Genomic DNA, 461373 nt, shown 5'->3' with positions numbered 1-461373 from the left:
GTCCGAACCGTAGCGTACGGCCAGCTCGTTCAGGCTGGGGCGGCGGTGCGAGAGTCCTCCGAGGACGGAGTCGACGGCGCGCTGAACGGATCCCATCAGCTCGTGGTCCGAGATGCCGTAGGCGGCCGTCAGGCGGGGCCATGCGGCAAGCAGCAGTTCGCTGCGGTGCACGCCGGCGGACCGTTCCCGGGGCACCCCGTACACCAGGGTGACCAGCTCGGCCAGGTCGAACTCCAGGCGCACGCAGGCGTCTTCCGGTGCCTCCTCCGACGAGGTCACCGGCTCGCCGTCGGCGAGGCGGAGCACGTGGACGGCCTTCTCGGTGCCGTGCACCAGGTCGATCCGGACGGGTACGGCATGCCTGTTGCGCGGCGGTTCGCAGCGGAAGACCAGCTCGTCGATCACGATCGAGCCGGTGCGGGCGACGCCGAGTTCCTTGATCGCCCCGGTGACGCCGTGGCTGCCGGCGGCCGTGATCAGTCGCTCGATGTGCTCCGTGGTGATGTCGGTCTGCACCGCTTCCCCTCCCATCGTTCGGCATCCTGCCGGCCCACGGTGCCCCCCGCCGCTGGGACCGTGCTCGAAACGGCGTCCACCCTCGTCGCGGTCCCGCTCCCGGGGCTTTGCATAGATGCTCGGCAACTAGTAATGTGGCGACTATGGAAAGCGCCAATCGTCGGTCAACACTGGCCCTGGCCGTTCTCTCCCTGCTCGGCGAAGCCGAACAGAACGGTGAGAGCGCGATGCACCCCTACCGCATGCAGCAGCTGATCAAGGCACGCGGGAAGGACCAGGTGGTCAACGTCGGACAGCGGGCCAGCCTGTACCGGACGATCGACCGGCTGCGCAAAGCCGGCCTGATCGTGGTGCACGAGGTCTCCCGCGAGGGCGCCCGGCCGGAGCGGACGACCTACTCGCTGACCCCGCGGGGCCGTGCCACATGGCGGGAGTGGATGCTCGACGCCCTGGCGACGCCCACGAGGGAGTACCCGGCCTTCCCGGCGGCGATCGCGTTCATCCCCATGCTCCCGCCACAGGAGGTGCTCCGGCAGCTCGAGCGGCGCCACGAGCTGCTCGGCGCGGAACTCGCGGGGATCGAGGCGGAGTTGAGCGCCGACGGCGTACCCAGGCTGTTCATGCTGGAGATGGAGTTCCTCAGGGCGACGACCGGCGCCGAGCTGGCGTGGGTCACGTCGGTGATCGAGGACCTGCGGACCGGCGTGATCGCCTGGAGCGAGGACCAGTTGCGGGCGCTCGCCACGCAGGTGAACGACGGCCGGGAACCGGCCGGACAGCACGGCACACTTTCACATATCGGGGAGTAGCACTATGTCCACCTCGGCCTTACACGTCATCGTGATCGGAGGCGGCACGGGCGGCCTGTGCCTCGCCCAGGGGCTCAAGCGCGCGGGCGTCGGCGTCGCCGTCTACGAGCGCGACCGGACCCGCAGCGACGGTCTGCAGGGCTACCGCGTCGGCATCGACCCCGACGGCAAGCGGGCCCTGCGCGCCTGCCTCTCGCCGCAGCTCTACGACACCTTCGTCGCCACGTGCGCGAAGCGGCCCGTCTACTTCAACCAGTACACGGAGCAGCTGTCGCAGCTGTTCTCGTCCGGCCCGGAGATCTTCAAGGAGCCGCCCAACTTCGACGAGCTCGACCTGGACGAGTCCGTCAGCCGCATGACACTGCGTCAGCTGCTGCTCACCGGACTCGAGGACATCGTGCACTTCGAGAAGCGCTACACCCACTACGAACAGCGCCCGGACGGCAAGGTCACCGCGTTCTTCGACGACGGCACCTCGGCCACCGGCGACGTGCTCGTCGCCGCGGACGGCAGCAACTCAAAGGTGCGCGCGCAGTACTTGCCGCAGGCGAAGCTGCTCGACGCCGGGCTGATCGGCATCACCGGCAAGACGCTCCTGACCGACGAGACGCGCAAGCTGCTGCCCCGGCGGATCCTCGACGGCGTGACGATGCTGCAGGGCCCCAAGGGCTTCATGTGCATCATCCACGTCATGCAGTTCCCGTGGGACACCAACGGCGAACTCAAGGACGGCATCGGCCGCACCGAGGCCGAGCTGATCAGGCAGTGGCCCGGGCTGCTCTACGACAACTCGCGCGACTACATCATGTGGGGCTTCGCGGCCGCCGACCACTGGCTTCCGGCGGACGTCATGCAGCGCAAGGGCGGGGAGGCCCAGCAACTGGCGCAGCAACTCACCGCGGACTGGCACCCGGACCTGCGCAAGCTCTTCGCGCTCGGCGACCCGAACAGCTGCTTCCCGCTCAAGATCCGCACGTCCGAGCCGGTCGAGCAGTGGAAGACCACCAACGTCACGCTGATCGGCGACGCCATCCACACGATGACGCCCGGCCGGGGCGTCGGGGCCAACACGGCGCTGCGCGACGCCGCGTTGCTGTGCAAGAACCTGGTGTCCGTGCAGGAGGGAAGGACCGGTCTCCTCGACGCGGTGCGCGACTACGAGACCAAGATGATCAAATACGGTTTCGAGGCCGTGGTCAAGTCCCGCCAGAACATGGACGGTCACTCGGCCGCCCACAAGGGCGGTCTGACGGGCTCGCTGGTCCGCGGTCTGATGCGCACCAGCATGCGCACGATGAATCAGATGACCTTCGTCAAGCGGAAGATGGCGATGGCCGAGGCGGAGTTCCGCGGTGCCGGGCGACAGACCGAGGACTGACGGTCCGGACGGTCCCGCCCACGACGTTCCCCGTGGGCGGGACCACCGGCGGCCTCAGTACGCGGCCGTGACGCGGTAGACGGCGAAGGGCCGGCCCCGGCGATGGTCCCGGTACGGGCGGAGCGCGGCGGTGCTGTCCCGGTGCCCCTCGCCGCGTTCCCACCGCTCGAAGGCGGCCAGGTCCTGCCACTTGCTGACGACCACGAACCCTTCGGTGTCGTGGACGTCGTGCAGCAGCTCGTTGCCGAGCATCCCCGGCACGCCTGCCAGCTGCCGGCTCACCTCGTGGTAGGCGGACTCGACGGCTTCGGCGCCCCGGGCCGTGTGGTAGACGAGCACGCGGACCTCACCGGTCATGCCACCCGCTCCCACTCGGCGTGCGTGGCGGCGGTGGCGCTGCGCGGCAGGTGCGCGACGACCTGCATCGTCGTCATGGAACCGGTCTCGCGGAAGGGATGCAGCTTCCGGCGGTGCTCGACGTGCCGTTCGCTGGCCTCGAACTCCCGGAACCGCTGCTCGTCCGCCCAGTCGCTGACGATGTAGTAGACGCCCGGTTCGTCCAGGCTCCGGGACAGCCACTGGCCGAGGTTGGCCGGGTGCGAGGTCACCGAGTCGCCGACCTCCTGCCAGGTCCGCTCGAACTGCTCCTCCAGGCCGGGCGTGATCTGCATGCGCAGCATGACACGGAACGGAGTTCCCATCAGGAGATCCCCCCGTCGACGTGGACGGTCGCGCCGGTCACGTAGGAGGACAGGCTGCTGGCCAGCCACAGCACCGCGCCCGCGACCTCGTCGGGCCTGCCCAGCCTGCCAAGCGCAGTCTTCTCGCTGTAGCGCTTGCGCATCACGGCGGCCTGCTCGGCCGGCATGGCCTCCAGCGCCTCGGTCTCGATCACGCCGAGCGCCAGCACGTTGAACCGGATGCCCTGGGGCCCGAACTCCTTGGCCAGGGACCGGGTCAGGCCGCGCAGCGCCGCCTTGGTCGCCGTGTAGTGCGCCCGCAGCGGGATGCCGACCTCGGAGGACTTCGATCCGATGCTGATCACGGAGGAGCCCTCGCCGAGCAGGGGCAGAGCCTGCTGGATCACCAGGTGCGCAGCGGTCAGGTTGACGTCCAGGATCCGCTGCCACTCCGCGAGCGGCAGCTCCCCGTAGGGCACATGGCTGATGACACCGGCGTTGTTGACCACGACGTCCAGCCGGCCGTAGTGGGTGCGACACCGCTCGATCAGCCCGGTGACCTGAGCGGGATCGGCCAGGTCGGCCCGGACGACGTGGTGGTCGCCCCCGGTCTCCTTCAGTTCGCGCACCAGGGTGGAGACGGCCTCGCCCTCCTGCCGGTAGCACGTGATCACGTCCACCCCGGCGCGTGCCAGGGCGAGCACGATGCCGCGACCGACGCCTCGTGTCCCTCCGGTCACCAGTGCCTTGGCCCCGTCGAGCTTCAGATCCATGCGTCATGCCTCCTCAAGATGGTGCCCGGCCTCACAACAGCAGTGCGAGCGCCGTGCAGTTGGCGAGCAGCGCGAGCGCGGTGAGCGCGGCGCGCCTGCGGTTCCATGCCCCCCACCTCGGCCGGGGGTCCATGCGGTCGAAGTCCGCGGGCAGGTTGTCCGGGTCCAGCGTGCGGACCCACTTGTTGACGGGAACGTTGGCGGTGACCGAGACGACGACGGCCGCAAGAGCCAGCACGCCGCCCGCGAGGAAGAGAGCCCGCGGGGCGGCATCGGTGCGGGCGGCCGTCAGCGCTCCGTCGCCGAGGACGGTCGTGATCATGCAGGCCGGCATGAAGGGGTCGTAGCGGGTCGCGAAGAAGGCGTGGGCGTGCACGTAGCGGTCCGGCGGGAGCGCCGCCAGCAGCGGCCAGCCGCCGAGCAGCGTGCCCGTCAGGACCCCGGCGGCCAGCCCGTTGGCCAGGACCACGAGAGGGACGACGACGGGGAACACGTGGGGTGCCCCCGCCCACCCGCTCACCCGCTCACCCCGCCGAGGCCGCCCGGCACGCGGCGGCCTCGACCTTCTCCTTGATCAGCCGCATCTGCACGGCCGAGTTGGCATCGATCCGTCCCGTCATCGCCGCGTCGTCCATCGGCAGGCCCGGCTTGAGCTCGAAGTCCTGCACCCAGCGCATCCGCACGCCGCCGGCCTCCTGGGTGTACTCCCAGAACAGCCACATGTACTTGAAGTTGCCGGTCTCCACGCGCTGGGAGCGCACGGTGCGGGTCTCCGGGTCCGGCGCGCGGTCGGACACCCAGCTCCACGCCCTGCCCTCGGCGTCCGGGTGCAGCGTGAGCCGGAACCTGATCACGCCGTCGCGGTGGTGCAGCACGGTCGCCTCGGCGTACTCGCTGAACAGCTGCGGCCACGACGCGATGTCGTTGGTCATGTCCCAGACCAGCTGCATCGGCGCGTCGATGACGACGGAGTTGTCGGTGTGCCCGGCCATGGTCAGACCTCCGCCGCGGTCAGCTGCTGGTTGATGATCTCGATGGTCCGGGCCGGGGTCGTCATCCGGGCCACGCAACTGTCGTGGATCTCCACGCCGTAGCGGTGCTGCACGTCGGCCAGCAGGTCCAGCACGGCGAGCGAGTCGTAGCCGAGCAGGGCGAACTCGACGTCGGCGATGTCGCCGTCGAGGTCGACGCCCTCGTCCACCCCGCTGTTCGTGCTCATGATCTCGCGCAGATCGTCGATGGTGAATGTGCTCATGCCGTCCTCCTGCGGTGTCTGTCCGCCCTCGCCACGACGAGGGCGGAGGTGAACCCGCCGTGTCCCCGCGCCAGCACGAGGGCCGTGTCCAGCGGGCGGTACCTGGGGCCGTCCAGCACCAGATCGATGGCGCAGCCGCCGGCGACCCGGGTCGGCCCGACGGTGTGCGGGATAACGCCGTCGCGCAGGGCCAGCAGAGCGGTGGCGACGTCCAGTGCGGCGCCGCCGCCGTAGAGCCGGCCCGTCAGCGTCTTGGGTGCCGTCACCGGCACGGCGCGCGGTCCGAAGACGGCGCTGATCGCCTCGGCCTCGGCGCGGTCCCGTTCCGCCACCCCGGACGCGTCCGCGAACACGACGTCCACGTCCGACGGCCCGAGGTCCGCGTCGGCCAGCGCCCGTTCGACGGTCCTGCGGAGCGCGGGCTCGCGTTCCGAGCCCGGCGGCGGGTCGAATCCGGCCGCGTGGCCGAGGATCGTGCCGTACCCCTCGCCGGCGCCGCGCTCCGCGGCTGCGGCCGCGGACTCGACGACGAGGACGGCGCCGCCCTCGCCGGGCAGGTAGCCGCAGGCCGCCTCGTCGAAGGGGAGGTAGGCGCGGGCCGCGTCGTCCACCGTGGACAGCTGCCCGGTGGCCAGCTGAGCGGTCAGGCCGTACGGACACAGCGGGGCGTCGGTGCCGCCGGTGACGGCCAGCCGCACGTCGCCGCGGACCAGGGTGCGCGCCTGCGCGATCACGTCCAGTCCGCCCGCCTGTTCGCAGCACAGCACGCCGCAGGGCCCGCGCATACCGTGCCGGATGGAGATCTGGCCCGTGGAGGCCGCGTAGAACCAGGCGATGGACTGGTAGGCGCCGACCCAGGACGGCCCCCGGGTGTACAGCCGGGTCATCTCGTGCTGGCCGAACTCCGTGCCGCCGGACGAGCTGGCCGTCACCACCGCCATCTCGAACTCGGGGACGGCGGCGGGGTCCACACCGGCGTCGTCGAGGGCGGCCGCGGCGGCGGCCAGCCCCAGGTGGGTCCACCTGTCGGTCTGCTTGACCAGGCGGTTGGGCACCTGCTCGGCCGCCTCGAACCCGGGCACCTCGCCGGCCAGCCGCACCGGGTAGCCGTCCGGGTCGAACCGGGTGATGCGGGTGATGCCGGACTTGCCGAGCAGGACCGACCGCCAGTGCGCCTCCGCCCCGATGCCCGTCGGGGCGACGATGCCGATCCCGGTCACGACGGCTCCGGGAGGCGATGCGTTCATCTGAAGACCTTCCTCGCTGCGGGCACGGGCCCGGACCGCTCACCGGTTCCCGCGGGTGAGCACCATCGCGGTCTGGAAACCGCCGAATCCGCTCCCGACGCTGAGCACCGTGTCCATCGGGTGTTCGCGGGCCACGAGCGGCACGTAGTCCAGATCGCATGCGGGCTCGGGGTGGTGCAGGTTGGCCGTGGGCGGTACCACCTGCCGGTCGAGCGCCAGGGCGCAGGCGGCGACCTCCAGCGAACCGATGGCGCCCAGCGAGTGGCCGATCATCGATTTGATGGAGCTGACCGGGACGCGGTAGGCCCGCTCGCCGAGGCTGCGCTTGAAGGCCGCCGTCTCGTGCCTGTCGTTCTGCTGGGTGCCGGAGCCGTGCGCGTTGACGTAGTCCACCTCGGACGGGTCGAGCCGGGCCCGGTCGAGGGCCACGGTGATGGCCCTGGCCATCTCCCGGCCGTCGGGCCGGAGTCCCGTCATGTGGAAGGCGTTGCTGAAGCTGGCGGACCCGGCCAGCTCCGCGTAGATCCGTGCGCCACGCGCCCGGGCGGCCTCCGCCTCCTCGACCACCATCACCGCGCACCCCTCCCCCAGCACGAAGCCGTCGCGTTCGGCGTCGAAGGGCCGGGAGGCGTGCTCCGGATCGTCGTTGTTCGCCGACGTGGCCTTGATCGCGTCGAAGCAGGCGGAGGTGATCGGCGAGAGCGGTGCGTCGGTCGCCCCGGCCAGCACGACGTCCGCACTGTTGTCGGCGATCAGCTGCATCGCACGGCCGACGGCGTCCAGCCCGGAGGTGCAGCCGGTGGAGACCAGCGCCACCGGCCCCTGCGCGGCGACCCGCCAGGCGACCTCGACGGCGAGCGTGCTGGGCACCATGTGCCCGTACAGGTGCGGCACTCCGTAGGCGTGGTCGACCAGCCAGCGCCGCCCGTCGTCGGAGAGCACCCGGTACTCCTGCTCCAGGCTCGTCGTGCAGCCGACGGCGCTGCCGAGGCTGACGCCGATGCGTTCCGGGTCCAGGGCGCCCGGCTCGATGCCGCTGTCCGCCACGGCCTCGTCCACGGCGACCACCGCGAACTGCGCGGCCCGGTCCATCCGGCGGATCTCCTGGTAGGAGAGCCCGGCGGCCCTGGGGTCGAAGTCCACCTCGGCGGCGATCCGGGAACGGAAGCCGGACGCGTCGAACAGCGAGATGGCCCTGGTGGCCGTGCGGCCCGCCGAGAGGAGGTCCCAGAAGGCCTCTCTGCCGACCCCGCCGGGGGCGACCACGCCGATGCCGGTGATGACCGCTTTGCGCGTCACCGGGCGTGCCCCACGTCCGGGGCGGGCTGCGACGGCTCGGAGACCTGCTCCGTGTCGACGTGGCCGAGTTCGGGCCGCGGCGCCAGCGGCGAGAGGTGGAAGACGACGTGCGCCTCCTGCCCGCCCGCGTTGGACAGGCGGTGCCGGACCCCGGTCGGCACGAGCAGCGAGTCGCCGGCGACCAGCCGTACGGGCTCGCCGTCCAGCGTCATGACCAGTTCTCCGGAGACCACGTGCAGGAATTCCTCGGAGTACGGGTGGTAGTGCTCCGTGACGAACTCGCCCGCGGCCAGCCGGAGTACACCTCCGAAGCCGGAGGAGGCGCCCACGTTCCGCGGGCTGAGCGTGACCCGGATGTCGCCGCCACGCCGCCGGTTGGGGACCACCTCGTCCGCGTTGACCCGCAGCGGGGCGCTCACAGCTGCCGTCCGTCCTGTGCGGTCCACACGTAGAACGGGGAGGCCATCGCGTCCTTGGGCTCCCGCCAGCCCGGGTCGTAGGGCGAGACGAACGCGGTGAGCTGCTGGTTGATGTCGGCGTACAGCGGATGACTGCGGGCCCGGTAGAGCCGGGGGCTGACGTCCTCGTCGGCCTCGACGAGATGGAAGTACAGGTCGTGAAAGGTGAACAGGGTGCGCCGCGATACGCCGATCATGTGCGGCAGTTCGGTCTCGTCGGACCGTCCGAAGACATCCGCGATGCCGCTGGGATCGTCCGTCTTCAGCTTTGCGACGATCAGATTCCGATGCACCGTCGGCCTCCTGGAGGAGAGGGGGGACTCTCCGGCCGAAGGTCCCAGATCCTCCTGGAAGCGGACTCGAAATGCTTTCCAACTCCACTGAATTCGGTGGGCACTTCGACCTCCGCGATATTGATCGGCCCGACAGGAGAGGCGAGTTGTATAGTGCTCGTACGACTAGTGCTCCGGCTACTATGCGGATTCCGCAACGCCGTTCATCACTTCGAAGGAGCTGTTGGTGGATCTGGGACTGAAGGACAAGCGGGTCGTCATCACGGGTGGTACGCGCGGCATCGGCAGGGCGGCCGCCCGCCTCTTCGCCCAGGAGGGCGCCCGTGTCGCGATCACCTACAACTCGTCGGCCGACGAGGCCGGCAAGGCGGTCGAGGAGCTCGGCGGCCCGGACCGCGCCATGGCCGTGCCGTACGAGCTGCGCGACCCCGCGTCCATAGAGGCGGCGCTGCGGGCCGTGGAGGAGCAATTCGGCGGCGTCGACGTGCTCGTGGCCAATGCGCTGTGGTTCACCTGGGGCGCTTCGGACGAGAACGGGCTGTTCGAGGATCTGCCGGCAGACAAGTGGATGACCCGGTTCCGCGCCAATACCGAGGGCCACATGCTGACGGCGCAGCTCGTGGTCAAGGGCATGCGGGAACGCGGGTGGGGCCGGATCGTACTGCTGTCCTCGATCACCGCGGACTACGGCATGGCGGGCTCGGAGATCTACAGCAGCTCCAAGACCGCCCTGCACGGTTTCGCCAGGGGGCTCATGTGGAGCCGCAACGGCGTGCTCGCCAACGTGGTGGCCCCGGGGGCGACGCTGACCGAGCACATGGCCACGATCATGAAGGATCCGGCCACCCGGGAACTGGTCGAGAAGGAGATCGAGAAGACGCCGAGCGGCCGGCTGAGCAACCCCGACGACGTGGCCCGGCTGATCCTCTTCCTCGGGTCGGAGGCGAACGGGAACATCAACGGCGAAGTGATCCACACAGCCGGAGGTCGATGAAACGGCCGGGCGGGAACGCCCGCGCGCGGCGCGGGCGTTCCCGCCCGGCACGGTGTGCCGGACGCCGTGTCAGGAGAAGAGCTTCAGACAGGCGATCAGGGTCCGCGCCTGCACGTTCACGTAGTCGGTGCGCAGGAGCAGCTCCGAGAGCTCGCCGAGGGTGACCCACCGGAAGTCCGGCGGCTGTTCGTCCGGCACCTCCGGGCCGGCCTCCACCACGACGTACCGGGTCTCCGACCGGTGGAAGCGGCCGCCCTCCTCGGAGTGCACGGCGCAGTACCGCACCGCGGACGGATCGGCGCCGAGCACCGCGTCGACATAGCGCGGCGGCACGTCGTGGTTCGCCGGCACGCACTGCACGGTGGGACCGATGGCGACCCCGCCGGCGATGCCCGCCTCGGCCCTCGCGTGCGCGAGCACATGCGGCACGCCGCGGAACCGGCGCACGAGGAAGGCCGCGAGCCCGAGCCCGGTGGTGGCGAACAACGGCTGCGTCCAGCAGGCGGTCTCGCGGCGGTCGGCCTGCACGTCCACGGCGATGACCGTGAAGAACCGCCGGTCCTCGCGGGCGATCTCCGAGTCGGTCGCGTACCAGCCGGACAGCCCTGCCAGGGGGACGCGGTGCGGCCTGACCGGCCGCCGTCGCCGGATCGCGGCGATCCAGGCCGCCGGCCCGGCGGCGCCGTGCACGTCCCCCCGGTCGGCGAACGACCGCAGCAGCCCGGCGCGGAAGCCGTCACCGCGGGCGCCGGACGTGGTGACGGGCAGGCAGGACAGCACCGTCCGCGCATCCATGTTGACCGCGTTGTCCTCGCGCAGCAGCCCGGCCAGCTGCTCGATCCGTACCCAGCGGAAGTCCTCGTGCTCGGGAACGGGGCCGGCCGCCTCGACGACCATGTTGCGGTTCTTCTTGCCGAGGAACCAGGCCCCGTGCTCGGGCTGTTCCACGTCGACGACGACCCGGCCGCGGTCCGGGCCGGTGAAGTACTGCAGATACGGCACGGCCGCGCCGCGGTGCACGCGGCTGTAGTTGCTCAGCGTCGCCTGCACGGTCGGCGACAGCTGCACCAGACCGGGGTTCCCGGGCTCCATCTTGGCCTGCATCAGGCAGTGCAGCGTCCCGCCGAAGTCCTTGACCAGGATGCCGAGGATCCCGACCTCGGGCTGGTCGATGATGGGCTGCGCCCATGCCCGGTGCGGCCGGAACGCCTCGTGCACGCACAGCCCCTCGACGCTGAAGAACCGTCCGCTGTCGTGCCGGAGGGCTCCGGTGCCCGGCTCGAAGCTCCACGAGCGCAGCTCGGCGAACGGGATCCGGCGCACCACGGAACGGTCGGCTGCCCTGCGCTCCCGCAACCATGCGCGCAGGTCCTGGTCCGCGGCCCCGGCGGCCGGTCCGGCGGCCGCCGCCGAGGGCTCGGCGAGCCGGATGCCGCTGCTGGTCAGCTCAATCATGATGACTCCGTACGCGGCACCCGAGGACCGGCTTCCCCGTCGCCGCCAGTCGCTCCAGCAGTGCTGCGGCATTGCGGCCGGCGTCCTGGCGGGCGAAGTCCCGTTGGATGCGCCGGGCGTTGTTCCGGTAGGCGGGGTCGTCCAGCACCCGCGCGACGGCGGCCGCGATCCGGTCGGGGCGCGACTGCCTGAGCCAGACGCCCACGCCGCTCCACTCGATGCGGGCACAGATCTCCCGGTGGTCGCCCTGGGTACCGGCCGCGACCATCGGGACTCCGTTGGCCAACGCCAGGTGCACCCCGCTGTATCCGGCGTTGGTGACCATCACGTCGACATGGGGCAGCAGCGCCTGGTAGGGGATGTAGCGCGAGAAGCGGACGTTGTCCGGCAGGCCGGGCGGCGGTTCGGCCCCCGCGACCGTCACCACGACGAGGCCGTCGTGACCGGCCAGGGCCTCGATGGCCGGGCCGACGAGGTCGGAGGTGCGGGTCGCGGTGGTGCCCTGGGTGACGTGCACGACCGAGGGCGCCTGGCGGAGTTCGTGCCACCATGCCGGCGGCCGGAAGCCCGGTGGCTGCGGAGGGACCATGGGTCCGATCAAGTGGATCTGCGGGGGCAGGTGCCGTCTGGGGTACTCGAACGCCGGGCTGGTCGGCTGGAGGTGCAGGAACGGGGAGCGCAGCGCGTCGAACGCGGTGCCGCCGCCCTCCGACAGCCCGACGCCGCGCCGGAGTTCCCGGTACGCCTTCGACAGCGGGTGCAGCATGACGCGGCGCATGGTCCAGTTGACGGCGCGGTTGCGCATCCGTTCCGCCACGCGGGTCGGCACCCTGCCGGTGGCGAAGGGCGGATCGTCGGGGCAGGCCCCGACGAGCGCGCTCTCGTTGAGCACGGCCCACGGCGGCCCGCCCAGTTCGTGCAGCAGCCGGGCGCCGAGACAGTGGCCGTCCGAGATCACCACATCGGCCGGGAACCGCGCGAGGATCCTGCGGTAGTCGGCGAGCTGGCCGGCCGCCCGGTCGACGACCAGGCGGCGCATCATCGTGTTCACCGCCGTGAACCCCCGCTCGCCGGCGTCGGCGACGGGCGGGAGGTCCTCGTACGAGGCGGCCTCCCGGAACGGCTCGAACCGGGCCCCCACCGAGGCGACCAGCTCGGCGCGCTCGCCGCCCGTGTGCCACACCACCTCGTGGCCCCGGGAGACGAGAGCGGCAGCGAGCACCTGGGCGTGCGCCACACAGCCCGCCGCAGGCAACGTGCTGAGCAGGAAACGGGCCACGGAACCCCTCCTTACCGACTTACCGACCGACGCTTGACATCGACTCCATCACTCACCCGCCCGGTCCGGGGTCCGCACGGCCCGCGTGCGGACCCCGGACGGCCGTCACACCCCGGTGCGCCGCCAGAACGCCCCCGTGCCGTCGATGTCCTCGATCGGTTCGCGGATGCCGTGCTCCTCGCGGTAGTTGTGCACCGCTTCCCGGCAGGCGGGGATCACATAGTCGTCGACGATGACGAACCCGCCCGGGGAGAGCTTCGGGTACAGGTGCACCAGGGCGTCCGTGGTGGACTCGTACAGGTCGCCGTCGAGGCGGATCACGGCGAGCCGCTCGATCGGCGCGGTCGGCAGGGTGTCCTTGAACCAGCCGGGCAGGAAGGCGACCTGGTCGTCGAGCAGGTCGTAGCGGCGGAAGTTGTCGCGCACCGTCTCGAGCGGCACGGCGAGCACGTCGTTGGCCTCGTGCAGCTTCAGCGAGCGGTCGGCGGGGTGGCCGGCCGGGCCCACTTCCGGCATGCCCCGGAAGGAGTCGGCGACCCAGACCGTGCGGTCGGTCACCAGACGGGCCTTGAGGACCGAGCGCATGAAGATCGACGCGCCGCCCCGCCACACGCCCGTCTCGATGAGGTCGCCGGGCACACCGTCGTCGAGCACGCCCTGCACGCACCGCTGGAGGTTGTCCAGCCGCCGCAGCCCCACCATGGTGTGCGCCAGCGAGGGCCAGTCCCTGCCGTCGTGGCGGGGGTTGGACGTGAACTCGTGCTCGCTGTACTCGTCGTAGGAGTAGACCATGACGGGCGGGTCCTCGTAGATGAGGTTGGTCAGCACCTTCTTCATCAGGTCCAGGTACAGTTCGGCGCCGTTCCGGTTCATGTCACTTCTCCTCCGTGCTCAGAGCGGACGGGTCGGCCATCCACACCGCCGGGTCGACGTCCCGCCGGATCCAGGCCGGTGCCGGCCGGTCGCTGTTGATGCCCTTCTCCACGAAGGCCACGCCCGGGTAGAGATGGATCGCGGTGACCGTCCGGTCCGTCGCGCTCGGTTCGCCGGGCCGTTCCATGTGGTGCAGTCCGTCGACGACGGTCTTCAGGTGGCCGACCGACGTCCCCGCGTCGTCGGGGTGGGTGCGGCCGCCGTTCCAGCCCGGCCAGTACGACGTCTGGAGGTCCTCGATCACGTAGAGGCCGCCGGGGCGCAGGTGCGGGAACAGGGTGCGGAACGAAGTGATCACATCGGAACTGCGGTGGCTCCCGTCGTCGATCACGATGTCCAGCGGGCCGATGCGCTTCGCCAGTGCGTTCAGGAACTCCGGGTCCGACTGGTCCCCGCGGACGGTCAGTTTGCGCGGCTCGTCCAGCGCCGACTTGTCGAACACGTCCAGTCCGTAGACCAGGCCGCGCCGGAAGTAGTGCTTCCACATCAGCAGCGAGGCCCCGCCGACGTCCGGGGCGTGATAGCCGCCGACGCCGATCTCCAGGAGTTTCACCCGCTGGTCCCGGCGGGCACCGAAGTGCCGTTCGTAGTGCGGCGTGTACCAGTGGCCGCCCCACTTGTCGGAGCGGAAGCGGACCGCGAGCAGGTCCAGGTCCACCGGCCGGGCCGAGCACGCCTTGGTCAGCTGGTGGGCGGCCCGCACGGCCTGGTGCCTGTCCTCGTACCCGAATTCGCCCGTGCTGCCCGGCGGGTCCTCGTCCCGTACGGTCACCTCCAGGGTGCCGCCCTGCACGGCGCCGGCCGGTCCGTACACCGAGCGCAGCAGATCGGTCAGGTCCTGGCGCACCAGGACCCAAGGTTCCCGCAGCCGGCCGCGCTCGCACCTCGCCGGGCCGTCGCCCACGGTGACCAGGTAGTCCAGCCGGCCGTCGGGCGTGCCGACGTCGAACTGGACGGTGACCGGTGCGGTGGCGCCCTCGAACAGGGCGGCCCGTGCGGCGATTTCGCCGAGTACGGCGCGGGCGACCACGTCACCGTCGAGGTCGCCGAGTACGGCGGCCGTCTCGTCCTCGGTCCCGTCCGCGGCCGACAGCAGCCGTTCGACGACGCCGTTGAAGCCGTCCGAGTCCATCCGAGCCCTCCCGCGTTCGGCGATGTGCCAGGTGAGGCAAGGATGGACGGCCGGGCTGGTGCCGATGTCCAGACATGCTGGACGGAGCGCGGGCACACGGGAGCGGGGAGGCCGCCGCACCGGCCGCCTCCCCTCGGTCACGGTCCGCCGTCAGCCGATGCCGGGCCCCTGGTACACCCCGATGTTCGGGGGGCAGGTCGGGGACACGGGGTGGCCGAAGTAGTCGCGGCCGCCGTTGCCCGCGACGACCGCCCCGCGCTTGAGCGCCTGCGAGTCCGTGCCCAGACGGTAGCCGTCCGCGGTGCCGAGGCTCGTCGCGGTGCCGGGCGAGAGGAGCCCGGGGTCGCCCGTGACGGCGCCCTTGTCACCGGAGGGCACGGTGCTGACCCCGGTGTAGGCGTTGTGCGTAAAGGTGCTGTGGGTGTCGTTGATGGCCGCGTTCTTCCCGACGAAGATGTTGTCGCTGAACGTCGCGCCGAACTCGCCCATGTTGTTGACGAGTGTGGTGGCCCCCGGCGCATAGACGACGTTGTTGTAGATGCGGGTGTTCGTCTGCGGGGTGCAGGCGACGACCATCACGCCCGAGGACACCGCCCGGTCGTTCTGGCTGATGTTGTAGCGGACCGTCTGCCCGTCGGACACGAGGCCCGGCACCGCGCAGACCAGCATCATGCCGCTGTTGTCGTGGCTGAAGTTGTACTGGTAGAGGCTGTCCTTGTTGCCTCCGTCGATGTCGAATGCGAAGGCGCCGTGCGAGCCCGCGTCCCCGCCGGACACGTCGTTGAACTGCACGACCGTGTAGTCGGAGTTCCATGCCCACACACCGGCATGGTCCGTCGTGGCCCGCAGCCCGAAGCCCTTGACCACGTTCTTCTGCAGCAGGGCGTGCGAGCCGTTCTGCATGGTGATCCCGTCGCCGCCCAGGTCGGTCAGCTCGTTGTTCTCGACCACCACCCCGGTCATCGGCACGAACGAGGTGCCGGGGCCGCCCGGATAGACGGGCCGCCGCGCCCACATCGACGAGGTGCCGATGCCGATGCCTTCGACGTGGTTCACCTTGTTGTTGCTGACCTTGATGCCGTCGAAGCCCGACGGCGTCGCGGAGCCCGTGGCGTTGAAGACGATGCCGCCGCTGGGTTCGCCCGGTGCCGTGCAGTCGCAGCCGTTCACGTCGTGCACCACGACGTTGTCGATCACATAGTGCCGGCCGGTGCCGAAGTCGCTGAGCTCGACGTAGATTCCGGTGCGGGTCGCCCCGGCGTCCCCGCCGGGGTCGGACACGTCGAGGTCGTGGATCTCCCATCCCTGTACGTTGCGCAGGTGGATCGCGGCGCGCGCACCATTGCCGACGATCTTCGGACGCTCCGTGCCGGAGCCGTAGGACCGTACGACGACCGGTGCGGTGTCGGTGCCCGATCCGCTGGGCGCCAGCGTGCCGGAACAGGTGCTTCCCTTGCGGAAGTTGATCGTGTCGCCCGGCTTGAAAGTGGTCTTGTCGAGCCGGTCGAGCGTCTTCCAGGCGGTGTTCGGCGACGTGCCCGGTGCGCTGTCGCTTCCCTCCGAGCAGTCCACGTAGTACTCGATGCCCTTGACCCGCTTGCTCTGGGTGTCGGCGTAGGCCGATACGGAGCAGCCGAGTGCCGCCGTCGCGGCAGCCAGGCACACAAAGGTCTTCTTCATCTGTGGCGCCAACATGCTTCCCCCGTGCGCGTGCGTTCTGACCCTGAAAGCCGATACAGGCCGACTGCGCAAATAGCTGACAGACAGTCACCTGTCTTTCGGCGTCCACACCATAACAGCATCACGCCACACTGAGGTCACTTCAGTAACACAACTCCGTTTTGACAGCGCAGAGTTACCGGCAGTCTGCGCACGGCACACCGGAGGGCCCGGCGCCTGCGCCGGGCCCTCTCGCTCCAGGTGTCGGGCAGCCGCGGATCAGGCGGGCGAGCGGCGCGCGATCAGCAGGACATCGTCATTGACGAGCGGCACCGACTCGACGGTGTCGAAGCCGGCCTCGGTGAACCACGTGCCACCCTCGGCCGGGGTGTACTCGCTGCCTCCGGGGGTGCACAGCATCATGTTCAGGCTGATCAACAGGGAGTTGGGGCGGGACCGCAGCTCCGCGTCGATCATCGTGTCGTACACCAGCGCGACGCCGCCGGGCTCCAGGGCCTGGAACGCCTTGCGCGCCAGGATCCTGCGTTCCTCCACGCCCCAGTCGTGGAGGACGTGGCCGAACACGACGGCATCGGACGCAGGCAGCGGGTCGGTGAAGAAGTCCCCGGCCCGGAAACCCACCCGGCCCTCCAGCCCCAGCTCCACCATGTGCTCGTCGAAGACCGCCTGCACCGGCGGCAGGTCGAACACGGTGGCCTGCAAGTGCGGGTGCGCGCGGACCAGTTCGGCGCACACGTTGCCCCGGGCACCGCCGACGTCGGTGACGCGCTTGACGGAACTCCAGTCGAAGACCTGCGCGAGCGCCGCCCCGCTGGGCCCGTTGAGCGCGTCCATGCCGCCGTAGTAGGCACGCCAGGCCGCCTGGTCGCGGTGCTGGCCGGTGAACAGGCCGGACGTGGCCCGGGCCCCGTTCTGCGGGGCTCCCGAGCGCAGCCCCTCGCCGATCCGGGCCCACCGGGCGTCCGCCTGGCCGAGGAACCTGCCGAGGTGGGACGCCGTACGGCTGTCCAGGAAGCGGGCCGCCAGGGGCGTCGGGGCGTACCGGCCGTCGGTACGGTCGAGCAGGCCCGAGGACACCAGCGCGTCGAGGAAGTGGCGAGTCCCCCGTTCGTCCAGGCCGAACCGCTGCCGCACGGCGGGTTCCGTCGCCGGTTCGGCACCGAGCACGGTGAACAGGTCGAGCTCGATCGCAAAGAGGACGGTGCGCCACCGGTAGAAGTCCGCCGCCATCTGCAGCAGTGGCTCCGCAGTGACCGACGCATCGATGCCGTCTCGCATCTGTTGCTCCCTCCGGGCGGCTGGGCCTTGGATACGCGAGGGACCGTAGCCGCAGCGACTTGAGAACCGCTCAACGACGGTCAGTTGAGCGAACTGATCTGCCTCCACAGCTCCTGTTCCTGCGGCGTGAGCCGCACCTGCGCCTCCAGCCGCTCAGGGTGTCCCGGCGCCGGGCCGGTCAGCAGTACCTGCTGTTCCTCGGGGGCGTCGGCGGCGGCGTCGGCGGCGTCGGCAGCAGTCGCGTACGCAAAGCCGATCGGTGCGAAATAGAAGAAGCCCATCCACGCCATGCCCCGGGCGACGGTGCACAGGAGGGACCTCACGAGTGGACTCCGGTGGCCGGCCGGAGCGGCCGGGCCTCTGGGCTTGTCGGTCATGTCACTCCTCCATGTCACTCCTCGGAGCGGAGGCGGTGCCGACCGATACTTCACCCGGGAACTGGAGCCCTCCTCGAAAAGGCCTGGCGTGCCGGGGAAGCCGCCACGACGAAAGGGCTGAACGGGCTGAACGGGCTGAACGGGTTGTCAGACCCCCTCCCTAGCATGGCGGGCATGAGCGGATCGCAAAACAGTTCGGCCACCCACGTGGTGCGCACCATCCTGGCCGCGTCGCAGACGGAGGAGCCCCGGGCCGTGGGGGACGACGCGCTCCGGGCGCTGGAGGCCGCCCGCCCGGCGCGCACCGCTGCGGCGCGCATCGCCGCAGCGGGCGGAGTCGACGAGCAGACGGCACGACGCCTCCGCGAGCTCGTGGAGCAGCATCTCGGCGACCGCGCCGAGCGGTGGCTCGGCGTGCACGACGCCCTCGCCGGCCATCGCGGCACCGTGCCCGCGCTGCTCGCCGCCGCGCCGCCTCCGGCGCCGCCCCTGGCTCCGGGCGAGGTCCGCTCGCCCGCGCCCGGGAGCGCGCACGACACGCTCGCCCTCCTGCTGGAACAGGCCCGGCCCGAGCACGCGGCCGCCGCTCTGGCCGCGCTGCCCGACCGGACGGTGGAAGGACTGCTGGCGGGCGGAGCGCTGCCCGGCCCGGCTCTGGTCACCGCCGTCACCGACCACGGCGACTCCCGCACCCGCACCGCCCTCGCCCGCCACCCGAGAATCGACCCGCGAGTGCTGGCCCGGCTGTTGACGTCCGCGGACGCCCGGGTCGGGGCCGCCGTCTACCGCAACCCGCGCGCCACGCCGTCCCTGCGCCGTACCCTTGCGCACGGGCTCGACGCGGTGCCGATGGACGCGGCGCTGCGCGCCGAGCTGACCGCCCCGAGCAGCGAGGTACCGCGCACCTGGCTCGCGCCGCTGCTCGGCTCGGGTGATCCGCAGCTCGTGACCAGGGCGTTGAGCATCGGCGTACGGGGCGTGGCCCAGCAGTACGCACTGGTCCGGGTCTGGGAGCGCACCGGACCCGCGGCGGTGCGCGGCCTGCTCGACGATCCCGCCGTCACCCGGCATCTGAACCTGCCCGTGATCGCCGCCGTCACCGACGCCCTGGCCGGGGAGGACGGGTCGGGCGACGCGCTGCGCCGGCTGGGCAAACGGTGCGAACCCTACGAGGACCCCGCACGGCTGCCGGGCCTCCTGGCCGTCACCCGGGGCACCAGCAGCCTGCGCGACCTGCTGTCCGAGCCGTACGTCCACGATCTGCAGGCACTGTCCGAGGCCCACGCGGAGAGCCCGTTCATGCCCGCGGCCTGCGCGGAACTGGCCCGTCACGAGGAGGCGAGCGACGCCCAGCGCCTGGCGTTCAGGCTGAGCGTCCTCAACGAGCCCTGGCGCGTGGGCGGTCGACGGGCCGGGAACATCACTCCGCCCCGGCAGCGCCTGGCCGAAGAGGCGCTCGACGACGCCGCCGCGTGGTGGGCGGACGGCATGGTCGGGGCCGGACTGCTCGATCCGGTCGAGCTGATCCGCACGGCCCGGCCGGCCGCCCATGCCCTGACCGCGCTCGCCGTGGTCGCCGAGCAGGGCCTGCTCACCGGCACCACCGCCGTGGCCGAGCTGCAGTCGCTGACCGACGCCCATCTCGGCGACCGCCCGGAGGCCTGGGCCGCGCTCGATCACGCGCTGCCGGCCCACCGGGGGAACCTGCGGGAACTGCTCCTCGAAGCAGGCAGGACCGCCCCGGTGCCCGACGGCCCGGAGACCGCCGCCCCCGCCGCAGCGGGGCTCCCGGAGCAGACCGCACCGCCCCGTACTCCGCGCAACGCCCACGAACGGGCCGCCCTCGCCGCCCTCGACCTCCTCCGTTCCTTCGCGCCCGCCGACGCCCCGCTTCCTGCCGCCCCCGGCGTCCTGACGTTCCTCGCCCACCACAGCCGATCCGAGGCTCCCGGCCTCGCCACCCCGCAGTGGCTCGTCCGGGCCTGCGCGTCCCAGGGCGTCGAAGGCTCCTGGCACACCGCGCCCTCTCTCGCGGAAGTGCGGGCCGAACCTCCGCAGACCTGGGGTTCCAGCGCCACCCTCACCGAACACGCCTACACCCAGGGCATCCTGCCCGCAGACGAACTGCTCACCTTCCTGCCGGCCCGCCACATGCTCCTCCTCCCCCACGACTGGCGCCGGCTCGCATTCCCCGGCGCGTGGCGGACCGCGCTCGCCCGCCGGCTGCGCACCGAGCTCGGCACCGACCCCGACGCCTGGCTCCGGTTGGCCGAGAGGGCCCGGGCAGCAGCCGGCGAGGGCGCGTCCAACAGCAGCCCGGGCGGGCCCAGTTGGACGGACCTGCTGTCCGAGGAGGCGGACACCGCCGGGTACCGGCCGCTGGAGGAACCGGCATCGGCCATGCACACGCCCCGCCCACGCACCCCCGACGAGGCGATCGCGCTGCTGGAGCGCGGCAACCACCTGTGGGCCTGGCCGATGGGCACCCTGCTGTGCCTGGCCGACGCCGAGGTCCTCGACGCGGTCCTGCCCCGGCTCGGCCCCGACGGCCCCTGGCTGCTCGCCGCCTACCTGTTGCGCCACGACCACACCCCGCGCCGCGTCCTCGACCGGCTGCTCGCGGACCGGGACCCCCACGCACTGCGAATCCTCGCGTCCCAGTCCCGGTGGCTGGAGAAGGGCCTGGTGGAGCGGCTCGCCGATCTCGACGATCCGGGGACGGACCTGGCCCTGCTGCGGCACGCCGGCGCGCCGCACATCACCCGCCGCATCGTGGCCCGCTCCCGACGTTCCGGGACGGGGGCCGACCCGGTCGCGGCACAGGTGCTGGCCGAGTTGCGGGCCGATCCGGCCGCACGGCCCCTCGGAGGCCGGCTCTGGCTGGGCTCGGCCGAACCGGATCTGATCGAGGAGATATTCGTCCGCCAGGGCACCGATCTGGGCCTCGTCGACCAACTCCTCGGCTGCCTGCACCTGTTCGAGCACGGCGGAGCGGGACGGCTGGCGGGGCTCGTCGGCCGCGGCCTGCTCGGCCAGGCCGCCGCCAAACTGTGCGTCAAGGCGCTGGCCGCCGACGACCCGGCCGCCGTGATCCGCACCCGGCTCGACCGCGAACTGGCCCCGGCCAAGCTCGTCAAGAAGCTGCGCCGGTCCCGGGACCACTGGCAGACGACGAGTGCCGTGGCAGCGCTGCCGGTCGGCGCCGACTGGCGGGCGCTGGAAGCCGCGCACGAGGAGGAGCCGCTGCCGTACTGGGACCGGCTGGTCAATCTGCCGGACACCCCAGCGGAACTCCGCTTGCGGTACGCAGCGTTGATACGGGAGCCGGGGCCGAACGGCCTGGCCGAGGGCGCGGAACCGACCCGGGCGCGGGCTCGTCACGGCCTGGGCGGCCTGTACCACTGCGCGACCGTCACACAGCTCGACGGCCTGCTCGACTCGGACATCCTGTCCGGAGCCGACCTGCTGCATCTGGCGGCCCCGGCGGCACTGATGCTCGCCTACCTCGGCAGCGCCGCTCACCGCACGGACGCTCCGACCGGGGCGCACACCGCGTTGACGGACCTCTCGGACCTCGTCCGTTCCCGTCTCGGGACCGACGCGGAGGCATGGACACGGGTGACCGACCGGCTGACGGGGCGCGATCCCGAGTGGGAACCGATGTCCACGGTGGCGGCGTTGCTGTCCTGAGCCCGTTCCGCGGTCGGCGCGGTGCGTGTCCGCTGGTCCGGTCGACGCCTGGTGAGGGCGCCAACCGGACCTCGCGGGACGTCAGTGCGGGACGTCAGTGCGTGATGATCCCCGGGTCGCTCACCCCCGGCTCGCCGTTCTCCACGTGGCCGGCGAGGCGGCGCAGGAAGCCGGGGTCGGTGTCGCAGGACACCGACAGGTCGTACCACCGCTTGCTGTGGCCCAGGTCGACGGTGTGCACCGAGCGGCCTCCGGGACGCAGCGTGAACGTCTCGTGCTTGCCGCCGTAGGCACTGGTGACCGTCAGCCGGCAGGTGGTGCTGCCCGCGTTGGTGAGGGTCAGCTCCAGCCCCTTCTTCTTGTGGCGTGCGGTCACCTCGGGCCCCTGCGCCTTCCCGGAGCCCTTGAAGGTGCGCAGGAAGCCGTTGGGGCCGAAGACCGACAGGTCGTAACTCCCGTGGGAGTAGGCGGTGTTCCAGGTGTCGGAGATCTTCTTGCCCGCCGAGGCGGTGTAGCTCCAGGGGCCGTCGGTGCGGTTGGCCGAGGTGACGGTGAAGCACGCCCCGGCGGCGTCGCCGCCGGCGAAGGTGAGGGTGATGCGGCCGGTCGCCGCGGTCACCGCGGCGTCCACCAGCGGAGCATAGGGCAGCGGCCGGGTGGGCCGGGAGCCGGCCTCCTGCTTGGGCAGCGACGGGCTGGCGGGCGGCTTGGGCACGTAACTGCCGTGCCGGTCGTGGTCCCTGGGGACGTAGCCGGAGGTGTCCGGCAGCTCCGGGTGCCCGGTGCGCCGCAGCCGGAAGTCGAAGGCCGAGGTGAGATCACCGCAGATGGCGCGGCGCCAGGGCGAGATGTTGGACTCGTGCACGCCGAAGCGGCGCTCCATGAACCGGATGACGGAGGTGTGGTCGAAGACCTCGGAACAGACGAAGCCGCCGGTGCTCCACGGCGAGACGACCAGCATGGGCACCCGCTGCCCCAGCCCGTAGGGGCCCTCGGCGTAGTGGGCGTTGCCCCGGAACCAGTCCAGCGAGGCGTCCACGGTGGAGGCGCCCCTGTCTGCATTCGCGGGCGGGAACGGCGGCAGGACGTGGTCGAAGTAGCCGTCGTTCTCGTCGTAGGTGATGAACAGGGCCGTCCTGCTCCACACCTCCGGGTCGGAGGTGAGCGCGTCCAGCACCTGGGAGACGTACCAGGCGCCGTAGTTGGCGGGCCAGTTGGGGTGCTCGCTGAACGCCTCGGGTGCGGCGATCCAGGAGATCTGCGGCAGCTTGCCGGACTTCACGTCCGCCTTGAGGATGTCGAAGAATCCCTGGCCGTTCTTGGCGTCGGTGCCGGTGCGGGCCTTGTCGTAGAGCGGGTCGCCGGGCTTGGCGTTGCGGTAGTTGTTGAAGTAGAGCAGGGAGTTGTCGCCGTAGTTGCCCCGGTATGCATCGTTGATCCAGCCCCAGGAGCCGTGCGCGTCGAGCCCGTCGCCCGCGTCCTGGTAGATCTTCCAGGAGACGCCGGCCTTCTCCAGGCGCTCGGGGTACGTGGTCCAGTCGTACCCGGCCTCCTGGTTGCCCAGGACGGGGCCGCCGCCCTTGCCGTCGTTGCCGACGTGGCCCGTCCACATGTAGTAGCGGTTGGGGTCCGTGGCACCCATGAAGGAGCAGTGGTAGGCGTCGCAGACGGTGAAGGCGTCGGCGAGCGCGTAGTGGAACGGGATGTCCTCGCGGGTCAGGTACGCCATGGTGCCGGTGCCCTTGGCGGGTATCCACCGGTCGTACTTGCCGTGGTTCCAGGCCTGGTGGCCACCGGCCCAGTCGTGGTCCAGACCCTCGATGAACTGCATGCCGAGGTCCTTGGCGTCCGGGTGGTACGGCAGGACCTCCTTGGTGCCGTCCGACTGATACCAGACCGGCTTGCCGCTGGGAAGCGTCACGGGGCGCGGGTCGCCGAAGCCCCGGACGCCGCGCAGGGTGCCGAAGTAGTGGTCGAAGGAGCGGTTCTCCTGCATCAGCACCACGATGTGCTCGACATCCTTGAGGGTGCCGGTGCGGCGGCTGGCCGGGATGGCTGCGGCCCGCTCGATGCTTCCGGAGAGCGCGGCGAACCCGGCGGTGGCACCGGCGATCTGCAGGAAGCGGCGTCGGTTGAGTTCAGGCATGGGTGTGGGGAACCTCGTGGAGTCGAGGGACGACCGACCGTTGGTCGCGGACGCGGACAGAGTGCGCCAGAAGAGGCGGCAGGGGAAGACGTGAGAATGTCCGGCAGATGAATTACAGGTGCCGTTTCCGGCAGCAGGGTTGTTCGCTCCGCATCGGGACGGGCGAACTGCACTTCAGTCGCCGTACCGAGCAATCGGCCGCCTTCACACACGCCCGACGCAGAGCGGACACGAAGGGAGCATCATCGTGATCGTTGTCACTGGTGCGACTGGCACGCTGAACGGCGCCGCCGTTGAGCAGCTCCTCAAGCGCGTCCCTGCGGAGCGGATCGGTGTCAGCGTCCGTGACGTCGCCAAGGCGCACGCCAGGCTGTGACATTCGGCGACATCGCCGCCATGGTGTCCAAGGTCAGTGGCCGTGAGGTCAAGCGCATCGTGATGGACGACGAGGAGTGGGTCGCGGACAAGGTCGCAGCCGGCGTGCCGGAGCCGATGGCTCGGATGACGCTCACCATATTCCAGGCAGCCCGCGAAGGCCGCTTCGCCGGAGTCGACCCTCTGCTCTCTGCTGACCGAACTGCTCGGTCGCGAGCCTCGAAGCGTCGCCGGCCAGCTCGCGGATAGCATCGCCGCCTAGTGGGGTGTCCGATGGGTCGGTGCGGTTCCTGCGGTGTCTGGTGCTGGGGCGCCTTCCAGCGGTAGCTGGGGAGCGCCGAAGGGCCTGTGCCGACCCATCGGCCACCCTCTGGCTAGGGCGTGGTCGGCGGGGCACTTGCCCCGGGTGCTCCCGCGGGTAGTGGTTCGACGCCGACCACTCGGCGTACCCGTGACGGCTCGACCAGCACGATGACCCGCTCTTCGCCGGGGATGCGCCACTCGAACCGCTCGGTGCCCAGGTATGTGTGCGCGAGCATGTCCATGTTCCGGTCCGCCTCCGGACCCTCCACGAATCCGACGGCCCTGCCGCGGATCTGGACCCGGTCGTAGGGATCGGCCGGGGCCGCATGGGACAGGCACACCCGTGGGTCACGGCGCAGATTGCGTTCCTTGACCCGGCCGACTGCAGTGTTGAACAGGAGCAGATCCCCGTCGAGGCCCACCCACATCGGGCTCACATGCGGCGAGCCGTCCCGGTTGGTCGTTCCGACGTACCAGATGTGCGGTGCTTCGATCCTCAGGCGAATGTCGTTCGGCAGCTCAACCATGACGCAACTACTGCCCGGCTACGACTCGTCGGACACACCCTGGACGCCGTGGTCGTCACTCAACTCCAGGGCAGAGTGCGGTGTTTCCCGATGCCGGGCGGGGATGGGTGCATCGGGCTCTGGGCGGGTGGGATCGCCAGGGAGGTGCCGGACCAGGGGATTGACGAGGACTGTTGCCGTCAGTGCGGTGAAGAGCTGGTTGTCGATGAGGCCGGCATCGCGGCCGAGAGTGAGCATGATGATTTCGCTGAGCCCTTTGGTGTTGATCAGGGTGCCCAGGGTTGCCGCATCCTGGCGGTCTGTCCCGCGTACTGCCTCTTCGGGGGGCTCGTTCCCGGATGTCGGCATTTCGGTGGCCCGCTGCCACCGGGGGCGTGGGGATTGTGCGCCGCCAGCGTGGTGTCGGCCCGCGGGGTCAGGTGAGGGCGTCGATCAACAGGGCGAAGGCGGCGATGATGACGGCGACGCGGACGTAGTGGAAGCGGTTCCAGCGGTTTATCTGCTCCTTCCAGTCCTCGGGTCGGTTCTCAGGGGTCCATGTCTTGTTCCGGTTGTTGATCGGGACGAGCAGCAGGAGCGACATGATCACGCTGAGGATCAGCAGCGCGCCGGCGGTGACGACGAGGCCGGTGCCGTGGTGGTGCCATCCGGCGATGGCCCAGACCGCGACGAGGACGAGCGAGCCGATGTACCAGACCGGCATCACGGCGCCGAGCATCCGGCCCCCGTGGGCGTGGCCGAGTTGGCCACTGTCCTCGGGGAGGGCGTTGAGGATCCCGAAGCCGTGCATCGTGGCGGCGAGGACAGGCAGCAGCAGGCCGCCCGAGGCGAAGTCCGGCAACAGCCCCGCGTGCAGCAGCCACGGCGCCCACAACAGATCCCTCTCGTCGCCGCGGAGGCACCGCGGCAGTACGAGCGGGCGCTGGTGACGGTGGCACGGAGCCAGGCCCCGGAGCCAGAGAACCGCTCCCGACCTCGACGGCGGCGCTGGCTGCTGGAAGTCGTCCGCGGCCGGCCAGGCCGCCGCCGGACGCGGAGGGGAACCCTCAGCCCGCCACGGCAACGTTCCGGCCTCATCTGCTCACCTGTGGAACCGTGTGGTCTCGCCAAGTGGCGCGCGGGGCACGTGCGGCATGGCAGCCACGGCCCCCGGCGCGGGGTAGCCGAAGGAGATACCGAACAGAAGTTTTTCGGTCGACGGGCCGAGGACGGAGCGTACTGCGTCGGCATAGAGTCCGAGCACGCCCTGCGGGCAGCTGGCGACACCGTGGGCCGTCATGGCGAGCATGAGGGTCTGGGCGTAGATACCGAGGTCGGCCGTCATGCGCTCGTCCGCGTCCATGGGGACCGAGAGCAGCGCGACATGTGGCGCGCCGTAGAAGCGCAGCCCCGCGAGGAAGGCCCGGCGCCGTCCGGCGCGATCGCCCCGCGCGACCCCCAGCGCCTCGTACTTGACCGCCGCGGCCTCGGCACAGCGTTCCGCGGCCGCGCCCTCGTACGGACGCACCGGGAAATCAGGGGTCAGCTTCCCCTCCTCGGCGGCCTGGACCAGTGCCTCGCCGAGCCGTTCACGGGCTCCGGCGCTGACGACGTCGACCGACCAGGGCTGGGTGTTGCCGTTCGACGGGGCGGCGGTTGCCAGGTCGAAGATCGCGGTGAGCACCGTGTCCGGTACGGGGTCGGGCCGGTAGGCACGGACCGCGCGCCGGCCACGGATGAGCCGCTCGGCTACCAGTGACGGCTCCAGAGAAGTCACCGCCCTCTCCTTTCCGCGGCTGCCCGCGGGTGCGTTCCCCAGGTCGTGCTCGACAGCGATCCGGGACGGTGCGACGGGGGCACGGTCCGTCTCTCCCGCGGCGACAAGGGAAGCCGAACCGCCGTCACCACGGCAGGTCGCACGAACCATGAAGGCGCCGTGCCTCGATCCCCCGGGTGCGGCAGGCCGCCACAAACCGTTCGGCTGCCCGCACCGGTACCGCAGTCTCGCTGAAGGTCGTCGTCGTCAAGTACCAGACCCACGGCTCGTGTCCCATGGCGTACACGTAGGCCCGGCCGCACCCCATTGCCTCGGCGAGTGCCACCGCACCGAGGTCGTCGTTGCCGTTCAAACGTCGGCGCGCGGCGATCTCCCGGTCGGGCGCGGAGGTGAACAGGGGCCCGTAGAGCCAGGTCAGCGGGGCTCCTTCGCATTCCATCCCGAGGAAGAGCACATCGACCTCGCCGATGGCCCGCCGCACGTGCGCATACGCCTCGGGGTCCACCGTGGAGGTGTCGGCGGCGAAGAGCACGACTTTCCCGTCGGCCTCCAGCCGCCACGCCGACTTCGCCGAGATGGCGAGGTCGCCGTGCTCGCCGAAGAAGGGCACGGCCGTGATCCGGCCCACGGGCGTCTCGATCTCCTGGAGCTCCCCGAGCTCGATCACCCGGGGAAATCCCGCTGCCTCCAGTGCCAGCCGCAACGACGGATCCTGCAGCGACCCCGAGTCCGACCGGGGCACGACGACCGTCCCGATCCGGGTGCGCAGGCGCAGGAGCGTCTCCAGCACCAGGTGGTCCTGGTGTCCGTGGGTGATCAGGACGTGGTCGATGTGGTCGGGCAGATCGCTGTCGGCCAGGCGGGGGCCGGCGCCCGGAAACGCCGGTGGAAGCAGCGGATCCACCAGGACCGAGCCCTGGTCGGTCTCCACCAGGACACAGGCGTGTCCGAGGTAGCGGATGCCCGGCTTCTTCCGGACGGACTCCCTCGGTGTGGCCGTTGCGGGGGCGGCGGTGAAGTACGGCGCCAGCAGTGTCGCGGCGTCGGGTGTGAGCTCCAGGGCATCCGCAATCTCGCCGAACGGCCTCGGTGAGCGCGTCGTCGAGAACATGACGTCGACGCCGGGGTGGTGGAAGGCCACGGGCAGCACGATCCGGTCGTCGGTGTCGAGACGGGGGGTGGAGAGGACGAAGGGGCGGCGGTCGGCGCGAAGGGGCGACAGCGCGAGGGCCTGACCGTCGGGCGCCGCGTAGTCGCTGCGGTACAACAGCCCCTCGATCAGCCGGAACGAGGCGTTGTCCCGCAGGTCGTAGACCAGTTCCACGTAGCCTTTCAGCGGCTCCGGCACAAGGGGGTAGAGCTGCTCGAGCGGCGCACCAGGGTCGGCATCGGCGAGCAAGTCCTGCAATGCGTCGACCGCGGCGTCGAGTTGGAGCAGCCGTGCGGCTCGTCGCCGGGTGGCCTCGACCAGGGCCTCGACGTCCGCCGAGCGGTCCCCGTCGAGTTCCATGAACGGACCGCCGGCCAGGGCCGGGGTCCGGGCCGACCGTTGGTGGACCGCCGGCGCCGCCAGGTAGGACGTCATGATCGGCAAGTGGCGACGGGCGATGTTGCGCGCCGCCGTGGCGGGCGAGAGCAGGTGCGACCACGCGTACCAGCGGTCGACCAGTGGCTCGACCACGACGTCGGGGCGCAGCGAGACGGGCCGGCGGGAGTCCGGGGGCGCGCTCATCGTTCACGCCTTCGCTGTCCCGACCGGACACGGTCGAGGGTGTACGGGGTGAGACCGCCGGCGTCGACGATGCCCTGCAGGGCCCCGAGGTCGGCGAACTCCATTCGGCGGTCCGCGCAGGTGACGACCCGGCGGGTGAGGTCCACGCTGACCGGTTCGCCGGTGACCGACTCGTCGAAGCCGTGGTCTCCGACAACGGGGAACAGCAGGCCCATGTTGACGCAGTTGCGGAAGAAGATGTTGCCGAAGGACTTGGCGACCACCACGCGGGCTCCGGCGTGGTAGAGCGCCTGTGGTGCGGTCTCCCGGCTCGAACCACAGCCGAATTCCGTCCCGGCGAAGATCACCGTGTAGGGCGAACGGCCCGTCCGCGGGTCGACGAACGGGATGTGGGCCGGGTAGTCGACCAGGGCGATCCGGGCGAGCTGCTCCGGTCCTTCGTAGGGTTCGAAGCGGCCCGGACTCATCACGTCGGTGTCCACGAAGTCCCCCACCCCGTAGGCGAGGCCGCTGAGCATCACGACGGGATCCCTCCGTCCTCGGCCGACGAGCCGGCGCGGCGCCTCCACGCCATCCCCGACAGCACCTCCAGTACGATCCGGTTCGCAAGGAAGGCCGTGATCTCCCCCGGTCCGTCGTAGGGCGGCGAGAGTTCGACGATCTCCGCGCCGACGAGGTCGGTGCGCTGGGCGCAGGTCCGTGCCGCGTCGAGGAGTTCGCGGCTGGTCAGCCCGCCCGGTTCGGGCGTCCCGGTCCCCGGGGCCATGCCCGGGTCGACGACGTCGATGTCGATCGTCAGGTACACGGGACCGCACCCGAGCTGTCCGAGGACCTCGTCCAGGCAGGCGTCGAGGCCGCGGGAGCGCAGCTCGTACATGGTGACCGACCGCACTCCCAGGTCGGCCGCCCAGGCGAGGGTGCGCGGTCCGGGCCAGTAGCCGCGCAGTCCGATCTGGACGAATCGGTCTCCCGGCACGGTGCCGGACTCCAGTACCCGTCGCATGACGGTGCCGTGTCCGTACTTGGAGCCGAAGTCGCTGGTGTCCCCGATGTCGGCATGGGCGTCGAAGTGGATCACCGAGAACGTCCCGGCGCCGCGGCGGCTCGCGATCCCCCGCATCGTCGGCCAGGCGATGCTGTGGTCGCCGCCCAGCGTGAAGGGGACGGCCCCCGCGTCCACGACCTCTCCCACCGCGCGTTCGAGGAGCTGGTGCGCGCGCTCGGTCTCGCCCGGCGGGGTGGGCACGTCCCCTGCGTCGACGACGGTGAGTTCGGTGAACGGGTCGATCCCGAGGCCCAGGTGGGGCCGGTACGGAACGTGGGGCAAGTAGTCGGTCCGGCGGATGGCCTGGGGGCCGAAGCGCGTTCCCGGCCGGTGGGAGGTGGTTCCGTCGAAGGGCGCTCCGAGGATCACGACGTCGGCGCCCACGTAGCCTGCGGGGCTCTGTTCACGTCGCGGCAGCCCGAGAAACGAGGTCTCCGGGCCGAACACCCCGCGGTAGTCGGCCTCACGGACCGCGTCGTCGTAGTCCTGCGGGGCATCGGCTGCTCCGCCCGGCCTGCCGGGCGTGGCGGGGATCGTCACGGAGTTGCCTCCTCGGCCACCAGGGTGTCGAACGCTTCACGGACTGCGGCGCCCATCTCCTCGGTGGTGCACGGTTTGTCCTCCGGGCCGGCGATGTCGGGGGTGCGCCACGACTCGACTGCCCGCGCGACGGCGGCGGCCAGGAGGTCCGCCCAGCGCGGGGCGTCGAAGGTATGGCGCAGCATCAGCTCCACGGAGCCGATGGTCCCGAGCGGATTGGCGCGCCCGGTGCCCGCGATGTCAGGGGCCGTGCCGCCGACCGGCTCGTAGAGTGCGAACCCGGTGGGGCTCAGGGTCGCCGAGGGAAGGAGTCCCAGTGATCCCAGCACCGCGCCGGTGATCTCGGAGAGCAGGTCGCCGAACAGGTTGCTGGTGACGATGACGTCGAAGTCCGCAGGGCGCAGGACGAGTTCCATCGCCATGGTGTCGGCGAACATCTCCTGGACCTCGACGTGCGGGTGGGCCGGGCGCTCCTCGGCGAGGACGTCCAGCCAGAGTCCGAAGACGTCGGGGATGGCGTTCGCCTTGTGCACCAGGGTGAGGTGGCGCCGCCGGGCCTCGGCGTGCTGGAAGGCGCACCGCAGGATGCGGCGGATTTCGTCCTCCCGGTAGTACATCTCCTGCCCGGCCCAGCGTCGTCCGGCGTCGGTGCCCGTGCGACGGCGCCCGTAGTAGACGTCCGACACGAGTTCGCGCACGATCAACAGGTCGACGCCTTCCAGGCGTTCCGGCCGCAGGGGCGAGACGGCGCGCAGCGCAGGAAGCGGTCGGGCGGGCCGGAGGTTGGCGAACAGGTCGTAGCGGCTGCGCAGTTCGCCGATCGGTTCATCCGCTGTGGCGCCGAACAGGACGGCGCCGCACGGCGTCGCCGCAGCCTTGTCGAGTTTGTCGCGCACCGGGTCGGGCAGCCACTGTCCGGTGCGCTCGTACGCCGGGCGGCCCACGGCGTGCTCGCTGATCGCCGCGTCCAGTCCGGCGCGGTCGAGGACGTGTTCGAGTATGTCGCGTGCCACGTGCACGACTTCGGGTCCGATCCCCTCGCCGGGGAGGATGAGCACGGTGGGTCCTTCGGCCGGCATCCTCGGCTACTCCGTGATCCAGCCGGCGAGCGCGCTCCGCGCGGCGACGATGGGCGAGGCCAGGTAGACGGACGACTTCGGGTTGCCCATGCGGCCCCGGAAGTTGCGGTTGGTGGTGGACAGGCAGACTTCGCCGTCGCCGACGACGCCGCCGTGCGCGCCGTAGCAGGCCTTGCAGCCGGGCGACTCGATCACGGCTCCGACGGCCAGCAGTTTCGTCATCACGCCGGTCAGGATCAGTCGGCGGTAGATGCCCATGGTGGCGGGCACGATCATGAGCCGGACCCCGGGCGCCACGTGCCTGCCGGCCAGTTCGGCGGCGGCCACCTCGATGTCGTCGTACTTCGCGCCGGTGCAGGACCCGATGTAGACCTGGTCCACCCGGATACGGTCGGCCATCGCCTCGTCGATCGAGTGCACGTTGTCCGGCCGGTGCGGGTAGGCGACGGCGGGGCGCAGGTTCTCGGCGCGGTAGGCGAGGCGGCGCGCGACCGGGGCTCCGGGGTCGCTGGTCACCGGCTCGTGGTCGACGGTCCGTGGCCGTGCGGCCAGGTAGTCCGCGGCGGCGGGCGACAGGGTCATGATGCCGTTGACCGCTCCGGCCTCCACGACCATGTTGCACAGCGTCATGCGCTCCTCGACGGACATGGCGTCGACCGTGGAGCCGCAGAACTCGATCGACCGGCCCGAGGCGCCTCCCATGCCGAGGTCGCCGATCAGGGTCAGGATCACGTCCTTCGCCAGCACGCCCGGGGCGAGTTCGCCCTCGATCCGGACCTCGATGGTCTCGGGGACGCGGAACCACAGGTCGCCGGTGTAGAAGGCGTTCACCATGTCGATCATGCCGACGCCGGAGCCGAAGGCGTTGAACGCCCCGTAGGTCACCGAGTGCGAGTCCGTGCCGAGCACCACCGTCCCGGGCTGAACGAGCCCTTCCTCGCACATCATCACGTGGCAGATGCCGTAGTTCTCGCCGTACGGGTAGTGGTGCGTGATGCCCTGCTCGGCGGCGAACCGCGCCATGCTCACGGCGAGCCGCCGCGACTCGGCGTCCTTGGCCGGCACGAGGTGGTCCTCGAAGAGGGCGATCCGGTCGGGGTCCCACACCGTCGCGTCCGCGCCGAACGCGTCGTGGAATTCGCTGCGGAGGCCTTCGCACACCGGGTCGTGGGTGAACGCCATGTCGATCCCGACCTCGACGATCTCCCCGGCGACCACGTGGTCCCGGCCGGCGGCCCGGGCGAGGATCTTGTGGGTCATGGTCTGCGGGATCATGCCGGCGCACCCCCGGCGTCGAACAGGGCGCGGATCTCGGACGGTTCGAGCCATCGGTCCCGTGACCGTGCCCGCGTCAGCACCGCGTCGACGTTCTTCTCGTCGGCCGGGGCCCCGATCGAGGCGAGCGCCTCGCGGGCGGCGGCCCGGCCGCTCGTCGGCCCGACCATGATCGACTGCTGTCGTCCGAGCACGGCGGCGGGCACGCTGGAGAACACCAGGTCCTCCGTCTCGCGCCCCCAGCAGCGGGCCTTGAGCAGGGCCGCGACGTGGGTCCCCGTGCAGGTGGCGAACGCCTGGTCCCCGATCAGGGGGGCGTTCCGCCGTACGGGGGTGCCCGTCGCCTCCGCGAGCCGGCGGCAGTGACCGAGCACCCGGTCCGGCCGGTAGCCCTGGTGTCCGGCCTGGTAGAGGTACATCACGACCAGTTCGAGCGCGGTGTTGCCCGCGCGCTCCCCCAGGCCGAGGAACGCGCCGCTGATCGTGTCCGCTCCGGCCTCCGCGGCGGCGAGGGCGTTCGCCAGCGCGAGCCCCCGGTCGTCGTGGCCGTGCCACCAGATCTGCACCTCGGCGGCACCGCCGTGCGCCGGAGGGCGATCGGCCAGCGCGTGCTGCGTGGCTGCCCGCACCGCCCGCACGATGCGCGCAGCGCCCTCGGGCGTCGACTCCCCCACCGTGTCGCAGACGGTGAGGACTTCCGCCCCCACGGCGACCGCCGCGTGGACCATCTGCTCGAGTTCCCCGGGCGGTGTGCGTGTGGCGTCCTCGAAACTGACGCCGAACCTCGTGCCTCCGTCACGGGCCGCCGATCCCGCGGCCGTGATGCGGTCGAGAACACTGTCGAGGGTCCAGTCCTCGACCTGCCGCCGCAGTGGGCTGCACCCGACGAAGAAGTCGGCCCACACATCCCGGTCGGTGCCCCGGTTGAGCTCGGCGATCGGTGCGATGCTCGCCGGGTCGGCCAGCGCCAGGAAGCGCGGGACCATCGGGATGCCACAGCGGTCGAGGTGTTCGACGAGATGTCCCGCCTCCGCGCGGGCGCCCGGCGAGCTGGAGGGGAACCCGAGCATGGCCGCCTCGATCCCGATCGCCGCGGAGGACTCCACGAGCGCCTTCTTCTCCTCGAGGTCGGGGTGGCGCACGAAGGCACCCTGCAATCCGTCCCGCAGGCTGTCGTCCTCGATCCCTACATGATCGACGCGACCCGGGCGCGGATTCCAGGTGAACACTTCTCCGGTACTCCCAGACACCGCTCCACCCCTCTATCCAGAGCAGCCGGACGGCCCGGCTCGAATCAGCCCGGCCGGATCGGATAAAAGCAACCGACCAAAACGGTGTACCAGACCGGAGCCTTGGCACACCAGAGGCCCCAAAGAGAATCCGACGCAGCGTCTAAAAGAGGGCTAAACAACGCCTGAAGGATCCCTGGCAGCCGCCTCAAAAGAGCCTGATACACCGTCTGAAGAATAATTTGGCATGGTTGAACGGCCGTCGGAACCGTGTCTATCGTTGAAACTCGGTTCGTCCGGATTCAGCCGGAGGTTGCAGATGGCGATCGGTGTGCAGAACGGAGCGAGTGCTCGTCATCCCCGGTGGGCGGACGTGCCCGAGGCCGAGTGGAGCGACCCCCGGTGGCAGATGACACACCGGCTGCGGAGCGCCTCGCAGTTGCGCGAGGTCATGAAGCTCACCGAGGAGGAGGAGGGCGCGCTCGGCGCGGACGGCCTGTTCCGCGTGGACGTCACCCCGTACTTCCTCAGCCTCATCGACGGGAGCGATCCGCAGTGCCCGTTGCGGCGTCAGGTCATCCCCACCTCACGGGAAATGGAGGCTTTCGACGGAAGGCTTCCCGACGCCAACTCGGAGATCGAGAACGAGCCGGTACGCGGAGTTATTCACAAATACCCCGACCGGCTCGTGATGCTGGTCACCAGTTCCTGCGCGGCGTACTGCCGGTACTGCACGCGAAGCCGGTTCGTCGGTGACGGGCAGCAGAATTACGGCCACGCGGACTGGCAGGAGCAGATCCGCTACGTCCGTGAATCACCACAGGTGCGCGACGTCCTGATCAGCGGCGGCGATCCTTTGACGATGGCACGGAAACGCCTGGCCGAGATCGTCGCCGAAATCCGGGAGATTCCGCACGTCGAGATCATCCGCCTGGGCACCCGCGCCCCGGTGTTCAACCCGTTCGTCGTGGACGACGAACTGTGCGAAATCATCGAGGCGAATCACCCGATGTGGGTGAACATCCATGTGAACCACCCGTACGAGATCACCCCCGAGCTCGGCCGGGCCTGCGACCGTCTCCTCCGCGCCGGCGCGCCCGTCGGCTCGCAGGCGGTCCTGCTCAAGGGGATCAACGACAGCGTCGAGGTGCAGCGCCGGCTGTGCACCGAGCTCGTCCGCATCCGCGTACGCCCCTACTACCTGTACCAGTGCGACTCGGTGCGGGGCGCGGGGCACTTCAGGACGAGCGTCACCAAGGGCATCGAGATCATCGAAGGCCTGCGGGGCCACATCACCGGCTTCGCGGTCCCGACCTACGTGATCGACAGCCCCGGCGGCGGCGGGAAGATCCCGGTCGCCCCGAACTACCTGCTCAGCCTGTCACCGGAGCGGGCGGTGCTGCGCAACTGGGCGGGAGAGATCTCCGAGTACAAGGGACCGTCGGGGTACCGGTCGGGCACGACACCTCCGCTGCGGGGGACGAAGCCGCCCGCCCCGCGGACGGCCCCCGACGTGACCACCGTTTCCGACCGGCTGTCCGCCCCGCAGCCGTCCGATGACGACGAGGGCGCCGACGCATGAGCCCGGCACACTCCCGGGCCCAGGACTCCGACGGGCCCCGCCACTCCGTCGACGACGTGCTCGCGGCCGCCGCGGTCGTGCTCCAGCGGTACGAGGACCGGGACCGGCTCGTCCTCGACGTCACGATCAGGCCACACGGCACAGCGGCCGGGACCGGCACGGCACACCGCGTCGTCGTGGACTGTCCTCCTTCCGTCACGTTCGCGTGCCTGCGCTCCTCGATCTCCGACCGGCTCCCCGGTCCCCGGCCCGCGGGCCACTGGAGCGTTCTGGTCGCGGACTCCAACGTCGTCGGCCCGAGCACCGGCCCCCGCCCCGCGGCGCGAGGCGAACTCACCCTGCGGCGCGGCGCCGAGCCGACGATCACCCTCGAACACCCGCACGCATCCGGCCGCGGGCTCCAGGAGGCGGTCGCCCGCGTCCTCGCCGCCGGCACCGCCCACCCGGAGCGGGAATTGGCCGGGCTCCCGGTGCTCGCCCCCGCAGAGACCGGCTTCCAGCAACACCAGCTCGCGGGCCGGCAGTCTCCGGCCGCCGCGGAGACGACCATCCACGAGCTCGTCCGGGCCGCGGCCGCTCGCCACCCCGAGCGGACCGCGGCGGCCTGCGAGGCGGAAACCCTCACGTACCGGGAACTCGTCGAGCGCTCCGAGCGCGTGGCCCGGGCCCTGCTGGCCCACGGCGTCACGCGGGGGGAGATCGTGGCCGTCGTCGCCGAACGATCGTGCGCGGTGCTCACCGCGGCCCTCGGCGTACTCACCGCCGGAGGCGCGTTCTTCCTGCTCGACCCCACGCTGCCCGAGGCCCGGCGCACCCAGCTCCTGGCCGAGGCCGGGGTCCGGCTGATCGTCACCACCCGGGCCGCGCGCACTGCGCTCTCAGCCGACCGCCCCACCATCGTCCTCGAAGGCCTCGGACGGGCCGACACCCGCCGCTCCCTCCCGCGGCTGCACGGCGACGACCTCGCCTACGTCATGTTCACCTCCGGCTCCCGGGGCAGGCCGAAGGGCGTCCTGGTACGCCACCGCTCGTTCGTCAACCGCCAGTTGTGGCTCATCGACCACCTCGGCCTCGGTCCCGACGACGTCTCCCTCGGGCGGACGGCGCTGTCGTTCGACCCCTCCATCTGCGAGATGTTCCGTCTGCTGCCGGTCGGCGGCCGCGTGTGGTTCCTGCCGACCGGTCACGAGCGCGACCCGGCGCGGGTGCTCGACGCCATCGAGCGCGAACGGGTCACCGTCGTGGACCTGGTGCCCTCTCCCTTGCGCAGCCTGCTCGAGCATGTGGCCGCGCTCGGCTTCCGCTCCGCGCTCTCGTCGCTGCGATGGATCCTGGCCGGCGCTGAGACCCTGCACCCCTGGCTGGTCGAGCTCTTCGAGGAGGTCGTCGGCCGCGGCGGGGGTGCTCGCCTGCTCAACGGATGGGGCGCGACCGAGGTCTGCGTCGACGTCACCTCCTTCGACTGCTCGGCCGGACCGGTGGGCGAGTCCGTGCCCGTCGGGCGTCCGATCCCGGGGACCGGGGTCGCCGTGCTCGACCGGCACGGCCGCTTCACGCCGCTCGGGGTGCCGGGCGAGCTTTTCGTCCGCGGGCAGTGCCTCGCCGCCGGCTACCTGAACGACGAGGAGCTCACCGGCGAACGCTTCGTGCGGCGCCCGGTCGCCGGACCGGAGCTGCTCTACCGCAGCGGGGACCGGGTCCGGTGGCGCGCCGACGGGAACCTGGAGTTCCTGGGGCGGCTCGACGACGAACTGTCGGTCCGCGGGCTGCGGATCGCTCCCGCCGAGATCGAGGCCGTGCTGCGCCGCCACCCCGCAGTGGACGACGCCCTCGTCCGCACCACAGGCGGCGGAACGTCGGAACAGGCGGACAGCGAGCGGCTCATCGCCTGGGTGACCCACGACGCCTCGTGCGCACCGCCTGCCCCCGACGCCGTCCGCGCGCACCTCCGCCGGTTCCTGCCGGCCGCCATGGTCCCCGAGGTGATCCACGTGCTGGACGCCTTCCCCCGGACCGTGCACGACAAGATCGACATCGAGGCCCTGCCGACAGGACGTCCGGGCGGCCCGACGGCAGGCCCGCTCCCCTCCCCCACCACGCCGGTCGAAGACGCCCTCGTCGCCCTGTGGCGCGAGGTCCTGGACGGCACGGCGGTCGGCCCGGACGACGACGTCATCGCCCGGGGCGCCACCTCGCTGGACGCCGCCCGGATGGCCACGCGCGCGGCAGCGGGCGTGTGCGGACTCCTGGACGTCGTCACGATCTTCGCCCACCCCACGGTCCGCGCACAGGCACGCGTGGTGCAGGACTGTGACCACACCTCGTGCCGGGTCGCCCGGCTGGAACCCACGCCGCCGGCCGGGACGGCCCCGGCATCCCACAGCCAGCTCCGCCACTGGATCGCGAGCCGCTTCGACGCCACCTCCTCCGCCTACAACATCGCCATCGGCGTCGAGCTGTCCGAGGTCCCCCACCCCACCGTGCTGCGCACTGCCGTGGACGAAGTCACCGCCCGGCACGAGATCCTGCGCACGGCCTTCTCCCTGGTGGACGGCGAACTCGTGCAGCGCATCCTGCCCCCGGAACCGGGCTGGGTACCCGTGGAGACCAGCACGGCCGCCGACCCGTCCCGTCACCTGCGCACGATGGGCGAGCGGCCCTTCGCCACCGCGGACGGTCCCCTGCTGCGACTGGGCCTGATCACCCCGGCGGGTCCGGCGACGACGTCCGGACGGGGAAGCGTGCTGTATCTCGTCATCCACCATCTGATCAGCGACACCTGGTCGTTGACCCTCCTGCTCACCGAACTGGCCGCACGGTGCCGGGCCCTGGCCACCGAGGACGGCCCGGCCGAGCTGCCACCCGTCCGCCTCCAATACCGCGACTACGCCGCGTGGGAGCGCGCCCGGCTCGCCGGTCCGGCGGGCCGGCGGCTGCAGCGCTTCTGGATGGACCAGTTGGCCGGACCGCTGCCCGTCCTCGACCTCCCGCTGGACGCCCCGCGAGGCGCCACGAAGGCTCCCGGGGCCGACGTCAAACGCTTCACGCTCGGCCCGGAGGTGACCGGAGCACTGCGGTCGTGGGCCGCGAACCGCCGGGCCACGCTGTTCATGGCCCTCCTCACTGCAACCTCCGTGTGGCTGCACCGGCTGACCGGACAGCGCGACCTGATCGTCGGCACCCCGGTGGCCGGCCGCCCGCACGTCGATCTCGAAGACGTCCTCGGCTCCTTCGTCAACAGCGTGGCCCTACGGACCCGTGTGGACCCGGAGGCGTCGCTCGACGCACTCCTCGCCCACGTCCGGTCGACCGCCCTGGACGCCTTCGCCCACGAGGAGTACCCGCTCGACCTCGTCGTCCGCGACCTCGGCCCGGTGCGCGACCCCGGGCACTCGGCCCTGTTCGACGTGATGCTGGTTCTGCAGAACGCTCCCGGCGCCCGGACCGAGTCCGTATGGGGAGAACCCCACGCCCGCCGGGTCGACGTCGACCGCGGCGTCGGCAAGCTCGACATGATCGTCACGTTCGTCGAGGACGAGGACGGACTGCGCGGTGAACTCGAATACGACTCCCACCTCTTCGCGAGCACGACGATCGACCGCTGGCTCGCCGGGCTCTCCCGCACGATCGGCGCCCTCCCGCACTCCGACGGCACCACCGTCGCCGCCCTGGCCTCCTCGGCACTGGACGCCCCGACGGCCCCTGTCCTGTTGCACACGGCGGTGGAGCGCCAGGCCCGGCTCACCCCCGAGCGCCCCGCCGTGGTGTGCGAGGACCGGGTCCTCACCTACGGCGAGCTCAACCGCAGGGCGAACCGGCTCGCCCACCGGCTGCGCAGCGAGTTCGGGGTGGGCCCCGGGCGGATCGTCGGCTACGCGGTCGAGCGCACCGAGCGCGTGCCCGTCACCCGGCTCGCGATCCTCAAGGCGGGCGGCGCCTTCCTCGGGATCGACCCCACCCATCCCGAGGCACGGCGCCGGGCCGTGCTCGAAGATGCCCGACCGGTCCTCCTGGTGGTCGACGGTCACGACCGCGGCCTCCTCCCGGAAGGGCTGGAGTGGCTTCCCGTGCTCGCCCTCGACGAGGAACCCGGTCCTTCCGACGACGACGGGCAGGCGGCCGACCTCACCCCGGTCACCGGCGCGGACGACCCTGCGTACGTCATCTACACCTCCGGCAGCACCGGCACGCCCAAGGGCGTGGTGCTGGAGCATGCGAACGCCGTCGCGCTCCTGTGGGCGGGCGGCTGGCCGTTCGAGTTCCGTGACGACGACGTCTGGACGTCGACGCACTCGATCGCCTTCGACTTCTCCGTCTGGGAGATCCACCTCCCGCTCTCCCGCGGAGCCCGCGTCGTGATCGTGCCCGAGACCACCCGCCGTGACCCACGACAACTGCTCCCGGCTCTCGTGCGGGAACGGGTGACGGTGCTCTCCCAGGTCCCGACCACCTTCGAGCGGCTGGTGGACGAACTGCACCGCGGCCCCGGGCCGGCACCGGATTCCCTGCGCTACGTGGTGCTCGGCGGAGAACCCGTCAACCCGGGAACCGTCCGCCGCTTCGCCGAGCGCGTCCCCGGCGTGGACGTCGTCAACGGCTACGGCATCACCGAGACCACCGTCTTCACGACGTTCAAACGACTCGACCCCTACCAGGCCCCCGGGTCGCCGTCCGACGTGCAGAACATCGGCCGCCCGATCGGGACGGTCGGCGTGGACCTGCTGGACCCGGACGGGAAACCGGTTCCCGACGGCAGCGTCGGGGAGATCGTCATCAGCGGGCCCACCGTGGCCCGGGGTTACCTCGGCCGCCCCGAGGAGACCGCCCGGGCCTTCGGAGCGGGCGACGACCACGACGGGCGCAGGTCCCGGCGGTGGTACCGATCCGGAGACTTCGCCCGGCGTCTCCCCTCCGGCGATCTGGTGTTCGTGGGGCGGCGGGACCGCCAAGTCAAGATCCGCGGATACCGGGTGGAGCTGGAGGAGGTCCGCGCCGCGATCCTGAGCACCGGGCTGCTGACCGGGGACGCCGTGACCGACGTCAGGACGGAGTCCGACGACGCCCGGACGGGATCCGTCCGGGCCCCGACGCTGGTGGCCTACGTCGACGACCGCGACCGGGAGCGGATTCCCGCCCTGCGCCGGCGGCTGCGGGAGCTCCTGCTCGCGCCCATGGTCCCCAGCCGGTTCGTCACCGTCGACGACTGGCCGATCACGGCCAACGGGAAGGTGGACCTGGACGCGCTCCGCACCCGGTACGCCGACCTTGCGCAGCCCCCGGCCGAGCAGAACCCCGAGGCCCCCGGGCCTGCCGAGGGTGGCGCACCCGACACGAGGGCCGTGCTGCAGTCGCTGTGGAGCGAGCTGCTGGACCGTCCCCGTCTCGGCCCCGACACCAACTTCTTCTCCGTAGGCGGCCATTCCCTGCTGGCCGTGGTCCTGGTGACCCGGGTCGAGGAGGAACTGGGCGTGACCCTCGCCCTGGAGGACGTCCTCACGCACTCCACGCTCGCCCGCCAGGCGGAGCTGATCGACGCCCGCCGCACACCGACGACGGAGCAGCCCGTCACCTGCCCGGCCACGATTCCCCCGGCCCCACAGGCCGACAACTACCCGTTGTCGCCCGCGCAGTCGGAGTTCTGGCTGCTCGATCAGTTCCGCGCCCCGGAGACGCCCGCTGCGCTCCCCGAGATCCTGGACCTCGGCACCCCATGGGACCCGGAGGCCGACCGTGCGGCGTTCGCCCGGCTCGTCACGTCCTTCGCGATCCTGCGCACCGAGTTCCCCCTGGTCGGTGACCACCCCCGGCAACGGATCCGTCAGCAGGGCGACAAGGACGCGCTCCGGCTGACCGACCTGTCCCGCTCCCCCACCGCCGAAGACCTGCACAAGCTCGTCGAAGAGGAGACGGCCCGGCCACTGGACCTCGCCGAAGGGCCCTTGTTCCGGCTCCACTTGGTCCGCCGTCCAGGCGCGTCGTCCCTCGCCCTGGTCACCGCCCACCACATCGTGTGGGACGGCATGTCCTTCGACGTCCTCGCCCGCTGGTGGCAGCAGGACCGGCGGGCGCGGCGTGACGGGCGCAGCGCGCACCGGCCGCCGGCGCGTCAGTTCCACGACATCGCCGCCCACCATCTCGCCTACCTCGAAAGCCCCGACGGGCGCGCCGAACTCGACTGGTGGACCGAGCGGATGACCGGGATCGACCGGACCCGCCCCGACCTCACGCCGCTGGGCATCGGCCGCCAGGACGGACCCCGGGACTTCGTCGGACGCCGCCACTGGGTGAGCCTGGACACCCGCCGTACCCGCGCGCTGCGGGTGCTGTGCGCGGACACCGGCGCGACGCTCTTCACCGGACTGCACGCCCTGGTCAAGGCGTTCCTGTTCGCCATGACCGGGCAGACCGACATCGTCGTGATGTCGCCGGTGTCGCTGCGGGACGGGCCGGTCCTCGACGAGCAGCTCGGACCGTTGATCAACACCCTCGGCATCCGCGACCGCGTCGAGCCGCACGCCCCCTTCACCACGCTCCTGGGCTCCGTACGCCGGTCGGCTCTCGACGCTCTCGCCCACCGATGGGTCCCGCCGGTGAACATCGGCCGGGCGCTGGGGCTGGATGCCGACACACCGCTCGCCGACGTCGGCCTGACCCTCCAGCCCCGGACACTCCTGACCGGTACCGAAGACGCCCCCCGGCCGGACTTCGTCTTCGGCGCCCACACGGCACTGTGGTTCGACATCACCGAACGGGCGGACACGCTGGACATCGAGATCGTGGCACCCCGCGCCCGCACCGACGACGACACGCTCACCGAACTCGGGCGGGCCTTCCTCGGGATCGTGGAGACACTCCTCGATCACGCCGACGACCCGCTGGACCGGACCGTGGGCGCCGCGTCGGCGCCGGCCCCGGCCCCCCTGACCATCGAGCTGCGGTACTGAACGCGCGCCCCGGGGCCGGTACGGAGCCGGCCCGCCGAAAGGAGCAGAAGTGGACACCCAGGCAGTACCGCCCGTCAAGGAGCACTACGAGCCGGTCGACCAGGAAGTCTGGCAGCACCTGTACCACCAGCAGGCGGATCTCGTGCCGTCGGCCGCGCCGTCCGTCTACCTGGAGGGGCTCGCCCTGCTCGGCCTCCCGGCCGAGCACGTGCCCGACCTCGAGCAGGTGAACAAGCGCATGAGCGCGATCAGCGGCTGGACGTTCGTGGCGGTGAACGGCCTCGTGAAGGGGCCCGAGTTCTTCGACATGCTCTGGAACCGGCGGTTCCCCGTGACCAGCCGGATGCGCACACCCGAGGAGATGCGCTTCTCCCAGCTGCCCGACCTGTTCCACGACCTGTTCGGTCACGGTCCCTACCTGGCCCACACGCGCACGGCGCGCCTGTATCAGGAGTTCGGCCGCATCGGAGTCCGGTGCGTCGCGCGGCCCGACGACTTCGCGTTGTTGCAGAGCATCCTGTGGAGCACTCTGGAGACCGGCTTGATCCGGACGCCCGACGGGCTCCGGGCGTTGGGAGGCGCCATCCTCTCCTCTGCCGACGAGATCCGGCAGTGCCTCGGCCCCGCCTCGCCGGTCGAGCCCTTCGACCCGGAGGTGGTGCGGTTCGCGACGTACGACATCCTCCGGCTCCAGAACCGGTACTTCGTCGTCGAGAACCTGGAGGAGATCGAGTCGGCCCTGGCGGACCTGGACACGCCGGCCACCGACGGAGACCACCCGTGACCGGGGCGGGAACGGGCGCAGGGTGCTTCCTCCGCGGCGACGTCGAGGTCGAGCCCCTGGTCGACCGCTGGTACGCGTGGGTGCACCTCGTCTCGCCCGCGACGGCGGCCTTCGTGGTCGTCGAACGCCATCTGCGGATGATGGAGTCCTACGTCCGCTCCCCGGCGATGCACGCGGCCGCGGCGGCCAACCCCGCCACGCGCAGCGGCCCGTTCCTCGACCTCGGCGGCACCCGGGTCGCCGAGGTCGCGGCACTGCTGGACGCGACGCGCGCCATGGCACGGCGTCGGCAGGAGTTCGTATCGGCGTTCGCCGAACTCGACAAGCTCCTGGAGAACACGACCGGCAATGCCCTGGAGCCCCTGTACCCCGATGTCCCCGCCGCGCTGCGGGGCCTGGTCGAGTTGGAATACGACCGGCACAACCGGGCGCGCTGCCGGCTCTACGAACGGCTGCTGTATGCCGACGCGTTGGCCGACCCGTCGGGGCAGTGTCTGCGCCTGGCGCGCTCGGACCGCGACGGCGACCGTCCCTTCGCCTTCTCCACCCCCCGCCTGCCCACGGCCGAGGGCGAGCCCGGAGAAGCCGCTGTGGAAGTCACCGTCCCCTTCGCCACACCGGCGCTCGACACGCTGTTCCGCGCCCGCACCGAACCCGTCGATCCGAGCGCGCTCGCCGAGGAGTTGGGCCTGGACGCCGACACCCGTCCACGTTTCCATGAGCTGTTCACTTCCACGCCTCCGCGGACACCGGCCGACGGCAAGGGCTCACCGGCCGGACGGGGAACGATCCGGGTGACCTACTTCGGGCATGCCTGCGTCCTGTTCGAGGACGACGTCAGCATCCTCGTCGATCCCGTCATCGCCTACGACCACGCGTCCGACGTGCCGCGCTTCTCCTTCGCAGACCTGCCCGACAGGATCGACTACGTCCTGATCACCCACGCCCACCACGATCACGTGCTGCCCGAGACACTGCTGCAGATCCGGCACAAGGTGGGAACGGTCATCGTGCCGGGCAACGACGGCGGCGGCCTCATGGACCCGTCCCTGCGTCTCGTCGTCGAGCACCTGGGCTTCCCCGATGTCCGGGAGGTGCGCGAGCTCGACGTCGTTCCGCTTCCCCACGGGGCCATCACCGCCGTGCCGTTCGTCGGCGAGCACCACGACCTGGCGATCCGGTCGAAGTCCACCTACCACATCCGCCTCGGCGGCCGGACGGTGCTGATCGGGGCCGACACCGCCAACGTCAACCCGGCCCTGTACGACCGCGTGCACGACCTGCTCGGCGACATCGACCTGTTGTTCCTGGGCATGGAGTGCGAAGGCGCACCGGCGAGCTGGGTCTACGGCCCGTACTTCGCCCACCCGCTGGACCGGGACCACGACCGCAGCCGGAGGGGGCGGGCGTCCACGTCCGCCGAAGCCCTCGACGTCGTCGAACGCTTCGGCGGCTCGGAGGTCTATGTGTACGCGATGGGCGAAGAGCCGTGGCTCTACCCCCTGTTGGGCATCCCCTACACCACCGAGTCCCTCGCCCTCCAAGAGGCCGAACGCCTGGTCAAGACCTGCCACGCGCAGGGCCGCCACGCCGAACGGCTCTACGGTGCGAAGCGTTGGAGCTGGTCGTGACCGTCTCACGCATGGAGGCCCTGCGGGGCCCGGCACATCAACGGCAGCGCGCCGACTGGCTGGCGGCCAGGCCGTCCTCCGAGGACGCCCTGCACTGGGCCGACTCCGTCGTCACCACCATGACCGCCGCCCCGGGAACGCGGCACCGCGCCCCCATCGGCCCGGAAGCCCGTCGCCGGGTCACCACCGTGAGCGGCGGACAGGCCCTCGGCGACTTCGTCGTCCTCCTCGCCGCCCTCGTGGTCGTCATCCAGCGCACCTCGGCACGCGACGTGGTCTGGCTGTCGACCCCCCTGCTCCGTGGGGTGGACACCCGTTACGCGCACGACGACCGGGTGCCGCTGGTCTTCCGCCCGGAGCGGCGGGGCAGCTTCCGGTCGCTGATCGAGCACGTGCGCGACCGGGTCGCCACCTCCTACGCGACGCAGGGCTTCCCTGTCCGCGACCTGTGGGCACAGACGGACGGACCGGGGGACACCGGCCTGGTGGTCGCCGAGACCGGCCTGCACGAGGCCGTACCGGTCGACGACGCGGCCGAGTTGGTGATCAGGATCGACGCGGCCGAGTGCGCCCTCGAGGTCGAGGACCGGTACGGCCGGTACCCGGTCTGGTTCGCCGATCACGTCGCCGGGCTGGTCGGACGCGTGCTGGAGCACCTCGCCGACACCGACGTGGCGGTGGCCGATCTGGATCTGCTCGACAACGACGAGATCCGCCATCAGCTGGACACCCTCAATGCCACGGACGTCCCCGCCCACACCCCGGACGACTCGCTCGCGACCCGGTTCCGCACGGTGGCCACCACAACTCCCGGCGCCCCTGCCGTCCTTGCGGGCGGCAGGACCGTGAGCTACGGCGAACTGCGCTCCCGCGCCGAGCGGTTCGCCCGCCACCTGCGCGACGACCTGGGCCTCGCCGCCGGAGAAGCCGTGGCCGTCCTGGTCACGCGCACCGAGGACACCCTCGTGGCGCTGTGGGGGTGCATGGCCGCCGGGACCGTGTACGTACCGATCGACCCGCACGCCCCGGCCGACCGCATCGCACGGATCGCCGAGACCGCGAAGGCGAAGGCCCTGGCGGTGCACTCCAGCCTGCTCGACCGCCTCACCGACCTTCCCGCACTCGCCGTGTGCTGCCCGGACCTGCAATTCCCCGCGGGTACGGGGCCCGAACCACCGTGGGAGACGGCCTGGCCGGACCCGCGAGGCGGCGACGCCGCCGCAATGATCACGACCTCGGGCTCGGGCGGGACCCCGCGTACGATCGTCCTCGACCACGCCGGCCTGGTGAACGTCGGCCTCGACCACGTGACCGAGCTCTCCCTCGGCCCGCACGACCGCTACCTCCAGTTCATGGCGCTCTCCTTCGACGGCGCCCTGCTCGACATCGTCATGACGCACCTCGCCGGCGCGGCGCTGGTACTCCCCGGCGAACAGGATCTCGCCGACCCACGCCGCCTCGAGGACCTGATGGCCGGGCACGCCGTCACGGCGACCACCATCACCCCCTCCTACCTCACCGGCCTCGACCCGGCGCGGCTGACGGAACTCCGGGTGGTCATCTCGGCGGCGGAGCCCGCGAACGCGGCGGACCTGATGGCGTACGCGGCCCGCGGTGTCGCGGCGTACAACGGCTACGGACCGACCGAGGCGTGCGTGAACACGACGCTGCACCGGGTGGACCCGCAACGGGCCTACCGCAGCGTGCCGATCGGCCGGCCGCGCGCGAACAAGCAGGTCTACATCCTGGACCGGGACCGGCGCCTGCTCCCCCGCCACGTCATCGGCGAGATCGCGATCGCCGGGCGCGGTGTGGCATCGGGATACGTCGGTGACCCGGAACAGAGCACCCGCCGGTTCGTCCCGCACCCCTTCCGCCCGGACGGGGGCACCCTGCACCTCACCGGCGACCTCGGTGCCTGGGACGAGAACGGGGAACTCGTCTTCGCCGGCCGACGGGACCAGCAGGTGAAGATCCGCGGCTTCCGGGTGGAACCCACCGAGATCGCCGATGCGCTGCGCACGCACGACCTCGTCGACGACGCCGTCGTCGTCGCGGACCCCGCCCGCGGGGTTCTCGTGGCCTTCGTCCGCGGGCCGGGCGCCCACGGGGCGAAGCACGACGAGGTACTGGCGCACGAGCTCTCCGGCCACCTCGCCCGTATCCTCCCTGCGTACATGGTCCCGAGCGCCGTGCACGGCGTCGACGTCCTCCCCACCACCGAGCACGGGAAAGTGGACCGCCGCGCCCTGATGGAGGTGCACACGGGGCGGATGGCCGAGCGTCCGGTCAGCGAGCCCGCGGATCCGCTCGAATCGCGCCTGGCCGAGGCGTGGGCGGAGGTACTCGGTCTGCCCGTGGTCGGCGCCGAGGACGACTTCTTCCGGCTCGGCGGCGACTCGATCCGGCTGATCCAGGCCGTGCACACCGCGCAACGCATGGGGATCGCCCTGCGCACCAGCGACCTCATCGAGCACCGGACCGTACGCGCGCTCGCGCGCATGGTGTCCCAACAGGCCGACGACGCCGCCCCCGTGGCGCCGTCCGTGAGCCCGGCGATGGCCCTCACCGACGAGGAGGCCCGGCACCTGCCTGCCCGGTGCGAGGACGCCTACCCGCTGACGCACCTTCAGGAGCGCATGGTCGCGTGGTCCGCCGAGCCGGACCTGCGGGCCCTGCACGCCTACCACTGCGTCGCCGGATGGCGGCTGCGCGACAACGACCTGGACGTCGACGTGTTGCGGCGAGCGCTGTGCGGGCTGGTCGAGCGGCACCGGTCGCTGCGCACGACCGTGATCCGGGCACCTGGTTCGGAACGTCTGCTGCAGTACGTGCTGCCTCCGGACAGCACCCGGGTCGACACCGTCGTGACCTGTCCGGAGGACGACGCCGAGCAGGTGCTCAACGCCGTTGTCGAGGCCGACCTCGTCGAGCCGTTCACCACCGATGGCGCCACTCCGTGGACCCGCTTCCGCATCGTCGTACGCTCCGCGACCGAGGCCGACGTCGTGATGTCCGCGCACCACGCGATGACGGACGGGTGGAGCGGGGTCCAGCTGCGGAACGAACTGCTCGAGGACTATGCAGAACTCCGTGACGGCGGCCGCCCGGACACCGCGGCGCCGGCGGTGGACTCGTACCGGGAGTTCGTCGCGCTCGAACGGGCCCTCGCCGACGACCCACGGGCGCAAGGCTTCTGGGCCGAGGCTCTCGCCACGCTCCCGGACGGCTCAACGGCCCCGCGACGGCGAAAGATCCGGCGCGTGGGCAGCACGGAGACCGTCGTGCCCCCGGAGCGGACCGAGGCGCTCCTCGCGAGCGCCCGGTCCGAGGGCATCTCCCCCAAGGCCTGCTGTCTCGCCGCGTTCGTCTCCGCGCTCCACCGACGCACCGGCGCGCCGTCGTTGACCGTGGGCGTCGTCGCCAACGGCCGGTCGGAGCGGCTCACCGACCCGCTCCGCACCACCGGCCTGTTCTGGAACATCCTGCCCTTCACCTCCCGGTGGGGCACCGACGCGCCGCCTCCTCCGTCCGCGGTCCAGACCGGGCTCGAGGCGCTGGAGCCCTACGCGGGCTTCCCCTTGGCCGCCCGTGTCGCGGACGACCGGGCGGTCGCGGGGTGGTTCAACTTCGTGCACTTCCATCACGCCCGTGGTGCCGCCGGCCGGCTGACCATGGTCGAGGAGTGCGTCGCCCTCGGGCAGCTCCACCACCCGCTCGTGCTCGGGGTGTCGCTCGAGCCGTCGGCTCCCGGCGGCTCCCACCGGCTCGTCGCCACCCTCGAACACGACCTCGACCGGCTCGACGAGACCGAAGCCGCACAGCTGTTGGCCCTGTGGTCCGAGGCGTTGACCCGGCAGACGGCCGGCACCCCGGGCAACGGCACCGTACCCGGCAATCCGGAGGACTCCCGTGACACTGTTCAGCGCTGAGCGCTCCGAGGCCTGCGACGGCATCCCCTGGTACGACGTCGTGGTCTGCGGCGGCGGACTCGCGGGCGCCACCTTCTCCCGCCACCTGCGCCGCAAGCAGCCCGACGCCTCGGTCCTGACGATCGACGGACAGACCTACCCGGTGCCGCCGGCGGCTCACAAGGTGGGCGAGTCGACGGTGGACGTTGCGGGCTTCTACTTCTCCTCGGTCCTCGGGCTCTCCGAGTACATGGCGGAGAAGCACCTCCCCAAGCTGGGCCTGCGCTACTTCTTCGGACGGGCCGGCGAGCCGTTCGCGAACGCTCCCGAGATCGGACTGTCGGCCTTCCCCGGGCGCTCCACCTACCAGATCGACCGCGGGGTCCTCGAGAACGACCTCTACGAGATGAACCTCAAGGCCGGTGTCGAGATCGCCGCCGGCAGCAAGGTCCGCGACATCGACCTGGGCTCCGGCACGGCCTCGCACCTGGTGACGTACGTCGACGGGACAGGGGTGACCCGGAGCGCACGCTGCCGGTGGGTGGTCGACGCCATGGGACGGGCCCGGTTCCTCCAGCGCAAACTGGGGCTGCAGCGCGCCACGGAGGGCCGGTTCAACGCCGCCTGGTTCCGCGTCACAGGCCGGCTCGACGTCGAGGACTTCGTCCCCGACGACCAGGCCGAGTGGCACGAGCGGGTGCCGGGCCGCCGGCGTCGGCTCTCGACCGTCCATCTCATGGGCCCCGGGTACTGGGTATGGCTGATTCCGCTCGGTTCCGGCAACACGAGCGTCGGCATCGTGACCTCCGGCGAGCTCCACGACATCGACAGCATGAGCAGCCTCCCCGGCGCCGTCGAGTGGCTGGAACAGCACGAACCGGCGGTCGTGCCCGCGCTGGCCCACCACGAGGTTCTCGACTTCCTGGCGGTCCGCGACTACAGCTACACGTCCACCCAGGTTCTCTCGGCCGACCGCTGGGGCTGCGTGGGCGAGGCGGCGGCCTTCGCCGACCCGTTCTACTCCCCCGGCTCCAACATGATTGCCTTCGAGAACTCGGCGCTGATCGAGCTGATCGGCGAGGACGCCCGGAGCGGTCTGCGCCCGGAGCGGGTCGAGGAGTTGAACCGTTTCGTGCTCGGCCAGAACGACTGGCTCGCATACAACATCCACAGCTCCTACTCGTACTTCGGCGAACCGTTGATCATGGCACTGTCCTTCATCTGGGACACGCTGCTCTCGTGGACCACTGCCACCCCGCAGATGTTCAACGGCATCTTCCTCGACGAGGAGAAAGCCGCCGCGGTCCGTGCCGCGACGCCGGGCCTGTACACCCTCGCCCTGCAGGTCAAGCGACTGTTCAAGCAGTGGGAACGCACGGCGCGTCGGGGCCGGGACTTCCGCTTCATCGACTACTACACGATCCCCTTCCTGCGCGAGGCGTACGAACGCAACCTCGTGGAAGGCAAGTCCGTGGCCGAACTCGTGGACGACCACCGCCACTCGATGACCGTGCTCGAAGAGGTGGCCCTGGCCATCTTCCTCATCGCCGTGGAGGACACGATGCCCGAACGGCGGGCGGACCTCGACAAGCACCCCTGGCTCAATGCCTGGGCGATCGGCCTGGACCCCGAACAGTGGCGGGCCGACGGACTCTTCGAGCCCACGACGCCATCACGGTCGTTCGACCGCGCGTACACGAGCCTCACGGCGCTGTTCGACGCCCCGTCACCGGAATCCGACACGGCACCCTCCGCGCTGCCGATCCGACTGCAGCTCTGAACGGTCCCGTCGAACTTCGCCCCGGTGCCGCGCCCATGCGGCGAGGCTGCCACGTCATGCAGCTCCGCCTCATGGGCGCGAGAGGCTCGGCCGGACCACAGCGACCGGGGCACTTCCGGCAGAACGCCCAGGGCGTGTTCCCGGAAGTGGATCAAGATCTTGTGGTGACCATGTTCCGTGACCCGGGGAGACCTCACAGAAGCTCGGCGAGCAGTGCCGGAACCACCGCTTGCGAGCCCCACCTTCCCACTCCTGAGGAGTGCCAATGATTGTGCCGAGCCGCCGATGGCACGAGCTGTCCGTGATCGAGCGTCAGGCACGTGCGGCGCAGCGCAGCGAACAGCCCACGTGGGATCTCTCGGAGGCCCTGATGCGCGGCCTCCCGACATCGACCGGCCAGGTCACGTTCAACGCCGAGACCTATCCCGATCCGCAGGGGATGCGAAAACTCCGGCGCCGGATCGCGGCCCGGGAGAACGCGAAATACGGCCTGTCGCTGGGCGAGGACCACATCGTGGTGACCCACGGTGCGACCGAGGCACTGTTTCTGCTCGCCCACACGTTCCTGACCCCCGGCGACCGGGTCGCCGTACAGGCACCGAGTGTTCTCTTCTACCGGGAGATCCTCGAAAACCTCGGCGCCACCGTCGTCCCGCTCAACGCGGAGTCCGACAGTGCCACCCCGGCACGGATGCGGTTGCTGCACAGCCCCTCGAATCCCGACGGCCGCCTCCTCGCCGAGGGCGCCGCAGCCCTGCACGCCGAGGCAGCCGGCGCCGACGGCGCGCTGCTCGTCATGGACCAGGTGTACGACGAGCTGATCGTCGGGGGTACGCGCCCCCGTGAGGACCAGGATCTGCTCGACGCCGGCCACGTGGCGAAAGTGAACTCGGTCTCGAAGAGCTTCGGTTGTCCCGGTGTCCGCCTCGGGTGGATCTCCACGGCGCCGGCGCTTGCCGAAGCACTCACCGGAGTGGCCGAACGTCTGCGCATGGGCCCGTCATCGGTGGCTCAGCAAGCGGCGGCGGCCCTGCTGGAACAGCCGGTGGACGGGAACCTGCCGACGCTGGCCGAGCGCCAGGCCATCGCCATGAAGGCCCTCCCCATGCTCGACTTCTTCGAGGCGGCGGCACCTCCGGCAGGCGGCCTGTTCCTCTGGCTGAAGCTGGCAGACCGGAACGCCGGTGCCCAGCGGCTCTGCGACCGGGCACTGTCGGAGGTGGGCGTACGGCTGATGCCCGGTCCGGGTTTCTGGCAGGGTACGGACGACCGGGTGCGCCTCTCGTTCGGCGCGGTTCCCGAGAGTCTCAGCGAGGCGTTCGACCGCCTGCGACAGCTGGCAGGTCCCGCTCGGACACAAGCAGGGGAACACGGCACCCGCTCGTGTACGGACCGGCCGACACCGCAGGTGTCGCGATGACGACGCCGGACGAGCAGGCCCCGCCCCGAAGAGGGCTGCGACGCAACCGTGACTTCCAGGTCTTCTGGGCGGGCGAGACGGTCTCGATACTGGGCGCCGAGGTCAGTCTCCTGGCCCTGCCGATCACCGCCCTCGTCGTGGTCGGCTCCGACGCCGCCGGGCTGGGCCTGCTGCGGTTCGTCGAATACCTCCCCTTCCTCGTCCTGGCGCTGCCGCTCGGGGTCCTCGTCGACCGGATAAAGCACCGCCCGCTGCTGGTGATCGCCAATACCGCCCGCGCGCTGCTCGTCGGGGCCGTCCCGATCCTTGCGGCACTCGGGTGGCTGACCCTGTCCTGGCTGGTGGTCCTCGCCACGGGCATCGGGACGTTCACCGTGCTGTTCGACCTGTGTCTCGTGGCGTACCTGCCGAAGCTCGTGGCCGCGGAGGACCTGCTCCAGGCCAACGGGCGGGTGTCCATGAGCCAGGCGGCGGCGGAGGTCGCGGGGCCGGGACTGGTCGGACTGCTCGTGCAGTTGCTCTCCGCGCCGCTCTGCCTGGCACTCGACGCCGGCTCCTATCTCGTGTCCGTCCTTTCCCTCCTGCTCATCAAGCGACGGGAGACCAGCCCGCCCCGGGCTGTCGGTACTCCCTGGCGGGACCTCTACGCCGGGCTGCGCTTCCTCGTGCTTTCGCCCCCGATGCGGGCGGTGACCATGGCCGGGAGCCTCTACAACCTGGCATGGGCCATCTTCCAGACCGCGTTCCTCGTCTACATGAACCGTGTTCTCGGGTTCAGCGTCGGCGCCGTCGGCACCGTCCTCGCAGTGGGCGCGGCCGGCGGCCTTGCCGGAGCCGCCGGCACCCCCTGGCTCACCCGGCGTCTCCCCGTCGGCGTCGCCTTCCTCTCGGCGGCGGCCGTAGGAACCGTTCCCGCCCTGGTCATCCCCGCCGTCCGGGGGCGGCACCTGTCCCTCGCCGTCGTCCTCACCGCCCTTCTGGCCCTCATAAACGGCGGCCTGGCGATCTACAATGTCCTCACTGCGACGCTGCGGCAGAGCGTCACTCCCCACGGGCTCCTGGGTCGGGTCGTGGCGGGCTACCGGACTGTGGTGTTCGGTGGCATCTCCCTCGGGGGCCTGGTCACTTCGTGGCTCGGCGGCTTCGCCGGCGCACACGCCATTCTGTGGGTGGCCGGTCTGCTCTTCGTCTCCGCCGTGGCGCCGATCCTGCTCTCGCCTGTCCCGCGCATAAGCAGTTTCCCGCGCCAGGCCGCTGGAGCGCAGGTGGTGTCCCTGGGGCCGTAGGGCTCCAGGACGTGGGCCGAGCCGCGGACCTCCGTGATCACCGTCCTCCCCCTTCGGCCCGGGCAACGGAGTGCACTACCTGCCCTCTTCGCTCCGGCTCGGCGTCGGGAGCCGTGCCCCGGGTGCTCCCTCACCCTTCAGCGACGAACCGCTGCTCAGCCTGAGCAGCGGACCGGACACGACCGTGGTCACGACAGCCATCACGACCATCAACGAGTAGAGGTCGGCATCCAGAATCCCCAGGGAGAGGCCGACCGTCAGCAACACCAGCTCGGTCAGGCCCCGCACGTTCATCAGGGTGGCGAGCATCGCGGCCGACCGGTGGTCGAGGCGGGCGGCCCGGGCCCCGCCGTAGACACCGAGGAGCTTGCCACCGCCCGCGACGAGCAGGATCAGCAGCAGTTCGCCGATCGCGGTGACATCGAGGTGCGAGAGGTCCACGCGGAACCCGGCGACCACGAAGTAGATCGGCATGAGGAACGACGCCAGCGGCTCGATCGACGTGCCCAGTCTTTCCCGGAACCCCCCGCGCAGCCCGGTGCGGGGTACGACGAGACCGAACAGGAATGCGCCGAAGATCAGGTGCAGTCCCATCCACTCCGTCGCACCGCCGGAGGCGAGCACGCCTGCCACCACGAGCGGCGTGGCCGCCGACTGGGGCAGCCGTCCCACGACTTGCCGGCGCAGCAGCCACGGAACCACGAACACCATGGCCGCGGCATACGGAAGGAGCAGCAACAGGTGCCAGGAGTGCCCGCCCGCCGCGACGAGGACGACGACAGCGAGCACCGTCCACGCGATCACGTCGCCCACGGCCGCCAGTGCCAGCGCGAGCCCGCCGACCCGGCTGGCGAGCAGACCGAAGTCGACGATGATCCGGGCGAGCACGGGGAAGGCGGTCACGGCCATGGCCGTGCCGAGGAACACCACGAACACCACCGGCTCCCGGCTCGGGTGATCGCCGAGCAGCCGGAACGCGAGCAACGCTCCGAGCCCGAACGGCACCACGAGCGACCCGGCGCAGAGCCAGCCCATCATGCCCGCGCTCCGGCGCACGACACGAGGATCGAACTCCAGCCCCACCAGGAACATGAACAGCGCCACACCGACGTTCGCGAACGCACCGAGCAGCGAGCGGGTGTCGGCCGGGAAGAGCGTGTCGGTGACCCGGCCCCCGAACAGGGTGGGGCCGAGGAGCAGGCCCCCGACTATCTCTCCGACGACGGAGGGCTGGCCGAGGCGGCGCGCGAGGGCCGCCATCACCTGGCAGACGAGGACGAGGGCGGCGAGGGCGAGCAGCAGCGAGCTCACGTCCGGGGTCCTCACCGCGCCACGGGAACGGAGCGAAGGGGTAGGGCAGGCACAGTCTTCCTTTCCTGTCCATGAAGCCGGCGCAGCTGCACCGGCGGAGGATCTCGACAAGTCGGCTACGACAGCCGCCAGTTGTGCTCGCTAACCAACAGAATTGGTCCGGCACCAGAGCTCGCCCGACGGCCGCAGGCTGCCCACTTGCGATGCCACGGCGGACGAAAGTGCGCGCTCCGCCCGAACGGCATCGTCGGCCAGAACGATGTCCTGCATCATCTGCAGGTCCCGGCTGGGACCGACACCGAGTTCGTCGCCGAGTATCCGGCAGGCCCTTTGGAACACCCCTAGCGATTGGGCGCGATGGTGCGACAAATAGAATGCAAGCATGAGCTGCTGGTACAGGATCTCGTTCAACGGATACTGCGTCACATACTGAGAGAGGAAGTCGATCGCCGAGTGGCACTGGCCCGAGCGAAGCTGTGACCAGGCGGTCAGCTCGATGCAGTCCACGCGCGACTGTTGCAGCCACAAGTTGAAGCTTCCGAGGATCGGCCCCGGGCAGACCCCGCCGAGGGGGACGCCGCGGCAGAGGGAAAGCCCGGCTTTCCAGGCCCCCACAGCCGTCTTGTAGTCACCGTTCGCCATGAGACGGTGCCCTTCGATCCGATGGCGATGGAACAACTGCAGATCGAGTTGCTCATCGTGGAGCCGCATGACATAGCCCGGAAACTGGCTCTGCAACACACTGCCCTGTGGCGACTCGCCAAGTTTTTGACGCAATTTGGAGATGTTCACGTAAATCGCGTCGCGTGCTCTCCGTGGTGGCCGGGCCCACACCTCGCTGATGAGATCGTCAACAGCGACGATATTTCCCACGTTCACAAGGAGCGTGGTCAGGATGACGGACGAGTTCCGGGACCGCATGGATCGGGTCTCACCGTTGGCGACCATGCAGAGCGGCCCAAGGACTGCGTAGTACACGGAGCCGATCCCTTCAATTATCAAACGGCCTGTTGGGAGTTTCGCGGGGTTTTTGAAGACGAAGGAACTCGCTCGGGGCTCGTCCAGCACCCAGGGCGAAATCGACGGAAAGCAGGGTTCACAGCCCTGGATCGGCGTTCCGGAGCACCTTGTCGAGCACGGCGCACAGTGCGTTGCCCCGGACGGCCTTCAGCAGGCCGTCGGTGACCTTCACCTCGCTACCGTGCGGCAGCAAGAGGCCGGGGAGCAGGCTCTTCGGCGCGTACCGGACACCAGGATGTCCACCTCGCCCAGGAGCGCGGCGCAGGTCACTCCGCCTCGCGCCGTGTTCGCCTCGCTGTCCGGCATGATTCCCCCTGGAACAATCAATCCAGTCCATGCTCTTGGAGCTTTCCCTGTTCCGCTGAGAACAGTCTGGGCGCCGACAGATCTGTCCGGATGATGACTCTTCGTGGATTTTCGTAGCCGGTGAATCGACGGCCCTGCTTCCGCGGCTGCCGCGCTTCCTCAGCATCGATCATCCGTCGGTATTTCGCTGGAAACTGCTGGGAGGCCGGTCGGGCCTTGGCCGGTGAGGTGGGATCGGGCGTGGGCGCGGAAGGCCGTTACGAGGGGGTTGGGGTCGTGGGTACGGGTGGCGAGCACGACGTGGCTGGGCTCGGCGCCCTCCGGCGGGATGGTGGTGAGGTCCGGGCGCGGAGGGTGGGCGGGGACAGTGGTGATCACGGTTTGTCCGGCAGCGGTGAGGTCGATCATGTCCTCGAAGGCTTCGGTGAGAGCCGTCGGGGGCCGGACGTCCGTCGGGGCGGGATTCGTCGAGAGGCGCGTGACCTCCAGACCGTCGGTCGCGAACGGCAGCCGGGTGACCACGGCGTCCACCCGATGGTCCAGCGGGGCCTGGCGCCGTTCCCGCAGGGGAAGGTGCACGGTCGTCACTGCGGCGTCGGGGTGCCGGCAGCGCAGTTCGCTCACGGCCGGAATGATGAGGCCTGCCGTGCAGCCGACGGTGATGCCCTCGGGGCGGCGGCCCGGGTGCATGCTGCAGCCTCGTCGGCGGAGCACAACAGTGCAGCGCCTCGGCGCTCCTCGGCAGTCCGTTGACGATCAGGCGGGGCGGGTGGGGAAGGCGCCGATATCGGGCGAGGCTCTTGCTCTTTTGGGTGGACTGAAGCGAACCGCCGCCGGGCCGCTCGGACTCGCGCCCCTGACCACTTCCCCGCATTACCGACCGACGATCCCCGGTTCGGCGCCATCTGGCGGGTGCGCGTCGCCGACCTGCATGCCGTCCTCGACCACCTCGACGAGGTGCTGGTCGCGATCGAGGGCCTGAGCGCGCGGGTGCGGCGTGACCGCATCGCCGCCGTCGGGCACTCGTGGGGTGCCCAGAGCGTCGGCACGCTCCTGGGAGCCCGCGTCCTCGACGCCGACGCCGTGCCGGGAGAGGACTTCTCGCACCCCGCGGTCCGGGCGGGCGCGCTGATCGTGGCGACCGGAACCAGTGAGACGCTCACCCCGTTCGCGGCCGAGCACCTGCCCTTCATGAGGCTGGACTACTCCACCATGACCGCCCCGGCACTGGCCGTCGCCGGCGGCAAGGACCAGTCGGCGCTGTCCACGCGCGGACCGGACTGGTTCACCGACGCCTACCGCCTCAGCCCCGCACCGAAGAGCCTGCTCACCATCGCCGAGGGCGAGCACACGCTGGGCGGTGTCGCCGGGGAAAAGGTCCTGCTCCGGGCGGTGCCTGGACTGTGCAGGGCAAGTGACCGGTGACCGGCGGGAGTCCGCTCGGATGGGTCGGGCGGAGCCCTAGCCCTGAGCCCTCGCGGCCCAGTCGGGTGAGCGGCCGGTGAAGGCGACGAACCGGTCCAGCGCCGAGGCGTCGGGGGAGACGTCGATCTCCGGACCGAAAGGCATGCCTGCCCCTCGGTACTCGGGCAGGAGTACGGGCTTGAGGGCGGCGAGCGCCTGTTCGCAGATCGCCGGATCCGGATCCCACCTCTGACCGGTCGCCCTGGCGAGATCCCATCCGTGGCCGAGGACTTCGGCCAGGAGGTTGTGGATGACCAAGGCACCCGGGAGCTCACCGCCAAGACGCGGGATGTCCACGTTGCCGCTTTCGACATCGTTCTCCAGCGCCGCGCGCACCGTGCCGGCGACATGACGGATCTCGGCCGCGGCGGCCTCGGGATCCTTCGGCCCCTGGTACGCACTCGGCTCCGGGCGGTCCCGCCCAGCCGGATCGGACAGAGCCACGCGGAACAAGTCCAGCCAGCCGAGCAGATGTTGCTGAAGCGCGGCGACGTCGAAGCCCTCACAGGGAGTCGGCAAAGCCGACTGCTCGGGCCGGACACCGGCGACAACACGGGCCATGTCCTCAAGCACGGCGAGAACCGGCGAACTGATGGAATGTTCGGACATGAGACGAAGTGATCCTCTCGGCAGGGCTGCGCACAGGGCACCGTGGAGCCGTGTGCTAGGCGAGGTGCGGGACTTCGGCGGGCAGGGTGTGGAAGGCGGCGACGGCGGCGACCGTGTCGAAGGTCAGGTCGGTGCGACCCATGAGCAGAGGCGCCTTCTTCGTGCCGGGGATGGTGTGGCCGCCGCAGTCGACCGTATAGAGGGAGACGGGAAGCAGGCCGGGCTGACGGTAGTGGAGTGCCGTCACGGAGGTCACCCTTCGGCGCCCGGCACCGACGTCGTCCGCGCCACCAACCTGCTCGGTGACCGGATCAGCACTGATCTGATTGCGCTGGGCGTAGTAGTGGGCGCTCTGGGGCGCCGACAGGCCAAGGCCGCGAGGGCGGAAGCCCCACATACCGGCCATACCGCCGTCGTAGGGCACGAGCGGATCCTTGGTGCCGTGGATGAACATGATCGGCAGCGGGCGGTGTACGGGATTGGTGGGGGCGAAGTTCTCTTCGGCCGGCTGGGTGGCCGAGATGACGGTGGCGCCCGCCAGAAGCTCAGGGATCTCGTGGACGAGGCGGATCGCCATCTGCCCGCCGTTGGAGAACCCGACCACGTACACCCGGGAGGGATCACCGCCGTGGCGGCCCACCAGCAGGTCGATGGCATGGCGCACGAAGGCGACGTCGTCGTACCCCTCGGTGCGCGCGGCGAACCGGTTCGAGATGCGGGCGTCGTTCCAGTGCTGCTTGTAGCCGTCGAGATAGGCGAGCACGGCTGCGCCATCGGCGGCGAGGCGGTCGAAGGCGCGGGCGGTGAACGCCCGCAGCTTGGCGGCCGTCTGATGCGAGCCGTGCAGCAGCAGGACGATCGGTCGCGGCTGCCGCCCCGTTCGGCCGACGACGGTCAATGTGCGGGATCTGCCCTGCACTTGGAGCACCTGCTTGGTCGCAGGGGCGTCGGGTGCGGTCATGCTTATTCCCTTCGCCGGTCGGGGGTCGGTTCGGTGAAGAAGAGGGAAGGGCGAAGTGGGTCTTGCCGTGCCAGACACCACGCCGAAGGGCATCCTGTCACTTATCCGAGACTCAACTTCCCTACAAAGAAGGTTACGTGTCACCTTCCGGGCGATCGGTGCTTCCAGGCCAGGCCGGGCCACTCGTCTACGAGAAGCCGCCGTTCCCGCATGGATCCATGCCTTGCCGGCATGGACGTGTCCGTGTCCCGGACGGCCGCCCTCGACCCCACGGGACGCTCCAGTGGGGCGGCGAACATCGCCGAGTGCCCAGTCGGTTCAGTACGGCCGAGGCGGAGCTCTCCACCTCGCGCAGCGCCTTCCGTGCGATGTCGCGGTGAGACTGATGCTCTTGAGGGCTTCGCGTTCCTGAAGGGGCGCCGCTGACTCAGACCCGGAGCCACCCCGCTCTTGATGGCCTTCTTCTTCTCTGCTGAATCCGCAGCGCATGGGGCCTGTTATTTCTGCCCGATGAGTCGGAGGCGGTGTCGTCCGCCAATCCGGCGCCAACCTTCCGCCAATGTCTTGGCAACACCGGAAGAGGAAGGTGGTCCTGCGCGCTTCAGCGCACCGATCGCCCGATGGACCACACGCCCCATCGGGCACGCACGAGGAGCACCATGAAACTCACCGCAACCAAGCGGCGGACCGCCCGTACGCTGGCAGTCCTCGGCGCCACCGCCGCAGCGGTCAGCCTCGTCGGCGTCGGCCCGGCCAACGCCGTCACCCCCCACCAGCTCAAGCTGTGCAACAAGGCAGGCCCGGGCCGATTCGGACCCATCGCGGTCTCCGTGGAGCTCATCGACCGGAAGACCTGGGTCCCCAATGTCCAGTCCGGGTACTGCACCACCTTCAACCTGACCGGCAATGGCGGCGAGCGCGCGGCGATCTGGGTCAAGCCCGAGTGGACGTGCGGCCCCGGCGCCTGGCCTGCCGAGACGTGCTTCCCGTACACCCCCTACAACGGAACGACCAACGGCAAACTGATCGGCATCCTGGACACCAAGGGCACGGACATCACCCTCACCGACCCTCTCAACTACACCCAGCAGTAGCCTCAGTCTCCGCGGTCGTCGCGCAGGTGGTCGTGGCGCTCGCGGTAGTCGGTCCCGGCAAACGTCGGCGGGCGACCCGCCACGGGAGCCGGGCTTCCTGCGGTGTCGGACCCGGACCGGGTCCGACACCGGATGCCGTCCACCAGCTGCCGCCACATCAATACCGCCGGACGGCCGTGGAGTCCTTCCGCCTTTGCCCTGTTCGTGAGCCCCACGGCGACCACGGGCTCCGGCGAACGGCTGGTTCCGGCAGGGCGCGCCTGCACCGGCCGGCGGAAACCCAGGAGTTGTCCGTAGACGGCCCTCAACCGAGGATCTGGCCGGTGGGGCCGAGGGTGGTGAGCCGCCGGGTGAGCGCGGCGACGGTACGGCCGTCTTCCCGCTTGCGGTACAAGGCGATTGCCACATCGAGGTGCGCGGCGGCTTCCCCGGCACGCCCGTGGCTTTCGAGGAACGCGGCGAACTGGGACTGGGCGAGCCCGTGGAGATGGTCGTCGCCGGCATCACCGCTCAGTTCGATGACGCGGCGCCAGGTGCTCTCGGCCTCCGCGGTGCGGCCGAGCCGGTCCAAGGCGTGGGCTTCGAAGCCGAGCATGCCCAGGGCCATCTGGGCCTGCGGCCGCTCGGCCAGGAGCCGTCGCACGTGGCGAGCGCGGTGCAGTATCTCCTCGGGCGGAGCGACGGCCATGTCCGCCATGCACATGCGGTGCAGGACGAATGCCTCCATGAAGGCGTCGCCGGTGGCGCGGGCCGTCTCAAGGGCCTCGGCGAAGCACTGCTGTCCGAGATCGGCACGGCCCAGGTCGTGGTGGACGCTGCCGAGCATGCCGGTGGTGAGGATGCGCCGGCGATCACCGGGCTGGTGCAGCCGGAGTGCGCGTTCCAGGTGCGGCTGTGCCTCTCGGGGGCGGTCGAGCTGGCCGAGGACGATGCCCATCAGCGTATGGGCCCGGGCCGATGTGGCCGGGTCCTGCAGCTGTTCAGCGGCGCACAGACCGAGAGTCGCACACTCGAGCCAGGCGCTGATGTCGGTGCACGCGTAGTAGCCGGCGGTGTTGTGGGCCAGCCGCCAGGCACGTTCGTGGTCGCGCGACGCGGCGCAGATGTCGATGAGCCTGCGGATCACCGCCGCTTCGGGTCCCCACCAGCGCAGCGCGTCCCGGGTGTCGTCGATCCGGGGCAGGGCCCGCGGCGGTCCGCCCACCGGAGGGAAGGGGATGAGGGGGTCCCCGAAGACGACGGTGTTGGCCACGGCGGTCGCGGCCAGGTAGTAGTCGGCGAGGCGCTGCGTGGCCCGTTCGCGATCGCGGACGGTCAGCTCCTCTTCGAGCAACTGACCGCAGTAGAGGCGCACGAGGTCGTGTGCCTGGTAGCGGCCGGGGCGGGATTCGGTGAGCAGGTGCAGTGCGGCCAGGTCCGCCAGGGCCTGCCGGCCGGTGGCCGACACGTCGTCGAGGAGTACGGCGGCGGTCAGGGCGTCGGTCTCGGGGCCGGGGTGGAGAGCGAGCAGCGGCAGCAGCCGGGCGGCTGCGGGCGGCAAGTGGCGTCGGTTCAGGCCCAGTTCGCGCTGGACGCTGCGGTCGCCGGAGAGCCCCAGTGCGCCCAGGCGCGCCTGCTCGTCCTCCAGTTCGGCGACGAGGTCGGCCACCGACCACTGCGGGTGCATGACCAGCCGGGCGAGGGCGATGCTCAGCGCGAGGGGCAGGAAGTCGCAGAGCTCGACCAGGCGGCGCGCCGCCTTGGGGTCCTTCAACGTGCGTTCGTCACCCAGTCGTTGGCGCAGGAGCTCGTGGGCGGCGGTGGCGGTGAAGGCGCCGACCGGCAGGTAGGTCACCTCTTCCCGCAGAACCAGTCCGCCCAGGGCGTGCCGACTGCACACCACGGTGCGCACGGGCCCGCCGTCGCAGAGGAAGGGGGTGATGTCGTCGGCGCACCGGGCGTTGTCGAGGACGACGAGCAGGCGGCGGCCGCGTATGCGGTCGCGGAAGAGTTCGGAGCGTGCCTCGGTGGCGGCCGGGATCTCGTCGTCCGGTACGCCCATGGCACGCAGGAAGGCGTGCAGGATCCCGGCGGGGTCGGCGGGGCCGCGCGGGTCGAAGCCCTGCAGGTCGGCGTAGAGCCGGCCGTCGGGGAACCGGTCGGCTGCGGTGTGCGCCCAGTGGACGACCAGTGAGGTCTTGCCGCTCCCGGCCGCCCCGGCGACGACGATCAGGCGCGGCGTCCGTGACCCGTCCTCGGCGCACGCCTCGTCGAGTTGCTGTCGTTCCTCGTTCCGGGCGACGAATCCGGCGGGCGGCTGCGGCAGCAGCCGGGGGGCCAGGTAGCCGGACAGAGGTGCGGATGCTGCGATGGCGGCCGGCTCGACCTCCGGCTGCGGAGCCGCGAGAACGGGGTCGGCGCGCAGGATCCGCTCGTAGAGCGACTGGAGTTCCGGGCCGGGTGCGACCCCGAGTTCGTCGTCCAGGTGCCGCTGGGTGTCCAGGAACGCACCGAGCGCCTCGCCCTGGCGGCCGGAGCGGTACAGGGCGAGCATCAGCAGCTCCGTCAGCCGCTCCCGCAACGGGTATTGCCTGACCAAGCCGGCCAGAGCCGGAACGGCCTCCGTGTGACGCCCGAGCTCCAGCCTGATCTCCGCCAGCTGCTGCTCGGCGCCCAGAAGCAACTCGGCCAGCCGGTCGCGCGCCCGCTCGGCGAACGGCCCCGGCACCCCCGCCAGCGGGGTGCCCTGCGGCAGGTCCAGCGCCCGGACGAGGAGTTCAGCAGCCCGCCGGTGTTCCCCGGCCGACCGGGCCCGTCCGGCCGCAGTGAGCACGTCCTCCAGGACGTCGGCGTCGAGGGCATCGGCCCCCGTCTCCAGGGCGTAGCCTCCGCCGGCCGAGACCAGTGGGCCGGTGCCGCTCGCCGGCCGCAGGTTGCGGCGCAGTCGGGAGACGTATGAGCGCAGGGTGCCCACCGCCGAGGCGGGCAGTTCTTCTCCCCACACCGCGTACAGCAGCTCGTCGCGCCCGACCGGGCGGCCGTGGTGGAGCAGCAGCGTGGCGAGTACCGCCTGCTGCTGGGGGCTGCCGAGGTCCAGCACGGTCTCCCCTCGCCAGGCGCGCACCGGGCCGAGCACCGCGAACCTCAAGGCGGTGCCCTCTGCCTCCGCCATTACGTACCCCTCAGCGCCCACACATACAAGACAAAATGCTGACGCAAGTTACCCGACGTAAGCCGCCTCACCAAAACGGGGTCCTGCGCTCCTGCAAATCACGCCAACCCTTCGTCAATCTTTCACCAATTTTTTGGCAACCGCCCCTCGGCATGATGGCGAAGTTCCCCGCCCGGGGACCGTCAGGTCGAGCGGCGGCCTCGGCCCCAAACGAAGCCGCCGCCCGCACAAGGAGCACCATGAAGCTTTACCCCCGTAAACCTCTGTCGCCGTCTCGGGGCGCCCGCGCAGTCTTCCAGCGCGTGGGTGCCCTGATCGTGGCCTTCGCCATCTCCCTCGGCCTGGTCGGCCTGACGGGGACCACGGCCCAGGCCGACCCCGGCAGCAACTGGACCAAGATCGACTGGGACATCACGGGCCTGGAGAACGGAGGCGGCAACGCGGCCTCCAACTACTACAACATGGTGAACGCGCTGCATAACACCGCCGGGCACCACTACGTCAACTCCGTGGACGAGACGACCGGCGACGGCGCCCGCCTGATCGAGATCCGCGTCAATGAAAACCGCCAGCAGGTCATGTCGCTCTACCTGTGGGCGGACAACCTGTACTTCGCGGGCTACTGGGTGCCCAACGGCGGGCACTACGCCTTCAGCGGCGTCTGGCCGCAGGAGATGACGCGCATTCTGGGCGTCGGCGTGAACCTCCTGCCCTGGGACGGCAACTACGCCACCATGCCCGGCGGCGGCGCGACCGACCGCGCCGGATACTCGTTCAGCGGCCCGGGCGCACGCGACGCTCTGCGCCGACTTCAGAACACCACGTCCTACCTCAACAACGGCGGCAACCGCGGCCAGTTGAGCATCGGTCTCATCCAGACCATCGCGATGACCTCCGAGGCCGCCCGGTTCGGCCGCATCTACGACACCGTCTACAACGCCATCAACGCCCGGGGGACGGCTCAGATGGGGCCGGACAACGTCGAGCTGGAGAACAACTGGGACCGCATCTCCCGGTGGATCTACCAGCAGATGAACAACCTCGGCGGCGGCGTGCTCCAGGTGGCCGGCCGACAGTTCACCACCATGTCCGGATTCATCGCATTCGCCCGCTACATCATGATGCACAACCACCAGAAGGTCTGACGCAGACCAGGCGCATGCATCGGGACCCGGTGGGTGTCCTCCCGCCTCGTGGCGGGAGGACACCCACCGGCCCGTTTTCGCCCCCCCCTCCCCCGCCGTCAACTTTCCGTCAACGTTTCGCCATTCCCCGTCCGGGAGCCTGCTCACGGCCGACGAGCCCACTCGCCGGCCGGTACGGAGAGCAAGGAGGTGTCCCGTGGCACGGGACAGAGTTCGCATATCGCGGCGTCACGCCGTGTCGACCGCCGTGGCGGCAGCAGCACTGGCCGGCGGCCTGGGCCTGGGCCTGGCCCAGCAGCACGCGACGGCGGCCACGGCCGGCGCGAGCGGAAAGGCCCCCGCAAGCCAGGGCGGCGGCACGGCGTCCGGCCCCACGGGCGGTGCGTGGCTGGCGTTGAAGGACGGTCACCTGGCCTACGGGCAGGACGCGCAGGGCAACCGGATCCCCGACTACTCCTCCGCCGGGTACGAGGGCGGCGGCGTGGCGCTGCCGAAGGCGCCCGTCAAGGCGACCGTCCCGGCGCCGAGCACGGGGGATGCGACCGCGGCCGTGCAGGCGGCGATCGACAAGGTGGCCGCCCTGCCGCAGGGCGCCGACGGGATCCGGGGCGCGGTCCAGCTCGCGCCGGGGCAGTACCACATCGCCGGGCAGCTGCACCTCGGCGCAAGCGGCGTCGTCCTGCGCGGCTCGGGCACCGACTCCACCACACTCGTCGCCGACCAGCCCTCGGTGCGCACACTGGTCACCATCGGGGACAAGTCCCGCTACACGCCCGTCGGCACCGCGCAGCAGGTGACCGACGACTACGTGCCCGTCGGCGGCACCACCCTGACCCTGGGCAGCACCGCCGGGCTCAACGCCGGCGACGAGGTCGTCGTCGAGCGCCCGACCACGCAGGCCTGGATCGACGCCCTCGGCATGACCGACGCGTGGACACCCAACTGGAGCCTGCGCTCCGAGCGGAAGATCACCGCCGTCCACGGCAACAAGGTCACCCTCGACATCCCCCTGACGACGGCGCTGGAGAAGCAGTACACCCAGGCCACGGTCTACAAGTACACCTTCCCGCGCATCGACCACGTCGGCGTCGAGAACCTGGCCCTGGACGGCCAGGCCATGAGCGGTGACCCGGACTACGCCAAGTCCTTCTACAACGCCGCCCCCTGGGAGTTCAACGCCGTCCAGGACTCCTGGATCACAGGCGTCACCTGGCGCCACTTCGGCGGCAGCGGCCAGACGTTCCTCGGCCCGCAGAGCCGCCGCATCTCGGTGCTGCACACCCAGGCGCTGGACTTCAACACCACGGACTCCTCGGCCCGTTCGGAGGCCTACCTCCTGCAGGGCCAGCAGAACCTGGTCCAGGACTGCGCCGTCACGGCACCCATGATCCACGCCTTCTCCACCTACGGCCGCCAGTCCGGCCCCAACGTCTTCTCCCGCTGCAAGGCCACCCTGGTGGACAAGACCTACGACGCAGGCGGCCACGAGCGCTGGGGCAGCGGCACCCTCTACGACAACGTACAGATCGACGGCTCACTGCTGCTCGTCAACAACGGCAGCCGCGGCAGCGGCCACGGCTGGTCCGACGCCAACAGCACCGCCTACAACTGCACCACCCAGCAGTACATGGCCCAGGAACCCCCGACCGCCCACAACTGGGCCATCGGCTGCACCGGCACCCTCATGAACGGCAGCGACGGTCAGATCGAGTCCGACGGCAAGCACTTCCTGCCCGACAGCCTCTACGACCAGCAGCTCCTCGACCGCCACGCGGCGGCACGCGGAAGCCGCTCCTGAAACCCGGCGCAGCGCCACAGCAATAGCGGCCGCAGGACAACTGCCCTGCGGCCGCTCCGCGTTCCGGAGTGAGCGGATCAGCACGCCGCCTGGTACGAGGCGTCACCCGCGAGACCGCTCGCGGAGGAGCACTGGTCCCTGTCCGCTGCTAAGGCCGGTTGCGGTCATGCCGGGGTCTGCGATGTTGATGTGGATCTGGGGCAGCAAGTCGCGAACTGGCCGGGGTCGACGTGCCGGGCAGGTGGTCAGAACATGCGCGGTTGACCGTTGGAAGCGCCGAGCCCGCCGTCGACCGGAATGTGCGCGCCGTTGACGAAACGGGCGTCGGAGCCGGCCAGGAAGGCGATGACATCGGCGACTTCGGCCGGCTCTGCAAGGCGCAGCATAGGGATGCGACGGCGAAACGCGGCGAGCGTCTCCTCGTTCTCGACGATGGGCGCGGCCACCGGGGTGCGGGTGAGGCCCGGGTGCACGGCGTTGACGCGCACGCCCTCGTGGCCGTGGTCGAGCGCCATGGCGTTGGTGAGGTTGACCAGCGCCCCCTTGGCGGCGTTGTAGGCGGCCAGGCCCCAGTCCGCCCCGAGCCCGGACACCGAGCCGACGTTGACGATGCGGCCCCTGACGCGGCGCAGATGGGGCAGCGCCGCCCTGGAGGCGAAGAAGACGCCGTCGACATCAATTGCCATGACATGGCGCCACGTGGAGAACAAGTTCAGCGGGTGAGCACGATCCAAATCGCGGCCCCGAGGAAAAGCACGCTTCCGGTAAGCAGGCCGATGATCGTAGGTCGGAGGTGCTTCCTGGTGAACACCCTTGCCTTTTCGGGGTGTTCGGGAAGATAGACGACCGGCACCTGGGTTCCAAGGTCTATCCCCATCCGCTTCCCCGTCGCCACGGGCGTGAACCTGACGGGTCGGCCCTGCTGGTCGGTGAACTCGATGACGGGCGTCAAATAATCGTCCGACGGCGCCAGCCCCTGGTCCACCACCACCCCCTCGGCGTGTACGCCGTACCGACGCACCCGCGCCTGCAGCCGCGCCTCCCGCACACCGCCCCACAGACACAGCAGACCCGCCAACACGGCCAGCACGAAACCGATCACTTCACCTGCCGTCATCTGTCCCCTGCTCTCCCCCGCCCAGCTCCACCCGACACGAGCCCCGCACCAGAACGACGCGGCACCCGGCCCGATGGTTCACGAAGGTGCGAGGGCACACCGGCTCCTCGGGCTTACGCGGCCGTGGCAGGGGCCCACGAACGCCGGTAGCCGCCTTCGACGTCGGACACGCGACTGCTGCCCCTGATCAGCCTTCGCTGAGTCGAGCTGGCCAACGAGTCAGTGCAGTCAACTGGCCCGGCACGGCAGCTCGCTGACCCATCGGACACGCCCTAACCCCTGCCACGTTGCGCTCCCCTGAACACTGTCGTCCCGTTCCCCGGATGAGGCCCCCGCGGCAGGATTGTTGGTACAACGGAGGAGAGAAGAGGAGGGAAATGGCCGGCCACATATCAACCTTCAGCCCTGTCGGCTGGATGGCGGCGACCCGCGACGACGGCGGGCGGGTGCCGGGGGTCTGGACGAAGGAGTTGCTGAGCTCCGCCCGGGGCGACTCGTTCTCGCTCCTGCGGCTCGCGGCGGGTGGCGAGTTCACCCGCCCAGGGTTGCGGGGACGGCCGTTGGTCAGGCGAGCGGCTCGTCCGCCGGGGCCGGGGTGGGTGTGTGCGTGATGCCGGTGAGCAGCATCTGGAAGCCCCAGGAGAGCCGTTGTTGCGGAGTCCCGGCGAGCAGTAGGGGGCCGAGCGCGGCGATCTGCGGGTGGGTGTCGGGGGAGGCGTCGCGCAGGGCGCGGGTGAGGGCGTTCCAGTCGGCCTCTGTGCCGGCCGACTGGGCCCGGGTGGCGTGTTCGGCGGCGGTCGCGGTGGCGTGCTGCAGCAGGACGTCCACGCCCCAGGCCGCCTGCGCGGCCGGGACGCCGCCCTCGGCCAGCAGTGCCAGCAGCGTCTCGACCAGGCGCAGGTAGTGTTCGCCGCTCGGGCGGGCCACCAGGGCGGCGCGGGCCAGGGCGGGGTGCTCGAAGAGCATCACGGTGTATGCGGTGAGCAGCGCCTCCAGCCGCTCGCGCCAGGTGCCCTCAGCGGGTGCCGGTCCGACCGTGCCGAGCAGCCGGTCCAGGACGGCCGCGTGCAGTTCGTCGGTGCTGGCGAGGTACACGTACAGCGAGGCCGGGCCGGTGTCCAGCTCCTGCGCCAGGCGGCGCATGGTGACCTTCTGCAGGCCCTCGGCCCGCATGATCTCCACGGCGGCCGTGACGATGCCCTCCCGGGTCAGCGCGGGCTTGGCGGGACGCTCCCGGCGGCTTTTGGGCGTGGCGGGGTGGTCTGTCATGCCCGTCAGGCTAACGAACATGTTCGTTGCGAACAAGGTCGTGACAAACGTGTTCGCCATCGCCAGACTGGACGCCGGTCCCGCTGGCCGGTTCCCGGCCGGCCAGCGGGCTCAGTGCTCTCAAGTGTCCCGACAGAAGGGAACGTTGATGCACGCTCATCGGATTCTCCGGCGCGCCGGCGCCGACGCCCACCCGCCGGGCAGAGCCCGGCGATTACGCCCGCTCGCGTCCCTCATGACGGCATTCCTGCTGGCCTGTGCGGGCATCGTCACGGCCACCGGCACGGCGCGGGCCGTGAACGGCGACGGATCCTCGCCGTTCGCCACGTACAACATGCACGGCTCCGACAACGGTTCACGCTGGACCTCGGAGGTCGCGCCGCTGGCCGCGACCAACCCGCTGGTGGCACTGCAGGAGGCCGGCGCCGGGCCGCCGCTGCCCGCACATGACAACGACCGCAACGAGTTCCGCCAGATCCGCCTCACCCCCAACCGCAACCCGCAGCCCAGCTCCGTCCAGCGGGTGACCTGGGCGGGCGGCCCGAACGGCAGCAACCGGTACGTGTACTTCCTGCAGACCGATCCGCGCCGGGTCGCCGGTACGACCCAGGACACCTGGGACGGCGGCCAGATGAACCTGGCGTTCGTCACCGACACTGTCGCCGATGACGTCCGCGTGCTGGAGAACCCGTCCTACAACTCGGACCCCAACGCCCCCAACAACCGCTACCGGGCCCGCCCCCTGCTGGGTCTGCGGTTCGGGAACACCTGGTACTGGAACACCCATGCCCGCGGCGAGGACGTGGTGCGGCAAGGCACTCGCCCCGGACTGCTCGACCAGGTCCGCGACTTCGCCGCCACCGACGGCCGGAACTGGGTGCTGGTCGGCGATTTCAACGTGAACATTCTCAACCGGACCAACGGCCAGGCCCGCGACTCGCTGCATCTGCGCGCGGATGAGACCCTGCTGCGCACCGGACAGGTGACGTACCTCGGCGACACCCCGAGCGAGCTGGACTACGCGATCACGCGCGGCGTGCCGGGAGGGTTTAACGCGACCGTTCCCCGGGGCGGCGGGTCCGACCACGTGCCTGTTGAGTTTGCCCGCACCCCGCCGCCGGTCCGGGCACCGCTCCCGTCCCACGTCTTCCGCAGCGTGCTGGCCGCCCCGACCGGCGGTCTGCTGCAGGAGAACCTGAACCGCTCGATCACCATCGGGGGCGCCCGCTACAACAGCGACCAGACCTTCCAGATGTTCACCACCGACGCGCTCACCCACTACCTGCGGAACGTCACGACGGGTGACTGCATCGCGATCGCGCCCAGCGCCCGCCGGGCCGCATCCACTCCGGTTGTCGCCGGCAAGTGTGACGATCCGCGCGCGCAGTGGACCATAGCCCACCTCGATGACCCGCCGGCCTGGAACGACGACAACGGCGGGCCGCAGCGCTGGCGCAATGTGGCCGTCCCCGGGCTCTGCCTCACCCCGAACGGCACGACGGTGACCGCCGCCCCGTGCACCGACAGCGCCACGCAGCTGTGGTGGGACAACGCCACCTCTCCCCCCACGGGCTGGCAGACTACGGGCGACAACATCCGCCTGGAATCCTCCTGGCTCGGTGGCCGGCTGCGGCGGGCCGGCAACGTTCCGGGGACCTTCGTCTACACCCAGCCCACACCGCCCCGCTCGTGGTGGATCTACTGGCTGTTCTATGAGAAGCAGGACTTCGGCTGGAACATCCAGCGGATCAGCCGGGGCGACAACCTGGTCCGCATCCAGAGCCTCAGCGGCACCAACCAGTGCCTGGGCAGCCAGGACGTCCACGCCACCACCCGGACAAGCGCCCTGCTCTACACGTGCGACGACGCCCGCGGCGTCGCCGGAGCCGGCCAGCGCTGGCTCGCCGAGGCATACCCGGACGGATCCATCCGCTACCGCAACGAAGCCAACCACCTGTGCCTGCTCGCCCCCGACGCCGACCACGGCGTCGTCAACCTCTACAAGTGCCAGGACATCCCGGCCGAACGCTGGAATGTGGTCAGCCCCTAAAAACCCACCGGCCGCCTGGACCCCCGTACGCGCGGGCCCAGGCGGCCCGTTCGCCGGACTCGACCGCTTCTGCCCACATGCCCATCCCGGAAGATTTGTTCTCTCTGAGCCATGACGAGAATTCCGTCATGGGCGATGGCGAAGCCTCGCATGCAGCGGATGCGGCCCGGGCCTGCTACAACTCCGCTGACGTCGACGGCTTCTCCACCTCCGTATGGGGTGGCGAGGACGTCCACACTGGAATCTACGGGCACCTCGACGAGCCGGTCGCGCGGGCAACCCGGCGGACCGACGCCAGCCCGGCCGGGCTGGCGAGGTATGGCACTGGCTAGACGCTGACCTTGGTGGTGCGGATGTTGATGAGTGTGGGGCGCTCACGGTCGGCGGTTCCGGAACGGAGCAGGCTCGCCAGCTCATCGGTGTCGTGGGCGGTGTGCGCGTCCACCCCGTAGCTGATGGCAGTGGCGACGACATCCAGGCCCGGCAGGTCCAGGCCGGGCACGCCGGGAGTGTGTTCGAGGACGCCGAACTGCTTGAGGATGCCGTACTCGGCGTTGGACGCAACGACAGTCCGGTCGCGGAGGACACGGATATCGGCGACCTGTTTGCCGTCCAGTTCGACGTCCATGTCATCCATGGGGAGCGAGACGAACACCGGTCCGGTCGGCGGGGTTTGGGCGAGGTGGATCGCGTGCGCGAGCACCGCCGGGACCTCATGGACCTCCGCTGGTTGCCGGCAGTCACGATCAACGGGGTTTTGTTGACGAAGGCGTTGCAGAGGGCCCCCTGGGCGTTGCCCATGCCCGGCGCGGTGTGCAGGTTGACGAGCGCCGGCCGGCCGCGCCCCCTACGAGGTATACAAACCGGCGCTCTCCGGCACGAGATGATGCCGACGCGATCTGCCACTCGGGCAACACGCTACGCATAACACCCAGTACTGCAGGTGGCGTTGACGTAAAAACGTTCTCGCCGTCCTCCGGCTGTCGGCCTAGAGTGATCGATCGGTGTCCGAAGTCGTCATCAGGGGGAAACATGACCGTCACCGACTTACCCGAGGCGGATGTCCTGAAGATCCCCCAGGACTTTCCGCCCGGCCCGCTGTTCACGATCCCCCCGGTTCTGGCCGAGTTACGGGACCACCGCCCGGTGTGCCCCGTTCAGATGCCGAGCGGGAACCGGCTCTGGCTGGTCACCCAGTACGAGGACGTCCGCTTCGTCATGCACGACCCCCGGTTCTCCCGGGACCTGGTCTTCCCCGGGGCACCCCGCATGGCCGGGGACGACCTCACCTCGGTCGAGGGCTCCCTGTTCAATATGGAGGGGGCCGACCACACCCGATTACGCACCGTGGTGAGTTCCGCCTTCACCCGCCGCGCGGCACAGGCGTGGCGCTCCGCAGCACGGCAGCACGCGCACGAACTGCTCGACCGCATGGAGTGCTCAGGACGGGGCGCGGACCTGGTCGCAGAGTTCAGCGAACCGCTCGTCGCCCGTGTTGCCGGCGAAGTGATGGGCATCAGCCGCGAGGAGCACGCCTGGACGCAGGAGCGCATCCGCGAGCAGCTGGACCTGCTCGGCACCCCGGAGCAGATCGCCTCGGCCACCGGCGCCGTCGGGGAGCTGGCCGGCCGTCTGGTGGACCGGGCCGATGACGCGGCGGAAGAGGCGGGCGGGCTGGTGGTGACGCTGGCGCGGGCCGCGCGCGAAGGGACCGTCAGTCGGCAGGAGGCAGTGGGCACTGTGGGCCTGCTGCTGATGAACGTGACCGACCCGCTCGTCCCGCCGCTCACGGTGGGCATCATGACGCTGCTGCTCCACGGCGACCAACTGGCGGACTGCAGACGTGATCCGCAGCTGTGGCCGGAGGCGGTGCGCGAGGTGCTGCGGTACCACAACAACGGCATCACCAATTTCCCCCGGGTGGCTCTGGAGGACGTCGAACGGCACGGCGTCCTGGTGTCCAAGGGTGAAGGAGTCATCACCTCCGCACTCGCCGCCGCGCACGATCCCCGCGCGTTTGCCGATCCTGGCGCCTTTGACATCCACCGGGAGGAAAAGGGCTCCGTCTTCTTCGGCGCGGGCCCGCATTTCTGCCTCGGCTCGCCGCTGGCCACCGCGATCCTGGCAACGGCCTACGAGATCCTCTTCCAGCGGCTGCCCGGACTGCGGCTCGCCGTGCCGCCTCACGAAGTGCAGAAAGCGGACGACGGTTTTTTCGCCTGTCCGGCAACCCTCCCTGTCACCTGGTGAAACACACGAAAGGCACCGCCCATGCCCGGCACACCGGCTCGCGGAGGAACCCCCGCATGACCACGGCCGCACAGGACACCGGGCTCGCCGCCACCGGCGGGCTCACCCGGCGCACACTGCTGCTGATGGCCGTCGCGACCGGCCTGTCCGTGGCCGGCAACTACTTCTCCCAGCCGCTCCTCGACACCATGGCCCACCACTTCGGCATGAGTTCCGGAACCGCCGCTCTCGTGGTGACCGTGAGCCAGATCGGCTATGTGTGCGGACTGGTGCTCCTGGTGCCACTGGGCGATCTGCTGGAGCGGCGGCGGCTCACCGTGACCCTGTGCGCCCTGACCGCTGCCGGCCTCGTCTGCACCGCTGCAGCGCCGGAGACCTCGCTGCTCTTCACTGGCCTCGCCCTGACCGGGCTGTGCTCTGTGGGCGCCCAGGTCATGGTGCCGTTCGCGGCCACCATGGCGGCTCCCGAGGCGCGCGGCCGGGCGGTCGGCACCGTGATGGCCGGACTGCTGCTGGGCATCCTGCTGGCCCGGACGGCCGCAGGCGGCCTCGCGGAACTCGGCGGCTGGCGCACGGTCTACTGGGTGAATGCCGGGCTGATGCTGATGATGGCACTGCTGCTGTGGCGTGCGCTGCCGCCCTTCCACCCCGCCGAACGCGTCTCCTACGGCTCCGCGTTCCGCTCGATGGTCCGTCTGTGGCGCCACCATCCGGTGCTGCGCTGGCGCACTCTGACGGGCGCGTCGAGCTTCGGGGCGTTCACGGTGCTCTGGGTCTCGCTGACCTTCCTGCTGTCGGGTCCCGGCTACGGCTGGTCCACCGCGGCCATCGGGCTGATGGGCCTGGCCGGTGCCGCGGGCTCCGCCGCGGCCTCGGCCGCCGGGCGGCTGGCCGACCGGGGGCTGGTGCACACCGTGACGGGCGGCGGCGCAGTGCTGCTGACGGCCTCCTGGGGACTCCTGGCCGCAGGCCGGCACGATCTCGCCTGGCTGCTCGCCGGAGTCCTCCTGCTGGACCTGGCCGTGCAGGCGGTGCACATCAGCAACCAGAACGTGGTCTACGCCCTTGAGCCGCAGGCACGCAGTCGGCTCAACTCCATCTACATGACGACGTACTTCTTCGGCGGTGTGACCGGATCCGCGCTCACGTCCGTGGTGTGGTCCCACGCCGGATGGCCCGGAGTCTGCACCCTGGGCGCCGCCTTCAGCACCGTCACCATGCTCTCGCACCTGGGGGAACGGCTCACGCGGAACAGGCCCGCGCCGTGACCGAGCGGCGGACGGGACTCCCATCTCGCGTGCGTTTACCGGGACTTACGACGAAAGCAGTAGGCGCACCATGTGGTGCGTATTACCGCATCGCAGCTCTTGCGTGGGCGGTACCGGCCCGATGAAGATATCCAATCGGGGGCCGCGGTGCGCGCCCGGAACGTGAGCGGCAGACCAGGCCCGATTCATGGTGCACCCGTCCGAAAACCCATCGGCACTTCGGCGCGTACCCGCCCCCTACGGGTCCACGGCGCCGTCTGTCACTCCGTCAAGCAGGATGGATTCGCAGTGGAGTCAGTGGACTTAGGACAACCCACGCTCGTTGAGCTGTTCACAGCAGTCGTCGCTCGTTTCTCCGATCGGGTGGCGGTGACGGCCGACGACCAGGAACTCACCTACCGAGAGCTCGACCGCCAGGCCGCCGCGGTCGCCCGGCGCCTGCGGGATTCGGGAGCCGGGACCGGTTCCCTGGTCGGCCTGATGGTCCCGAGCACTAGCAGGCTCGTGGTCGGCCTACTCGGCATCCTCAAGTCGGGTGCCGCCTATGTTCCCGTGGACCCCGGCTATCCCGAGGAGCGGGTCGCCTGGACCTTCAAGGACAGCAACGTCACCCACCTCGTCACCACGCCCGAACTGGCCGAGCGCTCAGCCGATCTGGGCGTCGACGTCGTCGTACTCGACGGCTCGGAGGCTGCATCGGAGCCGGCCGGGACGGGCGCGGGAGATCTGGCCTACGTCATCTACACGTCCGGGTCCACCGGCCGGCCCAAGGGCGTCCAGGTGGAGCACCGCAACGTCGTGCGGCTCTTCGACGTCACACGGGACCGGTTCGGTTTCGACGAGAACGACGTCTGGACGCTGTTCCACTCCGTGGCCTTCGACTTCTCCGTCTGGGAGTTCTGGGGCGCGCTGCTGTTCGGCGGACGGCTCGTCGTCGTCCCGCAGGAGACCGCCCGTTCGCCGCGGGCCTTCCACGAACTGCTGCGTGATCAGAGGGTGACGGTCCTCAGCCAGACACCGTCGGCGTTCGCCGGGCTGGCCGCGGCCGACGCGCAGGCCGAGCAGCCGCTGACCGGTCTGCGTGTCGTGGTGTTCGGCGGCGAGCGGCTCGAACCCGCCGGTCTGCGCGGCTGGTTCGCGCGCCACGGCGACGAACACCCGCGTCTGGTCAACATGTACGGTCTCACCGAGGCCACCGTGCACGCCTCGTACCGGCCGGTCACCGCCGCCGACATCGCCGTATCCGGCACCAGTCCGATCGGCGTACCGCTGCCGGACCTCGCCTTCCACGTGCTCGACGAGACCGGCCGGGCGGCCGCCGACGGCGCCCCGGGAGAGCTGTACCTGTCCGGAGCGGGGCTGGCCCGCGGGTACCTGGGCCGTCCCGAACTGGACAGGGAACGCTTCCTCGAACTGCCCGGCCCCGACGGCACGGTACGGCGCTGCTACCGCACCGGGGACCGTGTGGTCGCGCTCCCCGACGGCGGCTACGGCTACCTCGGCCGCACCGACGACCAGATGAAGATCCGCGGCTACCGGGTCGAGCCCGGTGAGATCGAGGCCGTCCTTCTCGCTGAGGCCGGCGTCTCCGCCGCGGTGGCCACGGCCCACGGCTACGGCGAGGGTGACGTCCGTGTCGTCGCGTACGTCGCCTCCGACATCCCGGCGGACGTCCTCGCACCCCGCCTCGGCGAGCGCGCCACGGCCTCCCTGCCCCCGCACATGCGCCCTTCGGCCTACGTCGTCCTGCCCGAGCTGCCGCTGAACCTCAACGGCAAGGTCGACAAGACCCGGCTGCCGGAGCCGACGGCCGAGGCGGCCTTCGCCCCGGTCGCCGTCGGCACCGACGAGGCCGCCGAACTCACCGGCACCGAACGGCGGATCGTGCAGATCTGGCAGTCCGTCCTGGACCTGCCGGAGGTCGGCCGGGACACCGACTTCTTCGACCTCGGCGGCACCTCGCTCTCCCTGCTGCGCATGTTCGCCCGGACCAACGAGGAGTTCGGCACGGATCTCGACATCACCGTGCTGATCGACGGCGCCACGGTGGCCACCCTGGCCCGTCACGTCGACTCCGCGCTGCCCGCCGCGGCGCCCCGCCCGTGACCCCGGGCACGTCGGCCTGCCGCACCGAATCCATCCCGGAGGGACGCATGACCGCACAACCCGACTTCTCCCTGAGCCCCGAGGACCTCGCCGCCTTCCACCGCAACGGCTACGCGGGACCCTTCACGCTGTACGAACCGGACGAGATAAAGAAGGCCTGGGGACGCACCCGGCTGGAGCTCCTCGACCGCAGCGCGGCCGTCTACAGCGAGGACGCGGCCGTGTCCGGGGCCACGAACATCTCCAACTACGACCGCCACCTCGATCACCCGTTCCTTGCCGACCACATCACCCGGCCGGAGATCGTGCACCGGGTCGCCTCCGTCCTCGGCCCCGACGTGCTGTGCTGGCGCACCGAGTTCTTCCCCAAGTACCCGGGCGACGAAGGCACCGACTGGCACCAGGCGGACACGTTCGCCAACGCCTCCGGCACGCCGCAGATCCAGTGGCCCGGCGGCTCGGACTTCGGCGGCACCATCACGGTGTGGTGCGCCTTCACCGAGGCGAGCATCGAGATGGGCTGTCTGCAGTTCATCCCCGGCACGCACCGCACCATGCACTACGACGAGACCAAGCGCATGCACTACGCGCCGGAGCGGAACACCAGCGTCGACAAGGACGGCATCCGGCGCGGCTTCTTCGGCTACGACTACCGGGAACTGCAGATCGACCCCGACTGGAAGCCCGACGAATCCCGGGCCGTCTCCATGGAGTTGCGGGCGGGGCAGTTCATCATGTTCTGGTCCACTCTGATGCACGCTTCCCATCCGCACCAGGGCCGCACCCGGGACATGCGCATGGGTTTCGTCGGCCGTTACGTGCCCACCTCGGTGGAGGTCTATCCCGGCACCGCCGCGATCGACGAGTACGGCGGCCGGGTCAGCCTCGACCGGTACGGCGCGGTGCTGGTGAGCGGCACGGACGGGTACGGCCACAACCGGCTGGCCGAACGCACCACCCGGGACCACCCCTTCGTCACCCGGCCCCCGGCGGGAGTGTGATGCGGACAGCATCCGAGTCGGTCACCGTGCGCGGCGGCGGTTCGCCGGCCGCGCTCGCCCGCGCCGTGCTGGACACGGCGTCGATCATCCGTGCCGTGCCGGAGCGGATGCGGGTGGCGCCCGTCGCGCCGCTCGACGCAGGGCAGTTGCCGTACGTGCAGGAGCTGCTCGACCGGGTCACCGTCGCCCTGGGCCTGCCCGGGGTGACGGTGGTGGGCGATCCGGACCTGCTGACCGCGGTGGAACTCGCGGTCAGCAGGCGGCTTGCGCTGGACGTACCCGGCGCGGTGGCCGACGAAGAGCTGAAACGGGCGGCGGAGTCGGCTCTCGCCGCCTTTCCGGGGCGGGCCGTGGTGGTGCCCGCCCGGGACGGCACGCCGCTCAGGTGCTGGGCGGCCGGCCCCGAGGGCGCGCCGGCCGTCGCCGTCGTCAGTGCCTGCGGCATGCCCGTCGGTCTCGCGGTGAAGTGGCTGGCCGCCCTGTCGTCGGAGTACCGCGTCGTGACCTGGGAGAGCCGCGGTCTGTTCGCGTCGGACGACGGGACCGGGCTCGGCGAGCCGGGCGGCCACACGCTCGGGGCCCAGAGCGAGGACGTGCCGGCCGTCCTCGACGGATTCGGCATCCCCCACGCCCACGCGCTCGGGCTCTGCGGAGGAGCGGTGATCGCTCTCGCGGCCGCCGCCGGGTCGGACCGGATCACCTCCCTGAGCCTGTGGCACGGCGACTTCGAACTCGGCGGCGAGGCCCCGAAGACGGCCCACCAGCGCGACGTCGAGTCACTGCTGGCCATGGTCGCCCGAGGGCGCCCCCAGGCGGCCGCCATGCACCGGCTGCTGAGCCGGCCCGGCACCCTGGAAGGCCTGCGCCCGGACATCGCCCACTATCTCGTCCATCCCTACGCCACGCCGGAACTGCTCCACCGTTATGGCCTGTTGAACGGGGCCATCATGTCCGCCGACTGCCGTCGGCTGCTCGACGCCCCCCAGCCGGCCCTCGTCGTCACCAGTGACCGGGACACCACGGCCCACCCCGCCGGCTCGGCGTACGTCGCCCGGCACCTGCCCCGGGCCGACCTGCGCACCCTGCCCGACGGCGACCATCTCACCGCCTTCGACGCAGGTTCCGAACTGGTCTCGCTGGCAAGGGACTTCCTGCGCACCGCGACCGTCTCCCACGGGAAGGGCACATGAACGAGATCGCCGACAGCACCCGGCACGAGCAGCTGGCCGCGGTGCTCAGGGAACATCCCGCGGTGGCCGACGCGGTCGTCACCGACGGCCCCGACGGCCGGGGCGGGCACGCCCGGCTCCTGGCCGACCCCGTCGCCGCCCGGGTGCTGCACCGGTCCGCCGCCCTGGAGGCGGCGGGCCGGCTCGGCGGCCTCGGCTGGCACGAACCCGCGGGTGAGATACGGGTGGCCGGTCTCAACCGCAGCGAGACCGAGTTCCTCCATCGCGAGATCTTCACCGGCAACGCCTACTTCCGGCACGGCATCACCCTGCCGGCCGGCGCCGTCGTGGTGGACGTCGGGGCGAACATCGGGATGTTCACGCTGCGCGTCGCCCTGCACAGCCCCGGCGCCCGGATCATCGCCGTCGAACCGGTCGCCGAACTCGCCGACGCCGTCGCGCTCAACGCCGAGCTGCACGAGGTGGACGCCACCGTGCTGCGCACCGCACTGGGCCGTGCCGAGGGCGAGACGTCCTTCACCTTCTACCCGAACAACAGCGTCATGTCGGGCCGGTTCGCGGACGCCGACGAGGACCTCGACGTGCTCAAGGGCTATCTGCTGACCGGGGAGAACGCACGTCAGGGCGAGCACCTGGACCGGCTGGCGGCCGACCGGATGGCCGCACGGCCCCGCCGGGTTCCCCTGACCACCCTCAGCGCCGTCGTCCACGAGCACGGTCTCGCCCGCATCGACCTGCTGAAGATCGACGTGGAGAAGGCCGAGGCCGAGGTCCTCGACGGGATCGACGAGGGCGTGTGGCCGCGCATCGACCGGATCGTGGTGGAGGTGCACGACCTCGACGGGCGCCTCGCGGCCGTGCTCGCGCAGCTGCGTGCCCGCGGCTTCGTGGTCACCGCCGAGCAGGATCCCCGGCTGGCGCGCACCCCTTGCCACAACGTCTACGCCCGGCGCCCCCGGGCCGTCACCGCGCCCGCGCCCCTCGCCGCACCCGAGGGCGGTCCGACCCTGCGCCGGCTGGAGGAGGAACTGCGCGAACTGACCGCACGGCGCCTGCCGTCGGCGGTACCGCCCCGCCGCTACACCCTCGCTGCCGACCTCACCGTCGCCGCCGGCCTCACTCGCACCGACGACCACGGGCCCGCCGGGGAGCAGGATGCCCCCGCCTCCCCGCGGGTCGCCGTGCTCGCCCGCATCTGGGGGGAGCTGTTCGGCCCGGACGCCGTCCGGCCGGACGCGGACTTCTTCGACCTCGGCGGCGATTCCCTGACCGCCGTGCGCCTGATGGCGACCCTGGAGAGCGAACTCGGCGAGGACGCCCTCAGCCCCGACCTGATCTTCACCGACAGCACCTTCGGTGCGCTGGCCGCCGCCGTCGAGGCGAGTGGTGAACCGGAAAGGACAGTACATACATGAGTTCGGTACAGCTCCGGCTGCGGCAGGCGGCGCCCCCGTCCGCCGTCGCGGCCGGACTGATCGCCGTCGTGGTGGGCATCACCAGCTCGGCGGCGATCGTCTTCTCGGCGGCCAGGGCCGCCGGCGCCACCGAGGGCCAGCTCACCTCCTGGATGCTGGCCCTCGGCGTCGGCATGGGCGTGACCTGCATCGGCCTGTCCCTGCGGTACCGGGTGCCCGTGGTCACCGCCTGGTCGACGCCGGGTGCGGCGCTGATGGCGACCAGCCTGCACGGCGCGACCATGGCGCAGGCCGTCGGCGCCTTCCTGCTCTCCGCGGCGCTCATCACCGTGTGCGGCGTGACGGGCTGGTTCGAGCGGGGCATGGGACGCATCCCCGTGCCCCTGGCGGCCGGACTGCTCGCGGGCGTGCTCGTCGAGTTCGGCACCCGCCTGTTCGGCAGCATGCACGGCAACTTCGCCGTGGTCTTCCCGATGTTCGCGGTCTACCTGCTCTCCCGCCGCTGGCTGCCCCGCTACGCGGTCATCGCGGCGCTGGCCGCGGGACTCGTCGCCGCGGGCGCCGCGGGCTCGCTGCACCTGGGCGGGGTGCGATTCGCCGTCGCCGCACCGGTGTTCACCGCACCGGACTTCTCGTGGCGGGTGCTGGTCAGCGTGGGCCTGCCGCTGTTCGTGGTGACCATGGCCTCACAGAACCTGCCCGGGGTGGCCGTGCTGCGCAACGACGGCTACTCCCTCCCGGTGTCCCCGCTGATCGGCTGGACCGGCGGCGTCAACCTGCTGCTCGCGCCGTTCGGCTGCTTCGGCCTGAACCTCGCCGCCATCACCGCCGCCATCTGCACCGGCCGCGAGGCCCACGAGGACCCGCGTCGGCGCTACCTGGCGGCTGTGTGGGCCGGGGTCTTCTACCTGTGCGTCGGCATCTTCGGCGGAGCCGTGGGCTCCCTGCTCACCGCTCTGCCCCCGGCCCTGGTCGCGGGTATCGCCGGGCTGGGCCTGCTGGGCACCATCGGCGGCTCCCTCAGCAGCGCTCTCGGCGACGAGCGGTGGCGCGAGTCCGCCGTGGTCACCTTCCTCGCCACCGCCTCCGGGGTGACCCTGCTGGGTATCGGCTCGGCCTTCTGGGGCCTGCTCGCCGGCCTGTGCACCGCCCTGGTGACGCACTCCCGCCGCCGGCCCGCTCCGCCCGCCCCGCAACGGTCGCCCGACAGGAGCCGGATACGAACGTGACAGCCGGCCCCGCCGGGTCCGGACGCTGGTTCCACCGCCCGCTGCCCCGGCCCGAAGCCCGCCTCAGACTGGTCTGCGCCCCCTACGCCGGAGCCGGAGCCGGGGTGTACCGGCCGTGGGCCGAACGGCTCCCCGCCGACACCGAGTTGCTCGCCGTCCGGCTGCCGGGGCGCGAGAACCGGCTGCGGGAGCGGCCCGCGCAGGACTGGCCGTCGCTGGCCCGGGACTTCGCCGCCGCGATCGAGGACCAAGTGGCCTCCCCCTACCTGCTGTTCGGGCACAGCATGGGTGCGATGCTGGTCTACGAGACCGTCGTACGGCCCCTCGCCCGGCCGCCCGAGCGGGTCCTGCTGTCCGGATGCCGAGCGCCGCACGTACCGCGCGCGCTGCCGGCCATCCACGAGCTGCCGCCGGCGCGGTTCCACGCGGAGCTGGGCAGGCTGGCCGGTACTCCCGCGGACGTCCTCGCCGCCCCCCGCCTGATGGCCGTACTCGACCCGATGCTCCGCGCGGACATCCGGCTCGCCGAGACCTGGGCCCATCCGGCACCGGACCCGCTGCCCGTGCCCGTCACCGCTTTCTGGGGCGCGGACGACGACGTCGCCCCGCCGGCCGCGGTGGGCGCCTGGCGGGCCCTGGCACCGCGCGGATTCCGCGGCCACCGCATCGACGGCGGCCACTTCTTCCTGCACGAACGTGCCCGGGATCTGCTCGGGCTGATCGACGACGAGATCACGCTGTGCCAGGCGGAGCCACGAAGGAGCAACGGATCGTGAAATCACCTTATTTCGACGACGGCCACGCCACCTTCCGCGAGGAGGTCCGCGCCTTCCTGGCCGCCGAGGTGATGCCGTACGCCGCCGGCTGGGAGGAACGGGACACCGTTCCCGCCCCCGTGTGGAAGCTCCTCGGCGAGCGCGGCTACCTGGGGCTGCTGCACCCGCGTGCCGTCGGCGGCGGCGAACGCGACCTGTTCACCTCCGTGGTCTTCCTGGAGGAACTCGGCCGCACCGGATTCGGCGGACTGCGGGCCGCCGTCTCCGTCCACGCCTACATGGCCACCCCCTACCTCGCCCGGGTCGGCGGCCACGACCTGTGCCGGGAGTACCTGGCACCCGCCGTCCGGGGCGAACGCCTGGCGGCCCTGGCGATCACCGAACCGGGCGCCGGAGCCGACCTGTCGGGCCTCGGCACCACAGCCGTCCGGGACGGCGGCCACTTCGTCGTCGACGGCACCAAGTCGATGGTCAGCAACGGCATGACCGCCGACTTCCTCGTCACCGCGGTGCGCACCGCCGCGGCCGGCCCCCGGGGCGCAACCGGGCTGTCCCTGCTGGTGATCGACACCACCCTGCCCGGCGTCGCCCGCACCCCGCAGCGCACTCTCGGCTGGCGCTCGGCCGGCACGGCCACCGTCACCCTCGACGCGGTACGGGTCCCCGCCGACCGGCTCGTCGGCCGACTCGACAACGGCTTCTACTACCTCATGAGAGGACTCCAACTGGAACGTCTCGTCGCCGCCACCCTGGCGCTCGGCGGCATGGACCGCGGTCTGGACGAGCTGCGCGGCTTCCTGCGCGCCCGCGAAGTCACCGGCGAGGCCCTCGCCCACAAGCAGGCACTCGTGCACCGCGTCGCCGACCTGGCCACCGAACTGACGGCCGCACGGCACCTCGTGCACCACACCGCGTGGCTGTACGAGCAGGGCGAACTGCCCGCTCTGGAATGCTCCATGGCCAAGCTGCACACCACCGAGCTGGCCTGCCGGCTGGCCGACACCGCACTCCAACTCCAGGGATCCCACGGCTACCTGGAGACCTCCTTCGCGGCCCGTGCCCAGCGCGACGCCCGCGCCGCCACCATCGCCGCCGGCCCCAGCGAGGTGATGCGCGACCTCATCGGCCGCGCTGTCCTCAACCAACCTGCCGACCGGGACGCCCACGCCAGGATGCTCTGACGGGCGACCGGACGGCGTACTTCTTCCTGGCACTGGCCCTCGTGCTCGGCATGGCGCGATTGTGCGCAGCAGGCGCCCGCAGGCTGGGACAACCCGCCGTGGTGGGTGAGATCGTCGCCGGCGTCCTGCTCGGTTCGGCCTTGCTTCCTGGGGAGCGACCACATTCGTGGTGCGCGCCACGTTCCAAGCGGCCTGCCAGTCGTCGGGGCTCTGGTTCATGTTCCAGGCCGCCACGGTGTTGTCGTCCGCGGCCGCCTGCGCCGTACCGGTCGCGGTCACGACGCCGGCGCAGGCCGGCAGGAAGGCGGCCAGCAGACCGTCAGCGCGCGGAGGCACCGGGCTCTTCCCGGCCGGAAGATGCCGACGCCGTCACGCCGGACGGTACGGTGACGGTGCATGAACTCGCCCTTCTGTAGGGGTACATGAGTCTCCGCAGCATGGGCCACGTCACAGTGAGCAGCCGCGGAAGCCTGCTCCCCCTCGGTGAGCCGGGGCAGCAGGTCCCGCACAACGGCACGCACGTCTGCCGACCGGACCAGCGACAGAGCCTCGTTGACCAAGGCGAGATCAGCCGGGCCGAGACCGCCCGTCGGGGCGTACGGATCCACCAAGACCAGCTCCCTCGACACGGCACCTGCAGGGTGCCCTCAGCGTGCCCGCTCGGGAGCCGCCCGGGCAATGACGCATACATCGACGCGGGCCCCGGCGCTCAGCCGCGGATGAGGCCGGCCGCGCGGTGTCCGACGACCAGGCACGGGGCCATGGTGTTCCCGGAAGTCACGCGGGGCAGCACCGACGCATCGGCGACGCGCAGGTTCTCCACGCCCCTGACGCGCAACTCGGCATCGACGACGGCGTTGTTGTCGATGCCGATCCGGGCCGTTCCGCACTGATGCCAGTACGTGGTGGCCGCCGTGCGGATGTAGGCGGCGACCTCGGCGTCGGAGACGCCCCCGGGGATCGCACGGGAGCCGCGGTAGGGGCGCACCGCCTCCGCGTGGGCGATCTCCTCGGCGAACCGGTACGCCTCGACCGCGTCACGGAGGTCGTCGGGCTCGTCGAAGTAGCCGGTCTCGATCACGGGAGCGCTCGCCGGGTCGGCATCGGCGAGCCGCACCGATCCGCGCGACCGCAGGCGCATGCCGAGCAGGAAGGTGAAGGCGGACTCCGGCTTGCCGTACCGGGCCTCCGCTTCCGGGCTCATGAACGCGATCGCACCGGCGTACATGACGAACTTCGGCGACTCGGGGTGGCCGTCGGCACCCCAGAAGCACACCGCCTGGGCGCGCGTCGGCGGGGGCATCTCCCGCGCACCGGTCTCCCATACACAGCCGAACAGCAGGTGGTCGTCGAGGTTGGCACCCACACCGGGCAGATCCTCGAGGACGCCGATGCCGAGCGACTCGAGGTCCCGGGCAGGCCCGATGCCCGACTGCATGAGGATCTTGGGTGTCTGCACTGCCCCGAGGCTGAGCACGACCTCGCGCGTGGCGCGGAAGGTGACGGGACGGCCCTCCGACACGGCCTCGACACCGACCGCGCGGTTGCGCTCGAACACGACCCGGGTGACCAGCGTCCGTGTGAGCACCGTCAGGTTGCGCCGGTGTCGCCGTGGGGCGACCAGCGCACGGTAGGGCGAGCGGCGCTCGCCGCCCTCGGCGAAGTCATCCCGGACGGCGCAGCCACTGCCCCGCTCGGCGAGTTCCCCGTTCGGGCTGTCGTAGCGGTCGAGCCCTGCCGACTCGGCTCCCGCCAGCATCGCCGAGAAGAACGGGTGCAACGGCTGCGCGGGCTGGATGTGCATCGGGCCCGCCGTGCCCCGCCGTTCGGGGTCGGGCTCGCCGCGCCAGGTCTCCAGCTCGCGGTAGACGCCGAGCGTCGAACGGTAGTCCCACCGCGGGTCGGCGCAACCCGCGGCGAGGTCCTCCCAGTCGCGTCGATGGCCGCGCGACCAGGCCCCGGCATTGATGCTCGAACCGCCGCCGAGCCCCCGGCCCATCGAGTACGGCAGGCGCCGGTGGTCGATCTGGGCGCCCGGCTCGGTCACGTAGCCCCAGTCGCGTTCGCTGCCGAGGTTCTCGAGCCACCGGTCGGGATCAGACACCCGTTCGTCGGCGTCGTCGGGGCCCGCCTCCAGGAGCAGCACCCGCAGGTCCTCGTCAGCCGCAAGCATCCCCGCGACCGTCGAACCGGCCGGACCGGCGCCGCACACGATGACATCGAACCCGCCTTCAATGCTCCGCCCGCCCAGGCCGGCGGCCAATTCGGCTTCCCTCTGCTGTCGACGCTCGTCCACGTCGCTCACCTCCTCGTCAGGGCCCACCCATGCGGACGTGAGTGTTGCCCAACTCGCCGAGCCGGGCTACCCGGTGACGGCTCCGGCGGCGCAAGCACCTGGTCGCTGCCGGCCGCCGGGGCTCACTCGCCCCCAGGCACGGCTCAGCCCGCTCGCCTCACATCCGCTCACTGGCCGCCCGCGGCCACAGGGCCTTGAGCTCGCCCAGTGTCTCCCGCAGCAACTGCGCCATCTCCCGCTCCTCACCCGGCGCGATCCAGCGCTCGAAGCCGATCTTGAAGACGACGATGCCCGCCTCGGCAGCCAGGGTCGCGGTCGGCTCCGCGACGCCGCGTCGGCGCAGGGCCTCGGCGAGTGCGGCCGACAGCTTGGCGAGCTTGATCAGCTCGCGCTCCTGGAGATCCGCGTTCGCCGTGATCACGGTCTGCCGCTGCCCCGCGGCCTCGCGACGGTCGGCGAACATCTCGGACACCGCGTCGAACCCCGCCACCAGCAGGTCGACCGGCGCTGCGGACTGCGGGGCGTTGGTGACCGCCTGTACGAAGAGCTCCCGCATCGCGGGGGCTCCCGCGAACAGCACTTCGCGCTTGTCGGCGTAGTGACGGAAGAAGGTCCGCTCCGTGAGCCCGGCCCGTTTGGCGATCTCCGCCACGGTGGTCTGCTCGAACCCGCGCTCGCTGTAGAGCTCCAACGCGGCCGTTGCCAGCCGCCCGCGTGCGTTCGGCTCCCATCGACCCATGGGAGGAATTTTACGTGATGACAGTCGATGACGTCAGGTGTAGCTTCGATGACAGCAACTGGCATCAACTGGACTCTGCTGTTGATGAGTTGTTCTCATGCCCGGCATCGTGACCGGGCGTGTGAGCGCACCATCTCGACCAGAAAAGGACGTGCAGCCATGAAGTCAGCCCTGCGCACCGGAGTGGCCGCCGCGGTAGTGGTCGCAGCCCTCGCCGTGATCGCCCCGTCCGCCAGTGCCACCAGCGCAAAGAACGAGCAGGCGGTGAACGCACTGTGCCGGGGGCGCTCTGCCGCAGCGGACGCTGCCGCAGACCAGGCCATGGCCGCCCGCACACCGGCGAACCCGACCAGGATCAAGGCCGCCGCCTACAACCAGGCCCGCAGCATCCTGGCCAAAGCCGGCAGCGACACCGCAGCCAAGTCCCACCCCGTCCACGGAACCGGCGACGTCCCCGTCGGCTACGGCACCAGCCTGCTGGCCTGCTCACGCGACGAATTCCGGGCCAAGGACAAGAACGCCCCGATCAAACGGTCGGGCATGACGCCCTACCACTACGTAGCCATCCACGACGCGGCACGGACCATGGGCATCGACCGCTGGTGACACAGCCGACAGCGCACCGGCCCAGCCGGGCTGGTGCGCACGGCTCTCCCTCGCCGGCCACCGCATCCACACCATGCCGCGTGAACCGGCCGAGCCGGGCACCGGCGCACCCTCCGCCCGGGACCAGCTCTCCTACGCCCAGATCGCCCCCCGCACCAGAGCCGTCACCCGCTCCCGCCCCCTGGCAGCCGGCGCCCCCTACGACGCCCTCCGGCAAGTCGGCACCATCGCACCCGGCGGCGTGGTGTACGAGGGCACCATCACCGGCATCCTGCGCATCGCGCCACGCTGACCGACCACGACACAGAGAGCGCGGATGATCGCGGGAATGTCCTGCGAGGTGTCGACGCCGAACAGTTCCACCTGCAGGCAGCGTGGTGGCTCGGGAATGACGGGTCAGGTGCCCGCCGTCATGGCTTTGAGCTCGTCGAGCGCCTCCCGGACGAAGGCCGACAGGCTCCGGCGGCCGGTCGAGGTGGTCCAGCGTTCGAATGCGACCTTGAAGACGGCGATGCCTGCCTCGGCGGCCAGGCTCGCGGCAGGTTCCTTGACACCGCGCCGGCGCAGTGCGTCGGCCATGGTTGCGGACAGGGACGCGAGCTTGACGAGCTCGCGCTCCCGCAGCTCCGCGTTGGCGGTGATGACGGCCTGGCGCTGTCGTGCGAACGCGTGGCGCCCTCGGAAGCCGGCAGCGACAGTCTCCAGGGTCGCACCCACTGCGTCCATCGGCGCTGTGGAAGCGGGAACATCGGCCAGGGTGTCCGCGAAGAGCTCCTGCAGCGCGCCCGCCCCTCCGAACAGGACCTCGCGCTTGTCGGCATAGTGCCGGAAGAACGTCCGCTCCGTCAGGCCCGCCCGTTTGGCGATCTCGTCCGCAGTGGTCCGCTCGAACCCTCGCTCGGTGTAGAGCTCCATGGCGGCCCGTTCGAGCCGGCCGCGTGCGTTTGGCTGCCATCGACCCATGTCCGGATCCTACCCAATGACAGTCACTGACATTGGGTGCTACCGTTGATGTCAGTGACTGACATCTCCCCTGCCGTTGCCGCGGACCTGCCGCACCGGCGGGTGCCTCACCAGGAGGTCTTCTCATGCGTGTATTCGTCACTGGCGCTTCCGGCTGGATCGGCTCCGCCGTCGTCCCCGAGCTCATCGGCGCGGGGCATCAGGTCGTCGGGCTTGCACGCTCGGACGCCGCTGCCGCGGCCCTCACTGCTGCCGGGGCCGAGGTGCACCGCGGCACTCTCGACGACCTCGACGGACTGCGGAACGTGGCCGCCGCGTCGGACGGAGTGATCCATCTCGCGTTCAAGCACGACCTCGCCTTCTCCGGCGACTTCGGGGGCGCCGTCCAGGCGGACAGGCGCGCCGTCGAGGCGTTCGGTGACGTGCTCGCCGGGTCCGACCGGCCCTTCGTCCTCGCCTCCGGCCTGGCCGGGCTCGTGCGGGGACGCGTGAGCACCGAGCAGGACGGACACGACACCGGCCCGAACGACACCACACGACCCGGAGCGGGACCGGAGGGCCGGCACGCCACCGCGGAGCTGGCGCTCTCGCTCGCCTCCCGCGGCATCCGCAGCTCGGTCCTGCGTCTGGCGCCGACCGTGCACGGCGCGGGCGACCACGGCTTCATGGCCACACTGGTCGGCATCGCCCGGAAGAAGGGCGTCTCCGGCAGCGTCGGCGAGGGGAACGCCCGCTGGCCCGCGGTGCATCGGCTCGATGCCGCCCACCTGTTCCGGCTCGCGCTGGAGAAGGCCCCCGCGGGCTCGACACTGCACGCGGCCGACGACGAGGGTGTATCGCTCCGCATCGTCGCCGAGGTGATCGGACGCCACCTCGGCCTGCCCGTGGTCTCCGTCGCCCCTGAGCAGGCAGGTGAACACTTCGGCTGGCTGGGCGACTTCCTCACGCTGGACTGCCCGGCATCGAGCACGCTCACCCGCGAACTGCTGGGGTGGCAGCCGACGCACCCGGGGCTCCTCGACGACCTGGAAGAGGGGCACTACTTCCAGGCTGCCACTGTGTGACCGGGACGTGCCTCCGAGCCCGTCGCAGCCCGCCGGCGTGTCAGCGCTGCACAGGCGCGACTCCTCCGCACGTGCACTGTGCGGTGCGGGCACTTCGCGATGGCGTCAATATCCGCGGAATGCAGGACGTTTGACAGTGCCATGACGGGCGCGCATGTCGTGGTGGGCGTCGTCTGAAGCCGGACCACGGCGACCCCTCAGCTCTCGGCGAGGAAGTCGGCGATCCGGGGCCAGAGCGCGTCCCACTCCTCGCCGTCGTGCCTGCTGTCGTGCGCGAGGCCGGGTACGGTGACCAGCCTCGCGGACCGGCCCAGGCGTTCTGCGTCGGCGGCCACGTCGCGGGCGTGCTCGACGGGGATGAGTGGGTCGGCCTCGCCGTGCACGATGAGCAGGGGGGCGGTGACGTCGCCGAGCGTGGTCAGCGGCCGGCGTTCCGGATCGGCGAAGTAGGAGGCCAGTTGGTCCGGTGCGAGGCCGAGTCGGGAGGGTACGAAGGAGCCGGGCTGTTCTCGCTCGGCTGTCACGAGCAGCGCCGGGTCGTACAGGCCCATGAGCAGAACCGCCCGGTGCCAGCGGTCCGGCGCGCGCCCGAGCGCGGTGAGGGCGGTGTACGCGCCGCGGCTGGTGCCCAGCAGGCTCACCCGGGCCCCGTCGATCTCGGGGAGGTCCGCGAGGTGGTCGGCGGCGGCGAGGACGTCGTCGATGTCCCGGCCGCCCATCTCGGCCCGGGCGTCGAAGTCCGGGCCGTGCCCGGGGGCGCCGCGGTGGTCGACGGTGAGGACCGCGAAGCCGGCGGCCCGAAGCGGCGGGTGCTCGCTGACCTGTACGGGGTTGCCGTCCGCGTCCAAGACCCCGCCCGGGCCCGCGGTGCACACCACGACGGCCGGATGCGGCCCCGGCCCCGGCGGCAGGCTGAGATGTCCGTAGACGGTCAGACCGTCCGCCGACGCGAACGCGTGGGCAGCGAGGCCCTGGTGGGCGTCGGCCGGCGTCCGGTCGAGTTCGTCCGAGAGCAGTCTGGCCAGTCCGGCCATGGTGAGGTTGCGCTGCAGTTTGACCGCGGGCACCGAGACGCCGAGTTCCTTGTGCAGCAGGACGCGCAGCCCGACGGCGGTCAGCGAGTCGATGTCGACCGGCTGGTCGTCGCCGAGCTGGTGGTCGGTCAGGCCGGTGGCCTGTTGCAGGATGGGCGCGAGCAGGGCCGGCAGCAGCGTGGCGCGTTCCTCCGGGCCGAGGTTGGCCAGGTGAGGCGCGCCCGGACCGTCGCCGTCGGCCGTCGTGCCGGCCGGTACGACCGGGCGGACCCGTGGCAGCGGGGCGAGTTGCGGGTTGGCGCGGGCCCAGCGCGGCCAGTCGATGTCGGCCACCGATGCCTCGACCGGGCGAGTCCGCAGCAGCGTTTCCAGTTCGGTCAGGAACCGCTCGGGTGACAGGCCGCCGTGCCCGTTGCGGCGGAGGAAGGAGCCGACCTCGCCGTTGCCGCTGACCGCGACGCCCACGTCGTCGATCATGCCCCAGCCGATGCTGGTGGCGGGCAGGCCCCGGCCCCTCCGGTGGCGGGCGAGGGCGTTGAGGAACTCGTTGGCGGTCGCGTAGGCGCCCAGGGCGACGGAGCCCAGCTGTGCTCCCACCGACGAGAAGAGCAGGAAGAAGTCGAGAGGGTCCGGCCGGGTCTCCAGGTGCAGGTTCCAGGCGCCGTCCGCCTTCGGCCGGGTGGCGCCCACCAGGCGCGCCGCGTCGGTGTCCGCGAGCACGGTGTCGTCGAAGTCGGCCGCGGCGTGGACGATGCCCCGGATCGGCGGCATCGTGGCGCGGACCCGGGCGAGCAGGGCGGCCATCTGGTCCCGGTCGGCCACATCGGTCTTCTCGGCCCGGACGTCGATGCCCCGGCGGGTCAGTTCGGCCACCGCCCGCTCGGCCTCGGCCGTAGCGGCACCACTGCGGCCGACCAGTACCAGATGTCGGGCTCCCCGGTCGGCTAGCCGGCGGGCGACCGTACGCCCCAGACCGCCCAGGCCTCCGGTGAGCACATAAGTCGCGTCGGCTCGGACCGGTGATCCGTCGAGTGAGGATGCGGGAACGGTGACCGGTTCACCGGCCATGCGGACCACGATCTTGCCGAGGTGGTCCGGCCCGCCCATGGCCAGCATCGCCTTGTCGACCTGGTCGGCGGGCATCTCGGTGACCGGCAGCGGGGCGATGGCGCCCTCCTCGAAGAGAGCGGCCACCTCCCGCATGGCCGTGCGGACGTCATCCGGCCGCAGCGCCATCAGCTGGTCGTAGTCGAACGCGTGGTGCGTCATGGCTCGTTGTGCGGGGCCGGGGTCGACGGTGGGTTTGCCGAGTTCGACGAAGCGCCCGAACGTGCGGAGCACCCGGAGGTTGTGGTGGATCATCTCCCCGGGCAGCGAGTTGAGGATGACGTCGACGCCCTCGCCTCCGGTCCAGCGCAGCACGTCGTCGGCGAACGTCGTGGACCGGGAATCGGCAACGTGGGCCACGCCCTGGTCGCGCAGGAACTCCCGCCGGGTCCGGCTGCCGGCGGTGGCGAACACCTCGGCGCCGAGCCACCTTGCGATGCGGACCGCGGCCAGCCCGACTCCCCCGGCGGCCGAGTGGACCAGGACCCGGTCGCCCGGGCGTACTCGGGCCAGCCGTACCAGCGAGAGGTACGCGGTGACCACCGGGAGCAGTGAGGCGGACTCCGCCTGGGACAGCCCGGCGGGTTTGCGCACCACTCGGACCGCGTCGAGCGTCACGTGCGAGGCGAACAGCGCCCTGCTGTGCGCGAACACCTCGTCGCCGGGCCGCAGTTCGGTCACGTCCTCACCGACCCGGACGACGGTGCCCGAGCACTCCAGGCCGAGTGTCTCCCGTGAATGGCTGCCCTCCATCGCCTGGGGCGCGAGCAGACCGGTCACCTTCAGCACGTCCTTGAAGTTGACGCCGACGCAGGCGACTTCGATCTCGACCTCGGCCGGGCCTGGCTCCCGCCGGGCGGTCGCGGCGAACCGGAGGTTGTCGGCGGTGGTGCGCAGCACGCCGAGGCGGACCGGCGTGAGGTCGGTACGGGTGGTCACCTGGTGCAGCGGGGACAGGTCCCCGGCCGGTTCCAGCCGCCGGACGTACCGTGTGCCGCCGCGCAGCGCCACCTCGTCGAGCCCGTCGTGGAAGAGTTCCGCCGGCAGTGCGTCCTCGGCGGCTGCATCGATGTCGATGAGGCGGCAGCGCAGATCCGGCCGTTCGGCGTTGACGACCCGGCCGAACCCCCACAGCGCGGCGGCGAACGGGTCGGTGGTCGCGTCCTCGGGAGAGACGCTCTGCGTGCCGACGGTGACGATGAACAGCGGCACGTCACCGGCCTGCATCGCCTGCACCAGCCGCAGCGGCTCGGCGACGGGCGAGCACACAGGCGCGTCGTCCGTCCGCCGGTCCGCGACATGGACGACGCCGCGGCAGCCCTTGACCCGTTCGTACCAGGCCTCGTCGTCCGGGTCGGTGCGTACGACGGTGCCGCCTACCGCGGTGATGCGTCGTTCCAGCCCGGCCGTGGCGGCCGAGGAACCCATGAGGATCCAAGTGCCCTCGGCATCACCGGCGTTGTCGAGCGGTTCGGGGCGCCAGGTGTGTTCGTAGTAGAGGCGCTGCCCGGGTGCGGTGGTCACGGCGCTGTCGTCGGCCAGCCGTTGGGCGCGCAGGCCGGTCACCTCCGCGACCACCTCGCCGTCGTCGGTGACGAGGGTGAGGTCGCACTCGAATCGTCCCGGGACCGTGCTGTGCCGGTCGCGTCCGTGGACCCACAGCCGTCGGCCCGGTGCGCGGTAGTAGCGCAGTTCGGCGATGCGGGCCGGTACGTAGGTACCGGCCGCTGCGGTACCGCCGAGTGCGAGGGCCCCGGCGAACACGGCCTGGAGAGCGGCGTCCAGGAACACCGGGTGCAGGCGGTGGCCCGCCCGGTCCACGGTGCCGAGGCCGATCTCCGCGAAGACCTCCCCGGTCCGCTGCCGGAGCCACAGCCGGTCGACGGCGCGGAACGCCGGTCCGTAGTGCAGGTCTCCGGCGCCGAGCCGGGCGTACACCTCGTCGCGGTCGAGCACCGGCAGCGAACGGGCGTGCTCGGCAAGGGTGTCGGTGCGCGGCGGCGGCAACGACGGTCCGGCGAGGTACGACCGGCGCAGCTCGGTGTGCAGCGTCCAGTCGGGGTCGTCCGCGTGGGCGCGGCTGTGCAGGCTCACGCGCCGGCGCGCCGGGTCGTAGCCGACGCGCAGGGTGGTCACCGAGGACGGCGGGAGCACGAGCGGCCGGTGGAAGACGATGTCCTCCAGGAAGCAGGGCTCGTCGTCGGGGAACATCGCGAGCGCGGCCTCGACGTACCCGGCGCCCGGGAAGATCACGTCGCCGCCGATCCGGTGGTCGGCGAGGTAGGGGAACTCGGCCGTGCCCAGCTCGATGTCCTGGGCGGGCGTGGCCGAGGCGACGGTCCGGCCGCCGAGGGACAGGCCGCCGTGGTGCAGGCGTGCCTGCCGGGAGGCCGGCGACTCGGTCCAGTGGCGGTCGCGCTGCCACGGGTACAGCGGCAGGTCGAGGTGGTCCGGCGGGCCGGGGTGCACCGCTTCCCAGTTCGGCGTGGCACCGGCCGTGTAGAGGGAGCCGAGCGTTTCCAGCAGGTGCCGGCGCTGCGGCCGGTCCCGGCGCAGTGAGGCCAGATGGATCGCATCGGTGCCGCGGTCGGTCAGGGCCTCGTCCACGGCCGCGGCCAGTACCGGGTGCGGTCCGACTTCGAGCACCGCACCGGGCGCCCGGCCGAGCAGGCGGCGGAACGCGTCGGCGAAGCGCACCGGCTGCCGGACGTTGGCCCACCAGTACGCGCTGTCGAGTTCGGGGCCTTCGACCCGGTCGCCGGTCACCGTCGAGTAGAGCGGCACCCGGGCCCGGTCCGGCCGGATACCAGCCAGGGCCGCCAGCAGCGGTGCGCGGATGCCGTCCATCTGCGGGCTGTGATAGGCCACTTCGACCCGCAGCGGCGTGACGGGCGCGCCCGCGGCTCTCAGGCGTTCGGCCACGCCGTCGACGGCCTTGTGATCACCGGCCAGCGTGGTCGCCGTCGTGCTGTTGACCGCAGCCACCGCCACGCCGTCCGCCAGGTAGGGGGAGAGTTCGCCGGCGGGCAGCCCGACCGCGATCATGCTGCCGCGGCCGGCGAGCGTCGCCTGCAGACGCGCCCGGTGGAAGCTCACCGTCAGCGCGTCCTCCAGCGTGTACACCCCGGCCGCGTGCGCCGCGGCCACCTCGCCCACGCTGTGGCCGACGACCGCGGCGGGCTCGATTCCCCAGGCGCGCCACAACGCCGTCAGCCCGGTCTGCACGACGAAGTTGGCGACCTGCGCGTAGAGGGTCCTGGTCAACCGGGAGTCGGTCTCGGCGCGGAGCAGTTCGTCGCCGATCGAGAGGCCGAACCTGTCGAGCACCGCGTCACAGGCCGCGACGACCTCGGCGAAGCGCGGCTCCTCCAGCAGCAGTTCCCGGCCCATCCCCCACCACTGGGGGCCCATTCCCGTGTAGACGAACGCGACCGCCGGTCGTTCTGTCCGCTGCGCGGCGACTTCGAGCTGCCGCAGCTGCCCGGCCGCTTCCCCGGGGTCGACAGCGACCACGAAGGTCCGCAGGGAATGGTGGTCGCGGCGGCGTGCGGCGGCGCCGGCGACGCGTCGCAACGCTGGCGCGTCCGGCTGTTCGAGGAGGGTCGCATAGGCGTCGGCGAGGGCGCGCAAGGCTCCCTGGCTGCGCGCCGACAACGGTAGCAGCAGCGGCTCTCCGTCATCCTTCTCGTCGGGTCCGGCGGGCCTGACGGCCGGGGCCTCCTCAAGGAGGGCGTGTGCGTTCGTACCGCCCACGCCGAACGAGTTGACCCCTGCCCGCCGTGGCCCGTCGTACGCCGGAAACGGGATGGTCTCCGTCGGTACGCGCAACGGCAAACGGTCGAACGGTATGGCGGGGTTGGGCTTTTCGAAGTGCACGTTGGGCGGGATGAGGCCGTGTTCCAGGCACAGACTTGCCTTGATCACCCCCGCCACCCCGGCCGCCGCCTCGGTGTGACCGAAGTTCGACTTCACCGAACCCATCCAGTGCATGCGCTCCGAGCCGGCGAGCGCGGCGCCGATCGCCGCCGCCTCGACCGGGTCTCCCACGGCGGTGCCCGTACCGTGGGCCTCGTAGTAGCCCACCGACCCCGGATCGACACCGGCCGCCCGGAACACCCTCCGGATCAGCGACCGTTGGGCCTCCACGCTGGGCACCGGTACGCCGGGGGTACGGCCGTCATGGTTCACCGCCGTGCCGCGCACCACTGCGTGGATACGGTCGCCGTCGCGCCGGGCCGCGGAGAGCGGCTTGAGCACGATCATTCCCGCGCCTTCGCTGCGCACATATCCGTTCGCGCGGTGGTCGAAGGACCTGCAGCGGGCGTCCGGGGACAGGAACTGGCCCTTCGCCATCGCCATCGTGGTGACCGGAAGGAACATCATGTTCACGCCGCCGGCCACCGCCAGTTCGCACTCGCCACGGTCCAGCGCGGAACATGCCTGGTGGACCGCGACCAGCGACGAGGAACACGCGGTGTCGAGCGTGAAGCACGGCCCGTGCCAGTCGAAGGTGTACGACAGCCGCGCCGCGAGCATGGTCATGCTCACCCCGGTCGGCGTGGCCACGCCGAGCAGGTGCCGGTTCTGGTCGGCCATCGCCAGACCCGCGGCGTCGAAGGTGAACCCGCCGACGTACGTGCCCACGCTGCGGCCGGCGGTCGAACCCGGCGGAATGCCAGCGTCCTCGAAGGCCTCCCAGGTCACCTCCAGCAGCACCCGCTGCTGCGGGTCCAGCGCGGCGGCCTCACGCGGCGGCATCCCGAAGAAACCCGCGTCGAACTCCTCCAGAGCCGAACGGAGAAACCCCCCTTGCCGGATGACCATCCGGCCCGGAGTGGCGGAATCGGCGTCGAAGAAGCCACCGGCGTCCCACCGGTCGGCCGGGATGTCGGTGATGGCGTCCACTCCGGAGACGACCAACTCCCAGAAGCTCCGCGCATCCGTGATCCCGCCGGGGAAGCGGCAGCCGATGCCGACGATCGCGATCGGCTCGGCCCGACCGGAGCTCTTTCCCCGGCCATCAGCATGGCCAATAGGGCGAGTTGAGGAAGCCACCGACAACCCCTCCTGACGGCTCTGACCGCGACGGCGCGCCAGCCTACCCGCTGTGCCCACGGCAGTTGAGACGCAAGTGGCGAAGGTTCCCAGACTGAAGGAAACGGTTCAAACAGATGACGATCAGTACCCACCAGCCAGTACCCGCCAGCGTCCTTCACCTGCGCCCGGCCAGTCCGAGCATCGGGACAACTCCCCTCTGGGTGCCGGAGGTTGTCACGGGCGGCCCGCCCCGGCGAACCAGGCGCTGACCGGACGACTGCAGACGCTAGGGCCTGTGCCGACCCATCGGACAGGCCCTAGCACCGCACCGGGCGGACCGTCGGATGGTGTCGGCCCGGCACTGGCCGGGCCCACACCATCGCGAGTGCAACCGGCGCCCGAACTCACAACTACGGCCATGGCCGCCTGCATGTCACGGATCTCAGCGCGCACGGTGCGTACGGGTCCGGGCTGGGGGTTGGGGTGCTCAGTTGCAGGTGCTGGTGCGCGGGCCGCCGTACTCGGCGTCCGTGACGTGCTCCAGCCAGGCGATCTCGTCGGTTTCCCACAGCGCGATATGCGTCATGAAGCGGTCCGGGGGCCGCGCCGTGCCAGTGCTCCTCATCAGCCGGGGTCCAGATCGTGTCGCCCGGGTGGGCTTCGAGGATCTCGCCGCCACGCGACTGGATCAGGGCGATGCCCTCGACGATGTGGAGGGCTTGGCCCAGACCGTGGGAGTGCCAGGCGGCACGGGCGCCGGGCGCGAAACGCACCGCGTTCGCGCGGGCCCGCGACGGCTCCTCGCCGCGGTAGATCACATCCGCCCACGCATCGCCGGTGAACCACTGCTCGGGCAGCTTCGTCGTCGGCTGCTTCTTCAACAATTCCATGGGGTGGTGCTCCTTGTGCCGGGTGCCGGGCCGCGTGGTCAGGCGGCGGACGGCTCGTCGGCGATCTCCTTGAGCCGGGTGATCGCGGTCATCGCGTTCGGCCAGCCCGCGTAGAAGGCGAGGTGGGTGATCGCCTCGGACAGCTCCTCGACGCTCAGCCCGTTGGTGGTTCCTGCCGCGTTGGTGGCCGAGGTCTTGTTGCCCACCGGGTCGTACCCGTACGACGCGGTGGCCGTCGTCTTGCCGGTGCTGTCCGAAGTGGCCACTGCGGTCAGACGACCGGCCAGGTCATAGGTGCTGGTGGTGGCGGTGCTGTCCATCAGCAACCGCCACACGCCTCATCGCCGCCCCCTCAACCGGCTCAACGGCATCCGCTAAGCGCTGCACCGAACACCTGACTCGCTGTCAGCCACCGGAACCCGCCACGGACCGCCCACAAGCGCCAAGATCACACAACCGCCACCGCCTCTTTCGGCGGTCCGTTTGATGCAAGCACCCCCAACATGTTGGTTGCACGCCCGACCCCGCGCGCTGTTGGGGTCACATAATCGAGCCACAAGCGCGGAGGCCCATCGCGAGCGAAGGAGCTGACAGACCCAAGGCAACCCCCAGCCCGCACCCGGACATCTCCGGGCACCCGTGCGACGATGATCACACCACCCTCCAGTGCCCGGAGAAAGGTGTTCAAGCTTTCAATAGTTGCTGTCACATGTAAATCGTCATCCCTAGCCACCACACCAGAGCGACAGGAGCACGACCCACATGCCCGGCACCCCCGCCACCACCCCCACCGCCCAGATCGGCGTCACCGGCCTCGCCGTCATGGGCAGCAATCTCGCCCGCAACTTCGCCCGCCACGGCCACACCGTCGCCGTCCACAACCGCACAACCGCCAGAACCACAGCCCTCATTGACGAACACGGCCACGAGGGGAACTTCGTCCCCGCCGAGACCGCCGAGGAATTCGTCGCCGCACTCCAGAAGCCCCGCCGCCTCATCATCATGGTCAAGGCCGGCGACCCCACCGACGCCGTCATCGACGAATTCACGCCTCTCCTCGACGAAGGCGACATGATCGTCGACGGCGGCAACGCCCACTTCCGCGACACCCTCCGCCGCGAAAAGGCCCTCCGCGCCAAGGGCATCCACTTCGTCGGCACCGGTATCTCCGGCGGCGAGGAAGGTGCCCTCAACGGGCCGTCCATCATGCCCGGCGGATCGGCGGAGTCCTACAAGGCCCTCGGCCCCCTCCTCGAATCCATCGCCGCCAAGGCCCCCGACGGCACCCCCTGCTGCACCCACATCGGCCCCGACGCCGCCGGACACTTCGTCAAGATGGTCCACAACGGCATCGAGTACGCCGACATGCAGCTCATCGCCGAGGCCTACGACCTGCTGCGCACGGTCGCCGGCTACGAGCCGGCCCGGATCGCCGAGATCTTCCGGGCCTGGAACACCGGGCGACTGGACTCCTACCTGATCGAGATCACCGCCGAGGTGCTCGCCCACACCGACGCGGCCACCGGGAAGCCGTTCGTGGACGTGGTGGCCGACGAGGCCGAGCAGAAGGGCACCGGGCGGTGGACCGTGCAGACCGCGCTGGACCTCGGGGTTCCGGTTTCCGGGATCGCCGAGGCCGTCTTCGCGCGGTCCGTCTCCGGGCACACCGATCTGCGGCGTGCCGCGCGCACCCTGCCCGGGCCGGGCGGCGAGCCGCTGCCCGCGGATGCGGCGGAGGCGTTCGCGGCGCAGGTCGAGGAGGCGCTCTACGCCTCGAAGGTGGTGTCCTACGCGCAGGGCTGGAACATGATCAGCTCCGCGAGCACCGAGTACGGCTGGGACATCGACCTCGGGTCGACGGCCGCCATCTGGCGCGGCGGCTGCATCATCCGGGCCGCTTTCCTCGACCGTATCCGCACCGCGTTCGCCGCCGACCCCGCGCTGCCCACGCTGCTGGCGGACAAGGAGTTCGCGGACGAGGTCGGCCGGGCGCAGGACGCCTGGCGTGCGGTCGTCGCCACCGCGGTGCGCCGCGGCGTGCCCACGCCGGGCTTCTCGGCCGCCCTCGCCTACTACGACGCGCTGCGGGCGGAGCGGCTGCCGGCCGCCCTGACGCAGGGGCAGCGGGACTTCTTCGGGGCGCACACCTACCGGCGCACCGACCGCGAGGGCTCGTTCCACACCGTGTGGGCCGGCGACCGTCACGAGGAAACGGCCGGCTGAGACTGCCGGGACACCCGGCCGGAAATGCGACCCGGAATACGGGCGCCGTCCGGCCGGGCGCCGTCGCCGGAATTCACCAGCGATACCAGCGGCCCCTTTTCCCGCCGGAACCCACACTGCGGAAAAGGAATCCCAGCAACCACACGACCAGCACGGCCATGGCGAGCCACCACAGCACGTGCAGCACGAATCCCGCGCCGCCCAGAATCAGGGCCAGCAGCAGGACGATGACAAGTACAGCCATATCCGCCCCCTTTCCGTTCTGCAGGGATATTCCCTGCACGGGGCCGGATAACCGGTCTCCGGTCAGGCGGGGTGCGGGCTGTCGCCGTCCAGCAGCAGTTGGGGCACCTGGGTGAAGGACCAGTCCCCGCCGCCCTTGCGAGTGAAGACCCAGACCAGGTCGAACCGGTCGTCGGGCCAGGCCTTCGGCGGCTCGGGCCGTATCGTGCCCAGGCCCTTGACGATGGCGGAGATCCGGTGGTGCTCCCAGGCCACCAGGGTGGCGCCGTGCAGCCCGACGAGTTCCTCGGCCAGGGCGGCCTCGTCGTCCGTGCGGTGGTCGACATTGGGCTTGACCTTGAGCTTCGCTGCCAGCGGGGTGACCGTCTCGCTGGGCCGCAGGCCTCCCCCGCCGTGGTGCGGCGAGGCGGCGTAGACGGCGGTCGGCCGCACCAGGCCCTGGCGCAGCGGCGTGCCGCCGTCCGGGGCGAAGAGGCCGGTCAGTGCTCCGGCGCGCTGCCAGCCGCGGACGGTGAGGGCGTGGTCGCTCTGCTCGCCGTCCTCGGTGATGCCGAAGGGCGGCTTCTTGCCGTTCTCCTTGGGCTTCTCCGCATGCCGGATGATCATGACGGTGTCGTCGCCGGAGGCCGGGGGCCGGCCCGTCTCCCCCGCCGCCGCGCTGTGCTTCTTGCCGCCGCAGGCCGCCGTCATGGCCCCCGTCGCCGCCACGGCTCCGCCGGCGCCGATCATGCGCAGCAGGGTGCGGCGCCGTGGCGCCCGGGGTGTCTCCATCTCCGGCTCCTTCGTGTCATGGCACGTCAACTCCCGTTCGTCGTCCATGGTCGCGGATGGCTCCGGCGCCCCGTCAGGTCAGGTTCCCCTTTCCATGCTCGCCGCCCCGCCGCCGCACCGCCTCCGCCCCGCTCCGCGGCGGCGAACGCCGGCCGCGCGGGGCCGCTGCAGTCGCGGCCGTCCGGAAACTGCCGCACAGTGACGGCATGGCAGCGGACGGCGGGCCTCCAGGACCGCGCGAAGAGCATCGCGTCGGGCGCCGCGAATCGCCCGAGGAGCGCGCGGACCGGCGCTGGGGCGAGCTGCTCCAGGAGGTGCGGGTCGCGCAGACCGGGGTGCAGATCCTCTTCGGCTTCCTGCTGACGGTCGTCTTCACCCCGCGCTTCGCCTCGCTGGATGCCACCGACCGCACCGTCTACGTGGTCACGGTGGTGCTGGGCGCGGCCACCACGGGGGCGCTGATCGGCCCGGTCTCGTTCCACCGGATCGTCAGCGGGCGGCGCATCAAGCCGCAGACCGTCGCCTGGGCCGCCCGGCTCACCCTGGCCGGCATCGTCCTGCTGCTGGCCACGGTCATCTCGGCCCTGCTGCTGATCCTGCGCATCGCCCTGCACAACGGCGCCGTCCCCTGGCTGGTGGGCGGGCTCGTCGCGTGGCTGGTGCTGTGCTGGTTCGGGCTGCCCGGCTGGGCGCTGTACCGCTACGGGCGGCGCAGATGAGGCCGTGGACGGCCGTACGGGTGAAGGACGGCGAGGAGCAGCGAATGACGGCGAAGGACGCGAAGGACGGCACCCATGCAGATCGCATTTCTCGCGGCACCGGTCGGTGTCGAGCAGATCGAACTCACCGAGCCCTGGCAGGCCGCTCTCGACCACGGCGACAAACCCCGGCTGGTCTCCACCCGCGGCGGCCGGATCCAGGCCTTCCATCACCTGGACCGGGCCGACACCTTTCCCGTGGACGTGACGTTGGACGAGGCCCGCGTCGACGATTTCGACGGGCTGGTCCTGCCCGGCGGCGTCGCGAATCCCGATGCGCTGCGCATGGACCGGCGGGCCGTGGAGTTCGTGAAGGGATTCTTCGACGCGGGGAAACCGGTCGCCGCGATCTGCCACGCCCCGTGGACGCTGATCGAGGCCGACGCGGTGCGCGGCCGCACCCTCACCTCGTGGCCCAGTCTGCGGACCGACGTGCGCAACGCGGGCGGAACGTGGGTGGACGAGCAGGTCGCGCTCTGCACGAACGGCCCCAATGCGCTGGTCACCAGTCGCAGGCCGGCCGATCTGAAGGCCTTCTGCGCGGCGTTCACCGATGCGTTCGGCAAGGCGGCGCAGGCCGCCGGGGACTGACTGCCCGGTCAACACTTCATGTATTGCGCAAGCGGGGAACCCTGAGGCCCGCCCGTGCGTCCTGCCTGACGACAGCACACCCACTGCATCACGCACGGAGGACCCCATGGCCGTGACCCTGTCCAAGGGCGGCAACGTCTCGCTGAGCAAGGAGGCCCCGGGCCTGACCGCGGTGACGGTCGGTCTGGGCTGGGACGTCCGCACCACCACGGGAGCGGACTACGACCTCGACGCCTCCGCCCTGCTCTGCGACGTGTCCGGCAGGGTCCTCTCCGACCAGCACTTCGTCTTCTTCAACAACCTCGGCAGCCCCGAGGGTTCGGTCCGGCACTCCGGCGACAACCTCACGGGCGGCGGCGACGGTGACGACGAGCAGATCCAGGTGGACCTGGCCGGCGTCCCCGCGCAGGCGGCGCGGATCGTCTTCCCGGTGTCCATCTACGACGCCGAGCAGCGCGGGCAGAGCTTCGGTCAGGTGCGCAACGCGTTCATCCGCGTGGTCAACCAGGCCGACGGGCGGGAGATCGCCCGTTACGACCTGACGGAGGACGCCTCCACCGAGACCGCGATGGTCTTCGGCGAGGTGTACCGGCACGGGGCCGAGTGGAAGTTCCGGGCGATCGGGCAGGGTTACGCCTCGGGGCTGGCCGGCATCGCCCAGGACTTCGGCGTCAACGTCTGACGCCGCTCCGGGTCTTCCTCACTGGACGCGGACGACCGGCTCGTGCCGGACGGGGAAGTTCACCGAGCGGGCGATGAAGCAGACCGCGTGCACGTCGCCGTGCAGTGCGCGGGCCTTGTCCGACATCGACGCATCGGCGACGGTCACCTCGGGACGCAGGACGACCTCGGTGATCTGCCCTCCCCCGCCGCTCGCGTCCATGGTCATGACCCCGTGGGCGCGGTCCTCGTAGTCGACGACGGTCACCCCGCCGACGGCGCAGAGGTGGAGGTACCAGAGCATGTGGCACTGGGCGACGGAGGCGACCAGCAGTTCCTCGGGGTTCCAGCGGGCCGGGTCACCGCGGAAGGCCGGGTCGGAGGAGGCGGCGATGGGTGCCTTCCCCTCGGCCAGCACCTCGTGGGCGCGGCTGAAGGACCGGTATCCGTCCGTTCCTGAACCGAGGTTGCCGGTCCATTCGATCGCTACGTCATAGGTGTGCGTCTCGGTCATGCGGCCAGCATAGGGAGCCCGGCCCCGCCGAGCTCTCCGCTCAACTCTTCGCCGGGTCCTCCGTCTTGATGTCGGATATGAGCTTGGTGCTCAGGTCCGACTGCACCGACAGGTACGTGTACGTCGGGTGCTGGTCGTCGCCCCAGGTGAGCCGCACCCGCGTCCACGTGTGCCCCGCACCGCTGTTGTCGTAGGAGACCTGCCACGCGCGCGGCGTGTTCTGCGCCCGCAGGACGCCGTCCACGTGGTTGCTGTGCTCCCACGCATCCAGGCGGATGCGGAACTCCTTGGTGAGGTAGTGGGCGCGCAGGGCGTTGGCGAGCGAGGTGTCGGGTTCGCCGGAGCGGGCGTCTATGTAGGCGCTGTAGAAGGCCGCCACGCGGTCCTGGGCCGAGTCGCTGCTGCCCGCGCGGACGGGCGGCGACGGCGCCTCCGCGGCGAACGCGGTGGCGGGGGCGGACAGCGTGAGCAGGAGGGCGAGGGCGGCGGCGGTGCGCTTGAGGGTTCGGTTCACGGACTTGGCGGACATGGTTTCCCCCACAGTTGTGTTCTCCTTCACCCTGTAGAGCGCCCGGCGCACCGGAATTGTTCCTTCCGTCTCATTCGCCGAGGCCCGCCTCCTCCAGGTCCAGCACCCGCTGCAGGCGCCGCCGCGTCGTCTCGCCTATGCGGTTGTCCGCATACAGCCGTGCCAGTTCCGCGGACTCCGCCGCGATGACCGTACGGCGCAACTCCCGGTAGTCCGCGGCCGATACGGCCGACGCCGCCTCCCCCTGGTCCGCGTCCGCCTGGTCCAGCCGCGCCAGCAGCCCCCGCCGCAGCTGGTCGATGACGATGGACGGCGCCGCCTCCAGCTGCTCCATCTCCTCCAGACACCCCAGCCCCGCCTCCGCGAGCGCCGCCCGGGCCCGGGCCTCCTCGCGGGCCGTGTGCTCCGGCTGCAGGGCGATGCCCGACCACCGCACCACCGGCGCCAGCGTGAAGCCCTGCAGGATCAGCGTGAACGCCACCACCCCCGTGGTGAGCACCAGGATCAGCGACCGGTGCGGCAGCGCCTCCCCCGCGTCCGTGGCGAGCGGCACCGACAGCGCCGCGGCCAGCGGCATCACCCCGCGCGTCCCCGCCCACGACACCACCGCGGGGATCCGCCAGGACACCGGGCCGTCGCCGCGCCGGCGCTGCATCACCACGGACAGCGGCAGCACCCCCAGCAGCCGCACCGCGATCACCGTGGCGGCCACGGCCAGCACCCCGGGCAGCCAGTGGTGCCGGCTCGGGCCGAGCGCCCGGACGAGCGTGGGCAGTTGCAGCCCGATCAGCGCGAAGACGACGCTCTCCAGGAGGAAGACCACCGTGCCGTAGACGGCCTGGACCTGGAGCCGGACGGACCCGCTGGTCAGGGTGTGGCCCGTGCTGCCGAGCAGCACACCGGCGATCACGACCGAGGTGACGCCCGAGGTGTGCAGGTCCTCCGCCAGGACGTACCCGGCATAGGGCGTGACGAGCGCGACGACCGTCTCCAGCACCGGATCCTCCGTACGCCGCCGGATCACGGCCGCCGCTCCCGCGACCGCGGCCCCCACCAGGGCGCCCCCGCCGCCCAGGACCAGGAACCGGCCGCCCGCGGCCGGGAGCGAGACCGCGCTCGCGGCCACCGCCGTGGTGACCGCGACCTTGAACAGCACCAGCGACGTCGCGTCGTTGAAGAGGCTCTCCGCCTGCACCAGCACCTGGACGCGCGGCGGCAGCGACAGCCGCCGGCCCAGCGCGGTCACCGCCACCGGGTCCGTACTGGCCAGGATCGCGCCCAGGACGAACGCCATCGTGCCCGGCAGCGGGGTGATCGCGGCGGCCACCGCCCCGACCGCCGCCGCGGTGACCAGCACCAGGCCGAAGGCCAGGACGGTCACCGGCCGCCACACCCGGCGCAGTTCGCGCCAGGGAATCTCCTCCGCCGAGGCGTACAGCAACGGCGGGAGCACCGCCACACTGATCACGTCCGGGGAGACCCGGACGTCGGGTATCCACGGCAGCAGTCCCATCAGCACCCCGCCCACCACCAGCAACGAGGGGGCGGGGATCCGCCAGTGGCGGGCACCGGTGGCGACGAGGGTGGCGAATCCGACGAGGAGCAGGGTGGCGGTCAGGGTTGTCACGTGCGAATTTTGGCGTCCCCCGCCCTGAAGGGCGAGGTCTCCCTTCTGGGGGGGAATCCGGCCGGTTGCCCGGCCCGCAGGTTACTGCTCCGGACCGGTGTTCCACACCGCTCGGCAGACGGCCGCGAACTCCTCGCCTTGCGCTGCTTGTTCGGCTGTCAGCCCAAGCCGGTACCTGCGACCGGACAACACATCGCACCCCCAAGGGATCACTCGCCCCGGCCCCGAAGGCCGGGGAGTGTGACGAAGAACCCAAATGATCAAGGGTCAGGAATGCGTCAATGTCGCCTTCCAGTACCGCGATCGGTGTCCCCCGGCCCGACGATGAGGTGTGGACCATTCCAGGAAGGAGCACCTCATGGCCCAGGTCAGCGCGCCTCCCCGGGAACGGCGCAGGCCTCCCGGCAGACTCAAGGTCTATCTCGGCGCCGCCCCCGGGGTCGGCAAGACCTACCGGATGCTGGACGAGGGGCGGCGCCGTGCCGAGCGCGGCACCGATGTCGTGGTGGGCTTCGCCGAGTGCCATCGGCGGCCGCACACCGAGAAGATGCTGGAGGGACTGGAGGTCGTGCCCCGGCAGCGGCGCAGCTACCGGGGCATGGAGGTCACCGAACTCGATCTCGACGCGGTCCTCGCGCGCCGCCCGGACGTGGTGCTGATCGACGAGCTGCCGCACACCAACGCGCCCGGCGTGCGCAACACCAAGCGCTGGCAGGACGTCGAGGAACTGCTCGCCGCCGGCATCGACGTCGTCACCACCGTGAACATCCAGCACCTGGAGTCGCTCAACGACGTCGTCGAGAAGATCACCGACGTGCCGCAGCGCGAGACCGTTCCCGACGAGGTCGTGCGCCGCGCCCACCAGATCGAACTCGTCGACATGCCCCCGGAGGCCCTGCGCCGCCGCATGGCGCACGGCAACATCTACGCGCCGGAGAAGATCGACGCGGCGCTCTCGCACTACTTCCGCGTCGGCAATCTCACCGCCCTGCGGGAGTTGGCGCTGCTGTGGCTCGCCGAGCGCGTCGACGAGACGCTGCAGCGCTACCGTGCCGACCACGGCATAGGCGGCGTGTGGGAGACCCGCGAGCGCGTGGTGGTCGCCCTCACCGGGGGCCCGGAGGGCGAGACCCTCATCCGGCGTGCGGCCCGGATCGCGGCCCGTTCCGCGGGCGGCGACCTGCTGGCCGTCCATGTCGCCCGCAGCGACGGGCTGGTCGGCGCCTCGCCGGCGGCCCTGGCCCGGCAGCGGCAGCTCGTCGAGACCCTGGGCGGCAGCTACCACACCGTCGTCGGGGACCATGTGCCCGCGGCGCTGCTCGCCTTCGCCCGGGCCGAGAACGCCACCCAGCTCGTCGTCGGCGTCAGCCGCCGCGGCCGGCTGCTGCGCTGGCTCACCTCGCAGGGCGTCGGCGACTCCGTGGTCGAGGGCTCGGGCGACATCGACGTCCACATGGTCACCCACGAACGGGCCGGCCGGGGACGCGCCTTGCCCGTCCCCGGCAGCGGGCTGTCGCGCACCCGCCGGATCGCGGGCCCGGTGGCCGGATTCGTCCTGCCCGTCCTGCTGACCCTGCTGCTGCGCGCGGTCGCCGGCCCGCTCGACCTCAACCTGACCAGCGAGACGCTGCTGTTCCTGCTGGCCGTCGTCGGAGTGGCCTGCATCGGCGGGGTGATCTCCGCGCTGCTGGCCTCGCTGACGGCGTCGCTGCTGCTCAACTACACGTTCATCCCGCCCATCGGCCGCTTCACCGTCTACGAGGCCAACAACATCCTCGCGCTCGTCGTCTTCGCACTCGTAGCCGTCACCGTGGCGACCGTCGTGGACGGTTCGCAGCGGCTGAGCCGCAGGGCGGCGAGCGCCACGGCCGAGGCCGAGACCCTCTCCTCGCTCGCCGGCGGCATCCTCCGCGGCGAACTGGACGTCCCCGTGCTGCTGGAGCGCACCCGTGAGACGTTCGGCATGGCGTCCGTCGAACTGCGCCCGCGCCACCGCGAGTCGGAGGCGGTGCGGCCCGCGGCGTCCCGGGGGAACGGGGACGGGATCGCCGTCCCCATAGGAGCCGACAGCGAACTCGTCCTGCGCGGCCGCCCGTTGCCCGCCACCGAACACCGCGTCCTCACCGCCTTCGCCGCCCACCTGACGGCCGCCGTGGAACGGGCCCGGCTCGCCGAGGCGGCGGCCGAGATCGAACCGGTCAAGGCCGCCGACCGCATGCGCACCGCCCTGCTCGCCGCCGTCAGCCACGACCTGCGCACCCCGCTGGCCGGCGGCTGGGCCGCCGTCAGCTCCCTGCGCAGCCGTGACGTCAGCTTCTCGGAGGAGGACCGCGAGGAACTCCTGGCCACCGCCGAGGAGTCGCTGGCCAAGCTCAACCGGCTGGTCGACAACCTGCTGGACATGAGCCGCATCCAGGCCGGCGCCCTGACCCTGCACCTGCAGCCCACCGCCCTCGCCGAGATACTCCCCCTGGCACTGGACAGCCTGCCCGAGGCCCCGGCCGACCCCGTCGCCGTGCAGGACGTGGCGGACGCGCCCGCCGTGCTGGCCGATCCGCCGCTGCTGGAGCGGGTGATCGCCAACCTGGTGGCCAACGCGGCCCGGCACTCGCCCGCCGGGCGCCCGGTCACCGTCGCGGCCAGCGTCCTCGCCTCGCGGGTCGAACTGCGCGTCATCGACCGGGGGCCCGGCATCCGCCAGCAGGACCGGGAGCGGGCGTTCGCACCGTTCCAGCGCCTGGGCGACACGGACAACACGACGGGACTCGGGCTGGGACTCGCCCTGTCCCGGGGGCTGACGGAGGCGATGGGCGGCACGCTGAGCCCCGAGGACACCCCGGGCGGCGGTCTGACGATGGTCGTCTCGCTCCCTGCGGCGCCGGTGCCGAACTCGCCCGGCGCACGTTCGGGGCGCGGTAGTGCCTAGGCTTCCGCCATGAACGACATACACATCCGCCCCGGCGGCCCCGCCGACGCACCGGCCGTCCTGGACATGCTCGACTCTGCCGTGGCCTGGATGAACGCGCGGGGCAACACCGAGCAGTGGGGCACCACTCCGTATTCGCAGAAGCCCGGCGGGGTGGCGCGGGTCGAGCGGTACATGACCGAGAACGTCCCGTACATCGCGGAGTCGGACGGCACGCCCGTCGGGGCCCTGGTGCTGGACTCCGGGCCCAGTCCGCAGATGCCGATCGCGCCCGCCGGGGAACCCGAGCGGTACGTCCGGCTGTTGGTCTCCGACCGGCGGCACGCCGGCCTCGGCATCGGGGCGGCGCTGCTGGCGCACGCCGCCGAGGAGACCCGGCGGGCCGGTGTGGAGCTGCTGCGGGTGGACTGCTGGGCGGGCGGCGGGGGTGAACTGGTCGCGTTCTACGAGCGCAACGGGTTCACCTCCGCCGACCGGTTCCTGGTCGACGCGTGGCCGGGCCAGGTACTGGCCCGGCGGGTGGCCTAGAGCGTGCGCCCCGTAAGGGGCGCGGGGAACTGCGCGACCAGCCACGACGCTCCCGCAGCCGACGTTCCCGGGGCTGCGCCCCGGACCCCTTGGGTGGTGCGTCGGCTGCAGGCCGTCGGTGGCTGATCGCGCAGTTCCCCGCGCCCCTGACGGGGCGCCATAGTGCTGTGCGCCCACGCGGCGGAGCCGCATATCGATACAGCCCCGCGCCCTGACGGGGCGCACCCCCCTAGCGGCGCTCGTCCACCACCGCCCTCAGCTTCCCGCTCGTCGCCGTGCGAACGAACTCCGCACCGTCCACCGCCTCGACGGCCAGGTCGAGCAGCCGCTCCTCCACCGCCGTACGCAGCTCGGCATAGCCCGCCAGCAGGGCGCCCCGCACCGCGGCCGGTTCCGCACCGCCCGTGGTCTCCACGCGGACGGTCAGGCGCTCGCGGGTGCCGTCGTTGGACAGTACGACCTGCAGCTCGCCGCGGTAGCGGCAGTCCTCCTCCGCGATCGCCACGAAGCGGCGGTGGTTGAGGAAGTACGTCGCCACCCGCATCACGTCGCCCAGCCTGCCCAGCAGTTCGAAGCGCGGGGACCGGCTGCCGCAGGGGCAGGGGCCGGTCACGGCGCGGCCGAGGTCGCCGATGACGTAGCGGTCCAGGTTCTGGCCGCGGCGGGCGCGGGTGGTGAAGACCAGGCGGCCCGTCTCGCCCGGCTCCACCGGACGGTCCTCCTCGGGGTGGAGGATCTCCAGCGTGTGCAGGTCGGCGTGCAGGTGGTGGACGCTGCCGCTGCTCCCGGTGCACTGGTAGCCCAGCGGGCCCAGGTCGGTGCTGCCGTAGGTGATGGAGCGGATGCACTCGATGCCGAACGTCTCGGTCAGAGTGCGCCGCTGTTCCTCGGTGAAGTGCTCGCCACCGTAGAAGATCTTGCGGATGCCGCCGTACGCGCGCAGCAGGTCGGCCTGCTCGTGCAGCAGCTGCCACAGGTAGGAGGGCATGCCGAAGAGGGTGTCGACCTCGTACTCCACCAGCATCTCGGCCGTGGCCCGGTGGTCGGGGCCCGCGGCCATCGGCATCTGGACGCCGCCCAGGCGTTCCAGGATGGAGAAGAAGCTGATGAAGCCGCCGTACATGCCACCGCAGTAGAAGAGGTTGGCGGTGCGGTCGTGCTTCGGGTCGTAGCCGGCGGCGAGCAGGCCGCGGGCGGCGGCGTGCATCTGGGTGTCGTAATCGTCGTAGCTGAAGAGCGACAGAGCGGGGGTACCCGTGCTGCCGCCGCTGCGGAAGTACAGCTCGGCGTCGCGCTCGTCGACCTGGCGGTTGAGCTCCTGTACGGCGGCCTTGTCGAGCAACGGGCCGGTGGGCGGCGGGAATTCCGCGGTGCGGGCCAGGTCGTCGAGGCAGGCGGTGGTGGTGAAGCGCGCGTCGGCCTGGACGGCGACGCGGCGGCTGTAGCGCTGGAGGGCGTAGACGCCGTCGTGCGGTTCGCCGGGGTAACTGCCCAGCATCCCGCCGACCGGGGTGACGCGGGTGACGCCCGCGGCCAGGGCGGTGCGCGAGAGCTCCGCGACGTCCGCGGTGCCGCCCGCGATGCCCGCGGTCTGCAGGTAGCGGCGCATCGGGCGCAGGGTGGCGATCAGCTGCTTGCGGGGCAGCGGCTTGACCCACACGCTGCGGTGCAGCGGGGAGGCGGTGAGCGCGGCCCGGGTGTCGGCGAGGACGCGGCAGGAGCCGTCGGGGGCGGCGAAGACCCGGGTCAGGCCCAGGTGTTCCTCCAGGCGGGCCATGAGCTCGGTGGTGGTGAGCTCGGCCTCCTCGGCGGGTCCGGGCTCGTCCTGCCGCACCGGCGCGGGCATGCCGGCCAGGACGGCGGCGAGGCGCTCGGCGAAGGCGAAGACCTCGTCGTGGTCCTCGGTGTCGAGGTAGACCACCTGCGGGCTGGAGCAGGCCTGCTGTTCGTGCAGGCAGACGTCCGAGGCGAGGGCGTCCAGCACGGTCGCGTCCTGTGCGGCGTCGCGCGTCAGGTAGGCGAAGGAGATCTTGTGGCCCCACTCCACCAGGCGGCAGCCGGGCGGCACATGGGCGGCCACGCCCTCGACGGCGGCCTCGCCGCCCCACACCGCGACGGCGTCGGCGGGCGCGCACATCAGGCCCAGCCAGTCCTGGCGGGAGGAGGGGAAGCGCAGCACGATCACACGCTCGGCGACGGCCCCGGTCGGGTCGAGCGCGGCGAGTTCGGCCAGCAGGTGCTGGGCGAGGAGGGTGTCGGCGCTGCTCGTCTTGAGGACGTTGACGTTCCCGGCGAGCAGTCCCTCGACGACGCTGAGGGGTGCGACGGTGACGGCGTTGCCGGGGGCGATGTGGGCGACGAGGCCGACCGGGGCCCAGGCCTCGTAGACGGTCTCCTTGGCGTCGGGACGGCCCAGCCGCTGCGGGGCGGTGCCGCCGAGTTCGCAGCGGAGCTTGCGGGTGAGCTCCTCCCGGCTGAAGAACGCGCCGAGTTCGGCGAGGACGGACACGTCCTCGCCCTCGGGCAGGTGTGCGGCGAGGCGGGCGTGCACCGGGTGGGCGGAGTCGCGCAGGGCGGCGCCCAGGGCGTCGCAGGCGGCCAGGAGCGTCTCGGTCTCCAGCGGCGTGGCCAGCGCGGCCTCGACGGCGGCGGGCAGGGCGGCGAGGCGGCGGCCGGCCTCGGCGTCGTCGACGAACGCGCCCTGCCAGTAGTGGTGTTGCGGGTTCTCGACGGTCACGACATGCCCTTCATCAGTTCGGCGGCGGCCACCGCGCAGCTGCGGTTGCGGCTCACTCCGGCGCGGCCGTGGATGGTGAACCACGGCGTGTCCAGCGCGCAGCCGCACTCCTCGCCGGGGTGCAGGGAGGCGAGGTCCCCCATCAGGACGCTCTGCGCCGGTACGGAGGTGATGTACGGCGAGACGAGGTGCAGGTAGCCGGTCTCGCCGTACGGCAGCGGTTCGAGGGTGCGGGTGGAGCGGATGAACACCCGTGACCACACGGGGGCGTGCAGCCGGTGGTGGTCGCACTCGATGTACGGGATGCAGTGCTCGACGGAGCCGAAGGTGTCGCGGATCCGCTCGGAGGGGATGCCCAGTTGTTCGGTGACGCGGGCGTAGAGCTCGTCCTTGCCGACCTGCCGGTCGGCGTGGCCCTTCCAGCCGCCGCCGAGGATCACCAGGGAGCCCTCGGGCAGGGTCAGGGGCGGCATGCCCAGGGCGCGCATGCGCTCCAGGGTGAAGAAGAGGAACGCGGGGAAGCCGAGGATGCGCACGGGTGCGTCGTCCTGGGCGTAGCGCTGCAGGGCGGCGATGCAGCCGAAGGGGTCGAACTCGTGGCCGTTGCCGGTGTGGCGCAGGGCGTGTTCGACGTGCCGGGCCGGTGCAAAGTCGCACAGGTAGTTGTCGGTGAAGGAGGTGCCGAGCTTCAGGTCGCGGGCGGGCTCGTAGCTGTAGAGCAGGTAGTTGACCTCCTGCTCGGGGGTGATCCAGCCGTTGTGCTCGAAGATGCGGGCGACCATGCGCTGGGCGGAGCGGATGGTCCACCGGTCGAAGAACATCTGCGACTTCTGGCCGGTGGTGCCGGAGGAGGTCAGGTGCAGGTCGACCTCGTCGCGCGGGATGGAGAGCACTTCGTGGCGCTTGAAGAAGTTCGCGTGCACCAGGGGTGCGCGGAACGGTGCGCCGTCGTCTTCCGTGCTGTCGTACAACGCGCCGAAGAACGCGGACCGTTCGCGGTGCCAGGCGTTGGTCTCCGCCATGGCGGCGGCGAACAGTTCGTCCTCGGCGGGGCCGCAGGCATACGGGTCGGTCAGGTCGCACAGCTGCTGCACGTGGGACAGCAGGTCGGGGTCGGGGACGCCGATCGGGGCGAGATGGGGGTTCACGGGGCAACCTCGAGTGTGGGCAGGTAGGTCGACGCCCAGGCCGACAAGTAGGAGTCCAGGTAGGGCTGGAGCGGTGCGTCGACGACCACGCCGCGGAAGTCGATCTGTTCGGCGGTGCGGGACATCACCACGTAGTCGTGGAATCCGTCGCCCTCCGGGCGCATGGCCGGGTAGAGGGCGCTGGGGATGAAGCCCTGGTGCAGGAACGCGGAGATCGCGCGGTGGTGGTCGAGCGGCACGAGTGCCTCGACGTAGCCCGCGCCGGCGCGGGTGAGGGTCTGCGTGAGCGGCTCCAGCCAGGCGGCCGCGGCGGCCGGTTCGGGGTGGGCGGCCACCAGGGCGCAGTAGCGTCCGGTGCGGTTGAGGTAGGCGTAGACCTCGAAGCCGCCGTCGTCGGGCATCAGCAGCACGTTGGGCGTGTGCAGCGGGTAGAACCACTGGGCGCTGTCGGGGAAGCGCTCGCGGAAGCGGCGGCGCACGAAGGCGGGCGCCTCGATCATCTCCAGCCGCGCCGCCGCGGGCCGGGGCGGCGCGGGGACGGGGGCGGTGGCCCGGGTGCCCGCGTAGCTGACGCCCAGGCTGCGCTCGACGTTGCGCAGCAGCGGGGCCAGCGGGGCGGGCACTTCGGGGACGGGGATGCGGCGGTCCAGCACGCCCTGCGAGTAACGCGCGTAGAGTGCCAAGCTCTCGCGGGAGTCGAGGTCCACGGCGTTGGGCAGGATGCCCATGGGCCGGAAGCCGTTGCGCGAGACGACGCGCTGCGGTCCGGCGATGACGGTGCGGACGGTCGCGTAGACCGAGTCCAGCCGGCCCTGGTCGAGCATCTGCGCGCACAGTGCCTCGGTGAGCGCTCCGGCGAGGCCGCCCGCCCGGTGGTCGGGGTGCACGGCGAGCCCTTCGAGGCGGCCGATGCGGCTGCCGGGCTCGCTGTGGATGGCGGCGGAGCCGACGAGAACGCCGGTCGTCGCGCAGCGGGCGACGAGCCAGAGGGTGTGCGGGTCCCCGATGAGCCGGGTCATCTCGGCCGGGTCGGTGCCCAGTGCCGTGGGGTAGTGGGGCCCGTAGACGGCATAGTAGAGCTGGCGCAGGTCGGCGATGTCGGCGCAGCCCGCGCGACTGATCGCGGCGGTCATCGCTCCCCTCCCGCGGTGCCAGCGAGCGCCGGGTCAGTGTCTTCCATGGAATCCATGGAATCCATGGCCTCCGCGGGTTCCTCGGACTCCTCGGACGCGGCCGGGGCGGGGTCGCCGAGCAGGGCCAGCATGCAGGCGACGGGCAGGATGCCGGCCGCCTGGACCAGGCACAGCGTCCGCGCCGACAGGGCGTCGCCCAGCAGTCCGAAGAGCAGGGAGGCGACGGGGAAGGTCGCGCCGAGCACGGCCTGCATGACGGCGAAGAAGCCCGGCTTGTCCGCGGCGGGGACGAGCCGCTGGAACAGGGCCACGAAGCGCACCCCGATGACGCCCACGCACCAGCCGGCCACCACCAGGCCGCCCGCGAAGGCGAGTTGCGAGGCGACGAGACCGGGCAGGGCGAGTGCGGCGGCCATCAGGCCGAGGCAGGACGCGCCGACGGCCGTGGGCCTGCCCGGCACCCGGGCACCGGTGAACGAGCCGATCAGCGTGCCCGTGCCGAGCGAGGCCTCCAGCAGGGCCACGGTGCTGCCGCCGTTGTGGAGCACGGACTTGGTGTAGAGCGGGATGACTACGAAGACCGCGGTGGTGAAGAGGTTGGCCGCGGTGAAGCAGACCAGGATCCTCCGCACGAACGGCAGGCCGGACAGGATGCTGCGCAACGTGCGCTGCCCCCCGTCCGCTTCGCCGGCCTCGCCGTCGGCCGCGAGCGGCCGGAAGCGGGCGCTGGTGACGAGCAGGGCGGCGGTCGCGTAGGCGACGGCGCAGCCGACGGCCAGCCCGGCGATGCCGGCCCGGTCGACGATCAGGGCACCGAGCAGCGCGCCGCCGAGGCTGGCGAGCGACTGGGTGGACAGCTCGAATCCGGTGGCGGCCTCGATGTCCTCGTCGTCGACGAGTTCGGGCACCGAGGTCGTCAGGCAGGGGTCGAAGAACGCCTGGCAGGTGGACAGGGCCAGGGTCGCCGCGTAGGCGGCCGCGAGCGGCAGGCCGGCCGTACCGGCCCAGACGGCCAGGGCGGCTGCGGCCGTTCCGGCTCCGGCGGCCGCGGTGCGCAGCACCGAGCGGTGCGCGCAGCGGGCGATCGCCCGGGCGACGACGGGGGCCAGGGCCACGGCGGGCAGGGTGCTGACGGCCATGAACAGGCCGGAGGCGAGGCCGCGTCCGCCGGAGACGGCGTAGGCGACGAGCCACCAGGAGACGCCGACCTGGAACATGCGGACGGCGGCCTGGGTCAGGACCTGGCCCAGCCAGACGGCCCCGAAGGCGCGGTTGCGCAGCACGAGCGGCCGTCGGCGGCCAGTGGTGACGGTCTCGGCGGTCATGCGGTCGGCCTCTCGTCCACGACGCGCACGAGCTTGCCGGAGCGGGTGTTGACCACCAGGTCGCGGTGGTGGACCCACTCGACGGCCAGGGGGTGCACGAAGCCGGTGCGCACGCTGTCGGGGTACAGCGGCCGGGCGTCCTCCAGCCCGGTCACCACGGCCTTGGCGAGGACCTCGAGTTCGGCCGGGTCGTCGTCGCCGGGGGCGGTGGCCAGGCGCAGGACGAGTCCGTCGCGGCCGTCCCAGCGGCGCACGACCAGTTGCATGCCGGTGATGCGGCCGTCGGTGTCGGCCTGGCCGACGGCGTCCTGGGCGTCCTGCGAGTACAGGGAGACGGGGCCGACGCGCACGCCCTCGTCGGCGCGGCCGAGGATGCGGAAGTGGCCGGCCTCGGGGTCGGTCCACTCGGCGCGGTCGCCCGCGGGGTAGCGGATGATGGGCATGAGCCGGCGGAACAGGCTGGTGACGACGACGCGTCCGGGCCGTCCGGCCTCGGTGATCGGCTCCCCGGTGGTCTCGTCGAGGATCTCGACGACGGAGTGCGGGGTGAAGGCGCGGTGCACCCGGGCGTCGGGGCCGGGGACGGGGCAGCCGAGCAGTCCGGCGTCCACGCTGGCGTAACCGAGCGAGCGGGCCTCGGCGTTGGGGAAGGCGGCGGCCAGCAGGCGGCGCTGGTCGTCGAAGAGGGCCTCGCCGCCGAACAGGACCAGCTCCATGGAGGGCAACTGCGTGCCCGTGGAGACGAGATGGTCGGCGAGCCGGCACAGGGTGGTCGGGGTGCCCGCCACGACCTGGACGGCGAAGTCCTGCAGGGTGGTGACCGTCGACTCCAGCGGTGCGGCTCCGCCGATGGGCAGCCGGACGTTGGCGACCGGGGCGTTCGCGAGCGAGTCGAGGATGAAGAGGAAGCTGGCGTAGAGCTCGCCGGCGTAGAAGAGGTCGGCGACCCGGTGCCCGGGTCGCAGGCCCGCTTCGGTCATGCCGTGGCCGAAGGCCGTGACGAACTCCTGCCACTCCTCGCGGGTGTAGCAGGAGAACTTCGGTGCGCCGCTGGTGCCGCCGGTCTTGAAGACGACCGCTTCCTTCAGCGGTTCGGTGAGCACGCGGTTGTTCTCGAGGGTGTTGGCCTGCCAGAACTCTCCCTGGTCGATGACGGGGAGGTCGGTCAGGCGCTCCGCGCCGGGCGGAAGTGACGCATAGAGAGCGGCGTAGTACGGGGAGTTGTGACGGGCGAACCGTATGAGGTCCGGGAGTTGATGGACGGGCATGCCTTTGCCTTGGGTGTGGAAAAGGGGCAGGGACCGCGGCGTGGCGATATGGGTGGTCGCCGCCTGCGGCGTGTGAGGTGGCCCCCGCGCCCTCACGTTGAGCAGGCGTCAGAGCTGACGCCAGGTCATGATGATGAAGGATCGAAGGCGGAAAGTGCAAAGCGAGCGGTAAACGTATGGCAAATATGGCCGGAACCCTTAGTTCTTCCGGTCATGCTGACGGGTCGGTCAGAATCCGAGCCGGATGCCGGGTCAGATGCCGAGCCCGGCGTCACGGGCCAGCAGCGCGGCCTGCACGCGGTTCTCGCACTCGAGCTTGGCGAGAATCCGGCTCACATACGTCTTCACCGTGGCCTCGCTCATATGGAGGCGACGGCCGGCGTCGGCGTTCGACAGCCCCTCGCCCAGCAGGGCCAGCACCTCGCGCTCCCGCTCGCCGAGCACCTCCATCCGGCGCCGCGCCTCCTCGCCGCGGGCCGTGGCCGGGCCGGCCGCCAGGGAGTCCGCCACGTGCCGGGTGGCCGCGGGGGACAGATACGCGTCCCCCGCGGCGGCGGCCCGCACCGCGCCGATCAGCTCGCCCGGCGCGGAGTCCTTCAACAGGAAGCCCGCGCCGCCCTGCCGCAGCGCCCGCAGCACGTTCTCCCGCTCGCCGAACGTGGTGAGCACCAGGGCGCGCACCCCGGGAACCGCGCGGCCCAGCTCGGCGAGCGCGGTCAGCCCGTCCATGACCGGCATCCGGATGTCGAGCAGGGCGACGTCGACCCGGTGCGAGCGGGCCAGCTCCACGGCCGCCCGCCCGTCGGCGGCCTCCGCCACGACCTCGATGTCGTCGGCCGACGTGAGAATCATCCGGATGCCCGCCCGGATGAGAGGCTCGTCGTCGGCAATGAGGACGCGGATCACCTGGCCTCCCGCTAAGAGAATTTTCAACTAATTCTGGACGTCGAACTCGCGCTTCTCGATCAGTTTCCCGTCCTTGAAGCAAAAGCGGAAAACGGTGTCCTCGGTCCCCTTCGAGCCCTCCGAGGACAGCAGGGACAGACAGCTCGCGCCGGCCGGCTGCGCCGGGCCCTTGTCCTTGAGGTCGGCAGTGAAGACGGACTTCCCCGACGGCAGCCTGTCCCGCACCCGTTGCTCGGGCTCGCCCACCTTGACCGAGTCGTAGACACTGCGGTCCAGCATCGCCTTGTCGGTCTCTTCTATCGTCTTCCCCAGCGCCAGGAAGGCCAGCGCCGCCAGCCCCACCAGGATCAACAGGGCGATTCCGCAGCCGATCACACAGCCGTTGCTCTTCCGCGTACTCATGATGTCCTTGAACTCCTCGCGGGGATCCAGTCGGTCGATGACCGGACCACCCTCGCCGGGAGTCCCCCACGCGGGCTGCTGCCGAAGGTCGTCCTCCGTATCGACGAAGGTCGCCCGCGCCTCCCCCGAGCCGTAGGGCAGCATGCCCGCGAGCCGGAACCCGCCCTCCACCGGCCCCGCAAAGATGATGCCGCCGACCAGCCGGGCCCGCTCCCGCAGCCCCGTCAGCCCCTGTCCGCCGCTGACCGCCTCCTCGGACCGGACCGGACCGTCCGGCCCGGCGGGACCGTTGGCCACCTCGACGACCAGCGAATCCGGCTCGAAGCGCACGGCGACGGTGATCGGGGTGCCCGGGGCGTGCTTGTACGCGTTGGTGAGTCCCTCCTGCACGATGCGGTAGCCCGCGTGGTCCACGGCCGGGGCCAGCGGCCGCGCCTCCCCCGAGCGCTCCAGCGTCACCCGCATCCCGGCCGCGACCGCCGAATCGACGAGCCCGCCGATGCCCGCCACCACCCGGGCCGGCGGCTCCGCCCCGGAATCCTCGCCGAGCGTGCCGTCCTTGAGGATGCCCACCACCTCGCGCAGCTCGTGCATCGCGGCCACCGAGGCCTGGCGCAGCACGGCCACCGCCTCTCGCTGACGGCCCGTCAACTCGCGGTCCACTTCCAGCGCGCCCGTCTGCACGGCGATCAGGGCCAGTTGATGACCGAGGCTGTCGTGCATGTCCTGGGCGATGCGCTGCCGCTCGCGCATCCGCGCCTGCCCGGCGATCATCTGGCGCTCGCGCAGCAGGTGGGCGTTGCGCTCCTGCAGGGTCTGCAGCAGGGTGCGCCGCTGCGTCCAGTAGCGGCTGGCCAGCCCCGGGACCACGGCGAACACCAGGAAGAAGAGCGTGCCCAGCACGAGCAGGAAAGGCGCCGACCGCTGCTGGGTCCACAACGAGAGCCCCACGTAGAGCACGAGGGAGGTGCCGAACGCACCCAGCGCCTTCAGCACGCCGTCGATCCTGCGCCCGGCGGACCAGGCGGCCAGCGGCAGGACCAGCTCGGCCGCATCCGTCACCGCCGACAGTACGGAGACCGCGACGAGCGTGGTCACGGGCAGGCCGCGCCGCACGAGCGAGAGCACCGCCACGCCGACAGCGGCCCCCGCGGACCTCAGCAGGCCGTGCCCGCCCGCCAGCTCGCCCCAGCCCACGAGCAGGGCGAGCACGGCGGCCAGCAGGCACTCCCACAGGAGCCGTCTGCGGGGCCAGTCCACCGGATCGGTCACCCGCCGCCACAGGCCACGGGCCCACGATGTCGCATCCACCCCCGCACCATAGGCAGCCGGGGCCGCCCGTGGAGTTCACCGAAAGTCGCGTCGTGAATAGACGGAAGTCGCAGATGCGCGGGGCGGGCCGTCCTCAGGACGGGCGCGGCGCGGCGGCCGCCGGGGGCTGGTCGGCGCAGCAGTGGCGGCACTTGGTCGCGGCCGCGGGCAGGTCCTCGGACAGGCAGGCCGGGCAGGTCTTGAGCGGCCCCGGCTCCCCGAAGACGACCACGCCGCGCCGGGCCTGCACGTGCTTGTAGGGCACGACGATGAAGAAGTAGACGACCGCCATGAAGATGAGGAAGTAGATCAGGGCCGAGATGAACGACCCCAGGTCCAGATAGGTCGCCTTGTTCCCCCGGTGCCCGAGCTGCCAGCCCAGCCCCATCGAACGGCCGCCCTGCAGGCTCGCGATGATCGGGTTGATCACGAAGTCGGTGAACGCCTTGATCAGCGTGCTGAAGGCCAGCGCGATGATCAGTCCCACCGCGACGGTGACGATGTCACCGCGCATCACGAAGTTCTTGAATCCCTTGAGCATGACCGTGCTCCTGGCGTCCGTCCGGATCTTCAGGGCCAGGAGGCACGCTACCGCCGCCGCCCACCGCCCGCACCCGGGGCACGGCACGAGCGGGACGTGCGCGAACGGGCGTCACGGCCGCCCGCGATGCGCTGTGCCGGGTGCCCCGGCTCACATCGTCGGGTGGGCCTGGACGTGGGTGACCTCCTCGATGTCGTGGCCGGCCTTCTGCATGAGCTCGCGGGAGAGCGCGTTCAGGGCCCGCGCCGCGGCGACCTCCTCGCCGACCCGCAGCTGTTCCGGGTCGTCCGGGTGCCGCGTGGCGTGGCCGCGCGCCTTCATCTCGGTCCCGTCCGGGAGCCTGAGCATGCACGCCGCGCGCGTCTTCTTGTCGACTTCTTCGAACTCGAGCTCGACGTGCCATCCAACGATCGTCTGCATGGCGTCCACCTCCTGCGTGACATATCCAGCGTGCACCCGGCACGGCGATTGCGACACCGGTGGCCTGTCCGGCGGATCTTCGTCACGCGTGGTGCCCCGTAAGGGGCGCGGGACTGCGCTCCCACGCGGCGGAGCCGCTGGGGGCACCTCCTGGGGGCACCCCCTGGGGGCACCCCCAGCGGTAGCTGGGGGAGGTAGCTGGGGGAGTCACAGCCCCGCGCCCCTTACGGGGCACCCTCGCCCCCGCGGCCCCGGGCCAGTGTCAGCAGCCAGGCCACCCCGACGAGGGCGACGACCACGAGCCCGCCGTCGGAGAACAGCGTGTAGAGGTGCTTCTGCTCGCCCGTGGGGCGGGGGATGTAGCCGAGCGCGAACAGCTCGCGCTGGCCGCCGCTGGCCGTCAGGGCGTACACCAGCCAGACGGCGATGCCGTTCATCGCGTCCCACAGGGCGTGCAGGACGGACACCCCGAGGTAGGTGAGGACCACCGGCGGCGGGAAGCGGAAGCGGCCGTCCGGGCCGCGGTGGGCGAGCAGGACGCCGCCCAGGATCGCGGTCCACAGGCCGTGGCCGAAGGGCGCCAGCAATCCCCGCAGGATCTCCGTCTCGACCAGGCCGCGCAGCGAGAGCCCCCGGACGGTGAGCAGCGCGTTGAAGGCGTAGCCCGCGCTCTCCAGGGCGGCGAACCCGAAGCCGACCGCCGCGCCGAGCACCAGTCCGGCGCGCAGCCCGCGCACCTCGCGGTGGCGGCGCAGCAGCAGGATCAGGGCGCAGGCCTTGACCGCCTCCTCGATCAGGCCCACCCCGAGGAACAGCGAGACCGAGGGGTACAGCAGGTAGTACTCCAGGACGGAGGCGCCCAGCACGCCGAGGACGCCGCCGACGAAGAAGCAGCCGAGCAGCAGGTCGATGCCGAGCGCCTGCCCGTGCCGTTCGTAGGCCCACAGGGCGAAGCAGCCGGGGACGAGGAAGCTGCCCAGGAGGATCAGCGTGGGCAGCAGGTTGGTGTTCTGGGTGGCGTACGTGACGACGAGGGCGAGGACCCAGAGGGCGAGGCCGGAGGCGAGCCAGTGCAGCCAGAGTCCCCGGCGGGGGGCCGGGGGGTGTGCGGGGTGGTTCATGGTGTCGTTATTGACCGGCTCCCGCGCCGCCCGCCCCCACGTCACCCGTTCCAGTGATTGCGGCGGTGTCCCGGTGCGCCGACTCTGGAACACGGACGGGTGACGAAGGGGGATACGCCATGACATACGCCCTGACAAAGGACCGGCCCGCGCCGGACACGGCACCGGCCGACGCCGCCCCGCTGCCCGCCTGGTTCCCTCCGGTCTGCACCGACGTCGAACTCGCGCACGAGGTCACCGCATACGCCGGCCGCCGGTGACGGGCGCCGCCGCGCTCGGTTCCGGGGAGTTCACCGCGGCGCTGCACGCACACTCCGACCGGTACTGGCACAAGCACCCGTTCCACCTCCGGCTGCACGAAGGCACCCTGGACCGCGGGGAGTTGCAGCGGTGGGCCGCCAACCGCTGGTACTACCAGAAGTGGCTCCCGCAGAAGGACGCGGCCGTCGTCGCCAACTGCCCGGAGCCGGACGTCCGTCGCCGCTGGGTCCAGCGGATCTCCTTCCAGGACGGGACGGCCGAGGGCCGCGGCGGGCTGGCCGGCTGGCTCGCCCTGGCCGAGGCGACCGGCCTGGACCGGGCCGAGGTGCTCGACGAGCGGCACGTCCTGCCGGGCGTGCGCTTCGCCACCGACGCCTATGTGCACTTCGCCCGCACCCGCCCGTGGACCGAGGCCGTCGCCGCCTCGCTCACCGAGCTGTTCTCGCCGGGGCTGATGCGGCAGCGGCTCACCGCGCTGCGCACCCACTACCCGTGGATCGCCCCCTCCGGGCACGGCTACCACGCCACGCGCCCGCAGACCGCCGCCTCCGACGCGCAGCACGCCCTCGCGGTGGTCGTGGCGTCCTGCACGACCCGCGAGCAGCAGGACGCGGCGCTGGCGGCCCTGGCCTTCAAGTGCGACGTGCTGTGGAGCATGCTCGACGCCGTCGACCACGCGGGCCGGACGGGGTGACGCGTGGCGGGCGGGGGCGGGGTCCGCTGGCGGCTGTGCAGGGGAGTCAGGCTCGGCCATGACACCGTGCGGGACACGGGCGTTCTGCTGCACCCCGAGGGCGTCCTGCTGCTCAACGAGACCGGCGTGGCCGTGCTCGCGCTCTGCGACGGCACCGCCGACGTCGACGGCATCGCGGCGGCACTGTCGCGCAGGTACGCGGCCGTGGACGCCGAGGACGTCGAGCGCTTCGTCCTCCAGCTGGCCCGGCGGCGCCTGATCGAGACCGACAGTCCGACCGGCGCAGGCCGATGAGCGCCGCCGCCCCGCAGGACGGCAGGCCCCTCGGACTCCTCGCCGAGCTGACGTACCGCTGCCCGCTGCGCTGCGCCTACTGTTCCAACCCCGTGGCCCCGGGCGCGTACACCGGGGAGCTCGCGCTCGCGGAGTGGTGCCGGGTGCTCGACGAGGCCCGGGCGCTGGGCGTGCTGCAGGTGCATCTGTCCGGCGGCGAGCCCCTGGTGCGCCGCGACCTCCCGGCGATCGTCGCGCACGCGCACCGCCTCGGCCTCTACACGAACCTCATCACCGGCGGCCACGCCCTGTCCGCCGCCCGGCTGGCCGCGCTGACGGCGGCGGGCCTGGACCACGTCCAGCTCAGCGTGCAGGACGCATACGCGGCGGAGGCCGACGCGATCGCGGGCCGCCCGGTGCATGCGCGCAAGCTGGCGGCCGCGGCGCTGGTCGTGCGGGCGGGGCTGCCGCTGACCGTCAACGCCGTGCTGCACCGCGCCAACATCGGCAGCGTCGAGGCGCTCGTCGCACTGGCCGAGCGCCTGCAGGCCGACCGGCTGGAGCTGGCCAACGCCCAGTACTACGGCTGGGCCCTGCTCAACCGCCGTGCCCTGCTGCCCACCCGCGAGCAGGCCGACGCCGCCGAGGCCGCCGTGCGGGCGGCGCGCCGCCGCCTGGGCGACGGGCGTCCGGAGATCGTGTACGTGCCGGCCGACCTCCACGACGACCTGCCCAAGCCCTGTATGCAGGGCTGGGGTGCGCGCCAGCTCACCGTGGCCCCCGACGGGCAGGTGCTGCCCTGTCCGGCCGCGGCGCAGATACCCGGCCTCGGGATCCTGACGGTCCGTCAATCCTCGTTGGACGAGATCTGGTTCCGCTCTCCCGCCTTCAACCGCTTCCGCGGGACGGACTGGATGTCCGAGCCGTGCCGCGGCTGCCCGCGCCGGGAGGTCGACCACGGCGGCTGCCGCTGCCAGGCGTTCCAGCTGACGGGCGACGCCGCGGCGACCGACCCGGTGTGCCGTCTCTCGCCGCACCACGCCCTGGTGACGGAGATCGTCCGGGAGGCCGGAGAGCGGCCGGCCGAACCCGTCCCCCGCCGGTCGCCCCCTGCGCGCTGAACTCCCGCCGCCCCACGCACCGTACGCCCCGCCCCGCAGGCTCCCGGAGGCCCGACCATGTCCCTGCTGCCGCCCACCGTGCTCGGCCCGCTGTCGGAGTGCAGCGCCTGTGTCAGGGTCCGCCACCAACGCGTCGGCGCCCGGGTGACCCTGCGCGTCAACGGCTCGCCGGTGGTCTCTTCCGGGGTGCCGGTCGGAGGCGGCGTGGCGGCCTGGCCCGACCAGACGTTCCCGCTGGGCCCCGGGGTCGCGCTGCGGCCCGGTGACCGGATCACCGCGACCCAGACCCGTGACGGCCGCACCAGCCCCGCGTCCGTACAGCCCGTCGTCGTCCAGAAGCGGCCCGAGACCGTCGGCCCGTTGCACTTCGGCAGCCATGTGTACGCGTGCGGGCAGTGCCTGCGGGTCGACGGGGCGGTGCCCGGTGCCGCGGTGACCGTGCAGCAGGGCCCGCTCGTGCTGGGCAGTGCGCCCGCGCCGGACGGCACGGCCCGCATCGCGCTGCTCGGCCCGGTCGCCGCCGGCCGGGCCCTGGTCGCCCGGCAGTCTGCGTGCGGCACTCCGGGAGCGCCCACGCCGAGCCCGCTGCCCGACGCCCCGCCCCGGCCGCTGCCGCCCCCGGTGCTGCCGGGGCCGCTGCTGGCCGGGCAGCCGGGGGTGACGGTGAGCGGGGTGTGCGAGGGTGCCCGGGTCACGCTGCTGCGCGACAACACCCCGGGCGAGCAGGCCTGTTTCGACCTCGCCACTCTCACGTTCCGCGTGCCCGCGCCGACCGAGGGCGAACGGGTCTCCGTGCTCCAGGAGTTCCCCGCCTGCGGCACGGCGAGCTGCGCATCACCGCCCGTGCGCGTCGTCCCGGCCTCCCGTCTGCCCGCCCCGGCGGTCACCGGACCGCTGTGCGCGGGCGCAACGTCCCTGCATCTGACGGGACTTGTCCCCGGCGCCCTCCTCACCGTCCTGGCCGACGGCACCGCACTCGGCACCGCGCAGGCCTTCCGGCCCGCTGCCGACCTGGACGTACCGCCCCTGCCCCGCGGCAGCCGCATCACCGTGCACCAGCAACTGGGCGGCCACACGGCCGAGTCCGCGCCCGTACCGGTCGGCGCACCTCCCCCGGCGCTGCCCGCACCCGTGGTCGTGGCTCCGCTGACCGCCTGCGCGGCGTGCGTCCGGGTGCGCAACGTGCATCCGGGGGCACTGGTGCTGGTCTTCTCCACCGCCCTCGACGCCCCGATCGGCTGCCGGTACGTGCACACGCCGCAGGCCTCGGTCCCGGTGGCCCCGCTGCTCGCCGCCGGCGACCGCATCGTGGCGCTGCAGGTGTACTGCGGCCTGGCGAGCGCCCGTTCCCTCCCCGTCCCGGTCCGGCCGCTGGGGGACGTACGGCCGCCGCAGGTGCGCACCCCGCTCGGCGCGTGCCTGCGGCCGGTCGTCGGCGGTCTCGTGCCCGGCGCGGACACGGACGTGTACGTCAACGGCCGCTGGCGGGGCACCGCGCACGCCGTGGGCAGCACCGTCCCCGTCGAACTGTCGGGCGCCGCCCTCGACCTGGGCGACACGGTGACTGCCCGGCAGCGGATCGCGTCCGTCGTCACCGAATTCGGGCCGCCGGTGCAGGTGGCGTTCGGCCCGGTGTCGGTCACGACGCAGCACAACGACAACCGGCGCACCGGCGCCCAGTTGCTGGAGGTCGCGCTCTCCCCCGCGACCGTCGGCCCCGACCACTTCGGCAAGCTGTTCAGCCGTGCCGTCGACGGCCACCTCTACGCCCAGCCGCTGTACGTCTCCGACGTCGCCGTGCCGGGCCACGGGCGGCGCAACGTGGTCTACGCAGCCACGATGCACAACAGCGTGTACGCCTTCGACGCGGACGACCCGGGTGCCGCCGCACCCCTGTGGCACGCCTCGCTCGGCCCGTCGGCCCCGCTGCCCGATCCGCAGATCGGCCCGGGCGGCTACCGGGACATCGCCGTCGAGGTCGGCATCGTCAGCACGCCGGTCATCGACCTCGGCCGCAGCGTGCTCTACGCCGTCGCCTTCACCAAGGACGGTCAGGGGTACCACCATTCGCTGCACGCCCTCGACCTCGGCAGCGGCCAGGAGATGCTCGGCGGTCCGGTGCGGATCGCCGCCACGGTGCCGGGCGGCGGCGACGGGAGCACCGGGGGACGGATCGCCTTCACCAGCCACCGGCAGCTGCAGCGTGCGGCGCTGGCCCTGGCGAACGGCCGGATCTATGCCGCGTTCGCGTCCTACGGGGACCGCAGCCCGTACCACGGCTGGGTGTTCGGCTTCGACGCCGGGACGCTGCAGCAGACCGGGGTGTACGTCACCACCCCGGACACCGGGCTCGGCGGCATCTGGCAGGCGGGCCAGGGCCCGGCCGTCGACGACGACGGCTTCCTGTACGCCGCGACGGGCAACGGCGGCTTCCGGCCGGACGGTTCGGACCTGGGCGACAGCATCGTCAAACTCACCCCCGGGCTCGCCCTGGCCGACTGGTTCTCGCCGTTCAACAACGCCGCGCTCAACGCCGCGGACGCCGACCTGGGTTCGGCGGGACCACTGCTGATCCCGGGGACGCGCCTGCTGCTCAGCGGGGGCAAGGAGAGCAAGTTCTATCTGCTGGACACCCGGGCGATGGGACATTTCCACGCCGGATCGGACAGCCAGATCGTCCAGAGCTTCTCCGTCGTGCCGCCCGATGCGCAGACCCATCACATCCACGGCGGCGCCGTCCACTGGAACTTCCCGGGCGGGCCGTGGGTCTACGTGTGGCCGGAGAACGCGTTCCTGCGGGCGTACCGGTTCGCCGGGGGCCGGCTGGAGACCGCCGCCGTCTCGACGAGCACCACCACCGGTCCGGCCGGCGTCCCGGGCGGTGCGCCCGGCATGCCCGGGGGCATCCTCTCGCTCTCGGCGCACGGCACCGACCCCGCCACGGGGCTGCTGTGGGCCTCGCATCCGTGGCGGGCGGACGCGAACAACGCCGTCGTCGAAGGCGTCCTGCGGGTCTACCGGGCCACCGACCTCACCCAGGAGCTGTGGAACAGCAAGATGCACCCGGCCCGCGACGACGTCGGCTCGTACGCGAAGTTCGCCGCACCCACGATCGCCAACGGCAAGGTGTACCTGGGCACCTTCTCCGGTGCCCTGCACGTGTACGGACTGCTCACCGCCTGAGCACCCTCCGTCGTCACAGGCGAAGCCCGCTCCCCCGTGGCACCGTGGAAAGGGAAAGCTCTACCCAGGGATGGTGTCATGGCACGCGACAGCGACGTCATCAAGGAACTCGAGACCGACCACCGCGCGCTCGAGGGGCTCTTCGACCAGTTCCACCGGACCCGCCTCGAGGACACCGCGCGCGAGACCCTGCTGGACGACGTGACCGCACAGCTGATGTGGCACTCGGCAGCCGAGCAGCAGTACCTGTACCCGGCCGTGCGCGAATTCCTGCCGCAGGGACGGGAGACGGCCGAGCAGGAGATCACCGACCAGACGCACCTGACGGACATGGTCCGGGACCTGGAGTCCAGCCGGGTGTACGAGCCGGGCTTCGACGGCCGCGTCCGCGCGCTGGAGCGGGAGATCTCCCAGCACATCTCCCACGAGGAGCACGTCCTCTTCCCCAGGCTGCGGCAGTCGTGCCCGGTCGACACGCTCGACGAGCTCGGCACCGAGGTCCGCCGCGCGCGGGCGTCGGCGGCGCGCGCGGGCTGACGCGCCCGCAGCCGACGTTCCCGGGGCCACGCCCCGGGCCCCCGGGGTGGTGCGTCGGCTGCAGGCCGGTGGGGGCTGGTCGCGCAGTTCCCCGCGCCCCTTACGGGGCGCCTGGTCGCGCCCACGCGGCGGAGCCGCTGGGGGAGAAACAGCCCCGCGCCCCTACGGGGCACGAAGATCCGCCGGACAGGCTCTAGGTGCCGCAGGCGGCGACCAGTTCGGCGGCCTCCTCCGTGATCGACCGGGCGAGCAGGTCCAGGTCGGGCACGGCGACGGCGTCGGCGAGCAGCCCGTAGCAGACGCGGTCCTCGTACGTGGTGATGCCCACGGCGAGGGACTGCCCGGGCGCGAGCGGGGCGAGCGGGTAGGCCTCGCGGACGGGGCTGTCCGCGAGCGTGAGGCCCTGGGCGCCGCGCAGCGGGACGCTGGAGACGAGCAGGTCGTAGAACAGGCGGCCCGAGCGGGCGATCAGGCCGCCGCCGAAGCGGTGGCCGAGGGACGGGATGAAGTCGGCGAGCAGCGCGACGGCGCCCGGGCCGCTGGCGGGTCCCGCTTTCTTGTTGCGTGCCATGTCCTCGCGCACCGCGCGCAGGCGGTCGAGGGGCTCGGACTCGTCGACGGGGAGGCGGGCCAGGTAGCCGGAGAGCCGGTTGCCCGAGGCACTCGGGTCGCTCGGGTCGCGCAGCGACACGGGGACGAGCGCGCGGGGGCGTACGCCTCCGCTGCCGTCGCCGCGCTTGTCGAGCCAGCGCCGCAGGCCGCCCGCGACCACGGCGAGCAGGACGTCGTTGACGGTGCCGCCGGCGGTCTCGCGCACGCGGTTCACGTCGCGCAGGTCGACGACGGCGCCGTCGGCACGGCGGGCGCCGCTGGCGCGGGAGGTGAGGGCCGGCGCGGCGGGCACGAAGCGGGCGGCGAGGGCCATGGCGGAGGCGATGGACAGGCCCCGTCCGGCGTCGGTGACGGCACCGCGCACCAGGCCGGACAGCGTGCTCAGGTCGGGCAGGCGCAGGCCGGAGTCCTGCCGGCGCTGCCGCGGCGCACCGGCCGGAGCGGGTGCCCCGGCGACGGCGACGGGGTCCAGGAGCGAGAGGACGTACGACGCAGCGCGCATGCCGTCCGCGTGGGCGTGGTGGAACGTGAACAGGACGGCGAAGGACGTGCCGTCCGCTCCGGGCAGCACGTGCGCGGCCCACGGCGGCCGGCCCCGTTCCAGGGGCTGCTGCATCAGGATCCCGGCGGCCGTGTGGAAGTCCCGCACGGGCTCGGCGAGATGGACGTGGTCCGACGGGTCGAAGTCGGGGGCGACATGCCGGGCGGCGGCGCCGACGGGGAGCCACACGGGGCGGATGCGGGTGTCGAGCCCGGGTATGCGGGCGGCGCGGGCGGCGAGCAGCCCGGCGGCGCGCCGGGCGGCGTCCGGGCCGTCGGCGTCGAAGACGAAGAGCCCGCCCATGTGCAGGGGGTGGCCGGCGGACTCGATGTTCCAGAAGGCGAGGTCGAGCGGGGTGAGCGGTTCGGGGGTCACATCAGAGGTCACGGGGTCTCCGAGGTCACAGCGCTGCGGGGCCAAAGCGAGCAGAAGTCAATCGTTGTCGGTCGACTACGGTCAAGTACGACCAGGCCACGCTACGTTAACGACACGTTACGGCCCGCCGGTTTCGGCCACCCGGCGCCCCGTAAGGGGCGCGGGGAACTGCGCGACAAGCCCCCACCGACCCGCAGCCGAAGCACAATCCAGGGGGCCGGGGCGAAGCCCCGAGAACCTCGACTGCAGGCACATCGTGGCCGATCGCGCCCACGCGGCGGAGCCACAAATGTCAACAGCCCCGCGCCCCTTACAGGACGGAGCCCTACCGCTCCCCCAGCACGTCGCCCCGGGCAGCCACGCCGCGCGCGTCCGCGACGAGCGCGGCGACGGCGTTGCGGTACATCTCACCGATGGCGCACAGCTGTTCCTCGCCCACCTTGCGCAGGTCGGCTTCGAGGTCCAGCGACAGCAGACCGGTGAAACAGTCCTCCGTGAAGGACACGCGCAGGGTGACGCCCGTGCGCAGGTGCGCCTTGGCGTCCAGCGACTCGACGTCCGTCGCCGCCAGCAGTTCCTCGAAGCTGCGGAACTGCGACCAGGCGAAGGCGATGTCGGTCGGTTCCCGCGGGCCCGCCAGGCGTTGCACCTCCGGGTACGGGCAGTGCCCCACCGTCCGCAGTTCGTGCTCCTTGTCGAGCACGGCGCGGATCAGTCCGCTCCAGTCCGCGTCGGCCGTGCGCAGCCGGTAGAACAGCACGTCCAGACGGACGCCGATGACGTCGGTGCCTTCGCCCCCGTCCTCGGAGCGGCCGTCGGACTCCACCGCCAGCACGACCTCCTCGCGCCCGATGAGCGAGGCCAGCACCCGGGCGTGGACGGCGAGCAGCACCTGCCGGAGCCCGGTGCGGTGGTGACGCGCGAGGGCGGCCAGCTCCGCGCACACCGCGGGGTCGAGGTCGGCGCCGAGGAATCCCGCCGTCGCGGTGTCCGTGTCGCAGGTCTGGCATCCGTCCGACAGACCGCGGTCCGCGACGGGAAGGAACATCGGTTCCGCGCCCGCAAGTTCGGTCGACCAGAATTCCGTGACCGCCGGGTCGGACAGCGCCGCCTCTTCCCGTGCGATGCACTCGGCGAATCGACGCGCGGGACGGGGTGCGGGGCGGCTGCGCGGCGAACCGCCCTGCCCGGCCCAGTAGTCGGCGAGGATTTCGGTGATCAGTGACGACTCGCTCCAGCTGTCCAGCAAGGCCTCGTGGAAGGCGGGGCAGAACAGGAATTCATGGTCGCCGAGGACGTGTACGGAGATCCGCATGAGCGGCGGGTCCGTCCAGTCGTAAGGAGTACCGAGCTCCTGTTCCCGCCATACGTCGAGGTAATCCTGCTGTTCGGCACGGGAGTACGGGCGCAGGTCCGTCACGGCCGTCCGGACCCCGGCCGAGCGGTGCACCAGCTGGAGCGGCCGGGAATAGCCGGCGAAGTGAAAGGAGGTGCGCAGGATGTCGTGACGGGCCACAGCGTGTTCAACTGCCGTATGGAGAGCACCGTGGTCGTACGCGGTGTTCATGTGCAGCATGAACAGGTCGCCGGCCGCGTCCGCGCTGCGGAGGAACAGGTCCGCCTGGAGGGCGCCGACCGGGTAGGCGTCCTCGGCCGTGCGGGGCAGCAGCGCCCGGTCCTCGGCGCGGATCAGACTGAAGGGCTGCACTGTTCCTCCCCGGCCGGAAATGCCTCTGGACTGGAGAGAATAGAGGCCGCCGCGCCCCGTGGAAATGTCCGTACCTGACGATTGGTCACTTCCCTGGCAGGCTTGGTGCGGAACCGGTCGGTCCGGCGTGAGAATCCGTCAACAAGGTTACGATCCCGTCCTCTTGGAAGGCCTCCCGAAAGGTTTCCTCATGGTGGACATTTCGCGCCGGACACTCGTCCGGATGACCGGGGCGGCCGCAGTCGCCGGAGCGGTGCCGCTCGCCGCACCCGCCGCCCCGGCAGCCGCCCGCACCCCGGTGGAAAAGGGATCGTTCGCCCGTCCCCCGTCCGGATTCCGGCCGCGGATACGGTGGTGGATGCCGGGTGCACTCATGGACGACGCCGAAATCGACCGCGAAGTCGCGGCGATCGCGCAGGCAGGGCTCGGCGGTGCGGAGGTCGCCGTGCTCGCCCCGCGCGGAGTCGACCAGTCGAAGTACGGCTGGGGAACGCCGGAGTGGAACCACAAGCTGCAGACGGTCCTCGACGCGGCCCGCCGCCACGGCATCACCGTCGACCTCACCATCGGCCCCGTCTGGCCCGCCGGCGTGCCCTCCCTCACCACGGACAGCGCGGCCGCCTCGCAGGAACTCGTGTACGGCAAGGCGGTCGTCGAGGGCGGCGCGGTCTTCGACGGTGCCGTGCCGCCGCTCATCGAGGTCGACCTGTCCGGCCCGCTGCACCGCCCTCGCACCCCCGGCAAGGCCTCCCTCGCCGCCGTCACCGCCGCCCGGATCGCTCCGGGCTCCAGCGCCTCGGACCGGACCGTCCTCCTGGACCCGGGCTCGCTGACCGACCTCACCGCGCACGTCCACGACGGCCGCATCACCTGGACCGCACCCCGGGACGGCACCTGGCTGCTGTTCTCCCTCTGGCACCGCGGCACCGGCCAGGTCGTCGGCCTGACCGACGGCACCGTCCACGTCGTGGACCACTACAGCGCCGAGGGCACCCGGGCCGTCACCGGCTACTGGGAACAGCACCTGCTCACCCCGCCGGTGCGCCGCCTGCTCGCACAGACGGGCGGCGACCTCTTCGAGGACTCCCTGGAGATCTCCTTCGCCCTGCCCTGGACCCCGGGCATGGCCGCGCACTTCCGCACCTCGCGCGGCTACGACCTCACCCCGTTCCTGCCGGTGCTCTTCATCCCGGGGCTGCACACCTTCCAGGGCGCCCTGACCTCCGTGACGCCCGACAGCCCCGCCGACTTCGACCTGCCCGGCGGGCTCGGGGCACGCGTGCGCAACGACTGCTACCAGGCCCTGACCGAGCTCTACGAGCGCCACCACCTCGACGGCATCCGCACCTGGGCGCACGCCCAGGGCCTGCGCCACCGGGCCCAGGTCTCCTACGGCGCAGTGCTGGACATGTCCTCGGCCGCGGCACACGTCGACCAGCCCGAGACCGAACAGCTCTTCTTCGCCGACGAGATCGACGCCTACCGCGCCATGGCCGGCGGCGCCCACCTGGCGGGCGGAGCCGCGCTCTCCAGCGAGATCGGCGCGCGCACCGAGGTGATCCTGCAGGACGCCTACGGGGTGACCTGGCAGCGCATGCTGGAGATCATCCACCAGAACTACGCGGGCGGCGTGGCCCAGGCAGTCGTCCACGGCTTCGCCTACGCCGACGCCCCCGGGGCCGCCTGGCCCGGCTGGGCCCCCTTCGCCGCGCCCAGGCCGGACGTCCCCGGCTTCGCCGAGGCGTGGGGACCGCGGCAGCCGGTCTGGCGCCACATGCCCGACATCACCGGATACCTGGCGCGCCAGCAGTCGGTCCTGCACGCGGGGCGGGCCCAGGTCGACGTCGCCGTGTACCGGCACGCCTACTGGGACGTCGGCGGGCAGAAGCACTGGCCCGACACCGGCCTCCAACGGGCCGGTTTCGGCTACGAGTTCGTGGGACCGGGTCCCCTCGCCCTCCCGTCGGCCACGGTCGGGGGCGGCCGCCTCGCACCGCAGGGCCCCGGCTACCGTGCCCTCGTCCTGGACGGCCAGAAGGCGCTGGACACCCCGGCCGCCGAGCGCATCCTGTCCTACGCCCGGGCCGGGCTCGCCGTGGTCGTCGTCGGCGACCCGCCGGAGCACACCCCGTACGCGCACGACGCCGACCGCGCGGACGCGGCGGTGCGCGCGACCGTCCAGCGGCTGCTCGCCCACCCGCGCGTGCGGCACGTCGCCACGGAGGCGGATGTCCCGGGCGCACTGCGGCAGTTGGGCGTGCGGCCGTCCGCCGAGCCGTCCACCGGGGCCGAGCTGCTCCATGTGCACCGCCGGGACGGCGACCGGGAGCTGCACTGGTTCTTCAACCCCGGTTCCGTACAGGCCGAGACGCGCATGTCCCTGGAGGGGCGCGGGCGCCCGTACGTCCTCGACGCCTGGACCGGGCAGGTGCACCCGCTGGCCTGCCACGGTCGCGAGTCCGGCCGCACCGAGGTGACCGTCCGGCTGGCACAGCGGCAGACGGCCCTGGTCGCCCTGTGCCGGAACACCCCGCCCGGGCCCGTCACCGGCACGCCCCTGGACGCCGCGGGCACCCCGGCCGTGCCCGGCGGGGCCCGCCGGCAGGAACTGGCCTCCTGGCGGCTGACGGTGGACGACTGGCGCCCGGGCGCCTCCGCGACAGAGACCGAGCACGTCCGGCACGAACTGCACCTCGACGCGCTCAAGCCGTGGCCGGAGATCGCGGAGTTGCAGGACGTCTCCGGGATCGGCACGTACACCACGGAGTTCACCGTCGAGAACGGCCCGCGCACCGCTCTGCTCGACCTCGGCGAGATCCACGGCACGTTCCGGGTCACCCTCAACGGCGAGCAACTGCCGCCCGTCGACCAGACCCGGCCCGTGGTCGACCTCGGCGGCCGGCTCGGGGCGGGCTGCAACACCCTCGCGGTGGAGGTGGCCACGACGCTGCGCAATCGCTTGCGCGTTACCAGTCCGTCGCAGGCGGGCACGGTGCGGCAGCCGTACGGGATGCATGGGCCGGTGGTCCTTTTGCTGTGGTGAACCGCTGAAGCGGCACCACGGCACCCGAAGGGGCGCGGGGAACTGCGCGAGCAACCCGCACCGGCCCGCAGCCGACGCACTACCCCGGGGTCCGGGGCGGCACCCCGGGGACGTCGACTGCGGGCGCGTCGTGGCTGATCGCGCAGTTCCCCGCGCCCCTTTCGGGGCGCCGTGGTGCCGCTTCACGGCAGGAGGCCACCCCGCCGGGGGACCGCAGCGTGGTCGCGAGGAGCACGAACCACACGCCCACGAGCACCAGATGGGCCCGCTGCGGCACCCCGTGCCAGCCCGGTCTGCCGAAGAGGGGCCCGACCGTGGCCAGCGCGGTGCCCAGGGCGGCGGCGAGCACCCACGGCCCGCAGCGGCGGACCAGCGGCATCGGGGGGCGGGCGGTGTGCGCCGCGACGACGAGCAGGGCCATCGAGGCGAAGAGCGCGGCGTGCACCAGGGCGCTGGTGGTGGTGTGCCAGGGGTTGACGGCCTCGCAGCCGCGCTCCACCGAGGGCGCGCAGCGCATCGGCACGACGACGTCCGCGACGGACGAGACGCCGAAGGCCACCAGCGACCACCATCCGGCGGCCGACCACCGGCCGGGGGCCGGCCCGCGGGCCAGCAGCGCGCCGCCGATCACGAGGGCCGCGGCGGCCAGTTCGATGCTGCCGAACAGCAGGCGGAAGCGCTGGTCGGCCGCGTAGAGCTCGCTGACGTAGGAGTGCCGGGGGTCCAGCCCGGTGGGCAGGACGAACTCCAGCAGCCAGTCGTTGTAGACCACCGCCGCGACGGTCAGCAGCAGCGCGGCCCACGCCTCGCGCGCGCCGTCCCCGTGCCGTCGGGCCGCGGCCTCCGGCCCGGCGGTTGCGGAGGCCGGGCGGGCGGTGGCGGTGGAGGCCTGCCGGGAGGCGGGGGACGGTGTGCTCATCGGCCCGCGGCTCAGTGGGACCGGCCCGGCGTGTGCGGGTGCGACGGGCCCGGGGGCAGGCCGCCCTTGGGCGGTGTCGCCCGGCTGTCGTTGTCGCCGCTGCTGCCCACCGGGCGCTCGAACCACCCGCCGTTCGCGGGGTCGTGGACCACGATCGCGTCCAGGACCGACTCGGCGGGCGTGACGACGACGACCTTCGCCGGGTCGTAGGAGTCCCAGGCGCCGCCCCGGGCCCGGGGCGTGCCCTGGACGGCGACGGGCGGGCCCAGCGGGTTGCCGCAGGCGCAGCGCACCCGGGGCGTTCCCCGGTCGTCGACCAGGACGGCGGTGCCGGTCTGCAGGACGGACTGGAAGCTGGTGACGGAGCCGTCCTTGTAGCCGTGGTCGGTCACCCGGGTGTCGGCGCGCAGGTGGACGGGGGTGAGACCGTGCAGGTAGGCGGGGATGGCGTCCGGGTCGATGCCGGCCGCGCCGGCGAAGGCACGGCCCCTGCCCTGGTTCTCGGTGAAGTAGCCGATCTGCTGATCGACGTCACAGCCGGCCGCGTTGCGGGTGCCCGCGTAGAGGCCGGGCGTGGCCCCCGGCAGGCTGCGGGAGGCGCCGGCCGCCGCGGCGGCACCGGCGTCGTCCATGACGGAGGCGTACCGGCCGGTGCTGCGGGCCGTCGAACGGGTGAAAGGGTCCTGGCCGTCGGCCGAGGCGGCCTGCAGGAAGACCTCTCCCGAGCCGCCGCCCTGGCGGAGGAAGCAGACGGCGAGGGCGGCGGCCACCAGCAGCACGCCCGTGACGATGGCGGTCCTGGACCGCCACCACGGCGTACGGCCGGCGAGGCGGGGTGCTGACGGCGGTTCGGACGACACGGCCGTGTCTCATCTCCTGTACTGGAGCCGGTTCATTCTGCTTTGTACCGTATTCCCGATTGATCCCGCATTTTGTGCGGCCCGCAAGCGGGGGCGCCCCGTAAGGGGCGCGGGGCTGTTCACATATGCGGCTCCGCCGCGTGGGCGCGACCAGGCGCCCCGTCAGGGGCGCGGGGAACTGCGCGATCGGCCACGACGCGCCTGCGGTCGACATTCCCGGGGCTTCGCCCCGGACCTCAAGGGTGGTGCGTCGGCTGCAGGCCGTCTGTGGCCGGTCGCGCAGTTCCCCGCGCCCCTTACGGGGCGCTGCCAACCGGGGGTGGAATCCCCCGACCGCCTCCGCCCACGGGTGCCTGCCCGGCACCGGGCATAGGTTGGCCGCACCCGCATCGGGAGGACGGAGACACCATGAGCCCGGGACCACTGCGTGCCTGGGGCGAGGCGCTCGCGGCCGTGGCCGCCGGGACGGCCGCGATGGCGGCCGTCGCCGCGGCGGGCTTGTGGGCCGCGGGCGCCGACGGACTGCCCGGCGGCGCCTTCCCGGCGGTGGTCGCCGCCACGATGGTCTCCGCCGTCGGCGGCTCGGTGGAACTGACCGGCGGCGCGGGCTTCTTCGGGCACACCGCCGCGGAGCTCACGGCCGTGCCACTGTCGGTGACGCTGGCCTGGGCCCTGGCGACGGGCGCGGTCTTCCTCCGCCCGCTGCGGCACCGGGCGGTGGCGGGCGGGGCGGAGCTGCTGGGCCGGGTCGCCCGGACGGCCGTGCTGTGGCTGCTGGTCCTGCTGCTGCTCGCGCGGACCGCCCGGCACACCTTCACCCTGCGGATCGGCGGGGGCATCGTCAACGACATCGGCGAGGCGCTGGGCGTGACCCCGGCCGTGGGGTTCCGGGCCGCCCTCGCCCCGACCCTCGGCTTCGGCCTGCTGTGGCTGTCGGCCCTGCTCGCCGTGGCCCTCGCGGTGTCCCGGCGGGCCCCGCTGCCGCCGCGGCTGCTGCCCTTCCAGGACGCGATCCGGCCCGCGGCGTTCGCGCTGCTCGCCGTGCTGCTGGCGTACGTCGCGCTGGGCCTCGTCGTCGGCGTGGTCACCCTCTTCACGCACGGCCACCGCGCGCAGACCTGCGCGGTGCTGCTGCTCGGCCTGCCGAACCTGGCCTGGATGGCGTTCGGCGTCGGGCTCGGCGGCTCCTGGACGGGCCATGTGCCGGCCGGCATCGGGCTGCCGGTACCGACCGCCCTCGGGGCGGTCCTGCGCGAGCCGCACCGGGGCGAGGCCACGGTGAACGCCGCCACGCTGGCCGAGCACGACGGCCGGGCCTGGCTGCTGGTCGCCCTCGCCGTGCTCGCCCTGCTCATGGCCGGGTTCCTGGCGGCGGTGCGCGCGCCCGCGCGCACGCGGCCCTGGCAGCACGCGGTGCACCTGGCGGCGGCCCTCGCCGTGACGCTGCTGGTGGTGGGCCTGCTGACGAAGGTCTCGGCCCGCTACGGGCTGTCCCTGCTGGGCCTCGGCGACCTGGGCGGCTTCGGCAGCGGCGAAGTGCGGCTGCGTGCACGCCTGCTGCACCTGGTGGGGCTGGGCGTGCTGTGGGGGCTCGTGGCGGGAGTGCTCGGGAGCCTGCTCGCGGTACGGGTGAACAGACGCGGGGAAGTCGAGGAGGAGGTGGAGGGGGAGGGCGCCGGTCCCTGACACCGGACGGAGCGATCCCGGTGCCGCGTACGCGAAGGGATTCCGACGTGACCCCGCAGGACCACCGGCAGTTGCCCGTCTTCGTCTACGGCACGCTGCGCCCCGGGCAGCGCAACCACGACCTCTTCCTGCGGGGCCGCACGACCGCCGTCCGGCCCGCACGGCTGCGCGGTGCGGTGCTGTACGAGGGGCCGGGCTATCCGTACGCGGTGGCCGATCCCGCGGGCGAGGTGCTCGGCGAGCTGGTCACGCTCGCGCCGGCCGGTTACGGCCATGTGCTCGCCGCGCTCGACGCGTTGGAGGATCACGTTCCGGGCGATCCCGCCGCCGGCCTCTACGACCGGGTCGAGCGCGAGGTGCAGCTCACCGGCTCCGACGCAACCGCCGAAACCGTCCGCGCCTGGGTCTACCTGGCGGCGGACCGGGTGGCCCGGGAGCTGCGCGCGTCGGGCACGCCCCTGCCGGGGGGCAGTTGGCCGGGGCCGCGTCTCACATAGTGATCACCTCCCGAACGACGGCAACCTTCCGGGAGGTTGACCCGTCTTGGGGGACAACGGAACGGGAAGTTGCCTGCTCGTTACGGGCTGTTGGTCCTTTGTTAACAGTTGATCAACTGTCCGGACAGGTCACCCTTTCCCTCTTTTCATGTGCATGCCAAAGCGGCATTGTCCTCGGCGGGACCACAGGTCCCCGTGGTGCCGATGTGACGGCACCCCGTGCATTGCGCGTGTCCGGGCCTGCCCGGACCGCCCAGGACAAAGGGCGCAGACCCCATGCGTACAACCCCCACACACAGACGAATAGTCGCCGTCGCCGTCGCCGTCGTCGCGGCGGCGACCATGGCCGGCACGGCCACGGCCACCCCTTCGTCCGCCTCCGCGGCCAAGGTGACCACGGCCTCGGCCCGGCCCACCGGCAGCGCAGAGACCCAGCTCGTGAAGGCGGCCCGCGCCGCGGCCTTCGCCCACGCCGGAGCCACCGGTGTGAGCAAGGCCGACACGCTGACCGTCAAGGACGCCCTCGTCGACCCCGAGGGCAAGCGGCACGTCCGCTTCGAGCGCAGCCACAAGGGCGTTCCCGTGATCGGCGGCGACGTCGTCGTCCACCTCGACGCCCAGCAGAAGTACGCCGGTGCGAGCCGCGCGGTCCACCACGACGTCTCCGTCCCCACGGTCAAGCCCAAGCTGGCCGCCCACGAGGCCGCAGCCAAGGCCGCCGCCTCCGCCAACGGAACCGCGGGCTCCGCCCAGTTGGTCATCGACGCCCGCGAGGGCAAGAGCGTGCTGGCCTACCAGGTCACCGTCACCGGCAGCCGCAACGCCGAGGCCGGCAGCGCCCATTCGGTGGTCGTCGACGCCGCCTCGGGCAAGGTACTCAGCAACACCCCGCTCACCGACGGCTTCATCTCCCCGCAGCTCCAGGCCAAGCTCCGCGACCTGGGCCAGCAGGCCGCCCCGCGCACCGGCGCGAAGACCCCGGCGAAGAAGCCCTCCAAGCCCACGGCCGGCAGCTTCCCCGCCCCGGCGACCGGCAGCGGCACCTCGTTCTTCGTCGGCGCCGTGCCTCTGCTCACCACCCAGACCGGTCAGAACTCCTTCGTCCTGAAGGACCCCTCCCGCGGCAACGCCGAGACCCGCGACGCGGGCTCGAAGGAGCTGGAGGCCTTCACCAACGGCAAGGAGCTGACGACCGCCGACAACAAGTGGGGCAACGGCACCACGTCGGACGTCAACACCGCCGCGGTGGACGCCCAGTACGGCATCACCAGCACCTTCGACTACTACAAGAGCGTCTTCGGCCGCAACGGCATCAAGAACGACGGCACCGGCCCGCACGCGCTCGTCCACTTCGGCAGCAACGTGGGCAACGCCTTCTGGTCGCCCGACTGCTCCTGCATGCTCTACGGCGACGGGGACGGAGAAACGTTCAAGCAGCCGCTGGTGGCCCTGGACGTCACCGGTCACGAGCTCACCCACGGCGTGGTCGAGGCCACCGCCAACTTCCAGCCCACGCGCACCGACGCGCGGGGCAACCAGTTCGGCGAGGCGGGCTCCCTCAACGAGTCGTTCGCGGACATCTTCGGCACCGCCGTGGAGTTCAAGACGAACAACCCGCAGAACCCGCCGAACTACCTCATCGGCGAGAAGCTCGGCCTGGAGCAGACCTTCCTGCGCCGCCTCGACCACCCCTCGCTCGACAAGCTCGAGGGCACCGTCGACTCCTGGGACAGCGGCTCCTACGACCGCGAGGTGCACGCGGGTTCGGGCGTCTCCTCGCACGCCTTCTACCTGCTCGCCGAGGGCAGCGGCCAGAAGACCATCGGGGGCGTGGCCTACGACTCCCCGACCTCCGACGGCTCGACCGTGACCGGCATCGGCCGCGACAAGGCCGAGCAGATCTTCTACCGCGCGCTCACCCGGTACCTGGTCTCCAGCTCCGACTTCCACGACGCGCGGACGGCCACCCTGCAGGCGGCTGCGGACATCTACGGTCAGGGCAGCACCGAGTACCAGACCGTGGACAAGGCGTGGGCTGCGGTCAATGTGACCGCGGACAATGCGCCGAGCGGCACGAAGGGCTGACCTTCGGGTGCGGGTCGTTTTTGGCTGATCGCGCAGTTCCCCGCGCCCCTTACGAGGCGCGGGGTTTCCGTTTAGGGGGTTCCGTTTAAGACTCCCACCCCGGGAACGCGTAACCGTCCCACAACGCCCGTTCGTTGTCCCTCGGCGCGCTGCGTACCTCCGGCTTCAGGTCCCAGAACCTGGTGGCACGGTCCGTACCCCGATACGCGCGCCAACCCGGGCTTCCCGTGCGGGCGAACGACGACCAGGCGTCCATCATCGCCTGTGACAGCCGGGTGAGCTCCGGCCGCTGCGCCGCCAGGGTCTCCGTGCCGCGCGGGATCCAGCCCAGGTCGAGCGTGCCGAAGACGAACGGCAGCTCCAACTGGTGCATGGCGCCCAGATTCTGCGCGTCCGGCACGCCCTTCGCGTACGGCACGTGCCAGTCGAATTGGTAGACGTACGAGGGGCGCCAGCGGGACTGGGCCTGTGCCAGCCTGACCGAGGGGATCCGCCAGATCTGGTCGGTGAGCATGGCGTTCACCACCCGGCCCTCGGCCAGCCCCGGGCGGTCGGCCGCGTAGACGTCGTACATCTGCTGCTTGCGCGCCGCGAGCGGGGCGGGGAAGACCTTGTAGCCGCTGAGCGGCAGTTTGAGGACGTCCGGCCGGAACAGGGCCCAGAAGTCCGACTCGTCGGTGTTGCTGCCGGTCATCACGTCGACGTTCCGGGCGCTGCCCGCCGCGACGCGGTCGAGCACCTGGCCGGGCACCAGCGAACCGTCCACGTACGGCCCGAAGAAGACGGCGCCGGCCAGCCCCGGTGCCGCTGCCCGCGCCGTGCGCTGGAGCTCCAGGATCTGCCGGGTGTCCAGCGCGTCGAGGTCGGCCACCCGGTGGATGCCTCCCACGGTGAGGACGCGCCGGGCGGCGGACTCGGCCGAGCGCCGGGTGTGCACCAGGTAGCCGGGCCCGCTCTCGGTGACGGCCCGGCGGAACAGCCGCTCCGGACGGTCACCGGCCAGGAGGGCGTTGATGGACACCGAGCCCGCCGACTGTCCGAAGACCGTGACGTTGCGCGGGTCCCCGCCGAAGGCGGCGGCCTGCTCGCGCACCCAGCCGAGGGCGGCGGCCTCGTCGCGCAGCCCGTTGTTCCCGGAGCCCGCGTACGAGCGGTCCAGCGAGCCGAGTTCCGTCCAGCCCAGGATGCCGAGCCGGTAGTCGGCCGAGACGACGACCGCGTCGCCGCGCGCGGCGAGGGCGGCGCCGTCGGTCATCGCATCGCTCGCGCTGTTGATGACGTTCTCGCCGCCGTGCAGGAACACCATGACGGGCCTGTGCGCCCCGCGCGTCCGCGGGGCCCAGACGTTCACGTGGAGACAGTCCTCGTCACCACGGCCGTCCCCGTCGCTCAAGTCCTGCGGGCACGGCGGCTTCGCGGCGTCGGCACGCAGCGTCCCCCGCCAGGGTGCGGGCGGCGCGGGCGGGCGGAAGCGCCGGGACCCGGTGGGCGCGGCGGCGTACGGCACGCCGAGATAGGCGCAGGTGCCGCCGCGGACCGTGCCCTGCACCGCGCCCTGCGACGTCACCGTCCGGCAGTCGTCCGGACCACCACCGCCGGCACCGGCGGCCGCGGGCAGGGCCGTTGCTCCGCCCAGGGCCACGAGCACCGCCATGACGACTCCGACGCGCCTGCCCCGCCGGGACCTGTTCCACAGGAACACGACGGCCCCCCTCCCCTGCATGCCGCACACGGACCGTGACCCAGCATCGCGGCACCGGTGATGTCACGCCATCCCCGATTCGAGGGAGGGCGGAGCTCTCCCCTCCGATCCGCTGCTGTGCCACTCTGTGCGCGTGGCTTCGGGATACCGGCACATCGTTGCTCAGATCCTTCACACTTCGGGCCAGACCTCCACCTGGCGCATGCTGGACGGGGACTTCTGGTGCATGGTCACCCCTCCCCGGCACACCCGCCGCCGGCAGGGCTGGAAACTGCATGTGTCGGCCACTCCCCTCTCGGCACCGCGGGTGCTGGAGCAGGCGGCCGGGGTGCTGGTGGAGCACGGATGCGCCTTCAAGTTCGCCGCCACCCCGAGGAACGCCGCCGAGCTCACCGCGGTGCGGGCGGACCGGTCGCAGTCGGGCAAGTTCCTCACCGCCTATCCCTCCGACGACGACCATCTGCGCCTCCTGGCCGAGCAGTTGCACCGGGCGACGGCCGGGCTTGCGGGTCCGGCGATCCTGTCGGACCGGCGCTATCGGGCGGACAGCCTGGTGCACTACCGCTACGGCTGCTTCAGCAGCCCGCGCGAGCTGAACGACGAGGGCTTCTACGAAGGGCGGTTGGAGGCCCCCGACGGCACGCTGCTGCCGGACGAGCGGAACCCCTGGTTCTCACCTCCCCCGTGGGCCGTGCCGCCGTTTCCGCCCGCCGCACCTACGGAGCGTGCGGGGCGCCGGCGCGGCGGACCCGTGCTCCTCGCCGGCCGCTATCTGGTCAGGGAGGCGATCCGGCACTCCAACCGCGGTGGCGTCTACCGCGCGCACGACCGGCAGGTCGGCGAGGACGTGCTGCTCAAGGAGGCCCGGCCGCACATCGGGGCCGATCTGCACGGGCGCGACGCCCGGGACTGGCTGCGTCACGAGGCGGATGTCCTCCACCGGCTCGCGCCGCAGGGTGTCACCCCGGCCGCACGGGACGTGTTCGAGTCCGGGGGACATGTGTTCCTCGTCCAGGACCTCATCGACGGGCCGAGCCTCCAGCAGTGGGCCGTCGATGCCCTGCGACAGGGGAACGGCCGGATCCCGCTGCCCGTCGCCCGTTCCCTGGCCCGTGATCTGACCCGGATCGTCGGCGAGGTGCACGCCGCGGGCCTGGTCCTGCGCGACCTCAAACCCGGCAACATCGTGATGCGGGCCGACGGTACGCCCGTCCTCGTCGACATGGAGTGCACGGCCGAGGCGGGCAGTTCGGCCCGTGTCGCGGGCACACAGGGCTTCACGGCGCCGGAGTACCTGGAAGGGCCGCACGAGCACTCCGGCGGACCGGTCCCCGTGCCCGGGCCGGAGGCCGACTGCTTCAGCCTGGGCGCCACGCTCCTGCACGTCACCACCGGCATCAGCCCCGTCCTGTGCCCGGACTCGCCCGGCCCGGGCAGACCTGCCGGGGAACGCATCGCCGCCCTCGTCACCGCTGCGGCTCCCGCGTACCCGGCGCTCCGGGCGCTCGCCCCGCTGCTGCTCGGTCTGACCACGGACGCCGGGCAGCGCTGGCCGCTGTCGCAGGCGGCCGCATTCCTCCGGGAGGAGCACGGCGAACTGCCGGTGTCCGACGGGCCGGTGCTGCGGGACGACGATGCCGACCGGCTGATCGACGACGGGCTGGCCCACCTGTCGGACACGATGGATCCGGCTGCCGCATACCTGTGGCCGCGCCCCCTCTCGCTGCCGTACGGGGATCCGTGCAACGTCCAGATGGGCGCGGCCGGTGTGCTGGCCGTCCTCGACCGCGCCGTGCGCAACGGACGGCACGCGGCCGAACCCGCTCTGCGGAAGGCCGCCCAGTGGCTCGACCGGCGGCTCGCCCTGCCCGGCCGGGTGCTGCCCGGTCTGTACTTCGGCCGCTCCGGCGCGGCGTGGGCGTGGTACGAGGCGGCGCGGACCCTCGGTGACGAGGACATGGCGGACCGGGCGCTGGAGTACGCCCTGCGGATTCCGCTCCGGTGGCACGACCCGGACCTCTGCCACGGCCTGGCCGGAGCCGGGACGGCACAACTGCACCTGTGGCGCGCCACCGGCGACGAACGGTTCGCCGAACGGACCGTGGAATGCGCGGAGTCGGTGATCGGCCTGACGGGACGCACCGGCAGCGGGGTGGACTGGCTCGCCGGGCCCGGGCATCGCAACGACCTTGCAGGCTCGGCGCTGTACGGCTACGGGCACGGGGTGGCCGGGAACGCCGCCTTCCTGCTCGCCGCGGGCCGCGCTCTCGGCCGCCCGGATCTGGTCGACGTGGCGGCGGGCGGCGGACACGCGCTGTGCGCGGTGGCCCGGTGGCACGACGACGGAGCCGCCGACTGGCCGAAGGGGCCGGGCCGCAGCGAACGCATGGGGCTGAACTTCTGGTGCAACGGCACCTCCGGGGTCGGCTCCTTCCTCGTACGCCTGTGGCAGGCCACCGGCGAGCGGGCGTTCCGCGAGCATGCCGAGGGGGCGGCCGTCGCCGTGCACCGGGACCGCTGGCGGCTCCCGCCCGGCACCTGTCACGGGGTCGCGGGCAACGCCGAGTTGCTGCTGGACCTGGCCGATGCGACCGGGGAGCAGCGCTACCGGCGGTGGGCGGCCGAGTCCGCGTTCTGCGTCTCCGTCCGGGCCGTGCTGCGGGACGGCCTGCTCGTGGTGCCGGACGACACGATGCGTGACGTCTGCGCGAGTTACAACGTCGGGTCGGCCGGCGTACTGGACTTCCTTCTGCGGCTCAGGAGCGGCGGCGGCCGCTCCTGGTTCGCCGACACCCCCGTGACCTCCGCCGGCGGAGAAGACAACCGAAGACACAGACCGGAAGGGAAAGTGATCCATGGAGACCCAGGTCCTCGAACTCCAGGAGCTCCCGGAGACGGACGAACTGACGCTGGAGCCCGTGATGTGCTGTGACACCGCGCACACCAGCTACGACTGTACGGACTACTGCACAGGGCATTACACGCGCCTCTGCTGACGTCAGGCGCGACATCCGACGGCCGGTCGTGCAGCGGGCGCCAGCAGCACGACCGGCCCTTCACCCGTCCCTTCGCACCCTTCGCAGGAGAAGGCGACTTGGGCGACAGACAGTGGACGCCTGCAGTGTCCGGCAAGTCGGCCGAAGCGGCTCTCCGTCTCGTCGCCGCACTGGCCGGGCCGCCCCGCGCGACGCCCGCCCGTGTGCGCCCCGACCTGGCCGGGGGCGGCGCGGGGCTGGCCCTCGCGTACCACCAGCTGGACACGTACCGGCCCGGGGAGGGCTGGGGTGCCATGGCCGACGGCTATCTCACCGCGGCGGCCGCAGGCGCCGCGAGCACCGGAACGACCGGACCCGGCCTGTACGGAGGTCTGTCCGGACCGGCGTTCGCAGCGTGCTCCCTGACGGACCGTCACCAAGACCTGCTGACCGACCTGGACGCACGGATCGCCGCCGCGGCGACCGGGCAGGCCGCGCGCGGCACCGGCGGCGTGCACGGCGTGCCGTACCGCATCTTCGACGTGATCTCCGGTCTCACCGGGACCGGGGCCCACCTGCTGGGCCGGGCCGGGGACGACCCGGCGGCGGCCGGGGCGCTGCGCGCGGTGCTCACCGCCCTGGTGACACTAAGCGGCGAACGTGCCGGAGTGCCGCACTGGTTCACGCCCGTCGAGGCGTTGCGCGACGACGAGCAGCGCAGCCGGTTCCCGCGCGGCGCGCTCAACTGCGGGCTCTCGCACGGCATGGCCGGTCCCCTGGCGCTGCTGTCGCTGGCGATGGCGGACGGTATGCGGGTGCCGGGCCAGGAGGAGGCCGTCCGCCGGGTGGTGGACCGGCTCCTGATGCAGCGGATCGACGACGCATGGGGGCCCGACTGGCCGGATCTCGCAGGAGTGACCGGAATCTTGAATTCCACTCCCGCACCGCACAGTTCGTGGTGCTACGGCAGCCCCGGAGTGGCTCGTTCCGTTTGGCTGGCGGGCACGGCCCTCGACGATCCGGCCCTGCAGGCCCTGGCGGTACGAGCGGTGAAGGCCGCACTCCGCAGACCGGCCGCACGGCGCGCGGCCGGTACGACGCCGGGCCTGTGCCACGGCCTGGCCGGCCTGTTGCAGATCACGTTGCGGTTCGCACACGACACGGGAGATCCGGAATTCGCCCGCGCTGCAGTTGAACTGACCGTTCAACTGTCACAATGCGCTGATCGCGGCGGCGGGTTCGCCCAGGACGGCCCCGGCTTTCTGGAAGGTGCGGCGGGCGTGGTGCTCGCTCTCCTCGCCGCCACCACCCGCAACGCCCCCACCTGGGACCGGGTGTTGCTCCTGGCCTAGCAGGAGGGGTGCCCCCGGGCCCTTCCGCACCCCTGTAGCGGAAGGACCCGGGCTGACGTTCTTGATCCTCCGACAGGGAAGCTGTCGCGTACAGTGACCGATTATGCTGGTATCGACACCACTACTATCGGGACCACCACCCATACCCCCCGCCGGCCCTCGCGAGACGGGGGTTTGATGGCTGACCTTGAACGACGCCGCGCCCTAGCGGAGTTCCTCCGGTCCCGCCGGGCCCGGATCACCCCCGAGGACGTCGGCATTCCGGGCGGCTCCCGCCGCCGCACCCCCGGCCTCCGCCGCGAGGAGGTCGCCCAGCTCTCGGGGGTGAGCGTCACCTGGTACACCTGGCTGGAACAGGCCCGCGACATCACCGTGAGCCGCCAGGTCCTGGAGAGCCTGTCCCGCGCCCTGCAACTGAACAGGGACGAGCGACGCCATCTGTACGCGCTGGCCGACGAGCCACTGCTGGAATACCCCTGTCCGGCAGTTGTTCCCACGCCCGCGCTGCAGAAGCTCGTGGACGCCCTCGACCCGCATCCGGCCTACCTCAGTGACGCCAACTGGGACCTGGTGGCCTGGAACCGCTCCATGGCCGGCCTCATCGGCGACCCGGGCCGCCTGCCGGCCGCCGAACGCAACCTCATCCGGCTGACGTTCGGCGACCCCGGCATGCGCACCCTGATGGCCGACTGGGCGGGACAGGCCCAATCGCTGCTGGCACAGTTCCGGGCGGACTCCCGGCAGCGCATCGGCGATCCGTACCTGGAACGCATCACGGGCGAACTGCGCGAGTCGAGCCCGGAGTTCCGCGACTGGTGGGACAAACACGACATCGCGGAATTCCACTCGACCCAGCGCGAGTTCCGGCACCCCGAGCTCGGCAGCCTCACGTTCGACTACGTGATGCTGGAGGCCCTGGAGTCCCCGGGCATGAAGCTGTTCACCTCCATGCCGTCGGACAGCGCAACGACAGCCAGACTGCCCGCCCTGCAGGAGTACGGCACGAGGCACTCCCTCGCCGTACCCCTCCCCTAGCCCCGGCCGGCGGCGGGCACCGGCGGGTGTCCGCCGCCGGGCGCCCCGTCAGGGGCGCCGGGAACTGCGCGAACGGCCACGACGCGCCCGCAGTCGAGGTTGTCGGGGCTTCGCCCAGAACCCCTGGGGTAGTGCGTCGGCTGCCGGCCGGTGGGGGCTGGTCGCGCAGTTCCCCGCGCCCCTGACGGGGCACGAAGATCCGCCGGACAGGCTCTGGGCGGCTCCGCCCCTACTTCCCCGCACCGATCGCGAAGGGCAGTTCCTGCGAGGAGAAGGACTGGTCGCCGTTCGACACGGCGATGCCTGACTCCCCAGCTGTCACGTCCGCCGGGGCCGTGCGGGCCACCGCGACCCGCAGCCGGTACTCGGCCGTCGCCCCCGGTGCGACGGACCGGGACGCCGGGCGGAGGGACGCGCTCATCCCGGGGTCGCAGCCGTTGGCCACCAGCGGGATCCGTTCCCAGCCGTGCCCGGCGCGGTACTGCTGGACGACCAGGTCGGCCGGGCGCAGGGCGTGGCTCCTGCCCGCCCCGTACGCGAAGTACGCGACGCCGACGGCCGGATACGTCCGGCCGGTGGTGTTCTTGACGGTCAGCGTGAACGGGCGCGCCGCTCCGCCCCGCGTCAGCGTGACGCCCTTGGCCGGCCAGCCCGTGACCGTCGTCGCCGGGCGGGTCGCGGTGGCCGTGCGGGCCGGGGCCCGGTAGGTGTGGCCGCGGCCGTCGTCGACGGAGGCGGTGACGGAGAGCGTGCCCGGGCGGTCGAGGTCCTGGAGCCGCAGGGCCACCGTCTGCGGGTGGCGGGCGTCCGCGGACGTGGTCACGGGGAAGGTGAACACGCCGTGGGTCGGCGCGCTGCCGCCGCCGGGGCCGGTCCTGAGGTCCGTCCAGGTGCGGGTCGCGGGCACGTAGCGCTGCACGACGAGGGAGTCGGTGCTGAAGCCGCGGCTGTCGACGTCCAGCCGCACCGTCCCCTTCCGGACGGGCGTGCGCAGCGTGACGGAGGAGGAGGACCAGAGGCCGATGGGCAGTTCGGGCGCCAGGCCGTAGGAGATCTTCTGTGCGGCGTTCCCGACGGCCTTCGTGTCGGGGGCCGGCGCGGCCGCGGGCAGGGGCGCCCGGCCGGCGAGGGCCCCGCAGCCCGGTTGCGCCGCCCGGCCGTCGGCCGCCTGTCCGGCTCCGGCCGCGCTCATGAGGAGGGCCAGTCCGGCGGTCAGGACCACGGCCGGTCTCGCGGCGGACCGCAGTGCCGACGACGGCCGTTGTTGCGCGAATTTGTGCGTCATCCCGTGCTCCCCGCATGCGAGTTGTCCGTACGACTGTGCACCTTCGGCCTCAGAGAGTGCCTTCCACAGGGAATGGTTCCCCACCAGGAACAGAATTCCCTCGGATGTCGGTGACGATCCGGTGGATCAGGGCGGACGGGTCGGGCTGGAAGTAGAAGTGCCCGCCGTCCAGGACGTGCGCGCCCGCGAACCGGCTGGTGTGCGCCGCCCAGGTGTCCATCAGGTGCGGCAGGGCGCCCTTGTCGGCGGCGCCCGAGAACACCGACAGCGGCACGGGCAGCGGCACGGCCCCGGTGCGGGGCTGCCAGGTGTCGACGAGCTGCAGGTCGGCGCGCAGGATGGGTTCGAGGTAGCCCCAGAGTCCGGGCTCCTCCAGGACCTCGCGCGGCGTGCCGCCCATCTCCAGGATGACGGAGCGCAGTTCGGCATCGGGCAGGTCGAAGCGGCGCCCGTCGCGGCGCGGGTGGTGTTCGGGCGCCCGGGCGGAGGAGAGGCCCAGCCAGCACGGCAGCGGCAGGCCGTGGTCGCGGAGGGCGAGGGTCAGTTCGTAGCCGGCGATGGCGCCCATGCTGTGGCCGAAGACCGCGTAGGGCCGGTCCGTCCAGGGCCGGACGTCCTCCAGGAGGATGCCGGCGAGGTCGCCCGCCGTGCGGGCCGGCGTGCCGCGGCGGGTGCCCCGGCCGGGGGCCTCCAGCAGGCACAGCTCCCACTCGGGCGGCAGGTGGCCGGCCCAGGCGCGGTAGGGGACGTGCGAGGCGCCCGCGTGGTGCAGGACGAAGAGGCGCAGGCGGGGGTCCGGGACGGGCCGGGGGCGGATGACGGCGTCGGTCGTGCTCACTGATCAACTCTGCACGAGCCGTTCGAAGGGCGTCAAGGCGCGTGGGAACGGCGACGGGCGGCCCCGCCCGCGGCGGGAACCGCCCGTCGGCCGCCCGGCCGGACGGCGTCAGTGCCGCTTGTTCTTGTGGCCCTTGTGGTGGTGATGATGCGCACTCAGCTTCGCCACGTCGTTGCCGGTCATGTCCGGCGTGCCCGCCTCCGGCGTGGCGGCCTCGCTCGTCGTCGCCTGCTGCGGGTCCGCCGGCCCGGCCGCGGTGAGCTCCTTCACCCGGATCTTCTTCGCCGGGTCCTTCTTCACCGCATCCTTCTTGGCCGGGCTCTTCTTGGCCGGGCTCATCTTGTTGGTCCCCTTCTTCCCGGCACCCTTCTTGCCGGAGCCCTTCTTGGCCGGGGCCATCTTGACCGGGTCCTTCTTGGCGGTGTCCCTCTTGGACGGGTCCGCCTTCTTCATACACTTGTGGATCACGTCGAGGTGCCGGGCGACGACCGGCCGCGCGTCGCGGGCCGCGTCGCGGGAGGCCGGGTCCTGGCCGTTGGAGATCTCGTCGTCGAGCAGCGTCATCGTCTGCATGTGCCCGACCTCCTCGGCGGCCAGCCACATCTTGTCGTACGTCTTGGTGCGGGCGTTCGCCCTGAGTGTCTTGAGCGCCGCCTGCTGCTCGGCCGGGATGTCGGTGGGCAGGGACACGTCCTGCCGGTGGGCGATGTCACGGATGATCCTGTCGATCTTCTCGTGGTTCATCACCATCATCTTGCCGGCGTCCCGCGTGCACCGGTACACGGCGTTCCGCATGGCGTCCTTGCCCGCCGCGATCTGGGCCTCGTTGCCCCGGTGGAAGTTCTTCAGGAAGGCTTCGTCGCGTTGGCACTCCGTGGCCAGTGCCGTGCCCGCAGACGCCCCGGCCAGGACGAGGGCCGCAACCGCCGTGGTCACCCGGTGTGGCATGCGCATCTTTCGCTGCTCCCTTTGCTCGACGGGGCGTGCCGATCGACGCCCCACGCAGAGCAGATGCCTGCCCGGCCGCGCCCGGCGTCCGCGCGCCGCACGCCTCCAGTCGCCCCATTGGAGCAGCGAAGGGGGAGATCCCGGTGGCGGCGGCGGGGCCGTTGGTGTTGGATGCCCCGCCGCCGGCCTCAGACTCCGGCCGTCCGGCGGGCCGGCCGCAGGTAGCCGGCCCAGGTGACGGCGAGGCAGAGCAGGTAGAGGGCGAGGAAGGCCGCGTAGGCCGCCTCTCCGGTTCCGCTGTCCAGGAACGCCTGGCGGAAGGCGACGTTGACGATCACTCCGCCGAACGCGCCGACCGCGCCCGCGATGCCCATCAGGGCGCTCGCGTGCCGGTGGGACCGTTCCTCCGCGGCCCGCGTGTCCGTTCCCGCAGCGGCCCGGCGGCGCACCTCGGCGCGGAAGATGCCGGGGATCATCTTGTACGTCGAGCCGTTCCCGAGGCCGCTGAGGACGAAGAGCAGCACGAAGCCCGTCAGGAACAGCGGCAGGGAGTGGTGCTGCGAGGCCGCCAGGACGAGCAGGGTGCCGGCGGCCATGGCGGCGAAGGCCCAGAAGGTGACCCGGGCCCCTCCCCACCGGTCCGCCAGCCAGCCGCCGACGGGCCGCGCGAGCGAGCCCAGCAGGGGTCCGAGGAAGGTCAGCGAGGCGGCCCGCACCGGGGTCGGGAAGGCGTCGGGGAACTGCACCAGCAGGACTTGCCCGAAGGCGAAGCCGAAGCCGATGAACGAGCCGAAGGTGCCGATGTAGAGGAGGGAGACCAGCCAGGTGTGCGGGTTGCGGGTCACTTCGCGCAGCGGGCGCCCGGCGGGCCGCACATGGGCCAGGTCGTCCATGCGCAGGTACGCCGCCACGGCCGCGGCCGCGATGAGCGGGATGTAGAGGAGCGGGAGGATGCGGGGGTGTGCGGCGCCCGCGGTCGCCAGGACGGCGAGTCCGAGCAGCTGGACGGCGGGGACGCCGAGGTTGCCGCCGCCCGCGTTGATGCCGAGGACGCGGCCCTTGAGGCGCTGCGGGTAGAAGGAGTTGATGTTGGCCATGGAGGAGGCGAAGTTCCCGCCGCCGACCCCGGCGACGGCCGCGACGGCGAGGAGCGTGGTGTAGGAGACGCCGGGGTGCAGGACCCAGGCGGTCAGCGCGGTGGGGACGAGCAGGACGAGCGCGCTGACGACGGTCCAGGTGCGGCCGCCGAGGACGGCCACCGCGACGGTGTAGGGCAGCCGCAGCGCCGAGCCCGCCAGGGTCGGCACGGCGGTGAGGAGGAATTTGCCGGCCGGGTCGATGCCGTACTCGGGCCCGAGGAAGAGGACCAGCACCGACCACAGGCTCCACACGGAGAAGCCGATGTGCTCGCAGAGCACCGAGTGCACCAGGTTGCGCCGGGCGGTGCGGGCTCCGGTGGTCTCCCAGAAGACCGGGTCCTCCGGCCGCCAGTCCGTGATGCGGTGCGGCCGCGGTGCGGGAGCCTCGGTGATGCGCACCGGCCAGACGGGCAGCGCGGCCGGGGCGGCGCCGGTGGCGCCGTCCTCGTCCAGGCAGGCCCCCGAGCGCAGGTCGAAGGCCTGCTTGTACATGGGCGAGGCGACCACCGGCACGCCGGCCCGGCTGCCGAGGATGCCCCGGGAGATGACGTGGGCCCCGCTGAACGGGTCCTGGTTGCCGACCGCGTAGAGCTCGCCCGCGCGGTCGCGGAAGAGCGCCACCTGGTGGCCGTCGACGAGCACGGTCACCCCGCGCCCGGGCTGCAGTTCGTCGTAGCCGCACACGGTCCGCCAGCCGGCGCCCGCGTCGATCTCGACCGTCCGTGTGCTCATCGCGCCGCCACCTCCGCCGCCGTGGCGGGGCGGATCTGCCCGCGCTCGGGCACGAAGCGCACGGTGGGATCGGGCGTTCCCGGTGCGTTGGCGAACGAGACGAAGCGGCGCAGCCGTTCGGGGTCGTCGAGGGTGGCCCGCCACTCGTCCTCGTAGGTCTCGACGTGGCGGTCCATGAGGGCGTCCAGTTCGGCGCAGATGCCGAGCGAGTCGTCCATGACGACGGCCCGCAGGTGGTCCAGCCCGCCCTCCAGCCGTTCCAGCCAGGGGGCGGTGCGCTCCAGGCGGTCGGCGGTGCGGATGTAGAACATCAGGAACCGGTCGATGGTGCGGAGCAGGGTGGCGCGGTCGAGGCCGGCGGCGAGCAGGTCGGCGTGGCGCGGTGTGGTGCCGCCGTTGCCGCCGACGTAGAGGTTCCAGCCCTGGGCGGTGGCGATCACGCCGAAGTCCTTGCTCTGCGCCTCGGCGCATTCGCGGGCGCAGCCGGAGACGGCGGCCTTGAGCTTGTGCGGGGCGCGCAGGCCGCGGTAGCGCAGCTCCAGTTCGATGGCCAGGCCGACCGAGTCCTGCACGCCGTAGCGGCACCAGGTCTGCCCGACACAGGACTTGACGGTCCGCAGGGCCTTTCCGTAGGCGTGGCCGGACTCGAAGCCGGCGTCCACGAGGCGGCGCCAGATCTGCGGGAGCTGGTCGACGGTGGCGCCGAACAGGTCGATCCGCTGCCCGCCGGTGATCTTGCTGTAGAGCCCGAAGTCCCGGGCGATCTCGCCGATCGTGATGAGCCCGGCGGCGGTGATCTCGCCGCCGGGGACCCGCGGCACCACCGAATAGGAGCCGTTGCGCTGGAGGTTGGCGAGGAAGTGGTCGTTGGTGTCCTGCAGCGCTGCCTGCTCGCCGTCCAGCACGTGGCCGTTGCCGAGGGAGGCGAGGATCGAGGCGACGACGGGCTTGCAGACGTCGCAGCCCTCGCCCCGGCCGTGCTCGTCGATCAGGCGCGAGAAGGTGGTGATGCCCTTGACGCGGACGATCTCGTACAGTTCGGCCCGCGTGCGGTCGAAGTGCTCGCACAGCCCCCGTGGCCGGGACGCCTGCGGGCCGAGTGCCTCGCCGACGATGCGCTCCAGCGCCTTCGTGCAGGAACCGCAGCCGGTGCCGGCGTTGGTGAGCCGCTTCACCGACGGGACGTCCGTGCAGCCGTCGTCCGTGACGGCGGAACACAGGGTGCCCTTGGTGACGTTGTGGCAGGAGCAGATCACCGCCTCGTCCGGCAGGGACGCCCGGCCCGCCGCGGCCGGCCCGGCGGATGTGGGCAGCACGAGCTGTTCCGGCGGGATGGTGAGCGGGTTGCCGGTGGCGGCGAGCGGGCGCAGCAGGTCGTAGGAGTCGGCGTCGCCGACGAGGACGCCGCCGACGAGCCGGCCCTCCGGGTCGATGCACAGCTTCTTGTAGACGCCTTCGCGGCTGTTGGAGTAGAGCACTTCGAGGACGCCGTCGCCGGTGCCGTGCGGGTCGCCGAAGGCGGCGACCTCGACGCCGAGGAGTTTGAGCCGGGTGGAGGTGTCGGCCCCGGTGAAGCTGCCCCGGCCGCCGGTGAGTTCGGCGGCAGCGGCCTCGGCCATGGCGTAGCCGGGGGCGACGAGCCCGTACACGCGCCCGTCGGCGGCCCGGGCGCACTCGCCGATGGCGAGGATGTGCGGGTCGGCGGTGCGGCAGGCGGCGTCCACGACGATGCCGCCGCGTTCGCCGACGGGCAGCCCGCAGTCGCGGGCCAGCTGGTCACGGGGGCGTACGCCTGCGGCGAAGACGACGAGTTGGGCGTCGAGGGAATCGCCGTCGGACAGCACCATCCGGCCGGCGGAGCCGTCGGGGCCCGCCTCGACGGCCTCCCCCGTGGTGCCGGTGCGGACGGTCACGCCCATGTTCTCGATCTCGCGGCGGAGCGCGGCGCCGCCGCCCTCGTCGACCTGGACGGCCATCAACCGGGGCGCGCATTCGACGACATGGGTGGTCAGGCCCATGGCCAGCATGGCTCCGGCCGCCTCCAGGCCGAGCAGCCCGCCGCCGACGACGATGCCCGTGGTGACCCCGGGGTGCTCCGCCCGGGCGCGGATGGCCTCCAGGTCCTCCAGGGTGCGGTAGACGAAGCAGCCGGGGAGGTCGTGCCCGGGGACGGGCGGCACGAAGGGGGCGGAGCCGGTGGCCAGGACGAGGGTGTCGTAGGCGACGGTCCGCCCCGAGCGGGTGGTGACGGTGCGGCGGTCGCGGTCGACGGCGGTGGCGGGGTCGCCCAGGTGCAGCTCGATGCCGTGCGCAGCGGCGAAGTCCGCGGGCCACAGGGAGAGTTCCTCGACCGTGGTGCCGGAGAACCACGAGGTGAGGTGCACCCGGTCGTAGGCGGGCCGGGGCTCCTCGGCGAGCACGGTGACGCGGTGGCCGAGCGGGCCGCGGTCGGTGAGCGCCTGGAGGAAGCGCTGGCCGACCATGCCGTGGCCGACGAGCACGAGGCGGGGGCGGGGGTCGCTGGGGTCCCTCATGCGAGAACTCCTTCGGCGGGGGCGGCGGATGCGGCCCTGAGCAGGTACAGGGGGTCGGGCGGCAGCGGCTGCCCGTGCGCCACGGCGTCGGCGAGATCGCCGACGGTGGAGAGGTCTCCGACGAGCACCGCGCCGACGAGGCGGGAGTCGCGCAGGGCGAGGCTCCTGAAGGTGCCGCGGGTGGCGTCGGAGAGCCGGATGGTGTCCGTGTGCGGCCCGGGGGCCGCGATGTCGCCGAAGGCGGCGACCTGCAGAGGGCCGGCGGAGAGCCGGAGCCGGGCGGGCGAGCCGGGGTAACGGGCCTGCGGCCGGGCGCCGGAGAGCAGGGCGGCGAGGACGTCGGCCTGGTCCCAGGCGGGTTCGGCGCGGCCGTGGACGGTGCCGCGGTGCTCGGCGCAGTCGCCGATCGCGAACACCCCGGGTACGGAGGCGGCCAGGGTGTCGTCGACGACGACGCCGGTGCGCACGGCGAGTCCGGCGGCGCGGGCCAGGCCGGTGCGGGGCCGGGCCCCGCAGGCGAGGAGGACCGGCCGGTCCTCCGGCACGTTCATGGTGTGGATGCCGGTGAGGACGTCGACGCCCGCGGCTTCGAGGGTGCGGCGCACGACGGCCGCGGCCTGCGCATCGAGGTGACGCCCCATCAGGTGCGGTGCGCGGTGGACGAGCCGCACCGCGCACCCGAGGGAGGCCAGGGCCTGGGCGGCGGCGACGCCGAGGACTCCCCCGCCGAGCACGACGGCCCGCCCGGCGGCCCGCACGTCGCGGACGGTCCCGGCGCAGTCGTCCAGGGTGCGCAGCACGTGGACGCCCGGCCGGAGTGCCCGGCCGCCGGGGGCGAACAGGCCGCTCACGGGCGGCAGTACGGGTGCGGACCCGGTGGCCAGGACGAGGGTGTCGTAGGCGGCCGTCTCCCCGGTGGCGGTGCGCAGCGTGCGGGCGGCCGGGTCGAGCGCGACGACGTCGGTGCCCGTGCGGACGACGGCCCCGCCGGCGGGCAGTGCCAGCGTGTCCGGCGCGTACCGTCCGGTGAGGACGCCGGCGAGCAGGGCGCGGTTGTAGGGGGCGTGGGGCTCCTGCCCGTAGAGCGTGATCTCCAGGTCCGCGTCCGGGGCGTGGAAGTGCAGTTGCCGGGCGAGGCGGGCGGCGGCCATGCCGGCGCCGACGACGGCGATGCGGCGGGCGGTCAAGAGGCCTTCTCCACGCGCACCGCGCACACCTTGAACTCGGGCATCCGCGACACCGGGTCGAGCGCCGGGTTGGTCAGGGTGTTCGCGCGCCCCTCGCCGGGCCAGTGGAAGGGCATGAACACGGTGTCGGCCCGGATCGCGGCCGTCAGCCGGGCCGGTGCCGTGACGCGGCCGCGCCTGCTGACGACGGTCAGCCCGTCGCCGTCGGTGACACCGAGGCGGGCCGCGAGGCGGGGGTGCAGTTCGACGAACGGGCCGGGCGCTGCCTCCGCGAGGGCCGGGGTGCGGCGGGTCTGGGCGCCGCTCTGGTACTGGGCGAGCACCCGGCCCGTGGTGAGCCGGAGCGGATAGTCGGCGTCGGGCTCCTCGGCGGCGGGCCGGTGCGAGACGTCGGCGAAGCGGGCCCGGCCGTCGGGGGTGGCGAAGCGGTCGAGGAACAGGCGCCGGGTGCCCGGGTGTTCGGGCTCCCCGGGGCCGCTCGCGGGGCACGGCCAGAAGACGCCGTCCTCGGCCGCGATCCGTTCGTAGGTGATGCCGGAGTAGTCGGCCTGGCCCCCGGCGGAGGCCGCCCGGAGCTCCTCGAAGACCTCCTGCGGATCGGCGGGGAAGCCCTGGGCCACGCCGAGCCGTTCGGCGAGTCCGCGCAGGATCTCCAGGTCGGTGCGGACGTCCGGGGGCGGGGCCAGGGCGGCCCGGCGCAGGATCACCCGGCCCTCCAGGTTCGTCATGGTCCCGTCCTCCTCGGCCCATTGGGCGGAGGGCAGGACGACATCGGCGAGCTCGGCGGTCTCGGAGAGCACCACGTCGCAGACGACCAGGCGGTCCAGGGCCCGCAGGCGCTCGGTGACGTGCTGCGCGTGCGGCGCGGAGACGACGGGGTTGGAGCCCATGAGCAGCAGCGCCCGGGCCCCGCCCGGGGTGCCGAGGGTGTCCAGGAGTTCGTAGGCGCTGCACCCGGGACCGGGCAGGTCGGCGGGGTCCACGCCCCACACCGCGGCGACGTGGGCGCGGGCCGCCGGGTCGGTGATCGAGCGGTAGCCGGGCAACTGGTCGGCCTTCTGCCCGTGTTCGCGGCCGCCCTGGCCGTTGCCCTGCCCGGTCAGACAGCCGTACCCGGCGGCGGGGCGGCCGGCGCGGCCGGTGGCCAGGCAGAGGTTGATCCATGCGCCGACGGTGTCGACGCCCTTGCTGTGCTGTTCGCCGCCGCGGGCGGTGAGCACCATGCCGGTGCGGTCCGGTGTGCCGCAGAACAGCTCGACGGCGCGGCGCATCCGGTCCACGGGCACGCCGGTGAGGTGTTCGACGCGCTCGGGCCAGTGCGCCATGGCCGCGGCGCGTGCCGCCTCGTACCCGGTGGTGCGGGCGGCCACGAACTCCTCGTCGACGAGCCCCTCGGCGACGACGAGGTGCAACAGGCCGAGGGCCAGCGCGAGATCGGTGCCGGGGGCGGGCTGCAGGTGCAGGTCGGCGAGGGCGGCGGTGCGGGTGCGGCGGGGGTCGACGGCGATCACCGTGCCGCCGGCCTCCTGCAGTTCGCGCAGGTAGCGCACCGCGGGCGGCATGGTGTCTGCCAGGTTGCTGCCGACGAGCACGACGCACCCCGCGCGGGGGATGTCCTCCAGCGGGAACGGCAGGCCCCGGTCGAGCCCGAAGGCGGCGCGCTGCGCGGCGGCCGCGGAGGACATGCAGAACCGCCCGTTGTAGTCGATGGTGGCGGTGCGCAGGGCGACGCGTGCGAACTTGCCCAGCAGATAGGCCTTTTCGTTGGTGAGCCCGCCGCCGCCGAACACGCCCACCGCGTCGGGCCCGTACCGGCGCGCGGCGGCGACGAACCCCTCGGCCGCGCGGTCGAGCGCCTCCGGCCAGCCCGCTGCGCGCAGTTGCCCGGTGTGCGCGTCACGGACCAGCGGCGCGGTGAGGCGGGCGTGGGCGGCCAGGACCGCGGGGGCGCTGCGGCCCTTGCCGCACAGCGCGCCCCGGTTGACGGGGAAGTCCGGGCGTTCCTCGACCTCCACGGGAGCGGGCGCCTCTGCGGACGGCCGCAGGCGCATGCCGCACTGGAGGGAGCAGTACGGGCAGTGCGTGTCGGCCGTCCCCGACGGCGGAGTGGTCATGCCGAGAAGCGTCACGGGTCCGTGTTCCGGCGGCAAGACCCCGGTGTTACCCCGTCCGTACAGTTCACGCACCCGTGCCGGGGGCCGGTGTGCGCGGCGCGACACATGCCCGTAGGAAAACGTCCATCGAACTAACGGTCGCGTGACACTGCCGCAACGACGGGTTAACGCCGTTCCGCGACCCTCGCTCCATGACCGCCAGCACGACCCCGGGACCTCTGACGGGCTTCACCGTGGGTGTCACGGCGGACCGCCGCCGCGACGAACTCACGGCACTCCTGCGACGCCGCGGCGCCTCCGTCGTCACCGCACCCGCCCTGCGCATCGTGCCGCTCGCCGACGACCGGCTGCTGCACCGCGCCACCGAGGCCTGCCTGGCGGACGGCGGCCCGGACTTCGTCGTGGCCACGACGGGCGTGGGCTGGCGCAGCTGGATGAGCGCCGCCGAGGACTGGGGCCTGGGCGCGGCCCTCGTCGGGGCGTGCCGGGAGGCCGTCGTCGTCAGCCGGGGCCCGAAGGCGGCGGGCGCGCTGCGGGCGTGCGGCCTGCGGGAGAGCCACGCCCCCGACTCCGAGGCCCTGGACGACGTCCTGGCCTGGCTGCTGCAGCACGACCTGCAGGGGAAGCGCGTCGTCGTGCAGGAACACGGCGCTCCGCTGGAGGAGTTCAGCGCTGCACTGCGCGGGCGGGGCGCCTCGGTCGTCGCGGCGCCCGTCTACCGGTGGGGCCCTCCCGAGGACCCCGAGGCCCTGCGCCGCCTCGCCGAACAGACCGCCCGCCGCGAGATCCATGCCCTGCCCTTCACCAGCGCCCCCGCCATCGAGGCGTTCCTGTCCGCGGCCGAACGCGCCGACGTGCTGAACGCGTTGCGCGGCGACGTGCTGCCGGTGTGCATCGGCGCGATCTGCGCCCGCCCGCTGCTGGCGGCGGGCGTGCCGTGCGTGTGGCCGGAGCGGGGCCGGCTCGGTGCACTGGTGCGGACACTCGTGCGCGAGCTGACCGGGCGCTTCCGACGCGAACTGGCCACCCCCGAAGGGAACTTGGTGCTGCAGGGCAGCGCGGTGCTCGCGGACGGCACGGCCCTGCAGCTGCCCCCGCTGCCCGCCGCGGTGCTGCGCGCCCTCGCGGAGCGTCCCGGCACGGTGCTCAGCCGCGCGGACCTGCTGCGCCGCGTGTGGACGGGCCCGCAGGCGCGCCCCCTGCCGGACGAGCACGCGGTCGAGGCGGCGGTGGCGCGGCTGCGCTCGGCGCTCGGGCCGCACGGCCACCTGGTCCGTACCGTGACGAAGCGCGGCTACCGGCTGGCGGTCGCGCCGTGATGCCGCTGCTGGCCGTGGTGCACGGCACGCAGGACCCGCAGGGCACGGCCACGACGGCCGAACTGCTGCGGCGGGTCGCCCGGTTGCGCCCGGACGTGCCGGTCCGCCTGGCGTCCGTGGACACCGTGCGGGAGGCCCTGGCGGGCCTCGGCGGTGACGTGGTGCTGGTCCCGCTGCTGCTGGGCGCGGGTTATCACGTCCGTACGGACATCCCGCGGGCCGTCGCGGCGGCCCCGTGGGCGCGGGTCCGGGTGTGCCCGCCGCTGGGCCCGCACCCCCTGCTGGCGGTCGCCCTGGAGGACCGCCTGGCGGAGGCGGGGGCGTCGTGCGGGGGCGCCTCCGCCGTCGTCCTCGCCGCCGCGGGCTCGACGGACCCGGCGGCGAACGCGGCCGCGCGGACGACGGCCCGGCTGCTCTCGATCCGCCTGGGCCGCCCGGTCGCCGCGGCCTTCCTGCACGGAGGAGCCACCGCTGCCCCCTCCCCTGCCGCGGCGGTGGCCTCCTTCCGGGCGGCGGGCCACGCCGGTGTCGCCGTGGCCCGCTACCTCCTCGCCCCGGGCTGGTTCGCCCGCCGCGCGGCGGACGCCGGGGGCTGTGCGACGTCGGCGCCGCTGGGTGCGCACGAGGCCGTCGCGCAGCTGGTGTGGGAGCGGTACGACGCGCAGGTGCGGGCTCAGCCCGCGGCGGGCAGGGTACGGGCGAGCCGCTCCGGCGCCCTCAGCTCCTCCGCCCCCGGGGGCACCGGCACGGCCGCGAAGATCGTGTCCTGCTGGTCCTGAAGTTCCTTCGCGCGCTCGGGCGTCGTGCTCGGCAGGCGCTGCTCCTCGTAGAGCTTGTGGGTCGCCTCCTGGGCCCACTTGCTCTGCGGCGTGTGGAACTGGACCTCGAAGGCGTGGCCCTCGAAGGGGTCGCGCCAGGCCGAGTTGACGGCCTTGTACCCCTGCTTCCGCCCCCAGGTGTCGGACCACTTCACGCTGTCGTTGCCCCAGCCCGCCAGCACACTGGAGGCGAGGGCGACACCGTGCACGTACCGGCCGTCCGGCCACTGCAGGGTGTAGCGGACCGAGTCGTTGATCCTCGCGAGGGCCTGGTCGGCGGTCTGGCCCGGGGTCTCCTTCAGAGAGGTGGCGACCTTCCGCTTGAGGGAGTCCGGTGACTTCAGACGGTGGTCGAAGCCGACCACGGTGGCGTCGCTGAGGCGGGCCGCGGCCTGGACCATGGGGCTGATGCCGCGCTCGGCCCGCCGGGCGTGGTCGAGGAAGGCGTCGACCTTCTGGTTGTCGTCCGCGTTCAGGGACAGGCCGTCGCCCTGCCAGCCCCCGTCGCCCTCCGCCGTGCGCAGGGGCGCGGCCTTGGCCGGCTTCTCGACGGGGGCCGCCGCGGCGCCGGTGACCGGGCCGAGGCCCAGGGCGGCGGTGAGGAGGGCGGCTGTGGTGATGCGGTTGATCTGCATCCGGCAGATCCAACCGGAACCGCTCGTTACGGCGGGCCCGTACGCGCCCCGCAAACGTTCTTTGACTTGAACGCAGCGCTACGGGGCGCAATACCGTCTGTCCGGAGAGACACTGTTCCGAGGAGACGGCATGGGCATACGCCACAGGACCCCGCAGTCGCTGCTTCCCTCCCTGCTGGTCGAGGAGCGGGCCAGGCCCGCACGGATACGCGAGCGGCCCGGGGCCTGGCGGCTGGCCGTGGCCACGGTGTGCTTCGGGGCGTTCATGGGGCAGCTGGACGCGAGCATCGTGACGCTGACGTACGGCGCCCTGCGCAGCGAGTTCCGCATCTCGCTCGCCGCCGTCGAGTGGGTCTCGCTCGCCTATCTGCTGACGCTGGTGGCGCTGCTGGTGCCGGTGGGCAGGCTGGCGGACGCGCACGGCCGCAAGCTGTTCTATCTGTACGGCTTCGCGGTGTTCACCGTGGCCTCGGCCGCCTGCGGGCTGGCCGGTTCGCTCACCGCGCTCGTCAGCTTCCGCGTCGCGCAGGCGGCCGGCGCGGCCATGATGCAGGCCAACAGCGTGGCCCTGGTGACCACCAGCGCACCGCGCGAGAAGCTGCGGAGCGCGCTCGGCGTGCAGGCCGCTGCGCAGGCGCTCGGCCTGGCGCTCGGTCCGACGGTGGGCGGTGCGCTGGTGAGCGCGTTCGGATGGCGGTGGGTGTTCGCCGTGAACGTGCCGGTCGGGATCCTCTCGCTGATCGCGGGCCACTACCTGCTGCCGCGCACGCGCAGCCGCACCGCGGCGGCCGGATTCGACTGGCCCGGCCTGGCGCTGCTGGCCACCGCGACGACGTGCCTGCTGCTGGGGGTGTCGGCCGCCTCGGGCCTGCCGTTCCCCGCCTGGGCCGTGGCCGCACTGTTCGCCGCGGCCGCCGCGGCGGGCTGGGGCTTCGCCGTGCGGCAACTCCGGGCGGCCAGGCCCCTGGTGGACCCCGCGCTGCTGCGGCAACGCGAGATCGCGACGGGTCTGGCCGGGGCGCTGTGCAGCTACCTGGTGCTCTTCGGCCCGCTGGTGCTCGTCCCGGTCGTGCTGACCGCCCGGGGCGCCTCCGAGCTCACCGCGGGGCTGGTGCTCACGGCCCTGCCCGTCGGCTTCGCGCTCGGCGCCACCGGCGCGGACCGGGTCCTGCCGGCCACGACGGCCGACCGGGGGCGGTGCCTGCTGGGCGGGGTGATCTGCGCGGGGACGCTGGCCGTGATGGCCGCCGTGCCGCCCACGGCCGCGGCGCTGGCCCCGCTGCTGGTCGTACTGGGGCTGGGGCTCGGGACGTTCACCCCCGCCAACAACGCGATCGTCATGGCGGCGATACCGGCCCGCTCGTCCGGAACCGGCGGCGGGCTGGTCAACATGGCCCGGGGGCTGGGGACGGCCCTGGGCATCGCGCTCGTCACGCTCGCCCTCCACCTCGGCGGCAGCGAGACGCCGGGCAACGACGGCCCGCGGTGGGCCGTCGTTGCCTTGCTGCTGGTGTCCCTGCTCGCGCTCGCAGCGGCTTGGCTCGGCGCCAGGCGCTCCGCGGGAGGGGCGGTGCGTCGACTGCGGGCTCGTCGTGGCTGATCGCGCCCACGCGGCGAAGCCGCATATATATCGGCCCCGCGCCCCTTCGGGGCGCTGAGATCAGCGCTCGCCGCGCAGCTGCTCCATCTCCCGCCGGTCGCGCTTCGTCGGCCGTCCCGTGCCCCGGTCCCGCTGGCCGGGCGCCGCGACGAACTCGCGCGGGGGCGGGGGCGGGCTGTTGTCCACGTAGCAGTCGACGGCGACGGGCGCGCCGACCCGCTTCCGCACGATCTTCGAGATGACGGCGATGCGCTCGCGCCCCTCGTGCCGCAGCCGCACCTCGTCGCCCACCCGCACCGGCTGGGCGGGCTTGGCGCGTTCGCCGTTGATCCGGACGTGGCCCGCGCGGCAGGCCGTGGCGGCCATGGAGCGCGTCTTGACGAGACGCACGGACCAGATCCAGACGTCGGCCCGCACCGTCCCCTCGTCTGCTGTACTCATGCCCGCACTGTAGGCCACACCGCCGACAGGAAGCCGCGGGCGCCTCTGCGGACACCTGTTCCCGCTGCAGCACGGCTGGTCAGCTCAGGCGCGTGCCCCTACCGTCGGACCGTGTCCCTGCCGCCCGCGCCACCCCCCGCCGGGGAGCTGCACCGGCCGGACCCGGTCGTGCTGGGCGGCGGCGCCCACGGCACGGAGCTGGGTGCGGCCTTCCACCCGTATCTGCGCGACTGCATGGGCCTGGTCTGCCCGTTCGCGTCCCAGGCGCTGCTGGCCGGTGCGGTGCACTACGCGGAGCTGCGGGTGACCGGCCGTACGGCGCTGCGGGCCGTGGCGCGGGCGCTGGCCGGATATCTGGCCTGGTTCGACGGGGCCTCGCGGCGGGAGCGGGACGAACAGCCCGGGCTGGTGGTGGCGTTCCCGGGGCCGGCGGGGCCGGTGCTGCCGCTCATCGCCGCGGCGCACGAGGTGGTGCGGCCGGCGGTGTACGCGAGGGGCTGCACGTCCTCCCTGCTGCACTCGGCCGAGGCCCCCTGCGCCGTGCCCGCCCCGTTCTGCGTGCTGCGCCGGATCGTTCCGGCGGATCTGCTGCTGTCGATGCGGGTGTCGCGCATGTTCCCCGTGTACTACCGGCTGTACGCGGCGGAGGCCCGGCGCACCCGGCTGCTGACGGCCGACATCTCCGAGCGGTGGAACCGGGCGTGCCGGGAGCACGGCCTGGCGCCCTGACAACAGGCCGCGGGCGCTTGTGTGTTGACTTCTCGGCCGCCCCGTGCCACTGATGACGTGTTCACATCAGACCCCCCGGCTCTTCGTTCCGGCGGCGACCCCGCCGCGGACGGAAGGGAGCACGGCGATGAACACGACTCCGAGAACACACCGCAGGCGGACGGCGGTCGGCGCGGCCCTGGTGACGGTGCTGGCGGGCGCGGGCCTCGGCCTGGGCGCGCCGCAGGCCACGGCCGCCGACCCCGTCTCCGTCGGCTACACCTGTACCGGCCCGGGCGCGCCCAGCGGCGTCCAGTCCCTGCAGGTCACCATGACGGCTCCGGCGAGCGTCCCGCAGGGCGGCAACGCCGACCTCTCCATCAGCGTCGTCACGCAGCTGACGGTGCCCATCGACGTTGCCGCGGGCAGCGTGACGGGCGAGATGACCGTCAACCTCGGCGGCGCCGGATCCGGCAGCGTGACCGCCACCGGCTTCACCAACCCCGATGCCATACCGAGCGGTTCGACCGCCACCCTGACCGGTGGCACCGCCACCGCCCAGCTCACCACCGCGGGCACCACGACCTTCGCACCGGGCGACGCCGCGGTGCACGTCTTCGGCGTGACGGTCAACTGCACGGTCTCCGGCGACGCCCCGGTCGCCGCGCAGACGGACGTCACCCCCTCATAGCGCACGCGTGAGGGCGGCGGCGCCGAAGGAGACGTCGAAGCGGTCGCACCAGATGCTGACGCTCCGGTACGCCTCCAGGTCCAGCCCGGCGGGCAACGGGTAGTTCTGGTCCCCCTTGTTGCCCTTGAGCCTGCCGAGCTCGGTGTGGGCGCCGTCGTCGAACACGAACCAGCCGGCCCGGCCCTCCCGCACCGGAGCGTCGGTGATCAGCACCCGCAGGTCCGGGCCGTTGCTGGTGTCGAGGTTCTCCAGCCGGAGCGTCCGGCTGCCGTCGGGCAGTTCCAGGATGCGCACGGTGCCGCGGGTCGCGTGCTCGTGACTGATGAACTCGCCGGTCGCCAGCGTGCGGACCCCCTGTTCGCGGGCGACGGGGGCGGCCTCGCGCACGGTCTCGTTCACCCACAGCTTCCACGGCTGGAACCAGACCGTGCCCACGGCGACCGCCACGAGCCCGCCCACCAGCAGCCCGATGCCGACCCGCCCGGTCAGTACCCGTCGTATGCGTCCCATTGCGGCCTCCTGCAGCCGTCCGTCTCCGATGTCACTCGGGAAACGGCTCGCAGGGCCTCCCGTGCTCCGGGAATCCGATGACGGAAGTCTTACGGCGGACGTCCTACGGCAGGGTGAGGATGCGGGGCCCCTCCTCGGTGATGGCGACCGTGTGCTCGACGTGCGCGGCGCGCGAACCGTCGGCGCTGCGGAGCGTCCAGCCGTCGGGGTCGACGACGTAGTCGTCCCGGCCGCCCGCCATCAGCATCGGCTCGACGGCCAGGACCAGGCCGGGGCGCAGCGGGTAACCGCGCCCGGGGCGGCCGGTGTTGGGAACGTGCGGCTCCTCGTGCATCCGGCGGCCGATGCCGTGGCCGCCCATGTCCGCGGGCATCCCGCAGCGGGCGGCGCGGGCGACCGTGCCGACGGCGTGCGCGATGTCGCCGACGCGGCCGCCGGCGACCGCCGCGGCTATGCCCGCCTCCAGCGCCCGCTCCGTGGTGCGGATCAGCTCCAGGTCTGCCGGGTCCGCGGTGCCGACGACGAAGCTCACCGCGGCGTCGCCGCACCAGCCGTCGAGCTCCGCGCCGCAGTCGATGCTGACCAGGTCGCCGTCGCGCAGCCGGTAGCCGTCCGGGATGCCGTGCACCACGGCGTCGTTGACCGAGGCGCAGATGACGGCGGGGAACGGGGTGGGGGCGAAGGCCGGCCGGTAGCCGAGGAAGGGCGAGCGCGCCCCGGCCTCGCCCAGCACGGCCCGGGCGGCCTCGTCCAGTTCCCGCAGGCCCACCCCCACGGCGGCCGCCTCCCGCACGGCGGCCAGCGCGTTCGCCACCACGCGGCCAGCCTCCCGCATCGCCGCCAGGGCCGCTTCCGACTTGATCTCCACCATGCTGCTGCTCCGATCCGAACCAATTCTTATACCGGTTGGCGCCAAGCGGTATTAATATCACGGTCATGGTGAGAACTCCTCTGACCCCCTGGGAACGGCAGCGCGGCGAGCAGCTCGGCTCGCTGCTGCGGGAGGCGCGCGGGGCGCGCAGCATGGTGGAGGTCGCGGCGGCGGCCGGCCTCTCGGCGGAGACCCTGCGCAAGATCGAGACGGGCCGGGCGCCGACACCGGCGTTCTTCACGGTGGCGGCCGTCGCCACGGTGCTGGGGCTGTCCCTGGACCGGGTGGCCGCGGCCTGCGTCGAGGGGCTGGAGGAGGAGGTGCGGCTCGCGGGGTAGACGCAGCGCCCCGTAAGGGGCGCGGGGAACTGCGCGACAAGCCCCCACCGGCCCGCAGCCGACGCACAACCCAGAGGGCCGGGGCGAAGCCCCGAGAGAACCCGGAGCCATGGAAGAGCCGCCCATATCGGCCGATCGGACGACACCGGCAACCCCCTCCCGTCCGTACCGTGGGCACGGAGGAGGTGTTCCCCATGTCCCACACCGCCGCAGCCATCCGGCTCCTGGCCCGGAACCCCGAGCGCGGCGTCACGGTCCACCGGCTGATGGCGTACCTCGGGCTGCCCGCCGACTCCGTCCGGGCCCTGCTCCGTGACCTCCGGTCCGAAGGACTGGTGCGCGACGACCCGGACGGCGAGGCCTGTCTGCCCGCCGGCCCCCTGGCCCCGGCGGAGCCGCCCCTGGCTCCGCCCGACTGCAACGACCTGCGCGCATCCGCCATGAACTGGGCCGACGCCCTCGCCGCCCGCAGCGGCATGAGCGTCTGCCTGGCCGTGCCCCACCCGGTCGGAGTGCAGATCGTGCACCACGTCTTCCGTCCCGACAACACCCCGCAGCAGCTGCTGACCGGCGGCATCCGCCCCGCCACCAGTGCCATGGCCCGGGCCGTCGCCGCCCCGCACGACCGGCGCTGCGTCTACGCGGCCGACACCGGCCGCCCCGACGACGCCTCGCTCGCGACCGCGATCCCGTGCACGGCCTCGTACGCCGTGGCCCTGGGCCTCACCGGCCCGCGCCGCCGCCTCGATCCGTCCTCCGGCGGATCCGCCCGCTACGCGGAGCTGCTGCTCGACACGGCCGACGCCATCACCGACGCGCTCAAGGGGCGGCCGGCCTGCGGAACGCACGCCGGTACGCCTGCGGGCTCGTACCGACGAGGCGCTTGAACCGGTCCCGGAAGGCCGTCGGGGACCCGGAGCCCGTCTGGGCGGCGATGCGCTCTACGGAGTGCGCGGTGGTCTCCAGCAGGTACTGCGCCTGCTGGATGCGGACCCGGTGCAGCCACTGCAGCGGCGTGGTGCCCGTCTGTTCGCGGAAGCGGCGGTTGAGGGTACGGGCACTGGTGCCGGCGTGCGCGGCGATGCCGGCCAGTGTCAGGTCACGGCCGGCGTTGTCCCGCATCCAGCGCAGCAGCGGCTCCAGGGTGGTGCCGTCGGGGGCGGGCGGCGCATGGGCGATGAACTGCGCCTGCCCGCCGTCGCGTTCGAGCGGCATCACACTGAGCCGCGCGGCGTCGGCGGCCACCGCCGAACCGTGGTCGCGCCGCACCATGTGGAGGCAGAGGTCGAGCCCGGCGGCCGCCCCGGCCGAGGTGAGGATCGCGCCGTTGTCGACGTAGAGCACGTCCGGGTCGACGTCGATGCGCGGGTACAGGGCCGCGAGGAACGGTGCCGCGCTGGGGGAGGTAGCTGGGACGGGCGGGCCCTGACCGCCGTCCGGACGCTGCACCGGATCTGCCGGGTCCATGCCGTCGTCGGCGTCGCCGTGCCGGTCTTCGGGTTCGCCACCGCGAAGAACATGCAGGTGCTGGGCGACACCTGGCTGATCGTCTCCATGACGCTGACGGCGGTGGCGGCCGTCGTCCTGGGGGCGCTGGTGCTGCCGGGGCAGGGCGCCGTGGTGGCCCGGCTGGAGAGCGGCGCCGCGCCGCTCTCCGTGCAGCCGTCCCGACTCGCCCTGTACGCCGGGCTGTTCAACCTGCTGTGGGCCGCCGTCACCGTCCTGATGATCGTCCGGCCCGGTTCCACGACGGGCGTCCGACCGGGCACGTGGCCAGGCGTCCGAACGGCCGTCCCCGGCAGGGCCGTCACCCCCGGCGGAAGCGGTCGCGGTAGGCGGCCGGCGACACCCCTGTCTCCCGGGAGAACGCCCGGCGCATCGTCTCGACCGTGCCGAAGCCGCACCGCTCCGCGATCACGTCGACGCCGTCCACCGACCGCTCCAGCATGGACCGCGCGGCCGCCACCCGGGCCCGTTCCACGTAGGCCCCGGGGCTGGTGCCCACGGCCTGGCTGAACAGCCGGCTGAAGTGGCGGCGGCTCATGCCCAGCCGGGCGGCCATCGCGGGGACGGACAGGTCGCCCGACGGGTCGGAGTCGATGCCCAGGACGAGGTCCCGCAGGGCTCCGGACCGCAGCAGCTCGCCGCGGGTCCGGCTGCCGAACTGGGACTGGCCGCCGGGGCGCTGCATGAAGACCACCAGGAACTTGGCGACCGAACAAGCCAGTTCGGCGCCGTGGTCGTCCTCCACGAGCGCGAGGGCGAGGTCGATGCCCGCGGTGACGCCCGCGGAGGTGGCCAGCGCCCCGTCCCGGACGAAGAAGGCGTCGGGCTCCACGGCCACCGCCGGGTAGGAGGCGGCCAGTTCGGCGCAGAAGGCCCAGTGCGTCGTGGCGCGGCGCCCGTCGAGCAGCCCCGCCGCGGCCAGCACGAAGGCACCCGTGCACACCGAACCGGTACGCCGGGCACCCGTCGAGAGCCGCTGCACGTGCCGCAGCAGATCGGTGTCCGCGACCGCGTCGGCGTACCCCCAGCCCCCGGCCACCATCAGGGTGTCCGGGGGCTTGCGCACCTTCATCAGGTCGGCGGAGACGGCCAGATCGAGGCCGGCGGAGGTGCGGACGGCCCTTCCTCCCACCGAGGCCAGCCGCATCCGGTATCCGGCGCCGGCCGCCCGCGCGGCCCGGTCGAAGACGTCCAAGGGCCCTGCGACGTCCAGCATTTGCACGCCGTCGTAGACGACGAGCAGGACGTCGTGTGCGTCGCGCGTCATCACCCTGCCGCTCACGTCGGCCATCGTGGGTCAGCCGCCGGTCCGGCCGCAGCCGAAGAGGCACCTATACACCTTTATGGAGTAATGTCCGCGCTTGCGCGGGAACGGGCGGACCCTAGGGCCCGTGCCGACCCACCGGACAGGCCCTAGGGTGGGCAGCAGCCATGAAACCGGACACGTACCGCGGCGGGGTGGCCGAGGCGCCGCCGCTCCCCCTCCCGGCCCGCACGCTCGTCGCGGCGGCCTACGCGCTGCTGGCCACCGGCGTGGTGACGGACATCGCCAGCAATCCCCGGTCGACCATCTCCCCCGCGCTCGCCACCGCCCCGGTGCTCGCCGGGATCGGCACCCGGCGCGCCCGGGTCCCCCTGGCGGCCGGGGCCGTGGCCATGCTGATCGTCGCCTGGCTCGCCAAGGCCGACCCGGGCGTGCCGTTCGCCGTCCACCTGACCTCCGGGGTCACGGTGCTGGCCATCACCTGCATCAGCACCGCCAACGTCGTGCTCGTCGCGACACGGGAGCGCGAGCTGCTGCAGTCGCGGTCGGTGGCCGAGGCCGCGCAGCTCGCGCTGCTGCGCCCGGTCCCGGAGCGGACGGGCCGGCTGCGGGTGGCGGTGCGCTATCTGGCGGCCGCGGCGGACGCCCGGGTGGGCGGGGACCTGTACGAGGTGCTGGCGACCCCGTTCGGCACCCGGCTGATCGTCGGCGACGTCCGGGGCAAGGGGCTCGCGGCCGTCGAGACGGCGTCCGACGTGCTGGGCTCGTTCCGCGAGGCGGCGCAGGTCGAGCCGGATCTCGCGGTGGTGGCGCAGCGCCTGGACGCCACGGTGCAGCGGCGCGGCGCGGGCGAGGAGTTCGTGACGGCGGCCCTGGTGGGGGTCGCGGATTCCGGGAACCTCGCGGAGCTGGTCGACTGTGGGCACCTGCCCCCGCTGTTGCTGCACGCGGGGACGGTGACGCCGGTCGAGCCGGCGCTGCCCGAATCCGATCCCCCGCTGGGCCTGTGCGACCTGACCGGGAGCGAGTACCACCGCCGCGAGTTCACCCTCGTCCACGGCGCCACCCTGCTGCTGTACACGGACGGGGCGACGGAGGCGAGGGACACGACCGGCCGTTTCTACCCGCTGGAGGAGCGGGTGGCCGGGATGCCGGAGTCGTCCCCGGAGGGCCTGCTGGACCGGCTGGTGGCGGATCTTCTCGCCTGGTCGGGAGGCGAGCCGTCCGACGACGCGGCCTTGTTGGCGTGCCGGGCCCCGTAGGGGGGCGCGCCGCCGTAGTGCAGATGCGCCCCGTAGGGGCGCGGGGAACTGCGCGAGCAACCACGACGCACCCGCAGGCGAAGTACTCCCCCGGCTATCGCTGGGGGTACCCCCAGGTGCTGCGCCCCGGACCCCTGGGGCAGTGCGTCGACTGCGGGCCGGTGGGGGCTTGTCGCGCAGTTCCCCGCGCCCCTTACGGGGCGCAATCCACCCGCACCGGCGGCAACCTCCCGTCGACAAGGAACCCGTCGACCGCACGGTCGGTGCATTCCGACCCCCCGCCATACGCCGCATGCCCCGTCCCCTCCCGGACGACCAGCACCGAACCGCCAAGGTTCTTCTGCACAGCCTTCGCGTTGTCCAGCGGCGTCGCCGGGTCCACGGTGAAGGAGACGAGCACCACAGCAGGCGCCCCCGGCGCCGTCACCGGCTCGGCCCGTCCCGTCGGGGCGATGGGCCAGGCCGCGCAGTGGAACATGGCCGCGGCCACGGTGGCGCCGAACAGCGGTGACGCCTTGTCGAACTCCCCCACGTACGACAGCAGTTGGGAGGCGGAGCGCGGCCCCGGGCGGTCGAGGCAGTCGACGGCGTTGCGGGGCATGGTGGGGTCGTCCGCGGGCACGTCCACCGGCGGAGCCCCCGGCCTGCGGACGCCCGCGGCGGGGATCTGCTCGGCCGCCAGGCCGATGAGCGCGCCGGGCCGGCCGGCCATCGCGTCGGCCAGCGCCAGGGTGAGGTCCGGCCACTTCTCCGCCTGGTAGAGCGGGCCGCGGATGCCCTGCGCGGCGATGCCGGTGGTGAGCCTGCTGCCGTCGGGGCCGGGCAGCGGGGCCGCGTCCAGAGCCCGGACGAACTGCGTGGTCCTGGCGATGATCTCGTCGGCGGTGCGGCCCAGGGGGCACGCGTTCGCCGCGCAGGTGCGCGCATAGCTGGCGAAGCTGGCGTCGAGCGCCTTCATGTCGCCCCGGGCCACCGCGGTCTGGTCGGCGGCGGGGTCGACGACGCTGTCGAGGACGAAGCGGCCCACGTGGTCGGGGAAGAGCCGTGCGTAGTGCTGGCCGATGAAGGTGCCGTAGGAGACGCCGAGGTAGTTGAGGCGCTGCTCGTCGAGGGCGGCGCGCAGCAGGTCCATGTCACGGGCGACGCTGACGCTGTCCATGTGGCCCAGCAGGGCGCCGGTGACCCGGCGGCAGTCCTGGCCCTGTGCGGCCGCCGCCCGGAACTCCGCGTCCGCCTGCTGCGCGGTGCGCGGGATGAGATCACTGCCGTTGCCCTCGGGGCAGTGCAGCGGGGCGGAGCGGCCGATGCCGCGCGGATCGAAGGCGACCAGGTCGTAGCGGGCGGCCACGTCGGGGGTCGCCTCGAAGGCCCCGTCGGCGACGAGGGCGGCGCCGGGTTCGCCGGGGCCGCCCGGGTTGAACACCAGCGCGCCCAGGCGGCGTTCCGCGTCCCGGGCCCGGACGCGGGCCACCCGGATCCTGAGGGTGCTGCCCGCCGGGGCGGCGTAGTCGACGGGCACGGCGAGCCAGGTGCAGTCGGCGTCGGGGCGCAGGGTGAAGCCCGCCGGGCCCGCGTCCTGGGCGGTGCAGTCCCCCCAGTCCAGGCGCTGCCGGGCGAGGTGCGCGGGCAGCGGAGGCAGGCCGGACCCGGCGGCGCGGGCTGGCGCGCCCGAGGGGCCCGCCGACCGCGGTTCCGACCGTCCCGGGGTGCCGTCGGAGCTGCACCCTCCGGCCACGAGGGCGCCCGCGACGGCCATTGCCGTCACGGCGGTGCGCGACGCCCTGCGCGACCGGGTGCGTATGCAGGTCACCGTCCCAGTGCAGGGCGTGACGGGCGGCGGCGCAGCCGGGGAGGGGCCATCGGGATGACCACAGGAATAAGAAGGAAGACTTGCAAGTTTTCCTTCACGGCAGGCAGACTGTCGTTATCTGCAGGAACGGCGAAAGAAGCCCGATGTCCAGCACCCTGACCACCACCTCCCCCTCCGGCGAACGCATCCGGAGAACCGGTTTCGGCCCGCGGTTCGTCGCGCCCGTCGTGATCGGCTCGATGCTCAACCCGGTCAACTCGACCATGATCTCCACCGCGTTGGTCCCCATCGGCCGCGATCTCGGCGTCGGCACCGCCGGCACCGCCTGGCTGGTCTCGGGGCTGTACGCGGCCAGCGCGGTGGCCCAGCCCGCCATGGGCCGGATCGCCGACCACCTGGGGCCGCGCAGGGTCTACTCCGCGGGACTGGTGCTCGTCGGGCTGGCCGGCCTGGCCGGGCTCGGCGCCTCCTCGCTCGGCATGCTGATCGTCGTCCGCGTCCTCATCGGCATCGGCACCTCCGCCGCCTACCCCGCCGCCATGGCCATGATCCGCGCCCAGTCCGCCCGGCTGGACCGGGAGCCCCCGGGCGGCGTCCTCGGCGCACTGACCATCGCGGGGCTGGTGAGCGCGGCCGTCGGGCCCGCGCTCGGCGGCCTGCTCATCGGTCTGGCCGGCTGGCGGTCGATCTTCGGCGTCAACGTGCCGCTGGCCGTCGCCGGTCTCGCCCTCACCCTGCTGTGGCTGCCCGCGGACGAACCGCGCACGGCGCCGCGAGAGCCGGTGCGGCAGGCCCTCGACCCGCTGGGCGTCCTGCTGTTCACGGGCGTCATGGTCCCCGCGATGATCTTCCTGATGCACCTGCGCCACCCCGACTGGCCGCTGCTCGTCCTCACCCTCGCCATGGCGGGCGCCCTCACCGCCTGGGAACTCCGCGCCCCCAGGCCGTTCCTCGACCTGCGGATGCTGGCCGCCAACCGCCCCCTGCTGCGCACCTACGCCCGCTGCGGAGCGGCCTTCCTCGTCATCTACTGCATCCTGTACGGCTACACGCAGTGGCTGGAGGAGGTCCCCGGCTACTCGGCGACCGTCACCGGCCTGATCATGCTGCCCATGTCCGCGACGGCGGCACTGTGTTCGTGGTTCGGCGCGCGCGGCCGACGGGTGCGCGGACCGCTGGTGACCGGCACGGCCGCCATGACCGTGGCCGCCGCGGCCCTGTTCCTCACCGGGCCCGGCACCCCCGTCCTGCTGCTGGCGGCCATCGGCATCGTCTTCGGACTGCCCAACGGCCTCAACGCCGTGGGCAACCAGACCGCGCTCTACGCCCAGGCGCCCGAGGGCCGGATGGGCACGGCGGCCGGATTCTTCCGCACGGCCCAGTACACCGGCGCCGTCGTCTCCGCCGCCCTCATCGGACTGCTCTACGGCGACCGGGCCGGCACCCACGGCCTGCACACCATCGCCCTCGTGCTCACCGGGCTCGGTGCCGTGCTGCTGGTGGCCACACTGGCCGACCGCAGCCTGTCGAAAGGTACCCTTTCCAAGTGATCCACGAGCAGCCGCCGTCCCCCGCCGCAGCCGTCTCGCCCGAGCTCGCCGAAGCGGCGGCGAAACTCCGCGTCCTGACGGGACAGTTGATGAGGCGCCTGCGCGCCGCCTCCGAGGGCGAGGGCGTGACCCTGTCCCAGGCGGCCGTCCTCAGCAGGCTGGACCGGCACGGCCCCGCCACCACGGTCGCCCTCGCCCGGGCCGAGCGCGTCCGCCCCCAGTCGATGGGCGCGACCCTCGGCGCCCTGGAGGAGGAGGGCCTGGTCGAGCGCTCCCCGCACCCCACCGACGGCCGCCAGGCCATCATGTCCCTCACGGACAAGGGCCGCCGCCAGCTGACGGAGGTGCGGCGCACGCGGGAGGGCTGGATCGCGCAGGCGCTGGGCGAGCGGCTGGATGCGCGGGAGCAGGCCGTGGTGATCGAGGCGCTCGACCTGCTGACGCGACTGGCCGAGGAGGGGTAGGGGTTTCCGCCGTCCGCCGCGATAATCAGCGGCATGGACGCAGGGTTGGCGGCGGTCTCGGGTGCGCTGGCGGCAGCTGTGGCGACTGTCGGCGCGGCGTTCGCGGCCGGCTGGGCCCAACGCGAAGGCATGCAGCTCACCATCAGGGCAGAGGATCGCAAGGATCTCCGTCGGCCTCGCTTCGAGGTGTACCTGTCCCTCTTCACCCACGCCACGAACCTGCACCGCATGGCTGCGCTGGGGGAATCGGACAGGTCGACGATCCTGGAAGCCATGCAGGCCGAGGTGGACAACATCGAGAAGCTGTGGCCGACCGTCGCCCTGCGCGGACCCGAGGACGTCGCCACCCATGCAGAGGAAATCAACAACCGCGCACAATCCCTCTACACCTTCTACCGCATGGCAATCGAGGGCACGGCGGGAAAACCGGCCCATGAGGCACGGACGTTGAATGCATTGCTCAACGTCCTGAAAGAAAGCACCGACTCGTTCAAAGCCGCCGCGCAAAAGGCGCTTTACGGCGATGAGACCCCGGACCGGCGACGGCGTCATCACCCGTTCATCGCCCGCCCCCGCATGTGACCTTCTGCAGGCCTTCTGCGGTGAAGGCACGGCGCACGGCCCCGCCCACCGGCAGGATGGCCCGCATGGCCCACACCGTGATCATCGTCGGCGCCGGCGTCGCCGGCACGAGCGTCCTCGTGCACCTCGTCGACGCCCTCACCCGCACCGGGCGCACCGGCCTCCCCTGCTCCGTCCACCTGGTGGACCCGCACCCGCCCGGCTGGGGGCTCGCCTTCGGGGACGACGATCCGCTGCTGCTGTGCAACAGCGCCGCCGAGATCAACTCCGTCCGGGCGGACCGGCTCGACGACTTCGTCGTCCACCTCCGTGCCCACGGCTGGACGGGCACGCCCAAGGACTGCGTCCCGCGGGCGCGGATGGCCGAGTACTGCCACGAGCGCTCCGCACAGGCCACCGCGCTGGCCGCCGCCCACGGGATCGACGTCCACCACCACCGCACCACGGCCGAATCCGTCGGCACCGGCACCGGCCACCCGGTGCGCCTCGGCACCGGAGAGGACCTGGCCGGCGACGCCGTGATCATCAGCACCGGCGTCCAACGGCCCCGCGTTCCGCGCCTGTTCGAGGACGTCACCGAACACCCCGCCTACCTCGACAGCCCCTACCCGGCGCACCGCCTCCGGGAGGCGCTGCATCCCGGAGGCCGAGTGCTCGTCCTCGGCACGCGCCAGTCGGCCATCGACGCGTCCCTGTTGCTGTGCCGCGAAGGGCACCGCGTCACCCTGACCTCCCCGTCGGGGCAACTGCCCGCCGTGCGCCCGTCGCTGGCCGCGCCCGGCCGCCCGCTGCCTCCCCTCGACCGCATCGCCGCGCTCGACCCCGAGGACCCGCACCTCGCGGACCGGGTGATGCGGTGCGCGGTGGAGGCGCTGCAGCTGCTCGGCCCCCGGCCACTGCGCCTGCAGACCTCGGCCGCCGCCGACCCGGTGCAGCGGCTGCGCGAGGAGACGGCCCTGGTCGAGGCGGGCGCCTGTACCTGGCCGGACCTCGTGGTGCCGGTGATCGAGGCGGCCATCGCCCTCGGCGGCAGGCTTCCCGAACACCGCCGGCGGGCCCTGCTGGCGCACTTCGCCCCCTTCACCGGTCGCTATGCCACGGCGATGACGGTCGTCAACGCCCATCGCCTGCTGGCCCGGTTCGACGCGGGCGCCCTGCACATCGCCCCGGCCTATCCCGCGGCCGTCGCGTTCCACGACGGTGCCTGGCAGGTGCGGTGGCCGGACGGGAGACCGGAGCGCTTCGAGCACGTCGTCAACGCCACCGGCTTCGAGCTGCCCGCCCTGCACTGGGACCAGGACCGCAGCGCACTGCACCTGTCCGGGCCGCAGCCCGGCGGCGGGGTACTCGGCCGGCTGGAGGCCGACCTGCGGGTCCGGCGGCACCCGCAGGCGCAGCCCGAGCGCGTGTGGCTGGCGGGGGTGGGCACACACGTCCGCATCCCGTTCTCGAACCACCTGCGCAACGTGGCCCGGCAGGCCCGGCACGTCGCCGGGCAGGTCGCCGAGCAGGTCGCGGCGGGCGCGCCTGCACGGTGACGGGCGCCCCGGCAGCGCACAATACGGTCGCCCGGGTCCGCCGACCGGCCGCCGAGGAGTCAGATGCACAGCTGGACCACCCAGGACATGCCGAGCCAGGAGGGCCGGCTGGCCGTCGTGACCGGCGCCAACCGCGGCATCGGCTACGTCACCGCGCGGGAGCTGGCCCGGGCGGGCGCCGAGGTCGTCATGGCGGGCCGGGACGAGGGCAGGGTCCGGGAGGCCGCCCGGCGCGCGGCCGCCGAGGTGCCGGGGGCGCGGGTGCGTCCCGAACGGCTCGACCTGGCGGACCTGTCCTCCGTGGAGGCCTTCTCCGAACTGCTGGGCCGGGCCGGCCGGCCGGTGAACCTGCTGGTCAACAACGCCGGCGTGATGGCCGTGCCGGAACGGCGCACCACCGTGGACGGCTTCGAACTCACCGTCGGCGTCAACCACCTGGGCCACTTCGCCCTCACCGGTCACCTGCTGCCGCTGCTGCTGCGGGCGCCGGGCGCCCGCGTCGTCACCGTCAGCGCGGCCATCGCCCGCAGCCCGATGGCCGATCCGAGCGACTTCCAGAGCACCCGGCACTACCGGCCGATGGCCGCGTACGCCAAGTCCAAGCTCGCCAACGTGCTGTTCGCGCTGGAGCTCCAGCGCCGCGCCGACGCCGCGGGCGCCGGGCCGGTCAGCGTGGCCGTGCACCCGGGCTCCAGCCTGACGGGACTGCAGCGGCACCTGTCCCGGCCCGTGCAGCGCCTGGCGGAGGTCGCGCTGGAACGGTTCGTCGGACAGCCCGTCGAGGCGGCCGCGCTGGCCTCCCTCTACGCGGGCACCGCGCCCGGCATCGCGCCGGGCGGTTTCTACGGACCCACCGGGCGCTTCGAGGCCCGCGGCGCCCCCGGACCCGTGGAACTCCCCACAGCCGTCGGGGACACCGCCCGGGCACGGGCCCTGTGGGAGGCGTCGGAGGCCCTCACCCGGGTCCCGTACGTCTGGCCGGGCGGCCCGTACTTCGAGGAGGAGAACCCCTTCTGACCCATCAGGTCATCGCTGTCCACTGAGCACCTTGCGGGCCAGGAAGTTGCCGAGCAGCTCGGCCAGTTGGGCGAGGAATGGGTCTTGTCTGCGCCCCACAAGCCGGTCGCATACTGCCCCCATGGCGACGACCCGGGCGAGAAGCGGCAGAAGCAGCGCGCTCAACCTTCCGAGAACGGCCACCGGATTCGACCAGGTCCTCCACGCGGTGCGCGCGAGGCCGCCGCGGCGGGCACCGGAGCTGCCGGGCGAACCGCGCTGGCGCAGCGAGTTCGTGGCCACGGACCTCCGGGGACCGCGGGTGCGGCTCCAGGAGTTCGGCTACGCGTCCCACGAACTCGGCCGCGGCCAGGGCCGGCTGGACGACACCGCGCTCGTCGGCCCCGTACGGATCCTGACGCCGGAGGGCCTCTCCTGCCTCACCGAGGTGTGCGACCGGCTGGAGGGCGCCGCGGGCGCCAGCCGGTTCATCGCCACGCGCCGGGTGCGCAGCGCCGACCTGATGTCGGCGTTCATCAACAACATGATCCGCGACCGGACGTTCCTGCTGACGTGCTCCCGCCTGGTGGGCGTCCCGCTGATCCCCCACCCGCTGCGCATCCCGACCGCCCAGATCAACTACTTCGAGGGCCGGGGCCCCGGCGCCCGTCCCGACATCGTGCGGTGGCACCGCGACGGCATGGACTACGTCTTCACGATCCAGCTGAACGGCTACGAGGACTACGAGGGCGGCCGCTTCAGCTACTTCCGCGGCCGCACGGACGAGTTCGACGGCGCGCGGGAGGGCGACCCCAGAATCCGGGAGGCGGACTGCGGGGACCGGGGCGCGACCCTGTTCCTGCACGGGAGCCGGATCTTCCACGCGGTGACGCCCGTGACGCGGGGGCGGCGGGTGACGCTGGTCGTCTCGTTCTTCTGCCCGTACTTCGCGCGGCAGGACTCGAACACGTTCTGGCATCTTGCCGGGGACGACGGCATTCCGGCGACGATCCCGTGCTGGCTGCGGCTGAAGTGGCCGGTGCGGGACGCGGCGATGGACTATGCGCTGCGGGCGGGGAGTCCGGTGGTGACGTGGGAGGACGTGCGTTAGGGCGTGCCCGGCGGATCGGCGGTGCCCGAGCTGGAGCAGTTGCATGCCGGCCATGCCCCGGCGGTCCTGGCCTTCGAGCTGGCGAACCGCGCCTGGTTCGCTGCCTCGATCTCCGACCGCGGGGACGAGTTCTTCGACCGGTTCACCGAACGGCTCGGGGTCTTGCTGGCCGACCAAGAGGCCGGCGTCGGTGCCTTCTACGTACTCGTCGCCGAGGACGGCTCGGTTCTGGGCCGGTTCAACCTGTACGACATCCAGGACGGCACTGCCGAACTCGGCTACCGGGTCGCGCAGCACGTCGCCGGCCGCGGCGTGGCGACCGCGTCCGTCCGGGAGCTGTGCCGGTTGGCGGCGGCACGGCACGGACTGCACACGCTGCGGGCGGCCACCTCGCACGACAATGCCGCATCCCGGAGGGTGCTGGCCAAGGCCGGGTTCGTCCCTATCGGCCCGGCCGACCCGGCCGATCTCGGCGGCAGGCCGGGCACTTGGTACCGGCGCGACCTGCAGTTGTAGGCCGTGCTACGCACGACCGGTGCGCCAGGCTCAAGAGCTGTGCAACGCCCGAAACCTCTCCCTCAGGTCGACGACCCTTTCGGCCCGGCGTCCCATCAGATAGACCATGTTGTGCGTACGCCGCACCTCGTGCAGCAGGACGAACCCCTGCGTCTTGTAGTACGCGACCAGCCCGGGGAAGTGACATCCCCGACGCACCCATGCCTTCCCCTCCTGCGCGGCCCGGTCCACCGCCCACAGCGTCATGGCCGTTCCTGGCTTCGTCTCCTGACATGCCGGATCGGTGACCGAGGAGTACAGGTAGTGCGCCGACTCGCTCAGTTCCTCCTCGGTCCAGCCCCACGGCGGGGTGTGCTCCTGCACGGTGGTGCACCCGATGCCCCTCCCGCCGTCCTCGACAAGGACCCACACGTCTCCGTCGGGGTTCTCCGCCTGCCGCGCGAGTTCGGCTGCGCTGTCGCGCCAACTCGGCAACTCGCGTTCCTCCAGCCATGCCGAACGGGCAAGGATCATGCTTTCCACGGCCGGGACGTCGGCGGCGGTGGCCGGACGCATTGCGAACACGGGTGTCTCCCGGAGTGGGGGTCGTGGCGGACCGGGCTCCGATCGGCAGGTGCCCAGAGGCGGTTGCAGAACGGGGCCCGGCCGCGGTTGCAAACGCTCAGGCCTCTCGCTCGCGCCAGGCGCTCAGGACGGCTTGAACAGCGTTGGAGACCTGGGTTTGCCCGGTGGTGTCGGCCCACAGATGGGCATCGTGCTCGGTGAGCTTCACCACCTGCTCAGTGCTGGTGACGGTGGCGGCGAAGTTATGCTGCCGGGTCTTTCGGCCGCTGCCGGAGCGGTAGTCGAAGTGGCCGAGGTAGTCGGTAACGGCCGCGACGGTCAGGCCAGTCTCTTCGGCAACCTCGCGCTGCAGGGCTCCGATGAGGTTCTCACCAGGGTCGACGCCACCGGAAGGCAGCTCCCACAGGCCACCGAAGTAGTCGTCGGCCAGCCGGTGCAGCAGGAGCACACGGCCGCTCGGGCCGGCGATGACGGCGCCGACGACGGTCTTCTCGATGCCGTCGCGATCGGCGACGCGGGAGAGGTCGTCCAGGAGGGCGGGGGTGACGGTCGAGGAAGTCACAGCAAGTCCTTGTGGTGGTCGGCGACTTTGGCGATGGCCGTGGTGTAGGTGTCGGCGAGGCGGACATGGCGTGGACGTACTCCGCGGGAAGCCTCCGACGACGGGAGCCTCGCGGTCAGCGTAGCCAGCAAGCAGGGCGCCGGGGCCTGGAACAGCAGATGGGTATGCAACGGACAGGTGGAGCAGGGGACGTCTGCCCCCGTGGCGCCTTCGGCGTGGGTCGGAAAGCCTTCGCGACCGGCCATCACACAGAGACATCCGGTGCCAGCGCCCCCGCCTGGCCCGACAGTCGCGCTTCCCAATCCGCAGCGAAACGAGCAAGGCCTGAGGTGTCCCCTCCCGGCTGAGGAGCTTCACCCTCCACGGCGAAGGCCAGCACGTGCGGAACTGGCTGCATGTCGAGGACAACTGCGCCGGCATCGAGCTCGTCCTACGTGGCGGCACCCCGGGCGAGATCTACAACATCGGTGGCGGAAGCGACTTCACAAACAAGGAGCTGACCGACTACCTACTGCGTCTGTGCGGCGCCAGCTGGGGCTCGGTCGTCTACGTGCCCGACCGCCGGTCGAACGACATCCGGTACTCCATGTTCGGCTGAGCGCTGTTCACTCTTCACCCGGCGCACCCTACTGACTTTTCGGCAGTCGCCAGCCCGCGACCACTGCCTACCCCACCCCCCGCGGCGCATGCCGCAAATAGGCCAGAACCGCGCTCACCCGGCGGTGCAGCTGGCTCTCCTCCGCCAAGCCCAGTTTGGAGAAGGTCGAGTTGACGTGCTTCTCGATCGTCGACTCCGACAGCGTCAGCGCCTTCGCGATCGCCCGGTTCGTCTTCCCCTCCGCCATGTGCCGCAGCACGTCCAGCTCCCGGCGCGTCAGCGCCGCCAGCGGTGCATCGGCCGCGCGCGTGTGGCTGCCCATCAGGACCTCGACGATCCGGGGGTCGACCACGGAACGGCCCGCCGCCACCTCCCGGAGTGCCCGGAGCAACTCGTCCAGCTCTCCGATCCGTTCCTTCAGCAGGTACGCCAGGCCGTCCGTCCCCCGCTGGAAGAGGTCGAACGCGTAGTTCTCGTCGGCGTGCTGCGAGAGCATCACGACTCCGATGCCGGGATGCGCGGCCCGGATCGCGTGGGCCGCCGCGATGCCCTCGGTGTGGTGGCTCGGCGGCATCCTGATGTCCGCGATCACCGCCTCCGGGCGCAACCGGTCGACGGCGTCGAGGAGTTCGTCGGCGTCGCCGACGGCCGACACCACGGCCACGTGCCCGGTGTCCTCGAGCAGCCGTCGCGTGCCCTCGCGCACCAGGTAGTGGTCCTCGGCGATGACGACCCGCATCGCCTCCTCAGCCACTTCGGTCACCACTGTCCTCCCGCACCCGGTCCGCCAGCCGGGAGCGGATCACGGTGCCGCCCCCGGTCCGGCTGGTGATCAGCAGATCGCCGCCGACCGCCTCGATCCTGTCCCGCATCCCGGTCAGTCCCGACCCGGCGGCGGGGTCGCCGCTGAAGCCGACGCCGTCGTCGGTGACCTCCACCACCAGCCAGCCCCCGGCCCGCGTTATGCGGATGGTCGCGTGCGTGGCGTCGGCGTGTTTGAGCACGTTGGTCAGCGCCTCCGAGACCAGGTAGAACGCCGACTCCTCGACGTCGAGCGCGAAGCGCACCCGGTCCAGCGAGTCCTCGACGTGCACGGTGACCGGGATCGGCATCCGGCGGGCGCGTGAGGTGACGGCGGCCACCAGGCCCTGGTCGGTGAGGACCGGCGGGTGGATGCCGTGGGCGACCTCGCGCAGTTCGTCGATGACGCGGTACGCGTCGTCCTGGACCTCGGCCAGCACCATGTCGATGTCGCCCCCGCGGGCGAGCCGGTTGCGGGCGAGCCGCAGCTTGGCGACCAGGGCCACCAGGTCCTGCTGGATGCCGTCGTGCAACCGGCGCTCGATGCGCCGCCGTTCACCGTCCTGGGCGTGCACGATGCGGGCGCGCGAGGCGTCGAGCTCGCCCGCCTGGCGCTGCACCTCCTCGACGCGCGCGGACAGTTCGGCGGCGAGGTAGACGTTGTGGACGGCCAGCGCGGCCTGCCGGGCCAGGGTCTCGACCACGTCGTGGTCCTCGGGCGTGAACCGGCCCTCCGTCTTGGGCCCGTACTCGACGAGGCCGAGGATCTCGTGCCCGTACCACAGGGGCAGGGTCGTCCTGGAGGTTCCGTCCGCCTCCTCGCCCGCGGCGCCCAGGTGCGCGGGCAGTCCCTCGCCGCCCAGCCGGATGCGCACCCACTGCAGGCCGAGGCCCTCCTGGAGGCCCGCGGCCAGCTGCGGGGCCAGCAGGTCGAGGTCATAGGCGTGTTCGAGCGCGGTGCCGAACCGGACGAGCAGTTCGAAGCTGCTGAGCCGCTTGCCGAAGACGCGGCGTTCGGCGAGCTGGTTCAGCCGGGCGCGTACCGGCTGGAACAGGGCCGTCGCCGTGACGGCGACGAGGACGGACAGGCCGATCGGGAAGTACTGGCCGGCCGTCAGCCCGAGCGTCATCGCCATGCCCAGGTACCAGGCGCTGATGATCAGCCACAGCGTGCCGTAGACGACTTCGCGGCGGATGACGATGTCCACGCCGAGGAAGCGGTAGCGGAAGGCCGCGTAGACGACGGACAGCGAGATGAGCACGTACGGCAGGGCGCCGAGAAGCGAGCCGATGAGGTAGAGGATGCCGGTCTCGCCGTGCCAGGTGCGGAAGAGGCGGCAGCTGCCGCGGCCCAGGAAGAGGACGGCGGCCACGGCGGCGAGCGGCAGCAGCCGCGCGACGTCCTCCTGCCCGGCCGCGCGGGCGCGCAGGCAGCGGACGACGAACAGGGCGGCGCCGAGTCCGGGCAGCCAGGCCTCGGGGTGGTAGAAGACGGCGAGTTCGACGATGCGCGTCGGCACCCCGGCGAGCGGCAGGACGAGCGGCAGGGTGAGCAGCCCCCACAGCGCGCCCAGGACGGCGCGTTCGTGGCGGAAGCGGTAGCGGCCGTCGGGCAGGAGGGCGAGCAGACGTACGACGAGGATGCTGAAGGTCAGGTTGTTGACCTCGGTCGGCAGCAGGACGGCCGAAGCCTCCGGCGAGGGAAGGCCGTTCTCGGGCGCGGTCAGGTCCCAGCCGCACCGGGTGGTCAGCAGGGCGGCGGTGTAGCGGATGGCGATGCTCGACGCGAGCGCGGTGCCGACGAGCAGCAGCCGGCGCGCGACCGGGCTGGCGGGGGCGTGCCACCAGGCGAACAGGCCCGCGCAGTAGCACGGCAGGACGGAGCCCAGGATCCAGGGCAGCGTCACGGTGTTGTTCCGCAGCAGTATCGCCCCGGCCGCGACGGCCCACAGGAGGCACAGCCCGCCGGAGATCGCGGCAATGCGCATGGACCGGCCGGTACCCCTCACTCGCGCCATTATCAAGGTGTTGGTGACCTTGGTCCAGAAGCTGCCCCGCAAGTGGGTATGGCGGAAAACCCCCAGTGGGATCGGAGGGTTCCAGGGTCCCCCTGCACGCCGCGGTCGCGGCAGACTCGGTATGTCCGCCGTGGAAAAGTCCCCGATATGGCGGGCAGGTGACGGCAGGTCGTTCTGGCGTACGACACCACGAACTCTGCACGAACTGTTCAGCGTTGAAAATCCGAAGGGGAACCATGCTCGAGTCGTCCGGTCCCGAGGTGGTCGTCTGGGACACCACCTACGCCTGTCCACTGCGGTGCTCGCACTGCTATTCGGAGTCCGGACGCCGGGCTCCCCGGCAACTGGGCCATGAGGACATGCTGCGGGTCGCCGATGCCCTGATCACGCTCAACCCCCGCGTGGTCGCCCTGTCCGGCGGCGAACCCCTCGTCGTCAAGGGCATCTTCGACGTGGCCGGCCGGCTCTCCCGGGCCGGGATCAAGACGGCCGTCTACACCAGCGGCTGGATCATGGAACCGTGGATGGCCACGGAGCTCGCCAAGGTCTTCGACGAGGTCATCGTGAGCCTCGACGGGGCCACCGCGCAGATCCACGACCGGATCAGGGGCCGGCGCGGCTCCTTCGACCGGGCCCTGAGCGCCCTGACCCTGCTCGACGCCGCGGCGCGCGAGCGGCGCCGGCGCCGGCGCAGTCCGCTGTGGTTCGGCATCGACTGCGTCGTGGTCCGCAGCAATTTCCCGCAGCTGGAGGAATTCTGCACGGCCATCGCCCCCCGGTACCCCGAACTGCGCAGCGTCACCTTCAACGCGGCGGTTCCCGAAGGGCTGGCCAGCCGCCCCGAGTTCGGCCATTTCGAACTTCTCGACGACGAACAGGTCGCGCAATTGACGAGTGAGGAACGGCTCGCCCGGCTCCAGGCCCTCGCCCCGGAATCGGTGCGCGTCTTCACCACCGACAACAGCAATCTCGTCATGCGCCCCGACCGGTTCGCCAGCGGCGTCGACGCACGGGTGATGCAGGTCGAACCCGACGGAGAAGTGCGGGCCCTGCCGGTCTACGAGGGAACGGTGGGAAACCTGCTCGAGGAATCCCCGATGGAACTCTGGCAGCGCGGCATTTCGCGGCTGAACGACCCCTTCGTCATCGAGACGCTCTCCGCGGTGCGCACCATGCAGGACTGGGCGGAGGCGGTGCGGCGGATGGACTACCACTTCGGCTCCCCGGAGGTGCGCTCGCGGATCGACCGCCGCTCGGTCCGGACGAACCCCCCGGAATTCAGCGCGCTGGCGCTGTGACCCATCGAGTCCTCGCCCCGAGGAGGACGTGCCGTGTTGACGTTCAAGGACTACGACCGCTTCTGCCTCGCCGACCCGGTCTTCTACGACCGTCCCGAGCACTACCCGGACGCGGGCGAACGGCTGGCCGCGGCGCGGCGGCTCGCCCCCGAGGGCTGGACCCGCGGAGAGTCGGGCTGGTGGGTCACCCTGCGGCCCGGCGGGGAGACGGCCCCCGGACAGGGCTGGCAGATCCATGTGTCCGTCACCCTGCCCGAGGTGGTCCGGGCCGTCGAGATCGTCTGGGGCCACTGCGTCGAGCGCAGGATCCCGTTCGACTTCGTCCGCAGCCGGGCCGCCGCCCGTGAGCTCAACGGCGACCGGGCCGACCGGCTCACCGGCGGCAGACTCATCACCGTCCACGTCGACGGCGAGGAGGAGCTGAGCCGCACCCTCACCGAACTCGGCTCCCTGCTCGACGGGTTGACCGGGCCGTACGTGCTGGGCGGGCTGCGGCACGGCGCGGGCCCGATGTACGTGCGCTACGGGTCCCGGGACGGGCGGATGTGCCCGGACGGGGAGGGCGAGTGGGGGCCCGCCCTGCTCACCCCCGACGGCACGCTCGTCCCCGAGCCGCGCCGCCCGGTGTTCTCCCCGCCCGACTGGCTGGAGCTGCCCGCGGTGCTGCGCCCCGACCTGGAGGCCCTGCACGCCGCCCCCGCGGGCGAGTTCCCCTACCGGGTCGAGCGCGCCCTCGGCCTCGGCAACGGCGGCGGCACCTACCGCGCGGTGGACCTGCGCACCGGCGCCACGGTGCTGCTCCGCGAGGCCCGGCCGCACGCCGGGCTCGACCTGCGCGGCGAGGACTCCGTCACCCGGCTCGGCCGGCAGCGCTCGGCACTGGAGCGGCTCGTGGGGCTGGAGTGCGTACCGCGGCTCGTGGAACAACGCACGTACGCCGAACACCACTTCCTGGCCGAGGAGTTCATCGAGGGCCGCACCCTGCTGCAGGCCGCCTCGCTCGCCTTCCCGCTGACCTCCGCCGAGCGCGCCGCCCGGGAGGCCGAGCCCTACACCACCTGGGCGCTGGGCGTACTGGAGCGGATCGGCCGCGCGCTGACCGCCGTGCAGGAGCGGGGCCTGCGGCTGGGCGAACTGCCGCCGAAGAACGTGGTGCTGCGGCCCGACGGCCGGGTCGCGCTCGTCGGCTTCGCCTCGGCGACCGGACTGCACGACACCCGCCCGGCGGCGCCGGGCGAGCCGGGCTTCAGCGTGCCGCCCGGCTGCCGCGGGGCGGAGGCCGTGCGCCACCTGCTCGACTGCCTGCGGCTGTGGCTGTTCCTGCCGGTCCCCTGGCGCGACCCCGCCAAGCTGCACACCCTCGTCGCGGCCGTCGCCCGGTACTACCCGGTGCCCCCGGGCTTCGGCTCCGCGCTGGTGCAGGGGCTGTGGCCCGACGGCCGGCCCGCGGAACAGGACCGGGCGGGCGCCCTGCTCGCGGCGGAGCCACCGGACTGGCCCGCGATCCGGGGCGCGCTCGTGCACGGCATCCACGCCTGCGCCACGCCCGACCGCGCCGACCGGCTCTTCCCCGGCACGCCCAACGGGCGCACGCTCATCGGGGGTTACCCCCTCGGCTACGGCGCGGCCGGGGTGCTGTACGCGCTGCACCGCGCGGGCGCGGACGTCCCCGAGCCGTACACCGCCTGGCTGGCGGCCGCCGCCACCCGGGACCGCAGACCCCGGCCGGGGCTCTACGACGGGCTGCACGGCGCCGCGTTCACGCTCGACCTGCTGGGCCGGCGCGAGGCCGCCCTCGACGTCCTGGACCGCTGTCTGGCCCTGGACGAGCGGGCGTTCACCTTCGACCTGGCGGGCGGCCGGGCCGGCATCGCCCTGACCCTGCTGCACTTCGCCGCGGCCACCGGCGACACCGCACTGCACGACGCGGCCCTGCGCATGGCTGCCGACCTCGCGGAGGCCGTCGAGGAAGGACCGCTGCCCGGCAGGCCTGGCCGGCCCGCACCGTACGGGCTGCTGCACGGCGCGACCGGGATCGCCCTGTTCTTCCTGCGCCTGTACGAGGAGTGCGGGGAGCGGCGCTTCCTCGACCTGGCCGACCGGGCACTGCGACTCGACCTGGGCAGGCTGCGGACGCTGCCCGACGGGCACGTGGCGCTCTTCGACGGCTCCGCCCACCTTCCGTATCTGCACGGGGGCAGCACCGGGCTCGCGTTCGTCCTGCGCGACCTGCTGCGGCACCGCCCCGACGGGCAGCGGGCCGAGCTGCTGGCCCGTATCCGCCGGACCTGCGACGCGGTGTACGTGCGCAACGCAGGCCTGCTGCGCGGGCGTTCCGGCTCGGTGGCCGTGCTGGCCGCGCTGGACGAGCCCGCGGACCGGCCGGCCCTGCTGCGGCAGATCCGTCTGCTGTCCTGGCACGCCCAGTCCTACCGCGGGCACCTCGCGTTCCCGGGCTTCCGTGCGCTGCGGCTGTCCGCGGACCTGGCGACCGGTTCCGCGGGCGTGCTGCTCGCACTGAGCTCCGCGTTCGAGAGGACCGGCCCCGTCCTTCCCTTCCTCGATCCGCGGTCCGTCACCCGCGCGGCGCCGGAGGGAGGTGAACGGCATGTCGGAAATCCTGGAGCTGCAGGAGATGGAGGAGGAGACCCCCGCCCTGTGGCCGTGTAGCAACAGTTACCAGAGCACCCTCGGGCAGGTCTGACGGCCGGCCCCAGGGGAGGCGCGCCGGCCGTCCGTTCATCGCCCCACGGGGACGGCCGGCGCGTAGCGCCCCGTCAGGGGCGCGGGGCTGTTGACTCCCCCAGCTACCTCCCCCAGCTACCGCTGGGGGTGCCCCCAGGAGGTACCCCCAGCGGCTCCGCCGCGTGGGCGCCCCGTCAGGGGCGCGGGGAACTGCGCGACCAGCCCCCACCTGCCCGCAGCCGACGCACCACCCCAGGGGTCCGGGGCGAAGCCCCGAGAACCTCGACTGCAGGCGCGTCGCGGTTGCCCGCGCAGTTCCCCGCGCCCCTGACGGGGCGCAGATCCCGGAGGAGGACCGCCATGCTCGCCCAAGGCCACCTGGCCGCCGACCCCCTCTTCGCCGACTCCCCCGACCGCGTCGAAGACGCGACCACCCGCTTCGCACGGGCCGACCGTCCCGCGCCCCCCGGCTGGCGCCGGGCCGAGCGCGGAGGCTGGGTCTCCCTCCAGCACACGGGCGCCCGGCTGCCCCCGCAGGGCTGGAAGATCCACGCGTCGGCGACGGCCGAGGAGGCCCCGCGCGTGGTCGACGCGGTGTGGGAGTACTGCGTCGAGCGCGGCATCGGCTTCAAGTTCCTGCGCAGCAGCACCCTGTTGGCGCTGGTCAACAGCAAACGGGCACCGCGCTCGGCCGGCGGCAAGCTGATCACGATCTACCCGCGCTGCGAGGAGCTGCTGGAGCGCACGCTGCGGGAGCTGTCCTCGCTCTTACGGGGCGTCAAGGGCCCGTACATCCTCAGCGATCTGCGCTGGCACGAGGGCCCGTTGTACGTGCGCTACGGGGGCTTCGCCCCGCGCTTCTGCTTCTCCCGCGACGGCGACTACGTGCCCGCCGTGGTGCGCCCGGACGGCGAACCGGTGCCGGACGTGCGCGGGGCCTCCTTCCGGGTGCCGCCGTGGGCGGGGGTGCCGCCGTTCGTCGCGGACCGGATCCGGGCCTCCCGCCGCGGGCCGGGCACCCGGCTCCCGTACCGGGTGGAGAAGGCGCTGCGTTTCTCCAACAGCGGCGGTGTCTACCGCGCCGTCGACCCGGGCACCGGACGCGCGGTGGTGCTCCGGGAGGCCCGCCCGTACACCGCCGTCGACGACCGGGGCGGGGACGCGGTGGCCCGGCTGGGCCGCGAACACGCCGTGCTGCAGCGGCTGGCCGGGCTGGACTGCGTGCCGCGGGTCCTGGGACGCACGGTCCACTGGGAACACCACTTCCTGGCCGTGGAGTTCGTCGAGGGCGAGCCGCTGCTGGAGGCGGTCGCCCGGCGGCATCCGCTCTTCCGCCCCGACCACGACCCCGCCGAACGGGCCGCCTACGCCGCGTGGGCCCGCGGCGTCCTCGACCGGATCGGGGCGGCGGTGGCGGCGCTGCACGCGCGCGGCGTCGTCTTCGGTGACCTCCAGCCGGGCAATGTGCTGGTCCGCCCGGACGGCAGTGTGTGCCTCGTCGACTTCGAGGCGGCCTTCGGCGTCGGCGAGGACGTCGCGCCGGCCATGGGGACGCCGGGTTTCGTCGCCCCGTGGGCGCGTTCGGGCACCGCGGTCGACGCGTACGGGCTGGCCTGCCTGCGCCTCGCGGTCTTCTGTCCGCTGACGGAGCTGATGCGCTTCGACCCGCGCAAGCCGGGGCAGTTGATCCGGCTGGTCGAGGAGCGCTTCCCGGTGCCGCCGGCGTTCGCCGCGCGGCTGCGCGAGGAACTGGCCCCGCCCCCGGGCGCGACCGTCGAGCCCGCCGTGGCCTGGCCCCCGGGCGGCCGGGAGGAGGCGCTGTGGGGCCCGGTGCTGGACTCGCTGTGCGAGGCGGTCCTGCGCAGCGCCACCCCGGAGCGGGAGGACCGGCTCTTCCCCGGCGACGTCCGGCAGTTCGACGGCCAGGAGACGGGCCTGGCCTACGGCGCGGCCGGGGTGCTGCACGCCCTGCACGTCACCGGGTACAGCACGCGCCCGGAGTTCGCGGGGCACGCCGACTGGCTGGTGCGGGCGGCCGAGCGCGCGCAGTGGCCGCGGCCCGGGCTCTACGACGGGCTCGCCGGAGTGGCCCACGTCCTGGGCGAGTCGGGCCGGGTGCAGGATGCGCGGGCGGTGCTGGAGCGGCTGGCCGCCTTCGACCTGCGGGGCTGCGGGACGGGCCTGTTCGGCGGCCTGGCCGGGATCGCGCTGGCCTTCCTGCACGCCGGCGACGCGGAGACCGCCGTCCGGCTGGGCGACCGCGTCGCACGCTCCCTCGACGGAGACGGGGACGGGGGCGGGGGCGGTCACGACGTCGCCGCCCCCGGGCTCATGCGCGGGTGGTCGGGCCCGGCCCTGCTGTTCGTGCGGCTCTTCGCGGGGACGGGCGAGGAGCGCTGGTTGCGCTGCGCGGAGACCGCCCTGGCCCGGGACATCGCGCGCTGCGGCGCGCCGCGCGGGCGGTACGTCCAGGTCAAGGACGGGCAGCGCTGGGTCTCGGGGCTCGGCGCGGGCAGTGCGGGGATCGGCGTCGTCCTCCAGGAGTTCCTGCGACAACGCCCCGACCCCCACTTCGCGCGGCTGCGCGACCGCATCCGCGACGGGCTGGGGACGGAACTGCTGCTGTCGCCGGGCCTGTTCACGGGGCACGCCGGGCTGCTGTACGCCCTGGCACACCTGGATGGTCCGCAGGAGCTGCGGGACGTGCAGCTGCGGGGGCTGGGCGTGCATGCCGTGCCCTACGAGGGCGAGCTGGCGTTCGCGATGGACGGACTGCTGCGGCTGTCCATGGACTTGGCGACCGGGACGGCGGGGGTGCTGCTGGCGGTGCAGGCGGCGGTGCGGGGCGGCGGCGGGCTGCCGTTTCTGGGCTGCTGAGGGGGAGTTGGGGCGCACGGGGGGCGTGCGCGGGCCGGCGTGCTGCGGGTGCTCGGCGCGGAGGGGGCGGAAGGGGCGGAATCGCAAGCTCCGCCGGGTAGGAAGGAACCGTTCCCGCAATCCCCCAAGTCACCGAAGAGGTGGGCATGTTCGGTAGGTACGGTGTCCGGGTCTCCCTGTGCGCGATGGCGCTGGCCGCCGCGTCCCTGGGGTGGGCCCCGGCCGCGCAGGCGCACGCGCACGCTCCGCTGTCCTGCTCGGGCCAGGAGAGCACGTCCTACAGCCCGGGGCTGACAGTCGAGCCCCGGGACGTCGGGATCGAGGCGCACCCCACCTACACCTGCACGGACCGTCCCGGGCACGTGGTGAGCGCCACGGGCACCATCGAGGGCATCTCCCCCGGGGCGAGCTGCCTCGCGCTCGTCACTGCCGGCGGGCGGGAGACCGTGTACTACGCGGACGGCGGGGAGTCGGTGATCGTCTACACCTCCTCCGTCGGCACCCGGGCGCTGGGCGCCCACACCCTTCAGCTCCTGGGCACGGTCGTCGAGGGCCGGGGCAAGGGACACCGGGCCGTGCGCAGCGTCCAGACGCTGCCGGGCACGCTGCCGACGGACTGCCTGACGCCCGACGGCCTCCGGCAGGCCTTCGCCGGGGTGGAGCTGGAGATCGACCCGTCCTGACGCAACGCCCGGGCGACGAGCGGGCGCCCCGTCAGGGGCGCGGGACTGTTTTCTCCCCCAGCTACCGCTGGGAGGTACCCCCAGCGGCTCCGCCGCGTGGGCGCGACCAGGCGCCCCGAAGGGGCGCGGGGAACTGCGTGACCAGCCCCCACCGGCCCGCAGCCGACGCACCACCCCAGGGGTCCGGGGCGAAGCCCCGACAACCGCAACTGCGGGCGCGTCTGGGGGCACCTCCCAGCGGTAGCTGGGGGATGGTCGCGCAGTTCCCCGCGCCCCTTCGGGGCGCCCCGCTCAATGCCCGCCCGTAGCCCGGAACCCCCGCGGCACCAGCAGCACCGCCAGCACGGCCACGGCGACCACGATCGCCGCGGACACGTACGCCGTCGTGGTCAGCGCGTGGTCGAAGGCCTCGCGCGCAACGGCGAGCACGCGCCGGCCCGTCACGCCGCCCGCCTCCCGGGCGACCTCGGCCGCGCCGCCGACCGAACCGCGCGCGGTCCGCGCCGCGGACCCGCCGACGGGCAGTCCGGTCATCCTGCTGCTGAAGACGGCACCGTGGATGCTGCCGAGCAGCGCGACCCCGAGGGCGACACCGAGTTCGTAGGCGGTCTCGGACACCGCCCCGGCCTGACCGGCGCGTTCGGGCGGGACGGACGAGACCAGCACCGACGCCGAAGCGGTGATCGCCAGCCCGTCGCCGAGGCCCAGAGCCGCGAGGACGACGGCGACGACCGCATAGCTCGTCGGCTCGGGCGCGAGGGCGAGCACGAGGAACCCCGCCGCCAGGGCCCCGAGCCCGACGGCCAGCACGAAGCGCACCCCGATGCGGTGCATCAGCCAGGGCGTGGACAGCGATCCCGCCAGCATGGCGAGCGCGGACGGCACGGTGCGCAGACCGGCCTGCGAGGGCGAATAGCCGTGGACGTACTGCAGCCACAGAGAGATCAGGAACAGCGCGGCGCCGATGGCGAGCATCGCCAGCAGGGTGGCCAGCGCGGCCGCCAGGAACGGGCCGTTACGGAAGAGCCGCACGTCCAGCAGCGGGTCCGCCAGGCCGAGTTGGCGCCGGGCGAACACGGCGATCAGCAGCACGCCGACGACGAGCATGCCCAGATCCACGGGCCCGGTACCGCCCTTGGCGACGTGCTTGATGCCCCAGGCCAGGCAGACGATGCCGACGACGGAGAGCGCCGCCCCCGCCCAGTCCAGACCGCCGACCTGCGGGGCCCGGAACTCCGGCAGCAGCCGGCTGCCCGCCGCGACGGTGACGACGACGACCGGCACGTTGACCCAGAACGCCGACGCCCAGCCGAAGCGCTCGACGAGCACCCCGCCGACCAGCGGCCCCACACAGGCCCCGGCCCCGGCGACGGCCGCCCACACGCCGATGGCGAGCGTGCGTTCCCGGTCGTCGGTGAAGATGTTCCGGATCAGCGAGAGCGTCGACGGCATGACCATGGCACCGCCCAGCCCCAGCAGCACACGCCCCGCGATCAGCTGCCAGGAGCTGTGGGCCGTGGCGGCCATGACGGAGGCCAGACCGAAGAGCACGAAACCGCCCAGGAACAGCCGCTTGCGGCCGAAGCGGTCGCCGACCGCGCCGGTGGTGACCAGGAGCCCGCCGAGCACCAGCCCGTAGACGTCGATGATCCACAACTGGGCGAGCGGGCCGGGCCGCAGGTCTTGGATGAGCGAGGGCAGGGCCACGTTGAGGATCGTGGCGTCCATGGCCACCAGCAGCAGGCTCGCGCACAGCACGGCCAGCATGGCCCAGCGGCCGGACGCGGGAGACTCAGCCTTGGCCTGCTCCATGTCCCAGTATGTGCGGGCGGGCGGCGACCTTCGCAACCGGGGGCGCCCCGTCAGGGGCGCGGGGAACTGCGCGACCAGCCACGGACGGCCCGCAGCGGACGCACCACCTGCCCCGCCCCTACAGCGCGCGCCGCGCATCCCGCGCCACGCCCGTGAGCCACGCCTCGACGTCGGCGATCAGCAACACCTGGGACGTCGACGTCCGCGCGGCTTCTCCGGCCGCGTGCCGCAGCGGCGCGGAAGCCGCGGCCGGGTATGGGTCCGCTTCCGCAGGCCCCGCGGCGGGAGCCGCGTCGGCCACGGCGCGGGCCGCGTGGAGGCACTCGGTCGCCACCCGGCTCGCCAGGTCGGTCAGTTCGGCGGCCGCCTCACGCGGCAACGGGCCGCAGGGCCTGCCCTTGCGGCCACTGAAAAGGAACTCGCCGCCGCGCACCACGTGGTAGCCGGCCGCCATGGCAATCTCCCACGAGGGGTCGGCGGTGCGGCGGCTGATGCGCTCGGTCCGGTACTGCACGTAGGAGGCCTCGGCCAGGAGCATCGCGCGGCGTGCCGGGGCGAGCGGGTCCGCCGGAGTGTCGCGCCCGTCGCACAGCATGCGGGCGACGGTCCGGCACCCTTCGGCTCCGCGGGTGAGGAAGTCCCCGATGTCCCGCTGCAGTTCGCCGCGTCCGCCCTTGGGCCAGGCCAGCAGACCGGCCAGGGCGCCGATCGAGCCGCCGACCACGACGTCGAGAAGCCGCATGGCGGACAGACGCCAGTCGGGCGGGGTGATCTGGGCGAAGACCAGGAGGAAGACCATCGTGAACGCCCCCTGGGTCCAGGCGGGTCCGAGCAGCGGCGCCACACCGAAGCCGGCCAGGATGACGACGGGCAGGACGGCGGCGTAGAAGGCGGGGACGTCGCCGATCGACCGGACCACCACGGCGGCGAGCGCAGCACCGACGACGGTGCCGGCGAAGGCGGGCACCAGGGCGCTGCGGGTGTCGGCCGCGGACGTACGCATCAGGCTGAGGGTGGCCAGCAGCACCCAGAAGCCGTGCGCCAGGGCGAGTTCGCCCGCCACGATTCGCGCTGCGGCCAGGGCGAAGGCGACCCGCAACGCGTTCTGCAGATGGACGGAACGGAAGGTGAGGTGCAGCCGCAGCCGGTGCCACCAGCGGCGGCGGGCGGACAGCACGGCGTACGGGAACCGCCGTGCCGTGCGCTGCTGTTCCTCCTCCGTGGCACCGGCTGCGAGAGGCCGGCCGCCGAGGGCGATCCGGGCGGCCTCGGCCACCAGCCAACTGCCCTCGGCCGCCGCCCGCGCGACCGCGTCCTGGCGCAGTCGGGCGGGCGAGGCGCATGCCGCCTGTTCGGTACGCACAGCGTCGTAGCCGGAGAGGGCCGAGCGCAGGGCGTCGGCCCTCTCCCCGGGCGTGCCCTCGCGCAAGGCGCATGCCGCCGCGTGCAGGGCCGCCGCCGCATGGCGCAGCAGTGCCGCGGCGGCGGGGTCCGGCTCGCCGACCGCGTCGGAACCGGCCAGCCGGTCGAGCTGGTTGCGCACCTGGCGGAGTCCGGCACGGGCGTGGTTGAGGGCCAGGTCCCGCACGGAGGGCGAGGTGGGGCGCTCGGTCGGCGGCACCCGGGACAGGCGGGTCGCGTCACCGGTCCGGTGGGCCGCCGCGCGGTGCTCGCGCAGCTCCGCCTCGTCGTCGCCGTCCGCGGTTCCGTGGTCCAGCCGCCGGGCGGCCGCTTCGGCGTAGCGGGCGGCGGCGGCCTCGGCGTCCGCGAGGATGACGCGGTACGGGACCGGCGGCGGTTCGGGCCACAGCACCCGCTGGGCGAGCACGGCGAGCAGGTATCCCGCGGTGAGCCCGCCCAGCCGGTCACCGAGGGTGTCCGGGGCGTAGGGCGGGAAGCAGGGCAGCACGTAGTAGAGCTGGAAGGCCATGCCGAGCCCGGCCGGGCGGGGGCCGCCCGCCTCGCAGTACGAGACGGCGAAGCCGACGACGATCATGCCGCAGGCAGCCGTCCAGGAGCGGACGGCGAGCAGGGTGCCTGCAGTAACGAGCGCCCAGCTCACCGGCAGCGCGGCGAGCAGCGTGCGGGTGCGCTCGCGGGCCGGCCCCGGGATCCGGCAGAACATGATCAGCGGCAGGGCGCCGAAGACGGCGTAGAGGGCGGCCACGGGGTTGCCGAGCCCGTAGAGGAACGCGCAGAAGCTGCCGTACCCGGTCACGAGGACCCACAGGGCGCGCCGCAGGTGACCCGGCCCCTCCTGGCGCCACAGTTCCCGAGCGGCCATATCGCGACCGTAGCCGACCAGCGGAATCCGGTCCTCCGATGGATCGGCCGGATGACCGATACGGCGGCCCGGATTCCCTGCCTAGCGTAAAAAGCCGGAACGGAAAATCCGTGGAGGAAGGAATGTGAACCGATGAAGATGGACCAGTGCGTACGCCGCGTCGTCGTAGGAGTCGACGGTTCACGCGGCAGCCTCACAGCCCTGCGGAAGGCGGCGGAGGAGGCCCGGCAGCACCATGCCGCACTGCGCCCGGTGCTCGTCTACACCTCTCCCGAGGGCGACTACGTCGACATGATGTGGCCGCCGGACGCGGAGACCGCGCGGGAGCTGGCCCACCGGGCGCAAGAGGATCTGAAGAGCGCCTGCCGCCGGGCGCTGGGCGGGCTGCCCGACGACGTGCCCTGTGAGCCCGTCGTGGCCCACGGCCCGGCGGGGCCGCTGCTGGTGGCCGGCGCGGCCGAGGACGGCGACCTGCTGGTGGTGGGCGGCAGCTCGCACGGTCCGGTGCACCGGCTGCTGCACGGTTCGGTGAGTCTGTACTGCCTGCGGCACGCCTACGGGCCGGTTCTGGTCGTACCGGACGGAACAGAGGCCAAGGCCAACGCGTAACGCACAGGCCCCTGTTGACGATGCCACGGAACATGACAAGCCGAAGAACGCGAACCTGGCGCAGGGCACCGTGCTCTTCGGCGACCGCCCGACCCAACACGTCTCGTGCGGGCCGTCGTTCTGCAGCGTGACGCCTCCGGCGGGGGTGGGGCGGTGGACGTCACCGTCACGACGCGGGGTGGCCGCAGTGCGGTCGTGCCGGCCGGGCGGTACGCGTACGAGCCGTAGCCGTAGGGTCGCCGGACCGACTCACGTCAGCCCTCGTCCGCACTGGACAGGGCTTCGACGATCACACGGGTGGCGAAGTCGCGGTCGTCGGTGAGTCGATTGATGTGCTCCGCGAGCAGGAAGGCGGTGACTTCCAGGGGATTCATCTCGTCCTTGGTCCAGAATCCGTACTGCTTGCGCCACAGGCTGGGGCTCAGCCCGGTGCCCGCGGCCACGAGCAGGCCGGCCATGGTGGGAATGGCCTCGGGACGGACACTCTTGGGCATCATGCGCATCGAGGCCACGAGGTTGGGCACCACGTACTCGATGACGTCCTTGCCGTGGTCCTCGTAGGCCATCCGCAGCCACTGCATGAACATGTAGATGAGCGTGCACGCACCGTCCAGTATGTCGTTGGCTCCACCGGGGCCCAAGGACGCGGTGAACTGGTCAGTCAGCGCTTGTTGTTCGGCGTCGGTCTGAGACCTGTCGTCGTAGACGGCCTTGAGCCGAGAGTCGATCATCATGAGCGCTGCGCCCACGTCGCCGGCGGGAGCGTGCTGGGGGTCGCAGGGCGATGACACGGGATTCCTCCTCGGCGGACTGACTGTACGCAGTGCGGCGTGTCCGTACAGTAGCCCGCCGGTGATGCGCGGGCCTGACCAATCCCGATGAAGGGCCTGCGGGCGGCCGTGCTCGGACCGGTCGCAGGTGCCCCGCACCGCTTGAATCCGCCACGACTTGCTTCCACAGGCCCTTGAAGCGGTTGACCTCGCCGTCTGCGTCGTTGTGTCCACCAACTTCGGTCAGAGCACGGAAGACGACCTCAAGGCGGCCCCACGGCGGGAGATTTGGCTTCTGGAAGGTGTCCAGCACTGCCTGGTGATTCACGATCCAGTAGTCCTGCGCATCCCTCTCGACGCGGTCGCGAATGATCCGCGCTGACGGGAGCCCCGCATCCAGCCTTAGATCATGGAGTTCATCGTTCAGCTTCTTCAGGTCAGGCTGGCCAGCCAGCTCGGGCCTCTTCCACGACTGAGCGACCACCGTCACTGCCCCCTTCTGATGATTCTGCGTCAGGCCCTGTAGGCCATGCGCGTCGGTTCCTGCACTCACGACCGTCAGGATCTGTCACGCGCTGTCACTCAGCGGCTCTTCTTGGCCGATGCTGTCAGTGATCGTCTTGAACCGTCAGGGTCGTCAGTGAGGCGCCCACGCTGGATGCACAACCCAGTCGGAGCCACACGGAAGGTAGATCCTCATGGAACAGATCAGCGTGCGCCTCGTAGTCCTCCTGTTGGTCGGAGTCCTCGTCATCGCCCTGACCCTGCATGCGCCCGAAGTCGGGACGGCCTTGGTGGGAGCCACGACGGTGGTGGCGCTTCTCGCCCAATTCACGGGCCGCGAGTGACTCTGCTACGGCAGCACCACCGGCAGGCGCCGAGGTCGCTGATTTCGGTCCTACTCGTACGCCCAAGCTCGCCCGGTCTGCCGGTACTCCTCCACGGGGATCGGATCGACCCCGGGCAGCATACGGACCGTATAGAGAAGCCCGTCGAGGTGGTCGATCTCGTGGTGGATGAGGCGGGCGAGGCCGCGTTCGTACACAGTGGTCACGGTCTCGCCGGCCAGGACCGTGGTCTCTACTGTGATCTTCAGAGGGCGGGGGACAAGGCCCCGGACATCGAAGAAGCTCAGGCAGCCCTCGTACTGATCGTCCATCTCGTCGGAACCGGTGATGATTCGCGGGTTGAGCAGGATGATGGCGGGTGTGTTGCCGGGTGGCTGGACGATGGCGGCGGCGCGTCCAATGCCGATTTGCGGGGCGGCGAGGCCCATGCCCTTGGCGAAGGGGTGGACTTGGCCGATCTGCTCCATGGCTGCGAACAGTTCATCCACGACGCTCTCGGCCTCGTCGTGCTCGGCGGGCAGATCGAAGGCGCGGGCCGGTTCGGCGAGGATGCCAGCGCCGCGCTGGACGACCCCGAGGTCTCGCATCCGCTGGCTGGGCCGCACGTCAATCACCTGAACTCCCGTTGGTCTGTGTCGGATTCGGGCTGTGCCCGGAATCGCCATTCCAGACGGTACCGAGTATGCAGGGCGGGTGTGGTGGTGATCCACGTGAATTGCCGTAGGTCGCCGTCGTCGCTGCGGACAGGAGGGGTGCGCAGAGGGGTGGATTCGGCGGTCATGGAGGTCTCGGTGCCCCACACTGCCGGGTCGAGGTGGGCCGGGAAGACGAGCTGCACTTCGAGTTGCTCGGTGGGGAGGCGGACGGCTCTCTGGAACCAGTTGCCCCACTTGTCGTGGCCGACGGTGTAGGCGTACTCGATCCACACGGACTCGCCGGGGTAAAGGGGGAAGCGGCCGTGTTCGTTGTCGAAGAGCAGCCAGACTTCCTTGAAGGCGTCGCGATCGTGCTTGGCCTGCCAGCGCATCGCCTCGCCCCGGCAGGTGGCGGTGAGGTCGAGTTCGTGCCAGGTCAACGGGTGTGCTCGGTAGTGAGCGTTCGACCGCTCGGGATCACCGGGGTAGAGGTCGACCGAGATACGGATCAAGTACCGGGTCACAGGCTCCACGCCGGTGTTCCGCAGCAGACGCCGCATCGTGAGCCGGTAGCAGCGACCGTCGTACTGGAGCCGGGCGGCGTCATGCTCGACAACGAGGGCAGAGCCGGTCGCGTACGGCTGCTCGGGCCTGCGCGGGGCCGGCGTGGCTGCAGGAGGACGCCTGGCCTGCCCCTCCCTGGCCTTGGCCTGCTCGTAGTCGCACCACCGTCGCCGGATCGCCTTCCCTGCGTTCAGGGCGTCGTCTGCGAGCCGGGCGAACTCTTCGCGAGGCCGGTGGCGGCCGGATTCCACGTGGCTGACGTACGACGGGTCGAAGCCCATGGCCTGCGCTAAGGCCCGCTTGGACATGCCGCGCACTTCCCGCCACCGCGCGACCTCTGCCGCGAAGTTCTCGGCCGCCTGCTCGACGGTGATCTCCTCGTCCTGCGCATCCATCGAAGCCCCGCTCCACGTCCTCGTTGGTGAGCATGAATGAACCGTGAGTGATCCCAGTTCATCATCCCGTCATGTCTCACGTCGCCGGTTTCCTTCCCTCACCGACCCGGATCGACCCTTCCGGGCAGATGAGGGAGACGATGCATCATGCGTGTGCTGTACCTGCTCAACATCTCCAACCCTGACCGGCTGTCCGCGGATTCGGGATGGATCTTCGCGGATCTTCTCGCCCCGGCTTTGGCCGACGCCGGCGCAGAGGTGACCGTTGCGGCTCCGACGGCGGCCGGGGATGCCCGCTGCAGCTTCCACCGGACGAAGGTGCCGGAGACGAAGTACCGTGCCCGGTTCTCCGCGGACATCGACGAGCTGGTGGCGTTGATCCGTGCCGAGAAGCCGGATGCCGTTGTGGCCAACCAGATCGAGGAGGCCCCGGCGATCCGCACGGCCCTGTTGGAGGCCGGATCGGACGCGTTGCTGGCCGGCTACTGCCACTACCTGCCGTTCTCCTTCAGCGGTGGTGGCCAGCTCCTGCTCGATCCGTCGCTGAACGACGTGGGGCTGGGGCGCCCTGTGCTGCTGGCGTTCGCTGCCGGGCTGGCGGCCTGTGACCGGGTGATGGTTCATTCCGCGACGGCCGCCTCATGGGTGTCGGCCGCCACCGCCCGCATGGCGGTGGACCTCGGTGACCGGTCGCGGGTCGTTCCCGCGCCGCGTGACGAACGGCTGGTTCGCGACCCCGTCACCGCCCGCCGTCGGCAGGGCACTGCGGCAATCGGGGTCTACAACCACCGGCTGTACGCGCACTATGGCACCGAGCGATTCGTGCACCTGGCCCGCGATCTAGTGGCCTCCGGTGCAGTGCAACTCCAGGTCATGGATCTGTTCGGTCAGCGCCGGGCGGCTCGTACGGGCCTGGATGGCAGTCCCGAGCGGATGCGCGACCAACTCGCCGCTCTGCCACACGTCAAGGTCGTCTCAGACCGGGGTAATCGCGTCCGCTACAGGAATTTGCTGGCCGAAGCCCGCTTCGGCATCGCCCCGTTCAGGGCCGGCTGCCCCTGGTCCATGAGCGTGATCGACTGCCAGGGCATGGGTCTGCCGGTCATCTCCCCGCGTCTGGGCTGGCTCGCCGAGCACATCGACCCCGAGCTGTGCTTCACCACTCCAGCCGAGGCCGTCGGCTTGGCCGAACGCCTGGCCGTGGACGACGAGTTCCACGCCGTGCACGCCAAGCGCGCTCACGCCTCCACTGCCGACTTCACCCCCGCCCTGGTCGCCGCCCGCTACCTGGAGGCTCTCTCGTGACCGAATTCGATGCGGTCTTCCTCTCCTACGACGAGCCGATGGCCGACCGCCTGCACTCCCGGCTTCAGCGGACGCTCGGCGGCACGGTCAAGCGTCTGCATGGTGTGCACGGGATGCGCCGGACCTACCGGCTGTGCGCTGAGGTCGTCGACCGCGAGCAGTTCTTCATTGCCGACGGCGACTTCGCTATCGACACCGGGTTCGACCTGGCTGCCGTCGAGCCACTGGGCGAGGGTGTGTCCATGCGGGTGTGGCGAGCGGTCAATCCGGTCAACGGCCTGACCTACGGCTACGGCGGGCTGAAGCTGATCCGCCGCAGTGCCCTGCGCGAGATGGGCGAGGCGGTGGATGTGCTGGCCGCGCTGCCCGGCCGTGTCGAGTTCGCCGAACAGTCCGCGGGTGTCACTCGGTTCAATCAGAGCCCTTTCCATGCTTGGAAGGCTGGTTTCCGCGAGTGCGCGATGCTCGCTCGTGGGAGTGAGTACGGCATGGCGGACGAGGACGCCCGCCACCGGGTAGCTGCATGGATCAACAGCCAGGATGGGCAGTTCGCCACCTACGCCGCAGCAGGGGCCCGTGAGGGCGTCGCCTTCGCCCGCGCGGCTGCCCACAACCCGAAAGTTTTCGACCACCTCAACGCCCCGTCCTGGCTGCGGAGCAGGTTCGCCGCCACCCACGGGGATCAGGCGGTGTCCGGATGACCGGCGGGCCCCTTGTGCTCATCGAGCCGTACGCCGACCGCCTGGGCGGGCACCATCAGCGCACGCTGGTGGCACTCACCCAGGTTCGGCCCGGCAGCCTGGTCATCGTCCCGAATGGGATCACCCAGGAGGCGGCCGGGGCCCTGCGCGAGGCAGGCGCCCGCCTGGTGACCGCACCTACTGGGCGCTTGGCGACCGTGCTGCTGGTCGCCTCCCGGCTCGCGGCCGGGCTCTCGGCGATCGGGCAGCGAGTCTTCCGCTCGCGCCGCTGGCCCCGCCATCTGCGGCGGCTGCCGCACCAGGTCACCCTGGTGGCCCGCTGCCTGACCGAGGCGTCCGTCCTGCGGACCGCCCGCCTGGAACCCGGTGCCGAGGCGGTGGTGATCCTGACTGCGAGCGAGGCCCTGCATGGGGCTGCCGCCCTCCTCGGCGGCCAGCCGCACCTGCGGTTCGTCCATGAGCAGGTCACCACCGAGGACGCGGCCGTGCGGCTGCTCGGCTGGCTCACCCGCCGAGGCGAGGGGCAGACCGTCGCGGTGTACCCGACTCAGGCCGTCGCCGATCAGTTCGCCGCAGCCAACCCCGAGCGGCCCGGGGTGGTGAGGGCCTTCGCGGTCGACGACGGCCGCCGCCTGACCGAGGCCGAGCGCGAGGGCGGCCGGGTGGCCTTCAACATCCCCGCCGCCGAAGCCGTGGTGTGTCTGATGGGCGGCTGGTGGCCGTACAAGGACATTGCCACCGTCAATGCTGCGCTGACCCGCTTGGCCGAACCACTGCATCTCGTGGTCACAGGCCAACCACTCGACTCAGCCGTACTGGAACGGTGGCGGGACCTACCCAATCTTCACCTGCATCTCGTAGTCGGCCCCATCGCGGAAAGCGTGCTGCGGCTGGTGTACGGCGCTTCCGACGCTGCCCTGGTTGCCCGGCACCGAGGCGTCGGCAAGGAGTCCGGGCTCGTGATGGACGCCGCCCGCCTTGGCGTCCCTCTGATCGTCTCCGACTACGACGCACATCTCACTGCCCGCCTACGCGGCCAGCCCTGGGCCCTGACCTTCCCCGCCGGCAATCCGGACGGCCTTGCCGATGCCCTGCACTCCGTGATCCGCCAGCCGCCCGAACTGCCCGGCCGCGGGGCGCCCCGCTTGCTGGGGATGTGGACCGCCGCCGAGCAGGCCGGCTTCCTCACCCGGACCTTCGCCTCACTGTGTACGAAGGAGTCCCGATGCTGAGCACGCCTCCCGCTCTGATCGCCGTCATTGGCCCCGTCGAGCCACCTCTGCTGACCGCCTGGGTCCGCCACTACCGGTGGCTGGGCATCGAACGAATCCTGATCGCTTTCCACTTCCCCGATCACGTCCCCGACGCCCATCGGCATGAACTCCAGGCCATCATCCGCGAATTGGGCATCATCCCCACCGGCACCAGCACCGGCCCGTGGCACGAGCACACCAACACCCAGTTGCGCGAAGCTCTTCGTCACACAGCTGGACCGGGCTGGCATCTGCTTGCCGACGCGGACGAGTTCCAGCAGTACCCTGCCCCGCTCTCAGAGGTCATCGTCCAAGCCGAGAGGTCAGGCCAGCGCGTGGTGGGTGGGCTGATGCTCGACCGCGTGGCCGCGGGTGGACACCTGGCTGGCTGGAGCCCCGAAGGCGGCCTCGACCTCGCCTATCCCCTCGGCGGCCACCTCACCCACCGGCTCCTGCACGGCGACCCCCGAAAGATCGTCCTCGCCCGCCACGACGTCACCGTGGCTTCCGGCAATCACCGGGCACCCGGCAACCGACCGGACGCCGACCGCATCTGTGCTGTGCACCACTTCAAGTGGCGCTCGGGCATCCTGGACGACCTCCGCCGCCGGGTCCGCCACTTCATCTCCGGCGCCTGGCTGGAGCAGACCCCAGCTGTCAGAGACGAGGCCAATCGCCTGCTCGCCCACGTCGGCCAGCACCGCGGCGTGATCAACACCAGCGATCCGCGGTTCGCCTTCCGCCGGGTCAGCCTCGACCGGTTGCCCTCCAGCTGGCCTGCCGAGGCCCGGAGCATCTTCACCACCTGGCGGCCGTACGCGTACACGGACCAGGATCAGCGACAATGACCGCGCTCGCGCACACTCACCGCGGAAGGGATGACAGCCCCGTGCCCCTCGCCGTTCTCCTTGCCGGCCTGACCGGCTCCGGGAAGACCACCGTGGCCCAGGCCTTGGCCGACCACGGTTATGTCCGGCTGTCCGTGGACGAGGAGGTGCACCGCCTCCACGGCCGATACGGCGTGGACTACCCCGAGCACACCTACTTCGAGCGCGAACGCCCCATCGTCGAGGCGACTCGGGAGCGCTTCATCAAGGAGATCGAGGCCGGGCACGACGTCGTCCTCGACCACGGGCTGTGGCGCCGCAGCGAGCGTGACGCCTGGAGACAGGCTGCCCGTGAAGCGGGCGGCCACCCCCTCGTCGTCTACCTCGCCGCCGACCGGGAGGAACTGCTCCGGCGCCTCACCGAGCGCAACCAACGTGAGGACGCCAATGCCCTCACCGTGACCCCCGAAGCCCTCGACGACTTCTTCGCCCGCTTCGACCCGCCGGTCAGAGATGAAGAGGTCATCGTCTACACCGGAGATCTGGACGAGCTCGTGGCCACGCTGTCCTCGGCCAGGCCGAGCTAAAAAGCAGGCCGTGATCGTCATCGGCGCCAATCCGCAGGCCGTTCGCTGATCGCCGTGGGTGCGGGCTGTGGTGTGGGTGCGGTGCGTGTGGTGGGTGCGGTGTAGCGGGGGCTGCTGGTCGCCGTCTCCCGCACGCAGACCCGGTACAGCCTGCTCGTACCGCCAGACACTTCCCAGGACTGGGCGGAACCCGGCATCCCGTGCATCGGGAAGGAGCACCCCGTCAACTACCTCGGTGTGCCGGTCCCCACCCGCCGGGAACCGCCAGGCGCGTACTGGCTCCTGCCCGCACCGGAAGACGACCGCATGCTGTGCGACCCCGCGAAGATCCGCATGCTCACCGGCAAGGCCCGAGAGCGCCAGGGCCGGACAGGATGATCAAGTTCTGTTCGTGGTGCAAGGAGCCCGTGCCCAAGGCCACCGCGATCGACGTCATCGAGGGCGACCAAGTGGCCAGGAAGATCTACGCCTGCGCCGAGTGCTGCGAGAAGTACCGCCTTGTGCCGCTCAACAAGAGCGGCAGGCCGACAGCTTGACGGGAATCGCGCCCGAAGTGACGTGCGGCACCGCCTCCTGAAACGGCCCCCCGGTCGGTGACGACCGAGGGGCTGCAACTGCCGCTCACCCGCGGCCATACGGACGGGTGCAACAGGACTCAGACCGCCCCCAGCGCCCCCAACCGCCGCTCGACCTCGTCGGCCCCCGCGTGTCCGACCGCCAGGACCGTCGCCCGGCCGGCGTCGTCGACGGCGAGCAGCGTCGGGAAGCCCTGCACCCCGAACTCCGCCGACCGACGGAAGTCCCCGCGGGCGGCGGCCGCGGCCGCCGGTGCCTCGAAGGCGCGGGCCACAGCGTCCGCGTCCAGCCCGGCCGCCTCCGCCACCTTCCGGTACGTCGCCGTGTCCGACAGGCTCAGCCCGTCCGCGTAGAACGCCTCCTGCAGGGCACCGGCCAGCTCCGCCGCCCGCTCCGGTGCGGCCTCCCGCAGGGCGGCCATGCCGCGGGCCGCGGCCTCGGAGTCCATCACGAACGAGCCGTCCGCGATCAGGCGCTCGTACGCGGCGCCGAACTCCACGCCCGTCATCTCGGCGATCTTCGCGTTGGAGCCCTGGACGTAGCCGAACTCCCGGATCGGGACGCGGCGCGACCCGGTGAACAGGCCGCCCGAGACGACCTCCACGGGCAGGCCTGGGCGGCGGCGGGTGATCTCGTCCAGGGTCGGCGAGAACCCGTAGGACCAGCCGCAGTAGGCGTCGAAGACGTAGACGAGCTTCATGGGACGTTTCTCCAGGTCGTGCAGGCCGTGCGTCGGCAGTGCGTGTCGCTGTCGACATCCCCAACAGTATCTGACACGTCAGGCATTCCCGTATCCCGAAAGCTCACTCACCGCAGTCGCGGCAGCGCATCCCGTGCCGCGTGGCTCAGGATCTTCAGGTCTTCCGCGAACCGCTCCCGGTGCTCGGCCGGCAGCGGGTCCACGAAGTGGCGCCGGATGTTCTCCACGTGCACCCGTGCCGCGCGCACGACCGTCTCCTCGCCCGCGGGCGTCAGCCGTACGATCCGCCCCCGGCGGTCGTCGGGGTCCGCGTCCCGGGCCACCAGCCCGGCTGCCTCCATGCGGTCCACCAGCCGGGTCACCCCGCCCGTGGTCAGCACGCGCTCCTGTGCGATGGCCCGCATCGGCAGGCCCGCGTCCCCCGCCCGTCCGAGGATCAGCAGCACCTCGAACATCAGGTGGCTGATGCCGCACTCCTCCTCGATCGCCCGCCCCAGGATGTACTCCAAGCGGTTCGCGGCTCCCTGCAGCCGTCCGAACGCCAGCACCAGCCCGTCGTTCGCCGCCTGCTCCGCCGTCGCGATCTCCGCCACCGGCCCTCGCCCCTTTCGCTGCACTTCGTGACGCCCGTGCGCCATCGGTTGAGCCTACGAGGCGGACGGTCGCGGCGCCGAGCAGGCTAGGCTGCCACGATGTCCACGATGTCCTTCCCCACCCCCGACGAGGCGCGGGCGCTGCACGAGAAGTACGCGCCGACGCGCGAGGCGTTCGACCTCGTCCACGGGCACTGCGAGATCGTCGCGCGCATCGCCGAGCAGCTCCTGCCCCGCACGGGCGAGCGCCTCGACGCCGGTCTCGTGCGCGCCGGCGCCCTCCTCCACGACATCGGCGTCTACCGGCTCTACGACGGCGCCGGGCGGCTCGACCACCGCTCCTACATCCGGCACGGCGTCCTCGGCCACGAGATCCTCCGCGCCGAGGGCTTCCCCGAGTACCTGTGCCGCTTCTGCTCCTGCCACACCGGCGTCGGCCTCACCGAGGACGACATCCGCAGGCAGCAGCTGCCGCTGCCCGTGGCGGACTACGTGGCCGGGACGCCGGAGGAGCAACTGGTGATGTACGCGGACAAGTTCCACAGCAAGAGCACGCCTCCGCGGTTCCTGTCGGCCGCGGAGTACGCGGAGTACGTGCAGCGGTTCGGGCAGGACAAGGTGGACGCCTTCCACGCCCTGCGGGCCCGGTTCGGGGAACCCGATCTCGGCGTCACGACGAGAACTGCCGCATCAGCCGCACTCCCTGCGCCGCGGTCATGTGCGGCAGATACGCCTTCGCGATCGCGCGCGTGATCACCGCCAGCGCGGCGGGGTCCGGGTAGGCCATGTACATCGGCCGGTAGTGCGGCTGGAACTTCGCCTTGAAGTTGAGCAGCGAGCGGAATCCGTAGACCGGTTCCAGCACCTTTCCCGCGAAGTCCAGGACGCGTTGGAGGGCGGCCGGAGGTTCCTCCGTCGCCTTCCTGGCCAGCGGGGCGCCGGAGAGGCTGAGGAATCGTGCGCCCTCCTCCTGGAATCCCAGTGCGGCGGAGGCGATGAGGAATTCCATCGAGCCGCGGAACCCGCTCGCCCGGCGGCGCATGAAGTCCAGGGTCCAGCCCACCGGTTCGCCGTTCTCGTACACCGGCATCCAGCTGGTGATGCCGTGCACGGTGCGGTCGGCGTCGACGGCCAGCAGGCAGCGCACGGCCGGGTCGTCGAGTTCGTCGAGGCCGCCGAGGGTGAAGCCCATCTCGGGCAGGCCCTTGTCCGCGACCCACTCCTCGGAGATCGACCGCACCTGGTCGGTGAGGGCGACGGGGGCGTCGCGGAAGGACCACCACTCGGCCGTGATGCCCTCCTTCTTGGCCTTGTTGAGGGCGGTGCGCACGTCCTGCCACTTCTTCCCGGTGAAGGCGAGGTCGGGCAGCGGCACCACGGTGTCCTCGGCGACCTGGACCGAGCGCCAGCCGAGCGCCTCCGCCGCCGCGCGGGTGTCGGGGCCGGCGCTGTAGAAGCAGGGCGTCCAACCGCGTTCGTCGCAGTACCGGGAGAAACCGGCGACGGCGGCCGCGCGGGCGTCCGGGGCGCCGAAGGGGTCACCGGTGGTGAGGGCCACCGTGGAGATGACGCGGTAGGCGACGGCGGCCCGGCCGGGGGCGTCGAACCAGTAGTGGTTGCCGTCCCAGGTGGTGAGGAAGGAGAGGTTCGATCCCCCGTGGGCGGTGAGGAGTTCACGGGCGCGCACGGCGGCGTCGGCGTCGGTGTGCAGCCGCGGGCGGCGGAAGGTGACGAGCAGCGCGACGAGCGTGATCAGCCAGAAGAACAGCCCGCAGTAGCGGAAGAGGGCCTGCGCGATGCCGCCGACCGGGACCGGTGAGGCGGTGAAGGCGTCCAGGAAGGCGGGCGGCAGGAACTCCGACACCAGCCCGCCGACGAGCAGTCCGGGCGTGGCGGGCGGGTCGAACTGGTCGCGCACGGCCCAGCCGATGCCCACGTACGCGGCGCAGGCCACCAGGAGCGCGCCCCCGACGACGGCCGCCAGGCCGCGCATGGCCGAGTGCGGCAGCCGCAGGTCGAAGCGGGCCCGGGTGAGGACGAGGAGCACCAGGACCAGGAAGGGCAGCAGCATCTGCTCGGCGAACGCCTGGACGAAGCCGGACTGTTCGGAGGGTGCCGCGCCCCAGGCCGTGGGGTGGCTGAGGAAGTCGTGCAGCCAGTAGGCGAACAGGGCCATCCAGAACAGGTTGACGAGCACGGCCAGCCCCCACGCGAGCCGCAGGCCGCGGCGCAGCCCCTCGGCGAGGACGAGCAGCACGAGCGGGACGAGGGCGGACATCACGACGGCCGGGGAGTCGTAGAAGTCCCGTACGGCGTGGACGGAATGGCAGTCCTGGGCGGAGGCGGCGCAGGCGTCCGCGATCTCCTGCGCGGTCGGCTGGACGGAGACGTAGAGGGCCTCGAAGGAGTTGAAGGGCCCGTAGGCGTCCTTGTAGAGGATGGCCACCATGGGGCCGATCGCGGAGGCGGCGACGACGAGGGCGACCAGCACCCGGGCCTCGGTGTGGGAGGAGTGCCGCAGGCGGATCGGCCAGGTGCGGTGGTAGAGCGCGGCACCGGCCAGCATGCCGACGAAGGCGCCGCACAGCCGCAGCACGCCCTGGAGGTGTCCCACGTACAGGGCCATCACCAGCGCGAACGCGGCGATGCCGAGCCGCATCCGGCGGCGCCAGAGCGCGGTGAGGCGGTAGCTGAGGACCGCGCCGACGGCGAGGGCGCCGACGGTCGGGGAGACCGAGAGGTCGTCGGTGAGGCTGTCCAGCCACCACTCCCCCGCGAGGGAACCGGCCTTGACGATGCCGACGCCGAGCAGGGTGCCCAGGATCTGCCCGCCGAGCAGGGCGCCCGCGGTGCGGGCGACGCCGAGCCGCCGTTCGGAGGGGGTGACGGCCAGCAGCACCACGATCGTCGCGCCGATGTAGCCGCCGAGGCCGGGGCACCACAGCAGCGAGCTGGCCGGGGTCCACCAGCGGCCCTCGGCGAGCGAGGGCACGCCGACGCCGACCCGCTCCATGCGGTGCCGGCTGGGGCCGGTGCCGAGGCTGCCGGTGACGGCTCCGACGATCCACAGGACGGCGAGGAAGGCGAGCGTGAAGGGGGCGTGGCGGACGGGCACGAGCAGCCGGTCGAGGGTGGCGCGCCAGGGGTGGGTGGTGTCGCCGACGGTGGGTCCGGGGGGCGGCGCGGGTGCGCTGCCGCTCTCGGCATTCACGGCGTTCATGGCAGGAGTCCCGTCTGCCGTGCCAGCCAGGGCAGTTGCTTCTCCAGGCCGGGGCGCCAGACCGCCCAGCTGTGGCCGCCGGGGAGCAGCACGAACTCGGCCTGCATGCCGGCCCGGACGGCGGCGTCGTACATCTTCTGCTGCTGCGGCCGGTAGGTGTGGTCGTCGGTGCCGGCGACGAAGGCGGCCTTGGTGTCGGGGAACCGCTGCCGGGCCATGACGTCGAGGGGGTTGACCCGCTGGAAGGCGGCGGCGTCCCCGCCGAAGGCCTTGTCGACGGTCTTCTGCCGGTTGCCGAGGGTGGGTTCGTCCTGGCCGGAGATGTCGTTGACGACGCCGTAGACCTGCGGGGCGTTGACGCCCAGCTGGATGGAGCAGGTGCCGCCGAAGGAGATGCCGGAGACGATCCAGGAGGTGCGGGGTGCGGCCACCTGGAGGTGGGAGCGGATCCAGTCGGGCACGTCCTCGGCGAGGTAGGTCTGGACGTTGCCCAACCGGGAGTCCAGGCACAGGGTGTTGGCGAACTGCGAGCCGAGCGGGTCCACGACGACGACCACGGGGGCGAGGCCGCGGTGGGCGGACTCGAAGGCGTTCATCATCTCGGCGAGCCGGCCGGAGTTGATCCACTCCTCGGGCCCGCCCGGCTGGCCCGCCATGAGGACGATCACGGGGAGCAGGGGGCGCGGGGTGCTGCGGTAGGCGGGCGGGAGGTAGATGTAGGCGTCGCGCGCTGTGAAGCCGGACTTGGTGCCGGGGATCGGCGAGGTGGAGAGCGTGCCGTCCTTGGGCATGCCCTCGGGCGGCCGCCAGACGTCGGCAATCGTCTTGCCGGGCGGCACCTTCAGGGCCTCGGTGGTGCCGCCGGCCTCGCTGAGCCGGGTGGTCTTCAGCAGCCAGGTGTTCAGGGCACTGCGGGCGGTCGGGTACTGGTCGAAATGCTGGTTGATGCCCGAGGCGCCGAGGAGGACCACGAGGAGACCGGCGAGGGCGGCGGGGAGCCAGTAGCGGGGTCTGAGGTGAGGTATCCGGAAGACGGTCAGGCAGAGGCCGAGGACGGCGAGGCCGGCCCAGAGGACGACCGGGGTCGGGAGGGGATCGGGGAAGGGCTGGATCCAGTCGTCGACGGCCGTGCGCAGCAGCCAGGTGAGCAGTGCGGCGAGCAGCACGGCCGCCGGGGCCCAGCGGGTGAGCCAGCGGCGCTGCCGGGAGAAGAGGAGGGCGGCCAGGGCGCAGCAGCCGAGGACGAGCAGGGCGACCGGTATCCATCCGGTCACCAGCGACCAGTCCAGCGGGCCTGCCGCGCTCGGTATGCGTCGCACCACGTCAAAAGCCTATGGAAGCGGGCACTTCCGGCAACTCGAAAGCGCTGTGGCGGCGGTCTTGCCGGAAGCCCGTGCTCCCGGCAGATTCCCTTGCAGCATCGCTGCTCCGCAGGATCTTCGCGGGATCGGGGAGGGGACGTCGTGGACGTGAACCGAAGACTGAGCCGAAGAGGGCTGTTACGGGCGGGGCTGGGGGCGGGCGGGGCCGCCTGGGCGGGCCGGATGCTGCCGGGCCTGCACGGCCCGGTGCCGGCCTCGCTGCCGCTGGACCGGGCGGCCTGGGCGGGACCGGCGGTGCGGACGGGGGCCTTTCCGGACTGGAGCAGATTCGCCCGGCTGGCCGACGGCACCTTCGACGAGGACGCCGACCCCGCCCACGACATGCAGCCCGTGATCAACGCCCTCAAGGCGCAGAACGTCAGCGTGATCGAGCTCGACACGATCCTGTCGAACTGGATCACCGACGACGCCTTCACCACCCACATGGGCAAGGTGACGAGCTTCGTGCAGCTCGCGCACGCCGTCGGCATCCGGGTGGTCATGTACTACCCGTCCCTGGAAGTGATCAGCACAGGCGGCGAGAACGGCCCGTCCTTCTACAAGACCGACCAGGGCAAGTCGTGGGTCCAGCTCTCCCCCGACGGCAAGCCCAACGTCTTCTACGGCAGCCTGGTGGTGTGGGTGGACCCGGGCGACGAGAGCTGCTGGGTGAGCCCCAACTCTCCGTGGCACGACTTCTACTTGGGCCGGATCAAGGCGCTGGCCGCCACCGGCGTCGACGCGATCTGGCCGGACGTCCCCATCTACTTCGACGGCGCACTGAGCTGGTGCGACGCCTCGCCCTGGGCGGCGACGGCGTTCAAGGCGGACACGGGCCTCGACCTGCCGAAGAAGGCCGACTTCGGCAATCTCCCCTTCCGCCGCTACGTGGAGTGGCGGCACCGCAATCTGCTGCAGTGGCAGCTCGACATCGCCGCCGCCGGGCGCTCGGCCAACCCCGATGTGCTCACCTTCGTCGAGACGGTGAGCATGGACTACCAGTACGCCACCCTGGTCGGCCTCGACGGCGCCTACCTGCGCAAGGCGGAGGGCGTCAGCCACGTGTGGGAGGTGGACATTCTCGGCAACTACGACGGGATGCGCCACTCCACCGCGTCCGACTGGACGTGCCTGATCTCCATGTACAAGTACGCGCGGGCCGCCAGCGGCACCAAACCGGCCTGGGCGTTCTCCTACGGCTGGAAGGCCGACGACGCCTCGCTGGTGATGGCCGAGCTGCTGGCCGCGGGCTGCAACCCGTACGAGGTCAAGAGCCCGTTCAAGAACGACACCACCGACAAGGCGATGCGCACCCGGATGTACGCGTTCGTCGCCGCCAACCAGGAGAAGCTCTACAACGCCACCTCGTCGGCCGTCGTCGGCGTCTACCACTCCTCGGCCTCGCGCGACTTCGTCAGCCCCGCCGCCGGCACCGGCATGTACGTCAACACCAAGACGCCGTCCGGGGTCAAGGACTGGTGGGCGACCGGCACCGCGCAGGAGAGCTGCGTCGAGCAGGAGTGGCTGGGCGAGTTCCGCGGCACGGTCAAGTCGCTGGTGTTCGCGCACATCCCGTTCAGCACCGTGCCCAGCCCGGGGCTCACCGCCGACGACCTCGCCGGGCTCCGCGTGCTGATGCTGCCGAACCTCCAGGCCGTCTCGGACGCCGAGGCCGGGGTGCTGCGCGGCTTCGTGGCGGGCGGCGGCACCGTCGTGATCACGGGCCCGGTGCCCACGGGGCTCGACGAACTGGGCACTGTGCGCGGGGAGTACGCGCTGGCCGACGTGCTCGGCTTCGGTAAGGCCGACCCGCTGCCGGACAGCCGGCAGAACCGCTTCGGCTCGGGCACGTGCTGGTACGTCAAGGACCTGCTCGGCCGCAGCTACCTGGGCAGGACGGACCGGGCGGTCGCGGACCGGCTGCTCGCCCCGGTGCGCGCGGCCGTACCGTCGGCGGTGACGCTGACCGGAGACGACCGGATCCACCTGGAGCTCGGCCGCCTCGGCGACGACACGATCGTCCAACTGGTCAACTTCACCTGCTTCGACGACAGTCCGGCGGCCTTCCGCACCGTGCCGGCCACGTGCACGGTCGGGCTGCCGCTCCCGGCGGGCAAGCGGGTGCTGGCGGCCACCGTGAGCACGCCGGACGGAAGTTCACCGGCGCCGCAGCCGGTGCCCTGGCAGGTGACGGGCAACACGGTGTCGGTCACGCTGACGGTGGCGCAGTATGCGCTGCTGACGGTCACGACGGGTTAGGTCTGTCCGATGGGTCGGTGCGGGGCGGGGACACGCCACAGGGAGGACGGCCTGTCCTCGCCCCCCGGGTGCGACTCGAAGGCGATCCATCGCCCGTCGGGCGACCAACTGGGGGCGCCGTCATAGGTGTTGCCGCTCCTGGTGACGCGGGTGGGCCGCCCGCCGCTTGCCGGGATCACGAAGATCTGCGGCAGGTCGAGCCCGCCGGAGGTGGAGGAGAACACCACAGACCGGCCGTCCGGCGACCAGCTGGGGTCGGTGTGCTCACCGGGCATCGTGGTGAGCCTGCGCAGCCCGCTCCCGTCCGCGTTCACGACGTACAGCGCCCAGGCCTCGCTGCCCGCCTCGCGGCGCTGGAAGACCAGCCGGTCACCGGCCGGCGACCAGTTGGGCTGCCGGTTGTCCGTACGGGTCCCGGGCCCGTCGATCAGCCGGGTGGTGCCGGAGCCGTCGCGGCGCACCTTCCAGAGCGAGCCGAGCTCCGAGCCGTCGGGGTGCTCGTTCTCGACGCTCTCCTGAAAGACGATCCACTGCCCGTCGGGCGAGAAGCTGGGCTCAAGGTAGCCGGTGTCGCCGCGGTGCCGGGTGACACGGGTCGGCTTGCCGCCGGGCTCCATGATCCAGACCTCGTCCTGCCCGGACCGGTCGGACGCGAAGGCGACACCGGACCGGGGGTGCCAGCTGGAACCGGGCAGGTTCACGGCGGCCTTGTCGGGTTCGGAGAGGAGGGTGCGGGGGTGTTGCTGCTCGTACTTGTACTCATGCTCGCGCTCCTGCTCGCTGCCGAGCGGGACGACGCGGAGGGCGGCGGCGCCCTCGTTGTACCCGTCGCGGAAGAGGGTGAAGAGGACGGACTTGCCGTCCGGGGAGAAGGCGGGGTTCTGGGCACTGGTGCGGCCGGTGGCGCGGTAGAGGATGCGGGCTCCGTCGGCGCGGTTCTCGTCGTCGGGGGCGGGGCTCCCGCCGCCTCCCCCGCCGCAGGCGGTCAGGAGGAGCGCGATGACGGCGGCGGCAGCGAGGAGGCGTAAGCGCACGGGGTGACGGTAGTCGAGTCAACCTCGGGGAGACAGGGGGGCGTCCCACCCATGACCGGCGAAACCACCCGCACCACCGGGATGGCATGATCGGACTCTCGACCTGTACCCAACGTCTAACAAATCGGCCAAACAATTGCCTTCGCGAATAAGCAGCAGCATTGAATTCGGCGCGTGGTCCCGGCCACGGGCGATCCTGTGGACCGCAGCGGGTGCGGTGACCCTCGGATTCCTCATCACGCTGGAAATCGTCGCGCGTCACTACGGCCTGCGGGGGCCGATCACCGAGCAGGTCCGTGAGGTGGTGTTCGCCCCCAAACCGGGGCCGCTGTACGGCGGTCTGGCGTTGACGATGGTGGTGCTCACCTGGCGGCAACGGTTCATCGCGGCCGGTGCCGCGGTCGGCATCGACATCGTCTTCGTGCTGATGCGGTGGGCGATCGGCGCCGAGGTGCCCGAGGGGCACTTCTTCGGCAACGGCGCATTGTGGGTGATGCTGGGCTGTGCGGTGATCGCCGTCACGCGCCGCACCGGCCGGGAACGCGCCCTGCTGCTGAAGGGCGTCGGGCTGGGGCTGCTGCTGGTGGCCGGCCGCAAGACCGGCGACGTCTGGCTGCTCATCACGTCGAAGGCCCACCCGACGGTGCTCGACCCGTACCTGGCTGCCGCCGATCACGCGCTGGGCAACCCGTCGTGGCTGGTCGGCCGGCTCCTCAACGCCACCGGCCCGGTCGGCATCCATGTTGTCCACACGGTCTACGCCCAGCTGGCGGTGGCCGCGGTCGTCGTCGCGGCGTACCAGCTGCGCAACGTGGCGGCCGAGCGCCGCTTCCCGCGCCATCACCTGGTGCGCACCTTCCTGGTGATCGGCCTTCTCGGGCCGGCCATCTACATGATCTTCCCGGTGGTCGGACCGGTCTTCGCCTACGGCCCGGGCGCCTCCGGCACCGGCGGCGTGCAATGGGCGGTGGCCGACCTGTGGCCGCACACGCCGCCACCGATCGCCGTTCCGCACCCGGTGCCATACGACGCGATCACCCCGCGCAACTGCATGCCCAGCCTGCACACGGCGTGGGCCACCGCGATCTTCATCCATACCCGCAAGGGCCCACGGACGCTGCGCTACGCAGGAACGTTCTGGCTGATTGCCACGCTCACCGCAACGCTGGGATTCGGCTACCACTACGGCGTGGATCTCGTTGCCGGCGCGGTGTTCGCGCTCACGATCGAGGCGGCCATGCGCTCGTTCGACCGCGGCTGGGACCGGTCGGGAATCCGGCTGGTTGCTTACGGCACAACGGTTTTCGCTGCACTGTTGGCGGCGTATCGCTATCTGCCGATGGAAATGGGCAGGAATCCGTGGGTGTTCGGACCGCTTCTCCTTCTGGCATTGGCCTCGGTGATTTACGGATACGTACGGACCACCAACCTGTGGGACCCGAAACCCGCACCGGCGCGGCAACCGGAATCGGAACCGCAACCCGAACCGGTGTGAGCCATGGCACCCGAACTCAGGCCCTTTCGGCGGCGGTCTTGAGGTCGGCGAGCCAGGCGTCGAGACCTGGCGCGAGGTAAGTGATCGAGGTGGCCGGGTCGGCCTCGATCTGCTTGCCGGTCCAGCTCTCTTCGGTACGGACGAGGACGCCGCCCTTCACCTCGGTGAAGCTCCAGACGGGGACGCCCCGGTCGATGCGCAGCCCGTCGCCGATGGCGGGGCCGCTCCAGCGGATGCACCGGTTGTGCCGGACCTGGTGGACGGAGGAGGTGATGACGAGGGTGGCGGGGGGCGGGGCCGGGCCGGGCCGGACGTTAGTGGCCCTCCCTGTAGTTAGAAGGCATAACGCCTCGCCGTGAGCATCAACAGGAAAGGCGAGACCCTCTAGCTAGACTCCGGTGGTGTCACACCGGCCGGGAAGGGGCAGCTGATGACGGACCCGGGTGGGCAGAGCCCGCGGGAGCGCTACCGGACTCAGGTGCGCGCGGAGATCAAAGAGCATGCGTGGGAGCAGATCGCCACGGCGGGGGTGTCCGCGCTGTCGCTCAACGCGATCGCCAAGCAGATGGGCATGAGCGGTCCCGCCCTGTACCGGTACTTCGCCGGCCGCGACGAGTTGATCACAGCGCTCATCCGCGACGCCTACCGAAGCCTCGCCGACACCGTCCGGACGGCATTCGAATCCGGCACCGACGACCTGTCCGGGCTGGCCGGCGTCATCCGGGAATGGGCCCGCAGCGACCCGCAGCGGTACTTCCTGATCTACGGGACACCCGTCCCCGGCTACCACGCACCCGACGACATCACCGCGATCGCGTCCGAGGTCATGACGGTGCTGCTCGAAGCCTGCGGTGCGCCGTCAGCGGACGGCCCGGCGACGCCCTTCGACGCCCACCTGGAGAACCACCGCGAGTGGGCCGACGACCATCCGGCGACAGCCGCAACACTGCACCGCGCCCTGTCCTTCTGGACCCGCCTGCACGGTGTGCTGTCGCTCGAACTCGCCGGCCACTTCACCGGAATGGCATTCGACCCCGATCTGCTGATCACTGAGGAACTGCAGGGCCTGTCGCCGAATCCTCAAGGGGTGTAGACGGCGTCGCTGCCGTACAGCTCCCTGGTGAAGCCGGAGATGTAGGCGTGCTGGTCGGAACCGTCCAGGTTGTAGGTGAGATACACGCCATAACCTTCACTCTTGGTTCGCCTGGCAAAGTCGGCCGCCGTGCTCGTGGGCGTAGCGCCGACCTCGACGGCTGCCGGTGACAGGCGCGACTTGGGCAGCGAGATGCCCGGAACCGTCCACTGCCCGTACCACGGGTTCCAGGCGTAGGTGAACTTCGACGAGATGTCCACGCCGCCGTAGGACAGCCTCTCCGCCGACGGACCGATGTCGTACAGGGAGATGAGCTTGTGGGGCATGTAGTCACGCAATGCGGAGACCAGGTGGACGAAGGAGCTGTCGTTGGGCTGGCCCGTGCCGTTCTTCCCGTACTCGGCGTACTCGTCGTCGAAGTCGATGCCGTCCAGGCCGTACTTGCCGACGGCACCGGACAACTGCTTGGCGAACGCTGACGCTGTGGCCTTGGACGGGAAGTTGGCGAAGCCGGCACCTTGGTGGTTGCCGAGCACCGACAGCATGACCTTGATGCCCTTGGCCTGCAGAGGCCGGATCTGTGTCGCCGCGTTGTCGAGGACGCGCTGGACGTTCTCGTTGAAGTACAGGTAGGCCGACTTCTTGGCGGTGTCATAGTTGATGTTGGCGGCGAAGACGACTGCGACGTCGAAGACGTTGCCACCCCCCTTGGCCAGCGTGTACTTGCCGACGTTGAGCATGCTGTTGCTGTTCACCTCGATATAGGCCACCGAGGTCGGCCCCTTCTTCTTGGGGGGCGCTGCCGCTGCGGGGGTGGTTGCCGTCGCACCGGCCAGGAGTGCCGCTGCGGCCAGAAGCGCAAGCACAGCAGTCCGCGTTCTGCCTCGGCCAGGCGTTGAGGTCATGGACCGATCTCCCGTCGATTGGACGTCCAGAGAACATTCGTACCGACGCCTGCCCACACCGGCCCCAGACGTAAACCCGGTGCGCAGGTGGCTGGTTCGGTACTACTGATGGAAACGTTCGATCGCCACGCTGTGAGCGCCGTTCCCTCTCTGACACTTCTGACCAGGAGACATGGATGAGACACCGCTCCCTGCTGGTGGCCGGAGCCGCGGCTGCCACCGCTGCCCTCACCGCGTTTGCACCGTCTGCCAGTGCCGGCACCCCCTCGCCCATCCCCGGGATGTACCAGTACCAGAACGTCGGCACCGGCAAGTGTCTGGAGACCGACGGAAATTCGGTGTACCCGCAAGACTGCAACAGCACCAGCTACAACCAGCGCTGGGTGGCCACCGGCACGAGCTCGGTCCAGCTGCGCAACGCTGCCACCAACAAGTGCCTCGGCATCAAGGGTCCTTCGGTGCTCCCGCAGGACTGCGGCAGCGGCCATCAGAACTGGATGCTCAACGGCGCCAACCCGTACCAGTTGACGAACATCGCCACCGGAAAGTGCGTGGGTACCGATGGCTCGTCGGTGTACGTACAGGACTGCACCGGCGGTGACGACCAGAACTGGAAGCGCATGTGACGCTCGACCGAAGCTGACGATGCCCGGCGGCCCACTGGCGCCGCCGGGCATCGTCGGTGCACCACTGAAGAAGCACCGTTGTCTGCGGAGGCTGTGCGATCCGTCCAGTCGGCGGCCCGCCCTGCGGCAACTGCGGTGCGGCCCCGGCCGTCGATTGGCCCCGGTGCGTCCGCACCGGCACGGACAACAACAAGTGGTCCCGGGTCCGTCTGGACTCCGGCGCCTGGACCCCCTGGACGCGCTGAGCGCCGCCGGCACAGAGCACTGCGCTATCCGATCAGTCCTGCAGAGCGCGGGGAGCCTCGGAACGCCCCTAAAAGACATATGCCGCGGATGTGCCCAGCCCGCGGGGCTTCCCAAGGGTTCCGGCCGTTCCCCGGTCGAAGCGGCCGGTCAGCTCGTGCCACAGGTACGAACCTGCCAGCGCCTCTTGCAGCGACTCGACGAACCGTACTCCCCCGGACGGAACGGCCGCCGGGGCCCCGGCCAGAGTGTCGACCCTGGCGGTCAGCAGAGCATTGACGACCGCAGCAGCATCACGCCGATTCACCTCGAGGGCACAGTGGGCAACCTCCACGCCGTTGTTGCTCACGGTGCCCTCTTCGACCTCCCGGTCGTAGGACACGATGTCGTTGTGCAGGCTGACGGCATCCACGAACGCGTCCACGGCGGTGCGGAACTCCCGGCTGCGAAGCACGTTCGGAGGGAGCTCGCCCATCGCGTGTTCCATGAGCACGGCGGTGAACTGCAGACCGCCGAAGTCGCGGCGGGCCCCCAGATACTCGATCAGGTCGGTCACGGCACGGTCGACGTGCTCGAGCTCCCACAGCACCCCGTCCAGGAAGCGCCGCACGCTGCTGATGAACCGGTCGCGCCAGACCGGGCTCATGGTGGCGGCCGTGCCGGTCCACAGACCGGCGAAGGCCCGCTCCACGGGATTGCCCGGGCTCAACGGCCGCGGCAGTCCGTCCAACGGCAGGAACAGCATCAGCCGTTCCACCTGAGCTGCAGCCGACTCCTGGTCGTGGTCACGCCGGTAGAGCGGCAGGAACAGATCGTCGACGAACCACAGAGCGACATGCCAAGCAGTGACCAGGTCCAACTCGCGCGCGTCGGCGTCCGGGTGGGTCAAGGCGATGAACAGCGGGAAGTCGGCCTGATCGAACTTCTCCTCGCTCCACCTCTGCGGCCACTCCAAGTACTCCTCATCGAACATGCCCATCTGCCGGGCCCATTCCTTGACATGGGCCCGGGCCTCGTCAACGTGAGGGTTGAGGCGGGACTGGAATGGCATGTGGAACTGCGGTTGCGGAAGGGATCCCATGTTCAGGACACTTCCCGCCCCGAACAGCCCTCACCACACCGGACGGAAGTGGATGGGCCGATCGCCGTAGACGCCGTAGACGAGGTCGATGTAGGCGCGCAGGTCCTGGTCGACGGCGGCGAGGCGGTCGGGGCCGGTGACGTCGGCCAGCTCCTGTTCGACCTCTGTCCGCAGCCGGTCGGCGAGGCGTACGTAGTCGTGGCCTCGTTCGGTGAGGGTGAGCAGGTGGGCGGCGAGGTCGACGGTGGTGGCACCGGGGTGGGTGGCGAGGTAGCGGAAGGTGTAGCCGTGTGCGGGGCGTAGCGGTTCGCGGTCGAGTTCGGCCAGGCGCGCATGGAAGCGGTCGGTCATTGCGCGGTAAGCGATACACCGGTCTTCGACCGCGACGGCTTCACCTTCCGTCCGCTTGCCGTTCCCTCCCGCGACAGCACCGAACTGGCCATCTGAGCCCTGGATTTGGTGCCGGGTGCGCAGATCGGGACGCACCACATGGACCGCGAAGAGGTCTTCGTCGTCACCGCCGGACAGGTATCGGCCGACGTCGCCGGGGAGGAGGTGCTCGCCGGGCCGGGCGACGCCATCATCGTCCCCGCCCACGCCGCCCTGCGGATCCGTAGCGCCTGCCCGCAGAATCCGGCGACGATCACGGCGGGTGACCTCGGCCGGCATGAAGGCGACGGTCGGCGACGCGACCTTCCCGCCGCCCTGGGCCCAGTAACGACCTGTCCGCGGACAGGTCCTGGCAGCGGCTCACGTTGGCGTCATCGAGCTGCGCCAAGGGGGCGGACCATGACGGTCATGAACGGTGCGTCGTCGAAGGGCTGTGTCTGACCAACAGCCCGATACCCCCAGGATTCGTACAGCGCCTGGACTTTGGGGTGTGCACTGTCGACGAGCAGGGTGGCGCGTTCTTCGGGGCGGCCGGTGAGCAGCTCCTGGTGGAGGCGGGCGGCGGCTCCGGTCTTGCGCCACCGGGGGCGGACCATGACTTCGGAGACGGCGAACGTGCGATGGCCGTCTTCCCAGGTGAACACGGGGTCGTCGAGCCCCTCGGCCTTGGACCACCACCGTGAGCCCGCGGGGAGCGGGGCACCGTAGGCGAAGCCCACTGCCTGGTCGCCGTCATAGGCAACGATGCAGGCCCATCCCTGCATCTGCGACCACCGGTCGACGAAGGTGGCGAACCGCTCCCGGCTGGTGAACTCGTCGCGGCCGGGCCTCGCATAGCAGTCGTCGTGCACATCGAGCAGCAGCGTGCGCAGTTCGGTGGCGTGGGTGCGGTTATAGCAGCGCAGGAGCACGGCCAAGGGATCGGTCCCTTCATGCGCGGCGGTGCGGGGGGCCGGAGCGGCCCGATACCAGGAGGCAGGAACTCGCCTTGCCAGTGGCACGGTGAACGCTAGGCAGCCTGGAGGATCCGGACCCGCTCGGTGAAGTCGGCCACGAGCGGGTGCTTGCCGAAGGGGATCATGCGCCGCTGCAGATCCTGTACGGCTTCCACGCTGCGGGACGACTTCACCCGGCGGGCGAGGTCGAGCGTGCGGACTCCCGCCGCGTGGGCGGCTTCGAGGTCGCGGCGCTGCAAGTGGGTGACGGCGAGGGCGGCTTGGGACATGGCTCCGCGGCGGGCCCGGTTCTGCTTGCGGGCGTGCACGATCGACGCGCGGGCGTGTTCCTCGGCATGGTCCGGCTGATCGATGTCCCGGAAGGCGTTGGCCCACTCGCCGCGGAGGTATGCGGGGTCGATGAACTTGGCCCACTCTGGTTCATTGGCCGCGTCCACCTCGGCGAAGCTCTGTTCTGCCTGGTTGATGGCATGCACGGTGGCCTTCTTGTCGCCGAGAACGGCGTGAGCCCTGGCTTCGAGTGTCCACAGGTCGGCGAGGCAGGCAGGGGAGCAAGTGCGCGTGAGCCCCTGGCGACCGGCTTGGGCGAGGCGCTTCCCCTCATCGGGGTGGCCGAGCAGCGTCGCCTGATCCGCCATACCCGCAAGCACGTGCGCGCCGAGCGCCGGGTCCTCGGACTCCTCGGCGAGACGGAGCGCCTGGATCAAGTACCGCTGTGCTGTGCCGTGTTCGCCTGAGTCGAAGGCCATCCAGCCGAGCAGATAGGTCTGCTCAGCAGCGGCAGAGCACAACGCATGCCGCACTTCCTCGGTGTGGGTCCGGCGCAGCAACGGGTACACGTGCTGATTCATGTAGGCCGCGAGCGCGAGCCGGCCACTCCCGCCTCCCTGGAAGATGTCCATCTCCTGGAACGCGCCGAACATGTTCTTGACGGCCGTCACGTCTTCGAGCCGGACTTGCCGACCGGGATCGGACTGCTGGTCAAGGGTGTTGAGGAGCCAGTCACGGGACGGCCCTACTGCTGCGACCGCCGCGAAGGGTGCCCCCGCGAGGAAACTCCGCCTGTCCACGTCCGCTCTCCCTAGCTCTGTGACAGCTTCGACCGTCACGGCCCACGATGGGCTGTAGACGAGCGCCCGGTCAATGTCCGGCGACTCGCCCAGGCCGAGGTCGTAGGTCGTGACCCGGTATCCGAAGCGCGCCGAGAAGAGGTCGGCGAGGATGGCCGGCACGGGGTGCCGGGGCACCTCGCCGAGGGTCACCCAGCGCCGGACGCTCGAGGTGTCGGAGGAGACGTGGGGGTGCCCCCACTCTGCCGCGCGGGATCGAACCTGGCGAGCGAGTTCACCGTTCGACCACCCCGAACGACCGATCCAGTCGGCGAGCTTCGCGTTCGAATTTTTCACTGCGACCGTCCAAAAGATCGACAGGTGTGGCGGGTTCACCACGGTTCACCACCACTCCGGAAGCTACCCGCTGAGGGGCTTCAGATGTTGGCTGTACATGCAGCAGGAAGCAAACGCGAAGGCTGACGAGATGAGCAGCGGTCGGTACGCGGTGGACACCCGAACCAACAAGCTCGGGGAGCGCATGGGCAGCGAGGGCCCGTACGTACAGCTACGGCCAGTCGGCGGCGGAAGGGAATGGGACTGCCCACCGGACGAGCTGCGTGAGGCCACGGAGGACGAGTTGAAGAAGGCAGCGGTCCTGGGCACCCCGGTGGGTGGGCGGAAGACGTGAGCACCCGAAGCGTGACCAGGTACGTGAAGCACGTCATCCGTACGCACCCGAAGAGCGAGGTCACCGTGACGGCCTGCTGCCTCAACGACGCTTGCGGGTGGATGTTGGTCCCCACATCGGACCTGGAAGCGGCAGACAAGGAAATGATGGCCCACACGGGCAAAGAGGGGCAGGGTCACCGCACGTTCGCCCGGACCTTCGAGGACGTGGCCCTTGTGAGCCGCCAGGAGCTGAACAAGGGGCAGCAGGAAGTTCCGCCGCTTCCGGGACGACCAGACGAGGAGCCGCAGCCCGAGCGCGCGGCCCACTGAACCCCCACCCGGTCGCACGCCCCGTGAGGCGAAGACGGCCGGGCGGGTAGCACAGTCCATCAACCCCACTACGAGGGAGCGAACCATGGGAAGGCACGACGGAGGTTCCGGCGACGGGCAGGGCGGAAGTCAGCAGGACGACAGCAACAGTGGTGCCAAGCACGGTGGCGGCGGTTCGGACGAGGGCGGCAACACCTCTGACGGCTCCGGCCCCGCAACGGGTGAGTAGGCGACGCAGGTGACTGGACGCACAGAGGAGGCGGGCCCTGCGAGTCTCGCCTCTGCGCTCATGGAAGCGGGCGCGCTGACTTCTGACTGGCTGCCGACGTTCCGGGCAGTCCCCCGAGAGCTCTTCGTCCCTGATCGGATCTGGCCCGGTATCGCGGACGGCACCCGACAGACGGCGCTGATCGACCGGGCCCAGGACCCGGAAGCCTGGTTCGAGGCGGTCTACTCCGACATACCGCTCACGACGCAGTGGGATGACGGCCGGCACACCGGGGACGGCCTGGGGACCACGCCGACGAGTTCCAATTCCATGCCGCGCATGGTCTTCTCCATGCTGGCCGACCTGGACGTGCGTGAAGGACAGTGTGTACTCGAGATCGGCACCGGAACGGGCTGGAACGCCGGGCTTCTCGCACACCGGCTCGGAGGTGCGCACGTGGTCAGCGTCGAGTACGACGCGGACGTGTCCAAGGGCGCGGTGGAGAACCTTCGGTGCGCTGGCCTGTCGCCCCTGGTCCTCGTAGGAGACGGCCGCTTGGGGTGTGCCGGCCGTGCCCCGTTCGATCGGGTCGTCGCCACATGCTCGATCGGGGAAGTGCCCCGGACGTGGATCGAGCAGACCCGGCCCGGCGGGGTGGTCGTCGCTCCGTGGGGGACGGAGTACGGGGGCGAGTGCATCGTGCGCCTGGTCGTCGGCGACGACGGCCCGGCCCAAGGTCGATTCACCCTCTCCAGCGCCTTCATGCGCCTGCGACAGCAACGCACGGAGCGTCCGCCGTTCGACGCATACTTCAAGGGGCAGGAGTGGCCTGCGAACGGCACCAGAAGCACGACATTGCTTTCCCCCGCTGACATTGGCGGGTGGCTCGAACAGTTCGTGATCGGGCTCCAAGTGTCCGGCGCGTTCTGGCGTGCCGAACGGTACGACGACGGCACATACACGCTGTGGACGTACAGCACCGACACCCAGTCGTGGGCGTCAGCGGACTACGAACCGGGTGCGACAGAGTACGCCGTAGTCCAGTCCGGCCCGCGCCGCCTGTGGGACGAGACGGAAGCGGCTCACCGGTGGTGGAAGAAGAACGACCGTCCTGGCTTCAACCGTTTTGGGCTCACCGTGGACGGAGACGGGGAAAGGGTCTGGCTCGATTCTCCGGACAATCCGGTACCGCGCGCGAGCGTGCAACGGTAGAACGGCCCTGGCGCTGAGGCGCGTTCGAGGATGCCGTCGTTGCGTGTCTGGCCAATGACCCGGCAGACCGCCCTGCTGGATCCGAGATCGCCACCTTGGTGCTCACCTGACGGGAGGGGGTGAGGGGTGCACGTCCGCGGCAATCCAGACGGGGCGACCGCCCCACCGGACTTTGAATTCGTCCCGTCACAGGGGATTGCCGGCCCGGCTCGTCGGAGCACTCCGCCGCATGGAAGCGGACGACGACACAGCCCAGGCCGGTCCGGCCTGGGCTGCGCATCCGCGATGGCTTGCCCCCAGGGAAGGGTCCGGCGTTGCTGATGCCCCTCACCGGGCCGCCGCGAGGATCGACGCGATCACCGACGCGGCAGGCGGCCCGTCGAGGACGTCGCGCAGTTCTGCCACTCCCCCGCGCCGCTGTTCCGGCGTGAGGGCAAGGTACCGCTCGATGCGCTCGTTGAACGTGCCGCGGAAGCGCGCGTAAAGGGTGTCGTCCTCGACGATCCGGCCCGCCACGGCCATGAGGGCCTCGGTGCCGGCGTAGTCGTCCTCCGGCGGCGCATATCCGGGCAGGACGTCCGCGAAGCGGGCGGCCGAGCGGCCGAAGAGGGTGTCCGCGAGATTCCGGACGGTGTACGTGTGCGCGTAGTGCTGTTCGGGGAGCGCCAGGGGCAACCGGCCCAGGAGCGTGGCCTCGTGGAGTGCCGACAGGCCCGGGGCCAGCAGGGAGTGCGGGGTTCGCGCCACGTGCCGCAGCAGCTCGCGCTGGGGCAGGAAGCGGCGGTCCACCGTCCGGTACGTGCCGCCGCGGCGGCCCGCGTACGGGCCACCGCAGAGCAGGACGCGCGTGAACCGGGGCCAGTCCGCGAGGAGATCGGGGATCCAGCGGTCGACGAGCCGGAGGTAGTGGTCGTTCGACTCGAAGTCCAGGAGGAAGTTCTTGAAGCCTCCGACGTTGATCAGTAGGTCGTAGTCCGGTTCGCTCTCCTTCGCTTCGCGCAGGCCTTCCAGGTCGACGAGCGGCCCGGTCGGATGCATCGAGCAGTCCGCGAATTCCGCCAACCGCCGTGACGTACCGGGGAAGTTCTGCACCACACTGTGGTCCGCCAGCAGGTGGGCGGCGAGGATGCGTTCGTGCGGTGTGAGGCAGGACAGGTGGCGGTGCGCCGCCGCGAAGGAATTACGGGGAACGGTCGCGCACAGCTCGCGGATCCGCTCCAGCGGCTGCCGGTGCTGCCAGAAGCCGAACAGACAGTCCACCAGGATCACCGGGCGGCCCGCCACGACAGCGCGCAGGACGAGGTCGGCGTCCATCGCGGAGACGACCCAGTCGCTTTCCTGCAGCAACCGGTCGAGCAGCACATCATGAATGCCATCGAACGCACCCGCGTTACGGCGGGCGAATGCCGCCGCCACACCGTCCCCCACGAACACCCGCTCGTGTCCGGGGAGCAGCCGGGAGACCGCGACAAGCACCGACGCCGGGCCGAAGCCGCAGTTCTGGGCACCCATCAGAATGCGCATGATGGGTCAGCCGGCCAGGATGTTCGCGAGTTGCGCTGCAAAGGCGGCGGGGTGCTTCGCGTAACCCACGTGCCCGCCGGGGAACTCCGCCAATTTCCGCCCGAGTCGCCGCGCGAGGACGGCCACCGGACGGTGCACGTCGTGGGTGCGCGACTCCCGTCCGCCGGCCAGGACGATGCGGTCCGCCACGGCCGCCAGCGCGGTGACGTCGGGCGCGCAGCGGCTGGACGGCAGCATCACATGGGAGAGGAAGAACCGGCTGTTGTCGGTCACTTCGGGGAGTTGCGGGGCAGGCCGACCGCCGAAGATGGCCCCCAGTCTGTCCATGGCTGCCGGGCCACCCTCTCTGCGGAACGTCGCGTACACCTCGTCGAAGAACGCGGCGCACCGTGCCGCGTCCGGCAACAGCCCCATGGCGGGCGGCTCGTGGGCGACGGCCAGCCGGACCCTGCGCGGATCGCGGACCGCGAGCTCCAGGGCGACCAGCCCGCCCGCGCAGCTGCCGAACAGCTGCACCGGCTCCTCGCCGGCCCCGGCCAGGTGGTCGAGCAGCCGCGTGGCGTCGTCGGCCTGGGTGGTCAGCCATGGCTCCGGCGGCGGTCCGTCGAGGAGGCTGCGGGAGATACCGCGCGGGTCGTAGGTGACGACACGGTGGCGGGCGGCGAGTTCGTCGGCCAGGTCCCGGAAGACCTCGGCGTCGGAGGCACCGCCGGGGATGAGCAGCAACAGCGGTCCGGCGCCGTGCACTTCGAAATACAGGCGTGCGCCCGGCACAGCCAGCGTGTCCATGTGGCATGAGGCTACGCGCGGGACGGCCCGCGCCGGTAGGCGTGCGCACCGTGTTGCGCGCGGTTCCCCGCGACCGGGCACCTGTCGTCGCTCCGGCGCGCCGGTCTCCGTGCCATACGGCCGGGGCATGAACTCTCCCATGTCACTCAGTCCACTCGGTGTGAAGAGAGCGGCCGTGGCGGCCGCCGTGGTACTCGGTACCGTCACAGCCGTACCGGCGTCCGCCCATCCCCGCGACTCCGGGCAGGTGCAGTGCCACGGCACGGAGTCCGTCCGCTACCAGCCGGGGGTGACTCTTGAAGCGCGGCCCATCCACATCACGGTCGACGGGCACTTCGGCTCCTGCACCGGTGACGACGGCACGGTGAAGAGCGGCGGCTACCACGAGGAGTTCACCGTCACCACGGGCTGCATCAACCCCCTCGAAGAGTTCCGGGACCACCGGACCTACGTCTGGAACACCGGTGAGTCCAGCACTGCCGACATCGCCGGCAGCAGCACGGTCGTGGCCGGCCAGGTGGTCACCCCGGCCACCGGCACCGTCACCCACGGCCGCTTCCACAGCCGGAAGGTGCTCCAGATCATTCCCATCGTCCAGCCGAGCGCCCTGCAGTGCCTCGGGGAGGGCCTCACCCACGCAACCGGGGCGACCGTCTTGACGATCTCCTAGACCCCCGGCAACACCTTCGGCACCGACACCAACAACGCCCGCTGGTCGGCCAGCACCGCCGCCACCCCCGCCGTGACCCCGGCCGCGTCCTCCGCCCCCACCGCCTTGAGCAGCGCCGTCGCATCGTCGTCCAGCTTCTTCAGCTGTGCCGGCACCTCCGCAGCGCGGTCCGTCGTCTTGACCGAACGCTGCAGCCGTCCCGACGCAGCGCGCAGCCGTCGCTGCAGCTCCTGCAGCTCGGCCGAGTCCAGCGTCTTCGCGCGCGCCCCCGTCCCGATCCGGGACCCCAGCATCAGCGTCTCGCCGAGGCTGCCGACCGTGTCGAGCGATCCCGCCGCATCCGGCGGCGCAGGCGCCACGGCCGTGGGCTCCGGTGCGGCAGGCGGTCCGTCCGACGCGAGTGCAGGTCCGGCGATCAGCAAGGCGAGCGAGCCGCACACGGCGGCCGCGGCAGCGGAGGGAATCGTGTTCAGGCGCATGCCGTCACCCTTGGCGGGCGCCCGCCGGCCCGCAACCGGCAGGCGCCCCCGCCGGGGCCTCGCGGCAGGCCCCCGCGCTAAACCTGACCTGCGGGTACGTCAAGCCGGACAGCCGCGGGCCGGCGTGCGGCCGAACGGGTTCCCGTCCGGCACAATCGGGGGATGTCCAGATCCAGCGCACGCCCCCGGCCGGCCGTCGGCCCCGACTCGCCCTGCCCCTGCGGGCTCGGCGACGCCTACCAGAACTGCTGCGGCGCCTTCCACAGCGGGCAGAAGTCCGCGCCCACGGCCGAACGCCTGATGCGCTCGCGCTACAGCGCCTTCGTCGTCCACGACACCGCGTACCTGCTGCGCAGCTGGCACTCCAGCACCCGGCCCGGCGACCTCGACCTCGATCCCGAGATGCGCTGGACCGGGCTGGACGTCCTGGCCACGACGGGCGGCAGCGCGTTCCATCAGGAGGGCACCGTCGAGTTCCGGGCCCACTACAGCGAGCGCGGGCACCAGGACGTCCTGCACGAGGTGAGCCGGTTCGTCCGTGAGGACGGGCAGTGGGTCTACCTGGACGGTGCCGTCACCTGACGCGGCCGTACCAGACGCTGCCGGTCCAGATCTTCTCCAGGCGGACGGTCGTGCCGGGCTTGGGGGCGTGCCAGATCCTGTTGTTCCCGGCGTAGATGCCCACGTGGTAGACGTTGCTGCCGGAGTGGAAGAACACCAGGTCGCCGGTCTGGCGGGAGCCCGCGGAGAGGTGGCGGGTCGCGTTGTACTGGTCGGCCGCGGTGCGCGGCAGGCTCTTGCCGATCCGCTTGAACGAGTAGAGCGTCAGGCCCGAGCAGTCGAAGCGGTTCGGGCCGGTCGCGCCGTACTGGTAGGGCGATCCCTGCTTGGCGGCCGCGACCTTGAGGGCCTGTTCGCCGGGGGTGGCGGCCTGGGCGCCGGGGGCCATGCCCGGCAGGAGGACCGATGCCGCCACGGTGGCGGCGGCGAGAACGGGGATGCGCGCGGATATGCGCGGCAGTGCAGAAGGCATTGCAGACATGCCGAAGCCCTTCGTCAGCCGCCTGCGAAAGATGACCTGTCGGGTTCGGGCTGGACGAAGGTGCCCGGCCACGGTCGTGGCTTCACCCCAAGGACCACCGCCATCGTGGTCCGTCGTGCTTGGGTCTCCCGCTCCTGCCGGTCCGTCGAATCGGTTCCGCACCCGGTGCGGTGGCAGGACTCGGCGTCCGCCCGGGTGGCCCGCCTCGGTGACGGGGTCTCATGTTCGAGCGTCGATCCTGCACCACCGACCACTCGAATACAGAGCCGAATGAGGCTTCTGTGAACTTCTTCACTTCCGTCCCGTACCTGCAACCACCCCTACAACAGACGCCCCATCAGCACGGCTTGCGCCACGCATCCAGCCCCAGTCGCTTCTGCATCGAGCTGAGCCCGAGCCGGGTCGTCTTGTCGCAGAACTCCTCGGTTTTCAGGTCGTATTCGACATGAAAGACCGCTTTGCCCGCCTTGATGAAGGGGGTCAGGCGGTCGCACTCCCCGTACTGCGCGCACTGTTCGTTCACTGCGAAGTCGAAGTCGCCCACCAGCTGCGGAATCTGCTCCAGGTCGTTCTTCAGCGCCACCGACAGGCCCCGGTCGTGGGCGAGCTTCGCCAGCATCCGGTTGAAGGCCAGCTGGTCGTCCGCGGTCAGCTTGAAGCCCGTGGAGTTGCGGAACCCCTCCGTCAGGTCCGGCTCCACGGCATCGAAGCCCTTCTTCCGGCACATCTCGATCCGTGACGCCATGATGGGCTTCAGGACGTCGAGACGGCGGATGTCCACCCACTTCTCGCCCTCCCAGCCCTTGTTCTTCGCGCCGAGGACGCTCTTGGGGAAGGCCTTCTTGTCGGGCCGGAAGTCCTCCCACGCACCGGCGTTGAAGTAACAGACCACCTTCCGGCCGCGGGCGTGCAGCCCGGCGACCGTCGCGGCATCGTTCTCGAAGCCGTCGATGTCGTAGACGGGCACGTCCACCGAGGTGTCGGCCTTGCCGTCGAGCTGCCACTGCCAGCGCGTGCCCGGCTTCGGCTGCCACCGCTCCCCGGAGACGGGAGCCGAAGGTGCAGGCGCAGATGCCGTCGCCTCCTCGTCCGGACCGTCTCCCTCGTCGGACGAGGAAGACGAGCAGCCCGCAAGTCCCGCCAGCAGCAGCACGCCCACGGCAACCGCCGCACCCCGTACACCCCTCACCACACCGCTCCCGTCGTCAGGGGCGCGCTCTGCCAGGGGTTGGCCCCGTCACCCGGCACTGCACAGTGCACCCCGGCCCCGCGCCGCTCCGCCGTGCGGGCCACGTGCACCGCACCATCGTCCGGCACAGCGTAGACGAGGTGGCAGAACCGGCCCGGCGGATGGTCCGCCGTCCAGGCCGGCACCCCCGCCCGCCGGTACTCCTCCCAGCTGCCCTCGAACGTGACCAGCAGGTCGGCGAGCCGGGCGTAGCCGGGATCCGGGTGGGTGCCCGGGTTGAGCACGACCGTCCGCGCGCCCAGCGTCCTGGCGATCAGCACCAGCCGCCGGTAGTGCGGCAACACCGCGGCCCCCGAGGGCACTTGGTCGAGGAAGACGCCGTCCACGTCGTACCACCTGCGGTGCCGGCGGATGTCCGCGGCCACGGCGCGCGGCCGACGGCGGCCGTACCCGGTGTCGGTGTAGCCCAGCAGCCGCACCCCGGCGTGGCGCAGCCGGCCTGCGGCCGCGGTGAAGGCCGGGTCGGGGCGGTGGCCGGGGCCGTCCGCGGCGTTGAGCACGACCCCGTACAGCAGCGGGGCCGCCGCCTGCAGTTGTGCCCAGGCCTCCGGGTGGGTGGCCGGGTGGGCGTAGAGCGGGACGAGCAGCCGTCGTTCCTCCTGCGGCGACTCCGTCATCGGACGTTCTCCTCCGGTCCCGTGCCCGCCCACACGTCGGAGAGACTCTCGGCCAGCGGGTACCGCGGTGCCCAGTCCAGGGCGCGGGCGGCCGCGGTGACGTCCGCCTGCTGCCAGGGGACGGCGGCCGAGCGGGGCGACCCGTCGCCGTCCTCCTCGATGGTGCCCCGGAAGCCCGCGGCGCGGGCGAGGCCTTCGGCGAGGTCGCGGACGCGGCGTGCCGTGCCGCTGCCGATGTTGAGGACGGGAGGGAGCGGCCCGGAGGCGGTGACGGCGTGGGCGACGGCCCGGGCCACGTCCCGTGCGTCGACGAAGTCGCGGTGCGCGGAGAGGTCACCGGTCCGGATCACGCCGTCGGGGGCGGCGCGGCGCAGCTCGGCGGCGAGCCGTCCGGGCAGGGAGGCGAGGGGCTGGCCCGGTCCGACGGGGTTGAACACCCGCAGCACGACGGCGTCGAGGCCGGAACCGGTCACCGCAAGGGTGCCGGCCAGTTTGCTCGCGCCGTACAGGCCGAGCGGGCGGGCCGGGCCGGACTCGGCGGCGGGGCACTGCCCGTCGGCGGGTCCGTATTCGGCGGCCGAGCCGAGGTGGACCAGGCGGGCCCGGGGGGCGGCCTCGTGCAGGGCCGCGCACAGGACGGCGGGGCCGAGCGCGTTGGCGGCGGTGAGCTCCACCGCGCTGCCGCCCACGGCGCCCGCACAGTTGACGACGGCGTCGGGTGCCGCCGAGCGCAGGACGGACGCCAGCCGGCCGGCCTCGGTGGTGGCCACATCGCACACGAGGTCCGCATCGGGCGAGCGGCCCGCGCAGAGCACCCGCGCACCCGGGAGGGCGCGCAGCTGCCCGGTGGCGTGCCGGCCGAGGAAGCCGGTGGCGCCGAGAACGAGGATGCGCATGCGGGCCGTTCACGCTCCCTTGATCAGCAGGTCGCGGCGGAGGGAGAACTCGGCGTTGGCCCGGTCGTAGTCGTCGGGGCGGCCGATGTCGAGCCAGTAGCCGTCGAACTCGTAGGCGTGCGGCGGGGTGTCGTCGCTCAGCATGTCGAGGACGAGTTCGTCGAAGCCGAGCGGGAGACCGGGGGTGTAGCGGGCGAGGGCCTCGCGGGAGACGCCGTAGACGCCCATGGAGACGCGGTAGTCCATGCTGGGCTTCTCGGCGAAGCCGACGACGCGGCCCGAGTCGGTGGTCAGCACGCCGAAGTCGATGCTGACGCGGCGTGCGTAGGTGGCGATGGTCAGCGGGGCCGCGGAGGCGATGTGGCGCTGGAGGACGTCGCCGAAGTCGAGGTCGGTGAGCACGTCGCCGTTCATCACCAGGAAGTGCTCGGGCAGCCGGTCGCGCATGGTCAGCAGCGGGCCCATGGTGCCCAACGGGCTTTCCTCGCTGGTGTAGTCGACGCGCAGTCCCCACTGGGAACCGTCGCCCACGTAGGCTCTGATGATGTGGCCGAGGTGGCCGATGGCCAGGGTGCAGCTGGTGAATCCGGCGCCGGCCAGCTGGCGCATCACGATTTCGAGGATGGCGTGCTGGTCGCCGATCGGCACCAGCGGCTTGGGCAGGGCGGTGGTGTACGGGCGCAGCCGGACGCCCTTGCCTCCGGCCAGGATGACTGCGTGCATGGTGCCGTTCCTCTCTGCTCCCGGTCCGGGAGCGGTGGGCGGTGGAACGTCAGCGGTGGAACGTCAGCGGTGGAACGTCAGACGTTGTAGATGCCGGTCTTGTAGCGCGCGAGGTTGGCGGGGTCGCGGAAGAAGGCGATGGTGGCGGCGAGTCCCTCGTCGAGGGTGTGGGCGGGGGCCCAGCCGGTGGCGGCCCGCAGCCGGGAGGCATCGGCGAGCAGCCGCATCACCTCGGAGGCGCCGGGCCGGACTCGCTCCTGGTCGGTGCGGATCTCCAGGTCGGTGTCCATGAGCTTGCCGATCAGGCGCACCAGGTCGCCGACGGAGATCTCCTCCCCCGTACCGGAGTTGAAGGTGCGGCCGACGACGTCGGCGGCGGGCGCGGTGCCGACGGCGAGGAAGGCGGCCACGGTGTCCTTGACGTAGCTGAAGTCCCGGGTGGGCCGCAGGTCGCCGAGGGTGAGGGTGCGCTGCCCGGACGCCACCTGCCCGATCACCGTGGGGATCACGGCGCGCATGGACTGGCGCGGCCCGAAGGTGTTGAAGGGGCGCAGGGTGACCACGGGGAGCCCGAAGCTCGCGTGGTAGCTGTCGGCCAGCCGGTCGCCGCCCGCCTTGGACGCGGCGTACGGGGACTGGGTGTTGACGGGGTGGTCCTCGGTGATGGGCACGGTCAGCGCGGTGCCGTAGGTCTCGCTGGTGGAGGTGTGCACCAGGCGCGGGATGCCCAGGTGGCGTACGGCCTCCAGCACGTTGAGGGTGCCGGTGACGTTGGTCTCCACGTAGCTGTGCGGGGCGCGGTAGGAGTACGGGATCGCGATGAGCGCGGCCAGGTGGTAGACGGTGCCGGCGCCGGTCACCAGCGACTGGACGGAGCCGGGGTCGCGGACGTCGCCGAGGACGACCTCGACGTGGTCCATGACGTCCGCGGGCAGGTCCTCCAGCCAGCCGAAGGACGAGAAGGAGTTGTACTGCACCATGGCGCGGACCCGGTGGCCGCGCGCGACGAGCGCCTCGACCAGGTGCGAGCCGATGAATCCCTCGGCGCCGGTGACAGCGACGGGTGCAGGTGCGGACATGCGCGGTTCTCCCCTTTTCAGGAACGTATTCAGGAACGTTCTCGGGAACGGGCGTTCCGGTGCGGTGCTCAGCGGTGCGTGGTGATCCGTCCGAGCAGTGCGGTGGCGGCGGCCAGCAGGGCGGCCGCCGCGCAGGTACACGTGACGAGCTGGTCCTGGGCGGGTGCGGAGACGCGCAGGACGAGGGCGGTGGTCTCGGTCCCGGCCGCGGCGAGGCACAGCAGGGCCGGGGTCCAGGCGATGCCGTAGGCCTGGAGCATCAGTCCGGTCCACAGCACCGCGCCAAGCGCGAGCAGTGCCGCGGTGCGGGTGGGGTCCGGCAACGGGGCGTGGGGCCACAGGAGGGCGACGGCCAGCGACAGCACGGCCAGTGCCGCGAGATAGGCGGCGATGCACAGGGCGAGCACGCGGGCCGCCCCGAGCAGCATGCCGGGGACGGTCGTCGCCCGGGCGAGGGCGTCGAGGGCCCTGCCCCGGCAGCGGTGGAGCAGCCATTCGGCGACGCCCATGCTGAGGGTGAGGGCGAGGACGGCGGGTCCCGCGGTCCCGGTGCCACCGGTGTGCCGCAGGGCGTCGCCGAGTGCGGCGACGGTCGTCAACACCCCGCAGCCCAGGCCGAACAGGCCGTACGGGAGCGAGGCGAGCGGCGAGAGCGACGGTGGCCGCCCCTCGGTGCCGCGGGTCTGCAGGACGGTGCGGACGGCAGCGGCGGCCGCACCGCCCGCCGTGCCGAGCAGCAGCGCGGCCCCGGCCACGACCGGCGGCTTCTCCACCAGGGTCGCGGCTCCCCCGGCTGCGGTGGGCAACAGGGCGTACAGCAGCAGCCGTTCACGCCCCAGCACCAGCAGCGTGGTGGCCGCGGCCAGGTACAGCGCCTGGCCCGCGGCGAAGGCGTGCGCCCCGGCCGGGCCCGGCAGCAGCAGGGCGGCGGCGGTGGCGAGCAGTGCGCCGAGCGGTCCGCCGACGGCCAGGCAGCGCCCGGCCGCGGGGCGTCCGCCGGTGGCCAGCCGGAGGTAGGCGCGGTGGGCGAGGCCCTGGTTCCAGGCCCAGGCCAGCAGGGCGGAGGCGGCCAACGGGCCGGTGCCCGCGGGCAGTCCGCCATCGTGCCGGCCGCCGGTGATCAGGGGTGCGGCGAGGGTGTAGCCGAAGCCGGGCAGGGTGAACACCAGGGAGCGCAGCAGGCAGGCGCCGGGCGACACCCGCCAGGGGTCGGGGCGGGGCGGGGGTTCGGGGTGGCTGCGCGGGACCCGGGCGAAGAGCTCCTCGGCCAGTTCGAACGCGTCGTTTCTGCCGTAGCGTTCGGTGATCTGTTCGCCGGTGAGGCCGCCGGCCTCCAGGACGGCGGCGATCTCGTCGGGGTGCACGGCCGTCGCGCAGACGTCGGCCATCTCCTCGGCGAGGTCGTCGAGCGGGTCGGCCGCCCAGCGCGGCCGGTGCCGCGGCGGGACGGGGACGGCCAGTTCGTGCGCCGGTTCGGGCTCGTCGGGGACGAGGCGTAGGACTCCGCTCATCCCGCACCCCCGGCGGCCATGGCCATGGCGGGGGCGGACTCCCGGTGTTTCCGGGGCAGTTGCTGCACCGGGCGGAGTCCGCCGAGGTCACGGTAGATGTCGCGGAAGGCGCCGATGGTCTGGCGGAGGGTGAACTGCTCGACCACGCGCAGCCGTGCGGACTCCCCCATCCTCGCGCGGGTCCCGGGGTCGCCGAGCAGTTGCAGTGCGGCCTTGGCCATGCTCTCCGGGTCGCGGGGCGGTACGACGATCCCGCTGTCGCCGACGGCTTCGCGGACGCCGCCGACGTCGGTGGAGACGGTGGCGCGGCCGCAGGACATGGCCTCGATGAGGGTGAAGGGGAAGCCTTCGCTGATGCTGGAGAGCATCACCACGTTGCCCGCCGCGTAGGCGTCGCGGATGTCGTCGACGCGCCCCTCGAAGGTGACGGACCCGCCGACGCCCAGTTCCGCGGCGAGCTTCTCGCAGGCGGTGCGGTAGCCCTCGCCCCCGCGCGGGGTACCGCCGAAGAGGCGCAGCCGCGCCTCGGGTATCTCCCGGTGCACCAGCGCGAACGCCCGGATCAGGGTCTCCAGGCCCTTGATGGGGTCGACGCGCCCGGCCCAGCTGAGCGTCGGGATCTCCGGCTCCGGCCCGGCGGGCGGGAACGCCGCCGGGTCGACGCCGTTGTAGACGGTGCGGATGCGGTCGGGCGGGGTGCCCCCGTGCTCCTCCCAGCGCCGGTTGTAGCGGTTGCCCGGGGTGACGAGGGCGGCGCACCGGTAGCTCTCGGCCGCGAGCATCCGGAACAGCCCGAGCAGCAACGCCTTGACCGGCCAGCGGTAGGGCTCGCTACGGAAGCCCAGGTAGCGCTCGCGCAGATAGATGCCGTGCTCGGTGAGCAGGAACGGGGTGCCGTGCCGGTGGTGGGCGACCAGTCCGGGCACGGCGGCCAGGCCCCCGCTGACCGCGTGGGTGATTCCCTCGGCGGGGGCCCGTACGGCGAGCGGGCGCAGGGCGTGCTCCAGCAGGTCGGTGGCGGTCAGCGCATCGTGCAGGGTCGGGCGGGCGGCGGCCGTGCCGAGGCGGGGCCGGTTCCAGAGCCGGGCCAGGAGACGGGCCGCCGCCTCCCCGCGCAGCGCGGGGAAGAGGGTGCCCTCGGTGGCGTGGTCGGCCAGCCGGTGGAAGGTGCGGGCGAAGTGCTGTTCCTCGCCGGGGTCGAGCAGGGCCAGGAGGAACTGCTCGTAGCAGGTGAGGAATGCGCGCAGGGCCCGGCCGCGGGGAGCGCGGCCGGCGGGCGGCGGCCCCCACAGCGGCAGGGTGTCGACCTCCCGGACGTGCCGGGGCAGTTCCCAGGCGAGCTGCTCCCGGCCGGTTCCGGTGACGGCGATGACCCGGAAGTCGACGTCCGGCATCCCCTGGACCAGTTGGTCGCACCACACGCTCACCCCGCCGTGACTGTGCGGGTAGGTCCCTTCGGTGAGGAGGGTCACCGCAGGGATGTCGGATGCCGTTGCGGCATGCGATCCGTGCATGAAAGTCGGTTTCTCCAGGAAATGTCAGGACATAGGCGGAATCTGCACGGAGGTACGGACGCCGGGTCAGCGCCGGGCGGTTGCAGCGGGTCCGTAGGGCACCGGGTGGCTCACGCCGCGCGGCACGGGCAGGGCGGCTGCCGGTGCCGGCACGGTGGCTGCGGCGCCACCGGCCTTGTGGGGAGCGGGAGTTGTCCCGGTGGGCAGGGTGAAGTCGAGCCGGTTCCGACCGGCGGCCGGTGCGACCCAGGCGGAGCGGCTGCCGGCGTAGGCGGTGCCGAAGGCGGTGCCGCCCTGCAGGGTGCCGTCGGGCAGGGTGGCGAGGGCCTGGACCCCGGCGGGTGCGGTGACGGTGACGGCGTTGCCGATGCGGTAGGCGGTCACCTTGCCCGCGGCGAGGGCGGTGTTCCAGGCGGCGCGTTTGCTCAGCTCCGTACCGATGTCCCGCATGCGGAGGTTGACGATCGGCGTGTTGTCGGCGAAGAGCCCGGCGTAGTCGGAGAGGACGTTCTCCAGGACCTTGTAGCCGATCCGCTCCTCGGAGAGGTTGGACTGGTGCATGAAGTGCGGCCGCGGGTCGTTGGCGAGGACGTGGCTCAGGGCGATGCGGGTCTCCAGCGGCGCGATGTACGTGCCGAACCCGGTCCTCACGTCGAGCGGCTTGGGCAGGCAGGTGGTCACCTTGGAGTTCTCGCAGGTCCCGCCGCCACCGTCGGACTTCTTGGTGTAGAGCCAGTTGTATTCGTCCGTCTCCTCCTGCGCCGTCCCCGCGTTGTAGAAGACGTTCATGGGATAGCGGGGCACGGTGAGGGCGGGGCCCACGGGACGCTGCCGGGGTTCGCGCGAGGTGTCGCTGCCGAGCCAGGCGACACCGGACCTGGCGAGAACGGGCCCGAGTTCGGGGTTGTCCTGGGTCTGCTGCGGGAGCATCTTCAGACCGGAGTGCTCACCAGTGATGAGCTCGTCGTTGTCGATGGCCAGGCCTTCGCGGGCGGCCCAGGCGCGGTTGGTATTGATCTCGTCGCCGATCTTCGCTGCGCCGACCCACCGCGTCCTGCCCGCGGCGTCGGTGGCGCACTTCCAGGGCACGACGGTGGTGTCCTGCTCACAGCCCAGGAAGGCGTGGGTGTAGGTGTGGTTGATCCACCGGAAGGACTTCTGGTCGGCGGTGAGCTGCTGGAGCAGCGGGTCGGGCAGGCCGCCGTGCTCCGAGCGGTACTCCTCGCTGCCGACGCCGTTGAAGGCGAAGTCGAGGGGGAGGCGGTGGCTCTGCGACCACTGCTTTGCGTACTGCGCGTCGGCGGCCGTCATCCGCAGCGGCGGGTGCTCGGGGCTGGGGTTGCCGGGGCAGTCGACGTCGCCGGGCGTGCACTTGAGCTTTGTGTCCCAGCGGTCGTCGGAGGCGAAGACGTCGTCGACGTGCACGCCGAAGTAGTTGCGGGAGGCGCCGAGGTGGACGCCCTGGGTGAGCCACTCCACGATGCCCCGGGACACCAGCCGGTACTGCGACTGGTACTGGTTGGCGACGAAGGTGACGACCAGCTCGCTGCGCCCGTCGTGGTCGTACTGGCCGATCAGCGACCCGCGCCCGGTGCCGCCGGGGACGGCGGCGTCGAGGAGGGTGGTGTAGCCGGCGCCGTCGGGCTGCTGGGCCAGCGGCGCGGAAATGTATCCGTAACTCTCGCTGACGTTCGGGTCGTTGTCCTCGAACGGAACGTTTTTCCGGAGGTAGCCGAAGGGACCGGCGACCCCCGCCGGGGTGACCTGGGCCGTCTTCCCGTCCAGGGTGCCCGCGTAACCGGAGTCGGCGGGAACGTTCAGGCCGACGGCCGGACGGGCGTAGGTGCAGGCGTCGGCCTGGCGGATGCCGAATCGTTTCTCGTAGTCGGCCAGCGCGGCCATCTCGGCCGAACCCCCGCCGAAGGGGTTGTCGTTGGGCAGCACTACGCCCTGGTACTTGGCCCGGGCCCGCCCGTCCACGGTGTCGGCGAGGAAGGCGTCGTCGACCTTCTGCCGCGCGGGGTCGGTGAGATCGACCGTGGTGTACGGGGTCCCCGCGGCGTCCAGCGTGCTGCGGATGGCCTCCACCGAGGGACCGCCGTCGTCGACCACCAGCACCTTCAGATCGATGCGCGGCGCGGCGTCGGCGCCGCCGTCGGCCGCGTGCGCGGTCCCGGCCGGTAAGGCCATGCCCAGCAGAACGGCCGCCGCCCCCGCCGCGACCGGACGCGCACCGCGCCCGCTCCCCGTTCTTGCCGTTCTTCCTGTTCCCATGACGTCAACTCCCCCCGGGACACAGGCCACGCATGGGGTGCGCGCCGCCTTGTCGTCCAGGACCAGTGCGAGCGGCGCCGGGCTCGTTCTCCGATGCCGCACGCACAGCGAATGATCAAGCGAATGATCCCCACCATTCGGCCCCGCATCAGCCGGACTCCCCATTCCGGCTGCGACCGCTCCTGCCCTGAAACGGAAGCGGACGCCGATTGCCCGGATCCGGGCCGCGCGGGCGGAGCCGGGACCGCGCGGCATCGATGCGGCGCCGGGGCACGGCCGCGCCCCGGTTCCGGAAGCTCGACCGCCTCCCGACCGCTCAGCCATATAGTGCGCCATGCCCGGAGGCCACGCGGGGCGCACCGGGCAGGTGCCCAGGGCCGTTTATGAATTCCTGTCCTGTTTTCGCTGTAACCCCTCGCGGCTCTTTGCCGTCCGGGCTTCGCTCGCATGCCCGGGCATCGCCCGGGTGACCTGTGTCGACATTGGTATACAACGCCTCTGGACCATCTCTGCCGGAACCCCGTCGCACCTGCCCTTCCCGTATCCGGACGCCCCGAGATCGGCCTGATGCGAGCCGTCCGATTTGCCTGTTGCACACCGCATGTGACGAGAGCGGCCGGCATCTGCCGTTACCGGCAGGCGAATGGGGCCGTCCGGAGACCGGACCGGTCAAGTCGGTTCCGCGTGCCCCATGCGAACCGGACGACTCCGAGGGGCGGTTGAGTTCTGCTGCGGCGGCTCTTGACCGAAAGCCAGGGGGCATGGAGGTTGAGACGCAGACTTGGACTTGTCATGAGCACAATGTCACGCGGCATGGACGCTCGCTCCCACCCCCCCATGGCCCCTGGAGGAGCCACGCGAGAAGACGCCGAACTCCCCTGGCCATCCTGGCCGTTCTGACGGCCCTTCCCGTTCTGGGTGCCGGTCCCGCAGCGGCCCACGGCGCCGGCGCCGTTCCCTCGCCCGACGCGCCCCACCGCGGAGCCGTCACCGCCGCGCACGCCCCCGGCCACGACCGCGCGGTCCGCACCTTCGCCGAGGGCCGCCGGGAGCGCAGCGCCGCCGCCTGGACGCACCGGCCCCCGCCGGAGGTGGCGGGGGCCGGTGGTTGCCGTTATACGTATGCACGCCCTACGAAAGGCACTTCTCCATCCACATCACCGAAACGACTGGCGCGGTGATATCCGCCTGTCAATGCCGCCCTGCTTTGTCGGCCTGCTTTGTCGACCTGCCGGCTATCGACAGCTCAGTAGGTCGGAAGCTGCTTGGGGCTGAGGCCGTACTTGTTGTGCTGCGGGACGGTGTCCAGGCACATGAACACCAGCAGGACGATCCAGCCCACGATCGGAATCAGACCGAACAGCACCCACCACCCCGAACGATCGGTGTCGTGCAGACGCCGGACGGTGACGGCGAGCGTGGGAAGGAATATGGCCAGGCTGAACACGGTCCCGATGATCGAGTTCGTGCCGAGCACGGCGTCGGCGACGGCCAGCACGATGCTGATGACGATGCTGATCAGGGTGAACATCCAGTACTCCTGGCGGCGCGCACGCCCGCTGAACACCGCGTATTTCTTGAGTACATCCACGAACCAGTGCACTGGGTCTCCCAAAGCCGTCGGGTCCCGGAGGACCCGTTTTCCACAAGTAAAGCCGAGGTAAAAACTACACCATGTCGGCGGGGGCGTGTACCAGCGTGCATCCCGGGCGCATGGGAGCACCCGTCGGCGCCATAATTCGCCGGTTCAAGAAACCCCGGTGAACCCGAGCGGAATCAAGCACGCCCTCGACGAAGGCCCGCAACAACGGACGATGGCCTGCTCGAAGGCCATGTCGGAGATCGGCTGGAAGCTCCCCGAGAACGCGAGCGACCAGGAATGCGCCAGCCTCACCAGCCTCGCGGGCAGGACCCTGTCGGGAACCTTCCGCATGCCGCGCGCTGCGCATGACGAGCCCGCACTCGCGCAGCCAGGCCAGATGCTCAGCGGAGAAGTGCGCCTTGTCCGCGCGGAGTTTGACGGGTCGGCGCCGCCGTGGTCCCCGGCGGGACCGGACGGCGAGCATGCCGCGGATGAGCACGAGCGGAGGCCGCGTCGACGATCGCCGAGGTCCGGTCCACCTCGCCCCTGGCCCCGAGTTCGTACAGCATCGCCCGGTGCAGCCGACGCCACAGGCCGGCCTCGGTCCCTACCGTGAAGCGGCGATGCGCGGTGGCGGGCGACATGCCGAACGTCGGCGGCAACGGGGCGGCCGGCTCCCGGAGTTCATCAGGAACGAGACGCTTCGACAGATCAGCACCCACGACCGGCACCATGCCGCACGAACATCAAGTCACGTGAGACAACCCGCTAAGCCTTGATCGGTGCGGCCGACCTGGCGGCCTGCTCGATCTTCGCGCAGTAGGCTGCGCGGGCTTCCTCGTCGATCGGCTTCTCGTATTCGGCGCGCACCCCGGTCCGGCCGTCGAGGCCCTCGCGCAGGATATCGGCGTGCCCGGCATGCCGGATGGACTCGCCGAGGACATGGACCATGATGGCGAACAGGTTCGTGTTGGGATAAGACTCCGGCCACCACGGCACGTGGCCGGGGGCGTCGAGGGGAAGCTCGTTGATCGTCGCGTCCGCGTGTTCCCACGTGCGCCGGTAGAACCCGATGATCTGATCGCGGGTCTCGTCCTCGGTCACCCACAGATCGCTGCCGTTGGAGTCCTGCCATCGGGGCAGCGGTTCCGGGGAAGGGCGGTCGAAGACCTCGCCAAAGTACCTGGCCTCGACGGTGGCCACGTGTTTGACCAGGCCGAGGAGATTGGTCCCGGTCGCTGTCAAAGGCCGGCGGGCGTCGTATTCGGACAAGCCGTCGAGTTTCCAGAGCAGCGCCTTGCGGTCCCGCCGCAGTCTCCCGTGCAGGTTGTCCTTCGCGAATTCATCGATCATGCGGCATGAGCCTGCCATGGGCTGCTCGTGGCCTCAAGATCCCGTCCTCCTGCGTTCCCTGCACCGACGCCTCCGGTGTCCAGCTCGAAGCCGTCGGCTGGCGCGGCCGACGCTGAAGCCCGAGCGGCCGCCTCAACTCTCTCCCAGCACCGCCCGGATGACGTGCCGGGCGGTGCGCGCCATCGTCGGGTTCGTCGTCCGGTAGTACGGCAGCGCGATCAGCGCCTGCGAGAGCGTCCGCCCTCGGCCGCGCCGCCACGTCGCGTCGTCCACGCCGAGCGCTTCGCGGAAGGCCTCACGCGCCCTGGCGGGGAGCAGGTTCCACGCCGGGAAGAGGTCGCAGGCCGGGTCGCCCACTCCCGTGCACCCGAAGTCGATGACGGAGGTCAGCCTGCCGTCGCCGTCCACCAGCACGTTGCCCGGCATGAGATCGGCGTGCAGCCACACCGGTGGCCCGTCCCAGTCCGGGGCCCGCAGCGCGTCTTCCCAGACGGCGGTCACGGCGTCGCAGTCGACGTCCTCCTGCGGGATCCTGCGCAGTTCCTCGATCGCCGCCCGGGTCCCCGCGTCGAGCGAGGCGACCGGCCCACCGCGGTGCGCCGTCGGCGCGCCCGGCAGGGTGATGCTCCGCATCGCCGTCACGAACCCGGCCAGATCCACGGCAAGTTGCCCAGGCGCGCGCAGCGTGTCCGCCTCGGGGTTCTCCCCCGCCAGCCACCGGTACACCGACCACGGCCATGGGTACCCCTCGGCGGGACGGCCGGCCCCGAGCACCTCGGGGACGGCGGCGGGCAACCGGGGCGCGAGACGCGGCAGCCACTCCCGCTCCAGCACCACGTCCCCGGCCCCGCCCGCCACCAACGGCAGCCGGACGACCATGCGGTCGCCCAGCCGGTACATGGCGTTCACCGTCCCGCCGGACGGAACCCGCTCGACCGCCAGCCCGGCCCACTGCGGGAACTGCCCGGCGACGAGCCGCCGTACGAGGTCGTCGTCGATGGGGTGCGTACCGGGATGCATCTGCATCTGCCCTGTGCTCATGGGGCGCCAGTCGACCGCCGGGGGCGGAGGGGCGTCAATCGCTTTTCCCGCGAAACCGGTTCCTCCGACGGCTTCGGCGCGGACCTTCACGGCCTCACGTCCTCCCGCGAAGCCGCCCGTCCCGCCCCCGCCCCGCCCGTGCCGCCCCGCACCGCCGCCCTGTTGAACAGGTAGGAGCCCACCAGCACACCGACGACCACCAGCAGGCCGCCCCACAATTCGTGGAACGTGGGCCCCCGTCCCTCCCACACCAGGTTGAATGCGGCGCCGAACACCGCCTCCATCCCGATGACCGGGCCCATGACCGTGGCCGGCAACAGCCTCGATGCGATGTTCCAGAACCATGTCGCGCACCAGGAGCCCAGCACCGCCAGCGTCACGCACCAGAGCACGAACGGCCACAGTGTGCCTGCGTCCGCGAACGGGGACGGACCGGACGCGGCGTGGGCCAGGGGTACCAGGAACAGCGCGCCGCCGAAGGCACCCAGGCCGATGCAGGCCGTCCATGTGGTGTTGTCCACGGCGAACCGCGCGCGCTTGAGGACCATGCGGTTCGCGACGACGAAGTAGGACCAGGCCACACTCGCGGCGAAGCCCAGCGCAGCACCCAGCAGCAGGTCGCGTTCGCTGCCCGACCGCAGGGCGGATGCGCCGGAGTTCACCAGGAGCAGCCCGGCGGAGATCATCGCGACCGGGAGCAGCAGCCTGCGCCACTCCAGCACCTTCTCCAGCACGTTCGACGCCAGGGTGACGAGCAGCGGGATCAGCCCGGTCAGTGTCGAGGCGAGCACTCCGCCGCCGATCGCGGAGGACATCGACAGCAGGAGGTAGAAGCCGATGTAGCCCACGACCCCCAGGTGGAGGGCCGTCAGGAACGAGCGCAGGCCCAGTGCGCGCAGACCGCTGCGGCGTACGAACAGGACCGTCAGGGACATGAGTCCGAATACCGTGTACCGGCCCACCACCAGGTAATAGACGTTCACCGGGGCGACCGCGGCCGGCCCGAGAAACGTGAAGCCCCACAGGGCCGTTGCCGCGAGCGCCGACGACAGCCCCACGGCGAGCGAGCGGGGCGCCATGACGGTCATGTGTGCACGCACCTCTTCCCCAATTTCCCCAATGATCCATGCGGGCAGGTCAGCCGTGCACCTGCGCCACCGGGGTGAGGACGATGCGGGTGCGGGTGTGCGCCTCGACTGCTTTCCTGCTGTAGTGGAGCGGGAACGACCGGTTCTCGCTCCAGTCCGGATACAGATCATCCCAGTGTGCGTCACCCGGACGCCCGGACTGGCCGGGGCTGTTCATGGCGCGCGAGTCGTCCCAGCCCCCGACGTCCACCACGATGCGGAAGCTCGCTCCCTCGTCCTGGGCGAAGTGCCGGTCGTAGCCCGTGCTCATCACCGTGTCCCCGCTGCCCCCGCGTTCACGGCGCGGCAGCCGCGCCGGGTGCCGGCCGAGTCGGCCGGCCAGCGGGTGCGCCGGGGCAGCGTGGTGCAGGGCTCCCCAGCGCCACCCGCCCGGGTCGTCCCCCAGCAGTTCCCTCGTCTCCCGCAGAGCGTCCCGCAGTGAGCGGGTCAGCAGGGGGTCCAGCGTGCTGCGGTCGTCGCGCAGGGCGTGCAACAGCGCGATGTCGGTCCGGACGTCGACGCCCACGACCTCGTCGGCCGACAACCGGCGCATCGCCTCCGGCACCAGGTCCGGGGCCACGAGCCCGGACAGCGCGTGGCGCAGCAGCGCCGGGCGCAGGTGGCGGCGCGACCAGACCTGGTAGAACGCCGCCGCTGCGGAGCCGACCGTCTCGTCGGCGCCCCAGGAGCGCAACAACGCTACGGCTCCCGCGACTTCGGATCCCGGCCGGTAGCCGTCCAGAACAGCGAGTACCCGGCGCGCGGCGAGGTTCACCGTGTCGCTCTGCAGGCGCAGGCAGTCCTCGACGGTCACGGCCGTCGCGTCGCACAGGACCTCGGCGATGCGGTCGTGGCGGAAGCGGTGGTCCCAGTCGAAGGCGACAGGGCATCGGTCGTGCGGGAAGTCGGCGGGCAGGTTCATCTCGTTGGCGCTGGCGAACCAGCCCTCCGGGGGGTTCCGTACGGACGGCAGCCGGCCGGGGGCGAGGAAGCCGGACCATTCGTACCGCCCGTCGCCGGGGACCGGGAGCGTGCCGTCCCATCCCCTCCGTACGGGGACGAGTCCGGCGGGGCGCCAGCCGATGGTGCCGTCCGGTGTCGCGTAGACGACGTTCTCTCCGGGGGTTCCCCAGCGGTCGAGCGCGTCGACGAACGCGTCGGCGGTGCGCGCCCGGAGGCATGCGAGGCTGCCGAGGTACGGGGCCGCCCCGGGCTCCAGCCATGCGGCCCGGACGGCGAACGCGGTGTGCCGCTCCCCGTCGGTGTGGATCACCGGGCCGTGCCGGGTGAAGCGCAGTTCCACGTCGACCGGGGGCCGGCCCGCCACGTCGATCGTCTCCCGGACGACCCGCATGGGCTCCCAGCGGCCGGCGTAACGGTACTCGTCGGGCGCGTCCGGGTTGGTCTCGTACACGTAGAGGTCTTCCTGGTCGATCGCGAAGATCGTCACCCCGAAGGCGACGTGTCCGTTGTGCCCGATCGACAGGCCCGGCAGTACGGGTTCGCCGGCGCCGATGGCGTCGAGGCCCGGTGCCGAGAGGTGGACGAGGTAGCGGAGGGAGGGCACGGTGATCGCGCGGTGCGGGTCGTTGGCGAGCAACGGCCGCCCGGTGGCGGTCCGTTCCGGGCCGATCACCCAGTTGTTGCTGCCCTCCGGCCGGGTGTGCGGGAGCGGCGGGCCGTCGTCGGTGAAGTTCACGGGTACGGTCGCCAGCCGGTAGTCGGCGAGGACGTCGTCGGGGATCCGGGACAGGTCGAGCCCCTCGGGGACGCTCAGGTGCCGGCGCGGCTCGCGCACGCGGCGCAGTTCCTCCACCGCCGGGCCGAAGTCGCGCAGGGTGCGTGCGCGGGCCGCCTCCTGCTCGACGTTGCCGAACAGGCCGTGGCTGCGGATGACGGCGATGTCCTCCGGCGCCCACCGCCCCGGCCGGTACCCGAGCTCCCGGAACTCGGCGGGCAGCAGCTCGGGCCGCTGCTCGCACAGTTCCACGTACGCGTTGATGCCGTCGGTGAACGCGCAGGCCACGCGCTCGGTCGCCGGGCCGTACGCCGACCATTCGGTGTGCATGTCGCCCCGGTGGAGGAAGAGCCGTGCCGCCCGGTCCCGGGCCACGAACCGCTCCCCGAAGACCTCGGACAGCCGGCCGAGGCCGCGCCGGCGCCACAGGTCCAGCTGGAACAGCCGGTCCCGGGCGGCCTGGAAGCCCTGCGCGCGGAACAGGTCGTCCTCGGAGCGTGCGTACAGGTGCGGTACGCCGTGGTCGTCGACCAGGATCTCCACCGGTTCCGCCAGGCCCGGGACCGGGTACTCCTCGTCGGGCGTCATGTCACCCCTTCCCCTCTCGTTCCAGCGCGGCGCCGGCCGACAGCACCTGCCGGACGAGGAAGTCGAAGTCGGACAGCGTCGAGCGGTGGTTGTTGTCGGCCACGCGGATCACGAACTTCCCGTCGAGCACCGTGTGCGAGGGCATGGCCAGGCCCTCGGTCTGCAGCCGGGTCAGGACGGCCCGGTTGACGCGGTCGAGCTCCTCGGGGGCGGCGCCCGGCCAGACGTAGCGGAAGCACACCACGTTGAGGTCGCTGCGCGAGACGAGTTCCAGGCGGTCGTCGGCGTCGACGAGCTCCGCCAGGTGGGCGGCCTGGGCGATGTTGCCCTCGATGGCCCGGGCGAAGGCGTCGATGCCGTGGGTCTTGAGGGCGAACCACACCTTCAACGCCCGGAAGCGCCGGGACTGTTCGATGCCGCGGTCGGCGAAGGACAGCGGGTAGGACGCGGGCCCGCCGGCCGTCTTGCTGATGTAGTCCGCGCTGGAGGCGAAGGCGGCCTCCAGCGTCCCGGCCCGCCGGGTGAGGACGCAGCTGACGTCGAACGGCATGTACAGCCACTTGTGCAGGTCGAAGACGAGGGAGTCGGCCTCGGTCAGTCCAGACAGCAACGTGCGGTGGGACGGCAGGAGCTGGGCGAAGGCGCCGAACGCGCCGTCGACGTGGAACCAGAGGTCCTCCTCGCGGGCGACCGCCAGCAGTTCGTCCAGCGGGTCGACGGCGCCGGTGTTGACGGTGCCCGCGTTGCCGACCACGCACAGGGGGTGCAGCCCCGCGGCCCGGTCCGCGCGGATCGCGGCCCGCAGCGCCGCGACGTCGACACGGCAGGAGCGGTCCACCGGTATCTGCCGGAAGAAACGGCTTCCGATGCCGAGCAGTTCGACCGCCTTCTCCAGCGAGTGGTGCGTCTCCGTGGATCCGTAGACGGTGAGCTGTGTGCCGCCGGCGGCGGCTCCGTCGCGCCGGACGTCCGCGGCCGGTCCCTTCGCCTGACGCGCGGCGGCCAGGGCGGTGATCTGCCCCATGGACGCACCGCTCGTCAGCAGCCCGGAACCGTCTGCGGGCCAGTGCAGGGCCTCCTGGAGCCAGGAGATCACCTGTTGTTCGACCATCATCGCCGCGTTCTCGCCCGAGCCGAGCGTGCAGTTGACGAGGGAGGCGAGGAGATCTCCGTAGGCGGCGACGGGCACGCCCGACCCGTTGGCCCAGCCCCAGAAGCGGGGGTGGATGTTCCCGCGGGGGAACGGCAGGACGGTGGCCCGGAACTCCTCGTACACCTCCTCCATCGGGGTACCGGCGTGCGGCAGGCCGGTGCCGAGGGCGGCGCGCACCGTGTCGGGGACCGGCTGCCAGACGGGCCGGTCGCGGAGGCCCGAGAGGTAATCGGCCATGTCGTCGACGATGCGTTTGCCGAGGTCCCGGAACTCCTCCCAGTCGGGGTCGAGCGGGGCAGGGTCCGTGAGGTGCAGGTGCCGGTCCATGTCGTCGTCCTCGTCTCCAGGCACGTGGTCAGTTGCCCGCGACCATCAGTTGCCCGCGGCCAGGGGCAGCGGGACGGCCGGTACCGGGGGTTCCTTGTCCGTCATGAAGGCGGAGAAGCGCTCGGGATGGTAGAGCGCATGCATCGGGTGCGGCGCTCCGCTCAGCGAGGCCAGCACGGCGCGGGCGACGGCGGGGGCCTGGGCGAACCCGCCGGTGTTGTGACCGCCGTTGATGACGAACAGCCGCGCCCCGGAGGTCACTTCCGCGTGGTAGAGCCCGAGCGAGGTCGCGGTCCAGGGGCGTATGCAGTACTTGAACGCGTAGTTGTCGCCGGCCGCGGACGACGCCCCGAGTCCGGCGCGGTCCGGGAAGAGCCGTTCGATCGTGTCGAGGATGCCGAGCCGGATGGCGGTGAGTGCGCGCTCGTCCGGCTCGGTGGCGGCCCCGGTGTACCCGTAGCCGGAGCCCACGATGAGGATCTCCTGGCCGTCGGCGTCCCGCCCCACCGTCACGTTGGCGTCCTCGGTCACGTGGCCGCGGCGCCCGACCTTGAGCGAGTTCCCGAGCCGCCCGGCCCGGTTGCTGATCCGTGTCCAGCCGCCGAGGACGCCGTGGATCTTCCCCTCGCACGGCGTTCCCCGCAGCAGCTCCGGGCCGTACACCCCCGGTGACGCGACGACGTGCGCGGTGCCGGGGAGCGGCACGGGGCAGTCGAATCCGGTGACCGTGCCGGCGGCGTCGCGCCGTACCCGCGTCACCTCGGTGTCCCAGTGGAACCGGACGCCCCGGTGTTCGAGCCAGTCGATGATCCGGCCGGTGAACTTGTGCACGTTGAGGGTGAACCCCGGCACGAGGAGACCTCCGGCCAGGGTCCCGTCGCGCGCCGGGCGGGCCAGTGCCGGGTGGTCGCGCGCCAGCTCCGTGGCCGTCTGCTCCCGCAGGACGGCGCCGATGGCGCGGTGCCGGGCCAGTGCCGCCTCGAAGTGGTCCGGGTCCGAGTACACCCGCAGGATGCCGTCGGCGAGGACGACGCCCTCGAAGAGTTCGGGCCGGCGGCGGCGCAGGTGCTCCCACTCCCCCGCCGCCTCGGCGCTGAGGGAGAAGATGTCCTCGTTGTACGTGCGGGCCAGCCAGGACGGGACCCGCTCGAACTCCTCGATCCAGGAGCGCTCTTCGGCGGAGAGGGACCGCGGGTCGCGGGCCAGCCAGCCGCCCAGCTCGACCGGCCGCCGGAAGAGGTCCGGCACGGCGCCGTGGAAGTCCTGATTGTGGTAGTCGTCCATCTCGGTGAACGTGAACATGCGCGCGTCGTCGCCGCCGTGGCTGCAGCCGTACGCGCGCCACGGGGCGGTGCCGGGCGCGGGGGACCTGTCGAGCACGGTCACCCGGAAGCCGTCCTCCGTGAGGCGGACCGCGGTGATCAGGTTGACGATGCCGGCGCCGATCAGCACGACCTCACGGCTCCCCGCACCGTCCGGCGCGGGCAGTTGCTGCACCGGGCGGGCGAGCGCGACGTGCCGCTCGCAGCGGCCGAGAGCCGTGGCGATCGCCTCCAGACTGCTGCCGTCGTGCCGGAACTCGACGATGCCCGCTCCGGCGGGCGGGTAGGCGCAACCAGCCGCGTACGAGAGGCATTTGACTCCCGTGACGTCCTGCGACCAGCGTCGCAGCATCTCCGCGCCGGGGCGCCGCGAGGTGATCAGGCCGGTGGCTCCGTGCAGGACGAGGGCGTCGGTCACCTTCTCGTCGGGGGCGGTGTCCAGCGAGGGGTCGTACACGATGTTGCCGGACCGCAGGAAGTCCGAGGTCTCCAGACCGGCGTTCGCGATGGTGAGCAGAATCTTCATCACGCTTGAGATTCCTGTTCTGGTATGGGGCGTTGCGAGGAGGAGGCTCCTGCCGTCCCACCCGGCACGCGCGCGTGCGGTGGCCCGGCGTCCGGCCCGGCGGCGGCCGTCAGCGCTGCGCGGCGCCGAACGGCGGGGGTCGGCGGTGCATGCGCAGCCGTGCGGGTCCCGGCCCGTCGAGGACGAGGCCGGCACCGGTCCATCCGTCCCGGAAAGCCCCCTCCAGGGCACCGGTGTCCGGGAACGGGACCGTCCGCTCCGGTGTGCCGGCGGGCACGGCGGGCCATCCCTGCGGGCTGGGCCGGTACAGCAGGAAGCGCAGCTTTCCTCCGAATTTCCGTATCAGGTCGATGGGCTGGAATCCGGCTTCCGACAGGGTGCGCACTCCGTGCGGGTTGAGCGGCGAGCTGGTGGCGAACAGGTGCCGGATGCCGGTGTCCGCCACGTCGGCCAGGGCGCGGACGTTCATGAGCCGGGCGAGTCCGTGTCCGCGCCAGCCGGGCAGCACCGCGACGGTGTCCCAGTGGCCGACGGCCGCGTGCTCGTCCGGCGGCAGAGCGCTGTCCTTCGCCAGGTTGAACGGGCGGTCGTGGGGAAAGTAGACGAACCGGTAAGCGACCGTCTCGCCGTGGTGCGTCACGCCGTAGCAGAGACCGCCGTCGGCCAGGCAGTAGGCGATGAACTCGGGTGTGCTGGTCTGGAAGATGCCCGGCTCGGGCAGGGTGGCGGCGATCCGCTCCTGCAGGCCGAGCAGGAGCCCCAGGTCCCCGGGGCCGAGCCGGCGGACGTCGAAGGTCATGGTCCGGCCGCCGCGGAGACGAAGGCCGCGATCAGCGGATCGGGCCCGGAATCGCCTTCGTCGACGGGGAGTTCGGGGTGCCACAGGACACCCACGGTCCACGCCGCGCCCTCCCGCTCGATCGCCTCGGCGAAGGAGTCGTCGGACCGGGCCGTGACCCGCCACCGGACGCCGCCCGGTGTCTGCTCGCCCAGCCCTTGGTGGTGGTAGGACGTGACCTTCAGCTGCCCCTCCCCGTAGGCGTCCGCGACTTTGCTGCCCGCGACGGGGGTGACTCCGTGCCGGGAGGGCTCGGTGAGCGACGTCCGGTGCGCGACGAGCCCGCCGTTGACGTCCGGGAGATGGGGTATCAGCGGATTTCCGGTGGCGGTGTGGAGAATCTGGGCGCCGCGGCAGATGCCGAGGGTCGGCAGCCCCCGGTCGAGCGCCGACCGGGCGAGCCGGATCTCGAATCGGTCGCGTCCCGGCTGGTAGACATATCCGGCCTGGCCGGTGGTGCCCGTGCAGTGCGCGGGGTCGATGTCCTCGCCCCCGGTGAGCAGTAACCCGTCGACGACGGAGAGATACGGTTCGCAGAGTTCTTCGGCAAGACAGGGCACGACCACCGGCAGCCCGCCCGCGCGCGCCACCTGCTCGACATATCCCCGGTGAATGCTGTGGCTCTGTATCGCTTCGCGAAAGCGTGACGTAACCCCGATGCGGGGCCTCATGCACATATACCCAACTCCTCGAAATCGAGCACGCAATGGGTATCGCCATGTGACCGGACGGCACGCTAACCGACCGTTCATGGATCGCGCAAGATCTCCACCGTGAACGTTGCCGCCTCAACACGGCTGTTTTGTCGGGGCATTGACAACGAACAAGCGATGACCTCACCATTATCGGCGTCCGGCGATCAAGGGCACTTGCACACCGCACCCGAATGCGACAACGCCGCCGGTCCCGGAGGAGTTTCCTCCGTTCCCCACGACAGCCCCGCACCCGCCCCGGATTTCCGTTGCACCGGCCGGGACGGAGATTTTCTGCGCCCTCCATCCATACAGGCCGGCCATTGCCCGTGCGCAATGGCGCCGACGGGAGAGGTACTGACACGTGACTGGTCGATCCGTCCGCACGCCGAAAGATCTGCTGGCCAACAAGCTGATCGACGAAGCCGATCTTCCGGAGATCGCCGACGTCGCCCGGCGCTATGCCGTGAGCATCACGCCGGCGATGCAGGACCGCATCTTCGAGACGGACGATCCGGTGGGCAGACAGTTCGTCCCCACCGGCCGGGAACTGATCGTCACATCGGAGGAGAGCGACGACCCCATCGGCGACGACCCCTTCACCCCCGTGAAGGGGATCACCCACCGCTACCCGGACCGGGTGCTGTTCAAGCCGGTGCACGTCTGCCCCGTCTACTGCCGCTTCTGCTTCCGGCGCGAAGTCGTCGGCCCGGGCGATCAGATGCTCCGGGACGCCCACCTGGAAGCGGCCCTGGACTACATACGGGCGCACCCCGAAGTGTGGGAGGTCGTCTTCACCGGCGGCGACCCGCTCGTCATCGCCCCCGTCAAGCTGCGCCCCATGCTGGAGGCGCTCGACGCGATCGAGCACGTGAAGGTGATCCGCTTCCACACCCGGGTACCGGTGGTGGACCCGCGCCGGGTGACGGCGGACCTGGTCGAGGCACTCCGGCTCACGACGCCGGTGTGGGTCGTCGTCCACACCAACCACAGCCAGGAGATCGGCGACGAGGCCCGCGCGGCACTCGGCCGGCTCGTGGACGCCGGCATCCCGCTCGTCAGCCAGACCGTGCTGCTCAAGGGGGTGAACGACACCCCCGAGGCGCTGGAGGAGCTGTTCCGCACCCTGATCGTGAACCGCGTCAAGCCCTACTACCTGCACCAGGGCGACCTGGCCAAGGGCACCAGCCACTTCAGGACCACGATCGGCGAGGGGCAGGAGCTGATGCGGCGCCTGCGCGGCAGAGTGTCCGGCATGTGCCAGCCCACCTACGTCCTGGACATCCCCGGCGGTCACGGCAAGGTGCCCATCGGCCCGGTGTACCTGGCGGACGATGCCACCCGGGTCACCGATCCGTGGGGCGAGGAGCACGTGTACCCCCCGAAGCCCGCGGGAGGACAGGCCGGATGAGCACGAGACCGAGCCGCACGATCCTCGCGAACATCAACAGCGACACCATGGCCGAGCACCCCACGGACCGCTACCTGCGGGCGATGGCGCTGCCCACGCCCCGCATGCTGTGGGAGGCCGAACCGGGCGACTGCGTGGTGCTGCTGGCCCCGTGTCCCCCGCACTTCCGCGACTACGTGGCGCGCACCCTCGGCCTGGACGTGGACCGGGTCGACGTCGTCGCCCCTCCGGAGACCGCCACCGTCCACGCCCTCGACGTCGTCGACGCACTCGGCGCGACCGGCCGCCTCACCGGACGGCCCGTGCTGGAACCCTTCGCCCTGGACCGCCCGGTGCTGGAGTTCGCCCGCCGGACCGGCGTGCAGCTGTATCCGTACTCCGCCTGCCCCGACAACTCCGTCCTGGACACCGTCCGGCGCGTCAACACCAAGAGCGGCATCCGGGAGACGGTGGCCGCCCTGGGACTGCCGGTCGCGGACGGCGGCTTCGCCGCCACCCGGGACCGACTCGTCGAGAAGCTCGTCGCGTTCCTCTCCGACCGCCCGGCGGCGATCGTCAAGACCGACCGGTCCTCGACCGGCTTCGGCAATCTGGTGATCGAGGCCGGCGCACCGGCCTCCCGGGCCCGGCGCATCCAGGAGGTCCTCGGCAACGGTCCGGACCCCGCCTGCGGCTGGACCTTCGAGGAGTACCTGCCCCTCACCGCCTCCCCGAGCATGGAGATGCTCTGCGAGGACGCCGGCGTCCGCGAGTACTACAGCTGCGACCAGCGGACGGTGAACAACGCGTGGACGGGCATGGTGGCCCCCGCCGCCGAGGGCCCCTGGCACGGTGAACTCCGCAAGGCCGCCGTGCTCGTCGGCAACTGGCTGCACGCGCGGGGCTACCGCGGCATCTTCGACGTCGACTGCGGCACGTACGACGGCGGTTACGTGATCACCGAGGCCAATGTCCGGGTCACGGGCGGAACGTACCTGGAGAAGCTGGCGCGCCGGCTGCGCCCCGGCGACGCCCCCGTGCACTGGAGGGCGGACAGCCGGCCCGGCGGGCCGGGCCCCGGCTTCGCCGAGGCGCTGCGCCGCATCGAGGCCGCGGGCCTGGCCGACCCGTCCGCCGCCGCCCGGGCCGTTCTCACGGCGGACACCCGGGAGACCGACGGGAAGTGGCGCTACCTGGTGGTGGGCCGGGACGCCGAGTCGGTCGCCGCGGCCGAACGGGAGACGGAGGCGCTGCTCGGCCTCGACTCCGGGTGACGTGCCCAACCTCCCTCCGCCCACCGCCACATGACCGGATTGCCCATGGACGCGCCGGCCGCCGCCCCGTGATCATTGCTGCCCGGCAGGCACCGCGACCGCCGGCGCTCCCCGACCAGAACGGCCTCCGCATGAACGTCGTCACCCGCCAGCGCGGCGGCATTCTTCCGCTGACCATCGCCTCGGTCCTCTGGGGCGTGTGGACCACGGCCGAGAAGTACTCGCTGTCCGGCCTCCCCGTGATGACCGTCCTCGGCGTCTCCCTGGCCGCCGCCACCGCCCTGCTGTGGGCGGCCCTGCTGAACAAGGGGCACCAGCGGCCCGACCGGGCCCAGTTGAGGCTGCTGGCCGTGCTGGGACTGCTCGAACCCATGCTGGGCTACGCCGCGATCAGCATGGGCCTGGTGCACATCGAGGCGACCCAGGGCGCCCTGCTCTCCGGCACCGAGTCCTGCTTCGTGGTGGCACTGGCGGCGATCGTCGGCCGCCGCCTCCCCACGGTCCGGGGCATCACCGGCGTCCTGCTGGCCACGGCCGGAGTGGCCCTGCTCAGCGGCGCGCACGCGACCCTCGGGCTGACGCCGGGGGACCTGATGGTGCTCCTCGGCTCCCTGGCCGCGGCCACCGCAACCATCGTCGCGGGACGCGCCGTACTGGACCTGGAACCCCTGGTGGTGACGGCCTATCAGTTCGCCTTCGGCTTCCTGTTCACCCTGCCGCTGCTGGTCTGGCAGTGGGCGGCGGGCAGCGGCGGCGCCACCGCCGGGGCCGAGCCGGGGCACTGGATCGTGGTCGTGTTCGTCTGCGGCGGAGGCCTGGCGGCGGCCTTCCTGCTGTTCAACCATGCGATCACCCGGGTCTCGGTGTCGGCCGCGGGCGTCGTCCTCAACATCATCCCGCTGTTCGGCCTGCTGGCCGCGACCCTGTTGCTGGGCGAGAGCGTCAACCGCTGGCAGTGCTTCGGGGCCATGCTGATCCTGGGGGGAATCTTCCTGTTCACGGACTCGGACGTGGAAGGAGGATGAGGCTCGGCGCCGGGAAACGGTACGCCCGTACCGTCCCCCCTCACACCACCGCCAGCACGATCTTCCCGGTCAGGTGCCCCCGCTCGCTCTCCCGCTGCGCGTCCGCCGCCTCCGACAACGGGTAGACGTGGTGGATCGGCAGCTGCAGGATGCCCGACTCGAAGAGGCCGAGGGCCGCCGTGAGGGCGGGCACCGTGCGGGACGCGCCCGGTTCGGACCCGGAGGAGAACCGGACGCCGTGGCGCAGGGCGCCCTCGCTGTCGGCGATCGTCACGACGCGGTCGGGGTCACCCGTCAGCTCGACCGAGACGGCGACGGCATCGCCCTTGCCCGACGCGTCCAGGGCCGCGTGCACGCCGTCGGGGGCCAGTGCGCGGACCCGGTCGGCGAGGCCCTCGCCGTAGGTGACCGGGTGGGCGCCGAGACCGCGCAGGTAGTCGTGGTTGGCCTCGCTCGCGGTGCCGATGACGTGGACGTCGCGGGAGCGCGCGAACTGTACGGCCATCGTCCCCACTCCCCCGGCCGCGCCGTGGATCAGCAGGGTCTCGCCCTCACGGAGCTGCAGCGGCTCCAGTGCCCGCCAGGCCGTCTCGGCCGCGACCGGCAGCCCGGCGGCCTCCTCCCAGGGCATCGAGACGGGCTTGGCGGCCAGCTTGCTCGCGTCCGCCAGGGCGCGCTCGGCGTACGCGCCCGTGACCGTGGGACCGAGCACGGCGTCCCCTGCCTGGACCCCGGTGACGCCGTCGCCCACCGCCTCCACCACGCCGGACGCCTCCCGGCCGGGGACGCAGGGGAACTCGACCGGGAAGAACCCGGCCATGTCACCGCTGCGGATCTTGTGGTCGATCGGGTTGACCCCGGCGGAGCGCACGGCGATCCGCACCTGACCCGGCCCGGGGACGGGCAGGTCGAGTTCGACGGGGTGCAGCACATCGGCGGATCCGTAGGTGCCGAAAGCAATGGCCTTGATCTTGGTCATGGGTTCACGATGCCTTGAAGAGGGTGATTCCGCGCCTCGAGCCCGCGCCTGGGCCGCTTACTGTACACCTGTACAGTAAGGGCTGTTGCCGTACTCCGTCACGGAGTTGACGGCTGCACCACAGCGCACTCGGCGGCGCGGCTGACCTCCTCCCAGCTCCGCCAGGTCGCGATCCGGTCGCGGCAGGCCTCCAGCGCCCCGTCGAACACGGCGCTGCCGAGGATCAGCCGGAGCGGCGGCTCCTCGCTGTTCACCAGCTTCAGCAACGCCTCGGCGGCGAGCCGCGGTTCGCTGTCGACCGAGCCCTCGGCGTACAGCTTCGCCAGCTCGGCGCGCATCGGTTCGTAGGCCTCCATGGGTGCTGCGGTGGTCATGTTGTTCCACAAGTCGGTCCAGTAGCCGCCGGGTTCGACGATGGTGGTCCTGACACCGAAGCGCGCGGCCTCCATGGCCAGCGCCTCGCTCATCCCCTCCAGCGCCCACTTGCCGGCGTTGTACAACCCGCAGGACGCCTGGGCCGCAATGCCGCCGATGCTGGATATCTGGACGAGGTGGCCGGACCCCTGGGCGCGCAGTTGCGGCAGGACGACCTGGCTCACCCACAGTGGGCCGAAGAAGTTGACGTCCATGTGGGCCCGCGCCTCGGCCTCCGTGAACTCCTCGACGGCGCCTGCGGCAATGCTGCCCGCGTTGTTGACGACGACGTCGAGCCGGCCGAACGCCGCGACGGCCTGCTCGACGGCCGCGAAGACGGCGGCCCGGTCGGTGACGTCGACGCGCACCGTGACGAGCCGGCCGGGATGTGCGGCGGCGAGGTCGTCGAGGAGTTCGATGCTGCGGGCGGCGCCGACGACGCGGTCACCCGCGTCGAGGGCGGCTTGCGTGAAGGCGCGGCCGAGGCCGCGGGTGGCGCCGGTGATGAACCAGACACGGGACATGAGGAGTGGTCTCCCTCCGGACGGACGACAGTCTTTGACGAACCGAGACGTTTCGTCTCGCTGCGCCGTGATGAGTGTGCCCCGCCCTCGCCCGAAGATCAAGAGAATTGCGTGCCGCCCGGCCGGGCGGCACGCATTCGGCACCTTCCTCAGCCGCGCAGCGCCTTCAGCACCGCCTCGGCCATCACCCGCTCACCGGTGGCGTTGGGGTGCAGCGACAGGGCCGGCTTGGTGGGCAGGATGCCCTCGATCCAGCGGTCCGAGGAGCAGGCGTCGTGCCCCTTGGTCGCGCTGAGCGTGTCGACGTACGCGGCTCCGTTGGCGACGGCGGTCGTGGAGACCATGTCGTTCAGCTTGCCGATGACGGAGCGCAGGTAGGTGAGGTCGCCGGTCGTGGCCGGCATCTTGAACAGGCACGTCCTCGCGTCGTCGGGGAGCACCGCCGGGTAGCCGGCGACCAGCACCTTCGCCCGCGGTGCCTTCGCGTGGATCCGCTGCAGCGCGGCGGCGAGTTGCGGGGCGGCGGCGTCGAGGCGCTTGTCGAGCGTGTCCCCGTAGTGGTCGCGGCACGGGGCGCCGAACGGGTTGGTCACGGAGAGGGCGGCACAGGTGGCCACGACGTCGACGAAGCCGAGGGCCGAGGTGCCGAGGTTGTTGCCGCCGATGGTGAGGGTGACCAGACCCGTGTCCCGTGTGACGGCGTCGAGTTGGGGACCGTTGACGGGGATCCCGACGTCGGTCTGCGTGGTGGTGAGCGCGTCCACCTTCGCGGCGGCGCAGGTCACGTCCTTGTACGAGGACGTGGCGGCCTCGCGTTTGAGGGTTTCCGCGACCATGTGGCCGTAGTTGCGGGACGAGCGCATGCACAGGCCCGCCGACTGCGAGGGGACTCCGGCACCGGCGGCGTAGGAGTCGCCGAGGGCCACGTACGTACCGGCCGACTCGGCGTGGGCGGGGGCGGCCACGGTGACGAGGGATGCGGCGAGGAGAGCACAGATGGCAGTCGTCGGGACGGCTCTGGACACGGTTCCTCCCGTAAAAGGGCAGAGGGGTGAGGGGTGAGGGAAACTTTTTCGAAACCGGCCGGTAACGTTGCCGGTATCGTCGCCGCCCGCCACCGCACAGGCCATGTGCCGGCACACAGCAGACGCGGAGGCGCGTTGTCCCCGGGCACAACACCCGAACTGGTCGGTAACCTGCGGTACATGAGCCGTGCCCCGTCCCCGCCCGCCGAAGTCGCCCCCGTGGCGGCCCTGCTGCTGCAGCGCACGCAGGAACTGGGCGACCGCATGGCCAAACGCATACGGGCCGAAGTGGCTTACTACACCAGCGAGGAGCGCGTCTCCTCCGCGCTGCTGGGCGACTCGTGCCGGCGCAACGCCGAGCTGGTCTTCGGGCAGCTCGCCGAGGGCTGCGTGCCCGGCATGACCCAGGCGCAGGACACGGGCCGCGAGGCAGCCCGCATGGGCACGCCGCTGGCCGAGTTGTTGCACGCCTACCGCGTCGGCTCCGAGTTCCTGTGGACGGAGCTGGCCGCCGCGGCGGGCGCCGACGACGGGATCAGCGCGGACACGATCGTGGCCCTGGCCGGCTGGTGGGTGAACCAGGGGCTGGCGGCGGCGGCCGGCGACGCCTATCGCGAGGCGGCCGCCGAACTCGCGCTCCAGCACGAGCGCGAGCGCTCCGCGCTCGTCGAGGCCCTCTTCACCGGGATGCTCACCGACCACACCACCCTGTGGGAGGCCGCCGACACGCTCGGCCTGCCGACCGAGGGGCCGTACGTCGTGGTAGTCGCCGAGGTGCCCGCGCCGGGCCGGGAGGCGCTGCCCGGCATCGAGTCCCGGCTGCTGACCGAACAGGCCCGCTCGGCCTGGCGGTTGCTGCCCGACCTCCAGGCCGGCGTGGTCGCGGTCCGCGGCCCGGCCGGCGAGGAGACGGTCCTGCGGCTGCTGGAGAAGTCCGCCGGCTGCCGCATCGGCGTCAGCCCCTCGTACCGCACGCTCCAGGGCACCCCGCGGGCCCTGCGCCACGCGCGCCTCGCCCTGGCCGGGCTGCGCGGCCGCCCGGCGGGCGTCGCGCGCTTCGACGACAGCCCGGTGGCCCTGCTGGTGGCGGCCTCCCCGGACGAGGCCGTCCGCATCGCGCGGACGGCACTCGCCCGGGTCCTGGAGCTGCCGCCCGACGAACGGACCCGGCTGCTGAACACGTTGGAACAGTGGTACGCGGCGGGTGGCTCCGCGGCGGGGGCGGCGCGGCAGCTGTACTGCCACCGCAACACCGTCCGCTACCGCCTGCGCAGACTGGAGGAGCTGACCGGCCGCTCCCTGCAGGATCCCCGCGCGGTTGCCGACCTGGCGGTTGCGCTGCGCGCGCTGCGGCTGTTGCCGGGGACGACCGAGGTCAGGCCTTGACCAGGACGTACGTTCCGGTGCCGTCGGGCATGCCCATGCTGTACTGGCGCAGGGGCTGGCCGTCGGCCACGCGCTCCTGACCGATCATGTATCCCGTAAACTTGTTCTGGACGCCGATCTTGTCCGAGCCGGGCAGGTCCCGGTAGACGTAGAAGCGCTGGAGGTCGTCCGTCTTGCAGTCGGCCTGCTGCAGCGGGGCGCCTTCGTCGGCTGCGGTGTTCTCCGCGACGGCCAGGCACTTGTTGCTGGAACGGTTGATGAAGATGTGCTCGGCGAGGCCGTTGCTCTCGGGGCCGTGACACACCTGCCACTGGTTGTCGTAGCCGAACCAGCCGGGGTCCGCGCGCAGTTGGATGCCGTCACCGTTCAGGAAGCCGGGCGTCGACCAGAACAGGGAGCGTTCCGGCGTGGCGATCTTGTAGTAGCCGTCGTCGCAGGTGAAGCCGGGGGGCACGGCGGGGCCGGGGGGCCAGCCGATCGGGTCCTTGGCCGACTTGGCCTTGTCGGCCGTCTTCGCCGGCGCGGACGCCTTCTTCGCCACGGCCGGTGCGTGCGCGCCGGCCCGCGCGGCCGACGTCCCGCATCCGAGGATGTCCTGCGCCTTCTTCATGATGCTGTTGCCGGGCACGGTGTCCTCGCAGCGGACCGCACCTTCCTCGACTGTGGTGAAGGTCGTGTAGGACCCGGTCGTGGGCCCTTCGACCCAGCGGGTGCCGACGGTGCCGCTGCCCAGGTCGACGCGGTTGCAGTTGAGGCTGCCGTACAGGCCGCTGACCTTGCGCGTGCCCTGATAGAGGCCGTAGTAGCCGGGCTTGGCGAAGTTCCAGGTGACGGTCTGGGACTGGCTGCTGGTGGTGGAGGCGCTCGTCTTCACGTCCAGACCCAGGCTCCCTCCCACCTCGCCCAGCAGCTTGTTCGCGAACTTGCCCTCCACTTTGGCGGAGAAGTCGACCGAGACCGAGACCACGGTCTGCGTGCTGACCGTGACCGTCTGGGATCCCGTCGAACCGTCCGTGACGTACCAGCCCTTGAAAGCGGTGACCGTCGGCTGGATCTCCGCGGTCTTGACGAACGGATACCGCTTCCCGAGGTCCGAGGCCATGCATACGTCCCCGGGTTTCGGGGTCCCGGCCGCAGCGGCGGGTCCGGCGGCGACGGTCAGGCCGGCCAGTGCCGATGCGGCGGCCACGGCGAGGCCGAGCACTCCTCTGGTACAGCGCCCGGACGGTCTTAAGTGGCTCATGACGCCCTTTCCTTTTGCATGGTCGGTCATGCGGTCGGTGGTCGTGCTCAATCGGCGTGAACATATCGGCGACGGCGACGAGTTGACGATGCCGGAATCGGCCAGGCCAAGGCCCGTTCCATGGCCGCCGCACTGGCATTTCGCCAATCATTTCCGGTCCGCTTCATCGGAATTTCATGTCCGGGGCCATAATGTCCCGCGAGGAAATGCATGCCCGCCGAATCCGGCAACGGAATGCGTGCGGGGCAGGGCGCACGACGCGCAACACCGCCGTCCCGTGTGCTCCCGTGAGCCTGCCCGTCCGGGAGGGACCCGGCGTACTCGGCCGACGCGCGGGGAAAGTGTGAGGCGTGTGTGACAGCGGGCGGCGCACCGCGCCGCGCAAAGGAGCTTGCGTGTTCGCGCAGTCGGCCCGGTGAACGCCTCGCAGAGCGGCGGCGGCCCGGGGGCGCCCTTCGTCGTCTCGGTACACGACGTCGCCCCCTGGAGCTTCGAGCAGAGCCGGCACTGGCTGCACGACCTGGACGAGCGCGGCGTGCCGGCCACGCTGCTGCTGGTGCCCGGCAGTTGGCGCGGGGCCCGGCTGCCCGACGACCCGGTGCTGGTCGAGTGGCTGCACGGGGCACGCGGGAGGGGGCACGAGCTGGCTCTGCACGGCTACGTCCACCAAGGTGTGCCCGGCGGGCCGTTGACGCGCCGCTGGGTGAACGCCGTGGTCTCGCGCGGCTGTGCGGAGTTCTGCGCGCTGGACGAGGAGGCGGCGCGCCGCCGGCTGGAGAGCGGGCTGGCCGCGCTGGCCTCGGTGGGGATCGTCCCCGAGGGCTTCACCCCGCCTGGGTGGCTGGCCTCCCCCGGCGCGATGGCGGCCCTGCGCCGGCTCGGACTGGAGTACACCACCAGCCACTTGGGCGTACACGACCTGCGGACGGGGGCCCGGCACGGGATGGTCGCCCTGTCCAACCGGCCCGGCGGGCTCGGCGAGCGGGCCGGGGCGCGGCTGATGCGGGCCGCGGCCCGTCGCTGGGCGGGCCACGGCAGGCCCTTCCGGATCGCCCTGCACCCCGCCGACCTGGCCCGGCCCGGGCTGCGCGCGTGTGCGCTGGAGGCCATCGACACGGCCCTGGCGGCGGGCGCGCGGCCGTGCACGTACGCCGGGCTGGTGCGCACCCTGCGGGGGTGAGGAGGTGGGATGAGACGGATGCGGATCGTGCAGATCGCCAACTTCTACGGCGCCTCCTCGGGCGGCCTGCGCACCACGCTGGACGCGCTCGGCCGGGGGTACGCGGCCGCCGGGCACGAGCGGGTGCTGGTGGTGCCGGGGCGGCGGTACGCAGCCGTGCGCAACCGGGCCGACGGACTGCGGGTGACGCTGCCGGGCCTGCCGGTCGGCGGCGGCTACCGGATGATGTGCTCGCCCCGCACGCTGCGCCGCCTGCTGCTGCGGCTGGCACCGGATTCGCTGGAGGTCTCGGACAAGCTCACGCTGGTGCACACCGCCGCGTGGGCCCGGGCGCGCGGGGTGCGGGCGGTGCTGTTCTCGCACGAGCGGGCCGATGCGATCCTGGCGCCCCGGCTGCCGGGGTGGGTGCCGCTGGCGCCGCTCGCCGACGGGTGGAACCGGCGGCTGGCCGCGGGGTTCGACGCGGTCGTCGCGGCATCGGCCTTCTCCTGCGCGGAGTTCGCGCGGGTGGCCGCGCCCGCCGTGCACCGGATACCGCTGGGGGTGGATCTGCGGGTGTTCGCCCCGGGCCGCGCGGGCGGCCCTCCGGGCGGCGGGACGCGGCTGGTGTTCGCGGGGCGGCTGTCGGCGGAGAAGTCCCCCGCGCTGCCGCTGGAGACGCTGCGGGTGCTGCTGCGGCGCGGCGTGGACGCACGGCTGGACGTGCTGGGCGACGGCCCGGAGCGGGCCCGGCTGCAGCGGCGGGCGGCGGGCCTGCCGGTCCGCTTCCACGGTCATGTGGCCGACCGCGGGGCGGTGGCGGGGCTGTTGGCGCGCGCGGACGTCGCCCTGGTGCCGTGCCCGGTGGAGGCGTTCGGGCTGGCCGCGCTGGAGGCCCTCGCGTGCGGCACGCCGGTCGTGGTTGCCGATGCGGGGGCGGCCCGCGAACTGCTGGCTCCGGGCGCCGGGTTGGCGGTGGGAGCGTCGCCGGGGGCCGTGGCGGAGGGGGTGAGCACGGTGCTCGGCTGGCCGGAGCCGGTACGCCGTGCGGCGGCGCGGAGGCGGGCGGAGGAGTTTCCGTGGTCGCGAACCGTCGCCGGAATGCTGGCCGTTCATGCCGGGGGCGCCCCGTAAGGGGCGCGGGGCTGTCGCGTGGGCGCGACCGGGCGCCCCGTCAGGGGCGCGGGGAACTGCGCGACAAGCCACGACGCGCCCGCAGTTGACGTCCCGGGGCTGCGCCCCGGACCCCTGGGCTGGTGCGTCGGCTGCGGGCCGGTGGGGGCTGGTCGCGCAGTTCCCCGCGCCCCTGACGGGGCGCCCCCGCGCCCGGGAACGGAATGACGGCCGCCCCCGTCTCAGCCGGTGTGGCCCCGGGGGGAGAGGGCGTGCGACGTGGACACGGACGGGCGGGCTCCGTTGCTGGCCGGGCGGTACCGGCTCGTCGCCCGGCTGGGCAGCGGCGGTATGGGCGTGGTCTGGCGCGCCTTCGACGAGGTGCTCGACCGCGAGGTGGCGGTCAAGGAGGTGCGGGCGCCGGACGTGTTGCGCGAGGAGGACGTCCGCATCCTCTACGCGCGGCTCAAGCAGGAGGCCCGCGCCGCCGCCCGCATCGCCCACCCCAACGTGATCACCGTGCACGACGTGGTCGAACAGCAGGGCCGGCCCTGGATCGTCATGGAGCTCGTGCGCGGACAGTCGCTCGCCGACGTCCTGGAGCACGAAGGAGTGCTCGACCCCAAGGAGGCCGCACGCGTGGGCGCGGCGGTCCTCCGCGCGCTGCAGGCCGCGCACGCGGCCGGCGTGCTGCACCGCGATGTCAAACCGGCGAACGTCCTGCTGGAGGACACCGGCCGGGTGGTGCTGACCGACTTCGGCATCGCCCTGGTCGAGGGCGCGGGCACGCTCACCCGCACCGGGGACCTGATCGGCTCACCCGACTACCTGTCCCCGGAACGGGCGTTGGGGCAGCGCCCCGGCATCCCCTCGGACCTGTGGTCGCTGGGCACGACGCTGTACGCGGCCGTCGAGGGCGTCTCGCCGTTCCGCCGCACCTCGCCGCTGCTCACCCTGCACGCCGTGGTCCAGGACGAACTGCCCCCGCCGCGGCGCGCCGGTGCGCTCACCCCGGTGCTGGAGGGGTTGCTGGTCAAGGACCCGCTGGCGCGGGCGGGTTCGGCCGAGGTGCTGCGGCTGCTGGACGCGGTGGCGGCCGGTACGGTCACGCGGGTGCCGGCAGCGCCGTCGGGGTACGTGCCGACGGTAGCGGCGGGAACAGCACCTGTGCTGATGGCGCCGCCGGACTCCTCGGCTCCCTCGCTCCCCTCCGTCGCCATGGCCCCGTCCGCCCCGCCCCCTGCCCCGCCGCCCACACCCGTCCCGTCCCCGGAGCCGGAACGGCCGCGGCGCGCCTGGCTGTTCGCCGCCGTGCTGGCCCTGCTGCTCCTCGGCGGCGGAACGGCGGCCGCGGTGATCGCCTCGAACGGCTCCGGGGGCACACCAGGAGGCACGGGTTCCACGCCCAGTGCCCCCGTCACGAGCCCTCCTGACACCGGACCGGCCTCGTCCTCACCGTCCACCGTCCCTGCTCCGCCCCTGGGTCCGGGCCCCTCGGACCATCCGACGTCGTACCCGACGTCGACGTGCGGCGGGGGCTGGGTGACCAACTGCGGCTGAACACCGGGGGGTACATCGTGCGAAGGGTTTCTGTCCGGCTCCGTCTCGTATCGCTGCTGGCGGTGCCCGTGCTGATCGGCGGCGCGGGGCTTACGGCCTGTTCCTCGTCCGGGGGGAAGAAGGCTGCGGAGGTGCAGCTGGAACCCGTGGGGGTGGCCGGCGACAAACCGTTCCTCGACGCCTCGGGCAGCGACGTCACGAACGTCGACCCCGCCTACCGCAGCGGAGGCACGACCGCGGGGGACGCCCGCGGCGCCTTCGGCGGCACCCGCAACGCCACCCAGTGCGACAGGGCCCAGCTCGTCAAGAACCTCACCGCCGACCCCGTCAAGGCGAAGGCCTGGGCCAAGGTGCACGACCTCGACTACCGCCGGATTCCGGAGTACATCAACGGCCTCACCTCGGTGGTGCTGATCCGCGACACCCTGGTGAAGAACCACAACTACGACGGCGGCGGCGTGACGACCGCGTATCTGTCGGTGCTGCAGGCGGGCATGGCGGTGCTCGTCGACGGGTACGGGCAGCCGTCGGTGAAGTGCAACTGCGGGAACCCGCTGCTGAAGCCCGACGACATCGACCGCAAGGCCTCGACGTACAAGGGGAGTCACTGGGAGGGCTTCAGCAGCATCGAGGTCACGGTCGTGGTGGCGCGCTCGCAGAGCGAGGGGCCGATGACGAAGATCCCGCTGGTCGACGCCCGGCAGAGCGGGAAGGGGTTCGACCGGGAGGTCGGCAGCGGTGACGGCAAGGGCGACTCGGCCGTGGTGCCGGTCCCCAGGCCGAGCCCGCCCACGGGGGATTCGCGGAGCCCCGGGTCCGCGCCACCGGAGTCGGGGTCGACGGGGTCCGCGTCCCCGGAGACGTCCTCGCCGTCGGCACCGGACACCTCCTCGACGCCGTCCCCGTCGAAGGGTTCGCACGCGCCCGGGACCACGGCCCCGGCCACGCCCTCGGCAGGCGCACCCCGCACTTCGCGCACGCCCACGGAACCGGCGGAGCCGACCGCGCCGACCCGGGCGCCCAAGTCCGCTGCCCCGCCCGCCACGACCGCTGCCCCGGTGGAGCCGACGGCGACGCACGCCACCGAGCGCGAGGCGACGACCCCCGACGTCCCGTCCGGGCACCCCCGGGGCACGACCGCGCACCCCACCGCGCTGTCCTCGCTCACCTCCGGCCCGGAGGAGTCCGGCCCTCCCGTGCTGCCGCGAAGTGAGCCTCCGTCACCTCGTACGTCGCCGACGCATGCAGCCCCCGAGCCGCCTTCTCCGTATCCGGGTGCGGATTCCGGTACAGCCGCTCCGACAGGTCCCGCAGCTCCAGCATCACCGGAACGGACTCCCGCAGCACCGCCGGACACCCCCCGTACGCACGCTCCAGCACCCACAGCAACCGCGCATACACCGAGTTGAAGCGCTCGGCGGCCTCCCGCACGGCGCTGCCCTCGGGGTAGTGCCGCACCTTCGCCTCGGGGTCGACGGGGTACGCGTCGGCCCAGCTGACCTCCATCGCGGGCCCGCTGGGCCCCGAGGCGGGGGTGTCCTGCGGCCCATACGTGCGCTGCTGCAGGATCTCGTTGAAGCGGAAGTAGTGTGCGGGCTCCCGGACTTCGCCGAAGAACCGGTCGTCCGTGTTGAAGATCGTCCGGCTGACGCCCTCGCCCTGGTCGGTGATGACCTCGACGGCCTTGAGGGCCGAGGCCAGGTCGGTGACGGGGAAGACCTCCCCGCCCGAGTTGTAGAAGTCCCGGGGGCCGACCTGGCGGGCCGGGTCCCCGGTGAAGAGTGCGCACTCCCCCGACGCGCGGGCCAGGCGCACCAGGCCCTCGCGGATGGTCGCGTAGAACTGCCCGACCGAGGTCCAGCCCTCGTCGCCGGCCACCGACGGGTGGCCGGGCGGCTCGGCCACGTACGCGGGGTGCTCGATGCGCAGGAACGTCTCCAGCGCCGTGACGCCGAAGTGGCGCAGGGCGACGGGGAACCGGTCCCGGCTGTAGGGCAGCCGCGCGGGATAGCCGGTCACAAAGCGGGAGTTGGCCACCAGCGGGCGGCCGCCCACCGCGTTGAGCAGGTTGGCGACCAGGGTCATGTGGAGCATCTCCTCCAGCACCACGGCCCGGACGGCGTAGAAGGCGGGCCGGTTGGTGCCGGGTCTGAGGGTGTACATCGCGGTGAGGTAGGGCGGGATCGTCAGGTGTTCGAGGGTCAGCGCGGCCTGCAGGAAGAGATGCAGGTCCGCCAGGTCGCGCGGGACGCGGAAGGGCGGCTCGTCGACGACGGCCAGCTCGCCCGCGATGTCGGTGGGCGGTGCGGGTGCGGTCATGTGCGTCCCTCTCCGGTGCGGGCCTGGGCCACGGGGACCGGGCGGATCACCCTCGGCCGGTGCAGTTCCATCAGGTCGCGGTGGATCTGCTCGCAACTGCGCAGCGCGAGGGCGGCCATGGTCAGCGACGGGTTGGAGGTGCCGACGGAGGGCATGCTGCCGCAGCCGACCGCGTACAGGTTGGAGTGGTCCCAGCAGCGCTGCCAGGAGTCGACGACGGAGGTCTCGCGCGAGTCGCCCATGACGTGCGTGCCGGCGCCGTGGCCCGCGCCGTGGAAGACGAAGTCGCGGCCGTCGTGGCGGAAATATCCGGGGGCGAAGGGGCCCGGGGCGTAGACGGTGCGGTCCTCGGCCCCGAGGATGCCGAAGATCCGGTCGGAGACGGCCTTGGCGGCGGCGATGCCGCGCTTGACGTGGTCGGAGAGGTCGTAGGTGATGACGGGCCGCGGGTTGCCGAGGCGGTCGCGGAGGCCGGGGTCGACGGTCACGCGGTTGCGGCTCTCGGCGTCCTGCTCCACGGCGAACTGCAGCGAGATCTGCCGCCCGACCTGTCGGCCCAGTTCCTCGCGCAGTGCGGTGCCGAAGCGGCCCCTGCCGCGCGGCTGTCCGGAGTCGCCGGTGATGCCGAGCATGCGGGCGACGTCGCCGGAGGGGGAGCCGGTGGGCCAGCTCCAGCCCCAGTTGCTGATCTCGATGCGGAAGGGGGCGCGGTCCCGGCGGGCGGGCCCGGTGCGGAAGCACTCCAGTCCGGACGTCGAGCCGGGGCCGCGGAACGGGCCGACGGGCTCGTCCAGCAGGCCCCAGGTGAGCAGGACGGGGTGGTCCATGAGGTTGCGGCCGACCTGTCCGCTGTGGTTGGCGAGCCGGGAGACCAGCAGGAGCTTGGCGTTCTCGACGGCGTGGGCGGCCAGCACGACGATGTCGGCCTCGGCGGTGCGGGTGGTGTGCACGGGGGACGCGGGGTCGTCGTACTGCTGGTACTCGACGCCGAACACGCGCCCGTTCGCATTGGCCAGGACCCTGCTGACCACGGCGCGCGGGACGAGGTCGACCTTGCAGGACCATGTGGCCTGCGTCTTGAGGGGGTTGTACTTGGCCTGCACCGGACAGATGGGCGTGCAGGAGGCGTTGCCGACGCAGCGCTCGCCGTAGTTGGGCAGCCCGGCCGCTCCGGCGGGGCGGTAGCCGCGGCCCCCGTCGTAGCGGAGGTCGGGGGTGCTGTTGCGGGCGTGCGGGGTGGTGACCACGCGCAGCGTGGTGGCCGGGGCGTCGTCCGACTCCCGCACCGGGATCCCGTCGAGCCGGGCGGCCAGGACGTTGTCGAGGTGGCTGCGGGGGATCGCGTGCATGGGGTAGCAGTAGCCCTCGGGGAAGGGCAGGCCGATGGCCTCGCGCTGCTCGGCGGCGTCGCCCGCCACGCCCAGGACCCGCTCGGCGGTGCGGTAGTGGCCCTCCAGGTCGGCGTAGCCGAGGGGCCAGTCGCGGCCGTAGCCGAAGGCGGTGCGCGGGGCGAAGTCCTCGGGGTGCATGCGCGGGGTGAGGCCCATCCAGTGCAGGGCGGTGCCGCCGGCGGCGCGCAGGTAGTCGCTGGAGTAGGGCAGGTTGCCGTTCTGGACGAAGTAGCCGTTCGCACGGTAGCCGCCGCCGGGCAGGCCCTCGAGGTCCAGAAGGTCGGGCGAGGGGGCGGCGGTGTTGCCGCGGTAGGGCGCGTTGGGCACCTTGGCCAGGGATCCGTAGTAGGCGTTCATGGCGTCGAGGTGGCCGGGCCAGGTGTCCAGGGTGCGGGTGCCGGCCTCCAGGACGAGGACGCGCCAGCCGTGGTCGCCCAGTTGCTTGGCGACCAGGGAGCCGGCGAGTCCGGCGCCCACCACGATCACGTCGTAGTGGAGCCCGTCGAGCTGCGGCGAGGGGCTGCTCATGCGGCGCCCTCCGTACGGGGGCCGGCGTCCTGCCGCGGCGCGGCGCCGGGCGGCGGGTCGGCCCAGGTGCCGAAGCCGGGGGGCTTGGCGCCGGGGGCGTGGCCGTGGAAGGTGCGCCAGACGAGCCCTTCGGTGTAGGCCTCGGGCGAGACCATGAAGGCGACGTTGGCCTTCTCGCGGCCGAGTGCGGCGTGCACGGAGCGGGCGAGCTGGGGCCAGACGCCCAGGTACCACAGGTGGGTGATGGCGCGGGCGATGTCGCGCGAGGTCTCGTCGGCGATGCCGTCCGGGTCGCCGCCCGCGGCGGCCAGGTCGTCGATGAACCGCCCGACGGCCTCCCGTCCCACCTGCTCGACGGTGGTGTCGTGGTAGAGCCGCACCATGCCCGTCGCCCTCAGGTCGAACTCGTCGAAGCCGGTGAGGCGGACGGAGATCGCGACGAACCCCCGGCATTCCGGGGGCACTTCAACGGGCTCGGGCGAAGGTGCTGTGTGCCGGGAATCCATCCGTGACCACCCATCTGTGTGACTTCCGCTGTTCTATCGGAGAGTCCACGACGGGAGAAGGAGGCATAAACTCCCTTCACCTGTAAGGGTGTTGTCCGGGAGGTTTGAACCCGGTTCTTGGGTGGAAAGGGGCCGTTTCCCGGTATGGGGGATGGTCCTGCGGTCTCAGTGCTGGACGAGGCCGCCGGGGTCGGTGTTGGCGCCGCAGACTGGCGGCCGGCCTCGCGGCGGGCATGACCCGGAGCGGGCGATCCGCACGTATCGGCGGATGTACCTGCTGACGCTCGGCAGCGCGGCCTTCGTCGACCACCGCAGCCCGCGCGAGACGGTCGCGGCCACGCGCGGGGCGCTGGCCGCGCGGTGGGGGATGCCCCGGTCCCGCCCTTTCGCCGTTTCTCAGGGGGCTTCGCCCCCCGACCCCCCCTTGTCGCGGCTCCGCCGCTCGTCCTCAAACTCCCCCAGCTAACGCTGGGAGGTGCCCCCAACGGGCTGATTTCAGCCCGTCCGCGCCCCGTAAGGGGCGCGGGGAACTGCGCGACCAGCCACGACGCGCCCGCAGCCGCAAAACCAAGGGGGCATCGCCCCTCACCCCGCCAGCACGGCGAGCAGCTCCTCCCGCCCGCTCACCCCCGTCTTGCGGTACACGGCCCGCAAGTGGTCGTCGACCGTGTACGGCGACAACCCCAGCCGCCGCGCGATCTGCTTGCCGGGCAGCCCCTCCAACGCCCGGGCCAGCACGGCCCCGGTGGCCGGCAGCACGCTGATCACCACGTCACCGGGCCCGCCGCCGTCCAGCCGCTCCGCCTGGACGGCGATCCAGCCACGCGCGGTCGGGACCCTGCACAGCGCGGGCCCCTCGATGCGGCGCGCGATGTGGGCGATGTTCCAGGTGACGACGTGCAGTTCGGCGTCGGAGAACTCGAAGTCGGGTGCACACGCCCGGAGCCACGCCCGCCCGCCCGGGGTCACGGCCTTGATCCGGTCGTCACCGCCGACGACGACCACACCCGGCGGCTGCCCGTCCCGCAGCGGGCGCGGTGCGACACGCCGCACGAACCGCTTCATCGCGGCACCCAGCGGCGCCACCAGGGCCTGGGCCCGGACGACTTCGTCGGGCGAGAACGGCGGCCGCCCCCGTTCGCGCCGAGCTCGGGCACGGAGCAGGCCCGCGCGGCCACCTCCGGCACCGAGCACCGGACCGTCTCCACATCCGTCGGCATGCGCCCAGCGTGCACGCACCGACCCCGTCAACCCCCGGGATCCCGGGATGTTCATGCCCCCGGGGGACCCGCGACGCTGATGGTCAGCGGCCCGGGCCGGGCCGCCGCATGAGAGAACGGAACACCACCATGCACCGTTGCATCACCGCACTCCTGCCGGCCCTGGGGGCGACGGCACTCCCCCTCGACCGGGGCCGGTCCCGCACCGGCGAGCGCAGAGACGGCGCCGGGATCGACATGCGGAACTGCCGACACGCCGACTGGCAGATGTGGCACTTCCGCGAGATCTGATCCGGCGACGGATCAGCACGGCTCCGGCGCCGGGAGGGAGGGCGCCGGGGCCTCCAACAACATCCGCGCCGCCTCCCGCGCCTGCCGCGCAGGCAGCGCGGTGCCGGAGACCGCCGCCAGCGCGATCGCCCCCTCGGCCAGCAACGCCAGCTGGCCGCCGAGCCGCTCCGCCGCCGTCCGATCCACACCGGTCTCGGCCACAAGCCCGGTGAGCCACGCACGAAACGCGTCCTTGTGGGCACGCGCCGCAGCGGCCACAGCGGGCGAGCCGGCCCCCAGTTCGCCGAAGGAGTTGACGAACGCGCAGCCCCGGAAGCCGGGTTCGGCGAACCACTGCTCCAGCCAGTCGTAGACCGCCAGGATGCGCTCCCGGCCGGCGGGCACGACGGCCGCATGGCGCTCCAGCTCCCCGCGCCAGCGCGCGTCCCGGCGCACCAAATAGGCCTCGACCAGGGCGTCCTTGGACGGGAAGAGCCCGTAGAGACGCTTGAGCGACACCCCGGCAGCGGTCCGGACCGCGTCCATGCCGACGGCCTGGATCCCCTGCCCGTAGAACAGCTCCTCGGCCGCGTCCAGGATCCGCTCGGTCCACTCCTCCGTCACCACTGCCTCTCCCTTTGCCCTCTTGCGCGAGAACGATCGTTCTCCTAGGCTACCGCACGCTCGGGAGAACGCCCGTTCTCCCCTGCTGGAGGGAAGAGTTGACCGTGCTGTCGTTCACCGCCGAAACCGCCGAGGCCAAGGTCCGCGCCGCCGAGGAGGCCTGGAACAGCCGCGACCCCGAGCGGGTCGCCCTCGGCTACACCGAGGACTCCGAGTGGCGCAACCGCGACGTGTTCCTCACCGGCCGCGCCGAGATCACCGCATTCCTGCGCGCCAAGTGGCAGCGCGAGCTGGACTACCGCCTGCGCAAGGAGCTCTGGGCGTACACCGGCAACCGCATCGCGGTCCGCTTCGTGTACGAGTGGCACGACACCGCGGGCCGGTGGTTCCGCAGCCACGGCAACGAGAACTGGGAGTTCGCCGACAACGGCCTGATGCGCCGCCGCTACGCGAGCATCAACGACGTCGCCATCACCGAGGCGGACCGCCTCCTGCGCTGACGATGCACTGACGACGCAACGACGATGCACTCGTTCGCCTGAGTGCCGGGCGTGGCGGCCCGCATCCCGCCCCGGTCCGGCCGATCCTGACGGCCCGTGCAAGGCGTGGACGTCAGGAGCGGTGTGTCGTGAGACGGGTGTGGGTCGTGATGCTCACGGCGATGGTCACGTTGTCGGCCCCGGGAACAACCGTCACGGCCCAGGCAGGAGGCCGGGGCGGGCGGGTCGCCTCCTCGCCGATCGTGGCGGCCGACCAGGCCACCCGGTCCGTGTACGTGCTGGACGCCAAGCGCGCGCAGTGGGACGCCGGGAGCAACGGCGCGGGGGTGCTCTGGTCCTGGAGCGCCGACGGGAACGACGACCTCGCGGACCTCGACCCCGACAGCTCGTGGGCGAATCCGAGCGAGGCCAAGTTCCGTGAACTGGGCGGTCGCCGCTATCTGCTGGCCACGGCCTCCGGCGGGCTGGCCGCCGTGATCGGCTACCCGGGCCGTTCGGTGTACTGGGCGGCCGACACCGGCAAGGGCAACGCCCACAGCATCGAGCTGCTGCCCGACGGCAACGTGGCGGTGGCGGCCAGCACGGGCGGATACCTCCGGCTGTACGCGGCCTCCCTGGGCTCGCGGGCCACCGAGCACGTGCAGGTGCCGCTCCCGGGGGCGCACGGGGTGCACTGGGACCCGCGCACACGGCTGTTGTGGGCGCTGGGCAGCCGGGAGCTGGTCGCCCTCCGGGTGGGCGGCTCGCCCGAGGACCCGTCCCTGACGGTCGTCCACCGCCGCGCCCTGCCCACCCGCAACGGCCACGACCTGGCCCCCGTGCTCACCCGGCCGGGCCGGCTGTGGGTGACCACGGCCTCGGCCGTCTACCAGTACTCGACGACCGAGCAGGCCTTCGTGTCGTACCCGCAGCAGTCGCGGATCAGCGGCCCGGACGTCAAGAGCATCGGCGACGAACCGAGGACCGGCCAGGTACTGGTCGCCCGGCCCGAGCGGGGCCACGCCTGCAGCTGGTGCACCTCGACGCTGACGCTGTACCGGCCGGACGGCACCCGCACCCTGCTGCACGGCGGGATGTACAAGGCCCGCTGGTGGACCGCGGGCCGCGGCTGACCGGTCGTCACCGCGAGGACGTGCGCGCCGTCTCCCGCATCCTGGCCCGCACGGCGGCAGCCGCCTCGCCGCCGTCGGGGACCTGCTCCCACAGGGCGAGCAGGGCGGGCGCCAGGTGCGGCGCACGGTCGCCGCTGTGCTGCCAGCAGTAGTGCGCCCGCTTGAGCGCCTCGACCGTCTCACCGTCGGCGGCCCCGCCCCGGGCCAGCCGGTGGGAGGCGGCGGACAGCCAGAGCTCGGCGGCGCGCGGGTGGTCGCCGGCGAGCCGGGCGAGGTCGGCCCGCACCTCGACCCACAGCCCGGCCTCGGGGCTGTGCGAGCCGTGCCGGCGCAGCGTCTGCTGCTCCCAGGCGGCGGCCATGGCCGCCGCCTCGTTGTGCCGGCCGGCCTGGGCGGCGGCCAGGATGCCGGGCAGCGGGTCCTCCTCGGGCGCGGCCGGGGCGGGAGCCGGGGCCGGTTCCGGTGCCCGGGGCGCGGGGGCCGGGGCGGCCGGGTTGGCGAGGACGGGGCCGGCGTCGCCCTCCTGCACGCTCAGCGCGCCGTCGGGCAGCGCGGCCTGGGTGAGCGCGAGTTGGTGGAGCAGCACGGGGTCGAGCACGGGCCCCGCGGTGGGGTGGCCGACGGAGAGGGCGGTGAGGAAGGCGCGGGCGTAGGGCCCGGCCTCCGTGGCCGGCTTGTCCGCGGTGGGGCCCACGACCCCGCACACGGGCACGCCCCCGCCGAGCTGCCCCGCGCGGACCGCCGCGGCGACGTGGGGCCGGGCGGCGGCATCGGCCTCGGCGTCGATCACCAGCAGGGTGGGGCCGGGGTGTTCGCCCAGGGTGCGGGTGAGCCACTCCCAGGGCAGGCCGGTGTAGCGGACGGTGGCGGGGGTGCTCTCGCGCAGCGCCAGGTGCAGCTGGGTGCTGCGGCGGGCGGGGATCATCAGGTGGCCCGTCACCCACACCAGCAGCGGGCCGGGCACGGTGACGGCGTCCTGGAGGTAGGCCAGGACGCTCTGCGGGCCTGCCATGGCGGGCAGTTGTACGACATCGGACGAGGCTGCGGCGAGGAAGCGGCGCGGGTTCGCTCCGGCGACGGCGTGCGCGGTCGGGTTCGGCAGGGTGCCCCGCCGCCGGTCCGGGGTGCCGTCCAGCAACAGCACGCAGCCATGGTTCGGGTGGTCCAATGCGTTTCTTCCTTCTCCGGTCACAGACCTGTGCGGGGCACGCGGGAACGGCGCTCCTCGGTGCGGATCCGGCGCTCCTCCGCGGCCTTCTTCACGCCCTCGGCCCGTCGCTCGGCGTAGCCGTTGGGCTCGACCACGTGAAAGCACTGGCCGCAGACGTAGCCCCCCTCGGGGCCCTCGATCACCGGGTTCAGACAGTCTTTGCAGAGCATCGCGGCAGCATTCGTCTGGGGGATGTCGGAGCTGTCCATTATTTACCGGCGGCCCCGCAGTTGTTGCACGACCAGCCGCCGTCCGACCCCTGTATCACGGGCGCGCCGCAGCGAGTACAGTTCACCGGCCCTACCTCCCCCACCGCTCATGATGGCACCCGCCGGATCCGGCCGGAAGGGAGGGGCACTTCGCACTTGGTCACCCCATGGCGGCGCGGGACTCCACACTGTCGTCGAGGGAGCTGTGGCCGAGGTTCCGGCACAGGGGGACCTCGCCGGCGTTGTCGATGTAGCGCGCCGCGATCCAGTCGTTGCGCTCCCGCAGGAGGTACCACAGGGGGTTGCCCCCGACCTCCTGTGCGTGGGCCTTGCAGCGCAGGCCCACCTGGGCGCGGTACTTGAGGACCCCGCGCACGGAGGAGTCGGTGCTCGGGTAGGCGCGCTCGTTGAGCCCCGAGGGGGCGGTGACGGTGCCGTGGGCTCTGGCGGGGACGGCCGTGGGGACCGCGGAGGCGGCGGGTGCGACGAGGAGCAGCGCTCCGCCGAGTGCGGCGGCGGTGGCCAGGGTGGTGGTGGACACGGTTTTCTCCCTCGGGGCGAAGTGGGTACGGCATTGCCCCAGTTCCACGGGGAATCGCGGGATAAACGCGGCGGTTACTTCTTGGCCCTGCTGGGCTGCACCCGCTTCGGCTCGCCCTTCATCTTGGGGTGTTCGGGCGGGTAGGGCAGGTCGCCCAGGCCGTGGTCGTGCTCGTCACGGTCGGCCAGTTCCAGCGCGGCCTCCATCCCGCAGGGCCGCTCGTCCATGCCGGCGTGGACGTCGCCGAGCGCGGCGAACCGGGCGGGCATGGTGGCCAGGTCGAAGTCCTCGGGCACGGCGTCGGGGACCTCCTCCCAGCGCAGCGGTGCGGAGACGGGCGCGTGGGGGCGCGGCCGCAGGGAGTAGGCGCTGGCGATGGTGCGGTCGCGGGCGGTCTGGTTGTAGTCGACGAAGACCTTCGCGCCGCGCTCCTCCTTCCACCAGGCGGTGGTGATCCGCTCCGGGGCACGCCGTTCGAGCTCGCGGGCCACGGCGATGGCCGCGCGCCGCACCTGGACGAAGGTCCACACGGGCCGGATGGGGACGAAGACGTGCAGCCCCCGTCCGCCGGAGGTCTTGGGCCAGCCCGTCAGCCCCAGCTCCCGCAGCACCTCACGCAGTTCGAGGGCGGCCCGTACCGCGTCGGCGTAGCCGGTGCCGGGCTGGGGGTCGAGGTCGATGCGCAGTTCGTCGGGGTGCTCGGTGTCCTCGCGCCGCACCGGCCAGGGGTGGAAGGTCAGACAGCCGAGGTTGGCCGCCCAGAGCACGGCGCCGGTCTCGGTCGGGCAGATCTCGTCGGCGTGCCGGCCGCTGGGGAAGGAGATCCGGCCGGTGGGGATCCACTCGGGAAGGTTCTTCGGCGCGCGTTTCTGGAAGAACGACTCGCCCTCGACGCCGTCGGGGTAGCGCTCCAGTGTGGTGGGGCGGTTCCGCAGCGCGCGCAGGATGCCGTCGCCGACGCTCAGGTAGTACTCCGCGACGTCGCGCTTGGTGAAGCCGCGCTGCGGAAAGTAGACCTTGTCCGGGTTGGACAGCCGGACCGTGCGCCCGCCGACCGTGAGCTCCAGGGCCTCCGTCATGCGCTCACGCTAGGGCCTGTCCGGCGGAACTTCGATGCGGCGCCACGGCGCGCCCCATCAGGGGCGCGGGGCTGTTACTCCCCCGGCTACCTCCCCCAGCTACCTCCCCCAGCTACCGCTGGGGGTGCCCCCAGGAGGTACCCCCAGGAGGTACCCCCAGCGGCTCCGCCGTGTGGGCGCGACCGGCCACCGGCAGCCTGCAGGCGAAGACACGCCGTCTGCGGGTGCATCGTGGCTGGTCGCGCAGTTCCCCGCGCCCCTGGCGGGGCGCTGCAAGCGCACAATTCGGGCATGGACCTTCCCGTGATGCCGCCCCTGGCGCCGATGCTGGCGAAGTCCGCGGCCGCCATTCCGCCCGGCATGCAGTACGAGGCCAAGTGGGACGGCTTCCGCGCCGTCGTGTTCCGCGACGGGGACGAGATCGAGCTGGGCAGCCGCACGGGCAAGCCGCTCACCCGCTACTTCCCCGAACTGGTGGACGCCCTGCTCGCGCAGCTCCCGCAGCGCTGCGTCCTGGACGGCGAGATCGTGATCGTCCGGGAGGGCCGGCTGGACTTCGACGCGCTGCTGGAGCGCATCCACCCCGCCGACTCCCGGGTCCGCATGCTGGCCGGGGCGACCCCGGCCTCCTTCGTGGCCTTCGACCTGCTCGCCCTGGGCGACGAGTCGTTGCTGACGACACCCCAGCGCGAGCGCCGCAAGGCACTGACAGCCGCGCTGCGCGACGCAACCGCCCCGGTCTTCACCGCACCCGTCACCTACGACCTGGACGTGGCCCGCGGCTGGTTCGAGCAGTTCGAGGGGGCCGGCCTGGACGGCGTCGTCGCCAAGCCGCCCGAACTGCCCTACCGGCCGGGCGAACGCGTCATGGTGAAGGTCAAGCACGAGCGGACCGCCGACTGCGTCGTGGCCGGCCTGCGCCTGCACAAGAGCGGCCCGGTCGTGGGCTCGCTGCTGCTGGGGCTGTACGACACCGCGGGCCGGCTCCGGCACGTCGGGGTGTGCGCCGCCTTCCCGATGGCCCGGCGCCGGGAGCTGATGGACGAGCTGGCACCGCTGCGCATGGAGTCGCCCGCGGGGCACCCCTGGGAGTCCTGGGCGGACGCCGAGGCCCAGGCTGCCGGGCGGCTGCCCGGCGCCCCGAGCCGCTGGACCGGCAAGAAGGACCTGTCCTGGATCGCCCTGCGCCCGGAGCGGGTGTGCGAGGTCGCCTACGACCACATGCAGGGCGACCGCTTCCGGCACACGGCCCGGTTCCGGCGCTGGCGCCCGGACCGGGAACCGCAACAGTGCACCTACGCCCAGCTGGAGGAGCCGGTGGGCTACGACCTGGGCGAGGCCCTGGGCGCGACCTGACGGGCTGTCACTCCACTGCCTCCGGACGGAGCAGGCGGATACCCGTACGGCGCAGCAAAACCGGACCTGACGAGGCGACAGATTCCAGCCTGGGAAGACTCATTTCCCCCGGCCGGAAGGGAAGACGCCCATGCAGACGCCTATGCAGACCCCTGTGCAGACGCCGACGCACAGGAGACGTACGCGGCGGAGAGCCGCCGCCCTGGCCTGCTCGAGTGCCGTGTGCCTGCCGCTCTGCGCGGGCGTGGCGGCCGCCACGGATCCCGGGGACGGGCCCGGATTCCCCTTCTGGTCCGAGCCGTTGGGCCGGCCCGCCCGGCAGGAACGGGTCTGGCAGGAACGCGGCCGCGACCGGGACGCGGTCTCGCTGCAGCGCATCTCCGAGGAGCCGACGGCCGTCTGGCTGACCTCCGGCGACCCGCAGCCCCAGGCCGCCCAGGTCACCGGCGAGGCGGCCCTGGCCCACCGCATCCCCGTCCTCGTCGCCTACAACATCCCGCACCGGGACTGCGGACAGTACTCCTCCGGCGGTGCCAAGGACGCGGCCGCCTACCGCGCCTGGGTGGCCCGGGCCGCGGCCGGGATCGGCGACCGCAGGGCATGGGTGGTCCTCGAACCGGACGCCATCGCCCAGTGGGCCACCCACTGCCTCCCCGCCGACGCCGCGGCGGAGCGGCTGGGCCTCCTCGCCGAGGCCGTCCGGGCGTTCAAAGCGCTGCCGGGCACCTCGGTGTACGTGGACGCGGGCAACGCGGGCTGGATCTCCGACCAGAAGATGCTGGCCGACGCACTGCAGCGGGCGGGGGTCGGCCAGGCCGACGGGTTCGCGCTGAACGTCTCCAACTTCCATACGACGGAGGCGACGCGCACCTACGGCGACCGGCTCTCCGCGCTGCTGGGCGGCGCGCACTACATCGTCGACACCAGCCGCAACGGCAACGGCCCGCTGCTCCCCGCGGAGAACGAATCCTGGTGCAACCCACCGGGCCGGGCCCTGGGCACGCCGCCCACGGCGGCGACGGGCTCGCCGCTCGTCGACGCGTTCGTCTGGATCAAACGCCCCGGGGAATCGGACGGCACCTGCCGGGGCGCGCCTCCGGCGGGGTTCTGGTGGGCGGAGTACGCGCTGGACCTCGCGAGGGCGGTGCCGGGGCGCCCGTGAGGGGCGCGGGGAACTGCGCGATCAGCCACCGAGGGCCCACAGTCGACGCACTGCGCTCGTGGCCGGTCGCGCAGTTCCCCGCGCCCCTCACGGGGCGTTACCGCACATGCACCCACACACTCCGCGACGGCGTCCCCGTCCGGTCCACCAAGAACAGCATGTACCAGCCCCCCGGCACCAGCGCCGGATCCTCCGGCACCCGTACCGTCGGTACCCCGCCCCGTACCGCGAACGCCAGCGCGATCGAGCGCTGTTCCACGTCCGTCGCGTGCGTCACCGCGCTCGGCCGCATCAGCCGCACCGCGGCCACCCCGCGTGACGACGCGCCCGGCAGGGCGACCAGCGCTCCCCGCCGCACGTTCAGCGGTTCCGAGCGCAGCGACGGGTGGTGGTCGCGGTAGAGGTACGGCGGGGTGTAGACCTCGATGCGCTGCTCGAAGGAGCCGGGGCGGGTGTCGTCCTTGTCCGCGAAGAGCGGGTTGGAGCCGAAGACCGCGATCCGCCCGTCGGGCAGCAGCAGCGCCTCGGAGTGGTAGTCCCGCCCGACCGTGGGGTCGGCGGCGGCGGTGAACGTCCGCGTGTGCGGGTCGTAGAACTGGGCGCGCAGGATGTCGGAGGCGTGCTTGCCGCGGTAGTCGCCCGATCCCCCGGTCGTGAACACCCGGTCGTCGGGCGTCAGGACGGCGTTGAGGTACCGCGTGCCCTGGGGCAGGTCGGGGCCGGGAGCGTAGCGCGGACGTACGGCCCTCAGGTCGACGACGGCCGTGCGCCGGGTCGACTGCGCCGACTCCCCCACCCCGCCGCCGCCCAGGAGCATCACCCTGCGTTCCTGCGCGGGCGGCAGCAGCACCGACGCCGAGGTCTCGGTCAGTTGCGGGTCCGCCAGCCCGGGGACGGGGGCGAAGGTGTTGTGCGCCACGTCCCACAGGCCCGGCGTCCTGCCCTTGTCGGCGGGCCCGTAGCCCGCGTTGGAGCCGGAGTAGAAGAGCGTGCCGGTGCCGGTGAGGAAGAGGGCGGGGTAGGTGGGGAAGTACCGGTCGGGCGCCCGGGACCATCTCCGGGTGACCGGGTTGAAGAGCTCGTTCCTGCCGGGGATGATCTCGCCCATGTCGTCCAGGCCGGAGACGGCCAGGACCCGGCCGTCCTGCAGGGTCACCAGCGTGGGGTACCAGCGGGCCTCGGCCATCGGGTCGACGGGCACGTAGCGCTCGGCGACCGGGTCGAACTCGTAGGCCTCGCGCAGCCCCTGGAAGTCCTTCTTGTCCAGGCCGAGTCTGGCGGCGAGCCCGTAGAAGACCTGGGAGTCCTTGCCGCGCAGGCCCTGGATGCGGTACTGGTCGGCCGTGTTGGCGATGCCGCCCTCGCCCTCGGTGACGGACTCCACGTAGACCCGCGCCTGGGAAGCGGTCACCGTGGCCCCGCCCTCGGTCGGGGTCTTCTTCGCGCGCGGCAGCAGCACCGGGAACTGGGAGCGGTACCGCAGGCCGGTGGAGCCCTGGAAGACGGTGCCGGCGGGGAAGACCCGGGAGCGGTCGGGGTCCTCGTTCTTCACCAGCATCGCCCCGCCGGCCCGCCGGACGTCGCCGGTGAGCTTCTCGTACCGGGCGGTGCCGCCCGCGACCAGCAGCTTCCCGTCGGTCAGCTGGGCGTGCCCGGCGCAGAACATGTCCTTGGGGGTGGGGATCTCCTTGAAGGTGTCGTCCGACGGGTCCCACAGCACGCTCTGGAAGGTCCCGGCCCGGAAATTCCGCTCGTCGTTGCCGGATCCGGCGATGAGCAGCACCTTGCCGGTGTGCAGCAGCGCGGCGTGGATCGCGTTGATCCGGAACCGGCCGGGGACGTCGACCGTGTCCCAGTGCCCGTAACGGGCCTTGTACGACTCCTGGTTGACGGTGTAGTCGTGCCAGGCGCGCTCCGCGAACCCGGTGGCGGCCGGTGCGTTCGCGGCCAGCAGCGCCAGGACGGCCGCGGTGCCGAGCACCGTCCTGCGCGACTTCGTCGTGGGGCGGAACGTCACGTCGTCCTCCGCTCAGTGTCCGGTCCGCTGCCCCACCGGCCGCGGCCCGGGCCCGGCTTCGGTCCCCTTGGCGGCGGGTCCCGGCGCGGGGATGCCGGTGCGCGGCGCGCGGCGTTCGCGTGCCAGGCCCGTCCGCCACACGCCGACCGGGCCGAGCGCGGTCGCCAGCGCCAGCAGGGCCCAGATCCGCATGGCGGTGTGGTCGTGGCCGAGCAGCGCCGAGGCGCACAGCGACAGGGCGAACAGGGCCGCCCACATCAGGTGGGTGCGGAAGGTGGCCACGCAGTCGGCGCTGGCCGAGTCGCCCTTGGGGGTCACCACGAACCGCGAGGTCCGGCGGAGCAGCGCCTCACCGAGGGAGCGCGCGTAGAGCGGTGCCGAGAGGGCCGACATCACCATGCCGGCGGTGCCCGAGGAGCCGGCGGGCTCGTGGGGGCTGACGTTGTGGCGGCGGTTCCAGACGTAGAGGCCGATCTGCAGGGCCGCGGCGTCGCAGTAGAGCATCAGCCACAGCCGCGGATCGACGTCGATGCCCGCGGCCCCCGGGCCCAGGAAGAGGGCGCAGCACAGGGCGCCCAGCACCCAGTTGAGGGCGGCCATGGGGTAATAGGTGACCATCAGCGTGTAGTTGAGCAGCCGCCCCGGCGACAGCGACCACGGCGCGCGCCAGAACTGGCGCAGCAGCGTCTCGTACGTGCCGCGGGACCAGCGCAGTTGCTGGGAGAAGTAGTCGGTCCAGGTGGACGGCCCCTCGCCGACGGCGAGGACGTCCGGGGTGTACACCGAGCGCCAGCGCCGCCCGGTGGCGGGGTTGCGGCGGCAGTGGATCTCCAGGCCGGTGGCCATGTCCTCGGTGATCGAGTCGTAGAGCCCGCCGACCTGGCGCAGCACGCTGATGCGCACGCAGTTGCAGGTGCCGACGAACATCGGCGAGCCGTAGGCGTTGCCCGCGCGCTGGATCAGGGCGTGGAAGAGGAACTGCTGGCTCTCGGCCGCCTTGGTGACCGCCGTGGTGTAGTTGCCGTAGACCTGGGGACCGACGACGAAGGCCACGTCCGGGTCCCGGAAGTAGCCCATCATGCGCTCGAGGAAGTTGGGCAGGGGCACGTGGTCGGTGTCCACGCAGGCCATGAACTCGTAGTCGTCGCCGTGCGCGTCCAGCCAGGCGTTGTAGTTGCCATGCTTGGTACGGGCCCGGAAGCGCCCGGACGGCCGGTTCCAGCGGTCGACCCCCCTGCGGCTGAAGTGCCGTACGCCCAGCCGCTCGCACAGCCGCCGGACCTCGGGGTCGTCGCCCTCGTCCAGCAGCCACACGTCCAGCAGCCCGTCGTGCTCGATGCGCACCGCGCCCTCCAGCGTGGCGCGCACCATGGCCAGCGGTTCCTTGCCGGGGACGAAGCTGGTGAGGAAGGCGACCCGGGTGCCCGGCTGGGCCCGTACCGGCACCGGGTCCCGGGCCATGAGGGTGGCGTGGGCGTTGGAGACGACGTTGACGACGCGGAACAGTTCGATCAGTCCGATGGAGAACATCATGGCGGCGTCGGCGCCGCGCTCCCAGTCGCTCGCGTACGCGCGGTGCACCCAGTGCTCCGGCAGCATCAGCCACACCATCAGCGTCAGCGACGCCAGGGGGGCGGCGCCGAGGAGCAGCCGGACGCCGAGGCCCCGGCTGATGCTCTTGCTCATCAGCCGCCGGTAGCGCACCCGGTAGCCGCCGGGCGGGGGGTCGGTCAGGCCTCCGGCGAGCCGGCTGAAGCGTGCGTAGTCGTAGTGCCCGGATCCGCGTCCGCCCGGGCCGGTGCCGCCGGGTCCGGGCCGGTCCGGTCCGGGCGGCCCCGCGCCGTCGGCTCCGCATCCCGGTTCCGGCACCCCGCCGGGACGGCCCGCTTCCGCACCGTCGCAGGCCGTTGCCGACCGGGCATCGCTCGCCGAAATCGCCACCACAACACCCCCAGCCACGAACGGACACGGGATCAAGACGCCCAGGGGCACCTCGGGGGAGAAAAACTAACAAAACGGACCTACGATCATGTGACAAACGCACCGAAGGTGACTCCGCATCACTCACATGGCAGCGACGCGTGACCGGTTCCCGCACTTGGAGGGGGCCCGGCGGGCGGAGAGAATGCTCAGCCCGGCGACGCACCGGCGACCCCGGGCGGCGACATGTCCTAGAATTGCGGAATTCTTCAATTCACCAAGTGCGCGAACAGTCGGACGAGCCACACAGGGGGCTGACGGTGAGTGCGTTCGCCGAGGCGATGCGGGAGAGGGTGCGCGCAGCGCGCGCGGCCCTCGCGGCGGCACGGGCCGCCGGGGACAGCTTCGAGGCGGCCCTCGCGGAGGACGAGCTCGACGACGCGCTGCGGCTGGCCCGCGCGCACGCCGTCGAGACGGACACCGTGCCGGACCGGCCGGACGAGCAGGTGACACACGAAGACGGGAGCTGAACGTGCCACGGGTGCCCCTGTACCAGGCGAAGGCGGAGCTCTTCCGGATGCTCGGGCACCCGGTGCGCATCCGGGTCCTGGAGCTCCTGCAGGACCGGCCGATGCCCGTGCGCGACCTCCTCGCCGCGATCGGGGTCGTGCCCTCCAGCCTCTCGCAGCAGCTCGCGGTGCTGCGCAGGTCGGGCATCGTGAGCTCCACCCGCGAGGGCTCCACGGTCGTCTACGCCCTGGCGGGCGGCGACGTGACGGAGCTGCTGGGGGCCGCCCGGCGCATCCTGACCCAGGTCCTCACCGGCCAGGAGGAACTGCTGACGGAGCTGCGCGACCACGGGGAGCCCCCGGAGAAAGCTTGCGCAAAACCTTTTCCGGAATCGAGTATTCCGGAAATTCCGGCCCCCGGAACGGCCGTTCACAAGGACAGGTGACAACGAAAGGCCCACGGCCCGGGAGTTCACCGGGGCCCTCGAATTCCGGCCGTAATACGCCGTTGTCCTATGCCAGTCGGGGCAGTGGCCGCCGGAGCTGCACGAGCGTTTCGCCACCCGCTCCCCGCAATCCCCGCAACACCCCCGGCTCTCCGGTCAACCCGCAGGTCAGCAGCGCCGGGGCATCCTGGGGAACAGGGGTCGCGGCAGGCTTTCCGCTGCTACTGTCCCGCGTCATGGAGCAGCTCTTCACCCATGACGAACTCGCCCGTATCGAGGCCGCCGCACAAGAAGTCGGCCATTCTCCCCGCGAATGGGTCCGCGCGGTCGTGCTGCACCGGCTCAGCGGCGGCCGGCGCGACATCGAGGACGCCGTCTGGCCGCTCACCGAACAGCGCCGCCCCGGCGGCGTCGTCCACGAACTGCACCACGCCGGCTGCTGGGTGCCCAAGGGCGGCGAGGCCACGCTGAGCACCGCCGAGGCCCGCTCCCAGGTGGCCCGGCAGGACGTGCGGCTGTGCGACGCCTGCCAGCCCGAGAGGTTCCTCGGCCCGGTCCGCTAGACCGGCCCGGCAGGCCGCTCCGGCGGACCTGCGGACTTCTGCCGCGAATACCCCCATTACGCTGTCCCCTTGTCAAGATTTCGCAGGTGGCGGGGGAAGTACGAGATGAGGACGGTGACGCGGCTCACCGCGTGGGCGACGCTGCTCGCGGGCTACGCGACCATGATCGCCGGCATGATCCCGTTCCGGGAGCTGCCGCCCAAGCGCCAGCAGCTGTGGCTGCTCGGCGCGACCGCCGCAGGCGCCCTGTGCTGGGTGCTGGCCTCCCTGGCGGTACGGGCACGTAGGCGTGCGGTGTTACGCCGCAAGCAGTGGCGCAGGCGGTACCGGCCCTGGCCCGCACCGCGCTCGTCGCGCGTGCTCTCCTGGGTCCTGGGCTTCGGCATCGCGTTCACGAGCGCGGCCGCCCTGTGCCAGGGCGTGGGCCCCGACGGCGCCTACGGCGCCTGGCTCGCCAAGGTCGAGCGGGCCGGGGGCGGGGTGTACGAGGTGCCCGTCCGGAGCGTCGTCGGCACGCCGCGGCCCGTCGACAACGAGGCCAACGACAACGAGTACAGCTCGACGGTCGTCACCGACATCCCCTTCTCCGCCGGGAAGAAGGAGATCACCCTGCACGACGTGGTCACCCGCGGGCTGCCGGACGAGGGCCGCACGCTCCAGCTGCGTTTCGCCCCCGACCGGCCCGGCCTGGGGGTGCGGCAGGCGCCGGAGACCGACATCGGCTTCATCGCGGGACGGTACGTCGCCCTGCCGGTGATCTGGACCTCCGCGGTCATCGCCGGGTTCCTCACGGGCCTGGCCCTGCGCCGCAACGAACGGCGCGTCCGGCGGGCCCGCCGCTTCGAGCCCTGGGTGCATCTGCCGGCCGCGGCGCTGCTGCTGTGCGGCGCCATGATGATCGTCCCGCTGCTGACCGCCTTCCCCACCACGGCGACGGGCTGGAGCCTGGCGGTCGCGAGCGCGGCCACCCCGTGGCTGGCCCTGGCCTGGGTGACCAGGACGCGCTGAGCCGGCGGAACCGGGCGGCCGGCCGTGACCGGCCGGCCCGCTCCCCGGGTCAGCGGCGGCGGAAGGCCCGCCGGATGAAGTGGACGATCAGCGCGATCACGGCCACCACGATGAGGATGACCACGATCAGCAGGACGATCAGGAAGATGCCCAGCTTCGCGAAGAAGCCCTTCTTCTTTTTCTTCGCCACCGGGTGCGCGGCCGTGGCGTGACCGTGGTGCGCCTGCGCCTGAACCGGGTGCTGCGCCGCGGCCTCCACCGGGACGGCCGTGCGGGCCCCCTCGGCCACGGCGGCCTGCTGCACGCTCTGCACCGGCGAGTTCGCGCTCGCGGCCTGCGCGGGAGCGGCCAGCAGGGCCGCGCCGAGTGCCAGGGCGACGACGGCGGACGCCCTGCGGGCGACGCGCGCTCGGAACCGTCCCTCGTGCTGCTGATCGGTCTTCATACAGGCCCCCTGTTTCGGTGCTTCGGCAGTACTGAGGCCCCGTCGGCGGCCGGGACGGGCGCACCGGGGGCGCCACCATTATCTGCACAGCCCCGCTCCGCAGCGCAGGGCGCATCCCGTGCTGCGCCGTGAGCCGGTGTGCTACCGGTCGTCAGGTGACGGTCTGGTCGCCGTCGGGGACGTCCTGGACGGTCACGGCCGTCCGCGGCACGCCGAGGCCGGCGGCCACCGCCCGCGCGAGGCCCTCGGGGTCGGGCCGCGTCGGGTAGGGGACGGCCTCCCCGTCGCCGTAGGCCTCGATGGCCTTGGTGAAGTAGCCCGGGTCCCAGGCGCCCACGGCACCGCGCACCTCGACCGCGCGCACCGCGCGGGCGCCGACGCGCTGCTTCACCGCGGCCAGGATCGCGTCCGAGCGGTAGGCGCCGGGCACTTGGAACAGGCTGGCGTGGGCGCCGACCTTGCTCCCGTCGCGCAGCCGGACGGTGACGGTCAGGCAGCTGGTGACGGACGGGTAGACGATCGTGCCGCCGGGGCCGGTCTCCGCGACCTGGCCCTCGGTGATCCGGACCGTGGCGGCCGCGGGTGCGGCGGGGGCCGGGCGGGCCACGGCGACGGCGGCCGGGGCCAGTTGGAGGGCGAACGCGGTGCCGAGGGCGAGCAGCGCTCGCCCGGCGCGGACGGAGGGGACGGGCATGGCACTCCAGAAAGAGCGGGGACTTCGGCCCCGCCATCCTAGGAACCGCCGCCGCGGCTCAGACCGTCGGTGCGCCCGGCTCGAAGCGGCTGCGCACCGCCGTCTGCACCTCGGCCTCCTCGGCCGGGTCGGAGGCCAGTCTGCGCAGCTGCTCGACGACCCGCGCATCGGCCGTGGTCGCGTGGTGCGCGGCCAGCTCGCGGGTGGTCTCCTCGCAGTCCCAGAGGCACTCGACGGCGAACCCCGCGGCGAAGGACGGGTCCGTGGCGGCCAGGGCGCGGGCGGCGCGGCCGCGCAGGTGCGAGGAGGCGGTCTCGCGGTACACGTGCCGCAGGACGGGCGCGGCGCAGGCGATCTGCAGCCGCCCGGCCCCGTCGGCCAGCTCCCACAGCACGGGGGCGTCGCAGCCCTCCGCCCGCACGGTGCGGCGCAGGGCGTCGAGGACGAGCGGGGCGTCGTACTGCGCACCCCGGCAGGCGAGCATCCCGGCCGCGGCGCCGCCCAGCGCGTCGCCGCGCCGGACCCAGGCGCGGGCGCGCTCCAGGGCGGCGGCGCCGCGCATGCGCTCGAAGGCGGTGACGGCGGCCTCGGCGACCAGCGGGTCGGGGTCGGCGGCGGCGCCCTCGACCAGGTCGAGGGCCTGCGGGTCGCCGTGCTCGGCGAGGTAGCGCAGCGCGGTGGCGCGGGCGGCACCCTCGCCGAAGGCGGCGGCCTCGATGATCTCCAGCCGGTCCTCGGGGCCGGCCACGGCGGTGAGGCAGCGGGTCGCCGGGACGTGGCGCAGCTGGGCGGGGTGCTGGGCGAGGCCCTCCTGGGCCCAGTCGAGCACCTCGCGCACGCTCCAGCCGGGCCGGGGGCCCTGCGGGCGCAGCTGGCGCTGCCAGCGGTCGAAGGAGCCCTGCTCCTGCGCGGCGCGCACCCGGGCCGCGGTGCGCGGGGAGTGCTGCTCGTCGGCCCACAGCCGCCAGGGGCGGGGCTCGAAGGCGTCGCGGACGGCGGCGGCGAGGGCGCCGTCGCCCTCGGGGGTGCGGGGGAAGCGGGCGAGGACCCGCTCGCCGAGGGCCGCGAGGGCGGCGTCGTCGTCGCGCAGGGCCAGCTCGTCCAGGGCCCACGACCAGTTGGCGCCGTCGGCCGCGTAGCGGCGCAGCAGCCGCAGGGCGTCGTCACGGCCGTAGGAAGCGAGGTGGCCGAGGACGGCGAGGGCCAGGCCGGTGCGCTCCTCGGCGGGGTCGGTCAGGTCCTCCGGGTCGAAGAGGTGCTGCTCTATCTCGCCGAGGCCGCCGTCGAGGTCCAGGTACAGGCGCGCGTAGTAGAGCGAGCGGTTCTCCAGCTGCCAGTCGCGCCGCGGGTCGCGGAGCACGCAGTGGTTCAACACCGCGAGCGCCTCCGCACGCGGCGCCGCGAGGGCATGCAGGGTCCCGTCGCCGCGGCCTCGCTGGAGGAGGCCGAGCAGGGTGCCGCTGGGCGCTATGTCTGGCTCGAACATGGGGTCAGCATCCGGTGCGGGGAGTCGGCTGGCAACGGGATTTCCTTCCGGACGGCATTCTTGCCGCTGTCCGCCCGTCCATGCCGGTGAACTGTGGAAACCGGGGGCGCGGGCGCCCGCAGCCTACCTGGAAGCGGCGGTTCCGCCGACCTGTGCCGGAAACGTCAAGGTCATGTCCACGGCATATGCCGTCAGCACCACCGGATCGGGTATTGCCAAAGCCCTTACAGGCCGTCGCTGCCTGTGCAAGAGTCGTGACAGCAGTCGTCGAAGCGGCCGCTCCACCCGAGTATCCCGGAGCCGGCGCCACCGCCGCGCGTGTATCGGAGTCCTAGATGCCGTCCCCAGTGTCCGCGGACCGTTCCGCCGAGTCCCCCGAGCACGGCGCGGTCGACGCGCTCATCTCCCAGACGCGGCGGCTCAGAGGGGGCATCGACGCCGTGCGCCGGGAGGCCGCGGCGGACGCCGAGCGGTCCGACGACCCGCGGCTGCGCTGGCAGCGCGCCCTGTGCGAGCTCGCCGCGCACCACGCCGACAACCTGGGCGAGCACCTGGACCAGCTCCGCGACGGCCCGCCCGCCGCCACCGCACCCGCCGGGGAGCCGGCCGGCCCGGTGGCCCGGGGCCCGGCGGGCCGCGCGGGCAGCGCCGAGTGGAACCTCCTCACCGACGCGGCCACCTGGTCCGACGAGCTCTACCGGATCTTCGGACGCAGCCCCGAGGACGGCGCGCTGACCCTCGACGAGCTCCCCTCCTGGCTCCTGGAGGAGGACAGGCCGCAGCTGACCGCGATGGTCACCGACTGCCTGGTGGACGGCAGGCCGATCGACGGCGAGTTCCGCATCGTGCGCGGCGACGGCGCCGTGCGCACGGTGCACATGAAGGGCGAGCCGGTGCTGGACGCCGACGGCTGCACGGCCTCCATGTGGGCCGTGCTCCGGGACGTCAGCGAACTGCAGCGCTGCCGGAAGGCGATGCACGAGACCCGTGACTCGCTGCAGCACCAGCGGCACCGGGCGCAGACCGAGCACCGGCTCGCGGTCGAGCTGCAGGAAGCCGTGCTGCCGTCGTGGCGCGGCTCCCTGCTGCTCCCGCCCGGTCCGGACCCCGCCCGCCCGTCGGCCGCGGGCGTGCTCGACCTCGCCGGGCACTACCTCCCTTCCGCCGTGAGCACCCTCGTCGGCGGCGACTGGTTCGACGCCCTGCAACTGCCCGGCGGGCGGACGCTGCTGACCGTCGGCGGGCTCACCGGCCACGGGGTGGCCGCCACCTCCGGCATGGCGATGCTGCTGGGCGCGGTGCGCGGCATGGCCGTCGCAGGGACGGATCCGGGCCCCCTGATGGGCTGGCTCAACCACCTGCTCGACGCCTCCGCCCAGCCCGCCCTGGGCAGCGCCCTCTGCTGCTGCTACGACCCCGGGAGCCGCACCCTGCTGTGGTCCCAGGCCGGGCACCCCGCCCCGCTGCTCTTCCGCGACGGGACGGGCCGGGCGCTCCGGACGCCGGCGGGCGTGCTGCTCGGCGCCGTCGCAGACGCCGAGTACGCCCAGGTCCGGGACGAGCTGCTGCCCGGCGACGTGCTCGTCCTGCACACCGAGGGCCTCTCCCCCGACGCCGGACGGCTGCTGGACCTGGCGCCGCGCTTCGCCGCGGCGCACACCGCCCAGGACTGCGTACGGGCCGTGCTGGAGAGGTTCGGCGGCACGGAGCGCGAGGACGACGGCTGTGTGCTGATCGCCCGCATCGGCTCCTGAGCCCGGTCCGCCCGCGGCTGCGGCAGCAGCCGCGGGCGATCACGCCGGTGCCGTCCGGCCCGTCGCCGAAAGCTTGGGCATCACCCGCCGGAGGTCCTGCCGCAGCTCGTCGATCCGCGAGCTGCCCGCGTACCTCCCGGTGAGCCGGTACATCTCGCGCAGCCGGTCCCAGGTGCGGTGCGAGGACGTGTCGCCGATGGTGAGCAGCGCCAGCCGGGCGTAGCAGTCGGCCTGTTCGGGATCGCCCGCGATGAAGCAGGCCGAGGCGATCGAGATGTGGTCGAAGATCTGCGAGCGCTGGCGGCCGTTCTCCCGCAGGTCGAGCGCCTCCTTGGCGTGCCGCTGGGCCGGGGCCGCCGCGCCCGGCTCGTGCTCGGCGAGCGTGCGGTAGGCGAGCCCCTGCATGCCGTGCATGTCCGCCTCGTTGAACAGCTGCATCCAACTCGGCGGCGGCACATCGCCCTTGTCGGAGACGAACAGGTCCTCGGCCTTGCCCAGGGTGCGGCGCATCGCCTGCCCCTGGCCCTTCGAGGCCTGCGCCCAGGCCTCGATGGTGTGGAACATGGCGCGGGTGCGCGGCAGGGTCTCGTCGCCGCAGCCGGACTGGGCCAGCTTCATCAGGTCCAGGGCGTCGTCCGGGCGGCCCAGGTGCACCATCTGGCGGGCGGCACGGGAGAGCGCCTCCGCGGCCCGGGGCCGGTCGCCGCCCTCGCGGGCCGCGTGCGCGGCGATCACGAAGTACTTCTGGGCGGTGGGCTCCAGGCCCACGTCGTGGGACATCCAGCCGGCGAGCACCGCCAGGTTGGCGGCGACTCCCCAGAGCCTGCGCTGGAGGTGGTCGGGGTGGTGGTACTGGAGCATGCCGCCCACCTCGTTGAGCTGGCCCACCACGGCCTTGCGCTGGAGGCCGCCGCCGCGGGAGGCGTCCCAGGCGCGGAAGACCTCGACCGAGTGCTCCAGGGCGTCGATCTCCGTGGAGCCCACGGGCGTCGCCTCGTAGCGGTCGAAGGCGGCGGGGTCGGCGTGCACGGCGTGCGCACGCAACGGGTCGTCGAATCGGGGGGCGTCTGAGGCGAGGATGGGGTCGGTGTGCAGCCAGTCGTGCATCGCACTGCTGAGTGCCGATCCTGCGGCGAGCACGGCGCCCGCGCCCACCAAGCCGCGTCGGTTGAGCATGAGGTCCATTCCCGTGAATTCGGTGAGGACCGCGGCCGTCCGCTCGGGCGCCCACGGCAGCCCGTCCGGTGTCTGCACCTTGCTGCCGGCCCGCCCGCGACGGCCGAAGCCGAGGTCCTCGATGGTCACGACACGGCCGAGACGCTCGGTGAAGAGGGCTGCCAGCACCCTGGGCACGGGATCGCGCGGGGACTCCCCCATGTCGATCCAGCGCCGCACCCGCGAGGTGTCGGTCGCCAGCTGCGGGTGGCCCATGGCCGCCGCCTGCCGGTTCACAAGTCTCGCGAGCTCGCCCTTGGACCATCCGGCCAGGCCGAACAGGTCCATGAGGCGGGTGTTGGGTTCCCTCGTCACGTCAAGCCCCCAGGTTCCTCGGCTGACTTGAAGGTATCGGCCCGTCATGGGCCAGGCGAGTATTCGCCAGGGTTCGCCAGGGTGCGCCAGATGGTGTGCCACCGGGCCGCGGGTGTGATGTAGAAACGCGCAACCCCGGCCGCCCGGTTGCCGGACCGCATTCCCCAGGGTGCGTGACGGCCCGGGGACCGGGAGCGCCGCATTCGCCGACACGAAGGGATCTGTTCCGCCCATGTATGCAGCATCGACCTCCGTGTCCGCTCCGCCCCGGCCGCTCCGCCCCCAGCAGAGCGGCAGCGGCCCGTACCTCGACCCCTCCCACGCCGTGGGGGCCGCGTTCGGGGGCGGACGGGCACGGAGGGGCCCGGGGCTCGGTGCCCAACCCCTCAGCGGGAGAATCGACTTGTCCGGCCCTCAGGGCGCGCAGCTGCGCACGGCGATCGCCTCGGTGCATCGCATCTGCCCCGAGTTCAACCCCGTTCAGGTGCTGCGCCGCAGCGGCCGCTCGGTCCTGCTGGTCGGCACTACGGGACGCACGACGGCCGTGGCCAAGTGTTTACTTGATCACTCCCCGTCCTGGGCCGAGCGCTTCCGGCACGAAATAGCCACATATCGGGCCTTCGTGCGGCACCGGCCCCCGGTGCGGGTTCCCCGGCTGATCGCCGCCGACCCCGACAACTGCACGCTGGTCATCGAGCGTATGCCCGGGCGCCCTGCCGCCGTCCAGCGGCACCCGGTGGACACGCTCCCCCGCGCGGATGTCAGGGCGGCGCTCGGCGCGGTGTGCCGGGTCAACCTCTGGCGTCCGCCCGCCGGGATGTTCGACATGCCGCTCGACTACGGCAAGCGCATCGCCCGTTACCACGAACTGGGCCTGCTGACCGACCGGGACATGGGCGACCTGCAGAAGCTGCTGCACGGTCTGGCCCATGTGCAGGGGCAGTTCTGCCACGGTGATGCCCTGCTCTCCAACGTCCTGCTCTCCCCCGCCGGTCCGGTGCTCGTCGACTGGGACCACGCCGGCTGGTACCTCCCGGGGTACGACCTGGCCACGCTGTGGGCGGTGCTGGGGGACGCCCCGGTGGCACGGCGTCAGATCAGCCAGCACGCCCAGGCCGCGGGACCCACGTCCCGGGACGCCTTCCTGGTGAACCTGATGCTGGTGCTGACCCGCGAGATCCGGACGTACGAGACGGCCGTGCAGCGCGCCCTGCACGAACCGGCCGCCCCCGGCAGTGCGGAGACGGGCGAGGAACAGCGCCTGCTGCTCCGCCGGCTGCACGACGACTGCGCGCTGGCCAGGCGTGCGGTCAGGGCCGCCGTCGGCACCCGATGAGCCCTGGCGCCCCGTCAGGGGCGCGGGGAACTGCGCGAGCAACCACGACGCGCCCGCAGTCGAGGTTCTCGGGGCTTCGCCCCGGGCCCCCGGGGTGGTGCGTCGACTGCGGGCTGGCGGGGGCTGGTCGCGCAGTTCCCCGCGCCCCTGACGGGGCGCTGCAAGATCCGCCGGACAGGCCCTGGGCGCCGCGCACCCCCTGCGCGGCGCCTCGGCGTGTCGGCTGCACCGGACCGCCGTCACCAATCCGGGTGAGGGCCGTCCGGACGGGCCTCCGGGTCCGCCCGCGAAACGCCTGGCGCGGACGTTGACGTGCGCATTGCGGCCCCTTCAGTCTGATTGACGGATCGTCTGATCCCACAAGGGCTCTTGGTAGGTTCGCTCCATCCCGGTCCGCGTGCGTCTGCTGGTTCCGGCGCACGGCACGGTCCGTCCAGAGGAGGCCGCATTGCGAGGCTCGCAGCACCACCGGTCACGACAGGCGCCCCGCAGGGGGTTCCGAAGAAGCCGCCGAACACTCCGGGCGGCCGGCGCAGTCGCGTCGGCCGCTCTGCTGCTCCCGGTGGTCGCAGCCGCCCCCGCGGTGCCGGCCGAGCAGCTGCAGTCCGCTTCCCTGCAAAGGGAGTTCGCCGAGGCCGCCGCGAAGTACCACGTCCCGCAGAGCGTCCTGCTCGGCGTCGCCTATCTGGAGTCGCGGTGGGACTCCCACGCCGGGGCCCCCAGCGTCACCGGCGGCTACGGCCCGATGCATCTGACCGACGCCGCCACCGCCGTGGCCGCCGCGGGCGGGCGGGACGAGGCCGCCGGGGACGCCCGCGGCGAATCCGACCGGCCGCGCGCCGGCCGCATGTCCGTCCCCGTGTCCGTCCCGGTACCGGCGGAGCTCCCCGCGCGGCTGCGCACCCTGCCCCGCGCCGCCGCCCTCACCGGACTGCCCGCCGGACAGCTGCGCAGCAGCACCGCGGCCAATCTGCAGGGCGGTGCGGCCCTGCTCGCCGACGCGCAGAAGCGGCTGGGCCTGGCGGCCGGCGGCAGCCCGGCCGAGTGGTACGGAGCGGTGGCCGCGTACTCCGGCGCCACCGACTCGGCGACGGCGGCCACCTTCGCCGACGACGTCTTCGATGCGATCCGCGGTGGCCGGCAGCGCACCACCGACGCGGGCCAGGCCGTCTCCCTGCCCGGCGTCCCCGGGCTCGTCCCCCGCACCGATCAGCTCGGCCGGCTCGGGCTGCCGGGCCTGCTCCACGCCGACCAGGTGGAGTGCCCCCGCTCGGTGGCCTGCGAGTCGATCCCCGCGCCGTACCAGAGGCTCGACAACGGCAAGGACTACGGCAACCACGACGTCGCCGACCGGCCCGGCTCGCAGAAGGTCGACTTCATCGTCGTCCACGACACCGAAGGCACCTGGGAGGGCACGGTCAAGCTGGTCCAGGACCCGACGTACGTCTCCTGGAACTACACGGTGCGCTCCAACGACGGGCACGTCGCCCAGCACGTGCCGACCAAGGACGTGGCCTGGCACGCGGGCAACTGGTACGTGAACGCCAAGTCGGTGGGCATCGAGCACGAGGGCTTCCTGGCGCAGCCGGACGCCTGGTACACGGAGGAGATGTACCTGACGTCCGCCAAGCTGGTGCGCTACCTGGCCCGGAAGCTGGACATCCCGCTGGACCGCCAGCACATCCTGGGGCACGACAACGTCCCCGGCACCACCGCGGCCACGATCAAGGGCATGCACACCGACCCCGGCCCCTACTGGGACTGGGACCACTACTTCGGTCTGCTGGGCAAGCGCTTCCGCACCACGGCGAGCCCCTTCAGCGGCATGGTCACCATCGACCCGGACTACGACGAGAACCGCCCGGACTACACCGGCTGCGTCAAGCCCGGCGAGCCCTGCGCCCCGCACGGCTCGGGCGCGGTGCGGCTGCACACCGCACCGGACGAGAAGGCGCCGCTGGTGCAGGACGTCGGGCTGCACGGCGACGCCCCGTCCACGACCGACGTCAACGACACGGGCGCCCGCGCCTCGACCGGGCAGCAGTTCGCCGTGGCCGACCGCCAGGGCGACTGGACGGCCGTCTGGTACCTGGGGCAGAAGGCCTGGTTCCACAACCCGTGGTGGCAGCCGACGGCCCTGTTCGCGAGCGGCGAGTTCGTCACTCCGCGGGAGGGGCTGGACGAGATCCCGGTGTACGGTCGGGCCTTCCCCGAGAAGGAGGCCTATCCGCAGGGCGTCCCCGTCCAGACCGTGGAGCCGCTGCCGTACAGGATCCCCGCCGGGCAGGCCTATGTGCTGGGCCAGCGGTCCCCGAGCGAGTACCTGTGGGCGACCACCTTCGAACCCGCGGGCCACAAGGTGATCCGCGGCAAGGACGTCTACTACGAGATCCAGTTCGGGCACCGGGTGGCCTTCGTCAAGGCCTCGGACGTCACGCTCCGGCCCTCGAACCGCTGAGCCCCCGCCCGGACAGCACGGGAGCCCGGCACGGCCGTCGCCGTGCCGGGCTCCCGTCCGGTCGGAAAAGGGGCTCAGCCCGCCTGGAACATCTCCGCGGGCAGCGGCTTGAGCAGCTGGTACAGGTCGTCGGTGATCGGCCGGTCCCAGCTGGCGATGGTGACGAGCACGCCGTCGCTGCGGTCGAACTGGGTGCAGGAGATGCGGCCCTCGGAGCACTTCAGCCGGCGCACGATGAGGAGGTTGTCCTCGTGCATCACGGGGACGTCCTCGCTCTCCAGCACCTCCACCGGCTCCTCGTTGCCCAGGGCCGCGAGCAGCTGGGCCACCTCGAAGGGCACCTGGCCCTCGGCGAGCTCCCGGGCCGGGGAGCCCTCGGGCAGGTTGCCGATGATCATCGCGGGGCCGCGTCCGCCGAACAGGTCGTAGCGGAGGAAGACGCCCTGGCAGCTCCCGTCGGGCGCGGGCAGCAGCCCGGCCCCGAGATCGCCCGGCCAGTCCCCCGGGTCCATGGCGAGGACGTCGAAGTCCGGCCCGGCGGGGGTGGCGGCGCTGCGGCGGCGGAGGAAGGACATGCCACCATCCTACGGGGGCGCCGACGCCGTGGAGGCCGGGGCACTGCCGCGTACGTCAGGTGAGGTCGAACTCGCCCTCGCGGGCGCCGAGGACGAAGGCGCGCCACTCCCCCGGCGGGAAGATCAGCTTCGGGCCGTCCGGGTTGCCTCCGCTGCGCATGGCGACGAAGCCCTCGACGAAGGCGACCTGCACTCCGCTCGTGCGTCCCTGGCTGCTCGTCTGCCAGGTGGCGTTGGCGAGGTCGAGGTCGGGAGCCGCTCCGCCCGCCCATGCTTCCGTCGTGCCGTTAACCACGTCCGCACTCCTCCCAGCTCGTCGTCCCGGCCCCAACCCTAGCGAGCGATGCCGCTGCCGCACAGGCCGCCCGCACGGGTTCCGTCAGGCGTCGGGCGGCCGGTCGCCCACGAGCCACATGGCGAAGAACTGTGCCCCGCCGCCGTAGGCGTGGCCCAACGCCCGCCGAGCACCGTCCACTTGGTGTTCCCCTGCCCTGCCCCGCACCTGAAGTGCCGCCTCCGCGAAGCGGATCAGGCCGCTGGCGCCGATGGGATTGGTGGACAGGACGCCGCCGGAGGGGTTGACGGGCAGGTCCCCGTCGAGCGCGGTCGCCCCGGACTCGGTGAGCTTCCAGCCCTCGCCCTCGGCGGCGAAGCCGAGGTTCTCCAGCCACATCGGCTCGTACCAGCTGAAGGGGACGTACAGTTCGGCCACGTCGATCTCGCGGCGCGGGTCGGTGATCCCGGCCTGGCAGTAGACGTCGGCCGCGCAGTCGCGGCCCGCGCGGGGCGAGACGAAGTCCTTGCCGGCGAAGAGCGTCGGCTCGCTGCGCATGGCGCCGCCGTGCAGCCAGGCGGGCGGGTACGGCGAACGGGCCGCGCCGGCCCGGCCGGTGAGGACGACGGCGCAGGCGCCGTCGGAGGAGGGGCAGGTCTCGGAGTAGCGGACGGGGTCCCACAGCATGGGCGAGGAGCGCACCTTCTCCAGGGTGATGCCGTGCTCGTGGAGGTGGGCGTAGGGGTTCTTCAGGGCGTTGCGACGGTCCTTGTACGCGACCAGGGAGCCCACGACGGGCGGTGCGCCGGTGCGCCGGATGTAGGCGCGGACGTGCGGGGCGAAGAAGCCTCCGGCGCCCGCGAGCAGGGGCGGCTGGAAGGGGACGGGCAGCGACAGGCCCCACATGGCGTTGGACTCGGACTGCTTCTCGAAGGCGAGGGCGAGGACGGTCCCGTGGAGGCGGGCGGCGACGAGGTTCGCCGCGACGAGGGCGGTGGAGCCGCCGACCGATCCTGCGGTGTGCACCCGCAGCACGGGTTTGCCCGTGGCGCCGAGTGCGTCGGCGAGGTGGAGCTCGGGCATCATGACGCCCTCGAAGAAGTCGGGGGCCTTGCCGAGGACGACGGCCTCGACGTCGGACCAGTCCAACTCGGCGTCGTCGAGGGCGCGTCGGGCGGCCTCGCGGACGAGTCCGGCGATCGAGACGTCGCGGCGGGCGGCGGCGTGCTTCGTCTGGCCGATCCCGACGACGGCGACGGGCTCCTTGTGGACGGCGCTCACGGTCGCTCCCCCTCCAGGACGGCGACGAGGTTGTGCTGCAGGCACGGGCCCGACGTGGCGTGGGCCAGGGCCCGGTCCGACTCGCCGCGCCGGATGCGGTCCGCGGCCTCGCCGATGCGGATCAGGCCCGTGGCCATGACGGGGTCGGCGGCCGGGGCGCCGCCGGACGGGGTGACCACGACGTCGTCGGTCAGCTGCAGCTCCCTGCGCAGGATCACCTCCTGGGCGGGGTGGGCCGCGTGGAGTTCGGCGGTGTCCACGGGCGCCTCGAAGGCTCCGGCGCGTTCGGCGGCGAGGCGGGTGGAGGGCGACCGCGTGAGGTCGCGCACGCCCAGGGCCTGGGGCTCGATGCGGTGGTCGATGCCGTGGATCCAGGCGGGGCGTGCGCACATCGCGCGGGCCAGGTCCCCGGCGGCGAGCACCACGGCCGCGGCGCCGTCGACGACCCTGCCGCCGGGCCCGGGGGGCACGGTTTCGCCCGCGTCGGCGAGGGCCTGTGCCTGGAGGCCGGCGAGGGCGGCCGGTCCGGGCCACAGCGGGGCCACGAAGTACGGGTCGAGCTGCCGGGTGAGGACGTCCTCCAACTCGCCGGCCGTGGGCTTGCCGTAGGCGTAGACGAGGGCGGTGTCCGCTTCTCCGGTGAGCAGTTTGACCCAGGCCTCGTACAGGGCCCAGGCCCCGTCGGCCTCCACGTGGGACTCGGCGATGGGCGGCCAGGCGCCGACGCCGTCGAGGGCCATGGTGAAGGAGAAGGGCCGGCCGGCGAGGTAGTCGCTGGAGCCCGAGCAGGTGAAGTCGGCCTCGCCGGGCTCCAGTCCGGCCTGGGCGAGCGCGTCGGTGAGGACGGGCAGCAGCATCTCGGTCTCCGACAGCCCTGCTTCGGGGGCCACGTTCTGTGCGAAGGCGACGACGGCGATGTCCCGCAAGTGGCCGGTCACAGCAGGTCCTTGTAGGTGTCGTAGGCGGCGTCGGGCTCGCCGGCGGGCCGGTAGTGGTCGGGGTGGCGGCCGTCGCCGGTCCATACGGGCTCGACGCGCAGGCCCATGCGCACCTGCTCGCAGGGGATCCCGGCGATGCGTCCGTGGAGGGCGAGGCCGGCGCCGTCGAGCGCGATGTGGGCGTAGACGTAGGGCACGTCGATGTCCAGGTGCCGCGCCTTGATGTTGACCACGCAGAAGGTGGTGACGGTGCCGCGGGGGCCGACCTCGACCTCTTCGGCGGTGGCGGTGCCGCAGGTGGGGCAGACGCCGCGGGGCGGTACGTACACCTTGCGGCAGGCGGGGCAGCGTTCGCCGGTGATGCGGTGCCGGGCGAGGGCGTCGAGGTGGCGGCTCTGGGCGTGGCCGGGGGTATAGGTGTAGTCGAGGCGGGCGGGGGTGGTGATGCCGGTGACGGGGTCGGCGAACAGCCCGTCGTGCGGCGTGACGTGAGGCCGTTCCGCTGGGCCCTCGTAGGGCTCGAAGCAGGCGATGTCGGTGATGGCACCCGTCCGCTCGGCCGCCCAGCGGATGCGGACGCGCATGCCGGTGCGCACGGCCCCGGGCCCGGGGACATCGAGGGCGTGCAGCAGGGCGGTGTCGGCGCCGTCGAGGCGGACGAGCACCCAGGCGAAGGGGGTGCGCAGCGGCCGGTTGGGGCGCGGGGCGGGGTCCCAGGACCAGGTGGTGACGGTGCCGGTGCTGCCGACCTGGACGAGGTCGCGGAGTTCCTCGGCGGTGGCGGGGTCGTACTCGACGGGAGGGACGAGCACACGGCCGTCGGCGGTGCGCACGCCGAGGACGGTGCGTTCGCGCAATCCGGTGAGAAAGGCACTCTGCACGGGCCCGAGGGAACGGGTGAAGGGGAACTCGACGACGAGGGGTGCGGAAAGCAAAGGGTCACCTCCTGAATGGGGCTACCGCGCCCCGAAGGGGCGCGGGGAACTGCGCGAGCAACCACAACGCGCCTGCAGCCGAGGTTCTCGGGGCTGCGCCCCGGACCCCTGGGGTGGTACGTCGGCTGCAGGCCGGTGGGGGCTTGTCGCGCAGTTCCCCGCGCCCCTTACGGGGCGCCTGGTCGCGCCCACGCGGCGGAGCCGCACATCGACACAGCCCCGCGCCCCTGACGGGGCGCTCCCGCCGGACACGGCCTAGGCACGCCGGTAGACGGCAACCCGCTTCTCGGCAAAGGCACGGGCACCCTCCTTGGCGTCGGCGGTGCCGAACACCGGCATACCCCGTTCAAGCTCGGCCGCGAGGGCGTCCGGTTCGCTCATCCCGGCGGTCTCGTACACGCAGGCCTTCACGGCCTCGACCGCCAACGGGGCGTTGGCATTGATGAGTTCGGCGGTCTCCAGAGCCTTCTGCAGCGCGGTGCCGTCCGGGACGACGTGCCCGATGAGCCCGATGCGCTCCGCCTCCGTGGCGGTGTACGGGCGTCCGGTGAGCAGCATCTCCAGGGCGTGGGTGTGCGGGATCTGCCGGGGCAGGCGGACGGTGGAGCCGCCGACAGGGAAGAGGCCGCGCCGGACCTCGAACAGGCCGAAGACGGCGCTCTGTCCGGCGATGCGGATGTCGGTGCCCTGGAGGATCTCGGTGCCGCCCGCCACGCAGGGGCCCTCGACGGCGGCGATGACGGGCTTGCGCGGCCGGTGGTGCCGGAGCATGGCCTTCCAGTGCAGGTCGGGGTCGGCCCGGAAGCGGGCCCGCAGGGGGTCGTCGCCGCCCTCGGGGGCTCCCGAGCGGGCCAGGGCCTTGAGGTCCATGCCGGAGCAGAAGGCGCCGCCCGCGCCGGTGAGGACGATCGAGCGGATGCCGTCGTCGGCGTCGGCGGCGAGCCAGCCGTCGTGGAGGCCGGCCAGCATCGGCAGCGAGAGGGCGTTCCTCGCCTCGGGCCGGTCGAGGGTGAGCACGAGGGTCGCGCCGACGCGCTCCACGGTGAGGTGTCCGTTGCCGTCCATGCCGCACAGGGTGCAGGAGGGGGCGGGGCGGTTCAAGGGGTCGCCGACGGGTTTTCTGACAACCCGTCAGTTTTCTTGGGCCGGGCTCTTCCCGCCGCCCCGGCTCGGCGCTCTAATGGCCGCCGTGGACTACAACCTCGCCGATCTCTTCGAGTCCGTCGCCGACACGGTGCCCGCGCGGGAGGCGCTCGTCCACCTCGGCCCGCCCGGCGGCGCCGTACGCCGGCTCACCTACGCGCAGCTCGACGCGGCGGCCAACCGGCTGGCCCACCACCTGCGCGACAGCGGCATCGCGCCCGGCGAGCACGTGGGCCTCCATCTCTACAACGGCGTCGAGTACCTGCAGACCGTGCTGGCCTGCCTGAAGATCCGGGCGGTGCCGGTCAATGTCAACTACCGCTATGTGGCGGACGAGCTGGCCCGCCTGTACTGCGACACGGACCTGGTGGCGGTGGTCTTCGACGCCGAGTTCACGGAGCGGGTGGCGGAGGCGCTGCCGCGGACGAGGATGCTGAGGCACCTGGTACAGGTGGGAACTGCGGAGGAACCCTGCATCAACGCAGTCCCCTTCACGGAAGCCGAGGCGTCCGGCTCCCCCGGGCGGGACTTCCCGTCCCGCTCCGGCGACGACCGCTTCATCATCTGCACCGGCGGCACCACCGGCATGCCCAAGGGCGTGGTGTGGCGGCAGGAGGACCTGTTCTTCTCCGGCCTCGGCGGCGGCGCACCGACGGGCGAGCCGGTCAAGCGCCCGGAGGAGCTGGCGGAGCGGGTGGCCGCGGGCGGGGAGGGCCTGGTCTTCTTCCCCACCGCGCCGCTGATGCACGGCACGTCGACGCTCACCGCGTTCATCTCCTTCGGCTTCGGCCAGAAGACGGTGCTCCGCCGCAAGTTCGTGCCGGAGGACGTTCTGCGGACGGTGGCACAGGAGCGCGTCACCAGCCTGTCGCTGGTGGGCGACGCCATGCTGCGCCCCCTGGTGGACGCGCTCGCGGGTCCGCTACGCGGCACCGACTGCTCGTCGCTGCTGAGCGTGAGCAGCTCGGGGGCGGTGCTGTCGCGCACGGTGCGCGAGGAGTTCGCGGCCCTGCTGCCCTGGGTGCTGCTGCTCAACAACTTCGGCTCGTCCGAGTCGGGCTTCAACGGCACGGCCACGCAGGACGGAAAGGGGTTCCGGATCCGCGTCAACGACCGTACGGCGGTGGTGGATCCGGAGACGCACCGCCCGGTGGGCGTGGGCCAACCCGGACGGCTCGCCCAGCGCGGGCACGTTCCTCTGGGCTACTACAACGACCCCGAGCTGACTGCTCGAACGTTCTTCCGCGAACAGGGGGAACGGTGGGTGCTGCTCGGGGACATGGCGACGGTCGACGCGGAAGGCGTCGTCACGGTGCTCGGCCGCGGGTCGCAGTGCATCAACACGGGCGGAGAGAAGGTGTTCCCGGAGGAGGTGGAGGAGGCCCTGAAGGCGCACCCGGACGTGTACGACGCGGTGGTGGCGGGGGCGCCGGACGAGCGGTGGGGTGAACGGGTCGCGGCTGTCGTCCAGCTGCGCCCGGGGGTCGAGCCGCCGACGCGGGATGCCTTGCAGGCACATTGCCGGGCACGGCTGGCGGGATACAAGGTGCCGCGGCTGGTGGTCTTCGCCGATCGCATTCGACGCTCGCCGAGCGGGAAGGCGGATTACCGGTGGGCGCGGGGGGTGGTGGGTGAGGGGCGCGCCCCGTAGGGGCGCGGGGAACTGCGGCGACCGGCCACAGCCGGCCCGCAGCCGCAGGACCAGGCCCCACCTTGACGCCCACCGCCCCCGCCTGCTTGGTTTGACCGAACGATCGGTCGGCACATCCCCGGAGGCGAGCGCGCCATGGATCTCCGTACCCTCCAGCAGGAGCGCCTCCGTGCCACGCTCCGCCGCGCCTACGAGCACGTCCCCTTCTACCGCCACGCCTTCGACGCCGCCGGCGTCCGCCCGGAGGACTGCCGTTCCCCCGCCGACCTGCCCCGCTTCCCCTTCACCACCAAGGACGACCTGCGCGCCCAGTACCCCTGCGGCATGTTCGCCGTGCCCGGGAAGGACATCCGCCGCATCCACGCCTCCAGCGGCACGACCGGTGCCCCCACCGTCGTCGGGTACACCGAGCGCGACCTCGACACCTGGGCCGACGTGGTCGCCCGCTCCATCCGCGCGGCGGGCGGGCGGCCCGGTGACACGGTGCATGTGGCCTACGGATACGGCCTGTTCACCGGCGGCCTCGGCGCCCACTACGGCGCCGAGCGCCTCGGCTGCACCGTCATCCCCGCCTCCGGCGGGATGACCTCGCGCCAGGTGCGGCTGATCCAGGACCTCCGGCCCCGGATCATCATGGTGACGCCCTCCTACATGCTCACCCTTCTCGACGAGTTCGAGCGCCAGGGCGTCGACCCCCGCACCACGTCGCTCGAAGTCGGCATCTTCGGCGCCGAGCCGTGGACCGAGGAGATGCGGCGGGAGATCGAGGAGCGGTTCGCCCTCGACGCCGTCGACATCTACGGGCTGTCGGAGGTGATGGGGCCCGGGGTGGCCCAGGAGAGCGTGCGGACCAAGGACGGGCTGCACATCTGGGAGGACCACTTCTACCCGGAGATCGTCGACCCCGTCACGGGCGAGCCGCTGCCCGAAGGCGCCCACGGCGAGCTGGTGTTCACCTCGCTCACCAAGGAGGCCATGCCCGTCGTCCGCTACCGCACCCGCGACCTCACCCGGCTGCTGCCGGGCACCGCGCATCCGGAGTTCCGCCGCATGGAGCGGCTCACCGGCCGCAGCGACGACCTGATCATCCTGCGGGGCGTGAACCTCTTCCCCTCCCAGATCGAGGAGATCGTCCTGCGCACGCCCGGCGTCTCGCCCCACTTCCAGCTGCGCCTCACGCGCGAGGGCCGGATGGACCGGATGACCGTGCGCGCCGAGGCCCGTTCCGACGCGACGCCCGACCAGCGCACCGCGGCGGTCGCAGAGATCGCCCGTCACGTCAAGGACGGCATCGGGGTGACCGTATCCGTCGACATCGTCGACCCCGAGACCCTGGAGCGGTCCGTGGGCAAGCTCAGGAGGATCGTGGACCTGCGAAGCGCTCCCTCAGCTCCCGCTTGAGGATCTTCCCGCTGGCGTTCCGCGGCAGTGCGTCCACGAACAGGACCCGCTTCGGAGCCTTGAAGCGGGCCGTTCGTTCCTGCACATAAGCGATCAGCTCGTCCTCGCGCACGGCTCCCCGCGTCACCACGACGGCCGTGACCGCCTCGATCCAGCGCTCGTCCGGCAGGCCGATCACCGCGGCCTCGACGACGTCGGGGTGCCCGTACAACACGTCCTCGACCTGGCGCGAGGCGATGAGCACCCCGCCGGAGTTGATGACGTCCTTCACGCGGTCGACGACCGTGAAGTAGCCCTCCTCGTCCCGGACGACGAGGTCGCCGGAGCGGAACCAGCCGTCGCGGAAGGCCTCTTCGGTCTCCTGCGGTTTGTCCCAGTAGCCCTCGCACAGCTGTGGCGAGCGGTAGACGGCCTCGCCGGGCGTGCCGTCGGGGACCTCCTTGCCCGTCTCGTCCACCACCTTCGCCTCCACGAACAGCACGGGCCGTCCGCACGAGTCCATCCGTCCCTCGTGCTCGTCCGGGCCGAGGACGGTGGCCAGCGGGCCGATCTCGCTCTGCCCGAAGCAGTTGTAGAAGGCGAGGCCGGGCAGCCGGGCGCGCAGCTTCTCCAGCACCGGGACGGGCATGATCGAGGCCCCGTAGTAGGCCTTGCGCAGGGCGGAGAGGTCGCGGGTGGCGAAGTCCGGGTGGTGGGCGAGGGCGATCCAGACGGTCGGCGGGGCGAAGAAGCTGTCGGCCCGTCCCTCCTCGACCAACGCCATGATCCGTTCGGGATCCGGCCCGTCGATGATGGTGTTCTCCGCGCCCACCGCCAGGTAGGGCAGCAGGAAGACGTGCATCTGGGCCGAGTGGTAGAGCGGCAGGGCGTGGACGGGACGGTCCGTCTCCCTGAAGTCCATTGCGGTGATGACGCTGACGTACTCGTGCACGAAGGCGCGGTGGGTCATCATCGCGCCCTTGGGCAGGGCGGTGGTGCCCGAGGTGTAGAGGAGCTGGACGAGTTCGGGGCGGTTCCCGTTCAGCTCGTACAGCGGGCGGGCGGTGGCGCCGTCGAGCCGGTCGAGCAGCGAGCCGGGCGCGTCGCGCAGGGGCAGCGACCGCGGCGTGTCCGGGAGCCGGGGTTCGAGCTGCGGGTCGGCGAGGACGAACGTGCTGCCCGACTGCTCCAGGACGTACCGCAGTTCACCGCCCGTGAGCTGGTGGTTGACGGGCACGTGCACCAGCCCGGCGCGGGCGCAGGCGAGGAAGCCGATCAGGTAGGCGTCGGAGTTGTGGCCGTAGGCGGCGACGCGGTCGCCCGGCTGCAGGCCGTGCTCCAGGAGGACGGCCGCCGCCGCTGTCACCGCCTCGTCCAATTCGCGGTAGGTCCAGGCGCGTTCGCCGTAGCGCACCGCCGTTCTGCCCGGTACGCGCCGGGCGGTGCGCCGGATGATGCCGTCCACGGTGCTCTCGCGTACTCCGACTCCGGACATGGGCCGGATCTTGGGACACCGGTCGACGCGCGTCAAGGGGGCTGGCCGGTGACATCGCCAACGGTCCGCCCAGGGAACCCACTTGACCGTAACTGGCGTTATACAAGACGACCGTTGTCGTCTTGTGACCCCTTAGGAGGTCATGTTGCAACGTCGTCACCATTTAAGAGTGTTCGCGGTCGGAGCTCTCGCCCTGCTGACCGGTGCCACCACGCTGCCCGCGTCGGCCGCCTCGCAGGACCGGGCGGACCGGCCGTCGGGCGACCGCATGTCGGCCGTCATCCGCTACACCGAGTACGGCATTCCGCACATCGTCGCCAAGGACTACGCGAGCCTCGGCTTCGGCCAGGGCTGGGCCCAGGCCACCGACCAGGTCTGCACCCTCGCCGACGGGTTCGTCACGCTGCACGGCGACCGCTCGCGCCACTTCGGCCCCGACGGTACGACCGACCGCTCGCTCTCCAACGCCAGGACCAACTTCTCCAGCGACCTGTTCTTCCGCGGCATCCGGAACGCGAAGACCGTGGAGAAGCTCCTCGACCAGCCTGCCCCGGCCGGGCCCACCCGGCAGTCGAAGGAGCTGATGCGGGGCTGGGCCGCCGGATACAACGCCTGGCTGCGCCAGCACCGCGACGACATCAAGGATCCCGCGTGCCGCGGCGCGGACTGGCTGACGCCGGTCGCCCCCGTCGACGTGGCCATGCGCGGCTACGCGCTCACCATGCTGGGCGGCCAGAGCACCTGGGTGGAGGACATCACCCGGACCACCGGGCCGACCGACGCGAAGCCCGCCCCCGCGGCCGCCGTCCGCAAGCTGTTCGACCGGAGGACCGCCGACATGGGGTCCAACGCGGTCGCCTTCGCGGGCTCCACGACCGCCAACGGCCGCGGCCTGCTGCTCGGAAATCCGCACTACCCGTGGGCGGGCGGCCGCCGCTTCTGGCAGTCGCAGCTGACCATCCCCGGTGAACTGAACGTCGAGGGCGGCTCGCTGCTCGGCACGCCGATGGTCGAGGTCGGCCACAACAACCGCATCGCCTGGAGCCACACGGTCGCCACCGGTGTGCCCATGAACCTGTACCAGCTCAAGATCGCCCCTGGCGACCTGCACTCCTACCTCGTGGACGGCAGGCCCGAGCGCATGACCGACCGCAAGGTCACCGTGCCCGTGCGCGGCAAGGACGGCAAGGTCTCCCAGGTCACCCGCAGCCAGTGGTGGACCCGCTACGGGCCCGTGATCACCGGGGGTGAGCTCCGGCTGCCGTGGAACTCCGGCACGGCCTTCGCCCTCTCCGACCCGAACGCCGCCCAACTGCGCTTCACCGACGCCTCGCTGGGACTGAGCAGGTCCCGCAGCGTCCGGGACGTCCAGGCGGCGCTGCGCCGCACGCAGGGCCTGCCGTGGGTCAACACCGTCGCCGCGGACTCCGCCGGGCACACCCTCTACACCCAGTCGCAGCTGCTGCCGCGCATCACCGACGAACTCGCCGGGCGCTGCTCCACCGACCTCGGCAAGCAGTACTACCCGGCGGAGGGCCTCGCCGTCCTGGACGGCTCGCGCAGCGACTGCGTGCCCGGCACGGACCCGGACGCCGTACAGCCCGGGACCTTCGGCCCGTCGGCGATGCCGACGCTGGTCGACGCCCCGTACGCCGAGAACTCCAACGACAGCCCCTGGCTGACGAACGCGGACCGGCCGCTCACCGGCTACCCGCGGATCTTCGGGGACACCGGCACCGAGCGCTCGGCGCGCACCCGTGGCGCGATCGAGGACGTGTCCGCCATGGCGAAGCGCGGCGGGCTGACCGTGGACGACCTGCAGAAGCAGCAGTTCGCGGATCGTGCACCCTCGGGCGACCGGGCCGCCGCCGACGCGGCGAAGGCCTGCTCCGCCCTGCCTGGCGGCACCGCAACCGGCAGCGACGGCAAGGCCGTCGACGTCTCGGCCGCCTGCGGGATACTGGCCGGCTGGGACCGGACGGTGAAGACCGGCAGCAAGGGCGCGCTGCTCTTCGACCGCTTCTGGCGGAAGCTGACGAACGACCCGAAGGCCACCGTGTGGAAGGTGCCGTTCTCGGCCTCCGACCCCGTGGCCACGCCCAACACCCTGAACACCGCCGACGCGGCCGTGGGCCGCGCGCTGGCCGACACCGTCACCGAGCTGCGCACGGCGGGCATCCCGCTCGACGCACCGCTGGGCGAGAACCAGTTCGTCGTGCGCAACGGCAAGCACATCCCGATCGGCGGCGGCGGCGAGCAAGTGGGCGCCTGGAACATCGTCGCCTCTCCTTGGAACGCGGCCCAGGGCGGCTACGGGAACGTGAACTTCGGCTCCAGCTACATCCAGGCGGTCGGCTGGGACGGCAGCGCCTGCCCGGTGGCCCGTACGCTGCTGACCTACTCACAGTCGTCCGACCCCACGTCGCCCCACTACAGCGACCAGACCGAGCTGTTCTCGGCCGGGCGCATGGTGCAGAGCCGGTTCTGCGAGAAGGACATTCTCGCCTCGCCGCAGCTGAAGGTGGTGCGGGTGAGCGAACGGTGAGCGCTCCGCGCCGGTAGGCGTAGTTCTTCGGGTGCGGGTCGGCTGTAGCTGGTCGCGCAGTTCCCCGCGCCCCTCAGATCGCGCTTGCGCGGCCCTCCCAGTAGGGGTCGCGCAAGCGCCTCTTGTAGAGCTTGCCGTTGGGGTCGCGCGGCATCTCCACGACGAAGTCGAGGGACTTGGGGCGCTTGTAGCCGGCCAGGCGGTCCGTGCAGTGCGCGAGGATCGCGGCGGCGAGCCGCTCGTCCGGGCGGTGGTCCTCGGCCGGTTCGACAACGGCCTTGACCTCCTCGCCCCACTCGTCGTGCGGGATGCCGAAGACCGCGGCGTCGGCTACGGCGGGGTGGGTGAGCAGGACGGACTCGATCTCGGCGGGATAGATGTTGACGCCGCCCGAGATGATCACGTCGGCCTTGCGGTCGCGCAGGAAGAGGTAGCCGTCCGCGTCGAGGTGGCCGAGGTCGCCGACGGTGAAGAAGTCGCCGACGCGGTTCTCCTCGGTCTTGTCCCGGTCCTTGTGGTAGGCGAAGCCTCCGGTGGTCATCTTCAGGTAGACCGTGCCGAGTTCGCCAGGGGGAAGCGGTGCGCCGTCGTCGCCGAGAACGGCGATCTCGCTGATGGGCCAGGCCCTGCCGACCGTGCCGGGCTTCTTCAGCCAGTCCGCGGCGGTGGCGAAGGCGCCACCGCCCTCGCTGGCGGCGTAGTACTCCTCGACGCAGCCGCCCCACCAGCCGATCATCGCCCGTTTGACGTGCTCGGGGCAGGGGGCGGCGCCGTGGATCGCGTGGCGCATCGACGAGACGTCGTACGCGCCCCGGACGTCGTGCGGCAGGGCCAGCAGCCGCTGGAACTGGGTGGGCACCATGTGGGTGTGGGTGCACCGATGGGTCTCGATCAGGCGGAGCATCTCCTCGGGCGCCCACTTGTCCATCACGACCAGCCGGTGTCCGATGTGCAGGGACGCGGCGGCGAACTGCAGGACGGCCGTGTGGTAGAGCGGTGAGCACACCAGGTGGACGTTGCCGTCGAAGGGCCGGATGCCGAAGATGCCGAGGAATCCGCCCAGATGGGCCTCCTCGGGCGGTCTGCCGGGCAGGGGGCGGCGGATGCCGCGCGGGCGGCCGGTGGTGCCGGAGGTGTAGTTCATGACCCAGCCGAGCGTGCGCCCTTCGGGCGGGGTGTCCGGCTGTCCGTCGAGGAGTGCGGTGTACGGGCTGAAGCCGGCGACGTCCCCGACCGCGTAGCACGCGGAGGCGGGCAGGCCGGCCTCGTCCGCGGCGGCCACCGCCGCGGCGGACCAGCGTTCGTGGGCGAGGAGGACCTTCGCACCGGAGTCGGCCAGGATCCAGGCGATCTCGGGAGCGACCAGGTGGTGGTTGACGGGCACGAGGTAGAACCCGGCCTGGGTGGCGGCGAGATGGGCGGTGAGGAAGTCGGCGCCGTTGGGCAGCACGGTGGCGAAGGCGTCGCCCTCGCGGAGCCCGGCGGCGCGCAGCCCGTGGACGAGCCGGTTGGCGGCGGCGTGCAGCCGGCCGGCGCTCCATCCTTTGCCGTCCGGTGCGATGAGGACGGTGCGGGCGGGGTCGGCGGTTGCCTGGGCCCAGAAGCCGTTGGGAGTTGCGGTCATGGCGCGTCGTCCTCCTCAGGCGTGTCCGGCTCAGGCGTGTCCGGCTCAGGCGTGTCCGGCGATGCGGTCGAGCCGGCGTACCGCGCGCTCGAAGCCGGCCGTCAACTCGTCGACCACGTCCTGCACTCCGCGTACGGAGTCCATCCGGCCGACGATCTGCCCGACCGGCGTGCCCAGCAGGGGCACGGTCTCGTCCTGCTGGATGCGGGTGAGGGCCTCGGCGACCAGCAGCCCCTGCAGCGGCATCGGCAGCGTGCCGGGACCTGCCGGGTCCTCCCAGACGTCGGTCCACGCCGTGCGCAACTGCCGTGCGGGCTTGCCGGTGAGGCACCGCGAGCGCACCGTGTCGCCCGAACCGGCCGCCAGGAGCTTGCCGGTCAGGGCGCCGGATCCCAGCCCGGCCTCCTCGGTGGTGAGCCACACGGAGCCGAGCCAGACGCCCTGGGCGCCGAGCGCGAGCCCGGCGGCGATCTGTTCGCCGCTGCCGATGCCTCCGGCGGCGAGCACGGGCAGCGGGTCGACGGCGCGGACGACCTCGGGCGTGAGCACCATGGTGGCGATCTCCCCGGTGTGGCCGCCGGCTTCGTACCCCTGGGCGACGACGATGTCGACGCCGGCGTCCGCGTGGCGCAGCGCGTGCCGGGCGCTGCCGGCGAGCGCGGCGACCCGGATGCCGTGGTCGTGGGCGCGGGCGATGACGTCGGGGGGCGGCGGGCCGAGGGCGTTGGCGAGGAGGGCGAGGGGGTGGTCGAAGGCGATGTCGAGCTGGGCGCGGGCGACGTCCTCCAGCCAGCCGGTGATGCGCCACCCGGAGCGCTCGCCGGCGGGCAGCGGGGGGACGCCGTGGCGGGCCAGGGTCTCCTCGACGAACCGGCGGTGCGCAGCGGGGATCATGGCCTCGATGTCGGCCTCGGTCACGCCCCGGACCTGCCGGGCGGGCATGACGACGTCGAGCCCGTACGGCCTGCCGTCGGTGTGCTCGTGCATCCAGTCGAGGTCCCGGGCGAGCTGTTCGGGGTCGCTGTAGCGCACGGCCCCGAGCATCCCGAGCCCGCCGGCCCGGCTGATGGCGGCGGCCACGGCGGGGAACGGGGTGAACCCGAAGAGGGCGTGCTCGATACCGAGTTGCTCACTCAGGGCGGTCCGCATGGGCGGCAGGATGACGCATGGGAGGCGCAAGGGGAAGAGCGGTGCACGTCCCGTCAGGCGCGCCCCGAAGGGGCGCGGGGAACTGCGCGACAAGCCCCCACCGGCCTGCAGACGACGCACCACCCCAGGGGTCCGGGGCGAAGCCCCGGGAACGTCGACTGCGGGCGCGTCGTGGTTGCTCGCGCCCACGCGGCGGAGCCGCTGGGGTACCTCCTGGGGGCACCCCCAGCGGTAGCTGGGGGAGGTAGCTGGGGGAGAAACAGCCCCGCGCCCCTTACGGGGCGCTAGGCCTGCCGGCTCCCCCGCGTAGCACGCGTCTGCCGCAACGCCGCAACCTGCCGGTAGAGCTCAACCGCCTCGGCGGACCGCCCGAGTTGCTCCAGACAGTGCGCCTCGTCATTACGACTGGCGAGGGCGTCAGGGTGGTCGGCACCCAGCACCCGCTGCCGCGCCTGCGCCACCTCCCGGTAGACGGCGAGCGCATCCGTCCACCGGCCGAGCCACCCCAGCCCGACGGCCACCTCGCGCCGGCTGACGAGCGTGTCGGGGTGGTCGGCGCCGAGCACCCTGGTGCGGATGGCGCAGACGTCCCGCGCCTCGGCCAGGGCCTCCTCCCAGCGGCCCAGGCGGCCGAGGTTGACGCCGAGGCCGTGCCGGGCCCGCAGGGTGTCGGGGTGCGCGGGGCCCTGGGCGCGGGTGCGGTCCTCGACGAGGCCGCGGTAGAGCTCCAGCGCCTCCGCGCTGCGGCCGAGCCGGCCGAGGCAGATGCCGGCCTCGTAACGCGCCGCGAGGGTGTCCGGCTCCAGCGGTCCGAGCACCCGGGCGCGCGCCTCGGCCACTTCGCGGTAGGTGCGCAGGGCCTCGCTCCAGCGGTTCAGCTGGCCGAGCGCGTAGCCCACCTCGTAGCGGGTGACGAGGGTGTCGGGGTGGTCGGGGCCGAGCACCCGGGCGCGTGCCTCGGCCACTTCGTGCGCCATGCGGTACGAGTCCTCCAGGCGCCCGAGGCGGCTGAGGTTGAAGGCGAGGTTGTGGCGGCAGCGCAGGGTGTCCGGGTCGTCGGGGCCCATGGTGCGCTCGCGGGCGGCGAGTACGGAGGCATAGACCTGGTGGGCCTCGAAGTGCCGGCCGAGCTGGCCGAGCACGTACGCGGTCTCCTGGCGTGCGGCCAGGGTGTCGGGGTGGTCGGGGCCGAGCACCCGTTCGCGGCCGGCGGCGGTGCGGGCGAACTCGCGCATGGCCTCGTCGGCCCGGCCCAGCCGGCTGAGGGCGAAGGCGAGTTCGTACCGGCTGGCCAGGGTGTCGGGGTGGTCGGAGCCGAGGGCGCGCTCGCGTTCGGCGACGACGCCGCGGTGCACCTCGCCGGCTTCGGACCAACGGCCGAGGCGGGCGAAGCGCAGTCCCTCGCTGTGCCGCCCGGCGAGTTCGGTGAGACGCGCGGGCGGCGGGCGCTCGGTGCCGGCGGTGCCGCCCTGGGTGGTCCACGCCCGGGTCCACGCGCCGGTGAGCTGGTCGGCGGGGTCGGGGGGCGGCGGCTGGAGGGCGCCGGTGCCCGCGGCCTTGGAGCCGGTGGTCATGTTCCGCGCCCAGCCGGGCAGCCGGGGCGGCTCGTTCTGCCGGGTGCGGTCCCGCAGGCCGGCCCGGGGGGTCGCGCCGGGGAGCGTCAGGTGTCCGGACGTGCCGTCCCGGTACGGACGGTCGGGGTGGCCGGCCAGGACGCGGCGCAGGAAGTCCGCGGCGTCCGCCGGCCGGTCGGCGGGGTCCTTGGCGAGCAGGTCGAGGACGACGCGCTCGAAGGGCTCGGGGAGTTCGGGCCGCAGTTCGCGCGGCGGCTGCGGCGGGGTGTCCCGGTGGCCGACGAGCACGGCCCAGGCGTCGTCCATGTCGAAGGGCGGGGCGCCGGTGGCGAGCTCGTACAGCACGCAGCCCAGCGAGTACAGGTCGCTGCGGTGGTCCACGTTGCCGGCGCCGATCTGCTCCGGCGACATGTAGTGGGGGGTGCCCATGGCGATGCCGGTGCCGGTGAGGCGGGTGCTGAAGCCGATGTCGTGGGCGAGCCGGGCGATGCCGAAGTCGCAGATCTTCACCGTGCCGTCGGCGAGCCGCACGATGTTGGCGGGTTTGAGGTCGCGGTGGACGATGCCCTGCCGGTGGGTGTACGCGAGGGCGGCGCCGACCTGTTCGGCGACGTCGACGACGTCGGGCACGGGCAGGGGGTGGTGCTTGTTGTCCTCCAGCAGCTGGCTGAGGTTGCGGCCGTCGAGGAGCTCCATGACCAGGTACAGCACGCCGTCGCACTCGCCGAAGTCGTGCACGACGGTGATGCCGCGGTGCTGCAGGGAGGCGGCGACCCGGGCCTCGCGGCGGAAGCGCTCGCGCAGCACGCGCAGATAGGACTGCTCGTGCTGGGGGCCCATCGGCTTCAGGCACTTGACGGCCACGTGCCGCCCGAGCGACTCGTCGCGGGCACGCCAGACCTCGCCCATCCCGCCCCGGCCGATCAGTTCGAGCAGCTGGTACCGGCCTTGGATCAGCCTGGTCTCCGCCATCCCCTGCCGCCGCCCCCGTCGATTCGCCATCCCGCCCCCGGCCCCTTCACAGTATGGCGTCCGGTCTGCGCAGCTTGTAGGCCGACGGCGCGCGCGGCACTTCGTGCGCCCCCGGAGCCGCCCATAGCGATATCGCTGAACGATCAACTACAACTTTACTTACTCTTGGTATATTTGAGCGAGCTTTTACACCAGTCTCTTCCGCAACAGGCAGCAATTTCAGGCCCATTGGCATCAGCCGATGGCGTCAGCCTGTATTGCCGCCCCTCCCCCCACGCACGGAGCGAGAGGAACAGACATGGTGAACAACAGAACGCTGCGCCGCGGCACCCGCGCGCTGGCCCTGGGCGCCACGGCCCTCGGCATGGTGACGGCGATGGCCCTGCCCGCAGCGGCCGACAGCAGCCCGACCCGCAAGGAGCTCATAGCCGACTGCGCCTCCGGCCTCGGCAAGTGCAGCTTCAACGACCCGGTGCTCGGCAAGGCCTACCTGGGCGACTTCCGCCAGGTCTCCGACTCGCTCTACAACTGCAGCACCTCGCCCGCGACCCAGTCGATGACCTGGTCCGACACCGTGGGCTCCACCGACTCCGTGGGCGTGTCCGTCACCGCGGGCGGCAAGATCGCGGACATCATCAACCTCAGCGTGACCGCGAACTACAGCCACACCTGGTCGAGTTCCCACTCGGAGACCAGCTCCCTGAACATGACGGTGCAGCCGGGCGAGGTCGGCTGGATCTCCCGCGCCCAGGTGATGCAGACCGTCTCGGGCACCTGGCAGACGCACTACGACAGCCCGAAGTGGGGCCACTACTACTGGTACGTGCCCGACACCGTCACGGGCCCGGCGCCCAACGGCACGGAGGGCGTGAGCAACGCCGTGGTCGTCAAGAGCCGCAAGATGACGGAGTCGGAGAAGACGTCGTGCACGGCGAACGGCCGCAAGACGTTCAAGCGCAGCGCCCCGTAAGGGGCGCGGGGAACTGCGCGACCAGCCACAGCGGACCCGCACGGACAGAAGGCCTCAGCCCTCCGAGCCCTCCGCCTCCTCGCCCGGCATGTCAATGACCGGCACCGGCTCCAGCCCGATCTTCTCCGCGATCCGCGTCAACAGCACGTCCTGCGCGGCAAGATGACTCTGCACATGGGCCACCTCGTGCAGCGTCGCACTGGCGTCGTGGAACGTCGCCTCCGACCGCTTGTCGGAGGCGTCGGCCTGGACGTTCTGGCCGACCATGATGACCGACAGCAGCACCAGCTGCAGGAAGGTCTGGGCCACCCAGGAGACGATCGCCGACGCCCCGCCGTGGATCGCGTCGGGCAGGCTGATCAGGTCGAACAGCGCGAACGCGTAGGCGCACCACATGCTGCCCACGGCCCGCGTGACGAGGATGGCGACCTTGGTGTTGAACCGGGTGACGGGGCTGCCCGTGGCGTGCTGGTCGGCGACCTTCACCGGGCCGACGGCGTGGCGCGAGGCGATGTGCGGGTGGGGGATGTGCTGGTAGATCGTCATGGTGCGGCTTCCTGTCGACCGTGCGACTGCAGCACGCAACTGCAGTGAGGACGCCGGGGATTGGTGCCCCGGCGTCCTCACTGTTATGCCCGCCGGCGGCCGCCGGCGGTGGTTGTCACTCTCAGACTGCTGCGGGCGCCGGCTCCGGCTCCGCGTCCGCGGACTCGTCGGCGGGGCGCGGGACCCGGTGCAGGCCCTTGCGGTCGTAGAAGTAGGTCATGCCGAAGCCGAAGAGCAGGGCGGCGGCCAGGGCGATGCCCATGGAGGCCCAGGCGCGGGTCAGGCCGGCGTCGGCCTGGGCGCCGTAGTAGAGGATCGAGCGCAGGCCGCCGGTGATCTGCCGCAGCGGCTCGAACTCCGAGAGCACGCGGAAGAACCCGGGCAGCGCCTGGAGCGGCACGGTCGAGCCCGAGGACGGGACGGCCATGGCGACGAAGATGATCGTCGAGAACAGCATGCCGGGGGTGCCGAAGGCCCGGAGCAGGGCCAGGGCGCCGATGCCGACGGCGGCGACGGTGGCCACGGAGTAGACCCAGAGCAGGCCGAGGTGGGAGGCGTCCATGCCGAGGATGCCGACCGTGGCGAGCTCGACCAGGGAGCCCATGACCACGGAGAGGCCGAGCATGAGCACGGAGTCGATGGCCAGGGTGCGCACCCGGCTCGTGTGCCGCAGCGGCATGCGCTGGCGGAAGGGGCCGAAGTCGGTGTGCACGTAGCCGAGCGCGGTGTCGACCTGCGAAACGAGCGCGTTGGCGCCGAGCATGCCGCAGACGACCAGGACCAGCGCGTAGTAGAAGGCGCTGAGGCCCATGGCGCTGTGGGTGCCGAGCGGGTGGCCGTCTGCGACCTGCACGGTCACGGGGTCGGCGAGCAGCAGCTGGGAGGCCGGGGTGAGCTTGGCGCCCTGGGCGTTCGCCTGCTTGAGGAGCTGCTGGCCGAGCTGGGCGGAGGCGGCGTGGGCGGCCTTCTGCGTCGCCGTGCCGGCCATGGAGGAACCGAAGCTGCCGGCCGACTGGTTGGTGAGCACGGTGATCGTCGGCCGGACGGGCTTGGTCTGCTGCGGGCTGCTCAGGCCGGCCAGCGAGGCGGTGAAGTTCTCGGGCACGACGATCGCGCCGAAGAGCTTGCCCTGGCCCAGCTTCCTGTCGGTCTCCTCGCGGTCGAGGACCTGCCAGTCGAAGCTGTTGTTGCCCTCGGCGGACTTCTTGATCCCTGAGACGACCTGCTCACCGGCGTTGAGGGGCTTGCCCTGCACGGTGGCGCCCTTGTCGCTGTTGACCAGCGCGACGGGCAGGTCACGCAGGTGGCCCTTGGGGTTGACGTTGCCGCCCACGTAGAGCAGGGAGAACAGGGCGGCGACCACCGCGAGGATGAGGCCCGAACCGATCCACAACCGCGGACTGCGGAGTACGGAAGGGGGCTGGGGGGAAGGCATGGATGCTCCGACTCGATGGCAGGGAGTAGCTGGATACCTAAAGTATCCAGTACTCGATAGTGGCAGTATCTACCTGGGGTGTCCATCCGCGACCGTGGGCGCCCGGCCGCACCACCAGCAAGGAAGCTGCATGAAGATCTCGGAGCTCAGCCGCAGAACCGGCGTCCCGGTCGCCAGCATCAAGTACTTCCGGCGGGAGGGCCTGCTGCCCGCGGGCAGGGCGACGGCCGCCACGCTGGCCGAGTACGGGGACGAGCACGTGCAGCGCCTGCGGCTGATCAAGGCACTGACCACGCTCGGCGGACTGTCCATCGCCGCCGCCCGCGACGTGCTGACAGCGGTCGACCAGTCCGAGAGCGCCGACGGGACCCTCAAGGCGATCAGCTACGCCCTGCCGGTGCCCGTCGCCCAGGCCCCGGCAGGGGACGCCGACGAGGAGGCGGAGGCCGAGGCGGCCGCGGCTGCGGACGTGGCGGGCCTGATCGCGGCCATGGGCTGGCAGGTCCCCGACGACTCACCGCACGTACAAGGGCTGACGACGGCCCTGCGGGAGCTCAGACGGCTCGACGCGGACTACCGGCCGGAGCGGCTCGTCCACTACGCCGAACTGGCGCACTCCGTCGCGCGCTTGGACATGGAGCGCGCGGCCGCCTTCGAGAACTCCCCGACCCTGGCCGAACAGGCGGTCATCGTCCTGGCCCTCTCCGGCCCGCTGCTCGAACTGCTGCGCCGGCTCGCCCAGGAGGACCAGGTCCGCCGCCGCTCCGCGTGACGGGACCGCACGACCTGCATCACCGCCGCACTCGCGGCATCCCCAGCCCGAGCCAGGAGATGATCTCCCGCTGGATCTCGTTGTTGCCGCCGCCGAAGGTGAAGATGACGGCGCTGCGGTAGGCGCGTTCCAACTCGCCGTGGAGCACGGCCCCGGCCGAGCCCTCCTTCAGCGGCCCCGCCGCACCCAGGACCTCCATCAGCCAGGCACACGCGTCCCGGCGCGCCTCGGAGCCGTACACCTTGACGGCGGAGGCGTCCTGCGGGGTGAGCGCGGAGCGCTGCAGGGCGTCCACCATGCGCCAGTTGAGCAGCTTCATCGCCTCCAGCCGGACGTGCGTACGGGCCAGCCGGCTGCGGACCCAGCCGAGGTCGATCACCCTGCGGCCGTCGGCCAGTTCGGTGGCGGCGGCCCAGTCCCGTACGTCGCGCAGGATCCTGATGGCGGAGCTGCCGTGGGCGGCGAGGGTGACGCGCTCGTGGTTGAGCTGGGTGGTGATCAGCCGCCAGCCCTCGTTCTCCTTGCCGACGAGGTGGTCGACGGGGACGCGGACGTTGTCGTAGTAGCTGGCCGTGGTGTTGTGCGAGGCCAGGGTGTGAATGAGGGTGCAGGAGTAGCCGGGGTCGGTGGTGGGCACCAGGAGCATGGAGATGCCCTTGTGGGGCGGGGCGTCCGGGTCGGTGCGCACGGCGAGCCAGACCCAGTCGGCGGTGTCGCCGTTGGTGGTCCAGATCTTCTGTCCGTTGACGACGTAGTGGTCGCCGTCGCGCACGGCCCGCGTCTTCAGCGCGGCGAGGTCGGTACCGGCTCCGGGCTCGCTGTAGCCGATGGCGAAGTCGATCTCGCCGGAGAGGATCCGGGGGAGGAAGTACGCCTTCTGCGCGTCCGTGCCGAACTGCATCAGCGTGGGGCCCACGGTGTTGAGGGCCATGAGCGGCAGGGGCACGCCCGCCTGTGCGGCCTCGTCGAAGAAGATGAACTGCTCCATGGGGGTCGTCCCGCTGCCCCCGTACTCCTTGGGCCAGCCCACCCCGAGCCGCCCGTCCGCACCGAGCCGGCGGATGGTGCGGCGGTAGCCCTCGGGCTCCAGTGCCGCGAAGTACGCGCGCAGTTCGGCCCGCAACGCCTGCTGTCCGGGGGTGTACTGGAGATCCACGGCTCCTCCAAGGTCCCGTTGCCGGCGCATACGGTAGAACGCGTTGCAAAAAACAGGAAGCCCCGCGCCCCATAAGGGGCGCGGGGAACTGCGCGAGCAACCACAGCCGGCTAGCAGCCGACGACGAAACGGCTAACGCCCCGCGTGCCTACGATGCCGCCCACCCGAGGCCCGGGCGGGAGCGGGCACAGAACGGCGGCCACCCCGGGGCTCCTCCAACTCCTCCATCTCGCGAGCCAGCCCAAAGCCGGCGAGCAACGGCAACCGGTCCAGCCGCGGCAGCAGCCAGACGTTCCACACGCCCGTCACGAAGAAGATCGCGGAACCGGCCACCAGCACCGAGCCGAGGGTGTCGGTCGGGTAGTGGGCGCCGATGTACATGCGGGAGAAGGCGACGAGCAGCACCGCGAAGACGCCGATGACGGCGACCTTGCGGCGGTGCCGGGACTCGCGGAAGAGGAAGTACGCGGCGACGGCGGCCGCCACCGTGAAGGCCGTGTGGCCGCTGGGGAAGCTGTTGGAGCCGATCTCCGGGTCGAGCGAGAACTGCCGCGGCGGCCGCTCCCGGGCGACGATCGCCTTGGCGACCTGCGTGCTGTTCCACCCGATCGCGACGACGAGGAAGGTCGCCACCGCCCGCACGGGCCGGCGCCGGATCACCAGCAGCCACCCCGACCAGACCACCAGGATGATCACGCCGGCCACCGGCGACGCGCAGTAGCTGACGCCCATCATCACGTGGTTCAGCCACCCGGTCCTGGCGTTCGTCTGGATCGTGCGGTCCAGGCTCAGGTCGTGGGGCTGGATGACGTTGGTGTGCGCGGCGACCAGCCCGAGCACGATCGCGGCCACGAACAGCAGGATGGAGTTGCGCAACCAGTGGCGCACGTAAGGCATGGGGGTAGGCGTCCTTGTCTCGGTATCGCGGTACCGGGGCGGCAGCACGGTTGTCGGGTGAGGGGATGCGCACCGTGCCGGTCACCGGTACGGAGGCAGTGCAAAAGTACACGCGTGGCCCAGTGCCCCTCGGGGACGCCCCTCAGTGCGCCGATGACACGGAGAGCACATCCCGGTGCATCGCACGGCAAGAAAAGGATCCCGGTCATGGCCTTCTCCTCCAACCCGCTCGGCGCCCCGCTCTCCGGCCCGCCCTCGTCCGGCGGCACGGACCCGCTCGGCTGCGACGTGGGGCTTCTGCTGCTGCGCCTCGTGGCCGGGCTGACCATGGCCGCTCACGGCACCCAGAAGCTGTTCGGCTGGTTCGACGGCCCGGGTCTCGTCCTCACCGGACACGAGTTCACCAAGATCGGTTACCCGGCGGGCAAGGCGATGGCCGTGGTGGCGGGGCTCACGGAGACCCTGGGGGGCCTCGGGGTCGCGCTGGGGCTGCTCACCCCGCTGGCCGCCGCCGGGCTCTTCGGCATCATGATCAACGCCTTGGTCGTCAAGGACGACGGCTTCTTCGCGCCCGAGGGCGTCGAGTACGAGATCCTGCTGGCCACGGCGGCCGTCTGCCTCGCCCTCGCCGGCCCCGGCCGCGCTGCGGTCGACCACTTCCTGCCCGTACTGCGCCGGCACCGCCTCTGGCGGGGAGCGGCCGCGATCGTCCTCGGCGGAGTGCTCGCGGGCGTCTTCCTGCTGCTGCGGAGCTGACGCGGTAGATCGGCTGCGGCTACGACTGCGCCCGCGCCCCGCGGCGCACGAACGGGTACCCCACCCCCAGCAGCACGAACCACACGGCGATGACGTAGAGGGCCACCCGCGTGCCGGAGTCCCAGGCGATGAGCACGGTGATGAAGGCGAAGGCCGCCAGGGCGAGCCAGTTGGTGTACGGAGCCCCCGGCATCCGGTACGAGGACGGGGCCGCCAGGCCCGCCCGTACCGCCTGCCGGTAGCGCAGGTGCGTCACGAGGATGACGCTCCAGACCGTGATGGCCCCGCCGGTGGACACCGCGGTGATGTAGGCGAAGGCGTGGTCCGGGTCGACGGCGTTGACCCACACGCCGATCGCCATGACCACCGCCGACAGGACCACGCCCACGGCGGGCACACCTCTCCCGCTGAGCCCGGCCAGGGCCTTGGGCCCGTCCCCGTTGAGCCCCACGGTGCGCAGCATGCGCGCCGTGGCGTACAGGCCGCCCGCGTTGCACGAGGACAGGGCCGCCGTGAGCAGCACGAAGTTGACGATCCCGGCCGCGGCCGGGATCCCGATCTTCTGGAATGCGGCGACGAACGGGCTCGTCCCCGGCTGGAACTCCTGCCAGCTCACCACGGACAGGATGACCAGCAGGGCGCCGAGGTAGAAGAGGCCGAACCGCAGCGGGAGGCTGTTGATGGCGCGCGGGATGTTCTTCTCCGGGTCCTTGGTCTCGCCCGCGGTGACGCCGACGAGTTCGACGCCGAGGTAGGCGAAGAGCACGATCTGCAGCGTCATCAGGGAGTTGCGCACGCCGCGCGGGGCGATGCCGCCGTCGGCCCAGAGATGGCTGACGGAGGCCGTGTGCCCGGCGTCGCCGAAGCCGATGAGGAGGACGCCGAGGCCGATGAGGATCATGCCGATGATGGCGGTGACCTTGATGAGGGCGAACCAGAACTCCAGCTCGCCGAAGATCTTCACGGAGATCAGGTTGGCGCAGGCGAGCACCACCAGCGAGATCAGCGCGGTCTTCCACTGATCGAAGCCGGGGTACCAGTACTTGACGTACTCCCCCGCCGCGGTGATCTCGGCCATCCCCGTGGTGACCCACATGATCCAGTACGTCCAGGCGGTGGCGTACCCCCAGAACGGCCCGAGGAATTCCCGCGCGTGGTCGGCGAAGCTGCCGGACACCGGGCGGTGGGTGAGCAGTTCGCCGAGCGCCCGCATGACGAGGAAGAGGACGGCGCCGGCCACGGCGTACCAGAGGATGAGGCTCGGCCCGGCCTTGGATATCGCGGTGCCCGCGCCGAGGAAGAGGCCGGTGCCGATGGTGCCGCCGATGGCGATCATCTGCATCTGCCGGGCACCCAGTGCCCGTTGGTAACCGCCGGAACCGGCCGCGTCGGCGCGTGGCCCGTCCGGCGCCTGCTTGCGGTCGGCGGGTTCCCCCGTGGTGTGCGATTTCACGTGCTGAGCACCTCTCTCGTCAATGAGTGGACATGACATCCAGTCAGGGAAAGGTGTACCCGCAATCGGGGGCGGGGCGCTGGTGGATTTACCGATCGGGGTATCGGCCGGTTTTCGTCAGGTGGTGGGTGGTGCTGTCCCCCTCACGGCTGGGGGGTCTGCCGGATTGGCTGTCGCTGCGCTGTGCAGCAAGGTCGACGAGGAGTGACCGGCGAGGGGTTGAGGATGATCAGGGGGCGGCATGCGGACCTGGTGGGCCATGTGTCTGATCGCGGCGCTGGCGGCCGTGGCGACGACGGCGAGCGGGGCGGCGGCCGTGGCGGGCCCCGCCCGGGCGGGGCAGGACATCGAGCCGAGCATCGAACAGAGCGTGGAGTTCCGCAGCGGGGACGTGACACTGCACGGCACGGTCACGGCACCCGCCGGGACGGCAGGACAACGGCGGCCCGGGATCGTGCTGGTGCACGGTTCGGGTCCGGAGACACGGGCGAAGTACCGGGCCGAGGCACAGGCCATGGCCCGGTCCGGGTTCGTGGTCCTCAGCTACGACAAACGGACCGCGGGATACTCACTGACGCAGCGGTCCTATGACCGACTCGCCGACGACGCCCTGGCGGGTGTCCGGTTGTTGAACGGGCGTGCCGATGTGGATCCCGGCAAGGTCGGCCTCTGGGGGTTCAGCGAGGGCGGCTGGGTCGTTCCGCTCGCGGCCTCGCGCTCGGCACAGGTCTCGTACGTGGTCCTGGTCGGAGCATCCGGGGTGTCCCCGGCCCGGGAATCGGCGTGGGCCCTCGGGAACACGCTGCGGCACGAAGGCGTCGCCGGATCGCTGCTGCGGACGGTACCCGTCACCGGCACACGGTTCCTCACGGACGCCGGTCTGCTTTCCGAGGCGGACCACGACCCGCTGCCGGCACTGCGGCGCGTGCACCAGCCGGTCCTCGCCCTGTGGGGTGACGACCACAAGTCGCCCCCGGCGGAGAGCGCCGTCGCCATCGGGAAGGCACTGAGGGACGGCGGCAACACCGACGTGACCATCCGTTTCTTCCCGCACGCCGATCACAAACTGCACACCTCTTCCGACGGTTTCCAGCGGGGCGAGCACCTGACGCCCGGCTACGTCGACACCATGGCGTCCTGGGTCGCGGGACACGGCCACCGGACCGACGATGCCCTGCCTCACCAGGCGAGGCGAAGCCATGATCTGGCCCCGCTCCCCACGTACGAGGCATCCGCAGCACAGGCCGCAGCATTCGTCCTCATGGCCGTCTCGTTCGCTGCCTATCTGCTGACGGAACTGGTACGCCGCCTGCGCAGCCGCCCCTGCGCTCCCGGGGCGGGCCGGGCGCCGCGATGGCTGGCCGCGGCAGAACTGGCCACGTTGCTGGGCTTCCTGGGCTACTTCGGCTTCGTGACGATGACGCTGACCACGGGCCCGATGCTCGGCAACCGTCCGGTGTGCTGGCTCGTCCTGCAATTCCTCACAGCCGGGGCGGCAGTGGCGGCAGTGGCAACAGTGGTGGGCTGGTGGCGAGCCAGGGCTTCGGTCCCGGGCCGGACCCATGCCCGACTCGGGGTACTGGGTCTCACGAGCGCGCTGTTCTTCCCGTGGGCACTGTTCTGGGGGCTGATGACGCCGTAGTCGAAGCCGGCATGGAACGGCGCGGTGGCCGGATCCGATCCCCGGACCCCGCGTGGCCGGATCTCTCCCTGCCGTCCCCGCGAACTCTCCTGCCAGGGTGTGGCGTTCGATCATCGAGCCGAGAGGACCGACCACCATGGCCGACCGCTCCACCCCCTCCGCCCGCGGGCCGGAGACGGACCCGCCGCTGCCCCAGGAGGTGCCCCGGGAGCTGCACGTCTGCATGGGGCTCAACTCGTGCGCGGGACTCGACGCCCCGGGCACGGCCCCCATGGCGGGCATGGGCACCTGCGCGACCGTCCACCACGTCTGTCACGGCGAGGGCTCCTGCCGGGGCCAGGGCGGCTGCGGCTACGCGGGCACGGACTACGAGCAGTTCCACCCGGGCGAGCAGGACTGCCGCTACAACGGCAGCTGTGCCAGCCCGATCAACGAGAGCCGGGTGTTCTCGGCCGGCCCGCTGAAGGGCAAGAGCGTCTGGAAGCAGGCGCGTCGGCTCTTCGAGGCCCGGATGTACGCGGCGGGCAAGGCGTTCGGCCCGTCCCCGGGCGAGGGCATCAAGGACGACAGCATGCCGCACTACGACTACATGTCGCAGCCGCAGTGAGCGAGGCACGGGAGGCACGGGAGGCACGGGAGGTACGGGAGGCACGCCTGGGCATGCCGCACCTCGGCTTCGGGGTCGGCCTGCGGACGCCGCACCTTTCGTACATCCGTCGGCACCTGCCGCCCGTCGGCTTCTTCGAGATCATCTCGGAGAACTTCCTCGGCGCGCACGGCGGCAGGCGGCAGGCCCTCGCGGAGATCGCCGAGCGCTATCCGGTCGTCCTGCACGGGGTGTCGATGTCCATCGGCAGCACGGATCCCCTGGACCTCGGCTACCTGCACCGCCTGAAGCGGCTCGCCGACGAGGTACGGGCGCCGTGGGTCTCGGACCACGTGTGCTGGACGGGCGTGCTGGGCGTGAACACCCACGACCTGCTGCCGCTGCCGTTCACCGAGGAGACCCTGCGCCACGTCGTCGAGCGCGTGCGCGTCGTCCAGGACGTGCTGGAACGGCGGCTCGTCCTGGAAAACCCCAGCAGCTATGTGGAGTTCTGCGAATCCACGCTCTCCGAGTGGGAGTTCCTGGGACGGCTGGCGGAGGAGGCGGACTGCGGGCTGCTCCTCGACGTGAACAACGTCCACGTCTCGGCCTTCAACCACGACTTCGACCCGGTGCGCTATCTGCGGGAACTGCCGCACGAACGCGTGGTGCAGATGCACCTCGCCGGCCACACCCACTACGGCACGCACATCGTGGACACCCACGACGCGCCCGTGTCCGAGCCGGTGTGGGAGCTGTACCGGCTGGCGACCGAGCTGACCGGCAGCGTGTCCACGCTGCTGGAACGGGACGACAAGCTGCCGCCCTTCCCGGAGTTGCTGGCCGAACTGGACAGAGCACGAGAATCGGCGACCGTCCTGGCAGGTGGCCCGCGTGCCTGATGCTTCGCCGCTGGCATCCGTACAGCGCTGGATGCAGTCGGTGATCCTGCACCCGACGGGCGAGGACCCGGGGCACACGATCACCGCGTCCAGCCGGCTGTCCGCGCGCGAACGGCTGCTCGTCCACCAACGCGGCTACCGGCTACGGCTGCTGGAGTGCATGCGCAGCCTCCACCCGGGGTCGGTGCACCTGCTGGGACAGGAGATCTTCGACGGGTTCGCGCTGGAGTATCTGGACGCGCATCCGTCCCGCTCCCCTCTCCTGGCCGGTCTCAGTGCCGGCTTCGCCGGCCATCTGGCCCGTACGCGGCCGGATGCCGAGCCGGGTTCCGAGCCGGGCGCGGAGCGCGAGGCGTGGATCGACCTGCTGATCGATCTGATCCGCTGTGAGCGGGCGTTCACCGAGGTGCTGGACGGGCCCGGCCCGGAGGACGGCGCGGCCCCGGCACCACCGCTTCGGCTGCTGCGGGTCTGCGCGCCCGTCCACACGTACCTGGCGGCGGTGCACCGGGGCGAGGACCCCGAGCCGCCCGAGCCGCGGCAGGTCCGACTGGCCCTCACCCGGCGGAACTTCACGGTCGTCACGAGGGAACTGAGCCCGGCGGCATACGAACGTCTGCGCAACTCTTCCCCACACATACTGGAGGATTCTCGATGAGCACGAAGGCGCCGGTTCAGGAGATCACCACCCTGCCGGACCTGATCGCGCATTTGAAGGCCGCGGCACAGGTGGAACTGTCCACGGTTCCGCTGTACTTGTATGCGACCTACACGATCAAGACGCGCGGCTATTCGCAGTGGGCGGCCGGCGCATCGGCGCAGCGCACGCTGATCGGTATCTCGATCGAGGAGATGCTGCATCTCTCGCTGGTACGCAATCTGCTGATCGCGGTCGGTGACACCGATTTCCGGCTGTACGACGAGAGCGTCATCCCCACGTACCCGGCCCCGATGCTGAAGCGCGAGCCCGAACTGACCCTCCGGTTGCGGAAGCTCTCGACCGACCAGGTCAGGAACACGTTCATGCAGATCGAACAGCCGGCCACCCCGCCGGGGGCGGCGCTGGGCGAGATCGAGCCGTATCACTCCCTCGGCGAGTTCTACGCACGCATCGAGCGGGGCATCCAGACCCTGCGCCCGGTGATCGACTGGGCCAAGGCCAAGAAGGACCTGTGGAAGTTCCAGTACCACCGGGCCTATTGGAACCAGAACGGCGGTTCCGACCACCCGCAGCTCATCGTCGACGAGGCGACCGCGCTTCAGGCGATGCAGGTCATCGTCGACCAGGGCGAGGGCGCGCCGGAGGACAAGGGCCTGCTGCCCGACCCGATCGTGCGCACGGCCGACCTCCCGCCGCAGGAGATCGGCAAATGGCAGGCGTCCCACTACATGAAGTTCTCCGACATCGCGAAGGGCCTCGACGGCATCGGTGTCGTCCTCGACGACAACGGCAAGCAGAAGTACACGATCGACGACGCCGAGGTCATCTGGCCCGTGCTCGACGACCCGGACCTGAGGACCGTGACGGCGGACCAGCCGGTCAAGGACCTGATGGAATTCTCCAACGCGGTCTACTGCTATGTCCTGGCGCTGCTCGACGCCATTTACCGCACCCCCATGGAGGCGCTCGCCCCCAAGGACCGGGACGCGTTCACGGACAGCGTCCGGTACGGCTACGAGCGGGGCTTCATCGCGTCGATGCAGGGGCTGCTGTACCCGGTCTGCGACCTGTTGGTGCAGACGCCGCTGGTCGCGGGACAACCCTCCGTCCACGCCGGACCGCCTTTCCAGTACTACGCGTTCACGACGAAGAAGCCGAAGGCGGAACTCGCGGCGCTGTGCGGGAAGCTGCTCGCGGACTTCCCCGCGCTGGGCGGTGACGACGGGGTGCAGCGGCAGATCTCGCTGCTGCCGGACATCGAACTGCCGTAACGTCCGTCCTGGGTAAGAATCTCCTCCATGACCATGAGGAGAACCGGGTTCGTGCGTGCGGTGGTGGCCGTTGCGGCCGTGACCGTGGTGATGTCGACGACCACGGGAACGGCCGACGCGACGGCCCCGCCGTATGCAGCGGATGTCCGCACCGCACTGGAACACACGGTGGCGGCGGGCGCGCCGGGCGCGTTCGCCGTGATCCGGGACCACGGCAAGGCGGAGATCGAACGCACGGTGGCCGTCGGCATGGCCGACCTCGACGGTACGCCGATGAACGCGAAGTGGCGCTTCCGCGTGGGCAGCAACTCCAAGGTATTCACGGCGGTTCTCGTGATGCGCCTGGCCGAACAGGGCCGTATCGACCTGGACAAGCCGCTGCGCGACTACCTCCCGTCCGGAACCCTGCCGGAAGACTGGAACATGACGCCCCGGCAGGTGATGCAGCACCGTGCGGGTATCTACGACCACACGGACGACCTGCTGGAGCATCCGGGCGAGGAGACGACGGTCGGATTCGAGAAGCGCATCCGCAACACCGTCTACGAGCCCGCCGAACTCGTGGCAATGTCGGTGAAGCACGGTCTGCAGTACCCGCCGGGGACCGGGTACGCGTACTCCAACACGGATTTCGTGCTGATGGGCATGGCAATCGAGCACCTCACGGGCCGCCCGTACCCGGACGTCCTGCGCGAGCAAATCATCAAGCCGCTGGGCCTGAGACGGACGTCGTTCGTGGTCCCGGACAAGACCATCAAGGGCCCGCACGTCACGGGCTACCTGACGAACGACGACCGTTCCAAGCCACTGCTGGACGCCACTGAACAAAACGGCTCGTGGGTCTGGAGCGCGGGCGCCGTCATCTCCTCGGCCACGGACATGGACCGCTTCCTCACGGCTCTCCTGGCGGGGAGTTCAGGCGGGCTGGTCTCGGACGAGTCACTGCGACAGATGACGAGCGCGCTGCCCACGAATTCGGCGAAGGTCGCGTATGGCCTGGGCCTGCGCGAGATCACCCTGTCGTGCGGCAAGGTCTACGGACACGGCGGCATCGTGCAGGGGTTCCAGACGCAGTCGTTTGCGATGCGGGGCACCAGGCGGACGGTGGTGGCCTTCGCGAATGCGTCCAACAACGATGCGGTGACACAGGGGTTGATGGACACACTGGAGCCGGCGTTTTGCGGTGCGGGGGTGGGGGTGCCGAAGTCGCCGAGGACAGCCGCATCTGACGCGGAGTGGCTGCCCGAAATCTTCTTGCTGCCCCGCGTGTCGTGATGGAAGGAGCTACGAATGGGGCGGATCGGGCTGCTGCCGGGTATGAGCCCCCGGCTGTGCTTCCCTCAACCCCCCGCCAGATTCGGGTTCCCCGGCATCGGCGGTGTGAAGGCCACCTTCCCGCTCCCCCACCGTGCCCGGAACTCCCGGGTGCCGCCCGAGGCGCAGCACATCGGGTCCGTCGCCTTGAAGACGGGGTACGAGAGCGTGACCGTCGTCCCGTCCTGGGACAGGATCGAGGATTCGCCGGTGCCGCGTGCGTCATAGCCCGCGTAGTCGTTGCCGTGGAAGAACATCACGATGACGCAGTGACCGTCCGTAGTACCCGTGCAGTGGCTGTGAATGGCGCGGAGCGGGCCCTTGAGGGTTTTCAGTTCGGCCGGCTCGGGGTCGGCTGTGAAGCCCATCCGTTTGATCTGCAGCAACGCGGCATCCACGTCGAACGGGGCGTCCGGTGCCGAGCCCTTTGGTGACTTCCCTGCCGCCGACGGGCTCCACAACGCGACCGAGCGCGTCGGGGTCGGCGCGTCCTTCGACGACACGCACGACACCGTCAGCATCAAGCAGGCACCGATCGCGGCCAACCTGGCCGTTACCCGCGGGATGCGCATGCCGTCACCCCCAGCAGCGACCGTTCCAGAATTCCGTAGTGCACCGTTCCCATGTCGCTCCGTGAAATGTTGCGGGTGACCCGCGAGCACAGGCTCGCGGCCCAGGCGCCGGGGGTCGCCTGGCCGAGGAGGAATCTCACGTCCAGGTACTTGCCGGTGGTCAAGAGCATGTGCTCGCCGTCGGGGGACGGGACCACCGCCCGTACTCGGGCAGTTGGCGGGGTACGGGTGCGGGCGGCCAGCCCATCCGGGCCCCATACCTCGAAGGCGTCGGAGCGCATGCTCACGACCTGGTCGGAATGGGCGAGGAATGCCGTGTAACGGGACGGGGCGGCCGGGATGGCGATGAGTCGGCGTCCGGTTGCCGTGTCGCGGATCTCCGATTCCCCGTTCTGGCCGACCAGCATCAGGCGTTTGCCGTCCGCGCTGTATTGGACGGCCCTGTACCAGTCGAGGAGTTGAGCGGTGAAGCCGGGGACGAGCACGTCGGTACGACGCCGCGACGGCACGTCCCACACCTCGATTCCGCGGCGGTCGGGGGTGGTTACGGCGACCGCACCGGAATGCGGGTTCACCGCCATCGCGGTCGCCGCGCCGCCGAAAAGCAGAGGTCGGCCGATCCGCCGCCCCGTCGTCGTGTCCCATTGGGAGACGGCACCGCCCGCAAGAGTGGTCAGGCGGTTCTGCGGGCCGAAACCCAGCCCGGCGACCGATGCCGCCTCGGGCGGGGTTCCTTCGGGGAGGTCGATGTGCAGTCGGCGGATTACGCGGAGGCCGGGCAGGCTGTAGAGCGTCACCGTCGGCTCCGTCATATCGCTCACGGCGAGGGTCTTCTCCGCCGGGTCGAAGACCGCGTGCACCAGGTTCCCGTCCATCCCCGCGCCGGCCGCGGACAGCCGGCGCCCCGTCGACGGGTCCCAGACCGTGACCGGTCCGCCCACTTCCACGGTCGCCAAATACCGGCCCGAGGGAGAGAATTGCGCCCTTTCCGCATCGCCCTCCTTACCGGTCGGCGGCGAACCGTTGATCCAGCTGACGGTTTCCAGCGAACCGGGCTCCGGGGCGGACACGGTCAGCGCCTCCGTGCCGCGGGCCAGGGCGAAGGTGCGGCTTCCGTTCGTCAGGCAATACCGGGTGTACCGGCCACCCGAAGCCCCGTCCTCCGTGAATTTCGTGAGCGGCTTCCCACTGTGTGCGTCGTACACCGTCACCGTGTCGGCCCGGCGCCCCAGGATCAATTGATCGGACACGGCAGCCACTTCATCGCCCGTGGCACAGGGTACTGTCTGCGCGACGCGCGTGTCGGTGCCGCCGCCGACCGGGTCGGTGAGGTGCCACCGGGTGTCGAGGCACTGGGCCGCGACGGGATGCGGCCCCTGGACGAACCACACCGCCGGGGCATTCGGGTCGCCCACCGTATCGTCCACCTTCAGGAAGCGGCCAGTGCGGGCATCCCACTCCAGACGACCGCCCACATGGTCCGACACGATGTGCTCCCCGCTCGCGTCGAAGGCCAGTTTCCCCGCCGACCCCTCGGTCCCGCTGGGCGGTTGCAGTCTGGTGGCGGGGGTCGTGGGCCGGTCCAGGTCCCAGACCTGTGCCGTGTCCTCCTCGGGCGGATGCGCGACGAGGCGACGGCCCGTGCGGTCGAAGGCCAGCTGGTCCACCTTCTGGTCGGCGCTGGCCGTACTTGCCGCTCCCTGAAGCGTCAGCACGACCTTGCGGCCGACCACGTCCCAGATCCGGATCCGGTTCCCGTCGCCGCCGAGCGCCAGCCATGTGCCGTCCGGGCTGACGGCCACGGCCGATACGCCATCCATCTGTGCCAGCTGGGCCGCTTGCTTCTCGTCAGCCGGTCTGCGCCAGACCGTCAGCCGGCCCGCATCGGTCCGGACGGCGATCAGTCGGCCCGAGTCGTCCAACGCCTCGTCCGCGACCGTCCCGTTCGCGGGCAGGACGGCGTCGTAACGCGCATCGGACAGGTAGCGGTCGAAGAGGTTGTCACGGGCCTGCTGGGTCGACGCCGTCCGCCAGGCCGCGACGGACAGCAGGGCCGCGGGTTCGAGACGGGAGTTCGCCTGGCGCTGTGCCTCCTGTACGAGCCCGCTCGCGAGCTCCGCGGCTCTGTTGTCCCGTACGGAGGAGAGGCTGGCTCCGGCGAGGCCCGCCATGGCCAGGACCACGGCCGTCGCGGCGAGGGCACCGCGGAAACGCCGCCTCCGGCGCCATTCCGCGCTCGCGCGGATGTAGTCGCGCTCGCCCTCGGATATGTCCTCCTGCCGGTCGTGGAGCCACTGCTCCGCCTTCTTCAGCTCCGAGCCGCGCATCAGCAGCGCCCGTTCGCGGCCGTCCGGGTCCCAGCGGGCGATCCGCGCCCGGAGGTGTTCCTGCCAGGTGCGGAAGTCCCGGTCCATGTCGACCCAGGAGCGCAGCGTGGGCCAGTGCTCCAGCAGGGCCTCGTGGGCCAGGGAGACGGTCTCGACCCCGTCGGAGGCGTGGTCGAGGTGGACCAGGCGCTGCACGGCCAGGAGCTGGGCGGCTTCCCAGCAGGCGGGCGGCAGTTCGGGCCGGCGTGCGGTGCGTCCCGTGTCCAGCGGGGAGGCGGTGTCGGCGGCCGCGTCTCCCGGCCGGACGAGCTGCACGAACAACCGTCGCACCTCGTCCGTCAGATCACCCAGTCGCTCCTTGACGGCCCGTTCCGCGTGCGTCGCGAGGGCGCCCGCGACCCGGCCGAGCTCCTCGTAGGCGGCGTGCGTGAGCATCCCCTGGAGCTGGCGCTCCCACAGCAGGGTCAGCGCGAACTCCAGCAGGGGCAGGGCCCCGGGGCTTCTCCCCGCATCGGACAGCAGCCGCTCCGCCAGCCGCTCCTCGAACCGCACGGCGCCGTGGAACGAATCGACCGGTGACAGCACCACCTCGCGGAGCTGTTCGCCGGACAGTTTGTTGACGAAGAACGCAGTCGTTTCGCAGGCGCGCTCGAGCGCCGGGAAACGGCGCATGGAGGTGAGGAAGTCCATCCGCAGTGTGAAGACCAGGCGGACGAGCGGGCCGCCGTCCGCGGTCCGCCACCCGGTCATGTGCAGGGCCTGCTCGATCAGCGCGTCGGCAGCGTCCGGCGCGCAGCGGAAGAGGACCTCGAACTGGTCGATGAAGAGGAGCAGTTGTGAGGTGCCGGTGCGGCTGAGCGCCTCCTTGACCGTTGGCGCAACGGCTTCGGCATCACGCAGCCGGGTCGCCAGGAGGTCCAATTGTTCCAGCCGCTCCCGTGGTTCCGGCTCCTCACCCAGCAGCGGCAGCAGGGCCGAGGCGAGCATGTACTCGGCCCGCACGGCCGGTTCGGGGACGAGCGTCGCCACGCTGTAGTCCCCGCGCCGCCGCAACGCGGGCACGAGACCCGCCTGGACGAGCGACGACTTGCCGACGCCGGACGCCCCGACGACGGGGACGACGACGGACGTCGTCACCGCCTCGGTCAGCTCCGCGGTCTGGACGGAACGGCCGAAGTAGTGGACGGCGTCCTGCTCCCGGAACGGCAGGAGCCCTCGGAAGGGGGACGAAAGCGATGCGTAGCGGCGCAGCTCGGGGTGGGCCTCGATCAGCACGTCGGCCGTGATGGCATAGGCCGCCCGGCCCAGGAACCGCTGGTCGGTGGCAACGACCATGCCGACCACGCACTTGAGACGGTCGTCCCACAGCGGCGTGCCGCTGAACCCCTGCAGGATTTCGCAGGCCCCGGTGCTCTCGATCTGGACCCAGCCCCGGCCGCGGTCGTCGACGATCCGGCCCGACGACCAGACGCCGTCGTCGTCGCCGGCCGGGAACCCGAAGGCCGTGAACGGGTGGTCGCGCACCGTCTGGACGTCCAGCAGCCGTACGGGCTCCACTCCGGCCGGCGGGTCCTCGGCGAGCGCGAGGACCGCGATGTCGCCGGTGCCGTCGGCGGCGACGGGGACGTGCCGGATGAGTGTCGCGGTCTGCCGCCGGGCCGTCGCCGTCGGATCGGCGAGCGGGAAGTCCAGCTGGACCGTCAGCCCGGGCGGCAAGGGCACCGACTCGTGCTCGCCCGCGATGGCCGAGACGACGTGTCCGCAGGTCAAGACGGTACGCGGAGCAGCCAGGAGACCGGCGCCCTGCGGCACGTGGTGCGACCACAGCCGAGCGACGCCGGGGTTGGGCACAGGGCCGGGCATGGTGCGGGGGTCCCTGTCTCGCCGCGCTCAGCCGGCCGCGCCGTTGGCGGCGACGGCTCTGGTGACCGGCAGCGCGTCGGGGTGGTCCGCGTCCCACTCCAGCGTGAGGGTCAGGGATGCCTCGCCTGCGGTCTTGGCGAGGAAGACCCCGGTCTCCGCCGAGAGTTTCATGCCCAGTTCGAGGGTGATCCGGCTCGGCCGGCTCGGGAGGTCGGCGAGCCTGCCGACGACGGCGTGGGCCGCCTCCCGCACGCTGTCCAGTCCGCGCTCCAGAGTCTGTGCGGCGTGCGGGACGGCCCCGTTGCCGCCGCGGGCGACCCGGACGACGGCCTGCGGGTCGTCGTCGATCTCCACGAGCACGGACCCGCCGCTTTCGAGCGGCACACTCAGTAGGTTGGGCATTGGCTGCTCCCCCTCGTTCTGCTCCGTTGCTTTTCCGCCAACGGAACGTGCAACGTGGCAACGTGCGGGGCACGCTAGCGAGCCGTGCGACGCGAGGGGCGGTGTTCGCGGAAGCCTCACCCGTGCGGGCGGCGACGTGGTACGGCTGAAACCGGCTGGGCCGCGGAGCCGTTGTGTTCGCTCGCTGCATGCTCCTCGTCCGCGCCGCGCGGCACTCGTCGCCCCCACAGCCACAGCAGGAGCAGCAGACAGGCGGCCGAACAACCCACTGCGGGGAACTCGCCGTGTTCCGGGCTGCAGCGGCGCGGGCTGCTTCCGACCACCGTGCAACGCTTCGGGCCACGGTGCCACCCTCTTTGCAGGGGCGCCCAAAGGCATACGGAGTGAATAACTCCGCTTGGCGGTACAGCGGGTACCGAAACGCAGGGTTTGCGCCGCCTCTACGAGAGCGCAGAGAACCGCGGGGCGTCAGTGAAGGAGGCGACGACGCCCGAGTCCGGCGCGAAGCATCTGGGGGCGGCCTGTCGGCCGGGATTCCTGGATGCGCGAGTACGGCATCGCCCTCGCCTGATGCCTCTCCGACCTCAGACAGCCAACTGCACCGCCCCCAAGAACTCCGTCCACGAAGACACCTTCCGGCCCGGCAGGGCGCCCTCCAGGCTGAGTTGCAAGGTACGGCGCAACGGATGAGGCGACTGCATGATCGCTGCGTTCCGTGCAGCCAGCCGGCCGAGTTCGGCCGGGGTCGGCTGCCGGTCGCTCTTGGCTCCGTTGCAGGCGGCGTGTGCCGGCGCGAGGTTCCACAGGGCGTCCAGGTCCGGGCCGTGCCACGAGCCGACGCTGCCGAGGCGCTGCATCAGGGAGAACGGAAAGACGTGGTCGACGGCTGTGGCGTCGCCCGGGGACAGGACATCGTCACAGATCAGGCAACGGCCGTGCTGGAAACCGACCGTGGCCTCGACGATTCCCGTCACCGATCGACGGCGGCGCCTGTCGGTGATCTTCATGTCGGCCCAGTCGACGGCGACGCCCTGCTCGACCAGGCTGCGGCCGACGCCCGCGGCGAAGGAGCTCTCCACGATGCTCCACCGCGCACCCAACTCGGCTGCCAGTCCTGCTGCTTGCTCCGACCGGGCCAGACGGTGCAGGTCCGGGGTGAGACGCACCACGCGCTGCCGCCCCGTTCCGGCGAGTTCGTAAAAGGTGTGGGGCACCTTGGTGTCCCCGCGCAGGTTGTGGAACTTCTGCATCACCATCGCCGGCATGGACCGCACGGCGGCCGCCAGCAGTCGCTCGGTGGGGCGGCCGGCCGCCAGTGTCGCGGCGCTCTCCTGCGCGGCGATGGTGAGAAAGTCCTTCTCGCCCAGCTCCGCGGCCTGCGGCGCCTGCGGGTCCTGTGCCAAGTGGCGCACCATGCCCAGGCTGTAGGAGGCGGCGAGCTCGGCGAGCGGGACGTCCTCCCGTCCGTGCCGGCCGAACTCCAGCATGGCCTCGCCCAGGGCGAACTTGTACGTGCGCGAGTTGGCCCCCATCAGCACGGCCAGCCGCCAGGACGCACGCGCCGAGGCGTCCCGCGCGTAGAACTCCCGCCCTCTCACTCTTCCCCCTTGCGCAGGGCGACGGTCTGCCACCACACCTCGGCACGGCCGAGCCGGTCCGTGCCGTCCTCCACGACCCGCACCAGCCGCAGCCCTGCCCGCTCCCCGTCCCGCATCACCTCGTCGGCGGGTATGTCGAACATCGCCCGGTCCGTCGGCGGGTCCCCGCGTCGCAGCGAGACCACCAGCAGCCCTGCCGGAGCCAGCAGAGCGGCCAGCCGCTCCATTGCCCGCCCGCGTGCGGCCGGGGGCAGGTGCATCCACACCGCCGACAGCAGCACCACGTCGAAGGCGCCTTCTGTCCGGGGCAGTTCGGGCAGGCTGTCCTCCATCCAACGGACGTCCCCGCTCGCGTACAGGCGCCGTGCGACGTCCCTCAGCTCGCGCACGGGCTCCACGGCCACCACCCGGTACCCGCGCCGCGCCAGCGCCGCAGCGTCCCGCCCGGTGCCGGCCCCGACGTCCAGCACCGCCGCCGCGCCCGACGGCAGCAGGTCCAGCACCCCGCCGTGCACCTCCTCGAAGGTGACGCTCCCGTACCGCTGCCCGAGGCAGCCGGCGTTCTGCGCGTAATACGGCTGAACGCCTGCGGAGTTCTGGCCTGCCTTGCCTGTCTTGCCTGCCTCGCCCGTACCGACCATGGCTGCACGCTACGGGAGGGGTCTGACACCGCGGGTCACGAGGATTCCCCTGCAGGGCGGACGAGAGGCACGGCTCACGAAGCCGACAGGCCCGGAGTCTCGAACGGGTCGTGATGGATGCGGTGCGGCGCCGTACCGTTGAGGATGAGCTTCGCCTTTGCCGAGGCGACCATCTGTGCCGGGCCGCTGAGGAAGACGTCGTGCTCGTACCACGGGCCGTACTCGGCCAGCACATCCGGCAGCAGTCCCCGGATCCCGGGGATCTGCTCGTGCGAGACCGCGCCCTTGACGGTCAGCCAGTGGTGCCGCTGGGCCAGGCGGAGCATCTCGTCGAACCCGTACAGCTCGGCCACGGTCCGGGCGCCGAGGAACAGTTCGACTTGATGGCGTCCCCCTCGGCGGTCCACCTCTTCGACGAGTGCGCGGATCGGGGCGAGACCGGTGCCGCCGGCCACGAAGAGCAGTTTTCTGTGGCCGGCCGCGTCCAGGACCATGTCGCCCGTCGGGGGCCCCAGCCGGATCACGTCGCCCACCGACGCCCGGTGCACCAGCGCACCGCTGACCGAGCCGCCGTCCACTGCGCGCACGTGAAAGGTGAGGGTGCCGTCCTCGCGGGGCGCGTTGGCGACGGAGTAGTGGCGCCAACTCCTCGGCCACCAGGGCGTTTCGATGCTCACGTACTGGCCTGCGGCGTACGCATAGGGGCTGTGCGGGCGCACCGTGATCTCGGCGATGCCGCGGCCGCGCGACACGCGGTGCACGATGGTGGCGTGCCATACGGCGGGCCGTACCGCCTCGTCCTGCTCGGCCGCATCGATCATCATCTGGGCGACGGCGCCGTACGCCTTCGCCCAGGCCGCGGCGACGTCCGGGGTCCATGCGGAACCGGCGTAGCGGGCCAGGGCGTCGAGGAGGCATTCGCCCACGGCCGGGAAGTGTGCGGGGCGGGTGCCGAATTTGCGGTGGTCACGGCCGAGATGTGCGCAGAAGCGAACGAGGCTTTCGGGGTCGTCGACCAGGTCCACAATGCGCAGGAGCGCGCCCAGGAGACGGTCCCGTTGGGGGTCCATCCCTTCCGGGAACATCGACCGGACATCGGGATAGCGGGCGAACAGGATTGCGTAGAAATAGACCGTGATCTCCCCCGCGAGGGGCTCGACCACCGTCAGGGACGACCTGATGAGCTCTGCCTCGTAGTCCGACAGAGGCGCTTCGACGGTCTCCGGCATTCCGGCGGACAGCGCCTCGGCAGGCGCCGGGGCCTCCCGGGAGGGAGACGCGGGTCTGTTGCCCTGGCGAGTGAACCGGAACCTCACGGGGTCGGCGCTCCCACGTTCTCCGGCTTGCCGGATCTCCGTCTGGAGTGAGCTGCAGGGGAATCGCACAAAGCCAGCATGAATCCTCATCGGAGTGCGGAGGCGACGAAGCGGAGGGAGTGCTTCCGGGTGTCACACGATCCTTGATGAGGGTCACGGGGCGGGGAAGAGAGGTATCCGCCAGAACTCGGGGCGGGAACTTGTCGATTTGCCCAGGCCGAATCCGTCCGGTGTACGGATTTGGGGTATATATCGAGCCGGGGGCGACAACCGCCCCCGGCTTCCGCTTTTCCGGTGTGCTACGAAACCTTTACTTCGGCAATGCCCGTACGGGACCCGGCAGCGGCATGGCCCCGCACCGTGACCCGCAGGTACCGCGCCGCCCCCGGCAGGTCACGGGCATTCCGCCAATGCCGTCCGTCCGCCGACGACCGGACGTCGTACGAGAGCGGCGCCGGCCCGCTCCACGTCGGGGTGACCTTCCCGATCCGCACGGCCTTCCCGAGGTCCACCGTCAGACTCCCCTCCGCCCCGTCCGGCACCCACGCCGTCGCCGGGTTGCCGTCGACCGCCGCGGCCGCGTACATGCCCGGCTCCTCCGAGGAGGCGGTGACCGTGGCACAACGGGCCGCATCGGCAGTCGGGGCCAGGTCCGGGCGGCGGGTCTTGAGGACCACCGGGGCGGCCTTGGTCAGGACGTGTTCGCCCTGCGGGGTGTCGAGGGTCATGGGCGACCCGGCGGTGAGCCGGACCGTCGTCTCGTGGGCGCCGATCGCGATGTCGTACGTGCGGCCCTGCCAGTGCAGCCCGCGCAGGGTGACGCCGCGGCCGAGTTGCGGGGGCAGCATCGGGTCGAGGCGGAGCCGGTCCTCGCGCATCCGCATGCCGGCCAGGCCGTGCGTGAAGACCTGCAGGAAGCCGCCCTTGCCCGTGAGGAAGTCGTGCGCCGGCGAGCCGGCCAGCGGGTCCTCGGCTCCCGCCCTGGCGCCACGCGCCTCCGAGAACTCGGCGAACGGGCCGCGTACGAACGGCCTGATGGAGCGCTGCAGGTACGTGTACGTCGAGCAGCCCGGTTCGTCCGCGGCGGCAGCGGCTATGGCGTGCACCGAGTCCGTCATGGCGGGGCCGTCGGGGTCGGTCCGCCGGGCGTAGTAGTCGAGGGTGTTGGCCGCAGCACCCGCCGGCATCGGCCACTCCAGGGGGTACGTGAGCAGCACCGTGTCGGCCTGCTTGATCTTGCTGCCGCGGTAACCGTCGTACTGCAGGAAGACCTTGCGCTGCGCGTCGTACGGGATCCTGATCCGGTCGGCGATCGCCGTCCACTCCCCCGGGGCGCGCTCGCCCAGCAGCTGTGCGGCGCGTGCGGCGTTGCGCAGTGCGGTGACCGCACCGGCGTTGGTGAAGACGGCGTCGTCGACACCGTTGCTGTACTCGTCGGGGCCGGCGGTGTTCTTGACGGAATAGCTTCCGTCCGCGTTGCGGCTCACGCGCCCCGCCCAGAACTCGGCGATGCCCTGCATCACCGGCCAGCCGCGCGTGCGCAGCCAGTCGGTGTCGCCGGTGGCGAGGTAGTACTGCCACGTGGCGAGGGATATGTCCGACTGAAGGTGGATCTGGGTGCGGCAATGGGGTGGGTCCACGCTGTGGCACTCCTGGGCCAGGTCGCCCTTGCTGCCGCTGTTCCAGGGGTAGAAGAGCCCCCGGTAGCCGAGCCTGCGGGCGTTCTCGCGGGCCCCGGCGAGCGTCCGGTAGCGGTAGTCGACCACGGTCCTGGCGAGGTCGGGGGAGGTGGCCAGCAGGGCCGGGTACATCCAGGTCTCGGCGTCCCAGAACACCAGGCCCGCGTAGTTGTCGCTGCTCAGCCCGGTCGGGGCGATGCTGTTCCCGGCGCCTTCCCGGGTGCCAGCCAGCAGCCCGTACCGCGCGGAGCGCACCCACGCCTGCAGGTCGCTCCGGCCCGGGGTCTCGATGTCCGACCGCCAGAGCCGGGCCCAGGCGGCGGAGTGGGCGCGCAGCAGCCCGTCCCACCCGCGCCGGGCGGCGCGCTGTGCGGCGCCGGTGGCGTCCTGACGGGGTGCGTGCGAGGTCAGAGCGGTGTCCACGCCCACGTACTTGGTGAGTTCGTACGCGTGACCCTTGCGGACGGGGAAGGCGAGCGACTGCCGTGCGCTCAAGTCCCTTGCCGTACCGGCGGTTCCGGCCTTGGACGTGTGCACACCGCGCCCGGCGCGCAGGGTGGAGGCGACAGCGCCGTCGGTGTCCGTGCCGTCGGTGCGGAAGGCGACGTCCATGGCCACGTCCATGGCCACGTCCATGGTGCGTCCGTCCCGGCCGGATCCCGCAGTCCGGTCGCCGCCACCGGTCTGCCGGATGCGCCGTGCGCCGCGCCCGTCGATCAGGTCGGTGACGGTGGCCTCACCGCTCCAGCGCGGCGTCATGCTCAGTCGTACGGCGCCCACGTGGGGGTCGTTGCGGTCGGCGAGCACCTCGTAGACCAGGTCGGTCTTCCGTCCGTCGGCGGCGGTCCAGGTCAGGGACGTCCGGACGATGCCGCAGTGCAGGAAGAGGGTTTGGCGGTACCCGGATATTCGGCCCGGTTTCGTCGAAGAGTTGAACGTATCGGCGTGTTCGCCGCCGGTGCCGACGGTGAGCGCGGTCCAGTTGGGCAGGGCGGCGACGACCTGCCGGTCCGCTGCGGTCTGCCGGTTGTGTACGTAGAGCCCGGACACGAACGAGCCGTCGTAGCCCGGGGTGAAGAGCGGCCAGCCGGTCTTGGCACTGCTGTCGGTGTAGCCGGTGCCGTTGGGCGGCACGCGCTGCCCCAAGTAGCCGTTGCCGACATAGGCGTGGTGGGTGTCGTCTGTGTCGATGCGGGACGAGTCGAGGGTCCAGCCGTTGCCCGTGGGGCAGTTGCCGATGGGGGCGGCGGTTGTGGGAGGTTGCGGTGCGGATGCGGCGGCCGCGGGCGGTGCGGGGGCGACGAGCGCGCCCACGAGCAGCAGTGCGGACAGGCGGGCGGGACGCAGCCGCGCACGCGCGCCGGGAGAGTACGTCATTGTTCTCCGTCGTCTTGATCTCCTGCGAGAGTCCCGCGACCTTAAATTTAGTGAACACATAACGTCAACAGGCGCGCGTTTTCATGCGACTTCCGAAGGAGAGGCAGTGACGGAGACCTTGGCGTCCAGGGGGAGTGCATCAGCCTTGCCGCCTGCGCTGGGGCTCGACACTGCGGCGGAACGCGCGCATCGGGGAGGCCGGGTCCGCACGCGGCCCGCCGTGCCGTCCCGCCTCCTGCGTGTTCGACCGCAGGACTGCTGTGGCCCCTTCGATCCGGCATCCTCATGCAATTCCGATCGCTGAGCGACACTCCACCGGAACCTGTGGACGGATTTCTTGCATGAGGGGTCAGTTCAAGCCAACCACCCTGCTGACCACGCTGGTTGGTGGGACGGTCTTCCCTTTCAGGTGACGCTGCGCAAGGGGGAGCGGTATGGGTCGGATTCCGGCACTGGACGGGGTCGAGGATCTGGTAGGTGTGCTGGACACACTGGTGGGACGTCCCGTGGGCAAACGGGAGGTGCCCGTGCTCGTCTTCGAGGACAGTGCCGGGTTGGGGACGGACTTCGTCACCGCTTACCGGGCCCGGCTGCGGGATGCCACCGGGGCCGGGCTGGTTCCGCACGCCATGGTCGACGATGCGCTGCTCGCGCAGGCCGAGGGCGCGGACGAGTCCGACGTCGTGCTGCTCGACGGTCTTGCCGCTCAACTGGAGCAGACCATGCCCGATGGCGCCGGCGGGATGTCGCTGACCACGTACTGGACGTGCCGGAAGATCTTGGACATCCACGTGGGGAGCGGCTCGTCCGCGGCGCAGTGCAACGTGTTGGCCGATGCACTGTGTGCGGCCTGGCAGAGCGGCATCCCCGGGCTCAAGAGGCTGCGTTCGTTCATCGACAGCGGTGGGGCCGGCCAGGTCAGCGCGCGCCTGGGCGCGATGGCAACCGTCCTGGTCGCCTGGCCTCTGGAGTGGGGTTACCGGGTGCGGCTGAACCGTACTCGGCGTCTGCGCTGGTACGCCCCCAAGGTCCGCAACGCAGGCCAGTCCGCCACGAGTTTCCTGGCCGCCGCGACACATCTGAGCCTCAACGGTGCATTGCGCCACAATACGGCCCTGCGCCAGTCCCTGCTTCTGGAAGCCTTGGGAACAGATCTGGTACGGGCCTGCCGCAGGGGCGTTCTCTCTCCCCGTCGGCGCCGCCGCGTCTGGCCAGTCGTCGTGCTCCTGCCCATCGGCAGCCAGGTAACGCCGACCCAGCGGCTGCTCGACGGCTTCGTCAAGCTGCGCCGTCGTGGGCTGCCGCTTCTGGTGCTGGCCGCCCGGACCCCGGACTCTCCCCCCGCAGACGCGCCGGACCGCCCCGAGGGCGCTCGCGCCCTTGCACCGGGTCAGGCGGCTGCTGCCTTGCGGCCACTGCTGGAGCGCAGGCCCCGGCCCGCCCGGGCCGGCCACGACGACGGGCAGGTGGTCGTCGCCCTGGCCGGGCCGGCGCAATCGTCCGTGGGCGACTGGCTGGACACCAACGTGGCCGTGCGGCCGCGTCGGGTGTCCTGGCCGTCCGCCTATCTGGGCACGATCCTGTCCGTCACCCTTGTCGCCGGAGCCGTCCCCGCAGTGGCATGGATCCGGCAGGACGCCTGCCGGGACACGTGGGCGGCCGGGGGCGTCAAGGTCGGCATCGACACCGCATCAGCAGGCTGTTACTTCACCGGCGGCGGCAGCCAGGAGCTGCTGCGCACCCTCCAGGACCGCATCCGTTCCCAGAACGCTGCCGCTCAGCGAGGCGGCGCGTACCGGACCGTAGTCTTCCTCGCGCCCCTGACCGCCGACCCCACCGGCAAGGGCGAACAGCTCACCCCCGCCGGCGTCCTCCAGCTCCAGGGCGCAGCCGACGCCCAGCAGGTGTTCAACGAACAGGTCGGCGTCAACGCCGAACGGCCCCGTCTGCGGTTACTGATCGCCAACGTCGGCTACGCCTACGCCCAGGCGACCGGCGTGGTGGACCGGCTCAACACTCTGGCCAAGGACGACACGAGCATCTCGGCGGTGATCGGCATCTCCCAGAGCCGCCAGGCGTCCGTGGAGGCGATCAACCGTCTCTCCCCCGACCTTCCCGTCATCGGAGCAGGCGTCACCGGCGACTTCATGACCGCCGAGGCAGCCACCTACTTCCAGACCCAACCCACGAACCGCCACCTCGCCCGTGCCATGGTCCACCACGTGGCCGATCTGAAACGCAAGAAGGCCATGGTCCTCTACGACGACAAGGACCGCTACAGCACCAACCTCAAGCACGACCTCGACGCCGAACTCACAGACCGCGGCATCCCCGTGGAAGAGCCTTCCTTCGCCGTCATGCGCGAGGCGGACCAGGGGCAGCGCGGTGCGGTAAGCACCCTGTCCGACCTCGCCAAGGAAATCTGCACGCTGAGCCAGAACGATGGCATCGCCCTGTACGCGGCCCGCGGAAGCCAACTGCCGAAAATCCTCAACGAAGTCCAGGGCCAGTGCGGTGCCGCCGGCAAGCCGCCCTTCCCGCTACTGGCCTCCGACACCGACACCCTCGTCGAATACCCCGAGATTCCCGAGTTCGCGCACCTCGAACGCTACACCGCGGTCGAGTTGTCCTACATCGCCTTCTCCTCCGACCACCGCAGCGACCACGCCGTCGGCAGTGACGCCTTCCGTGCCGCTGCAGCCGCGATCTATCGGGTATGGACCGGATCCAGCACCACTCGTGCCTCCAACGTCCTCCAGCAGCTGCGCTCGGGCGTCGACGTCCAGGACACCGTTGCCACAGACCGCCCCTTCCACCTGCCCGTCGACGACAAGAGTCTCGTGCACCGGCCATTGTTCCTGTGCACCGTCCCCCACACCCCGGGTACTCCTCCCGCCTGCCGAACCGCGGACGCAACGCCGTCCGGCTGAACAAGCGGCCCGTCGGCCTGTGCGCACAGGGCAACACAGTCAGCGACAACACCTGCCGGTGTGACGGCATCCACCTCCGATCTCGGTACTGTCCCCTGGCTCGGCAATGCACTACACAGGTGACGAAGTGGCCAAGGCCGACTACCGCCAACACTGCTGTTGCCCCAAAACCGCAAGCCGGCAGCCCGTCCTCCCATCATCCGAGGAGTCCCCGCATGAAGATGCTCATCAACGTCCCCGAAACCGTGGTCCCCGACGCCCTCCGCGGCATGGCCGCCGCCCACCCCGAGCTCACCGTCGACGTCGAGCGGCGCGTGGTCGTCCGCCGCGACGCGCCCGTCGCCGGCAAGGTCGGGCTGGTGTCCGGCGGCGGGTCCGGGCACGAACCGCTGCACGGCGGGTTCGTCGGGCCCGGCATGCTCGACGCCGCCTGCCCCGGCGAGGTGTTCACCTCGCCCGTGCCCGACCAGATGGTGCGGGCCGCAGCCGCCGTCGACAGCGGCAAGGGCGTGCTGTTCGTCGTCAAGAACTACACAGGCGACGTCCTCAACTTCAACATGGCCGCCGAACTCGCCGAGGACGAGGGCCTCCAGGTCGCCAGCGTGCTCGTCAACGACGACGTCGCCGTGACCGACAGCCTCTACACCGCCGGGCGCCGCGGCACCGGTGCCACGCTCTTCGTCGAGAAGATCGCGGGCGCGGCCGCCGAGGAGGGCGCCCCGCTCGAGCGCGTCGAGGCCGTCGCACGCCGTGTGAACGAGTCCTCGCGCAGCTTCGGCGTCGCGCTCACCGCCTGCACGACGCCCGCCAAGGGCAGCCCCACCTTCGACCTCCCGCCCGGCGAGCTGGAGCTGGGCGTCGGCATCCACGGCGAACCCGGGCGGGAGCGGCGGGCGATGATGACCTCCGGTGAGATCGCGGACTACGCGGTGAGCACCGTGCTGGAGGACCTGCGGCCCGGCGGCCCCGTGCTCGCGCTCGTCAACGGCGCGGGCGGGACGCCGCTGCTGGAGCTGTACGGCTTCACGGCCGAAGTCCACCGCGTACTGCGCGAACGTGGCGTTGCGGTCGCGCGGACGCTCGTCGGCAACTACGTCACCTCGCTCGACATGGCCGGGGCCTCGGTGACGCTGTGCCGGGTCGACGACGAACTGCTGCGGCTGTGGGACGCGCCGGTACGGACACCAGGGCTGCGCTGGGGGTGTTAGGGCCGGCAGGCCTCTCCGAGCGGCAAGGAACCGTCCGGACCAGTTGTGGCGAATCCCCAGGCTGACACGCTACCCGCGAGAGCCGGCCCGGCGCTTTTACGCGGCGGTGGCTGCCGGCGCATCGGCACCGGCGCTGATCCGGCGGCACCGTCCCCACGAACGCCCTCTGCCTCCTCCCCCCCAGGGCCTGTCCTCTGATCCGGCGTCGGCGCCTCCTGGCACCCTCCGCCACCCGACCCGACGCCGAATCAGCCCACAGGCCCGTGCCACACCGTCGTGACGTTGCAGAACTCCCGGATGCCGTGCCCCGACAGCTCGCGGCCGTACCCCGAGCGCTTGACCCCGCCGAACGGGAACGCCGGGTGGGAGGCCGTCATGCCGTTGAAGAAGACTCCGCCGGCCTCCATGTCCTGGACGAAGCGGCGCTGTTCCTCCTCGTCGCGGGTCCAGACGTTCGAACTCAGGCCGAAGGGCGAGTCGTTGGCGACGTCCAGCGCCTCGTCCACGTCCTGCACCCGGTACAGCGAGGCCACCGGGCCGAAGGCCTCCTCGTGGTGGATGCGCATCTGCGGGGTCACGCCGGCCAGCACCGTGGGTTCGTAGTACCAGCCGCGGGGCAGCGCCTCCGGGCGCTTCGCGCCGCACAGGGCCACCGCGCCGTGCCGCAGCGCGTCGTCCACGAGCGCCTCCAGGTCGGCGCGGCCCTGTTCGGTGGCGAGGGGGCCGACGTCCGTGGACTCGGCCATGGGGTCGCCGACCGTGAGGGCGGCCATCAGTTCCGTGAAGCGTGCCGTGAACGCGTCGTAGACGTCCGTGTGCACGATGAAGCGCTTGGCGGCGATGCAGGACTGACCGTTGTTCTGCACCCTGGCCGTGACCGCCGTGCGTGCGGCGCGTTCCAGGTCGGCCGACGGCATCACCACGTACGGGTCGCTGCCGCCGAGTTCGAGGACCGTCTTCTTGATCTCGTCGCCCGCGACGGCGGCGACCGAGCGGCCCGCGGGCTCGCTTCCGGTGAGGGTCGCGGCGGCGACCCTGCGGTCGCGCAGGACCGCCTCGACGGCGCCGGAGCCGATGAGCAGGGTCTGGAAGCATCCTTCGGGGTAGCCGGCCCGGCGGAAGAGGTCCTCCAGGTAGAGCGCGGTCTGCGGGACGTTGGAGGCGTGCTTGAGCAGGCCCGTGTTGCCGGCCATCAGGGCGGGGGCCGCGAAGCGGATCACCTGCCACAGCGGGAAGTTCCACGGCATGACGGCCAGGACCACGCCCAGCGGCCGGTAGTGGACGCGGGCGTGCTCGGCCCCGGAGTCCTTCACGTCCGCCTGCGGGGGACGCTCGTCCGCCAGCAGGGCCTCGGCGTGCGCCGCGTACCAGCGCATGGCCTTGGCGCACTTGGCGGCTTCCGCGCGGGCGGCCGCGAGCGGCTTGCCCATCTCGGTGGTCATGGTGCGGGCGACGGCGTCGCGGTCCTCGTCCAGCAGGTCCGCGGCACGGTCGAGCAGCAGGGCCCGTTCGGCGAAGTCCGTGGCGCGGTAGCGGCGGAAGGCGGCGTGGGCGGCGGCCAGCCGCCGCTCGGTCTCCTCCGGTCCGAGCGGGTCGAAGGTCTCGAGGGTCTCGCCGGTCGCGGGGTTGACCGTTGCAATGGGCATGGGTGAAGTCCTTCCTCCTGCTGCTCCGGATCATGCCGGGTCCGCCGGCCCTCCCGCAGCACCGCCCGCCGAACGGGCTACGTGACCGTCACGCCGGCCAGTCGGGTCACTTCCCCCATGGTGTAGCCGCGTTCGAAGTACTGCGGTGAGGAAAGCATGCGTGATACGAGGTTGATCAGCATCCCCGGGTACTTCTCGCCCTTCTCCTCCGTCTCTTCCGTCTCTTCCGCCTCCTCCTTCTCCCCCGCCGACGTCCCGGAGAGCTTCGCCCCGGATTCCGTGAGGACCAGCGGGGTCAGCAGCCGCGGCGGCGGCACGGCGCCCGGCCGGAAGCGGAACGCCTCGTCCAGGAGCCGGCCGGCCATGGCCCGGTCGGCCCCCTCGACGATCACGGGGAGCGCGCTGTCGCGGACCGCGACCCGCTCCGCGACGTGGCTGCGGTGCAGCGCCGTCAGACCGACGAACGTGTCGTTGCCGCGCGTCACGTCGACCATGTACGTGCCGTGGTCGAGGCAGACGGCCGCGAACCGCGCCCCCCGCGCATCGGCCGACAGCAGCTCGGTGTGCTCGCCGTGCCGCTGCGCCCAGCCGCAGTGCGGGCAGGGCAGGCGCACCGGCACCGAGCCGGTGGAGGGTGCGAGCACCCAGCGCAGCGTGTCCATCAGGCCCAGCGAGGCGAGGAGCTCCTCCCGGAAGGCGGGACGGGCCTGCTGCTCGGTGTACGTCCCCGTCTCGTACGCGACGCCCGTCGCGGCCGACAGGGCGGTGAACAGGGCGTCGTAGTGCGTCCGGAGCAGTTCTGCGGCCCGTTCTGCGGCCCGTTCTGCGGCCCGTTCCGTGCCCAGGACGTCGCGAACGGTGCGTTCGTAGAGCGTGCCGGTGGCCGGGCACTCGCGGGTCTCGCAGGCGAGGTCGTCCAACGCGGTGAAGCGGACGAGGACTTCGACTCCGAAGCGTTCCCGTACGGCCTTCGCCAGCAGGAAGGTGCAGGTCTGCAGCACGTGGACGCCCAGGTGCGGCGGTGCCGTGCGGAGCCGCATCGCTGCGTACAGGACCACGCGTTCCTGGCGGCCGGCGCGCAGCCGGGGGCGGATGAAGTCGCACGGGTGCAGCACTGGTACGGTCATGGGTCCTCTCCCTCTTCACCGGGCAGCTCTTCACCGGGCGACTCTTCACCGGGCGGCGGCCCACTCCAGGACGGCCATCGCACCGGCGGGCTTCATCGCCGCCTGGGTCCAGGCCAGGGACCGCGGTCCGTCGAGGACCCGGCCCGAGACCTCGTCGCCGCGGCGGGCGGGCAGGCCGTGCATGAAGGCCGCGCGCGGCCAGCGGTCCAGCAGGGCCTCGTCGACGTGGAAGGGGCGGAATGCCTCGCGCCAGGCGGGGTCCGGGCGGGCGATGCCGGCGAGCTGCCAGCGGGTGGTGTAGAGGACGTCCACGGCGGGCGGTGCGGCGGCAAGGTCGTGGATCTGGTCGACGGCGGCGCCGACCGTGCAGGCCCGGCGGTCGGCCGTGCGCAGTTCGTCCTGCGGCACCCCGTAGCCGGCGGGGGTGGCGAAGGTGACGCGGGCTCCGGGCACGGCGGCCAGCGCATGGGCGAGGGCGACGGCCGTGCTGTTGCCCTCGCCGACGTAGAGCACGCGAATGCCCGTCAGGTCGCCGAAGGACAGGGCGAGGGTGGCGAGGTCGCACAGGCCCTGGGTGGGGTGCTCCTGTGCGGTCAGGGCGTTGACGACGGGCATCCGTCCCTGCCGGGAGAGTTCGCGCAGCTCGTCCAGCGGGCCCGCGGTGCGGGCGACCAGGGAGTCGAGCATCGCGCCGAGCACCCGCCCGGTGTCCCCCACCGACTCCCCGGTGCCCAGGTGGAGATCGGCCGGGCCGAAGGCGACGGGTGCGGCGCCGAGCCGGATGGCGGCGGCCGTGAAGGCGGTACGGGTGCGGGTCGAGGCCCTGGTGAACAGCAGGCCCGTCAACTGACCGGCCAGCGGGCGGTCATGGGCCCCGTGGTCGTGGAACAGCTCGACCGACCGTGCGGTCAGACGCATGATCAGCGGTGGTGCGAGCTCGGCCAGCGAGAACAGCCCGCAGGCGTGCCCGGGTCCGCGCCCGGGTCCATGCCCCGGCCCCTGCCTGTGCCCGCGGCCGGTGGTGTCGCTGTCCCGGCTGTCCGCACGGCCCGCCACGGCGCCTCCCCGAGACTGCCCGGTACGGGCGTGCGCCGCACCGGATCCCTGCCCCCGGGTCGTCGAATGTATGGGACACGTGACGCGTGCAACAAGGCGGTGAACTCGCCACGTTTGATGCGGAGGTGGTGTGTGGCGGATGCATCGTTCGGGCCGGCAGAAACGGATCGGCGCCCGCCGTGGGGCGGACGCCGTCCTGTCGGAGTGACGGGAGGTGCAGGTGCTCAGCGGGGAGGCTGGTCCGCCGCGTCACCGGCCCCGCGGGCCGGGCCGGAGAGCGGGGCCGGATTCTGCGGTCTGCTCCCCTCCCCCGCCGGGGCGGTCTGGCCCCGGCCGGCGGGCGAGGACGGCGGGTGCAGCGGAGCCGAGGTGTGCTCGGCCCGCAGGCGCCGGGCGACCGCGTGCCGGGGGTTGCCGCCGCGCCGGGCCATGGCCATGCGGCGCACGGCCGTGATCCCCTCGATCTCCACCTCGGCCGCCGGCGCCGAGGTGAGCAGGGTCCGGCCGGGCAGTCTGAAGGTGCGGTAGAGCAGGGAGACCGCGGTCGCGGACGCCAGGCCGAAGCCCAGGCAGACGATCCACGGGAGCCAGGACAGCCCGGTCCGCGACCCCAGGTCCATGGCCCTGCCGACGACGAAGTTGCCGCCCATGGCCGCCAGCCCCGAGAAGACGTAGAACAGGCCGAAGTACGTGCCCGTCAGGGCCTCGCGCCCGAAGCGGGGGATCATCTCCATCACCGTGGGGTGGGCGACCATGGTCCCGAAGTAGAGCATCAGCGAACCGAGGACCAGCACCAGCATCCGCGGCACCGCGTCGGCCAGGCCTCTCGACGGTGCGCCGTCGCAGACCAGCAGCGGCGGTACGAACCCGAGACCCATGACGATGAGACCCCCGCTCACCCAGCGCAGGCCGCCGCCGTGCCGTTCCAGCATGCGGGTGATGCGGAGCTGGAAGAACATGTTCACCAGCGCGCCCATGGCCAGCAGCACCCCGGCCGAGCCCGCCCAGCCGGAGGCCTTCAGGGCCCCGGCCGGCAGCAGCAGGTAGACCTGGTTCTCCACGGTGATCATTCCGGTGGTGGCGAAGGAGAACAGCAGGAACCGCCCGTTGCCGAAGGCCTCGCGCCAGTCGGCGAAGACGGAGCTGCGAGCGGTGTCCGCGACGGCCTCGCGTGGCAGCACCCTCGCCTGGGCCACCGTCAGCACCGCGAAGACCGCGGCCCCGAAGAGCGCGAAGATGCGGAAGTCCATGAGGAACACCACGCTGCCGAGCAGCAGTCCGAGGAACGAGCCGACCGTGGCGTAGACGTTGAGCAGTGCGAACGCCTCGGCGTGGCGGTCGCCCGACTCCAGGGCCACGTAGGTACGGCCGGCCGGGTAGAACATCGCCGCGGCGATCCCGCTGAGCAGGGAGGCCCCGAGCACCAGCGGCAGGGTGTTGCCGAAGGCGAACAGGGCGAACGCGACGGTCCGCAGGGCGCAGCCGGCGATGATCACCATCCGCGGTCCCAGTCGGTCGGCGGCCGAGCCGCCGAGGATGAACAGGCCCTGCTGGCTGAGCGTTCGTGCTCCCAGCACCAGCCCGACCAGTGCGGCGGACATGCCGAGCCCGTGCTCGAGATAGGCGGCGAGAAAGGGCATCAGGAGGTAGAACCCGATGTCCACGCCGAACTGGTTGATGAATAGCAATCGCAATGCGAGGGGGAACTCGCGCGTCGCCCGAAGTGTCATCATGCACGTCCCTGTATTCAGCCCGAGCAGACGGAAGAACACCCTGAGCCGAGTGGGCGCCATGCACCCGGAGGGTTTCGCGGTGCGAGATGGCAGCAGGGACGGCGGCCGGGACGACCTTGCGTTTCTCCCTGTTCAGGAGCCCTGATCACAGGTCAGAACGCCCCGGCGTACAGCGCGTCGGCTCGCATTTCCGTTCTTGGGAACGGTCGCACTCGCTGGATGGAACGAGCGGTTGATCATATGCTTTTGCGGTGCATGGTCAACGACTCCCGACTACGCTCGGAAGATACTCGCCAGATACTTTAGCAAAGCAGCCTCTTTCTCGATAGAGGCAGGAAAGCCTTCAGCCGCTGGAACGGCAGTCCCCACGAACGCACTTGCCCGCCGGGGTCGCATTGCTCCGGATTCCTCCGGCCCGTACGCACGGAACGTTTCAAACAGACGTGAAAAAAGCCGAGTTCGCGTGTCGAGAACGCGAACTCGGCTTCGGCGCAGCCGATATGGGGGTGACCCGTCCCGTCATTCGCGGAACACGCTGGTGGCCACCCACATCAGCCCTGCCCACGAGCCGACCACCACGACGGCGGCGAGGACGCCGCACACCCAGGCGGCAAGGGGAACCGGATCGATCTCCTGCTCGGGCTCCGGTTCCACGGGGCAGCATCGCGAGCAGTGGGCGGAATGAGTGTCAGACATGCACGGCAGCCTGCTCCGCCAAATGCCCTGATCACAAGGCGCGTACCGGCCTGGTACGCACGGTCCTCCAGGGGGCTCCGGGCCCCCTGCTCACGCCTCCCCGAGGCCCTCGAACCAGGTCGGCCCGCCCGCCGCGGCCTGCTTGATCCGCCGGACCGCGAACTCCTCCATCTCCGGCAGCGCGTCCACCGCGAACCAGCCCACCTCCAGCGACTCGTCGTCGTTCACCCGCGCCTCACCGCCGACCGCCCGCGCGAGAAAGCAGGTGTCCATGAACTGGCACACGTCGCCGTTGGGATAGGTGACCCGCTGCAGCGCCTCGACGAGCAGGACCCGTTCCGGGACGCAGTGCACCGCCGTCTCCTCGTACACCTCGCGCACGAGGGCCGCGGCCGGCTGCTCGCCGGGCTCGGGGATGCCGCCGATGATCGACCACTCGCCGGTGTCCGCGCGGCGGCCGAGCAGCACCCGGCCCTCGTCGTCGCGCACGACGGCGCTCACGCCGGGCATCCAGAGCAGGTGGTGGCCCGCCTTGGCGCGGAGGTCACGGATGAAATCGGGGATCGGCATGACGCCGAGCTTAGGCGGTGCGTGTTCGGGTGCGGGCCGGCCGGGGCGCTCAGGTGGTCCGCGGGGGCGTCGTGCCCAGGCGCAGCCGGTCGCGGATCACGCGGACCGCCGTCTCCGCGTCGTCCACGGTGACCGTGAGCGTGCGGCCGTCGCCGAGCCGCAGCACGAAGCCCTCGCCGCGCCGGACGACGACGGCCGTGCCCTTCTCCGGGCGCCAGCGGTATCCCCAGCCGCCCCACTGGCGGGGCGTCACGCGGGGGGCGAAGTCCGCGCCGATCACCTGCGTGAGGGGGATGCGGGTGCGCGGCACGCCGATGTGGCCGCAGCGCACCTCCAGGTTGTCCTGGTCGACCCGCACGGCCACGTGGACGAACGCGATGGTGCCGTAGAGCATCAGCAGCCCGGCCGCGACGCAGCCGACGACCGCCATCGCCAGCGGGGCGAGCCCGGACGTCCAGGAGTTGTCGACGGCGAGCTCGATGCCGAGGGCGAGGCAGGCGGCACCGGCGGCGGCCAGCACCCACTGGATGCGGTTGGTCGCGCGGCCCGTCCAGACCACGGGCGGGGCGGCGCCGGCCTCGTCGCCGTTTCCGGGGGTCCGCGGGTCCTCGGGGTGCTCCCTGGAGTGCTCCCTCATACCGGGCAGCCTACTCACGTTCCGCGACCGCGGCAGGGGTGTGCGGACGGGGGCGGGGGAAACGGGCGGATCGCGTCAGGGGCGCGCGGGGCTCGCCGCGAGCAGGGAGCGGCCCTCGGGGTAGCTCAGGGAGGACGGCTCCAGCTCCGTCTCGCGGCCGCTGGAGAGCACGGTCAGGCCGCCCGTGGGCGCCGCGCCGGGGTCGGGGGCGGCGCCGATGCGGCGCAGCGCCTGTGCGGCGACGGCCTCGGCGGAGCCGAACAGCGCCAGGGGCGGGGCCGAGGGCTGCTGGACGGCGGCGCGGATGCGCTCGGCGACGAGTTCGTAGTGGGTGCAGCCCAGGACGACGGCGCGGACGTCGCGCGGGGTGCGGGCGGCGGCGTCGGCGATGGCGGCGTCGGCGGCGGCCGCGTCGGCCCACTGCACGGCGTCGGCGAGGCCGGGGCAGGCCACCTCGGTGACCTCGACGCCGGCGGCGAAGTCGCGGATCAGCCCGCGCTGGTAGGGGCTGCCGGTGGTGGCCGGGGTGGCCCAGATGGCGACGGGGCCGCCGGCGGCGGCCGCGGGCTTGATCGCGGGGACGGTGCCGATGACCGGCAGCGCGGGCTCCAGCTCGGCGCGTATCGCTGCCAGGGCGTGGACGGAGGCCGTGTTGCAGGCGACGATCAGGGCGTCGGGCCGGTGGTCCGCGGCGGCGCGGGCGACGGCCAGGGCGCGCTCGACGACGTCCTCGGGGGTGCGGGGGCCCCAGGGCATCGTCTCGGGGGCGGCGGAGAGCACCAGATCGGCGTCGGGCCGCATCCGGTGCACGGCGGCGGCCGCCGCCAGCAGGCCATTTCCGGAGTCCATGAGCGCGATCTTCACCCGGTCACTTTAATCGATGCGTCCTGCGGACCGTCCCGCGCGTGCGGTCCGGGTGCGGCAGACTGCGGCGGGTGGGCGTGCTGATGTGGATCACCGTGGGTTCCCTGGCCGCATGGCTCTGGCTGCTGCTGGCGCAGGGCTTCTTCTGGCGCACCGACGTCCGGCTGCCGCCGCGGACGCCGCCCGCGCAGTGGCCGTCCGTGGCCGTCGTCGTGCCGGCCCGGGACGAGGCGGAGGTGCTGTCGTCGAGCCTGCCGTCCCTGCTCGCGCAGGACTATCCGGGCCGGGCGGAGATCTTCCTGGTCGACGACGGCAGCACGGACGGCACCGGCGAGCTGGCCCGCGCCCTGGCGGACGCGCACGGCGGGCTGCCGCTGACCGTGGACGCGCCCGGGGAGCCCGGGCCGGGCTGGACGGGCAAGCTGTGGGCGGTGCGGCACGGCATGGCGCTGGCCCGGGCGCGGACGGACGCCGCGTACCTGCTGCTGACGGACGCGGACATCGCGCACGCCCCGGACAGCCTGCGGGAGTTGGTGGCGGCGGCCTCGTCGGGCGGGCTGGACCTGGTGTCGCAGATGGCCCGGCTGCGCGTGGCGACCGTCTGGGAGCGCCTGATCGTGCCGGCCTTCGTCTACTTCTTCGCCCAGCTCTACCCCTTCCGCCGGGTCAACAGGCCGGGCGCCCGCACGGCCGCCGCGGCGGGCGGGTGCGTGCTGCTGCGGTGCGAGGCGGCCGAGCGGGCCGGGGTGCCGGAGTGCATCCGGCAGGCGGTGATCGACGACGTGGCGCTGTCGCGGGCGGTGCAGCGGTCCGGCGGACGGATCTGGCTGGGGCTGGCCGACCGAGTGGACAGCGTGCGCCCGTACCCGCAGCCGGCGCAGCTGTGGCGGATGGTCTCGCGCAGCGCCTACGCGCAGCTGCGGCACAGCCCGCTGCTGCTGGCCGGGACGGTCGCGGGGCTGGCGGCGGTCTACCTCGTGCCGCCCGTGGCGGTGGTCGCGGGGGCGGTGACCGGCGGCGTCGTCCTGCTCGTCGCCGGGGCGGCCGCGTGGGCGGTGATGACGGGGACGTACCTGCCGATGCTGCGCTACTACCGGCAGCCGCTGTGGCTCGCACCGCTGCTGCCGTTCACGGCGCTGCTGTACCTGCTGATGACGGTGGACTCGGCGGTGCAGCATTACCGGGGCCGGGGCGCGGCGTGGAAGGGGCGGACCTACGCCCGCCCGGAGGCCGCGCCGTAGCGCCCCGTCAGGGGCGCGGGGAACTGCGCGAGCGACCACGACGCACCCGCAGTCGAGGTGATCGGGGCTGCGCCCCGGACCTCCGGGGTGGTGCATCGGCTGCGGGCCGGTGGGGGCTGGTCGCGCAGTTCCCCGCGCCCCTGACGGGACGCGAAGATCCGCCGGACCCGCCCCGTCGCCCACCGCACGGCCTCACTTGCGGCCGGGCGTCCACTGCAGGCCCCAGCCATAGGCGCGGTCGAGGGTGCGCTGCGGGCTGACGCCGCGGTCCGGCACCAGGTAGCGGGCCTCGCGGCGGACGACGAGGCCGCTTCCGTCGTGGGTGAGCAGGGCGAGGGCGCAGACGGTGGACGGCACGGTGCACTCGTCCAGGGCGAAGTCGACGGGCGCGCCCTGCTGCGGCCGGAGGGTGACGGTGGCGTGGAGGCCGGAGAAGGATGCGGCTCCTTCGTAGATCGTCACGAAGACGAGGATGCGCCGGAAGGCGGCGGCGTGGTCGAGGTTGACCGAGAGGTTCTCGCCGTCCGCGGCGGCGCCGGTCCGGTCGTCGCCGTCGAGGTGGATCCAGGGCGGCCGGTGCAGGGAGCCGAAGGAGTTGCCGAGCGCCTGGATCACGCCCTTGGTGCCGTCGGCGAGTTCGTACAGGGCCCCCAGGTCGAGGTCCACGCCGGCGGAGGGGGCCGCGAGGGCCCGGCCGAGGCGGGCGAGCCGGCCCCGGGTCTCCTGGCGCATCTGCCAGTTGAGGTTGACACGCAGGGTGCCGGAGGTGCCGCCCTGTTTGGCGAGCGAGACGGCCGGGGCCTGTTTGGTCAGCGTGACCCGGGCGGGGCGGGCGGGCTGCGGTGCGGGGGCGGCGGGCCCGTCGGCGGCTGCGCCGTAGGCCGCGGCCAGGCCCGCCGGGCCGTCGGCGTAGCCCTGGCCGACCGCCCGGAACCGCCAGCCGCCGTGCCGCCGGTAGAGCTCGCCGAGGACGAGGACGGTCTCGACGGTGGCGTCCCGGCTGTCGTAGCGGGCGAGTTCGCCGCCGTCGGCCGCGTCCAGGACGCGGATGTGCAGGCCCGGTACCCGGCCGAAGTCCCCGCCGTCGGCGGCGGCCGTGAGCAGGACGCGTTCGACGGCGGGCTCGAGTGCGCCGAGGTCGACGGCGAGGGTGTCGGTGACGGTGCCGTCGGCGGAGTGCCTGCCCTCGTGCCGCACGGCGCCGGAGGGGTGCACCGGCCGGCTGCGGGAGACGGCGTCCGCACCGGAGCGGACCCGGCCCTCGGCCAGCAGCAGTGCGCCGGCCTCGGCCTCGGGTGCACCCGGCCCGGCGCCCCGGACCACCTCGACGCGCACCGCCCGCGCGGATATCGGTGCATTGGCGCCCTTGAGCATGCCCATCGTCGACCCCACCCCCTGAAGAAACCCTGAGAGGAACTGTAGGAACTGAAGGAACGGTCGGCTTTTACACGATTCCTACGTACCTTGACGACCGTTTTTCCCAGGTTCGCTCGGGTTGGGGAGCCGCACCTGCTCCGGCCTTGTGAAGGAACCCCCATACCCGTCTCCCCAACCGGAGCACCATGGGCTTAACTTATGCGCTATGACCTCCCCCCGCAGTGCCTACGGTGGCGGCTACTACGCCACGTCGTCGTTCAAGGACACCCCCATCTACGACAGCCTCGTCGCCGAGCGGGGCACCCCGCAGATCGCGCCCATCCGCGTGTCGTCGCCGTACGACTTCAGCAGCAACAGCAATCTGCCGGCGCTGCCCGCTCTGCCCTCCGGGCCGTCCGCGGCCCAGGCCCCGCAGTACGCCGCACCGGCGCCGCAGCCCGGCCCCGTGCAGCCGATGGGCCTCCAGCAGGCGGCCGCTCCGTACATCCCGCCGCAGGCCTCCGCGCCGCGCGGCTACCCGGGCCCGGCCGCGGCCCCCGCGGGCTACGACGCGATGCGTCCCGTCGCGCCGCGCCCCGCCCCGGCGTCGTACGAGGACCCGTACAACCGGCAGTACCCGCAGCAGGGTGGCTACTGACGGACTCCGCCGCCGCATTCGGTCCGGCAGTTCAACTGCCGGACCCGGCTGGCAGACTGGCGGTATGCCCACACCTGTACTGAGTTCGGTCCACGTCTATCCGGTCAAGTCGATGGCGGGCTGCTCGCCGGGGGAAGCGACCGTGGAACCGTGGGGGCTCGCCGGGGACCGGAGGTGGCTGGTGACCGAGCCCGACGGCCGGTTCATCACCCAACGACAGCTCCCGCGGCTCGCGTTGGCCTCGGCGCAGCCGCTGCCGGGCGGCGGGGTCCGGCTCACCGCCCCGGGCGCGGAGCCGCTCGACGTGGCCGTGCCTGTGCCGGCGGAGCAGGGCGGCACGATTCCCGTGACGGTGTTCCGGGACAAGGTGGAGGCGGTGCGCGCGGGGGACGCGGCCGCAGCCTGGGTGAGCGCCTTCCTGGGGACCGAGGCGCAGCTGGTGCACATGGACGACCCGGCCGTCCGGCGTCCGGTCGATCCCGACTACGGGCGCCCGGGCGACACCGTGAGCTTCGCGGACGGCTATCCGCTGCTGGTGACGACCACCGGATCGCTGCACGCGCTCAACGCGCTCATCGCCCAGGACGGCATCGCCGCCGAGGGCCCGCTGCCGATGAACCGCTTCCGGCCGAACGTCGTCGTCGACCACACCGCGCCCTGGGCCGAGGACGACTGGCGCAGGATCAGGATCGGCGAGATGACCTTCCGCGTCGTCAAGCCCAGCGGCCGCTGCGTCATCACCACCACCGACCAGGCCACGGCCGGGCGCGGCAAGGAGCCGCTGCGCACGCTCGCCCGGCACCACCGGATCGGCGAGCGGCTGGTGTTCGGGCAGAACCTGATACCCGAGCACACCGGAGTGCTGCGCGTCGGCGACCCCTTCGAGGTCCTCGACTGAGGCCGCCCGCACAGGCCGTGCGCACGGCCGCACGTCAACGCGCCGCATGGGCAAGCATCCAGGGAGGGTGATTTTGGTCTCTCCGCCGTCTTCCTCCGCATGCGCCGTCCCCGGTGAGGTATTTACGGACGCGTGAGGGGGTGGGCACTGTGCGCGCAATGCGGTTCGTATGGCGGTGGCGGCGCAATCCTCTGCGCCGCCGGAGCGATGTCCTCGAAGCCTGGGCGGGCGTGGCGGCGGTGCTGCTGATGCTGGCGCTCGGGACGGCGGCGGGCTGGACGGTGGGTTCGTTCGCCCACGGCGCCCTGCGGGAGGCGGTCCGTGAACAGCAGCAGCACCGGCACCTGGTGAGCGCCGAAGTGGTGCGCGTGGTGACGGGCACGGCGGCGGAGCCCGACCACGAGTCGACCACCGGGCGCGAGGGGTACGGCCGGTTCCTGGCCCGCTGGCACGATCCCGGCGGCGTCGAGCACACCGGCCTGGTGGCGCTGCACCAGGCGCCGGGCCCGCAGGAGCGGTTCCCGCTGTGGACGGACGACGAGGGCCGGATCGCCGGGCGCCCCATGGACCGGGCGACGGCCGCCGTGCACGCGGTGCTCGCCGGCGCCGCGGCGGCGGCGGGCGCGGCGGGGCTGGTGGAGGGCGTGCGCCGGGTGGTCGTATGGCGCCTGGTGCACCGGCGGTACGCGCAGTGGGACAGGGAGTGGCGGCAGGCCGGGCACACCTGGGGGCGGGCGGGCGCAGGAAGCTGACAGGACACCTCTTCAAGCGCCGCGCGCGCTACGGTGGTGCGGCCGGTACTCATCCGTCCCGGGTGGACGCATGCACGAGGTGGGGGCACAGCAGCACCATGGCACAGGGCTCGGTCCAGGTGACGCACACCGGCACGTCGCGCTGGCGACGTCGCACGGGAGAGTACGACTCCCTCTCATCGGCCCTGGACGCGGCCGCCGACGGGGACGTGCTGTCCCTCTCCCCGGGCACCTACCGGGAGAACCTGGTGGTCTCGCGGGCCGTCACCCTGCGGGGTGCCGAGGGCGCGCCCGGTGCGGTGCGGATCGCGCCGACCGAGGGCGTCGCCGTCACCGTGCGCGCCTCCGCCCGGCTGGTCGACCTGCACATCGAGGGCCACGACGCCGCGCAGCCGGCGCTCCTGGTGGAGGGCGGCGCACCGGAGTTGGAGGGTCTGCGGGTGGCGACGCGCTCGGCCGCGGGCATCGAGGTGCGCGGGGGCGCCCGGCCGACCGTGCGCGCCTGCACCGTCGACAACCCCGGGGGCGTGGGCATCAGCGTGCTGGACGGCGCGGGCGGGGTCTTCGAGGACTGCGAGGTGGTCGCCGCGGGCCAGGCGGGCGTCTCCGTGCGCGGCGGGGCCGCCCCCCGCCTGGAGCGCTGCCGGGTGCACCACGCCCGGGGCGCGGGGCTGTCGCTGACCGGCGAGGGCAGCACGCTGGAGGCGGCCGGCTGCGAGGTCTACGAGATCAAGGGCACGGGCGTACAGGTCACTTCGCGCGCCACCGGGCGGCTGACGGACTGCCGGGTGCACCGCACGTGCGGCGACGGGGTGTCGCTGGACACCGACGCGGTCCTCGCCCTGGCCGACTGCGACATCCACGACGTCCCCGAGAACGCGGTGGACGTGCGGGCGCGTTCGGTGCTGACGATGCAGCGCTCGACGGTGCGCCGGTTCGGGCGCAACGGCCTGTCCGTCTGGGACCCGGGCACCCGGGTCGAGGCGGGCCAGTGCGAGATCCACGACAGCACCGGCGACTACCCGGCGGTGTGGGTGAGCGACGGCGCCGGCGCCGTCCTCGACGCGTGCCGCCTGCACGACGTGCCGGACGCGCTGTTCGTCCTCGACCGCGGCTCGCGCGTGGAGGTCTCCGGCAGCGACCTGTCCCGGGTGCGGGGCACCGCGGTGTCGGTGAGCGGCGGGGCGACGGCCCTGCTGGACGACTGCCGGGTCCGCGAGGCCACCACCGGGGTCTGGTTCCGCGGTCACGACAGCGGCGGCAAGCTGACCGGCTGCACCCTGGACGCGACGTCGACCGGCGTGATCGTCACCCAGGGTGCGGACCCGGTCGTCGAGCGCTGCACGGTGAGTTCACCGGCGGAGGCGGGCTTCTACGTGTCCGCGGAGGGCCGGGGTACCTTCCACGGCTGCCGGGTGACCGGCAGCAGCGGCTACGGCTTCCACGTCATCGACGGCTGCCGGACGACGCTCACGGACTGCCGCGCGGAGCGGTGCGCGCGCGGCGGCTACGAGTTCGCCGAGGGCGGCCCGGTCAGCGAGGGGTGCACGAGCGACGAGCCGGCGGCCCCCGTGGTGCGCGCCGTGGAGACGGCGCACCGGCCGCTCGTCCCGCCGATCCCGGAGCAGCGCGTCTCCGACTCCGTTGCGGTGTCCGCGCGTTCGTCGTCGACGGTGCTCCGCGAACTCGACACGCTGGTGGGCCTGGACAGCGTCAAGCGCGAAGTGCGCGCCCTGATCGACATGATCGAGGTCGGGCGCCGCAGGCAGCAGGCGGGGCTCAAGGCGGCCTCCGTCCGGCGCCATCTGGTCTTCACGGGCTCGCCCGGCACCGGCAAGACGACGGTGGCGCGGCTGTACGGCGAGATCCTGGCGGCGTTGGGGGTGCTGGAGCGCGGGCACCTGGTGGAGGTCTCCCGGGTGGACCTGGTGGGCGAGCACATCGGCTCGACCGCCCTGCGCACCCAGGAGGTGTTCGACCGGGCGCGCGGCGGGGTGCTCTTCATCGACGAGGCGTATGCGCTCTGCCCCGAGGACGGGGGGCGGGACTTCGGCCGCGAGGCCATCGACACGCTGGTGAAGCTCATGGAGGACCACCGCGACGAGGTCGTGGTGATCGTCGCCGGCTACACGGCCGAGATGCAGCGCTTCCTGACGGTCAACCCCGGTGTGGCGTCGCGCTTTTCGCGCACGATCACGTTCGGGGACTACGCGCCGGACGAACTGCTGCGCATCGTGCAGCAGCAGGCGGACGAGCACGAGTACCGCCTCGGCGAGCGGGCGTCCGAGGCCCTGCTCGCCTACTTCACGGCCGTCCCCCGGGGCCCCGCCTTCGGCAACGGCCGCACGGCGCGCCAGACCTTCGAGGCGATGGTCGAGCACCACGCGGGCCGCGTGGCGCGGCTGCCCTCCCCGAGCACGGAGGACCTCACCCTGCTGGTCGCGGAGGACCTGCCGGCGTTGCCGTGAGCCGTACCGGCGGTGCCGGACCCGCAGCAACCCTTACGTGGGACAATGCAGCCCGCAGGGCGAGCGGTGACGGAAAGGGACGGCCGGGTGGACGACAACCAGAATCTCCTGGCGGAGCAACGGCGCGCCCTGATCCTCGACGAGGTCAGGCGGCGCGGCGGGGTGCGGGTCAACGAGCTGACGCGGAGGCTCAACGTCTCGGACATGACGGTCCGCCGCGACCTGGACGCCCTCGCCCGCCAGGGCGTCGTGGAGAAGGTGCACGGCGGCGCCGTGCCGGTCGCCGAGCCCACCTCGCACGAGCCCGGCTTCGAGGCGAAGGCGGTCCTGGAGCTGAGCGCCAAGGAAAGCATCGCGCGGGAGGCCGCGAAGATGGCCCCGCGCGGCAGCGCGATCGCGCTGGCGGGCGGCACGACGGCCTACGCCCTGGCGCAGCAGCTGGTGGACATTCCGGACCTGACGGTGGTCACCAACTCGGTGCGGGTCGCCGACGTCTTCCACAGCACGCAGCGCACCATGACGGCCTCCGGCCCGGCGGCCCGCCCGGGCGCGGCGACGGTGGTGCTCACGGGCGGGGTGCGGACCCCGTCGGACACCCTGGTGGGCCCGGTCGCGGACGCGGCCATCCGCTCGCTCCACTTCGACGTGCTGTTCATCGGGGTGCACGGCATATCCGTGACGGCCGGCCTCTCGACGCCCAACCTCGCGGAGGCGGAGACGAACCGGCACTTCGTGCGCTCCGCGCGCCGGGTCGTGGTGCTGGCCGACCACACCAAGTGGGGGACGGTGGGTCTGAGTTCGTTCGCCTCGCTCGACGAGGTCGATGCCCTGGTGACGGATGCGGGACTGCCGGCGGAGGCCCGCTCGGAGATCGCGGAACGACTGCCGGAACTGGTGGTGGCGGGACCGTCCGAGACGCCCTGAGCGGATTTCCGGGCCCCGTAAGCCCCGCAAAGGGGCGCGAGGAACTGCGCGACCAGCCACGGACCACCCGCAGCCGCAGTACCGCACTTCCAGCGGAGCGCCTAAGGTTTCCGCGACCACGCGATCCGCCGATGTCCGGGGGTGCCGGGATGCCGCTCAGAAAGCTCCGCCCCGTGGGGCCCGCCTTCGCCGGGACCGCGCCGCTGCGCTTCGCGTTCGCGGCCCGGATGGCGGCCCCGCCGGAAGCGGTGTACCGCGCGCTGGCCGACGAAGTGGAGGCCTGGCCGCGGTGGTTCGGTGCGGTGACACTGGCCCGGCCGCTGGAGGCGGAGGGCCTCGGCGGCCGCGAGATCCGGCTGCGGGGAGGGCTCCGCTTCCGGGAGACGATCACGACCGCGGACGAGCCGAAGCGGTACGCCTACCGGGTCGACCTGACGAACGCCCCCGGTGTACGGGCCCTGTTGGAGGAGTGGCTCCTGGTCCCGGCGGGCGCGGGGACGGTCGTCACGTGGACGGTCGCCCTGGACGCGGCCCCGCTCGCGGGCCCGCTGCTGCGGCTCGTCCGGCCGGGCGTGGCACGGGAGTTCCGCCGGTCGGTCCGCACCCTGGACCGGCGGCTCGCGGCGGGCTGACCCTGCCCTGGCATCAGGGCCAGCGGCCGGTCGCCAGGAAGGTGCTGATGGCCAGGGCGTAGGGCGTGATGTCCAGGCCCTGTTGGGCGAGCCAGGCGTCGGAGTAGTACTTGTCGAGGTAGCGCTCGCCGGGGTCGCAGATGAGCGTGACGATGCTGCCGCGGTGCCCCTCGCCGGCCATCTCCGCAACGATCTTGAGGGCGCTCCACAGCCCGGTGCCCGTCGAGCCGCCCGCCTTGCGCCCGACGGCCCGGTCCAGGGCGCGCACGGCCGCGACGCTCGCGGCGTCCGGGACCTTCATCATGCGGTCGATCACGCTCGGCAGGAAGCTGGGCTCCATCCGGGGCCGCCCGATGCCCTCGATGCGCGAGCCCCGCTCGCTGGTCGCCCCCGGGTCGTGGTCGCGCCAGCCGTCGAAGAAGCAGGAGTTCTCGGGGTCGGCGACGCAGATGCGGGTGTCGTACTGCAGGTAGCGCACGTACCGGCCGAGCGTCGCGGAGGTGCCCCCGGTGCCGGCGGTCGCGACGATCCAGACGGGCTCGGGGAAGCGCTCGTCGCGCAGCTGGCTGTAGACGGACTCGGCGATGTTGTTGTTGCCCCGCCAGTCGGTCGCCCGTTCGGCGTAGGTGAACTGGTCGATGTAGTGGCCGCCGGTCCGTTCGGCGAGGGCGACCGCCTCGGTGTACATCGCACGGGGGTCGTCCACGAAGTGGCAGCTCCCGCCGTGGAATTCGATGAGCCGGCACTTCTCGCGGCTGGTCGTACGCGGCATGACCGCGACGAAGGGCACGCCGATCAGCTGGGCGAAGTACGCCTCGGAGACGGCGGTGGAGCCGCTGGAGGCCTCGATGACGGGGAACTCGGGGCGGATCCAGCCGTTGCACAGCCCGTAGAGGAACAGCGAACGGGCAAGGCGGTGCTTGAGGCTTCCGGTGGGATGGGTGGACTCGTCCTTGAGGTAGAGGTCGACGCCCCACTCCTCTGGGATCGGGAAGCGCAACAGGTGTGTGTCGGCCGAGCGGTTGCCGTCGGCCTGCACCTTGTGGACGGCCTCCTTGAGCCAGGTGCGGTAGGCCGGGTCGCTGCGGTCCACGTCGACGGTGGGCACGGGGCCCCCGGACTGCTGTGTGCTGTTCACGCCGGGCTCCTGACGACGACCCCCACGACCAACATAAAGGGGTACTGGTGCCCGGGCCTCCGCACGGGCAGACTGCGGACGGAGAACCTTCCGGCCGGAGAGGCGGTGTGCCGTGGCAGAACCGGAGTTCACTGCGACGGGGGTGGGGATCGAGTGCGCCCGCAGGTCGCTCACCCGGGCCGGCCAGGTGAAGATCCGTGACGGCAGGCTGGAACTGCTGACCAGCTACGGCCGGGAGATCGACAGCGCGCCGGTGGTCTCGGTCCACGCGAGCAAGCCGTGGTTCGCCTCGCGGGACCGGGCCCGGGCGACCGTCAACGGCACCCGGTACGTGCTCACGCTGGGCCGGCGCGACGCGGACCCCGGCGATGCGGCGGACGCCGCGGTCGACCGCTTCCTGGCGGCAGTGCGGGCGGCGCACGAGGGCACCTGACGGGCGCACGAGTTGCGCACTCGGCCATGAGCACCGACGCTTGTTGCGTACCGGTATCACCGAGAGTCCTGCGCACATCGACAGCCCGTATCGACAGCGCACTTCTGCATCAGGCTAGCCCTACTTCTTCAGGGAGTCGCAGCCGTGATCAGCCGAGTGAACAAGCACTGCACCGTTGAACTCCAGGCTCTCCCCCCGCGGATCCGCCAGGTCCGCAGAATCGTATCTGCGCAGCTTCGCTACTGGCATCTCGATCCGCTCATCGATTCCGCGGCGCTCGGGGTGACCGAGCTGCTGACCAACGTGCACCTGCACGCGCAGCCGGACAAGCGCTGCACGGTCGAGATCGACCTGGTGCCGGAGCGGCTCACGGTCTCGGTGCGCGACCACGATCCGCGGCTGCCGTGCATCAAGGTCCCGGACACGGACGGACTGACCACGCACGGACGCGGTCTGGCCCTGGTGGCGGCGGTGAGCGAGAGCTGGGGCGTACGGGAACGCCAGGACGGCGGCAAGGTCGTGTGGTTCACGCTGCCGGTGCCGATTCTGGAGACCGCCGTGGCTTTGGAGCAGTTGCCGACCCTGAACGAACCGGCATTGACCCGCGCCCCGTAGGGGCGCGGGTCAGCCACTCCCCCAGCTACCGCTGGGAGGTACCCCCAGCGGCTCCGCCGCGTGGGCGCGACAAGTCACAACGGCCCCGCACCCGAACACGCACCGCCCCCGTGGGCTACCCCAGCACCGCCAACGGATCGTCCAGCACCGGCTGCCACGCCGCCTCGGCCGCACCGATGAGACTGCCGTGGTCGAGCGTGCACGCGAGAATCGGCACGCTCCCGCTCCGCCCCCACAGGCTGCGGTCGGCGACCACGGCCCGCAGCCGCTCGGGGTCGGCCTCCAGCAGCTCGCGGTGCAGACCGCCCAGCAGCACCCGGTCCGGGTTGAGGATGTTGACCAGGCCCGCGAGCCCGAGCCCGAGCCGGTCGACGAGCAGCTCGACCGCGGTGCGCACGGCCGGGTCCGCGTACTCGGAGCGGATCAGGTCCCGGGACTGCTGCAGCAGCGACACCGCGGGGCCCGGCTCCCGCCCCGCCGCGGTGACGAAGGCCAGCGGGTCGGCCTCGACGTCGAGGCAGCCGCGGCTGCCGCAGTGGCAGGGCAGGCCCGCGGGGTTGACGGTGAGGTGGCCGACCTCCAGGGCGAGGCCCGAACTGCCGCTGTGCAGGCGGCCGTCGAGGACGAGCGCCCCGCCCACGCCGCGGTGCCCCGTGGCCACGCACAGCAGGTGCCGGGAGCCCCGGCCCGCACCGTGCCGGTACTCGGCGAGGGCGGCGAGGTTGATGTCGTTGCCCGCGACCCCGGCGAGCGGGGCGCCGCCGGGCCCGGTGATCCCGGACTTGGCGAGGGCCTCGGTGAACAGCTCGCGCACGGGCGCGCCCACGGGCCAGGAGAGGTGCAGCGGGTTGAGGGCGGTGCCGTCCGGCTCGGCGACGGCCGAGGGCACGGCGAGCCCCGCGCCCAGGCAGCGGCGCCCGGTCTCGCGCAGCAGCCCGGCGCCCGCGGCCACGACGGCGTCGATGATGTGGGAGGGGTCGGCGGGCACCGTCATGCAGCCCGGTGCCGTGGCGACCGTCCGGCCGCCGAGTCCGACGAGCGAGGCGCGGAAGCCGTCCGCGTGGATCTGCGCGGCGAGGACGACGGGGCCGTTCGGCGCGACGGACAGGCGGTGCGACGGGCGGCCCTGGGAGCCGGCGGCGGCCGCCGGGCGGGCGTCGACCTGGATCAGGCCGAGCGCCTCCAGCTCGGCGGCCACGGCCCCGGCGGTCGCCCGGGTCACGCCGAGTTCGGCGGTGAGGACGGCGCGCGTGGGGGCACGGCCGGTGTGCACGAGCTCCAGGGCGGGGCCGAGGGCGCCGCGGCCCCGCTCCAAACGTGTTGTCCGAGTCTGGGTCACGCCTCTATTCTGACTTTGTGCCGACGCTGAACAAAATACGGACGGCCGTTTTTCCGGGGACGCACCGAGCCCCGGACGCACCGGCACTCCGTATCCTCCGCGCCCGACTGACCGTCTTCTTCGCCCTCGACGGCTTCCTCTTCGCCGGCTGGGTGGTCCGCATCCCCGCGATCAAGGAACGCACCGGGGCCTCCGCCGGAACCCTCGGACTGGCCCTGCTGGGCGTGTCGGCGGGTGCGGTCGCCACCATGATGATCACAGGCCGGCTGTGCCGGCGCTTCGGCAGCCACCCGGTGACGGTCGCCTCGGCGGTCCTGATGTCGCTGGGCATCGCCCTGCCGCCGCTGGCCGGTTCGGCGCTCGCCCTCGGCCTGGTGCTGCTGGTCTTCGGCGCCGCCTACGGCGGGCTCAACGTCGCCATGAACAGCGCGGCCGTCGATCTCGTGACGGCACTGCGCAGGCCCGTGATGCCGAGCTTCCACGCCGCGTTCAGCGTCGGGGGGATGCTCGGGGCGGGGCTCGGCGGCCTGGTCGCCGGGCAGGTGCCGGTGACGGCGCACCTGCTGCTGTTGACCGCGCTCGGCCTGGCCGTCAGCGCCGCGGCGGGCCGCGGGCTGCTCGCGCACCCGGTACCGGAGCGGGAGCGGCCCGCGGCGGCCGCCGCCCGGAGCTCCCGCCCCGCCGGGCGGCTGGTCGCCCTCTTCGGGGTGATCGCCCTGTGCACGGCGTACGGGGAGGGCGCCCTCGCGGACTGGAGCGCCCTGCACCTGCAGCAGGACCTCGCCGCCCCGGCGGGCGTGGCGGCCGTGGGCTACTCCGTCTTCGCCCTGGCCATGACCGTGGGCCGGCTCGCGGGCAGCTCGCTGCTCGCACGGCTCGGCCAGACGCGCGTGCTGGTCGCGGGCGGGGCGACGGCGGCAGCGGGGATGCTGCTGGGCGCGCTGGCCCCGACGGTGTGGGCCGCGCTGGCCGGCTTCGCGGTGACGGGCCTGGGCCTGGCCAACGTCTTCCCGGTCGCGGTGGGCCGCGCCGGGGAGCTGGCGGGCCCGAGCGGCGTGGCCGCGGCCTCGACGTTCGGCTACGGCGGCATGCTGCTGGGCCCGCCGGCGATCGGCTTCCTGGCGGAGGCGTACACCCTGCCCGTGGCGTTGACGACGGTCGCGGCGCTGGCCGCGACGGCGGCGGGGCTGGCGTACGGGGCACGACGGGTCGTCCAGTAGACAGGACCGGTGAACAGGACCGGGAGAATGCACCCCATGCACACCGACTGGCGCTGCACCGGCCTCCGCTGGTCCCCGGCCGAGGGCCCCGCCCTCACCTGGCACCACCCCGTCCACGGCGACCGCCTCTCCCCTATCCCGCCGGAAAAACACCTCGCCTTCACCACCGGCCCCGCCCGCCACTGCATCGGCGTGCGCCGCGCCGGCCGCCACACCCCGTGCCCGACGGAGGCCCTCGTCCCGCCGGGCGCCGTCTCCGCGCAGTGCCCCGAGTGCGCCCGCCTGGACCGCTCGCACTCCGTCGCGGCCGACACGGCCGCCGACGACCCCCGCCCGTACGACGTCTACCTCGCCTGGTTCGCCCCGGGCCTGATCAAGGTCGGCATCACGGCGGCCGAGCGCGAGGGCGCCCGGCTCCTCGAACAGGCCGCGCTCTCCCACGCGTTGCTCGGCCGCGGCCCGCTGATGGCGGCTCGGCGCGCCGAGTCGGTGCTGGGCGCGGCACTGGACGTACCCGACCGGTTCCCGTACGCGGCCAAGCGCGCGGCCCGGCACCCCGTACCGCCGCAGGGACGGCGCACGGCCGAACTGGCGGAACTGCACGACCGCGCGTGCCACCTGCCCGGCCTCCCGGAGTCCCTCGCGGTACGGGACTTCGCCCCGGTGCACCACGACACCGTGTTCCACCTGGACCGGCTGCGCCCGGACCCCGGCACCGTGGAGCTCGCCCCCGGCCGCACGGTGGCGGGCCGGGTGGCCGCCGTGGCCGGGCCGGACGTGTATCTGGACGCCGCGGACGGGCGGTTCCTGCTGCTCGACGCCCGGCAGCTGGCAGGCTGGGACCTCACCGCGGCGACGCCCGGCGCGCCGACGACGGCGGACGTGAGGTCCGCCGGAGCGACGGACGGCCCCGAAGCCCTGTTCTGAGATTCTGAGCATCAATTCCCGAGCATCAGTGCGGAGTCCGAGTGAAGGGTGATGCGCACCGGCACGAAGGCGGTGGCGTCGACCGGCGACTCTCCGGTGCCGGGGTTGCGGGCGTAGCGCGGGTGGGCGCCTGCGCTGATCTGCCAGCGGATGCGGTGCCCGGCGGCAAAGCGGTGGGCGGTGGAGCTCATCGGCACGGAGACCTGCGAGGGCTCCTGCGCGGCCGTCCTCAACCGGCCCGCTCCGTCACAGACGTTGACGGAGCGGCCTTGTGCGTCGACGTCGCACAGGCGGGTGAAGACATCGGCATGACCGGTGTCCGTGGAGATGCTCAGCTGCGCGGAGACCGGGCCGAGCACGTCCACGGGTTCGGTCAGCGGAGGTCCGGTGAACGTGAGGACGTCGTCCCGGACTTCGAGGGCGCTGTTGTCCCGGGGACCGGCATGGCGGGAGAGCAGCGGGCCGCCGAGGGACGGGGTGGGGTCGGCGGGGTCGTAGCGGAAGGACCGCAAGGGTACGGAGTCGGTGGGGGCCTGCCGGGTGAGGTGCCCGTCGGGGGTGGGGAACCACGAGGTGACGTCCGGGGCCGGCGGCCAGGTGTCGAGGTCCCGCCAGGCGTCCTCGCCGCCGACGTGTACGCGTACCCCGGTCGAGCGCAGGCCGGAGGGGTCACCGCACAGGTGCGCGCGCAGCCAGGCGAGGCTCTCGGCGAACACCTCGGGCCACCCCTGCTGCAGTGCGGAGTGGTGGGTCCAGGGGCCGACGAGCAGGGCGGCCTCGCATCCGGCCCGGCGCAACCGGCCGTACTGTTCGAGGGTCTGGTCGAGCAGCACGTCGTGCCACCCGCCGATCAGACTCGTGGGGACCTTGTGCCGGTCCGCCGCCCCGGCCATTGATATGCCGCGCCAGTAAGCATCTTTGGCGTCCGGGTGCGTCATCACGTCGTCCAGCCAGGGCACTTCACCGAGCGCGGACACGTGTGCGCCGCGCAGCGGCTGCGCGGTGGTGATGCTGCGCAGCCGCCTGTGCAGACGCAGGCTCGCCTTCAGCAACGGCGCGATCCCCCGGTGCTGATACGTCATGCCCAGGCCGACGGTGAGGGCGTTCTCGAGATGAAGCACACCACCCGCGTGGAAGAAGGCATGGGGATCGTGCAACCCCACCTGAACCACCATCGCCTTCAACTCCGGCGGCGGATCCAGTGCAAGGGCCCACTGCACGTATCCCAGATAACTGGGGCCGACCGTCCCCAGGGTCCCGTTGAACCAGGGCTGCTCTCGCAGCCAGGACACCGTGGCCTGCCCGTCGGCGGCCTCGTGGCGCCACGGGACGAACTCACCTCCTGACCCGCCAGTGCCGCGGCAGCTCTGCAGGACCACATGAAAGCCCTGTTCGGCGAAGAGCAGGCCGTACATGGGGGACCACGGCACTCCCCTGCCGTACGGCGAGCGCACCAGGAGCGTGGGGAAGTCGCCGTCCGCGCGCGGGAAGTAGTGGTCGGTGACCAACGGACTCCCGCCGGCGGCCGGCACCACCAGCCCCGGCTCCCACCCGACGCCGTACCGCCCGGCCGGGAGGCGGCGCCACGTTGCCCTCATCAGTCGCGAGGCCAGCGGCGGCTTCCCGGAAGGCGGTACCCAGGCGGGCCTCGTCACAGGGTTGTGTGTGCGTGGTGCCATGGTTCCCCTCCTCATTTCCGTACTACGTACGAGAATAGAGGATGCTCCGGTGACGGCTGCAAGGGGCGCTGCAGTCGAGGGCGTTCACGTTCGGTGTCGCGGAGTTCGCACGCGATCGCCCAGACAGGCCGAATCCGCGGGGCCCAGCCGCAGGGGAGGGCCGTCCTCGAACGTCAGCACAACCGCCATGGTCCCCGAGCGCCAGTCCTGGCGGACGCCCTTCACTTCCCTTTCCTCGCCCTCTACGGCGATCACGTCTCCGGGCTTCACGCGTTGCGACCACACTCGTGTCATTGCCGTTCCTGTCCGTCCGGGGCCCTCAACAAGGCCCGTGCCAAATCGATTTGGGGGCGCCGCCTCCCGATCGCGGGGGAGGCCCAGGACGGCAGCGGCCGAACCCCGGCTCTCACACGGACACCCGGTTCGGCGCGGCGCCAGGTCCGCCGACCTGATGTCGCCCCTCCTTGACGCCTGCTTGTCTCCGCTCCTCGACAGTCGCCAGCCTCAGCGCCTCTGGCCGTGCGTCCCACTCACGGCCACCACCGGGCGGGCGCAGCTGGATGTACGGCCCTTCATGTCCCATGAGCCGACCGATCTTGCCCCGCCCCTTGTCCACCACCCAGGAGCCCACTCGATATGTCATCGACACCGACCGACCGTTCATCCCGTTGCTCCTCATCTCGACCATGCCGCACAGCCCACGTGGCAAGGTGAGCTCCGTTGCTCCATTGAACGACCACGACCGGAGCGCGGGTGACCTCCTGAGGTGACGCCAGGATGGAGTCAGGTGCGCCGTCGCAGGTACTGTCGCCCTGAGCCGGGGAGAGGGGTCAGGATGCAGCAGTCGACACCCCGTGAACACGTCGCCGCTGGGCTACTTGACGACGAACAGTTCAGGCACGCGTGCGCCAACCGGGACATGGGCACGGTATTCCGCTTGCTCAATCACCGCGGCTTCAGCACTCGCCTCATCGCCGGACTAGCGGGAATCACGCAAGGCCGACTCTACGACTACATGAACGGGAAGAGGCGGGTGGAGAAGCTGGCGATCTTTGAACAGATCGCCGACGGCTTTCGCATCCCGGGGCACCTGCTCGGGCTTGCAAATCGACCATGGGAGCCTCGACTCAGCCCGCCCGAAGACGCGAGACCACCGCGGCCGGCCGACGCTGATGACCTCACAGCCATGACCACGTTCCGTGACGCAGACAGAGCAACAGGTGGAGGGCGTCTGTACGAGGCCGTCGCGCGCCATTTGAGCAACACCATTGCCCGACGCCTGGTCGATGCCAACAGCGAACCTCAGGTCTTCGCGGCGGCAGGAGCCTTTGCGGAAATGGCCGGTTGGATGGCTCACGACTCAGGCCGTGACGAGCTAGCGGACAAGCACTTCGCACGCGCACTGGCCCTCGCACGGGCATCCGGAGACACGCTGCTCTCCGCCAACATCGCGGCCAGCAGCAGCCACCTTGCCCTCCAGACAGGAGATCCAGCCAGGGCCGTACATTGGGCGCACGCAGGCCTCGACATTGCCAGCCGAGGACCTTCCTCGTCTTCGCTCACCGCAAAGCTCCACGCCATGAAGGCGAGAGCTGCTGCCGCAGCTGCCCAACCGGCCACAGCTTCACGAGCCTTGGACCAGGCGTGCCAGGACTTGGACAAGCAGCCGACCACGGCACACTCTTGGGTGAGTCCCTTCGACACGGCCTCTCTGGCCAGTGAAGCCGCCCTCGCCATGCGGGACATAGGGAGGTACGACGATGCTTTGGAACATGCTGAACAGGCAATCCAGTTGTGCGAGAAGGGCCGAGCACGTTCCCTCGCATTGAGCCGCATCACGCTGGTGACCATCCACGTCTGCCGGGCCGACATGGACGCTGTCGTGCAGTTCGGGCGAGACCTGCTGACCACCGATCCGTCGCTGAGCTCGGTACGAGTCACCAACCATGTGGCGAACCTGAGGAATCGGCTGGCGGACCACCGGTCCTACCCGCCCGTGAGGGATTTTCTGGCATGTCTGGACGACTTCATGCGGACACGGTCGCTGCTGCTCGCCGACCTCATGCCGCCTCGCAGTGAAGGCGCTCCGACATGAAACCGACACCATCAGACCCTGTTGCATGGAATGCGTATTTGGCGGAAGGAAATGCCAAACAGGCCCGCAAGCGCGTCGCCGCTGATGTGCTGCTGCATGATGCAGCCGGTGATTTCTTGCTGGTCAAACCCACTTACAAACCCGGGTGGGATCTCCCCGGCGGCATGGTCGAGGCCAATGAGGCACCTGATCTCGCCGCGACTCGTGAGCTCAGGGAAGAACTCTGCCTGACAACAACGATCCAGGGTTTGCTGGTCGTGGACTGGGTCGCGCCGCACGGGCCATGGGACGATCAACTGGCGTTCATTTTCGACGGTGGCGAGATCGACAGCGACGCGGCCGCTGGAATCCGCCTCGACGACGGCGAGCTGTCGGAGTTCGCGTACTTCCCCGTCGGCGAAGCAGAGAGACTGCTCCGACCGCGCCTCGCCCACCGGTTCAGGGCTGCCATTGCCGCGCTCGCGGACGGGGTGCCGCGTTATCTCCGTGCGGGAGCAAGCGGGACAGCGGCGGCGAAGGCCGGGACGTGAGCGCGCAGCATCGGCACCCTCGGCGCGCGCCGAGCCATCGGATGCGTTCAAGGCTTGCGGCAGAGTGGGTAGGGGCGAGGGCAGAGAATCGCTTCTCGGTGTCGCGGAGCAACTGCCGCCGCTGGGCCGGGGACTTGTCGGCGACGCGGTCGAAGCTGATCCACCGCAGGTTCTTGATGCCTATCTTGCCGAAGGTGCCCTGGAAGAGGATTTTGGTCAGCGGGTCGCGGTACCACCAGCGGTAGGCCCTGTCCGGGGTCCGAGTGGTACCAGTCGTCCATCGACTGGGAATACCCGCCGGACCCGTCGCCGTGGACCGAGGAACAATGGGCCCTGTTCAGGCAGCAGGCGGACACCGCGCTGGACGCTCTGCGCCGTGAACTGGGCAACGGCTGGACGGTCGAGGACAGTCGTCGAGTCTCGTGACACGATGCAGAGCAGCGGGCTGACCATCGAGACAGCCCGCTGCAACAGCTAGGCCCTGTCCGGTGGGTCGGGCGGCCCTCGACCTCGCAGGCACGCCGAGCCTGGCGGAAGGTGTCCGGTGTGTCGTGCGCGCCCTGGGTGGCGCCTGTGCGCCCCTGCACGGGCATGTCGTCGGCGGGCCTGGCGGGCCGACCATGGCCGGTATTCGACGGGGTCACCGCACCCCGCACCGGACAGAAAGGGTCTGCCATGTGTGCGCCGAAGACCAGGAGAACCGCACCCGCCTCAGCAGCAGCGGCACTGCTGCTCGCCGCGGCCATCCCCCTGGCAGGGCCGGCCACCGCCGCCCACGCCGTCACCGTCGACGTCAACTGCACGGGCACGGACCAGGAGAACTACACCCCCGGTCTGACGCTGAAGCCTCAGCTCGTGCACGACCACTCGGTGGACACGTTCCCCCACTGTGTCTCCACGGACCGCACACTGACCAGCAGCCAGCCGGCCATAGCCGACACCGACCTCGTCCTGTCCTGCCTGAAGCCGTTCTTCACCGGCCCGCTCACCTTTACGCTCGTCTGGAACAACGGCAGGACCAGCGCGTTCAGCGGTACGACCGCCACGAACTCGACCGGCGGCAGCCTGCTCAGCACCTTCACAGGCAAGGTGACGGCCGGTGAGTTCCAGGGCGACTCTGCCGAGTTCGTCTTCGACGCCGGCCAGCTGAACATGAAGCAGTGCGCCCAGCCCGGCGGACTGACCCGCGAGAGCGGCCCCGTCACCCTGACGCTCCAGAAACCGTAGCCAACAGCCCGGACGCCGCGCCGCGAGAAACAGGTGCGACGTCCGGCACCGATCGGACAGGCCCTAAGACGCACAGGGAAGTGCACGACCAGCCCTGACAAACCCGCAGCCGAACACCCAACCGTGCCGGAGGCATGCGGTCAGCGCAGCGTGGAAGAGCCCGGGGCGACGCTCGAAGAGTTCGACGGCTGCCTCACCGCAACCGCACGCCGCCCCTGACGACACCGCGCCTGCAAAGTCAGCAGTTGCCCTCGGCGAAGACCCACTCGACCGTGCTCACGACGAACGCCTTGTCGAGCCACCGCTCCAGGGTATCCAGGTCGGAACATCCGGTGACGCGTTCCCTCACCTCATCCGGCACGGAGATCCCTCGCTTCTCCAGCACACGCAACACCAACCGTGCGCGCTCCTCGACCTTGCCCGCGGCCTCGCCTTCCAGGTACTTCTCCTCGACGAGCGTGCCACGCCCGGGGAAGAAAGAGCCCACACCCATCAGATCCCTCCAGATTTCTCTCGCCTGGGCGTCTGCCAGGCCGACTTCCAGCAGTTCCGAGTAGTACGCGAAGGACACGGGGTCGGCTGTGCGCAGTGCACACGCCAGCGCCTCCAGTATTGCCCCAGCATTCCGGCCACGGCTATGTGTCATGGCGGCGAATACTGCCAGAGTAAGGTCCTCGGCAGCCTCCCCCGGGTCGGTGATCACCGGGACGTTCCCCGGCCCCACCACCAGCGGATGCACCGACAGAGCAGCCCAGTAGCCCGGGCCGAGCTCGAACGGCCCGGCCGCCCAGTCGGCGGTGGCCTTGTCGTGGCACACCACCAGCAGGAGCGCCGGACGCTCGTACTTCGCCGTCAAATAGGCCAAGTAGTACGCCCAGCTCGCTTCCTTGTCCGGATCCCGACGCCCCTGCGCCTCGATGGCGAGTACGAACCCCTCGCCCTCCGACGGATCGATGCGCAACACGCTGTCCACCCGCCGCTCCAGCGGACGGATCTCCGTCGCATCCGCGGTGAGCACCTCGACCGTCGCCTTCTCGGGAGGTGGCAGGCCCAGGATCTTGAACACGGGCGCGAGCAGCTTCGGACGGTCCTGGAAGATCCGGTGCGAGGCCTCGTGGTGCGAAGTAACCATGGGCCGACGTTATGAAGAGGCACACGGGCCCGTCCGACAAACGATTGCCAACCACACGTTCGAGTGGCAATGCGCCGATCCGCCCACGGGAGCCCACGAGAGCCACGCCCCACACTCCTGTGCGGGAGGACGTCCTTGCGGCGGGGACGCACGCTCCGGCACCGACCGGCCCCGGCGACCTCGGCACCCCCGCCTCAGGCGGTACGGCCCGTCAGCCCCGGTCCATCCTCGACAACACCCGCCGCGCCAGCGGATGCACCCGCACGACCTCGGCCAGAGACGTGGTCCCCCGCGTGATCTGCGCGAACGCGCGCCACGCAGGCGGGAATCCGGTGATCGCGGCGTGGAAGAGCCCGGGCCTGCGCTCGAAGAGCGCCAGCAGGCGGCGGCCGACGCCCATCTCCACGCCGAGCCCGGCCTTGATGGCGAAGGCGTAGTTGAGCGCCTGCCGACGGGCGTCGACGGCGTCCTGCGCCTCGGCGATCCGTACGGCCCACTCCCCCGCCAGGCGCCCGGAGCGCAGGGCGAAGGAGATGCCCTCGCGGGTCCACGGCTCCAGCAGGCCTGCCGCGTCGCCGCACACGATGACGCGGCCGCGGGAGAGCGGGGAGTCCTCGGACCGGCAGCGGGTCAGGTGGCCGGAGGAGATGCTCGGCTCGAAGCCCGCGAGGCCCAGGCGGCCGATGAAGTCGTCCAGGTAGCGCTTGGTGGCGGAGCCCTCGCCGCGGGCGGAGATCACGCCGACGGTGAGGGTGTCGCCCTTGGGGAACACCCAGCCGTAACTGCCGGGAATCGGGCCCCAGTCGATCAGCACCCGGCCGGCCCAGTCCTCGGCGACGGAGGCCGGCACCGGGATCTCCGCCTCCAGGCCGAGGTCGACCTGGGCGAGCTTCACGCCGACGTGCGCCCCTATCCGGCCCGCGCTGCCGTCCGCGCCGACCACGGCACGGGCAAGCAGGGTGCGGCCGTCGCCGAGCACGACGGCCACCGTGCGGCGGTCGGGCACGGACGGGCCGTGCTGCTCGACGCGGGACACGGCCACCCCGGTGCGCACCTCGGCACCCGCGGCCCGGGCGGCGTCCACCAGGCCGGCGTCGAACTCCGGCCGGTTGACGAGCCCGAAGAGCATCCGCCGGGAGCGGCGGGTGCGGACCATCCTGCCGTTGTGGGAGAAGGTGACGGCGTGGATCCGGTCCCGCAGCGGCAGCCGGAAGCCGGGCGGCAGGGCGTCCCGCGAGGGGCCGATGATGCCGCCGCCGCAGGTCTTGTACCGCGGCAGCTCGGACCTCTCCAGCAGCAGCACCCGGCGGCCCGCGGCGGCCGCGGCGTGGGCGGCCGAGGCCCCGGCGGGGCCTCCGCCCACCACCACGACGTCCCACACCGGCTCCGTACCGGGCGTACCGGACTCGTCCCGGCCCTCTTCCCGGGCTGCGCTGTCGCTGCTCACCGCGTTCTGCTCCCCATCGACCACCGGCTACGACTACGGTCCGCATCCTACGGCCCACCGGCCAGGACACCCGCCGCGGGAACCTCCGGGGCGGTCGTGCGAGGATCGGGACCACAGTCACGATCGCCCGTAACCCACGGACACACGACACCGCGCCCACAAGGAGCGTCCATGGACACGTCCCCGACCCACCGACCGGACCCGGCCGCACTCGCGACGACCGTCGCCTCGCTGCAGCCGCGCGCCAAGGCCGAGCTGGCCGAACTGGTCGCCTTCAAGTCGGTCGCGGACGAGGCGCAGTTCCCGAAGAGCGAGTGCGAGGCGGCCGCGGCCTGGGTGGCCGGCGCCCTGCGCACCGAGGGCTTCGAGGACGTTGCCCTGCTGGACACCCCCGACGGCACCCAGTCCGTCTACGGCATCCTGCCCGGCCCGGCCGGCGCCCCCACGGTGCTGCTCTACGCGCACTACGACGTGCAGCCGCCGCTGGACGAGGCCGCCTGGATCTCCCCGCCGTTCGAGCTGACCGAGCGCGACGGCCGCTGGTACGGGCGCGGCGCCGCGGACTGCAAGGGCGGCTTCATCATGCACCTGACCGCGCTGCGGGCGCTCAAGGAGCACGGCGGCATCCCGGTCACCGTCAAGATGATCGTCGAGGGCTCCGAGGAGCAGGGCACCGGCGGCCTGGAGCGGTACGCCGAGGCGCACCCCGAGCTGCTGACCGCCGACACCATCGTCATCGGCGACGCCGGAAACTTCCGGCTCGGCCTGCCGACCGTGACGGCGACGCTGCGCGGCATGACGCTGGTGCGGGTCCAGGTGGACACGCTGGAGGGCAACCTGCACTCCGGCATGTTCGGCGGTGCCGCCCCGGACGCGCTGGCCGCCCTGATCCGCATCCTCGACTCGCTGCGCGCGCAGGACGGTTCGACGACCGTCGACGGTCTTGAGGCGGACGGCGTCTGGGAGGGTCTGCAGTACCCGGAGGAGGACTTCCGCAAGGACGCGAAGGTCCTGGACGGCGTCTCCCTGATCGGCTCCGGCACGGTGGCCGACCGGTTGTGGGCCCGTCCCGCGGTCACGGTGCTCGGCATCGACTGCCCGCCGGTCGTCGGCGCCACCCCGTCCGTCCACGCGGGCGCCCGCGCCCTGATCAGCCTGCGCGTGCCCCCGGGCATGGACGCGGCCGAGGCGACGAAGCTGCTCACCGCCCACCTGGAGTCGGCGGCCCCGTGGGACGCCCGCGTCTCGGTGGAGCGGGTCGGCCAGGGCCAGCCCTTCCAGGCCGACACCGAGAGCCCCGCGTACGCCTCGATGGCCGAGGCGATGCAGGTGGCGTACCCCGGCGAGGAGATGCAGACCGCCGGCATGGGCGGCTCGATCCCCCTGTGCAACACGCTGGCCTCGCTGTACCCGGAGACGGAGATCCTCCTGATCGGCCTGAGCGAGCCGGAGGCCCAGATCCACGCGGTGAACGAGAGCGTGTCGCCGGAAGAACTGGAGCGGCTGTCGCTGACGGAGGCGCTGTTCCTGGTCAACTACGCGCGCAGCAAGGCCTGATCGCCCTCGTCGATCGAAACGACTCGGCCCCGGCAGGAACTCCCTGCCGGGGCCTTGTCGTGGGGACGGTCGGGCGGTCGGACGGTCAGGGGTTGCTGACCGTCCAGGCCGAGTTGGCGGTGGTGACCTTGGCGTTCAGGTGGGTGCAGCCGAAGATGGCGCCGTTGGCGTCGGCTGCGGAGTCGGAACTGTCCGGCGCCTTCCAGCTGCCGTTCACCAGTTGCCAGATCTGGGTGGCGCTGAAGGAGTCGTTGGCGGTGTCGGCGCAGATGTAGGGCTGGTTGGTGGAGGGGTTGTTGGCGGAGTAGACCTCGAAGGCGTCCCAGCCACCGACGTTGGGGGACTGCGTACCGTTGTTCTTGTCGTAGCCGGCGGACTGGAAGTAGTTGTCCCACTTGTTCGTCGAGTAGTTGAAGAGCCACATCGTCCACTGGTTGGTGGACGCGTTGGTCTTGCTGATCTGCACCTCGTAGGAGCCGTTCTTGGTGTACGTGGCCTGGAAGTTCGCGTCCATCGCCGTGTACTTGCCGACGGTGTAGCTGTTGCACCAGTCCCAGGCCCAGATCACGGCCGTGTTGTTCTCATAGGCGGTGGTGTTCTCGATGCACGCGTTGCCGGCCGGGTACAGGGTCGGCGCGTAGACGACGTCACCGCTGTTGGACGTGCGCAGGCTCGGGGTGACCGTGTGGTGGGCGTCGGTGGCGGTGGGGGTGTCGGTCCCCGAGGGATAGATCGCCCAGAACTGGTGCACCGGAGCCGGCGAGGCCGAGGCGCTCTGCTTGAGGTGGGCGTAGTGCTGCTTCATGTAGTCGTCGCGCTGCGCAGGTGTCAGCAGCTTCGCCGCGGCACTTCCGGTGACACCGGGAACGAGGTGCGAGGAGTACGGTGCGGGGCTGGGCGGGTCGTTCGGGGCGTGGTGGGCAGCGCCGGCCGCGGTGGCCGGGGTGACTCCCGCGGGCAGCAGACCGAGCACGGCGAGCACGAGCGCACTGAACACGGCTGCCATGGTTTTGCGGAGCGGATGCACGGTGGTCTCCCTTCACTCGGCGCAAGCGCGGAGCAGCTGAAGGAACAGCCGAAAGAACAGCTGAGACGCTTGACGCCCGGGCAAGTCACGGCACTTGGGGAAATTCCCCGACATGGCCGACTTGCGATGCGGTGGAGACGCTACGGCCCGGCCGACGCCGGTGGCGTTCAATTTCCGGCAGCGGATTATCTCGTGCACGTCCCGTGGCGCAGCTGCGAGGGCGACATCCCTTGGTAGCGGCGGAACACCGTCGCGAAGTACTGCGACGAGGAGAAGCCGAGCGCGTGTGCCACGGCCGTGATATCGCATGCGGGGTTGCTTTCGAGCAGTGCCCGCGCATGCTCGATCTTGCGGCGCAGTACGAAATCCCGGGGCGTCGTGCCCGTCTCCGAGCGGAAGACTCCGTGGAATTGGCGTTCCGACAGCCCGGCCGCCCGCGCCAGTTCGGCGACCGTACAGCTTTCGCCGAGGTGCGCGTCGAGCCAGTCGAGCGCCCGGCCCACTCTGCGGCTGTAGGCGACGGGAACGGTCCGGTCGGCGGCATGGAAACTGCGGACGAGGAGAAACACGCACTCCGCCAGAGCGTGCGCCAGAAGGCTCTCGCCGATCCAGTCGCGGGCGTCCTTCACCAGGCCGAACGCCGCTTCCCAGCTCGCCTGCACCTGCGCCGGGACGCGCCAGACCACCGGCCCCCGGGAATCGGCCAGCACCTCGACGGCCCGGGGCAGAGAATCCCGCCCGGGGGGCGGCACCGGCCCCAGCATCATCCAAGCCAGCTCACCGCGGGGCAGGGTGGACGTATCCAAGCGATAGGGCGTATCCGGCAGGATGCGCAGCACCTGCCCCGGCCGGACCTGGTGAGCCGTTTCCCCGAGGACGAACGGAAAGGCCCCCTTCAGCGGAAGCACCAGGGTCAGCAGACGCGTATGACGCCGTCCCCCCGCTCTCCCCCGCGCCGACAGGGATTTGTATCTGCCGAGCAGCACTCGGCAGTTGACACCTTCGGACGACGCGATATCGACTGCGGTCTGCTCACTGAACGGGAACATGGGGCAGCATCCCTCGACGAGGCCGGGATTCAGTGCAGCACTCCGCCCGGAACCCCTACAAGAGAAGCGAAAGAACTCGGACGATCCGACTTACCGCCCCAGCTCCCTTCGCCCTCACCCCACGGGAACTCCCGCCTCGAGATTGAGCGCCCTCCCCCGCTCCCGCGCCCGCAGGGCCCACCGCAAGCGGCTCAGCCGCACCGGCGGAAGCATGGACATCGCCTCGTCCTCCGTCACGAACCGCCACCCCCGCAGCTCCGACCCCGGCAGCAACAGCCGCCGCGCATCGGCCCCGGTGAGCCGGCCGCCGTCGAAGAGGAAGCGCAGACCCCCGTACCCCGGCGGCTTCGGCGGCTCCCAGTCGACGACCAACAGCCGGGGCACGGCGGCGAGTTCGATCCCGATCTCCTCCGCCACCTCCCGCATCCCGGCCCGCGCGGGCGGCTCCCCCGGCTCCACGACCCCGCCCGGGAACTCCCAGCCCGGCTTGTACGTGGGATCCACCAGCAGCACCCGGTCGTCCTCGTCGAACAGCAGCACCCCCGCGGCCAGCGTCTCGGTCGTGGGCTCCGGCGTCTGCACGATCTCGCACGGCCCGGCGGCCCCGCTGCGCACCGCCTGCGCGACGCGCTCGGCGGTCTCGTACGGCGTCAGCCGGCTGTTGTCGACGGCGAAGGCGTCGTCCTTCAGCCAGGACCCCAACGCCTCGTGATAGGGGGTGAGATGCTCCCGCGCCCACTGCCGGACGGCCTCGCTCCGCACGGGGTCGTGCGCGAACTCCACCCGCCCCTCGATCCGCGAACGCAGGATCGTTTCCTCGGGCGCCAGCAGCACATGCCGCACCCGGATCCGCCGCGAGGCCAGACCCCCGAAGATCTCGTCCCGGTACGCCTGCCGCAGCAGCGTCATGGGGACGACGAGCACTCCGCCCAGCTCCGCGAGCAGCGCCGCCGCCGTGTCCACCACCATCCGGCGCCAGACCGGCAGGTCCTGGAAGTCGGCCACCTCCGCCATGCGCTGCGCCGGCAGCAGATGACGCAGCGCCCCGCCGGTCACCTCGGGGTCGTAGAGGGTGCTGCCGGGGATGAGTTCGGTCAGCCGGCGCGCCGTGCTGGTCTTCCCCGCTCCGAACGCTCCGTTCAGCCAGACGATCACGGTTCCCCCTTTTCCGTAGCCCCCTGTGTACTGCCCGGTACACCTTGCCACGGAAAGGTGTACGAGCGGCATGGTGCACGGTCAACACCATGCGCTCAGGGCGCGGCAGTTGCCCACAGCCCCAGCGCCTCCGCGGCGGCGGCCGCGGCCCCCACCAGGCCTGCGTCGCCACCCAGCCGAGCAGGCACGACCTCGATGCCCGCCGTGAACGAGAGCGCGGCGTACTCGCGCAGCCGCTCCCGCAGCGGGACGAGGAGAACGTCCCCGGCACCGGCCACGCCGCCGCCTATCACGGCCACGTCGATCTCGACGAGCGTCGCCGTGGCCGCGATGCCCGCGGCGAGCGCCCGCGCCGCCCGTGCGAAGGAGGCGAGGGCGAGGGGGTCGCCGGCGCGGGCGGCCGCGGCGACACCGGCGGCGCTCGCGTCGCCGTCCGGCCCCGGCCGCCAGCCGGACTCCAGCGCGCGGCGCGCGATGTGCGGCCCGCTGGCGATCCGTTCGACGCAGCCGCGGCCGCCGCAGGCGCAGGGGTCGCCGTCCAGGTCGACGCTGATATGCCCGATATGACCCGCGTTGCCCGTGGGTCCGGGGTGCAGTCGGCCGCCGAGGACGAGTCCGCCGCCCACGCCGGTGGAGACCACCATGCACAGCGCGTTGGCCCGGCCGCGGGCCGCGCCCTGCCAGTGCTCGGCCGCGGTCATCGCGACCCCGTCGCCGACGAGCACCACGGGCAGTCCGCCGATGCACCGCGCCACCTCGGCGACCAGCGGAAACCCGCGCCAGCCGGGCACGTTGACCGGGCTGACGGTCCCCGTGGAGGCGTCCACGGGCCCGGCGCTGCCGATCCCCGCGGCCCGCACCCGGGACCAGTCGGCCGAGCGGCGCAGCTCGCCGAGCACCTCGGCCACGGCGCCCATCACCGTGGCACCGTCCTCGTGCGCGGGGGTCGGCCGCTGCGCCCGCAGGAGCAGTCGGCCCCGGCCGTCCACCAGCGCTCCGGCGATCTTGGTGCCACCGATGTCGAGGGCGGCGACGAGGCCGGGCAGTCCGTCGTGCATGGGGGGTGTTCTCTCCTGGTCGAGGGGTCGGGCAGCGAAGGTGAGGACCGCCAGTCTCCCCCGGTCTTGACAACGTTGTCCAGGCTCTATGCTCTAGCACACGCCCCAGCACCCCGCCCCGTTCCGCCCCGCCCCGTTCCGGAGGACGAGCCGTCCGTGACCGACCGCGCCGCCAACCCCCGCACCCCGCAGCAGCCCCGCTACGGCACCCGCCCGACGATGAAGGACGTGGCCGCCCGCGCCGGCGTGGGTCTGAAGACCGTATCGCGCGTGGTCAACGGCGAGCCCGGGGTCACGGCGGACACCGAGCGGCGCGTCCGGGAGGCGATCGGCGCCCTGGGCTTCCGCCGCAACGACAGCGCCCGCATCCTGCGCAAGGGCCGCACCGCCTCCATCGGCCTGGTCCTGGAGGACCTGGCCGACCCCTTCTACGCCCCGCTCAACCGCGCCGTCGAGGAGGTCGCCCGCGACCACGGCGCCCTGCTCTTTAACGGCTCCAGCGCCGAGGACGCCGACCGCGAGCGCGAACTCGCCCTCGCCCTGTGCGCCCGCCGCGTCGACGGCCTCATCGTCATCCCGGCCGGCCACGACCACCGCTACCTGGAACCGGAGATGGCGGCGGGCGTCGCCACGGTCTTCGTCGACCGCCCCGCGGGCCGGATCGACGCCGACGCGGTGCTCTCCGACAACTTCGGCGGCGCCCGCGACGGCGTCGCCCACCTCGTCGCCCACGGCCACCGCCGCATCGGCTTCATCGGCGACCGCCCCACCGTCCACACCGCGACCGAGCGACTGCGCGGCTACCACGCCGCGATGGACGCCGCGGGCCTCCCGGCGGACGACTCCTGGATCTCCCTGGGCCCCACGGCCCCCGAGCGCGTGACGGCCGAGGCGGAGCGCATGCTCACCGGCCCGCGCCCGGTCACGGCCCTCTTCACGGGCAACAACCGCGTGACGGCGACGGTCGTCCGCGTCCTCGCCCGGCTCCCCCGCCCCGTCGCCCTGGTCGGCTTCGACGACCTCGAACTCGCCGACCTGCTCTCCCCCGGCGTGACGGTCGTCGCCCAGGACGCGGCACGCCTGGGCCGGACGGCGGCGGAACTCCTCTTCCACCGCCTGGACGGTGCCGGTGAGGAACCGCGCCAAGTGGTGCTGCCGACACGGCTGATCGTGCGGGGGTCGGGGGAAGTGGGGCCGTAGGCCGTGTCCGGCGGATCTTCGTCGCGCGACACCGCAGCGCCCCGAAGGGGCGCGGGGAACTGCGCGACCAGCCACCGCCGGCCCGCAGCCGACGCGCTGCCCCGAGGTCCGGGGCGAAGCCCCAAGGACGGCACGGCACGTCATCTGCGGGCACGTCGTGGCTGGTCGCGCAGTTCCCCGCGCCCCTTCGGGGCGCCATGGTGACGCTGCATCAGAACGAGAACGTCGCGCCGCTGAGCATCCAGAAGAACCCCACCACGCCACAGAGCAACAGGCCCAGCGCCCCCAGGAACGCCCCGGTCGCGGCCCCGACTCCCCCGTGCTTCCCGCGGGCGCCCGCGACGGTCCCGCCCAGGAAGGCCCCCGTCAAGGGCGTGCCGAAGACGATGGCGGAAACCGCCGCGAACCGGACGTGGTTGTCGTGGTTGCTCTTCCAGTCGAACGACGACGGGTGCCGGACCAGGTCGAGGGCCTGCGACCACACCCACAGGCTGGGCGCGAGGAAGAGTGCCGCCAGCACGAGGATGCTGAGAACGAGCACGCCTCTGCCGTCTCTGACACGTACGATGTCGGTTCTTTCGGTCATGCTCCCCATCCTGGACGCCGGGTTCGCGGCTGCCTATCCGTACTCCTACTCAGATCGCCGGACCCGTCCGGCCAGCCGCTCGATCTCCCCCCAGGCCGGCGCGACGACCTCCGGCTCGTCGATCGCCCCGCAGTCGCGCCCGCGCAGCAGATGGCTGCCGAGGGCGCGGGCGGTGGCGGGTTCGTCGAGTACGCCGACGTCCGTCGACTCGGCGACGTAGGCGGCGAGACGGGCCGCGGCCTGCTCCAGGCCCTCGCGGTAGAAGGAGTAGACGGCCGCGTAGCGCGTGGGCAGGTGGGCGGGGTGCATGTCCCAGCCCTGGTAGTAGGCGCGGGCCAACGACCGCCGGACGAGGCGGTGGTGGAGCCGCCAGGCCTCGTGCACGCGCTCGGTCGTCCCGACGGGCAGCACGTTCGTCGAGCCGTCCGACAGCCGCACCCCGGTCCCGGCGGCGGCCACCTGCATGACGGCCTTGGCGTGATCGGCCACCGGGTGGTCGGGCGACTGGTGGGCCGGGCTCACCCCGCATGCGGCGCTGTAGTCGAAGGTGCCGTAGTGGAGGGAGGTGACGCGTCCGCCGCCGGCCTCGATGAGCCGGGCCACGGTGGCGCGTCCGTCGGCGCCGAGCACGGCCTGGGTGGTCTCGATCTGTATCTCGAACCGGACCCGGCCGGCCGCGAGCCCGCGCGCCTTCTCGAACTCCTCGGCCAACTGCACCATGGCAGCCACCTGTTCGGGGTAGGTGACCTTGGGCAGGGTGAGGACGAGCCCGTCCGGCAGCCCGCCGGCCTCCATGAGCCCGGTGAGGAAGATGTCGAGGGTGCGGATGCCACGGTCGCGGACGGGGGCCTCCATGCACTTCATGCGGATCCCCATGTACGGGGCGGCCGTGCCCTGTTCGTACGCCTCGGCCACGAGGCGAGCGGCACGGGCGGCGGCCGCGTCCTCCTCGGTGTCGGGACGGTGTCCGTACCCGTCCTCGAAGTCGATCCGGAGATCTTCTACGGGCTCGCGCTGCAGCTTGGCGCGGACGCGCTCGTAGACCGGGACGGCGAAGCCGTCGGGCAGGCCCAGGACGGCGCCGAATTCCCGCGCATCGGCCGTGTGTTCGTCAAGGGCGGCGAGTGCGCGGTCCCCCCAGGAACGGACGGTGTCGGCCGCGAAGGCGTCGGCGGGGACGTACACGGTGTGCACGGGCTGCCGAGTGCCGGGGTCGCCGGGATAGCGGCGGGCGAGCTCGGCGTCGACGTGGGCGAGGGAGGCGGCGATGCGTGCGGGGAGGTCGGGGACGAAAGTCGTCGTGATCGTGTGCTGCCGTTGCCCCATGCCGCCGCCCTCCAGGTTTCCGCTGCACGGAAATGACCATCCGTGCGGCGAAGTTAACGGCGGGGGCGGAGGGGGTCAACACCGCAGCGGCCGGTCAACTGCTCGGATCCCTGCCACGCCGGTTGCAGCAGAGGTCCGACTACACCCGGTGGCCGCGCCCGGCCAGCAGGGCCGCGATCCGGCCGGTGCCGCACGCGGCGTCCAGGGCGGTACCGGCCGGCAGCGCGTCGACGATCTCCCCGATCACCGGCTCGTCGAGGTCGAACGCCGTGTTGGGTCCGTCGTAGGTCTGTGACCAGACCCGTAGCCGTCCACCGTGCTCACCCGGGCGACGTCCACGGCCGCGTCCGCCGACGACGCGAGCAGCTCGCGGATCTCGGCGATGCGGTCGTCGGCGAACTCGCGGTCACGCTCGCCGGTGAACGAACGCAGCAGGGCGAGGTCTTCGAGGCCGAGCAGGTAGGCGAGCGGACTCTCGTACGTCACGGTTCGACGCCAACGAGACCCGTCTCCCCGGGGCCACCGGATTCATGACCACTGGAGCCGGGCCGCCGGCCTCACCCTTCTTCGATGAACACGGCCAGGCCGTCCAGAATGCGCTCCAGCCCGAACTCCCAGGCCTGGTCCTGCCCCCCGCCGGGTTCCGCCGCCGAGGCGAAGGCCGCGGCGACGGCGGGGAACCGCTCGCCGTGCTCCTGCATCAACTGCGCGAGGACGACACCGAGTTCCTGCTCGGGCCCGGCACCCTCCGGCCCCGCCGCGCGGGCCTGGGCGGCGATGCCGCGCGCATGGTTGACCAACAGGACGACGGCATCCACCCGTTGGGCGCCGCCGAGGCGCGTACCGTCCAGTGCGGCCACGGCCCGCTCCATCCAGGACAGCTCCGCGGGTCCCATGACGCGGGGGCCGACGGTGACGTCCAGCACCCAGGGGTGCAGCCGGAAGGCCGTGAACAGCCGCCGCGCCCAGTCGTCGAGCTGCGCCCGCCAGTCGCCTTCGACGGGGGCCGGGGCGGGGCCGAGCGAGGCGTCCACCATGAGGGCGATGAGCTCGGCCTTGCCGGGCACGTACCGGTAGAGCGCCATCTTGGTGACGCCCAGCAGGGCGGCGACCCGCTGCATGGACACGGCGTCCAGGCCTTCGGTGTCGGCGACCTCGATCCCGGCCTGCGCGATACGACCGAGGTCGAGCGTCCGCTTGGGCCCCCGGGCAGGCCCGGGGTGGGGCCCCCACAGCAACCGCACCGCGTCGGCGTGTTCCTTGCCGCCCATGAACGCCTCTCCCCATCTTCGTGCTTGCCGGACCAACAGAACTGTGTCTAAGGTACACAGTAATTACTGAGTCCGCCGGACACAGTTTTTCGACGCCCAACGGGAGGGGACCCCCATGACCACCAGCAGCAACAACCCCCGAGCCAAGACCGTCCTCATCTCCGGCGCGAGCATCGCGGGCCCGGCCCTGGCCTACTGGCTGGGGCGCTACGGCTACGATCCGACGGTCGTGGAACTGGCCCCGGCCCTGCGGGGCGGCGGCCAGGCCGTCGACTTCCGCGGCGAGACCCACATGACGGTCCTGGAGCGCATGGGAATCCTCCCGGACCTGCGCCGGATCCGGACCGGCGGCAGCCCGATGCGCTTCGTCGACGCCGACGGCCGCCAACTGCTCCACCTTCCCGGCGAGTTCGCGGGCGGCGACCTGGAGGTGCTGCGCGGCGACCTTGCGCGGGTGCTGTACGAGCACAGCCTCCCGCACACGGAGTACGTCTTCGGCGACTCGGTCACCGCCCTCACAGAGACCGAGACCGGGGTCCGCGCCGACTTCCGGCACGGCGCCCCGCGCGAGTTCGACCTGGTGATCGGCGCGGACGGACTCCACTCGAACGTCCGCCGCATCGCCTTCGGCCCCGAGCAGTCGTATGTGAGCCACCTCGGCTACTACGCCGCCACCTGGCAGCTGCCCAACCACCTGGGCCTGACGGAGGGTTCGGTCGGCCACAACGCACCGGGCCGGCTCGCCTCCGTCGGCGTCGACCACCACACCCCGGACCGGGCGGGGGCCTTCTTCCTCTTCGCCGCCCCCGAGCTGACGTACGACCGCCACGACCCGGAACAGCAGAAGCGACTCGTGGCCGACGCCTTCGCGGGCCTGGGGTGGGAGGTGCCGCGCCTGCTGGACTCCCTGCGGGCGGCACCGGAGCTGTACTTCGACTCGATCAGCCGGGCGGACGTGCCCACGTGGTCCAAGGGCCGGATCGCCCTCGTCGGCGACGCGGCGTGCGGCGCGACCATCGGCGGCATGGGCACGGGCACGGCGGTGGTGGCCGCCTACGTCCTCGCCACCGAACTCGCCCGCGCCGACGGCGACCACCGGACGGCCTTCCGCCGGTACGAGTCCGCGCTGCGCACCTACGCCCAGGGCTGCCAGAAGGGCGGCGACCGCACGGGCAAGTTCCTCGCACCGGGCACGACATTGGGGCTGCGACTGCGCAACGGCCTGCTGTCGCGGCGGTTCCTGCTGGACCTGATGCTGAAGGCGGGGCGGGAGGTGAGCAGCGGGGTGGAGTTGCCGGACGCCCCGGCCATGGCAGGCCGGGGCGGCTGCTGAACGGCACCGCGGGCGGGGCGCTTCCGGCTGCCCCGGTTGCGGCAACTCTCCCGGTCTGTGTCTATGCTCACGCGGACTCAGGAGCGGGCAGCAGGCCCGCTTTCACCAGGGAGGATGCAGGATGCGTCGCAAGTCATGGATCACAGTGGGCGCCGGGGCAGTGGTCCTGACAGGCGGACTGGTTGCGGCCATCGTGCTGAGCAGTGACGGAGACGGGGGCCCGAAACCGAGGGCACGTCAGTACACCGACCACAGCGCCTGCCTGCTGACCGGCAGTCAGGGAGTGGCGGGGGCCAATGCGGCCCCGGTCTGGGCCGGCATGGAGGACGCCTCCTCGGCCACCCACACGAAGGTGATGTCTCTCCCGGTGTTCGGCCCGGACACCGTCGCGAACACCGTGCCCTACGTGAACACCCTTGTGCAGCGCCGCTGCGATGTCGTGCTCACCGTCGGCCGGACCCAGGGAGCAGCCGCGGAAGAGGTCGCCTCAAGAACACCTGAAGCCCGATTCGTAGTGGTTGGCGAGGGCAAGGAGGCCGGAAATGTGACGGTGATTCAACAGTCCCCGGACACCCGGTCCGCGGTGATGCGGGCAGTGGAGGATGCGGTGAATAAGTGACCGATTGACGCTGATTATCCGCACATCGAGTCATTTATGCATGTGAGCCTGGATCTAGCACAGATAAAGGATACCTAAAGGCATGTTCATGACTCTGGAATGATGCGCTCCTCATGAGCGAAGGTCAGCAGGTTTGTGTTGATCTTCGATGGAGTCGTCATGTACCCCCGTCAGTACCGCCGTTCCACGCGGTGGAGACAGCTACGCCACCGACTGGCCCGAGGGGTGGTCATCACCCTTCTCGCAACCTTCGCCATGGCCTTCACGTGTGGTCAGGCCTCGGCAGCAGGGGCGACCTTGGATCCCCTGCCCCTGCCCAGCCTCTCGGGTCTGGCTTCCTGGCTCAGGGGGAACAAGGCGCCGCACTGGGGGCACCTGCCGCACCAGTCGTCAGGAACCGCAGCGGGCCGGGGACATGACGCCTCGGCTTCGTCGACCCGTGCCGGGCACGGCGTCGGCAGCAAGCCCGAGCCGGGCAAGGGCGAGCTGCCGCCCTACGCACCGAGCCACCGAAAGGCGGCCAAGGGCCGGAGCGCGGGCGGTCAGGGCTTCGACGCCCGGACCAGCAAGCGCGTCGCGTCGAAGTCCACCGCCACCTCGGACTACTTCGAGAACGCGGACGGCTCGCACACCCAGAGGCTGGCACCGGCTCCCATCAACTTCCGTGACAGCGACGGCAACTGGCAGCACATCGACACGACGATGCGCAAGGGGTCCGACGGCCGCCTGCATCAGGGCGCGAACTCCGTCGCCGTGGACCTGGCCCCGCGCGCCGCGGATCCGGCACTCGTCCGGGTCACTCCCGACAGCCGCCATGCACTCTCGTACGGCCTGCAGGGCGCGGCCGCCGTCCAGCCGGACGTATCCGGCTCGACCACTCGCTATCGCCAGGTGCTTCCCGACACCGACCTCGTGCTCCAGTCCGGTGCCGTCGGTCTCAAAGAGTCCCTGGTCCTCCACTCCGCTCGTGCCGCGAGCGAGTGGACCTTCCCCCTGGACACCCAGGGCCTGCACCCCGTGCTGGCCGATGACGGCTCCGTCAAGCTGCTCGACGCCGACGGCAAGGCCTCGGTCGTGATCCCGGCCGGCTACGCCTACGACTCCCGCACCGACCGGGTCTCGGGCGAGCACACCACCACGCACGCGGTCACCTACCGGCTCGTGGAATCCGGTGGCCGCACCTCACTCCGGATGGCGCTCGACGCCTCCTGGCTCCACGCCCGGGAGCGGGTCTTCCCGGTCACCGTCGACCCGTCGATGATGAACTGGGGCGCCGTCACCACGTACGCGGAGTCCGGCGAGCCCGGCGACCACTCGATGGAGCAGACCATGAAGGTCGGCTCCTGGGACTCCGGTCCCCACTCGGCGGTCTCCTACCTGCAGTTCCCGGCGCTCGCCCAGTCGTTGGACAACTCCAGGGCATCGGTCACCGCCGCCGAGCTCGACCTCTCCGCGATCTGGTCGTCCACCTGCACGCCCGAGCGCTTCGACGTCGCGCCCGTCACCAAGGCGTGGTCACCCCAGCAGATCACCGGCTATCCGGGGCCCTCGTACGGCTCGTCGATCGGCAACCTGACGCCGAACGTCCCGGTCAGCTGTGCCAACAAGAGCGGTGACCTGTCCAAGAGCGACTACCTCAAGGTGCCGCTGTCGACAGGTGTGTTCAACAACTGGGCCGGCGGATCCTCCGGTGACTTCGGGCTGGCCGTCTACGCATCCACATCGGACAACCTGCACTGGAAGCAGTTCGGGGCTGCCTACAACCCGGACGCGGCGCCGGGCCTCTTCCTGACCACCGGCACCGCGCTGCCCCCGTTCGTCGTCTCGACGACACCGGCGAACAACGCCGCCGTGAACTCCCTGACCCCGCAGCTGACGGCAGTGGCCCAGTGGGACACGGCTCTCACGACGTCCGTGAAGTACGACTTCCAGGTGTACGACACCGGGGGCACGAAGCTCGCGGACTCGGGGCTCATCACCGGCAACTCCTACAACGTCCCGGCCGGGAAGCTGAAGTGGGGCCAGTCCTACTACTGGGGAGTCCAGGCGTATGACGGCACCAACTACTCGGCCGGACCCAACTGGCAGCAGCTGACCACCCAGGTGCCGCAGCCCGTCGTCACCTCCGGGCTGTCGCAGAACCCGGACGGACACGGCTACAGCCCGGCCATCGGCAACTACACCACCTCCGCCACCGACGCCAACGTCTCCGCTCCGGGCCCGTCGCTGACGGTCACGCGCGACTACAACTCCCGCGATCCCCGCACCGCAGGTGCCTTCGGCGCGGGTTGGTCGAGCGTCTTCGACGCGCGCGTGGCCGAGCAGTACGACGCATCGGGGGCTGTCGTCAGCGCCCAGGTGACCTACCCCGACGGCTCCGCGGTCGGCTATGGCAAGAACACCGACGGTTCGTTCTCGCCCCCACAAGGGCGCTTCGCCACCTTCCGGTCGATATTCGGTGGGTACTCGCTCACCGACAAGAACGCCACCGTCTACGCCTTCACCCAGAGCCTCGGCTCCGGCAAGTACGGCATCACGTCCATCACCGACGCCAACGGCCGCGCCGAGAACTTCAGCTGGTCCTCGGGGCACATCACGGACATGACGTCGGCGGTGTCCGGCCGGGCACTGCACCTGACGTGGAACACGCCGTCGGGTGCGACCGGCCCGCATGTCGCGACCGTCGCCACCGACGCCGCCGTCGCAGGCCAGTCGAGCACCACCTCGACCTGGACGTACGCGTACAACGGTGATCAGCTCGCCAAGGTCTGCTCACCGGTCGACACCAACGGCTGCGCCCAGTACGGCTACACCGCAGGCTCGCAATACCACAACCAGACCCTCGACCAGGGTCCGGTCTCCTACTGGCCGCTCACGGAGAGCTCGGGCAAGACGGCTGCCAGTGCCGTGCTCGCCCGTGCCGGAGCGGACAACGCCACCTACAGCAACGTGACGCTCGGCCGACCTGGCCCGCTGGCCGGAAGCAGCGCGACGGCCGCCGACTTCGACGGCTCGTCCTCCTACGTGAAGCTGCCGAATCTCGGGCTCGGGGCCGGCTCCGCGCAGTCGGTCTCGTTGTGGTTCAAGACGTCGACCGCCGCGGCCGGTGTGCTGTTCTCGGCCTCGGACAAGGCATTGCAGTCCTCCACCGCCAAGGACGACGCCCTGCCCGCCCTCTACATAGGCAATGACGGCAAGCTCAAAGGCCTGTACTGGTACGGCACGGAGAACCCCGCGCCGATCAGCACGACAGGCTCGGTCGCCGACGGCAAGTGGCACCACGTGGTGCTCACCGGTTCGTGGACCGCGCAGCAGATGTGGCTGGACGGCGGCCTGGTCGGCAGCGCGCCCGGCGCGGGCAAGGTCGGGCTGGACGGCACGGCCCTGTGGCTGTACAGCAGCGTGTACCTCGGCGCGGGCTACCTCGGCGCCGGCTGGCCCGACCAGCCCCACCCCAACTCGGCCACCCTCTACGCCACCTACTTCAAGGGCTCCCTCTCCAACGTCTCCTTCTACGACAAGCCCCTCGCCCAGGACAGCGTCTCGGACCTCTACCAGGCCGGCACCAAGTCCGCCGGCCTCCTGACCTCCGTCACCCGTCCCTCGGGCAAGACGTACGCCTCTGTCTCCTACGATCCCGTCACCACGGCGGTCACGCAGCTGACCGACTCCAACGGCGGGTCGTGGACCATGGGCGCCCCCACGGTTTCCGGCTCCAGCCAGATCTACCGTGCCTCCGCCCTCGGCTCCGGCCCCGCCGCCTACTACCGCTTCGGTGAAGCGGCCGGTGCCGGGCAGGCCGTCAACGAGGTGAACTCCGGTGCCGCCACGTACAACGGTGTGACCCTCGGCTCCGACGGGCCGTTCACCGACAACACCGCCGCAGCCTTCGACGGCAAGTCGTCGTTCGTGCAGCTGCCCACGAACCAGCAGGTGCAGACCGGACCCAACTCGGTCGAGATGTGGTTCAAGACCCCGCCCGGCAACACCGCAGGCGGAGTTCTGTACGGCGAGATGGGCGTCCCGCTGAACGCACCCGACCCGGCCTCCTCGGACTGGACCCCTGCTCTGTACGTCGGCACCGACGGCAAGCTGCACGGCAAGTTCTGGGACACCAACGGCGTCGCGGGCGGCATGACGTCCTCGGCGCTCGTGAACGACGGCAAGTGGCATCACGTCCTGCTGAGCGGATCCAGCAAGGGACAGCACCTGTACCTCGACGGTGTGCAGGCGGGCTCCACCACCGCCGCGCTGCGCGGGTCGGCCGCCGGCTACAACTACATCGGCGCAGGTGAGTCCACCGGCACGTGGCCCGCCCATCCCACCAACACCCTCGGCTATTTCTCCGGTTCGATCGCCGAGGCCGCCTTCTACCGCACCGAGCTCACAGGCCAGGACGCGGCAGCCCACTGGTCGGCCGGGCGCAGCTCCAACGGGCTCTCCCCGCTGAAGACCGTCAAAGTCACCGACCCCGGCACGAAGACGATCACGTACCAGTACGACCTGTGGAACGGCAACCGCGAGGTCGCGCAGACCGACGGCCGCGGCTACCGGACCACGTACGGCTACGACACCGGCGGCTTCCTGCACACCGTCACCGACCCCAACGGCAACGTCGTGACCTCCGGCCACGACGTGCGGGGCAACGAGGTCAGCAGGACCACCTGCCAGAACCAGGCGGGACAGGCGTGTTCGACCACGTACACGAGCTACCTGCCGGACGACACCAGCGCCCAGCTGAGTCCCAACCCGCAGAACGACCTGCCGGCCACCGTCCGCGACGGCCGCTCGTCGTCCGCGACCGACAACACCTACCTGACCTCGTACTCCTACGACGCCGCGGGCAACAAGACCGGCGTCACGACCCCGCCGGTGCCGGGCTTCCCCAACGGGCGCACCACCGCCATCACGTACACGGACGGGACCTCGGTCCCGGCCGCCGACGGCGGCTACGCCCCGAGGGGGCTGCCGTACAAGACCGTCTCACCGGGCGGTGCCACGACGACCGTCACCTACTTCAAGAACGGTGACGTCGCCTCCACCACCGACCCCAACGGCCTGGTCACCAGCTTCACGTACGACAACCTCGGCCGGCCGCTCACCAAGAAGGCCGTCTCCGACACCTTCCCGAACGGCCTGGTCACCCAGTACCGCTACGACGCCGAGTCGCAGGTCGTCCAGCAGACCGACCCGGCCGTCACCGACCGGGTCACCGGTGCCGTCCACCAGGCGCAGACCACCACGGTCTACGACGCGGACGGGCTCGTGACCTCCCAAGCCGTCGCCGACCTCTCCGGCGGAGACGCATCACGCGCCGTCAAGTCCACGTACAACCAGTACAACCAGCTGGCCACCAACACCGACGCGACGAATGCGACCACCACGCTCAGCTACGACGCGTACGGCAACAAGGCCACCGAGCGAGACCCGCTCGGCAACACGATCGTCTACACCTACGACGCCAACGGGCACTTGCTCACTCAGACCCTGCAGGCGTACACGGGCGATCCGGTCAGCCCCTCCATGGCGAAGGACCTCGTGGAGTCCTCACGGGCCTACGACCCGGCGGGGCGGCTGCAGTCCATCACCGACGCGATGGGCAACACCACCTCGTACACCTACACCGACAACGGCCTCACCGCCTCCGTCACCCGTGCCGATCCCACCGGCAAGAACACCTTCGTCCAGCAGGCCAACACCTATGACGCCGCAGGCAATCTGATCCAACAGGTCACCAACAACGGTGCGACGGTCACCAAGTCGACCGTCGACGCCGCGGACCGTGTCACGGCCACCACGGTCGACCCGGCCGGGGTCAACCGCACGACCACCGTCTCCTACACGCCGGACGACAGGGTCGCCACCAGCACTCTGACCGACGGAAGCGGGACCACCCACGCCACCAGTTCCACGTACGACGCGATGGGCAACGTCACCAGCCGCTCCGTACGGCAGGACGGCGTGGGCCACCCGACCGGCTGGTGGCCGCTGAACCAGAGCTCCGGCAGCACGGTCACCGACACGTCCGGCACCGGCAACACCGCCGCGGCAACCGCCGTGACCTGGAGCGACGGCGCGGCCTCGCTCAACGGCACCACCAGTGTCATCGCCACCAACGGGCCCGTGCTCAACACCGGCTCGTCGTACACCGTGTCCGCGTGGGTCCGGCTCGCCGCCCAAGGTGCGAACGACCAGACGTTCGTCGGCCAGGGCGGGAACAACCACCAGGCCCTCTACCTCGGTTACACCGCCAGCACGAAGTCGTGGTCCTTCGCCACCAGCACCAACGACGGCTCCGGCACGGCCTACCCCGCCGTGTTCTCGCCGAACGGCAGTGCTGCCGCGGGTACGTGGACGCACCTCGTCGCCACGTACGAGGCCGGTACCGGCGCGATGAAGCTGTACGTCAACGGCCAGCCGGTCGGCACGGCGACCAACTCCACCCCGTGGAACTCCGCCGGCCCGCTGACCCTGGGCGCGGTGCACACCATCGGCGGCGGCCTCTACAACCAGGTCAACGGCTCGATCGGGAACGTCCAGACGTACTCCCGTCCGATCACCGCTGACGAGGTCTCCCACCTCTACACCGCCGACCGCACCGGCGGCGCCACGGCATCGGGCAGCCAGGCCACCACCCGCTGGCAGCTCGACAAGCGCGGGCTGCCCGTGAGCATGACCGACCCCGACAACAACGTCACCAACTACGTCCACGACGAAGCCGGTCACCTCACCGTGACCAGCGCGCCCGCGGTCAACACCGAGACGAACGGCGGCCCGCCCGCACTCGTCCACCCCACCAACACCGTCGGCTACAACACCTTCGGCGATCAGGCCGAGACCCAGGATCCGAACGGCAACACCGTCACGACCGCCTTCGACGCCGCGGGCCGCAAGACATCCCAGACCTTGCCGAACTACACGCCGCCCGGTTCCTCGGCGCCCATCGCCGGGGCCACCACGACGTGGACGTACGACGGGATCGGGAACGTCACCCAGGTCACCGATCCGCTGCAGCACACCGACCAGTACGTCTACGACCAGCTCGGCGACGTCGCCCAGGTCACGGACGCCAGGAAGGGCGTCACGCGCTCCGTCTACGACGCCAACGGCGAGGCGCTGTCCGTGACCACGCCGTCCGGCGCACAGACCCAGGCCACGTACGACTTCATGGGCCGGAAGCTGACGACCAGCGTCCTCGACCGCTTCCCCAACCCGGTGACGTCCACGACCACCCACTCCTACGCCGCCTCCGCAGCCAACCCCGGCGGGGCCTTCCTCGCCTCCACCACCACCCAGAACGGTGTGACCACCAGCTACGGCTACAACCACGCCGGCGAGACCACCCAGGTCACCGACGGCGCCGGGAACACCACCGAGACCACCTACGACCTGGAGGGTCACAAGGTCGCCGTCAAACTCCCCGACGGCACCCGGAACACCGTCTCCTACAATCAGCTCGGCAACCCCGTCCAGGCCCAGTCGCTGGACACCGACGGGCAGACCGTGCTCGCAACGCGATCCGCGACCTACAGCGCCGCCGGACAGCTGATGTCGTCGACGGACGCCAACCAGCACACCACCACGTTCACACGTGACGCGCTCGGCCAGGTCACCGGAGAGGTCCAGCCCGTCGACGCCGCGCACTCGATCACGACGTCGTTCGGGTACGACGCCGCGGGGCACCGCACCCGATTCACCGACGGCCGCGGCAACGCGCGCTACTACACCTTCAACTCGTGGAACCTGCCCGAGTCGGTCATCGAACCGGCAGTCTCCACGTCCACCTACAGCTACACCTCCGCGGCCGACTCCACCTTCACCACGTCCTACGACGCGGCAGGGCGCGCCGTGACCCAGACCGCCCCCGGCGGCGTCACCGTCACCTCCGGCTACGACGCCCTCGGCAACGTCACCAGCCAGTCCGGCACCGGAGCCGATGCCCCCACGGCGACCCGCAGCTTCAGCTACGACGCGGACAACCGCATGCTGACCGCGGCCACCAGTGCCATCGGCACCACGATCCCGCCAACGTCCAACACCTTCACCTACAACGACCGCGGCCAGCTGCTCACAGCCAACGGGACGGCGGGATCCAGCTCCTTCGCGTACGACGGCGACGGCCTGACCACGTCGCGTACCGACGCTGCGGGCACGACCACCTACGGCTATGACAAGGCCGACCGTCTGTCGACCCTCAACGACCCGGCGACCGGGACCCGGCTCACCTACACCTACAACTCCCTCTCCCAGCCGGCCAACGTCCAGTACGGGGGCAAGGACGGCAACGTCCGCACCTTCGGCTACGACAGCCTGCACCGGCTCGTCAGCGACAGCCTCAAGACGACGCTCGGCGCCACCGTCGCATCCATCGGCTACGGCTATGACACCAACGGAAACCTGACCGGCAAGACAACGACCGGCCTGGCCGGTTCGTCCAACAACACCTACGCCTACGACTGGGCGGACCGCCTGACGTCGTGGAACAACGGGAGCACCACCACTGCATACGGCTACGACGACTCCGGCAACCGCATCCGCATCGGGTCCAACGTCTACACCTACGATGCACGGGATCAACTCACCAGTGACGGCGTCAACACCTACCGGTACACGGCGCGCGGCACGCTGACCCAGCAGGCGACGGGGACCACGACCACCGCCTTCGCATCGGACGCCTTCGACCAGCAGGTCACACAGGGCACCCAGAGCTACGTCACCGACGCCCTGGGCCGCGTGATGACCGGCACCGGTACGGACGGCAGCAAGATCTCCTTCTCCTACTCCGGTACCGGCAACACCCTCGCCTCGGACGGCTCCAGCACCTACACGTGGACCCCCGACGGCGGCCTCGTCGGCATCGGCATGGCCGGCGCCGCCGCGGGTACGGGCAGCCTCGCCCTCACCGACCAGCACGACGACGTGGTGGGCAACTTCTCCGCCACCGGTACGGCGCTGAGCGGCTCCACGGCGTACGACCCGCTGGGCAACGGGGCGGGGACGACCGGCACGCCGGTCGGCAGGCTCGGCTACCAGTCCGGCTGGACGGACCTCGCCACCGGCAAGGTCAACATGGCCGCCCGCTGGTACAACCCGGCCGCCGGCCAGTTCATGAACCGGGACACCATGTCCTTCGACCCGGTCCCGAACTCGGCGACGGCAAACCCTTTCGCCTACGTCGAGGACAACCCGCTGAAGGGCACCGACCCGTCGGGCCACGGCTGGTGGGGAAGCCTCAAGCACGCGGCCTCCAGCGGCTGGCACCACTTCACATCGTGGATGTCGAGTGGATGGCACGCCGTCACCAACGTCTGGGACTCCGTCTCCAGCTGGACGTCCAACACGTACCACCGGGCCAGCTCCTGGATGTCGCGCGAATACGACGACACCATGTCGAGCCTGAGGCGGGAGCTGAACCGCCTGGACCGTGAGATAGCCCAGCTGAATCGGGAAATCCACGACAGCTACCGCTACATCAGACATCGGGTCAGCCACGTCTACCACGCCACCACACGCGCGGTCAGTCACGTCTACCACCACACCGTCCACGCCGTAACCACGGCCTACCACGCGACGGCCAGGGCCGTCCGCACGACGACGACCTACTTCAAGAACCATGCAGCCGCCATCGCTTCCTTCGCAGCCTCCACTGCGGTCTTCATCGGCTGCGAGGCCGCTGTAGGCGCAGCAACGGGTGGCGTCGGAGCGGTAGTCGGCGCAGCCGGCTGCGGTGCGCTGGCCGGCGCGGTCGGCGGTGCGGTGAACCAGGGCGCCAAGTGCATGTCCGGCCAGGCCGGCGGCTGTTCGGTCAGCGCCTTCGCCGGCGCCGCGGCCATGGGCGCCGTGGGCGGAGCGATCGGCGGGGCGCTGGGTGGCGCCCTGGGCGGCAAGCTCGCGGAGTCGGCGCTGGGGAGTGTGCTGCCGAAGGTGGTGGCCAACTCCTTGGAGGGTGCGTCGATCGGAGGGTTGTCCGGGGGCTCCGTCGGGGCCACTGATTATGGGCTCAGCTGTTCCCGTAGTGGAGCGGGGTGCTCGTGGTCGGGGGCGGCCAAGGCCGCGGCAAGTGGGGCTGCGGACGGGGCGATCGGCGGGGCGGTCGGCGGGGCATTGGCCAGCCGGGCCGGATGCGGCAGGACGCATAGCTTCACTGGCTCGACCCGTGTAGCTATGGCCGACGGCTCATCCAAGCCGATCGAGCAGATCAAGGCCGGTGACCAAGTCAGGAACGCGGTGCCCGGCAAGCCCGGTGCCACCGAGGTACACAAGGTCGACAAGGTCATCGTCACCCGCACCGACCACGATTTCGTGGACGTATCCGTCGCCCCGACAACCAAGCCGTCCCTCAAGTCCCGAGTCCTGAAGCAGGTCGTCCTCGGCCTGGCTTCTGCGGCCACGGCGATTGCGGCTCTGAGCCCGACCGCTGCTTCGGCCACGACGATCACGACCACCTACCACCACCCGTTCTACGACCAGACGCAGTCCGCGTTCGTGGAGGCCAAGGACCTCCACACCGGCGACCTCCTCGAGACCGACAACGGCACGATCGAGGTCACTGGTGTCCGCCAGTACCACCAGGACGACGTCGTCACGTACGACCTCACGGTCGACGGGCTGCACACCTACTACGTGCTCGCGGGCGACGCTCCTGTCCTCGTCCACAACTGTGGCGGCAGCAACCCGGCACATTCACCGACATGTGGCTGCGCGAACGGAGCCCAGCCGCGGCTCAGTAACGGCACGCTGGGGAGCAATCCCAATGGCCCTGCTGTGCACTCACGTGATACGGAGTACCCCAGCTCGTACCGAACGGAGACCCATGAGCACATGGTGACCAACTTCACAGACGAGGGTCGGGTGGCTGGTGGCTGGCCAACTAGAGCAAACGGAGAAAGGATCCCTCGCAGCGAGCTCACCTGGCGCGACGAGACAGGTGAGGAGATCCCCTTCGGTCAGCTCACCTATGACCATTCGCCAATGGTTGTGGAGCACTGGAACATGGTTGGGTACGATTCACCGCGGTCTGTGCGTAATGACTTCTTCAGTGAAACGGATGGCATGACCGCGATGACCAGATCAGCCAATTCGTCCCACGGTGCCAGCAGTGGCCTTCGGTACCGCCAGGACACCGGGCCAAATTACAGTCGCTAGTTGAAAGCAAGGGAAGCTTGATGATGGACATTGCCGCGAAATTGTCTGCGCTTCCCAACGCAGAGCCACTCTCGGGCATTTCGGGCGCCTGGGAGTGGTCCCCTGCCCCCGGGTTCATGCTGTTGGCGGCCCTGAGTTCGGACCGCCAGCACGTGTTCAGATTGAACACAAAAGATTCGCATGATGCGGAACTGTGCCGCGCCGTCCTTGAGTTCGTACGTGATAGGGAGGCTGAGGTGATTGGGCGATCAGCGCCACTGATCGCCCTGTCAGGCTTCACCTGGCCTGGACGCGAATTCGATATCATCGGCCGCATCAGGCCGGAGGCTCATCGGCTGTTTCCAAGAGACCCGGATCTCAACAGTGTTACTTTCGGGGTGTTTCCGGGATACTCCTCCGAAATCTCCGGTGCCGAATCAACGGATCAAGCTGCCGAGCGATTCAGCCGCATGCTCAAGGCTTCAGACCTGAACCGCAAGCCCAGCCCGTATGTCCTGGTGCGCTTCGACAACCCGCGAACCGGGGCAGGGACGATCGGCGAACTGCCAGTATTCGTCTCGCCGGATTACCTGCTGCACGAGCTGCGCCTCCTTGAGGGTGTCCGAGACGCCTATCTCGATCTGTGGAACCACCGCAATGAGAAATGGACAGTGCAGTGGGACGGGCAGTGGTTCGTTGACAGCGGTGGTCAGGAGCTGCGCATGTCGGCCGACGAAGTCGCTGTCTGGGCAGCAGCAGTCATTGGATGAACCGAGCGGCGAGGCCCTGTCAGAGATGTCTGGCAGGGCCTCGCTGGCGTTGCACGGCAGGAGTTGACGGTAACGCCCTAGGAGCATCGGAGGGCACGGGGTGCGGCCGCCGCACGGCTGTGAAGCCGCATGAGCCGGTGCCTCGTCATGCAGTCGGGGCAGGCGTAGATCTTTCTTGCCACGTGGTCGCCCTCGACGATGTCGACCGCCGTGGCCTCAGTCGTCGGCTTCTTGCACCACGCGCAGTGCTCGCTCACCGAGCCTGCCCCTGCCGCCTCCCGGCCTTGCTGATGAGCAGGCGGACGTTCGCCGGATCGCAGAGCATATGGCTGTCCTCCGGCGCCGGCAGGAGCCAGTGGGCCCCGGGCGGCTCACGGTGCGCGGGGGCTGGTACCCCGAGGTAGTTGGTGGGGTGCTCGCTGCCGATGCACTGCGTACCGGCCTCCGCCCAATCCCGGGCGGTGTTCGGGGGGACGAGCAGGCAGTACCGGGTCTGCGTCCGCGAGACGATCACGGCGCTGGTGATGCCCACTGCGCGGAAGTGGTCTGCAATGGCGGCCTGGTCCTTGATGCCGCAGATGCCGTTCTCCACGATGCCGGAGGGCAGTTGGACGACATCGAAGTGCATACCGACCTGAAGCATGGCGGTCACTCCCCTCGTCCACGATTCCCGTGCGTCACTCGGACGCAGCTCCCGGGAGACGAGCCAGAGGGCTGCTCCCTGACAGAGACGTGGGTCGACGGGCAACGTCGGATAGGTAGCCGACGACGTCGTCATCTCCTCCGCTCCCCGACCGCCGCCCGGCTGAAGTTCCGCGTTCCTGACCTGCACGACACACCTCTCAACTACGTTGAGTCGTTGGCTGATATCACTCGGTACGACCGTACGGAGTGGCGGTGCTCGCCTGCAGTGACTGTCCGTACGGGTAGTCGGCAGGCCCAGGGATTTGAGGACGCTGGTATGGCAGCCGGGCATCGTGAAACCCTCACTGGCAGTCAGGGTTACGCTGCGCGGTCACGCGGCGGGGTGATTTCGGGCTTCGTGTTCCGCCTGGTCCGTGAGCACCTCCACCTGACTCGTGATGTCTTCGCGGAACGGTTCGGGGTCTCGCACGACACAGTGGCCGGATGGGAGACCGGCCGTCGGCCGTTGACAGCGATCCCGGTCGGGCACGCGCTCGCTCACCGTCACAGGCTGCTCCGCATGGGAGCCGATTCGTCCCTGCTGGCTGCGCTCGACCGGGCCATGGAAGCGGACGTTCTCCTGACGGGTGTGCTGGACGGCAGGACCGCAGCCTCCAGCAGTCCGTTGGGGGCCTGGGTGATGCAGCATGACCTTGTCGAGTTCCTCACCTGGCCGCTGAGCGGTCACGCTCCGGCATTGGTGAAGCGCGTGCCCCAGCCGCCCCGTCCGCGCCGCGGGCCGGCACCGAGCAGACCCGAACTCACTGCTGATGAACGGCGTTGCTTCTACGACCGGATGCGCCGCACAGCCGAGGAAGCCCGTGGGTCCGACAGTTTCCTCCTCAGGCGCCAGGCCCTCTACCTGAGCGGCTACGACTCCCAACCCGACACGATCGATTGGCTGGCCCATCAGCAGCACCGGGAGCGCCCTGATGGCTGGCTTCAGGAATGGCTGAATGCACGGTCGGTTGCCACGGTTGCCTGTCGTCACAAAGACCGTGACCGCATTCACCACTTCATCGAACACAAGCTCATTGACAACGACGCAGGTGAAGCCGCCAACCTCAACTACTGGGCCTACTGGGTCGGCGAGTCCACCACCACCGAACTCACCGACGACTTCATCGCTCTCGGCAAGCCCGGTCCCTGGGCCGGGCACCGGCTCCTCCACCACCTGATCGGCCGACTCACCCCTGGCTACGGCTACTTGGACCTGTACGTCCACACCCTCTGGGCCCTGCTCGCTGCACGGCCCAGGCTGCTGCATGACGGAACGGTCGGAGCCGGGGTCCTGCGCGACCGTCTGGAGATCCTGTTGGATGGAGCCCAGAACTCGGCACGCTCACGCCGGGAGCTCGAAGGGATCCGATACGCGGTCCGCCTCGCCGAGGCGTGACCACCCCAGCATGGGAGGGTTACGGGATGGCCGACAACCTCACCGCGGTGGCACATTTCCTGTTCGAAGCCGGCACGCTCAAGCAATCGCGCCGCACCGGCTGGTGGATGGCCGGTGTCCGCGACCCGGAGAGCGTCGCCGAGCATTCCTGGCGGACCTCGCTGATCGCCTCCGTCATCGCCAAGCTCGAAGGTGCCGATCCTGCTCGGGCCGCTCTCCTGGCTGTCTGGCACGACAGCCAGGAGAGCCGCACTGGCGACGTCAATCACCTGGGCAAGAAGTACGCGGATGCCGTGGACCCGCGCAACGTCACCGCCGACCAGGTCGCGGGCATGCCAGAAGCTCTCGCGGAAGCCATCCGTGCAGTCATTGCCGAATACGAGGACAAAGACACGCCCGAGGCCGTCTGCGCCCGCGATGCCGACAAGCTGGAGTGCCTGCTCCAGGGCATCGAATACCGAGCCCAGGGCTACGCCAACGCTCAACGCTGGATCGACAACAGTCGAACCCGGCTCGTCACCAAGTCGGGCATTGCTCTGGCAGACGCACTGCTCGCTTCCGAACCGCTGGACTGGCTTCGCTCAGCCCTCGGCGAGAACGACCACATGTCCTGAGAAACCTGTCCAGCCAGCACATGATGGTCGAGCAGGGCGGCTACGGGAACGTCGATTTCGCGGGCGAGGGAGACCAAGACATCAAGGGTGGGCGTTCTCCGGCCCCGTTCGATCTGCAAGAGGTGGTCCTCGGTGATGCCGCACAGGCGCGCAGGCGAAGCCCTTTCGCGTGACAGCCTGGGGTTCCGCTGGCGGAGGGAGTCGCATGGGACTGCGCCGGGTCGTCCTCTGGGACATCGACCACACGCTGATCGACACGCGCGGAGTCGGCCGAAAGCTGTCAGGGATCGCCTTCGAACAGGTGACAGGGCTGCGGATGGAGCAGCAGGCACGGATCGACGGCATCACCGAGCCGGTGATCTTCCGGGAGACGGCGAAACTGCACGGCCTGGAGACCGGTCGGCGTGACTTCGAGCGTTTCGCGCAAGCGCTGGCCGAGGCCACATGCAGCACGCAGCCGAACTACGGGAACGCGGCCACGCCTTGCCCGGCGCGGCAGCAGCCCTGGACGCCATGGCCACGGTGCCGGGTGTGGCGCAGACCGTGGTGACGGGCAACGTAAGACCGGTCGCGGAGACCAAGCTCGGCGCGTTCGGGCTCGACCGGCACATCCAGTGGGAGCTGGGCGCCTACGGCGAAGACGCCGACGAACGAGCCGAGTTGGTGAGGATCGCACTCCGGCGCTCAGGCATTGGCCCCGCAAACGCCGTCCTCGTCGACGACGCCCCCGCAGGAGTGGCGGCGGGCATCGCGAACCGCGTGAAGGTTATCGCAGTGGCCACAGGGCGCAGCAGCGCGACCGAACTGGCACAGGCCGGCGCGCACTTCGTCCTGGCGGACCTGTCGAACACCGCGGCCGTTGTCAGCGTGCTTTCCGCGTCTCACCCGGAAGGTCCTCCTCCGGTGACACAAACCTCGATTCCAGGACCGCAGGGATGAGGGTTTCTGACACCGGAGTGCAGCGTTCCGCGTGGCGCCCGATCAAGCCGTCTTCGCCGCCGCAGCGCCCAGCTTCTCGGCCGCCTTGGACAGGGCCTTGGTGAACGCCTCCATGCCGCGGTCGCCGTGGTCCGGGTAGTTGTTCAGCACCGTCGTGATCGCGCCGTGGCTGCGGACCGTGCCCATGTCGAAGTCCATCTGCAGGTCGCCCTGGACGACCTTGACGGTGTAACGGAGGGAATCGTCGCCGTACTTCGGCTGCTCGGCAGTCTTCTTCACCGTCACCGTGGCCTTCTTGCCGGCCTGCTTTCCGGTGAAGGTTCCGCACTGCTCGACGGCCGTGCGCAGCCCCGTCATGGCCCGCTCCGCCTGGGCGCGCGGGTAGCCGCTGACGTCCTGTGCCACGGTGGTCCGGTCGCCCTTCTTGGTGAAGACCTCCTGGGCGTTGGCCTTGTAGTCCGCCTCCAGCCGTCCACTGTTGAGGACGGCGGTGACCGGCGCGCACAGCGGCTTGGCGCCCGTCACCATGTCGTCGTCCGCTCCCTGCGACTTGTCCAGGCCCGTGTTCGCCTCCAGCTTCCACCCGGCCGGCAGGTCCCCCGGTGCGACGAGGGCCTGTTCCGCCTGTTCGGCGGAGAGGGAGGCCGGCACGGACGGGGCCGACGGTGCGCCCTTGTTGTCCTTCTTGTCGGCGGAGGCTGAACCCCCGTCGCAGGCGGACAGCAGCAGGAGCGACGAGGCAGCCAGAGTCGCAAAGACGACGCGACGGGGGCGAACGTGCACGAATGGTTCCTTACGCAAAGACCAAAATGTCGAACGCAAGTATGCACAGCCCTGGTAGTGATCTTCCGGCGGGTATCGCAACAGCCGTCATAAACGCCCCAACTGCCCCGCAAGCTCCGCCGCCGACGGCCTGTCGGCCGGGGCGGACAGGAGCGCCGTGCGGAGGAGATCCTGCAGGGCTGTGTGCGGCAGCGGTCCCGTCAGGCGGAAGCTCCGGGTCGCCAGCACGGCGCGGCGTTGTTCCGGGGTGTGGTGCGGGGGCAGCCCGGACGCCCTGTAGTCGACCGGCCAGCGGCCGGCGAGGCAGGCCCACAGGGTTCCTGCCAACGCGAAGACGTCGGTACTGCATGTGCTGGCCGCCGGCTGTCGGCCCTGGGCGATCGCGCGGGCGGTCTCCGGGGCCGTCAGGTGGCTGATACCTCCCCGGTAGGCGGGCCGGTCGGGAGTGCGGACAGCTCGGCGTGCCCAGCCGAAGTCGATCAGGCGGGTGCCGAGGCGGGTGTGGATGACGTGGGCCGGTTGGATGTCGCCGTGGATCCAGCCCAATTCGTGCAGCCGCGCCGTCTCCTGGCACAGTGCCACGGCCTCGGCCGGTAGGGTCTTCTGCTGTCGTGCTCGCAACGGGGCCAACGGGCTCCAGCACGGCACACCCTCGTACCAAGGCGCTACGCACCAGGCGCCCCCGGGCCGGCGGCCCGCGGCGACGATCGCGTACCCGGGCAGTGCGGCCAGGGCCGCCGCCTCCCTGGTGACGGCGTCCGCTCCTGCCCCGTATCCGTACTTGACGGCGAACGCCCCGTCCGGCCCCTCGGCCTTCCATACGGCGCATCCTCGCCGGTGGCTGACCGGCGACAAACGCCCCTGCCCGGACGACACACCAGCCGCCACCAAGGCAGGTGCAGGGCAGTCGGGGAAGCCCCCGCACTCGGCGCTGCACTCCTCGCACGGCCCCGGGCCCGGCGTTCCGCACCCGGCCGCCGCAGGACCGTCGCCGAAGCCGCATGCGCGCCCGTCCACGGCCCTCGTCGGTCCCGTCTTCGTGCCGCCTCGTCTTCGCATGCCGAGGCCCTTGCCCGGGATCCGCCGGAACCACACGCCTGGTTCCGGGCACGCACCGCCGGCCGGGGGCTACAACGGCGCCAGCAGCATCAGCACCTCGTCCCGCGTGTCCCCCTCCACCAGCCGCAACGCCCCCGGCCAGCGGCCGACTTCCCGCCAGCCCAGGCGTTCGTAGAAGCCCTCCAGCCCCTCGCCTCCCCGGGCCGCGAGGTGCAGTTGCTCAAGTTCCAGTTCATCGCGGGCGATTCGGCGCACCTCGGCCACCAGCGCCGAGCCGATGCCCCGTCCCCGGAAGGCGGGGTGGGTCTGGAGGTGGTTGATCGTCGCCCAATGGCCGACCAGCCGGTACGGGTCGCGGTTGAGCGCCACCCATCCGGCAAGTGCGCCGCCCACCCGCGCCGTCACGAGCCGGGTCCGCTCCGGGTCGAGGCGGCCTATGAGTTTGTCCACCACCGGTGCGACCTCTGCGACATCGACCGGCGGGAACGGGAACCCGGCGGCGCCGCCGGCATTCGTGACGGCCACCCAGCAGGCGGTCAACTCGTCCCGGAGTTCGGGGGTGACGGTGCTGGTATCGGTCATCCCGACGAAGTCGACACGGCTTTCGGAAAGCATACGGCGAGACTGCCACAGGGGTCCGACAACGCCCCCTCTACCACCTCACCCCACCCCCACGCCCCGCAAAGATCGGAAATCGACAACGCCCGGCCGACTCCGGCCAACAGCCGTATCGCGCCTACCGTGTCCGATCACCTGGTGGCATGATCACGCCATGAATCAGCACGAACACGGTACGGAGCCGCTTCACCCCACCGACGCCGCCGCCCTGCCGGGCGCCGTGGCCGATCCGGTGGCACGGATGATGCAGCTCACCAGTGGTGCCTGGATCGCCCAGGCGCTCAGCGCGGCGGCGACGCTCGGGGTCGCCGACGAAATGGCCGCCGGGCCGCGGCCGGTGGGCGAGATCGCCAAGGCGGTCGGCGTGGACGAGACCAACCTCTACCGGCTGCTGCGCGCGCTCGCGGACGCGCAGGTCTTCGAGGAGCTGCCGGACCGCTGCTTCGCCCTCACGCCCGTCGGCGAGCTGCTGCGCGAGGACATCCACGGCTCCATGCGCGGCTGGGCGCACAAGTTCGCCCGGCCCTACCACCGCGCCGCCTGGGGGCAGTTGCTGGAGGTGCTGCGCACCGGACGCTCCGGCTTCGACCTCGCCTTCGGCAAGAGCGGGTTCGAGTACCTCAGTGAACACCCCGACGACGCCGAGTCGCTCGATGTCGAGATGACCTCCATCGCGACCCGGCTCACCGCCCCGATCGTGCAGCGCTACGACTTCGGCCGCTTCGGCACGGTCGTCGACTGCGGCGGTGGGCGCGGTGCCCTGCTCGCGGCCATTCTGTCGGCGAACCCCCGGGTGCGCGGGGTGCTGTACGACCTGCCGCACGTTGTCGAACGTGCCGGGCAGCCCCTGGTGGAGGCCGGCGTGCTCGACCGCTGCGAGCTCGTCGGCGGCAGCTTCCTCGACTCCGTACCGGCCGGTGGCGACGCCTATCTCTTCTCCCAGGTCATTCACAACTGGGACGACACGGACGTGGTCCGTATCCTCTCCAACTGCCGTGCGCAGCTGCGGTCCGAGGACAGCCGGGTGCTGTTCGCCGAGTACCTGATCCCCGACGACCCGCGGCAGCCGTCGCTGTCCAAGCTCATCGACCTCGAGATGATGGTCATCTGCGAGCCCGGGGCGCAGCACCGCACCCGCGAGGACTTCCGCCGGCTCTTCGAGCGCGCGGGCCTGCGGCTGATCGGGGTGACGGACGGGCCCGGTTCGCTGGGGCTGGTCGAGGGCGCGCTCGCCTGACGCGCCGCAGTTGATAAATAAAGTGACAAATAAAGGCCCCGCTCCGGCTCTTCGGCCGGAGCGGGGCCCGATGTCAACCTGAAGCGATCAGCCCTTGCGGACCTTGATCTCCTCCGTCAGCTGCGGGACGACCTCGAAGAGGTCGCCGACGATGCCGTAGTCGACCAGCTCGAAGATCGGGGCCTCGGCGTCCTTGTTGATGGCGACGATCGTCTTCGAGGTCTGCATGCCGGCCCGGTGCTGGATCGCACCGGAGATGCCCGCCGCGATGTACAGCTGCGGCGAGACCGACTTGCCGGTCTGGCCGACCTGGTTGGTGTGCGGGTACCAGCCGGCGTCCACCGCGGCGCGCGAGGCGCCGACGGCCGCACCGAGCGAGTCGGCCAGGGCCTCGATGAGCGGGAAGTTCTCGGCGCCGTTGACGCCGCGGCCGCCGGAGACCACGATCGCGGCCTCGGTCAGCTCGGGGCGGCCGGTGGACTCGCGCGGGGTGCGGGAGACGACCTTGGTGCCGGTGGACTTCTCGCCGAAGGCCACGGCCAGCGGCTCGACCGTGCCGGCGGCCGGGGCGGCCTCCGGGGCGGCGGAGTTGGGCTTGACGGTGATGACCGGGGTGCCCTTGGTGACGCGGGACTTGGTGGAGTACGAGGCCGCGAAGACGGACTGCGTGGCCACCGGACCCTCGGCGCCGGCCTCCAGGTCGACGGCGTCGGTGATGATGCCGGAGCCGGTGCGGACGGCGAGGCGGGCCGCGATCTCCTTGCCCTCGGCGGAGGACGGGACGAGCACGGCGGCCGGGGAGACGGCCTCGAACGCGGCCTGGAGCGCGTCCACCTTCGGGACGACCAGGTAGTCGGCGAACTCGGGCGCGTCGGCGGTGAGGACCTTGACCGCGCCGTACTCGGCCAGCGTCGCGGCGGTGGCGTCCGCGCCGGCACCGAGGGCCACGGCGACGGGCTCGCCGATGCGGCGGGCGAGGGTGAGCAGTTCGAGGGTGGGCTTGCGGACGGCGCCGTCCACGTGGTCGACGTAGACGAGGACTTCAGCCATGGTGTTGCTCTCCTGCGGGAAGTATGAGGGCGGTGGGAGGAGTTACCGGGCTTAAATGAACTTCTGGCCCGCGAGGAACTCGGCGAGCTGCTTGCCGCCCTCGCCCTCGTCCTTGACGATCTGGCCGGCCGTGCGGGCCGGGCGCTCCGTGGCCTCGTCCACCGTGGTCCAGGCGCCCTCCAGGCCGACCTCGTCCGCCTCGATGCCGAGGTCGGAGAGGTCCAGGGACTCCACCGGCTTCTTCTTGGCGGCCATGATGCCCTTGAAGGAGGGGTAACGGGCCTCGCCGGACTGGTCGGTGACGGACACGACGGCCGGGAGGGAGGCCTCCAGCTGCTCGCTCGCGGCGTCGCCGTCACGGCGGCCGGTCACCTTGCCGTCCTCGACGGCGACCTCGGAGAGGAGGGTGACCTGCGGGACGCCCAGGCGCTCGGCGAGCATCGCCGGGAGCACGCCCATGCCGCCGTCGGTGGAGGCCATGCCGCAGATGACCAGGTCGTAGCCGACGTGCTCGACGGCCTTGGCCAGCACCAGCGAGGTGCCCAGCGCGTCGGTGCCGTGCAGGTCGTCGTCCTCGACGTGGACGGCCTTGTCAGCGCCCATGGACAGGGCCTTGCGCAGCGCGTCCTTGGCGTCCTCGGGGCCGATCGTCAGAACAGTGATCTCCGCGTCGTCCGCTTCTTCAGAGATCTGCAGCGCCTGCTCGACCGCGTACTCGTCGAGCTCCGAGAGCAGGCCGTCCACGTCGTCGCGGTCGACGGTCAGGTCCTCGGCGAAGTGCCGGTCGCCGGTGGCGTCGGGCACGTACTTCACACAGACAACGATCCTCAAGCTCACGCCGGCTCTCCTACTGCATCGTCTCTATCAAGCTGCCTTGGCAGGCAGCATAGGCGCCTTGTGGGGCGTATTCCGGGCCGGTGCGGTGATCGTCACGATCATCGCCCCGAGCGGAATGTTACTCGTCAGTACATCGAGCGTTCCGACCGAGCGCAAGGGAGGGCGGCTGTGATCTGCCCAACGCACATGGCAGGGACGTATCAGTCCCGCAGACCGTTGAAGCGCCCCTGGTGGTAGAGGAGCGGACGGCCGTCCCCGGTGGGGTCCCCGGCGACCGCCTCGGCGAGCACGACCCGGTGGTCCCCCGCGGGCACCCGGGCCACCACCCGGCACACCATCCAGGCCAGCACGCCCTCCAGCAGCGGCACCCCGTGCGGCCCGGTCCGCCAGCGGGTGGGCGGGGCGAAACGGTCGGCGCCGCTGCGGGCGAAGGTGGCCGCCAACTCGCTCTGGTGCTCGCCGAGTATGTGCACCCCCACGTGCTCCGCGTCGGCGATGACGGGCCAGCTGGAGGAGCCGGTGCCGACGCCGAAGGAGACCAGCGGCGGCTCCGCGGCCACCGAGGTGAGCGAGGTGGCGGTGAAGCCGGCGGGCCGCGGGCCGTGCGCAGTGATCACGGCGACGCCGGCCGCATGCCGGCGGAAGACCGAGCGCAGCAGGCCCGGAGCGTCGGAAAGGGGGCCGGAAGGGTGTGCGCCGAGCTCGGGCGAGGCCGTCATCAAGCCGTCCTTTGGCTGTGGGAGGGGCTGATCGCCGCGCCCAGTGCGGCGATCACATCGGCCTTGCGCGGCAGGCCACTTGCGCGCCGCACCACCCGGCCGTCGACGTCCAGCACGAACACGGTCGGCGTCGCGTCGATCCGCAGGGAACGGACCAGTTCCAGCCGCGCTTCCGCGTCGATCTCGCAGTGCTCGACGCCGTCCACCATGGCCGCCACGTCCGCGAGCACGCGTCTGGTCGCCCGGCAGGGCTGGCAGAAGGCCGTGGAGAACTGCACGAGCGTCGCCCGTTCCCCCAGCTCCGTGCCGATCTCGGCAGCGCTCAGGCGCTCCTCGCTCCGGTGCCCCTCCACCTTCGTCCCTCCCTGGACCCCTCGGGTCCGTCACCGTGTCCGGTCCGTTGCCATCCTGCAGCACCGGACGCGCCGGAGAAATTTCCCGAAAGCGACCGGGGGTGTAGCTTCCGCACATCCGCACAAGCCGACGTGACGAGGATCTCCCGGCCCCGGGGGCGTCCTGGCTGGCCCGCGGGCCGGGCATTCAGGCACGATCTGGCGAAAGCCGGAACCCTACGGCCGCGTAACTTCAGAATCTCAGCCGGGAGCACCCTCCCCTGGCCCCGGAAGGATCTTCCCGATATGGCAGAGCTCGTCTATCCCCCGGTGATCGGCGCCGCCCGCACCATGTTCAAGGCGCTGGACCTGCGCTTCGACATCAAGGGGACCGAGCACATCCCGCAGCGCGGCGGGGCGGTTCTGGTGAGCAACCACATCGGATACCTGGACTTCGTCTTCTGCGGCCTCGCCGCGCGTCCGGCCAAGCGGCTGGTGCGCTTCATGGCGAAGGAGTCGGTCTTCCGGCACAAGGTCTCCGGGCCGCTGATGCGGGCGATGAAGCACATCCCGGTCGACCGGGCGGCGGGCATGGACGCGTACAAGCACGCGCTCGCCTCGCTGCGCGCGGGTGAAATCATCGGCGTCTTCCCGGAGGCGACGATCTCCCAGTCGTTCACGCTGAAGAACTTCAAGTCCGGCGCGGCCCGGCTGGCCCAGGAGGCCGGGGTGCCGCTGCTGCCGATGGCCCTGTGGGGGACGCAACGCCTGTGGACCAAGGGCCACAAGCGCGACTTCGGCCGCAACCACATCCCGGTGACGATACGGGTGGGCGAGCCGCTCACCGCCGATCCGGCGGAGCCGGCGGAGACCGTCACCGAGCGGCTGCGGGGGCGGGTGCAGGAGCTGCTGGAGGCGGCGCAGCGGTCCTATCCGGTGCGGCCGCGGAACTCCGACGACACATGGTGGGTGCCGGCGCACCTGGGCGGTACGGCGCCGACGCCCGCCCACGCCGAGGGCTGCCGCTGAGCGGTTCGTCGAACGTTCCCCCGCGGCCCTGAACGGGGCGCGGGGGAACACCTTCTACTGTCTCGCCGTCTCTTCCTTCACCGCCGCCACGAACGCGTCCACGTCCGCCTCGGTCGTGTCGAAGGAGCACATCCAGCGGACGTCGCCCGCCGCCTCGTCCCAGAAGTAGAAGCGGTAGCGCTTCTGCAGCCGCTCGCTCACGTCGTGCGGGAGCCGGGCGAAGACGGCGTTGGACTGCACCGGGTGCAGGATCTCCACGCCGTCGACGGACCGCACGCCCTCGGCGAGCCGCGCCGCCATCGCGTTGGCGTGCGTGGCACTGCGCAGCCACAGGTCGCCGGCCAGCAGAGCCTCGAACTGCACGGAGACGAACCGCATCTTGGAGGCGAGCTGCATGGACAGCTTGCGCAGATGCTTCATCGCCCGCACCGCGTCCGGGTTCAGGACGACCACGCACTCGCCGAAGAGCAGGCCGTTCTTGGTCCCGCCGAAGGACAGCAGGTCCACCCCGGCGTCGGTGGTGAACGCGCGCAGCGGCAGGCCGAGCGAGGCCGCGGCGTTGGCCAGCCGGGAGCCGTCGACGTGGACCTTCATGCCGCGCTCGTGGGCGTGGTCGCAGATCTCCCGGATCTCCTCCGGCGTGTAGCAGGTGCCGAGTTCGGTGGTCTGGGTGATCGAGACGATCTGCGGCTGGGCCCGGTGCTCGTCGTCCCAGCCGTAGGCCTCGGTGTCGATCAGCTCGGGGGTGAGCTTGCCGTGCTCGGTCGGGACGGTCAGCAGCTTGAGGCCGCCGACCCGCTCGGGCGCGCCGCACTCGTCGACGTGGATGTGCGCGGTGGAGGCGCAGATGACCGCGCCCCACCGCTCCGTCGCCGCCTGGAGGGCGACGACGTTGGCTCCTGTGCCGTTGAAGACCGGGAACGCCTCGGCCGTCGGCCCGAAGTGACGGCGCATCACCTCCTGGAGGTGCGCGGTGTACGCGTCCTCCCCGTACGCGACCTGGTGACCGTCGTTCGCCAGGGCCAGCGCGGCGAGCACCTCCGGGTGCGCGCCCGCGTAGTTGTCACTGGCGAAACCCCGCAGCGCGGGGTCGTGGCGGCGTATGGCGTCGGTGGTCGAGGGGGTGTCGTTCGGGGTGTCGTTCACGCGTGCGGAGTCAGCCACAGACGGGTTCCGTTCACTTCCTGTGCGGGCTTGTCCCAGACGCCGACGATGGCCTGGGCCAGGTCCTTGACGTCCGTGAAGCCGGCGAATTTCGCGTTCGGGCGCTCGGCGCGCATGGCGTCGTGCACCAGTGCCTTGACGATGAGGATCGCGGCGGCGGCCGGCGGGGCACTGTCGCCCCCCGCCTTGCGGAAGGAGTCGGCGAGCGCGAGCGTCCACGCCTCGGCGGCGGCCTTGGAGGCCGCGTAGGCGGCGTTGCCCGCGGTGGGCTTGCTCGCACCCTCGGCGCTGATCAGCAGGTAGCGGCCGCGGCCGCTGCGGGCCAGCGGCCCCTCGAAGGCCAGCGAGGTGTGCTGGACGGTGCGGATGAGCAGCTTCTCCAGCAGGGCCCAGTCCTCGAGGTCGGTCTCGGCGAACGTGGCCGAGCCACGCCAGCCGCCCACCAGGTGGACCAGGCCGTCGACGCGGCCGAACTCCTTCTCGGTGCGGTCCGCCCAGGCGCGGGCCGCGTCGAGGTCGAGCAGGTCCACGGTGTCACCGGTGACGGTGGCCCCGCCGTGCGCGTAGCGGGCGGCGTCCACGGCCTCGGCCAGACGGGCCGCGTCCGCATCGGCGGCGACCACGGTCGCCCCGGCCTCGGCCAGGCGCAGCAGCGTCGCCCGGCCCGCAGGCCCGGCCGCTCCCGCCACCGCCACGACCGCGCCGTCCAGCCGGCCATTGCCGTTCGTCGGAGTGCTCATGATCGTCGCCTCTTTCTCGCTGCTGCTCACGCGGCGACCCGCTCGCCGCTGTCCGCCGTGATCCCCTTCGTGGAGGCGATCACGCCTCGCAGCTTCTTGGCAAGGGCCTCGTAGAACATGCTGAGCGGGAATTCGTCCGGCAGCACGTCATCGACGAGCTTGCGCGGCGGCTGGGTCAGGTCCAGGGCGTCGGGGCCCTTGGCCCATACGGAGCCGGGGTGCGGGGCCAGGTAGGACGAGACGAGCGCGTAGGCGGCGAACCAGTGCACGAGCTTGGGGCGGTCGATGCCGTCGCGGTAGAGCTTCTCGATCTCTCCGCACAGCTGGTTGGTCACCTGCGGGGCACGGTCCCAGTCGATGTGCAGGGTGTTGTCCGTCCAGCGTACGACGTCGTGCCGGTGCAGGTAGGCGAAGAGCAGCTGGCCGCCGAGGCCGTCGTAGTTGCGCACGCGCTCGCCGGTGACCGGGAAGCGGAACATCCGGTCGAAGAGCACGGCGTACTGCACGTCGCGGCCCTGGGCGTAGCCGTCGGCCTCCAGCTTCACGGCTTCCTTGAAGGCGGTGAGGTCGCAGCGCAGCTCCTCCAGCCCGTACATCCAGAACGGCTGCCGCTGCTTGATCATGAACGGGTCGAAGGGCAGGTCGCCGTGGCTGTGGGTGCGGTCGTGGACCATGTCCCACAGCACGAACGCCTGCTGGCAGCGCTGCTGGTCGCCGACCATGCGGGCGATGTCCTCGGGGAGCTCCAGGCCGAGGATGTCGACCGCGGCCTCGGTGACCCGGCGGAAGCGGGCGGCCTCGCGGTCGCAGAAGATGCCGCCCCAGGTGAAGCGGTCGGGGGCCTCGCGGACGGCGATGGTCTCCGGGAAGAGCACCGCGGAGTTGGTGTCGTAGCCGGAGGTGAAGTCCTCGAAGGTGATGCCGAGGAACAGCGGGTTGTCGTAGCGGGTGCGCTCCAGCTCGGCGAGCCACTCGGGCCAGACCACGCGGAGCACGACGGCTTCGAGGTTGCGGTCGGGGTTGCCGTTCTGCGTGTACATCGGGAAGAGCACCAGGTGCTGCAGGCCGTCGGCGCGCTGTGCGGCGGGCCGGAAGGCCAGCAGCGAGTCCAGGAAGTCCGGGACGCCGAAGCCGTCGTCGGCCCAGCGGCGCAGGTCGGCGGCGAGGGCCGTGTGGTACGCGGCGTCGTGCGGCACCAGGGGCGAGAGCTGCTCCACCGCGGTCACGACCTTGTCGACCTCGGCGCGGACCTCCTCGCCCGGGGGTCCGTCCGCCGCGGTGAGGTCGATGGAGCCGTCCGCCGACTGCCAGGGCCGGATTCGCTCGACGGCGGCCTTGAGAGCACCCCAGGCGGGGTGATCGATCACGCGCTCGTCGACCGATATGCCGGTCCTCGCCACCGTCGACGCAAGAATTTCCGTCATCACTACCCCTCCTCAGGAGAACCTCGCGTTAAGACACCGTATCCATGCGAGCTTCTCCGGCTCAAGGGATGTATCGACAAATTATCCTGCCGGGCCCCCGCCTGAGCGCCGATTTTCCTGTGCCGTTCTCTCGTGTGAGGGATCAGGAGCGAAAATCGGCCTCTCCAGCCACTGTGACACCTCCGGCCGTTCTAGGCTCGTTCCGGCCACTGATCGGGCGACTGACCGGGCTGCGGAACCGTTGCCCCGGGCCGCGCCTCAGGCCAGTCCCTTGACCAGCAGCTCGAACTCCAGGTCGGTGCGCTGCGGGATACCGAAGCGCTCGTCGCCGTAGGGGAACGGGCTCATCTCCCCGGTCCGCCGGTAGCCGCGCCGCTCGTACCAGGCGATCAGTTCCTCGCGCTGCCGGATGACGGTCATGTGCATCTCGCGCACGCCCCACTCCTCGCGCGCGACGCGCTCCGCCTCCGCCATCACGGCCTTGCCCAGGCCGCCGCCCTGGGCGGTCGGGCGGACCGCGAACATCCCGAAGTAGGCGTGGCCGCCGCGGTGTTCGACGTGGCAGCAGGCGATCGGTTCGCCGTCGCGCTCGGCCACCAGGAGCCGGCTGCCGGCGTGCGTCACCACGGCCATGACGCCCTCGGGGTCGGTGCGCTGGCCCTCCAGCAGGTCCGCCTCGGTCGTCCACCCGGCACGGCTGTCGTCACCGCGGTACGCCGACTCGATCAGCGCGACGAGGGCCGGCACGTCGCCGGCGGTCGCGGGTCGGAAGGCAAGATCGGCGGTACGGGCGGCGGTCTCCATGGATGACGTGATCCTCTCCGTGCACTTTCGGGCGTATGTACGACCCTAACGGAGCAGTTGTGCGTACAGTCGCGGCATGGTGCACGTACTGAGCAGCAGGGTCCTGCTCCGGCCGGTCGATCCGGAGCGGTCGCGGGAGTTCTACGGCAAGGCACTGGGGCTCGCGGTCTACCGCGAGTTCGGCACGGGGTCCGAGCGGGGCACGGTCTACTTCCTGGGCGGCGGCTTCCTGGAGGTCTCCGGGCGCGCGGAGGGGCCGCCGGGGCCCGGGCTGGAGCTGTGGTTCCAGGTGGCGGACGCGGCGCAGGCGTACCGGGATTTCCTGCAGCGCGGGGTGCAGGTCCTGGAGCCGCCGGAGACCAAGCCGTGGGGGCTGGTGGAGATGTGGATCGCGGATCCGGACGGGGTGCGCATCGCGGTGGTGGAGGTGCCGGAGGGGCATCCGCTGCGGTACCGGCCGGGGATCTAGCCGGGGCCTGAGGGCTCTGCAGGAAGGGCGGTGCGTCGACTGCGGGCTCGTCGTGGCTGGTCGCGCAGTTCCCCGCGCCCCTTCGGGGCGCGATCACGCACCGTAGAGGGTCTCACGGCCGTGCACTCCTGCCGAATGCGCCCCCGTGCGCGGGCGCATGTTCCGCCCGGCGTTGCGCTGCCGCCGTGCGCCTGTGCGCTCCCGTGTGCAGCGGCTGCGGTGGGCAGCCTCCCGTGGGTGGATATGCGTTCGGGGAGGTGTGCTGTGCACGGACCGCCGTTGGTGGGGTGGCTGCTCGTCGTGCTGTGCACTGCCACGGGCGTGTACTGCCTGCTCGGGATGCGGGCCGGCGCAGCGGGGGAGCGCCGGGCCGCGGGAGGAGACGCCCTGATGGGCCTGGGCATGGCGGCCATGGCACTGCCGGCCGGGATGCCGGCGGCCACGTCGTGGGGGGCGATGCTGTTCGCCGTGGTGTTCGGGGCCGCGGGGGGCCGGGCACTGGTCATGGCGCGGCGACGGGCGGAGGGGCACCAACTGCACCATGCCGTGGGGGCGTTGGCGATGGTCTACATGGCGCTCGCGATGGCGGGCGCGCCGTCCGGCGATCATGCGATGCAGGGCGGATCGATGCACGAGCCGGCGGGCACTCCCCTGTTGACCGGGCTGTTGCTGGTGTACTTCGCGGTCTATGCCGTGCGGGCCACGGCGCGCCTCGTGCCCGTGCCGGCGGCCGTCGCCGCGGGCGAGGGCTCGTGGGCGTGCGGCGCAGCGCGGGGGCCGCAGCGGCCGGGGCGGCGCGAACTGACCACCGCGTGCCGGTTGTCCATGGCGATAGGGATGCTGGCGATGCTGCTCACGCTGTGAGCCGGATGCGTCGCCGGGTCGTCGGGCCGCCGTCCACGGTTCCCGTGGTCTGCGTCACTTCGCCGTCCGAGCCGTACCCCCGGACAGGCGTGCGCTCATAGGGTGACGCCATGATGGTCACGCTCGCGTTGCTGGTCCTCGGCGGACTGGCGGCGGCCGTGGCGCCACGCGTGCTGACCCGCGCCGACTGGCCCGTCCGCGAGCCGGTCGTCGCCCTGTGGGTGTGGCAGTGCGTGGTGGCGGCCGTGCTGCTGTGCTGTGTTCTCGCCATGTCGCTGAGCGCTGCCGAGGCCTGGGAGGCCGTCCGCGGCAACGTCTTCGCCCCCGCCCCGCGCGGGGTGGTGGAGGCCTATGCCCTCGGCGCCCACAGCGCGTGGGCGGCGCCGCTGGCCATCACCCTTGCGTCCGGCGCCGTGTGGACGGCGGCGATGCTGACCCGCGAGGTCCGCGGGGCGCGGGCGCGCCGCCGACGCCGACGCGTCGAACTGCGGCTCCGCTCCCCCAGGCTGCCCGGAGAGGCGCCGGGCACGGAGCGGCTCGTGGTGCTGGAGGGCGACCGGCCCGACGCCTGGCTGCTGCGCGGCGGCCCCGCACCCCAGCTGGTGATCACCACGGGGGCACTGCGCCGACTGAAGGGGACGCAGCTCGATGCGGTGCTGGCCCACGAGCAGGGACACGCCCGGGCCCGGCACGACTGGCTGCTGCACTGCTCCTCGGCGCTGGCCCACGGCTTCCCCCAGGTGCCGGTCTTCGCCGCCTTCCGCGACCAGGTGCACCACCTGGTCGAGCTCGCGGCGGACGACTGCGCCTCCCGCCGCTTCGGGCGGCTGACCACCGCGCTCGCCCTGGTCGAACTCAACGAGGACCGCGGGGTGTTCGGCCCCTGCCCGGCCGGTGCCTCGCACCTGCCGGGCCGCGTGGACCGGCTGCTGGCCCCCGCACCCCGGCTCACCGCCGCACACCGGCTGCGGCTGACGGCCGTGGCGGCACTGGTGCCGTTCGTCCCGGTGCTGGTGACGTTCGTGCCGGGCCTCAGCGCCCTGCACTGACCTCCCGGCCGGTCCGGCCGGTCCGGCCGGGAGGTGGCAGGGTGTCGTCATGAGCAACCTCGACCTCCAGCCCACCCCCACCGGGTGCGGCGGCCGCCAGGACATCACGGCGCAGCCGGTGCGCGAGCTGCTGCCCGCCAAGGACGTACCGCTCGGCGAGAGCACGATCGTGCGCCGCCTGCTGCCGAGCATCGGCCGCCGGATGATCGGCGCCTGGTGCTTCGTCGACCACTACGGCCCGGACGACATCGCCGACGAGCCCGGCATGCAGGTCGCTCCGCACCCGCACATGGGGCTGCAGACCGTCAGCTGGCTGCACGCCGGCGAGGTCCTGCACCGCGACAGCCTCGGCAGCCTGCAGACCCTGCGCCCGGGGCAGTTGGGGCTGATGACCTCGGGGCGCGCCATCGCGCACTCCGAGGAGTCCCCGCGCGAGCATGCTCCCGTACTGCACGGCGCCCAGCTGTGGGTGGCCCTGCCCGACGCCCACCGGCACACGGACCCCGCGTGGGAACACCATGCCGAGCTGCCGCGCGTGACGGGCGGCAGCATCGACGCCACCGTCATCATGGGCGAACTCGACGGGGCGTGCTCCCCCGCCACCACCTTCACCCCGCTCGTCGGCGCCGACATCACCCTGCCCACGGGCTCCTCGGCCCGCCTGCCGGTGCAGCCGGACTTCGAGTACGCGGCCCTGACCATGTCCGGCGAGGCCGAGGTCGACGGTGTCCGGCTGGCCCCCGGCTCACTCCTCTACCTGGGCTGCGGGCGACGCGAACTGCCGTTGCGCGCCGACGTGGACAGCGCGTTCATGCTGCTGGGCGGCGAGCCGTTCGAGGAGCGGGTGGTCATGTGGTGGAATTTCGTGGGGCGTTCCCACGAGGACATTGCGCAGGCCCGTTCGGACTGGATGACCGGCTCCCGCTTCGGCACGGTGCACGGCTACGAAGGGGACCGGCTGCCTGCTCCCCAACTACCGCCGGTGGCGCTCAAACCACGGGGAAGGGCGCGCTGAGCTTCGTGCAGGGTGTACCCGCCGTCGACGATCTTCGCGTCGGCGGCGGGTGCCATGCACTTCGTGAGGAGCGGCTCGCCCTTCTTGGTGGCTCCGGAGAGCCCGATACGGGCCTCGCCCTTTCCCTTTTCCGGGACGAAGAAGCTCACGCCCATGCGGGTGTGCGGGTCCAGCACGGTGCGCCAGGGGTGGCCGGGGCTGGTGCGGACCAGGCGGCCGGTGACGGTGGCGGTGGGGCCGCCGGTGGTGAGGCAGTCGACCTTGAACTCGCCCCAGTAGACCTTGCCGTCCTGGGCGTGCGAGATGCGGAAGGTGCCCCAGGAGCGCTGCGGGATGCTGCCGACGGTGTACGTGGAGCGGGCGTCGACGGACACCCGGACCTCCTGGTTCGCCACGGGGTAGTCCATGCGCGCTTCGCCCTTGAGTGAGGAGAGCGAGGAGAGAGAGGAGACGGTAGTGGTCTCCCGCGCAGGCGCCGCGACGGCGACGGGCGCGGCGACAGCGGCCACGACGGCGAGGAGGGCGGTGGCGCGCAGGGTCCTGTTCAGCATGCGGGGCTCCGATCGGAGGGCTTCGGGATGCCCGTTGATCATCGTCAACGCCGGTTCCCACAGGCATCGTTCGCAGGGAGGGTCCCTCTCTGCCGCACGGCGGAGACGGGTGTCGGACCACCGGCGGCCACCCAGACGGTCAGCCCGCAGGCCGCGAAGCCGGCCCCTAGGAGGCTGGAGCCCGTCCAGCCGAGGGACGTGCAGACGGAGGTGGTGGCGGCCGCGCCGAGGGCGGAGCCGAGCGAGTAGAAGACCATGTAGCTGCCGATGACGCTGCTGAGGCGGTCCGGGTGTGCGGAGGTGAGCAGGTGCTGGTTGCTCACGTGGACGGCTTGGACGGCGAAGTCGAGGACGACGATGCCGATGACGAGGAGCCACAGGGCCCACGTCAATTGCCCGATCGCCGCCCATGAGGCGATCAGCAGGACGAGTGCGAGACCGCTGACCGGGATCGCCCGTCCCGCGTCCGCCCACCGTCCGGCACGTGCCGCGCCGAGCGCACCGGCGACGCCGGCGATGCCGAACAGTCCGATCTCGCTCTCGTTCAGGTGCCACGGCGCGTCCGCCAGCGGCAGGGCCACTCCGCTCCACAGCGTTCCGAACGACGCGAACAGGAAGAACGTGATGAGCCCGCGCGTCAGGAAGAGGCGCTCCGTGAACAGTCCGCCGAGTGAGGCGAGAGTCTGCCGATACCCCGGACCCGCGTGTCCGTCGGGGCGTTCGTCCGGCGGCAGCACGGCGAGGACGAGGACCGCGAGCCCGACCGACAGCGCCGCGAGCAGGACGTAGATGCCCCGCCAGCTCCACACGTCGGCGAGCGCGCCGGTGACGACCCGTGCACCCAGGATGCCGATCACGACGCCCGAGGTCACGACTCCGATGTTCCGTCCGCGTTCGGCAGGCGGCGAGACCGACGCGGCGTAGGCCACCGTGGTCTGCACCACCACCGCGAACACCCCGGCCGCCGCGAGCCCGAGGAACGCCGTCCACGCGGCCGACGCCGCGGCTGTCAGGACCATGCCCGCCGCGGTGACGGCCAGGTGCACGGCAATGAGCCTGCGCCTGTCGGCCACCACATCGCCGAGCGGCACCAGCAGCAACAGCCCCGCGATGTAGCCGAACTGGCCGGTCGAGACGATCCATCCGGAGAGATCCGCCGACAGACCGAGATCGCGTCCCATCGGCCCGAGAACCGGCTGCGCGGCATAGATGCTCGCCACCGCGACACCGCACACCACCGCGAGCAGCAGACGCCGCCACGTGTTCATCGCACCCCATCCCCAATCGGTAGCAGATTGCAACCGATTTGACCGTACGGCATGATGGTTTCGATCCGCAACTCATCGGGAGGTGTCATGTCGCGTACCACCGCGTGCGCCCCGAACTCCGAATGGACCGACCCCGACTGCCCCGTCGCCCGCACGCTCGACCTCGTCGGCGACAGGTGGAGCCTGCTCGTCGTCCGCGACGCGATGGACGGGGCACGGTCGTTCACCGAGTTCCAGCGACGCACCGGCATCGCCCGCAACATCCTCACGGACCGGCTCCGCAAGCTCACCGCTCACGGACTCCTCGCCCAGCACACCGCGCCGTCGGGCCGCCGCCGGGAATACGTGCTGACCGATGCCGGGCACGACCTCTTCGCGGTCATCCTCACCCTGCGCCAGTGGGGGGAGCGCCACGCCTACGGCCCGGGCGAGACCCATTCCACCCTGGTCGACCAGCACGGCGCCCCGGTGCCGGACGTCGCGCCGGCCGGGGCCGACGGCGCGGTTCTCGGGGCCGCCACCACCCGCGTACAGAAGTCCCGCTGAGCTCCCACTTGTTGGCTAGGGTGGTACGCAGAGAGGCTACGCAGGCTGACGGGGGGCTTGTCCGTGGGGAGTTGGCGCCAGATCACCACAACCGGCCTGCCGGCTCCCGCGGTGCTGCCCGCATCGCTGCGCGCGCCGCTCGGGCCGATCACGGCCCTCGCCGCGCTGGTGGTCGTCGCGCTCGGGGTCCTGTACGCCGGTCACGGCCAACCCGGCACGGTGGACAGGTGGATCGCCGATCCGACGGCGGACAGCGTGCGGCCGCCGTGGCGGCACGTCGCTCTGGCCCTGGACTTCCTGGGGAACCCCGCCGGGTCGGTGATGCTGGTCGCGGTCATCGTGACGGGCTGCCTGCTGTTGCGGCGTCCTCGGGCAGCGGTGCTCGTCGTTGCCGGGGCCGTCGTCGCCGTGGGTACGGCGACGCTGCTCAAGTCCCTGGTGGGACGCACCATCCACGGCGACGACAACCTGTCCTACCCGAGCGGGCACACCGCCTTCTTCACCGCGCTCACCCTCACGGTGGCGCTGCTCGTGACCGGCCGGCTCGGCCTCGGCAGGGCGGCCGGTACGTTGCTCGTGCTCGCCGCGGCGCTGGTTGCCGGCGCCGCCATGGGCTGGGCGCAGGTCGTCCTGGGCGCGCACTACCCGACCGACGTCCTCGGCGGCTGGTGCACCGCGCTGGCGGTGATACCGGCGACCGCATGGCTGACCGATCGGATGGCCGACGCCGGCCGCCAGAAGGGTAGTTGACGTCACATCACGCCAAGCGGCGGAACACCGGCTTCACCGGCCGTCCACCCAGCCAGGGAGTCGGGTCGGCGGCGTCCAGTGCCTTCCGGTACACCGCACACGCCTGGGCCACCACGTCGACGGTGTGCTCGATGTCGGCGTCGTCGAGTGCGCTGCTCACCACGAACGACGGGGCCAGTACCCCGCCCGCGAGGAGGCGGCGCAGGAACAGGGTGCGGTACTGCTGCGACGGCTGCCGGTCCTCGTCGAGGGTGGCGAAGACCAGGTTGCTGGCCCGGCCCCGGACGAGGACGTGGTCGCCGACGCCCATGCTCGCCGCGGCGTCGCGGACACCGGCGGCCAACCGCTCGCCGAGGGCGTGCAGTCGCGCGGTGATGCCCTCCTCGGCGTAGACGGTCTGCACGGCCATCGCGGCGGCCAGCGAGTGCGTTTCCGCACCGTGCGTGGTGGACAGCAGGAACACCCGGTCACCGGAGTGGCGCAGCCCGCCCCGCTCCATCAGGTCGCGGCGCCCGGCCAGCGCGGAGACGGCGAACCCGTTGCCCAGTGCCTTGCCGAACGTGGAGAGGTCGGGGACGACGCCGTACAGGCCCTGGGCGCCCGCCTCGGACCAGCGGAAGCCGGTGATCATCTCATCGAAGATCAGTACGCAGCCGTGCCGGTCGGCCAGTTCGCGCAAGCCGGCGAGGTATCCCGGCGGCGGCTCGGTGTGGCCGGCAGGTTCGAGGATCAGGCAGGCGACCTCGTCCTCGTACCGGGCGAGCAGTTCCTCCGTGGCGGCCAAGTCCCCATAAGGGAACGCCACGGTGAGCTCGGTGGTCGCCGCCGGGATGCCCGCGGACATCGGCGTGGTGCCGATGAACCAGTCGTCGACGGAGAAGAACGGATGGTCGCCGCAGATGGCCACCCGTGAGCGCCCGGTGGCGGCGCGGGCGAGGCGCACCGCGGCGGTGGTGGCGTCGGAGCCGTTCTTCGTGAACTTCACCATCTCGGCGGTCGGCACCGTGGCCAGGAAGCGTTCCGCGGCCTGGGCCTCCATGATGGACGGCCGGACGAAGTTGCTGCCGCGGTCGAGTTCCCGCCGCACCGCCTCGATCACGCGGGGATGGGCGTGGCCGAGGCTGACCGACCGCAGGCCGGAGCCGTACTCGATGTAGCGGTTGCCGTCGACGTCCCACACGTGGGCACCGCGGCCGTGGCTGATGACCGGGGCCAGGTTCTCGGGGTACTGGTCGTCGCCCTTGGCGTACGTGTGCGCGCCCCCGGGGATCACGGCGTGCAGCCGCTCGTTCGCCTGCCGGGACCGGGGCAGCTGGAACTCTTCGGTGGTCACGGCCGACCTCATTTCTCCGTGTTCCTGACACTGGCTCGCTTTGCGTTGTCCGCACCGGGGACCTCGGCTGACCCGCTTGTCCTGCTGGGGGCCCGGGGGTTGTCCCCCGGGAGATGCAGTAGGGCCTCGGCGAGGCTCGGTGCCTCCCGGTCCCGCTGGGACATCGATGTGACCGGCAGCGGCCAGGGAATGGCGAGCTCCGGGTCGTCGAAGGCGATCGTCACGTCCTCGGCCGGATCGTGCGGGCGGTCGATCCGGTACGAGGTGTCGGCGGTTTCGGTCAGCGCCTGGAATCCGTGCGCGCACCCCGCCGGGATGTACAGGGTCGCCTGTGTCTCGCCGGACAGCTCGAAGAAGGCCCGGTTGCGGTAGGTCGGCGAGTCCGCCCGCAGGTCCACGACGACGTCGAAGATCCTCCCGTACGAGCACCGCACCAGCTTGGCCTCGCCGGCGCCGGAGCGCAGGTGCAGGCCGCGCAGTACGCCCCGGGCCGATCGGGACACGCTGTCCTGGATGAAGGCGTCCGGGTCGAGGCCCACCGAGCGGACGACGTCGGCGTCGAAGGTGCGGCAGAAGAAGCCGCGTTCGTCGGCGTACGGCGTCGGCTCGAACAGGAACGCGCCGTGGATCGCCGGGACTTCGGTCGTCTTCATGAAACCTCCCGTGTGGCGTGGGCGTGGACGTGGTCGGCCGCCGGGAACAGGGCCGTGGTCAACGCGGCGAACTGCTCCTCCAGTTGCCGGGAGGCGGTCGTGTTCCGCTCGGTGAGGGTCCGCCGCAGCTCCGCCGATCGCTGCTCCAACGACCGGAATTGTTCGAGCAGCCGGTCGGCGTCGACGTCGCGGGCCGGGTGGCAGTACGCGCCCAGCCCCATCCGGTCCATGAGCGCGTCGCTCTTCGCCGCATAGCTGAGCGCGAGCGTCGGCGTGCCGACCTTCAGCGCGCAGACCAGGTTGTGGTACCGGGTCGCCACCACGGTGTCGGCGGCCGCCATCTCCTTCATCAGGTCGGCCAGCGAGGCCGCCTCGACGGCGGTGACCAGTGGCGAGTCCACCGCGGCGAGGATCGCGGCGACCACCGGCCCATCGCACTCGTCCCCGGTGACCAGCCGGACCGGCCTGCCGTCCGCGACCAGCGCGCGGACGAACCGGGTTGTCCCGTCGAGGTAGCGCCGGTGGATCTCCTCGGCCCGGGCGCGGTCGTCGTTGCCGCCGTGGAAGTCCATGACGCCGACGCAGACCGGGCCCGGCGTACCCGAAGACGCGCCGGAAGGCGGCGTCGGCAGGGCGAAGGCGAGGTCCGGGTAGACCTCGTCGCGCGCGGTGTCCACGCCCATCGCCCGCATCGCGTCGCGGGACAGGGCGTCCCGGTACGAGCGGTACGTGGCCAGCCGCGCCGACCAGCGCACCAGGGCCCGGGTCGGCCGGTCGCCGATCGCGTCGGCGCCGACGCCGACCAGCGCGACCCGGGTGCCGAACGGCCGGCCGGCCGCGCAGAGCAGGAACAGCGCGTAGGGGAAGCCCCACGGCCGCAGCGGCAGCGTGGCCTCCAGGACGCCCATCCCCGGCACGATCACCACGTCGTGCCGGCGCACCCAGGCAGCGGTGCGGACGGCGTCGACGAGTTTGCCCAGGCCCTTGGCCGCGATCGCGCCCGCACGGGACGCGGTCCGGTACTCCCCGCGGTACCAGTGCAGTCGCGTCGCGGGGATCCGGTACCGGGTCGCGACGACCTCGGGTCCGCCGCACAGCGCGTCCACGACCGCCTCCGGGTGCTCGGCGCGGAGGTACCCGAGCACGGCCTCCAACGACCCGTCGTTGCCGAGGTTGCCGGAGCCGAGCAGGCCGAACACCCCCACACGTGGTGCAGTCTTCATGTCCTCCGCCCCTCACGGCCCGCGACGAGGGCGTCGACGGAGACATCGAGCCGGCCCGGGTCGACGGGGGCGCGGTCCTCGACCCGCTCGCCGACGCCCGGCCGGACCCGGCTGGTCATCCAGTCAGCCAGGTGACGGAAGCACACGCGCCGGTCGGCCGCGGACAACGGCGCCCGCCGGATCGCCGAGGCGAAGCCCCAGACGTACTCGGCGAGCAGCCGGGGCGTCGGGTGCAGCGGGCCTGCCCGGCGCGGGTCCAGGTTGATGCACCGGGAGCGCTTGGAAGGGTTCGCCCGCTCGGCGCGGGTGGGGTGGTCGCGGCGGAAGTACAGCAGCTCCGGCACCTGGTGGAAGGGCCCGTTCAGGACGATCTCGGCGACGAACGTGCGGTCCGCGTGGTGGTAGCTGTCGTGCGGCTTCACCCGGCGCAGCACGTCGGCCCGCATCACCCCGTAGAAGTCGTCGCCGCCGGGCTCGAACAGGAAACTGCGGAAGCGCTCCGGCGCGAACGGCGAGTCGGTGTCGAGCCCGTACTCGTACGGGACCTTCACCCGGCCGTCGCCGTCGATGACCGCCTGGCCGGAGTGCGCGAGGATCACCTTCGGCCGCTCGTCCAGCGCCTCCACACAGCGCCGTAACAGGTCCCGGGCGTACAGGTCGTCGTGCGAGGCCCACTTGAACAGCTCGCCGCGGCACTGGGTGAACACGTAGTTGTGGTTCGGCGCGGCACCGATGTTCCGGGGCAGCCGGAGGTACCGGATGCGCGAGTCCTGTGCCGCGTACGTGCGGCAGATGTCCTGCGTCCCGTCGGCCGAGGCGTTGTCCGCGATGACCAGCTCGAAGTCCTCGTAGGTCTGGCCGAGCAGGGCGTCGAGCGACTCGGCGAGGTACTCCTCGCCGTTGTAGACGGGCAGGCCGATGCTCAGCCTGGGGTGGGCGGTCATGTCGTCCTCACTTCGGGGATGGGATTGCGGTGGTGCTCGCGCAGGGCGGTCCGCAGTTGTAGCCACCACACGGCCGAGCCACAGGCGGTCGCGGTGGCGACGCCCCAGGCCGAGCCGACCGTGCCGGCCGCAGCAGCCCCGCCGATCCCGCCTGCGAGGTAGCAGGCGGAGGCGAACAGCTGGCAGCGCACGCTGCGCCGGGCCGCGGCGAGCGCGCGCAGCCCGGCCGCCGCGCCGCTGCCGAGACCGGCGCCCGCGACGCCGAGCGTGGCCGGCACGATGAGCCGCGAGGCGGAGTGCCAGACGTCGCCGAGCACGAGTTCGCCGGCCCGGTCCGGCATCAGCAGCAGCGCCGAGCCCCACAGCAGCGCGGCGCCGGCCTGCCCGCCGCCCAGCAGGAGGCAGAACCGGCCGAGCCGTTGAGGTGCCTGCCTCAGCACCCGGGCCGCCTCCGCGACGGTGACCAGCGACAGCCCCATCAGCAGGGCGAGGAACGGGCCGAGCAGCAGTTCGGCGCCCCGGACCGCACCCACCGCGCCGACTCCGGCGATCGCGCCGAGCCCGTACGCCCGCAGCTGGCTCGCGCCGCTGAGGCTGACGTTCTCGACCAGGTACCGGGAGCCGAGGTCGCGCTGCTCGCGGAGCCACCCGCGGGCCTGGGTCACCCGGGGGCGGATGCCGGACTGGAGGAAGCCGTATCCGGCCGCCGCCGCGGCGGCGGCGCCCCAGGCCAGCAGGAAGGCGGCCACGGTGCCCACCCGGGCCGCCACGGCCATGGCCGGGACGAGTGCGACGCCCTGCACGAGGTCGTTGGTGAACGCCTTCCGCCCGGCGCCGGCGGCGAAGAACGCGAACCGCCGGGAGTCCTGCAACAGCAGCGCCGGCAGGGCGACTCCGAGGGAGGCGAACGCGGGCCCCACGTCGCCGCCGAGGCCGAGCCCGACCAGCAGGCACACGGCGCCGAGGAAGGCGCCGACGGCGAGCGCGGCCCCCGACGACCGGGCCGCCGCCGCGCGCCAGGCCGCCTCCGGCACGCCGCTGAACCGCACCACGAGCGGGTCGGTGGCCAGCCCGCGGGAAACGTTGAGCACCACGCCGTAGGTCAGCCAGGCCAGGCTGAACACACCGAACGCGGTCACCCCCAGTTCGCGGGCGACGTAGATGCCCACCGCGAAGTTGATCAGGCTGGAGACCGCCTGGTCGCCCAGCCCCCAGGACAGCCGGCCGACGACGCCCCGTTTGCCGGTCCTCCGGGTTTCCCCGGGTCCCTCCGCCGGTGTCGCTGTGGCCGGTGTCGTCGTCCTCACCCCCTCGGTGGTCATCGGCGTCACGCCTTGATCAGCCCGGCGCCCTGCAGGGCGCCGGCCGCGACGGCGATCGTGTCGAACGACAGCCCGGACCGCTCGGCGACGTCCAGCAGACTGTGCTCGCCGTCGGAGAGGCTGAGCACCCAGAGCATGGCCATCTCGGCCTGCTTGGTGTCGCTGCGGCCGCCGAGCGCGTCGTACAGACCGCGCCGGCCCAACTGCGGTTCGCCGTAAGGGCTGAGGTTGACGTACCGCCGGTTGCGGTCCAGCACGGCGCATGCCTCGCGGCAGACGGCGAGCGTGTCCGCCATCGCCTCCGGGGAGACGAAGCCGGGGTTGTCCGCCGAGGTGTGGTACTCGGGGTAGCCGGCGTACGGGGTCCGGCTGAGCGAGCCCACGCCGAGGTCGAACCCGGGCGAACAGTACTGCCGCTCGTCGTAGCCGTACGGGGTGAACTCGGCGATGTGGTGCGGACGTTCGGATGCACGCAGCACGTGCCGCAGTACCCGGTCGATCTCCGCGTCGCCGCGCCTGCTCTGCTTGTACGTCAGCCGGCCCGGGTCCCCGGCACAGGCCAGCACCAGCCCGTGCTTGACCCGGTCGATCCGCTCCGCGTTGCGGGCCAGCCAGGTGATCGCCCCGATGGTGCCGGGCGCGAAGATGAACCGGTAGGTGTAGTGCGGCGTCCGCTCCGCCAGCGCCCGGGCCAGGAACGTCGCCACCGCGATGCCGGCCAGGTTGTCGTTGGCCAGCGACGGGTGGCAGACGTGGCAGGAGACGATCACCTCGTCGGCGACCTGCCCGGGGACGACGTGCTCGGCGTAGGTGAGGTGGCCGTCCGCGAGCGTGGAGTCGATGCGCACCTCGTACTCGCCGTCCGGCAGCGCGTCCAGGGTCTCCTGGGCCAGGCAGAACCCCCATTGCGGCTTGTAGTAGCTGGTGCGGTACGGCACCCAGGCCGGGTGCTCCGGCAGGGTGTGCAGGTGTCCGCGCAGCTCGGCCAGCGGCATGGTCGCCGACACCGGCACGCTGTAGCCGAGCACGTGCAGGCTGGACGCGGCGAAGTCGACGACCCGGTTGCCCGCGGTGTCGGCGATGTACGCGTCCCGGATGTTCCACTCCTGCGGCACCGTCCAGTCGAGCACCTGGGTTCCGGTCGGCACCTCGTGCACCTGCAGCGGGACGTACTCGTCGACGATCTCCAGGGTGGCGCGCACCCCGTCGCCGGTGATGCTCCGGCAGAGCGGGTACAGCCGCTCCACCAGGGCATGCATCTGTTCGCCGGTCGTGGTCATCGACTCCGCCGCAGGGTGTCGTCGACGGTGCCGGCCTCGGACGCCGCGCGCAGCACGGCAAGCCGGGTGAAGCGTCGCTCGAAGTCCTCCCGGGTCAGCCCGTACTTCCGGTAGGCGTCGGCGAGTTCGAGGGCGCCCTGCTTCACGGTCCACTCGCAGTCGAAGCCGGGCACCGCGGTGCGGAACCGGGAGAAGTCCACCCGGTACGAGCGCGGATCGGCACCGGTCTCCCCGGTGATGACCACCCGCGAGCCGGGTACCGCGTCGGCGACCTGCCCGGCGATCTCGGCGACCGTGACGTTGTTGACCTCGCTGCCGATGTTGAACGCCCGGTCGTGCACCGCTTCTTGCGGTGCGGTCAGCGCGGCCGCGAAGGCCCGTGCGATGTCGGCGGCGTGCACCAGCGGGCGCCAGGGGGTGCCGTCGGAGAGCACCAGCACCTCGCCGGAGAGGAGCGCGTGGCCCACCAGGTTGTTCAGCACGATGTCGGCGCGCAGCCGGGGCGAGTAGCCGAAGGCGGTGGCGTTGCGCATGTACACCGGGCTGAAGTCGCCGTCGGACAGCGCGTGCAGGTCGTCCTCGACCCGCACCTTGGACTCCGCGTACGGGGTCACCGGGCGCAGCGGGGCGTCCTCGGTCACCAGGTCGCCACCGCCGGCGGCGCCGTAGACCGAGCAGGTGGACGCGTAGAGGAAGCGCCGGACTCCGGCGTCGCGGGCCAGTCGGGCCAGCTGCACGGACGCGTGGTGGTTGATGTCGTAGGTGAGCTCCGGCGCCAGCGAGCCCAGCGGGTCGTTGGACAGCGCGGCCAGGTGGATCACGGCGTCCACCCCGGCCACGTGTTCGGCCGTGACGTCGCGCAGGTCCACCCGGTGCCCCTGCGGGTCCGCGGGCAGCGGGCCCAGCAGGCAGTCGGCGAACAGGCCGGAGTCGAGACCGACGACTTCGTGCCCGGCGGCCGTGAGGACCGGGGCCATCACGGTGCCCAGGTAGCCCTGATGTCCGGTCAGCAGTACGCGCAAGGTTCAATCCCCCAGGTCGAGAGTGAGTTTGGTGACGGCGAACGCCTCGGCGTAGCGCGCGTGGCATTCGATGCCGCGGATCCGCGCAAGCCCGAGGAACGCCTCCCGGTCGTACCAGGGCCGGTGCCGTTGCGAGGGGTAGTGCTCCTGCAGCAGGCGCACCTTCTGTTCGGCGGTCTCCGGCGACAGCGGCTGGTAGGCCGTCGGACGGCCGAGGTCGGCGTCCCACTTGACGATCTCGTAGCCGAGCACGAGGTGGTCGCGGAACGCGGTGGGTATCAGCTGCGCCAGGCCGCGGTGGTCCTGGTGCGCGTCGTCGGTGCGCGGGGCCAGCACGAGATCCGGCTCGGTCCGCCCGCGCAGCTCCTCGACGGCGCCCTTGGCCTCTTCCCAGTGAGCGGGCAGCCTGCCGTCCGGCAACTTGAGGACGGTCAGGTGCAGTTCGGCACCCGGGCAGAAGGCGGCGAGGGCGGCCCGCTCCTCCTGCTCCCGCTCGCTGCCGCCGCCGGAGAGCACCAGCGCGTCGACGCGGAGGCCCGGCCGCGCGAGGCACATGGCGAGCAGCGTGCCGCCGGCGCCGATGGCGATGTCGTCGCAGTGCGCGCCCACCGCGACGATCCGGTCCGGGCGCCCGGTCCCGAGCCGGATCACGCCCGCGCTCCGGCGCTGTCCCGTTCCCACACGGCCCACGGGCGCTCGCCCCGGGCGTAGCCGGCGTCGAGCGCTGCCCGCTCCTTCACGGTGTCGGTCGGCTTCCAGAAGCCGCGGTGCTGATGTGCCACCAGCCGTCCGCGCTTGGCCAGTTCGGCGCATCCGTCGGCGACCAGGTCGCCGTTCTCCGGGATGTGGTCGAAGACCTCCTGGCGGAGCACGAAGTAGCCGCCGTTCTCCCACAGCGGCAGTTCGCTCACCGCGGTGATGCCCCCCACCAGGCCGTCCTCGCCCAGGTCCACGCAGTGGAACGAGGACTGCGGCGGCACCACCATCATCGACGCACCGGCGTCGCGCCGGGCGAAGGAGTCGATCATCTCCGGCAGCGGGGCGTCGGTGAGCACGTCGGCGTAGTTGGCGAGGAACATCTCGTCGCCGTCCAGGTGGTGCCGCACCCGGCGCAGCCGCTCCCCGATCGGCGACTCGATGCCGGTCTGCGCGAACGTGATCGTCCAGTCCGAGATGTCGGTGGACAGCAGCTCGGTCCGGCCGCCCCGCAGCACGAAGTCGTTGGACGTCGTCTCCTCGTAGTTGAGGAAGAAGTCCTTGATGTGGTGGGCCCCGTACCCGAGGCACAGGATGAACTCCGTGTGCCCGAAGTGCGCGTAGTAGCGCATGACGTGCCAGATCAGCGGCCGCGGGCCGACCATCGCCATCGGCTTGGGCACGTCGTCGGAGGCGCCGCTGCGCATCCGCATCCCGTAACCGCCGCAGAACAGGACGACCTTCATCGCTTGACCTCGACAATGCTCAGTTCCGGGATGGGAAAGACCAGTCGGCCGCCCCAGTCGTGCACGTAGGAGAGCTGCTCGACCAGCTCGGTCCGCAGGTTCCACGGGAGGACGAGGACGTAGTCCGGCCGGTCGGCCGCTATCTGCTCGGGCGGCAGGATCGGGATGCGGGTGCCCGGGGTGAACCTGCCGTGTTTGTAGGGGTTGCGGTCGACCGTGTACGCGAGCAGGTCGGGCCGGATGCCGCAGTGGTTGAGCAGGGTGTTGCCCTTGCCCGGGGCGCCGTAGCCGACCACCGTCTCGCCGCGCTCGGCCGCCTCGACGAGGAACCGCAGGAGGTCCCTGCGCACCTTGGCCACCCGGGCGGAGAACTCGGTGTACCCGGACAGCTCCTGCAGCCCGGCGGCCTTCTCCCGGTCCAGCACCTCGGCCACCCTTCCCCAAGCTCTCGGCTTCGCTCGAGCAGGGGATGCCCCAAGGCTCGGCTCGCCGGCCGCCTCGGCCGGCCTGGCCCACAGCCGGATGGAGCCGCCGTGCGTGGGCAGCAACTCGACGTCGACGAGCGCGAGTCCGCCGCTCGCCAGCGCCCGGATCGCGGACGCGACCGTGTAGTACTGGAAGTGCTCGTGGTAGATCGTGTCGTACTGGTTCTCCTCGATCAGGGTCAGCAGGTGCTGCACCTCGATGGAGACCCAGCCGTCGTCGGCGACCAGGGCGCGCAGTCCCTGGGTGAACCCGACCACGTCGGGGATGTGCGCGTACACGTTGTTGGCCACGACCAGGTCCGCCGGGCCGTGCTCGGCACGGACGGCCGAGCCGGTGTCCGGGGACAGGAACTCCGTGAGCGTGGGCACACCCGCGTCCCGCGCGGCGGCACCGACGTTCACCGACGGCTCGATGCCGAGGCAGCGGATGCCGCGTTCCACCACGTGCTTGAGCAAGTACCCGTCGTTGCTCGCGACTTCGACCACAAAGCCGTCGGGACCGAGATCCACCCGCTGTACGGCGTCGGCGACGAACGTGCGCGCGTGCTCCACCCAGGAGGTCGAGTAGGAGGAGAAGTACGCGTACTGCGTGAACGTTTCCTCCGGGGTGATCAGCGGAGGGATCTGCGCGAGCCAGCAGTCGGTGCAGACCCGCAGGTGCAGCGGGTACGCCGGTTCCGGCCGGTCCAGTTGGTCCGCGGCGAGGAAGCTCTCGCACGGCGGGGTCGCCCCGAGGTCGACCACGCTCGCCATCGCTTCCGAGCCGCAGAGTCTGCATGGTGTCATCTGCTGTTCCTGTCCCCCCTGCTCGCGAGGGTGTCCCCGCCGCGAGCCAGTGCGGACCGCCCCGCGATCGCGGTGCGGTACTCCTTCACCAGGCGCTCCAGCCCGACGGCCGGGCTGAAGGCCTGTTCGTAACGGCGCCGGGCCGCCCGGCCCATCTCCCGGCCGGCGTCCTGCCCGGCCGTGATCCGGCGCAGGCAGGACGCGAGCGAGGCGGAATCGCCCGGCCGGTGCAGCAGGCCCGTCACCCCGTCCTCGACGAGTTCGGTGAAGGCGCCGTGACCGGCGGCGACGGCCGGGACCCCCGCCGCCATCGCCTCCACGACCACCAGGCCGAACGCCTCCAGCCACGTCGAGGGGGCCACCACGGCGACCGCTTGCGCGATGGCCTGGCGGCACTGGGCCTGGTCGTACAGGCCGACGTAGCGCACGTCGTCCCGGCCCGCCGCCCAGGCGGTCACCTCGCGCTCCAGCGGCCCCGTGCCGGCGACCACGAGCGGCACGCCCGCACCGCCGCCCGCGGCGATCTCGTCCCACGCGGCCATGAGCAGCCGCACGCCCTTGGCCTCCGCGAGCCTGCCGAGATAGAGCAGATGCTCGCCGGGGCCGGATCGGCGGACGCCCGGTTCGGGCACGAAGTTGTGCTTCACCGCAAGCCGTTCGGCCGGCATGCCGGCCCGTACCAGGACGTCGCGCTGGGCCGCGGAGATGCAGAAGAACCGCTCCACGCCGGACCACCACCGCCGCCGGTTGACCGACAGGCTGACCGCGAGCGGCACCGTCGCCAGCCGGGAGTTCCGGTAGCAGCCGTGCCGGACGGCGGGCAGCGGCGCCGACCCGACGCACTCGGTGCACGGCCGGCCGTCCCGCTGCAGCGTGCCGGGCGGGCAGACCTGGGTGTAGTTGTGCAGCGTGGCGACGGCGGGCACGCCGGCGTCGGCGCAGGCGGCCAGCACCGCGGGCGACAGGAGCGGGAAGACGTTGTGGACGTGCACCACGTCCGGCCGCTCGGTACGGAGCCGGGCGGCGAGCTCCGCGCGGACCGCCGGGTTCCACGGCACCAGCAGCGGCACCGCGACCTTGCCCGGCAGGGATCGGGCGGCGATGTCGTCGCTGCACCGTTCGAACACCTCGACCCGGTGGCCTGCTGCGCGCAGCAGCTCCACCTCCTGGTCGACGACCTTGTTCTCCCCGCTCGGCTGCGCCGAGGCGTAGCGGTTATGCACCACGAGTACGTGCATGTGTGAGGTCACTTCCGATCCTTGGCCCAGCGTGGGAGTTGTCGTGGACGGACTTCGGGCGTCGGAAGGGGTGCGGCCGCGGCGGGTGCCGCCAACAGCGAGGCGGCCACGGCCAGATGCAGGAGATACGGCGAGGCGTCGCCCAGACCGGCCTCGGTGTACGACGCGATCGCGCAGTAGCTGATCAGGAAGATCGCGCAGGCCCTCGCCAGCGACGGCGGCCGCAGCAACGCGATGCCGCCCAGCACGATGAAGATCGCCGCCACCAGGGCGATGCCGGTCAGACCCTGCTCGTTGTACACGGCCAGCCAGCTGTTGTCGATGGGCAGTCCGCCGAACGACTTGTCGCCCAGGCCCACGCCGAACAGCTGCTCCGTGGTCGTCCGGGGCGCTGCCAGCAGGGCGTCCCAGACCTTGGCCCGGCCGGTGAGGTTGGAGAAGTTCTCCTTGCTCTGTCCGCGCAGGAACCACGTCTGCAGCAGGGGGCCGAGCGCCACCGCGGCCACCGCGCCGCACAGCACCGCCCAGCTGAAGAACCGGCGGGCGGCGGCACTGGTCAGGACGAGCGAGCCGATCGCCAACGCCAGCCCGATGAACAGGCCGAGGGTGGCCGTCCGGGTGTGGGTCAGCGCGAGCAGGACGAGCGACGGCACGATGACCACCGCCGCGCTGACCCGGTCGGTCCTGCGGCCCAGGAGGAGCAGCACGGCGAGCCCGGTGATCACCGCGGCGTACTGCCCGATCTGCGGCGGCGTGAGCGGCCACAACGCACCGACCAGCCGCCCGCCGTAGAGATCGGGCAGGGCCGCGCCCGGGGAGGCGACCAGGCCGGCGGCCACCGACCCGAGCACCGCGAAGTACATCCGGATGTGGTGCCGGACGAACGTCGGGCCGCCGTCCCACCAGCGGCTGAGCAGCCACAGCGTGCCGATGAAGAGGGCCAGCCGGGTGCACCGGAACAGCGCGCCGAACCCGGACTCCAGGTGCGCACTGGAGATCACGCTCGGCACCAGCAGCAGAGTGAGCAGGAACAGGTAGGCGCCGGCCCGGATGCGCAGCCGGAGATTGAGTGCGAGCGCCAGCACGAACGCGGCGACCAGTGCACCCATGGTGGCTATCTGGATGAGGGAGCGGGGCAGCGGGACGATGGTCTTCGCCCCGGCTGAGCCGAGCGTGTTGAGGATCAGCAGGCCCCAGGCGATGCCGACGGCCCTCGGTGTGCCGGCAGGGCGCGGTGCGGCGCCGGGCTGCGGGTCCGCCGTGTCGGGTGCGCCCGGTGGCCCGGCGCGTCTCAGGTCCACGCCCATCTCAACCACCGCCCTGCGGGGCGAAGGTGCTGCCCGCGTCCTGCTGGTACGGCGTGCCCTGCCACTGCCCGGAGTCGAGGATCCGGCTCGGGTCGTGGGCGACGAACTTCCACGGTCCGACGTAGACGTTGTCGTGCCAGCGGTTGTCCTGCTTGAGGGTGATCGCCTCGGCCACCCGCTCGCCCTGGTACGGCGACCAGTCCGGATAGGTGCCGTAGTTGGCCAGCAGCGCCATCCGGTCGCACTTCGTCGTGCACTTGACGACGGACTTGTCCAGCACGAAGCGGTTGTGGTGGATGTCCACCCGCTGGGTCTTCCACCGGCAGTCGGCATAGAGCGGTGCGCTGGCGATCGTGGGCCGTGCACAGCGGTCGGTGTGCCGCACCAGCAACGTGCAGTCGCCGGACGAGGTGTTGGCCGGGCTGTTGCAGAACCGGTCGGCGTTCTCCCACAGGGTGATGCCGGACCAGTTGTTCTCCAGCACGTTCCCGTAGATCTCGATCTTGTCCGTGCGGGCCCGGATCCGTGGTTCGCCGCCGGACTCGGACAGGTAGACGGTCGAGAAGGGGAAGGTGTCGCCGCGGTCGGCGTACTTGCGGCCCTCGACCCAGTTGTTCCGCAGGAACGTGTTGTTCCGGATGACCGCGTTGTAGCTGGTCTCGTAGATCAGCGCGGCGCCGTCGTTGGCCTCGAGCACGTTGTCCTCGATGCGGAAGTCGTTGTTGTTGGTGTCCGCCCACAACCCCGTTCCGCGGTTGTCGTGCACCCAGTTGCCGCGTACGTCGGCGCCGTTGACGGCCCAGAACTTGACGCCTCCGGTGCAGCCGCAGCCCTCCTGCCGCCGCTCCCAGTCATCGGTGTTGTTGCCCACGATCTCGTTGCCCTCGAGCACCAGGCCGCTGACAGGATCGCCGGTCTTGTACGCGTTCATCCCGTACTGTCCGTTGCTGCGCAGGCAGCTGGCGCGGACCTGCTGGCGGGCGCCGGCCATCAGCCCGGCGCCGGAGTTGCGCTGGATCGTCGCGTGCTCGATCACCCACCCGTCGGCCGAATCGTGGTTCACCACACCCTCGTTCTGCGGCGCGACGAATCCCTGCACGGTCAGGTAGCGGAGGGAGACGTTGCGGGCCGCGCCGGAGAACGCGTACTGGTTGGTCTTCCGGCCGTCGAGCACCGCGCCCGGCGCGCCGAGGTAGCTGTCCCCCTCCTTGGGGACGACCTGGGCGTAGCGGTCCGATTCGAGCCTGTGCGTGCCCGGCTTGAGCCAGAACGTGGTGTTCGGGGGGCTGCTCTTGGTCTTTGCGGCCAGGTCGCCGACCACCGCGGGGTCGACCGTCACCGCGCCCGCCGGCGCCTGCTCCGGACCGGCCGCGGGCTTGGTGCACACCCGGGCCACGGACCGGGCCGCGGACGTGGACGGCGCAGCGGTCGGCTCCGTCCCGGCGTCCGACGTGCTCGAACAGCCGGTCGCCAGCACGGCAGGTGCCGCCAGCAACGCCCAGTTCCGCCACATGGTCCCCACACGTCCTCCCTAGCCGCGGAACCCGAGTACGGTGGTGAACTCCCCCGACGGCCCGGTGCCGCCGGCGAAGCCGGTGCCGACCAGCGTGGTGGCGGGTTCCTTGCGCCCGAAGCCGGCGGAGTACCAGCCCAGCGGCGGGTCGGTCTCGCCGCGGTGCGCCCGCCAGCGCAGCTGCCCGGGCAGGTCGAGCACCGCGGAGCGGTCCTCGCCGTCCCGGGTCCAGGTGAGCACCGCGCGGTTCCCCACCAGGTCCGCGGAGATCGCCGGGCCGAGGTGGAACGCCAGGTGCACGGCCCGGTGCGGGCCGCGCACCTCGTCGACCACTCTCAACTCCCGCCTCTCCGCCGCCAGTTCCACCCGGCGGCGGTGCACGGAGGGATGGTAGCCGTCGTGCTCGGCACACCAGCGGGCCGCCCCCTCGCCGGATGCGTCCGCGACCAGGACGCGGCTGCGGGCATGCCGGGTCCACAGGAACGGGCCGCCGGAGACGGACTGGTCGGCGCCGTCCAGTTGCAGGGTGTTGTGGCCGAGGGTCGACCGGAAGTACTGCCGCCACTCGGGCTGCCCGTGGTAGCAGAACGTCCCCGGGTCGGCGAGCACGTCGACCCCGTCGTGGCGGACCTCCACGGACAGCGCGTCCGCGTGGGCGTGCGCGGCGATGGACAGGAAGCCGTGCGGACCGGCGTCGCAGCGGCACCAGATCCCCTCCGGACCGCGCAGGATGGTCATGCCCGCGTCGGCGAAGTGGCCCGGCCGGGTTGCCGGGCGGCGCACAGCCGGTGCACTGCAGTTGTCAGCGCCGCCGTTCTTCGCGTACGGCCGGACGAGCGCGGCCAGCAGCGGGGTGCGCACATCGGTGCCGGTCACCGCCGGCCACCAGGCGAGCCGGCCGAACACGGCGTCCCCGGTGGCCAGCAGCGAGGCCCAGCGGTCGGTGCCCGCGCCGTCCAGGACCAGACCGTGCCCGTCGTCCGCGTCCCCCTGGCGCGGCGGCCGCAACCGGCTGTCCACGACGGCCGCGAGCGCGTCGGTCATGCGCAGCAGCACCAGCCGGACCGTCGCGGGGACCGGCACGCCGGCGGCATCCGCCTCGGCCACCGCGGCCAGGCCGAGCTCCAGCACCAGTCCGTGGTACTCGGAGGCCAGCTCGCGGTTGAGGCCGGAGAGGAAGGTGTTGCTGCGCAGGTGCCGCTCCAGCGACCGCAGCGCGTCGGCCCGCCAGCGCGCCGAGGAGGGGAACCACCCGAACGCGCAGGCCGCTGCGAACTGCCCGGCGGCCTCGGCGATCACGTGGTTGTTCGCCGAGGACCCCCGGCTGGGGAAGGCGGCCAGCCACCGCTGGTGGTGCCAGATCTGGTTCCGCGCCACCGGGTTGTCCTCGAACAGCCCGGCCGCACCCGGCCAGCCGTCGAGCAGCCGCCGGATCCACACCCAGGACAGCAGCCGGATGCCCAGCTCGATGCCGCTGATCCAATGCACGCCGCGCAGCGGCGGGTTGGCCGCCCACCACGACCTCAGGTGCCCGTCCACCCGCTCGGCGTACCGCTCGTTCCCGGTGATCGCATAGGCGGCGGCGAGCACGGTGAGGTACTGGTGCCGGGACGGCTCCCAGATCTGCTTGATGTCCCCGACCGCCTCCTCCTGCCGGTAGGGCAGGTCGAAGGCGTAGCCCCACGGAGCCCGGCGTCCGGTCTTCGGGTCGTACCACCAGTCCGGGTCGGCCAGGTCGTCGCGGACCACCCCGAAATATTCGACGTGCCCGTACATCAGCCGGTCCGCCTCGGCGATGAGACGTTTCGCGGCGTCCGGCGGCACTGCGGCGATCGCCCCGGCGGGCAGCACCGCGGTGAACCGGGCGCCGGTCACGCCCGGGCAGTCCGGCCGCGCCGACCGCCACCGCCGTCTGCGCACCGCGTCGCCCGCCCGGCCGACGGCCTCCCGCGGCCCCATCCGGGACAGTCGCCGCAGGTACCAGCCCGGACTCCCCGAGATCACCGTCATGGCGTCCTCGCCAGGGTCACCGGCGCGCCGACGGCCAGGCCGGCCTGCACGGCGAGGGTGGCCGCCGTGGTGGCGACCAGGGACTCCAGCGGCACCGGCATCGGCCCGCCGGTCCGCACGGCCTTGACGAACGCGGCGAGTTCGGCGTTCTGGCCCTTGTCCCGGGCCTGGGGCAGCCGCGAGCTGACCCACCGCTTGGAACCGTACACACTGGCGCGGACGAAGTCGTCGAGCCGCAGCACCTTGCCGTCGGCGACCAGGTCCAGCGTCTCCTTGGGGAAGCCGGGCGCGCCGGTGGTGACGTAGCTGATGGTGGCGGTGGACCCGTCCGGGTAGCGCAGCAGGACCTGGAGGTCCTCGTTGCCGGGCGTGGCGACCGCGTACACCGAGACCGGGTCGGCCCCGAGCAGCCAGCTCGCCGTGTCGATGAAGTGCCCGCCCTCACCGGCGAACCGCGAGCCCTCGGTGCCCTGTTGGAGGTACCAGCTGCCGTGCTGGAGCCGGCCCGCGTTGACCAGGTAGCGGAGGTTCGCCGGCCCGGACCGGGCGCCGAAGCGCTTCCTGGCCTCCTGCAGCAGCGGCGCGAACCGGCGGTTGAAGCCCACCTGCAGCCGGTCGTTGCCGGACTCCTCCACCGCCGCGAGCACGCCGGCCAGCTCGTCCTCGGTGAGGGCCAACGGCTTCTCCACGAACACCGCCTTGCCGGCCAGCAGCGCTCTCCGGGTCAGTTCGGCGTGCGAGCTGTGGCGGGTGACGACGAACACCGCGTCGATGGACGTGTCGCCGAGCACGGCGTCCAGGTCGGTGGTCGCCCCGGCGAAGCCGAACTTCCGCTTCGCGTTGGCCGCGGACAGCGCCGTCGTGGTGACGACCGTCGACAACTCGACGCCGTCGCGCTGTGCCAGGTGCGGCAGCAGCATCGACGTCGCGTAGTTTCCCGCGCCGACGAACGCCAGCCGCACCGGCCCCCCGGCGGCCCGGGCCCAAGTCCGCTGCACGTCCACCGTGGGCACCGCGGGCACCGTGACCGCCGGGGCCTCGGCCTCCACCTCGTGTCCGGGGTACCGGAACAGCACGGCCACGGCCTTCAGGTCGCCGTCCTTCAGCCGCCGGTACGTCTCGACGGCGTCGTCGAAGTCGGCGATGTGGGAGACCAGGGGCTCCACGTCCACACGGCCGCGGGCGAGGAGATCGAGGAAGCACGCCAGGTTGCGGCGCTCGGTCCAGCGCACGTAGCCGATCGGGTAGTCCCGCCCCTCCAGCTCGTACTCCGGGTCGTAGCGCCCGGGGCCGTACGAGCGGGAGAACCGGACGTCGAGCTCCTTCTCGTAGTACGCGTTCCACGGCAGGTCCAGGCTGCACTTGCCGATGTCGACGACCCGGCCGCGGTCCCGGCTCAGGCGGGCGGCGAGCTCGACGGGCTGGTTGCTGCCGCCGCCGGCGGCCAGGTACACCTGGTCCACGCCGTGGCCGCCGGTGAGTTCGGCGACGGCGGCCTCCACGGCCGCGGACCCGGGGTCGCCGCAGGCCACGGCGCCCAGGCGCGCGGCGAGTTCGCAGCGCGCCGGGTCGGGGTCGGCCCCGACGACGCGGACTCCCGCGGCGGTGAGGAGCTGCACCACCAGCTGCCCGATCAGCCCGAGGCCGATGACCAGTGCCACCTCGCCGAGCTGCGGCTCGCCCTGGCGGACGCCCTGCATCGCGATCGACCCGACGGTGCCGAAGGCGGCGTGCTGCGGCGCGAGGCCGTCCGGCACCGGGGTGAAGAGATTCCTGGGCACCCAGTTCAACTCGGCGTGCAGCGCGTGCTCGTTGCCGGCGCAGGCCACGAGGTCGCCGGCCTTCACCTCGTCGATCCCGGCGCCGACCTGCTCGACCACCCCGCACAGCGAGTAGCCCAGCGGCGTGTAGGAGTCCAGCTTGCCCATCACCTTGCGGTAGGTGGCGGGCACCCCGTTGACTGCCACGCTCTGCACGACCTTGGCCACCTGGTCCGGCCGGGAACGGGCCTTGCCCAGCATCGACATGCCGGCCTCGGACACCTTCATGAGCTCGGTCCCGGTGGAGATCAGCGAGTAGGCGCTGCGGACCAGCACACCCCCCGGCTTGCACCCCGGCACCGGCACGTCGAGCAGCGCCAGCTCGCCGCTCTTGTAGTTCTGCACAACCTGTTTCACTCGAAGTCCTCTTGTTTCTCTACACCGTTGAGGGGGAGTTCCGGCCGGCCCCGGAGGTCGCGCCGCGGTACCAGTACTCGAGGGTCAGCACGTGCCAGAGATGCTTGGAGTAGTCCCGGTGCCCGGCGGCGTCGTCGGCGACGAGCCGCGCCAGCGCGTCGCGGCGCAGGAACCCGGAGCGGACGAGCAGGCCGTCGTGCACCACCTCGCGCACCAGCGGTGCCAGGTCCCGGCTCATCCAGGCGCGCAGCGGGGCGCTGAACAGGCCCTTGGGCCGGTAGACGATCTCCCGGGGCAGCACCGAGACGGCCGCCTCCTTGAGGACGGCCTTGCCCTGCCGTCCGACGATCTTGCGATCGCCGGGCACCGCGAACGCCGCCCTGACCACCTCGACGTCCACGTACGGGACCCGCACCTCGGTCGACGCGGCCATGCTCGACCGGTCCGTGTAGGCGAGGTTCAGGCCCGGCAGGAACATCCGGGCGTCGCCCAGGCACATGCGGTTGACGAAGTCGTCGAGGTCGTTGTCCTGGTAGACGTCCGCATGCTCGGTGAGCACGTCCTCGACCGTCCCGGCCAGGTCCGGATCGACCAGGGCGAGCAACTCGTCCTGGTCGTACATGGTGTAGCTGCGCCGGAACGCGGTCTCCTCCGGCAGGTCGGCGAAGGAGAGGAAGCGCTTCGCGAAGCGCACCGACCGGTATCCGCGGCGGGAGCCGGCGACCGGCAGCCGGTCCACGGCCCTGGACAGGCCGCGCCGCAGGGGGCGCGGGATGCGCTGGTAGCGCAGCGCGAGCAGGTTGGCCAGGTGCTTGCGGTAGCCGGCGAACAGCTCGTCGGCGCCCATGCCCGAGAGCATCACCTTGACCCCGGCCTCCCGGGCGGCCGAGCAGATCAGGAACGTGTTGATCGCGGCGGGGTCGCCGATCGGCTCGTCCAGGTGGTACGTCATCCTCGGCAGCAGGTCGAGGACGTCCGGGGCGATCTCGATCTCGTGCAGGTCGACGCCGAAGCGCCCGGCCACCTGCCGGGCGTAGCGCAGGTCGTCCGGCATCGCCTCGAACTTGGCGTCCTCGGCGCGGAATCCGATCGTGTAGGCGGAGATCCCGGGCTGGTGGCGGGCCGCCAGCGCGGTCAGGTAGCTGGAGTCCAGCCCGCCGGAGAGGAAGGTCGCCACGGGGACGTCGGAGAGCATGTGGCGCCGGGTCGACTCCTCCACGACGGCGGCCACGTCCGGCTGTTCGCCGCTCCGGGCCCGTTCCCGGGCCTCGGCGGCGACGTCCTTCAGGTTCCAGAACCGGCCGCGCTCCACCCGGCCGTCGGGCCGGCACCGCAGCCAGCTCCCCGGCGGCAGCTTCTCCGCCTCGCGGAACGCGCAGCGCGAGTCCGGCACCCAGTAGTACAGCAGCGAGGCCACCAGCGCCGCATGGTCCACCTCCAGCGATCCGCCGGTCACGGCGGCGAGCGCCTTGAGCTCGGATGCGAACACCAGGCCCGCACCGCGCCGGAGCAGGAACAGCGGCTTGATGCCGAGCTGGTCGCGGGCGAGCACCAGGTCACCGGTCCGCTCGTCGAAGACCGCGAAGGCGAACATGCCGCGCAGCCGGGGCAGGCAGTCCGTGCCCCAGCGCCGCCAGGCCTCCAGCAGCACCTCGGTGTCGGAGGTGCCGCGGAAGCGCACCCCGGCGGCCGCCAGTTCGGCGCGCAGTTCGGGCGCGTTGTACAGCTCGCCGTTGTACGAGAGGGCGAGGCCGCCCGAGACCATCGGCTGGGCGCCGGTCCCGGACAGGTCGATGATGGCCAGCCGGCGGTGTCCGAGGTGCACCTCGCCGTCACCGGCGGGGTGGCTGTACCGGCCCGCCCCGTCCGGACCGCGGTGGGCGAGGGTGTCGGTGAGCCGGTCGGTCACGGCCTTCCCGTCCGGCCACCGGTAAGTGCCTGCGATGCCACACACTTTCTACTGCGCCTCCTGGTCGCTGTCCGGGACCCGTGCGGCCCACATCGGCGGCCGCTCCGTCCGCCGCCGGTCCTCCCCCACTGCCTTGACGGCGTGGGAGGTACCCCCGTCGTTCTGCCGGGCCTGCCGTTCGCCGTGGCCGCGCAGCGCGGTGTGCCGCCCGTCCCACAGCGTGCCGTCGGTCCGGTCCCGCGGGTCGGGGTCGATCAGCACCACTCCGATCACCGGGATGTCCAGGTCCGCGAGTTGCCGTGCCACGGTGTGCAGCCATGCGGCGTTGCCGTGCCCGGCCCGCACGACGAGCACGGTCCGGGTGCCGAGGTACGGGAGGCCGGTCCATGCCGCGCCGGGCGCGACCGAGCCGACGCCGAACCGGCGTTCCTCGTGCGTCATGTCCGCGGCACGCTCGCCGCTGACCACGGTCGGGCCGCCCGGCTTCCGGCTGCGGTCGGCGAGTTGCAGACCGGGCAGGCCGTCGATGATCACCACGGGGCCGTCCGGTGCCAGCGCCTCGGCGAGGTCCAGGGCGATCACGCTCGTGGTGTGCGCACAGCCGAGTTCCAGCAGTGACACCGGTTCCGTGGAGTCGCGCACGGTGCGGGCCAGGAGCGCGGTGAGCCGTTCGCGCGCCGCCCGGGTCCGCCGGCGCTCCCACCGCCCGGCCGGCCGGCGGGGCACGCCGCGCAGTTCCGCGACGACCGAGGCGCCCAGGTTCTCCGCGATCTCCCGGCGCAGCACGGGGCGGTCCGCCACCACCGTGCCGACCGCGGCCAGCGCGAGCCCGAGGACGAGCCCGAGGACCAGCCCGATCGCGGCGTTGGTGGCAGCGACCTTGGGCAGGGAGTGCCGTACGGCGCGCGGGGCGTCCACGATCTGCGTGCCGGCGACGAGCCGGGGCGTGCCGGTGCGCGCCTCCGCGGCGCGCTGGTCGAAATCGGTGATCCGCGAGGTGAGTTCGGCCCGGCGGGCGAAGAGCGACTCGATGCTCGCCGACGCCTTCGGGTCGCTCCCCGGCGACCGGTCCCCGATCGCCTTGTTGACCTGGGTGAGTTCGTCCCGCATGCGGTCGCGCTGGTCGAGCAGGGCCTGGGCCTCTGCCTTCGCGGTCTCCTGCATCCGTGCCACGTGGTCCGCGACGAACGCGTCGGCCAGCGCCTTGGCCCGGGCCACCGCTTCCGCGTCGCTGCCGCCTGTCACTTCGATCTGCAGCAGGTTGTTGGTCAATCCGGTACCCCGGTAGCTCTGTATGAAGTCTTCGGGCTTTTCATGGGACTTGAGGGACTGCAGGGCCTTGGCGGCGATCCGTGTGGTCCCCAGCAGCTGGACGTCGGTACGGATCAGCGTTCCGGTGTCGTTCGGCTGGTCCTCCCGATGCGCGACCAGCACCTTGGTCACAGCGGTCGACGGTGGCGGCAGCAGGACGGCCAGCGCTGCGCCGACCAGCAGGCCCAGCAGTGCCATGGAGCACCAGAGGCGGCGGCGCCTGCGCACCGCTGCCACCAGTGCCTGCAGGTCGAGGAGCGGAGCGGCGGCCGACGGCTCCGGAGTCGTGCTGGTCGTCACGCACAGCCTCCCCTCGCGTGGCCGCGGACCGCGAGCGCCGGAGCGGCGGCGTCCGGAGCATCGCCGGCCGTCCGCGCCGGACGGGCCCGGACCGTGCCGGCGACGACGATGCCGGCGACCTCGTGCCCCGCGTCCGCACACGCCTCGGCGATGCCGGCAAGCTCTTCCGCGGTCCGGCTGCCCGCGCTGAGCACGACCACGGCACCGGACTCGGTGTCGCGGTCCGGCACGATCGGCCGGGACACCGAGACGTCCACCACCCGCAGCACAGGACCGCTCTTGGCCTCGGCGACGAGTTCCCCGGCGGCCCGGCGGGCGATCTCGTCGCCGTCCGGTACGACGACCAGCAGCCGTCGGGGGGCGGGCAGCCGGTCCCGGAGGCGGGCGCACACCCGCCGGTAGCGGATCCGCCTGCCGGCCTCGGTGCCGGACGTCCGCGGGGCCGGTGCGTCCCACCGGGTGTCGACGCCGAGGAGCCGGCGGATCCGGGCCCGCGGGCCACGGTCCTCCGGCCGGTGCGCGGGCCGTTCATCGGGTACGTCGACGGTACCCAGCAGCGTCGAGCCCAGTGCCGCGGCGATCTCCGGTCCGGTGTGCAGCCGGCGGTTCATCCGTGCGGCGACGAGATGGCCGACGACCGCGAGCAGGAAGAACACCAGCGCCCCGGCGCCGATGAGTTGCGCCCTCGTCGGCGGTGCCTGTCCGGTCGGCCGGGCCGCCGGTCCCATGACGACCATGCCGGCCTTGTTGGCCACCGGGTCGGCCTGGCCCAGCTTCTTCATGGCCTCCTGCAGTGCGGCGCGCAGCTTCTCGAGCTCGGTGCGGCCCTGCACGCTCTCCACGGTCCGCCCCGGATCGGCCCCGTTGGCCAGGTCGGTGATGCGGCGGTCGGTCTCGTCCACCTTCTGCCGCAGCGCCTCGGGCCCCGTGGCCGCGTCGGAGTCGCTGGTGTCGCCCGCGATCCGCGCGGCGAAGGTGACGAACTGCCGGGCCACCTGGTCGGAGAGCCGCTGCGCGCGCTCCGGGGTGCCGGCCGTGCCCGAGATCTTGATGATGTTCCCGTCGGAGGCCTCGGCGCTCACCCGGTCCCGCAGCGCGGCGCCGCTGACGCCCGTCCAGCCGAGCGCGGCGGCCGCGCGGTCGACCACCGCCGAACTGGTCGCGATCTCCGCCTGGGTCAGCAGCGCGCGTTCTTCCCACTGCCCCGGCAGCAGTACCGATGCCGACGCCGTGTAACGCGGCGGGAACAGCACCGAGGCGCCGTAGCCGACGAGCGCGCCCAGCACGGTGAGGAGGGCGAGAAGTCGCCAGCGCCGACGGAGAATCCGCCCCATCGTGGCCAGACGTATCGTTTCATCGCTCAACGGTGCGGCCTCCTCCCCGGCCGTACCGGGTCGCCCGCCGGAACCGCGGTGCGGTCACGGCAGGCAACGGCGTAGGCGGCGAGCAGCGATACTTGCGAGTTCCGCCAGGACAGCTCCCCGCTGATCCGCTCCTGGCCGGTCTTTCCCATCCGGGCCCGCTTCTCCGGATCGTCCAGCAACAGCCCGATGAGCCTGGCGAATTCGGCCTCGTCGTTGGCGGGCGCGTAGACGGCGGCGTCACCGGCGGAGACCCGCGCCTCCCGGAGGTCGAACGAGACGATCGGCCGGCCCATCGCCATGTACTCCAGGACCTTGTTCATGGTCGACACGTCGTTGAGCGGGTTGCGGGGGTCGGGGGAAAGGCACACGTCCGCGGTGGACAGGTAGCGCACCAGGTCGGCGTCCGGAATGCGCCCGGTGAACTCGACCTGCTCGGAGAGCCCGAGCCGCCGGGACAGCTTCACCATCGCGTCGAAGGCGTCACCGGCGCCGACGAACACCGCGTGCCAGTCGGTCCGCCCGAGCTCGTCGCGCAGCTTCGCCAGGGCCCGCAAGGCGTAGTCGACGCCGTCCTGCGGCCCCATGACGCCGAGGTAGCACAGCAGATGGGGCTTGCCGCGCTTCAACTCCGGTTCCGGCGGCACCGGTTGGAACCGGTCGGTCTGGGGTGCGCTGCGCACCACGAAGACGTCCGAGGGCCGCTTGCCGCCGCGGCGCAGCGCGACGTCCCGGTAGCTCTCGTTGGTGGCGAGCACGACGTCCGCGGCCCGGTAGGTGAATCGTTCCAGCGCGCAGACGGCGCGGTAGAGCAGGTCCTGGCCGCGGTCGAACCGGGAGAGGTACAGCTCGGGCACCAGGTCGTGCTGGTCGAAGACGAACCGGGCGCCGCGCCGCTTCAGCATCAGGGCGGGCAGGAAGAGCAGGTCGGGCGGGTTGCAGGCGTGGACCACGTGGACCGGGCCGACCTTGCGGGCCAGCCGGGCCGTGTGCCACAACGCCGATCCGTACTCCCGCAGATAGCCGGCCGGCCCGCCGGTGGCGGCGCGCAACGGGTAGCGGTGGATCCGCACCCCGTCGACGACCGCCTCCGGTTCCCTGTCCCGCTTGCTCCCCTGCGGGCAGATGACGTCCACCGTCCAGCCCGCGTCGCGGAGCGTCGTGCACTCCTGCCACACCCGCCGGTCGAACGGCACCGACAGGTTCTCCACCAGGATCAGCGCACGCCGACCCTGCCGTTCACCACTGATTGCATTACCAGACAAGACCCACGTACCCCGGTTCGGCCCGGCGCGCCTCGGCGTCGGGAATGCGGACGAGGTCGATGAGCACGGTGCCGTCGCCATGGGGAAGCTCCGACAGCACGGCGGGGTCCTTGGTCCCGACCAGGCACACCTCGGCGTGGTCGAGCACGTCGCCGACGGAGTCCACCAGGAGCTGCGCGATGTGCGGCAGCCGGGTCTCGATGTACTCGCGGTTCGCGCCGAGCAGCCGGGAGAGGTTCACGTTGGCGTCGTAGATCCGCAGGTCGTACCCCTTGCCGATGAGTCTCTCCGCCAGCTCGACGAGCGGGCTCTCGCGGAGGTCGTCGGTGCCGGGTTTGAAGGACAGCCCGAACAGGCCCGCCCGGCGCCTGCCGGTGCGCTCGACCAGCTCCACCGCGCGTTGCAGGTGGTCGGAGTTGGAGGGCAGCACGTGGGCGAGGATGGGCACCGAGACGTCGGCCCGCTGCGCCGCGTGGACCAGGCTGCGCAGGTCCTTGGGCAGGCAGGAGCCGCCGAAGGCGAAGCCGGGCCGCAGATAGGCGGGGCTGATGTTCAGCTTGCGGTCGGCCAGGAACACGTCCATCACCTGGTGCGGGTCCACCCCGAGCGCCTGGCACACGGCGCCCAGCTCGTTCGCGAAGCCGATCTTGAGGCCGTGGAACGCGTTGTCCGCGTACTTGATCGCCTCGGCCGTCGGGACCGGCACCCGGAACACCTCGCCGGGCAGGCCGTCGTACAGCGCCGCCACCACGTCGCCGCTCGCCGGGTCGAGTTCGCCGATGACGGTCTTGGGCGGGTCGAAGAAGTCCCGCACGCTCGTGCCCTCGCGCAGGAACTCCGGGTTGACCGCGACCCCGAAGTCCACCCCGGCCGTGCCGCCGGTGTACTTCTCCAGGATCGGTACCAGCAGGTTCAGGCAGGTGCCCGGGAGCATGGTGCTGCGGAACACGACGGTGTGCCGCCCGCCGTGCCCACTGCGCTCCGCCAGCGCGGCACCGATCTGCTCGGTGACCCGCTCCAAGTAGGTCGTGCACAGGCTGCCGTTGGGCTCCGACGGCGTGCCCACGCAGACCAGCGACACCTCGCTGCCCGTGATCGCTTCGCGGACGTCGTCGGTGGCGCGCAGCGCTCCGGTCCGCACGGCCTCGGCGGTGATCTCGCCGATCCGCTCCTCGACCACCGGGGCCTTGCCGTCGTTGACCAGGTCCACCTTCGCCCGGTTGACGTCCACCCCGATGACCTCGTGCCCCAGTCCGGCCAGGCATGCGGCCGACACGCAGCCCACGTAGCCGAGCCCCAAGACGCTTATTCTCATGTCCCGTTCCTCCCCCGCATCAGTAGGCCCCCTGGCCTTGGAGCACCGCACGCAGCGTCTTCCACAAAATCACCGAGTCGAGGGCGAGCGACCAGTCCTCGACGTACCGCAGGTCCAGCCGGACCGCTTCCTCCCACGGCAGGTCGCTGCGTCCGCTGATCTGCCACAGGCCGGTGAGCCCGGGCTTGACCAGCAGCCGCCGTCGGATGTCCGGGCCGTACGCTGCGGACTCCTCCGGCAGCGGAGGCCGCGGGCCGACGAGCGACATCGAGCCGGCGAGCACGTTGAAGAGCTGCGGGAGTTCGTCGATCGAGTACCGGCGCAGCACCGCTCCGACCCGGGTCAGCCGTGGATCCCGGCGCAACTTGAACAGCAGGCCGGCGCCCTCGTTCTGGTCGGCCAGCGCGGCGCGTGCCCGGTCGGCCCCGGCGACCATGGTGCGGAACTTGAATATGGTGAACTCGCGGCCGTCCTTGCCGACTCTGCGCTGGCGGTACAGCGCCCCGCCCCGGCTGTCGGCGAGCACGAGCAGCCCGACGAGCACCATCAGCGGCGCGAACAGCACCAGCAGGACCGCCGCGCCCAGGCGGTCGACGACCTCTTTGACCACCCGGCGGCCTCCGGTGAAGGCCGGCATGCTGACCCGCAGCAGCGGGATCCCGAGCACCGCGTCGACGTGCAGCCGCGGGCCGGCCACCTCCATCAGCACGGGGGCCACGACCATCTCGGCGTCGCTGCCTTCGAGGTTCCACGCCAGCCGCTGCAGCCGGTCCGGTGACCAGTGCGGGTCCGGTGTGACCGCGACGACACGGTAGCCGTCGCGGCGGACGTGATTGGCGACGTCCGCCAGCCGGCCGACGACCGGCACTCCGTCCAGTTGGTCGTCGTCGAACCCGAGGCCGTCCGGCGTGCACACCGCCTCCACCCGCCAGCCGAGGTGCGGGAACTTGCGGGTCCGGGTGATCAGGTCGCGCACGGTGGCCGGGCTTCCGGCGGCGAGCACCGGGCGCAGGCACCGGCCTTCCTGCCGCTGTCGGTGCAGCCAGAGGCGCAGCAGATACCGCTCGGTCATGGTGACGAGCGCGATCGCCGGGATCGCGACGAAGATCCAGAGCTTGATGTTGCGCGAGGTGAGGGCGATCCCGCCGAGGGCGAGTACGACGACCGCCGTGGACAGTGAGCGTCCGAGCCGGCGGAATTCCTCGGCGCCCTGGCCGAGTACGGCCGGAGCCCACGCCTTGCTCACCGCGAACGCTCCCAGCACCAGCAGTTCGGTGCCGAAGGCGAGAATGCCCCACTTCTCGTGCCAGTTGGTCGCGTCCCGGGCCCCGAAGAAGATGCCGATCGCCGCCACCACGAAGGCGGTGGCCAGGGTGTCACTGGTGATCACGGCCCGGTGGTACCGCTGTTCCCAGTCGGTCGAGGGCCGGCCGACGGCCCCGTTCGCCAAACGTCTTCGTGTCGATGGAGACGAGCTGACTAAACCCCCCTGAGGCACGGAACCCCCCAGGTCGCCAGTGGTTCGACGTGTTCGCCCGACACTGTTCCTCCCCCCGAGAGGCCCCCGCCCCCCGCACTGTTTTCCCCCTCGGGAGGCTCACGCCCCCCGTGCATGACATCGCGCTGTTTCAGTGCTGTTGGAACAACGTTTCAGTGCTGTTGGAACAACCCGCCGTGGCGGCGGCGGACTCGCATGTCCTGCCGGACTCTCGAGGCGCACGGGAACCCGTCGGAACCCCGGGTGCTCCCGCGCCCAGGTCCCTCTCGGGTCGTTTCGTGCCCGAGCGGCTGAAGCACGCACAACCTAGACCATCCGATGCCCGTGTGTAGAGGGGGTGTGCTCAATTTGTGCTCAAGCTTTGAGGCCGGATCGATCGATCGATGACCATCCGGAGGCACCTTTCTGCACATCCAAGTGGCCTATTCCGTCTGACCATTCACACACGCCCTTGTCGCACAGGTGCCCGTTTGCCAGGATGCGGTCACATGTGCGCCCACAGCCGGGCACGAGCGCGTGCCCACCCACCGCCGCCGCGGTGGGTGGGCACGGTACGGCGACGGTCACGGCGCAGGCCGCTCCAGGTAGCCGGTCGTGTAGAAGTACTCCAGGTACCGGTCCAGCAGCTCCGCATCCACCGGCGGGCACGCCAAACCGCTTCCGGCGAGGTCGCGTTCGACGTTGGCCCGCCCGAGGGCGGGGAAGGTGTCCTCGAAGTACATCTCCTTGACCGACATGTCGGCCTTGTTGCTGCGGTCCACGCACAGCGACACGAACGGCGCCGTGGCGCTCGTCGGGTGCTCCGCCACGTGCCGGACCAGCTCCTCCACCCATTCCGTGTACGGGAGTTCACGCACGGCGTGGCCGGCAGCGCGCATCCGGCCGAGCATGTCGTGGAAGTCCGCCGGGTGCGGGTTGGTCAGGTGGTAGGTGCGGCCGTCCGCGGGGCGCGTCGTGGCGATGTGGACGATCGCGTCGGCCAGGTAGTCCACCGGGACGAAGTCCATCGGCAGCCGGATGTCGGGGGCGAGACCGGTCTCGGCGACGGTCTTGAACAGCGAGCAGATCGCGGTCTCGGTGTTGCAGGCGCCCGTGCTCCGGTCCCCGGTGATCTCGTAGGGGCGGTAGACCGCCACCGGCACGCCCTGGCGCGCGGCGTCCTGCAGCACCTGCTCGGCGACCCACTTGCTCTCGGCGTACCCCATGGTGAGCCGGTCGGCGTGGTCGAGCGGCAGGTCCTCGTCGACGTGCCGGACGCCCGCGGTGCCGAATCCGGACACCACCGCGATGGTCGACAGGAAGTGCACCGGCACCCCACGGCGGGCCGCCAGCCGGACGATCTCCCGCGTGCCGTCGACGTTGGCGCTGCGCAACGCCTCGTACGGGTAGAGGAAGTTGACCTGCGCCGCCGAGTGGACCACGAGGTCGAGGGTCCGGGCGAGCTCCTCGGCGCGGTCCGGGTCCAGGCCCAGGCCGGGCCGGGCGAGGTCGGCGGGGAAGCACACGATGCGGTCGGCGTCCTCGGGCCGGGCGAGTCCGTAACGGGCCAGGTTGCGGAGCACCTTGTGCCGGGCGTGTGCCTCGTCGCGGCTGCGCACGGGGCAGTGGACGCGGGCCCCGGTGGTGCGCAGGAAGCGGTCGAGGAGGAAGGCGCCGACGAACCCGGAGGCGCCGGTGAGCAGGACGTCCCGGGGCTGCTGCCACTGCGGTGCGGGCCCCTGCCGCGGCGGGAGTTCGAAGCCGAGGCGGCCTTCGGCACGGAAGTCGACGGCCCGGTCCGCGGCGGAGCCGTCCTGCCCCTGGACGCCGGCGACGGCGGCGGCGAAGCCCTCCAGCGTGGGCCGGCGCAGCAGGCCGTGGATCAGCGTGGTGCCGTGCCGGGGGTCGAGGTCCAGGGCGGTGAGGGTGCGGGTGACGGCCTCCGCCGCCAGGAGCGAGTCGCCGCCGAGGCCGAAGAAGTCGTCGCCGGGGTCGGGGCGCACGGCGAGGACCGTCTGCCACACCTCGGCCAGCGTCGCGTGCAGGCCGGAAAGCTGCACGGGGGCGGGCCGTCGGGCATCGTCCGAACCCGCCAGGGCGCGCAGCCGCTTGCGGTCGACCTTGCCCGCGGACGTCACCGGGAACTCGGCGATCTCCGTCAGCCGGGACGGCACCGCGGCTGCGGGCAGCCAGGCGGCGAGGTGCTTGCGGACGCGGTCGACGGGCACGGCGGCGCCCGGGCGGGCGGGGGTGACGTACGCGGTCAGCCGGTCCCCGTCCAGCTCGACGACGGCCTCGCCGACCGCGTCGTCCGCGCGGATCCGGGCCTCGACCTCGTCCAGTTCGATGCGGTGTCCGCGGAGTTTGACCTGCCGGTCGGCGCGGGCGCGGTACTCCAGCGCGCCGTCCTCGCGCCGGACGGCGCGGTCACCGGTGCGGTACAGCCGTGCGCCGGGCTCGGAGGGGTCGGCGACGAAGCGTTCGGCGGTCAGTTCCGGGTCGCCGAAGTACCCCAGGGCCAGGCCGTCCCCGCCGACGAACAGTTCGCCCTCTTCGCCCGGTTCCGCGGCGGTGCCGTCCTCGCGCAGCACATGGCACGAGGAGTTCTCCAGCGGGCGGCCTATGGGCACGGTGGTCGCACCGGCAGGCACGTCGTGCACCAGGTGGGCGGTGGACACGACGCTGTTCTCGGTCGGGCCGTAGAAGTTGACCAGCGTGGTGTCCGGGCAGGCGTCCAGCACGGCGCGGGCCAGGTCCGGGGCCATGGCCTCGCCGCCCGCAGAGACGAACCGCAGCGTCCGCAGGGCGTGCGGCCTGGTGCGCGCGACGTGGTGGAACACCCCGGTGGTCAGGTAGGCGATGGTGACCCGGTCCTCCAGGAGCCGGGCCTCCAGTGCGGCGGGGGACAGCAGTTCCTCGCGGTCCACCAGGACCAGGCAGGCGCCGCCGAGCAGGGCGGCCCAAATCTCGATGGTGGAGGCGTCCGAGGACAGGCCGTAGGCGTGGAGCACCCGGTCCCCGGGGCGCGGCCGCTGGGTGACCAGGTCGGACGCGGCCAGCCGGAGCACGCCGCGGTGCGGGATCGCCACCGGCTTGGGACGGCCGGTCGAGCCGGAGGTGAACATCACGTAGGCGCGGTCGTCCGGGCCGGGCCGGTGCGCCGCGTCCGGGGCGGGCGCCGTCCGGGCGGGCGCCGGGCCGTCGAGTCCGACGCGGGTGCGCACCCGCCGGAGGCGGCAGACGCTGCCCGGGAGCGTCACGACCGTGTGCACTCCGGCGTCCTCGGCCATGGCCTGCAGCCTCTGGGGCGGGGACGTGTCGTCGAGGGGGACGTAGGCGGCGTCGGCCTTGAGCACGCCGAGGAAGGCGATCAGCGCCTCCGGGGAACGGCCGCCGTACACACCGACGTTGTCGCCGGGCCGGACTCCGGCGTCGCGCAGCCGGCCGGCCAGTGCGTCGGACCGCTCCTTGAGCTCGCCGTAGGTCAGGGTCCGGTCGTGGTGCACCGCGGCCGTCGCGCGCGGGCGACGTTCCGCGCGGGCGTCGAACACCTCATGCAGAAGTCGGTCCGGAGTGCAGGTGTGCCCTGCATCCCATAAGTCCTGCGGATTTCGCGTTTCTTGTGCGCGCATACCCCGTCCGGCGTGCAGAGCCGGCTCGGGGCAGGCGATCGTGTCGAGCGACACCGTGGATACTCTCCCGTACTGCCTGTTTCCGGTGATGGACTGTGGTGCGTTCCTCGGCTTTACGCCCGCGGCTCAGCTGAACTCCGCCGCGAACGCCGAGAAATCGGCGGTGCGCCATCGCTGCGGCCGCATGCGCAGGAGAATGTCCTCGGCCAGCTGGTGTCCGTTGGCCTCCAGATAGGCGGGCGCCGTCTCCGCGTCCAGGTACCGGTGCGCCAGGGCCTCCCGGTCGGCCGGCGGCACCGGGTCCTCGACGGCCACGACCGGCCCTTCCACGCTCACGTACCGGTACGGCGCCGTCTCGTCCTGCACGCACAGGCTGAACCGCCGCGCGTCGCGGACGAGCCGGCCCTTCACCGAGTCCCGCCCGGTCTGGACGATCACCTCGCCACCGGGGCGGTAGTCGTACCAGACGGGGACGAGCAAGGGCGCGCTCTCTCCCCGCGGGTCGTCCACTCCCAGAACTCCGACGTGCAGACCGGCGAGAAAATTCTCCCGGTCCTCGACGGACATCCCAATGTCCATTGCCAATTACCTCACTTCGGAACGTTGTGCCGATGCATTTCGGGAACCCTTACGGGGAACCTCAACCGTCAACGGCGCATCGGCAGCAGCCCCAAAGCACTGCCCTGCCTCTCCTTTTTCAATCTCCCCCGGAAGCCGATTGTCCGAAAACGATCAGGGGGGATCCGGGGCGGTTACCCGGAGTTCAGTCGACGTCGACCGCCGCCGGCACGGCCGTGCGGCATCCGTCCGGCGTGAGCGCCGCGATGCCGTAGTCGTAGATCCGGCCGGTGAACCACGGCGTGTCCGCCTCGAAGCGGAACCGGTCGCAGACGAGGGCGCGTTGCTCCGCGAAGCGGTCGTTCGCGCCGAGCCCCGCCAGGCGAATCACCCGCCTCGGCCGGTCCGCCGATCGCCTCGGCCAGGTGGGCCGGGGTGGCCTCCCGCACCGGGGATCGTTTCATGGGCCGTACGTCCGGTCCCGCACAGTCGACCGGGGACACTGGTGCCATGACCGTCAAAGGTGTGCTCTTCGACTTCTCCGGAACCCTGTTCCGCATCGAGTCCGCCGAGTCGTGGCTGCGGGCGGCCCTCGACCGGACCGGAATCCCCCTGGACGAGGGCGCGTTGCAGGCGCTGGCCCGGCGGCTGGCCGAGGCCGGGGCACAGCCCGGCGGGCAACTCCCTCGGTCCGTGCCGGCCCACCTCGCCACGGCGTGGGCGCAGCGGGATGCGCGCGCGGAGCAGCACCGCGCCGCGTACACGGGAGTGGCCCGCGGAGTGCCGGTGCCGGACGAGCGGCTCTACGACGCGCTCTACGCACGCCACACGGACCCCGCCGCGTGGGTCCCGTACCCCGATGCGGCCGAGGTGCTGGCCGCGCTGCGCCGACGGGGTGTGCGGATCGCCGTCGTGAGCAACATCGGCTGGGACCTGCGGCCGGTCTTCCGGGCGCACGGTCTCGACGAACTGGTGGACGCGTACGTCCTGTCCTACGAGCACGGCGTGCAGAAGCCCGACCCGCGGCTGTTCGAGGCCGCGTGCGCCGCCCTGCACCTCCCGCCCGCCGAGGCGCTGATGGTCGGGGACGACCCGCGCGCGGATGCGGGGGCGGCGGACGTGGGGTGCGCGGTGCACCTGGTGGAGCACCTTCCGGTCACGGAACGGCCCGACGGGCTGCGGCAGGTCCTGGGCCTGGTGGGCTGACGAACCGGCAACGGCCCCGCTCGGGGGCCGTTGTCAGTGCCCCGCCCTACGCTCGTGAGCATGTCGTCCCCTTCCTCCGACTCCCCCGCGCGCGACGATGCGGCCGCGCTGAACGCCGAGATCCGCGCGTTCCTCTCGGCGCGCCGCGACCGTGCGCTGACGCGCGAGGAGCGCGCCGAGTACGAGGCGCTGCGGGCGCGTTGGGTGGAGGCGGTGCGGGCCGGGCTGGGGACGGCGGCGTGAGCGGCGGCGGATCTTCGCGCCCCGTCAGGGGCGCGGGGCTGTTGCTCCCCCAGCTACCTCCCCCAGCTACCGCTGGGGGTGCCCCCAGGGGGTGCCCCCAGGAGGTACCCCCAGCGGCTCCGCCGCGTGGGCGCGACCGGGCGCCCCGTCAGGGGCGCGGGGAACTGCGCGAACAGCCCCCACCGGCCCGCAGGTAACGCACCACCCCAGGGGTCCGAGGCGAAGCCCCGACACCCTCGACTGCAGGCGCGTCGTGGCCGGTCGCGCCCACGCGGCGGAGCCGCAAATCGAAACAGCCCCGCGCCCCTGACGGGGCACAGGCCCTAGTCCGCCCACGCCCGCAGCGCGGCCCGGCTGCCGAAGTGCGCGACGTTGTGGTCGATGCCGCCGGACTCGCTGTACTGGTGGAACGTCCACGCGTGCTGCACGCCCGGGTGTCCCGCGGAGTGGTCGGGGTCGGCGATCCACAGGCCGTCGCCCGCGTTGTCCGTGGTGTCCCTGTGGAACCAGTAGTCGCGGTTGCAGTACAGCACGACCCGGTGCCCGCGGGCCCCGGCCCTGGCGTCGGCGAGCCAGCGGTCCTTGTCGCGGCAGGAGACGCCGGGGTCCTCCCAGTCGAGGGCGAGGATGTCGCCCCTCCGTAAGGCGATCTTGTCGAGGAAGTAGGCGCACTGGGCGGACATGGAGCCCGGGGTGACGTAGTGGTAGTAGCCGACGACGAGCCCGTGGTCACGGGCCCGGTCGCGCTGCTCCACCCACTTCGGGTTGACGTAGGACGTGCCTTCGGTGACCTTCACGAAGACGAAGTCCAGCCCGCTGACGGAGTAGTTCGCGCTGTTGTGACTGCTGACGTCGATGCCGTGGAGCATTCCGGTCTCCTCCCGGTGGGGCGGACGGAGCGGACGGGGATGTCCGAAGTATCGTTCCTGCACCGGGGGGTGCGGCAATATCTCCGCAGCCTGTTCGATTGTCAACTTCCTTCGCGGCGCGCAGTTTTACGGCCATGACGGCCACCACGACCGCATCCACCGGCTCGACCGCGGCGAGCACGGCGGCCGCGCCGCCGTCCCCCGCACCCCTGCGGCGGCCGGTGCGGCAGGTGGCGGCGGTGGCGGCGTTCACCGTGGCGCTGGCCTGGCGGGCCGACCCCCGGCGGCTGGGGCTGGTGCTGGGGATCCAGCTGGTGCAGGGCGCCGGGCTCGGCGTGGCCCTGCTCGCGACCCAGCGGACCCTGGCCCGGGCCGCCCCGTGGACCGGCGGTGCGGGGCTCGCCGGACGGCTGCTCCCGTCCGCGGGGGCCGTGGCCGGGGTGGCCGCGATGGCGCTGGCGGGCGGGCTGCTGCGCGTGGTCGTCCAGAACGTGCAGCGGGTGCTGCGGCTGAACGTGGACCGGCTGGCCACCCAGCAGGTGCTGGACGCCGCCATGGCCGCCGACCTGGCCACGTTCGAGGAACCGGACTTCCACGACCGCCTGCAGCGCGCCGTGTCCGCCTCCCGCTTCCAGCCCCTGCTGCTGGTGGTCACGCTCACCAGCCTGGTCCGGACCGCCGTCTCCCTGCTCGCGGTGGCCGTGTCGTTCGCGGTCCTCGCGTGGTGGCTGCTGCCCTCGCTGCTGCTGATCGCCCTGCCGGTGCTGCGCAACGCCCGGCGCGTCCGCCGGGCCCGCCACGACCTGCACCTGAGCCTGGCGGAGAACCGGCGGGTCCGGCAGTACGCCGAGCAGCTGCTGACCGGCCGCGAAGAGGCCCCGGAGATCCGTGCGTTCGGCATCGGCCCGGCGCTGCGCCGCCGCTGGTCCGAGCGGTACGAGGCCGAGATCGCCCAGGAGGCCGCGCTCGCACGGCTGTTGACGCGGCGCCAGGCACTGGCCCGGCTGTCCGCCGACCTCGGTGCCGCCGGTCTGCTCGGCCTGCTGCTGTGGCTGGCGCACGCCGGGCTGCTGAGCGGGGCGACCGCGGCGACCGCGCTCGCGGCCCTGATCCTGCTCGGCACCCGGGCCCAGTACCTGGGCGACCTGCTGTCCACGACCGGGGAACAGCTCCTCTACCTCGACGACTTGCGCGCCTTCGCGCCCTCCGGCAGCGCGCCCGGGCCACGGCAGCGCGCCGCCACGGCCGGCCCGGCGTCCGGACCGCCCGCCCTCCGCGCCCTGGAGGCGCGCGGGATCACCTTCACCTATCCCGGCGCGGCGGCTCCGGCCCTGTGCGGGGTCGACCTGACCCTGCCGGCGGGCCGGACCGTCGCCCTGGCGGGAGCCAACGGCTCGGGCAAGACCACCCTGGCCAAGCTCCTCTGCGGCCTCTACACCCCGCAGCACGGCCGGCTGCTGCTGGACGGCGAGCCGGTCGCCGATCCCGCCCTGCTGCGGGAGCGGACGGCCGTGGTCTTCCAGGACTTCGTGCGGTACAAGTTCACCGCCGAGGAGAACATCACCCTCGGCCGCCCCGACGCCCCCGGCGCAGCGGACCGCGCACGGTGTGCGGCCCTGGCCGCCGGTGCCGACGCCTTCCTCTCCGCGCTGCCCGACGGCTACGCCACCCGGCTCGGCAAGGAGTTCACCGGAGCCACCGACCTGTCCGGCGGGCAGTGGCAACGCCTCGCCCTGGCGCGGGCGTTCTACCGCGACGCGCCGTTCGTCATCCTGGACGAACCCACGGCCGCCCTCGACGCAGAGGCCGAGGCCGCGCTGTTCGCCCGCATGCGGGCGCTCTGCGCGGGGCGCACGGTCGTGCTGATCTCGCACCGCTTCTCCAGCATCCGCGCGGCGGACCACATCTACGTCCTCGACCGGGGGCGCATCGTCGAGGACGGCAGCCACCGGGAACTCATGGCGCGAGGCGGCGCCTACGCCCGCCTGTACCTCGCGCAGGCGGCGGCGTACCTCGCCGATGCCCCGTAGGGGCGCGGGGCTGTTCACTCCCCCAGCTACCTCCCCCAGCTACCGCTGGGGGTGCCCCCAGGAGGTACCCCCAGCGGCTCCGCCGCGTGGGCGCGACCAGGCGCCCCGTAAGGGGCGCGGGGAACTGCGCGACCAGCCACCGACGGCCTGCAGCCGACGCACCACCCGGGGGTCGGGGGCGAAGCCCCCGCGCCCCCTTACGGGGCGCCGCGGAAAGCTCGCAGCAACCGCTCCGCGGCCACACTGGCCGGCAACGCACCGTCCCGCACCTGCTGTTCGAGGCCCAGCCGCAGGCGACACACCTCGGGGTGGCCGTGCAGCTCGGACAGCAGCTGGTCGCGGACCATGGACCAGGTCCACTCGACCTGCTGCGCGCGCCGCCGCCCGTCCAGCTCGCCGGTCGCCGACAGCACCCGGCGGTGCTGCTCGATCCGTTCCCAGACGGTGTCGAGCCCTGTGCCCTCGCGCGCGCTGCACGTCAGCACGGGTGGATTCCAGGAAGCGTCCGGCACCTGCAACAACCGCAGTGCCCCGGCCAGCTCACGCGCAGCGGACCTGGCGTCGCGCTCGTGGGGACCGTCCGCCTTGTTGACGGCGACGACGTCGGCCAGTTCGAGCACGCCCTTCTTGATGCCCTGGAGCTGGTCGCCGGTGCGGGCGAGGGTGAGCATCAGGAAGGTGTCGACCATGCCGGCCACGGCGGTCTCCGACTGGCCGACGCCCACGGTCTCCACGAGCACCACGTCGTGACCGGCCGCCTCCATCACCACCATGGCCTCGCGGGTGGCCCGCGCGACCCCGCCCAGGGTGCCCGCGCTGGGCGAGGGCCGGACGAAGGCCGCGGGGTCGACGGCGAGCCGCTCCATGCGGGTCTTGTCGCCCAGGATGCTGCCGCCGGTCCGGCCGGAGGACGGGTCGACGGCCAGCACGGCGACCCGGTGGCCGAACCCGGTGAGCATCGTTCCGAAGGCGTCGATGAACGTCGACTTGCCCACGCCCGGCACGCCCGTGATGCCGATCCGGCGCGCCGCACCGGTGTGCGGCAGCAGCTCGGTCAGCATCCGCTGGGCGGCCGTGCGGTGGTCGGCCCGCGTCGACTCGACGAGCGTGATGGCCCGCGCGACGGCGGCCCGCTTGCCGTCGAGCACGCCCTTGACGTACGCGTCGATGTCAATCGTGCGCGCCATCGGCGCTCACAGCTCGTGGCCGAGGACCCCGGCGAGGGTCTTCAGCAGGTCGTGGGCGGCGTCCGGCACGACCGTGCCGGGCGGGAAGACCGCGGCGGCGCCCATCTCCAGGAGCGTGGGGACGTCCTGCGGCGGGATCACCCCGCCGACGACGATCATGATGTCCTCCCGTCCCTGCTCGGCCAGTTGCTCACGCAGCGCCGGGACGAGCGTGAGGTGGCCGGCCGCCAGCGAGGAGACGCCGACGATGTGCACGTCGGCCTCCACCGCCTGCCGGGCGACCTCGGCCGGGGTCTGGAAGAGCGGGCCGACGTCGACGTCGAAGCCGAGGTCGGCGAAGGCGGTGGCGATGACCTTCTGGCCGCGGTCGTGGCCGTCCTGGCCCATCTTGGCGACCAGGATGCGGGGGCGGCGGCCCTCCTCCTGCTCGAAGGCCTCCACCAGTGCGCGGGTGCGCTCCACTCCGGTCGACGCTCCGGCTTCCTCGCGGTACACACCGGAGATCGTACGGATCTGCCCGGCGTGCCGCCCGTACACCTTCTCCAGGGCGTCCGAGATCTCGCCCACGGTGGCCTTGGCGCGGGCCGCGTTCACGGCGAGGGCGAGCAGGTTGCCGTCGAGCCCCTGTCCGGGGTCCGAACCGGCGGCGCGGGTCAGGGCGTTGAGAGCATCCTGGCAGGCCGCCTCGTCGCGCTCGGCGCGCAGCCGCCGCAGCTTGTCGATCTGCTGGGCGCGCACGGAGGAGTTGTCGACCTTGAGCACCTCGATCTGCTCGTCGCTGTCGACACGGTACTTGTTGACGCCGATGACGGGCTGCCGGCCGGAGTCGATGCGGGCCTGGGTGCGGGCCGCGGCCTCCTCGACGCGCAGCTTGGGGATACCCGCGTCGATGGCCCGGGCCATGCCGCCGGCCGCCTCGACCTCCTCGATGTGCTGCCAGGCGCGGCGGGCGAGGTCGTGGGTGAGCCGCTCGACGTAGGCGCTGCCGCCCCACGGGTCGATGACGCGGCAGGTCCCGGACTCCTGCTGGAGCAGCAGCTGGGTGTTGCGGGCGATGCGGGCGGAGAAGTCGGTGGGCAGGGCGAGCGCCTCGTCGAGGGCGTTGGTGTGCAGCGACTGGGTGTGGCCCTGGGTCGCGGCCATGGCCTCCACGCAGGTGCGGGCGACGTTGTTGAAGACGTCCTGGGCGGTCAGCGACCAGCCGGAGGTCTGCGAATGGGTGCGCAGGGAAAGCGACTTGGCGTTCTTCGGGTCGAACTGCTTGACCAGGCGGGCCCACAGCAGCCGGGCGGCGCGCAGTTTGGCGATCTCCATGAAGAAGTTCATGCCGATGGCCCAGAAGAACGACAGGCGGGGCGCGAAGGCGTCCACGTCGAGCCCCGCGCCGAGCCCGGCCCGCAGGTACTCGACGCCGTCGGCGAGGGTGTAGGCCAGCTCCAGGTCGGCCGTGGCCCCGGCCTCCTGGATGTGGTAGCCGGAGATGGAGATGGAGTTGTAGCGCGGCATCTTCTGCGAGGTGTACGCGAAGATGTCGGAGATGATCCGCATCGAGGGCCGGGGCGGATAGATGTAGGTGTTGCGGACCATGAACTCCTTGAGGATGTCGTTCTGGATGGTCCCGGCCAGCTTCTCGGGCGGTACGCCCTGTTCCTCGGCGGCGACGATGTAGAGGGCGAGCACCGGCAGCACGGCGCCGTTCATCGTCATCGACACGCTCATGCGGTCCAGCGGGATGCCGTCGAAGAGCTGCCGCATGTCGTAGATCGAGTCGATGGCGACACCCGCCATGCCGACGTCGCCGGTGACGCGCGGGTGGTCGCTGTCGTAGCCGCGGTGGGTCGGCAGGTCGAAGGCGACGGACAGGCCCTTCTGGCCGGCCGCCAGGTTGCGCCGGTAGAAGGCGTTGGACTCCTCGGCGGTGGAGAATCCGGCGTACTGGCGGATCGTCCAGGGCTGGTTGACGTACATCGTCGGGTACGGGCCGCGCAGGTAGGGCGCGATGCCCGGGTAGGTGCCGAGGAAGTCCAGCCCGTGCAGGTCCTCGGCGGTGTAGAGGGGCTTGACGCCGATGCCCTCGGGGGTCTCCCAGACCAGGTCCTCGGCGCTGTGGCCGGTGTCCTCCTTCAGGGCGGAGCGCCAGGCGGCGTGGTCCGCGGAGGCGCCGGCCGGGCCGAGGTCGATGCCGGAGAAGTCAGGAATCCGCATCACGCCACTCCCATGCGGTCGAGGACGGAGGAGAGCACGGCGACCGCGTCGCCGCCCGCGAAGACGAACTCGTCGACTCCGGCTCGTACATATGCTTCCCGCTGTTCCGTGCCCGGCCGTCCCGCGAGGAACACCCGCACGGCGCCTGCGGACTTCAGCGCCGCGGCGACGTCCTCGGCCTGCTCGGCGTAGAGCTTGTCGCTCGAACACAGGCAGGCGATGTCCGCACCGCTGCGGGCGAAGGCCTCGGCGACGGTCGCGGCGTCGACGGTGGCCGGCTCGTGGACGGGTTCGATGCCGCCGGCCTGGAAGAGGTTGGCGGCGAAGGTGGCCCGCGCGGTGTGCGCGGCGGCCGGGCCGAGGGCGGCGAGGAAGACGCGGGGCCGGGCGCCGGTGGTGTCCCTGTGGGCGTCGGAGCGGGCCCGCAGGGCCTCGTAGGCCTCGTCGCGGCGCACCCTCGGCAGCCCGCCGGAGGCCGTGGCGGGGGCGGGTTCGCGGTGCACCGGCTGCTCGCCGAGGTTCGGGAACTCGCTGACGCCGGTGACGGGTTCGCGGCGGGTGGCGAGGCGGGCGGAGCGGCTGCGCCAGGTGGCGGCGAGCCGGTCGGCCACCAGGCCCGAGCGCAGGGCGGCCTCCAGTCCCCCGGCGCGCTCGATCTCCTGGAACCAGGCCCAGGCCGCGTGCGCCAGTTGGTCGGTCAGGCTCTCGACGTACCAGGAGCCGCCCGCCGGGTCGATGACGCGGGCCAGGTGGGACTCCTCCAGCAGGACGGCGGAGGTGTTGCGGGCGATGCGGCGGGCGAAGGCGTCCGGCAGCCCGAGGGCCTCGTCGAAGGGCAGCACGGTGACGGCGTCCGCGCCGCCGACGCCCGCGCCGAGGCAGGCGACCGTGGTGCGCAGCATGTTCACCCACGGGTCCCGACGGGTCATCATCACGGCGGAGGTGACGGCGTGTTGACGCTGGGCGCCGGACGCCGCGGCGGCTCCGCCGGCCTCGGCCACCCGGGCCCACAGCCGGCGTGCGGCGCGGAACGTCGCGATGGTGAGGAACTGGTCGGCGGTGGCCGCGTAGCGGAACTCCAGCTGGCCGCAGGCCTCGTCGACGGTCAGCCCGGCGTCGGTGAGCGCACGCAGGTAGGCGACGCCGGTGGCGAGGGAGCAGCCGAGCTCCTCGGCGGCCGAGCCGCCGGCGTCGTGGTAGGGCAGGGCGTCGACGGTCAGGGCGCGCAGGCCCGGGAGTTCACGGGTGCAGCGGGCGGCCAGTGCGGCGGCCTCGGCCATCTGCTGGGCCAGGTCCGCGTCCTGACCGGTACGGGCCAGGGTGCCCAGCGGGTCGGCGCCCAGGTTGCCGGTGAGGGCGGTGCGGGGGACGTCGCGTGCGTCGCAGAGCTGCAGCAGGGCTTCGGCCGCGGGCCCGGTCTCCGCGCCGGCGTCGAGGACGACGGCGGCCAGGTCGAGGTAGACGCCCTCCAGGGCGGTGGCCAGCCCGGAGACGGGAAGTCCCGCGGGCCCGACGGTCAGCCAGAGGGAGGTGGCCCCGTTCTCCAGGTCGGCCAGGACGGCCTCGTTGGCCTTGCGGGGGTCGGGCTCGCGGTGCCGCTGGCGTACGTCCCAGCCGGAGACGGCCGTTGCCCCCGCCCTGCCGCCGCGCACGAAGGGCGGGAAGCCCGGGTGGCCGGCCGCGCCCGTGGCGTTCTCGGCGGTGTAGAGCGGGCGGGTGGTGAGCCCGTCCTGGAGCGCGGTGGCCAGTGCGTCCTCGGCCGCGGGACCCGTCGCGCCGGTGCCCGCTTTGCTCAGCACGCCTTCGACGAGGCGCTGCCACTGTCCGCGGGTCGCGTCCGGGAACTCGGCGGCCAGGGAGAAGCCATCATCAGGCAGGACCGTCATGGCACGAAGGCTAGGCGAGCCATCAGGGCTCGCAGCAGGGGCAACCGCTGTGACCTTGGCCTCTTCCCGGTGTATCCGGATGCGGGCTGTCGGGTGCGGGCTGTTGGTGGCTGGTGCGCTGAGGATCGTGCCCCGTCAGGGGCGCGGGGCTGTTGACATATGCGGCTCCGCCGCGTGGGCGCGACCAGCCACGACGCGCCCGCAGCCGAAGTACCCGGGGCTGCGCCCCGGACCCCTGGGGTAGCGCGTCGGCTGCAGGCCGTCCGTGGCCGGTCGCGCAGTTCCCCGCGCCCCTGACGGGGCGCCCTGGCACCGCCCTAATGTCGTCCCGGGACGACAAACTCGCACCACACCGACTTGCCCGTGCCACGCGGCTCCACGCCCCACACGTCGGCGAGCCGGTCGACCAGCAGCAGCCCGCGGCCCGAGACCCCGGACTCGCCGGGCTCCCTGCGCCGCGGCAGGACGCTGGACTTGTCCTCGACCTCGACGCGGATCCGGCGTTCGGGGCCGGTGAGCATGCGGATCGTCACCACGGCGGCGCCCTCGGTGTGCAGCAGGGCGTTGGTGGCCAACTCGTCGGCGACGAGCTCGATTTCGTCCGAGCGCTCCCGGGCGCCCCAGGCCCGCACGGCGGCGCGGATCATGTGACGGGCGGCGGAGAGGGCCTCGGGGTCGGCGGGGGCGATGTGCTGCTGGAGCCGGCCTCCGCCGCGGACGGGCGCGCCGTGGCGGCGCAGCAGCAGCACGGCCATGTCGTCCTCGCCGATGCGCTCGCCGCTGGTCTCGCACAGCCGGTCGGCCAGGCTCTGCAGCTCGTAGGGCCCGTCGCGGACGGCGGCCACGAGTTTCTGCATGCCCTCGTCGAGGTCGGCGCCGGGTTCCTCGACCAGGCCGTCGGTGAACATCAGCAGGGTCTCCCCCGGGTCCAGCTCCATGGTCGTCACGGGGTAGTCGAGCGGCCCGAACTCGGCCGAGAGGCCCAGCGGCAGCCCGCCGGCGACGGGCAGCCGCCGGCAGGTGCCGTCGGCGTGCCGCAGCAGCGGGTCGATGTGCCCGGCGCGGACGAACTGGACGACGCCGGTGGAGAGGTCGGCCTCGGCGTAGGAGCAGGTGGCGAAGCGGTCGGTGTCCAGTTCGTGCAGGAAGCTGGAGGCACGGGCCATCACGGTGCCCGGGGCGTGCCCCTCGGTGGCGTAGGCCCGCAGGACGATGCGCAACTGGCCCATCACGGCGGCGGCCTGGGTGTCGTGGCCCTGGACGTCGCCGATGACGGCCCCGACCCGGCCGCCCGGCAGCGGGACCACGTCGTACCAGTCGCCGCCGACGTCGCGGCCCATCCGGGCGGAGCGGTAGCGCACGGCGATCTGCGCACCGGGGATGTCGGGGATGCGGCGCGGCAGCATGGCCTGCTGCAGGCCCTCGGCGAGGTCGTGCTCCTGGTCGAAGAGCATGGCCCGGGCGATGGCCTGGGCGAGGCTGCTGCTCAGCGCGATGAGCAGGTTGCGCTCCTGCTGGGTGAAGCCGCGGGTGTCCCGGTAGAGGATGCCGAGGGCGCCGATGGGACGGCCCTGGGCGATGAGCGGCAGGTAGGCGGCGGAGCAGATGCCGATGCCCTTGATGTTGTCCCACAGCCAGGAGTAGCAGGCGGCCCACTCCTCGCGGGACTCGATGAAGCGCGGGGTCATGGTGCGGATGACCTCGCTCATGGGGAGGTTGTCGTCGATGCGGGTGTAGAGGGTGCCGGGGATGTAGTGCTCCGAGGGGCCCTCGGCGACCAGGTGGATGCGCCCGGCCTCGACGAGGCCGAGGACGAGCAGGTCTGAGCCCAGGTGCTCCACGGACCGGGGGTCCTTGAAGAAGTCGATGACGTCCTGGACCGTCCTGGCGTGCGCGAGGGCGGCGGTGGTCCGTTCGACGACGCTGGTCTGGTGGCGGTGGACCTCCTCGGGCCCGGACGGCCGGGCGGAGTGGCCGAGTTCCTCGGTGGCGTCGCGGACGATGCCGATGACGCGGCTGGGGCGGCCCTGCTCGTCGCGCCGGATGAAGCCCTGGGTGTGCGTCCAGCACAGGGAGCCGTCGTCGGTGCGGACGCGGAAGTAGGCGCCGTAGGAGTCGCTGCCGTCCTTGAGGGCCGTGGAGATCAGGGTGTCGAGGCGGGCGCTCTCGGCGCGCGGGACCCGTCCGAGGAGCGTGGTGGGGTCCCCGTCGAACTCCTCCGCGCGCATCCGGAAGACGGCGAGCGCCCCGGGGTCCAGGTGCAGCCGGCCGCTGTCGAGGTCCCAGTCGAAGCTGCCCATGCGGTTGAGGGCGAGGCTCAGCTCCGGGCCCGCGGGCCAGTCGTCCGGCATGGACGCGTCCGGCTTCGCTGCGGCGTCCGGCATCGGTGCGGCGGCCGGTGTCGTGTCCCGGTCAGCCGCTCCCCGATCAACCATAGAGCCACTCTGCCATCATTTGCCCGTTTCTTCGATGCGGCTGCGCAGGGTGACGACACGGTCCGGAGTGACATGGAGTGGTACGGATGCCAGGGAGGGGGCACCGTGGAATCCAGGGCCGCCGGGAGATCCGAGGAGCGCGGGGATGGAGTGGTTCACGGCATCCGGATACTGGCTCAGCCGGCTGGTGCTCCAGCGCATGCTCGCCGTCGTCTACCTGGTGGCCTTCCTGTCGGCGGCCGCACAGTTCCGCGCACTCATCGGGGAACGGGGCATGCTGCCGGTGCCGCGGTTCGTGCGCTACGTGCCGCTGCGCCGGGCGCCCAGCGTCTTCCACCTCCACTACTCGGACCGCTTCTTCGCCGCGTGGGCCTGGACCGGCGCCCTGCTCTCGGCCGCGATCGTCGCCGGCGCCGCCGACGCGGTGCCGCTGGGGGCGGCGATGGCGATGTGGGCGGTGCTGTGGGTGCTGTACCTGTCGATCGTCAACGTGGGGCAGACCTGGTACTCCTTCGGCTGGGAGTCCCTGCTGCTGGAGGCGGGCTTCCTGGCCGTCTTCCTGGGGAACGCCCGTACGGACCCGCCGGTGCCGGTGCTCTGGCTGCTGCGCTGGCTGCTCTTCCGCGTCGAGTTCGGGGCAGGACTGATCAAATGGCGCGGCGACCCGTGCTGGCGCGATCTGACCTGCCTCTACTACCACCACGAGACCCAGCCCATGCCGGGGCCGCTGAGCTGGTTCTTCCACCGGCTGCCGCGGCCGCTGCACCGCGTGGAGACCGGGGCCAACCACGTGGCCCAGCTGGTGGTGCCCTTCGGGCTGTTCCTGCCGCAGCCCGCGGCGAGCGTGGCGGCGGGACTGATCATCGTCACCCAGCTCTGGCTCGTCGCCTCGGGCAACTTCGCCTGGCTGAACTGGATCACGATCGTCATCGCCCTGTCCGCCGTCGACGGCAACGCCGCCGCGGAGCTGTTCTCGCTGCCGCGCCACGCGCCCGGGCCCGGTGCGCCCGTCTGGTACGAGGTCCTCGTCCTCGCCGTCACCGCGTTCGTGCTCGTCCTGAGCTGGTGGCCGGTGCGCAACCTGCTCTCCCGCAACCAGCGGATGAACATGTCCTTCAACCCCTACCACCTCGTCAACACCTACGGCGCCTTCGGCAGCATCAACCGCCGCCGCCACGAGGTCGTCGTCGAGGGCACGG

385 protein-coding genes, 6 pseudogenes and 1 riboswitch (2 of these 392 only partly in view) are annotated in these 461373 nt (G+C 71.9%); of the genes and pseudogenes, 161 read left to right on the top strand and 230 right to left on the bottom strand.

The window, feature by feature from the left end:
- Positions 1–531: the 5' end (the start) of a class I SAM-dependent methyltransferase gene (locus tag ACMATS_RS34270; protein ID WP_414170153.1), read on the bottom strand. The gene continues 651 nt to the left of window position 1, outside the view; the window shows 531 of its 1182 coding nt (coding positions 1–531); it begins with the start codon at positions 529–531; its stop codon lies off the left edge, out of view.
- Positions 532–659: 128 nt separating this feature from the next.
- On the opposite strand from ACMATS_RS34270, the gene ACMATS_RS34265 reads away from it, so the two are divergent.
- The gene (locus ACMATS_RS34265) at positions 660–1325 is read left to right on the top strand and encodes a PadR family transcriptional regulator (protein WP_390775501.1); all 666 of its coding nucleotides are present in this window, start codon (positions 660–662) and stop codon (positions 1323–1325) included.
- A gap of 4 nt (positions 1326–1329) precedes the next feature.
- Positions 1330–2703: an FAD-dependent oxidoreductase gene (locus ACMATS_RS34260; protein WP_414170152.1), complete on the top strand. Its 1374-nt coding sequence runs from the start codon at positions 1330–1332 to the stop codon at positions 2701–2703.
- 54 nt (positions 2704–2757) lie between these two features.
- Here ACMATS_RS34260 and ACMATS_RS34255 read toward each other — a convergent pair whose 3' ends face one another.
- Genes ACMATS_RS34255 through ACMATS_RS34210 form a run of 10 tightly spaced genes read right to left on the bottom strand, consistent with a single transcriptional unit; the run spans position 2758 to position 8708 of the window.
- The gene (locus ACMATS_RS34255; protein WP_414170151.1) at positions 2758–3060 is read right to left on the bottom strand and encodes an antibiotic biosynthesis monooxygenase family protein; all 303 of its coding nucleotides are present in this window, start codon (positions 3058–3060) and stop codon (positions 2758–2760) included.
- Complete coding sequence (locus ACMATS_RS34250) at positions 3057–3404, bottom strand: antibiotic biosynthesis monooxygenase family protein (protein ID WP_414170150.1); 348 nt, start codon at positions 3402–3404, stop codon at positions 3057–3059. Before ACMATS_RS34250 ends, ACMATS_RS34255 begins: the two co-directional genes overlap by 4 nt.
- The gene (locus tag ACMATS_RS34245) at positions 3404–4156 is read right to left on the bottom strand and encodes an SDR family NAD(P)-dependent oxidoreductase (RefSeq protein ID WP_390775505.1); all 753 of its coding nucleotides are present in this window, start codon (positions 4154–4156) and stop codon (positions 3404–3406) included. The genes ACMATS_RS34250 and ACMATS_RS34245 overlap by 1 nt, the downstream gene beginning before the upstream one ends.
- Before the next feature lie 31 nt (positions 4157–4187).
- Positions 4188–4649, bottom strand: a complete 462-nt coding sequence (locus tag ACMATS_RS34240; RefSeq protein WP_414170149.1) for an anthrone oxygenase family protein — start codon at positions 4647–4649, stop codon at positions 4188–4190.
- 31 nt (positions 4650–4680) lie between these two features.
- The gene (locus tag ACMATS_RS34235; protein WP_390775507.1) at positions 4681–5148 is read right to left on the bottom strand and encodes an SRPBCC family protein; all 468 of its coding nucleotides are present in this window, start codon (positions 5146–5148) and stop codon (positions 4681–4683) included.
- A gap of 2 nt (positions 5149–5150) precedes the next feature.
- Positions 5151–5411: an acyl carrier protein gene (locus ACMATS_RS34230; RefSeq protein WP_390775508.1), complete on the bottom strand. Its 261-nt coding sequence runs from the start codon at positions 5409–5411 to the stop codon at positions 5151–5153.
- Positions 5408–6658, bottom strand: a complete 1251-nt coding sequence (locus tag ACMATS_RS34225; protein WP_390775509.1) for a ketosynthase chain-length factor — start codon at positions 6656–6658, stop codon at positions 5408–5410. Before ACMATS_RS34225 ends, ACMATS_RS34230 begins: the two co-directional genes overlap by 4 nt.
- A gap of 39 nt (positions 6659–6697) precedes the next feature.
- Positions 6698–7957, bottom strand: coding sequence for a beta-ketoacyl-[acyl-carrier-protein] synthase family protein (locus ACMATS_RS34220; RefSeq protein WP_390775510.1), 1260 nt, complete (start codon positions 7955–7957; stop codon positions 6698–6700).
- Positions 7954–8376 carry a cupin domain-containing protein gene (locus tag ACMATS_RS34215; RefSeq protein ID WP_390775511.1) on the bottom strand — a complete coding sequence of 141 codons (423 nt, stop codon included), beginning with the start codon at positions 8374–8376 and terminating at the stop codon, positions 7954–7956. The genes ACMATS_RS34220 and ACMATS_RS34215 overlap by 4 nt, the downstream gene beginning before the upstream one ends.
- Positions 8373–8708, bottom strand: a complete 336-nt coding sequence (locus ACMATS_RS34210; protein ID WP_390775512.1) for a TcmI family type II polyketide cyclase — start codon at positions 8706–8708, stop codon at positions 8373–8375. Before ACMATS_RS34210 ends, ACMATS_RS34215 begins: the two co-directional genes overlap by 4 nt.
- A 226-nt stretch (positions 8709–8934) precedes the next feature.
- On the opposite strand from ACMATS_RS34210, the gene ACMATS_RS34205 reads away from it, so the two are divergent.
- The gene (locus ACMATS_RS34205) at positions 8935–9702 is read left to right on the top strand and encodes an SDR family NAD(P)-dependent oxidoreductase (RefSeq protein ID WP_414170148.1); all 768 of its coding nucleotides are present in this window, start codon (positions 8935–8937) and stop codon (positions 9700–9702) included.
- 69 nt (positions 9703–9771) lie between these two features.
- Here ACMATS_RS34205 and ACMATS_RS34200 read toward each other — a convergent pair whose 3' ends face one another.
- The 7 genes from ACMATS_RS34200 to ACMATS_RS34170 form a co-directional block, all read right to left on the bottom strand.
- Positions 9772–11157 carry an NDP-hexose 2,3-dehydratase family protein gene (locus tag ACMATS_RS34200; RefSeq protein WP_414170147.1) on the bottom strand — a complete coding sequence of 462 codons (1386 nt, stop codon included), beginning with the start codon at positions 11155–11157 and terminating at the stop codon, positions 9772–9774.
- A complete protein-coding gene (locus ACMATS_RS34195) occupies positions 11150–12436 on the bottom strand; it encodes a glycosyltransferase (protein WP_414170146.1) in 1287 nt (428 codons plus the stop codon). Before ACMATS_RS34195 ends, ACMATS_RS34200 begins: the two co-directional genes overlap by 8 nt.
- Before the next feature lie 105 nt (positions 12437–12541).
- Entirely contained in the window at positions 12542–13309 is a 768-nt protein-coding gene (locus ACMATS_RS34190; protein WP_390775516.1) for a TylF/MycF family methyltransferase, read from the bottom strand.
- A 1-nt stretch (position 13310) separates the two neighbouring features.
- Complete coding sequence (locus ACMATS_RS34185; RefSeq protein WP_391152979.1) at positions 13311–14501, bottom strand: hypothetical protein; 1191 nt, start codon at positions 14499–14501, stop codon at positions 13311–13313.
- A gap of 150 nt (positions 14502–14651) precedes the next feature.
- Positions 14652–16181, bottom strand: a complete 1530-nt coding sequence (locus ACMATS_RS34180) for a right-handed parallel beta-helix repeat-containing protein (protein ID WP_414170145.1) — start codon at positions 16179–16181, stop codon at positions 14652–14654.
- Positions 16182–16439: 258 nt separating this feature from the next.
- On the bottom strand, positions 16440–17459 hold the full coding sequence (locus ACMATS_RS34175) for a methyltransferase (RefSeq protein ID WP_414170144.1): 1020 nt from the start codon (positions 17457–17459) through the stop codon (positions 16440–16442).
- Between the two features lie 80 nt (positions 17460–17539).
- On the bottom strand, positions 17540–17836 hold the full coding sequence (locus ACMATS_RS34170) for a DUF6059 family protein (RefSeq protein ID WP_414170143.1): 297 nt from the start codon (positions 17834–17836) through the stop codon (positions 17540–17542).
- Between the two features lie 174 nt (positions 17837–18010).
- Between ACMATS_RS34170 and ACMATS_RS34165 the strand changes: the two genes are divergently transcribed.
- Positions 18011–21526 (top strand): hypothetical protein, encoded by a 3516-nt coding sequence (locus ACMATS_RS34165; protein ID WP_414170142.1) that lies wholly within the window; start codon positions 18011–18013, stop codon positions 21524–21526.
- 94 nt (positions 21527–21620) lie between these two features.
- On the opposite strand, the gene ACMATS_RS34160 is transcribed toward ACMATS_RS34165, so the two are convergent.
- Positions 21621–23672, bottom strand: a complete 2052-nt coding sequence (locus tag ACMATS_RS34160) for a phosphocholine-specific phospholipase C (protein ID WP_414170141.1) — start codon at positions 23670–23672, stop codon at positions 21621–21623.
- Between the two features lie 247 nt (positions 23673–23919).
- Here ACMATS_RS34160 and ACMATS_RS34155 point away from each other — a divergent pair, with 247 nt between their 5' ends.
- On the top strand, positions 23920–24048 hold the full coding sequence (locus tag ACMATS_RS34155) for a hypothetical protein (protein WP_414170140.1): 129 nt from the start codon (positions 23920–23922) through the stop codon (positions 24046–24048).
- Positions 24045–24296, top strand: coding sequence for a hypothetical protein (locus tag ACMATS_RS34150; protein WP_414170139.1), 252 nt, complete (start codon positions 24045–24047; stop codon positions 24294–24296). The genes ACMATS_RS34155 and ACMATS_RS34150 overlap by 4 nt, the downstream gene beginning before the upstream one ends.
- Positions 24297–24421: 125 nt before the next feature.
- On the opposite strand, the gene ACMATS_RS34145 is transcribed toward ACMATS_RS34150, so the two are convergent.
- The 10 genes from ACMATS_RS34145 to ACMATS_RS34100 form a co-directional block, all read right to left on the bottom strand.
- On the bottom strand, positions 24422–24877 hold the full coding sequence (locus tag ACMATS_RS34145; protein ID WP_414170138.1) for a PPOX class F420-dependent oxidoreductase: 456 nt from the start codon (positions 24875–24877) through the stop codon (positions 24422–24424).
- An 18-nt stretch (positions 24878–24895) separates the two neighbouring features.
- Complete coding sequence (locus tag ACMATS_RS34140) at positions 24896–25225, bottom strand: hypothetical protein (protein WP_414170137.1); 330 nt, start codon at positions 25223–25225, stop codon at positions 24896–24898.
- 67 nt (positions 25226–25292) lie between these two features.
- On the bottom strand, positions 25293–25667 hold the full coding sequence (locus tag ACMATS_RS34135; protein WP_414170852.1) for an anthrone oxygenase family protein: 375 nt from the start codon (positions 25665–25667) through the stop codon (positions 25293–25295).
- Between the two features lie 291 nt (positions 25668–25958).
- Positions 25959–26633 (bottom strand): nitroreductase, encoded by a 675-nt coding sequence (locus ACMATS_RS34130; RefSeq protein WP_414170136.1) that lies wholly within the window; start codon positions 26631–26633, stop codon positions 25959–25961.
- Positions 26634–26757: 124 nt separating this feature from the next.
- Positions 26758–28365 (bottom strand): MBL fold metallo-hydrolase, encoded by a 1608-nt coding sequence (locus ACMATS_RS34125; RefSeq protein ID WP_414170135.1) that lies wholly within the window; start codon positions 28363–28365, stop codon positions 26758–26760.
- Positions 28362–28883 carry a hypothetical protein gene (locus ACMATS_RS34120; RefSeq protein WP_414170851.1) on the bottom strand — a complete coding sequence of 174 codons (522 nt, stop codon included), beginning with the start codon at positions 28881–28883 and terminating at the stop codon, positions 28362–28364. Before ACMATS_RS34120 ends, ACMATS_RS34125 begins: the two co-directional genes overlap by 4 nt.
- The gene (gene speB, locus ACMATS_RS34115) at positions 28883–29950 is read right to left on the bottom strand and encodes an agmatinase (protein ID WP_414170134.1); all 1068 of its coding nucleotides are present in this window, start codon (positions 29948–29950) and stop codon (positions 28883–28885) included. The genes ACMATS_RS34120 and speB overlap by 1 nt, the downstream gene beginning before the upstream one ends.
- On the bottom strand, positions 29947–31029 hold the full coding sequence (locus ACMATS_RS34110; RefSeq protein ID WP_414170133.1) for an isocitrate/isopropylmalate dehydrogenase family protein: 1083 nt from the start codon (positions 31027–31029) through the stop codon (positions 29947–29949). The genes speB and ACMATS_RS34110 overlap by 4 nt, the downstream gene beginning before the upstream one ends.
- A 6-nt stretch (positions 31030–31035) precedes the next feature.
- Positions 31036–32304 carry a 3-isopropylmalate dehydratase large subunit gene (locus ACMATS_RS34105; RefSeq protein ID WP_414170132.1) on the bottom strand — a complete coding sequence of 423 codons (1269 nt, stop codon included), beginning with the start codon at positions 32302–32304 and terminating at the stop codon, positions 31036–31038.
- A complete protein-coding gene (locus ACMATS_RS34100) occupies positions 32301–33533 on the bottom strand; it encodes a hypothetical protein (protein ID WP_414170850.1) in 1233 nt (410 codons plus the stop codon). The genes ACMATS_RS34105 and ACMATS_RS34100 overlap by 4 nt, the downstream gene beginning before the upstream one ends.
- A 319-nt stretch (positions 33534–33852) precedes the next feature.
- Here ACMATS_RS34100 and ACMATS_RS34095 point away from each other — a divergent pair, with 319 nt between their 5' ends.
- From ACMATS_RS34095 to ACMATS_RS34060, 8 genes are all read left to right on the top strand, one after another.
- Positions 33853–35115 carry a KamA family radical SAM protein gene (locus ACMATS_RS34095; RefSeq protein ID WP_414170131.1) on the top strand — a complete coding sequence of 421 codons (1263 nt, stop codon included), beginning with the start codon at positions 33853–33855 and terminating at the stop codon, positions 35113–35115.
- Positions 35112–42059: an amino acid adenylation domain-containing protein gene (locus ACMATS_RS34090; RefSeq protein ID WP_414170130.1), complete on the top strand. Its 6948-nt coding sequence runs from the start codon at positions 35112–35114 to the stop codon at positions 42057–42059. Before ACMATS_RS34095 ends, ACMATS_RS34090 begins: the two co-directional genes overlap by 4 nt.
- A 49-nt stretch (positions 42060–42108) precedes the next feature.
- Positions 42109–42843: a hypothetical protein gene (locus ACMATS_RS34085; RefSeq protein WP_414170129.1), complete on the top strand. Its 735-nt coding sequence runs from the start codon at positions 42109–42111 to the stop codon at positions 42841–42843.
- Positions 42840–44474 (top strand): MBL fold metallo-hydrolase, encoded by a 1635-nt coding sequence (locus ACMATS_RS34080; protein ID WP_414170128.1) that lies wholly within the window; start codon positions 42840–42842, stop codon positions 44472–44474. The genes ACMATS_RS34085 and ACMATS_RS34080 overlap by 4 nt, the downstream gene beginning before the upstream one ends.
- Entirely contained in the window at positions 44471–48406 is a 3936-nt protein-coding gene (locus ACMATS_RS34075) for an amino acid adenylation domain-containing protein (RefSeq protein WP_414170127.1), read from the top strand. The genes ACMATS_RS34080 and ACMATS_RS34075 overlap by 4 nt, the downstream gene beginning before the upstream one ends.
- The gene (locus tag ACMATS_RS34070; RefSeq protein ID WP_414170126.1) at positions 48387–50165 is read left to right on the top strand and encodes an NAD(P)/FAD-dependent oxidoreductase; all 1779 of its coding nucleotides are present in this window, start codon (positions 48387–48389) and stop codon (positions 50163–50165) included. The genes ACMATS_RS34075 and ACMATS_RS34070 overlap by 20 nt, the downstream gene beginning before the upstream one ends.
- A 265-nt stretch (positions 50166–50430) precedes the next feature.
- Positions 50431–51585 carry a pyridoxal phosphate-dependent aminotransferase gene (locus tag ACMATS_RS34065; RefSeq protein WP_414170125.1) on the top strand — a complete coding sequence of 385 codons (1155 nt, stop codon included), beginning with the start codon at positions 50431–50433 and terminating at the stop codon, positions 51583–51585.
- The gene (locus ACMATS_RS34060; RefSeq protein ID WP_414170124.1) at positions 51582–52871 is read left to right on the top strand and encodes an MFS transporter; all 1290 of its coding nucleotides are present in this window, start codon (positions 51582–51584) and stop codon (positions 52869–52871) included. Before ACMATS_RS34065 ends, ACMATS_RS34060 begins: the two co-directional genes overlap by 4 nt.
- Positions 52872–52946: 75 nt before the next feature.
- On the opposite strand, the gene ACMATS_RS34055 is transcribed toward ACMATS_RS34060, so the two are convergent.
- The 3 genes from ACMATS_RS34055 to ACMATS_RS34045 form a co-directional block, all read right to left on the bottom strand.
- Positions 52947–54182, bottom strand: a complete 1236-nt coding sequence (locus ACMATS_RS34055) for a cation:proton antiporter (RefSeq protein WP_414170123.1) — start codon at positions 54180–54182, stop codon at positions 52947–52949.
- Positions 54183–54323: 141 nt separating this feature from the next.
- The gene (locus ACMATS_RS34050; protein WP_414170122.1) at positions 54324–55160 is read right to left on the bottom strand and encodes an AfsR/SARP family transcriptional regulator; all 837 of its coding nucleotides are present in this window, start codon (positions 55158–55160) and stop codon (positions 54324–54326) included.
- Between the two features lie 507 nt (positions 55161–55667).
- Complete coding sequence (locus ACMATS_RS34045; protein WP_414170121.1) at positions 55668–56198, bottom strand: hypothetical protein; 531 nt, start codon at positions 56196–56198, stop codon at positions 55668–55670.
- Between the two features lie 192 nt (positions 56199–56390).
- On the opposite strand from ACMATS_RS34045, the pseudogene ACMATS_RS34040 reads away from it, so the two are divergent.
- Positions 56391–56888: pseudogene (locus ACMATS_RS34040) on the top strand (chlorophyllase); the annotation flags it as partial.
- 81 nt (positions 56889–56969) lie between these two features.
- Here ACMATS_RS34040 and ACMATS_RS34035 read toward each other — a convergent pair.
- Complete coding sequence (locus ACMATS_RS34035) at positions 56970–57581, bottom strand: TIGR03086 family metal-binding protein (protein WP_414170120.1); 612 nt, start codon at positions 57579–57581, stop codon at positions 56970–56972.
- 55 nt (positions 57582–57636) lie between these two features.
- On the bottom strand, positions 57637–58542 hold the full coding sequence (locus ACMATS_RS34030; protein ID WP_414170119.1) for an alpha/beta hydrolase family esterase: 906 nt from the start codon (positions 58540–58542) through the stop codon (positions 57637–57639).
- A gap of 659 nt (positions 58543–59201) precedes the next feature.
- Between ACMATS_RS34030 and ACMATS_RS34025 the strand changes: the two genes are divergently transcribed.
- Positions 59202–59636, top strand: a complete 435-nt coding sequence (locus ACMATS_RS34025; RefSeq protein ID WP_414170118.1) for a hypothetical protein — start codon at positions 59202–59204, stop codon at positions 59634–59636.
- Positions 59637–59940: 304 nt separating this feature from the next.
- On the opposite strand, the gene ACMATS_RS34020 is transcribed toward ACMATS_RS34025, so the two are convergent.
- A complete protein-coding gene (locus tag ACMATS_RS34020; RefSeq protein WP_414170117.1) occupies positions 59941–62787 on the bottom strand; it encodes a BTAD domain-containing putative transcriptional regulator in 2847 nt (948 codons plus the stop codon).
- Between the two features lie 302 nt (positions 62788–63089).
- Here ACMATS_RS34020 and ACMATS_RS34015 point away from each other — a divergent pair, with 302 nt between their 5' ends.
- Positions 63090–63932 (top strand): ribosome-inactivating family protein, encoded by an 843-nt coding sequence (locus ACMATS_RS34015; protein WP_414170116.1) that lies wholly within the window; start codon positions 63090–63092, stop codon positions 63930–63932.
- A 235-nt stretch (positions 63933–64167) separates the two neighbouring features.
- Positions 64168–65730 carry a peptidoglycan-binding protein gene (locus ACMATS_RS34010; protein ID WP_414170115.1) on the top strand — a complete coding sequence of 521 codons (1563 nt, stop codon included), beginning with the start codon at positions 64168–64170 and terminating at the stop codon, positions 65728–65730.
- A gap of 245 nt (positions 65731–65975) precedes the next feature.
- Here the strand turns inward: ACMATS_RS34010 and ACMATS_RS34005 are convergent, their stop codons facing one another.
- The 3 genes from ACMATS_RS34005 to ACMATS_RS33995 all read right to left on the bottom strand — a co-directional run bounded on the left by ACMATS_RS34005 (position 65976) and on the right by ACMATS_RS33995 (position 68116).
- A complete protein-coding gene (locus ACMATS_RS34005; RefSeq protein ID WP_414170114.1) occupies positions 65976–66440 on the bottom strand; it encodes an SDR family NAD(P)-dependent oxidoreductase in 465 nt (154 codons plus the stop codon).
- 2 nt (positions 66441–66442) lie between these two features.
- Positions 66443–66847, bottom strand: coding sequence for a DUF3592 domain-containing protein (locus ACMATS_RS34000; RefSeq protein ID WP_414170113.1), 405 nt, complete (start codon positions 66845–66847; stop codon positions 66443–66445).
- A 564-nt stretch (positions 66848–67411) separates the two neighbouring features.
- Positions 67412–68116: a TetR/AcrR family transcriptional regulator gene (locus ACMATS_RS33995; protein ID WP_414170112.1), complete on the bottom strand. Its 705-nt coding sequence runs from the start codon at positions 68114–68116 to the stop codon at positions 67412–67414.
- A 148-nt stretch (positions 68117–68264) separates the two neighbouring features.
- Here ACMATS_RS33995 and ACMATS_RS33990 point away from each other — a divergent pair, with 148 nt between their 5' ends.
- Complete coding sequence (locus tag ACMATS_RS33990) at positions 68265–70166, top strand: ricin-type beta-trefoil lectin domain protein (RefSeq protein WP_414170111.1); 1902 nt, start codon at positions 68265–68267, stop codon at positions 70164–70166.
- Between the two features lie 328 nt (positions 70167–70494).
- On the opposite strand, the gene ACMATS_RS33985 is transcribed toward ACMATS_RS33990, so the two are convergent.
- Positions 70495–70869, bottom strand: coding sequence for a hypothetical protein (locus ACMATS_RS33985; RefSeq protein ID WP_414170110.1), 375 nt, complete (start codon positions 70867–70869; stop codon positions 70495–70497).
- A gap of 329 nt (positions 70870–71198) precedes the next feature.
- Between ACMATS_RS33985 and ACMATS_RS33980 the strand changes: the two genes are divergently transcribed.
- The 9 genes from ACMATS_RS33980 to ACMATS_RS33940 all read left to right on the top strand — a co-directional run bounded on the left by ACMATS_RS33980 (position 71199) and on the right by ACMATS_RS33940 (position 82582).
- On the top strand, positions 71199–72416 hold the full coding sequence (locus ACMATS_RS33980) for a cytochrome P450 (protein ID WP_414170109.1): 1218 nt from the start codon (positions 71199–71201) through the stop codon (positions 72414–72416).
- Positions 72417–72472: 56 nt separating this feature from the next.
- Positions 72473–73684, top strand: coding sequence for an MFS transporter (locus ACMATS_RS33975; RefSeq protein ID WP_414170108.1), 1212 nt, complete (start codon positions 72473–72475; stop codon positions 73682–73684).
- 288 nt (positions 73685–73972) lie between these two features.
- Positions 73973–75790: an amino acid adenylation domain-containing protein gene (locus ACMATS_RS33970; protein WP_414170107.1), complete on the top strand. Its 1818-nt coding sequence runs from the start codon at positions 73973–73975 to the stop codon at positions 75788–75790.
- A 47-nt stretch (positions 75791–75837) separates the two neighbouring features.
- On the top strand, positions 75838–76791 hold the full coding sequence (locus ACMATS_RS33965; RefSeq protein WP_414170106.1) for a chlorinating enzyme: 954 nt from the start codon (positions 75838–75840) through the stop codon (positions 76789–76791).
- On the top strand, positions 76791–77981 hold the full coding sequence (locus tag ACMATS_RS33960; RefSeq protein ID WP_414170105.1) for an alpha/beta fold hydrolase: 1191 nt from the start codon (positions 76791–76793) through the stop codon (positions 77979–77981). The genes ACMATS_RS33965 and ACMATS_RS33960 overlap by 1 nt, the downstream gene beginning before the upstream one ends.
- The gene (locus tag ACMATS_RS33955; protein ID WP_414170104.1) at positions 77978–79396 is read left to right on the top strand and encodes an FkbM family methyltransferase; all 1419 of its coding nucleotides are present in this window, start codon (positions 77978–77980) and stop codon (positions 79394–79396) included. Before ACMATS_RS33960 ends, ACMATS_RS33955 begins: the two co-directional genes overlap by 4 nt.
- Positions 79393–80625, top strand: coding sequence for a benzoate/H(+) symporter BenE family transporter (locus ACMATS_RS33950; protein WP_414170103.1), 1233 nt, complete (start codon positions 79393–79395; stop codon positions 80623–80625). The genes ACMATS_RS33955 and ACMATS_RS33950 overlap by 4 nt, the downstream gene beginning before the upstream one ends.
- Positions 80622–81401 carry a thioesterase II family protein gene (locus ACMATS_RS33945; RefSeq protein WP_414170102.1) on the top strand — a complete coding sequence of 260 codons (780 nt, stop codon included), beginning with the start codon at positions 80622–80624 and terminating at the stop codon, positions 81399–81401. The genes ACMATS_RS33950 and ACMATS_RS33945 overlap by 4 nt, the downstream gene beginning before the upstream one ends.
- Positions 81398–82582, top strand: a complete 1185-nt coding sequence (locus ACMATS_RS33940) for an acyl-CoA dehydrogenase family protein (protein WP_414170101.1) — start codon at positions 81398–81400, stop codon at positions 82580–82582. The genes ACMATS_RS33945 and ACMATS_RS33940 overlap by 4 nt, the downstream gene beginning before the upstream one ends.
- Positions 82583–83291: 709 nt before the next feature.
- On the opposite strand, the gene ACMATS_RS33935 is transcribed toward ACMATS_RS33940, so the two are convergent.
- Positions 83292–84878, bottom strand: a complete 1587-nt coding sequence (locus tag ACMATS_RS33935) for a GMC family oxidoreductase (RefSeq protein WP_414170100.1) — start codon at positions 84876–84878, stop codon at positions 83292–83294.
- 157 nt (positions 84879–85035) lie between these two features.
- Entirely contained in the window at positions 85036–85617 is a 582-nt protein-coding gene (locus ACMATS_RS33930) for a TetR/AcrR family transcriptional regulator (protein WP_390775541.1), read from the bottom strand.
- 159 nt (positions 85618–85776) lie between these two features.
- On the opposite strand from ACMATS_RS33930, the gene ACMATS_RS33925 reads away from it, so the two are divergent.
- Together ACMATS_RS33925 and ACMATS_RS33920 are read left to right on the top strand one after the other, a co-directional pair.
- Positions 85777–86223, top strand: coding sequence for a hypothetical protein (locus tag ACMATS_RS33925; protein ID WP_414170099.1), 447 nt, complete (start codon positions 85777–85779; stop codon positions 86221–86223).
- A 73-nt stretch (positions 86224–86296) separates the two neighbouring features.
- Positions 86297–86515: a hypothetical protein gene (locus tag ACMATS_RS33920; protein ID WP_414170098.1), complete on the top strand. Its 219-nt coding sequence runs from the start codon at positions 86297–86299 to the stop codon at positions 86513–86515.
- Positions 86516–86619: 104 nt separating this feature from the next.
- Here ACMATS_RS33920 and ACMATS_RS33915 read toward each other — a convergent pair whose 3' ends face one another.
- Positions 86620–87186 carry a TetR family transcriptional regulator gene (locus ACMATS_RS33915; RefSeq protein ID WP_414170097.1) on the bottom strand — a complete coding sequence of 189 codons (567 nt, stop codon included), beginning with the start codon at positions 87184–87186 and terminating at the stop codon, positions 86620–86622.
- 125 nt (positions 87187–87311) lie between these two features.
- On the opposite strand from ACMATS_RS33915, the gene ACMATS_RS33910 reads away from it, so the two are divergent.
- Positions 87312–88250 carry an SDR family oxidoreductase gene (locus tag ACMATS_RS33910; RefSeq protein ID WP_414170096.1) on the top strand — a complete coding sequence of 313 codons (939 nt, stop codon included), beginning with the start codon at positions 87312–87314 and terminating at the stop codon, positions 88248–88250.
- A 197-nt stretch (positions 88251–88447) separates the two neighbouring features.
- Here ACMATS_RS33910 and ACMATS_RS33905 read toward each other — a convergent pair whose 3' ends face one another.
- The 4 genes and pseudogenes from ACMATS_RS33905 to ACMATS_RS33890 form a co-directional block, all read right to left on the bottom strand.
- The gene (locus ACMATS_RS33905; RefSeq protein WP_414170095.1) at positions 88448–95446 is read right to left on the bottom strand and encodes an SDR family NAD(P)-dependent oxidoreductase; all 6999 of its coding nucleotides are present in this window, start codon (positions 95444–95446) and stop codon (positions 88448–88450) included.
- Between the two features lie 469 nt (positions 95447–95915).
- Positions 95916–96053: a hypothetical protein gene (locus tag ACMATS_RS33900; RefSeq protein WP_414170877.1), complete on the bottom strand. Its 138-nt coding sequence runs from the start codon at positions 96051–96053 to the stop codon at positions 95916–95918.
- 37 nt (positions 96054–96090) lie between these two features.
- Positions 96091–96318: pseudogene (locus ACMATS_RS33895) on the bottom strand (cupin domain-containing protein); the annotation flags it as partial.
- 38 nt (positions 96319–96356) lie between these two features.
- Positions 96357–96638: a carboxymuconolactone decarboxylase family protein gene (locus tag ACMATS_RS33890; RefSeq protein WP_414170094.1), complete on the bottom strand. Its 282-nt coding sequence runs from the start codon at positions 96636–96638 to the stop codon at positions 96357–96359.
- A 442-nt stretch (positions 96639–97080) separates the two neighbouring features.
- Between ACMATS_RS33890 and gndA the strand changes: the two genes are divergently transcribed.
- Complete coding sequence (gene gndA, locus ACMATS_RS33885; RefSeq protein ID WP_414170093.1) at positions 97081–98541, top strand: NADP-dependent phosphogluconate dehydrogenase; 1461 nt, start codon at positions 97081–97083, stop codon at positions 98539–98541.
- A 73-nt stretch (positions 98542–98614) separates the two neighbouring features.
- On the opposite strand, the gene ACMATS_RS33880 is transcribed toward gndA, so the two are convergent.
- Together ACMATS_RS33880 and ACMATS_RS33875 are read right to left on the bottom strand one after the other, a co-directional pair.
- Positions 98615–98785: a hydrophobic protein gene (locus ACMATS_RS33880; RefSeq protein WP_336410866.1), complete on the bottom strand. Its 171-nt coding sequence runs from the start codon at positions 98783–98785 to the stop codon at positions 98615–98617.
- A gap of 62 nt (positions 98786–98847) precedes the next feature.
- Complete coding sequence (locus ACMATS_RS33875; RefSeq protein WP_390775562.1) at positions 98848–99555, bottom strand: hypothetical protein; 708 nt, start codon at positions 99553–99555, stop codon at positions 98848–98850.
- A gap of 206 nt (positions 99556–99761) precedes the next feature.
- Here ACMATS_RS33875 and ACMATS_RS33870 point away from each other — a divergent pair, with 206 nt between their 5' ends.
- The 3 genes from ACMATS_RS33870 (at position 99762) to ACMATS_RS33860 (ending at position 101586) form a co-directional block, all read left to right on the top strand.
- Positions 99762–100274 carry a DUF6328 family protein gene (locus ACMATS_RS33870; RefSeq protein WP_390776149.1) on the top strand — a complete coding sequence of 171 codons (513 nt, stop codon included), beginning with the start codon at positions 99762–99764 and terminating at the stop codon, positions 100272–100274.
- Between the two features lie 75 nt (positions 100275–100349).
- Positions 100350–100904 (top strand): type 1 glutamine amidotransferase domain-containing protein, encoded by a 555-nt coding sequence (locus ACMATS_RS33865; protein WP_390775563.1) that lies wholly within the window; start codon positions 100350–100352, stop codon positions 100902–100904.
- Positions 100905–101010: 106 nt separating this feature from the next.
- Positions 101011–101586: a TerD family protein gene (locus ACMATS_RS33860; protein ID WP_414170092.1), complete on the top strand. Its 576-nt coding sequence runs from the start codon at positions 101011–101013 to the stop codon at positions 101584–101586.
- A gap of 18 nt (positions 101587–101604) precedes the next feature.
- On the opposite strand, the gene ACMATS_RS33855 is transcribed toward ACMATS_RS33860, so the two are convergent.
- From ACMATS_RS33855 to ACMATS_RS33840, 4 genes are all read right to left on the bottom strand, one after another.
- Positions 101605–102078 (bottom strand): OsmC family protein, encoded by a 474-nt coding sequence (locus tag ACMATS_RS33855; RefSeq protein WP_414170091.1) that lies wholly within the window; start codon positions 102076–102078, stop codon positions 101605–101607.
- Positions 102079–102118: 40 nt separating this feature from the next.
- Positions 102119–102607, bottom strand: a complete 489-nt coding sequence (locus ACMATS_RS33850) for a hypothetical protein (RefSeq protein ID WP_414170090.1) — start codon at positions 102605–102607, stop codon at positions 102119–102121.
- Between the two features lie 70 nt (positions 102608–102677).
- Positions 102678–104234, bottom strand: coding sequence for a Na+/H+ antiporter (locus ACMATS_RS33845; RefSeq protein ID WP_390775567.1), 1557 nt, complete (start codon positions 104232–104234; stop codon positions 102678–102680).
- An 81-nt stretch (positions 104235–104315) separates the two neighbouring features.
- Positions 104316–104426 (bottom strand): helix-turn-helix domain-containing protein, encoded by a 111-nt coding sequence (locus ACMATS_RS33840; RefSeq protein WP_414170089.1) that lies wholly within the window; start codon positions 104424–104426, stop codon positions 104316–104318.
- Between the two features lie 166 nt (positions 104427–104592).
- Between ACMATS_RS33840 and ACMATS_RS33835 the strand changes: the two genes are divergently transcribed.
- Complete coding sequence (locus tag ACMATS_RS33835; protein ID WP_414170088.1) at positions 104593–107160, top strand: ATP-binding protein; 2568 nt, start codon at positions 104593–104595, stop codon at positions 107158–107160.
- Between the two features lie 9 nt (positions 107161–107169).
- Entirely contained in the window at positions 107170–107688 is a 519-nt protein-coding gene (locus ACMATS_RS33830; protein WP_414170087.1) for a GNAT family N-acetyltransferase, read from the top strand.
- 229 nt (positions 107689–107917) lie between these two features.
- On the opposite strand, the gene ACMATS_RS33825 is transcribed toward ACMATS_RS33830, so the two are convergent.
- The 10 genes from ACMATS_RS33825 to ACMATS_RS33780 all read right to left on the bottom strand — a co-directional run bounded on the left by ACMATS_RS33825 (position 107918) and on the right by ACMATS_RS33780 (position 120000).
- Positions 107918–110425, bottom strand: a complete 2508-nt coding sequence (locus tag ACMATS_RS33825) for an acyl-CoA reductase (protein WP_414170086.1) — start codon at positions 110423–110425, stop codon at positions 107918–107920.
- Positions 110422–111573, bottom strand: a complete 1152-nt coding sequence (locus ACMATS_RS33820; RefSeq protein ID WP_414170085.1) for an acyl-protein synthase — start codon at positions 111571–111573, stop codon at positions 110422–110424. The genes ACMATS_RS33825 and ACMATS_RS33820 overlap by 4 nt, the downstream gene beginning before the upstream one ends.
- Positions 111570–112706 (bottom strand): GNAT family N-acetyltransferase, encoded by a 1137-nt coding sequence (locus ACMATS_RS33815; protein ID WP_414170084.1) that lies wholly within the window; start codon positions 112704–112706, stop codon positions 111570–111572. The genes ACMATS_RS33820 and ACMATS_RS33815 overlap by 4 nt, the downstream gene beginning before the upstream one ends.
- Positions 112703–114031 carry an MFS transporter gene (locus ACMATS_RS33810; RefSeq protein ID WP_414170083.1) on the bottom strand — a complete coding sequence of 443 codons (1329 nt, stop codon included), beginning with the start codon at positions 114029–114031 and terminating at the stop codon, positions 112703–112705. The genes ACMATS_RS33815 and ACMATS_RS33810 overlap by 4 nt, the downstream gene beginning before the upstream one ends.
- A complete protein-coding gene (locus tag ACMATS_RS33805) occupies positions 114028–115299 on the bottom strand; it encodes a phenylacetate--CoA ligase family protein (protein ID WP_414170082.1) in 1272 nt (423 codons plus the stop codon). Before ACMATS_RS33805 ends, ACMATS_RS33810 begins: the two co-directional genes overlap by 4 nt.
- Before the next feature lie 252 nt (positions 115300–115551).
- Positions 115552–116205, bottom strand: a complete 654-nt coding sequence (locus ACMATS_RS33800; protein WP_390775576.1) for a response regulator — start codon at positions 116203–116205, stop codon at positions 115552–115554.
- A gap of 27 nt (positions 116206–116232) precedes the next feature.
- A complete protein-coding gene (locus ACMATS_RS33795) occupies positions 116233–117918 on the bottom strand; it encodes a sensor histidine kinase (RefSeq protein ID WP_414170081.1) in 1686 nt (561 codons plus the stop codon).
- A gap of 94 nt (positions 117919–118012) precedes the next feature.
- Complete coding sequence (locus ACMATS_RS33790; protein WP_390775578.1) at positions 118013–118459, bottom strand: MscL family protein; 447 nt, start codon at positions 118457–118459, stop codon at positions 118013–118015.
- A gap of 150 nt (positions 118460–118609) precedes the next feature.
- Positions 118610–118879, bottom strand: coding sequence for a DUF1876 domain-containing protein (locus ACMATS_RS33785; protein ID WP_390775579.1), 270 nt, complete (start codon positions 118877–118879; stop codon positions 118610–118612).
- Positions 118880–119103: 224 nt separating this feature from the next.
- Positions 119104–120000, bottom strand: coding sequence for a PrsW family intramembrane metalloprotease (locus ACMATS_RS33780; protein WP_414170080.1), 897 nt, complete (start codon positions 119998–120000; stop codon positions 119104–119106).
- A gap of 119 nt (positions 120001–120119) precedes the next feature.
- Here ACMATS_RS33780 and ACMATS_RS33775 point away from each other — a divergent pair, with 119 nt between their 5' ends.
- The 6 genes from ACMATS_RS33775 (at position 120120) to ACMATS_RS33750 (ending at position 126069) form a co-directional block, all read left to right on the top strand.
- A complete protein-coding gene (locus ACMATS_RS33775) occupies positions 120120–120260 on the top strand; it encodes a hypothetical protein (protein ID WP_390775581.1) in 141 nt (46 codons plus the stop codon).
- Positions 120257–120955 carry a pyrroloquinoline-quinone synthase PqqC gene (gene pqqC, locus ACMATS_RS33770; protein WP_390775582.1) on the top strand — a complete coding sequence of 233 codons (699 nt, stop codon included), beginning with the start codon at positions 120257–120259 and terminating at the stop codon, positions 120953–120955. Before ACMATS_RS33775 ends, pqqC begins: the two co-directional genes overlap by 4 nt.
- A 3-nt stretch (positions 120956–120958) precedes the next feature.
- Positions 120959–121249: a pyrroloquinoline quinone biosynthesis peptide chaperone PqqD gene (pqqD, locus tag ACMATS_RS33765; protein ID WP_414170079.1), complete on the top strand. Its 291-nt coding sequence runs from the start codon at positions 120959–120961 to the stop codon at positions 121247–121249.
- Positions 121246–122349, top strand: a complete 1104-nt coding sequence (gene pqqE / locus ACMATS_RS33760) for a pyrroloquinoline quinone biosynthesis protein PqqE (protein WP_414170078.1) — start codon at positions 121246–121248, stop codon at positions 122347–122349. Before pqqD ends, pqqE begins: the two co-directional genes overlap by 4 nt.
- A gap of 57 nt (positions 122350–122406) precedes the next feature.
- Positions 122407–125532 (top strand): hypothetical protein, encoded by a 3126-nt coding sequence (locus ACMATS_RS33755; protein WP_414170077.1) that lies wholly within the window; start codon positions 122407–122409, stop codon positions 125530–125532.
- Positions 125533–125610: 78 nt separating this feature from the next.
- Complete coding sequence (locus ACMATS_RS33750; RefSeq protein WP_414170076.1) at positions 125611–126069, top strand: hemerythrin domain-containing protein; 459 nt, start codon at positions 125611–125613, stop codon at positions 126067–126069.
- A gap of 193 nt (positions 126070–126262) precedes the next feature.
- Here the strand turns inward: ACMATS_RS33750 and ACMATS_RS33745 are convergent, their stop codons facing one another.
- Together ACMATS_RS33745 and ACMATS_RS33740 are read right to left on the bottom strand one after the other, a co-directional pair.
- Positions 126263–127597, bottom strand: coding sequence for a wax ester/triacylglycerol synthase family O-acyltransferase (locus ACMATS_RS33745; RefSeq protein ID WP_414170849.1), 1335 nt, complete (start codon positions 127595–127597; stop codon positions 126263–126265).
- 325 nt (positions 127598–127922) lie between these two features.
- Positions 127923–129305 (bottom strand): condensation domain-containing protein, encoded by a 1383-nt coding sequence (locus tag ACMATS_RS33740; RefSeq protein ID WP_414170075.1) that lies wholly within the window; start codon positions 129303–129305, stop codon positions 127923–127925.
- A 190-nt stretch (positions 129306–129495) separates the two neighbouring features.
- Here ACMATS_RS33740 and ACMATS_RS33735 point away from each other — a divergent pair, with 190 nt between their 5' ends.
- Positions 129496–132348, top strand: coding sequence for a glycosyl hydrolase (locus tag ACMATS_RS33735; protein WP_414170074.1), 2853 nt, complete (start codon positions 129496–129498; stop codon positions 132346–132348).
- A gap of 79 nt (positions 132349–132427) precedes the next feature.
- Here the strand turns inward: ACMATS_RS33735 and ACMATS_RS33730 are convergent, their stop codons facing one another.
- Complete coding sequence (locus ACMATS_RS33730; RefSeq protein ID WP_414170073.1) at positions 132428–133267, bottom strand: DUF998 domain-containing protein; 840 nt, start codon at positions 133265–133267, stop codon at positions 132428–132430.
- 11 nt (positions 133268–133278) lie between these two features.
- The gene (locus ACMATS_RS33725) at positions 133279–134127 is read right to left on the bottom strand and encodes a DUF6777 domain-containing protein (protein ID WP_414170072.1); all 849 of its coding nucleotides are present in this window, start codon (positions 134125–134127) and stop codon (positions 133279–133281) included.
- A gap of 408 nt (positions 134128–134535) precedes the next feature.
- Here ACMATS_RS33725 and ACMATS_RS33720 point away from each other — a divergent pair, with 408 nt between their 5' ends.
- The 3 genes from ACMATS_RS33720 to ACMATS_RS33710 all read left to right on the top strand — a co-directional run bounded on the left by ACMATS_RS33720 (position 134536) and on the right by ACMATS_RS33710 (position 138395).
- On the top strand, positions 134536–135813 hold the full coding sequence (locus ACMATS_RS33720; protein WP_414170071.1) for a streptophobe family protein: 1278 nt from the start codon (positions 134536–134538) through the stop codon (positions 135811–135813).
- A gap of 47 nt (positions 135814–135860) precedes the next feature.
- Positions 135861–136310: a gamma-glutamylcyclotransferase family protein gene (locus tag ACMATS_RS33715; protein WP_390775592.1), complete on the top strand. Its 450-nt coding sequence runs from the start codon at positions 135861–135863 to the stop codon at positions 136308–136310.
- Between the two features lie 276 nt (positions 136311–136586).
- Entirely contained in the window at positions 136587–138395 is a 1809-nt protein-coding gene (locus tag ACMATS_RS33710; RefSeq protein ID WP_414170070.1) for a M4 family metallopeptidase, read from the top strand.
- 85 nt (positions 138396–138480) lie between these two features.
- On the opposite strand, the gene ACMATS_RS33705 is transcribed toward ACMATS_RS33710, so the two are convergent.
- Complete coding sequence (locus tag ACMATS_RS33705) at positions 138481–140049, bottom strand: carboxylesterase/lipase family protein (RefSeq protein ID WP_414170069.1); 1569 nt, start codon at positions 140047–140049, stop codon at positions 138481–138483.
- 181 nt (positions 140050–140230) lie between these two features.
- On the opposite strand from ACMATS_RS33705, the gene lanL reads away from it, so the two are divergent.
- From lanL to ACMATS_RS33690, 3 genes are all read left to right on the top strand, one after another.
- Complete coding sequence (lanL, locus tag ACMATS_RS33700; protein ID WP_414170068.1) at positions 140231–143029, top strand: class IV lanthionine synthetase LanL; 2799 nt, start codon at positions 140231–140233, stop codon at positions 143027–143029.
- Positions 143030–143191: 162 nt separating this feature from the next.
- On the top strand, positions 143192–144424 hold the full coding sequence (locus ACMATS_RS33695; protein WP_414170067.1) for a lanthionine synthetase C family protein: 1233 nt from the start codon (positions 143192–143194) through the stop codon (positions 144422–144424).
- 177 nt (positions 144425–144601) lie between these two features.
- Positions 144602–145459 (top strand): helix-turn-helix transcriptional regulator, encoded by an 858-nt coding sequence (locus ACMATS_RS33690; protein ID WP_390775597.1) that lies wholly within the window; start codon positions 144602–144604, stop codon positions 145457–145459.
- A 229-nt stretch (positions 145460–145688) separates the two neighbouring features.
- Here the strand turns inward: ACMATS_RS33690 and ACMATS_RS33685 are convergent, their stop codons facing one another.
- The 7 genes from ACMATS_RS33685 to ACMATS_RS33655 form a co-directional block, all read right to left on the bottom strand.
- A complete protein-coding gene (locus tag ACMATS_RS33685; RefSeq protein ID WP_414170066.1) occupies positions 145689–146744 on the bottom strand; it encodes a hypothetical protein in 1056 nt (351 codons plus the stop codon).
- 49 nt (positions 146745–146793) lie between these two features.
- On the bottom strand, positions 146794–147582 hold the full coding sequence (locus ACMATS_RS33680; RefSeq protein WP_414170065.1) for a thioesterase II family protein: 789 nt from the start codon (positions 147580–147582) through the stop codon (positions 146794–146796).
- Between the two features lie 108 nt (positions 147583–147690).
- Positions 147691–148536 carry a DUF4142 domain-containing protein gene (locus ACMATS_RS33675; protein ID WP_390775600.1) on the bottom strand — a complete coding sequence of 282 codons (846 nt, stop codon included), beginning with the start codon at positions 148534–148536 and terminating at the stop codon, positions 147691–147693.
- A 182-nt stretch (positions 148537–148718) separates the two neighbouring features.
- Complete coding sequence (nirD, locus tag ACMATS_RS33670) at positions 148719–150401, bottom strand: nitrite reductase small subunit NirD (RefSeq protein WP_391153089.1); 1683 nt, start codon at positions 150399–150401, stop codon at positions 148719–148721.
- Positions 150398–152935, bottom strand: a complete 2538-nt coding sequence (gene nirB / locus ACMATS_RS33665; RefSeq protein ID WP_414170064.1) for a nitrite reductase large subunit NirB — start codon at positions 152933–152935, stop codon at positions 150398–150400. Before nirB ends, nirD begins: the two co-directional genes overlap by 4 nt.
- Positions 152932–154122, bottom strand: a complete 1191-nt coding sequence (locus ACMATS_RS33660) for an NAD(P)/FAD-dependent oxidoreductase (RefSeq protein ID WP_414170063.1) — start codon at positions 154120–154122, stop codon at positions 152932–152934. The genes nirB and ACMATS_RS33660 overlap by 4 nt, the downstream gene beginning before the upstream one ends.
- A complete protein-coding gene (locus ACMATS_RS33655) occupies positions 154119–156236 on the bottom strand; it encodes a molybdopterin oxidoreductase family protein (RefSeq protein ID WP_414170062.1) in 2118 nt (705 codons plus the stop codon). The genes ACMATS_RS33660 and ACMATS_RS33655 overlap by 4 nt, the downstream gene beginning before the upstream one ends.
- 191 nt (positions 156237–156427) lie before the next feature.
- Here ACMATS_RS33655 and ACMATS_RS33650 point away from each other — a divergent pair, with 191 nt between their 5' ends.
- Both ACMATS_RS33650 and ACMATS_RS33645 read left to right on the top strand, forming a co-directional pair.
- The gene (locus ACMATS_RS33650) at positions 156428–157555 is read left to right on the top strand and encodes a uroporphyrinogen-III synthase (RefSeq protein ID WP_414170061.1); all 1128 of its coding nucleotides are present in this window, start codon (positions 156428–156430) and stop codon (positions 157553–157555) included.
- Positions 157555–158334: a sirohydrochlorin chelatase gene (locus ACMATS_RS33645; RefSeq protein ID WP_414170848.1), complete on the top strand. Its 780-nt coding sequence runs from the start codon at positions 157555–157557 to the stop codon at positions 158332–158334. The genes ACMATS_RS33650 and ACMATS_RS33645 overlap by 1 nt, the downstream gene beginning before the upstream one ends.
- Here ACMATS_RS33645 and ACMATS_RS33640 read toward each other — a convergent pair.
- A complete protein-coding gene (locus ACMATS_RS33640) occupies positions 158229–159008 on the bottom strand; it encodes an ATP nucleotide 3'-pyrophosphokinase (protein ID WP_414170060.1) in 780 nt (259 codons plus the stop codon). The genes ACMATS_RS33645 and ACMATS_RS33640 overlap by 106 nt on opposite strands.
- A gap of 130 nt (positions 159009–159138) precedes the next feature.
- On the opposite strand from ACMATS_RS33640, the gene ACMATS_RS33635 reads away from it, so the two are divergent.
- Entirely contained in the window at positions 159139–160608 is a 1470-nt protein-coding gene (locus ACMATS_RS33635) for an MFS transporter (protein WP_414170059.1), read from the top strand.
- A 60-nt stretch (positions 160609–160668) separates the two neighbouring features.
- On the opposite strand, the gene ACMATS_RS33630 is transcribed toward ACMATS_RS33635, so the two are convergent.
- Positions 160669–161049, bottom strand: coding sequence for an RNA-binding S4 domain-containing protein (locus tag ACMATS_RS33630; protein WP_414170058.1), 381 nt, complete (start codon positions 161047–161049; stop codon positions 160669–160671).
- Positions 161050–161160: 111 nt separating this feature from the next.
- On the opposite strand from ACMATS_RS33630, the gene ACMATS_RS33625 reads away from it, so the two are divergent.
- Positions 161161–161778 (top strand): DUF6875 domain-containing protein, encoded by a 618-nt coding sequence (locus ACMATS_RS33625; RefSeq protein ID WP_390775608.1) that lies wholly within the window; start codon positions 161161–161163, stop codon positions 161776–161778.
- A 127-nt stretch (positions 161779–161905) separates the two neighbouring features.
- Complete coding sequence (locus ACMATS_RS33620; protein WP_414170057.1) at positions 161906–162448, top strand: hypothetical protein; 543 nt, start codon at positions 161906–161908, stop codon at positions 162446–162448.
- Here ACMATS_RS33620 and ACMATS_RS33615 read toward each other — a convergent pair.
- Both ACMATS_RS33615 and map read right to left on the bottom strand, forming a co-directional pair.
- Entirely contained in the window at positions 162443–162958 is a 516-nt protein-coding gene (locus ACMATS_RS33615; RefSeq protein WP_390775610.1) for a DM13 domain-containing protein, read from the bottom strand. The genes ACMATS_RS33620 and ACMATS_RS33615 overlap by 6 nt on opposite strands.
- A gap of 103 nt (positions 162959–163061) precedes the next feature.
- Positions 163062–163829 (bottom strand): type I methionyl aminopeptidase, encoded by a 768-nt coding sequence (map, locus tag ACMATS_RS33610; RefSeq protein ID WP_390775611.1) that lies wholly within the window; start codon positions 163827–163829, stop codon positions 163062–163064.
- A gap of 65 nt (positions 163830–163894) precedes the next feature.
- Between map and ACMATS_RS33605 the strand changes: the two genes are divergently transcribed.
- Both ACMATS_RS33605 and ACMATS_RS33600 read left to right on the top strand, forming a co-directional pair.
- The gene (locus ACMATS_RS33605; RefSeq protein WP_390775612.1) at positions 163895–164167 is read left to right on the top strand and encodes a helix-turn-helix domain-containing protein; all 273 of its coding nucleotides are present in this window, start codon (positions 163895–163897) and stop codon (positions 164165–164167) included.
- Between the two features lie 194 nt (positions 164168–164361).
- Positions 164362–165054 carry a helix-turn-helix domain-containing protein gene (locus ACMATS_RS33600; RefSeq protein ID WP_414170056.1) on the top strand — a complete coding sequence of 231 codons (693 nt, stop codon included), beginning with the start codon at positions 164362–164364 and terminating at the stop codon, positions 165052–165054.
- On the opposite strand, the pseudogene ACMATS_RS33595 reads toward ACMATS_RS33600, so the two are convergent.
- Positions 164987–165562: pseudogene (locus ACMATS_RS33595) on the bottom strand (GlxA family transcriptional regulator); the annotation flags it as partial. The gene ACMATS_RS33600 and the pseudogene ACMATS_RS33595 overlap by 68 nt on opposite strands.
- An 18-nt stretch (positions 165563–165580) precedes the next feature.
- On the opposite strand from ACMATS_RS33595, the pseudogene ACMATS_RS33590 reads away from it, so the two are divergent.
- A pseudogene (locus ACMATS_RS33590) lies at positions 165581–165925 on the top strand (hypothetical protein); the annotation flags it as partial.
- Positions 165926–165974: 49 nt separating this feature from the next.
- Here ACMATS_RS33590 and ACMATS_RS33585 read toward each other — a convergent pair.
- On the bottom strand, positions 165975–166940 hold the full coding sequence (locus ACMATS_RS33585; RefSeq protein WP_414170847.1) for a GlxA family transcriptional regulator: 966 nt from the start codon (positions 166938–166940) through the stop codon (positions 165975–165977).
- 164 nt (positions 166941–167104) lie between these two features.
- Between ACMATS_RS33585 and ACMATS_RS33580 the strand changes: the two genes are divergently transcribed.
- Positions 167105–168199 carry a PP2C family protein-serine/threonine phosphatase gene (locus tag ACMATS_RS33580; protein WP_414170055.1) on the top strand — a complete coding sequence of 365 codons (1095 nt, stop codon included), beginning with the start codon at positions 167105–167107 and terminating at the stop codon, positions 168197–168199.
- Between the two features lie 193 nt (positions 168200–168392).
- On the opposite strand, the gene ACMATS_RS33575 is transcribed toward ACMATS_RS33580, so the two are convergent.
- Positions 168393–170009 (bottom strand): alpha/beta hydrolase, encoded by a 1617-nt coding sequence (locus tag ACMATS_RS33575; protein WP_414170054.1) that lies wholly within the window; start codon positions 170007–170009, stop codon positions 168393–168395.
- Between the two features lie 143 nt (positions 170010–170152).
- Between ACMATS_RS33575 and ACMATS_RS33570 the strand changes: the two genes are divergently transcribed.
- The 7 genes from ACMATS_RS33570 to ACMATS_RS33540 all read left to right on the top strand — a co-directional run bounded on the left by ACMATS_RS33570 (position 170153) and on the right by ACMATS_RS33540 (position 176766).
- Entirely contained in the window at positions 170153–171559 is a 1407-nt protein-coding gene (locus tag ACMATS_RS33570; RefSeq protein WP_414170053.1) for an MFS transporter, read from the top strand.
- The gene (locus ACMATS_RS33565; RefSeq protein ID WP_390775618.1) at positions 171556–172023 is read left to right on the top strand and encodes a MarR family winged helix-turn-helix transcriptional regulator; all 468 of its coding nucleotides are present in this window, start codon (positions 171556–171558) and stop codon (positions 172021–172023) included. Before ACMATS_RS33570 ends, ACMATS_RS33565 begins: the two co-directional genes overlap by 4 nt.
- A gap of 33 nt (positions 172024–172056) precedes the next feature.
- Positions 172057–172605, top strand: coding sequence for a hypothetical protein (locus ACMATS_RS33560; protein WP_391153104.1), 549 nt, complete (start codon positions 172057–172059; stop codon positions 172603–172605).
- Between the two features lie 65 nt (positions 172606–172670).
- Complete coding sequence (locus tag ACMATS_RS33555) at positions 172671–174143, top strand: FAD/NAD(P)-binding protein (RefSeq protein WP_414170052.1); 1473 nt, start codon at positions 172671–172673, stop codon at positions 174141–174143.
- Between the two features lie 63 nt (positions 174144–174206).
- Positions 174207–175160 (top strand): oxidoreductase, encoded by a 954-nt coding sequence (locus tag ACMATS_RS33550; protein WP_391153107.1) that lies wholly within the window; start codon positions 174207–174209, stop codon positions 175158–175160.
- Positions 175161–175281: 121 nt separating this feature from the next.
- Complete coding sequence (locus tag ACMATS_RS33545) at positions 175282–176250, top strand: hypothetical protein (protein WP_414170051.1); 969 nt, start codon at positions 175282–175284, stop codon at positions 176248–176250.
- Positions 176251–176271: 21 nt separating this feature from the next.
- Entirely contained in the window at positions 176272–176766 is a 495-nt protein-coding gene (locus tag ACMATS_RS33540) for a GNAT family N-acetyltransferase (protein ID WP_414170846.1), read from the top strand.
- Positions 176767–176796: 30 nt separating this feature from the next.
- Here the strand turns inward: ACMATS_RS33540 and ACMATS_RS33535 are convergent, their stop codons facing one another.
- Entirely contained in the window at positions 176797–177321 is a 525-nt protein-coding gene (locus tag ACMATS_RS33535) for a GNAT family N-acetyltransferase (protein WP_414170845.1), read from the bottom strand.
- A gap of 106 nt (positions 177322–177427) precedes the next feature.
- Positions 177428–177892, bottom strand: coding sequence for an NUDIX hydrolase (locus ACMATS_RS33530; RefSeq protein WP_414170050.1), 465 nt, complete (start codon positions 177890–177892; stop codon positions 177428–177430).
- A gap of 343 nt (positions 177893–178235) precedes the next feature.
- Here ACMATS_RS33530 and ACMATS_RS33525 point away from each other — a divergent pair, with 343 nt between their 5' ends.
- The gene (locus tag ACMATS_RS33525; protein ID WP_414170844.1) at positions 178236–178490 is read left to right on the top strand and encodes an NAD-dependent epimerase/dehydratase family protein; all 255 of its coding nucleotides are present in this window, start codon (positions 178236–178238) and stop codon (positions 178488–178490) included.
- Between the two features lie 67 nt (positions 178491–178557).
- Here the strand turns inward: ACMATS_RS33525 and ACMATS_RS33520 are convergent, their stop codons facing one another.
- A complete protein-coding gene (locus ACMATS_RS33520; RefSeq protein ID WP_391153113.1) occupies positions 178558–179253 on the bottom strand; it encodes a response regulator in 696 nt (231 codons plus the stop codon).
- Positions 179237–181279 (bottom strand): GAF domain-containing sensor histidine kinase, encoded by a 2043-nt coding sequence (locus ACMATS_RS33515; protein ID WP_414170049.1) that lies wholly within the window; start codon positions 181277–181279, stop codon positions 179237–179239. Before ACMATS_RS33515 ends, ACMATS_RS33520 begins: the two co-directional genes overlap by 17 nt.
- Before the next feature lie 266 nt (positions 181280–181545).
- On the opposite strand from ACMATS_RS33515, the gene ACMATS_RS33510 reads away from it, so the two are divergent.
- From ACMATS_RS33510 to ACMATS_RS33495, 4 genes are all read left to right on the top strand, one after another.
- Positions 181546–182607, top strand: a complete 1062-nt coding sequence (locus ACMATS_RS33510) for a radical SAM protein (protein ID WP_390775629.1) — start codon at positions 181546–181548, stop codon at positions 182605–182607.
- A 33-nt stretch (positions 182608–182640) separates the two neighbouring features.
- Complete coding sequence (lanKC, locus tag ACMATS_RS33505) at positions 182641–185277, top strand: class III lanthionine synthetase LanKC (protein WP_414170048.1); 2637 nt, start codon at positions 182641–182643, stop codon at positions 185275–185277.
- A gap of 375 nt (positions 185278–185652) precedes the next feature.
- Complete coding sequence (lanKC, locus tag ACMATS_RS33500; protein WP_414170047.1) at positions 185653–188169, top strand: class III lanthionine synthetase LanKC; 2517 nt, start codon at positions 185653–185655, stop codon at positions 188167–188169.
- A gap of 146 nt (positions 188170–188315) precedes the next feature.
- Positions 188316–188852, top strand: coding sequence for a hypothetical protein (locus tag ACMATS_RS33495; protein ID WP_414170046.1), 537 nt, complete (start codon positions 188316–188318; stop codon positions 188850–188852).
- A gap of 291 nt (positions 188853–189143) precedes the next feature.
- Here ACMATS_RS33495 and ACMATS_RS33490 read toward each other — a convergent pair whose 3' ends face one another.
- Together ACMATS_RS33490 and ACMATS_RS33485 are read right to left on the bottom strand one after the other, a co-directional pair.
- Positions 189144–190664, bottom strand: coding sequence for an MFS transporter (locus tag ACMATS_RS33490; RefSeq protein WP_414170045.1), 1521 nt, complete (start codon positions 190662–190664; stop codon positions 189144–189146).
- Between the two features lie 118 nt (positions 190665–190782).
- Positions 190783–192948 carry an FUSC family protein gene (locus tag ACMATS_RS33485; protein WP_414170044.1) on the bottom strand — a complete coding sequence of 722 codons (2166 nt, stop codon included), beginning with the start codon at positions 192946–192948 and terminating at the stop codon, positions 190783–190785.
- Between the two features lie 132 nt (positions 192949–193080).
- On the opposite strand from ACMATS_RS33485, the gene ACMATS_RS33480 reads away from it, so the two are divergent.
- Complete coding sequence (locus ACMATS_RS33480; RefSeq protein WP_390775635.1) at positions 193081–193557, top strand: universal stress protein; 477 nt, start codon at positions 193081–193083, stop codon at positions 193555–193557.
- Positions 193558–193811: 254 nt separating this feature from the next.
- Here ACMATS_RS33480 and ACMATS_RS33475 read toward each other — a convergent pair whose 3' ends face one another.
- Positions 193812–194348 carry a hypothetical protein gene (locus ACMATS_RS33475; RefSeq protein ID WP_391153125.1) on the bottom strand — a complete coding sequence of 179 codons (537 nt, stop codon included), beginning with the start codon at positions 194346–194348 and terminating at the stop codon, positions 193812–193814.
- 677 nt (positions 194349–195025) lie between these two features.
- Here ACMATS_RS33475 and ACMATS_RS33470 point away from each other — a divergent pair.
- Positions 195026–195175, top strand: a complete 150-nt coding sequence (locus ACMATS_RS33470; protein WP_414170043.1) for a hypothetical protein — start codon at positions 195026–195028, stop codon at positions 195173–195175.
- Between the two features lie 50 nt (positions 195176–195225).
- Here ACMATS_RS33470 and ACMATS_RS33465 read toward each other — a convergent pair whose 3' ends face one another.
- Positions 195226–195789: a peptide deformylase gene (locus ACMATS_RS33465; protein ID WP_414170042.1), complete on the bottom strand. Its 564-nt coding sequence runs from the start codon at positions 195787–195789 to the stop codon at positions 195226–195228.
- Positions 195786–196769: a helix-turn-helix domain-containing protein gene (locus tag ACMATS_RS33460; protein WP_414170041.1), complete on the bottom strand. Its 984-nt coding sequence runs from the start codon at positions 196767–196769 to the stop codon at positions 195786–195788. Before ACMATS_RS33460 ends, ACMATS_RS33465 begins: the two co-directional genes overlap by 4 nt.
- Before the next feature lie 147 nt (positions 196770–196916).
- Here ACMATS_RS33460 and ACMATS_RS33455 point away from each other — a divergent pair, with 147 nt between their 5' ends.
- The 6 genes from ACMATS_RS33455 (at position 196917) to ACMATS_RS33430 (ending at position 201978) form a co-directional block, all read left to right on the top strand.
- A complete protein-coding gene (locus ACMATS_RS33455; protein ID WP_414170040.1) occupies positions 196917–198074 on the top strand; it encodes a glycosyltransferase family 1 protein in 1158 nt (385 codons plus the stop codon).
- Positions 198071–198775: a hypothetical protein gene (locus tag ACMATS_RS33450; RefSeq protein WP_414170039.1), complete on the top strand. Its 705-nt coding sequence runs from the start codon at positions 198071–198073 to the stop codon at positions 198773–198775. Before ACMATS_RS33455 ends, ACMATS_RS33450 begins: the two co-directional genes overlap by 4 nt.
- Positions 198772–200007, top strand: a complete 1236-nt coding sequence (locus ACMATS_RS33445; RefSeq protein WP_414170038.1) for a hypothetical protein — start codon at positions 198772–198774, stop codon at positions 200005–200007. The genes ACMATS_RS33450 and ACMATS_RS33445 overlap by 4 nt, the downstream gene beginning before the upstream one ends.
- Positions 200001–200876: a glycosyltransferase family 2 protein gene (locus tag ACMATS_RS33440; RefSeq protein ID WP_414170037.1), complete on the top strand. Its 876-nt coding sequence runs from the start codon at positions 200001–200003 to the stop codon at positions 200874–200876. The genes ACMATS_RS33445 and ACMATS_RS33440 overlap by 7 nt, the downstream gene beginning before the upstream one ends.
- A 41-nt stretch (positions 200877–200917) precedes the next feature.
- Positions 200918–201442 carry an AAA family ATPase gene (locus ACMATS_RS33435; protein ID WP_414170036.1) on the top strand — a complete coding sequence of 175 codons (525 nt, stop codon included), beginning with the start codon at positions 200918–200920 and terminating at the stop codon, positions 201440–201442.
- 407 nt (positions 201443–201849) lie between these two features.
- A complete protein-coding gene (locus tag ACMATS_RS33430; protein ID WP_414170035.1) occupies positions 201850–201978 on the top strand; it encodes a hypothetical protein in 129 nt (42 codons plus the stop codon).
- Positions 201979–202097: 119 nt separating this feature from the next.
- On the opposite strand, the gene ACMATS_RS33425 is transcribed toward ACMATS_RS33430, so the two are convergent.
- Positions 202098–202718 (bottom strand): DsbA family protein, encoded by a 621-nt coding sequence (locus ACMATS_RS33425; RefSeq protein ID WP_414170034.1) that lies wholly within the window; start codon positions 202716–202718, stop codon positions 202098–202100.
- A gap of 107 nt (positions 202719–202825) precedes the next feature.
- Entirely contained in the window at positions 202826–203356 is a 531-nt protein-coding gene (locus tag ACMATS_RS33420) for a MarR family winged helix-turn-helix transcriptional regulator (RefSeq protein ID WP_390775642.1), read from the bottom strand.
- 63 nt (positions 203357–203419) lie between these two features.
- On the opposite strand from ACMATS_RS33420, the gene ACMATS_RS33415 reads away from it, so the two are divergent.
- Positions 203420–204064 (top strand): HD domain-containing protein, encoded by a 645-nt coding sequence (locus ACMATS_RS33415; RefSeq protein ID WP_391153328.1) that lies wholly within the window; start codon positions 203420–203422, stop codon positions 204062–204064.
- Here ACMATS_RS33415 and ACMATS_RS33410 read toward each other — a convergent pair.
- Both ACMATS_RS33410 and ACMATS_RS33405 read right to left on the bottom strand, forming a co-directional pair.
- Positions 203982–206531, bottom strand: a complete 2550-nt coding sequence (locus ACMATS_RS33410) for a bifunctional lysylphosphatidylglycerol flippase/synthetase MprF (protein ID WP_414170033.1) — start codon at positions 206529–206531, stop codon at positions 203982–203984. The genes ACMATS_RS33415 and ACMATS_RS33410 overlap by 83 nt on opposite strands.
- Positions 206528–207853 (bottom strand): alpha/beta hydrolase, encoded by a 1326-nt coding sequence (locus ACMATS_RS33405; protein WP_414170032.1) that lies wholly within the window; start codon positions 207851–207853, stop codon positions 206528–206530. Before ACMATS_RS33405 ends, ACMATS_RS33410 begins: the two co-directional genes overlap by 4 nt.
- A gap of 147 nt (positions 207854–208000) precedes the next feature.
- Between ACMATS_RS33405 and ACMATS_RS33400 the strand changes: the two genes are divergently transcribed.
- The gene (locus tag ACMATS_RS33400; RefSeq protein ID WP_414170031.1) at positions 208001–210151 is read left to right on the top strand and encodes a hypothetical protein; all 2151 of its coding nucleotides are present in this window, start codon (positions 208001–208003) and stop codon (positions 210149–210151) included.
- Here ACMATS_RS33400 and ACMATS_RS33395 read toward each other — a convergent pair.
- On the bottom strand, positions 210148–211185 hold the full coding sequence (locus tag ACMATS_RS33395) for a TolB family protein (protein WP_414170030.1): 1038 nt from the start codon (positions 211183–211185) through the stop codon (positions 210148–210150). The genes ACMATS_RS33400 and ACMATS_RS33395 overlap by 4 nt on opposite strands.
- A 160-nt stretch (positions 211186–211345) precedes the next feature.
- On the opposite strand from ACMATS_RS33395, the gene ACMATS_RS33390 reads away from it, so the two are divergent.
- The gene (locus ACMATS_RS33390) at positions 211346–212680 is read left to right on the top strand and encodes a phosphatase PAP2 family protein (RefSeq protein WP_414170843.1); all 1335 of its coding nucleotides are present in this window, start codon (positions 211346–211348) and stop codon (positions 212678–212680) included.
- 16 nt (positions 212681–212696) lie between these two features.
- Here the strand turns inward: ACMATS_RS33390 and ACMATS_RS33385 are convergent, their stop codons facing one another.
- Positions 212697–212840: a hypothetical protein gene (locus tag ACMATS_RS33385; RefSeq protein ID WP_414170029.1), complete on the bottom strand. Its 144-nt coding sequence runs from the start codon at positions 212838–212840 to the stop codon at positions 212697–212699.
- A 270-nt stretch (positions 212841–213110) separates the two neighbouring features.
- Between ACMATS_RS33385 and ACMATS_RS33380 the strand changes: the two genes are divergently transcribed.
- Positions 213111–213773, top strand: coding sequence for a TetR/AcrR family transcriptional regulator (locus tag ACMATS_RS33380; protein ID WP_414170028.1), 663 nt, complete (start codon positions 213111–213113; stop codon positions 213771–213773).
- On the opposite strand, the gene ACMATS_RS33375 is transcribed toward ACMATS_RS33380, so the two are convergent.
- Positions 213761–214678, bottom strand: a complete 918-nt coding sequence (locus ACMATS_RS33375) for an endo-beta-N-acetylglucosaminidase H (protein ID WP_414170027.1) — start codon at positions 214676–214678, stop codon at positions 213761–213763. The genes ACMATS_RS33380 and ACMATS_RS33375 overlap by 13 nt on opposite strands.
- A 176-nt stretch (positions 214679–214854) precedes the next feature.
- On the opposite strand from ACMATS_RS33375, the gene ACMATS_RS33370 reads away from it, so the two are divergent.
- A complete protein-coding gene (locus ACMATS_RS33370; RefSeq protein WP_414170026.1) occupies positions 214855–215304 on the top strand; it encodes an RICIN domain-containing protein in 450 nt (149 codons plus the stop codon).
- 313 nt (positions 215305–215617) lie between these two features.
- On the opposite strand, the gene ACMATS_RS33365 is transcribed toward ACMATS_RS33370, so the two are convergent.
- Together ACMATS_RS33365 and ACMATS_RS33360 are read right to left on the bottom strand one after the other, a co-directional pair.
- A complete protein-coding gene (locus tag ACMATS_RS33365; RefSeq protein ID WP_414170025.1) occupies positions 215618–216526 on the bottom strand; it encodes a terpene synthase family protein in 909 nt (302 codons plus the stop codon).
- 132 nt (positions 216527–216658) lie between these two features.
- Positions 216659–216979, bottom strand: a complete 321-nt coding sequence (locus tag ACMATS_RS33360; protein ID WP_414170024.1) for a hypothetical protein — start codon at positions 216977–216979, stop codon at positions 216659–216661.
- Positions 216980–217117: 138 nt separating this feature from the next.
- On the opposite strand from ACMATS_RS33360, the gene ACMATS_RS33355 reads away from it, so the two are divergent.
- A complete protein-coding gene (locus ACMATS_RS33355) occupies positions 217118–217459 on the top strand; it encodes a cupin domain-containing protein (RefSeq protein WP_414170023.1) in 342 nt (113 codons plus the stop codon).
- Here the strand turns inward: ACMATS_RS33355 and ACMATS_RS33350 are convergent.
- Positions 217390–217929, bottom strand: a complete 540-nt coding sequence (locus ACMATS_RS33350) for a GNAT family N-acetyltransferase (protein WP_414170842.1) — start codon at positions 217927–217929, stop codon at positions 217390–217392. The two genes, ACMATS_RS33355 and ACMATS_RS33350, sit on opposite strands and share 70 nt — an antisense overlap.
- A gap of 98 nt (positions 217930–218027) precedes the next feature.
- A complete protein-coding gene (locus tag ACMATS_RS33345) occupies positions 218028–219380 on the bottom strand; it encodes a transcriptional regulator (RefSeq protein WP_414170841.1) in 1353 nt (450 codons plus the stop codon).
- A gap of 130 nt (positions 219381–219510) precedes the next feature.
- Here ACMATS_RS33345 and ACMATS_RS33340 point away from each other — a divergent pair, with 130 nt between their 5' ends.
- The 4 genes from ACMATS_RS33340 (at position 219511) to ACMATS_RS33325 (ending at position 221445) form a co-directional block, all read left to right on the top strand.
- Positions 219511–219714 carry a hypothetical protein gene (locus ACMATS_RS33340; RefSeq protein WP_391153145.1) on the top strand — a complete coding sequence of 68 codons (204 nt, stop codon included), beginning with the start codon at positions 219511–219513 and terminating at the stop codon, positions 219712–219714.
- A gap of 23 nt (positions 219715–219737) precedes the next feature.
- Positions 219738–220025: a hypothetical protein gene (locus ACMATS_RS33335; RefSeq protein ID WP_414170022.1), complete on the top strand. Its 288-nt coding sequence runs from the start codon at positions 219738–219740 to the stop codon at positions 220023–220025.
- Positions 220026–220110: 85 nt separating this feature from the next.
- On the top strand, positions 220111–220254 hold the full coding sequence (locus ACMATS_RS33330) for a hypothetical protein (protein WP_414170021.1): 144 nt from the start codon (positions 220111–220113) through the stop codon (positions 220252–220254).
- A gap of 60 nt (positions 220255–220314) precedes the next feature.
- Positions 220315–221445, top strand: a complete 1131-nt coding sequence (locus ACMATS_RS33325; protein WP_414170020.1) for a protein-L-isoaspartate(D-aspartate) O-methyltransferase — start codon at positions 220315–220317, stop codon at positions 221443–221445.
- Positions 221446–221772: 327 nt separating this feature from the next.
- Here the strand turns inward: ACMATS_RS33325 and ACMATS_RS33320 are convergent, their stop codons facing one another.
- Together ACMATS_RS33320 and ACMATS_RS33315 are read right to left on the bottom strand one after the other, a co-directional pair.
- Entirely contained in the window at positions 221773–222957 is a 1185-nt protein-coding gene (locus tag ACMATS_RS33320; RefSeq protein ID WP_414170019.1) for a hypothetical protein, read from the bottom strand.
- 18 nt (positions 222958–222975) lie between these two features.
- On the bottom strand, positions 222976–223758 hold the full coding sequence (locus ACMATS_RS33315; protein WP_414170018.1) for an alpha/beta fold hydrolase: 783 nt from the start codon (positions 223756–223758) through the stop codon (positions 222976–222978).
- Positions 223759–223897: 139 nt separating this feature from the next.
- Between ACMATS_RS33315 and ACMATS_RS33310 the strand changes: the two genes are divergently transcribed.
- A complete protein-coding gene (locus tag ACMATS_RS33310) occupies positions 223898–224428 on the top strand; it encodes a hypothetical protein (protein WP_414170017.1) in 531 nt (176 codons plus the stop codon).
- On the opposite strand, the gene ACMATS_RS33305 is transcribed toward ACMATS_RS33310, so the two are convergent.
- Positions 224425–224907 carry a hypothetical protein gene (locus tag ACMATS_RS33305; protein ID WP_414170016.1) on the bottom strand — a complete coding sequence of 161 codons (483 nt, stop codon included), beginning with the start codon at positions 224905–224907 and terminating at the stop codon, positions 224425–224427. The genes ACMATS_RS33310 and ACMATS_RS33305 overlap by 4 nt on opposite strands.
- A gap of 162 nt (positions 224908–225069) precedes the next feature.
- Here ACMATS_RS33305 and ACMATS_RS33300 point away from each other — a divergent pair, with 162 nt between their 5' ends.
- Complete coding sequence (locus tag ACMATS_RS33300) at positions 225070–225489, top strand: YchJ family protein (protein ID WP_414170015.1); 420 nt, start codon at positions 225070–225072, stop codon at positions 225487–225489.
- On the opposite strand, the gene ACMATS_RS33295 is transcribed toward ACMATS_RS33300, so the two are convergent.
- The 18 genes from ACMATS_RS33295 to ACMATS_RS33210 form a co-directional block, all read right to left on the bottom strand.
- A complete protein-coding gene (locus ACMATS_RS33295) occupies positions 225482–225940 on the bottom strand; it encodes a C40 family peptidase (protein ID WP_390776155.1) in 459 nt (152 codons plus the stop codon). The two genes, ACMATS_RS33300 and ACMATS_RS33295, sit on opposite strands and share 8 nt — an antisense overlap.
- Before the next feature lie 13 nt (positions 225941–225953).
- A riboswitch (cyclic di-AMP (ydaO/yuaA leader) is annotated at positions 225954–226107 on the bottom strand.
- Between the two features lie 179 nt (positions 226108–226286).
- Positions 226287–227141 (bottom strand): endo alpha-1,4 polygalactosaminidase, encoded by an 855-nt coding sequence (locus ACMATS_RS33290; RefSeq protein WP_390775661.1) that lies wholly within the window; start codon positions 227139–227141, stop codon positions 226287–226289.
- On the bottom strand, positions 227135–227815 hold the full coding sequence (locus tag ACMATS_RS33285) for a spherulation-specific family 4 protein (protein ID WP_414170014.1): 681 nt from the start codon (positions 227813–227815) through the stop codon (positions 227135–227137). Before ACMATS_RS33285 ends, ACMATS_RS33290 begins: the two co-directional genes overlap by 7 nt.
- A complete protein-coding gene (locus ACMATS_RS33280) occupies positions 227812–228711 on the bottom strand; it encodes an NAD-dependent epimerase/dehydratase family protein (protein WP_414170013.1) in 900 nt (299 codons plus the stop codon). Before ACMATS_RS33280 ends, ACMATS_RS33285 begins: the two co-directional genes overlap by 4 nt.
- A 9-nt stretch (positions 228712–228720) precedes the next feature.
- On the bottom strand, positions 228721–229434 hold the full coding sequence (locus ACMATS_RS33275; protein WP_390775664.1) for a nucleotidyltransferase family protein: 714 nt from the start codon (positions 229432–229434) through the stop codon (positions 228721–228723).
- Between the two features lie 77 nt (positions 229435–229511).
- Positions 229512–230513 (bottom strand): SDR family NAD(P)-dependent oxidoreductase, encoded by a 1002-nt coding sequence (locus tag ACMATS_RS33270; RefSeq protein WP_414170012.1) that lies wholly within the window; start codon positions 230511–230513, stop codon positions 229512–229514.
- Between the two features lie 68 nt (positions 230514–230581).
- Positions 230582–232024: a hypothetical protein gene (locus tag ACMATS_RS33265; protein ID WP_414170011.1), complete on the bottom strand. Its 1443-nt coding sequence runs from the start codon at positions 232022–232024 to the stop codon at positions 230582–230584.
- Positions 232021–233538, bottom strand: coding sequence for a GT4 family glycosyltransferase PelF (pelF, locus tag ACMATS_RS33260; RefSeq protein WP_414170010.1), 1518 nt, complete (start codon positions 233536–233538; stop codon positions 232021–232023). The genes ACMATS_RS33265 and pelF overlap by 4 nt, the downstream gene beginning before the upstream one ends.
- A 66-nt stretch (positions 233539–233604) precedes the next feature.
- Positions 233605–235812, bottom strand: a complete 2208-nt coding sequence (locus ACMATS_RS33255) for a hypothetical protein (RefSeq protein WP_414170009.1) — start codon at positions 235810–235812, stop codon at positions 233605–233607.
- A gap of 1246 nt (positions 235813–237058) precedes the next feature.
- Positions 237059–237415 carry a DUF805 domain-containing protein gene (locus ACMATS_RS33250; RefSeq protein ID WP_390775669.1) on the bottom strand — a complete coding sequence of 119 codons (357 nt, stop codon included), beginning with the start codon at positions 237413–237415 and terminating at the stop codon, positions 237059–237061.
- Positions 237416–238162: 747 nt separating this feature from the next.
- Positions 238163–238747: a DinB family protein gene (locus ACMATS_RS33245; RefSeq protein ID WP_414170008.1), complete on the bottom strand. Its 585-nt coding sequence runs from the start codon at positions 238745–238747 to the stop codon at positions 238163–238165.
- Between the two features lie 132 nt (positions 238748–238879).
- Positions 238880–239788 (bottom strand): aminoglycoside phosphotransferase family protein, encoded by a 909-nt coding sequence (locus tag ACMATS_RS33240; protein ID WP_414170007.1) that lies wholly within the window; start codon positions 239786–239788, stop codon positions 238880–238882.
- A gap of 86 nt (positions 239789–239874) precedes the next feature.
- Positions 239875–240876 (bottom strand): DMT family transporter, encoded by a 1002-nt coding sequence (locus ACMATS_RS33235; RefSeq protein WP_414170006.1) that lies wholly within the window; start codon positions 240874–240876, stop codon positions 239875–239877.
- Positions 240877–240925: 49 nt separating this feature from the next.
- A complete protein-coding gene (locus ACMATS_RS33230; protein ID WP_414170005.1) occupies positions 240926–243241 on the bottom strand; it encodes a penicillin acylase family protein in 2316 nt (771 codons plus the stop codon).
- 1 nt (position 243242) lies between these two features.
- The gene (locus ACMATS_RS33225; RefSeq protein ID WP_414170004.1) at positions 243243–244745 is read right to left on the bottom strand and encodes a pyridoxal phosphate-dependent decarboxylase family protein; all 1503 of its coding nucleotides are present in this window, start codon (positions 244743–244745) and stop codon (positions 243243–243245) included.
- 21 nt (positions 244746–244766) lie between these two features.
- A complete protein-coding gene (locus ACMATS_RS33220) occupies positions 244767–246569 on the bottom strand; it encodes an FAD-dependent oxidoreductase (protein ID WP_414170003.1) in 1803 nt (600 codons plus the stop codon).
- Between the two features lie 109 nt (positions 246570–246678).
- Positions 246679–247368, bottom strand: a complete 690-nt coding sequence (locus ACMATS_RS33215; RefSeq protein WP_414170002.1) for a GNAT family N-acetyltransferase — start codon at positions 247366–247368, stop codon at positions 246679–246681.
- Positions 247365–248078, bottom strand: a complete 714-nt coding sequence (locus tag ACMATS_RS33210; protein WP_414170001.1) for a gamma-glutamyl-gamma-aminobutyrate hydrolase family protein — start codon at positions 248076–248078, stop codon at positions 247365–247367. Before ACMATS_RS33210 ends, ACMATS_RS33215 begins: the two co-directional genes overlap by 4 nt.
- A gap of 385 nt (positions 248079–248463) precedes the next feature.
- On the opposite strand from ACMATS_RS33210, the gene ACMATS_RS33205 reads away from it, so the two are divergent.
- From ACMATS_RS33205 to ACMATS_RS33195, 3 genes are all read left to right on the top strand, one after another.
- Positions 248464–249510 (top strand): lysine-2,3-aminomutase-like protein, encoded by a 1047-nt coding sequence (locus tag ACMATS_RS33205; protein WP_390775678.1) that lies wholly within the window; start codon positions 248464–248466, stop codon positions 249508–249510.
- Positions 249507–250763: a hypothetical protein gene (locus tag ACMATS_RS33200; RefSeq protein WP_414170000.1), complete on the top strand. Its 1257-nt coding sequence runs from the start codon at positions 249507–249509 to the stop codon at positions 250761–250763. Before ACMATS_RS33205 ends, ACMATS_RS33200 begins: the two co-directional genes overlap by 4 nt.
- Before the next feature lie 131 nt (positions 250764–250894).
- Entirely contained in the window at positions 250895–251788 is an 894-nt protein-coding gene (locus ACMATS_RS33195) for a DMT family transporter (protein WP_414169999.1), read from the top strand.
- A gap of 40 nt (positions 251789–251828) precedes the next feature.
- On the opposite strand, the gene ACMATS_RS33190 is transcribed toward ACMATS_RS33195, so the two are convergent.
- From ACMATS_RS33190 to ACMATS_RS33180, 3 genes are all read right to left on the bottom strand, one after another.
- Positions 251829–252758: an NADP-dependent oxidoreductase gene (locus ACMATS_RS33190; RefSeq protein ID WP_414170840.1), complete on the bottom strand. Its 930-nt coding sequence runs from the start codon at positions 252756–252758 to the stop codon at positions 251829–251831.
- A gap of 107 nt (positions 252759–252865) precedes the next feature.
- Positions 252866–253705, bottom strand: coding sequence for an SDR family NAD(P)-dependent oxidoreductase (locus tag ACMATS_RS33185; RefSeq protein WP_414169998.1), 840 nt, complete (start codon positions 253703–253705; stop codon positions 252866–252868).
- A 149-nt stretch (positions 253706–253854) separates the two neighbouring features.
- Complete coding sequence (locus ACMATS_RS33180) at positions 253855–254730, bottom strand: SGNH/GDSL hydrolase family protein (protein WP_414169997.1); 876 nt, start codon at positions 254728–254730, stop codon at positions 253855–253857.
- A gap of 180 nt (positions 254731–254910) precedes the next feature.
- On the opposite strand from ACMATS_RS33180, the gene ACMATS_RS33175 reads away from it, so the two are divergent.
- Positions 254911–256116 (top strand): PucR family transcriptional regulator, encoded by a 1206-nt coding sequence (locus ACMATS_RS33175; protein WP_414169996.1) that lies wholly within the window; start codon positions 254911–254913, stop codon positions 256114–256116.
- On the opposite strand, the gene ACMATS_RS33170 is transcribed toward ACMATS_RS33175, so the two are convergent.
- Positions 256106–257410, bottom strand: a complete 1305-nt coding sequence (locus ACMATS_RS33170) for an RICIN domain-containing protein (protein ID WP_414169995.1) — start codon at positions 257408–257410, stop codon at positions 256106–256108. The two genes, ACMATS_RS33175 and ACMATS_RS33170, sit on opposite strands and share 11 nt — an antisense overlap.
- A gap of 340 nt (positions 257411–257750) precedes the next feature.
- Between ACMATS_RS33170 and ACMATS_RS33165 the strand changes: the two genes are divergently transcribed.
- From ACMATS_RS33165 to ACMATS_RS33150, 4 genes and pseudogenes are all read left to right on the top strand, one after another.
- Positions 257751–258539: a DUF2334 domain-containing protein gene (locus ACMATS_RS33165; protein WP_414169994.1), complete on the top strand. Its 789-nt coding sequence runs from the start codon at positions 257751–257753 to the stop codon at positions 258537–258539.
- Positions 258540–258548: 9 nt separating this feature from the next.
- Positions 258549–259652, top strand: a complete 1104-nt coding sequence (locus ACMATS_RS33160) for a glycosyltransferase (RefSeq protein ID WP_414169993.1) — start codon at positions 258549–258551, stop codon at positions 259650–259652.
- A gap of 258 nt (positions 259653–259910) precedes the next feature.
- A complete protein-coding gene (locus ACMATS_RS33155) occupies positions 259911–261191 on the top strand; it encodes a serine/threonine-protein kinase (protein WP_414169992.1) in 1281 nt (426 codons plus the stop codon).
- Positions 261158–261859: pseudogene (locus ACMATS_RS33150) on the top strand (DUF6777 domain-containing protein); the annotation flags it as partial. The gene ACMATS_RS33155 and the pseudogene ACMATS_RS33150, both read left to right, overlap by 34 nt.
- Here the strand turns inward: ACMATS_RS33150 and ACMATS_RS33145 are convergent.
- The 5 genes from ACMATS_RS33145 to ACMATS_RS33125 form a co-directional block, all read right to left on the bottom strand.
- The gene (locus ACMATS_RS33145; protein WP_414170876.1) at positions 261796–262359 is read right to left on the bottom strand and encodes a hypothetical protein; all 564 of its coding nucleotides are present in this window, start codon (positions 262357–262359) and stop codon (positions 261796–261798) included. The pseudogene ACMATS_RS33150 and the gene ACMATS_RS33145 sit on opposite strands and share 64 nt — an antisense overlap.
- Positions 262356–263510, bottom strand: coding sequence for a ferritin-like domain-containing protein (locus tag ACMATS_RS33140; protein ID WP_390775691.1), 1155 nt, complete (start codon positions 263508–263510; stop codon positions 262356–262358). Before ACMATS_RS33140 ends, ACMATS_RS33145 begins: the two co-directional genes overlap by 4 nt.
- Positions 263507–265429 (bottom strand): GMC family oxidoreductase, encoded by a 1923-nt coding sequence (locus ACMATS_RS33135; RefSeq protein ID WP_414169991.1) that lies wholly within the window; start codon positions 265427–265429, stop codon positions 263507–263509. Before ACMATS_RS33135 ends, ACMATS_RS33140 begins: the two co-directional genes overlap by 4 nt.
- Entirely contained in the window at positions 265426–265893 is a 468-nt protein-coding gene (locus tag ACMATS_RS33130; RefSeq protein WP_390775693.1) for a hypothetical protein, read from the bottom strand. The genes ACMATS_RS33135 and ACMATS_RS33130 overlap by 4 nt, the downstream gene beginning before the upstream one ends.
- A 627-nt stretch (positions 265894–266520) precedes the next feature.
- A complete protein-coding gene (locus tag ACMATS_RS33125) occupies positions 266521–267129 on the bottom strand; it encodes a LuxR C-terminal-related transcriptional regulator (RefSeq protein ID WP_414169990.1) in 609 nt (202 codons plus the stop codon).
- A gap of 155 nt (positions 267130–267284) precedes the next feature.
- On the opposite strand from ACMATS_RS33125, the gene ACMATS_RS33120 reads away from it, so the two are divergent.
- Positions 267285–267446, top strand: coding sequence for a hypothetical protein (locus ACMATS_RS33120; RefSeq protein ID WP_414169989.1), 162 nt, complete (start codon positions 267285–267287; stop codon positions 267444–267446).
- A gap of 12 nt (positions 267447–267458) precedes the next feature.
- On the opposite strand, the gene ACMATS_RS33115 is transcribed toward ACMATS_RS33120, so the two are convergent.
- Entirely contained in the window at positions 267459–268052 is a 594-nt protein-coding gene (locus ACMATS_RS33115) for a TetR/AcrR family transcriptional regulator (protein ID WP_414169988.1), read from the bottom strand.
- A 95-nt stretch (positions 268053–268147) separates the two neighbouring features.
- On the opposite strand from ACMATS_RS33115, the gene ACMATS_RS33110 reads away from it, so the two are divergent.
- Together ACMATS_RS33110 and ACMATS_RS33105 are read left to right on the top strand one after the other, a co-directional pair.
- Positions 268148–268549, top strand: coding sequence for a nuclear transport factor 2 family protein (locus ACMATS_RS33110; RefSeq protein ID WP_414169987.1), 402 nt, complete (start codon positions 268148–268150; stop codon positions 268547–268549).
- A 128-nt stretch (positions 268550–268677) separates the two neighbouring features.
- Complete coding sequence (locus ACMATS_RS33105; RefSeq protein WP_390775697.1) at positions 268678–269661, top strand: DUF6528 family protein; 984 nt, start codon at positions 268678–268680, stop codon at positions 269659–269661.
- 7 nt (positions 269662–269668) lie between these two features.
- On the opposite strand, the gene ACMATS_RS33100 is transcribed toward ACMATS_RS33105, so the two are convergent.
- The 4 genes from ACMATS_RS33100 to ligD all read right to left on the bottom strand — a co-directional run bounded on the left by ACMATS_RS33100 (position 269669) and on the right by ligD (position 272700).
- Complete coding sequence (locus ACMATS_RS33100) at positions 269669–270829, bottom strand: hypothetical protein (protein ID WP_414169986.1); 1161 nt, start codon at positions 270827–270829, stop codon at positions 269669–269671.
- Positions 270830–270849: 20 nt separating this feature from the next.
- Positions 270850–271041: a hypothetical protein gene (locus ACMATS_RS33095; RefSeq protein WP_171079496.1), complete on the bottom strand. Its 192-nt coding sequence runs from the start codon at positions 271039–271041 to the stop codon at positions 270850–270852.
- 199 nt (positions 271042–271240) lie between these two features.
- Positions 271241–271621, bottom strand: coding sequence for an SH3 domain-containing protein (locus ACMATS_RS33090; protein WP_390775699.1), 381 nt, complete (start codon positions 271619–271621; stop codon positions 271241–271243).
- 74 nt (positions 271622–271695) lie between these two features.
- Positions 271696–272700: a non-homologous end-joining DNA ligase gene (gene ligD, locus ACMATS_RS33085; protein ID WP_414169985.1), complete on the bottom strand. Its 1005-nt coding sequence runs from the start codon at positions 272698–272700 to the stop codon at positions 271696–271698.
- Between the two features lie 291 nt (positions 272701–272991).
- Between ligD and ACMATS_RS33080 the strand changes: the two genes are divergently transcribed.
- On the top strand, positions 272992–274056 hold the full coding sequence (locus ACMATS_RS33080) for an ATP-dependent DNA ligase (RefSeq protein ID WP_414169984.1): 1065 nt from the start codon (positions 272992–272994) through the stop codon (positions 274054–274056).
- Between the two features lie 130 nt (positions 274057–274186).
- A complete protein-coding gene (locus ACMATS_RS33075) occupies positions 274187–275218 on the top strand; it encodes a glycoside hydrolase family 6 protein (protein WP_414169983.1) in 1032 nt (343 codons plus the stop codon).
- A 97-nt stretch (positions 275219–275315) separates the two neighbouring features.
- On the opposite strand, the gene ACMATS_RS33070 is transcribed toward ACMATS_RS33075, so the two are convergent.
- Both ACMATS_RS33070 and ACMATS_RS33065 read right to left on the bottom strand, forming a co-directional pair.
- Entirely contained in the window at positions 275316–277235 is a 1920-nt protein-coding gene (locus ACMATS_RS33070) for a galactose oxidase-like domain-containing protein (protein ID WP_414169982.1), read from the bottom strand.
- 12 nt (positions 277236–277247) lie between these two features.
- Positions 277248–279176, bottom strand: coding sequence for a glycosyltransferase family 2 protein (locus ACMATS_RS33065; RefSeq protein WP_414169981.1), 1929 nt, complete (start codon positions 279174–279176; stop codon positions 277248–277250).
- A gap of 299 nt (positions 279177–279475) precedes the next feature.
- Here ACMATS_RS33065 and ACMATS_RS33060 point away from each other — a divergent pair, with 299 nt between their 5' ends.
- From ACMATS_RS33060 to ACMATS_RS33045, 4 genes are all read left to right on the top strand, one after another.
- Complete coding sequence (locus ACMATS_RS33060; RefSeq protein WP_390775705.1) at positions 279476–279685, top strand: hypothetical protein; 210 nt, start codon at positions 279476–279478, stop codon at positions 279683–279685.
- A 2-nt stretch (positions 279686–279687) separates the two neighbouring features.
- Positions 279688–280110 (top strand): ArsR/SmtB family transcription factor, encoded by a 423-nt coding sequence (locus tag ACMATS_RS33055; RefSeq protein ID WP_391153233.1) that lies wholly within the window; start codon positions 279688–279690, stop codon positions 280108–280110.
- Positions 280111–280346: 236 nt separating this feature from the next.
- On the top strand, positions 280347–280673 hold the full coding sequence (locus ACMATS_RS33050) for a DUF6233 domain-containing protein (protein WP_390775707.1): 327 nt from the start codon (positions 280347–280349) through the stop codon (positions 280671–280673).
- Positions 280674–280778: 105 nt separating this feature from the next.
- Positions 280779–281681: a hypothetical protein gene (locus tag ACMATS_RS33045; RefSeq protein ID WP_414169980.1), complete on the top strand. Its 903-nt coding sequence runs from the start codon at positions 280779–280781 to the stop codon at positions 281679–281681.
- A 49-nt stretch (positions 281682–281730) separates the two neighbouring features.
- On the opposite strand, the gene ACMATS_RS33040 is transcribed toward ACMATS_RS33045, so the two are convergent.
- The 3 genes from ACMATS_RS33040 to ACMATS_RS33030 form a co-directional block, all read right to left on the bottom strand.
- Positions 281731–282126: a hypothetical protein gene (locus tag ACMATS_RS33040; protein WP_390775709.1), complete on the bottom strand. Its 396-nt coding sequence runs from the start codon at positions 282124–282126 to the stop codon at positions 281731–281733.
- 151 nt (positions 282127–282277) lie between these two features.
- A complete protein-coding gene (locus ACMATS_RS33035) occupies positions 282278–282820 on the bottom strand; it encodes a hypothetical protein (protein WP_414169979.1) in 543 nt (180 codons plus the stop codon).
- A gap of 58 nt (positions 282821–282878) precedes the next feature.
- The gene (locus ACMATS_RS33030; protein WP_414169978.1) at positions 282879–284306 is read right to left on the bottom strand and encodes a HEAT repeat domain-containing protein; all 1428 of its coding nucleotides are present in this window, start codon (positions 284304–284306) and stop codon (positions 282879–282881) included.
- A gap of 335 nt (positions 284307–284641) precedes the next feature.
- On the opposite strand from ACMATS_RS33030, the gene ACMATS_RS33025 reads away from it, so the two are divergent.
- On the top strand, positions 284642–286060 hold the full coding sequence (locus tag ACMATS_RS33025) for a PP2C family protein-serine/threonine phosphatase (protein ID WP_414169977.1): 1419 nt from the start codon (positions 284642–284644) through the stop codon (positions 286058–286060).
- A gap of 39 nt (positions 286061–286099) precedes the next feature.
- Here the strand turns inward: ACMATS_RS33025 and ACMATS_RS33020 are convergent, their stop codons facing one another.
- On the bottom strand, positions 286100–287590 hold the full coding sequence (locus ACMATS_RS33020) for a hypothetical protein (RefSeq protein ID WP_391153241.1): 1491 nt from the start codon (positions 287588–287590) through the stop codon (positions 286100–286102).
- A gap of 232 nt (positions 287591–287822) precedes the next feature.
- Here ACMATS_RS33020 and ACMATS_RS33015 point away from each other — a divergent pair, with 232 nt between their 5' ends.
- Both ACMATS_RS33015 and ACMATS_RS33010 read left to right on the top strand, forming a co-directional pair.
- On the top strand, positions 287823–288926 hold the full coding sequence (locus tag ACMATS_RS33015) for an aminoglycoside phosphotransferase family protein (protein WP_336411021.1): 1104 nt from the start codon (positions 287823–287825) through the stop codon (positions 288924–288926).
- A gap of 448 nt (positions 288927–289374) precedes the next feature.
- On the top strand, positions 289375–291384 hold the full coding sequence (locus tag ACMATS_RS33010) for an N-acetylmuramoyl-L-alanine amidase (RefSeq protein ID WP_414169976.1): 2010 nt from the start codon (positions 289375–289377) through the stop codon (positions 291382–291384).
- A 74-nt stretch (positions 291385–291458) separates the two neighbouring features.
- Here the strand turns inward: ACMATS_RS33010 and ACMATS_RS33005 are convergent, their stop codons facing one another.
- The 6 genes from ACMATS_RS33005 to ACMATS_RS32980 form a co-directional block, all read right to left on the bottom strand.
- Positions 291459–291959, bottom strand: a complete 501-nt coding sequence (locus ACMATS_RS33005) for a hypothetical protein (protein ID WP_390775716.1) — start codon at positions 291957–291959, stop codon at positions 291459–291461.
- A 55-nt stretch (positions 291960–292014) separates the two neighbouring features.
- Positions 292015–292254, bottom strand: a complete 240-nt coding sequence (locus ACMATS_RS33000) for a DUF397 domain-containing protein (RefSeq protein ID WP_390775717.1) — start codon at positions 292252–292254, stop codon at positions 292015–292017.
- Positions 292255–292338: 84 nt separating this feature from the next.
- Complete coding sequence (locus ACMATS_RS32995; protein ID WP_414169975.1) at positions 292339–293514, bottom strand: thiolase domain-containing protein; 1176 nt, start codon at positions 293512–293514, stop codon at positions 292339–292341.
- A complete protein-coding gene (locus ACMATS_RS32990; protein ID WP_391153248.1) occupies positions 293511–294452 on the bottom strand; it encodes a lipid-transfer protein in 942 nt (313 codons plus the stop codon). Before ACMATS_RS32990 ends, ACMATS_RS32995 begins: the two co-directional genes overlap by 4 nt.
- Positions 294449–295387, bottom strand: a complete 939-nt coding sequence (locus ACMATS_RS32985) for a Zn-ribbon domain-containing OB-fold protein (protein WP_390775720.1) — start codon at positions 295385–295387, stop codon at positions 294449–294451. Before ACMATS_RS32985 ends, ACMATS_RS32990 begins: the two co-directional genes overlap by 4 nt.
- A gap of 255 nt (positions 295388–295642) precedes the next feature.
- On the bottom strand, positions 295643–296452 hold the full coding sequence (locus ACMATS_RS32980) for a crotonase/enoyl-CoA hydratase family protein (protein WP_414169974.1): 810 nt from the start codon (positions 296450–296452) through the stop codon (positions 295643–295645).
- Between the two features lie 124 nt (positions 296453–296576).
- Here ACMATS_RS32980 and ACMATS_RS32975 point away from each other — a divergent pair, with 124 nt between their 5' ends.
- Positions 296577–298181 carry an acyl-CoA synthetase gene (locus tag ACMATS_RS32975; RefSeq protein WP_414169973.1) on the top strand — a complete coding sequence of 535 codons (1605 nt, stop codon included), beginning with the start codon at positions 296577–296579 and terminating at the stop codon, positions 298179–298181.
- 135 nt (positions 298182–298316) lie between these two features.
- Positions 298317–299582 (top strand): phenylacetate--CoA ligase PaaK, encoded by a 1266-nt coding sequence (gene paaK / locus ACMATS_RS32970; RefSeq protein ID WP_414169972.1) that lies wholly within the window; start codon positions 298317–298319, stop codon positions 299580–299582.
- Here paaK and ACMATS_RS32965 read toward each other — a convergent pair.
- The gene (locus ACMATS_RS32965) at positions 299536–301056 is read right to left on the bottom strand and encodes a fatty acyl-CoA synthetase (RefSeq protein ID WP_414169971.1); all 1521 of its coding nucleotides are present in this window, start codon (positions 301054–301056) and stop codon (positions 299536–299538) included. The two genes, paaK and ACMATS_RS32965, sit on opposite strands and share 47 nt — an antisense overlap.
- A gap of 142 nt (positions 301057–301198) precedes the next feature.
- Between ACMATS_RS32965 and ACMATS_RS32960 the strand changes: the two genes are divergently transcribed.
- On the top strand, positions 301199–303601 hold the full coding sequence (locus ACMATS_RS32960; protein WP_414169970.1) for a penicillin acylase family protein: 2403 nt from the start codon (positions 301199–301201) through the stop codon (positions 303599–303601).
- Positions 303602–303674: 73 nt separating this feature from the next.
- Here the strand turns inward: ACMATS_RS32960 and ACMATS_RS32955 are convergent, their stop codons facing one another.
- From ACMATS_RS32955 to ACMATS_RS32945, 3 genes are all read right to left on the bottom strand, one after another.
- Positions 303675–305225, bottom strand: a complete 1551-nt coding sequence (locus tag ACMATS_RS32955; RefSeq protein ID WP_414169969.1) for an acyl-CoA synthetase — start codon at positions 305223–305225, stop codon at positions 303675–303677.
- A gap of 45 nt (positions 305226–305270) precedes the next feature.
- The gene (locus tag ACMATS_RS32950; RefSeq protein WP_414169968.1) at positions 305271–306374 is read right to left on the bottom strand and encodes an NAD(P)H-dependent flavin oxidoreductase; all 1104 of its coding nucleotides are present in this window, start codon (positions 306372–306374) and stop codon (positions 305271–305273) included.
- Between the two features lie 284 nt (positions 306375–306658).
- Entirely contained in the window at positions 306659–308920 is a 2262-nt protein-coding gene (locus tag ACMATS_RS32945; protein ID WP_414170839.1) for a tetratricopeptide repeat protein, read from the bottom strand.
- 298 nt (positions 308921–309218) lie between these two features.
- On the opposite strand from ACMATS_RS32945, the gene ACMATS_RS32940 reads away from it, so the two are divergent.
- Positions 309219–309890, top strand: a complete 672-nt coding sequence (locus ACMATS_RS32940; protein ID WP_414169967.1) for a hypothetical protein — start codon at positions 309219–309221, stop codon at positions 309888–309890.
- A 54-nt stretch (positions 309891–309944) separates the two neighbouring features.
- On the opposite strand, the gene ACMATS_RS32935 is transcribed toward ACMATS_RS32940, so the two are convergent.
- Together ACMATS_RS32935 and ACMATS_RS32930 are read right to left on the bottom strand one after the other, a co-directional pair.
- On the bottom strand, positions 309945–310436 hold the full coding sequence (locus ACMATS_RS32935) for a hypothetical protein (RefSeq protein WP_390775729.1): 492 nt from the start codon (positions 310434–310436) through the stop codon (positions 309945–309947).
- Positions 310437–310557: 121 nt separating this feature from the next.
- Complete coding sequence (locus ACMATS_RS32930) at positions 310558–311871, bottom strand: YhgE/Pip domain-containing protein (RefSeq protein WP_391153262.1); 1314 nt, start codon at positions 311869–311871, stop codon at positions 310558–310560.
- Between the two features lie 130 nt (positions 311872–312001).
- Between ACMATS_RS32930 and ACMATS_RS32925 the strand changes: the two genes are divergently transcribed.
- Positions 312002–312643 (top strand): MerR family transcriptional regulator, encoded by a 642-nt coding sequence (locus ACMATS_RS32925; RefSeq protein ID WP_390775731.1) that lies wholly within the window; start codon positions 312002–312004, stop codon positions 312641–312643.
- Positions 312644–312662: 19 nt separating this feature from the next.
- On the opposite strand, the gene ACMATS_RS32920 is transcribed toward ACMATS_RS32925, so the two are convergent.
- Positions 312663–313799, bottom strand: coding sequence for an acyl-CoA dehydrogenase family protein (locus ACMATS_RS32920; protein WP_414169966.1), 1137 nt, complete (start codon positions 313797–313799; stop codon positions 312663–312665).
- A 132-nt stretch (positions 313800–313931) separates the two neighbouring features.
- Positions 313932–314696 carry a phosphatase PAP2 family protein gene (locus ACMATS_RS32915; RefSeq protein ID WP_414169965.1) on the bottom strand — a complete coding sequence of 255 codons (765 nt, stop codon included), beginning with the start codon at positions 314694–314696 and terminating at the stop codon, positions 313932–313934.
- Between the two features lie 207 nt (positions 314697–314903).
- Here ACMATS_RS32915 and ACMATS_RS32910 point away from each other — a divergent pair, with 207 nt between their 5' ends.
- Positions 314904–315452 (top strand): DoxX family protein, encoded by a 549-nt coding sequence (locus ACMATS_RS32910; protein ID WP_390775734.1) that lies wholly within the window; start codon positions 314904–314906, stop codon positions 315450–315452.
- 19 nt (positions 315453–315471) lie between these two features.
- Here the strand turns inward: ACMATS_RS32910 and ACMATS_RS32905 are convergent, their stop codons facing one another.
- On the bottom strand, positions 315472–316944 hold the full coding sequence (locus ACMATS_RS32905; RefSeq protein ID WP_414169964.1) for an amino acid permease: 1473 nt from the start codon (positions 316942–316944) through the stop codon (positions 315472–315474).
- Positions 316945–317146: 202 nt separating this feature from the next.
- On the opposite strand from ACMATS_RS32905, the gene ACMATS_RS32900 reads away from it, so the two are divergent.
- The 6 genes from ACMATS_RS32900 to ACMATS_RS32875 all read left to right on the top strand — a co-directional run bounded on the left by ACMATS_RS32900 (position 317147) and on the right by ACMATS_RS32875 (position 323242).
- Positions 317147–318547, top strand: a complete 1401-nt coding sequence (locus ACMATS_RS32900; RefSeq protein ID WP_414169963.1) for an alpha/beta hydrolase family protein — start codon at positions 317147–317149, stop codon at positions 318545–318547.
- A gap of 136 nt (positions 318548–318683) precedes the next feature.
- Positions 318684–319154: a hypothetical protein gene (locus tag ACMATS_RS32895; RefSeq protein WP_414169962.1), complete on the top strand. Its 471-nt coding sequence runs from the start codon at positions 318684–318686 to the stop codon at positions 319152–319154.
- Positions 319151–320035: a DUF692 domain-containing protein gene (locus ACMATS_RS32890; protein WP_414169961.1), complete on the top strand. Its 885-nt coding sequence runs from the start codon at positions 319151–319153 to the stop codon at positions 320033–320035. The genes ACMATS_RS32895 and ACMATS_RS32890 overlap by 4 nt, the downstream gene beginning before the upstream one ends.
- Complete coding sequence (locus ACMATS_RS32885) at positions 320028–320693, top strand: DNA-binding domain-containing protein (RefSeq protein ID WP_414169960.1); 666 nt, start codon at positions 320028–320030, stop codon at positions 320691–320693. Before ACMATS_RS32890 ends, ACMATS_RS32885 begins: the two co-directional genes overlap by 8 nt.
- The gene (locus ACMATS_RS32880; protein ID WP_390775740.1) at positions 320690–321967 is read left to right on the top strand and encodes a ferritin-like domain-containing protein; all 1278 of its coding nucleotides are present in this window, start codon (positions 320690–320692) and stop codon (positions 321965–321967) included. Before ACMATS_RS32885 ends, ACMATS_RS32880 begins: the two co-directional genes overlap by 4 nt.
- A 27-nt stretch (positions 321968–321994) precedes the next feature.
- Positions 321995–323242 (top strand): serine hydrolase domain-containing protein, encoded by a 1248-nt coding sequence (locus tag ACMATS_RS32875; RefSeq protein WP_414169959.1) that lies wholly within the window; start codon positions 321995–321997, stop codon positions 323240–323242.
- A gap of 65 nt (positions 323243–323307) precedes the next feature.
- On the opposite strand, the gene ACMATS_RS32870 is transcribed toward ACMATS_RS32875, so the two are convergent.
- From ACMATS_RS32870 to ACMATS_RS32840, 7 genes are all read right to left on the bottom strand, one after another.
- Positions 323308–323784, bottom strand: a complete 477-nt coding sequence (locus tag ACMATS_RS32870; RefSeq protein ID WP_414169958.1) for an LppP/LprE family lipoprotein — start codon at positions 323782–323784, stop codon at positions 323308–323310.
- A 50-nt stretch (positions 323785–323834) separates the two neighbouring features.
- Positions 323835–328043 (bottom strand): trypsin-like peptidase domain-containing protein, encoded by a 4209-nt coding sequence (locus tag ACMATS_RS32865; RefSeq protein WP_414169957.1) that lies wholly within the window; start codon positions 328041–328043, stop codon positions 323835–323837.
- Positions 328044–328070: 27 nt separating this feature from the next.
- The gene (locus ACMATS_RS32860; protein WP_414169956.1) at positions 328071–328445 is read right to left on the bottom strand and encodes a CU044_2847 family protein; all 375 of its coding nucleotides are present in this window, start codon (positions 328443–328445) and stop codon (positions 328071–328073) included.
- Positions 328446–329029: 584 nt separating this feature from the next.
- Positions 329030–330043 (bottom strand): HNH endonuclease, encoded by a 1014-nt coding sequence (locus ACMATS_RS32855; protein WP_414169955.1) that lies wholly within the window; start codon positions 330041–330043, stop codon positions 329030–329032.
- Positions 330040–330684: a class I SAM-dependent methyltransferase gene (locus ACMATS_RS32850; RefSeq protein WP_414169954.1), complete on the bottom strand. Its 645-nt coding sequence runs from the start codon at positions 330682–330684 to the stop codon at positions 330040–330042. The genes ACMATS_RS32855 and ACMATS_RS32850 overlap by 4 nt, the downstream gene beginning before the upstream one ends.
- Positions 330685–330758: 74 nt before the next feature.
- Entirely contained in the window at positions 330759–332000 is a 1242-nt protein-coding gene (locus ACMATS_RS32845; protein WP_414169953.1) for a globin domain-containing protein, read from the bottom strand.
- A 299-nt stretch (positions 332001–332299) separates the two neighbouring features.
- The gene (locus ACMATS_RS32840) at positions 332300–335056 is read right to left on the bottom strand and encodes a discoidin domain-containing protein (RefSeq protein WP_414169952.1); all 2757 of its coding nucleotides are present in this window, start codon (positions 335054–335056) and stop codon (positions 332300–332302) included.
- A 479-nt stretch (positions 335057–335535) separates the two neighbouring features.
- Between ACMATS_RS32840 and ACMATS_RS32835 the strand changes: the two genes are divergently transcribed.
- Together ACMATS_RS32835 and dhaK are read left to right on the top strand one after the other, a co-directional pair.
- Positions 335536–337986: an ABC transporter substrate-binding protein gene (locus tag ACMATS_RS32835; RefSeq protein ID WP_414169951.1), complete on the top strand. Its 2451-nt coding sequence runs from the start codon at positions 335536–335538 to the stop codon at positions 337984–337986.
- Between the two features lie 215 nt (positions 337987–338201).
- Complete coding sequence (dhaK, locus tag ACMATS_RS32830; protein WP_390775763.1) at positions 338202–339194, top strand: dihydroxyacetone kinase subunit DhaK; 993 nt, start codon at positions 338202–338204, stop codon at positions 339192–339194.
- A gap of 248 nt (positions 339195–339442) precedes the next feature.
- On the opposite strand, the gene ACMATS_RS32825 is transcribed toward dhaK, so the two are convergent.
- The 8 genes from ACMATS_RS32825 to ACMATS_RS32790 all read right to left on the bottom strand — a co-directional run bounded on the left by ACMATS_RS32825 (position 339443) and on the right by ACMATS_RS32790 (position 347523).
- Positions 339443–340840: an NADP-dependent succinic semialdehyde dehydrogenase gene (locus ACMATS_RS32825; protein ID WP_414169950.1), complete on the bottom strand. Its 1398-nt coding sequence runs from the start codon at positions 340838–340840 to the stop codon at positions 339443–339445.
- A 77-nt stretch (positions 340841–340917) separates the two neighbouring features.
- The gene (locus ACMATS_RS32820; protein WP_414169949.1) at positions 340918–341967 is read right to left on the bottom strand and encodes a hypothetical protein; all 1050 of its coding nucleotides are present in this window, start codon (positions 341965–341967) and stop codon (positions 340918–340920) included.
- 45 nt (positions 341968–342012) lie between these two features.
- Positions 342013–343023 (bottom strand): ornithine carbamoyltransferase, encoded by a 1011-nt coding sequence (locus tag ACMATS_RS32815; protein WP_414169948.1) that lies wholly within the window; start codon positions 343021–343023, stop codon positions 342013–342015.
- Between the two features lie 224 nt (positions 343024–343247).
- Entirely contained in the window at positions 343248–344756 is a 1509-nt protein-coding gene (locus ACMATS_RS32810; RefSeq protein WP_390775767.1) for an MFS transporter, read from the bottom strand.
- Positions 344757–345275: 519 nt separating this feature from the next.
- A complete protein-coding gene (locus tag ACMATS_RS32805; RefSeq protein ID WP_390775768.1) occupies positions 345276–345452 on the bottom strand; it encodes a hypothetical protein in 177 nt (58 codons plus the stop codon).
- Between the two features lie 90 nt (positions 345453–345542).
- On the bottom strand, positions 345543–346022 hold the full coding sequence (locus tag ACMATS_RS32800) for an NUDIX hydrolase (protein WP_391153296.1): 480 nt from the start codon (positions 346020–346022) through the stop codon (positions 345543–345545).
- A gap of 49 nt (positions 346023–346071) precedes the next feature.
- Complete coding sequence (locus tag ACMATS_RS32795; protein ID WP_391153298.1) at positions 346072–346659, bottom strand: hypothetical protein; 588 nt, start codon at positions 346657–346659, stop codon at positions 346072–346074.
- A gap of 75 nt (positions 346660–346734) precedes the next feature.
- Positions 346735–347523 carry a glutamate racemase gene (locus tag ACMATS_RS32790; protein ID WP_390775901.1) on the bottom strand — a complete coding sequence of 263 codons (789 nt, stop codon included), beginning with the start codon at positions 347521–347523 and terminating at the stop codon, positions 346735–346737.
- Between the two features lie 83 nt (positions 347524–347606).
- Between ACMATS_RS32790 and ACMATS_RS32785 the strand changes: the two genes are divergently transcribed.
- Positions 347607–348764 carry a glycosyltransferase gene (locus tag ACMATS_RS32785; protein WP_414170838.1) on the top strand — a complete coding sequence of 386 codons (1158 nt, stop codon included), beginning with the start codon at positions 347607–347609 and terminating at the stop codon, positions 348762–348764.
- Positions 348765–348956: 192 nt separating this feature from the next.
- On the opposite strand, the gene ACMATS_RS32780 is transcribed toward ACMATS_RS32785, so the two are convergent.
- Positions 348957–350144, bottom strand: coding sequence for a TerD family protein (locus ACMATS_RS32780; RefSeq protein ID WP_414169947.1), 1188 nt, complete (start codon positions 350142–350144; stop codon positions 348957–348959).
- A gap of 202 nt (positions 350145–350346) precedes the next feature.
- On the opposite strand from ACMATS_RS32780, the gene ACMATS_RS32775 reads away from it, so the two are divergent.
- From ACMATS_RS32775 to ACMATS_RS32750, 6 genes are all read left to right on the top strand, one after another.
- A complete protein-coding gene (locus ACMATS_RS32775; protein WP_390775903.1) occupies positions 350347–350778 on the top strand; it encodes a DUF6643 family protein in 432 nt (143 codons plus the stop codon).
- Positions 350779–350842: 64 nt separating this feature from the next.
- A complete protein-coding gene (locus ACMATS_RS32770; protein WP_391153303.1) occupies positions 350843–351676 on the top strand; it encodes an MOSC domain-containing protein in 834 nt (277 codons plus the stop codon).
- 158 nt (positions 351677–351834) lie between these two features.
- Positions 351835–352428: a hypothetical protein gene (locus ACMATS_RS32765; RefSeq protein WP_390775905.1), complete on the top strand. Its 594-nt coding sequence runs from the start codon at positions 351835–351837 to the stop codon at positions 352426–352428.
- Positions 352429–352526: 98 nt separating this feature from the next.
- Complete coding sequence (locus ACMATS_RS32760) at positions 352527–354896, top strand: right-handed parallel beta-helix repeat-containing protein (RefSeq protein WP_414169946.1); 2370 nt, start codon at positions 352527–352529, stop codon at positions 354894–354896.
- Between the two features lie 87 nt (positions 354897–354983).
- Positions 354984–355820: a DeoR/GlpR family DNA-binding transcription regulator gene (locus tag ACMATS_RS32755; protein ID WP_390775907.1), complete on the top strand. Its 837-nt coding sequence runs from the start codon at positions 354984–354986 to the stop codon at positions 355818–355820.
- A gap of 149 nt (positions 355821–355969) precedes the next feature.
- The gene (locus ACMATS_RS32750; protein ID WP_390775908.1) at positions 355970–356452 is read left to right on the top strand and encodes an SRPBCC family protein; all 483 of its coding nucleotides are present in this window, start codon (positions 355970–355972) and stop codon (positions 356450–356452) included.
- Between the two features lie 13 nt (positions 356453–356465).
- Here the strand turns inward: ACMATS_RS32750 and ACMATS_RS32745 are convergent, their stop codons facing one another.
- A complete protein-coding gene (locus tag ACMATS_RS32745; protein ID WP_414169945.1) occupies positions 356466–357590 on the bottom strand; it encodes a PLP-dependent cysteine synthase family protein in 1125 nt (374 codons plus the stop codon).
- A gap of 112 nt (positions 357591–357702) precedes the next feature.
- Here ACMATS_RS32745 and ACMATS_RS32740 point away from each other — a divergent pair, with 112 nt between their 5' ends.
- Both ACMATS_RS32740 and ACMATS_RS32735 read left to right on the top strand, forming a co-directional pair.
- On the top strand, positions 357703–358023 hold the full coding sequence (locus ACMATS_RS32740; RefSeq protein ID WP_414169944.1) for a hypothetical protein: 321 nt from the start codon (positions 357703–357705) through the stop codon (positions 358021–358023).
- Between the two features lie 144 nt (positions 358024–358167).
- Positions 358168–358638, top strand: a complete 471-nt coding sequence (locus ACMATS_RS32735; protein WP_390775911.1) for an ATP-binding protein — start codon at positions 358168–358170, stop codon at positions 358636–358638.
- Positions 358639–358753: 115 nt separating this feature from the next.
- On the opposite strand, the gene ACMATS_RS32730 is transcribed toward ACMATS_RS32735, so the two are convergent.
- Entirely contained in the window at positions 358754–359977 is a 1224-nt protein-coding gene (locus ACMATS_RS32730) for an ROK family protein (protein WP_414169943.1), read from the bottom strand.
- Positions 359978–359994: 17 nt separating this feature from the next.
- Here ACMATS_RS32730 and ACMATS_RS32725 point away from each other — a divergent pair, with 17 nt between their 5' ends.
- Positions 359995–361197: an MFS transporter gene (locus ACMATS_RS32725; RefSeq protein WP_390775913.1), complete on the top strand. Its 1203-nt coding sequence runs from the start codon at positions 359995–359997 to the stop codon at positions 361195–361197.
- A gap of 36 nt (positions 361198–361233) precedes the next feature.
- Positions 361234–362124 carry a DUF2797 domain-containing protein gene (locus ACMATS_RS32720; RefSeq protein WP_414169942.1) on the top strand — a complete coding sequence of 297 codons (891 nt, stop codon included), beginning with the start codon at positions 361234–361236 and terminating at the stop codon, positions 362122–362124.
- Between the two features lie 11 nt (positions 362125–362135).
- Here ACMATS_RS32720 and ACMATS_RS32715 read toward each other — a convergent pair whose 3' ends face one another.
- The gene (locus ACMATS_RS32715; protein ID WP_414169941.1) at positions 362136–363722 is read right to left on the bottom strand and encodes a CocE/NonD family hydrolase; all 1587 of its coding nucleotides are present in this window, start codon (positions 363720–363722) and stop codon (positions 362136–362138) included.
- Positions 363723–364209: 487 nt separating this feature from the next.
- Complete coding sequence (locus tag ACMATS_RS32710; RefSeq protein ID WP_390776165.1) at positions 364210–364446, bottom strand: hypothetical protein; 237 nt, start codon at positions 364444–364446, stop codon at positions 364210–364212.
- Positions 364447–364638: 192 nt separating this feature from the next.
- Between ACMATS_RS32710 and ACMATS_RS32705 the strand changes: the two genes are divergently transcribed.
- The 3 genes from ACMATS_RS32705 to ACMATS_RS32695 all read left to right on the top strand — a co-directional run bounded on the left by ACMATS_RS32705 (position 364639) and on the right by ACMATS_RS32695 (position 367655).
- Complete coding sequence (locus tag ACMATS_RS32705; RefSeq protein WP_414169940.1) at positions 364639–365898, top strand: XRE family transcriptional regulator; 1260 nt, start codon at positions 364639–364641, stop codon at positions 365896–365898.
- On the top strand, positions 365895–366428 hold the full coding sequence (locus ACMATS_RS32700) for an NUDIX domain-containing protein (RefSeq protein WP_414169939.1): 534 nt from the start codon (positions 365895–365897) through the stop codon (positions 366426–366428). The genes ACMATS_RS32705 and ACMATS_RS32700 overlap by 4 nt, the downstream gene beginning before the upstream one ends.
- A 675-nt stretch (positions 366429–367103) precedes the next feature.
- The gene (locus ACMATS_RS32695) at positions 367104–367655 is read left to right on the top strand and encodes a hypothetical protein (protein ID WP_414169938.1); all 552 of its coding nucleotides are present in this window, start codon (positions 367104–367106) and stop codon (positions 367653–367655) included.
- Positions 367656–367893: 238 nt separating this feature from the next.
- Here the strand turns inward: ACMATS_RS32695 and ACMATS_RS32690 are convergent, their stop codons facing one another.
- Together ACMATS_RS32690 and ACMATS_RS32685 are read right to left on the bottom strand one after the other, a co-directional pair.
- A complete protein-coding gene (locus ACMATS_RS32690; protein ID WP_414169937.1) occupies positions 367894–368787 on the bottom strand; it encodes a hypothetical protein in 894 nt (297 codons plus the stop codon).
- Positions 368788–368998: 211 nt separating this feature from the next.
- Positions 368999–370234: a geranylgeranyl reductase family protein gene (locus tag ACMATS_RS32685; RefSeq protein WP_414169936.1), complete on the bottom strand. Its 1236-nt coding sequence runs from the start codon at positions 370232–370234 to the stop codon at positions 368999–369001.
- Positions 370235–370405: 171 nt separating this feature from the next.
- Here ACMATS_RS32685 and ACMATS_RS32680 point away from each other — a divergent pair, with 171 nt between their 5' ends.
- The gene (locus ACMATS_RS32680; protein WP_414169935.1) at positions 370406–371791 is read left to right on the top strand and encodes a dipeptidase; all 1386 of its coding nucleotides are present in this window, start codon (positions 370406–370408) and stop codon (positions 371789–371791) included.
- Between the two features lie 85 nt (positions 371792–371876).
- Here the strand turns inward: ACMATS_RS32680 and ACMATS_RS32675 are convergent, their stop codons facing one another.
- From ACMATS_RS32675 to ACMATS_RS32660, 4 genes are all read right to left on the bottom strand, one after another.
- On the bottom strand, positions 371877–372788 hold the full coding sequence (locus ACMATS_RS32675) for a hypothetical protein (RefSeq protein ID WP_414169934.1): 912 nt from the start codon (positions 372786–372788) through the stop codon (positions 371877–371879).
- A 215-nt stretch (positions 372789–373003) separates the two neighbouring features.
- Entirely contained in the window at positions 373004–373867 is an 864-nt protein-coding gene (locus tag ACMATS_RS32670; protein WP_414169933.1) for a helix-turn-helix domain-containing protein, read from the bottom strand.
- A gap of 114 nt (positions 373868–373981) precedes the next feature.
- A complete protein-coding gene (locus ACMATS_RS32665; protein WP_414169932.1) occupies positions 373982–375022 on the bottom strand; it encodes an NUDIX domain-containing protein in 1041 nt (346 codons plus the stop codon).
- Positions 375023–375117: 95 nt separating this feature from the next.
- Complete coding sequence (locus tag ACMATS_RS32660; RefSeq protein WP_390775927.1) at positions 375118–376080, bottom strand: ROK family protein; 963 nt, start codon at positions 376078–376080, stop codon at positions 375118–375120.
- 219 nt (positions 376081–376299) lie between these two features.
- Between ACMATS_RS32660 and ACMATS_RS32655 the strand changes: the two genes are divergently transcribed.
- Entirely contained in the window at positions 376300–377280 is a 981-nt protein-coding gene (locus tag ACMATS_RS32655) for a LacI family DNA-binding transcriptional regulator (protein ID WP_414170837.1), read from the top strand.
- 211 nt (positions 377281–377491) lie between these two features.
- Here the strand turns inward: ACMATS_RS32655 and ACMATS_RS32650 are convergent, their stop codons facing one another.
- The 4 genes from ACMATS_RS32650 to ACMATS_RS32635 form a co-directional block, all read right to left on the bottom strand.
- On the bottom strand, positions 377492–377866 hold the full coding sequence (locus ACMATS_RS32650) for a hypothetical protein (RefSeq protein ID WP_414169931.1): 375 nt from the start codon (positions 377864–377866) through the stop codon (positions 377492–377494).
- A gap of 45 nt (positions 377867–377911) precedes the next feature.
- Positions 377912–379192 (bottom strand): DUF6986 family protein, encoded by a 1281-nt coding sequence (locus ACMATS_RS32645; RefSeq protein ID WP_414169930.1) that lies wholly within the window; start codon positions 379190–379192, stop codon positions 377912–377914.
- Between the two features lie 243 nt (positions 379193–379435).
- Positions 379436–379678, bottom strand: coding sequence for a hypothetical protein (locus tag ACMATS_RS32640; protein ID WP_414169929.1), 243 nt, complete (start codon positions 379676–379678; stop codon positions 379436–379438).
- Positions 379679–379749: 71 nt separating this feature from the next.
- Complete coding sequence (locus ACMATS_RS32635; RefSeq protein WP_414169928.1) at positions 379750–380463, bottom strand: TetR/AcrR family transcriptional regulator; 714 nt, start codon at positions 380461–380463, stop codon at positions 379750–379752.
- A 115-nt stretch (positions 380464–380578) separates the two neighbouring features.
- Here ACMATS_RS32635 and ACMATS_RS32630 point away from each other — a divergent pair, with 115 nt between their 5' ends.
- From ACMATS_RS32630 to ACMATS_RS32615, 4 genes are all read left to right on the top strand, one after another.
- Positions 380579–381796, top strand: a complete 1218-nt coding sequence (locus tag ACMATS_RS32630; protein ID WP_414169927.1) for an FAD-dependent monooxygenase — start codon at positions 380579–380581, stop codon at positions 381794–381796.
- A gap of 121 nt (positions 381797–381917) precedes the next feature.
- Entirely contained in the window at positions 381918–382415 is a 498-nt protein-coding gene (locus ACMATS_RS32625) for a BMP family ABC transporter substrate-binding protein (RefSeq protein ID WP_390775933.1), read from the top strand.
- Positions 382416–382712: 297 nt separating this feature from the next.
- Complete coding sequence (locus ACMATS_RS32620) at positions 382713–393560, top strand: LamG-like jellyroll fold domain-containing protein (RefSeq protein ID WP_414169926.1); 10848 nt, start codon at positions 382713–382715, stop codon at positions 393558–393560.
- Positions 393561–393580: 20 nt separating this feature from the next.
- Positions 393581–394309: a hypothetical protein gene (locus ACMATS_RS32615; RefSeq protein WP_390775935.1), complete on the top strand. Its 729-nt coding sequence runs from the start codon at positions 393581–393583 to the stop codon at positions 394307–394309.
- A gap of 253 nt (positions 394310–394562) precedes the next feature.
- Here ACMATS_RS32615 and ACMATS_RS32610 read toward each other — a convergent pair whose 3' ends face one another.
- Positions 394563–394952, bottom strand: a complete 390-nt coding sequence (locus ACMATS_RS32610) for a hypothetical protein (RefSeq protein ID WP_390775936.1) — start codon at positions 394950–394952, stop codon at positions 394563–394565.
- A 318-nt stretch (positions 394953–395270) separates the two neighbouring features.
- Between ACMATS_RS32610 and ACMATS_RS32605 the strand changes: the two genes are divergently transcribed.
- The 4 genes from ACMATS_RS32605 (at position 395271) to ACMATS_RS32590 (ending at position 397942) form a co-directional block, all read left to right on the top strand.
- On the top strand, positions 395271–396389 hold the full coding sequence (locus tag ACMATS_RS32605) for a helix-turn-helix domain-containing protein (protein WP_414169925.1): 1119 nt from the start codon (positions 395271–395273) through the stop codon (positions 396387–396389).
- A gap of 26 nt (positions 396390–396415) precedes the next feature.
- Positions 396416–397003 (top strand): HD domain-containing protein, encoded by a 588-nt coding sequence (locus ACMATS_RS32600; RefSeq protein ID WP_414169924.1) that lies wholly within the window; start codon positions 396416–396418, stop codon positions 397001–397003.
- A gap of 205 nt (positions 397004–397208) precedes the next feature.
- Positions 397209–397553, top strand: a complete 345-nt coding sequence (locus ACMATS_RS32595; protein WP_414169923.1) for a hypothetical protein — start codon at positions 397209–397211, stop codon at positions 397551–397553.
- Positions 397448–397942, top strand: coding sequence for an HAD family hydrolase (locus ACMATS_RS32590; RefSeq protein WP_414169921.1), 495 nt, complete (start codon positions 397448–397450; stop codon positions 397940–397942). The genes ACMATS_RS32595 and ACMATS_RS32590 overlap by 106 nt, the downstream gene beginning before the upstream one ends.
- A gap of 42 nt (positions 397943–397984) precedes the next feature.
- Here ACMATS_RS32590 and ACMATS_RS32585 read toward each other — a convergent pair whose 3' ends face one another.
- The 3 genes from ACMATS_RS32585 to ACMATS_RS32575 all read right to left on the bottom strand — a co-directional run bounded on the left by ACMATS_RS32585 (position 397985) and on the right by ACMATS_RS32575 (position 400366).
- Positions 397985–398725: a hypothetical protein gene (locus ACMATS_RS32585; RefSeq protein WP_414169919.1), complete on the bottom strand. Its 741-nt coding sequence runs from the start codon at positions 398723–398725 to the stop codon at positions 397985–397987.
- Between the two features lie 87 nt (positions 398726–398812).
- Positions 398813–399580: a hypothetical protein gene (locus tag ACMATS_RS32580; RefSeq protein WP_414169918.1), complete on the bottom strand. Its 768-nt coding sequence runs from the start codon at positions 399578–399580 to the stop codon at positions 398813–398815.
- Positions 399581–399853: 273 nt separating this feature from the next.
- Entirely contained in the window at positions 399854–400366 is a 513-nt protein-coding gene (locus ACMATS_RS32575) for an N-acetyltransferase family protein (RefSeq protein ID WP_414169917.1), read from the bottom strand.
- A 190-nt stretch (positions 400367–400556) separates the two neighbouring features.
- On the opposite strand from ACMATS_RS32575, the gene ACMATS_RS32570 reads away from it, so the two are divergent.
- A complete protein-coding gene (locus ACMATS_RS32570) occupies positions 400557–401639 on the top strand; it encodes a methyltransferase (protein ID WP_414169916.1) in 1083 nt (360 codons plus the stop codon).
- An 87-nt stretch (positions 401640–401726) separates the two neighbouring features.
- Here the strand turns inward: ACMATS_RS32570 and ACMATS_RS32565 are convergent, their stop codons facing one another.
- The 4 genes from ACMATS_RS32565 to ACMATS_RS32550 form a co-directional block, all read right to left on the bottom strand.
- Positions 401727–402689, bottom strand: coding sequence for an electron transfer flavoprotein subunit alpha/FixB family protein (locus ACMATS_RS32565; RefSeq protein ID WP_390775944.1), 963 nt, complete (start codon positions 402687–402689; stop codon positions 401727–401729).
- A gap of 51 nt (positions 402690–402740) precedes the next feature.
- Positions 402741–403526, bottom strand: a complete 786-nt coding sequence (locus ACMATS_RS32560) for an electron transfer flavoprotein subunit beta/FixA family protein (protein ID WP_390775945.1) — start codon at positions 403524–403526, stop codon at positions 402741–402743.
- 200 nt (positions 403527–403726) lie between these two features.
- The gene (locus ACMATS_RS32555) at positions 403727–404245 is read right to left on the bottom strand and encodes a flavin reductase family protein (protein WP_391156144.1); all 519 of its coding nucleotides are present in this window, start codon (positions 404243–404245) and stop codon (positions 403727–403729) included.
- On the bottom strand, positions 404245–404598 hold the full coding sequence (locus ACMATS_RS32550; protein ID WP_390775947.1) for a thioredoxin family protein: 354 nt from the start codon (positions 404596–404598) through the stop codon (positions 404245–404247). Before ACMATS_RS32550 ends, ACMATS_RS32555 begins: the two co-directional genes overlap by 1 nt.
- A 285-nt stretch (positions 404599–404883) precedes the next feature.
- On the opposite strand from ACMATS_RS32550, the gene ACMATS_RS32545 reads away from it, so the two are divergent.
- Positions 404884–405606, top strand: coding sequence for a lysophospholipid acyltransferase family protein (locus tag ACMATS_RS32545; RefSeq protein ID WP_390775948.1), 723 nt, complete (start codon positions 404884–404886; stop codon positions 405604–405606).
- Between the two features lie 54 nt (positions 405607–405660).
- Here the strand turns inward: ACMATS_RS32545 and ACMATS_RS32540 are convergent, their stop codons facing one another.
- The 4 genes from ACMATS_RS32540 to ACMATS_RS32525 all read right to left on the bottom strand — a co-directional run bounded on the left by ACMATS_RS32540 (position 405661) and on the right by ACMATS_RS32525 (position 409738).
- Positions 405661–406770, bottom strand: coding sequence for a threonine aldolase family protein (locus ACMATS_RS32540; protein ID WP_414169915.1), 1110 nt, complete (start codon positions 406768–406770; stop codon positions 405661–405663).
- Complete coding sequence (locus ACMATS_RS32535; protein WP_390775950.1) at positions 406749–407510, bottom strand: SDR family NAD(P)-dependent oxidoreductase; 762 nt, start codon at positions 407508–407510, stop codon at positions 406749–406751. The genes ACMATS_RS32540 and ACMATS_RS32535 overlap by 22 nt, the downstream gene beginning before the upstream one ends.
- 26 nt (positions 407511–407536) lie before the next feature.
- Positions 407537–408934: a DUF6421 family protein gene (locus ACMATS_RS32530; RefSeq protein WP_391156152.1), complete on the bottom strand. Its 1398-nt coding sequence runs from the start codon at positions 408932–408934 to the stop codon at positions 407537–407539.
- Positions 408935–409192: 258 nt separating this feature from the next.
- Complete coding sequence (locus ACMATS_RS32525; RefSeq protein ID WP_390775952.1) at positions 409193–409738, bottom strand: GNAT family N-acetyltransferase; 546 nt, start codon at positions 409736–409738, stop codon at positions 409193–409195.
- 76 nt (positions 409739–409814) lie between these two features.
- Here ACMATS_RS32525 and ACMATS_RS32520 point away from each other — a divergent pair, with 76 nt between their 5' ends.
- From ACMATS_RS32520 to ACMATS_RS32505, 4 genes are all read left to right on the top strand, one after another.
- Positions 409815–410207 (top strand): VOC family protein, encoded by a 393-nt coding sequence (locus ACMATS_RS32520; protein ID WP_414169913.1) that lies wholly within the window; start codon positions 409815–409817, stop codon positions 410205–410207.
- Between the two features lie 264 nt (positions 410208–410471).
- Positions 410472–411071 carry a DUF5134 domain-containing protein gene (locus ACMATS_RS32515; protein ID WP_390775954.1) on the top strand — a complete coding sequence of 200 codons (600 nt, stop codon included), beginning with the start codon at positions 410472–410474 and terminating at the stop codon, positions 411069–411071.
- A gap of 110 nt (positions 411072–411181) precedes the next feature.
- Complete coding sequence (locus ACMATS_RS32510; protein ID WP_390775955.1) at positions 411182–412120, top strand: M56 family metallopeptidase; 939 nt, start codon at positions 411182–411184, stop codon at positions 412118–412120.
- 49 nt (positions 412121–412169) lie between these two features.
- Positions 412170–413135, top strand: a complete 966-nt coding sequence (locus ACMATS_RS32505) for a pirin family protein (protein WP_414169911.1) — start codon at positions 412170–412172, stop codon at positions 413133–413135.
- On the opposite strand, the gene ACMATS_RS32500 is transcribed toward ACMATS_RS32505, so the two are convergent.
- Complete coding sequence (locus ACMATS_RS32500) at positions 413063–413686, bottom strand: hypothetical protein (protein ID WP_414169909.1); 624 nt, start codon at positions 413684–413686, stop codon at positions 413063–413065. The genes ACMATS_RS32505 and ACMATS_RS32500 overlap by 73 nt on opposite strands.
- A gap of 44 nt (positions 413687–413730) precedes the next feature.
- Complete coding sequence (locus ACMATS_RS32495) at positions 413731–414954, bottom strand: MFS transporter (protein WP_390776059.1); 1224 nt, start codon at positions 414952–414954, stop codon at positions 413731–413733.
- Positions 414955–415041: 87 nt separating this feature from the next.
- On the opposite strand from ACMATS_RS32495, the gene ACMATS_RS32490 reads away from it, so the two are divergent.
- Positions 415042–415500 (top strand): winged helix-turn-helix transcriptional regulator, encoded by a 459-nt coding sequence (locus tag ACMATS_RS32490; protein ID WP_390776060.1) that lies wholly within the window; start codon positions 415042–415044, stop codon positions 415498–415500.
- A 63-nt stretch (positions 415501–415563) separates the two neighbouring features.
- Positions 415564–416250 carry a phosphatase PAP2 family protein gene (locus tag ACMATS_RS32485; protein ID WP_414169908.1) on the top strand — a complete coding sequence of 229 codons (687 nt, stop codon included), beginning with the start codon at positions 415564–415566 and terminating at the stop codon, positions 416248–416250.
- Between the two features lie 7 nt (positions 416251–416257).
- On the opposite strand, the gene ACMATS_RS32480 is transcribed toward ACMATS_RS32485, so the two are convergent.
- The 24 genes and pseudogenes from ACMATS_RS32480 to ACMATS_RS32365 all read right to left on the bottom strand — a co-directional run bounded on the left by ACMATS_RS32480 (position 416258) and on the right by ACMATS_RS32365 (position 448504).
- Positions 416258–417583, bottom strand: a complete 1326-nt coding sequence (locus ACMATS_RS32480) for a glutamate-1-semialdehyde 2,1-aminomutase (protein WP_414169907.1) — start codon at positions 417581–417583, stop codon at positions 416258–416260.
- Positions 417584–417702: 119 nt separating this feature from the next.
- Positions 417703–418236 (bottom strand): annotated as a pseudogene (gene rfbC, locus ACMATS_RS32475) (dTDP-4-dehydrorhamnose 3,5-epimerase); the annotation flags it as partial.
- A complete protein-coding gene (locus tag ACMATS_RS32470; RefSeq protein ID WP_414169906.1) occupies positions 418233–419459 on the bottom strand; it encodes a polysaccharide pyruvyl transferase family protein in 1227 nt (408 codons plus the stop codon). The gene ACMATS_RS32470 and the pseudogene rfbC, both read right to left, overlap by 4 nt.
- Positions 419456–420403, bottom strand: a complete 948-nt coding sequence (locus ACMATS_RS32465) for a glycosyltransferase family 2 protein (RefSeq protein ID WP_414169905.1) — start codon at positions 420401–420403, stop codon at positions 419456–419458. Before ACMATS_RS32465 ends, ACMATS_RS32470 begins: the two co-directional genes overlap by 4 nt.
- Complete coding sequence (locus ACMATS_RS32460; RefSeq protein ID WP_414169904.1) at positions 420400–421725, bottom strand: hypothetical protein; 1326 nt, start codon at positions 421723–421725, stop codon at positions 420400–420402. The genes ACMATS_RS32465 and ACMATS_RS32460 overlap by 4 nt, the downstream gene beginning before the upstream one ends.
- A 5-nt stretch (positions 421726–421730) precedes the next feature.
- The gene (locus ACMATS_RS32455) at positions 421731–423005 is read right to left on the bottom strand and encodes a DUF4910 domain-containing protein (RefSeq protein WP_391156171.1); all 1275 of its coding nucleotides are present in this window, start codon (positions 423003–423005) and stop codon (positions 421731–421733) included.
- Positions 423002–424027: an NAD-dependent epimerase/dehydratase family protein gene (locus tag ACMATS_RS32450; protein WP_390776067.1), complete on the bottom strand. Its 1026-nt coding sequence runs from the start codon at positions 424025–424027 to the stop codon at positions 423002–423004. Before ACMATS_RS32450 ends, ACMATS_RS32455 begins: the two co-directional genes overlap by 4 nt.
- Positions 424028–424030: 3 nt before the next feature.
- A complete protein-coding gene (locus tag ACMATS_RS32445; protein WP_414169903.1) occupies positions 424031–424678 on the bottom strand; it encodes a PIG-L deacetylase family protein in 648 nt (215 codons plus the stop codon).
- A complete protein-coding gene (locus ACMATS_RS32440) occupies positions 424675–425469 on the bottom strand; it encodes a glucose-1-phosphate cytidylyltransferase (protein ID WP_414169902.1) in 795 nt (264 codons plus the stop codon). The genes ACMATS_RS32445 and ACMATS_RS32440 overlap by 4 nt, the downstream gene beginning before the upstream one ends.
- Positions 425466–426740, bottom strand: a complete 1275-nt coding sequence (locus ACMATS_RS32435; RefSeq protein WP_414169901.1) for a methyltransferase domain-containing protein — start codon at positions 426738–426740, stop codon at positions 425466–425468. Before ACMATS_RS32435 ends, ACMATS_RS32440 begins: the two co-directional genes overlap by 4 nt.
- Positions 426737–427978, bottom strand: coding sequence for a glycosyltransferase (locus ACMATS_RS32430; RefSeq protein ID WP_414170836.1), 1242 nt, complete (start codon positions 427976–427978; stop codon positions 426737–426739). Before ACMATS_RS32430 ends, ACMATS_RS32435 begins: the two co-directional genes overlap by 4 nt.
- Positions 427979–427986: 8 nt before the next feature.
- Complete coding sequence (locus ACMATS_RS32425) at positions 427987–429285, bottom strand: O-antigen ligase domain-containing protein (protein ID WP_390776071.1); 1299 nt, start codon at positions 429283–429285, stop codon at positions 427987–427989.
- A gap of 1 nt (position 429286) precedes the next feature.
- Positions 429287–430798, bottom strand: coding sequence for a right-handed parallel beta-helix repeat-containing protein (locus ACMATS_RS32420; RefSeq protein WP_390776169.1), 1512 nt, complete (start codon positions 430796–430798; stop codon positions 429287–429289).
- 18 nt (positions 430799–430816) lie between these two features.
- Positions 430817–432808 (bottom strand): alginate lyase family protein, encoded by a 1992-nt coding sequence (locus ACMATS_RS32415; protein WP_414169900.1) that lies wholly within the window; start codon positions 432806–432808, stop codon positions 430817–430819.
- Positions 432805–434985, bottom strand: coding sequence for a bi-domain-containing oxidoreductase (locus ACMATS_RS32410; RefSeq protein WP_414169899.1), 2181 nt, complete (start codon positions 434983–434985; stop codon positions 432805–432807). The genes ACMATS_RS32415 and ACMATS_RS32410 overlap by 4 nt, the downstream gene beginning before the upstream one ends.
- 19 nt (positions 434986–435004) lie before the next feature.
- The gene (gene asnB, locus ACMATS_RS32405; RefSeq protein WP_390776074.1) at positions 435005–436939 is read right to left on the bottom strand and encodes an asparagine synthase (glutamine-hydrolyzing); all 1935 of its coding nucleotides are present in this window, start codon (positions 436937–436939) and stop codon (positions 435005–435007) included.
- Positions 436940–436942: 3 nt separating this feature from the next.
- Entirely contained in the window at positions 436943–438505 is a 1563-nt protein-coding gene (locus ACMATS_RS32400) for a Wzz/FepE/Etk N-terminal domain-containing protein (protein WP_414169898.1), read from the bottom strand.
- The gene (locus tag ACMATS_RS32395) at positions 438502–439869 is read right to left on the bottom strand and encodes a Wzz/FepE/Etk N-terminal domain-containing protein (protein WP_390776076.1); all 1368 of its coding nucleotides are present in this window, start codon (positions 439867–439869) and stop codon (positions 438502–438504) included. The genes ACMATS_RS32400 and ACMATS_RS32395 overlap by 4 nt, the downstream gene beginning before the upstream one ends.
- Positions 439866–441131 (bottom strand): glycosyltransferase family 4 protein, encoded by a 1266-nt coding sequence (locus ACMATS_RS32390; RefSeq protein ID WP_390776077.1) that lies wholly within the window; start codon positions 441129–441131, stop codon positions 439866–439868. The genes ACMATS_RS32395 and ACMATS_RS32390 overlap by 4 nt, the downstream gene beginning before the upstream one ends.
- Positions 441121–442446: a nucleotide sugar dehydrogenase gene (locus tag ACMATS_RS32385; protein ID WP_414169897.1), complete on the bottom strand. Its 1326-nt coding sequence runs from the start codon at positions 442444–442446 to the stop codon at positions 441121–441123. Before ACMATS_RS32385 ends, ACMATS_RS32390 begins: the two co-directional genes overlap by 11 nt.
- 19 nt (positions 442447–442465) lie before the next feature.
- The gene (locus ACMATS_RS32380; protein ID WP_414169896.1) at positions 442466–443944 is read right to left on the bottom strand and encodes a sugar transferase; all 1479 of its coding nucleotides are present in this window, start codon (positions 443942–443944) and stop codon (positions 442466–442468) included.
- A gap of 563 nt (positions 443945–444507) precedes the next feature.
- On the bottom strand, positions 444508–447474 hold the full coding sequence (locus ACMATS_RS32375) for an amino acid adenylation domain-containing protein (protein ID WP_414169895.1): 2967 nt from the start codon (positions 447472–447474) through the stop codon (positions 444508–444510).
- Between the two features lie 207 nt (positions 447475–447681).
- Positions 447682–448134, bottom strand: coding sequence for a pyridoxamine 5'-phosphate oxidase family protein (locus ACMATS_RS32370; RefSeq protein ID WP_414169894.1), 453 nt, complete (start codon positions 448132–448134; stop codon positions 447682–447684).
- A gap of 184 nt (positions 448135–448318) precedes the next feature.
- Positions 448319–448504, bottom strand: coding sequence for a DUF6183 family protein (locus tag ACMATS_RS32365; RefSeq protein WP_390776082.1), 186 nt, complete (start codon positions 448502–448504; stop codon positions 448319–448321).
- Positions 448505–448623: 119 nt separating this feature from the next.
- Between ACMATS_RS32365 and ACMATS_RS32360 the strand changes: the two genes are divergently transcribed.
- Both ACMATS_RS32360 and ACMATS_RS32355 read left to right on the top strand, forming a co-directional pair.
- Positions 448624–449319 carry an HAD family hydrolase gene (locus ACMATS_RS32360; RefSeq protein WP_414169893.1) on the top strand — a complete coding sequence of 232 codons (696 nt, stop codon included), beginning with the start codon at positions 448624–448626 and terminating at the stop codon, positions 449317–449319.
- Positions 449320–449379: 60 nt separating this feature from the next.
- Positions 449380–449562, top strand: coding sequence for a hypothetical protein (locus ACMATS_RS32355; RefSeq protein ID WP_414169891.1), 183 nt, complete (start codon positions 449380–449382; stop codon positions 449560–449562).
- A gap of 323 nt (positions 449563–449885) precedes the next feature.
- Here ACMATS_RS32355 and ACMATS_RS32350 read toward each other — a convergent pair whose 3' ends face one another.
- Positions 449886–450431, bottom strand: a complete 546-nt coding sequence (locus tag ACMATS_RS32350) for a glycoside hydrolase family 25 protein (RefSeq protein WP_390776085.1) — start codon at positions 450429–450431, stop codon at positions 449886–449888.
- Positions 450432–450565: 134 nt separating this feature from the next.
- Between ACMATS_RS32350 and ACMATS_RS32345 the strand changes: the two genes are divergently transcribed.
- A complete protein-coding gene (locus ACMATS_RS32345) occupies positions 450566–452461 on the top strand; it encodes an ATP-binding cassette domain-containing protein (RefSeq protein ID WP_390776086.1) in 1896 nt (631 codons plus the stop codon).
- Positions 452462–452658: 197 nt separating this feature from the next.
- Here ACMATS_RS32345 and meaB read toward each other — a convergent pair whose 3' ends face one another.
- The 4 genes from meaB to ACMATS_RS32325 form a co-directional block, all read right to left on the bottom strand.
- Entirely contained in the window at positions 452659–453648 is a 990-nt protein-coding gene (gene meaB / locus ACMATS_RS32340; protein WP_391156195.1) for a methylmalonyl Co-A mutase-associated GTPase MeaB, read from the bottom strand.
- Between the two features lie 6 nt (positions 453649–453654).
- A complete protein-coding gene (scpA, locus tag ACMATS_RS32335; RefSeq protein ID WP_391156198.1) occupies positions 453655–455853 on the bottom strand; it encodes a methylmalonyl-CoA mutase in 2199 nt (732 codons plus the stop codon).
- Complete coding sequence (gene mutA / locus ACMATS_RS32330; protein ID WP_414169890.1) at positions 455853–457739, bottom strand: methylmalonyl-CoA mutase small subunit; 1887 nt, start codon at positions 457737–457739, stop codon at positions 455853–455855. Before mutA ends, scpA begins: the two co-directional genes overlap by 1 nt.
- A 317-nt stretch (positions 457740–458056) precedes the next feature.
- A complete protein-coding gene (locus ACMATS_RS32325; protein ID WP_414170835.1) occupies positions 458057–460123 on the bottom strand; it encodes a SpoIIE family protein phosphatase in 2067 nt (688 codons plus the stop codon).
- Positions 460124–460319: 196 nt separating this feature from the next.
- Between ACMATS_RS32325 and ACMATS_RS32320 the strand changes: the two genes are divergently transcribed.
- Positions 460320–461373, top strand: partial view of a lipase maturation factor family protein gene (locus tag ACMATS_RS32320; RefSeq protein ID WP_414169889.1) — the 5' portion only. The gene runs 377 nt beyond the window's last position; the window shows 1054 of its 1431 coding nt (coding positions 1–1054); it begins with the start codon at positions 460320–460322; its stop codon lies off the right edge, out of view.

Origin of the sequence: Streptoverticillium reticulum (assembly GCF_047456005.1) — a bacterium.
Taxonomy (GTDB): Bacteria; Actinomycetota; Actinomycetes; order Streptomycetales; family Streptomycetaceae; genus Streptomyces; species Streptomyces reticulum.
Note: the sequence above shows the minus strand (reverse complement) of the source record. Positions and strands in the feature narration are given on the sequence as shown.

Coding starts and splice junctions, on each gene's coding strand:
- ACMATS_RS32880 (WP_390775740.1), top strand. CDS start 320,690: ATGAGCACGAAGGCGCCGGTTCAGGAGATCACCACCCTGCCGGACCTG.
- ACMATS_RS32930 (WP_391153262.1), bottom strand. CDS start 311,871: ATGCCTTCCCCCCAGCCCCCTTCCGTACTCCGCAGTCCGCGGTTGTGG.
- ACMATS_RS32655 (WP_414170837.1), top strand. CDS start 376,300: ATGAAGGACGTGGCCGCCCGCGCCGGCGTGGGTCTGAAGACCGTATCG.
- lanKC (WP_414170047.1), top strand. CDS start 185,653: ATGCTCGCCCAAGGCCACCTGGCCGCCGACCCCCTCTTCGCCGACTCC.
- pqqE (WP_414170078.1), top strand. CDS start 121,246: ATGAGCGCCGCCGCCCCGCAGGACGGCAGGCCCCTCGGACTCCTCGCC.
- ACMATS_RS34060 (WP_414170124.1), top strand. CDS start 51,582: ATGACGACGCCGGACGAGCAGGCCCCGCCCCGAAGAGGGCTGCGACGC.
- ACMATS_RS33050 (WP_390775707.1), top strand. CDS start 280,347: ATGGAGCAGCTCTTCACCCATGACGAACTCGCCCGTATCGAGGCCGCC.
- ACMATS_RS32430 (WP_414170836.1), bottom strand. CDS start 427,978: ATGCACGTACTCGTGGTGCATAACCGCTACGCCTCGGCGCAGCCGAGC.
- ACMATS_RS34020 (WP_414170117.1), bottom strand. CDS start 62,787: ATGGCGGAGGCAGAGGGCACCGCCTTGAGGTTCGCGGTGCTCGGCCCG.
- ACMATS_RS34030 (WP_414170119.1), bottom strand. CDS start 58,542: ATGACCGCACCCGACGCCCCTGCGACCAAGCAGGTGCTCCAAGTGCAG.
- ACMATS_RS32570 (WP_414169916.1), top strand. CDS start 400,557: ATGAATCAGCACGAACACGGTACGGAGCCGCTTCACCCCACCGACGCC.
- ACMATS_RS32425 (WP_390776071.1), bottom strand. CDS start 429,285: ATGGGCGTGGACCTGAGACGCGCCGGGCCACCGGGCGCACCCGACACG.
- ACMATS_RS33420 (WP_390775642.1), bottom strand. CDS start 203,356: ATGGCGCACGGGCGTCACGAAGTGCAGCGAAAGGGGCGAGGGCCGGTG.
- meaB (WP_391156195.1), bottom strand. CDS start 453,648: ATGGCGCGCACGATTGACATCGACGCGTACGTCAAGGGCGTGCTCGAC.
- ACMATS_RS32700 (WP_414169939.1), top strand. CDS start 365,895: ATGAAACCGACACCATCAGACCCTGTTGCATGGAATGCGTATTTGGCG.
- ACMATS_RS34120 (WP_414170851.1), bottom strand. CDS start 28,883: ATGCTCAGCGGCCTCGCCTACGGGGTGGGGGACTTCGTGGACACCGAC.
- ACMATS_RS32525 (WP_390775952.1), bottom strand. CDS start 409,738: ATGGAGACCGCCGCCCGTACCGCCGATCTTGCCTTCCGACCCGCGACC.
- ACMATS_RS32440 (WP_414169902.1), bottom strand. CDS start 425,469: ATGAAGGTCGTCCTGTTCTGCGGCGGTTACGGGATGCGGATGCGCAGC.
- ACMATS_RS33140 (WP_390775691.1), bottom strand. CDS start 263,510: ATGACCGCACCCGCACCGCCCACCGACATCGCGGGCGAGCTGGCCGTC.
- ACMATS_RS32615 (WP_390775935.1), top strand. CDS start 393,581: ATGATGGACATTGCCGCGAAATTGTCTGCGCTTCCCAACGCAGAGCCA.
- ACMATS_RS33045 (WP_414169980.1), top strand. CDS start 280,779: ATGAGGACGGTGACGCGGCTCACCGCGTGGGCGACGCTGCTCGCGGGC.
- ACMATS_RS33710 (WP_414170070.1), top strand. CDS start 136,587: ATGCGTACAACCCCCACACACAGACGAATAGTCGCCGTCGCCGTCGCC.
- ACMATS_RS33510 (WP_390775629.1), top strand. CDS start 181,546: ATGCTCGAGTCGTCCGGTCCCGAGGTGGTCGTCTGGGACACCACCTAC.
- ACMATS_RS33850 (WP_414170090.1), bottom strand. CDS start 102,607: ATGTCCGCCAAGTCCGTGAACCGAACCCTCAAGCGCACCGCCGCCGCC.
- ACMATS_RS32785 (WP_414170838.1), top strand. CDS start 347,607: ATGTGGATCACCGTGGGTTCCCTGGCCGCATGGCTCTGGCTGCTGCTG.
- ACMATS_RS33570 (WP_414170053.1), top strand. CDS start 170,153: ATGTCCAGCACCCTGACCACCACCTCCCCCTCCGGCGAACGCATCCGG.
- ACMATS_RS33580 (WP_414170055.1), top strand. CDS start 167,105: ATGAAACCGGACACGTACCGCGGCGGGGTGGCCGAGGCGCCGCCGCTC.
- ACMATS_RS32695 (WP_414169938.1), top strand. CDS start 367,104: ATGTGTGCGCCGAAGACCAGGAGAACCGCACCCGCCTCAGCAGCAGCG.
- ACMATS_RS34110 (WP_414170133.1), bottom strand. CDS start 31,029: ATGCCGGCCGAAGGACCCACCGTGCTCATCCTCCCCGGCGAGGGGATC.
- ACMATS_RS34090 (WP_414170130.1), top strand. CDS start 35,112: ATGAGCCCGGCACACTCCCGGGCCCAGGACTCCGACGGGCCCCGCCAC.
- ACMATS_RS32945 (WP_414170839.1), bottom strand. CDS start 308,920: ATGGCGGAGACCAGGCTGATCCAAGGCCGGTACCAGCTGCTCGAACTG.
- ACMATS_RS33750 (WP_414170076.1), top strand. CDS start 125,611: ATGGCACGCGACAGCGACGTCATCAAGGAACTCGAGACCGACCACCGC.
- ACMATS_RS32360 (WP_414169893.1), top strand. CDS start 448,624: ATGACCGTCAAAGGTGTGCTCTTCGACTTCTCCGGAACCCTGTTCCGC.
- ACMATS_RS32960 (WP_414169970.1), top strand. CDS start 301,199: ATGTTGCAACGTCGTCACCATTTAAGAGTGTTCGCGGTCGGAGCTCTC.
- ACMATS_RS34260 (WP_414170152.1), top strand. CDS start 1,330: ATGTCCACCTCGGCCTTACACGTCATCGTGATCGGAGGCGGCACGGGC.
- ACMATS_RS32715 (WP_414169941.1), bottom strand. CDS start 363,722: ATGAGGGCAACGTGGCGCCGCCTCCCGGCCGGGCGGTACGGCGTCGGG.
- ACMATS_RS32415 (WP_414169900.1), bottom strand. CDS start 432,808: ATGACGGTGATCTCGGGGAGTCCGGGCTGGTACCTGCGGCGACTGTCC.
- ACMATS_RS33015 (WP_336411021.1), top strand. CDS start 287,823: ATGTATGCAGCATCGACCTCCGTGTCCGCTCCGCCCCGGCCGCTCCGC.
- ACMATS_RS34165 (WP_414170142.1), top strand. CDS start 18,011: ATGAGCGGATCGCAAAACAGTTCGGCCACCCACGTGGTGCGCACCATC.
- ACMATS_RS33370 (WP_414170026.1), top strand. CDS start 214,855: ATGAGACACCGCTCCCTGCTGGTGGCCGGAGCCGCGGCTGCCACCGCT.
- ligD (WP_414169985.1), bottom strand. CDS start 272,700: ATGACGGAGGCCCTGGAGCTCACGGTCGGCGGGCGCACGGTCCGGCTG.
- ACMATS_RS34170 (WP_414170143.1), bottom strand. CDS start 17,836: ATGACCGACAAGCCCAGAGGCCCGGCCGCTCCGGCCGGCCACCGGAGT.
- ACMATS_RS33640 (WP_414170060.1), bottom strand. CDS start 159,008: ATGCAGATCAACCGCATCACCACAGCCGCCCTCCTCACCGCCGCCCTG.
- ACMATS_RS33445 (WP_414170038.1), top strand. CDS start 198,772: ATGACCGGCGGGCCCCTTGTGCTCATCGAGCCGTACGCCGACCGCCTG.
- ACMATS_RS33780 (WP_414170080.1), bottom strand. CDS start 120,000: ATGAACCACCCCGCACACCCCCCGGCCCCCCGCCGGGGACTCTGGCTG.
- ACMATS_RS33535 (WP_414170845.1), bottom strand. CDS start 177,321: ATGCGTCCGGCCACCGCCGCCGACGTCCCGGCCGTGGAAAGCATGATC.
- ACMATS_RS34140 (WP_414170137.1), bottom strand. CDS start 25,225: ATGCCGACATCCGGGAACGAGCCCCCCGAAGAGGCAGTACGCGGGACA.
- ACMATS_RS33295 (WP_390776155.1), bottom strand. CDS start 225,940: ATGCCTTCTGCACTGCCGCGCATATCCGCGCGCATCCCCGTTCTCGCC.
- ACMATS_RS34235 (WP_390775507.1), bottom strand. CDS start 5,148: ATGGCCGGGCACACCGACAACTCCGTCGTCATCGACGCGCCGATGCAG.
- ACMATS_RS33705 (WP_414170069.1), bottom strand. CDS start 140,049: ATGGCGGTGCTCGTGGCCCTGGGCGGAGCAACGGCCCTGCCCGCGGCC.
- ACMATS_RS33860 (WP_414170092.1), top strand. CDS start 101,011: ATGGCCGTGACCCTGTCCAAGGGCGGCAACGTCTCGCTGAGCAAGGAG.
- ACMATS_RS32385 (WP_414169897.1), bottom strand. CDS start 442,446: ATGAGAATAAGCGTCTTGGGGCTCGGCTACGTGGGCTGCGTGTCGGCC.
- ACMATS_RS33515 (WP_414170049.1), bottom strand. CDS start 181,279: ATGCGCATTGCCGCGATCTCCGGCGGGCTGTGCCTCCTGTGGGCCGTC.
- ACMATS_RS33240 (WP_414170007.1), bottom strand. CDS start 239,788: ATGAGCACAGGGCAGATGCAGATGCATCCCGGTACGCACCCCATCGAC.
- ACMATS_RS32935 (WP_390775729.1), bottom strand. CDS start 310,436: ATGACGATCTACCAGCACATCCCCCACCCGCACATCGCCTCGCGCCAC.
- ACMATS_RS32555 (WP_391156144.1), bottom strand. CDS start 404,245: ATGACGGCCTCGCCCGAGCTCGGCGCACACCCTTCCGGCCCCCTTTCC.
- ACMATS_RS34065 (WP_414170125.1), top strand. CDS start 50,431: ATGATTGTGCCGAGCCGCCGATGGCACGAGCTGTCCGTGATCGAGCGT.
- ACMATS_RS32680 (WP_414169935.1), top strand. CDS start 370,406: ATGGACACGTCCCCGACCCACCGACCGGACCCGGCCGCACTCGCGACG.
- ACMATS_RS34250 (WP_414170150.1), bottom strand. CDS start 3,404: ATGGGAACTCCGTTCCGTGTCATGCTGCGCATGCAGATCACGCCCGGC.
- ACMATS_RS33455 (WP_414170040.1), top strand. CDS start 196,917: ATGCGTGTGCTGTACCTGCTCAACATCTCCAACCCTGACCGGCTGTCC.
- ACMATS_RS33360 (WP_414170024.1), bottom strand. CDS start 216,979: ATGACCGACCGCTTCCATGCGCGCCTGGCCGAACTCGACCGCGAACCG.
- ACMATS_RS33340 (WP_391153145.1), top strand. CDS start 219,511: ATGAGCAGCGGTCGGTACGCGGTGGACACCCGAACCAACAAGCTCGGG.
- ACMATS_RS33720 (WP_414170071.1), top strand. CDS start 134,536: ATGAGCCCGGGACCACTGCGTGCCTGGGGCGAGGCGCTCGCGGCCGTG.
- ACMATS_RS32800 (WP_391153296.1), bottom strand. CDS start 346,022: ATGCCGATCCCCGATTTCATCCGTGACCTCCGCGCCAAGGCGGGCCAC.
- ACMATS_RS33775 (WP_390775581.1), top strand. CDS start 120,120: ATGACATACGCCCTGACAAAGGACCGGCCCGCGCCGGACACGGCACCG.
- ACMATS_RS33365 (WP_414170025.1), bottom strand. CDS start 216,526: ATGGGCATGTTCGATGAGGAGTACTTGGAGTGGCCGCAGAGGTGGAGC.
- ACMATS_RS32795 (WP_391153298.1), bottom strand. CDS start 346,659: ATGAGGGAGCACTCCAGGGAGCACCCCGAGGACCCGCGGACCCCCGGA.
- ACMATS_RS32840 (WP_414169952.1), bottom strand. CDS start 335,056: ATGACGTACTCTCCCGGCGCGCGTGCGCGGCTGCGTCCCGCCCGCCTG.
- ACMATS_RS32820 (WP_414169949.1), bottom strand. CDS start 341,967: ATGACCGTACCAGTGCTGCACCCGTGCGACTTCATCCGCCCCCGGCTG.
- ACMATS_RS33955 (WP_414170104.1), top strand. CDS start 77,978: ATGAACGAGATCGCCGACAGCACCCGGCACGAGCAGCTGGCCGCGGTG.
- ACMATS_RS33310 (WP_414170017.1), top strand. CDS start 223,898: ATGTCACTCAGTCCACTCGGTGTGAAGAGAGCGGCCGTGGCGGCCGCC.
- ACMATS_RS33605 (WP_390775612.1), top strand. CDS start 163,895: ATGGTGAGAACTCCTCTGACCCCCTGGGAACGGCAGCGCGGCGAGCAG.
- ACMATS_RS32810 (WP_390775767.1), bottom strand. CDS start 344,756: ATGATGACACTTCGGGCGACGCGCGAGTTCCCCCTCGCATTGCGATTG.
- ACMATS_RS32510 (WP_390775955.1), top strand. CDS start 411,182: ATGATGGTCACGCTCGCGTTGCTGGTCCTCGGCGGACTGGCGGCGGCC.
- ACMATS_RS33835 (WP_414170088.1), top strand. CDS start 104,593: ATGGCCCAGGTCAGCGCGCCTCCCCGGGAACGGCGCAGGCCTCCCGGC.
- ACMATS_RS32530 (WP_391156152.1), bottom strand. CDS start 408,934: ATGACGGAAATTCTTGCGTCGACGGTGGCGAGGACCGGCATATCGGTC.
- ACMATS_RS33380 (WP_414170028.1), top strand. CDS start 213,111: ATGACGGACCCGGGTGGGCAGAGCCCGCGGGAGCGCTACCGGACTCAG.
- ACMATS_RS32575 (WP_414169917.1), bottom strand. CDS start 400,366: ATGACCGATACCAGCACCGTCACCCCCGAACTCCGGGACGAGTTGACC.
- ACMATS_RS33810 (WP_414170083.1), bottom strand. CDS start 114,031: ATGACCGCCGAGACCGTCACCACTGGCCGCCGACGGCCGCTCGTGCTG.
- ACMATS_RS33220 (WP_414170003.1), bottom strand. CDS start 246,569: ATGAAGATTCTGCTCACCATCGCGAACGCCGGTCTGGAGACCTCGGAC.
- ACMATS_RS33285 (WP_414170014.1), bottom strand. CDS start 227,815: ATGACGGAGTCGCCGCAGGAGGAACGACGGCTGCTCGTCCCGCTCTAC.
- ACMATS_RS33550 (WP_391153107.1), top strand. CDS start 174,207: ATGCACAGCTGGACCACCCAGGACATGCCGAGCCAGGAGGGCCGGCTG.
- ACMATS_RS32565 (WP_390775944.1), bottom strand. CDS start 402,689: ATGGCTGAAGTCCTCGTCTACGTCGACCACGTGGACGGCGCCGTCCGC.
- ACMATS_RS33690 (WP_390775597.1), top strand. CDS start 144,602: ATGGCTGACCTTGAACGACGCCGCGCCCTAGCGGAGTTCCTCCGGTCC.
- ACMATS_RS32460 (WP_414169904.1), bottom strand. CDS start 421,725: ATGACCACCGAGGGGGTGAGGACGACGACACCGGCCACAGCGACACCG.
- ACMATS_RS32950 (WP_414169968.1), bottom strand. CDS start 306,374: ATGCGGACCGCCCTGAGTGAGCAACTCGGTATCGAGCACGCCCTCTTC.
- ACMATS_RS32710 (WP_390776165.1), bottom strand. CDS start 364,446: ATGACATATCGAGTGGGCTCCTGGGTGGTGGACAAGGGGCGGGGCAAG.
- ACMATS_RS33560 (WP_391153104.1), top strand. CDS start 172,057: ATGGACGCAGGGTTGGCGGCGGTCTCGGGTGCGCTGGCGGCAGCTGTG.
- ACMATS_RS33585 (WP_414170847.1), bottom strand. CDS start 166,940: ATGACGCGCGACGCACACGACGTCCTGCTCGTCGTCTACGACGGCGTG.
- ACMATS_RS32750 (WP_390775908.1), top strand. CDS start 355,970: ATGCCGCTCAGAAAGCTCCGCCCCGTGGGGCCCGCCTTCGCCGGGACC.
- ACMATS_RS32915 (WP_414169965.1), bottom strand. CDS start 314,696: ATGCCTTACGTGCGCCACTGGTTGCGCAACTCCATCCTGCTGTTCGTG.
- ACMATS_RS32605 (WP_414169925.1), top strand. CDS start 395,271: ATGGCAGCCGGGCATCGTGAAACCCTCACTGGCAGTCAGGGTTACGCT.
- ACMATS_RS33265 (WP_414170011.1), bottom strand. CDS start 232,024: ATGAGCGGAGTCCTACGCCTCGTCCCCGACGAGCCCGAACCGGCGCAC.
- ACMATS_RS34135 (WP_414170852.1), bottom strand. CDS start 25,667: ATGCACGGCTTCGGGATCCTCAACGCCCTCCCCGAGGACAGTGGCCAA.
- ACMATS_RS33875 (WP_390775562.1), bottom strand. CDS start 99,555: ATGGAGACACCCCGGGCGCCACGGCGCCGCACCCTGCTGCGCATGATC.
- ACMATS_RS33255 (WP_414170009.1), bottom strand. CDS start 235,812: ATGGGAACAGGAAGAACGGCAAGAACGGGGAGCGGGCGCGGTGCGCGT.
- ACMATS_RS33315 (WP_414170018.1), bottom strand. CDS start 223,758: ATGGACACGCTGGCTGTGCCGGGCGCACGCCTGTATTTCGAAGTGCAC.
- ACMATS_RS33960 (WP_414170105.1), top strand. CDS start 76,791: ATGCGGACAGCATCCGAGTCGGTCACCGTGCGCGGCGGCGGTTCGCCG.
- ACMATS_RS32910 (WP_390775734.1), top strand. CDS start 314,904: ATGGCCTTCTCCTCCAACCCGCTCGGCGCCCCGCTCTCCGGCCCGCCC.
- ACMATS_RS33555 (WP_414170052.1), top strand. CDS start 172,671: ATGGCCCACACCGTGATCATCGTCGGCGCCGGCGTCGCCGGCACGAGC.
- ACMATS_RS32760 (WP_414169946.1), top strand. CDS start 352,527: ATGGCACAGGGCTCGGTCCAGGTGACGCACACCGGCACGTCGCGCTGG.
- ACMATS_RS32705 (WP_414169940.1), top strand. CDS start 364,639: ATGCAGCAGTCGACACCCCGTGAACACGTCGCCGCTGGGCTACTTGAC.
- ACMATS_RS33495 (WP_414170046.1), top strand. CDS start 188,316: ATGTTCGGTAGGTACGGTGTCCGGGTCTCCCTGTGCGCGATGGCGCTG.
- pelF (WP_414170010.1), bottom strand. CDS start 233,538: ATGCACGGATCGCATGCCGCAACGGCATCCGACATCCCTGCGGTGACC.
- ACMATS_RS33330 (WP_414170021.1), top strand. CDS start 220,111: ATGGGAAGGCACGACGGAGGTTCCGGCGACGGGCAGGGCGGAAGTCAG.
- ACMATS_RS33410 (WP_414170033.1), bottom strand. CDS start 206,531: ATGAACGCCGTGAATGCCGAGAGCGGCAGCGCACCCGCGCCGCCCCCC.
- ACMATS_RS34245 (WP_390775505.1), bottom strand. CDS start 4,156: ATGGATCTGAAGCTCGACGGGGCCAAGGCACTGGTGACCGGAGGGACA.
- ACMATS_RS32625 (WP_390775933.1), top strand. CDS start 381,918: ATGCGTCGCAAGTCATGGATCACAGTGGGCGCCGGGGCAGTGGTCCTG.
- ACMATS_RS33890 (WP_414170094.1), bottom strand. CDS start 96,638: ATGGACAGCACCGCCACCACCAGCACCTATGACCTGGCCGGTCGTCTG.
- ACMATS_RS33930 (WP_390775541.1), bottom strand. CDS start 85,617: ATGGGTCGATGGGAGCCGAACGCACGCGGGCGGCTGGCAACGGCCGCG.
- ACMATS_RS32825 (WP_414169950.1), bottom strand. CDS start 340,840: ATGCCCATTGCAACGGTCAACCCCGCGACCGGCGAGACCCTCGAGACC.
- ACMATS_RS33005 (WP_390775716.1), bottom strand. CDS start 291,959: ATGTCCTTCCTCCGCCGCCGCAGCGCCGCCACCCCCGCCGGGCCGGAC.
- ACMATS_RS32905 (WP_414169964.1), bottom strand. CDS start 316,944: ATGTCATGTCCACTCATTGACGAGAGAGGTGCTCAGCACGTGAAATCG.
- ACMATS_RS33235 (WP_414170006.1), bottom strand. CDS start 240,876: ATGACCGTCATGGCGCCCCGCTCGCTCGCCGTGGGGCTGTCGTCGGCG.
- ACMATS_RS34200 (WP_414170147.1), bottom strand. CDS start 11,157: ATGATTGAGCTGACCAGCAGCGGCATCCGGCTCGCCGAGCCCTCGGCG.
- ACMATS_RS32780 (WP_414169947.1), bottom strand. CDS start 350,144: ATGGGCATGCTCAAGGGCGCCAATGCACCGATATCCGCGCGGGCGGTG.
- ACMATS_RS33900 (WP_414170877.1), bottom strand. CDS start 96,053: ATGAGGAGCACTGGCACGGCGCGGCCCCCGGACCGCTTCATGACGCAT.
- ACMATS_RS34095 (WP_414170131.1), top strand. CDS start 33,853: ATGGCGATCGGTGTGCAGAACGGAGCGAGTGCTCGTCATCCCCGGTGG.
- ACMATS_RS32980 (WP_414169974.1), bottom strand. CDS start 296,452: ATGGACGGCAACGGACACCTCACCGTGGAGCGCGTCGGCGCGACCCTC.
- ACMATS_RS32355 (WP_414169891.1), top strand. CDS start 449,380: ATGTCGTCCCCTTCCTCCGACTCCCCCGCGCGCGACGATGCGGCCGCG.
- ACMATS_RS32505 (WP_414169911.1), top strand. CDS start 412,170: ATGAGCAACCTCGACCTCCAGCCCACCCCCACCGGGTGCGGCGGCCGC.
- ACMATS_RS33075 (WP_414169983.1), top strand. CDS start 274,187: ATGCAGACGCCTATGCAGACCCCTGTGCAGACGCCGACGCACAGGAGA.
- ACMATS_RS32535 (WP_390775950.1), bottom strand. CDS start 407,510: ATGAGCACTCCGACGAACGGCAATGGCCGGCTGGACGGCGCGGTCGTG.
- ACMATS_RS32465 (WP_414169905.1), bottom strand. CDS start 420,403: ATGACCGCCCACCCCAGGCTGAGCATCGGCCTGCCCGTCTACAACGGC.
- mutA (WP_414169890.1), bottom strand. CDS start 457,739: ATGACGGTCCTGCCTGATGATGGCTTCTCCCTGGCCGCCGAGTTCCCG.
- ACMATS_RS33440 (WP_414170037.1), top strand. CDS start 200,001: ATGCTGAGCACGCCTCCCGCTCTGATCGCCGTCATTGGCCCCGTCGAG.
- ACMATS_RS33545 (WP_414170051.1), top strand. CDS start 175,282: ATGGCGACGACCCGGGCGAGAAGCGGCAGAAGCAGCGCGCTCAACCTT.
- nirD (WP_391153089.1), bottom strand. CDS start 150,401: ATGAGCACACGGACGGTCGAGATCGACGCGGGCGCCGGCTGGCGGACC.
- ACMATS_RS33185 (WP_414169998.1), bottom strand. CDS start 253,705: ATGTCCCGTGTCTGGTTCATCACCGGCGCCACCCGCGGCCTCGGCCGC.
- ACMATS_RS33230 (WP_414170005.1), bottom strand. CDS start 243,241: ATGACGCCCGACGAGGAGTACCCGGTCCCGGGCCTGGCGGAACCGGTG.
- ACMATS_RS33995 (WP_414170112.1), bottom strand. CDS start 68,116: ATGACAGACCACCCCGCCACGCCCAAAAGCCGCCGGGAGCGTCCCGCC.
- ACMATS_RS32610 (WP_390775936.1), bottom strand. CDS start 394,952: ATGCTTCAGGTCGGTATGCACTTCGATGTCGTCCAACTGCCCTCCGGC.
- ACMATS_RS34025 (WP_414170118.1), top strand. CDS start 59,202: ATGAAACTCACCGCAACCAAGCGGCGGACCGCCCGTACGCTGGCAGTC.
- ACMATS_RS32635 (WP_414169928.1), bottom strand. CDS start 380,463: ATGGGCGGCAAGGAACACGCCGACGCGGTGCGGTTGCTGTGGGGGCCC.
- ACMATS_RS33865 (WP_390775563.1), top strand. CDS start 100,350: ATGCAGATCGCATTTCTCGCGGCACCGGTCGGTGTCGAGCAGATCGAA.
- ACMATS_RS33650 (WP_414170061.1), top strand. CDS start 156,428: ATGACCGCCAGCACGACCCCGGGACCTCTGACGGGCTTCACCGTGGGT.
- ACMATS_RS33035 (WP_414169979.1), bottom strand. CDS start 282,820: ATGCCCGTCCCCTCCGTCCGCGCCGGGCGAGCGCTGCTCGCCCTCGGC.
- ACMATS_RS32645 (WP_414169930.1), bottom strand. CDS start 379,192: ATGGGGCAACGGCAGCACACGATCACGACGACTTTCGTCCCCGACCTC.
- paaK (WP_414169972.1), top strand. CDS start 298,317: ATGGATCTCCGTACCCTCCAGCAGGAGCGCCTCCGTGCCACGCTCCGC.
- ACMATS_RS33030 (WP_414169978.1), bottom strand. CDS start 284,306: ATGTTCGAGCCAGACATAGCGCCCAGCGGCACCCTGCTCGGCCTCCTC.
- ACMATS_RS33755 (WP_414170077.1), top strand. CDS start 122,407: ATGTCCCTGCTGCCGCCCACCGTGCTCGGCCCGCTGTCGGAGTGCAGC.
- ACMATS_RS33175 (WP_414169996.1), top strand. CDS start 254,911: ATGAGCCGTGCCCCGTCCCCGCCCGCCGAAGTCGCCCCCGTGGCGGCC.
- ACMATS_RS32860 (WP_414169956.1), bottom strand. CDS start 328,445: ATGCCCAACCTACTGAGTGTGCCGCTCGAAAGCGGCGGGTCCGTGCTC.
- ACMATS_RS33635 (WP_414170059.1), top strand. CDS start 159,139: ATGGGCATACGCCACAGGACCCCGCAGTCGCTGCTTCCCTCCCTGCTG.
- ACMATS_RS33975 (WP_414170108.1), top strand. CDS start 72,473: ATGACCACGGCCGCACAGGACACCGGGCTCGCCGCCACCGGCGGGCTC.
- ACMATS_RS33375 (WP_414170027.1), bottom strand. CDS start 214,678: ATGACCTCAACGCCTGGCCGAGGCAGAACGCGGACTGCTGTGCTTGCG.
- ACMATS_RS33135 (WP_414169991.1), bottom strand. CDS start 265,429: ATGAGCAGCCCCTCGCCGCAGCTCGACGGGCTCCACTACGACGTGATC.
- ACMATS_RS32770 (WP_391153303.1), top strand. CDS start 350,843: ATGCCCACACCTGTACTGAGTTCGGTCCACGTCTATCCGGTCAAGTCG.
- ACMATS_RS33355 (WP_414170023.1), top strand. CDS start 217,118: ATGGACCGCGAAGAGGTCTTCGTCGTCACCGCCGGACAGGTATCGGCC.
- ACMATS_RS33990 (WP_414170111.1), top strand. CDS start 68,265: ATGCACGCTCATCGGATTCTCCGGCGCGCCGGCGCCGACGCCCACCCG.
- ACMATS_RS32630 (WP_414169927.1), top strand. CDS start 380,579: ATGACCACCAGCAGCAACAACCCCCGAGCCAAGACCGTCCTCATCTCC.
- ACMATS_RS32600 (WP_414169924.1), top strand. CDS start 396,416: ATGGCCGACAACCTCACCGCGGTGGCACATTTCCTGTTCGAAGCCGGC.
- ACMATS_RS32955 (WP_414169969.1), bottom strand. CDS start 305,225: ATGACCGCAACTCCCAACGGCTTCTGGGCCCAGGCAACCGCCGACCCC.
- ACMATS_RS33080 (WP_414169984.1), top strand. CDS start 272,992: ATGGACCTTCCCGTGATGCCGCCCCTGGCGCCGATGCTGGCGAAGTCC.
- ACMATS_RS33490 (WP_414170045.1), bottom strand. CDS start 190,664: ATGGAGCAGGCCAAGGCTGAGTCTCCCGCGTCCGGCCGCTGGGCCATG.
- ACMATS_RS33805 (WP_414170082.1), bottom strand. CDS start 115,299: ATGCCCGTCCATCAACTCCCGGACCTCATACGGTTCGCCCGTCACAAC.
- ACMATS_RS33280 (WP_414170013.1), bottom strand. CDS start 228,711: ATGCGCATCCTCGTTCTCGGCGCCACCGGCTTCCTCGGCCGGCACGCC.
- ACMATS_RS34145 (WP_414170138.1), bottom strand. CDS start 24,877: ATGGTTGAGCTGCCGAACGACATTCGCCTGAGGATCGAAGCACCGCAC.
- ACMATS_RS33925 (WP_414170099.1), top strand. CDS start 85,777: ATGAAGTCAGCCCTGCGCACCGGAGTGGCCGCCGCGGTAGTGGTCGCA.
- ACMATS_RS33790 (WP_390775578.1), bottom strand. CDS start 118,459: ATGCTCAAGGGATTCAAGAACTTCGTGATGCGCGGTGACATCGTCACC.
- ACMATS_RS32650 (WP_414169931.1), bottom strand. CDS start 377,866: ATGACCGAAAGAACCGACATCGTACGTGTCAGAGACGGCAGAGGCGTG.
- ACMATS_RS32420 (WP_390776169.1), bottom strand. CDS start 430,798: ATGTGGCGGAACTGGGCGTTGCTGGCGGCACCTGCCGTGCTGGCGACC.
- ACMATS_RS33915 (WP_414170097.1), bottom strand. CDS start 87,186: ATGGGTCGATGGCAGCCAAACGCACGCGGCCGGCTCGAACGGGCCGCC.
- ACMATS_RS33215 (WP_414170002.1), bottom strand. CDS start 247,368: ATGACCTTCGACGTCCGCCGGCTCGGCCCCGGGGACCTGGGGCTCCTG.
- ACMATS_RS34045 (WP_414170121.1), bottom strand. CDS start 56,198: ATGCACCCGGGCCGCCGCCCCGAGGGCATCACCGTCGGCTGCACGGCA.
- gndA (WP_414170093.1), top strand. CDS start 97,081: ATGCCCGGCACCCCCGCCACCACCCCCACCGCCCAGATCGGCGTCACC.
- ACMATS_RS33120 (WP_414169989.1), top strand. CDS start 267,285: ATGCACCGTTGCATCACCGCACTCCTGCCGGCCCTGGGGGCGACGGCA.
- ACMATS_RS33735 (WP_414170074.1), top strand. CDS start 129,496: ATGGTGGACATTTCGCGCCGGACACTCGTCCGGATGACCGGGGCGGCC.
- ACMATS_RS33880 (WP_336410866.1), bottom strand. CDS start 98,785: ATGGCTGTACTTGTCATCGTCCTGCTGCTGGCCCTGATTCTGGGCGGC.
- ACMATS_RS32660 (WP_390775927.1), bottom strand. CDS start 376,080: ATGCACGACGGACTGCCCGGCCTCGTCGCCGCCCTCGACATCGGTGGC.
- ACMATS_RS32925 (WP_390775731.1), top strand. CDS start 312,002: ATGAAGATCTCGGAGCTCAGCCGCAGAACCGGCGTCCCGGTCGCCAGC.
- ACMATS_RS34190 (WP_390775516.1), bottom strand. CDS start 13,309: ATGAACCGGAACGGCGCCGAACTGTACCTGGACCTGATGAAGAAGGTG.
- ACMATS_RS33980 (WP_414170109.1), top strand. CDS start 71,199: ATGACCGTCACCGACTTACCCGAGGCGGATGTCCTGAAGATCCCCCAG.
- scpA (WP_391156198.1), bottom strand. CDS start 455,853: ATGCGGATTCCTGACTTCTCCGGCATCGACCTCGGCCCGGCCGGCGCC.
- ACMATS_RS33615 (WP_390775610.1), bottom strand. CDS start 162,958: ATGGGACGCATACGACGGGTACTGACCGGGCGGGTCGGCATCGGGCTG.
- ACMATS_RS32495 (WP_390776059.1), bottom strand. CDS start 414,954: ATGAACACGTGGCGGCGTCTGCTGCTCGCGGTGGTGTGCGGTGTCGCG.
- ACMATS_RS34225 (WP_390775509.1), bottom strand. CDS start 6,658: ATGAACGCATCGCCTCCCGGAGCCGTCGTGACCGGGATCGGCATCGTC.
- ACMATS_RS33275 (WP_390775664.1), bottom strand. CDS start 229,434: ATGCACGCAGTCATCCTGGCCGGAGGCAAGGGCGTCCGGCTGCGCCCG.
- map (WP_390775611.1), bottom strand. CDS start 163,829: ATGGTGGAGATCAAGTCGGAAGCGGCCCTGGCGGCGATGCGGGAGGCT.
- ACMATS_RS33600 (WP_414170056.1), top strand. CDS start 164,362: ATGTCCCACACCGCCGCAGCCATCCGGCTCCTGGCCCGGAACCCCGAG.
- ACMATS_RS33685 (WP_414170066.1), bottom strand. CDS start 146,744: ATGACGCACAAATTCGCGCAACAACGGCCGTCGTCGGCACTGCGGTCC.
- ACMATS_RS33470 (WP_414170043.1), top strand. CDS start 195,026: ATGGAACAGATCAGCGTGCGCCTCGTAGTCCTCCTGTTGGTCGGAGTC.
- ACMATS_RS32765 (WP_390775905.1), top strand. CDS start 351,835: ATGCGGTTCGTATGGCGGTGGCGGCGCAATCCTCTGCGCCGCCGGAGC.
- ACMATS_RS34125 (WP_414170135.1), bottom strand. CDS start 28,365: ATGAGCGCGCCCCCGGACTCCCGCCGGCCCGTCTCGCTGCGCCCCGAC.
- ACMATS_RS33965 (WP_414170106.1), top strand. CDS start 75,838: ATGACCGCACAACCCGACTTCTCCCTGAGCCCCGAGGACCTCGCCGCC.
- ACMATS_RS33655 (WP_414170062.1), bottom strand. CDS start 156,236: ATGACCACTCCGCCGTCGGGGACGGCCGACACGCACTGCCCGTACTGC.
- nirB (WP_414170064.1), bottom strand. CDS start 152,935: ATGAGGGACCCCAGCGACCCCCGCCCCCGCCTCGTGCTCGTCGGCCAC.
- ACMATS_RS34265 (WP_390775501.1), top strand. CDS start 660: ATGGAAAGCGCCAATCGTCGGTCAACACTGGCCCTGGCCGTTCTCTCC.
- ACMATS_RS33195 (WP_414169999.1), top strand. CDS start 250,895: ATGAACGTCGTCACCCGCCAGCGCGGCGGCATTCTTCCGCTGACCATC.
- ACMATS_RS33095 (WP_171079496.1), bottom strand. CDS start 271,041: ATGCTCTGCAAAGACTGTCTGAACCCGGTGATCGAGGGCCCCGAGGGG.
- ACMATS_RS32595 (WP_414169923.1), top strand. CDS start 397,209: ATGGGACTGCGCCGGGTCGTCCTCTGGGACATCGACCACACGCTGATC.
- ACMATS_RS33620 (WP_414170057.1), top strand. CDS start 161,906: ATGAACACGACTCCGAGAACACACCGCAGGCGGACGGCGGTCGGCGCG.
- ACMATS_RS33870 (WP_390776149.1), top strand. CDS start 99,762: ATGGCAGCGGACGGCGGGCCTCCAGGACCGCGCGAAGAGCATCGCGTC.
- ACMATS_RS33425 (WP_414170034.1), bottom strand. CDS start 202,718: ATGAAGCTCGTCTACGTCTTCGACGCCTACTGCGGCTGGTCCTACGGG.
- ACMATS_RS33305 (WP_414170016.1), bottom strand. CDS start 224,907: ATGCGCCTGAACACGATTCCCTCCGCTGCCGCGGCCGCCGTGTGCGGC.
- ACMATS_RS33675 (WP_390775600.1), bottom strand. CDS start 148,536: ATGCGCATGCCACACCGGGTGACCACGGCGGTTGCGGCCCTCGTCCTG.
- ACMATS_RS32965 (WP_414169971.1), bottom strand. CDS start 301,056: ATGTCCGGAGTCGGAGTACGCGAGAGCACCGTGGACGGCATCATCCGG.
- ACMATS_RS33245 (WP_414170008.1), bottom strand. CDS start 238,747: ATGATCGATGAATTCGCGAAGGACAACCTGCACGGGAGACTGCGGCGG.
- ACMATS_RS32805 (WP_390775768.1), bottom strand. CDS start 345,452: ATGTCTGACACTCATTCCGCCCACTGCTCGCGATGCTGCCCCGTGGAA.
- ACMATS_RS33630 (WP_414170058.1), bottom strand. CDS start 161,049: ATGAGTACAGCAGACGAGGGGACGGTGCGGGCCGACGTCTGGATCTGG.
- ACMATS_RS32545 (WP_390775948.1), top strand. CDS start 404,884: ATGGCAGAGCTCGTCTATCCCCCGGTGATCGGCGCCGCCCGCACCATG.
- ACMATS_RS32720 (WP_414169942.1), top strand. CDS start 361,234: ATGCACACCGACTGGCGCTGCACCGGCCTCCGCTGGTCCCCGGCCGAG.
- ACMATS_RS33040 (WP_390775709.1), bottom strand. CDS start 282,126: ATGAAGACCGATCAGCAGCACGAGGGACGGTTCCGAGCGCGCGTCGCC.
- ACMATS_RS32345 (WP_390776086.1), top strand. CDS start 450,566: ATGACGGCCACCACGACCGCATCCACCGGCTCGACCGCGGCGAGCACG.
- ACMATS_RS34230 (WP_390775508.1), bottom strand. CDS start 5,411: ATGAGCACATTCACCATCGACGATCTGCGCGAGATCATGAGCACGAAC.
- ACMATS_RS32590 (WP_414169921.1), top strand. CDS start 397,448: ATGCAGCACGCAGCCGAACTACGGGAACGCGGCCACGCCTTGCCCGGC.
- ACMATS_RS32325 (WP_414170835.1), bottom strand. CDS start 460,123: ATGCCGGACGCCGCAGCGAAGCCGGACGCGTCCATGCCGGACGACTGG.
- ACMATS_RS32470 (WP_414169906.1), bottom strand. CDS start 419,459: ATGAAGACTGCACCACGTGTGGGGGTGTTCGGCCTGCTCGGCTCCGGC.
- ACMATS_RS32850 (WP_414169954.1), bottom strand. CDS start 330,684: ATGGTCGGTACGGGCGAGGCAGGCAAGACAGGCAAGGCAGGCCAGAAC.
- ACMATS_RS32775 (WP_390775903.1), top strand. CDS start 350,347: ATGACCTCCCCCCGCAGTGCCTACGGTGGCGGCTACTACGCCACGTCG.
- dhaK (WP_390775763.1), top strand. CDS start 338,202: ATGAAGATGCTCATCAACGTCCCCGAAACCGTGGTCCCCGACGCCCTC.
- ACMATS_RS32875 (WP_414169959.1), top strand. CDS start 321,995: ATGACCATGAGGAGAACCGGGTTCGTGCGTGCGGTGGTGGCCGTTGCG.
- ACMATS_RS34255 (WP_414170151.1), bottom strand. CDS start 3,060: ATGACCGGTGAGGTCCGCGTGCTCGTCTACCACACGGCCCGGGGCGCC.
- ACMATS_RS32520 (WP_414169913.1), top strand. CDS start 409,815: ATGGTGCACGTACTGAGCAGCAGGGTCCTGCTCCGGCCGGTCGATCCG.
- ACMATS_RS33210 (WP_414170001.1), bottom strand. CDS start 248,078: ATGAGGCCCCGCATCGGGGTTACGTCACGCTTTCGCGAAGCGATACAG.
- ACMATS_RS32350 (WP_390776085.1), bottom strand. CDS start 450,431: ATGCTCCACGGCATCGACGTCAGCAGTCACAACAGCGCGAACTACTCC.
- ACMATS_RS32940 (WP_414169967.1), top strand. CDS start 309,219: ATGGTGAACAACAGAACGCTGCGCCGCGGCACCCGCGCGCTGGCCCTG.
- ACMATS_RS34160 (WP_414170141.1), bottom strand. CDS start 23,672: ATGCCTGAACTCAACCGACGCCGCTTCCTGCAGATCGCCGGTGCCACC.
- ACMATS_RS32435 (WP_414169901.1), bottom strand. CDS start 426,740: ATGACACCATGCAGACTCTGCGGCTCGGAAGCGATGGCGAGCGTGGTC.
- ACMATS_RS32900 (WP_414169963.1), top strand. CDS start 317,147: ATGCGGACCTGGTGGGCCATGTGTCTGATCGCGGCGCTGGCGGCCGTG.
- ACMATS_RS32690 (WP_414169937.1), bottom strand. CDS start 368,787: ATGGTTACTTCGCACCACGAGGCCTCGCACCGGATCTTCCAGGACCGT.
- ACMATS_RS33200 (WP_414170000.1), top strand. CDS start 249,507: ATGAGCACGAGACCGAGCCGCACGATCCTCGCGAACATCAACAGCGAC.
- ACMATS_RS33785 (WP_390775579.1), bottom strand. CDS start 118,879: ATGCAGACGATCGTTGGATGGCACGTCGAGCTCGAGTTCGAAGAAGTC.
- ACMATS_RS32370 (WP_414169894.1), bottom strand. CDS start 448,134: ATGGACATTGGGATGTCCGTCGAGGACCGGGAGAATTTTCTCGCCGGT.
- ACMATS_RS33460 (WP_414170041.1), bottom strand. CDS start 196,769: ATGGATGCGCAGGACGAGGAGATCACCGTCGAGCAGGCGGCCGAGAAC.
- ACMATS_RS33920 (WP_414170098.1), top strand. CDS start 86,297: ATGCCGCGTGAACCGGCCGAGCCGGGCACCGGCGCACCCTCCGCCCGG.
- ACMATS_RS33160 (WP_414169993.1), top strand. CDS start 258,549: ATGAGACGGATGCGGATCGTGCAGATCGCCAACTTCTACGGCGCCTCC.
- ACMATS_RS33270 (WP_414170012.1), bottom strand. CDS start 230,513: ATGTCCGCACCTGCACCCGTCGCTGTCACCGGCGCCGAGGGATTCATC.
- ACMATS_RS34105 (WP_414170132.1), bottom strand. CDS start 32,304: ATGATCCCGCAGACCATGACCCACAAGATCCTCGCCCGGGCCGCCGGC.
- ACMATS_RS33485 (WP_414170044.1), bottom strand. CDS start 192,948: ATGGCCGCTCGGGAACTGTGGCGCCAGGAGGGGCCGGGTCACCTGCGG.
- ACMATS_RS32865 (WP_414169957.1), bottom strand. CDS start 328,043: ATGCCCGGCCCTGTGCCCAACCCCGGCGTCGCTCGGCTGTGGTCGCAC.
- ACMATS_RS33480 (WP_390775635.1), top strand. CDS start 193,081: ATGAAGATGGACCAGTGCGTACGCCGCGTCGTCGTAGGAGTCGACGGT.
- ACMATS_RS32490 (WP_390776060.1), top strand. CDS start 415,042: ATGTCGCGTACCACCGCGTGCGCCCCGAACTCCGAATGGACCGACCCC.
- ACMATS_RS32500 (WP_414169909.1), bottom strand. CDS start 413,686: ATGCTGAACAGGACCCTGCGCGCCACCGCCCTCCTCGCCGTCGTGGCC.
- ACMATS_RS33325 (WP_414170020.1), top strand. CDS start 220,315: ATGGAAGCGGGCGCGCTGACTTCTGACTGGCTGCCGACGTTCCGGGCA.
- ACMATS_RS33645 (WP_414170848.1), top strand. CDS start 157,555: ATGCCGCTGCTGGCCGTGGTGCACGGCACGCAGGACCCGCAGGGCACG.
- ACMATS_RS34180 (WP_414170145.1), bottom strand. CDS start 16,181: ATGAAGAAGACCTTTGTGTGCCTGGCTGCCGCGACGGCGGCACTCGGC.
- ACMATS_RS33025 (WP_414169977.1), top strand. CDS start 284,642: ATGCCGTCCCCAGTGTCCGCGGACCGTTCCGCCGAGTCCCCCGAGCAC.
- ACMATS_RS33300 (WP_414170015.1), top strand. CDS start 225,070: ATGTCCAGATCCAGCGCACGCCCCCGGCCGGCCGTCGGCCCCGACTCG.
- ACMATS_RS33815 (WP_414170084.1), bottom strand. CDS start 112,706: ATGACCGCCGCGATCAGTCGCGCGGGCTGCGCCGACATCGCCGACCTG.
- ACMATS_RS33855 (WP_414170091.1), bottom strand. CDS start 102,078: ATGACCGAGACGCACACCTATGACGTAGCGATCGAATGGACCGGCAAC.
- ACMATS_RS32455 (WP_391156171.1), bottom strand. CDS start 423,005: ATGACCACGACCGGCGAACAGATGCATGCCCTGGTGGAGCGGCTGTAC.
- ACMATS_RS33950 (WP_414170103.1), top strand. CDS start 79,393: ATGAGTTCGGTACAGCTCCGGCTGCGGCAGGCGGCGCCCCCGTCCGCC.
- ACMATS_RS33320 (WP_414170019.1), bottom strand. CDS start 222,957: ATGGGTGCCCAGAACTGCGGCTTCGGCCCGGCGTCGGTGCTTGTCGCG.
- ACMATS_RS33910 (WP_414170096.1), top strand. CDS start 87,312: ATGCGTGTATTCGTCACTGGCGCTTCCGGCTGGATCGGCTCCGCCGTC.
- ACMATS_RS33415 (WP_391153328.1), top strand. CDS start 203,420: ATGTCCTTCCCCACCCCCGACGAGGCGCGGGCGCTGCACGAGAAGTAC.
- ACMATS_RS34175 (WP_414170144.1), bottom strand. CDS start 17,459: ATGCGAGACGGCATCGATGCGTCGGTCACTGCGGAGCCACTGCTGCAG.
- ACMATS_RS33730 (WP_414170073.1), bottom strand. CDS start 133,267: ATGAGCACACCGTCCCCCGCCTCCCGGCAGGCCTCCACCGCCACCGCC.
- ACMATS_RS34035 (WP_414170120.1), bottom strand. CDS start 57,581: ATGTCCGAACATTCCATCAGTTCGCCGGTTCTCGCCGTGCTTGAGGAC.
- ACMATS_RS32670 (WP_414169933.1), bottom strand. CDS start 373,867: ATGTTCCCGTTCAGTGAGCAGACCGCAGTCGATATCGCGTCGTCCGAA.
- ACMATS_RS32895 (WP_414169962.1), top strand. CDS start 318,684: ATGGCCGACCGCTCCACCCCCTCCGCCCGCGGGCCGGAGACGGACCCG.
- ACMATS_RS34000 (WP_414170113.1), bottom strand. CDS start 66,847: ATGACGGCAGGTGAAGTGATCGGTTTCGTGCTGGCCGTGTTGGCGGGT.
- ACMATS_RS33830 (WP_414170087.1), top strand. CDS start 107,170: ATGAACGACATACACATCCGCCCCGGCGGCCCCGCCGACGCACCGGCC.
- ACMATS_RS34185 (WP_391152979.1), bottom strand. CDS start 14,501: ATGGACTCGGACGGCTTCAACGGCGTCGTCGAACGGCTGCTGTCGGCC.